Below are 455,417 nucleotides of genomic sequence, written 5' to 3' on the forward strand. Positions count from 1 at the left end.
AGTAGTCCTCCGCCGCCACTAAACCCCCACCCCACCCCTCCGGCCCCCGGGCCCCCCAGGCCCCCCAGGCCCTCCGGCCCCCTCTCTGCTCCGGTGATCAAGAGGTTTGCGTCAAATTTCGCCCTGTCGATGACGCGAACCTCTTGATCACGCGGGTGAAGGGGTGGGGGTGGGTGGGGGGTGGGGGTGGGGGGGTGTTGACGGGGGTATTCGCTGGGTGAATAGTGGGGCGGTGTCTACGCCGCATGTTCTGCTTGGGTTGCTGGCTGGGGGGAGTCGGCACGGGTATGAGCTCAAGCGTGCGCATGACCAGCGGCTGCCCCGGGCTCGACCGTTGGCCTTCGGGCAGGTCTACGCGACCCTCGGTCGCCTCGAACGGGACGGTCTGGTGGCCGCCGCCGGTCAGGACCGCGCCTCCGGGCCGGACCGCACGGCGTACGCGCTGACCGACGAGGGTCGCTCCACCCTGGATCGGTGGCTGTCCACGGTGGAGTCACCGATGCCGTACGTGGCCAGCACGCTCTTCGCCAAGGTCGTCGTGGCGCTGCTGGTCGCCGACGTCGACCGGGCGCGGTCGTACCTGGTCGCCCAGCGTGCCGCGCACACCGCGCGGCTGCGGGAGCTGACGGCGGTCAAGACCGACCCGGCCGCCACCCTCAACGACGTGGTCGCGGCCGACTTCGCGATCGCCCATCTCGACGCCGACCTGCGGTGGCTGCACACCACGCTGGGCCGGGTCGCCGACTGGCACCGGGAGGTGCACGCGTGACGCAACTCCAGGCTCGCGGCGTGGTTCGGGCGTACGGCCCGACGCCCGCCCTGCGCGGTGTGACGCTCGACGTGGCCGAGGGCGAGATCGTCGCGGTCACCGGGCCGAGTGGCTGCGGCAAGTCGACCCTGCTGCACTGCCTGGCCGGGATCCTCCGGCCCGACGCGGGCGAGGTCACCTGGCGCGGCCACCGGCTCGACACCTGGTCGGAGGCGGCCCGGTCCCGGCTACGGCGTACCGAGTTCGGGGTGCTGTTCCAGTTCGGGCAGTTGGTGGCCGAGCTGACGGCGGCCGAGAACGTGGCGCTGCCCCTGCTCCTCGCCGGCACGGGGCGGCGAGAGGCGCGGACGGCCGCGCTCACCTGGCTGGAGCGGTTCGGGGTGGCCGACCTGGCCGACCTGCGGCCCGGCGAGATGTCCGGCGGCCAGCAGCAGCGGTGTGCGACGGCGCGGGCACTGGTCACCGAGCCGCGGGTGCTCTTCGCCGACGAGCCGACCGGCGCGCTCGACACGCTCACCGGCGAGCAGGTGCTCACCCAACTGGTCCGGCTCGCACGGGAGCAACGCACCTCCGTCGTGCTGGTCACCCACGAGCCGCGGATCGCCGCGTACGCCGATCGGGAGATCGTGCTGCGCGACGGCCTGGTGGACCACACCGGCCTGGGGCTGGACGTGCCGTTGGCGGGCGGCGCACGGTGAGGCCGGCGACGCTGGTACGGCTCGCGCTGGCCGGCAACCGCACCGACACGGCACGCGTGGTGCTGACCGCGCTCAGTGCGCTGCTGGCGGCGCTGGCCGGGCTGGCGGCGCTCACCGTGCTCGCGATCCAGAAACCGGCCGGTGACGCTTGGGCGCAGTCCGAGCAGTACGGCAACGCGCTGCTGCGTGAACCGGGACTGCGCGGCGGGACCGCCTTCGCGCTGCTGATGCTGGCCGTACCGGTGCTGGCACTGGCCGGCCAGTGTGCCCGGCTCGGCGCTCCGGCCCGGGACCGGCGACTCGCCGCGCTCCGGTTGGCCGGCGCGACCCCCGGTCAGGTCACCCGACTGGCGGTGCTGGAGACCGGCCTGGCCAGCCTGCTCGGCACCGGTGTCGGGCTGGGCGTCTACCTGGTCGGCCGCGAGCTGCTGCACCGGCCGGACGACCAGGGCCGGTTGGCGCTGCCCACCGACGTGCTGCCCTCGGTCGGCGCGCTGGCCGCGGTGGTGCTGGGTCTGCCGGTGATCGCGGCGCTGGCCACCGCCCTCATGTTGCGTACCGTCACGACGAGCCCGCTCGGGGTCAGTCGCAAGGCCGCCCGCGAGCGGGGTCCACGCCCCTGGGCCGGAGTGCTGATCGGCCTCGGTCTGGCCTGCTTCGCGGCCACGCGCCCGATGCTCCGATGGGTCGACGGGAACGACGTGGTGCGGGGCTGGCTGGTGCCCCTGCTCTTCCTGGCGGGCGGGCTCGCCGCGATGATCGGGGTGGTCGTCGGCGTCGGCTGGATCTCGTACACCTGCGGGCGTCTGCTGCGCCGACATGCCCGCGGCGCGGCGGCGCTACTCGCGGCGGGCCGGCTGATGGCCGACCCGTGGGCGGGCAGCCGGACGTTCGCCGCCTTGCTGGCCGCCATGATCTTCGGTGCCGGCGCGGCGGTCCAGCGTGCCTACTTCGTTGCCCAGGCCGCGCTGGAACGGGAACAGAACCGTCTCGCCGGGGTGGACGACGGCGGCGCCAACCCGTTCTACCTGTCGACAATGGACCTGGTCGACGCCGCAGTCGCCGTCGCGGTGCTGATCGCGGCGGGCGGTCTGCTCGTCGCGCTGGTCGAGGGAATCGTGGCCCGCCGTCGCGCGTACGCGGCGCTGGTCGCCACCGGCGTGCCCCGCAGCACGCTCAGCGGATCGGTGGCCTGGCAGGCATTGGCCCCTGCGGTGCCGGCGATCCTGCTGGCGCTCACCGTCGGCGTGCTGCTCGGTAGGGGACTCTTTCCCAGCGTCACCACGAGCACATCGTCGACGACGGTGTGCGACGCCACGGCGGCGCTCTGCGACGACCCGGCCACCCGTGACCAGTACACCCACCTCGTGCCGACCGCTGCGCAGGAGCGGACTGTCGCCGTACCGCTGGAGCACCTGGCCTGGCTCGGCGCCGGCGCTCTGGCGGCGGTGCTGGTGACGGTCGGTGTCGGCCTGCTCTTCCTGCGGGTGAGCACGGCGGTGGACGAGTTGCGGACGGCCTGAGCGGCCGTGCCGGCGGCGGCCCGCCGGCACGGCCAGGCCGGACCGCTCAGGCGCGGCCCAGGCGGTCCAGGATCCAGGCGTTGATGAACGCCTCCTCGCGCCAGGCGTCGTACCGGCCGCTCGGGCCGCCGTGCCCGGCGCCCATCTCGGTCTTGAGCAGGTAGTCGCCCTGCGGTGCGGTCGCCCGCAGCCGCGCGATCCACTTCGCCGGCTCGGAGTAGAGCACCCGCGTGTCGTTGAGGCTGGTCACCGCGAGGATCGCCGGGTAGTCCACCGCCGTGACGTTCTCGTACGGCGTGTACGACTTCATGTACGCGTACACCTCGGGATCGTCGAGGGGGTTGCCCCACTCCTCCCACTCCGTGACGGTCAGCGGCAGCGACGGGTCGAGGATCGAGGTGAGCGCGTCCACGAACGGCACCTGCGCCACGATCCCCGTGAAGGCGTCCGGAGCGAGGTTGGCGACCGCGCCCATCAGCAGGCCGCCGGCCGACGCGCCCCGGGCCACCAGCCGGTCACTGGCCGTCCAACCGGCCTTGACCAGGTGCCGGGCGCAGGCCACGAAGTCGGTGAAGGTGTTCTTCTTGGCCAGCATCTTGCCCTGGTCGTACCAGCGTCGGCCCAGCTCGCCGCCGCCCCGGGTGTGCGCCACGGCGAAGACCACGCCCCGGTCCAGCAGGGACAGTCGGGCCACCGAGAACCACGGGTCCATGCTGGCCTCGTACGAGCCGTAGCCGTACAGCTCGCAGGGCGCCGAGCCGTCCCGGGGCGTGCCGACCCGGCAGACCAGCGAGATCGGCACCCGGGTGCCGTCGTCGGCGAGCGCCCAGTCGCGGTGCTGCTCGTACTCGGCCGGGTCGTACGGCCGGCCGTCCGGCCCGGGCAGCACCGGCTTCTGCTTGCGCAGCACCATCTGCCGGGTGACCAGGTCGTAGTCGTAGACCGAGTCGGGGGTGACCAGCGAGGAGTAGCGCAACCGGACCTGCCCGGTGCGGTACTCCGGGTTGGCGTCCAGCCCGACGCTGTACAGCGGCTCGGGGAAGTCGATGTCGTACCCGTCGTCGCTGCCGACCGGCAGCACCCGCAGGCCGGTGAGGCCGTCGGTACGCAGGGACACCACCAGGTGGTTGGCGAACGCGTCGACCGCCTCCAGCCGGGTGCCCGGGGTGTGCTCGATCAGCGGAACCCAGTCGCCCGGGGTGTCCGCCGAGGTGAACGCCAGCGCGAAGTCCTCCGCGCCGTCGTTGTGCAGGATCAGGAAACGGTGGCCGTGGTGCTCCACCGCGTACTCGACGCCCTGCCGGCGGGGCGCGATCACGGCCGGCGCGCCGGTGGGGTTGCCGGCCGGAATCACCAGCACCTCGCTGGTGATCTTGCTGTGGATGTCGATGAGGATGAACTTCTCCGACCGGGTCAGCTCGACGCCCACCCAGAACCGCTCGTCGTCCTCCTGGTGCACCACCACGTCGTCGGAGGCGGCGGAGCCGATGGTGTGCCGCCAGACCCGGTTCGGCCGCCAGGCGTCGTCGACCGTCACGTAGAACAGCGCCGACGCGTCGGCCGACCAGGCGGTGCCGTAGAAGGTGTCGGGCACCTCGTCGGGCAGCAGCTCGCCGGTGTTCAGGTCCTTCACGCGCAGGGTGAAGCGCTCGTCGCCGGAGAAGTCCGTCGAGTACGCCAGCCAGCGCCCGTCCGGGCTGACGTCGAACGCGCCCAGCGAGAAGAAGTCGTGCCCCTCGGCCAGCAGGTTGCCGTCGAGCAGCACCTCCTCGCCGTCGAGCGGGGCGCCGTCCGCGCTGACCGGTGGCTCGGACTCGCCGTCGCGGACCGCGCGCCGGCAGTGCACCCCGTACTGCTGGCCCTCGATCGTGCGGGTGTAGTACCAGTACCCGCCCTTGCGGGTGGGCACCGACAGGTCCGTCTCGCGGGTGCGCTGGCGGGTCTCCTCGAACAGCTCCGCCCGCAGGGCGGCCAGGTGCGCGGTGCGCTCCTCGGTGTACGCGTTCTCGGCGGTCAGGTAGGCGATCGTCTCCGGGTCGTCCTTGGCGGCGAGCCAGGCGTACTCGTCGACGACGGTGTCGCCGTGGTGGGTGCGCTCGGTGGGCACCCGCTTCGCCGCGGGCGGGGCAGTCTCGGTGGTCACGGCGGCCACGTTACCGGCCGACTCACCCTCCGTGCCGGACCAGCGGCATCCCGAACATCCCCACCCCGTCTTTCGTACACATGTACGATTGCCGGCATGGCGGCAGCAGCGAGTTCCCTCGGCCGGTCCGGAGCCCTCGAGATCACCCGGCGATTGACCGCGATCTGCGGTCCGCCGTTCGCCCGACTCGCCGGCTCGGCCGACGAGGTGGCCGGGCGGCCCGCGCGCTGGGTGGCGGTGCCCGGCGGGCCGCACGCCGCGGCCGAGGTGCTGCGGCTGGCCGCCGTCCACGATCTGACGGTGGTGCCCCGGGGCGCCGGCACGAAGATCGACTGGGGTGCCACCCCGACGCAGGTCGACATCCTGCTCGACACGGGTCGGCTGGCTGGCATCGGCCACGAGCCGGTGGGCGCCCCCGTGGTCGAGGTGGGCGCGGGCACTCCACTGCGGGCGGTACAGGCCACTCTGGAACGCACCGGGCAGCGGCTCGCGATGGACGCTCCCTCGCCCGGCGCGACCCTCGGCGGGGTGCTCGCCGCCGGGGAGGCCGGTCCACTGCGGCACCGCCACGGCAGCCCGTGCGACCAGCTCGTCGGCGTCCGCTATCTGGCCGCCGACGGTGAGCTGGTCAGCGCCGGCGGCGGCGCGCCGGGGCTCGACCTGGCCCGGCTGCTCTGTGGTTCGCAGGGCGCGCTCGGCGTGCTGGTCTCGGCGAGCCTGCGGGTGCAGCCGGTGCCCGCCAGCCGGCTGTGGGTGTCCCGGCCGGTGTGGACCCCGCTGGAGGTCCACGAGCTGATCCGGTCGATCCTCGCCGCCCGCCTCGACCCGGCGGCCATCGAGCTGGACCTGCCCGGCGGCCTGCCCCGGCCACGCAGCGTGTACCCGCCGGGCCATCCGTCCGCCACCGCCCGCGAGCGCCACCCGTCGATGTCCGGCCGGTCCGGGGCCCCGTCCCGGGCGGGCAGCCTCGTCGTGTTGCTCGAAGGCGGCCCGGCCGAGGTGAACGAACGCGCCGAACGGCTGGTTGGCCTGCTGCACGGCGAGGCGACCGTGACCCACTCGGCACCGCCGTGGTGGCGTCGTTACCCCTTCGCGCCCGGCGACACGGCACTACGGCTGGAGGTGCCGATCAGCGATCTGCACGCCGCCGTGTACGCGCTGCGCGACGCGGCCGGCGCTCCCGTGCCGGTGCGGGGCTCGGCCGGTCTGGGCGTGGTGCACGCGGCCCTGCCCGGCGCGGTGCCACCCGACCGGGTGGCGTCCATCCTGGCCGCCGTCCGGGGGGTGCTGCTGGCCCGGCAGGGTCGCTGCGTGGTCGTCTCCGCCCCGGCCGCCGTCCGACAGGCCGTCGACCTGTGGGGAGAGTTGGCCGGCCTGGTCCAGCTCCGCGCCGCGAAGGAGCACCTCGACCCGGAGCGACGCCTCGCCCCCGGCCGCCTCCCCGGCGGCCTGTGAGGCTGCCCCGGCCGGTGCGGACGTGACGCAACGCCGGCGGGGTGAGCCTGCGCCGGTCAGACCGCGTCGTTGCGGAGCACCAGGACGGCGATGTCGTCCCGGGGTGGCTCGACCGAGAAGTTGATGGCGGCGGCGCGCAGGCGCGCGGCGACCACGTCGGCGGAGTAGCCGGCCAGCGGCGCCGCCGCGTCGCGCAGCCGGTCGGTGCCGAACAGCTCCCGACCGTGCCGCCGCTCGGTGACCCCGTCGGTATAGAAGATCAGCGAGTCGCCGGGGGTGAGCGTGATCTCCGTCGTCGGTGAGGTGATGGTGTCGAGCAGACCCAGCGCCGTGCCCCCGGCACCGACGAACCGGGCGCCACCCGCGCCGGCCAGCAGCACCGGCCGGTCGTGCCCGGCCAGGTGCAGCGACACGTCGAGGTGGTCGCCGTCGCCCGGCCCCACCGCGGCCAGTGCCAACGTGCAGTACCGGCCGCCGCCCCGCTCGACGAGCGTCTCGTTGAGCCGGGCCAGCGCCTCCGGCAACGGCTTGCCGTCACCCACCAGCACCCGGATCACGTCCCGGACGAGCCCGGTGACCGCCGCCGCCTGGACGCCCTTGCCCGACACGTCGCCGATCACCACGAGCCAGCGTCCGTCGGGCAGCGGCACCACGTCGTAGAAGTCGCCACCCACCTCGGCGTCATCGCCGGTGGGTACGTACTCGGCGGCGAAGCCGATGCCCTCCACGACCGGCAGCACGGGCGGCAGCAGGGACTTCTGGAGCGTCTGCGCCACCCGTCGCCGCTCGGCGTGGATCCGGGCGTTCTCGATCGCCAGCGCGGCCCGCCGCGCCACGTCCTCCAGGACGGCCACCTCGTCCGGGTCGTGCCGGTGCCGTTGGTGCCGGCCCACCGCGAGAGTGCCGAGACGCTGGCCGCGGGCGATCAGCGGAACCGCGAAGCCCTCCATCGGGCCGCCGAGCGGGATCTGCGCCGCACTCCGGGACGCCTCCCGCAGCCGGGCCTGGATGGAATCCGGGCCGGTCTCCGCCAGCACCCGGTGCAGTTGTGGCAGCACCGACTCGTCGGCGTGGCTGGTCGCGGCCAACCGCAGCCGCCCCCACTCGTCGGTCGTGTGCACGGCGCACCACTGGCCCAGGCGGGGCACCACCAACTGCGGAATCAACGCCATGGTCAGCTCGACGTCCAGCGACTGGGCCAGCAGCTCGCTGGCCTCGGCGAGGAACGTCAGCCAGGCCTGCCGGCGGACGTCCGCCCGGCGCAGCCGGTCGTTCTCCAGGTGCAGCGACAGCCGCTCCGCGGTGAGCACCGCCAACGGGCGGGCGTACGCCGATGGCGCTGCGTCCAGCTCCAACTCCCCGGCGTACGGGCGGTGCACGGTCAGCGGCACCCGGAGCAGTTCGCTGTCGGGGCGGGGCTGCCGGCCGAAACGTGCCAACAACTGTCGGCCCTGCCCGTCGCCCCGGTCGAGGCGGACGGCCCCACCGGCCGCGCCGACCATCTCGGCGACCCGGTTGAGCAGGCTGGCGGCGAAGTCCGGCAGCGGGTCGTCCGCGTACATGTCGGGGGCGGTCTGCATGAGTTCGCTCATCGCGCCCGCGCTCGGCGCCGAGCCGTCGCCGGCCCCGGGTCCGGCGGCCACCGACGTGCCGCCGGCGCTGGCGCCGGCGCCCGGCTCGGTGCCGGGCCGGTCCAGGCGGAACCAGACGCCCTTGCCGGTCGGCAGGTACGTGGTGCCCCAGCGGCTGGCGAAGTGGTCGACGAGCAGCAGTCCGCGACCTCGCTCGGAGACCTCGTCGATCTCCGCCGTGTCGTTGCGGGTGCCGACGGTCAGCTCGTCGTTGCCGGAGCTGGGCGCGAAGTCGGAGACGGTCACAGAGAGCCCGACATCGTCCGCCACGACCTCGATGTCCAGTTCGGTGCCGGCGTGCTCGACGGCGTTGGTGGTCAGCTCGGTGGTGAGCAGCAGCGCCTCGTTGACCAGGTCGTCGAGGTGCGCCTCGGCCAGGACGGAGCGGACGACCGCGCGGGCGGCGGCGGGCGTACGGCGGTCGGCGGGCAGACGGACACGCCGGACAGCCCCGTTCCGGGCCCCGGCCGTCGCGGGCCCCGCCTCGGCTGACACCCCCGTATCCTCTACCGTCCCCCGGCCGGGTGCCAAGCGGATCGGTGATCGGTGGGGGCGGCGCGGCGTCTCCAACGTGACGAGCGCCACTGGGCGACTTCTGTGTCCGGTTGGGTACCGCCGCGAGGATCCCGGGGGCCGACGGGTTCGATCGGCGGGTCGCGCACCCTGGCACTACGGCCGACGCGGGCACAATATGGGGTGCCGGTGTGTCTGTACGGGCACGGACCCCCCCAGGTGAGCGAGGCATCATGACCACGGCGAAGCAGTCGTACGCGGATCCGTCCGCGCCCGACCAGGACGCGCTCCTCGATGAGCTGACCGAGGCGCTGCGACGGGTTCGTCGCGGTGATCTGAAGGTCCGGCTGCCCCGTCGCGCCGGCAAGGCGGGCGAGGTCGCGGACGCCTTCAACGAGGTGGTCTCGGTCCAGGAGCGTCAGTACCTGGACCTGCGGCGGATCAGCCGGATCGTCGGTCGGGACGGTCGGCTCACCGAGCGGCTCGATGACGAGGGGCTGGACGGCTCCTGGGCGGAGGGGCAGCGGGCGATCAACTCGCTGATCGACGACCTGGGCCGGCCGACGACCGAGATCGCCCGCGTCATCGTGGCGGTCGCCGACGGCGACCTGTCCCAGCACATGGCGTTGGAGATCGACGGTCGGCCGCTGCGCGGTGAGTACCTGCGGATCGGGCGCACCGTGAACACGATGGTCGACCAGCTCTCGTCGTTCTCCAACGAGGTGACCCGGGTGGCCCGTGAGGTGGGCACCGAGGGCAAGCTGGGCGGCCAGGCCGACGTGCGGGGTGTCGCCGGCACGTGGAAGGACCTCACCGACTCGGTGAACACCATGGCGTCGAACCTGACCGGCCAGGTGCGGTCGATCTCGCAGGTGGCGACGGCGGTGGCCAAGGGCGACCTGTCGCAGAAGATCACGGTCAGCGCGCGCGGTGAGGTGGCCGAGCTGGCGGCCACGATGAACTACCTCACGGACACGCTGCGGCTCTTCGCCGAGCAGGTGACCCGGGTGGCCCGCGAGGTGGGCACCGAGGGCAAGTTGGGCGGGCAGGCCGAGGTGCCGAACGTGGCGGGCACCTGGAAGGACCTGACCGACAGCGTCAACTCGATGGCGTCGAACCTGACCGCCCAGGTCCGCAACATCGCGCAGGTCTCCACGGCGGTGGCGCGGGGTGACCTGTCGCAGAAGATCACCGTGGCGGCGCAGGGCGAGATCCTGGAGCTGAAGGACACCGTCAACACGATGGTGGACCAGTTGTCGTCGTTCGCCGACGAGGTCACGCGGGTGGCCCGTGAGGTGGGCATCGAGGGCAAGTTGGGTGGTCAGGCGCAGGTACGCGGCGTCTCCGGCACCTGGCGTGACCTCACCGAGAACGTCAACCAGTTGGCCGGCAACCTGACCAGCCAGGTCCGCAACATCTCCCAGGTCTCCACGGCAGTGGCGAAGGGGGACCTGTCGCAGAAGATCACCGTTGACGCGCAGGGCGAGATCCTGGAGCTGAAGAACACCGTCAACACGATGGTCGACCAGCTCTCGTCGTTCGCGGACGAGGTGACCCGGGTGGCCCGCGAGGTGGGCACCGAGGGCAACCTGGGCGGTCAGGCGCAGGTCAAGGGCGTCAGCGGTACGTGGCGTGACCTGACGGACAACGTGAACTCGATGGCGTCGAACCTGACCAGCCAGGTCCGCAACATCGCCTCGGTGACCACGGCGGTGGCGAAGGGCGACCTGTCGCAGAAGATCACGGTGGACGCGCGGGGCGAGATCCTGGAGCTGAAGTCGACGGTCAACACGATGGTGGACCAGCTCTCGTCGTTCGCGGACGAGGTGACCCGGGTGGCCCGTGAGGTGGGCACCGAGGGCAAGCTCGGCGGTCAGGCCCAGGTGCGTGGGGTCGCCGGCACCTGGCGCGACCTGACCGACAACGTGAACTCGATGGCGTCGAACCTGACGGCCCAGGTCCGCAACATCGCCCAGGTCTCGACGGCGGTGGCGAAGGGCGATCTGTCGCAGAAGATCACGGTGGACGCGCGGGGCGAGATCCTGGAGCTGAAGTCGACCGTCAACACGATGGTGGACCAGCTCTCGTCGTTCGCGGACGAGGTGACCCGGGTGGCCCGTGAGGTGGGTACCGAGGGCAAGCTCGGCGGTCAGGCCCAGGTCAAGGGCGTGTCCGGCACCTGGCGTGACCTGACGGACAACGTGAACTCGATGGCGTCGAACCTGACCAGCCAGGTCCGCAACATCGCCTCGGTGACCACCGCGGTGGCGAAGGGCGACCTGAGCCAGAAGATCACCGTGGACGCCCAGGGCGAGATCCTGGAGCTGAAGTCGACCGTCAACACGATGGTCGACCAGCTCTCGTCGTTCGCCGACGAGGTGACCCGGGTCGCCCGCGAGGTCGGCATCGAGGGCAAGTTGGGTGGTCAGGCGCAGGTCAAGGGCGTCTCCGGCACCTGGCGCGACCTCACCGAGAACGTCAACCAGCTCGCCTCGACGTTGACCACCCAGCTACGTGCCATCGCCCAGGTGTCCACGTCGGTGACCCGGGGCGATCTGACCCAGCGGATCGCCGTCAAGGCGCAGGGCGAGGTCGCCGAGCTGAAGGACAACATCAACCAGATGATCGTCACCCTCCGGGAGACGACCAAGAAGAACGCCGAGCAGGGCTGGCTGGACTCCAACCTGGCCCGCATCGGCGGCCTGTTGCAGGGCCAGCGCGACCTCGGCGAGGTCTGCCGCATGATCATGACCGAGGTGACGCCGCTGGTCGACGCGCAACTCGGCGCGTTCTTCCTGGCCGACGACACCGACGGCAGCATGCGGCTGCGGTTGACCTCGTCGTACGGCTATGTGGCGCGGGGGCACGACGTGACCTTCGGGCCGGGTGAGGGGCTGGTCGGGCAGACCGCCCTCTCGCGTCGGACGATCCGGGTCAGCGCCCCACCGAACAGCCGCCTCACGCTGCGCTCCGGTCTGGCCGAGACACCCCCGACCGACCTGGTGGTGCTCCCCGTGCTGTTCGAGGGGGAGCTGCTCGGGGTGATCGAGTTCGCCAGCGTGTCCGCCTTCTCCGAGCTGCACCTGTCGTTCCTGGAGCGGCTGGTGCTCACCATCGGCATCGCGGTCAACACCATCCAGGCCAACCGGCGTACGGAGGAGCTGCTGGCCCAGTCGCAGCGGCTGGCGCACGAGATGCAGGAGCAGTCGGCGGAGTTGCAGCGCACCAACGCCGAGCTGGAGGAGAAGGCCACCCTGCTCTCCGAGCAGAAGGGCAACATCGAGACCAAGAACCGGGAGATCGAGCTGGCCCGCCTCGGCCTGGAGGAGAAGGCGCAGCAGCTCACCCGGGCGTCGGCGTACAAGTCGGAGTTCCTCGCCAACATGAGCCACGAGCTGCGTACGCCGCTGAACTCGTTGCTGCTGCTGGCCCGCCTGCTCGCGGAGAACTCGGAGCAGAACCTCAGCCCGAAGCAGATCGAGTTCGCCCGGACGATCCACGGCTCCGGCTCCGACCTGCTGCGGCTGATCGACGACATCCTCGACCTGTCCAAGATCGAGGCAGGCCGGATGGACGTCGAGCCCACCGAGATCCGCTTCACCGAGCTGCGCGGCTTCGTCGAGCAGGCGTTCGCGCCGCAGGCCGAGGAGAAGAATCTCGACTTCCAGGTACGCGTCAGCAAGGATCTGCCGCCGGCGCTGGTGACCGACGCGCAGCGGTTGCAGCAGATCCTGCGCAACCTGCTCTCCAACGCGGTGAAGTTCACCGACAACGGCGCGGTGACGTTGCGGATCGCGCCGGCCGCGCCGAACGCGGTGTTCGACGTGCCCGCGCTGACGAACGCCCAGCAGGTGATCGCCTTCACGGTGATCGACACCGGGATCGGCATCTCCGACGACAAGCTGTCGATCATCTTCGAGGCGTTCCAGCAGGCGGACGGCACGACCAGCCGCCGCTACGGCGGCACCGGTCTGGGTCTGTCGATCAGCCGGGACCTGGCGCGACTGATCGGTGGCACGATCACCGTCTCGTCGGCGCCCGGCCAGGGCTCGACGTTCACGTTGTTCGTACCCCAGGTCCTCGCTCCGGACGCGGTCGTCGCGCCGCAGTCGCCGTCGCCACAGCGCGCCGGCCTGCCGTCGTCGCTGCTCATGCCGCCGCTGGAGCTGTTGCCGGAGCGGCCGGAGGCGCCGGCCACCCGGCAGCTGGACGGGGCCACGGTGCTGATCGTGGACGACGACGTGCGCAACGTCTTCGCTCTGACCAGCGCGTTGGAGCTGCACGGCATGACCGTGCTGTACTCGGACAACGGGGCGGACGGCGTCCGCCTGCTGGCCGAGCATCCGGAGGTGGACATCGTGCTGATGGACGCCATGATGCCCGACCAGGACGGGTACGAGACGACCCGTCAGATCCGGCGTAACCACCGGTTCGCCGACCTCCCCGTCGTCTTCCTGACCGCGAAGGCGATGCCGGGCGACCGCGAGTCGGCGCTCGCGGCCGGAGGAAGCGACTACATCACCAAGCCGGTCGACCTCGACGACCTGATCGAGCTGATGTCGTCCTGGATCAGCGGCAGCCGCACCGAGGAGACTTCGTGACCCAGATGGCCAAGGCGCTGCTCGTGGACGACCGCCGGGAGAACCTGATGGCCCTGGAGGCGATCCTCCAGGGCCTGCCGGTCCAGTCGGTGGCCGTGGAGAGCGGCGAGGCGGCCCTCAAGCAGTTGCTGGTGGACGACTTCGCGGTGATCCTGTTGGACGCGCAGATGCCGGACATGGACGGCTTCGAGACGGCCAGTCACATCAAGCGCCGGGAGCGCACCCGGCACGTGCCGATCATCTTCCTCACCGCCGCCGACCGGGACGCCCAGCTCGCTCTGCGGGGCTACCAGGTGGGCGCCGTGGACTACCTGACCAAGCCGTTCGACCCGTGGGTGCTGCGGGCCAAGGTGTCGGTCTTCGTCGAGCTGTGGGTGAAGACCCGGCAGTTGGCCGCCCAGTCGGACCTGGTGCGGGATCGCGACGCGCAGTGGCGGCGACTCACCGACGCGGTCGACGAGGCCACCACCCTGCTGCGCTCGGACGACCGGGAGGCGCGGGACCGTGCAGTCGGGCTCCTCGAACAGGCCCGCTGGGGCAACACGGCCTGACCAGCCGCGTTCGGCAGCTCGTGGCTGGGGCCGGGCCGGCTCACGCTCGCGGCGCCGGCCTGCGGGTCAGGCTTCGCCGGGTCGGAGGTGGCCGGTGGCGGCCCGGCGGACGCGCCAGCGTTCGCCGAGTGAGTCGATCTCTTCCTGGACGAAGATAAAGAAGTCGCGCATCTCGGCCACCCGTTCGCCGGCCGGCGTCTCCGCGCCGAGCGCCCCGATGCCGCCCTCGGCCACGTCGATGAACGTCTTGTAGATCGCGGTCTTCGTGATGGTCCCCTCGTACCAGGGGTTCTCCGGCATCCGGTAACGGTCGCGGCGGGAGCGGGGGACCGGCTCGCGGATCAGCATGCCGAACTGGGTGAGGTAACGGACCGCGCCGCTGACCGCCGCCGCGCTGACTCCGAGCCGTTCGCCGATCTCGGCGGCCGTCAGCGGATCGTCCGCGCTCATCACGGTGAACAGCACCCGAGCGGCCATCCGGGGGAAGCCGACCTCGGCGAACGTGAGGGCCATCCGTTCGACGAAGAGGTGCACCGGGTCGTGGCCGTCGGCCGCTGCCATCTCTGCCCCTCCCGTGTGGTTTGTGGGCACCGATGGTGCCGCGCTCACACTGTCTTCACAACTTTGTGAAACGAGTGTAGCTTCCGATATATGGAAACTCCGATTGAAGTGTCCGGCCTGGTCAAGACCTTCGGCCGCGTCCGGGCGCTCGACGGTCTCGACCTGAATGTCCGCGCCGGCGAGGTGCACGGGTTCCTCGGGCCGAACGGCGCCGGCAAGTCGACGGCCATTCGGGCGCTCCTCGGTCTGCTGCGGACGGACGCGGGGGCCGTCCGCCTGCTCGGGGGCGATCCGTGGCGCGACGCGGTGGCCCTGCACCGCCGGCTGGCGTACGTGCCGGGCGACGTGACGCTCTGGCCCAACCTCTCCGGCGGCGAGGTCATCGACCTGCTCGGCCGGATGCGCGGCGGCCTCGACCCGGCCCGCCGAGCCGAACTGCTCGAATCCTTCGAGCTGGATCCCCGCAAGAAGGGCCGGACGTACTCCAAGGGCAACCGGCAAAAGGTCGGCCTGGTGGCCGCCCTCGCGTCGGACGCCGAACTCCTCATCCTGGACGAGCCGACGTCCGGCCTGGACCCTCTCATGGAGGAGGTCTTCCAGCACTGGGTACGCCGGGCGAAGGCCGACGGCCGCACCGTGCTGCTCTCCAGCCACATCCTGGCCGAGGTGGAGGCGCTCTGCGACCGGGTGACGATCATCCGCAACGGGCGGGACGTGGAGACCGGCACCCTGAGCGAGCTGCGGCACCTGCGGCGCACCTCCATCGAGGCCGAGCTGACCGGTCCGGTGGACGGGCTGGGTCAGCTCACCGGCGTGCACGACCTGCGGGTGGACGGGCAGCGGGTGCGCTTCGACGTGGAGGACGCCGCGCTGGACAGCGCGCTCCGTCGACTAACCGAGATCGGCGTACGCAGCCTGGTCAGCCAACCGCCGACGCTCGAGGAGTTGTTCCTGCGGCACTACCAGGGCGAGCAGGTGCGCTCGTGACCGCGAGGAGTGAGCCGGGTTTGCGCGGCACCGCGTTCACCGGCACCCGACACCTGATGCGCCTGATCCTGCGGCGGGACCGGATCGTGCTGCCCATCTGGATCCTTCCGCTGGCCGTGCTGCCGGCCAGCTACGCCGGCGCGTTCACCGGCCTCTATCCGACCGCCGCCGAGCGGGCCGCCTACCTGGCCAGCACGGCGAGCAACCCGTCGATCGTCGCGCTGCTCGGTCCGGTGTACGGCGACAGCATCGGCGCGCTCACCGTCCAGCGAGCCGGGCTGTTCGCCATGATTGCCGCCCTGGCGAGCGTGCTGACGGTGGTACGACACACCCGCACCGAGGAGGAGGCCGGCCGGCGGGAGTTGCTGGGCGCATCGGTCCTCGGCCGGTACGCCGGGCTGACCGCGGCGCTGCTGGTCACGTACGCCGCGAATCTGCTGCTCGGCCTGCTCATCGCCGGCGGCCTGGTCGCGGCGGGCCTGCCTGGTGCCGGATCGCTGCTCTTCGGCGCCGGCGTGGCCCTGACCGGCATCGCGTTCGCCACGGTCGGCGGCCTGGCCGCGCAGCTCACCCAGAGCGCCGGCGGGGCGCGCGGCATCGGGCTGGGCGTGCTCGGGTTGGCGTTCGCGCTGCGCCTCGGCGGCGACGCCGGAGGTTCCGGTGGCAGCGGCGGACGTGCCGAATGGCTGAGCTGGATCTCCCCGCTCGGCTGGGGGCCCCGGGGGCGGGCCTTCACCGGCGAGCGTTGGTGGGTGCCGCTGCTACCGGTGCTGTTCAGTGTGGCGGTGGCGCTCGTCGCGTACCCCGTCTCGGTACGCCGGGACGTGGGCGCCGGCGTGCTGCCGCCCCGGCTCGGCCCGGCCACCGCGGGCGGCGCGCTGGCCGGACCGTTCGGCCTGGCCTGGCGGCTGCACCGGGGCCAGTTGCTCGGCTGGGCGGTCGGCTTCGGGCTGCTCGGTCTGGTGCTGGGCGGCGCGGCGGACGCGGCCGGCGACGCGGTGCAGGGCAACGAGCAGGTCGCCGAGCTGCTGGCCCGGCTGGGTGGGTCGACGACGTTGGCCGAGGCGTACCTCGGCAGCACGTTGAGCCTGACCGCGCTGGCCGCCGCCGGGTACGGCATCCAGGCCGCGCTGCGGGCGCGGGCGGAGGAGACCGCCGGGCGGGCCGAACCGCTGCTCGCCACGGCGGTGAGCAGGGTCCGCTGGCTGGCGGCGCACCTGGTCTTCGCGCTGCTCGGCCCGGTGGTCGTGTTGGCCGTGACGGGGGCGGCGACGGGACTGTCGTACGGCCTCAGCGTCGGTGACGTCGGCGGCGAGGTGCCCCGGATGCTCGGCGTGGGGCTGGTCCAGGTTCCGGCGGCGTGGGTCCTCGCGGGGCTGGCGGCGCTGCTGGTGGGGTGGCTGCCCCGGTTCTCCTGGGCGGCCTGGGCGGTGCTCGCGGGCTGCCTGCTGCTGGGTCAGATCGGCGCGATCCTGGAGCTGAGCCAGTGGGTCCTGGACATCTCCCCGTTCACCCACACCCCCCAGGTCCTGAACAACAACTGGACCCCGCTACCCCTGCTGGCCCTGAGCGCAGCAGCAGCCACCCTCCTAACCCTGGCCCTGAAGACCTTCCATACCCGAGACATCCCCACCCCCTGAAGCACGCGTTGATCAAGAGGTCCGCGTCAGCGGAAGCGCGATTTCTGACGCAAACCTCTTGATCAACAGGGTGGTCGAGGTCGTGCGCGGGGTTGGGGGTGGGGGTGGGGTGGGGGTTAGCCGGTGGGTTGGTCGTTTTTGATCATCAGGGCGCTGCGCAGGCCGGTGATGTCCAGGACGCGGATCAGGAAGTCGCCGACGTGGGTGAGCATCAGCAGGCTCTGCGCGTGGCTGGCCTTGCGGCTGAGCACCACGAGTGTGCCCAGGCCCTGCGAGTCGCAGAAGGTGACGCCGCCGAGGTCGAGCACGATCCGCGGGGGCGGATCGGTCAGCACCTCGTTGACCACGGTGCTGAGCTGGGCGGCCGTGAGCATGTCGATCTCACCGGCCAGGCGAAGCACTGCTTCGTCGCCCGTCCGGTGTAGCGTGATGGACAGTTCGGCACGATCCACTCGGTCAGCCTAGCGCGATCCAGCCGACCCGGCCTGTCGAGGCGACGAGCCGGTCCATCGGGCACCGGAGCTGGGTGAGCCCGGTAACCCTCGCCCGGGGTGGCTGCTGGTTGACCGTCCGGCGCTGACACAATGGCGGCATCGTGACCGACATCGTTTCCGCCGGATCTGGCCGCTACCCGGCCGACGCGCCGGCCTCCGAGGCCCTGTTCGACCGCGCCCGCGCCATCGTGCCGGGCGGGGTCAACTCCCCCGTGCGCGCCTTCCAGGCGGTTGGCGGCACCCCGCGCTTCATGGTCCGTGGTGAGGGCCCGTGGCTGTACGACGCCGACGGTCGCCGCTACGTCGACCTGGTGTGCTCGTGGGGTCCGCTGATCCTCGGGCACGCCCACCCGGAGGTGGTGGACGCCGTGCAGACGGCCGCCGCCCGGGGCACCAGCTTCGGCACGCCCACCCCGGGCGAGGTGGAGCTGGCCGCCGAGATCGTCGACCGGACGCCGGTGGAGCAGGTCCGCCTGGTCAACTCCGGCACCGAGGCGACCATGTCGGCGATCCGGCTGGCCCGCGGCTTCACCGGCCGCTCCAAGATCGTCAAGTTCGCGGGTTGCTACCACGGGCACGTCGACGCGCTGCTCGCCTCCGCCGGTTCCGGTGTGGCGACCCTCGGCCTGCCCGACTCGCCCGGCGTCACCGGCGCGGCGGCCAGCGAGACGATCGTGCTGCCGTACAACGACATCCGGGCCGTCGAGGAGGCGTTCGCCGCCGAGGGCCCGCACATCGCCGCCGTGATCACCGAGGCCGCCGCCGGCAACATGGGCGTGGTCGCGCCCCGCGACGGCTTCAACCAGCAGTTGGCCCGGATCGCGCACGCGCACGGCGCCCTGCTCGTCGTCGACGAGGTGATGACCGGGTTCCGGGTCTCCCGCGCCGGGTGGCACGGCCTCGACGCCTCCGAGGCGGACCTGTGGACGTACGGCAAGGTCATGGGTGGTGGCCTGCCCGCCGCGGCGTTCGGCGGGCGCGCGGACATCATGGCGCGTCTCGCGCCGGCCGGCCCGGTCTACCAGGCCGGGACGCTCTCCGGTAACCCGCTGGCCTGCGCCGCCGGTCTGGCGACCCTGCGGCTCGCCGACGACGCGCTCTACCGCAGGCTCGACGACACGGCCGCCGTCGTGGGCAAGCTCGCGTCCGACGCGCTGGCCGCCGCCGGGGTCCCGCACCGTTTGTCGTACGCGGGCAGCATGTTCTCCATCTTCTTCACGGACGCCGACGTGGTCGACTACGACAGCGCGCGCACCCAGCAGGTGCCGGCGTTCAAGGCGTTCTTCCACTCGATGCTCGCCTCCGGCGTCTACCTGCCGCCGAGCGCGTTCGAGTCGTGGTTCGTGTCGGCGGCGATCGACGACGCCGCTCTGGAGCACATCGCCGCCGCGCTGCCGACGGCGGCGAATGCGGCGGCAGCCGCTGGTCACGGGGGGTAGTAGACAGTGGCGAAGACGGTGGTCCACGTGCTCCGGCACGGCGAGGTGCACAACCCCGACCAGATCCTGTACGGGCGGCTGCCCGGTTTCCGCCTCAGTGAGCTGGGCGTGCAGATGGCCAAGGCCGCCGCGCAGGGTCTCGCCGAGCGGGAGATCGTGCACGTGGTGGCCAGCCCGTTGGAGCGCGCCCAGCAGACCGCCGAGCCGATCGCCGCCCAGTTCGGGCTGCCGGTCGGGGTGGACGAGCGGCTGATCGAGAGCGCCAACTGGTTCGAGGGCAAGAAGGTCTCCCCGGGCGACGGGTCGTTCCGCGACCCGCGCAACTGGTGGGTGCTGCGCGACCCGGTGACACCGTCCTGGGGGGAGGCGTACCGGGTGATCGCCGAGCGGATGTTCGCGGCCGTGCACGCCGCCCGGGTCGCCGCCGAGGGACGCGAGGCGGTGCTGGTGTCGCACCAGCTCCCGATCTGGACGCTGCGTCGTCACGTCGAGCGCAAGCGGCTCTGGCACGACCCGCGCAAGCGCCAGTGCGGGCTGGCCAGCCTCACGTCGTTCCACTTCGACGACGCGAAGGTGGTGGGCATCGGCTACAGCGAGCCGGCCGCGCACCTCGTCGCTCTCTCCGCGACAGCCCGGACGGCCAAGGGGGCCTGATGACCACCCGGAGGTGGACCGCCGGTCTGCTCGCCGCCGTCGCCACGGTGGCGCTGGTCGGCTGTACGGCGTCGAAGGGGCAGGAGAAGACCTGCTCGACCACCTCCGACGGCATCATCGAGTGCGCGCCGGACCAGCGTTCCGCGCCGCCGAAGCTCGCCGGTGAGCTGCTCACCGGCGGCACGTACGACGTCAGCGAGGCCCGTGGCCAGGTGGTCGTGGTCAACTTCTGGGGCTCCTGGTGCCCGCCCTGCCGGGCCGAGGCGGACGACCTGGAAGCCGTCTACCAGGCCACCAAGGGCTCCGGGGTGAGCTTCCTCGGCGTCAACGTGCAGGATTCGCGGGACAAGGCCAAGGCGTTCGAGCAGGGACGGGTCACCTATCCGAGCCTGTTCGACCCGCCGAGCAAGCTGGCGCTGTCCCTGGACATCCCGCCGAACACCGTCCCGGCGACCGTCGTGCTCGACCGGGAGGGCCGGGTCGCCGTGGTGATCCGGGCGGCCGTCACGCAGGAGGGCCTGCGACCGGTCGTCGATCGGATCGCGGCCGAGAAGCCGGCGTCGAACTGATGGGCGAGACGTTCAAGGAGCTGGCCCAGAGCGGGCCGCTGGTGCTCGCCATCGGCGCGGCGGCGCTAGCCGGCCTGGTCAGCTTCCTCTCCCCGTGCGTGCTCCCACTCGTCCCCGGCTACCTCTCGTATGTCACCGGCCTAGCCGGCGCCAACCTCGAAGGCCGTGTAAGGAAGGGCACCTTGTTACCGCCTGCGGTAGAGGAAGGGGCCCTTCCTTTCACTTCGGCGGGCGGGGGTGGAGCTGTTGCCGTACGGGAGCGGACCGCGGCGGTCGCCGTCAAGGGCCGGGTGCTCGCCGGGACGCTGCTCTTCATCGCCGGCTTCACCGTGGTCTTCGTGGCCACCGCGATCCTGTTCGCCAGCATCGGTCGGGTCTTCTTCGACTACGAGCGGCAGTTGGAGATCGTCGTCGGTGTGCTGATCATCGTGCTCGGCCTGGGCTACCTGGGGATGATCCCGGCGCTGCAACGCGAGTTCCGGATCTCCCGGCTGCCGTCGGCCGGCCTGCTCGGCGCGCCGGTCTTCGGGGCGGTGTTCGCGCTGAGCTGGGTGCCGTGCACCGGGCCGACCCTCGGCGCGGTGATGGGCATGGCGGCCACCAGTGGGCAGAGCGACCGGGCCGTGGTGCTCGCCGTGGCGTACTGCCTCGGGTTGGGGATACCGTTCGTCGTCTTCGGGCTGGGCTTCCAGCGCCTGCTCGGGGTCTTCCGCGCCATCCGGCGCAACAGCCGCTGGGTCACCCGGGTCGGCGGCGCCCTGCTCATCCTGATCGGCCTGGCGCTGGTCACCGGCGGATGGCAGAGCTTCGTGATCTGGTTGCAGACCACCGTCGGGGTGGGCGAGGTGAGCATATGACGGTCGTCGACGAGCGCCCGGAGGCCGAGGCCCCGGCGCCGCGCCGCCGGCCCAGCCGGCTGCTGGCCCTGCTGCGCAACTCGTGGCGGCAGCTCACGAGCATGCGTACGGCCCTGATCCTGCTCTTCCTGCTGGCAATCGCCGCGATCCCCGGATCGGTGCTGCCGCAGCGCGGGATCAGCCCGGAGAAGGTCAACCAGTACTTCGTCGACCACCCGGACTGGGCGCCTCGGCTGGACCGGATCGGCGCGTTCGAGGTTTTCGGGTCGGTCTGGTTCTCCGCCATCTACCTGCTGCTGTTCACGTCGCTGATCGGCTGCATCACGCCCCGCCTGCGCGACCACTTCCGGGCGCTGCGGTCCCGGCCACCGGTCGCGCCCAAGCGGCTGGCCCGGCTGCCGCAGCACACCACGCTGCCCGCCCCGGCCGGCGGCGTGGACGCCGTCGCCGAGGTGCTGCGCAAGCGCCGTTGGCGGGTCGAGGTACGCGGGAACGAGGTCTCCGCCGAGAAGGGCTACCTCAAGGAGACCGGCAACCTGTTGTTCCACACCTCGCTCATCGCGGTGCTGATCGGCGTCGCGCTCGGCTCCTGGTACGGGTGGAGCGGCAACCGTCTGCTGGTGGCGGGCGCGGACAACGCGTTCTGCAACACCCGCCAGCAGTACGCCGAGGCCAAGCTCGGCCCCCGCGTCGACAGCGCCGACCTGCCCCGCTTCTGCCTGCGGCTGGACGATTTCCAGGCCCGGTTCCTGCCGTCCGGCCAGCCGCAGTTCTTCAACGCCCGGGTGACCGTGGACGGCCCCGACGAGCCGACCCGCAGCGCGGACTTCTCGGTCAACTCGCCGCTGCGTCTCGCCGACGCGAGCGTCTACCTGCTCGGCCACGGGTACGCCCCGGTGATCCGCTACACCGACCGGTACGGCAACAGCCAGGTCAGTGACGAGCCGTTCCTGACCACCGGTGACATGGGCCTGACCAGCGAGGGGCTGGCCGCCTTCCCGGACGCGAACGTCGACCCGGCGACCGGCAAGCGGGTACCGGGCGAGCAGGTGGCGTTCACCGGCATCTACCTGCCCACCGCGCCGCAGCAGCCGCCGTTCGTCCGCTCCGAGTACCCCACCGAGCGCAACCCGGCGCTGAACCTGGTCGCCTACCGGGGCAACCTCGGCATGGACGCCGGTATCCCCGGCTCGGTCTACCAGCTCGACCAGCGGCAGGTGCGCAACGGCAAGGTCAAGGAAGTCGGCAGCAAGCTGCTCCGCAAGGGCGAGAAGTGGACGCTTGACGACGGCACAACCGTCGAGTTCCTGGGCACTGAGCGGTACGTGACGCTCTCCGTCCGGCACGATCCCGGTTCGACACCGTTGCTGGTGAGCTGCGGTGTGCTGCTGGTCGGGCTGATGGGTTCGCTGTTCGGGCGGCGTCGCCGGGTGTGGTTCCGGGTGCTGCCGGCCGACCCCGCTGATGGATCTCCGACAGGCGGTAGTAGCTTGATGGAGGCCGGTGGGTTGCCGCGCACCGACTATCCAGGGTTCGCCGACGAGTTCGCCCAGTTGGTCGCCGCCGTGAACGGTGACGAACGGGCGGCCGAGCGGGCCGGTGCCGACACCGAATCCGGTGGCCCGGCCGGTGTGCGAGAAGGGACCGAGTGATGTCCGCGCTCTCCGACAATCTGGTGACCTTCGCGATCCTGACGTATCTGATCGCGATGATCAGCCACGCCGTCGAGTATGCGTTGGGCAACGCGCGTACCCGGGCCGCCGTGGCGTCGCCCGCTCGCGAGCTGGTGGGTGCCGGGGTCGGCGGTGCCGGCGGCGTGACCGCCGAGCCGTCCGGACCGGTGCCGCCGTCCGTCGACGGCTCGGCCGACCGGGCGCGGATCGCCGGGCTGGTCGCGGTGGGTGCCACCGCCCTCGCCGCCGTACTGCACCTCGGGGCGCTGGTCACCCGCGGTCTCGCGGCGGACCGCATGCCGTGGGGCAACATGTACGAGTTCGTGCTCACGGTGACGTTCATCGGGGTCGCGGCCTGGCTGGTGGTGCTCTGGAAGCGGCCGTCGCTGCGCAAGCTCGGGCTGTTCCTCACCCTGGTCATGGTGCTCCTGGTGGCCACCGCCGAGCTGGTCCTGTACGTGCCGATCGTGCCGCTGGTGCCGGCGCTGAACTCGTACTGGTTCGTCATCCACGTCTCGACCATCGTGTTCGCGTCCGGCATCTTCCTGCTCGGCGCGGTGCCGGCCGTCGGCTTCCTCATGCGCAACGGGTTCGAGCAGGGCAAGCGGAGCTTCCCGTACACCCTCGCCAAGCGGCTGCCCGCCGCGGCCAGCCTGGAGCGGCTGACGTTCGCGTTGCACGCGTTCGCCTTCCCGATCTTCACTTTCGCGGTGATCGCCGGCGCGATCTGGGCCGAGGCGGCCTGGGGTCGGCCGTGGGGCTGGGACCCGAAGGAGACCTGGGCGTTCATCTCCTGGGTGGTCTACGCCGGATACCTGCACGCGCGGGCCACGCCCAGCGTGAAGCGGAACGTGGCCACCTGGATCGCCGTGCTCGGCTTCCTCACCATGCTGATGAACCTGTTCGGCGTGAACATCTTCTTCACCGGCCTGCACTCGTACGGCGGGCTGAACTGACCTGGCAACACAGCGCGGGCCGGCCACGGAATCGTCCGTGACCGGCCCGCGTCGTCAGGGCGTGTGCGGTCAGCCGACGGTCACCGGCGCGACGTCGTTGCCCGGGTTGTCGTCCACCCGCGGGTAGCGGCCGTACGGCTGGACCTCGCCGGGCGTCCCGGAGAGGCTGTCGATGCGCAGGTCGAAGGTGACCGTGTTGCTGGTCCCGGCGGTGAACACGGCCCTTCCCCCGTCGCAGTACCAGGTCTTCGGGGCGTCGTCGCCGTTCTCCTCCTCCTCACTGCCGGTCTGTGAGCAGCGCGGGCTGCCCAGCACGGTGATGCCGGCCGGCGGGGTGAAGTAGAACGCGCCGACCGTGTCGCCGGAGATCGTGCCGTCCGGCACGCCCGGCCCTTCGTTACGGATGCCCACGGTGACCTGGACGGTGTCGCCGACCGCACCGGTGACGGCGGCGCCCTGGGCGACGATGTCGAAGGCGCCGTGCACCGCACGCAGGTAGGTCTGCCCGCCGACGCCGTCGACCTCGACCGGGATCACGCCGAGCGGCTTTCCGACCGGCCGGAGCCGCAGTGCCTGGTCGCTCTCGCGGTGCGTGAGTCGCACACCGCTCGGAAGGGGCCCGGCGGTCGCCAGCGGCTCCACGATCTGGGTGATCCGCTTGTCGCCGAGGGTGGCCGGACCGACCGTGGTGGCGAGCCCGCCGCGCAGCTCGTGCCGCTGGCCGGGCGCGAACGTGCCCCGCACGGTGCAGACGACCACGGTGGCGAGCACCTGGTCGGTGCCGTAGCGGCAGTTGCGGTAGCTGGCCGGGACGAGGCCGACCGGGAAGCGCATGGTGAGCCGCAGGTCGACGGCCGGTTGGTCGCCGGCGTTGACCACGGCCACCGGGGCGGCGCGGGTGTCACCCACGTCGACGCCGTCGACGTACTCGTCGACCATGTCGAGCAGGTCGGGCCCGGACCGCACGGTGATCGTCGCCTGCTGGGTGGACACCTCGGTCTGCTCGCCGAGCGCGGTGTAGGTCAGGGTGCCGGTCGCGCCGTCGACCGCGCCGGGCGCGGCCCGGAACACCACCGGCACCGTGCCGGTGACCGTGCCGAACTCCTCGGTGGCGTCGGCCGGCATCGGGCAGGTGACCGAGGTGCCCTCGGTGACACACGCGGTGGGGAAGGTGGCCGTTGCGACGCCGGCCAGGCCGGTCAGGTCGAGGGTCACCCGGGGTTGGGCCGCGCCGGTGCTGGTCAGGGTCAGCGGAACCGCCCGAGCGGGAGCGTCCGGGCCGCCGACGGTGGCGTCGTAGAGCAGGGCCTCGACCCAGCCGGGATCGTCCTGCGCCAGGGCCGGCGTGGCGGCCACACCGACCGTCGCGGCGCCCACGACCAGCGCGGTGAAGCCGCGCAGGAGCCTGCCCCGTGATACACGCACAGATCTCATCGATCTCCTTGGTGAGGGGGACCGGTCGGCGTCACTTCAGCCCGACCGGCACCCCTGATCCTAGAGATCGCCTATGACAGTTTTCGATCAGTCGATCGGTGCGCGGACACCGTCGGATGGCCTTGATCCACTCCAGATCGCCGACGTGGGGGCAATGCCGGGCGTCGGATGCCGCCACATCGGCGATCCGGTGTCGATCACGATCGACGGCCCACCCACGCGAGCGGGCCGTCGATCACGATCAACGGCCGAACCGGGCTCGGTCGCGGTCAGCCGCCGAACCAGCCCGGCATGTCGAGGCGGAACCAGTTGGTGGCGGCCATCGTGCGCAGGTCGTCCTCGATCGCGGCCACGCGCTCCTCGCCCAGGGTCGCGGCCCACCGTTGCCGTAGCCGATCGAAGATCTCGGCCGAGCGACGGAGCCCGTCGACGCCGCGCGGTGTCATCCGGACCAGCCGTCGGCGGGCGTCGGCGGGGTCGTCGACCCGTTCCAGGTAGCCGACGGCGACCAGCCGGTCGACGGTCTTGCCGGCGGCCTGCTTGGAGATGCCCAGTCGCTGCCCCAGCTCGCTGGCGGTGGTGCCGTCGACGCCCACGGCCTGGAGCACGAACCCGTGCAGCGGGCGCAGCTCGGGGTGCCCTTCGCGGGCCAACTCGGCGTGCAGGTCGTCGATCAGCGTGCGGAAGCCGGCCAGCAGCAGCAGCGGGAGCTGGAAGCCGGGCCGGGACGGCTCAGGGGTTGCCATGTTCGACAACCACGTTTACTATTTCGTCAACCACGTTGACTATCTTAGGGCAGGCAACCATGTCCGTCTTCACCACCCACACCGCCGAGACCGCACCCGCCGCCGCACGCCGGGCCATCGAGGGAGTACGCGGCCGATTCGGCTGGCTCCCCAGCGCGGTGGCTCTGATTGCCGAGTCGCCACAGCTACTCAACGGCTTCCTCGCCGCCAGTGCGGGATTCGAACAGACCAGCCTCGCGCCCGTCGAGCGGGAGGTGGTCATCATGGCCCTCTCCACCTCCCACGAATGCCACTTCTGCGTGGCCCTGCACACCGGCAAGATCACTGAGATCGGCGCGAGCGCCGCGCTGATCACCGCGCTGCGCGCCGGCACGAAGCTGCCCGAGCCGCGACTGGAAGCGCTGCGCCAGTTCACGCTGGCCGTGCTCGAGCACCGGGGCGCGGTGCCCGACGAGGAGCTGGAAGCCTTCCTGGCGGTCGGCTACCAGCCCCGGCAGGCGCTGGACGTGGTGCTCGGGGTCGGGGCGTACACCATGTCCACCTTCGCCAACCGGCTCACCCGCGCGCCGCTCGACCCGCCGCTGGCCGCTCACGCCTGGACGCCGCCCGTGTCCTGAGCGAGCCGCGTTACCGCGACATGCCGGCAGAGGCTGACTCAGGGTCGCGGTTCCGCTACCTTGCGCCAGAAGGGCCGATGGGCCTCCTCGGCAGCGGAAGGTGAGGCGCGGTGACCACGACACTGTCCACAGCGGAAATGATCAGAGACCAGCTCCGGCGGTCCCGGCTCGCGGCCGGGCTCAGCCAGGAGGAGTACGGCAAACGGGCGCACTACTCACCGTCCATGGTGTCCTCGGTCGAGGTGGGCTCGACGGTGCCCAACCTGGCGTACCTGACCCGGGCCGACGAGGTGCTCGACACCGGCGGCCTGCTGGTCTCGCTACGCGAGCTGGGTCGCCGGCACGCCGAGCCGGTGTGGTTCCGCCCCTGGTTGGAGGTCGAGCGGGTGGCCACCCAGTTGCGGTGCTTCGAAGCGACGATGGTTCCCGGGCTGTTGCAGACCGCCGACTACGCCCGCGCGGTGTTCCGGCTCGACCTGGGGCTCACCGCCGAGCGGGTGGAGGAGTTGGTGGCCGCCCGGCTGGAACGGCAGACGATCCTCGACCGGGAGCACCCGCCGCAGCTCACCGCCGTGATCGACGAGGCCGCCCTGCGACGCTTCGCCGAGGGCAACGCCGGGGTGCTGGCCGGCCAGCTCCGGCACCTGGTGGCGTGCGCCCGCCGCCCGCACATCCGGGTGCACGTGCTGCCCCAGGCGGTCGGGCTGCACGCCGGCATGTTCGGGCCGTTCATCCTGGGCCGCACCGCCGACGGCAGTTGGCTCGGTTTTCTCGACAACCAGACCGGCGGCACCGCCGTCGACGAGAACAACGAGGTGGCGACCCTGCTCGGAAGGTGGGAGAGTCTGCGCAGCGACGCGCTGCCCCGGCAGCAGTCCATCGACCTGCTCGAGGAGATCGTGAAGCCATGGATCTGACCGGAGCTCAGTGGCGCAAGTCCACCCGCAGCGGCAACAACAGCGGCGCCTGCGTCGAGGTCGCCGACAACCTGCCCGGCCGGGTGCACGTCCGCGATTCGAAGGACCGCGACGGCGGCGTGCTGACCTTCAGCCCGGCCGCGTGGCGCTCCTTCGTCGAGCTGACCCGCACCCCCTGACCCCAGGGCTCCTGCTCAGGCCGCGTGGTCCGCACCCACTGACCTAACCCGGGCTCGGGCTCAGGCCGCGAGGAAGTCGCGCAGCAGGGCGAGCATCACGTCCGGGCGCTCCTCGTACAGCCAGTGCCCGCAGTCGTCGATCACCTCGCCGCGAACGGTGTCGGCGTACCGGCGTACCTGCTCGGCGACCTGGCCGCCGAGGCTGGCCGCCGCGCCGACGGCCAGCACCGGCATGGTGAGCTTCGTGGCCCGGTACGTCGCGTTGTCGGCGATGTCCCGGTCGAACGCCCGGAAGTGGGCGAAGCTCGCCCGCAGGTGCGCCGGGTCGCGCAGGTGGCCGGCGAACTCCTCGATGTCCGACGCCCTGATGCTGCCCTTGTGCACCATCAGGGCGTCGGTGAACCGGTCCACCCAGAGCGACTCCCGCCCACGGACCAGCTCCTCCGGCAGCCCGTTGTCGAGCGTGAAGAAGCCGAAGTTCCACACCGCCGGCCCGGCCGCGGTGAGCGCGGGAAACGTGTAGATGCTCTCGTCGGGGATCGGCGCCTCGGTGAGCGCCAGCCGGCTCACCCGGTCGGGATGGGCGGCGGCGTACGCGTACGCCACCATCGTCCCCAGGTCGTGCCCGACCACTCGCAGGTCACTGACCAGGCCGAGTTGGTCGAGCAGGCCGTGTAGGTCGGCGGCGACGCTCTTCTTGTCGTACCCGTCGACCGGGGCGTCGCTGTCCCCGAAGCCGCGCAGGTCGGGCGCGACCACCTCGAAGGACCGCCCCAACTCGGGCAGCAGGTGCCGCCACATGTACCAGCACTGCGGGTACCCGTGCAGCAGCACCAGCGGTGGGCCGCTGCCACCACGGACATAGTTCATGGTCATCCGACCGACCCGTGCCCGTTGCTCGGTGAACCCCGCCGGAACCCGATCGCCACCCATCCGCCGCCCCCGTCTGCCGGCTGCCCGGCTACCCGCTCGACCGGCGGCCATGCCTGCGCGCGCCGCGCATGCCTGCGACACTGCGCTCGAACGTTGATCGACCCGGGTTTCCGGAAGTCGGGCCGTCCCCGGCCGCCGGACACCCCGATTTCCGGAAACCCGACCGGACAGGCCGGGGCTCGCCGGGGTCGTCGCGGGTCTCACAGCACCCGGCGTGGGCCGCGCCGCACCCGGTGCGGGAGACTGGGCGACATGGCTCGTGGCTTCCCGTACACCGATCTCAAGGACTTCCTCGCGGCGCTGGAGCGCGCGGGGGAGTTGCGTCGGGTCGACGTCCCCGTCGACCCGACCCTGGAGATCAGCGAGGTGGTCAGCCGCACGGTGCGCGCCGGCGGGCCAGCGCTGCTGTTCGAGCACCCCACCCGGGGTGAGATGCCGGTGGCGATCAACCTGTTCGGCACCGAGAAGCGGATGGCGATGGCCCTCGGCGTCGACTCGCTGGACGAGGTCGGCGCGCGGATCGGCGCGTTGATCAAGCCGGAGCTGCCGGTCGGCTGGTCCGGCATCCGCGAGGGCCTGGGCAAGGTCATGCAGCTCAAGTCGGTGCCCCCGCGCAAGGTCAAGACCGCGCCCTGCCAGGAGGTCGTCTACCGGGGCGACGACGTCGACCTGGGCCGGCTGCCGGGGTTGCAGGTGTGGCCCGGCGACGGCGGGATCTTCCACAACTACGGGCTGACCCACACCAAGCACCCGGAGACCGGCAAGCGCAACCTGGGCCTCTACCGGCTTCAGCAGCACGGCCGCAACACCCTCGGCATGCACTGGCAGATCCACAAGGACTCCACCGCGCACCACGCGGTCGCCGAGCGGCTCGGCCAGCGCCTGCCGGTCGCGATCGCGATCGGCTGCGACCCCGTCGTCTCGTACGCGGCAAGCGCGCCGCTGCCCGGCGACATCGACGAATACCTGTTCGCCGGGTTCCTGCGGGGCGAGCGGGTGGAGATGGTCGACTGCCTCACCGTCCCGTTGCAGGTGCCGGCGCACGCCCAGATCGTCCTGGAGGGCTACCTGGAGCCCGGCGAGCGGCTGCCCGAGGGGCCGTTCGGCGACCACACCGGCTTCTACACGCCGGTCGAGCCGTTCCCGGTGCTGCACATCGAGGCGATGACCATGCAGCGGAACCCGGTCTACCACTCGATCGTCACGTCGAAGCCGCCGCAGGAGGACCACGGCCTCGGCAAGGCCACCGAGCGGATCTTCCAGCCGCTGCTCAAGCTGATGATCCCGGACATCGTCGACTACGACCTGCCGGCCGCCGGGGTGTTCCACAACTGCGCGATCGTGTCGATCCGCAAGCGCTACCCGAAGCACGCGCAGAAGGTCATGAACGCGATCTGGGGCGCGCACCTCATGTCGCTCACCAAGCTGATCGTGATCGTCGACGAGGACTGTGACGTGCACGACTACAACGAGGTGGCCTTCCGCGCCTTCGGCAACGTCGACTACGCCCGTGACCTGCTGCTCACCGAGGGGCCGGTGGATCACCTCGACCACTCGTCGTACCAGCAGTTCTGGGGCGGCAAGGCAGGCGTCGACGCGACCCGCAAGCTGCCCACCGAGGGCTACACCCGAGGCTGGCCGGAGGAGATGACCATGGCCCCGGAAGTCGCGGCCCTGGTCGACAAGCGCTGGAAGGAGTACGGGATCTGATGGCCGTCCTCGACGCACCCGTGGAGAAGCCGGGCCGGGTCAAGTCCTTCCTCAAACTCGTCGCGATCGAGCACTCGGTGTTCGCGCTGCCGTTCGCGTACCTGTCGGCGCTGACCGCCATGCAGGTGAACGGCGGGCACGTGCGGTGGCTCGACCTGCTGCTGATCACCGTGGCGATGGTCGGCGCGCGGACGTTCGCGATGGCCGCCAACCGGATCCTCGACCGGCAAATCGACGCCCGGAACCCGCGTACCGCCGGACGGGAACTGGTCACCGGGGCGGTGAGCGTGCGGACGGCCTGGACCGGCGCGGCCGTCGCGCTCGTGGTGTTCCTCGCCGCCGCCGCGCTGCTCAACCCGCTCTGCCTGGTGCTCGCGCCGCTCGCCGTGGTGCCGCTGGTCGTCTACCCGTACGGCAAGCGGTTCACCAACTGGCCGCACGCCATCCTCGCCATCGCCCAGGCGGTCGGCCCGGTCGGCGCCTGGCTCGCGGTCACCGGCACCCTGGACGGCTCCGGGCCGGCCTGGCTGCTCGGCGCGGCGGTCGGGCTCTGGATCGGCGGCTTCGACCTGATCTACGCCTGCCAGGACTCCGAGATCGACCAGCAGATCGGCGTGCACAGCGTGCCCGCCCGGTACGGTCGCCGCTTCGCGCTGCACGCCTCGACGCTCGCGCACGTGGTGACCTTCGGGCTGTTCGTGTGGTTCGGGGCGCTGATCGGGTTCGGCTGGCTGTGGTGGGTCGGCCTGGCGCTGACCGCCGTCGCGTTCGCCTACCAGCACCTGGTGGTCAGCCCGACCGACCTCAGCAAGGTCAACCGGGCGTTCTTCACCGCCAACGGGTTCGTCGGCATCGCGCTGTTCGTCTTCGCCCTGCTCGACCTGGTGATCCGCCTCGGCCTGCGGCCCTAGCTAGCCGGCCGCGGCCGTCGGGTAGCGGCCGCTCTCCAGGGTCCAGTCGATGGTGCCGCGCACGGCGTACGCGACCCCGTCGAGATGGTCGGTGACGGCCTCGTCCAACGCCGGCCCGAACGACGGCACGGCGGCGCGGAGCGCCACGAACCGCCGCATCGACTCGCGCCAGCGCTCGGCCACCCGCCGTACCGCCTCGTCCGAGGACACGCCCCACTCGGCCTGTGTCGCCAGGACCAGGTTGTGCCCGCCCGAGGTGGCCCGGTCCTTCTCCAGCGAGGCCAGGTCGTTGTACCAGGAGAGCAGGTCGTTGCCGGTGCGGGCGATCTGGCGCAGCAGCGGATGGTGGTAGACCGGATCGGGCAGGGGCCGGCCGCCGACGAACTCCACCAGCGGATACGACACCTCGGCCGCCGAGGTGGCCCGTCGCAGCTCGACGTACTCGTCCACGCCGGGTCGGACGGCGGCCTCCTTGTTGGCCGCCTCCCGCCAGGTGCCGTCGAGGTGCCGGCCCACCGCGTCGGCGAAACGTAGCCGCCACCGGGACGGCATCCGTCTGCGCGGTTCCCGCCAGGCCAGCACCAGCAGTCGCCGCAGCGGCCCGGTCAACCCACCGTGCCGGAGGCGGGGACCGTCGTGCAGCAGTGCCAACGTCCCGTCGCGCAGCGCCCGGATCTGCGCCGGGCTGATTCGGTGCGGGCCGTCGCAGGCGTCGTCGACGAGGAAGAACCAGGTGAAGAGGGCCGTCAGCACCCGCAGGTCGGCCTCGCTGGCGTCCGGGTAGAGCCGTCCCGCGTACCGGGCGAAGCCGCCCCGAGCCAGCCGGTGCAGCGCGGCGTCGTCCAGCGGCATGCCCAGCTCGGGCAGGATGTCGACGAGCCACTGCTGGACCTGGTCGGCGTGCGGCGAGAGCCGGGGTGGGATCGGGCACTCGGCGCGCAGCGCCCAGAGGACCTCGCCGGTCGTCACCGATGCCTCCCGTGCGAACTGCTCCCGGTGCGAATCGCCATCGGCAGCATCGCAGGTCGGCGGGATAACCACCTACCCGGCCGGACAAGTCGGGCGGCTGCGGCGCGGCGGATCGTGGGGTGCCCAGCGGCGCGCGGCGTCGACCAGGCAGGCTGGGGGCATGCGGGAACCATGGGTGGTCGGTGTCTCCGGGGCCTCCGGTACGCCGTACGCGGCGGCCGTCGTCGGCGGGCTGCTCGACGCGGGCGAGCCGGTGGACCTCATCGTGTCCCGGGCGGCCCGGCTTACCCTGCTGGACGAGACCGGGCGCTCGTTCCGCGACGCGCACTGGGCCGAAGACCTCGCGGCCTGGCTGGGCCGGGACCTGACCGGAGCGGACGTACGCCACTGGCCGGCCGGCGACCTGGCCGCCGGACCCAGCAGCGGTTCCTACCGGGTACGCGGAATGGCCGTCGTACCCGCCAGCACCGCGGCCTGCGCCGGCATCGCGATCGGGCTCTCCAAGGATCTGCTGCAACGTGCCGCGGAGGTCAACCTGAAGGAGCGCCGACCGGTCGTGGTGGTGCCCCGGGAGACCCCGGTGACCCGCAGCCACCTGGAGCACCTGATCGCGTTGCACGACGCCGGCGCGGTCGTGCTGCCGGCCAGCCCCGGCTTCTACGGCGCGGGCGCGGCGGCCAGCGCGCAGCAACTGGTCGACTTCGTGGCCGGCAAGGTGCTGGACGCGCTCGGCGTGCCACACACCCTGTTCCGCCGGTGGTCCGGCCAACTCGGCGCGGCCCGGAGCTGAGCCGTCACCTGGGTTGCAGTGGTGCGCGGACCGGACAGGTGTCCGGTCCGCCTGACGTTGTCCGCACCAGTTCAGTACATGCCGGCGTTGGCCGGACCCGGCCCGGTGGAGGCGGCCGGACCCACGTTGCGTGGCTTTCCGACCTCGTCCACCTCGTCCAGCATGCCCTCCCCCTCAAGCAGGGCTCGCACCTCGGATTCCCGAAACCGGCGATGCCCGCCTGGAGTCCGGATGCTTCCTATCCGGCCGGCCGCCGCCCATCTCGTCACAGTCTTCGGGTCTACCCGAAACAGCGCGGCGACCTCACCCGGTGTCAGCAGGCGATCTCCAGTGTCCACAGCCCCCTCCTCGCGTCGACGAAGCCCCTGGCTGAACACACTGCCCCCGGCTGGTGCGAGCCCAGAGCCGTCATGAGGGACGTATGGCAATTACAGCACCAGGGACCTGGCCTGTCCGCCAAACGCGAAAAATGCACTGACTGGGAAGTTAGTAAATGGTACTGGTGCAACCCCTACCTAGACCGTCAGTTTATGAACAGTTACTCACTGTTCTGACCAACGGATGCCGAAGGCCTCGCGTTACGCCCAACGCGTTAAGGTCACTCTCCGTGGACGCCATCGACCTGAGCCTCGTCGACCTGCTGCGCGGCAACGCCCGCCTGTCGTACGCCGAGCTGGCCCGACAGGTGGGCCTCTCCGCCCCGGCCGTGCACGAACGCGTCGGCAAGCTGGAGAGCAGCGGCGTGGTGCTGGGCTACCGGGCGGACGTGGCGCCCGAGGCGATCGGGCTGGGCGTCACCGCGCTGATCGGCATCGTCGAGGACTCCGGCGCGGACTCCGACGACATGCTGGAGTCGCTGCGGGTGCTGCCCGAGATCGAGTCCTGCTACTTCATGGCGGGCGTCGAGTCGTTCCTGCTGAAGGCCCGGGTCGGCACGATCGCCGAGCTGGAGCAACTCATCGTGCGGCTCAACCGGACCCCCGGGGTCGCCTCCACGCGCACCGCCATCGCCCTCTCCACCAAGTGGGAGAACCGCCCCCAGGCGGTCGGTCCGCAGCCCACCTGAGCTGGTTGCTAGGTTTCCGGGCGTGACTCATCTCGACCGGTGCGACGAGGCCAGCCGTAGCTGGGTGACCGAGGCGATTGCCGCCGTCGAGGCCGACGCCAACCGCTCGGCCGACACCCACCTGCTGCCCTTCCCGCTGCCCCGGGCGTGGGGGATCGACCTCTACCTCAAGGACGAGTCGTCCCACCCGACCGGCTCGCTGAAGCACCGGCTGGCCCGCTCACTGTTCCTCTACGGCCTGTGCAACGGCTGGATCGGGCCGCAGACCACGATCGTCGAGGCGTCCTCGGGCTCCACGGCGGTCTCCGAGGCGTACTTCGCCCGCATGCTCGGCCTGCCGTTCATCGCCGTGATGCCCGCCTCCACCTCGCCCGAGAAGATCGCGCAGATCGAGTTCCAGGGCGGCCGGTGCCACCTGGTGGACGACCCGGCGGGCGTGGTGGTCGAGGCCCGCTGGCTGGCCGAGGACTCCGGCGGCCACTTCATGGACCAGTTCACGTACGCCGAGCGGGCCACCGACTGGCGAGGTAACAACAACATCGCCGAGTCGATCTACGCGCAGTTGGAGCTGGAACGACACCCCATCCCGGCCTGGATCGTGGTCGGCGCCGGCACCGGTGGCACCAGCGCCACCATCGGCCGGTACGCCCGCTACCGCCGCCTGGCCACCAAGCTCTGCGTCGTGGACCCGGAGAACTCCGCCTTCTACCCCGCCTGGGTGGCCGCCGACTGGTCCGTACGCACCGGCAAGGGCTCCCGCATCGAGGGGATCGGCCGGCCCACGGTCGAGGCGTCCTTCCTGCCCTCGGTCGTGGACCGGATGGTCCAGGTGCCGGACGCGGCCTCGCTGGCCGCCATGCGCGCCGGCTCGACGGTGCTCGGTCGTCGGGTGGGCGGCTCCACCGGCACCAACCTGTGGGGCGCGTTCAGCCTCATCGCCGGCATGCTGGCCGAGGGGCGGACCGGCTCGGTGGTCAGCCTGATCTGCGACGCCGGTGACCGGTACGCCGACACGTACTACTCCGACGACTGGGTCGCCGCCCAGGGCCTCGACCTGACGCCGCACGCTGCGACCGTCGAGCGCTTCCTGAGCAGCGGCGACTGGCCCGCCTGAGCTGCCTGTCCGGTCCGACGACGGGCCCGCGCTGCCGTCAGCGGGGGTCGATCCGTTCGGCAAGACCGGGATAGCGCACCACGTACCCGTCGGCGTCCAGGTCGATATCGGCCGTGAAGGTGCCGCTGGCGAACCGTACCCGGCCCGGACCGAGCCCGGTGTAGATCTGCTCGGCCGGCACCACCTCCAGGCCCGGCAGCAGCACCCACGCGACCGTGATCCGGCGCGGCATGTCGGCCGGTCCGCGGGTCAACCCGAGCCGGCGTACCGGAAGGGCGTTGAACAGCGGCGAGCCACTCAGATCGACGTCGAGCGCGTCGGCGAGGCGATCCGGGTCGTCGGTGCCGGGCAGGCCGGCGCGCGGGTGTCCGGCCCCGACCAGTGCGGCATCCAGGTCGCCCTGCTCGGCGGTGGTGACCCGCCACCGGGACGTGGCCCGCTCGAGGGTCACGCGCCGAAGCCAACCCGACCCCTCGGCCTCGACCTCGACCCGGGCGGTGCTCCCGTCGGGCGCGGTCGTCAGCCGGTAGCGGGCGGTGAACGGAATCGGATCGACGGCGAGCACGGTGCCGCGCGCCGACAACGCGTCGCCGTCGTCGAGCAGGGCATGTTCGCTGCCGGCGGTGTCCGTCCGGGACCAGAAGATCGACTTGGTCATGGTCGCCATGAGCCGGACGTTACGCGACCCGGACGCGGTCGGCAGCGCATGCGCGAACGCCGCCGCGGAGCACAAGCTCCGCGACGGCGTTCGGCGTGGATCGGAAGATCAGTGGGTACGCGCCGGCGGCCGCCCGCCGAAACCCCGCCGATCATCACGCGGTCGGTCGTCCCGACCACGGCCCTCGGAGCGGTAGCCGCCCCGGCTGTCGCGGTCCGGGAAGCGCCGCTCACCCCGGTCGCCCCGGTCGGCCTGCGGCCGGTCGCCGTAGCGGCGCTCACCGGTCGGCCGGTCACCGTACTGCCGGTCACCCTGCGGGCGGTCACCCTGCGGGCGGTCGCCGAAGCGGCGCTCGCCCGTCGGCCGGTCGGCGTAGCGGCGCTCGCCCTGCGGGCGGTCGCCGTACTGTCGGTCGCCCTGCGGCCGGTCGGCGTAGCGGCGCTCGCCCGTCGGCCGGTCGCCGTACTGTCGGTCGCCCTGCGGGCGGTCGCCGAAGCGGCGCTCACCGGCCGGTCGGTCACTCCGGTCGGTCTGCGGGCGGTCGCCGTAGCCGCGACTGTCGCGATCGGCGTACCGGCGCTCGCCGGTGGGCCGATCGCCGTAGCGGCGCTCGCCCTGGGGACGGTCGCCGTACTGCCGGTCGCCCGTCGGCCGGTCGCCGAAGCGGCGCTCGCCGGTGGGCCGGTCGCCGTAGCGGCGCTCGCCCTGCGGGCGGTCGCCGTACTGCCGGTCGCCCGTCGGCCGGTCGCCGTACCGGCGCTCGCCCTGGGGACGGTCGCCGTACCGGCGCTCGCCCTGCGGCCGGTCGCCGAACCGGCGCGGGCCGCCGGAGCGGTCGTCGAACCGTCGGCCACCGCCGGAGCGGTCACCGAAGCCGCGCGGCTCCGCCTCGACACGAACCGGAACGCCGCTGGGCTCGCGGGCGCCGATCAGCTCCGCCAACACCGGGTCGCCGACCCGGACGCGGGTCTCGGCCGGCGCGACGCCGGCCTTCTCCATCATCGCGAGGGTGGTACGGCGCTGCTTGGGCAGCACCAGCGTGGCGACCGCGCCGGACTCGCCCGCGCGGGCGGTACGACCGGCACGGTGCAGGTAGTCCTTCGGGTCCTTCGGCGGGTCGACGTGCAGCACCAGCGTGACCCCGTCGACGTGGATACCACGGGCCGCCACGTCGGTGGCGACCAGGACGTTCATCCGACCCTCACGGAACTCGGCGAGGGTCTTGGTCCGCATCCGCTGGGTCTTGCCGCCGTGCAGCCCACCGGCCCGCACGCCGACCGCGGCCAACTGGTCGACCAGCCGGTCGACGCCCATCTGCGTACGCGCGAACACCATGGTCCGTCCGTCCCGCGCCGCGATCGAGGCGGTCACCGGAAACTTGTCGTGCGGCGGGATCAGCAGCACGTGGTGGTCCATGGTGGACACCGAGGCGGTGGACGGCGCGGTGGAGTGCGTCACCGGGTCGTTCATGAATCGCTTGACCAGCGCGTCGACGTCGCCGTCCAGAGTGGCGGAGAAGAGCAGGCGCTGACCGCCGGCCGGCGTCTTCGCCAGCAGTTCGGTCACCTCGGGGAGGAAGCCCATGTCGGCCATCTGGTCGGCCTCGTCGAGCACCGTCACCTCGACGTCGTCGAGCTGGCAGATGCCCCGTTCGATCAGGTCGCCGAGCCGGCCCGGGGTCGCCACGATGATCTCCACGCCCCGCCGGAGCGCGTCGATCTGGCGGTCGTATGGAACACCGCCGACGGCGGTCTTCAGGAACACGTTGAGCGCCTTGCCCAACGGCAGGAGCGCGTCGTTGACCTGCATGGCCAGCTCGCGGGTCGGTACCAGGACCAGGGCGCGTGGCCGCATCGGACGCGCCGGACGCCCGGCGGCGACGCGGGCCAGCAGCGGGAGGCCGAAGGCGAGGGTCTTGCCCGACCCGGTCTGCCCACGACCGAGCACGTCCCGCCCGGCGAGGGCGTCGGGGACGGTGGCCTGCTGGATCGGGAAGGGTGCGGTGATGCCCTGTCGGGCCAGAGCGCGAACCAGCGGCTCGGGCAGGCCCAGACCGGCGAAGTCGATCGACTCGGCGGTCTCGGCCGAAACGGCGTCAGACGTCTCGGGGGCGTCGATCGTCACGGGGGCGTCGGACGTCACGGGGGCGTCGACCGCCGTCGTGGCGGAATCGAAAACGGACGGAACGGTGCTGGGGTCAGCAGAGGTGGTCAACAAATGCCTTTCAAGCGGGGCGCATCTTCGCGATGGCCTGCCGCGGCTGTGCCGCCGGATCGCCCGCAAGATCGCCCATGGGCGCACATCGGGCGCGCCAGGTCAGTGATCCCGACCAGTGTACGGCGATTCGGCGGAGTCGCCAGCCGGTTGACCGACCGTAGTGGGCGGACTCACCCTCGCAGCCGTGGTGTCGATCAGCCGTCGAGCATGCCGCCCATCAGGCCGTCCAGGGCGTTGTTGGCGAGCAGGACGACCAGCACGCTGATCCCGATCAGGAGCCCCAACGCGGCGATCAGGACGATCACCACGCGGGTGTTCCGGGAGCGCTCCGCCGGGGTGTCCGACCAGCCCTGGGCGAGGATGTGCCCGGTCAGCGAGCCGGAATTCTCCACCGCCGCGTTCGCCGGTAGGGCGATCGTGGTGAAACCCGGCCCGTCGCCGCTGGCGTAGACGGTGCCCGCCTGGTCAGCGCCGCCGGCACGGGCTCCGGTACGACCATCGGCCGTCGTGCTTCGCCGCTCGGGCCCGCCGTGCGGGGTGGTCGTCCGGTGGTCCGTACCGCCGGGCAGGGGGGTGGTGGACGGCGGCCACGTCGGCAGCGCGGGCGCGGGAACCACCGGCGGGGCGGACCCGGGTGTCCCGGCCCAGGCGCTGCCCGGGGCGGGCGGCGCGGCGGTCCATCCGGAGAAGGTGGCCGGCGGCGCGGAGACCGAACCCGTGGCGGGTGCGCCCGGCGTGCCGGTCGTCGCCGGAGGCGGCGGGAACGGTGGCGCCGGCATCGGGCCGGGCTGCGGCGGTGGCGCGGGCACCGGCGGGCCAGGCGGCGGCATCGGCGGCCCGGGGACGGGTGGCGTCGGCGGCCCCGGGACAGGCGGCATCGGCGAGGGTGGTGGCACGGGCGGTCCCGGAACCGGCGGCACCGGGTCCGGTCGGGGCGTGGGGAAGGGGCCCGGCGTCGGCGTCGGACCGGGCGGGTACGGCCCTGGGCTCGGTGCGGGCTCCGGCTCGCCCGGCCCCGGCGGTGTCGGTTCCGGGGCCGGACGCGCGGGCGGCTGCGCCGGCTCCGGGGTTGCGCCGGCTCGGGCGGTTCGGGATTCACCGGTCCCGACCGGTAGACGGCGGACGTGCTCGCCCGGGGCTCCGGCGCGGCCCCGCCGCCGGCCGCGACCCGGCTGCTGCCGGGGACCGTGGCGCTGGCCCGCGCCGACGTCGGGCCGGTGGCGGTGCCCGTGGCGGTGGCCGGCGTCGGCGTCGCGCCGGTGGCGGTGGCGGGCGCTGGCGTTGGGCCCGTGGCCTGCGTCGGCGTCGGGCCGGTGGCGGTGGCGCTGGTCGGCGCGGTGGCGCTGGCGGTCACCGACGCCGTCGCGCTGGCGCGCGCCGGGGCGGTCGAGGTGTCGGCCGATGCCGGTGCGGGCGAGCTGTCCCGCTGCGCGGGCAGTGTGCTGGCCGAGCCGGTCGCCCGGTAGGTGGTCGCGGTGGCTGGAGCGCTCACCGGCAGATCACCGGGGCGTGGGTGGGCTGTCGCGACGCTGGCCCGCGCCCGCACCGGGGCGGCGGTCGGATCAGCGGCGGCGTCCTCCGACGGCTCGCCGTCTGCCCCGTGGCCGTGCGCGTCGTCGACGGGGTCGCCCGCGGCGTCGTCTCCGGCTGTCGCGTCGTACGTGCCGGCGGCCTTTCCGTCGGACTCCGCGACCCCGTCGCCGGTGTCGCCGTCGAGCGCGGCGTTCCCGTCCCGCACCGCGGCGTCGGTGAGCGCGGTGTCCCGGTCGGCGCTGGTCAGCGTGGCGCTGGGAGCACCGGCCGGCGAGCCGGCGTCGGTCGTCGGATCAGCGGTCGTCGGATCCGCGGTCGTCAGCCCCGCGGCCCGGCCGACGTCGACACTCTCCGCCGGATCTCTCTGCTCGGCCATCTCCGCCCTCCGCGCCACGCTCGCACCCGGCCCGTGACGTCGGACCGGGTGTGCCTGGTTGTCACCGTGCCACAGATCGTCCCAGGCGGACAGCCGGAGCCCCAGTGGCGGATCAGCGTCCCGCGCTCGGGCTGTCGCTGGTCGTCCCGCTCCGGCTGGTGGACGGCGTGCTGGCGGCGGAGGCCGATGAGCTGGCCGGTGCCGTGGTGGGGGGCGGCGGCAGCGTCGTCGGCGTGTTGGTCGGGCTGTCCGTCGGGGTCGGCGAGGTGCCGCCGGTCGGCTCCGGCGTACCGGTCGGCGTACCGGTGGGCTTCGGCGTACCCGTGCCGGTCGGCGGGGTCGGCGGCTTCGTGGTCGGCTTGCCGGTGGGGGTCGGCTTGGGGGTGGGCGTCGGCTTCGCGGGCGGCGTCGGCTTGCTGGTGGCCGGCGGCGGCACCGGCGGAAGGGGCACGTTCGGGGTCGGCACCGCCCCGATCACCCGGGTAACGGCGTAGAGCCGGGACCAGTTGACCACCGAGACCTTGACCACGTCGCCGGTCGTGGGCGCCTGCACCATCTTGCCGTTACCGATGTACATGGTGACGTGGTGGATCGTGGTGTAGCTGCTGCCGGAGGCGAAGAACATCAGGTCGCCGGGGAGCGCCTCGCTGGGTCGTACGGTGCGGGACCGGGTGGCGGCGTACTGGTCGCGGGAGACCCGGGGCAGATCGAAGTAGTCGGCGCCCGGGGACCGGTACGCGGCCCACATCAGACCCGAACAGTCGAACTGGTCCGGCCCCTCCTCGGACCACTTGTACGGGTCACCGAGCTGGGCGAGCGCGTACCGGACGGCGGCCAGCGCCCGCGGGTGCGCGGACATGCCGCTGGTGCTCTGGCCGGCGACGTAGCCCGATCCGAACTGCTGCTCGGCGGCCTCCTGCTGCCGTTCGAGCAGGATCAGCTGGGCGGCGTTGTCCTTGCGGAGCTTGAGCAGGCTGGCCTCGGCGGTGCGTAGGGCATTCTCGCCGGTGGCGAACTCCGCCTCGACGGCGTCGACGGCCGCCTTGGCCGCGGTGTGTGCCTGGTAGGCGGTCTGTTCGCTGGCCCGGGCCCGCGCCAACTCGCCGGTCACGGCGGTGGTGGCACCCTCGACCTTCTCGCCACGGTTGATGCGCTGGAGCCGGCTCAGGCCCTGGATGTCGTCGACGAAGTCACCCGGCGGCAGGGCGGCGGCCGCCTTGACCGCGTCCGAGGCTGCGGAGTCGGCTGCCTGCTGGGCGCGGAGGAGAGCGTCCTGCGTGGTCGCCAGCACCTTGCCGGCCGCGACGAGCTGCGCCTGCGCGTCGGTACGTTTCTGTCGGGTCAGCAGTAGTTGGTCGCCGAGCAGGCCGACCTGACTCTCGGCGGCGGCGATCTGGGCGGCCAGCGGGCCGTTGCCGAGGTTGACCGGGGGGGCCGGGACGCCGGCGAGGGGCGGGCTGCCGGGCACCTGCGGGGCACCGATGGCCGGTGGACGCGCGCCGGTGTCCGGCACGGTCGAGGGCACGGTTGGCTCGGCGTACGCGGGGGTGGCCAGCACGGCGGCGGCGATCGCGCCGAGCAGGGCGGCCCAGAGCTTCGGCCGCAGCACCGGCGAGATCACCGGGCTCCGTCGTCGCTGCCGTCGCCCGCGCCCGCTGTCGACCATTCCGCTCCCCGTCCGGTGCTCGTCGTCGCGCTCGGTGGGCGCGACCGTCGGGACGGTACCAGTGTGTGAGTTCCGCCCCACCTTGTCTTACCGCACGGCGGCAGTGATGTCGATGCATCGGCGGGTTACGGGAGGCTGAGAGTCCGGTGAAGTGGGTCGCTGTCGCGGACCGTGCCGCCCGGCCCACCGGGGGGTCGACGTACCCTCGGGAAAGACCGCAGGTGGAAGGGACGTGCCATGGACGCCGGACTCAAGCGTGAGCTCGAAGCGAAGGTGTACGCCGGTGAGCGGCTGACCCGGGAGGACGGCGTCGCCCTCTACGACAGCGACGACCTGACCTGGTTGGGGCGGCTGGCGCACCACAAGCGCACCGAGCTGAACGGTGAGCGGGTGATGTTCAACGTCAACCGGCACCTCAACCTGACGAACGTCTGCTCGGCGTCCTGCGCGTACTGCTCGTTCCAGCGTAAGCCGGGCGAGAAGGACGCGTACACGATGCGCATCGACGAGGCGGTCCGCAAGGCCAAGGAGATGGAGGATGAGCAGCTCACCGAGCTGCACATCGTCAACGGCCTGCACCCGACGCTGCCGTGGCGCTACTACCCGAAGGTGCTGCGCGAGCTGAAGGCGGCGCTGCCGAACGTCAAGCTCAAGTGCTTCACCGCGACCGAGGTGCAGTGGTTTGAGAAGATCAGCGGCCTGAGCGCCGACGAGATTCTCGACGAGCTGATGGACGCCGGCCTGGAGTCGCTGACCGGTGGCGGCGCGGAGATCTTCGACTGGGAGGTCCGCCAGCACATCGTCGACCACGAGTGCCACTGGGAGGACTGGTCGCGCATCCACGCCCTGGCCCACAGCAAGGGCATGAAGACCCCGGCGACCATGCTGTACGGCCACATCGAGGAGCCCCGGCACCGCGTCGACCACGTGCTGCGCCTGCGGGAGTTGCAGGACGAGACCGGCGGTTTCGCGGTCTTCATCCCGCTGCGCTACCAGCACGACTTCGTCGACTCGGCGGACGGCAAGATCCGTAACCGGATCCAGGCACGCACGACGATGGCCTCGCCGGCCGAGTCGCTGAAGACGTTCGCCGTGTCCCGGCTGCTGTTCGACAACGTGCCGCACGTGAAGAACTTCTGGGTGATGCACGGCCTGTCGGTGGCCCAGCTCTCGTTGAACTTCGGCGTGGACGACCTGGATGGCTCAGTGGTCGAATACAAGATCACCCACGACGCCGACTCGTACGGCACCCCGAACACCATGCACCGCGACGACCTGCTGAACCTGATCTGGGACGCCGGCTTCCAGCCGGTCGAGCGGGACACCCGCTACAACGTCGTCCGGGAGTACGACCGGGCGCCGTCGCTGGCCGAGCGCCGCGCCGAGCCGCAGCAGGTCTGGGCCTGAGACACCACGTACCCTCGCAGTCGATGACCGAGCAGCGCAGCGCCGAGCAGCAGGGCGGCTTCCCCCGACGAGACGCCGAGGGGCGCGTCCGTACGCTTGGTGACCTGCTCGGGGTGTGCCTCGCCGGCCTGGTCATCGGTGTGCTGGCGCTCGTGCTGTTCGAGTGGGCGTTCGCCTCGTTCGGCGCTGCCGACTTCGGGCACACCAACGGTTGGCTCGCGGTGATCCTGCCGGCCTGGCTGTTCTGGGACGACTTCCGCGCCTGGGGGTTCGGGGCTGCCCGGGTGGTGGCGGCGCTCGTCGCGGCGGCGGTCGCGGTGTTCGTGGGGCTGCTGGTCGCCGGGCTGGGCGCGGGGTTGCCGCCGCTGCTGTCCGGCGCGTTGGCGGCGGCGGCGTTCACCGTGGCGTACGCGACGATCTGGTTCCCCGGCGTCCGTTGGCTGGCCCGCCGGACGGGCTGAGTGACCCGCCCATCGGGCGCGGAGAAGGAGTACATGAGGTGAGCGCGGCGCTCAAGTACACGCTGGGCCGGATCGGGCTGTTCGTCGCCGTACTGGCGGCCCTCTGGCTGGTCGACGTGGACATCTTCCTGAAGCTGATCCTGGCGCTGGCGTTCTCCGCCGCGCTCTCCTTCTTCCTGCTGCGCGGCTGGCGCGACGAGATGGCCCACGAGATGGCCGAGGCCACGGCTCGTCGCAAGGCAGAGAAGGAGCGCCTCCGCTCCGCCCTGGCCGGCGAGGACGAGCAGTCCGACGAGGGTGAGCGGCGGCAGCCGTAGGGCCTGCGGACGCGTGCCGCGCGGGGACCGTCGAAACGGGGCGGCGGGAGCGGCTGCCTGCCGTTAGTGTCTCCCGCCGTGGAAATCTTCAACAAGATCAGCGACTGGCGGGCCAAGATTTTCGTCTGGGTCGGCCTGCCTGTCATCGCCGGCATCGGTCTGCTGCTGGGCGTTGGTGATCTCGGACCGGCCTGGCAGGCCAAGGGCGGTGGCGGCACCGCGGGCACCTTCACGGCCGTCTCGGAGGAGTGTTCCCGTCGAAGCTGCACCTGGCACGGCGACTTCGTGGCCGACGACGGTGCCAAGCGGGCGGACGTGATCCTCTACGACGCCCCGGACACCCTGTCGACGGGCGAGACGGCCCCCGCACTGGACACGGGCGCGCGCAAGGGCGTCTTCGCCGCCGCCGGGGGTTCCACCTGGCTGCTGGTCACCGCGCTAACCCTCGCCGGAGTGGTGGCCGCCGTCGCCTGGGTGCTCTTCCTCACCCACACCGTCCGCCGCCACCGCGCCCCAAACGAACCCCTCCCCGAGCCAACCAACCGCGCCTGAGAAGCGTGATCAAGAGGTTTGCGTCAGCAGAGTGGCATTCGGTGACGCAAACCTCTTGATCAACCGCGTTCCGTCCGGACGGGGGCGGGTGGGGGGTGGGGTGGGGGGTGGGGGGGGTGGGGGGTTACCAGTTGGTGGAGGCGGGGGCCTTGGGCCAGGGCTTGGACTCGGGCTTGATGAGGTAGGCGACGCCGCCGGAGCCGCCGGAGACTCCGCCGCTGGCGTTGGTGCGCTTGGTACGCAGCCAGATCTGCTCGAACTGGGTGCGCTTGTAGACGTTGCGGACGACGTCGTTGCTGGACGAGGCCGGGTCGTTGACGATCACGTCACCGTCGGCGGTGAAGCCGACCACCACGAAGAGGTGCCCCGAGGTGCCGTAGTTCGCCCCGTCCAGCTCACTGGCGAGGAAGGACTGGCTGGTCACCACGGGGATGCCGGCGGCGATGAAACGCTCCAGCTCGTCCAGGGAGTGCAGCCGGGTGACCCGCCCCTCAAGGCCGGGGAAGCTGGCCGCGTACGCGGTGTTGAACGGCCAGTTGCCCGCGCCGTCGTACGCGTAGTCGAAGGTCATCCGGGCGGCGTGGTTGACGGTCGGGTCCGGGTAGGTCGGGTCCACCCAGGACGTGTCGGCCGTCGAGGGCTTGCGACCCCAGTACTCGACGACCATCTCCGTGGAGGTGGGTGAGCACCACGCCTCGCCGCCGCCGTCGTACTCGGGGTAGTGCCCCTTGTGGACGTTCTGCGAGTAGCGGGGCACCGGCAGCTCGACGCCCCAGGCGATGTGCCCGGCGCTCGGCGGGACGGTGAACCGGTCCGGCACGGCGGAGCTCATCGCGCCGAGCATCCGTACCACCGGGGCGGCGGTCTGCCCGGGGGTCCGGTAGAGGGTCAGCCGCAGCTGGTACGACCGCAGCAGCACCCCGGCGTCGGCGTCGTCGATGCTGAACGTGTCGGTCCAGACCGTCGACCAGGGATCGCCCTGCCCGTCGAGGCTGGTCCGCTTGATGTCGGTGTCGCCGGAGGCCCAGCGGCCCAGGACGTACCAGGGGGTCTGGTCGCCGTTGGTGTAACCGCCCTGCATCTCCACCTGGATCCAGGTGCCGGTGGGGGTCTCGGCGTTCCAGGAGGCGATCAGTTCGGTGGCGTCGAAGCCGATCCGGGTCACGGGCGAGGTCCAGGTGCCGTACTCCCAGGTGCGGGTGACGCCGGTGTGCGGGTCGGCGTACTCGGTGGTGCCGGTGGGGCGGGCCAGGGTGACGCCGGAGCGCGGGCCGGGCACGACGCGGGTGCCGGCCTGGCTGCCACGGTGCCAGTCGGCGGGCCCGGACCAGTCCTGGAAGGTGATCTGTTCGTCGTGGGCGGGTGCGGGTGGCCGGGCCGCCGCGGCGGGGGCCGCGGTGGCGAGCAGGGTGAGCGCGCTGACGCCGGCGAGGGCGGCCGCGTGCAGGCGGGAGGGGGCCATGGGTGCTCCGCGGTGTCGAGTGGGGGCATCGTCGCTGGTCAGTTTTCCGCTTGGAAGGAAGTTTCGCCAGATGTTCAGCGGCAGAAAATCATTGCCGCAGCGATGGTCAACCTGGGATGGATTTCGCGGCGATCGATATTGATATGACCATGTGACTGATGGTGAAGTGTGCATCACCGAGCGGGATCTTCCGCCCTTTGAGGAGGTAGTCCATGGCCCTCCGCCCACCTCACTCTCTCCGCCGCGTCCTGGTGCTCGCCGTCGTCACCGGACTGGGAATCGTCACCGTCGCCGCCGGACCGGTCGCCGCCAAGCCGACGCCGGACCGCACCGCCGAGTCGGCCGCCGCCGGTTACCGGGTCCTCGGGCCCCGGACCCTCGCCGACCGCAACGCGGTGGCCCGCACCGGGGCCGCCATCGACTACTCCGAGCACGGCGTCCTGCACGTCTCGGCCACCGCCGCCGAGGCCGCCGCGATCGGCAAGCTCGGCTTCCGGCTGGAACCGCTCGCCCCGCCACCGAGCGCCGAACGCGGCGCGGGCGAGGTGGGCACGCTGGCGTTCCCGCCCGCCGACTCCAACTACCACGACTACGCGGAACTGACCGCCGTCGTGAACCAGGCCGTCGCCGACCACCCGGCCATCGCCCGCAAGATCAGCATTGGTACGTCGTACGAGGGCCGCGACCTGATGGCCGTGAAGATCTCCGACAACGTCGGCACCGACGAGAACGAGCCGGAGATCCTGTTCAACGCCCAGCAGCACGCCCGTGAGCACCTGACCGTCGAGATGGCGATCTACCTGCTCAACCTCTTCACCGACAGCTACGGCAGCGACTCCCGGATCACCAACATCGTCAACAGCCGGGAGATCTGGATCGTGCCGACCGTCAACCCGGACGGCAGCGAGTACGACATCGCCACCGGGTCGTACCGGTCCTGGCGCAAGAACCGTCAGCCGAACAGCGGCTCGTCAAACGTCGGCACCGACCTGAACCGCAACTGGTCCTACCAGTGGGGCTGCTGCGGCGGGTCGTCCGGCACCACCTCGTCGGAGACGTACCGCGGCCCGTCGGCGTTCTCCGCGCCGGAGACGCAGGCGCTGCGCAACTTCGTGAACAGCCGCGTCGTCGGTGGCGTCCAGCAGATCAAGGCCAACATCGACTTCCACACGTACTCGCAACTGGTGCTCTGGCCGTACGGCTACACCACGGCGAACACCGCCACCGGGATGAGCGCGGACCAGTACAACACCTTCGCCACCATCGGTCAGCAGATGGCGGCCACCAACAGCTACACGCCGGAGCAGTCCAGCGACCTGTACATCGCCGACGGCACCAGCATCGACTGGATGTGGGCCACCCACGGCATCTGGGCGTACACCTTCGAGATGTACCCGGGCTCCTCCGGCGGTGGCGGCTTCTACCCGCCCGACGAGGTGATCCCCGCACAGACCACCCGTAACCGCGAGGCCGTACTCATGCTCAGCGAGTACGCCGACTGCCCGTACCGGGCCATCGGCAAGCAGTCGCAGTACTGCGGTGGCGGTGGGGGCACCACGGTCTGGTCGGACACCTTCGAGACCGCCACCGGCTGGACGATCAACCCGTCCGGCACCGACACCGCGACCCTCGGAGCGTTCGAGGTGGGCGCCGCCCAGGCGACCACCTCCTCCGGCGCGAAGCAGCTCACCCCGTACGCCGGCTCGAACGACCTGGTCACCGGCCGGCTCGCCGGTTCGGCGGCCGGTGACTACGACGTCGACGGCGGTGTGACGAGCGCCCGGTCGCCGGCGGTGACCCTGCCGTCGTCCGGCACGCTGACCCTCTCGCTGGCCTGGTACCTGGCGCACGGCTCGAACGCCTCGTCGGCCGACTACCTGCGGGTGAGCGTCGTGCACAGCGGCGGCACCACCGCCCTGCTCACCCAGACCGGCGCGGCCAGCAACCGGAACGGGAGCTGGGCGGTGGCGAGCCTCAACCTGAGCCCGTACGCCGGGCAGTCCGTCCGCATCCTCGTCGAGGCGGCGGACGCGTCCGGCGCGAGCCTGGTGGAGGCGGCTGTGGACAACGTCACCATCACGGCCTCCTGAGCGGGTGGGGCCCCGTACCGCCCCTGCGGGGCCCCACCACCCGCTTCCGAGCCTCCCGATCCTGGACAAAGGCCCCACGCCTGATCGTCGTACGTCGATCGGTCGTTGATCGATCCGGCACGTCCCGGCGGTGCGCTACCGTCTTAGCGACCAATCCGCAGCGAAGCCGGTGTGAAACCGGCGCTGTCCCGCAACTGTGATGCCCCGCCGACGGCGGGGACGAGCCAGGTCGCCTGCGGAGGGGTCGCGACACGCGCTCTCGAGGAAGGGCGCCTCGTGGGCGGGCGTACCGAAGTCCTGTCGGCGAAGCACCACACTCCTCGACCGACAGGAGGCCCCATGTTCAGACGTACCCCTCGGCTCTTCGCCGCGACCCTCGCGGTCGCCGCGCTCGCCCTCGGCGCGTGCGCGGAGAAGACCGACGACAAGCCGGCCGCCGGCACCGCGGCCGCCAGCTACCCGGTGACGGTCGGCTCGCTCACGCTCGACAAGCGTCCCGAGAAGATCGTGTCGCTCTCGCCCAGCGCCACCGAGATGCTCTTCGCGATCGGCGCCGGCCCGCAGGTGAGCGCCGTCGACGACCAGTCCAACTACCCGGCTGAGGCGCCCAAGAGCGACCTGTCCGGCTTCCAGCCGAACGCCGAGGCGATCGCCGGCAAGAACCCCGATCTGGTGGTGCTCTCCAACGACACCAACAAGATCGTCGACCAGCTCAGCAAGCTGAAGATCCCGGTGTACCTGACCCCGGCGGCGACCACGCTTGACGACTCGTACCAGCAGATCACCGACCTGGGCACCCTGACCGGGCACGCCGACCAGGCCGCCGACGTCGCCAAGCGGATGAAGGACGACATCGCCAAGCTGGTCAAGGACCTGCCCCAGCGCACCGAGAAGCTCACCTACTACCACGAGCTGGGCCCGGAGCTGTACAGCGCGACCAGCAAGACCTTCATCGGCTCGATCTACAGCCTCGTCGGCCTGACCAACATCGCCGACCCGGCCGACGCCGACGGCAAGAACGGCGGCTACCCGCAGCTGTCGCAGGAGGTCATCGTCAAGGCCGACCCGGACTTCGTCTTCCTGGCCGACTCGAAGTGCTGCCAGCAGAACGCCGACTCGGTGAAGGCCCGCAGCGGCTGGGCCGGGCTCACCGCCGTCAAGAACAACCAGGTCGTCACGTTGGACGACGACATCGCCTCCCGCTGGGGCCCGCGCGTCGTCGACCTGCTCCGGACGATCATCGACGCGGTCGCCAAGGTGCCCGCGTGACCGTGGTCGGTCCGTGACCGGAACGTCGCAGATGACCTCTGGAGCACCCGCCACCCGGCCGGCCGGTACGCCTCGCGCGTCCCGGCCCGCCGGGCTGCGTGCGCGCTGGCTGGTCATCGGTGTCCTCGCGGTGCTCGTCGCGCTCGTCGCCGGGGTGTCGCTCGGACCGGTCAGCCTGCCACCGGGCAGCGTCGCCATCGAGCTGCTCAACCTGATCCCCGGGGTGCACCTCGACAGTGGACTGAACGAGCGGGAAATCGCCATCGTCACCGAACTGCGGCTGCCCCGGGTCGTGCTGGGTCTGCTCGTCGGCGGTCTGCTCGCCCTCGCCGGTGGCTGCTACCAGGGCGTCTTCCGCAACCCGCTGGCCGACCCGTACCTGCTCGGAGTGGCCGCCGGCGCGGGCCTCGCGGTCACCGCGGTGATCGCCCTCGGCGGCGTCGGTCGGCAGGGCGCGATCTCCGGGCTGCCGTTGACCATCCCGCTGGCCGCGTTCGTCGGTTCGCTGCTCGCCGTCACGATGACCTACCTGCTCGGCGCGGCCGGCGGGCGGAGCCGGTCCCCGGCCATGCTGATCCTGGCCGGGGTGGCGGTCTCGGCGTTCCTTTCCGCCGGGCAGACGTATCTGCTCCAGCGCCACGCCGACAGCATCCAACCGGTCTACTCCTGGCTGCTCGGCCGGCTGGCGACCGCCGGCTGGCACGATGTGCTGCTCGTGCTGCCGTACGCGGCCGTGACTACGGTCGTGGTGCTGCTGCACCGTCGTGAGCTGGACGTCCTCGCGCTCGGCGACGACGAGGCGACGAGCCTCGGCCTGCACCCGCAGCGCTCCCGGTACCTGCTGATCGCCGCCGCGTCCCTGGGCACCGCCGCGGCGGTCTCGGCGACCGGCCTGATCGGCTTCGTCGGCATCATCGTGCCGCACACCGTCCGGCTGCTCGCCGGGTCGAGCTACCGGGTGATCCTGCCACTGTCGCTGCTGTTCGGCGCCGCGTTCCTGGCCCTGACCGACGTGGTCGCCCGTACCGCCGCCGCCCCGGCCGAAATACCGATCGGCGTGGTCACCGCCCTGCTCGGCGGCCCGTTCTTCGTCCTCGTGCTGCGGACCGCCCGCCGGGTTCTCACGTGACTCCGGGTGCGCCGGCCGTCGAGGTCCGCGAGCTGCACGTCAGCCTGGACGGCACGCCGATCCTCACCGGCGTCGACCTCACCGTCGCCGTCGGCGAGTGGGTCACCGTGATCGGCCCGAACGGCGCCGGCAAGTCGACCCTGTTGCGCGCCGTCGGCGGCCTGCTGCCCGCGCCGGACGCCATCTCCCTCTTCGGTACGCCGAGCGGCGCGCTGCACCGCCGTGAACGCGCCCGGGTGGTGGCGACGGTGACGCAGTCCCCGGCGGTGCCGCCCGGCATGTCGGTCCTGGACTACGTGCTGCTCGGGCGTACCCCGTACATCCCGCCGCTCGGTCGGGAGTCGGCCGCCGACGTGACCGCCGTCCACGACGTGCTGGACCGCCTGGACCTCGGCGGCTTCCACCGCCGCGAGCTGGCCACCCTGTCCGGGGGAGAGCGACAGCGGGTCTTCCTGGCCCGCGCGCTCGCCCAGGGCGCGACGCTGCTGCTGCTCGACGAGCCGACCAGCGCGTTGGACATCGGCCATCAGCAGGAGGTCCTGGAACTGGTCGACCAGTTGCGCCGGGCACACGGCCTGACGGTGCTCGCCACCATGCACGACCTCTCCCTCGCGGGCGAGTACGCCGACCGGATGGTCATGCTCGCCGAGGGGCGGGTGGTGGCGACCGGTACGCCGCACGAGGTGCTGACCGAACACCTCCTCGCGACTCACTACCGGGCGAGCGTCCGGGTGCTCCCCGGCACCAACGGCCCCCTGGTGGTCCCCGTCCGTCCCGGTTCGTGACCCGGGCGGCGGGGCTCTCGGGTCAGGGGCCCAGGTCGATGACCGAGAAGAGGGCGCCCTGGGGGTCGCGCAGGGCGGCGAACCGGCCGGTCGGGATGTCCCGCGGTGGCACCAGGATGGTCCCGCCCAGTTCGGCGGCGCGCGCGGCGGCGGCGTCCGCGTCGGTCACCGCGAAGTACACCGTCCAGTACGCGGGCAGGTCGGCCGGGTAGCCGTCGCCCAGCGGCGGCATCATCCCGGCGACGATCCGCGCCCCGAGCCGCCACCCCGTGTACGTCATGCCGCCGACCGGTTGTTCGTCCGGCTGCCAGCCGAACACCAGCTCGTAGAAGACCTTCGCGCCCTCCGGGTCGGGCGTGACCAGTTCGTTCCAGCTCATCGCGCCGGGCACGTTGAACACCTCGGCCCCGGGCATCGCCAGCGGCTGCCAGACGCTGAACGTCGCGCCCGCCGGGTCGGAGAACACGGCCATCCAGCCCCGGTCGAAGACCTCGAACGGCGGTACGACGACCTGCCCGCCGGCCCGTTCGACCCGTCCGGCGGCCAGTTCCGCGTCGTCGGTGGCGATGTACGTCGACCAGATCGGCACCTGGTCCTCGATGGCGGGCGGTCCGACACCGGCCACCGGCTTGCCGTCGAGCAGGAAGACGGTGTAGCCACCCGCCTCGGGCTCCGGGGTCACCCGTCCGGTCCAGCCGAACAGTTCGGGGTAGAAGCGCCGTGCGTCGGTCAGGTCCGGGGTGGCCAGGTCGGCCCAGCACGGCGTGCCCGGCGGGACGGTGCTCACGTCAAGACCCCTCTCGGCGGGCGGCCACGGGCGGGCCCCCTGCGGGAATCCTGGCACCGTCCCGCTGGGGCACGGGGCGGAAACGGACGAATCGTCAGCTGAACCGGCGACCCTCGTCCCGTCGGTACGCCCACGCGGCGAGCGAGGCGAGGAGCACGATCCAGACGGCGAGCATGATCATCGCGAGTGGCTGGACGGGATAGTCGCCGACCGCCCACCACATCAGTTCGGCCGCGCCCCGGGTGGGCAGGAACGGCGCGATCGTCTCGATGAAGCCGGGCGCGTCGCCCGGCGCGGAGAGCAGCCCGCCGCCGAACGCGAGCGGCAGGAAGACGACCTGCGCCACCACGATCGCCGCCTTGCTGGGCAGCGAGTAGCCGATGGCGAGGCCCATCAGCGTGAACGGCACCGAGATGACGGCCACGATGACGGCGGTAAGCAGGAACGCCGTCGCGGTGACCCGGGCCGGGGTGAGCGTCGCGCCGATCACCACGACCGGGATCAGCGACAGGTACGTCAACGCGAGGCCGGCCAGCACCCGGCCCGCGAACCGGGGCGCCGGTCCGGCCGGCAGGGTCCGGGTGTACGGACTCCACGGCTGGTCGCGGTCCTCGGCGACGCCGACGCCGTACTGGAAGATGTTGGCGCTCATCACCGAGAAGGTGATCATCGACGCGGTGGCGAAGGTGGCGCCGACCGGATCGTCGCCGGTGAACGGCACCACGAAGAAGATCATCGCGGCGGCGGGGAAGAAGGCGCTGCCGAAGACGGCCACCGGAATCCGGATGATCTCCAGAAGCTGGTAGCGGGCGTGGACCAGGGCGAGCTGCACGGTGCGCCTCCTCAGACGGCGGTGGGTTGGCCGCTGGCGGCGGCAGCGGGTGGGGCCTGCGACGGCGTGTCGGTCCCGCCGGTGAGGGCGAGGAACGCCTCCTCCAACGACGTGGGCCGGACCTCCAGGTCGGTGAAGGCGGCCTGGGAGCGGACCAGCGCCCGGACCAACTCGTCGGAGTCGGTGGTGAGCAGGTGCAGGCGTCCGTCGACCCGTTCGGCGCGGACGACGCCGGGCAGGTCGGGCACCTCGTCGGTGACCAGGCTGACCCGGCGTACGCCGACGATGCCGCGTACGGCGTCCACGGTGTCGTCGGCGAGCACCCGGCCCTGCCCGATCACCACCACACGGCGGGCGAGCGCCTCCACCTCCTCCAGGTAGTGGCTGCTCAACAGCACCGTCCCGCCGTCGTCGTGGAAGGCCCGGATCGCGTCCCACAGGGTGTGCCGGGCGGTGACGTCCAGGCCGGTGGTCGGCTCGTCGAGCAGGACGAGTCGGGGCCGGCCGACGAAGGCCAGCGCCACGGCCAGCCGGCGACGCTGGCCGCCGGACAGTCCGCCGGTCTGCCGCCGGGCGAGGTCGCCCAGGCCGAAACGGTCGAGCAGTTCGCCTCGGGGCACCGGGTCGGGGTAGTGGGCGGAGACGAAGTCGACGACCTCACCGACCCGCAGCGTGCCCGGGAGACCGGTCTCCTGCGGGGTGACGCCGATCTGCCGCCGCGCCTCCGGGTCGCGCGGGTCGCGGCCGTTCAACTCGACCCGCCCGGAGGTGGGTCGGCGCAGACCGACCAGCAGGTTCATCAGGGTGCTCTTGCCGGCGCCGTTCGGGCCGAGCAGGCCGACCAGTTCGCCGGCCCGGACCTCCAGGTCGACGCGGTCGAGGGCGAGGACGTCGCCGTACCGGCGGCTGACCTGGTCGGCGCGGGCGAGGGTCATGACTGCTCCTTCGACGCTGTGGAGTCCGCAGGGGAGGGGTCGAGCAGGCTCCGGATCGCTTCGGTGTACTCCTCGAACGCCAGCCGACCGCGCCGGCTGAGCCGGATCAGAGTGGCCGGCGTACGTCCACGGTGGGTCTTGCTGATCTCGACGTAGCCGGCGTCCTCCAGCTTGCGGAGGTGGACGGAGAGGTTGCCGGCGGTCATCGCGAGCAGTTCCTGGAGCCGGGGAAACGTGATTCGGTCGCCGTCGCCGAGCGTGGAGAGCGCGGCGACCACCCGCAGCCGTGCCTGGGCGTGGATGACCGGATCGAGGTCGGTCACGAGCGCCCTTGCTGGCGCAGTCGGGCGATTGCGCCGGCGACCAGGATGCCGACGCCGCCGGCCACCGAGATGACCAGCGCGTGCCAACCCGGCCCGGCGATCGCGCCGACCACGTTGATGACGCTGACCCAGACGCCGAGACGGAACAGGTCCCGGTCCAGCCAGATCGCGCCGCCGGCCATGTGCAGCGCGCCGGTGAGGCCCACCGCAGCGGCCGACCAGAGCAGGCCCGCCAGGTCGTGCGGCAGGTGCTCGGACACCCGGCCCACCGCCGCGTAGACGCTCACCGTGCCCAGCGCCCAGGCGCACCCGTACCAGCGACCCCGCACCGCCGAGTCGCCGGTCACCTGCCCGTACGCCCGCGCGCCCGCCACCGCCTGGATCGCCCCGGCGACGATCAGCAGGGCGAAGAGCACGGTCAGGGGCAGCCAGTCGGGCAGCGCGACCAGCACCCGACCACCCGGGGAGAAGCGCAGGAAGAACAGCCCGAAACCGATCAGCCAGGCCACGCCCCACGGCCAGTAGAGCAGCCGGGCGTCGGGCTGTAGGCGGCGCACGGTGGCGGCGCGCTGGTCGTCGATCAGCCGGAGAGCGGTGGCGGCGTCGGAGGGTGGAAGGTCGTCGTCGTCGGGCCCCATGCAAACTACTTTACGATGCAAAGTTGAACCTGTGTGCCCCGCGCGACTGCCCGGTTGCCGACAGAGACGCCGCGCACTTGCCCGCCGACCGTGCCTCAGGACGTGCCCGACGCCCGGGTACGTGCGACAGGCGTCGGCCGTGCCCCAGGACGCGGTCGACGTCCGGGCATCCGCGGCAGGAGTCGGCCGTGCCCCAGGACGCGGTCGACGTTCAGGGGATCTGCGGGCGGCGACCTACAGCGGCACCGGTGCCAGCGGCGCGGCCTGCGGCGCGGTCAGCAACGGCGCGGGCAGCGGTTCGGTGTGCAGCACCGACAACCGGGACACCGCGCGGGTGAGCACCACGTACAGCCGGTGCAGCCCGCGCGGCTCGGCCGCGACGATCGCGGCCGGCTCGACCACCACCACGTGGTCGTACTCCAGGCCCTTGACCAGCGTCGCGGGCACCACCGTGACCCGCTGGGCGGCCGTGACGTCGTCGGCGCTCGCGGTGGTGACGCCGTCGGCGGCCAGCGCCGCGCGCAGCCCGTCGACCGCGTCGTCCGCGGCGATCACGCCCACCGACCCGTCGTGCGCGAGCGCCGCGCGCACCTCGGCCACCGTCGCGGCGGTCAGGTCGGCCACGGTACGCACCTCCAGGCCGCCGTCGTGACGCAGCGACTCTGCCGGGGGTACGTCCACCGCGAGCGCCGGCAGCAGCAGGTTGGCGAAGGCCACCACCGCGGCGGGCACCCGGAAGCCGACCGTCAGCGGGACCACCACGGCGTCCGGCTTGCCCAGGTGTGTCAGGGACTCCCGCCAGTCGGTCGCCGCCCACGGCGCGGTGCCCTGCGCGAGGTCACCGAGGAGCGTGATCGAACCGTGTTCACTCCGGCGGGCGATGGCCCGACACTGCATGGGGGACAGGTCCTGCGCCTCGTCCACCACCACGTGCCCGAACCCGGAAGGTCGCTCCAACAGCCCGGCCGCCTCGTCGACGAGCACGGCGTCCGCGGCGGTCCAGCGGGTGGCCTTCGGGGTACGCGCCGGCTTCGCCCACACCAGCAACTCCTGCTCGGCGTCGTTGAGCAGCCCGTCCGCGGCGGCGGCGAGGCGGGCCGGGTCGGCGAGCAGGCCGTGCACCAGCCCTTCCGGGGTAAGTGCCGGCCAGACCGCGTCCAGGAAGTCCACCACCGGCCGACACCGGCCCATCCGGCGCAGCCACGCGTCGCCGGGCGACTCGGCCCGCCGCGACTCGGCCTGCCGCTGCAGCAGACTCACCACCCGCGCCCGGACCCGCTCCCGACCGGTGCCGTACGGCAGCCCTTCCCGTCGGGTCTCCTCGACGATCCGGTGCAGCGGCTCCAGCCCGATCCGCCACCGGAACGAGCCGTCGGAGACGGTGATCGAGTCGGTAGGCGTACCGATCTGGGCCTGCACCGCCCTGCGCAGCACGGTCGCCATCCGCGCGTCGTGCTTCAGCGCGGCGGCGGCCGGCGTCTCCACCGCCCGCACCGGAACCCGCGAGATCAGCTCCTCCACGGTGGCCTGCTCGACCTCGACCTCGCCGAGGGCCGGCAGCACCGCCGCGATGTACGACAGGAACGCCCGGTTCGGCCCCACGATCAGCACCCCCGCCCGACGCAACCGCTCCCGGTGCAGGTAGAGCAGGTACGCGGCCCGGTGCAGGCCGACGGCCGTCTTCCCGGTACCCGGTGCCCCCTGCACACAGATCGAGTCGGCCAGGTCGGCCCGGACCAGCTCGTCCTGCTCCGGCTGGATGGTGGCGACGATGTCGCGCATCGGCCCCACGCGTGGTCGCTCGATTTCGGCCGTGAGGATCCGGCTGGCCGTGCCCAGCTCCTCGCCGCGGTCCAGCCGCTCGTCCTCGAAACTGGTCAACACCCCGTTGCTGAACCCGAACCGCCGCCGCACCGCGACACCCTGCGGGTCACGAGCGCTGGCCCGGTAGAACGAGCGGGAGATCGGCGCCCGCCAGTCCAGCACCAGCGGCTCGCCAAGCTCATCGGTGACATGCCGCCGCCCCACGTGGTACCGCCGACCAGCATGCTCGCCGCCGCCGCCGCCGCCGCCGCCGCTGCCGCTGGCGCTGCCGCCGCTGCCGCTGCCGCTGGCGCTGCCGCCGCTGCCGCTGGCGCTGGCGCTGCCGCTGGCGCTGGCGCTGCCGCTGCCGCCGCCGCTGCCGCTGGCGCTGCCGCTGCCGCTGGCGCTGCCGCCGCCGCTGCCGCTGGCGCTGCCGCTGCCGCTGGCGCTGGCGCTGCCGCTGGCGCTGCCGCTGGCGCTGCCGCTGGCGCTGGCGCTGCCGCTGGCGCTGGCGCTGCCGCTGCCGCTGGCGCTGCCGCCGCCTAGGCTGCCGGCACTCCTGCTTGTGCTGCTGCCGCTGCCGCTGGCCGGGATGCTGGTGGTCGGGCTGTTGCTGGTTGCCGGCGTCAGGCGGGTTGCGGTGTCCTCGTCTGGTGCATGTCCGCCGAATTCGAGGCGGCCGAAGAACAGCGGCGTGGTGGGGTCGTCGGCCAGTTCGGCGACCCGGCGGGCGAGTGTGCGGCCGAGGGTCTCCGCCGCGTAGGCGTCGCCGGCGACCTGGTCACCGGTCGAGAAGAGGGCTTCGGCCCGCTCCCGCATCCGGCGCAGGGCCGCGCGGGAGTTGGCCAGGTGAGTGCGTTCGGACGCGAGATCCGTGTCGAGATCCATGTCGAGGTCAGGTGCGGGCATGCTGACGTCCCATCGTTCACATCTGCTGCTCGCTCGCGTTTCCGGGGACGGATGGCCGACCTCCCGGCGCGACGACGTCCGTTCCGGTGCAGCTCACCTCGGCCGTCAAGCGGGCTGCAACCCTACGCCTTCCCGGCCGCCCCTTCCACCGAATTACCGAGCCAACCACCCGGACGAGTCGGCGCGTCGTGGACTTGAGTGATAGCTACGCCCGAGCCCGCGCGACAGCGGGCCGCCTGTCGGGGCCGAGCTGCGAGCGGGAGCGTCGCCTTGTCGTGGCGTTCCCCCAAGACGTGCTCACGAAGGACGAGCACGTCTTGCTGTGGGTGCCGTGACGTGTGGCGGGATGAACCACTTGTGCTCAGCAGCGCCGGTGGTAGAGGTTGCGGCGTGGGGAGCGCAGCGGGTCCAGCCAGGCGGGTGGGAGGAATTCGGGCTGGCCGTCCGATGCGACGCGGACGACCCAGTCGCCCCGGTGCAGGATTCGGTGATGATGCCCGCAGAGCAGGACCGCGTTGCCCAGTGTCGTGGCGCCGCCGTCGGCCCAGTGGCGCACATGGTGGCCGTCGCACCAACGGGATGGCCGGTCGCAGCCGGGAAAGGCACAGCCGCCGTCGCGGAGCACCAGCGCGCGCCGCAGCGGACCGGTGAAGAGCCGGCGCTGACGCCCGACGTCCAGAATCTGGCTGTTGCCGTTCATGACCGCCGGCAGCACGGCGGCATCGCAGGCCAGGCGGCGGACCGCGCCCGGCGTGAGACGCGCTCCGGTGTCCAGGGTGCCCGCGCCGAGCTCGTTGACCAGCGCGTCGAGCGACATGGTGACAACCAGTTGCGGCCGGTCTCCACCGTTGTCGGGCAGGTGGCCGGTGCGCAGTGCCAGCCGGCAGATCTCGCCGAGTGCGTCGGCCCTGCGTTGGCCCGGACTGCGGTCGTCGTGCTCGCCGGCCGGGGTGCAGAGCGGATCGACGGCCTCCCGCAGCAGGCTCGCGGTCTCGGTGTCGAGGTTGCCGGTGAGGCGTACCTGCCCGTCCTTCGGCTCGGAGAGGGTGACGTGCCGGCGAGCCTCGGCCCGCTCGGCGGCCCGCTCGAGGGCCGCCAGCTCGGCCTCGTCGGCCAGGTCGGGCGCGACGTGCGCGAGGACGCGTTCGCCGAGGCGACTCAGGGTGGTCGGATCGAAGCGGTCGGCCCAGGCGATCAGTAACTCGGTGGCCTTCTCTGCCACCTCCGGGCCGGCCTCGACGGGGAGATCCGCGATCGTCTCCGCCACCACCTTGCCCTGCTCCACAGTGAGGCGGCCGTCCAGGAGAGCGGCACGGACCGTCGGCGGCGACGCGTCGATGGTGGCGGCGAGCTGGACCAACTGGCGGGCCGACCGCCCGGACAGCCGCAGCCGCTCCCGTAACCAGACGGCGGTGGACGATGCGCCCTGGGCGACCGCGAGACCACGGCCGTCGAGCTCGCGCACGAGAGCGAGCTGGATGGTTGCCAGGCGCTGCGCCAAGGCGTGCGACGCGTCCAGCGCCGCGAGCAGTTCGTCGTCGGGAAGGGCCCACGGCGCGGTGTCGGCGCAGGCGTCGACACCGCCACCCGCCTGCGCCAACGCCCCCAACATGGACTGACCCTAGAACAGGTGTACGACATTTTTCCTCCCGAAGGGCCGCCCTGTGGTCAACCTTTTCGGCGGCGCCGCACCTCCGCCACGCGGGCCTGCGTCGCGTGACCACGACGCCCCTGTGCCAGGGGGCGGGGGTGCCAACCCTTCAGCGCTTCCACGGTTCGACGGCGCGTGCCGCGGGGGCGGCGCGCGGGGTTGATGGCGGGTCGGGCGGGTGGCCGGGATCATGGGGGCATGACCGAGGCCAGTCCCGAGTCGCGTCGGAAGACGATCAGCGATCCGCAGGTGATGCGGGCGTTGGCGCATCCGGCCCGGATCGCGATCATCGAGTACCTGAGCAGCCGCGAGGGCGGCGGCACCGCCACCGAATGCGCCGAAATCGCTGGGTTGTCGCCGAGCGCCACCAGCTACCACCTGCGGGCGCTGGCGAAGTTCGGCCTGGTTGAGCAGGCGCCCAGCCGGGGGGACGCGCGGGAGCGGGTGTGGCGTACGCCGGGCGTCAGTTGGATGGTCGACGCGGGCCGCGAGGCCGGTCCCGAGGGGCGTGCGGCTGAGCAGGCGCTCGTGGAGGCGCACGCCGCCCGTGCCATGGAACGGACTCGGGACTGGTTGCGGCGGGCGGGGGATGAGCCCGCCGAGTGGTACGACGTGGCGCTGTTCCACGACACCCTGCTGCTGCTCACCGCGGACGAGTTGGCCGCCCTGAATGAGGCGGTCCTGGCGCTGCTGAGGCCGTATCACCCTCGACGTCGTACCGACGCGCCGACGGGTGCACGTTCCGTCACGGTCCAGTATCGGGCGGTGCCGCTGGCATAGAAGGGGTTGTGTCGGTCACTTGTGAAGGATTATTTTCGAAGTATGTCCTTCACAAGTGACACGTCGCGTTGGACGGACGTCTGGATCGCCGCCGCAGCTCGCGGCACCACGATCTGCGGGGACTTCCTCGCGGCCACCGCGCTCGCGCTGGCCCTGCAGGGGGCCGGTGCCGGAGGGCTCGCCGTCTCGGGACTGCTGCTCGCGGCCACCCTTCCCCTGGTGGTGCTGGCCCCGCTCGCCGGACGGCTTGCCGATCGGGTGGACAGCCGTACCGTGCTGGTGACGACCGGGCTGGCGCAGACCGTGATCTGCCTGCTGCTCGCCGTCGCCGACGACCCAGTCCTCGTCGTGGCCCTCGTGGCGCTGCTCGCCTGCGGTCTCGCGGTCACCCAGCCCTGCTTGGCGGCGCTGCTCCCGGCGATGGTCCGCCCGGCCGACCTGCCGCGTGCGAGCGCGATCAGCCAGACCGCCGTCTCCCTCGGCGCGCTCGGCGGTCCGGTGCTTGCCGGCCTGCTGGTGGGGCAGTTCGGCACCCGCGTACCACTGCTGATCGACGCCGCGACCTACCTCGCGCTCGTGGTCGCGGGCCTCGCGCTGCGAACTCGGCGCGGTGGTTGGCGATCCGCGAGCCACCATCCCGACGGCGCCGAGCAGTCCAGCCGCGCCGAGCAGTCCAGCCGCGCCGAGCAGAACGCCGGTAGCCCCGAAACGCCGGCCGGTACGGCGCAGGGCTGGCGGCTCCGCCGGGACCCGCTGATGGTCGTCATGGTGGTCAGTACCGCCGTGGTGATCGCGGCGATCGGTGGCATCAACGTGATCGAAGTGTTCTTCATCCGGGAGACCCTGCGTGGGTCGGCCACCACGTACGGCCTCATCGGGGCCGCCTGGATGGCCGGAATGTTGCCGGGCGGCTGGCTGGCGGCGCGGCTCGTACGCCGGATCGAGGACGACAGTGCGTTGGTCCGCGGCGTGCTGATCACGCTGGCCGGGTGCAGTCTGATGGTGCTGCTCGCCGCGAGGGTGCCCGCTGCGGCCCTGCTGGTGCCACTTTGGCTGGTGGGCGGCGCGGCCAACGGCGCGGGGAACGTCTTCGCCAACCTCCTCACCGCTCGGCGGGTGCCCGAGCGGATGCGCGCGCGGGCGTACGCCACCTACGGCGCGGCCGTGCAGGGTGGCTCAATGGGTGGGTACCTGATCGGTGGCGCCCTGCTCACCCGAATCCCACCTCGGCCACTGATCGCGGTGGTGGGGGCGACCGGGCTCCTGGTGGTGCTGCTCTTCGTGCCGGTCGTCGTGCGGGCGGCACGCCGGCCCGACGGAGACGTGGCTGGACGAGACCCGGGGGGCGGGTGAACGCGCATCCCACCGAACGTGGGCGGCCGGCTGTGACGTCGTCGGAGGGCCCGCGATCGGGTGGGTCCGGTGCGGGGTTGGCCACTCCGGGCCGGCCCGCCGGGCTGGATCCCGAGGCCAGGGATACGGTCGGGTCATGGTTGAGCGCGTCGCACGCCCGCGGGTCGGGCACATCCAGTTCCTGAACTGCCTGCCGATCTACTGGGGCCTGATGCGCTCGGGCAGCCTGCTCGACGTCGACCTGCACAAGGACTCCCCGGACCGGCTGAGCGCGGCGCTGGTGGCGGGCGACCTCGACATCGGTCCGATCACGCTGATGGAGTACCTGAAGCACACCGACGAGTTGCTCCTCCTGCCGGACCTGGCGGTCGGCAGCGATGGGCCGGTGCTCTCGGTCAACATGGTCTCCACCCGACCGCTCGCCGATCTGGACGGCGCCCGCGTGGCGCTCGGCTCGACGTCGCGGACCGGGGTGATGCTGGCGCAGTTGCTGCTCACCGAGCGGTACGGGGTGCGGCCCGAGTACTTCCGCTGCCCTCCGGACCTGACCCAGATGCTGCTGGAGGCCGACGCCGGGGTCCTGATCGGGGACGTGGCGCTGCGGGCGTACTACGAGGCGCCGCTGCGGGGCCTCACCGTGACCGACCTGGGGCAGGCCTGGCGGGACTGGAGCGGGCTGCCGATGGTCTTCGCCGTCTGGGCGGTCCGCCGCGACTTCGCGGCCGCGCACCCGGGCCTGGTCAAGGAGGTGCACGAGGCGTTCCTGCGCTCGCGTGACCTCTGCCTCGCCGAGCTGGACCAGGTCGCCGAGGCGGCGGCGCGGTGGGAGGCGTTCGACGCCGCGACGCTGGCCACGTACTTCCGGGCCCTGGACTTCTCGCTCGGCGAGCGGCAGGTCTCCGGGCTGCGCGAGTTCGCCCGGCGGGTCGCCGCGCTCGGCGAGGTCCCCCCGCTGCCGGACGGCGGTCCCGAGTTCTTCGCCGGCTGACCAGCCGCCGGGCCGTGGAGCCGCCGCGTCGCGAAGGACGCTGAGCGCCATGAAATGGACGGAGCGCCGCTCTGCCAGGCAGAGCGGCGCTCGGATGCGGAAGGGCAGCCGCCGTCAGGTGCCGGGGCGCAGCAGCGCCTCGGTGATCTTCTGGCAGTTCTTCATGCCGTACTCGTAGCCCATGTTGATCGGGTAGCGGACCATCACGCCCATCGTCCAGGTGTCGCCGATGGCCAGGCAGTTGATGTGCATCTCCTGCTCGGCGGTCCGGTCGATCCACCCGTTCTTGATGGCGATCTGCTTCTGCTGCGCGGGCGGGAACGCCTTGCGGATACCGAAGTCACCGGCGCCCCGGACCAGCTTCATCTCGTTGAGCAGCCACTTGGTCCACTTCGGTCCGGCGGCGGTGCCGGTGGCGATGCAGTTGCCCAGTCGCGCGGTGTCGCGGGGGGAGAGCGCGGTACGGGACCAGCCCTTGTCCGGGGCGACGCTGCTGTCGGTCAGCTTGCACATGGAGAGCAGCCGCCGGATCGAGGCGTCCCGGCCGACCGAGTTGTAGAACTGCTCGGCCCGCGTGTTGTCGCTGTCCCGGATGATGCGGGTGGCGTCGGCGAGCTTCGCGTCGCTCGGCGTCTGGCCGGCCTCGGCGGCGCGGCGCAGGTAGTCGGCGACGATCCAGGACTTGATCAGCGAGGCGGTGGTGCTGGTCTCACCCATGTTCTTCGAACCGATGATCTTCCCGGTCCGGCGGTCGAGGACGCTCCAGGAGTACCAGCCCTCGATGTCGAGGTCGAGGTTCTTGGCCTCGAACGGCAGCGGCGTCAGCGAAGGGCTGGGGCTGGGGCTCGGCGGGGCCGGCTGGCGGGCGCTGCGGTCGGTGGCCGCGTTGGTGGACCGGTCGCTGGTCGTCGCCTCGGAGTCACCCCACTTGGCGGCGGCGGCCGACTCGAACGGCGACCCGGGCAGCAGGCGTAGCGAGACCAGCACCAGCCCGATGAGGATGACCGCGACGGCGATCAGGCGCAGCGGCGAGGTTTCGCCCGCACCGCGTCGATCGGCCCGCCGGTTCCCGGCCATCAGAGCTTCCCGACCGGCTGCTGCGGCACCTTGAGCGCGGCGCCGGGCTGCGGGGTGACCAGTTGGGTGGTGACGCTGGCGCAGACCTTCGCGCCGTAGTCCAGCCCTAGCTTGATCGAGTAGCGCAGCATCACCGCGAGACTCCACTTCCCGTTGACCGCGAGGCAGTTGACGTGCCAGTTTCCGTCGGAGGCAATCGGTGTCCAGCCGTTCTTCATGCTGACCGGCCCCTGCGCGGTGATCGACTTGGGTAGACCGTCGATGATCCCCCAGCGGCCGCCACCGGAACTGGCCCGCTGGGCGTCGGTGCTGCCCCGGACCTTGGCCATCTGGTCCAGCACCCACTTTGTCCACTTCGGGCCGGCGGCCTTACCGTCGGCGATGCAGTCGCCGAGCCGGACGGCGTCGCGCGGGGACATCCGGGTGAAGCTCCAGTATCCGGTGTAGGGCTCGGTGTTGCCGCGCTTGGTGTCGGTCAGGCCGCAGGTCTTGATCGCCCGCTGGATCACCGGGTCCGGGATGCTGCTCTTCGACGGCTTGTACGACCCACCCGCGGCGGCGTAGACCTTGTTGGCCGCGGCGTCGTTGCTGTCGATGATGGCGAGGCTGGCCGCCTGCTTCAGCCCGGCCGGCGGCTCCCTGTCCTTGAGCTGGCGCAGGTAGTCGGAGACGATCCACGCCTTGATCATCGATTCGGTGGAGCTGGTCGCGCTCATGTTCGACGATCCGGAGACCTTGCCGGTCTTCCGGTCGAGCAGCGCCCACGAGAAGAATTCACCCTTGAACGCCACCGACACGCGGCCCGGGGCCAGCGTGGGAGGTGGTGGCGGGGCCGGCGCGGGCGCGGCGACGCTGCTGGTGGCGGCGCCGCCACCACCGCCGCCTTCGCCGACGTCGCTGGACAGTCGGGCGTACGCGGTGGGGACCAGTAGGACGCCACCGAGAATTATCGCCACGACGGCGAACACCATGGTCACGCGAGATCGCATGAGTTGGGTGAGCTCCAGATGTCAGGGCCGGGGGGACCGGCTTCGTTGTCCGGGGCGACCGGTGCGTGCGCCGAGGCCGGGGGAGGTGGCCTCTGTGAAGCCGGCGTGGGGGCAGCCGATCGTGTGACCGGCAGAAGTCTACGTCTGGACGGGCCGATCGCCAGAGGGCGACACCAGGCAACGTGCGAAATCGGGAGAAAGTCCCGGCGCTTTGCGCCTTATGGGAGATTTGACCTCCTTTCCGTGAGCCACGTCATAAACGCCGTTGTTGCGGTGGGTAGCGGAGATCTGCCCATCGGTGACGGAACGTCACTCGGGTTTCCTGTTACACCCCCTAGTGCATTCGGGCGCAAGCTGTAACACTTGTCCTCATGTATGGCAACGACTTCTCCGCCCCCGGCGACGCACCGGACGACGCGCCCGGCACGGGCCTGCTCGGCGAGGTCGAAGCCGCCGAGGCCGAGTTGCGCGCCGCCGCCGCTCGTGAACGGCGCGGCGGCCCGGCGCCGGACGAGGATCTGGCGGCCTACTTCACCGAGGTGGTCGACGCGGAGCAGAAGATCGAGCCGCGCGACTGGATGCCCGAGGCGTACCGGCGGACGCTGATCCGGCAGATCGCGCAGCACGCCCACTCCGAGATCATCGGCATGCAGCCCGAGGGCAACTGGATCAGTCGGGCGCCCTCGCTCAAGCGCAAGGCGATCCTGCTGGCCAAGGTCCAGGACGAGGCCGGCCACGGCCTCTACCTCTACGCCGCCGCCGAGACCCTCGGCATCAGCCGCGACGAACTGGTCCGGTTGCTGCTCGACGGCCGGCAGAAGTACAGCTCGATCTTCAACTACCCCACCCTGACCTGGGCCGACGTGGGCGCGATCGGCTGGCTGGTGGATGGTGCGGCAATCGTCAACCAGGTGCCCCTGTGCCGCTGCTCCTACGGGCCGTACGCCCGGGCGATGATCCGGGTCTGCAAGGAGGAGTCGTTCCACCAGCGCCAGGGGTACGAGATCCTGCACACCCTCGCGCACGGCACCCCGGCGCAGAAGGCCATGGCCCAGGACGCGGTCGACCGCTGGTGGTACCCGTCGCTGGCCATGTTCGGTCCGCCGGACGGCGACTCCACCCACTCCGCCCAGTCGATGGCCTGGAAGATCAAGCGCTTCTCGAACGACGACCTGCGCCAACGCTTCGTCGACATGTGCGTCGGGCAGGCCGAGGTCCTCGGGCTCCGCATTCCCGACGACGACCTGCGCTGGAACGAGGAGCGGCAGGCGTACGACTACAGCCAGCCGGACTACGACGAGCTGATGCGGGTCATCAAGGGCAACGGACCGTGCAACCGGGAGCGGATGGCGCACCGTCGGGCGGCCCACGCCGACGGCGCATGGGTACGCGAGGCCGCCGCGGCGTACGCCGCCAAGCGGGCCGACGCGAGGGAGAAGGTGGCCGCGTGAGCAACGAACACTCGCCTCTGTGGGAGGTCTTCGTCCGGGCACGGCGGGGCCTGTCGCACACCCACGTCGGCAGCCTGCACGCCCCGGACGCCGAGCTGGCCCTGCGCAACGCCCGTGACCTCTACACCCGCCGCCAGGAGGGCGTGTCGATCTGGGTGGTGCCGGCGGGCGCGATCACCGCGTCCAGCCCGGACGAGAAGGACGCCTTCTTCGACCCGGCCGCCGACAAGGTCTACCGCCACCCCACCTTCTACGAGGTCCCGGACGGGGTGGCACACCTGTGAGCCAGCGGAGCGAGCGAACCAGCCAGCCCAGCAACGGGGCGCTTCGCGTCGCCGCCGAGCGGAGCGAGGTGGTGGCGTGAACGGGCCCTTCGCCTTCACTCTCGGCCTGGGCGACGACGCGCTGGTCGCCGCCCAGCGGCTGGCCGAGTGGGCGACCCGCGCGCCGGAGATGGAAGAGGACATCGCGCTCGCCAACATCGCCCTCGACCAGCTGGGCGCGGCCCGGCTGCTGCTGTCGTACGCGGGTGAGCTGGAAGCCGCGGGTCGGGACGAGGACGCGCTCGCGTACCTGCGCGACGACCGCGAGTTCCGCAACGTGCTCCTGGTCGAGCTGCCCAACGGCGACTTCGCGGTGACCATGGCGAAGCTGTTCTTCCTGGCGGCGTACCAGGTGCCGCTCTACACCGCGCTCGCCGGCTGCGCGGACGAGCGGTTGGCCGCGATCGGCGCGAAGGCGCGCAAGGAGTCCGCGTACCACCTGGACCACGGCGCGCTGTGGGTGAGGCGGCTCGGTGACGGCACCGAGGAGTCGCACCGCCGGATGCAGGAGGCCGTGGACCACGTCTGGCCGTACACCCATGAGCTTTTCGGGGCGGACCCGGCGGCGCCGGTCGATCCGGCGGGTCTGTGGCCGGCGTTCGACGAGGTCGTCGGTCCGGTGTTGGCCGAGGCGACGCTCACCCGTCCCGAGCGCGGGTGGGCGCCGACCGGCGGGCGGGCCGGCGTGCACACCGAGCACCTGTCCTACCTGCTGGCCGAGATGCAGGTGCTGCACCGCGCCCACCCGGGGGCGCAGTGGTGAGCGCGGGAGCGACCGCACAGCGGAGTCGGACCGACGCGTGGACGGCGGCGGCGAGCGTGGTGGACCCGGAGATCCGGGTGATCACCATCGACGAGCTGGGGATCCTCCGCGAGGTCGAGCAGGACCGGATCACCGGTCGGGTCGTCGTCACCATCACCCCGACCTACACCGGCTGCCCCGCCATGGACGTGATCCGGGCCGACGTGCGCCGTGCCCTGGCGAAGGCCGGTTACCCGGACGTCGACGTGCGAACGGTCTACAGCCCACCGTGGAGCACCGATTGGATCTCCGACACCGGGCGGGCCAAGCTCGCGTCCGCCGGGATCGCCCCGCCCGCCCCGGCGTCCGCCCCGGGCGTGGTGGCGCTGACCCTCGCGGTCCGCTGCCCGCTCTGCGGCTCCCCGGAGACCGAGCAGGTCAGCCGGTTCGGCTCGACCGCCTGCAAGGCGTTGTGGCGCTGCCGCTCCTGCTCCGAACCCTTCGACCACCTGAAGGCGCTGTGACAGTCACCATCTCCCGGCCGGTCCGTCGCCGGCCGGCCTTCCACCCGCTGCCGGTCGCCGCCGTCGACCGGCTCACCGACGACTCCGTGGCGGTCACCTTCGCCGTACCCGAGGAGTTGCGGGACACCTTCGCGTTCCGGGCGGGCCAGCACCTGACGGTGCGGCGGGTGACCGACGACGGCGAGGACGTGCGCCGGTCGTACTCCATCTGCTCCACCCCCGACGACCTGGCCCGGCGCGGCCGGCTGCGGATCGGGGTGCGGGAGGTTCCCGGCGGCGCCTTCTCGGCCTTCGCGTGCGGCGCGCTGCGCGGCGGCGACACGGTCGAGGTGCTGCCCCCGCTGGGCGCCTTCACCACGGCGTTCGCGCCGGACCGGGTCCGCCACTACGGCGCGGTCGTCGCCGGCTCCGGCATCACGCCGGTGCTCGGGCTGGTCGCGACGGCCCTGGCCGTCGAGCCGGCCAGCACCTTCACCCTGGTGTACGGCAACCGCACGGCGAACACCGTGATGTTCGCCGAGGAGTTGGCCGACCTGAAGGACCGGTTCCCGTCCCGGCTGCACCTGGTGCACGTGCTGTCCCGGGAGCAGGGCGAGTCGCCGTTGCTGTCCGGACGGATCGACGCCGAACGGTTGGGGCGCCTGCTGGGCACCATTGTCCCGGGCGAGCTGATCGAGGAGTGGTTCCTCTGCGGGCCGTACGGCATGGTGGTCGACGCCCGGGAGGTGCTGACCGCGCGGGGTCTGCCGGAGTCGGCCGTGCACACCGAGCTGTTCCACGTCGACGCGCCGCCCGAGCCGGTGGCGCGTCCCACCGAGCAGCCGGGCGTCGGGACGGACGTCACCATCGTCCTGGACGGCCGCTCGTCGAGTTTCACCATGGGCCGGGAGCAGCGGGTGCTGGACGCCGCGTTGAAGGTGCGCGGCGAACTGCCGTACGCCTGCAAGGGCGGTGTCTGCTCGACCTGCAAGGCGAAGGTCGTCGACGGGTCGGTCACGATGGCCCGCAACTACGCCCTGGAGCCGGACGAGGTGGCCGCCGGCTATGTGCTGACCTGCCAGTCCAGCCCGACCACCGACAAGCTCACGGTCGACTACGACGCATGACCGACGACCGGCAGTTCGTGCAACGGTTCGCCGAGGTGACCGGGGGCCAGCGTCCGACCGGTCTCGTGGAGGGGTGGGAGCAGGTCGTCGAGTTCTGCGAGGAGGGCTACGACGACATCCTCGACGAGTACTGGTTCGACCTGAGCATCCGGCACACCATCGACAGGGTGCTGACCGACGAACGGTTGTTCGGCTTTCCGCAGATGGGGTGGGTTCGGGAGCGGGTCGCGGCGGCGGATGAGCGGTTCCGGGCGGTGCTCTCCGAGCAGCGGATGCCGGCGCAGCGTGAAGAGCCGTGGTGGGAGGCGTACGTGCCGGCGTGGGCGGGCCCGGTGCTCGCCGCAGAGTTGCGGGACACCTACGACATACGCATCGAGGTACGCGAGAGCTGACCGGCTGTGGGACGTGCCGCACCTCGACGGGGCCTGGCGGTCGAGCCGGGTGAGGCGACGTAGGCTCGGGGTTGTGACGGTGAGCCGGGAGATCGACGACATCCTGCAGCGTGGCGCGGACGGCGGGCGGATCACGCCCGAGGAAGCACTGCTGCTCTACACCGAGGCGCCCTTCCACGCGTTGGGCGAGGCGGCGGACGCGGTGCGCCGGCGGCGCTATCCGGACAACGTCGTCACCTACCTGATCGATCGCAACATCAACTACACGAACGTCTGCGTGACGGCGTGCAAGTTCTGCGCGTTCTACCGCGCGCCGAAGCACGCCGAGGGGTGGACGCACCCGACCGAAGAGATCCTGCGTCGCTGTGGCGAGGCGGTCGAGCTGGGCGCGACCCAGGTGATGCTCCAGGGCGGGCACCACCCGGACTACGGCGTCGAGTACTACGAGGAGCTGTTCTCCTCGGTCAAGCAGGCGTACCCGCAGTTGGTCATCCACTCGATCGGGCCGAGCGAGATCCTGCACATGGCCAAGGTCTCCGGCGTCAGCCTGGACGAGGCCATCGCCCGCATCAAGGCCGCCGGCCTCGACTCGATCGCCGGCGCCGGCGCGGAGATGCTGCCCGAGCGCCCGCGCCGGGCCATCGCCCCGCTCAAGGAGTCGGGCGAGCGCTGGCTGGAGGTCATGGAGCTGGCCCACCGGCAGGGTGTCGAGTCGACCGCGACCATGATGATGGGCACCGGCGAGACGCACGCCGAGCGGATCGAGCACCTGCGGATGATCCGCGACGTGCAGGACCGTACGGGCGGGTTCCGGTCGTTCATCCCGTGGACGTACCAGCCGGAGAACAACCACCTCAAGGGTCGTACGCAGGCGACCACGCTCGAGTACCTGCGGCTGGTCGCGGTGGCCCGGCTCTTCTTCGAGACCGTGCCGCACCTGCAGGCGTCCTGGCTGACCACCGGCAAGGACGTCGGGCAGCTCGCCCTGCACATGGGCGTGGACGACCTCGGCTCGATCATGCTGGAGGAGAACGTGATCTCCTCCGCCGGCGCCCGGCACCGCTCCAACCTGCACGAGCTGATCGGCATGATCCGCTCTGCCGACCGGATCCCGGCGCAGCGCGACACCCTCTACAACCGGCTGGCGGTGCACCACACGCCGGCCGACGACCCGACCGACGAGCGGGTGGTCTCGCACTTCTCGTCGATCGCGCTGCCCGGCGGCGGCGCGGGCCGGTCGCTGCCGCTCGTCGAGGTCAACTGAGGTACGTCGCGGCCGGCCGTTCGGCTGACCGGGGATCCTGCTTCCGCTTGCGTCCACTCGGCGGTACGGGTCCTCCCGGTCGGCTCGCCGGCGCATAGCCCGGTGCGGGTCTGGTGGAGATGATCGTCGGCGGATAGCGTGCGGCCGTCTGCCTGAGGCGCGTCCTCCATCGGCCCATGAGGGTCGTTCACATAACGCACGGCGGTACGGGCGGGATGGGTGACCATCCCGCCCGATCCGTGTGCCGGGTCCAGGCCGGACGGTTGAAAACCCGCCGCCACGCTGGCGTGGGAGATCGACCTCCGATAACGTCCGCTCGTTCGGCGCAACCGATCCTATTTTCTTCCCTACCCCCGGGGGACTGATGACAGCGTTCCACCGCTCGGCCCTGGTTCGTGCCGGCGTCGTGGCCCTGCTCGCGGCCGGTGGCGTGGCCACCGTCGCCGCCCCGGCGCACGCCGCCGACCAGGCCGACCTGGCCCTGGTGCCGCTCAGCTACGAGCTGGCTCAGGGCGTCAAGGCGGCCAAGGCCAAGCCGTTCAAGTTCCAGGTCGACAACACCCGAAGCGCGGTCGACGCCAAGGACGTCCGGGTCACCGTGGAGACGAAGGGCCTGAAGAACCGCAAGGTCGGCGTCCTCGCGCCGGACGGCTGTGACCTCAAGGGCACGACCTTCACCTGCCTGCTCGGCGACCTGGCCGCCGGCACCACGGAGGACTTCGGTATTCCGATCTTCTCGACCGGCGGTCGCGGCGACGCCGGCACGCTGGTGGTCAGCATCAGCTCGGCCACCGCCGACCCGAACCCGCGGGACAACAAGGTGCGGCACGACATCACCGTCGCCAAGCCGGGTTACGACCTGACCACCTGGGTGCAGGACGTCTACGCCGACGTGACGGTGGACGGCGACGAGGCGGGCGAGTCCGGCCTCAAGCCGGTCAAGCGGGGCGACAGCGCGCCGCTGGACTGGGCGGTCTACAACGACGGCAGCAAGAAGGCGACCGGCGTGGCGTACGGGATCACGCTGCCGGCCGGCGTCACCTTCGCCAAGCTGCCGGAGGGCTGCGTCGAGCAGCCGCTGGGCGGCTTCGCCAACGCCTACTGCGAGGACAGTGGCGTCGTGCTGAAGCCTGGGCAGTTCTACACGGCCGACGTCCGGGTGAAGGTCGGCGAGGACGTCACCGAGTCGGTGCTCCGGCCCGGGTTCGTCTGGGCCGCCGGTCTCGAGGCCACCCAGGGCAGCCCCGAGGAGGCGCCGCGGGACGCCTCCGGCGCGCAGCGCCGGGCGTTCACCGAGACCGACGAGGTGGACAACACCGCGCAGTTCGACGTGTTCGTCGACCTCAGCGCGCAGCCGACCCCGACGCCGACCGCGACCCCGACGCCGACCGCGACTCCGACGCCGACCGCGACTCCGACTCCGGGCGGCACGACGACGCCGGGCACGAGCACGTCGCCGACCACCGGCGGCGGTGGCTCCGGTGGCGGCGGGTTGCCGGTCACCGGTGTGCAGGCCGGCCTGATCGGCGGCATCGGTGGTCTGATCCTGCTCGTCGGCGGGGCGCTGCTGGTGCTCTCCCGCCGCCGCAAGGTCGTCATGGTCGCTCCCGGCGACGAGACGTCGACCGACTGACCCGCAGGCGCGACGCGAGGGCGGGGTGGGCGACCACCCCGCCCTCGCGCATATCGGCGGCGCCGACCACCGTGGGGTACGCGGACCCAGCGGCCGAGGGCTCGCGCGGGGCTGGCAGAGTGGACGGGGTGAGCCGTACCCCGCAGGGCCAGCGCGCCAGTCTCGACAAGCAACCGCACGAGGTCGCCGCGATGTTCGACGGCGTGGCCGAGCGCTACGACCTGACCAACACCGTGCTCGCCTTCGGGCAGGACCGCTCCTGGCGGCGGGCCACCCGCGCGGCCCTGGGGCTGCGACCGGGTGAGCGGGTGCTGGACGTGGGAGCGGGCACCGGTGTGTCGACCCGCGAGCTGGCCCAGTCCGGGGCGTACGCGGTGGGGGCGGACCTGTCGCTGGGCATGCTCCAGGTCGGCAAGCGGGTGCGTCCCGAGGTGCCGTTGCTGGCCGGTGACGCGCTGCGGCTGCCGTTCGCCGACGCGAGCTTCGACGCGGTGACCATCTCCTTCGCCCTGCGGAACGTCAACGACACCGACGCGGCGCTGCGCGAGCTGGCCCGGGTCACCCGGCCGGGTGGTCGGCTGGTGGTGTGCGAGTTCAGCACCCCGATCAACCCGGTCTTCCGGACGGTGTACCTGTCGTACCTGATGCGATCGCTGCCGGTGGTGGCCCGCGCGGTGTCGAGCAACCCCGACGCGTACGTCTATCTGGCCGAGTCGGTGCGGGCGTGGCCGGACCAGGCGGCGCTGGCCGGGCGGGTGGCCGCGGCGGGGTGGGGTCGGGTGGGATGGCGCAACCTGACCGGCGGTGTGGTCGCGCTGCACCGGGCCGTCCGCGCGTAGCCCGGCGACACGTCCGGACGTAGCCCGGCGAGACGTCCGCGCGTAGCACGCGAGACGCTTGCGCGTTTCAGGAATATCCGACTTTAGTCCACTTTGCGCCGTACGCTCGTCCGCATGACCGGAGCAGACCCGGCGAGCCCGGTGGCCGCCACCGACGACGACGCGGCCGAACTCATCACGCAGTTGCGCGCGCTGGCCGGCGCGGACCCGACGGACGTCCGGCAGGTGGTCGCCGAGGTGCTGGCCGCCCTGGACCGGGCGGCGGGCGGCGCGCTACGGGAGCATCTGCCGGAGACGATCCGGGTCGACGCCGGCCTGGACGCGCCCAGCCCGGCCTGACAGTCGGCTGCTGTGGACGGTCGTCGGCTGTCACATCGGCGAGTTAGGTACCCCTGATCCTGCGCAGGTATGACGCCGGTCATACACTCGTCCCGTCTGGCTTGTGAAGCATTTCACGAGCGTGCGGGAGGAGGCGCGAATGACCGCGGTGGAACACGACGCCGATGTCATCGTCGTTGGCGCCGGTCCCGGTGGATCGGCGACTGCGTACCACCTGGCCCGGCACGGCGTACGGGTTCTGGTGTTGGAGAAGACCGAGTTCCCCCGGGAGAAGGTCTGCGGCGACGGGTTGACCCCGCGCGCGGTGCGCCAGCTCATCCGGATGGGCGTGGACACCTCGCCCGAGGCCGGCTGGCTGCACAACAAGGGCCTGCGGGTGATCGGCGGCGGCGTACGCCTGGAGCTGGACTGGCCGGAGCTGGCGAGCTTCCCGAACTACGGGCTGGTCCGTACCCGGCTGGACTTCGACGACCTGCTCGCCCAGCGCGCGGTCGCGGCCGGCGCCAAACTGCGGACCAACGTCAACGTGTTGGGCCCGGTGCTCGACGACGACGGCCGGGTGACCGGCGTGCAGGCGGAGGTGGGGCCCGGCAAGGAGCCCGCCACCTTCCACGCCCCGCTGGTCGTGGCCGCCGACGGCGTCTCCGGTCGGTTCCCGCTCGCGCTCGGGCTCGCCAAGCGGGAGGACCGGCCGATCGGTGTGGCCGTCCGCCGCTACTACCACTCGCCGGCCAAGCACGACGACGACTACCTGGAGTCGTGGTTGGAGCTGCGCAGCAAGGACAGCGGCGACAACCTGCTGCCCGGGTACGGCTGGATCTTCGGGCTCGGCGACGGGCGGGTCAACGTCGGCCTCGGCGTGCTCAACTCGTCCTCCGCGTTCGGCAAGACCAACTACCGCCGGCTGCTCACCGACTGGCTGGCCAACACCCCCGCCGAGTGGGGGATGACCGACGAGACCAACGCGGACGGCCCGATCCTCGGCGCCGCCCTGCCGATGGGCTTCAACCGGGTGCCGCACTACACCCGTGGCGTCCTGCTGGTCGGCGACTCCGGCGGCATGGTCAACCCGTTCAACGGCGAGGGCATCGCGTACGCCATGGAGTCCGGCGAACTGGCCGCCGAGGTGGCGGTGCAGGCGCTCGCGCGGCCGGCCGGGCCGGAGCGGGAGCGGGCGCTCCTGGCGTACCCGAACGAGCTGAAGGCCCGCCTCGGCGGTTACTACCGCCTCGGTGGCATCTTCGTGAAACTGATCGGCCGTCCGGAGATCATGCGGATCGCCACCAAACACGGCATGCCCCATCCGACGCTGATGCGTTTCGTCCTCAAGTTGCTGGCCAACCTGACCGACCCCCGGGGTGGGGACGCGATGGACCGGGTCATCAATGCGATGACGAAGGCGGCGCCAGCCGTCTAGTTGGGACGGCATCGGTGCTGGTCACAGCCTCGGAGCCGACAAAGATCGACCCCCGCCGGCAGCCACCGCGAGGGACGTGAATAGTGTGATTTTCGTCAAGCACTGACGGCAGGGAAGGACGAGCAGGAGAAAACGATGTCGCTCTCGCCTTACGCACCGATCATCGGGCTGTTCGCCCTCGCCGCGGCGTTCTCGCTGTTCTCCGTCGGCGCCGCCCGCTTCGCCGGTCCCCGTCGCTACAACAAGGCCAAACTCGAGGCGTACGAGTGCGGCATCGAGCCCAGCCCGCAGCCGGTCGGCGGCGGGCGGTTCCCGATCAAGTTCTACCTGACGGCGATGCTCTTCATCGTCTTCGACATCGAGATCATCTTCCTCTACCCCTGGGCGGTCTCGTTCGACGCTCTGCCGATCTTCGGCTTCGTGGAGATGGTCCTGTTCATCGTCGCGGTCTTCGTCGCGTACGCCTACGTGTGGCGGCGCGGCGGCCTGGACTGGGACTGAGGAAGGAACGTCAGATGGGCATCGAGGAGAAGCTTCCCGCCGGCGTCCTGCTCACCTCGGTGGAGAAGCTGGTCAACTGGTCTCGGAAGTCGTCCGTGTGGGGCGCCACCTTCGGCCTGGCCTGCTGCGCCATCGAGATGATGGCCGCCGGTGGTCCGCACTACGACATGGGCCGCTGGGGCATGGAGGTCTTCCGGGCCTCGCCCCGACAGGCCGACCTCATGATCGTGGCCGGCCGGGTGAGCCAGAAGATGGCGCCGGTGCTGCGCCAGATCTACGACCAGATGGCCGAGCCCCGCTGGGTGCTCTCGATGGGCGTCTGCGCCAGCAGCGGCGGCATGTTCAACAACTACGCCATCGTGCAGGGCGTCGACCACGTCGTACCCGTCGACATGTACCTGCCCGGCTGCCCGCCCCGGCCGGAGATGCTCATCGACGCGATCCTCAAGCTCCGCGAGAAGATCATGTACGAGCCGCTGGGCCCGAACGGTCGCAAGATGCTGGCGGCCCGCCAGGAGCGCGGCGACGTCCCGGTCGTGCCGTACGGCTCGATGCCGTCCTCCTACCGCAACGACAAGGCCCGGCGTGCCGAGTGGACCCAGGCGGTCCGCGAGGGGCGCGAGGAGCAGTTGCGGATCGAGAACTGGATGAACGCCCAGAACCATCTCCACCCGCAGGCAGGCCCGAAATGACGTCTCCCACGGACAAGACCAACGACGGCGGGGTGCCGGTGCCGGTGACGCCGCCCGGCGCCAGCGCGACCGCCCCGGCCGAGTACCCGCCGGCCAGCCCGGCCGGCCGCGGGATGTTCGGCAACCAGGGCACCGGTGACGTGTCCGGCTACGGCGGCCTGGTCCGCCCGCGCCAGCCGATCGAGGAGGCCGCCCGGCCGTACGGCGGGTACTTCGACGAGGTCCGCGACGCGCTGGAGGAGGCGTACCCGGCCTTCGGCGACGCCATCGAAAAGGTGGTCGTCGACCGGGGCGAACTGACCCTGCACATCCGCCCCGAGCGGATCGCCGAGGTCTGCCAGGTACTGCGTGACGACCTCGCGCTGCGGTTCGAGCTGTGCTCCTCGGTGTCCGGGGTGGACTACCTCGGCGCCGACGAGCGCCGGCTGCACGTGGTCTACCTGCTCACCTCGATGACCTACCGGCGTCGGATCCGGCTGGAGGCCGCCGTCTCCGCCGAGTCTCCGCACCTGCCCAGCGTCACCGCCGTCTACCCGACGGCCGACTGGCAGGAGCGGGAGGCGTACGACATGTTCGGCATCGTCTTCGACGGCCACCCCAACCTGACCCGGATCCTCATGCCGGACGACTGGGAGGGCCACCCGCAGCGCAAGGACTACCCGCTCGGTGGCGTGCCCGTCGAGTACAAGGGCGCCGAGATTCCGCCGCCGGACCGGAGGAGGTCCTACCAGTGACCACGTCGAACTACGCGACCGAACGCGAGACCACCGAGGGCCGGGTCTTCACCGTCACGGGTGGGGACTGGGACACGGTCGTGTCGGGCACCGACCCGATCAACGACGAGCGCATCGTGGTCAACATGGGGCCGCAGCACCCGTCCACCCACGGGGTGCTCCGTCTGATCCTCGAACTGGAGGGCGAGACGGTCCGCGAGGCCCGCTCGGTCGTCGGCTACCTGCACACGGGCATCGAGAAGAACCTCGAGTACCGCAACTGGGTCCAGGGCTCGACGTTCGTGACCCGGATGGACTACCTCTCTCCGATCTTCAACGAGACGGCGTACGCCCTCGCGGTGGAGAAGCTCCTCGGCATCACCGACGACGTCACCGAGCGCGCCACCACCATCCGCGTGCTGATGATGGAGCTCAACCGGATCTCGTCGCACCTGGTCTGGCTGGCCACCACCGGCATGGAGCTGGGCGCCATCTCGATCATGCTGTACGGCTTCCGCGAGCGGGAGTACATCCTCGACATCTTCGAGACCATCACCGGCCTGCGGATGAACCACGCGTACGTCCGGCCGGGCGGTGTGGCGCAGGACGTGCCGGACGACGCGATCCGCAAGATCCGCGACTTCCTCAAGATGATGCCGAAGAAGCTCAAGGAGTACGAGGACCTGCTCTCCGGTCAGCCCATCTGGACCGAGCGGACCAAGGGCGTCGCGGTGCTGGACGTCACCGGCTGCGTGGCGCTCGGCATCACCGGTCCGGTGCTGCGCTCGGCCGGGCTCGCCTGGGACCTGCGCAAGACCATGCCGTACTGCGGTTACGAGACGTACGAGTTCGACGTGCCGACCCACCCCGACGGCGACGTGTGGGGCCGCTACCAGGTCCGGCTCGCCGAGATCCGTGAGTCGATGAAGCTGGTCGAGCAGGCGCTGGACCGGCTGCGCCCAGGCCCGGTGATGGTCGCCGACCGCAAGATCGCGTGGCCCGCGCAGCTCGCCATCGGCGTGGACGGCATGGGCAACTCGCTGGAGCACGTCGCGAAGATCATGGGTCAGTCGATGGAGTCGCTGATCCACCACTTCAAGCTGGTCACCGAGGGCTTCCGGGTCCCACCCGGCCAGGTGTACGTCGGCATCGAGGCGCCGCGCGGCGAGCTGGGCGTGCACGCCGTCTCCGACGGTGGCACCCGGCCCTACCGGGTGCACTACCGGGAGCCGAGCTTCGTCAACCTCCAGGCCCTCCCGGCGATGGCCGAGGGTGGCCTGATCGCCGACGTGATCGCCGGCGGCGCCTCGCTGGATCCCGTGATGGGTGGTTGTGACCGATGACGACGACGTTCACTGACGAGACGCGGGAGCGGGCACGCGAGATCATCGCCCGCTACCCGGCGGACCGGTCCCGCTCGGCCCTGCTGCCGCTGCTACACCTGGTCCAGTCCGAGGAGGGGTACGTCTCCCCGGCCGGGGTGACGTTCTGCGCCGAGGTGCTGGGGCTGAACAAGGCCCAGGTCGGGGCCGTGGCCACCTTCTACACCATGTACAAGCGCAAGCCCACCGGCGACTTCCTGGTCAGCGTCTGCACCAACACGATGTGCAACGTGCTGGGTGGCCAGGAGGTCTACGACACCCTCGCGGAGCACCTGGGTGTCGGGCACGACGAGACGACCGCCGACGGGACCATCACGCTGGAGCACGCCGAGTGCCTGGCGGCCTGTGACTACGGCCCGGTGATGACCGTCAACTACGACTTCTTCGACGGCGTGGACCCGTCCACGGCGGTCGGTGTGGTCGACGAGCTGCGCGCGGGCGGCCGGCCCATGCCGACGCGCGGCGCGCGGCTGTGCACGCTGAAGGAGATGGCGGTGCAGCTCGCCGGATTCGCCGACGAGCGCGACGGCGCGGTCGCCGACGGCGGGCCGGGCGAGCCGACCCTGCGGGGTCTGCGGTTGGCGCAGGAGCACGGCGTCTCGGTGCCGGGCTTCGACCCGAACACCCCGATCCGCAGCAAGGCCGAGGCCGACAAGGCAGCCGCCGAGGCGAAGGCGAAGGCGGAGGCCGCCAAGCCGGCACCCGTCGAGGCCAGCACCGCGCCGGTCAAGGGCGGCGACGGAGCGGCCACCCCGGCTGCGGCCCCCGCCACCCCGGTCACCAGCGGCGACGGCGCGGCCACCCCCACGGGTACGGCCGGCACCGCCGAGCAGGTCGAGCCGGCGGCGGCCACCGGCAGCACCGCACCGGACGTGAAGGCGCCGGACGACAAGTCGCCGCAGGTGCGTACCGCCGAGACCCGGCAGCCCGACGCGGAGACGGCCGTGCCGGACGCGCCCGGCACGAAGGTGCCGGCGGAGACCTCGCCGCCGGGACCGCGCGACGCGCAGGCGGCCCAGGCCGCCGGCGCGGCGGCCAACGCCCCGGCCGGCGACGGTAAGCCCGCCGGTGACTCGACCGGCGCGCAGGAGCGCAACCTCACCGAAGCGTCGGCGGACGCGGATGGCACGGACCCCGCCGCCGCGAGCGAAACGGGGGCCCACAAGTGACCACTCCCCGCCCGGAGACGCTGGCCAAGCTGACGCCGGTGCTGACCAAGCGCTGGCTGTCACCGGACGCCTGGCGGATCGGCACCTACGAGCAGCTCGACGGCTACGCCGCGCTGCGCAAGGCCCTCAAGGCCCACCCGGATGACCTGATCCAGCTGATCAAGGACTCCGGGCTGCGCGGTCGTGGCGGCGCCGGCTTCCCCACCGGTCTCAAGTGGGGCTTCATCCCGCAGGGGGACGGCAAGCCGCACTACCTGGTGGTCAACGCCGACGAGGGCGAGCCGGGCACCTGCAAGGACCTCCCGCTGATGACCCACGATCCGCACGCGCTGGTCGAAGGCGTGATCATCGCGTCGTACGCGATCCGGGCCAGCCGCGCCTACATCTACATCCGGGGCGAGGCCGTGCACGCCGCCCGGCGGCTGCGCAACGCCGTCCAGGAGGCGTACGACAAGGGCTACCTGGGTCGCAACATCATGCGCAGCGGCTTCGACCTGGAGCTGGTCGTGCACTCCGGCGCCGGGGCGTACATCTGTGGCGAGGAGACGGCGCTGCTCGACTCGCTGGAGGGGTTCCGGGGGCAGCCCCGGCTGCGCCCGCCGTTCCCGGCCACCCACGGCCTGTACGCCAGCCCGACGGTGGTGAACAACGTCGGCACCATCGCCAGCGTCCCGCCGATCGTGCTCGGCGGGGCCGACTGGTGGAAGTCCATGGGCACCGAGAAGTCCTCCGGACCGATGATCTACTCGCTCTCCGGCCGGATCGCCAACCCGGGCCAGTACGAGTGCTCGATGGGTGTCACGCTGCGGGAGCTGCTGGAACTTGCCGGCGGCATGCAGCCCGGTCACAACCTGCGGTTCTGGACCCCGGGTGGATCGTCGACCCCGCTGCTCGCCGCCGAGCACCTGGACGTGCCGCTGGACTTCGAGGGCGTGGCGGCGGCCGGCTCGATCCTGGGCACCACGGCCACGCAAATCTTCTCCGACCAGGACTGCCCGGTCTACGCGACGTACCGGTGGCTGGAGTTCTACCACCACGAGTCGTGTGGCAAGTGCACCCCGTGCCGGGAGGGCAACTACTGGATGGTCCGGGTCTACCGGCGGATCCTCTCCGGCCAGGGCACCCACGAGGACCTGGACACCCTCCTGGACACCTGCGACAACATCCTCGGCCGCTCGTTCTGCGGCCTGGGTGACGGTGCGACCAGCTCGGTGACCTCGTCGCTGAAGTACTTCAAGCAGGACTACCTCGACTACATCGAGGGTCGTAAAGCTCCCATGCTGTCGGAGAAGACCCTGGTAGGGGCGCACTGATGAGCGCGAGGAACGAGCTTGCGAGTCCCGCAGTCGCGAATGAAGGGCGACTCTGATGACCGACGTAGCCAAGCAGACCGAGACCGTCACCCTCACCATCGACGGCGTCGAGGTCACCGCCCCCAAGGGGGCGCTGCTGATCCGGGTCGCCGAGCAGATGGGCACCGAGATCCCCCGGTTCTGCGACCACCCGCTGCTGGCCCCGGCCGGCGCGTGCCGGCAGTGCCTGGTCGAGGTGGAGGGGCAACGCAAGCCGGTCGCCTCCTGCACCCAGACCGTCGCCGACGGCATGGTCGTCCGGACCCAGCTCACCTCCCCGGTCGCCCAGAAGGCGCAGGAGGGGGTGATGGAGCTGCTGCTGCTCAACCACCCGCTGGACTGCCCGATGTGTGACAAGGGCGGCGAGTGCCCCCTGCAGAACCAGGCGATGTCCACCGGCCGCACCGACTCGCGCTTCCACGAGCACAAGCGCGAGTACGAGAAGCCGATGGCGATCAGCAGCCAGGTGCTGCTGGACCGCGAGCGCTGCGTGCTCTGCCAGCGCTGCACCCGGTTCTCCGAGGAGATCGCCGGCGACAAGTTCATCGACCTGATGGGCCGGTCGTCCGCCGAGGAAATCAACATCTACCGGGACGACGCGTACGGCGAGCAGGGCGACGACGGTGACGTGCCGTTCAACTCCTACTTCTCCGGCAACACCGTGCAGATCTGCCCGGTGGGGGCGCTGACCGGCGCGCAGTACCGGTTCCGGGCCCGTCCGTTCGACCTGGTGTCCAGCCCGAGCGTCTGCGAGCACTGCTCGGCCGGCTGCGGGCAGCGCACCGACTGGCGGCGCGGCAAGGTGCTGCGCCGGCTCGCCGGTGACGAGCCGGCCGTGAACGAGGAGTGGAACTGCGACAAGGGCCGCTGGGGCTTCCAGTACACCCGGGCCGCCGACCGCCTGACCAACCCGCTGGTCCGCGACGAGCACACCGGTGAGCTGCGGGAGGCGTCCTGGAGTGAGGCGCTGACCCGGGCCGCCGAAGGGCTGCACGCGGCCCGCGAGGGCGGCCAGGGCACGGCGGTGCTCACCGGCGGTCGGCTGACCGTCGAGGACGCCTACGCGTACGCGAAGTTCGCCCGGGTCGCGCTGAACACCAACGACATCGACTTCCGGGCCCGGCCGGTCTCCCGCGAGGAGGCCGACTTCCTGGCCAGCTCGGTCGCCGGGGTCACCGACGTCACCTACACCGACGTGGAGAACGCGCCGGCCGTGGTGCTGGTGGGCCTGGAGCCGGAGGAGGAGTGCCCGATCCTCTTCCTGCGGCTGCGCAAGGCGTACCTGAAGAAGACCCTGACGGTGTACGCGCTGGCGCCGTTCGCCACCCGCGGCCTGGAGAAGCTCGGCGCCAAGCTGGCCCGGGTCGTGCCGGGCGAGGAGGCGAGCGTGCTCGCCGAGCACGCCACGGTCACCGAGGCGCTGAGCGCGCCGGGCGCGATCCTCATCGTGGGTGAGCGGCTGGCCGGTGTGCCGGGCGGGCTCTCCGCCGCGGCGGACGTGGCCCGGCGTACCGGTGCGAAGCTGGCCTGGGTGCCGCGGCGCGCGGGTGACCGCGGCGCGGTCGACGCGGGCTGCCTGCCCAACCTGCTCCCCGGGGGCCGGCTGGTCACCGAGCCGGCCGCGCGGGCCGAACTGGGCGAGGCGTGGGACATTCCGGCCGGGGTGATCCCCAGCCAGGCCGGTCGGGACACCGACGGCATCCTGGCGGCGGCGGCCAACGGACAGCTCGGCGCACTGCTGGTCGGCGGCGTCGACCCGGCCGACCTGGCCGACCCGCGGCTGGCCGAGGCCGCGCTGGACGCGGTGCCGTTCCTGGTCAGCCTGGAACTGCGCGCCAGCGCGGTGACCCGGCGGGCCGACGTGGTGCTGCCGGTCGCCCCGGTGGTCGAGAAGGCCGGCAGCTTCCTCGACTGGGAGGGCCGGCTGCGTCCGTTCGAGGCGGTGCTGAACACCGCCGCGATGACCGACGGGCGGGTGCTCGACGCGCTGGCCGCGCTCCTCGACGTAAGCCTCGGCACCGCCGACGTGCCGAGTGTCCGCCGCGAGCTGGGCTCGCTGCCGGCCACGCGCATGTCCCGGCCGTCCGCGCCGTCGGTGTCGCCGGGCACCGTGCCGCACCCGGCCGCCGGGGAGGCCGTGCTGGCGACCTGGCACCAGCTCGTCGACAACGGCACCCTGACCGAGGGCGACGAGAACCTCGCCGGCACCGCCCGCCCGCCGGTGGTCCGGCTGGGCAAGGGCACCGCCGAGGCGCTCGGTGTCGCCGACGGTGACGCGGTCACGGTCGGCACCGACCGGGGCGCGCTGACCCTGCCGGCGGAGATCACCGAGATGCCGGACGGCGTGGTCTGGCTGCCCACGAACTCACCCGGTTCGACCGTGCGACGCAGCCTCGGGGCGACGTCCGGCACGGTCGTCCGGATCTCCGTTCCCGCATCGGGTACGGCCATCCCGGCCGGGCGCGTGGCGGCCGACGAGACCATCCTCAGTTCTGGGGGTAACCAGTGAACTCGATCGTCCTGGCTCAGGACCCGACGCTTGCCGACTTCGGTCGGGATCCGTGGTGGCTGGTTCTCGGCAAGATTGTCTTCGCCTTCGCGTTCGGTCTGCTGGCCACCCTGCTCGGTGTCTGGTTCGAACGGCGCGTGGTCGGTTACATGCAGGTGCGGCCCGGCCCGAACCAGGTCGGCCCGCTCGGCCTGTTGCAGACCCTCGCCGACGGCCTGAAGATGGCCTTCAAGGAGGACATCCTCCCGAAGGCGGCCGACAAGGTCGTCTACTTCTTCGCACCGACGATCTCGGTGATCTGCGCGGTCACCGCGCTGGCGGTGGTGCCGTTCGGCCCGATGGTGAGCATCTTCGGCCACCACACGCCGTTGCAGGTCACCGACGTGCCGGTGGCCGTGCTCCTGCTGCTGGCCTGCTCCTCGATGGGCGTCTACGGCATCGTGCTGGGCGGCTGGGCCTCCGGCTCGACGTACCCGCTGCTCGGTGGTCTCCGGTCGAGCGCCCAGATGATCTCGTACGAGGTCGCGATGGGCCTGAGCATCGTGGCGGTCTTCATGACCGCCGGCACGATGAGTACCAGCGGGATCGTCGCCGCACAGGGTGACGCCACCCGGCTGACCATCTTCGGCACCGAGATCCCGGCCCCGGGCTGGTACGCGATCCTGCTGCTGCCCAGCTTCGTCATCTTCTTCATCGCCACGGTGGGTGAGACCAACCGGGCGCCGTTCGACCTGCCCGAGGCCGAGTCCGAGCTGGTTGCCGGCTTCATGACCGAGTACAGCTCGCTGAAGTTCGCGCTCTTCATGCTCAGCGAGTACGTCGCGATGGTGACCATGTCCGCGGTCACCACCACGCTGTTCCTCGGCGGCTGGCGGGCGCCCTGGCCGATCACGCTGTGGGAGGGCGCCAACTCCGGTTGGTGGCCGATGCTCTGGTTCTTCGGCAAGGTGATCGCGCTGGTCTTCGTCTTCGTGTGGCTGCGCGGCACGCTGCCCCGACTGCGCTACGACCAGTTCATGCGCTTCGGCTGGAAGGTTCTGCTGCCGATCAACCTGGTCTGGATCCTGGTCCTGTCGGGCCTGCGCTCGATCGAGGACTGGGACACCCGCGGCAAGGTCATCGCCGTGAGTATCCCGGCCGGCATCCTGCTGCTCGCCACGCTCTTCTGGCCGAGCCGGAAGCCGCAGCCGAAGCCGACCACGCAGGAGCAGGTCGACAGCCGGCCGTACGGGAGCTTCCCGCTGCCGCCGATGGATCTACAGGTACCACCGAGCCCGCGTATCACGCGCGTGGTCGCCGAGCGGGAGCCGGCCAACATCGTCGCCGGCTCGGACTCCAGGGAGGTGTGACGTGGGCGCGATCACCGGAACGTTCAAGGGATTCGGTGTCACCTTCTCGCACATGTTCAGGAAGGTCGTCACCACCGACTATCCGTTCAAGCCGCCGGTTTCGGCGCCGCGCTACCACGGGCGGCACATCCTCAACCGGCACCCGGACGGCCTGGAGAAGTGCATCGGCTGCGAGCTGTGCGCCTGGGCCTGCCCGGCGGACGCGATCTACGTCGAGGGCGGCGACAACACCGACGAGCAGCGCTTCTCGCCGGGTGAGCGGTACGCCAGCACCTACCAGATCAACTACGCGCGGTGCATCTTCTGCGGACTCTGCATCGAGGCCTGCCCGACCCGTTCGCTGACCATGAGCAACGAGTACGAGCTGGCCCGGGACAACCGACAGGACCTGATCTTCACCAAGGAGCAGTTGCTCGCCCCGCTGTTGGAGGGCATGGAGCAGCCGCCGCACCCGATGCGGCTGGGTGACAGCGAGAAGGACTACTACGTCGGCGCGCTGGACAACCCGGGCACCTCCGCCGGTGCCGAGACGTCACCGATGGGCCCCGGCCGCCACCAGGTCGAGGAGCACCCCGGCGTGACGTTCCCGGGCGCCGAGCAGGCCGCCCAGCGTGCGGCGGTCGGCAAGGGAGAGAACGCATGACCACGTCTACGGTGCTCGCCGCGGCGGGCGGGGTGTCCGGCGGCGAGCAGGTCACCTTCTGGATCCTCGCGCCGCTCGCGCTGATCGGCGCGATCGGGATGGTGGCGGCCCGCAACGCGGTGCACTCGGCGCTCTGGCTGGTGCTGACCATGCTCTGCCTGGGCGTGTTCTACGTGCTCCAGGCCGGGCCGTTCATCGGCATGGTGCAGATCATCGTCTACACCGGCGCGATCATGATGCTCTTCCTGTTCGTGCTGATGCTCGTCGGTCGGGACGCGTCCGACTCGCTGATCGAGACCCTGCGCGGTCAGCGGGTCGCCGCGATCGTGCTGGGGCTGGGCTTCGCCGGCCTCGTCGGCGGCGCCCTCTACCGGGCCGTCGAGGGCTCCACCGCCGTCGGCCTGGACGAGGCCAACGCGGAGGGGAACGTGCAGGGCATCGCCCGCCTGCTGTTCACGAAGTACGTCTTCGCGTTCGAGCTGACCTCGGCGCTGCTGATCACCGCGGCGGTCGGCGCCATGGTGCTCGCGCACGTCGAGCGGCGCAAGCAGGACAAGATGGACCAGCCGGCGACCATGCGGGCCCGCTTCGCGCCGGGCAACTACCCGGGCCCCAAGCCGGGCCCCGGCGTCTTCGCGACCTCCTCCTCGGTGGCCACCCCGGCGCGACTGCCGGACGGCCGGCTCACCGAGCGGAGCACGCCGGACATCCTGCCGGTGCGTGAGCTGACCGCGCAGGAGACCACTCTGAAGGGGACCGACCGGTGACTCCTGACTATTACCTGGTGCTGGCCGCGGTGCTGTTCACCATCGGCGCCGCCGGGGTGCTCGTCCGGCGCAACGCGCTCGTGCTGTTCATGTGTGTCGAGCTGATGCTCAACGCGGCCAACCTGACGCTGGTCACCTTCAGCCGGATCAACGGTGACCTCAACGGCCAGATCATGGCGTTCTTCGTGATGGTGGTGGCCGCCGCCGAGGTCGTGGTCGGCCTCGCGATCATCATGGCCATCTTCCGGACGCGACGCTCGGCGAGCGTCGACGACGCCAACCTGCTGAAGTACTAAAGGGGTCCACCGGTGGAAGAGACTGTGGAATACGCCCAGGCCACGGGGCTGCTCGGGGGCGTCTGGCTGCTGGTGGCGATCCCGCTGGTCAGCGCGGCCATCCTGCTGCTGCTCGGCCGGCGGGCCGACCGCTGGGGGCACTGGTTGGGCGTCGCGGCCATCGGCGCCGCGTTCGTGCTCGGGCTGGCGTCCTTCTTCCAGCTACGAGGCCTGGAGAACAAGTCGGTCGAGCTGAGCCTGTGGGACTTCATCGCGGTCGGTGACCTGCGGGTCGACTTCGGCCTGCTGTTCGATCCGCTGGCCGCCGTCTTCGTGCTCCTCATCACCGGCGTCGGCTTCCTGATCCACCTGTACGCCGTGGAGTACATGGCGCACGACGCGGGTCGCCGCCGGTTCTTCGCGTACTTCAACCTGTTCGTCGCCGCCATGCTGCTGCTGGTGCTCGGCAACAACTACGTGATGCTCTACTTCGGCTGGGAGGGCGTCGGTCTGGCGTCGTACCTGCTGATCTCCTTCTGGTACGGGCGGCCGAGCGCCGCCACGGCCGGCAAGAAGGCGTTCCTGATGAACCGGGTCGGTGACACCGGCCTCGCCATCGGCATCTTCATCATGTTCGCGACCCTGGGCACCACCCAGTACGACGAGGTCTTCAACGGCGTCGGCTCACTGACCGGCACCACCGTGCTGGTCCTCGGCCTGTTGCTGCTGCTCGGCGCGGCCGGTAAGTCCGGCCAGTTCCCGTTGCAGGCGTGGCTGCCGGACGCGATGGAGGGCCCCACCCCGGTGTCGGCGCTCATTCACGCCGCCACCATGGTCACCGCCGGTGTCTACCTGATCGCCCGCTCCAACCCGATCTTCTCCGCGAACTCGACGCTCCAGCTCGTGGTGGTCAGCGTCGGCGCGCTCACCCTGCTGATGGGCTGCATCATCGGCGCGGCCAAGGACGACATCAAGCGGGTGCTCGCCTGGTCGACGGTGAGCCAGATCGGCTACATGTTCCTCGGCGTCGGTCTCGGCGGCGGGGCGTACGCGCTGGCCATCGTGCACCTGCTGGCGCACGGCTTCTTCAAGGCCAACATGTTCCTGGGCGCCGGCTCGGTCATGCACGGCATGAAGGACCAGGTGGACATCCGCCGCTTCGGTGGGCTGTCGACGTACATGAAGGTCACCTGGTTGACGTTCATGATGGGCTGGCTGGCCATCATCGGCATGTTCCCGTTCTCCGGCTTCTTCTCCAAGGAGCCGATCATCGTGGCCGCCTTCGAGCGGGAGGACTGGACCGCCTGGCTCTACGGCGGTGCCGCGCTGCTCGGTGCGGGCCTGACCGCGTTCTACATGACGCGGCTGTTCGTGCTCACGTTCCACGGTCCGAAGCGGTGGACCGAGGACATCGAGCACCCGCACGAGTCGCCGAAGCTGATGACCATTCCGCTGATCCTGCTGGCGATCGGCTCGGTCGGCGCCGGCTTCCTGCTCTCCACCTCCGTGCCGGACTGGCTGACGTCCACCGCCGGTCTGGGCGGCGAGCACGCGGAGCACGAGCCGGTCCTCTCGCACCTCGTGATCACCACGCTGTCGCTGCTGGTCACCGTGCTCGGCGCCGGCCTGGCCTGGTTCCTGTTCCGGGCCGGCACGGCCACCGCGCCGCAGCCGGCCGGGATCCTGGTCACCGCCGCCCGACGCAACCTCTACACCGACGCCGTCAACGAGGCGGTCTTCGAGAAGCCGGGCATCTTCCTCACCCGGGCGCTGGTCTTCCTCGACAACCGGGGCATCGACGGTCTCGTTAACGGGCTCGCCGCCGCCGTCGGCGGGGGTTCGGGTCGACTCCGGCGGATGCAGACCGGCTTCGTCCGCTCGTACGCCACCTCGATCCTGGCCGGCGCGCTGCTGGTGATGGCGGCGTTCCTCGCGGTGCAGGCGGGGTGGTTGGCATGACCGACCCGAAGACGCCCGCCCCCGCCGGCGGACCACGCATCCACCACGGAGGTAAGGCCGCATAATGTCCAACTTCCCGTTCCTCTCGGTGCTCACCGTGGCGCCACTGGTGGGCGCTCTGGTGGTGGCCTTCCTGCCGCGCCACCGGCCCGAGCTGGCCAAGCAGGTGGCGTTCGCCTGGTCGCTGCTGGTACTGGTGCTCTCGGTGGTGATGTGGGTCAGCTTCAACGCCGGCGGTGACCGGTTCCAGTTCCGGGAGTCGTACACCTGGATCCCGAACTGGGGCGTCAACTTCACCTTCGCCGCCGACGGCATCGCGCTGGTGATGCTGATGCTGATCGCGGTGCTGGTGCCGTTGGTGATCCTGGCGTCCTGGCACGACGCCGAGTCGTCGAAGCGGTCCATCCCGGTCTACTTCGCGCTACTGCTGATCCTCGAGAGCACGATGATCGGCGTCTTCGCGGCCGCCGACGTCTTCCTGTTCTACGTGTTCTTCGAGGTCATGCTCGTGCCGATGTACTTCCTGATCGGCAGCTACGGCGGCCACCAGCGGCAGTACGCGGCGGTGAAGTTCTTCCTCTACTCGCTGGTCGGCGGTCTGTTCATGCTGGCCGCGGTGATCGGCCTGTGGGTGGTCGGTGGCAAGACGTTCGACTGGCAGGCGCTCTCGCAGGTCGACATCAGCACCGGCACCGAGCGGTGGCTGTTCCTCGGCTTCTTCCTCGCGTTCGCCATCAAGGCCCCGTTCTTCCCGTTCCACACCTGGCTGCCGGACGCCGGTGGCGCCGCCCCGGCGGGTGCCGCCGCGTTGCTGGTCGGTGTGCTGGACAAGGTCGGCACGTTCGGCATCCTGCGCTACTGCCTGCCGCTGTTCCCCGAGGCGTCGAAGTGGTTCGCGCCCTGGGCGCTGGCGTTGGGCGTGATCGGCATCATCTACGCGGCGCTGCTGGCGGTCGGTCAGAACGACCTCAAGCGGCTGGTGTCGTACACCTCGATCGCGCACTTCGGGTTCATCGGGGTGGGCATCTTCGCGTTCACCACCCAGGCCGGCACCGGCGCGGTGCTCTACATGCTCAACCACGGCCTGGCCACCGGCCTGCTCTTCCTCGTGGTGGGCATGCTCGTCGCCCGGCGTGGCTCGGCGCTGATCAGTGACTTCGGTGGTGCCGGCAAGCTGGTCCCGGTGCTCGCCGGTGTGCTGTTCTTCGCCGGTCTGGCCTCGCTCGCCCTGCCGGGGACCGCGCCGTTCATCTCCGAGTTCCTGGTGCTGATCGGCACGTTCACGGTGAACAAGCCGGTGGCGGTCATCGCCACGGTCGGCATCATCCTGGCGGCGGCGTACGTGCTGTGGATGGTGCAACGCACCACGCAGGGCACGCTCAACCCGGCGCTGACCGAGGTCGACGGTATGCGCCGGGACCTCAGCCTGCGGGAGAAGGTCGTGGTCGCCCCGCTGATCGCGCTGATCGTGCTGCTCGGCTTCTACCCCAAGCCGGTCACCGACGTGATCAACCCGGCCGTCCAGGCGACCATGGACGACATCGGCAGGACCGACCCCGCCCCATCGGTGGGCGGCACTCTCCAGGAGGCAGGCCGGTGAGCGCGAGGAGTGCAGCGCAGCGGAGCCCCGCAGTCGCGAACGAAAGGTCGGCATCGGTGAGCGCGAGGAGTGCAGCGCAGCGGAGCCCCGCAGTCGCGAACGAAAGGTCGGCATCGGTGAGCGCGAGGAGTGCAGCGCAGCGGAGCCCCGCAGTCGCGAACGAAAGGTCGGCACAGTGACCGAGTTGAAACTGCCGTCGCTCGATTACGCGGCGCTCGCCCCGATCCTGATCATGCTGGGCACCGCGTTGCTCGGCGTGCTGGTCGAGGCCTTCGTGCCCCGGCGCTCGCGACACCTGGTGCAGCTGACGCTGGCACTGCTGGCCGTGCTCGCCGCGCTGACCATGGTGGTCCTCAACGCCGACGACCGGCTCATCACGGCCGGTCAGGCCATCGCGGTGGACGGGCCGACGCTGTTCCTCCAGGGCGCGATCCTGGTGCTGGCGGCCATGGCGCTGCTCCTGATCGGCGACCGCTCCGTCGAGCGGGGCGGCGCGTTCGTCGCCCAGGCCGCCGTGACGGCGGAGTCGGCCGACGACCGGAAGCAGGCTGAGGGCCGCAACGGCCTCACCGAGGTGTACCCGCTCGTCACGTTCGCCATCGGCGGCATGCTGATCTTCGTGGCGGCGAACGACCTGCTGACCATGTTCATCGCGTTGGAAGTCTTCTCCCTCCCGCTGTACCTGCTCTGCGCGCTGGCTCGCCGCCGGCGGCTGCTGAGCCAGGAAGCGGCGATGAAGTACTTCCTGCTCGGCGCGTACGCCTCGGCGTTCTTCCTGTTCGGTGTGGCCCTGATCTACGGCTTCACCGCGGGCGTTCCGGGCCGTTCCGCCGGTGTCGACTTCGCGACCGTCAACGCGGCGGTGAGTGAGTCTCCGGCCAGCCCGGTGCTGCTCTTCGCCGGCATGGCGCTGCTCGCCATCGGTCTGCTCTTCAAGGCCGCCGCGGCCCCGTTCCACGTCTGGACCCCGGACGTCTACCAGGGTGCGCCGACCCCGGTCACCGGCTTCATGGCGGCCTGCACCAAGGTCGCCGCGTTCGGCGCCCTGCTGCGCGTCTTCCACGTCGCGTTCGAGGGCGGGGGCTGGGACTTCACCCCGGTCCTCGGCGCGGTGGCGGTGCTGACCATGCTCCTGGGCGCGGTGCTCGCGGTCACCCAGACCGACATCAAGCGGCTGCTCGCGTACTCCTCGATCGCCAACGCCGGCTACCTGCTGGTCGGCGTGCTGGCCCCGAGCAAGGACGGGCTGTCCGGCACGATGTTCTACCTGGTCGCGTACGGCTTCTCGGTGCTCGCCGCGTTCGCCGTGGTGACCCTGGTCCGGGACGCCGACGGCGAGGCCACCCACCTGTCCCGGTGGGCGGGGTTGGGCCGGCGCTCGCCGTTCTTCGCCGCGCTGTTCACGTTCATCCTGCTGGCCTTCGCCGGTATCCCGCTGACCAGCGGATTCACCAGCAAGTTCGCCATCTTCGGGCCGGCCCTTGAGGGCGGTCAGGCGTGGCTGGTGATCGCCGGTGTGCTGACCAGCATGGTGCTCGCGTTCCCGTACCTGCGGGTCGTGGTGATGATGTGGCTGTCCGAGCCGGGCGAGTCCACCCCGACCGTGACCGTGCCGGGCGGGCTCACCTCCGCCGCCCTGATGATCGGCGTGCTGGCCACCCTGGTGCTGGGTGTCGCCCCGGCGCCGCTGCTCGACCTGGCTACCGGAGCCGCCGAATTCGTGCGGTGAGACGTGGCTCTACCACCGGGGGCCGGCGCGCGACAGCGTGCCGGCCCCCGCTGCGTATCCCCGATCCGGAGCAGGTAGAACGGGTGTGGCATGGTTGATGGTGTGGTGATTCCGGCTGGCGAGCGTTCAGGTGCCACCGGTTCCGGCGGTCGCCGGGGTCGGGCGAGCATGAGTCAGTTCGGCGCGCTCGGCCTTCATCTCGCCGATCCCCGCGTCGAGGCATCCGTGCTGGGCCTGCTGGAAGCGGTCGAGGTCGAGCTGAGTGCGAGTGTGGCCAGCGCCGACCCGTTCGTCTCCGAGGCGGCCCGGCACCTTCTCGACGCCGGGGGTAAGCGGTTCCGGCCGCTGCTGGTGGCGCTCGGTGCCCAGTTCGGCGATCCCACGGGTGCGCGGGTGGTCCCGGCGGCCGTGGTGATGGAGCTCACGCACCTGGCCACCCTCTACCACGACGACGTGATGGACGAGGCGGACGTGCGGCGGGGTGCGCCGAGCGCCAACTCGCGTTGGACCAACTCGGTCGCCATCCTGGTCGGCGACTACCTCTTCGCCCGCGCCGCGGACATCGCGGCGGACCTGGGCCCGGAGGCCGTCCGGTTGCAGGCGCGCACCTTCGCCCGGCTCGTGCACGGGCAGATCGCCGAGACGGTGGGGCCGCGTGCCGGCGACGACCCGGTCGCGCACTACCTGAGCGTGATCGCCGAGAAGACCGGCTCCCTGATCGCCACGTCGGCCCGCTTCGGCGGCATGTTCAGTGGCGCTCCGGCGGAGCACGTCGAGGCGCTCGCCGGGTACGGCGAGACGATCGGCGTCGCCTTCCAGCTCTCCGACGACCTGCTCGACATCGCGTCCGAGTCGGTGCAGTCGGGCAAGACGCCCGGCACGGACCTGCGCGAGGGGGTCCCGACGCTCCCGGTGCTCTACGCCCGTGCGGCCGACGACTCCGACGCCTCCTCGGTGCGGCTGCGGGAGATCCTGGCGACCGGTCCGTTGACCGACGACGCGCTGCACGCCGAGGCGCTGGGGCTGCTGCGGGAGAGCCCGGCGCTCAAGCGTGCCCGGGAGACCGTGCGCAGCTACGCCGAGGACGCCCGCGCCTGTCTGGCCCCGCTCCCCGCGAACTCGTCCCGCCAGGCCCTGGAGTCGCTCTGCGACTACATAGCCGACCGCACAAGCTGACCAGCACACCCCTCCAGCGCGGCACCCCCAGCTTCGTTGATCATGAAGTTATTGCCTCGACACGCCGTGTGATCGGGCAACAACTTCATGATCACCGGCTCGGGGGTGAGGGGTTTGTAGGAGGCGGCTGGCGGTCAGCATCAGGGCGGCGGCCAGCAGCATCGACACCGAGGCCGTGGCCCACATTGTCGGGTAGCCCAGGTGGGCGGCGAGCGGGCCGAGGCTCAGTGGGCCGAGGCAGCCGCCCGCGTACACCCCGGTCTGTGTGATCGAGGTGGCGGCGGCCGGAGCCTGCGGGTGCAGCCGGACCACCGCGAAGGTCATGAGGCCGGGCCAGGCCCAGCCCAGACCGAACCCGAGCACCACGCCCGCCACCAGCGGCACCGGGCCGGCCACCGCGAGCAGGCCCAGCCCGACCGCCCCGATCACCAGCATCGCGGCGATGAGCGCGACGTGACCGTTGGCCCGCCGGTCGGCCAGTCCGCCAGCGCCCACCCGGGCGACGACACAGACCGCGCTGCCCAGGGTCAGGGTGAGGCCGGCCAGAGCAGGCGAGAGGCCCCGGGCGGCGGCCGAGTCGACCAGGAAGGTGCCGAGCGCGTTGGCCGCGCCCGCCGCCAACGTCGCCGCCGCGCCGACGACCACCAGGGCCGTCGTGGCCCGGCCTCCGCGCGTCCCGTCGGCCCGACGCGCACGACCGGACACCTGCCGGGGTACGGCCGGCAGCGTGGTCAGCGCCGCGACTGCCGCCACCACGAACGCCCAACGCCAGCCGGCGGTGAGCGCGATGGTGGGCACCGCCGCGCCGGCCAACAGCGTCGAGACCGGGATCGCCGCCTGCTTGACGCCGAACGACAGGCCCTGCCTCCGCGGCGGGACGTGCTCGGCGAGCGCCGCGTTGCTGGCGAGCTGGCCGAGGGCGTTCGCGGCGGCGCTGAGCGCCAGCAGGGCGAGCAGCGCCTCGTACGAGCGGGCGAGCGCTGCCACGGCCAGCATCGACCCGGAGGCCAGCACGATGGCACAGCGGGCCACCAGCGCCGGCCCGTACCGCTCGACGAGGCGTCCGGAGGGCACCGAGGCCAGCGCGCTCACGCCGAAGTAGACGGAGACGGCCAGGCCCAGCCCGGCGGGGGAGAAGCGGAGATCCGCACCCATCTGCACGGCGAGGCCGCCGAGCAGGAAGACGGGCAGTACGCAGGCCACGGTGGTGGCCACGGCGCCGGCGCTGGCCCGGATGGGGCGGGTGCGGACGGGCGCGGGGGTGAGGACGGTGTGGGTCATCGTGCGGCAAACCTACGCGAGTCGCGCTCAGGCAACTCCTGGTGACCGCTGGTGTACGAGGAGTGGATGGTGATCTGGCATCCTCGACCCGAACAGGCATTTCGCACGCGGCCTGTTTTTCATATGGTGTAAGTCCCCGGCGGCGGAGGTGGTTGTGCGCGACCCCTTGGCAGAACCTTCGGACCTGATCCGCAGCGTGTCCCGAGCACTGCGGGTGCTCGAGTCGGTCGGTCGTGCCCCGAAGGGCCTGACCGTCAAGCAGATCGCCCGACGGTGTGAGCTGACCGTGGCCACCACCTACCACCTCGTCCGCACCCTCGCGTACGAGGGTTACGTGATCCGTCGCGAGGACGGCACGTACATCGTGGGTCTCGAGGTGGCCGACCGTTACCGCGAGTTGGTGACCGCGTTCCGGGGTCCACCGGTGGTCGGCGAGACGTTGCGACGCGCCGCCGTCGACACCGGTTACAGCCACTTCCTGGGTCGGTTCGTCGGCGGTCAGGTCGCCATCACGGCGGTGGCCGAGGGGCACCGTTCGCCGTATCTGGAAGATCTCGTTCCCGGCTTCGACGAGGGGGCCCACGCGACCGCTCTCGGCAAGTCCCTGCTCGCCACCCTGACCGCCGAGCAGCGCTTCCGCTATCTCCGCGAGTACGGCATGCGTCCCTTCACCAGCGCCACGCTGACCGCCACCGAGACGTTCGAGGCCGACCTGGCCGCCGGTGACCGCCGGGGGATGCAGTTGGAGTTGGGACAGTTCCGCCAGGGGGTGGCCTGCGCGGCGGTGCTCGTCGCACCCGACAAGGACATGGAACGTCGGGTCGTGCTGGCCTGCGCCCTGCCCGCGAGCGAGATGATGACCTCCGCCCGGGTCGTACGCGCGAAGCTGCTCACCGTCGCCCGTACGGTCGCCGACGGCATCGCCGCCGACCACTGACCCGCCGGACGCGCCAGAGGCCCTCTCCCGGGCTGGGAGAGGGCCTCTCGGGGCGGTCCGGCGCCGAACCGCCAGGGGAACGTCAGCTGCCCACCGGGCCGCCGTCGAGGCGCCAGGTGACCACCACGCCCGGCTTGGCGTAGTCGCCGTCCGGCCAGTTCGAGGCCGGGTTCTCCACCGACGCGCCGGTGATCTCGCCCGGGTGCTGCACCGCGACGAACACCGAGCGGTTGTCGCCGGTGATGAACGGACCGCAGGTCTCCGCGCCGATCGGCACGGTCAGGAACTGCTTGAGGTGGCCCTTCTCCGGACCCTCGACCGCGGTGGCGAAGAGGCCGTCGTTGCTGCCCAGCGCATTGCCGTCGGTGGAGATCCACAGGTTGCCGGTGGCGTCGAAGGCGACGTTGTCCGGGCAGGAGATCGGCGAGACCTGGGTCTTGTCGTACCCGGAGAAGAAGGTCGAGGGGTCGGTCGGGTCGCCGCAGACGATCGGGAGCGACCAGGCGAACGTCTCCGCCGTGTTGTCGTCGCGGTCCTCGACCAGCTCCAGGATCTGCCCGTGCTTGTTGGCGTTGCGCGGGTTGGCCTCGTCCGCGGCCGCCTTGCCGGCCTTGCCGCGGTCGGTGTTGTTGGTCAGCGCCACGTACACCTTGCCGGTGAGGTGGCTCGGCTCGACGTCCTCGGGACGGTCCATCTTGGTCGCGCCGACCTTGTCACCGGCGAGCCGGGCGAAGGTGAGCACGTCCGCGGCGGTCATCCCGTCGACGAACGACCGGTTGCCGCTGACCAGCTTGATCCAGCGACCCCGACCGTTGAACGCGCCGTCGGTGGGGAGCGTGCCGGAGCCGTCGATCTCGGCGGCGCTGGTCTGGTCGAGCTGCGCGACGTAGAGCGTGCCGGACTCCAGCAGGGTCAGGTTGTGCTTGCGGGCGGCCCAGGAGTTGCCCTTGAGGAACTTCTTGTCCGAGACGAACTTGTACAGGTAGTCGAACCGCTCGTCGTCGCCCATGTACGCGACCACGTGGCCGTCCCTGGCGACGATGACGTTCGCGCCCTCGTGCTTGAAGCGACCCATCGCGGTGTGCTTGCGCGGACGGCTCTCCGGGTCGAACGGGTCGATCTCGACGACCCAGCCGAACCGGTGCGCCTCGTTGGGGTGCTTGGCCAGGTCGAAGCGCTCGTCGGCGCGTTCCCACTTGCGGCTGCCGCTGGGGTAGCGAGCGGTGGTGGTGATGCCGTAGCGGTCGAACTTCGGCTTCAGGTCGGCCGGCGCGGCGTCGGCGCCGACGAAGTACTGGTTGAAGTTCTCCTCGCCGGACAGCACGGTGCCCCACGGGGTCACGCCACCGGAGCAGTTGTTCAGCGTGCCGACGACCGTACGGCCCTTCGGGTCGGCGGCGGTCTTCAGCCAGGCCGAGCCGGCGGCCGGGCCGGTCAGGTCGAACTTGGTGCTCAGCGCGGTGACCCGCCGGTTGTACGGCCGGCGGCCGTTGCCCACGGGCTTCCACTGCCCGGTGCCGCCGACCCGCTCCAGCTCCACCACGGACATGCCGTGCGCGGCCATTGCGGTGCGCAGCTGCTCCACGGAGAGTCCGTCCAGGCCGGGGAACCCGGGGAACATGAGGTCCTCGTTGGTGTACTCGTGGTTGACCACGAGCAGCGCCCTCCTGCCCTGCTTGTCCAGCGGCAGCACACCCACGAAGTCGTTGTTGTAGCCGAACTGCTTCGACTGCGCGGCGGCGCTCTGGTGGTGCAGGTCGAACGCCGGCGCGCCCGGCAGCACCGGGTCACCCCACTTGATCACCACGGCGTGGTCGTAGCCGTTCGGCACGACCAGGGTGTCCAGCTTGTTCGGCGGAATCGGCTTGAAGGTCAGCGCGCCGCTGCCGACACCCGTGGTGGGACGGCCGAAGCCGAAGTTCTCCGGCACGTCCGGGGTGGTGGGGGCCGCGCTGGCGGGGGCCGCGCCGGCCAGCGCGCCGACCGCCGCGCCGCCGAAGCCGAGCACCAGGGCGCCGACCGCGCCGGCCCGGACCACGCCGCGCCGGGAGACCTCCGCGTCCACCACGTCACCGAAGTACGCGTTCTCGGACGTGTTCGGTACCGGGTGGTCACAGGCGTTGCCGCAGCGGTACAGGCAGGTCATGGCGTCACGGGTGCCGTGGCGCTTGCCGGTCAACAGCGGGAGCAGCCGGGGACGGTCGCTCATGGGAGAAGCCTCCAGGTGAGTGGGTGGCGCGACAGGCGGCGTACCAGCCGGACGCTAGGAGGACGCGGTGAGCGGTCGTCGGCCGCGATGTGAACCAGGCGTGAACACCTGCCCGGCCACCAGTGGTCTGACCTCGGGCTGAACCGTTCGGCGTCACCACACGTATTCCCGGGCGGACGCACCGCCGGACCCGCGCCGGAAGTGAGGAGACCGCCATCAGCGACCATGACGCCCAACTGCTGCGGGCGCTGCACGACGAGCACGCGGAGGCGTTGTACGCACACGCCCTGCGGCTGGTCAACGGCGACCGGCAGCGGGCCGAGGACCTGGTGCAGGAGACGCTGCTGCGGGCCTGGCGGCATCCCGAGTCCCTCGACCCACGACGTGGCTCCGTGCGGGCCTGGCTGTTCACGACCGCCCGCAACCTGGCCATCGACGCCTGGCGTCGACGCTCCACGCGGGTCGGTGAGGTGTTCACCGACGAGATTCCCGAGCCGCCGGAGGTCGTCGACGAGGCCGAGCGCGCCGTCGAGGCGTGGACCGTCGCCGAGGCGTTGAACCGGCTCAGCCCGACCCACCGTGAAGTCCTGGTGGAGTGCTTCTACCAGGGGCGGTCGGTGGCGGAGGCGGCGTCGCGGCTGGGGGTGCCGCCGGGAACCGTCAAGTCACGCACCCACTACGCGCTGCGCTCACTACGGTTGGTCCTGGCCGAGATGGGGGTGACGGGATGACCCGGTGCGAGTTCGCGCACGACGACGGCGCGTACGTGCTGGGCGCCCTGGCCCCCGCCGAGCGGGCGGCCTACGAGCGGCACCTCGCCGGCTGTGCCTCGTGCCGGGATGCCGTCGCCGAGATCGCCGTCCTACCGGGACTGCTCGGCCGCCTCGACCCGGCGGGCCTGGAACAGTTCCTGCCACCGCCGACCGCGCCCCGGGCGCCCGCGCTGCTCGAGGAGGCCCGGGCGCGCCGGCGCCGCGAACGGACCAGGACCCGTCGCCGGTACGCCCTGACGACGCTGGCCGCCGCCGCGTTGGCCCTGGTGGTCGGCGTGGGAACGGCTGCCGTGCTGCCCCGACCGGTCGCCCCGCCGCCTGACCCGGGGGCGCAGGGCACTTCGCGCCCCGCCCCGCAGGTGTCGATGGTCGCCATGCGGCCGGTGGCACTCGCCGGTCCGGTGCACGCCGACATCGGTCTGACCGGCAGCAAGTGGGGCACCGAGATCACCATGCACTGCGGGTACGACGCGCGGACGAGCTACGGCAAGGCGTACCCGTTCCGGCTGGTGGCGAAGGGCCCGAGCGGCGCGAGCGAGCAGATCGGCTCTTGGCTCGCCGCGCCCGGCGACGACCTGGTGTTCACCGGCATGACCCGCTTCACCGACGCGGAGCTGGTCAGCGTGGAACTCCAACGAGCCGACGGCACCCCCCTGCTCACCTACGCAGTCCCCTAACCCCGCCCCCAGGCTCGCCCCCCACCCCGCCCCCACCCCGCCCCCACCCCGCCCCCACCCCGCCCCCACCCCGCCCCCACCCCGCCCCCACCCCGCCCCCCACCCCCGCCCCCACCCCGTCGATCATGGAGTTGTGGTGGGTGACAAAGCGCCCGAACTAGTGTTCGGCGGGCACCACAACTCCATGATCGACCACGACGGGGCGGGACCGGCGGGACTGGCGGGCGGCGCGGATGGCGTCGGCGGTGAAGACCAGCAGGGCGAGCCAGACCAGCGCGAAGCCGGCGAGGCGGGCCGGCGGCATCGGCTCGTGGAAGATCAGCACACCGCAGCCGAGCTGGAGGATCGGCGCCAGGTACTGGATCATGCCGAGGCCGGTCAGCGGCAGCCGGTTGGCGGCCCCGGCAAAGAGCAGCAGCGGGATCGCGGTGGCCGCGCCGGCCAGCACCAGCAGCGCGGTGTGCCCGGCCGAGACGTGCCCGAAGGTCAGTCCGTCGTGCCGGGACAACCAGGCCAGGTAACCCAGCGCGGGCAGCGCCAGTACCGCCGACTCGACGAAGAGCCCCTCGGCGGCGGGCAGCCCGAGCCGCTTCTTGATCAGGCCGTAGCCGGCGAAGCTGAACGCCAGGGTCAGCGCCAGCCAGGGCAGCCGGCCGTAGTCGACGGCGAGCACCGCGACGGCCGACCCGCCGATGCCCAGGGCCACCCACTGCGCGGCCCGCAGCCGCTCCCGCAGCACCGTCACCCCGAGCAGCACCACTACCAGGGGGTTGATGAAGTAGCCGAGCGCGGTCTCCACCACCCGGTCGGAGCTAACGCCGTAGATGTAGGTGCCCCAGTTGACGGCGATGAGCGCCGCCGCGGCGACGATTCCGGCGAGCGCCGCGCGCCGGCGCAGCAGGGCCCGCAGGAAGCCGACGTTGCGCAGCGCGCCGAGCAGCAGGGCCACGAAGAGCACTGACCACACTATCCGGTGGGCCAGGATCTCCAACGGGCCGGTGGGCCGCAGCACCTTGAAGTAGAGCGGGAAGAAACCCCAGAGCAGGTACGCGCCGATGCCGTAGAGGTATCCCAGGCGGAGTGGCGTCACGCCTCCACCGTAAGGGGTGAACCTCCGTCTGGTTCCTTTCCGGTGATGGGGGTCACCGGCGGTCGCCGATCGAGGTTCATCCACCGCTCGGGAACGTCCAACGGGGTGAAGCCCGCCCGCGCGTACACCTCGTGCGCGTCGTTGGTGATCAGCAGGATCCGCCGTACGCCCAGCTCGTCCAGGTGGTCTCGGACCGCGCCCACCAGCCAGGTGCCCAGGCCGAGCCCTCGCGCGGCCCGGTCGACGTACACGTCGCAGAGCCAGGCGAAGGTGGCGCGGTCGGTGACCACGCGGGCCACCGCGACCTGGCTGTCGTCGTCGGTCCGGTAAATGCCGAACGGCAGCGACCCCGCGAACGCCCGCACGACGCTGTCCCGGTCGCGTCCCAGTGCCCAGTACGCGTCGGTGGACAGCCAGTGGTGTACCCGGTCCAGGTCGAGTCGGGCGGGGTCGGTGCTCAGCAGGTGGCCGTCGGGCCGGGTCAGGGTGAACACATCGGCGACGCTAACCGACCCGAGGGGGCCGCCAGCCGGCCAATTCCCGAACTCTGGTCACCGGACCGCCCCGCCCGTCGGGGCCGGGCGGTCCGGGACGGTGGTGGTCGGTCAGTCGCGGTCGAGGACGGCCCCGAGGATCCACGTCACGATGCTCACGAACAGGGCGCCGAGAACGGCGGCCGGCCAGAACCCGTCCACCGAGAACGGCAGCCCGGCCTGATCGGCGATCCAACTGGTGAGCAGGAACAGCAGCCCGTTCACCACCAGCGCGATGAGGCCGAGCGTGAGCAGGTAGAAGCCGCAGCCGACGGTCTTGATGACCGGCTGGAGCACCGCGTTGACGATGCCGAAGATCGCCGCCACCAGGATCAGCGTGGTGACCGTCTGGACGGCGGAGGTCGATTCCAGGTCGATGCCCGGAATGAGCAGCGTGGCCAGCCAGAAGGCCAGTGCCGTGGTGGCCAGCCGAATCAGCAACCCTTTCAGAAAACCCATGGCGGGGATCGTGCCACGGACCATCCACGGGCGTAACCCGGCAGTTGACCATCGAGGACGACCGGCCCGCCTCGCGCGAGCGCGCAGACCCCTGAGCGCGGGCGCGCGCAGACCCCTGAGCGCGGGCGCGCGCAGACCCCTGGGCGCGGGCGCGCTCAGGCCCGTGCCGGCCGGCCGATCAGCTGGGACTCGATCGGAGTCGGGGAGAGCAGTGCCCACCGCAACGCGCGACGGTTCACCACCGCCACCATGTCGTCGCGGATGCGGGTCAGCCAGTCGGCCGAAGCGCCCAGGCCCAGCGCCGCGCCGGCCAGCGTCGCCTCCGCCGGGTGCAGCCGCTGGAGCACCGCCAGGTCGGCGCGGGTCAACGTGTCCACGTCGGCCGGTGTCAGCTCGTCGCGCACCACGAGGGTGGCCCGCCACGCCGGACCAGGTTCGGTCTCGGCCGGCACCGCTCCGGTGTCGACGACCAGCAGCAACGGCCGCAGTGCGGCGCCGGCCGATTCGGCGACCGGCCGGCCCGGCGGGATGAGCGGAATCGTTCCGCCCGGCGCGCCCACCCCCCGTACGAACGGCTCCCACGCGCGGGGTCGCGCCGTCTGCACCACCACCAGCGCCCCCAGCGCCATCGCACGCAACGCGACGAGCTGAGCGGTACGCACCCCGCCCAGCAACAGCACCCGCGTGCCCTCCGGCCGGAACAGCCGCACGGTGACCGCGCCACCCTGCCGGTTGGTGCCGACCATCATCCCCGCCTCGCCCAGGGTCAACTCCCAGTCGTCCGGCGCCGCCTCGGGCCGCCCGGCCGAGGGGAGCGCCAGCGGTAGCGTGCCGGCCAGGCCGTCCAGGTGCGCGCCGTCGAGCCGCCGCAGTTCCCCGCCCGCGCCGTCGACGAGGCGGCCCAACGCGTCGACGGCCACGGTCAGTTCGGCCGTCGACGTGGCGGCCAGGCGTACGGTCAGCTCGGTCACCGCGTCCGCGGCCGGCCCCACGCAGAGCGACACGGTCGTCGCGGTCGCCGGCAGCGTCAGCAGCCGGGGTACCAGCCGCCGGGCCCCCGCCCCACCGCCCTGTGGCCAGCGGACCAGCCGGAACGTCGCCTGGACCAGAGTGCCGGTGCGCAGCGACGGCCAGGCCTGAAGTATCGGCTCGCCGTCGTGATGGGCCAGCTCGCCCAGGACCCGCAGCGCCGCGGGTACGCCGAGCGGCCGGGCGGTCAGCGGCCCGAGCCGACGGATGATCCGGCGGGTCGTGCCGGCGAGTGCCCGGCGCAGCGCCTCCGGCGTCCAGCCGTCCGCCCGCAGCACCCGGACCGCGAGCACCGCCCGCTCCCGCCCGACGAGGCGGCCGTCGGTGAGCTGCCGGTACGAGGTCCCGACCGTGCCACCCGCCGTCGGGACCGGCGCCGGTGTGCCGGTGAGCAGCAGTTGGATCCGTACCGGTGGCACGTCCGGCCCCGGCGTCGGTAGCAGCGTGGACGGCGCGGGGATCGCCCGGGACGCGTCGCCGAGCAGGTCGCCGGGGTCTCCGAGTTCCAGCATCACCACCATGCCGCCGGTGTCCTCCAGCACCGCCGCCGGCCCGCTGGACAACTCGGTCGAGCCGACGACGGCTCCGGGCGCGACCAGGTCGAGCAGTTCGGCCGCACCGGCCCGCTCGCCCAGGCCGCGACGGCGGGTCACGTGCCCGGCGGCGGTGCCCAGCCACTCGAAGAGCCACCGGCCCCGGAACCGGGCGCAGGCGGCCGTCACCAGAAGCGTCGCCCCCAACAGCGCGGCGATCATGACCGGGGCGCCCTGGCCGGAGGCGGCGAGGACGACCGCCACGGCGACCTGCCCGGTGACCAGTTGGCCCGCGCGCATCGCCGCACCGAGCCGACCGATGGCGGCCCACCGCGCGGTGGGCCGTCGAGCGGGTACGGCGGCGCTGCCGAGAGTGCCCGACGCGCTGCCGCCGATCGTGGTCGATCCGACGTCCAGTGCGGTGCCGACCGACGGGACGGCGGGGATGTCCGACCCGGCGGTCGGGGAAGTTGCGGTCGGGCCCCACCCGGCGTCGCTCGCCGGTTGCGCGCCTGAGGTGGTGATCGGCGGCACCGCGCCTCCTCGACCCGGTCTGGATGTGCCCGGCGGCCGACCGCCCCCGGATGCCCGTCACGCGCCGCGACGGGGCTGCCGCACATAGTAGGCGACCGATGGCTGTCGTAGTTGTCCACAGGGGAGAGCCGGGGGTAGCAGAACCGCTACCAGGCCGCTACCGTCAGCCACGAAGTTCATCGCTGACCCGTGTCCGACCGTGCTCGTCGAGCGGGCCACGCGAGCGGTGCGCTCCCACCGCGGGCGCATTGACAGCCAGGCACGACCGAGGAGACGAGGTGACGTCCGGGTGTCCCAGACCCAGGCAGAAGCAGCGGTGATGAAGCAGACCGCCGCGAAGTTCGAACAGGTGGACCAGTCGTTGCAGTCCATGCTGACCGGCCTGCTGGCCGAGTTGGAGGTGTTGCAGCAGGCCTGGCGCGGTGCCGGCGGGCGGTCGTTCGAGCAGGTCAAGCGACAGTGGGCAGACGATCAGGCGGCGTTGCACCGCGCGCTGCGGGAGACCGCCGGTGCCATTCGCACCGCCGGCCGACAGTACGACGTCTCGGACGACGAGGCGGCCAGCCGGGTGGCCGGCACCAACCGCGGCGGCATCCAGCTGCCGCTCTGACCTGCCGGGAGGGCGTTCCGATGGACAACGGTGTGCTGGTCGTCAACTTTGCCGCGCTGCAACAGGCCGGCGCGGACATTCAGCGGGCGCTGAACACGCTCGACTCGCAGCTCGGCCAGCTCGAACGTGACGCTGCGCCGCTGGTGTCGGCCTGGTCGGGTGACGCCCGCGAGGCGTACGAGCAGCGCCAGGCGCGGTGGCGCTCCGCCTCGCAGGACCTGCAGGCGATGCTGCGTGCCATCAAGTTGGCGGTGGACGACTCCGCCGCCGACTACCTCGACACCGAGAAGAAGAACACCGGGCTGTTCCAGTGACGTCGGTGGGCCGGGAGCGCTGACATGACCGCGTCGGCGTCCCGGCCACCCTCGGGCGAGGGCCACGGCGGCGACCGGGTCGGGTCAGGCCGGCTCGGCCGGTCGCCAACGTCGGCGTGCGCCCCGGGGCAGCACGAGGGCCAGCACCACCACGGCGACAGCCGTCACGCCGATCACCGCGCCGGCCACCAGGGCCCGGTCTCGGGCGGTCGCGCGACGCGCCTGGCGGGCCAGCGCGGCCTGATCGGCCCGGTCATCGGCGAGCGCGGCGGCGGATCGTGGTCCGCCCGGCCGGCCGCCGGTCTCGGTGACCGCCCGATAGGGGTTCAACACGCCGGCCCCGTACCCGCCGCCGTGTCCCGGGCCGGGCGCGGGATCGGCCGTGGCGACGATCCGCTCCACCACCTCGGTGGCGGTCAGCTCGGGTCGGTACGCGCGCAGCAGGGCCGCGGTGGCGGCCACGAACGGCGCGGCGTAACTGGTGCCCTCCACCCGCTGGTGGCCCTGAGCGGGCGCGGCGACGAGCACCTCGCTGCCGGGGGCGACCAGATCGACGTACGCGCCGATCTGCGAGAAGGTGGCCCGCGCCCCGTCCGCCCCGATCGCGCCCACCCCGAGCACCCCGTCGTACGCGGCGGGGAACGGGCGCGGGTCACCGTTGTCGTGCAGGTTGCCCACGGCGGCCACCAGCACCACGTCCCGCTCGACGGCGTACCGGACGGCGGAACGGACCTGCGGGTCGTCGGCGTACAGCACCACGGAGAGGTTCACCACGTCGGCGTCGTGGTCGACGGCCCAGCGGATGGCGCGGGCGAACTCGCCGGCGCTGACCGTGCGCCCCGATTCCCGGCCCTGCACCACCTGCTGCTCACTCACACGTACCGGCAGGATCCGGGCGGCCGGCGCCAGTCCGTGGAAGGCGACGTCGGGCCGCGGCGCCGCCGCGATGATGCTCGCCACACCGGTGCCGTGCCCGGCACAGTCCTGGCCGCCGTCCCCACCCGGTTCGAGCAGGTCGGCGCCGGGCAGCACCCGACCGGCCAGTTGGGGGTGTGCCCGGTCGACGCCGGAGTCGACCACCGCGACCGTCACCCCCGCCCCGGTGGTCAGCGGCGCGAGCCGCGCCGGGTCGTACCGCTGCTGGGGCCACGGTGTGGCCTCGACCTGTCGAACGGGCGTCAGTGGGGTCGCGCAGACCGGAGCCGATCGGCGCGGGCCGGCGGCGACGGCCGGACCGGTCGCGCCGGTCAGCAGCGCGACCGCCAGACCGGCCAGGACCGGGCGCGCAATCGACCGGGACATCGACAGCCTCCGTATCGTGTCGGCTCCGGAACGGGATGTTATCGCCTCGCCGTCACCGGGGCGGACCGCCGCCGGCCAGCCATTGTGATCTTGATGCCACCTTGTAGGTTGTACGCGATACCTGTGGCCTGTTCTCGGGAGGAGAGGTGGCCGTGACCGAATGGGAGCCGGCCACGGAGGCCGAGGTGGCGATGCGGGACGCGCTGCGCGCCAACGATCAGGAGCTCTACTTCCGCCTCCTGTCCCGTACCGAGCTGCTGTTGCCCGTCTCCGCACCGGCATCCGCCGGTCAGGCCGCCGGCTGGGGCACCTGGACGACCGGTGGCCGGACGCACGTACTGGCCTTCACCTCCACCACCGCGCTGCGGGCCTGCCTCGGCGAGCACGCGGGCACCCACCGGCGTGTCCCGTTCGCCGACCTCGCGCTGGGCTGGCCAAACCACGAGTGGTGGCTCGCGGTCAACCCCGGGCTGCCCGTCGAGGGGTACCTGCCGTCCTGGTTCGTGTCGCAGCTCTCCCGTGGTGACGTCCGGCTGCCGGGCCGCGCCATGGGCGCCCGGGCCCGGCTGGAGCGGGCCGAGACCCTCTCCCGGTTCCGGGCGGGTACGACCGGTCGGGACGCCCCGCCCGCCGCCGGGTTCGTACCGCCCTCGCCGCCGGTCCCCGAGGCGACGCCGCCCGGACGACCCGGGCCGAGGGGCGCGACGCCTCCGGTGTCTCCGACCCCCGCCTCGGCCCATCCCAACCGCGCGCCCGGCCCGGGTGACCTGCCGCGCCGCTCCGGGGTGGAGGACATGCCCGCCGCCGGGCCACCGCAGCCGACCGAACCGCCCCGCACCGTCCGGCCGGGCACCGGCGTCGGGCCGGGGGCGAGCCGCACCGCTGCTTCGCGGTACGTGCCCCTGGCCGCCGACCGCACCCGCGCCGCCCCGGTCGACCAGCCGATTCCACGCACCGGCCGGCCGTCCACGACCCGGCCGGCCAGCGAGGGCGACGGTCCGGCCGTCGGTGGTGGCGCCAACGAGGACGGCCGGCGCTCCTTCTTCGAACCGACGTCCGGTCGTAAGTCTGGCCTGCCCCCCGGCGACGGTCGGACGGGCGACCGGGCTGCGCCGCCGTCGCGGTTCGGGCGCGGCAGTCAGCCCTTTCCGCGCCGCCGTCCCGCCGACGCGCCCGGCGGCGACAGCGCGACCCAGGCCTTCGCGATGCCCGCGCCGGACGTCGGCCGCGGACCGTGGCCGCCCGCGGCTGACCAGGGCACATCCCGGGTGGTACGAGCGCCGTTGACCGATGACGAGGCCACGCAGCCGCTGCCGCCGCGGCGGCCCGACCCGTTGGCCGAGGAGCCCACCCGCGCGTTCCGGGTGCCCGGTTCGGTCAACGGCGGGCCGCCACCGGCCCGCCCTTCGGAGCCGGCGGACGAGACCCAGGCGATCCCGCGCGGCCGGCCCGCTGAGCGGCGGCGCTTCGAACCGGTGGAGGATCTGCCACCGGCGGTCGCGGAACCGGTCTCCGGCCCGCCCGCCCCCCGTCGCGGCTTCACGCCCATCGTCATCGAGGGCACCATCATCGAGTCCCGCGATCTCGATCCGCCCGAGGTCGGCCCCTTCTTCGACACCGGACGGCGACCCGGCCCGACGACCACCGCCCCGCCACCGTTCAGCCCGTCCGTGCCGGACCCGTCTGTGTCCGGCCCGTCTGTGTCCGGCCCGTCTGTGCCCGGCCCGTCTGTGCCCGGCCCACCCGTGCCCGGCCCGTCTGTGCCCGGCCCACCCGTGCCCGGCCCGTCTGTGTCCGGCCCACCTGTGCCCGACCCGTCTGTGTCCGGCCCGTCTGTGTCCGGCCCGTCTGTGTCCGGCCCGTCTGTGTCCGGCCCGTCTGTGTCCGGCCCGTCTGTGCCCGGCCCGCTCGCGTCCGGCCCGCTCGCGTCCGGCCCGCTCGCGTCCGGCCCGCCTGTGCCCGGCCCGTCCGTGCCAGGTCCCACTGCCTGGGCCGCGTCTGGCGGTGGAGCGAGCCTGTTCGAGCCATCCGGCGTCCCCCCGGCCACCGACACCGGCCTGGGAGGTACCGGCCCGGCCACCGACGCCGGCCTGAGCGATGCCCGTTCGGCCAGCGACGCTGGCTTCGGCGGCGATGCTGGCTTCGGCGGCGACACCGGTCGGTCGTCCCGATCCCCGGTGGGTTACGAACCCGAGCCGGCACGCCCCGACTCCGACGCGGAGGCGACGATCGCGGACGCCGTCGAGCCTCCGACGGTCGACGAGCCGGCGTCCCCGCAGTTCCAGCCGGCGAACACCGTCGAGGAGGACCTGCTCGGCGCAGCCGGTGCCGGGAGCACGGACACGTTCCTGTCCACTCTGCTGCTGGCGCGCGTGCTGCTGCCGGCGGCGGCGGACTCGAAGCGGGGCAGCCGTCCCGGCGACCCGGGCTTCGTCTGGCGCACCGCCCGCCTCGACGGCGAGACGTACGTGGTGGTCTACACGTCCCCGGAGCGCCTCGCCGACCACGTCGAGGGCGCCGTCGACACGGTCCGGGTGAAGTTCGCCCAGCTGATCCGGCGCTGGCCCGACGAGGACTGGTCGTTTGCCGTCAACCCGGGCACCCCGGTCGGCGCGAAGTTGCCCGGTGACCAGATCGTCGCGTTGGCCAACTGGGCCGCCGAGGTGGGCCTCGGCGACGACCTGGAGGTCGACCCGGTGGAACCGGCGGCCGAGGCGGAACCCGCCGCGCGTCCCCGGTACGCCCCGGCGGCGGTCGACCCGGCCCGACCAACCGTGATGCAGAAGGCGATCGCGCCCAGCCAGCTCGCGTACTACCTGGAGCGGGGGTACGACCGGGTCTCGGGTTTCGTGCACCGGTCCGGTGAGCTGGCCCACCTGACCACGCCGGCCGAGCTGCACGACGCGTTGGGCCTGAACTACCCCGGTTCGCCGTTCGTGCGGGACGCCGAGGAGATCTACGTGCTGCGGTGGCCGGCGCACCGGCCCAGCCTCTACCGGATTCCGTACGGCGGGCAGAACGAGGCGGCGATGCGTGCCATGGAGGGCTGGGTCATCGAGCGCCCGCCGTTCCGGGGCAACGGCTTCGCCCCCGGCGAGAGCAGTGACGTGGTGGCGGAGTTCAAGGTGGACAGCGCCCGCCTTCCGCACGGCGCGCAGCTCTGGCGGATCGGTGGCGACGGCACCGAACGGGTGGTCGCGGTCCTCGACACGGACGCGGTCACCTGGCGGCGAGTTCCGGAGGAGTGATGCGCGACGGTTACGTGGCCCGCTGGCAGGGCCGGGAGTATCAGGCCAGCCCGGACGGCGACGACATCCGCCTGTACCAGCCCGAGCCGGGCGAGGGCTTCGAGGAGGTCCGCGCGGGCCGCTACGTGCGGGTGCTGCCGGCGAGCGAGATCGAGGATCTGGCGTACGTTCGGACCACCTGCACCTGGCAGGGCCAGCCGTTCATCGTGCTCGGCGAGCACGACGCGTGGCTGCGCGTCGAGTACACGGGTGGTCGTTGGCCGGTGGCCGAGGCGATGCGGTTGGAGGTCTTCGACTTCGGCGTCTACCAGGGCTGGGCGCCGGCCGCCGAGGTCACCGACCTGCGCGAGCAACGGGTCTGATCCGTTACGACTTGGCCCATCGCAGGATCTCGCCGAGCACCACCTCGGGGGCTTCCAGGTGCGGGAAGTGCCCCACCCCGTCCAGCAGACGCCACTCGTACGGCGCGACGACGTACCGGCCGGACCCGAGGGCGGTCCGTGGCAGGGCGGCGATGTCGGCCGCGCCGTGCAGTTGCAGGGTCGGGGTGACCAGCGGCTTCTGCATGAGGCGCACGAATCGGTAGCCGTGCAGCCGCAGCACGGAACGGAAGGCCCAGCGGTAGCCTTCCAGCGCGCAGAAAGCGGCCTGCGGGATGCGCATCGCCTCCCGACACCGTTCGGCGTACGCCTCGAAGTCCGCGCTGGCTGCCCAGCGCGGGCCGGCCCAGCGGCGCAGGATCTCCTCGATGCCCGCCGCGCCGTCCTTGGTGAGCACGTGTTCGTAGCGGGGGAGCTGGAACTTCAACGCCGGGGTGGAGGCGGCGAACTGCCCGCGCGGGTCGGCGAAGATCGCGGCGCGCAGTCGTAGCGGGTGGGGTGCGCCCAGGACCACCAGCCGACGGACCAGGGATGGGTGGAACGACGCCACCGTCCAGGCGACCATGCCGCCGACGCCGCTGCCGACGAGCGTCGCCGAGCGCTCACCGAGGGCCCGGATGAGGCCGGCGATGTCGGCCGCGAGGGTGTAGCCGTCGTACCCCCGGGGTGGTTTGTCGCTGGCGCCGTAGCCGCGCAGGTCCACGGCGACCGCGCGGAAGCCGGCGTCGGCGACCGCGGGGAGCATCTGGTGCCAGGCCCACCAGTGCTCGGGGAAGCCGTGCAGGAAGAGCACCATCGGGCCGGTGCCGGCCTCGACCACGTGGAAGCGGCTGCCGTTGGCGCCGACGAAACGGTGCGTCCACGGGCCCTCGGTGAGGACGCAGGACTCGTCGACGGCCTCGCCGCGCTGGTCGGTCATGGTTGACAGCCTAGGACCCCGTCGGGAGGCGGCCGTTTTGCCGGCCCGACTGTGACCCGGCCGGGGATCAGACGACCGGGCTGATGTCGACGATGGTGGCCGGGATGCCGGGGCCACAGTCGGCGGCCGGGTCGGCGGGGCCGATGGTCACCCGGACCGTCGTACCGACGGTGAAGGTGCCCTTGTCGATGCCGTGCAGCGCGTACTGCTGGCCGTCGTCGGTGACGAGGCCGTAGCAGGGGCCGTCGCCGCCCCGGTTGATCCGTCCGGCCAGGGCGTTGGCCCGCCGGGCGTCGGTCGGCCTGCGCGGTGGTCCGGTCGGCGGGCGCAGGGTGGGCAGCGGGACACGTGAGCGTGACGGGCGGCCGGCGGGGGCCGACGGCGTGGGCCCGCTTTCGGTCGGCGCGACGGAGGCCGGTGGTGGGCTGGTCGCCGGGGTGCCGGACGCGGTCTGTTCGGCGGACACGGTGCCTCCTTCGTTCCGCGTTTCGGCGCAGCCGGCCAGCGCAAACAGGACGGTCAGGCCGGCGCCGGTCAGGGTGGTGCGGGTTCGCGGTCGCACGGGTGATCGGACGCGCGCCACCCGGTCAGGGTTCCCCGGAACGGGCGATGCCCGGGCAGGTGACCTGCCCGGGCATCGCCGTGGTGCGGGTGGTGCCGGATCGAGGGATCAGTTGAAGCGGACGCTGGTGTTGATGCCGTCCTGCGAGATGACCTTGATCTTGGTGCCGGTGGCCGGGAGCTTGACGCCGTGGTTCGGCAGCTCCGGGTACCAGTACTGCTGGGTGTCGTCGAACAGCGGCTGCGCCGCCTGGCCACGGACGTAGTTGGCCTGGCTGTTGATGTGCAGCGTGAACGAGTCCGCCTTCTTCAGGCTGAACGGCGCGTCGTAGACCTGGACGCGGGCCCGCCAGGGGGCACCGGTCAGGTTGTAGGACGGCTCCGGGTGGGCGTCGATGATCATGTTCCGACCCTCACCCGGGTGCGCGAACGTGTCGTTGTCCGACCACCGCAGGTTCCAGTACGAGATCAGCAGACCCTCCTGGTACGCGTAGTGGTCCACGAGGTCCGGGCGGGTGTTCTGGTAGCCGAAGTAGTACGGGCCGGTCTTGAGGTACTTGTCGTACGAGGTGTACGACCGGGTACCGGCGATGTAGAAGTTCTCGAACGCCTTGGTGTAGGTGGCCGAGGCGATCTCGAACCTGCCGCCGAAGGTCCAGCCGTTGGCGCCGTTCTCGCCGCCGTCGGTGAACACGGTCTGACCGTCGGCGGTCACGGTGATCGCGTCACCGTAGAAACCGCCCCGGGACACGCCGCCGTCGGTCTGGTAGCGCAGCCGGAACTGCACGACCTTGCCCGCCGCGGAGTTCATCGGGATGTTGACGTCGACCCACTTGCCGCCGCTGGAGCCGTCCAGGGCGAAGCGCCCGGGGGAGATCTCCTTCAGCGGGTTGCCGTTGACGGTGCCGGGCAGGGTCGCCCAGGTCTTGCCGCCGTCGGCCGACGCCTCGAAGAACAGGTAGTCGAAGTTGGATTCGATGTTGTAGCGGCCCTTCATGGTCAGGGCGGCCGACGACTTCCCGGTGAAGTCCAGGGTCCGGGTCATCGTGCTGTTGATGTTGTCCTCGTTGCCGGTGAAGAACTGCTTGCTGCCCTCGAACGGCGCGCCGTTCGAGAAGGTGTAGTCCCGCTTCGGGAGCACGACGACCGCGGCCTGCGCCTCGGGCGAGTTGTACTCCTGCGGGCCGAGGACCAGCGTCTTCTTCTGCCCCGCGACGACGGTCTCGTAGTCGAGCCAGCCGAGCTGGAACTTGTTCCACGCGCCGAGGTCGCCACCGCGCTCGCCGATGCCACCGTCGTTCTTGGCGCCGAGCCGGCTCTGGGCCATCAGGGTCCAGTGCTCGTTGTTGTTGTCGCCACCGCTGATGACGTTGTAGTCGTCCGGCAGACCGAGGTCGTGGCCGTACTCGTGGTAGAAGACGCTCCGGCCACCGTTCTCCGGCTGGATGGTGTAGTCACCGATCCAGACGCCGGTGTTGCCGATTTCCGTGCCACCACCGAGGAAGGTGTCCGGACCGGTGCTGTTCTGGTCGGAGGCGTAGGCGTACCAGCGGTGGCTCCAGATCGCGTCCTCACCCTGGATCGGGTCACCGTCGGCCTGGTCGCCGCCGGAGTGGACGATCTGGAAGTGGTCGATGTAGCCGTCCGGCTCGTTGAAGTTGCCGTCGCCGTCGTAGTCGTACCGGTCGTACTGGTCCATCGACTTCACGTCGGCGGCGATCTGCGCGTCGGTGCGGCCGGCGGCCTTCTGGTCGAGGACCCACTGGTTGGCGGCGTCCCGGACCAGTTCCCAGGTGTTGTCGCAGACGTTGCTGTCGCAGACCGCCGGGTCGTTGGCCGGGTTGGCGGCGTCGTCGTCGGCGATCGGGTCGTCGGAGCGGCCGTACCGGGCCTCGTTGTACTTGACCTTGACCCAGTCGGTGACCTCGCCCTCGACGCTGTAGCGACCCGAGGACTGGGCCTCGTAGTACTGCTTCAGCGACTCGTCACCCGGGTTGGTGCCGAAGTAGAGCTGCCGGTAGTGGTCGGCGGTGTAGTCCGGCTGCCAGACGGTGGAGTTGTCCACGGCCCGGTTGGGTGCCGGGATCTGGTTGTGCAGCGGCCCGTCGAACTTCGTCGGCCCCGCGGTGTCGGGGTCGATGCTCTTGTCCGGGTAGTCCGGGTGCCGCTCGTTGCCGAACTCGGCAAGGATCACGAAGATCTTGTCGGTCTGCTCCCGGGAGAGCTCGACGTACTGGTCCTCGGTCTGAGCCGTGCCCGCCCCGGCGGTGCGGGCGGCGGCCCCGTCGGCCTGGGTCTTACCGACCTTGACGACCGTGCTGCCGTTGATCTTCTCTGCCTTGGACTTGCCGGCCAGGACCTTGCTCAGGCCCTCCTGGCGCAGCGCTCGCCGCTTGTCCTCCAGCGGGTTCGGCAGGTCGTGGTCGGCAAGGGCGGGCTCGGCGACCGACGGAGCGGCCGTCGGCAACTTCGGCTGCGGCGCGGCACTGGCGGACGGTCCGAACGCCAGCCCCGTCGCCGTCAGTGAAAGCCCGAGCAGACCCACTGCGACTTTGCGCACGTGGTACCTCCGGTGTGAGGGAACCGACCCAACGGGGGTACGGGCCGGTGAAAGATCGATCCCACTAGTGGGACCATTGGTGAACATAGACACTGCTGCGACGGGTGGGAAGATGCACGCGTCGATTTGTTGCAAGATTTTGTTGGGAATGCTTTTCACCGTCACACCCCCGCGCTTCATCTGCGCTCGAGGAAGGATGGGGCCCGGCGGCAGCCCTCCCAACGATGTACTTCGATCAAGAAGATCGGGCGATACAACCGGGGGCCGGCGCCGTTCCCGCCGCCGGAGCTCTGCGCGAAACTTCACGTCTCATGGCCCTACGCTCCGGGTGGCGGGCTTCCGTGATCCATCTGCGGGAGACCGCGTGGCCGCATCGCCGGCACTGCCACGGGGGGCCACCCTCACCGGGGTCATGTGGATGCGCGGCGAGGCAATGTGATTGGCCGTACGACGGCGAGCCCTCTTCCGCCTGACGATGCGACTCGGAGTGCATGTGCTGGGTCTGGATATCGATGAGCGCGAGGTTCCTGGTCAGACGGCAGTCGCCAGGTGCCCCTCGTCCTGGCCCGCATGCGCGTCGGTGACACCTGTACGCCTCGCCACCGGGTTTGCCACCGCGCGGCCGTATGCGCGGGGAAGTGATCGTCCACTCGCCGCGGTCGCCGACGACCTGCCTGCGCGGTGGGCCGAATCCGACGCCTGCTGCCCGCCATCCTAGATGCACTGATCCGGATCGACCTAATTGCCGGTTTGGCGGCCGTACTGCTCAGGCACGCGCGAGCGGCACGTGTGAACCTGCTGTTCACCGCGGACACCACCGGCCGAAGATTCGCCAGCGCGCTCGTGCGCGTGTCTCTTGCTTGTCACCGCTTCCGGCCAAAGTTGCCATGCCCGCTTGAATGCCCCGCCATTGGCAATAAAGCTCTTCCAACGCCTAATTTGAGCACGCCTACGTAGGAAATAGTTGATTGGCCCCGATTTGTCGTGGGGGTAACACGGTCAGCGTTGAGGCTGCATACGATTCGGGCTCTCCAATCGAAGGGATCCGAATGAGGATCGTGTTACGAAAAGGTGCGCAAAGAGCCGTGTTCCGAAAGCCAAGCGTTGCTGCGTCGTTAGCCCTGTCTTCGGTGTCCGTCGTTGCTGCCGTAGTGGCCTTTCAGGCAGTGGGCTCTGCCGATGATGGGGTGCCTCCGGAGAAGGCGGCCGCCTTGGCCGCACCCCCGGGAACTGGCAACGATATCGATGACAGCACGGGAAGCGAATCATTCCCAATTGTGCCGGCAACCCCAGACTCTGCTCCTTCTGCCATGGTCAACGACATCGTGCATGTGAAGAATGCAGCAATGACGGGAATGAACCGGTTCAATGACATGCAAGTTCTGCCCGTCGGGCAGGCGGAGCGCGTCGCTGTCGCAACCCAAATCAACGCGGACGTTCAGTCAGCCATCCAAAGAGGTTCCGACGCTTTCGTAAATGAGGCCAGTCCGGATGGCAGTCGACCGGACGGCACCCAGGCCTCTCAGTTCCGGAAGGATCTGGTCGAAACCCTAGCGCCGTCTTTCGCAATGAGTGAAGGTAGTGAGGTGGCGGCACAACTCCTCCACGACGCCCAGAACTCGAGCATGCCATCCCTTGTGTCGAGCCGCTTCATTCTCGAACAGTGGCAGGGGGTGACCGTTACCAGCAGGGTCAGTGCAAAGGTGGTCCTGCTGGGCGCCTATGAAACATGCTTCCAGGGTGGGGAATTCCAAGAGCTAACTTGTCATACGGATCCCTCTCAGCAGTGGCAGCTCAAGATGGGTAAAAGCCTTTCGGACAACAAGTGGCGCCTCGTGAGCCGTGACGGCCAAGCCGTTGACGACTTCTTCTCGGACTTGCCGGAGGCCGTCGAGCCGGGCCCTTCACCAAGCTGATCTCTGATCCTGCCGACCAACCTAAGGAAATTTAAGTGAACGCATCAACCTTGCCTGTTGGCCACAGCACTTCAAGGGGGGCGAACAGGGCTGCATTTCTGATTCTAGTGTTGGTCGCCTCGTTTATCACCCTCCCGGCTCACCGAGCAGAAGCGGCTGGGTTCAGGCCTACGCTCGCTGCCAACTACGCCAAGGCGTACGCCTACACCTACAACTCAAATTACGCAAACTACAACAACAAGGGTGGCGACTGCACGAACTTCGTCAGCCAGTCGTGGTACGCGGGTGACGTTTCGATGGACACCACGGGTGGCGATAAATGGTACTACAAGACTGCCCGAAGCGGCTCCTCGTACCTGCCGTACCCGACGCCATCCTGGATTCGTGTCAAAGACTTCAGGTCCTACTGGTACAACAACGGCTCATCATACAAGTACATTCAGGGTGAGACCGCACTGACGTACAAGTATTCGCCGTCCGGGCTCGGTGAGGTTTATATCTTCGATAGTGGCGACAGTTCCTCGAAGGCGTCCTGGTTCCACGCTGCCATCAACGTCGGTTGGAGCAAGGGTTACGACGAGTACGCGCAACATTCGGTGGGTAGAATCACCAAGTGGACTTATATGTTCAGCACGCGCACTTCCGCCCAACGGAAAAATATCCTGAAGCCAGGTCGAGGATATCGGTCAATAGCTCCCTGATGTCGAGCTTTACCGATTTCACGTGAGATGAATCAATCGTACGCCGTCCGTCAGCCTTGGCGGGCGGCGTATTGTTGACTAAGCGCTCTCTTCATCCCCTCATCAGCGACGCTGTTCATTGCCGCCTTTTCGAGCTCGTCCGGAAAGATTCGACGTACGCTCGCCTCGTACTCTGCTCCGTCCTGAGGAACTTTGATTTCAATCGGCGGACCTGGCGCGATGGCAACGGGGCCACTAAAGGTACTCGCATCACCGAAGGCGACTCCGGGGTCTACGGCGGCACAGTAGACGTGAGAGAAAAGCCATTTGTCATCGCTCGATCCGGACGAAGTTTTCGGTAAGCCGAATGCCCTGCTCACGCAGGCAACCCGGTCGGGCGTCCGGCCGAAAAGACTGGTGGTCGCAGCCGGGTTCGACTCGAGCAATTCGGTCACTTCGCTCGAAACCGCTGCCATCTCCTCCTGGTCGGGCTCTGGGGAACTGCCTTTGGGTTGAGTGCAACCGGAGGCAACGAGGAGAACTGCCAGAACAAGGATCCTGCCCGTAGCTGGAAAGCGCTTCGCTCTCATCGTGCTCCTACGTTGTGGGCTGCTTGAGTTGATCGGCCGATTTCCGCTCCCACTGTCTGTGGGAAGGACACCGCCCTGGCGGGGTGGCAGTCCGACGAGAAGTCCCATGCTAACTATGGCCTGCTTGCTGTCATAGCCGTCTCGACCGTCGACCGACAGATTCTTCCTAAGGCGCTGAACGGCCTGAGATCTGTCTAGACCGAGCGAAGCCCCATCGGAGTCGCCTGGGACTGGCCCAAAGAGGTGTACGCGAGCCGCTGGCAGATGCAGAGCGGCCCGCCCGGCAGTCTGATGACTCCGGACGGGCCGTTCAGTTGTTACGTGGACGAACCTACTCGGTCACTTCGTCGCCGGGGTGACGTAGATCGTGGCGGACGAGTTGTCCTTCGCCGCCTTACGGATCGTCAACGAGACGCCGTTCTGCACGCCCGCGTCGGCCGGGTTGCCCGTGCCGAGCACGATCGCGCCGCCGCCCAGCGTCACGCCGTAGTAGTCCGGCGCCGGGCTACCGTCCGGGTTGGTCACCCGGGTGGTGTACGGCGCGTTGCCACGCGACGGGATCACGACGGAGGCGTCGTTGTCCCGGGCGTACGCGGCACCGTCGCGGATCTCGATGCCCGGGTACCAGCCCTTGGCGTCGGTGAAGCCCTTCACCGGCGGCAGGGCCTTGAACTTCGTGCAGTACGCGCTGTACGGCTCGCCCGCCGCCTCCAGGCACTCCGTGAAGGGGTACGTCTTCTGGAGCGTGAAGGCCGCGTTCGACGACTGCGGACGGCTGGGCAGGTTGTCCGTCACCGACGGGTCCTTCTCGGCCGCCGTGCCGGTACGCCGGTACGGCTCGTTGTGCGAGTCGACGATGAGCAGCCCGCCCTTGGCGCCGTAGCTCGGCAGCGAGGTCATCTGACCGGTGACGTGGTTGACGTCGCCCAGCGCGCTGTCCCGGTACCACACCAGCATGCCCGGCGCGTTGTAGGAGATCCGGTCGACCTTCCACGCGTCGCGCGAGTAGATGGTGTCGTAGGCGTACTTCAGGCCCTTGTCGAAGCCGTCGAAGTTGCGCCACTCGGCCAGGTAGTACTGCGCGTGCACCTCGGTGCCGCCGGAGACCTTCCAGCCCGCGCCGGTGGTGTCGACGAAGGTGCCGCCACTGGTCGTCCAGCCGTTGGCGCCGCCCTCGACGTCGTCACTCCATACGGTGGCGCCGCCGCCGGTGACCGAGAAGTCGTCGACGAACCAGTTGCGCTCCTCGAACGCCTCATCGGTGGCCAGGCGCAGTCGCACCTGCACGGTCTGGCCCGCGTACGCCGACAGGTCGACGTAGTCGTGACGCCAGCCGTCGGTGCTGCCGGTCAGGCCGTACTTCTTGCCACCGAAGTCGTTCATCCGGCCGTTCGGGTCGCCGTAGTTGTCCGGCGTCGTGACGACCGTGCCGTCCTCGGCGTACACCTTCTGCTCGGACCAGGTGGTGCCACCGTCGGTCGACAGCTCGAGGAAGCCGTAGTCCCAGTCCTCTTCGATGATGTAGTTGTTCCACATCCAGAACTTGGAGTCCGCGGCGTTGGGCACGTCCACCGAGCGGCTCAGCTTGACGTCGGCCCAGCTCTGGTCGTTGTTGCTGTGCCACATCTTGGTGCCGCTGTGCGGGGTGGCCAGCACGGTCACCTTGTCCGGCAGGTCGACCTTGATGCCGTCCTCGGCGTCGATCGGCGTACGCGAGGTCTGCCCGAGCTTGACCTCGCGCGGGTTGGAGCCCGGACGGATGGTCAGCGGGTCGGCCCAGCCGAGCACCCACTTGTCCCAGATGCCCATGTGCGTCGGCAGCGCCTGGAAGATCTCACCCGAGTGCGATCCGGAGGCCATCAGGTCCCAGAAGTCCACGTCGGAGTCGGCGTTGCCGGAGGTGTCGTAGAGGTCCGGCAGACCGAGGTCGTGACCGAACTCGTGGGCGAAGACGCCGACGCCGGCGTCCTCCGGCTGCACGATGTAGTTCGACACCTTCAGGCTGGTGCCCGGGATGGTGAAGCCACCCGGCACCGAGGAGGAGTGCGCCCACACGGCGTACGTGCCCTGGCTGCCGCCGCCGCTCGACTTGCCCTTGCCGGCGTGCACCAGCACGAGGTGGTCGATCACGCCGTCCGGCTCGAAGAGGTTGCCGTCACCGTCGCGGTCGGCCTGGTCTTCCTTGTCGTAGTCGGCCCACGGGAAGGTCGGGTCCTTGGCGGCGAGCGCCTCGATCGCGTCGCCGGCCAGCCGGCTCGCGCCGGCCGGGTTGTCCGGGTGGCCGTTCATCGACTGCTCCCGGCCGGGCACCCAGTTGCCGTTCTCGTCCTGGGTGCAGCGGTTGGCCGCGTACCAGCCCTCGGAGTGCGGCACGGTGATCCACGGGCTGGCCTGCCCGTCGACCGTGTACGCGTTCTTGGACATCTCCAGGTACATGTTGTGCATCGTGCGACCGGAGATGTCGATGCCCTTCTTGCCGTCCGGGCCCTTGAGGTCCTTGCGGACCCGCTCGGTGATGCCCTTCTTGCTGTACAGCATCTTGTTGTAGTGCGACGGCGAGAAGTCCGGCACCCACATCGAGTTGTTGTCCTCGTGCTCGAGGCGCGAGGGGTCCGGGATCTTGTTGTGCTTCGGCCCGTTCTGCACGGTGCCGGGAACGCAGGTCCGGTCCTCGAACACCGTCTTCGGGACCATCACGTTGGTGAAGTCGTCGTTGGCCTTGTCGTTGAACTCGACCAGCAGCGTCAGCAGCTTCGCCGTCTGCGTGTTGGGCGCCTGCTTGATCTGGCGCGGGCTCTTGCCCGTCTTGATCGACTTGGCCTCGATCTGCGCGAGCTGGCGGGCCGTCACCGGGTTGCCCCGCGCGTGCTTCTGGTCGAACGCGCGGGCGTCGTCGACCTTGGGGGTGTAGACGCCGTTCTTGCCCTTGACCTCACGGCCGGAAGTGTCCGGCTGGACCTCGGGCTCGGCGTAGTTGATGTAGTACTCGTCAGCCCCGATCACCGCCCGGGGGGTGGTGGACGGCTGTGCCGCCGCACTGCCACTCACGGTCAGTGACGTGGCCGCGAGGGCGATGACGGGTAGCGCGACGAGTAGTCGTCGACGCGACCCCGGTTGGGAGTTTCTGTTCATGCCGCTCCGTTTCTCGGGCATGGGCGAGGGAAGCCGGCGGACTCCGTGCACGCAGCGTCGCGTCGAGGGCCAGCCGACCTTCGTGAAACTAAATGAGAATCCGGCCGAACGGCGGGAACGTGATGCAGGCGTTATCCGTCGGACCGTCGGCCGGTGGTACGCCCGACGGTCAAAGTCCACAAAAGACGACGGTGGGTGACGGTCCGCGCGGACCATCACCCACCGATCGGGGTACGTCTGTCGTCAGTCCTCGTCGGACTTCGCGCCACTCATCCCGGAGGAGATCAGCTCCATCACCGAGGAGTCCTGCAGGGTGGTGACGTCGCCGAGCGACCGGTTCTCGGCCACGTCCCGCAGCAGCCGACGCATGATCTTGCCGGAGCGGGTCTTCGGCAGCTCGGGCACCAGCATGATCTGCCGCGGCTTGGCGATCGGCCCGAGCGTCTTCGCCACGTGGTTGCGCAGGTCCGCGATGAGCTGCTCACCCGCCTCGCCGGCGATGTCCGTGCTGCCGCGCGGGATGGCGAACGCCACGATCGCCTGGCCGGTGGTCGGGTCGGTCGCGCCCACCACCGCCGCCTCGGCCACCGACGGGTGCGACACCAGCGCCGACTCGACCTCGGTGGTGGAGATGTTGTGCCCGGACACCAGCATCACGTCGTCCACCCGACCGAGCAGCCAGATGTGCCCGTCGTCGTCCTTCTTCGCCCCGTCGCCGGCGAAGTACATGCCCTCGAACCTCGACCAGTACGTCTCGAGGAACCGGTCGTCGTCACCCCAGATGGTGCGCAGCATCGACGGCCACGGCTCACGCAGCACCAGGTAGCCGCCACCACCGTTCGGCACCGACTGACCCTGGTCGTCCACCACGTCGGCGACGATGCCCGGCAGTGGGGCCATCGCCGAGCCCGGCTTCGTCGCCGTCACCCCCGGCAGGGGGGAGATCATGATGGCGCCGGTCTCGGTCTGCCACCAGGTGTCCACGATGGGCAGCTCACCCCGGCCGACGTGCTGCCGGTACCACATCCACGCCTCGGGGTTGATCGGCTCGCCGACGCTGCCGAGGAGCCGCAGCGACGACAGGTCGAACCCGGCCGGGATGTCCTCGCCCCACTTCATCATCGTCCGGATCAGCGTCGGCGCGGTGTACAGGATGCTCACCTTGTACCGGTCGACGATCTCCCAGAAGCGGCCCTTGTGCGGGGTGTCCGGGGTGCCCTCGTACATGACCTGCGTCGCGCCGTTGGAGAGCGGGCCGTACACGATGTAGGAGTGGCCGGTGACCCAGCCGATGTCGGCGGTGCACCAGTAGACGTCCGTCTCCGGCTTCAGGTCGAACACCGCGTGCGTCGTGTACGACGCCTGCGTCAGGTAGCCGCCGGTGGTGTGCAGGATGCCCTTCGGGCGGGCCGTGGTGCCGCTGGTGTAGAGGATGAACAGCGGGTGCTCGGCGTCGAACGGCTGCGCCGTGTGCTCGGCCGACGCGGTCTCGACCGTCTCGTGCCACCAGTGGTCCTTCTCCGACCAGGCCACGTCCTCGCCGGTGCGGCGGACGACGAGCACGTGCTCCACCGACGGGCAGCTCGCCACCGCCTCGTCCACGGTCGGCTTCAACGCCGACGGCTTGCCCCGCCGGTAACCACCGTCGGCGGTGATCACCACTTTGGCGCTGGCGTCCTGGATACGGTTGCTCAACGAGTCCGCCGAGAACCCGCCGAACACCACGCTGTGCGCCGCGCCGATCCGGGCGCAGGCCAGCATGGCCACCGCCGCCTCCGGGATCATCGGCAGGTAGATCGCCACCCGGTCGCCGGCGGTCACGCCCAGGTCGGTGAGCGCGTTCGCCGCGCGGCAGGTCAGCTCGTACAGGTCGGCGTACGTGAGAGTGCGGGTGTCGCCCGGCTCGCCCTCCCAGTGGATCGCGACCTTGTCCCCGCGGCCCGCCTCGACGTGCCGGTCCAGACAGTTGTACGCCACGTTGAGCTGCCCACCGACGAACCACTTCGCGAACGGCGGGTTCGACCAGTCGAGCACCTCGTCCCACTTCTTCGACCAGGCCAGCCGGTCGGCCTGCTTCGCCCAGAAGGCGAGCCGGTCGGCCTGCGCCTCGGCGTACGCGTCGACGGTGACGTTGGCGTGCGCGGCGAGCTCGGCCGGCGGGGGGAACTGGCGCGTCTCGTTCAGCAGATTGGCCAATGCCTCGCTCATGCCGTGACTCCTCGTCCTCGGGGTGACCTGCGTCTCGATGGGCACGAGGGTAGTCGCGGGTCCCCCGGCCGGCGACCGCTGCCCACCCCGTCGCGCCGAGCGGCCCCCGCCACGCGCCCGACGGCCCGGCGTAGCGGGTGCGCGCGCCGGCGCGGGTCGCTTGATCGACACGAGATCGCCGAAGTGGGGGTGTTCGGGCCGCCTTGATAGCCCCACTTCGGTGAAGTCGTGTCGATCTTGCCCGCCGGCGGCCGGGTGGCCCGGGTCGCGTTGCGGGCGGGTGTGGGCCGATCAGCCCGCTGGGATCGCTAGCGTGGCGGGGTGACCACCGACCCGCTCGCCCCGCTGCTCGCGCTCGCCGACATCGCGCCCGCCGTCGACCGGGCCCGCGAACACTTCGACCGGGCGCTCGGGCACCGCGCGCTGCGCCGCAGCGGCGGCCAGGTCGCGGCCGAGGTCGGCCTCCGCTCGGCGGTGGCCAGCGCCGCGCTCGAAGGGGCCGTGCACGAGCGCGAGGAGGTACGCGCCGGCACCGTCACCGAGCCGGTGCTCCAGGGGGCGCTACGGGTCGCCGGGGCCCTGCCCGGTCTGAGCGAACTCTGGCCGAAGGCGCCCCGGCAGGCCCTCGCCCGGCTGCACGTCCTCGCCGCCCGGGACATCGTGCCGGAGGCCGAGCTGGGTCGTCCGGTCGCCGATCCGGTGGTCGCCGCCCGCCTCGACGGGTTGGCCGGGCTGGTGGCCGGCGGGACGAAGGTCTCCCCGCTGGTGCTCGCCGCCGTCGTACACGGAGAACTGCTCAACCTACGTCCGTTCGCCGGACCGTCCGGCGTGGTGGCGCGCGGCGCCGCCCGGCTGGTGCTGCTCGCCAGCGGCCTCGACCCGCGCGGGCTGCTCGCCGTGGACGTCGGTCACGCCGAACGCGAGCCCGAGTACGTCGGCGCGGCCGGCGCGTTCGCCACCGGCACCCCGGACGGACTGCGCTCCTGGCTGCGCCACTACATGACGGCCGTCGAGGTCGGCGCCGACCAGCTCACCACCATCGGCGACGACATTCTCGCCGCCGCGTGAGCGGTGGCTCAGTCCCGCCGCGTCGCCCGGTTGACCTTGGCCTGTAGCGCGCGGCGGGCGATCGGCCCCAGATCGTCGACGATCTCCATGAGGAGCGCGAGCTGGTCGAGCGCGGCCATCGCCCGGTCCGCGCCGGCCGGGTCCACCCCGTCGTAGAGTTCCAGCCCGATGAACGCGGCCGAGACCGCGCGAGCCAGGCCGGGCACGTCGGCCACCTCGGCGAACGGTGACCCGGCGAGCAGCCTCCGCAGGACCTGCTCGATCTCGTCCACCCAGAGTTGGAGCGCACCGGCGGTGGGGGCGGCCATCCGCTGGTCCGCCTGTGCGCCCGCCAACATCTGGGCCAGGAAGGTGACGTTGCCGAGTTGCCGTTCCTCCTCGTGCAGCGCCCGCCCGACCGCGAGCAGCTCGCGCAGCGAACCGGCCGAGGCCAGCCGCGCCGACCAGTGCTCGACCCGCTCGGCGGTGCTGACCCGGCAGGCCGCCGCGAGCAGGTCGTCCACCGTGCCGAAGTGGTAGAAGACCAGCGCCTGGTTCACGCCGGCGGCGGCGGCGATGGTGCGGGCCGAGACGCCGGCGATGCCGTGCTCCCGAATGGCGGCGATGGCGCCGTCGAGGAGACGCTGCTTGGTGTCGGACATGGCTCTCCTCTCGGACGGGCCGGATGCGGCGGTGCGATCATCGCATCGGTGAGCAGTTGAGCCAGCCAGGCGACCCCGGGCAGCCGTAACGTCCAGCCGACCAGAGCCCAACCGAGATGGATGTGTTCGAGCGATCGGGCGACGGCGGCCACCCCCCGTTCCCGGTGGCCGTCGCCGCCCACGTACTCCGCCCGCCACAGCACGCGCTCGTGCTCCCGGGCCGCCCGGATCCGCAGGCCGACCGGATGCCGCCGGGCCAGCATCCGCCAGGTGGCCGCGCAGGGTCCGCAGTCGTCGTCCAGCCAGAGCACGGCCGGCTCTTGCGAGGGGTACGGCCGCCAGCGGGGCCACCAGTCGCGTACCTGCCGCCGGTAGGACCGCCAGGAATCGCCGTACCGCGTGCGCAGGTCGTGTTGCTCGTGTGGCCCGGCCACCGCCGCGCTGAAGGCCGTCGCCGACACCGCCCCCAGCGCCAGGGCGACGCTCCCGGTGACCGCCGCGGTGAACAGCAACAGCGCCACGGCGACGAGCTGCATCGGGTTGGCCAGGTACGCGTACGGGCCGGTGGTGACCAGCCGCCGCGGCGGATCCCACGGATAGGGCGTACCGCCGCCCCGGACGGCGAACTCCGCGACGGCGGCCAGCGCCGGCACGGCCACCAGCAGGGCCAACTGCGCGACGACCAGGATTCCGGTGCGGTCCAGCGCGATGAGGCCGGCCCATGACCCGTCGCCGACCTCGAACGCCAGGGTGGGGACGAACCAGAGCAGCAGGGCCGCGAAGACGCCAACCTGCAGGAGGGTCCGTGCGCCCAGGTGCCGGCGGTCGGCGCAGAGGCGACCGAGCAGTTGAGCGGGCAGCGCCACCGCGAACAGGCCGACGACCTCCCCGACGAGCCAGTGCGGACCGAGGCTGACCAGCGGGTGCAGCGCCGGCATCGCCACCGCGTCGACCCAGAGGAGCAGACCCAGCGCGACCGGCAGCGGCAGCGCCCGCCGGAGCAGCACCGGCAACGGGCCCCAGAGGGCCGCCCAGCCGATCCAGAGGTCCACCGGCATTCCCCGGTACGCGCCGTCGACCGGAGCGAAGGCGTACCAGCCGGTGCGGCGGGCGACCTCGTGCAGCGCCGCGATGCCGATCCCGGCGGCCAGGAACGCCAGCAGCCCCGCGGCCCGGACGGACCGGTCCCGCTCCCGAGCGCCGACGGCCAGCACGGCGGCCAGCGGCACGGCGAGGCTCAGCCAGCGGGCGACGGTCATTCGAGCGCCAGCATGTCGAGCAGGTGCCCCACTCCGGCGCCGAGCAGCACCTGCTGGATCGGCCCGAAGTACCAGGACGGGTCGAGGCCCCGCGTGTAGTCGACCCGGACCCGGATCTCGGTGTGCCCGGGGTCGACCGCCCGCCATCTCAGCTCCGCGTGCCGCCAGGTGAACCAGCGCGCGGTGATGGAGCTGTCCTCGACGAAGTCGAAGCCCACCTGCCCCGGCGCGGCGCTCTCCACCTCGGCGAGCAGGTGGCCGCCGGGTCCGTGCGCGCTGCCGTGGTAACCGAACATCCACCGGTCGCCGATGTCGAGCCCGTCGCCGGTGACCTGTCCGGGCGTCGGTACGCCGAGGAGCCGCAGCGGCACCGACCGGACGTCGGTCGGGCGGGGACCGGCAGTGAGACGTTCGGCCACCTGGTCCACCGGGAGCCCGACGACCCGGGTCACCTCGACCGTCTGGTCCGGAGCCACCCGGGGAGCGATGCCCGTGCCCTCCAGGCCGGGCAGGAGCAGCAGGGGGACGGCCACGACGACGTACGGGCGGCTCGCCTCCCGCAGGGCGCGGATCAGCGCGGTGGTCCCGTGCGCCACCGCGTAGACCAGCGGGGCGGCCAGCAGGACACAGATCGCGCCCTCGTGCAGGGCCACCGACGCCAGGAGCAGGGCCATCGTGGTGGCCGTGAAGACCCGCCCGTGAGCCGACCGGCGGGGTGCGAGCGCGAGGGCGGCGGCCAGGAGCACCGGGAGCGCGACGAAGAGCACCGCGCTGTCGGCTCGGCCCTGCCGCACCACCACGACGAAGACGACCGCTCCGAAGAGGGTGATCAGCCCGGCCAGGATCCAGTGCGCCCTCGTTCTGCGTGGTGTCGGTGCGCTGTCGTCGTCGGTCATGCGAATCTCCCCGTCTTGAGCGGTCGCTCAAACCGAGGGTACGTCTTTTTGAGCGACCGCTCAATACGGCGTGGGACCGGGGATGACGAACTGTGTCGGATAGACGACTGTCGACGATGCCGGTGACAGCCTGAGGGTGAGCGCCGAGAGAGCGGATGCCTACCGAGGGTGGCGTCTCCGGCGAGTGCCGAGGCCGTGCGTTGCCCGGACGGGCTCGGTCAGGCCGTGGCGGCGGCGCGCGTGCGGCGGTGCCGGCCGTACCAGGCGATGCCGATCGCCACTCCCACACCGACCCCCAGCGCGGCCGCCGCCACCGGGACGGCCGGCCGCTCCCGCCAACGGCGGCCCAGCGGAATCGGATGCCGGAACTCCAGCACCGGCCAGGCGTTCTCCGAGGCCAGCTTGCGGAGCTGCCGGTCCGGGTTGACCACGCTCGGGTGCCCCACGCACTCCAGCAGAGGACGATCGCTGTACGAGTCGGAGTAGGCGTACGAGTCGGCCAGGTCGTAGTCCCGGGCGGCGGCCAACTCGGTGACCGCCTCGACCTTGCTCGGGCCGGCCGCGTAGAACTCGACCTCACCGCTGTAACGGCCGTCCCGCACCGTCATCCGGGTGGCGATCACGTCGGTCACCCCGAGCAGCTCGCCGATCGGGCGGACCATCTCCTCGCCGGACGCCGACACCAGCACCACGTCCCGCCCGGCCGCCTGGTGCTCCTCGATCAGGGCGGCGGCCTCGGCGTACACATAGGGGTTGATCAGCTCGTGAAGCGTCTCCGCGACGATCTGGCGGACCTGTTCTACCTGCCAGCCCTTGCAGAGCGCGGCCAGGTAGTCCCGTGTTCGGGCCATGGTCTGCTCGTCGGTGCCGCCCAGCCGGAACATCAGCTGCGCGTACGCCGACTTGACCACGTCACGCCGAGTGATCAGCCCGTCCCGGTAGAACGGCCGACCGAACGCCAGGGCGCTCGACTTGGCGATGACGGTCTTGTCCAGATCGAAGAAAGCGGCACTTCGGCCCACGGCGCGAAAGTCTAGCCGGATGGTCTATCGTCGGCGGGTGCCCGGGGTCAGGCCACCCCTTGGACCTGCGGACGGGCGCCCCCACCACCGCTCAGCGTGACCGTGCTCACATTCGGCGAGGAGATTTTCGCGCTGAGTGGAGTGAACACCACTCGACGTGACGGGCCCGCTCAGGCAGACTTGTCCGCACGACGTGCTTTCACATACCCGAAACAGACAGGCCCTCGGCGGTTGCACCCCCCGTGACCGCTGAGTGGTTCGGCTCGACCCCCCCGGAGCCGAACCGTTGACGACCCCCGTCTCCCCCCGACGGGGGTCGTCCCTTTGCAGGGAGCGCTCCCGGACGTCACCGCCCCCCCGTTCCTCCCCTCGCCCCGCCCCCGCCGATGAAGCGCCGGATTCGGCACCCCCTCGAAGTCGCCCACCCCCACCCCGTCGATCTTGCACTTTCTGTCGTCAACATGAGCGGGATGCCCTTTATGCGGCCACCGAAAGTGCAAGATCGCGGGTAACCACCGCCCGATCTCGTCGATCATGGAGTTGTGGTGCCGGGTCTGGGGATTTTTGGGTGCTTTGTCACCCGCCACAACTTCATGATCGACGGGTGGGGCGAGGGCTGCGTACGGCGGAGCGGAGGTCGATCCTGCCACCCTTCATCGATGCCGAGCCCAGGTCGCTGGTGGATTACGAGCTGGGCTGGGCCGTGCCTTCAGTCCGTTAAGTGACGAGGGTTCTGCGCCGACGGCGGACAGGACAGGCGCCGTGGACCTCGCGTCCTCGATGGAGCGGTAATCGTCGAGCCTTTCGCGACACAAGTCCGGGTGGAAGTCGCCGAGGCAGTGGGGGTTCGGGTGGGTCCACCGGGGAAGCGCGACGAGGTCTGGTTCACCAGCCTCTACGCCGCCGAGTACGCGCACATCGTCCGGTACGGCCTGCGCCGCCTCGGCGACGCCGACGCGTCGGCGGAACTCGCCCAGGAGGTGTTCGTCGTCGCGTGGCGGCGGCGTCGGGAGGTGCCGGACCGCAGCCTGCCCTGGCTGTACGGGGTGGCCCGGCGCCTGTTGGCCAACCAGTGGCGCTCCCGGCGGGCCGCACCGGATCTGCTGCCGATCGCGGATGCCGACCTGGCGCGGGTGGCCGATCCGTCCGGTGCGGACACGACCGTGGGGGTCGCCGACATCCGGGCCGCGCTGGCGACCCTCAACGACCTCGACCAGGAGATCCTGCGGCTCGTCGGCTGGGAGGAGTTGACGGTGTCCGAGGCCGCGCAGGTCCTCGGCTGCACCCGGACGACCACGGCGGTGCGCCTGCACCGCGCTCGCCGTCGACTGACCGTGGCGATGTCGAGCCGCCCGGTCCGTCCCCGCCGCCCACTGATGGCGACCACGCGAGAGGAGCTGTGATGTTTTCGGTGGCCCGTACCCGTACCCTCATCGGCCCGGCCGATCCGGCTCGGAGCGCGACCGTCGCACCGCCCTCGGTCGCGGCCCACGAGTTGATCGATCGTGCCGGTGTCGCCGAGGCGGCGGCGCATCGTCGCGTACGCCCGACTCGCCGGCTCGTCCTGACGGCCGGGACGCTCGCGGTGGCGGCCGGCGCCGCGGCCGCACTGCGGCCGTCCGGCGAGCGCACGCCCGACGTCCCGGGCGGGCCCGGGGACGCGGCCGGGCTGGTGCTCGTGCCGGTCGCCTACCAGTTCGACGCCGACCCGCCGGCCGCCGGCCCTCGGCTGCGCACGCTGGCCAGCAAGATCAAGGACGCGGGGTACGACAACCGCGGCGGACGCTACATGTACCACCACACGAAGGTGTGGGGTGACCCGGTGATGAGTTCGCCCGACGACCGTTACCACGTCGCCTTTGTCGGCGAGACGAAGGTGTGGCAGGCCGCGGACGGGACCGGCAGCCAGGCCAACACCCAGCAGGAGCCGCAGTACCCCGACGAGAAGTCCCAGGCGTACTGGCGGCGCAAACTCCCGCAGGGCCCGGCCGATTCTGCCGAGTCGTCGCTGATTCCGCTGCCGCCGATGGAGCTGACGCCACCACCGGCCGATCCGGTGCGACTGCGGGAACTGCTCAAGATTGAGTACGGCCCGGGATCGGCGAGCAAGGCGGTCGGCGCGCTCTACGCGCGGTACGTCATACCGCGCGCCACCCGGGCGGAGATCCTGCGCGTCCTCGCCGACCTGCCCGGCCTGCGCTGGCGGGGGCAGGTGACCGACCGCGCCGGTCGGGCCGGTGTCGCGGTCACCTACGACGACCGGGAACACGACGCCCAGTCCCTCCTGATCTTCGATGCGGACACGGGTGGCCTGCTCGCCCACGAGATGCTGACGCTCACGCCGGTACGGCTCAACGCATACCAGATGATCATCGACACCGCCTGGACCGACCGCGTCGGCTGACCAGCGATTTCTGGGGCCGCTCTCGCGGGAGCGGCCCTGCGGTGTTTTTGCGGCAGCGCCGCCAGCTGCACGAACACCAGTGCGCATAGCAGATCAACCGTCTCGGCGGGCGTTGTCCACAGGCCCCTGAGTTGTCCACAGGCGGCCGGGTCGAGGGCGTCGTTCGGGGTTCGTCGCGAGCAGGGTCGGTGGTGCATCCGATCCCGACCGCTGGAGGCCGCGATGGCACCCCGTACCTCCGTCCCGCCGATCCGACGGCTCCCACTGGTCGTCACCGGGGACGGCGACCTGCTCGACGACCTGCTCCGGCTCGCCGCCGCCGGCGGGACCGAGGTGGAACTCGCCGCCGACCCGGCCGCGGCACGCACCCGCTGGACCTCCGCGCCGCTGGTGCTGCTAGGTGTCGACCAGTCGCGGGCGTGTCTGCGGGCCCGGCTACCGAAGCGGCCCCGGTTGGTGCTCGTCGGCCGGGCCGGTCAGATCGACCCCGGCTGGCAGATCGCCGAGCTGATCGGCGCCGAACACGTCGCCGCGCTGCCCGCCGCCGAGCCGTGGCTCGTGGACCGCCTGGCGGAGCACGGCCCAGACCAGCCGGACGGCCCGGGTGCGCGGGTCGTCGCGCTGTTCGGTGGCCGAGGTGGCGCCGGGGCGAGCGTGCTCGCCGGCGGGCTCGCCGTGACCGCCGCGCGGGCCCGACTGCGCACCCTGCTCATCGACGCCGATCCGCTCGGCGGTGGCCTCGATCTCGTCCTCGGCTGGGAGCAGTTGGAAGGGCTGCGCTGGCCGTCACTCACCAGCGCGGACGGGCGGGTGGACGCACCCGCGCTGGTCCAGGCCCTGCCCAGTCGAGGCGACCTGGTGGTGCTCTCCTGGGACCGCGGCGAGATGCTGGCGCTGCCCGCCGCAGCCATGGCGGCGACCGTCGACGCCGCCCACCGGGGCCGGGACTTCGTGGTGATCGACCTGCCCCGGCAGCTCGACGACGCCGCCGTGGTCGCGTTGCAGGCGGCCGACCAGGCGTTCGTCGTCGTACCGGCGGAGTTGCGTGCCACCGCGGCCGCCGCCCGGGTGGTGGCCGTGGCCGCACCACACTGCGACGCACTCTCGGTCGTGGTGCGCGGGCCCGCCCCCGGCCGGCTGCGCGCCACCGAGGTGGCACGGGCCCTCGGGCTTCCCCTCGCCGGCACGCTGCGCCCCGAGCCGGGGCTCTGCCGGGGCCTCGAACGCGGCGAGGCCCCGGCGGCGGCGGGCAAGGGTCCGCTCGCCGCCCTGTGCCAGCGGATCGTCGCGGACCTCACCGGCGCCACGACCGGTGCGGCATGAGCGGCCAGCCGGAGGACACCTCCTTCGCGGCCCGGGTGCGGCAGCGGATCGTCGCCGCCACCGACCCGGTCACCCCGGCGGCGATCGTCTCCGCCGTACGTGCCGAACCCACCGCTGCCGTGCTGGGCGACACCGCCGTCCTGCGGATCGCCGACCGGGTGCACGACGACCTCGTCGGCGCCGGACCACTCGCCCCACTGCTGACCGACCCAGAGGTGACCGACGTCCTGGTCAACGGCGTACGCGTCTGGGTCGACCGGGGTGCGGGGCTGCACCAGGTGGCGATCCCGGTCGGCTCGGTCGACGACGTCCGGCGGTTGGCGCAGCGGCTCATCGCCAGCGCGGGTCGGCGGCTCGACGACGGCTCCCCGTTCGCGGACGCCCGCCTGCCCGACGGCACCCGCCTGCACGCCGTACTGCCTCCGGTGGCGACCGAGGGTCCCTACCTGTCCCTGCGGACGTTCCGGCATCGCCCGTACACGCTCGACGAGCTGGTGAGCCAGGGGACGGTGCCGCGACCGGTGGCACCGCTGCTCGCCGCGGTCGTCGCGGCCCGGTTGGCGTACCTGGTCACCGGCGGCACGGGCTCGGGCAAGACGACCCTGCTCAACACTCTGCTCGGGTTGGTGCCAGCCACCGAACGGATCGTCCTGGTCGAGGACGCGGCAGAGCTCCAGCCGGGGCATCCGCACGTGGTCGGGCTGCAGGCCCGTACCGCCAACGTCGAGGGGACGGGCGTGGTCAGCCTCGGAGACCTGGTCCGGCAGGCGCTGCGAATGCGTCCGGACCGCCTGGTCGTCGGGGAGTGCCGGGGCGCAGAGGTGGTCGACCTGCTGGCCGCGTTGAACACGGGTCACGACGGCGGTGCCGGCACGCTGCATGCCAACACCCCGTCCGACGTGCCGGCCCGGCTGGAGGCGCTCGGCATGCTCGGTGGTCTGCCCCGCGCCGCGCTGCACGCCCAGGTGGTCGCCGCGCTTCAGGTGCTGCTCCAGGTGCGTCGCGGCGATCAGGGCCGCGTCCTCGAATCGATCTGTCTGCTGCTCCCCGAAGGGCCGGAACGCCTGGCCACCGTGGTGCCCGCCTGGGTACGTGGACGAGGCCTGGGGCTGGCCGCCCGTACGTTCGGCGCGCTGCTGCGGGACCGGGGCGTCGCGGTCCCGCCGATCCTCACCGAGCCGTGGCCCGGATCGGCAGGTCCGGCATGAACGCCACGATGTCGCTGGTCGCGGCGCTGCTGCTGTCCACCGCGATCCTGATGATCTGGCGGACGAAGAGCATCAGAGACCGTCGGCGTCGGGTGCTGGCCCCGACCCGGCGTGCCACCGGTGTCGACCCGGACGACGCCCTGGTCGAGTGGATCCGGGACCTCGCTCGCGGGCAGGACCGGCCGACCGACGACCTCGGCGGCACGGCCGCCTCGGCTGACCCGGGTGCGCTCGTGCAGCCGGCGACCGGCAGCGGACGCACGGCCGTCGCCTGGTCCACCCGGGACCTCGACGACAGCCCCGGCCGTTCGAGGGTGACCGGTGGACCCGAGGACCCACCCGACCGGCCGGCCCGGCACGTCCGCCGGCCCGCCGGGACTCGCGCCGCCCGGCTGCCATTGCCAGGCCCGAGGCCGGAGCCCCGGCGGCCGTCGCTTCCCCGCACCACGAGGCCGGCAGGCTGTTCGCCGACCAGGCAGACCAGAGGGCCGGCGGGCTGTTCGCCGACCAGGCGGGTCATCGGGCCGGCGGGCTGTCGGCGGGGCCGGCAGGCCGCGAGACCGACAGGCCGCTCGCGGACCAGCCGGACCATGGTGCCGGCGGACTGTTCGTGGGGCCGGCGGGCCACGAGCCGGACAGGCCGGTCTCGACCCTTCTGGTACGCGCGCGACGGTCACCGCGTCGGGTGCTGCTCCTGGCCGGTCTGGTGGGAGCAGGTGTCGGAGCCGTGTCCGGCGGGCCGGTGGCCGCCGTGGCGATGGCCGGCTACGGCACGCTCGCTATCCGCGCTCTGCTGCGCTGGAGAACGAATCGGCAGGTCGAGCTTAATCGACGGCGCGGCCTGGACCTGCTGTGCGGCCTGGCGGCCGACCTTCGGGCGGGTTCGCCCATGCCGCCGACCCTCGAGATCACCTCCGTCGCGGGAGCATCGATGGCCGGCGTCGATCGGCTTCGCGACCTGACCTCGGCCGCCGTGCGGCTGGCGGACCGGACTGGCGCGCCGCTGGCGGAGCTGATCGAGCGGATCGAGGCGGATGCCCGTGCGACCGACCGTGGGCTGGCCGCCGCAGCGGCACAGGCGGCTGGCGCACGCGCCACCGCCTGGTTGCTGGCTGCTCTGCCGATTGGTGGGATCGGGCTCGGCTACGGGATCGGGGTCGACCCCCTGGCGGTGCTCCTGCACGACACGGTCGGTGGGGTGTGCGCGGTCCTCGCCGTCGCCCTGCAGATCGTCGGTCTCTTCTGGGCTGAGCGGCTGGGCGCTGGGCCGGGGCGGACCACCTGATGTCCCCGGTGTTGTCCACTCGCGGGACTGCGGGCATACGCCGCCGTCCGGATGCGATCCGGCTCGCGGCAGGCATGGCCGGGCTTGCCGTGGCAGTGGTTGTCGAGGGCTGGTTCGGATGGCTGGGCGCCGTTCCGGTCGCCGTCCTGCTGGATGTGTCGCTGCGGCGGATCGAGCCTCCCGCCGTACGCAACCAGCGGCTTCGGGAGGCCGCCGACCTGCCGCTCGCCGCCGACCTCCTGGCGGCGGCGATGCGGGCCGGTGCGCCGGTGGACCGCTCGGTCCTGGCGGTGGCCGAGGCGTTGGACGGCCCGCTGGCCACCCGACTGGCCCGGGTGGGCCGCACGTTGCTCCTCGGTGGCGGCCCAGCGGAGGCGTGGTCGGCGTTGGACGGTGTGCCAGGGGCGGATCGGCTTGCCGCAGCGGCGTTCCGCTCGGCCAACAGCGGCGCGGCGCTGGCCGGTGCGCTGACCCGTCTCGCCGACGACCTGCGGGCCGACCGGGCCACCGCCGCCGAGGCGTCGGCCCGTCGGGCGGGCGTCCTCATCGTGCTGCCACTGGGGCTCTGCTTCCTGCCCGCGTTCATTCTCGCCGGCCTGGTGCCGGTGATCGTCGCCGTTCTCGGCGACGTGCTCTGACCCATCGAGGAAGGGAAGACCCATGCGCAAACTCATCGCCCGACTGCGCGGCGACGACGGAATGAACACCGCCGAATACGCGGTCGGCACGCTCGCCGCGGTGGCCTTCGCGGGGATCCTGTTGAAGGTGCTGACCTCCGGCAACGTCCAGTCCGCGCTGACCGCGGTCATCGACCGGGCACTCAAGTGATCAGGCGCCGGCAGGTCGACCGTACGCGGAACGCTCCCGGGCGCGCGTCCGACGGCGGCCGGCGGGCCCACATCGTCGGCGGCGAGCGGGGATCCTTCACCGCCGAACTGGCGGCCGGCCTGCCGGCGCTTCTCCTGCTGCTGCTCGCCGGCCTGACGGCGGTGAACGCCGTCAGCACACAGGCGAGTTGCCTGCACACCGCCCGCGAAGCCGCGCTCGCCGCCGCCCGGGGCGCCGGCAACGCGGACGGCGCACAGGTCGCACCACCGGGGGCAGAGGTGTCGGTGTCCTTCGACGGCGACCGGGTGCAGGCGACCGTCCGCGCACCCGTCCGTGCGCTGGGCGGCCGGCTACCACGGGTCACCGTGGCAGCCACCGCCGTCGCAGCGGTGGAACCGGGTGCCGACGAGGGGACTGGGTGATGGGCCGCTCGGGCGCGGACCGGGGCGGGGCGACGGTCCTGCTGCTCGCTCTGGGGCTCGTGTTCGTGCTGGTCGGGACATTCGGCGCGGCCGTCGCCGCGACCGGGATGGCGTCCCAGCGCGCGGCGGTGGCCGCTGATCTCGGCGCGCTGGCCGGTGCTACCCGAGCGCTCGACGGCGACCTGGCGGCGTGCGCGTACGCCACGGACATCGCCCAGCGCAACGACGGCCGGATAGTGGACTGCGTCGTCGACGGGCTGGACGTGCTGGTGACCGTCGAGGTGGCGTTCACGCCGATTCCGGGTCTGACCCGGGTCGCTGCGTCGACGGCCCGCGCCGGGCCGGTACGCGGCTGACGGCTCGGCCCAATCGGAACGGGTGCGAGCGCGTCGAACGGGCGTAGCCGGGGCGGCAGCCGAGTGGCCGGGACGGGATGGCTAACCCTGCCCCGGCCAATGGCCAAGGAACGACCGGAGGGCGCCGGTCGGGCGCGTCAGCGAGTCTGGAGCGCGTCGGGGGGCGACGGCCATGGCGATGACGAGGCGGCGGTCGATCTGCGGGTTCTGCGCCTCGACCGGCCGCGTTTCTCGGTCTGTCGACGTGAGGACTTCCCGGTATCTTTGCCCCATGGCTCTGGAGCGCCGTAATGCAGGCTTCGGGCGATCTCGACAGCCTGTCGATCGGTGAAGGCTCGACTAGTAGCGGCACACGTGCAGTCGGGCGGTCCTCCGTCGAGATCTTCGTCGAAGGGCTGTCGGCGGGTACCGACACCTTCACGGCCAAATACCGAGTGCAGCCACCGTCCGGCTCGCCGTCCGCCATGTTCCTCGACTGCGTGATCAAAGTGCAGCCGTACTGACCATGCCGGGGCGACCGGGTGCCCCCGACCGTGCCCCTCGTCGTCTCTGCGGTGAACTGAACACCCTTAGCCAGTACCTCCCATACACACGGATAGGGGGTGTTGGTCAGTGAGCGTGTTGCGCATTCAGCTACACTCATCGACGTCTCCCCTGAAGGATGCGCCCCCTGGAGGGCTGTTCTTCGGGACAAGGAGTGCGCAGGTGAATTGCTGCTCACTGCGGCAGCCTGCGCCCTGGCGCGGTCAGCCGACAGGCCGTTCGCCGGGTCAGATTTTCCTTATAAACGGACGTAGTAGTGCCCCCCTATATATCGGTGCCTCGAAGGTGCCAAGCAACATCTGAGATCTTGCTCAGTCGGCGCAGGACCTCGGCTTCACCAGTCTGCGTACTGGTCGAGCTGAGCCCTGTGCGCCTCACTCGACCAGAGTGAGGAGAGGCAAGCAGTGGGACTGTCCAGCATCGAACCCATCGCCGCAGCTAGTCCGCTGGTCGCTGTGGTAGTCGTGGGGCTTCCGGTAGCCGGCAAAGTCATCGTGGCCGGTATCGCCCTGAGGGGTGCTGACTCCAAAGACCGTGCCCCGATCGTGAAGGCCGTATCCGAGCTGTTCCGGTGGTGGCGTCGGTAAATTGTGTGGCGGATGACCGGGCAGGTGGTGCCTGCCCGGTCAGTCTTCGTCAGCCGGAGTGGGACGGTTCTTGGCGATCCACGCTCGCACGGCCTTGCCATCCCAGACGCGGCCCATGCTCAAGGTGGCCAGCGGGTCGGGGAACCCCTTGCGGCCCACGATGATCGTGGCGCGCTGCTTGCTGATCCCACCCAGCAAGTCGCGGATCTCGTCCAGCCCAAGCAACTCCATAACCTGACGGTAGGATCCTTGGGAATTGCATCAGACGGAACCGGGTGGGGCAACGCCTTGGAGGGTTGCCCTCGTACAACCCCCTGTGGTGCCATGGACACATGACCCGTCGTCGTGTCACTTTTGCGGAGTATCTGACGGCCGTAGCCATGACCCTGGCTCGCAGGCACAAGCCGGTGTGGTCGTGGATCAAGTGGCGGAACGTCTGCAAGTGCGGGAACGAGCTGCCCTGTCGGGCCAGGCACAAGATCCCGATCAACCGGGGTCACTGGCCGGGTGAGAGCTGATGACCACGCACGGTCCGGTGCTCCCGTTGTGGCTGTGCGAGGTGTGCGAACGACCCTGGCCCTGTTCCACCCGCCGCCTGGAGCTGTTGGACGAGTACGCCGCCTCGCCGATAGCCCTCCGCATCTACATGTGGTCGCACCTGACGGCGGCTACGCAGGACATGACCTGGGCTCCCGCCGACGCCGTGTACCGCCGGTTCCTCGGGTGGCTGTCGTGGAGCCGGCAGACGTCGTGTTGGTCGGGGCGGCCTGCTCGCCGCAGTTCACCGGGAACCGGGCGCTGATGCTGCGCATCGTGTCGGTCGGCGAGCCCGACCCGTACCACGACTGGATCTGGATCACCGGGTACGTGCTCGATCCGAGGGGCAACGCCACCGCCAAGCGCGAGGTGTACGTCATGAAGGCTGGGGTGGTCATCCAACGGCGAACCGCCCCGGCGGAGGTGCAACCGAGGCGGTCCAGTTCGCGCGTGCGGGCCCAAGCTGCGAGCCCTGCCCCGGCCCGCGGAGCCGAGGGGTGGGTGGTCGATGTGCCGGTCGGGTGCGTCAGCGAGCCTGGAGCGCGTCGAGGGCGACGGCCATGGCGATGACGAGGCGGCGGTCGATCTGCGGGTTCTGCACCTCGACGACGTACTTGTCGCGCAGGCCCCACTTCTTGACCACCGAGAAGACGGGCTGGCCGCCGGCGAGGAAGTCGAAGTGGTACGGCAGCCAGGAGAGCGAGTCGACGAACCGGCGCAGCAGCGCCACCGGCAGGCTCCGCTCCTGACCCGTCACCTGCGGCAGGCCGGCCTGCTCGACGTGCCACGTGGAGCGGAGCAGGGACTGGGCGAAGTCCTTGCGGAACAGGCCGATCGGGTTGCCGGCCGCGTCGGTGACGTCGTACGTGGCGCCGAGGTCGATGCGCTGGCGGGCCTTGAAACCGAGCAGGGGCTGCTGCTTGGAGTCGTCGGTGTAGATCGTCACCTGCTCCTTGAAGGCGAGCCGCTTCTGCTGCGCGAAGGCCAGCAGCTCGCCCTCGCTGCCGTCCGGCGCGACCGCGCGGACCTCGTACTGGTTGACCATCATCCGCAGCCGCTGGCGGATGTGGAACTGCTGCAGGGTCTGCAAGTTGTCGAGCTGCATCTGATCTCCTCAGGGGGTGTCGCGCCGGAGTCTCGCACAGCCGGGCAACCCCCGTCGGCCCACGCTCATCCGGCTCACCCACCCGACCAACCCGCGCACCCCGAACCGGCCACCCCGACCCCGGCCCACCCCGACCAGCTCGCCCCGACTGGCCCAGCCTGACCGGTCCGCCCGGCCGGACCGGTCACGCGCGAATTCAGCGACCGTCCACCGTCGACCGCAACGACCAGGTGTTGAGCACCTGGTGGATGCCGCGCAGTCGCTCGTTGATCTGCTCCAGCCGTTCGGCCTGAGCCAACGCGGCCAGCGCGGCCCCGAGCGCGATCTGCTGGTCGAGGGTGAGGTGTTCCTGGTCGATGGTGTAGAGCAGGTCGACGGTCTCAGCGATCGTGTCGGCCACAACTTCTCCTCGGGCGCGGGGGCGAAATACAACACAAGCATCGATGGAAGCGCTCCCACACCATTGTGCCCAGTGCCACCGGGATTCATGCAAGGTGGCTCAGGAGGGCAGATTGCCCAGCACCACGTCGAGGACCCGGATCGCGTCCGGCTTCGAGAGAGGGTTGTTGCCGTTGCCGCACTTCGGCGACTGCACGCAGGACGGGCAGCCGGTCTCGCAGCCGCACTCCGCGATCGCGTCGCGGGTGGCCCGCAACCACGCCGACGCCGTCCCGTAGGCGCGCTCCGCGAAGCCCGCGCCGCCCGGGTGCCCGTCGTAGACGAAGACCGTCGGCGCCTCGGTGTCCGGGTGCAGGGCGGTGGAGAGGCCGCCGATGTCCCACCTGTCGCACGTCGCCATCAGCGGAAGCAGGCCGATCGCGGCGTGTTCGGCGGCGTGCAGCGCGCCCGGCACGTCGGCCGGCTGCACCCCGGCGGACGTCAGCGACCGCTCGGACAGCGTGAACCACACCGCCACCGTCCGCAGCTCCCGGGCGGGCAGGTCCAGCGGTCGGGTGTCGATCACCTCGCCGGTGGCGATCCTGCGCCGCTGGTACGACACCACCTGGCTGGTGACGTCCACCTCGCCGAGGAACATCCCGACCGGCCCGGCGTCGACGTAGGAGCGCACCGACACCACGGACAGGTCGGTGACGTCCCGGGCGTGGGTGGACCAGTCCGGCTCCTCGACGTGCACCAACGCGCAGCCGTCGGCGAGGTCCAGATCGTCGACCACGTACGAGACGCCCTGGTGCAGGTAGACCGCGCCGGGGTGGAGCAGGAAGTGGGACGAGCCGCCGTCGACGGTGCCGAGCAGCCGGCCGGTCGACGACTCCACCACGACGACCGGTGCGCCGCCCTCGCCGCGCAGGTCCACCTCGGGGCGCTCGCGGTGTCGCCAGTACCAGCCGGTGGGCCGCTGTCGCAGCGCCCCGGCTGCCACCAGCTCGTCCACCGCCTCCTTCGCCCCGTCGCCGAAGAGCGCCAGGTCGGCCGGCGTCAGCGGCGCCTCGGCGGCGGCGCAGGCCAGCTGCGGGGCAAGCACGTACGGGTTGGCCGGGTCGAGCACCGTCGCCTCCACCGGCGCACCGAAGATCGCCTCCGGGTGGTGCACCAGGTAGGTGTCCAGTGGGTCGTCCCGGGCCACCAGCACCGCGAGGGCCTCCTGGCCGGAACGCCCGGCGCGGCCCGCCTGCTGCCACAGCGACGCCCGGGTGCCCGGATAGCCGCAGATCAACACCGCGTCCAGCCCCACCAGGTCCACGCCCAGCTCCAGCGCGTTGGTGGAGGCCAGGCCGAGCAGGTCACCGTGCAGCAGCGCGCGTTCCAGCTCGCGACGCTCCTCGCGCAGGTAGCCGCCCCGGTAGGCGGCCACCCGGTCGCCGAGCCCGGGCACGGCGTCGTCGAGCGCCCGCCGCGCGTTGGCCGCCACCACCTCGGCGCCTTTGCGGGAACGGACGAACGCGAGGGTGCGTACCCCCTCGGCGACCGTGTCGGCGAGGAGGTCCGCGGTCTCGCGCAGCGCCGACCGGCGGACCTGACGAAGGTCGTCGTGGTCGCCCGTCGCCTGCGGGGGGACCGGGGAGGAGGAGCCCGAGTCCGGTGGCAGCAGTGGCGGTTCCCAGAGCGCGAAGGTCACCCCGCCGCGCGGCGAGGTGTCCTCGGTGACCGCGGTCACCGGCAGTCCGGTGAGTCGCGCGGCGGCGGTCGCCGGGTCGCCGGAGGTGGCCGAGGCGAGGACGAACACCGGGCTGGCCCCGAAGCGCGCGCACTGCCGGCGCAACCGGCGCAGCACGTGCGCCACGTGCGAGCCGAACACACCCCGGTAGGTGTGGCACTCGTCGATCACCACGTACGCCAGTCGGCGCAGGAACCCCGACCACTGGGCGTGGCCGGGCAGGACGCCGTGGTGCAGCATGTCCGGATTGGTCAGCACGAAGCGGGAGTGTCGGCGGATCCACTCCCGTTCCGCGCGCGGCGTGTCCCCGTCGTAGGTGGCGGGGCGTACCCCCTCCAGCTCCAGGCCGACGACGGCCCGCAGCTGGTCGGCGGCGAGGGCCTTGGTCGGCGCCAGGTAGAGCACGGTGGCCCGGGGGTCGGCGAGCAGCGTGGCGAGCGCCGGGAGCTGGTACGCCAGGGACTTGCCGGACGCGGTTCCGGTGGCGACGATCACGTGGCCGCCCTCGTACGCCAGGGTGGCCGCCTCGGCCTGGTGCTGCCAGGGCGCGACCACGCCGCGGCGGTCGAACGCCGCCCGAAGCTCCGTAGGCGCCCACGCCGGCCACGGCGCCGGCACCCCGACGCGGGCGGGCACTCGCTCGACGTGGGTGACCGGGTCGCCCGCGCCCCGTGCGCGCAGCCGGCGCAGCAGGTCGACCGGCGGGGAGGAAGTCACGTCCTGCACTCTCGCACTGGTGTTCGGAGATGAAAAGCCGGGCCCCGGGGTAAGGGAAAGCCGCCGCCGGTGACCGCAGGGTGTCCCGGCGGTAGTGGTTAGATGCCCAGGAGAGTTTACGGCTCTGGCGAGGAGGACCGATGGAGCTGTCGCTGGCGACGCGCACCGTGGGCGAGCACACGGTGCTTGAGGTCGGCGGTGAGGTGGACGTCTACACCGCGCCCCGGCTCCGCGAACGTCTCCTCGAGCTGATCGACGGCGGCGCCCGGCACGTGATCGTGGACCTCGGGCGAGTCGACTTCCTCGACTCGACCGGGCTGGGCGTGCTGGTGGGCGCGCACAAGCGGCTGCGCACGGCCGGTGGCTCGTTCGCCCTGGTCTGTGACAAGGAGCCGCTGCTCAAGATTTTCCGGATCACGGCGCTGGACCAGGTGTTCCCGCTGCACGCCACGGTCGAGGCGGCGGCCGGCGCGGGCCCGAGCGGCGCCAACGCGTGATGGCGACGGTCCGGCTCTCCTTCTCTCCGGCCCCGGTGCACGTGCGTACCGCCCGACTGGTCGGCGTGGCCGTCGCCCGACGGGCCGGTGTCCGCGAGGACCTGCTGGACGAGGTGCGCCTGGCCATCGGTGAGGCGTGCACCCGGGCGGTCGCGCTGCACCGTCAGTACGGCCTGGCCGATCCGGTGCTGGTGGAGATGTCCGACGGCGGCACGTACGCGGTGCGGGTCGTGGACCGGGCGCCGATCGAGGCCAGCATCGGGCTGGCGGCGCTGCCGCCGGACGAGTTGGCCGACGAGTCGCTGACCGACGAGGCGTTGACCACGGGTGTCGGGTTCGCTCTGCTCGCGGGCTTCGTGGAGGACCTGCAGGTGCGCCCGGTCGACGAGGGCATCGGCACCGAGGTGCGAATGGTGTGGCCCGTCGGGCGCTGACTTCGGAACGACTGCGCACAAGGCCGTGTCCCCGCCGGGGAGGCGGCCTTGTCGTCATGGATCGGGCCCTATATCAGATTTCGTTTCATAACACAGCGACGAAGATCATCGAGACACGGTGCCACCTCGGTGTGACCTCGAACACTGTGGAGGGCTACAGTACCCGGGTTGTCAGCAAGTGATCCAACCCGCAGCCAGCGGGTATGGGTGGTCATCGCTGGTCCGCTGGGGTGGGTTGGCGCGCGCTTGCGAGTCCGCATCCAGGCGTCGACCGGTGCGTCTCCACCCGTCGACGCGAGTGTTCGGTAACAGGAGGACACAGATGTCCGAGACCTTGGCCGCCGACGGCGGCGGGCTTTCCCTTACCGGAGGCAATGTCACGTACGTCGTCATCGCCGCGGTCATCGCGCTGGTGGCGCTCGTCTTCGCCGCCGCTTTGACGAAGACCGTGCTGGCCGCCGGCAAGGGCACCACCAACATGCAGGAGATCTCGGGGGCGGTCCAGGAGGGCGCCTCGGCCTACCTGCTCCGCCAGTTCCGCACCTTGGCGATCTTCGTCGTCGTCGCCGTGGTGCTGCTCTTCCTGCTGCCGGTGCACGACACCGACGGCAGCGAGATGGCCGTGAAGCTCGGCCGCTCGCTCTTCTTCGTGGTGGGCGCCGTGTTCAGCGCGTCCATCGGTGGCGCCGGCATGTGGCTGGCGACCCGCGCGAACCTGCGCGTGGCCGCCGCCGCCCGGGAGCGCCAGGGTGGCCGCGAAGCCGCCATGAAGATCGCCTTCCGGACCGGCGGCGTGGTCGGCTTCCTCACCGTCGGCCTCGGCCTCTTCGGCGCCGCGCTGGTCGTCCTGGTCTACCGGGGTGACGCGCCCACGGTGCTGGAGGGCTTCGGCTTCGGCGCGGCCCTGCTGGCGATGTTCATGCGGGTCGGCGGCGGCATCTTCACCAAGGCCGCCGACGTCGGCGCCGACCTGGTCGGCAAGGTCGAGCAGGGCATCCCCGAGGACGACCCGCGTAACGCCGCCACCATCGCCGACAACGTGGGCGACAACGTCGGTGACTGCGCCGGCATGGCCGCCGACCTGTTCGAGTCGTACGCGGTGACGCTGGTGGCCGCGCTGATCCTCGGGCGGGCCGCCTTCGGCGAGGACGGTCTGGTCTTCCCGCTGATCATCTCCACCATCGGCGTGCTGGTCGCCATCGTCGGCGTCTTCATCACCCGGCTGCGCGCCTCCGACCGCAACGGTCTCACCGCGATCAACCGGGCCTTCTACATCTCCGCCGTGATCTCCGCGGTGCTGGTGGCGATCGCCGCGTACGCGTACCTGCCGGCGACCTTCGCCGACCTGGAAGGTGGCCTCACCGACGTCGACCGCAACCCGCGACTGGTAGCCATCGGCGCGGTGGTGATCGGCATCGTGCTCGCCGCCGCGATCCAGGCACTGACCGGCTACTTCACCGAGACCAACAAGCGGCCCGTGCAGGACATCGGCAAGAGCTCGCAGACCGGCGCGGCCACCGTCATCCTCGCCGGCATCAGCGTCGGCCTGGAGTCGGCGGTCTACTCGGCGCTGCTGATCGGCGCCGGCGTCTTCGGGGCGTTCCTGCTCGGCGGCAGCTCCATCACGCTGTCGCTGTTCGCGGTGGCGCTGGCCGGCACCGGCCTGCTCACCACCGTCGGCGTCATCGTCGCCATGGACACCTTCGGCCCGATCTCCGACAACGCCCAGGGCGTGGCGGAGATGTCCGGCGACATCGACGAGCACGGCGCGCGCATCCTCACCGAGCTGGACGCGGTCGGCAACACCACCAAGGCCATCACCAAGGGCATCGCGATCGCCACCGCGGTGCTGGCGGCGACCGCGCTGTTCGGCTCGTACACGGACACCCTGCGGACCGCGTACGCGGACGCCGGCGTGGGCGACGTCGGCACCGAGATCCTCAACTCGCTGAACGTGGCCAACCCGCGCAACCTGGTCGGACTGATCATCGGTGCGGCTGTCGTCTTCCTCTTCTCCGGGCTGGCGATCAACGCGGTGTCCCGCTCGGCCGGCGCGGTCGTCATGGAGGTCCGCCGGCAGTTCCGTGAGCTGCCCGGCATCATGGACCGCACCCAGCGTCCGGAGTACGGCAAGGTCGTCGACATCTGCACCCGGGACGCGCAGCGCGAGCTGATGACCCCCGGCCTGCTCGCCATCCTGGCGCCGATCGCGGTCGGCTTCGGCCTCGGCCCGGGGGCGCTCGCCTCCTACCTGGCCGGCGCGATCGGAGCCGGCACGCTGATGGCGGTGTTCCTGTCCAACTCCGGTGGGGCCTGGGACAACGCCAAGAAGCTGGTCGAGGACGGCGCGTACGGCGGCAAGGGCTCCGAGTCGCACGCCGCCACGGTCATCGGCGACACCGTCGGCGACCCGTTCAAGGACACCGCCGGCCCGGCCATCAACCCGCTGATCAAGGTGATGAACCTGGTCTCGCTGCTGATCGCCCCCGCCGTGGTGGCCTACAGCGTCGGTGACGACCGCAACGTCGGCCTGCGGGTTGGTATCGCGCTGGTCGCGACGCTGATCATCGTGGCGTCGGTGGTCTTCAGCAAGCGCAAGGGCATCGCGATGGACGACTCCGACACCGGCGCGGGCAGCGCCGACCACCGTCCGGAGATCGTCAACGCCTGACACCGGCGGCACCGGGGTCCCCGCTCGACGCACCCGTCGGGCGGGGACCCCGGCCATCCGGACCGGTGCCACACCTGGCCGAAGGTCGTACGCTGCAACGCATGCGTACGTGCCGGACGTCTGCCGTCGGAAAGCTCACGGTGGTCCTGGCCACGCTCGTCGTCGTCCTCACCGGCTGCGGTGGGCCCAGCCCACGAGCCTGGGCGGCCTCGGTCTGCGGCGCACTCACGCCGTGGCGCTCCGAGATCAGCAAGTTGACCAGCAGCACCGATCAGCAGATGACGGCGCAGACCACTCCGGCGCAGGCCAAGGAGAACCTGGTGCGGCTCTTCGGCGGCGCGGAACAGGCCAGCGAGACCGCGCGCCGCAAGGTCGAGCAGGCCGGCGTCCCGGAGACCGACAACGGCGAGGCCATCTCCGCCGGCTTCCGGGGGTCGCTGGAGAAGATGCGGGACGCCTACGGCCGCGCCCGGGACACCATCGAGGGGTTGGGCACCGGCGAGCCCGCCGCCTTCTACGACGGCGTGCGGGCCGCCGTCGACACCCTGAACAAGGAGTACGACGCCAGCGCGCTGGACACCAGCAAGCTCAACTCCGAGGAGCTGAAACAGGCCTTCGACGAGGTGCCCGAGTGTCGCTGAACGGGCTCGGTGACACGCCGGCCGCGCAGTCGCTGCCGGCGCTGTTCCCCGTACCCGAGCCCGACCCGTCGCGGGCCGACCCGGCGCCGAGCCGGCGGCGCGGCGGTTCCGACCGCTCCGAGTCGACCACGCCCGCGCCGACCCGCGCCGACGACGCGGGACGGCAACTCGTCTTCTTCGGCGCGGAGGCCGCCGAACCGGCGGTCGCCGATCTGGCCGGGCTGCTCGCCGGGCCGGGGAGGTCGTCCGGATGGGCGGCACCGCCCGACTCGCGGTGCGGGTGGACGCCGCCTGGCGGGTGCACGTGCTCGTCGCCGAACTGGCGCTGCGCGGGCTGGCCGCGAGCTGGGAGCCGACCGAGGACCAGCGGCACGCCGTGCGGACGTCGTACACCCGGTTGTTGAAGCCGCTCGCGGTCGCCTGGCTGGACGGCCCGGCGAAGCGTCCTCCGGCGGCCTTCCACCTGACCGGCCGGCGGCTGCGGCTGTGGCTCGCCGCCGCAGGGACGCCGGAGCCGCCCGGCGGCTTCCTGCTGCGCCTCGGCGCGGGTGACCAGCGGTGCTGGGAGGCGATCGGCGCGGCTCTCGCCGCCGCCGGCCTGGCCGGCACGCTGCTCGGCCCCGACGAGGGTGGCCCGGCGTACCGGATCACCGGCCGACGCCGGTTGGCGCGGCTCGCCGAACTGGTCGGCGCCCCGCCCGCGGCAGCCCCGCCCGACGCCTGGCCCTAACCGCCCCCGCCGCCCCCGCCCCCGCTCACCGGCGTCGATCATGGAGTTGTGGTGGTGGACGTACCTCTCCTTCGGGGTCTAAACGCCCACCACAACCCCATGATCGACGTGAGCGGGAGGGGCGGGGGGTGGGGGCGGGGGCGTGGGAGGGGCGGGGGAGGGGCGGGGGTGAGGTGTCTGGTGTTGGACAACTGGGGTTGGACGGGCTGGTTGAGGGCCTGCCATCGTCACAGTGACCCGCTCCGAGGCCTACCCACGGTGTACGGTGGCGCCGTCCGGCAGTGTCGAGCACGGCGGGCGGGATTCGACCGCCGCGCCGCAGCGGATTGCCGCCCGCGAAACCCGAAACGCGGACGGCGCGTTACGTTGGACATCCGGACCGCCGGTGCCACGGCGGGGTCGAGAGCGGTCGCTGTCGTAAGGCGCCGGCCGGCCACGAGCAGGAGTGAGGTCGGGGAGAGACGTGCCGAGCAACGCTGGAACCACCCGTCTGGTCATCGTCGAGTCACCGGCGAAGGCCAAGACGATCTCGGGCTACCTCGGCCCGGGGTACGTCGTGGAGGCCAGCTTCGGTCACGTCCGCGACCTGCCGCGCAACGCCGCCGACGTGCCGGCCAAGTACAAGGGCGAGTCCTGGGCCCGCCTCGGGGTGGACGTGGACAACGGCTTCCACGCCCTCTACGTCGTCTCGGCCGACCGCAGGCAGCAGATCAGCAAGCTGGTGAAGCTGTCCAAGGAGGTCGACGAGATCTTCCTGGCGACGGATGAGGACCGCGAGGGCGAGGCCATCGCCTGGCACCTGGTCGAGACCCTCAAGCCCAAGGTCCCGGTCAAGCGGATGGTCTTCCACGAGATCACCAAGCCGGCGATCCAGGCCGCCGTGGCCAACCCCCGGGAGATCGACCGCGACCTGGTCGACGCCCAGGAGGCCCGGCGCATCCTCGACCGCCTCTACGGCTACGAGGTCTCCCCGGTGCTGTGGAAGAAGGTCATGCCGAAGCTCTCGGCGGGCCGGGTGCAGTCCGTGGCGACCCGGATCGTGGTGGAGCGGGAGCGGCAGCGGATGGCGTTCCGCACCGCCGAGTACTGGGACATCCTGGCCACCCTCGCCGTGGCGAACGCCGGCGAGGGGCCGCGTACCTTCAACGCCACCCTGATCGCGCTCAACGGCGACCGGATCGCCACCGGTAAGGACTTCGAGCCCACCACGGGCAAGGTCCGGGCCGGCGCGGGCGTCGTCCACCTCGACGAGAGCGGTGCCCGGGGTCTGGCCGCCCGGCTCGACGGGCGGCCGTTCACGGTCACCCGGGTCGAGGAGAAGCCCTACCGCCGCCGCCCGTACGCGCCGTTCATCACCTCGACGCTCCAGCAGGAGGCGGCCCGCAAGCTGCGCCTGTCCTCGCAGCAGACGATGCGCACCGCGCAGCGCCTCTACGAGAACGGCTACATCACCTATATGCGTACCGACTCGGTGAACCTGTCGGAGACCGCCATCTCGGCGGCCCGCCGGCAGATCGTCGAGCTGTACGGCGAGCGCAGCGTTCCGCCGGAGCCCCGCCGCTACACCGGCAAGGTCAAGAACGCCCAGGAGGCGCACGAGGCGATCCGCCCGGCGGGGGACAACTTCCGTACCCCGGGCGAGGTGGCCAAGGAGCTGTCCGCCGAGGAGTTCAAGCTCTACGAGCTGATCTGGCGGCGCACCATCGCCTCGCAGATGACCGACGCCGTCGGTTCCAGCGTCTCGGTGCGCATCCGCGCGGTCTCCACCTCCCAGGAGGAGGCCGACTTCGGTGCGACCGGTAAGACCATCACCGACCCGGGTTTCCTGCGCGCGTACGTCGAGTCCAGCGACGACGAGAACGCCGAGGCCGAGGACGCCGAGCGCCGGCTGCCGACCCTGGTCAAGGACCAGCCGCTGACCGCCGACGAGCTGGCCGCGCAGGGCCACCACACCCAGCCGCCGTCGCGCTACACCGAGGCGTCGCTGGTCAAGGCCCTGGAGGAGTTGGGCATCGGCCGCCCGTCGACGTACGCGTCGATCATGCAGACGATCCAGGACCGGGGGTACGTCACCAAGCGCGGCCAGGCGATGATCCCCACGTTCCTGGCCTTCGCGGTGATCGGCCTGATGGAGCGGCACTACCCCCGCCTCATCGACTACGACTTCACCGCCAGCATGGAGAACGAGCTGGACGAGATCGCCGGCGGTGACCACGCCGCGGTCGACTTCCTCACCGCGTTCTACTTCGGCAGCGCCAACGGCGCCGGTGACCAGGACATCGCCCGCTCGGGTGGGCTCAAGAAGCTCGTCACCGAGAACCTGAGCGAGATCGACGCGCGCAGCGTCAACTCGATCCCGCTCTTCACCGACGAGGACGGCCGGGAGGTCGTCGTCCGGGTCGGCCGGTACGGGCCGTACCTCCAGCGGGCGGTTCCCGGCGAGACGCCGGCCGCTCCGGCCGAGGGCGAGGAGGCCGGCTCCCAGGGTGACCGGGCGCCGATCCCCGAGGGCCTGGCCCCGGACGAGCTGACCCCGGAGAAGGTGCACGAGCTGTTCCTCGGCGGTAGCGGCGAGCGCAAGCTCGGCGACGACCCGGCCACCGGCGAGCCGATCGTGCTCAAGTCCGGCCGCTTCGGCCCGTACGTCTCCAGCGGGGAGCGCAAGTCCTCGCTACTGCGCTCGCAGACGCCGGACTCGCTCTCCCTCGACGAGGCGCTGCGGCTGCTGAGCCTGCCCCGGTCGGTGGGCGTCGCGCCCGACGGCGTCGAGGTGTTCGCCAACAACGGTCGCTACGGCCCGTACGTGAAGCAGGGCGAGGAGTTCCGCTCGCTCGAGTCCGAAGAGCAGATGTTCACGGTCACCCTGGACGAGGCGTTGGCCCTGCTGGCCGCCCCGAAGACCCGGGGCCGGCGGGCCGCCGCGCCGCCGTTGCGCGAGATGGGCGTCGACCCGTTGACCGAGAAGCCGCTGGTGATCAAGGACGGGCGGTTCGGCCCGTACGTCACCGACGGCGAGGTCAACGCGTCCCTGCGGCGCGGCCAGACCCCGGAGGCGCTCACCATCGAGGAAGCGTCCGAGATGCTGGCCGACAAGCGGGCCAAGGGTCCGGCCCCGCGCAAGAAGGCCGCAGCGAAGAAAGCTCCGGCGAAGAAGGCTCCGGCGAAGAAGACGACGGCCACCAAGAAGACGGCCGCCGCCAGCAAGTCCACCGCCGCGAAGAAGACCACCACCGCCAAGGCGACGGCGGCCAGGAAGGCGACCCCGGCGAAGAAGGCGGCCCCGAAGAAGGCCACCGCCAGCCCTGCCGAGGAGTGACGGTGAGCACGCCGCCCCAAATGGGTTAAATGTCCAAATTTGGGGTCGGGGTTCTGGCGTGGACTGCCTAATGTGAGGGAATGTTCGCAGTCCCTGTCCCGCGCCGCCGCATGCTCGTCGGTGCTGCCGCCGGTGCGTTGCTGCTCGCCGTGTCCGCGGTCGGCATCCGGGCGGTGGACGCGGGCAGTCCCTCGCCAGCCGGCGCCACCATGTCGCGCGCTTCCCCGCAGGCCGTCGCCCCCGGGTCGTCCGCCGGGCCGAACCGCGATCCCGCCAACCCGCGGACCGTGCGACTCGTCGCCGCGGGTGACGTTCTGATCCATCCCGCGGTGACCGAGCAGGCGCGCCGGGACGGTGCCCGTGCCGGCGGCATGGACTTCGGCCCGATGTTCGCCGGGGTCGCCCCGGCGGTCCGCGGCGCCGACCTGGCGCTGTGCCACCTCGAGACGCCACTGGCCGATCCCGCCGGCCCGTTCGCCGGCTATCCGTCGTTCAACGCGCCCCCGCAGGTGCTCGACGCGCTGCGCACCACCGGGTTCGACGGCTGCTCAACCGCCTCCAACCACACCCTCGACCAGGGTGTCGACGGGGTGGCCCGGACACTCCGCGCACTCGACGCCGCCGGGCTGGGGCACACCGGGAGTGCCCGCAGCGCCGCCGAAGCGGCCCGGCCCCGGATCTACCAGGTCGGCGACGTCCGCGTCGCCCACCTGGCGTACAGCCTGAACTTCAACGGGCTGAGCCGCCCCTCGGGCAAGCCGTGGCTGGCCAACCTGATCAAGCCGTCCGAGATCCTCGCCGCCGCCCACAAGGCCCGGGTCGCCGGTGCCGACATCGTCGTGCTCAGCCTGCACTGGGGTACGGAGTACCAGCACCTGCCGGACGCCGACCAGCGGGCGTGGGCGAAGCAGTTGATCTCCTCGCCCGACGTGGACCTCATCCTGGGCCATCACGCCCACGTGGTGCAGCCGTTCCAGCGCTTCGGCGACAAGTGGGTGGTCTTCGGCATGGGCAACGAACTGGCCCGGCACGAGACGCCGATCGACGACAACCGTGAGGGTGTGATGGCCCGGGCCACCTTCACCGAGACCGCTCCGGGACGCTGGACGGTGACCCGGATGGAGGCACTGCCCACCTGGACCGACCTGGCGCCGGCCCTGCGGCTGGTCGACCTGACCGCAGCGCTTGCCGACCCGGGCACCTCACCAGGCCGGCGGGGCGACTACCGGGAGGCGTACCAGCGGGTGCTCGGCTACGTCCGGGCCCTGGGTGCCGGCCCGGACCAGGTGGTGGCGTCGGGCGGCTGAGCGGCTGCCGCCCTCAGGTGCCGAGGGTGCGGCTCGAACCAGGGTGCTCTGCACCACACCGAGATCGCCCGCCTACCCGTTGAGTCGGTACCGCCGTACCGTATTGCCATGCCGGTTGGTCGGACGAGGCGTGCGGGCGGGGAGAAGCGGGCTGCCGTTCTCGACGCGGTGATGGACGTGCTCGCATCGCGCGGATACGAGAACACGCGGTTCGCCGACGTCTCGGCGGCCGGCGGCGTCGCGATCAGCACCCTCCAGACCTACTTCGGGTCGCGGGAGGACATGATCATCGAGGCCATGCAGGTGTTCACCGACCGGGAGGTCGCCGCCCTGGACGCGGTTTCGGTCGCCGAGGCCGACCCGTGGCGACGGCTGGTCGCCCTGACCGACCGGAGCCTGCACAACTCGGAGAGCGCCCGACGGATCCTGGTCGAGTTCTGGCGATCCGCGATGCGCGACGACGAACTCCGCGACCACAGCGCCAAGGTGCTGGCGCGTTACCGGGCGCCCTTCCTGGCCGCGGTGCGCGAGGGCGCCGAGCGGGGGGCGTTCACGCTGACCCACGACGCCGACGCGGTGACGGACTTCCTGCTCGCGGCTCTGGCCGGTCTGATCGTCTCGCGCGTCCAGCACCATGCCACGCCGTCACCCGAGACCTTCCGCGACGTCCTGCTCACCCAGCTCAGGCTGATGCTGGGCGTCCGGGACGCGGCTTCCCGTACCCGAACGGATTGAGGACGATGACCACCGTCGAGATCACCCGCTTCCGTGTGGCCGCGGAGCGCGCCGATGCCCTGCTGGCCGCACGGCCCGCGATGCTTGACGACTTCCAGGCCGACCGTGCCGGCTTCCTCGGCGCACGGCTGATCCGACTCGATGCCGGACAGTGGCTGGACATCGTCTTCTGGGCCTCGCCCGAAGACTTCGCCGAGTCCCGGCGTCGGGGCGGGAACCGGCCCGGCATCCAGGCGTTCTTCGCCCTGATCGACGAGGTGGTCAGCTCCGAGGAGGGCACCACGACCGATCCGGTGGGTGCGTGATGCGCGCAGCCTGGTACGACCGGCAGGGCCCGGCCCGCGAGGTTCTGCAGGTCGGCGAGTTGCCCGATCCCTCGCCGGGTGCCGGCGAGGTCCGGGTCCGGGTGTCGGTCTCCGGAATCCACGTGGGTGACCTGGGCAAACGGCAGGGCTGGTGGGGGTCCGCCATGTCGTTCCCCCGGGTGGTCCCACACGGTGACGGCGCCGGGGTGATCGACGCCGTCGGGCCGGGTGTCGATCCGGCACGGGTCGGTGAGCGGGTCTGGGTGTATCTCGCCCAGTCGTACCGCCCGTTCGGCACCGCCGCCGAGTACACGGTGGTGCCGGCCCGGCACGCCGTGCCGCTGCCCGCCGACGTGCCGGACGAGCAGGCGGCCGGGCTCGGTATCCCGGGCATCACGGCCCATCGGGCGATCTTCGCCGACGGTCCCGTGCGTGGGCAGCGAGTCCTCGTCACCGGTGCCCTCGGCGCGGTCGACGGGCCGCGCTGGCGGTGGCCCGCCGGGGCGACGCCACCGTGATCGCGACGGTTCGAACGCCCGACCAGGTTGAACAGGCGCTGATCGCGGGCGCGCACCACGCGGTCGACACCGCCGGCGGCGACGTCGCCGCCCGGATCCTCGACCGCACCGGCGGGGAACCTGTCGACCGGGTGGCCGAACTCGCCTTCGACGCCAACCTGGCGACCAACCTGGAGATCCTCCGCGTCGGCGGCGTCATCGCGACCTACGCGACCGTGGCCGCCGAACCCGCCATCCCGTACTGGCCGCTGGGCTTTCAGAACATCACGGTCCGGTTCCTCAGCAACGACGACTTCCCCGAGTCGGCGAACGAGGCCGCCGCGACCGACCTGACGGCCGCGCTCGTCGCCGGTGATCTGCGCTATCCGATCGCCGCCCGGTTGCCGCTGGCACAGATCGCCGAGGCCCACGAGTTGGTCGAGCGCGGCGCCCGGGGCCGGGTCGTCCTGGACCTCTGACGGGCGGACGCCGCCCTCACGCGCCCAGGATGTGGGTCAGGTGCGGGCTGGCGAAGACGCGGTGCGGGTCCAGGCGGTCGCGGACGGCCTGGAAGTCGGCGAAACGGGGGTACGCCCCGGCGAGGGACGCCGCGTCGCGGTAGTGCAGCTTGCCCCAGTGCGGGCGACCGCCGAGTGCGGCGGCGACCTTCTCGAACGCCTGGAAGTACGGCTCGTACGGCATGCCGACGTACTGGTGTACGGCGACGTACGCGTTGTCCCGGTCGTAGCCGTGGGACAGCCAGATGTTGTCGGCGGCGGTGAAGCGCACCTCAACCGGGAAGAGGATCTTGAACGGGAGTCCGTCCACGATCCGTCGCAGCGCGGTGAGCGCCTCCGGTAGCGCCGCGCGGGGGAGGCCGTACTCCATCTCGACGAAGCGGACCCGGCGCGGGGTGCAGAACACCCGGTCGGAGCGTCCGGTGTACCGCCGTTCGGTGAGCGCGCGGGCGGAGACGGCGCTGATGCCGGGTGCCAGGGCGGGCACGGCCCGGCCGAGGCGGCAGGCCCCGGCGAAGACCCGGTTGGACAGGAAGTCGTCGTCCAGCCAGCCGCGCCAGCGGGACAGCGGCCGGTCGTTGACGGGTACCCGGTCGTTGGCCTTCACCTGGACCCGGGACGTGTAGGGGAACCAGTAGAACTCGACGTGGTCGTGCCGGCCGATCAGCGCGGGCAGGTCGCCGAGCACGTCGTCGAGGGCGGCGGGGCGTTCGTGGGCGTGCAGGACGAAGGCGTCCACGCAGCGCAGGGTCACCTCGACCAGGACGCCGAGCGCGCCGAGCGAGACCCGGGCGGCGGCGAAGACGTCGGGGTGCTCGTCCGCGGAGCAGCGCAGCACCTCGCCCGTGCCGGTGACCAGGGTGAGGGCCTCGACGAAGGTGGAGAGGCAGCCGTAGCCGGCGCCGGTACCGTGGGTGCCGGTGGAGATGGCGCCGGCGATGGTCTGCGCGTCGATGTCGCCCAGGTTGGGCAGCGCGAGGCCGTGCCGGGCGAGCAGTCCGTTGAGCGCGTGCAGAGGCATTCCCGCCGGTACGGTGACCAGTCGGCGCGCCACGTCCACGCTGACACCGGTCTCCAGCTCGGACAACTCCATCCGCCGGTCGTCGGCGAGGGCGACGGCGGTGAACGAGTGGCCGCTGCCCGCGACGCGGATCCGGCCTCCGGCGGCGGCGGCGTCCCGGACGGCTTCTGCCACCTCGTCCGGCGAGCCGGGGCGCAGGATCGCGGTGGCGCTGCCACGCTGGTTGCCGGCCCAGTTGGACCATCCGGCGGTGAGCGGTGCGGTGCCGACCATGCGCGCTCCTCATTCATGAATATGAACTGACTTCATATCAGGAACGTTGTCCCTGGTAAATACCGCAATTGCGGTCCGCTCGTTGTACCGGTAGTCACGGACTCGTGACGTGGAGATATGTTCATCCGTCGAAGGGGGGTGGCGCCGAGTGTCCACACCAGCCGCCACGACCGGGCCGCTGCGCCGCGTACCGGTGCAGGGTCGAAGTGTCGCGCGGGTTCAGCGCATGTTGGACGCCTGCGCCGAGCTCGTCGACGAGGTGGGGTACGAGGGGCTGACCACGACCCTGCTCGCGGAGCGCGCCGAAGTGGCGATCGGGTCGGTCTACCAGTTCTTCCCGGACAAGCGGGCGATCGTGCAGGCGTTGACCCTGCGCACGATGGAGTCCTACCTGCAGCGGCTCGACGAGCGCTTCGCCTCCGACGAGATGACCCACTGGTGGGACGGCGTCGACGCGGGAATCGACGAGTACATCACGATGCACCGCACCGTCCCCGGCTTCCGTACCCTGCACTTCGGCGACGTGGTCGACCTGCACCTGCTCGACGAGCAGCGTGACAACAACGGCGTCATCGCCGACCAGTTGGCGCGGGTGCTCACCGAGCGCTTCGGTCTGACCGACGTGCCGAAGCTGCGCTTCGTCCTGGAGATCGCCGTGGAGGCCGCCGACGCGCTGATCAAGCTCGCGTTCCGGCGCAAGTCCGACGGCGACGAGCGGGTCCTGCTCGAGGCGAAGGCGCTGATCCGGGAGTACCTGCACCGCCAGGTCGACGGATGCGAGAGCGAGCAGCGCGCCGAGGCCGCCCAGTCCGCCTGACCTGGCGGCGCGAACACCTAGAGGAACGCGTGGCCCTCGCCCCGGTAGGTGGGCACGGTCGCCACGACCGCGTCCCCCTCGACGAGGTGCAGCTCGTTGACCCGTTCGCACAGCTCACCTGCCTTGGCGTGCCGGAACCACACCCGGTCGCCGACCTGCAGGGTGGCCGCCGCCGCGCCGGCGAGAGGGGTCTGCACCTCGCCGGCGCCCTCGGTGCCGACGAGCTTCAGGCCGGCCGGCAGCCACGGTCGGGGCAGCCGGCTGTCGGCCGCCTGGCCGGAGGCGATCCAACCGCCGCCGAGCACGGTCGCCAACTCCGGCGTCGGTCGGCGGACCACCGCGCAGGCGAAGAACGCCGCCGGGGTGGGCCGCCAGGCGCGGTACGCGTCGAACAGCGTCGGCCCGTACAGGCCCGATCCCGCGGTGACCTCGGTGACCGCGGGATCGGCGCTGGTCGCGGCCACGCTGCCGGTGCCGCCGCCGTTGACGAACTCCAGGTCGGCGTGTTCCCGTACCGCCGCCACCGCGGCGCCACGGCGGGCCAGCAACTCGCGGTAGGAGCCGCGCTGAGCCAGCCTGATCGCGCCCGCCAGCAGCGTCCGCCCCGGCGGCGCGTCGCCCAGGCCGGCGATCTGCGCCTCGTACGACATGAGCCCGACCAGCCGGAAGCCGGCGCGGCCGGCGACGGTGGCGGCGAGCGCGCCGGCCGCCCGGGCGCTGTGCACCGGCGAGCGGCGGACGCCGACGTGCACGCCACGCAGCGGTCGCCAGGAGGCGTCCAGGTCCAGGCAGAGCCGCAGCTCGGCGCGTTGCCCCGGGGCGCGGACGGCGTCGACGAAGTCGAGCTGGCCGGTGCCGTCGATCATGAGGGTGATCGCGGCGGCGAGTGTCGGGTCGGCGGCCAGCTCGGTGAGGGCCGCCCGGTCGGCGCTCGGGTACGCCACCAGCACGTCGTCGCTCAGACCAGCCCGGACCAGCCAGATCGCCTCGGGGAGGGTGAACGCCATGACCCCCTGCCAACCGGGCCGGGTGAGCGCCCGGCCGATCAGGTCCCGGCTGCGCACCGACTTGCTGGCCAGCCGGATCGGCTTGCCGGCGGCGCGGTCGGCCAGGGCCGCCGCGTTGGCGTCGTAGGCGGTGAGATCCACCACGGCGTACGGGGGGTCGAGATGGGCGGTCGCCCGGTCCAGGCGCTCGCGCAGTTTGTCGCTTTCGATGGCCACGTGTGCACGCTAACTGTCCGACGATGAATGCGAAACACCCTCGCATACGTCCCGGGCTGCGGTCGACGCCGTCGGCGGCCTAGGCTCAGCGAGCAGGAGAATGTCGCCGGTGGGGCGGCCCCCACCGGGTCTAGAGTGTTCCACCGGGGGTGCCCAGCGATGGGCCGGCACGTGGAGGTACGGCCATCGAAAGCCAGAACAGCGGCGAGTCGCCCGGCGTGTCGCGCGCGGGTGACCAGTCGGGCAGCGCCGCCAACCAGTCCAGCGGTGGTCAGGTCGACGCGTCCGGCTATGCCGCGATCCGCTCGGTACTGCGAATCAGGCCGTTCCGCCGGCTCTGGATCGTGCTCGGCGCGGCCTCCTTCGGTGACTGGCTCGGCTTGCTCGCCACCGCCCTCTTCGCCGCCTCGCAGGTGCAGGGCAGCACCGCCCAGGGCGCCGCGTTCGGCGGGGTCACCGCGATCCGACTACTGCCCGCGCTGGTGCTCGGCCCGGTGGCCGGCGTCTTCGCCGACCGGTTCGACAGGCGTTGGACGATGGTCATCTGCGACCTGCTGCGCTTCGTGCTCTTCGCCTCCATTCCGCTCTACGCCCTCAGCGGGGCCGCCGGCGGCCTGGTGGTCGGCTGGGCGCTGATCGCCACCTTCCTGATCGAGTCGCTCACCCTGCTCTGGATCCCGGCCAAGGAGGCCGCGGTCCCCAACCTGATCCCACGGGCCCGCCTGGAGGCGGCCAACCAGCTCACGTTGATCACCACGTACGGCCTCACCCCGGTGGCCGCGGCCATCGGCCTCGCAGTGCTGGACCGTGGTGTCAGAGGCGCTGTGGGCGGCGATCTACCCTCCTGGGCCGAACCGGCTCAACTCGCACTCTGGTTCAACGCCTTCTCCCGGCTCGCCACCGCGTTGGTGGTGGCGTTCGGGATCAAGGAGATCAGCGAGGCGCAGCGCGGCGAGGCGGGGCGTTCCGAGCAGAGCATGTTCCGGCAGTTCTCCGAGGGCTGGAAATTCATCGGCCAGACCCCGCTCGTCCGCGGCCTGGTGCTGGGCATCTTCGGCGCGTTCGCCGGCGGCGGCATCGTGGTCGGCACGGCCAAGTTCTTCGCCAACTCACTGGGTGCCGGCGATGCCGCGTTCTCGCTGCTCTTCGGCGCGATCTTCGTCGGTCTGGCGCTCGGCATCGGGCTCGGCCCGATGGTCGTCAAGGAGATGTCCCGGCGTCGCTGGTTCGGCATGAGCATCGTGCTGGCCAGCGCCGCCGTGATGACCCTCGCCTTCGCCATCCACCTGTCCATGGCGATCGTCGGCGCGGTGCTGGTCGGCGCGGGCGCAGGCATGGCCTTCCTCGCCGGCACCACGCTGCTGGGCGGTGAGGTGGCCGACGAGGTGCGCGGCCGGGTGTTCGCGGTGGTGCAGATCGGCACCCGACTGGTGCTGATCCTGGCCATCGGGCTGAGCAGCGTGTTGGTCGGCGTCGGTGGCTCGCGCAAGCTGGAGATCGCCGACCTCGGCATCTCCGTCTCGTCCACCCGACTGCTGCTGCTCGCGGCCGGCGCCGCCGGCATCTTCGCCGGCATCAGCGCCTTCGGCCAGATGGACGACAAGAAGGGCGTCCCGGTCCTCGCCGACCTCTGGGGCTCGATCCGGGGCCGTCCGCTGACGCCGGCGGAGCCGTTCGTCTCGGCCGGGCTGTTCGTGGTGTTCGAGGGCGGCGAGGGTGCCGGCAAGTCCACCCAACTCGCCGCGCTCGCCGAGCGGCTGCGCACCGACGGGCGCGACGTGCTGGTGACCCGCGAACCGGGGGCGACCGGCGTCGGCCGGCGGATCCGGTCGCTGGTGCTGGAGACCTCCGGCGACGAGGCGCCGTCCCCGCGCGCCGAGGCGCTGCTCTACGCCGCCGACCGGGCGCACCACGTGGCCTCCGTGGTCCGGCCCGCGCTGGTCCGCGGCGACGTGGTGATCAGCGACCGGTACGTCGACTCGTCGCTCGCGTACCAGGGCGCCGGGCGCACGCTCCCGGTCGACGAGGTCTCCTGGCTCTCCTCCTGGGCCACCGGCGGCCTCAAGCCCGACCTCGTGGTGCTGCTCGACGTCGAGCCGCGCACCGGCCTGTCCCGGGTCGCCTCGCGCAGCGGTGCGGCCGACCGGCTCGAGGCCGAGTCGATCGCCTTTCACGAGCGCGTCCGCTACGCCTTCCTCGACCTCGCCGCCGCCGACCCGAAGCGCTACCTGGTGCTCGACGCGTCCCGGCCGGTCGGCGAGATCACCCAGCTGGTGGTCCGGCGCGTCGAGGAGATGCTCGGCAAGCCCGGCGGCATCGTGCACCCGCGACCCGCGCAGGGCCCGGACACCTCGGTGCAGCCTGAGTTATCCGACGCGGAGCTGGTGACGATGGAGCATAAGACCTGATGCCGGACGTCTTCGCCGACCTGGTCGGTCAGGACGAGGCGGTGACCGAACTGCGCCGCGCCGCCGCAGCGGCGGCGGCCGTGCTGCGTGCCGCCGCGACCGACCGGGCGCCCGCCCTCGTCGCAGCGGGCGAGGCCGAAATCGGGGCCGGCACCCCCGACCCGGCCGCTGGCATGACCCACGCCTGGATCTTCACCGGGCCACCCGGGTCCGGCCGCTCGGTCGCCGCGCGCGCCTTCGCCGCGGCCCTGCAGTGTGCGTACGGCACCGGTTGCGGCGAGTGCCCCGGCTGCCACACCACGATGGGCGGGACCAACGCCGACGTCCGGCTGGTGGTGCCGGAAGGGCTCTCCATCGGCGTCGGCGAGATGCGCGCGCTGGTGCTCCGCGCGGCCAGCACCCCGTCCGGCGGGCGCTGGCAGGTGGTGGTGATCGAGGACGCCGACCGGCTCACCGAGGCAGCCGGTAACGCCCTGCTCAAGGCCATCGAGGAGCCGCCACCGCGGACGGTCTTCCTGCTCTGCGCCCCGTCCACCCACCCGGACGACATCTCGGTGACCATCCGGTCGCGCTGTCGGGTCGTACCCCTGCGGCAGCCGCCGGCCACCGCGGTGGCCGAGGTGCTGGTCCGTCGGGACGGCATCGCGCCCGACGTGGCGCAGTGGGCGGCGGCGGCCGCGCAGGGGCACGTGGGCCGGGCCCGCCGGCTGGCCCGCGACCCGGAGGCCCGCAAGCGGCGTGCGGCGGTGCTCGCCGTGCCGCGCCGGCTGACCGGCGTGGGCGCGGCGTTCGACGCGGCGTCCGCGCTGATCGAGGCTGCCGAGGCGGAGGCCGAGGCGTCGGTCGCCGAGGCCGACGTGGCCGAACGGGCGGCACTGCAGACGGCGCTCGGCGCGGGCGGCACCGGCCGGGGCGCGGCCGGCGCGATCCGGGGTGCCGCCGGGCAGCTCAAGGAACTGGAGAAGCGGCAGAAGTCACGGGCCACCCGCGCCCAGCGCGACGCGCTCGACCGGGCGCTCGTCGACCTGGCCGGCTTCTACCGTGACGCGCTCACCATGGCGCTGCGCGCACCGGTCGACCCGGTGCACACCGACACCGCCGCGCTCGCCGGCGCCGGGGCCCAGAAGTGGGACGCCGAGGGGTCGCTGCGCCGGCTGGAGGCCGTGCTCGCCTGCCGTGCGGCGATCGACGCGAACGTCAAGCCGCGCATCGCCGTCGAGGCGATGATGCTCGCCCTCTGGAAGGGTTGACCAGCAGCTCCCGCCGGTTGTCCACAGCCATCGACACGTGCGATTGCTGTGCGGTACGGTCCGGTGTGCCGTGGTGACGGTGGCGGCACGCTCAGTGATGATCCATCCGGGAGGAGTCGCCGATGCCGCGGGGGGAGATCGACGAGGCCTGGATCGAGGAGGCGGTGCGGCGCTACCGCCGTATCGAGTCGTTGCAGGCCGAGTTCGACCAGGCCGTGTCGACGGTCGAGGTCACCGTCCGTTCGCCGGACGGGTTGGTCGAGGTGGTGGTCACCGCCGCCGGCCGCATCACCGACGTCCGGTTCCTGGGGCCACTGCACGCCCGCAGCCCGCGCGACGTGGCCGGCTCGGTGCAGGCCGCGGTCACCGCGGCGGCGGACGCGGCCGAGTGGGCCCGGGAGAAGCTGCACAACGAGACGTTCGCCGCCTACCGACCGCTCGCGGGGGCCTGACATGGACACGCTGCGCGCGCTCTCCGCCCGGCTCGACGAGGCGAGCGCCACGCTCACCACCCTGTCCCACACCGTCACCGCCAGTGATCCGGCCCAGGCCGCGTTCGGCGCGGACGCCCCGGGCCGCCCCGGCGAGATCGGTCGCGCGCTGCATCGACAGTGGGCCGCCGCCACCGACGACCGGGCCCGCGAGGCCCGAGCTGCCGCCGGCCGCCTCGCCGCCGCCGCCTCGGCCGTCCGCGAGGCCGCCGACCGGTACGCCGAGGTCGACCGCGCCGCCCGCCGCCGGATCACCGGAGAGCCGTGATGGACCCACTGGACCGGCTCGCCGAACCCGGCCTCAACCTGCTGCGCCGGGTGGACGCGTTGCTCGCGGCCGGTGTTCCCGAAGGGCACCGGGTGTGGCCCCTGCTCCGCCGGATGCAGGTGCTGCCCGGCGACGCCGTCCGGGGCTTCCTCGACCTGCACCCGGCGCCGCTCGTCAGCGCCGGGCACGCCGTGCGCCGGCTCGTCCGGGGGTACGACGACGTCGGCGCCGCGCTCACCGACCCCGTGCTCTGGTCCGGGCCGGCCGCCTCGGCGTACGGGCAGGAGCGTGCCGCGCTGCTGCGCCACCTGGACGAAGGGCCGGAGAGCCTGGTCGGGCGGATGGAATCCACCGCCGGGTACGCGGACGCGCTCGCCGACTGGGTGGAGGGCAGCCGTCTCGCCCTCGCCCGCACGCTGGCCGACCTGCTGCGCTCGGCCGAGGCGGTGGCCGTGGTCGCCGCCACCGCCGCCGGCCCCCCGAACCGCCTGACGCCGGTCGGGCCGGGCGTCGCCGACGCCGCCGAGATCGCCGCGCGGGTGCTGGCGGTGCTCTGCGTCGCGTACGACGGCGCCGAGACACTCCTGCGCCAGTGGGCGCCGAGCCTGGCCGAGTCCACCTGGCGGTCGCCGACTCAGGAGCGCGCCCGCTACGACCAGCACACCAGGGTCGGCTGGTAGCAGTACCCCCGCCCGCTCCCAGGCCTGGTCGTGGTCGTTGTTTTGCGGGTCGACTCGTGGCGTTGCTCAGGCCCAGATGTGTCGGTCCGCGGCTATAGGCCACGGCGTCGCTCCGGGGCCGGTGGTGGTTCCGGCGCGGGCCACGGCGTTGCTCCGGGGCCGGTGGTGGTGGTTCCCGCGCGGGCCACGCCGTTGCTTCGGGCCGGTGGTGGTGGTTCGCGGGCAGGCCACGGCGTCGCTCGCGGGCGCCAGAGCAGAGCCGGCGCGCACGGCGACGCCGTGGTCTTCCCCCTGCACCCCCCGCAGGTCTGCCTCCACTCAACGCTGTCCGGCAGCGTTTGTCCCCTTCCCGGGCACGGATTCAACCGTCCGGGCGAGGATCATCGGCACGACGGGTGGCCCGGCAATCGGTCGAGTCGACGGTCATGGATGGAGATGGAGGTATCGCCCGCCGCGTTCTCCGCGGTGATCCGTCGTAGGGTGGGGGGATGGGCATGCTCTGCGCGGTCAGCTTCAACCGGTACGGGCGGCTCTACTACCTGGACCCGGGCGAGCTGCGCCCCCAGGTTGGCGACCGGGTGCTCGTGCCGACCGACGACGGACCCGAGGTCGCCGAGTGCGTCTGGGCCGCCCAGTGGGTGAGCGAGGAGACCGACGGCTTCCCCCGGCTGGTGGGGTTGGCCGGCGACGACGACCTGCGCCGTGACGAGGCGCTGCGCCGTCGTAAGGCCGAGGCGAAGGTGGCGGCCAAACGGCTGATCCGCGCGCACGGCCTGCCGATGAAGGTGGTGGCCGTCGACCATGTGCTCGGCTCCGCCGACGGCGGCGGCGAGCGCAGCACGGTCTACTTCACCGCGCCGCACCGGGTGGACTTCCGGTCACTGGTCCGCGACCTCGGCGCCACCCTGCACTGCCGGGTCGAGCTGCGCCAGCTCTCGGCGCGCGACTCGGCTCGGGTCCAGGGCGGCATCGGCTCATGCGGTCGTGACCTGTGCTGCGCGACGTTCCTCACCGACTTCGAGCCGGTGACCATCCGGATGGCCAAGGACCAGGACCTGCCGCTCAACCCGCTGCGGATCTCGGGAGCCTGCGGTCGACTGATGTGTTGCCTCAAGTACGAACATCCGCTGTACCAGCGCTTCCAGGAGACCGCGCCGGCCGTCGGCAGTCGGGTGACGACGCCCGAGGGCAGTGGTCGAGTGGTCGGCCACAGCGTGCCCCGCGACGCGGTGACCGTACGCCTCGACGCGGACGGCTCCCGCTGCTCCTGCTCCCGCGCCTCCGTCTGCGCCCCCCGCCAAGCCCACGACCAGCACTACACCCCCTAAAACCCCACCCCCACCCCTCACCCCCCACCCGCCAGCCCGCGTTGATCAAGAGGTTCGCGTCAAAATTCGGGCTCCGGATGACGCAAACCTCTTGATCAACTAGTGGTCCGGTCAGGTGAGGACTACGGGGGGTTCGGTTAGGTGGGGGGTTAGGGGGGTTTTGGGGGTCAGCCAGCTTGCGGTGGGGGACTGGTCGGGGTTGACCTGCCAGTCTCGGGACACCCGGTCGACGCCGATGGCGTAGACGGTCAGCGTGCCGTCCGGGTCGATGCGCAGCCGCAGGAACGACTTGGAGTCCTCGATGCCCTGGCCGGCGAACAGTTCGTTGACGTTCACCCCGAAGGCGCCTGCCACCAGCAGATACGCTGCGACCAGCTGACTCGCCACCAGCCCGATGACCGGGCCGTACACCACCACGGCGGCGACCGCCGGCAGCGGCCACGGCCAGTCGTAGAACGGCAGCGCCAACCAGAGCCAGGTGCCGCCGGCGGCCAGCGCCACATGGGCCACACCGTGGCCGACGCCGAGGAGCCAGTGCCGGGCGTGCCGCTTGCCGCTGGCGCTGGGCGGCTTGGCGAACAGGATCGCCGCGATCACCGTCACCAGCACCATCAGCACCAGCGGAACGCTGAACAGCCGTTGGTCGCTGCTGTCGCCCCAGTTGGCCGTCGCGCCCGCCATGGCAAGCATCAGCAGGGTGTGCAGGGTGCCCAGCAGGGTCGCGAAGCCCGGGTTGCGGAACGGCAGTCGGCCGAAGATGCCCCAGCCGTAGCGGCGCGAGCGGGCCGCGTCTGGGTAGCGGGCCACCAGGTCGTACGGCTGGGTGCGGCTGGCCCGCCGGGCCAGCGTGTCGCGCGGTGGTACCTCGAGGCGCTCGGGCAGCTTGTGCGTGGGGTACAGATAAGCCCCACCACCACCGCAGGTGATCAACTGCCGGTCGTGCCCGGCATAGCGGGCGTAGTGGTGCAGGTCGCCGGAGAGCAGCAGCCGCACCCGTGCACCGGTCGGGTCGATGATCGTCCGTACGAAGTAGTCGACCGAGTCGTACGCCGTCGGGTCGTCGGCGGCCTTGACCCACGTCGGCGACGGCGTCGCGATGATCACCTTTGACTCCGGGGTGAGCCGCCGGGCCACCTCGTCGAAGTAGGCCAACTGCGGATCGTCGAGGTACGAGCCGGACTGGTCGTCCACGCCGAGCAGCCACCAGCCGGCCGGCAACTCCACCGCGAAGTACGACCGCGACTGCCCGGTGCGCCAGCCGGCGAAGTTACGGTCCCGGGAGCGGACGAACAGCCGCAGGAAAGCGGTCAGGCCGTCGTACCAATCGTGGTTTCCCGGCACCGCGAACAGGGTGGGACGGTCGGGCGGCGTCGCCGGCAGCGCCGCCTGGTAGGGACCCTTGCAGCGGTTCTCGTACTCCGCGTAGGCCGCCGACGGGTAGACCTGGTCGCCGCCCATCACCAGGGTCTGCGCCCGGGGCAGCCGGTGCCCGTCCACGGTCAGCTCCGGCTGCGCCAGCAGGTACGCGACGGAGTAGGTGGCGTGGAAGCCGTCGCCGAGGTCGGCCACGTAGTCGAGCCAGAGCCCACCGTCCGGCCCGGCCTGGCGGAAGATGTCGTCGCCGAAGGCGTTCTGCAACTCGCGCTTGTCGAGGTACGCGCCGAAGAGGATCGCCAGCAACGTCCGGATGCCGGTGCTGATCAACAGGAACGGCGCCAGCCACGGCACCGGCTTGCGAGGGGTGAAGCCCAGTTCCAGCGGGTCGGTGGAGCGTGGGCGGCGAGGAGCCGGCTCTCCGTCGGGTTGCGCGTCCGCCGGTGCCTGGTGATCGTCGCGTTCGTCAGTCACCCGCCGCAGCGTAGTACCGGTCTGCGTGCGCTGCTGTCTGGTAATTGGCCGGATGGCGGTGCTTGTCCGTTTGGCGGCGGCGGGAGCGTCGGGGTATCCCGCTCGGCCCAGGGGTACGGGGTGCCGTACACTTGCTGATCGTTGCCGCCTTAGCTCAGTCGGCTAGAGCGACGCACTCGTAATGCGTAGGTCGACGGTTCGATTCCGTCAGGCGGCTCGGCACGGAAGCCCAGGTCATCGACCTGGGCTTCCGCCGTTTCTCAAGGTCCAGGACACCGCCGCCGGACGCGCCAGCCCGCACCCTGCGACCGCTCCGTTCAACCGGTTGACGCCCGCTTCCAGGTCGTTATCGAACAGCCCGGCGTACACGTCAAAGCCGCCCGCAAACCGGCCGCGCTCGGACTGCTGGCGACTGAAGCGCCGGCATCGGCCGGCACGCCGGCTGGTTGCAGGTGCTTCCGGCGGTGATCTTCAACGGAGATCGGCTTGAGGGGGCGTGGCGGTACATGTCAGACGAGGAGTCCCTCATCGGCGCCGCGCTCGGGTCGGGCGACGCGGCGGGCGCGCGGGCGCTGGCCCGCCGGATCGGTGTCGCCTCACGGGTGCGGCCTGAGACGGCGGCCGGCGCAAGGATGCCCCGACAAGTTGCCACTGCGCATTTCCCGGCAAACGCCATCCCACCCGAAAATCCACTGAGGATGAATTGGCGTGGATCTCGTAACATTGATGGCGGACGTTCGGTCGAGGAGCGGGGAGTGGTGGCATGAAGTTCGACATGGGGGCTCAGACGCTCGGCAGTCTGACCAAGCAGACGCAGGGTTCCTCCGATGATCTCGGTTCTCTGATCAAGCAACTGATCACCGCGGCCGAGCCGTTGCAGGGCAACTTCAACGGGGCCGGGCGGGTGGCATTCGATTCGTTCAAGGCGAACGCCGATTCGATCACCGCCGAACTGAACTCCTCCCTGGGTGCGATTCTGGGCGGCCAGAGTGGAATGGACTCCTCGTTCGGTCAGGGTGACACCGAGATGTCCGACAATGCGAGGTCGTCCGAGGGCACCGCGAACTTCGACGCCGCCAGGTTCTCCAGCAGCCGCTGACACGGGGAGTGACAGTCATGACAGACCGACGCAGTTTCGATACCGGCACGTCGCAGCAGGTGCAGGGTGACCTCGCCGGCATCATCGGGCGGCTCGAGTCACTGATCTCGCAGCGCAGCTCCGACGTCGCGGCCGCGATGGCCGACTTCCAGGCCGATGGGGTGTCCGAGGAGTACCGGACGGTCGAGGACCGGTGGAACCGGGCAGCGGGCGAGGTCCGCACGATCATCGACCTGGTCAAGACCACCATGACGAAGAACGACGAGACGGCGAACACGACGCTGTCCCGGGCCCGCTCTGCGGTGCAGTCGATCGGTTGAGTCGTTATCCGACGAGTTGTTGACGAGGGAGCACGAGCGTGAGCGCGTGGGATATCTCCCCCGGTGGAGTGCGCGACGTCCTGACTCGTACACATGCCGCGGCCATGCCCTTCGAGGGGCAGATGACGAGCTTGAACTCGGCGTTGGAGGGATCCGCCACTGAGTCCAGTTCGGAGATCGTGGGCCAGGCGCTTCAGGGCTTCGTGGAGTCGATTCGGACGGATCTCGAGTTCGTGTTCACTCGCACGGGGGCGTGCATGCAGGCAGCGGCGCAGGCGACGAACGCCTACGTCGAAGGTGATCTGGAGATGGCCGCGAACGCGCAGCGCAGTGCCGCGGCGGCACCCGACCCGTCGGCCACGATGCCGGGGCCGGGCGGTGGGGCGGTGCCCCGATGATCAATCCGGGGGAGATTCCGCAGATCCCCGGCAACATGGATGCGCTGGCCACCCACGCGCAGACGGTTCGGACCGCTGGCGTCGACTTCGCCAACACCGGCCAGGCGGTCGACAGCACCTGGCAGGGGCTGGCGGCGGTGTACACGGCGCCAGAGGCGGCGCAGCTCTTCGCCGCCACCGGCCCGGTGCGTACGGTGTCGGCCTCGGTGGGCGAGGACATCCAGGCGGTCGGGGCCGCGCTGGCCACGTACGCCACCGAGGTCAAGGAGATCAAGGCTCAACTCGCCGCGCTGAAGGGCCAGGCCGAGGAGTTCGTCGGCTCGATCAAGGACGACGAGGACTGGCGCGAGGACCAGGGCAAGGTCGACAAGCACAACGGCCTGATCACCGCCGTGAACACGCAGGTGGCCGCGTTCTTCGAGGCGCAGCGCAAGTGCGCCAACACCATCAACGCGCTGTACGGCGGCCTCCAGTATCGGGCCGACAACGCCGACGGTCAGGCCGACAACGGCGAGTACGGCTTCACCGCCGACACGCTGAACGCCGCCGCCGGTGAGGACGGCGCCCTGCCCTGGGGTAGCAACGAGGAGCACGACCGCGGCTTCTTCGGCGACGTGGGGGCGTACTTCGTCGGCATCGGCATCAGTTTCGTCACCATGCTTCAAGACCTGGGCGGGCTGATCGGCCGGGATCCCACCACGGGTGAGTGGAGCTGGGGCACCGCCGGTCAGTCGTGGCTGGGGCTCGGCAAGTTCGTGTGGGCGGTCTCGATCTACGTCAACCCGGTGACGATCGTGATCGACCAGACGGTCGGCATGCCGTTCATGGAGCAGCGCGAGGCGGGCAACCTCCTGCTCAACGCGGGCAAGACCATCATCGCGTACGACACCTGGGGCGAGGACAAGTCGAAGGCCGCCGGCATGGCCACCTTCAATATCGTCTCAGCGATCGTGGGTACCAAGGGTGCCGCCTCCGGGCTGCGCGGCGCGGGCGCGGCGGTCAACACCATTCGAGGCAGCGCCACCGCCGCGCGGATCGGCGCCGCGTTGGTCCGTACCGGTAACTGGCTCGACAAGCTGCCCACCGTCGGCGAGGTGGCGATCAACATCGCCAGGAAGTTCGACATCAAGATCCCGCAGCTCGGGTTGGTTCCGGCGATCGCCGGCGACGTGCCGATCGGGCGTGGCTTCGACGTCGAGATGCCCAACGTTCGCGGTGGCGACGCGATGCACATGGACGGCGGCAACGGGCCGGGCGGCCATCTGCCTGGCGGGAACACGCCGGGCGGTCACGTCCCCGGTGACCTGACGCCCGGTGGGCATATCCCGGACGGCAACGCCCCCGGTGGGCACATCCCTGACGGCAATACGCCGGGCGGGAACCTCCCCGAGGGCAATACTCCGGGCGGCAACATCCCGGACGGTAACGGGCCTGGCGGCAACATCCCGGACGGTAACGGGCCTGGCGGCAACCTCCCGGACGGCAACGGGCCTGGCGGCAACCTCCCGGACGGCAACGGGCCTGGCGGCAACACCCCCGACGGGAACCCGCCGGGCGGAGGAAACGCCGATCGTGGGCGGGATCTGACGCCGGATGAGCAGCAGCGGTTCCTCGACCAGGCTGGCCGGCTCGATCCCGCAGCGCGGGCTCAAGTCCAGGATCTGCTCTCCCGTACCGATCTGCCGGACGGCATGGCCAACCAGGCGGCGCGGGACTTCATGGACCTCCAGGACTCCGGGCGGCTGGCGGGAGGCGTCGACCGACAGGGAGACATCTTCCGCGACGTGCTGAACAACCTCAGCGGGGACCGGTCTGCCTTCGAGGGGGCCGCGACGGAGCTGCGTGCCGCAAACGAGGTGCTGCAGAGCGGCGATCTGGCGCCCGGCAGCAAGATCGGTCTGAACGTCGTCGCCGGTGAACGGGTCAACCTGGGCAACGGCACGGTCGTCGACACCGGGCGCATCCCCGAAAGCGATCTCGTCTACCAGACCGCCGACGGCAACGTTCACGTGACGGAGGTCAAGGCCACCGCACAAACCGTGGCCAACAAGTTCCGATCCGATCCTGCTCAGTTGGATCGCATGCTCGACTGGCGTAACGGTGCCCCGGGACGTGAGGTGAGCGTTCGGGTCGGCACCGATGAGGGCTGGACGGGACTTTTCAGCCGCGCTGGCAACGATCCTCCACAGATGGCGATTGAACGGCTCGCCGATCAGAACGTACCGATCAGCATCGGCGGGCGTACCTTGACCCCGCAGCAGTTGACCGCGCTGCAGGAGGCGGTGGAGCGGGCCGCAGCCGACCCGGCGCATCCGATGCGCAAGCCGGGCGCCTGGTTCGGCGAGCACCTGCCGAATCTCGAAGCGGCACGTGACTTCCTCAGGCCCTACGGAGTTGATTTCCTGTGACCGATCCCTGGGTTACCCCCGAAATGCTGGCCGCCGTGCCAGTCCCATGGCGACTGGCGGATCCCGTCGAGCGTGGAAAGGCGACGCGCGAGCTGCCGCCCAGCCCACCACAGCGGGCCGAAGCCCTGCGGGCGTTGGAGACGTGCCTCGCCTATCTGGTGGACGTCCGGGACCGTTACGGCGACGACACCGATTGGGGACTTCCCAAGGCGTTCTTCGACGACTACTGGTTCATTCTGTACACCCGGCTGAAGCAGTCGATGCCGACTCTCGCCGACGTCACGCCCGAGAAGGTGCGCGCCTGGGCTGACGCGTACCTGGACTCGGAGGACGTCTTCGGCGTCACGTGGACGACGCCACCGGACGAGGTCATCGACAGCATTGGTCGATCATGGGCCTTCTTCATCCTGCAGGGAGCGACAGAGAGCCTGGTCCGCTGGTTCCGCAACGTGGGGCCCGACCAGTTGGACGATTCGGAACGAGCCCGGGTGGTCAGTCTCCTCAAGGAAGCCACACCTCGACTGCAGTGGCGTCTGACGATCGTCACCATTCCGGCGATTCTCGATCTCGACGGCTCGGCGGAGAAGGGCTACTTCGATCGTCTGGCGAACGATCCGGGCCTCCACGAGAAGACCCGCGCCGAGGCGGAGAGTGTGAGCGCGTTCATCGACCGCCAACACGAGCCGATCTAGTTGTCATGGGGGAAAGGGCGTGAGTGTTTCAAGCTACCTGGTGTGTCCGTCGCGCCAGTTGATGATTGGGCTTGGTAAGCGGCTGAGAGAGCCGAGTGGGACGGTCATCGGATACTCCATCGGTAACCACTTGACCTCCGAAGATCCCCAGCTCACGCAGGCGCTCTGGAAGTTTCTCGCCGACACCGCCGGTGCCGGACTTGTCGTTAAATCAGCGACGACGAGGACTTCGAGGAGATCGCGGGCTATCGCGAGCTCGGCGGGGATGAGCACGGCGACATCACGATCGAGGACTACGTGCGCACAGGCGTCTAGGGTTGCCTCGCCCTGAACCGACGTGTTGACGCGATATGTCGGCGGGGCGTCGGCGATACTGTCGAGGTGGAGTACGTGTCCAGGGCGCCGCGACCGCCGCTGGACGCGCTGATCGACGACCTCTATTACCTGGAGGGTTCGTCGCCGTACGCCCGGCTGATGTTGCCGCCGATGCCGGCGGCGCTGCTCATCGTCAACCTCGGGGCGCCGTTTCGCATTCGTGCCGGTACCGACATCGAGACGGTCGAGTACGCAGACGGCTGTGTCGTCACCACTCCCACCCGCGTCGTGGAGTTCGGGTACCCACTTCGGACCCGGTCCGTCGGCGTGCACGTCAAGCCGTGGGGACTGGCGCCGTTCCTACCGATGCCCGCGGTCGAGCTGTGTGACCGGCCGGTGACGTTGGAACAGGTGTGGGGCCGGCCCGCCATTGCCGAGCTGCGCGACCGGCTGGCTACGGCGGACGGGCCGCACCAGATGCTGACGCTGCTCGAGGACGAGCTCATGCGACGGCTGCGCGAGACCAGCGGCCTGGGGCTGGTTCGTCATACGAGCAGCGTCATCGCCGCGACCAGCGGGGCAGTGGCCATCGACGACCTGCGGGTCTCGGCCGGCGTCAGCAGCACGCACCTGGTTCAGCGGTTCAAGGATCACGTCGGCATTACCCCGAAGCGGCTGGCCCGCACCTACCGCTTCGCCGCCACCGTGCTCACGATCGACCCTGCCGGGCCGGTTGACTGGGCCGAGCTCGCCAGCGGCGCGGGCTACTTCGACCAGGCCCACTTCGGCCACGAGTTCCGAGCGTTCACCGGGCTCACACCGACCCGGTACGTCGAAGTCCGGCGGCGGTTTCTGCGCGAGCACCCCGGCCACGTGTTGGACGGTTGGCCGCTGCCGGTCGATTGATTTTCTACAAGAGCGGCAGCTCACGGCACGCTACCTTGGGGCGTCTCAGAGCAGAGGAGAGCCCGTGGGCAAGGTGGTCATGTACGGCTCGGTGTCGGTGGACGGCTTCGTCGCGGACGACAGCGACCAGCCGGGACCGCTCTTCGACTGGCTGGCGAACGGTGACGTCCCGCTGGACGAGAGCGGCATGGTGAAGGTCTCGCAGACGTCCTACGACTACACCCGGCCGTACTGGGACCAGATCGGGGTGACGGTCGTCGGCCGCCACGTCTTCGATCTGACGGACGGCTGGGACGGGAAGCCGCCGAGCGGGATCGACCACGTGGTCGTCGTGACGCACCGGCCGCCGCCCGAGAGCTGGGACCCCGCGACGCCGTTCCACTTCGTCGGCGGCGTCGAGGCGGCCGTGGCCCGAGCGCGGGAGCTTGCGGGTAACCGCGTGGTCGAGGTCGCCGCTGGCGACGTCGGTGGCCAGGTGCTTGCCGCAGGCCTGATCGACGAGGTACGCATGGACGTCGTACCCGTGGTGCTCGGCTCCGGGAAACGTTACTTCGGGTCGGTCGACGCGCAGCACCTGCTGGAGGATCCGGACGTGGTGATTCAGGGCAACCGGGTGCTCCACCTGCGCTACCGGGTGCGCCGCTGACCGGTGTGGTCAGGCGATCGGCGGGTCAGCCGCCCGAACCGCCGTTCAGGCCGTAGCGACGCAGCACCGCGCCGAGCGTCTCGTACGGCGCGCCCGGACCGCCGTCCAGTCGGTACCACCACGCCCGTCGGGCACCCCGCCCGAAGGGCCGACCCACGACAACCTCGTGCTCGGACTCGACGGGGTTTTCGTGGTGGCCGACGAGGATGCCCCACGGCAGCGCCGGCATGCTCGGTCGGCTCGACCGCAGCCCGCCGGACCGGCCCGGATGCACGGACACGATCAGGCTGCGGGCGCTACCCGCCAACTTCTCGGCGAGTCCTTCGAGCGTCGCCGCGTCGACGACCGACAGGGGCGGGCCGGCCAGCCGGAGTTGTTCGCGGACGCCGACGTCGACCCGTTCGACCGTCAGGACCCCGAGCGTCGTCGTCCCGTCGCCGCCGCCGACGATGGTCAGGCTGGTGGGTGCCGGTGCGCGCGTTCGACAGAATGCGGTGAGTTCGTGGCGTGACCACGGTTCGGTGACCGGTTCCGCGACGCCCCAACCGGTCGGCTCGGCGCCGGTGAGGGCGCGGACGGCGGCCTCGGTGCTGGCGCCCAGCCGCAGGGCCTCGGTGGCGGGGTGCATGGTGACGATCTGGATCTCCAGGCCACCCGTCCACGGTGTGTTCGTGGGCAGTGTTCCAGCGGTCTGCGCGGCGTCGGGTCTGGCGAAGCGGTGACCGTCCCAGCGCAGCGGCAGACCGGTGAGGCCGTCCCGGTACTCCTCGCCCGCCCGCACCACCCACTGGCCCTGCGCCTGGGCGAGCATCGTCTCGAACGGGTACGTGATGACGCCGTCCACCGGCGTGACGACCTGGAGCAGCAGACCGTCGCGTACCGCGTCGACGGCCGCCTGCGCGAGCCACGGTGCCAGGCCGACCACCGCCCGGTCCTGGTGCAGGACGACGGCCCGGTCGGTGATCGTGTCGGTCGCGCCGTTCATCGGCTCTCCCATGTCAGCCCTCCGGTGATCTCGACCAGCGCGGCGGTGAAGCGACGGGCGACGTCCGCGGCCTGCGGGTCCGCGCCCGGCGCCCGGCTCTCCACCCACCACACCGGCTCGGGTACGTCGTCGGCGGGGGCGAGGCCGAGGAGCCGCCGCGCCTCCCCGGGTACGCGCACGAGGCGCGCGGCCTCGACGCTCAGCAGGAGCCGCCCGTCGAGGGGATCGAACAGTTGCACCAGCCCGACCGCCTCGACGGTGTCCATCTTCAGCTCGGAGCCGGCCGCGAGCAGGGCCCCGAGCATCGCGGCCGCATCGGGCTCGGCGCGGCACAGCGCCACCGTGTCGAACGTCATCAGTGCTCCTTCGTCTCACCGGTGAACGCGGTCTGCACCATGCGGGGACCGTCGCCGGGGCGGATCAGTTGCGCGCGGCCGGTCGGCAGGACCATGGGCCGCACGCCGGAGAACAGTTGGCCCTCCGTCCGGTCGCCCGACATCAGCAGGCTGAGGCAGCCGGCCTCCCGTACGGCCAGCGGGAACGGCTCGAACAGGCCGCGTGAGGCACCGGCCACCCGGCGGGCCATCACGACGTGCAGCCCGGTGTCGCGGCCGGCCGCCACGTGCGGCACCAGCGCGCCGAGCGGCTGGGTGGCCGACGCGGCCAGGATGTCGTAGTCGTCGATGAGCAGCACGATCCGGGTACGCGCCGCCTCCGGCGACTGCCGTTTCGCCAGCTCGTCGGAGACCGCCCTGGAGAGTTGCTGGGCGAGCGCCGGGTTCGGGGCGTACCCGCCGCAGTAGGAGTCGGGCACCACGTCGGCGAGGGCACGACGCGGGTCGAACACGGCGAAGACGAGTTCCTCGGAGTCGTACTGCCCCATCAACTCCTCGGCGACCAGCCGCAGCAGGTTCGTCTTGCCCGTCCGGGGGTCCCCGAGCACGAGGAGGTGCTGGTCGCGGCCGAAGAGGTCGAGGGCGGCGGTGGAGAAGTCGTGCTCGTAGCGGCCGAAGGGAACCACCCCGTGACCGGAGGGCGCGCCGGCCAGGTCGGCCACGGGAAGCACGGCGGGCAGGACCCGCACCGGCGGCGGCAGCGCGCCCGTCCAGGCCGCCCGTACCGATCGGGCCGCCGCGACCAGACCGGCGACCGCCGGGTCGGCGACCCCGTCCAGGCGGGGAAGCGCCACCTGGGCGAACAACTTCTCGCTGGTCAGCGCCCGACCAGGCTGGTCCGGTGGTACGGCTCGGGCCTGCCTGCCGTCGATGCTGGATTCGGCGGGCTCGGTGAGCCGCAGCTCGACGCGGTTGGCGAAGGCGACCTGCTGGGCGGCGCGGACCTCGTTCCATCGCCGGGCCGTGCCGACCACGTGGATGCCGTAGCGACCGCCCCGGGCGAGCAGGCCGTGCACCTTGCCTTCGAGACCTTCGAACTCGGCGTTGAGCTGTCCGTACCCGTCGATCAGCAACACCACGTCGACGCAGCCGACCTCGGTGCGTACGGCTTCGTCGGCGTTCCGCAGGTCCTCGACCGTGTCGAACTGGTGGCGGGTGAAGATGCGCTGCCGCCGGGTGAGCATCGCGTGCACCTCGTCGACGACACGGCGAACACGCTCACGGTCCTCGCGTCCCGCGACGCCGCCGACGTGGGGCAGCTCGGCGAGCCCCGACAGGCCGTTTCCCAGCAGGTCGATGCCGTAGATCCCGACGTCGGTGGGACGGCGGGTGGTGGACAGGCTGAGCGCGAGGGTGCGCAGCGCCGTTGTCTTGCCGCTGCCGGGCCCGCCCAGGATGAGCAGGTTGCCGCCGCTCCCCGCGAGGTTCAGCACCCAGGGGCCCTGCCACTGGCGGGCCGGGTCGTCGAGTCGGCCCAGCGGAACCGGCAATCCACCGCCGGACGGCGGGCTCATCCCCAGGCGTACGCCATCGGGTGTGGTGCTCACCCCGCCGGCCATCTCGTCGAGGGTGAGCAGCGACGGCAGGGGCGGCAGCCAGATCGCCGGGACGCGCTGCCCGCTCGCCGCCATCTGCCGTACCACCGTGGACAGCAGGGTCGGTCCGGTGGTGCGCCGGGTGGCCGTCGGCTCGGCCGGCGCGCTCTCGTCGACGTCGGCGCGGGCGGTGCCGAACATCGGCATCGGTTTCGCCAGCGGTCCGACGATCGGGGCGAGCTCGGCGTCCGCACCGTCGTCGAGCGGGCCGGACACGTAGGCGGCCTTGAACCGCTGGTAGATCGACACGTCGACCTTCAGGTACCCGTTCCCGGGCAGCGGCGGCAGGTGGAACGCGTCGACCGTGTCGAGGACGGTGCGCGACTCGATCTCGGTGAGCGTACGCAGGCCGATCCGGTAGGCGAGATAGTTCTCCAGGCCGCGCATCTTGCCCTGCTCGACGCGCTGGCTGGACAGCAGCAGGTGCACGCCGATGGACCGCCCGATCCGACCGATGCGCAGGAACAGGTCGATGAACTCCGCCTTGGCGGCGAGCAGTTCACCGAACTCGTCGATGAGCACGAGGAGGTGGGGCAGTGGGGGTAGGTCGCTGCGCTCACCCTGGGCGCGGAGCATCTGGTACTCGGTGATGTCGGTGACCTTGCCGGCGTCGGCGAGCACCTGTTGGCGGCGCTGCACCTCGCCGTCGAGGCTCGTGTACATCCGCTCCACCAGCGCCGCGTCGGCCGCCAGGTTGGTGATCAGCCCGGCCAGGTGCGGTAGGTCGCTGAACGGCGCGAAGGTGGCCCCGCCCTTGTAGTCCACGAGGACCATCGCCATCCGCTCCGGCGGATGACTCGCCGCCAGGGCGAGCACAAGCGTACGGAGCAGCTCGCTCTTGCCCGAGCCGGTCGCCCCGACGCACAGCCCGTGCGGCCCCATGCCGAGCTGCGCGGGCTCCTTGAGGTCGAGCAGCACCGGACGCCCGGCGGGATCGACCCCGATCGGGACACGGAGAAAGTCTCGCTCTCCACGTGGCCGCCAGAGGCTGGTCAGGTCGAGGTCGGTGAGGTCGGACAGGCCCAACAGATCCTGGAAGTCGGCCGGTGGGGTGCCGGTGCCGTCGTCGTAGGAGTCGGCGGACAGTCGCAGCGGTGCGACGCTGCGGGCCAGTCCCTCCACGAGCGGACCCGGCGCCGCGTCGAGGGTGCCTCGTACGGTCATGGCGGGGGACGCGGTGAGGTCCTCCAGGGTGACCGAGTCGCCGTCGATGGTGATCCGGCGGGAGACGTCGCCGGGCTCGTGCAGCCGGTCGGCGAGCAGGTGGACCACGGTGACGCCGAGGCTGTCCAGTCCGACCGTCGGGTCGGGGCTGGCCAGCACGCGAGCCAGCTCACCGTGCGCGTCGTCGATGACCAGCAGGCGCGGCCGGGCCTTCGCCTCGGCTCGCCCGCCACCGTGGCGGAAGGCCTTGAGCGCGCTGGTGGCCCGCTCCTCCAGGTCGTCGCGGAGCAGTTCCACGAGCGTCTGCGCCGTCGTGACCAGCAGCGGGGTCGGGCCGGACGGGCCGATCGAGGTCCGGTCGAGCAGGTGGGGCAGCCACCGCGCCCACCGCCAGTCCCGGGCCCGTTCCGGAGTGGTGATGATCGCGAGTGTCACGTCGTCCGGTGCGTGGAACGTGGCGACCTGTACGAGGATCGCCCTGGCGACGGCCACCGCCTCCGCGTGGTTCGGCGCTATCACGCTGACGTCCCCGGCGCAGTCGAGGTTCGCCCGCAGGGGCAGCCCGGGTGTCAGCGCGAAGCGGCGGATCAGTGAACGCGCCTCGTGACGCATGAACGGATCGAGCGGGTTGGTGGGCGTGCTCTGCTCGCGCAGCTCGATGGGTCGCACCGGCAGCGCGCCCACACCCAGTCGTACGTGCAGGAAGTCGATGTCGGCGCGTCGGCGCTCCCAGAGCCGGGCGGGGCTGCGGATCACGTCGAGCAGCCGGTTCACGGGCGGGTCGAGGAGGCTGGCCTCCGTACGCATCCGCTGCTCGCTCTCGCGCAGCTGGTCCCGCAGCTCCTCCAGATAGTCCTGGTAGCGCTCGCGCTGCGCGCGGCGCTGTCGGCCGGCCTTGCCCAGTTGGGTGAGGTACATCGCTCCGGCGGCGCCCAGCGCCGCCACCATCACCACCGCGCCGAGGGCCGCGAACCCCGAGCCACGCAGGAACATCATCATGCTCATGGCCACGCCCGCGCCGGCCATCGGCAGCAGCGCCTGTAGCCCCATCGCGGACCGGCCGTCGGGCAGTTGCGGTGGCGGGTCCAGCACCAGCGGGTCCATCGTGGACATCGGGCGGGCCATCCGGGCCGGGCGGTGCACCATGCGCGTCGACATGCGGTCCTCCGGTCAGGTCTGCCGGGCGCGGGTCAGGGCCAACGCGGCCGCGCGGGTCACCTCCACGAGTGTCGCCTCGCCGATCCGTGACGGCGTGATGAGCGCGCCGGCGGCCAGGTGACGGTCGTAGGGCAGCGCCACCACCGGTACGCCGGTCTGCCCGATCAGCTCCCGTGCCGCGCGCTGGTCCAGCGTCGAGCGGCCGTGCGGGTTGCCCGCGCTCAGCACGACGACGACCCGGTCCAGCCACGCCCCGTACCCGTCGTCGACGATCCGACGGAGGGCCTGGTAGGTGCCCCGTACCCCGTCGGGTGTGGCCGCCGCGACGAGCACCACGGCGTGCGCGTCGGCCATCACCCCCGCCGGGGTACGGGCCTCCAGGCCGGGTGGGCAGTCGGTGACGGTGACGGCGAAGAGGCGCGACAGCGCGCGGGTGACCGCGGTGCACAGGTTCGCGTTGGTGGTGCCGCCCGGCAGCACCCAGAGGCCCGTCCCGGTGCGGGGTAGGAGTGGTGCCAGCTCGCGTAGGTCGCCACCTCGTGCCGCGAGCAGGCCGGGTGCCAGCTGGTGCAGCGACGGCTCGCTCGGCACGCCGAGCCGCCAGGTCAGTGAGCCCTCGTACGGGTCGGCGTCCGCGGCGAGGACCGGATCGGCACGACGGGCCGCGAACACCGACGCCAGCAGCGCGGCGACCGTGGACTTCCCGGCGCCACCCTGCACGGAGGCCACCGCGATGCGCCGGCCGGTGTGTACGGGCGACTGCACCTCGGCCGCCAGGTCGGTGAGTTCCCGGTTCTGCCGGCCGCTGGCGAACATCTGGCTGGCGCTGCGCCAGGTACGCCGTAGCGCGGAGTCGCCGGAGGGGGGACGGCGTGCGATCGGCGGATTGTTCGGTTCGGCCACCGAGGGACCGGCCGGCGGTGCGGTTCGCGGCACCGGAGGAGCGCTCATGCCACCCCCTCTCTCAGAAGGTGTCGAGTAGGCGTGAGTAGAGCCCGAACACCCCTACGGCGACGGGCACCAGCGCCATCACGGTCAGGGCTTCGAGCCGGTCAGCGATCTGCCGGCCCCGCGCCAGGATGTGTGGCGGCGGCCGGTACGCCAGGATCGCCAGGGACACCGCGCAGACACCGAGGGCCGCCACGGCGGTGGCCCACCACGTGTCGGGTCGCTGGTGTATCCAGCTCAGCAGCAGGCCACCCACGACGGTCAGCGTGCCGGTCACCAGCGCCACCACTTCGGCCGCCAGCGGGAAGGCGCGCATCCGCAGCAGTAGGGCGGCGGCCACGAGGACTGCCAGCGTCAGTGGCCACGGACCCGGCGTGGCCGCCAGGACGAGCCCGGCGAGCGTCGCCGAGGTCGCCGCCGCGATCGCCGCGACAGCCAGTCCTCTGTGCGCGGAGTCGACGGCGGCCTGTACGGATACGCGGTTCACCGGCTCGTCGTTGCTGCGTCGGTCGTCGAGGCGGGTGAGGCCCGAGGTGATCAGCGCGAACCGGGGTAGCAATCCCAGCACGCCCACCGACGCGATCGCCATCACCGCCGCGGTCCGCTCGTCGGAGACGCCGAACAGCAGCGGGGTGCCCCAGCCCGCGACCAGGAGGAGTGCTGTCCCGCCACCGAGGAGGCCGGCGCGGCCGTTGCCCGTCGCCGCGCCCACGGTCAGGACGGTGCAGCCGATCACCACGGCCCACAGCGCCAGCTGTCCGGCGCCGGTGTCGGTCCAACCGGGCACGGTGGTCGTCACGATCGCGGCGCCGCTCAGCAGCACCGCCACCCCGACGGCCCGTCGGCCCGCCACTCCGAGGAGGAGGCCGGCCAGGGCGACCGCGCCACCGACGACGCTGACCAGGGCGGGACCGAGTCGTGGGCCGGAGAACAGGGCGGCCGTGGTGGCGGCCACCAGGCAGGCGGTGGTGGCGGTCCACGTCCGAGGGACGTCACCCCACCGGCCGCGTCGACGCGTGAGATCGTCGCCGACCTCGTCGGAGACGTCGTGGACGATCGCCGCCGGTGGTGCCTCCGAGATGGGATCGACCCGGAGCAGGGCGCCGTCGGGAACGGCGGCCTGCCGCAGACTGCCGGCGGGATCGAGCACCGTACCGTCGAGGGTGCTGATCTGGTAGCCGCGCGAATCGTCCGTCGGTGGGTGGCCCACGAGGGCGACGACCTCGGGCAGCAGCAGGCCGAGTGGTTCGTCGGCGGGCAACACGAGGTCGATGCGGCGGTGTGGCCCGGCCAGGGTCACCCGACTGAGGTGGCCGGCGGACGCGAGGGTCTGCGGACCGGTCATCGCTGGCCTGTCGGCTGAACCGCTGCCGGGTTGCGTGCCCGCTGTTGCTCGGCGACGACGTTCTGCAGGAAGGACCAGCCCACACACACGGCGCAGGCCACCGCCGCGAGCACGAGACCGGCCCGCAGCCAACGGAAGCCGTCACCCGTGGCGCGGACGCGGCGCTGCCTGCCCCACAGCAGCAGCTCCCGCATGCGGGCACGGCGAACCGCGACCGATTCGATGAGCTGGGTGTCGAATTCCCGGGCCACGGCTCGATTCTATCCACGGCCGCTAATTCGATTGGGGGCGACGATCACGCGCTGCCGGTGAGCCTGCCACGCCAACGCGTCGACGATGATCAACCTATGAAGGGCCGGTGGCTCCGAGTGCGGCGGCCACTCGGGCTGCCTCGTGCCGGCCCTGGTCCCGTCCGGCGGCCACGAGCCCGGGTACCACGGACCGGTCCGTCACGCTCGTGCCCTGCGCCCGCTTGGAGGCCGTGTCGCGCAGCAGCAGCTCGACCGGGCGGCCCTTACCCAGGGCGGCGCGCTGCTTCTCGATCCGGGCCCACGGCCCGATGGCGGCGGTGCTGGGCGCGAGGGCGATCACCGGGCCGTTCCCGGGTGCGAGGTCCAGGTTGAGGCTGGATCGCATGCCGCCGTCCATGTACCGGTGACCGTCGATGGCGACCGGAGCGGCGGACTGCGGCATGGCGCAGCTCGCGGCGACCGCGTCCACGAGGGGTACGCCGTCGTGCCGCGTGAAGAGGCGCAGGACGCCGGACTCGACGTCGACGGCGGTGACGCGCAGGTCGGCGTCCTTCCAGTTGTGGTCGGGGAGGCGGGCCTCGGCGATCCGGCGCTGCCGCGACGGGTCGTCGATGGGTGCCGCGAGCGCGAGCTTGCCGAGGCGACGGGCGGCCTGCTCGGGGCTGCGGGCGAACAGCTGTGCCCGGGCGAGCCGCAGGAGGCTGAGCAGGCCCAGCGCGGGCCCGGTCTCGTGGGGTACGCCCTGACGCTGGCGCTCGTACAGCTCGGGCAGGGGTGTGCCGCTGGCGATCTGGGCGCCCACCACCGCGCCGGCGCTGGTGCCGAGAAGCACCGCGTCCGGGCCCACGGTCAGTCCCTCGTCGGCGAGGCCGGCGAGGACGCCCACCTCCCAGGCGATGCCGGCGACTCCACCGCCACCGAGCACCCAGACCGGCCGCGTGTCGTCCGTCATCGCCATCCTCCCGCCATGTTACCGCTAACGCTGTTCGCAGTTTGACGCTAGCAGGGGACCTGGAGGGCCGACAACTGCTGGCTCAGGGCTTCCGTCGGCCGAAGATGATCCCGCCGAGCTTGCTCTCCGGCGAGGTGACCGTCATCTCCGCCTCGACCGCGAAGCCGTTGTCGCGCAGCCAGGCCGTCATCCGGGCCGGCCGGCGACGGTGCACGTGGACCCGCATCGGGTGGCCGCCGTACCCCTCGGTCTTGAGCGTCGTCTCGTCACCCACGTGGAAGCCGACCAGCAGTGGGCCGCCCGGCCGAACCACCCGGCGAAAGTGCGCGAGGACCTGACCGAGCCGTTCGTCCGGAACGTGGATGAGCGAGTACCAGGCGAGCAGACCGGCCACCGAGCCGTCGGCCAGGTCGAGGTCGGTCATCGAGCCCATCTCGAACCGCAGGTCGGGGTTGTCGCGGCGGGCCACCGCCAGCATGCCGGGGGACAGGTCGATGCCGAACACGTCGAGACCCAGCTCGTGCAGGTGGGCGGTGATGCGACCGGTGCCGCACCCCACGTCCGCGACCGGACCGCCGCCCGCGGCGCGGACGAGTTCGGCGAACAGCGCCAGCGCGGCCCGCTCGTAGGGTGCGCTGGCCAGAAAGTCGCGGACGAGGTCGGCGTAGCTGACCGCTACCGTGTCGTACGAGGTGCGCGTGTCGGCCAGCCAGTCGTCCGCGTCCATCATGGAAGATTATCGGCCGACGGTCACCTGTGCCGGCCCCCTGGGGGCTCCACCTCTGTCGGGGGTTGCTGAGCGTACGGTCAGCGCCATGAACGACAGTCGCGCCGCCAGACCTCTTCTTCGCCGAACCTCGGACCTGCCCGCCTGCCCGGCGAACGGGGTGCAACGCGCGGTGGGTTCGGCGTCGGGTGAGCGTCGATGAACCGCAGCCCGGTGCTGTTGGGCGCCATCGCACTCGCCCTCGTGGCGGCCCTTCTGTCCGCGCCCGGTGGAGCACCCGTGACCGCTCACGCCGCAGCGGTCGCCTGTCCCACGCCAGCGCGGCCGACGATGAAGATCCTGACCGTTGGCGACTCGATCACCGAGGGCGCGACGATGGCCGGCTCGGTGAGCGCTGCCTACCGTGCGGAGTTGGGGCGACTGCTCACCGAGAACTGCGTCCCGCACACCTTCGCCGTCGCGGCGGTGGGGGGTACGACCTGCGGCTACTGGACGACAAGGATGGCGGACCTCGTCAGCACGCACCAGCCCGACCTGATCCTGCTGAACTGCGGGACCAACAACAATCTGTCGACCGCCACGGCGACACAGATCACCGCTTTCGAGCGCACCTACCGGACACTCTTCGACATCGCACTGGACATGGACCCGGACGTCGTCATGTACCCGGCGTGGGTGCAGTACAGCGCCGGCCATGGCACGACCGGCTGCACGACCCCACCGGGCCCGAGCCCGGCCTGGCTCCCCGCGAGCGAGGCCGTCGTCAACGACGCGATCTACCGCAGCATCAAGGTCATCGACGAGTTCGGCGACCGCGTACCGACGTGGATCGACTACCAGCCCATCCCCGAAGGCTATCTGGACGAGTGTGGGGTGCACCCCACACCGGGTGGCTACGACGTGATGGGCAGGCTGGCTTACAACACCATCGCCCCACGGCTGGGTGTACCGCTCGCGCCACTGCCGTGTGGGCTGGTCGGCCGTCGGCCGGACCATCCGGTCGGTGACTGGACCCCCTGCAGGACGATGAACCTCAACTCGTGACGCGTGTCCGCTCGTCGCCGCCGATTCAGACGTAGATCTTCTTGGCGTACTCCGGGCCGTAGTGCCTCTCCAGCTCCTCCAGGCTCTCGACGGGCGCCTCGACCTCCTTGATCAGGCGGGCGCGGGACGGCAGCACGTCGGGCTGCCAGGTCTCCGGCTGCCACAGCGCGGACCGCAGGAACGCCTTCGCGCAGTGGTAGAAGATCTGCTCGATCTCCACCACCACGGCGAGCACCGGCCGGTGTCCCTTGACGACCATGTCGTCGAACCAGGGAGCGTCGCGCACCAGGCGGGCCCGCCCGTTGATGCGCAGCGTGTCGGTGCGGCCCGGGATCAGGAACAGCAGCCCGACGTGCGGGTTGTCCAGGATGTTGCGGTAGCCGTCCGCCCGCTTGTTGCCCGGCCGCTCCGGCAGCGCGATGGTCGTGTCGTCGAGCACCAGCGCGAACCCGGCCGGGTCGCCCTTCGGGGAGACGTCACAGGTGCCGTCCGCGCCGGCCGTCGCCACCAGGCAGAACGGCGCGGCGGCGAGCCACTGCCGGTCGCGCTCGTGCAGGCGGGGGCGGTCCTTGTTGGCGGCCCGGGGGTGCGGCGTCCCGAGCAACTCGCGTAGTTCCTCGTGCGTGGTGATCTCCACCGTCACGTGATCCTCCCTGAGCCGTTGACCAGGGTGGCGGGCGCGCCACCGTCGCCAGCCTAGGCCCGCGTGGCCATCGAGGTTTGCCCCTGGTAGCCGGGGGTACGGCCTCACTCGACACGCCCGCCGCACGTACCGTCCGCAGGAGCGCCGACCAGTGGAGGCCGGGACATGGAGAGCCGACTCAAGGTGCTGGGTCACCCAGTCCATCCAATGCTTGTCATGTTCCCGGTCGCGTTGCTGGTCACGGCGGTGCTCTTCGACATCATCGACACCGTTGGCGGCCCCGATTTCCTCGGCGAGGTCGCGTACTGGAACATCACCGTCGGTCTGATCGGCGGCCTGCTGGCCGCGGCGGCCGGTTCGTTCGACCTGCTGGCGATCCCGACGGGCACCCGCGCGAAGCGGGTCGGTCTGCTGCACGCGGGCGCGAACGTCGCGGTGATCCTGCTCTTCGCCGCCGTCTGGGCGGTCCGGCTCAACGCGGACTCGCGGGCTGCCGGCGGCGCGCTGATCGCCATCGAGGTGGTCGCGGTGGCGATCCTCGGCATCAGCGCCTGGCTCGGTGGCGAACTTGTCGACCGGCTCGGTGTGGGCGTCGACCCCGACGCCGATCTGAACGCGCCCAGCTCACTGCGACCCACCACCCAGCGGATCGGAGACGCGCGATGACCGAGCAGCAGGCCGGTGGTTTCGGTCGGGGGTGGCGCAGCCGGCAGCAGGGCTGGGACCCGATGGGCGAGTTGCAGTCGCTGCGCGCCGAGCTGAGCCGGTTGGTCGGCGGCCGGGCCGGGGCGTCCGACGTCGAGCTGACCGAGACCGCGGACGGTTGGCAGGTCGTCGTGCGGTTGCCCGGCGTCGCGCCGGAGGAGGTCGCCGTCGAGCTGGACGACCGCGAGTTGTGCGTGCGGGGCCGCTCCGAGGCGGAGGTCAACGCCGACCAGGGCATCCCCGGTGGCTTCGAGACCCGGGGTTTCGAGTACCGCGTCGACCTGCCGTCGCGGGTCGACCCGGAGGGCATCGACGCGGTGATGGACCACGGGCTGCTGCGGGTCCGCCTGCCCCGGGCGGCGAGGCCCGCGCCGCGCACCATCACCGTCGGCCGCACCGGGCCGCGCTCCGGCGGCCTGTCCGGGGGTACGCCGGTTCCGGCCGACCCCGCCGCGGACCGGGAGCTGCACCACCCGGACGCGGTCGGCGAGATCGACCGGCCGTAGCGGGCCAGGTGGTCACCCCGTCCCTGCTCGGCCCGACGGCCGGGCGAGTCGACGACGTGCGGCGGATCGCGGTGCTGCGCGCCAACGCGCTCGGCGACTTCATCTTCGTCCTCCCGGCGTTGGAGGCGCTGCGTGCCGCGTACCCCTCGGCGGAGATCGTGTTGCTCGGAGCGCCGTGGCACGCGAAGCTCTGGCGCGACCGGCCCGGCCCGGTGGACCGGGTGCTGGTGGTGCCGCCGGGGCCGGGCATCCGCGAGCCGGTGGCCGACGAGTCGACCTCGACGGTGGACGACTTCGTGGCGGCGGCCCGGGACGAGAGCTTCGACCTGGCGGTGCAGCTCCACGGTGGCGGCGCGAACTCCAACCCGTTGATCAGTCGGCTCGGCGCCCGGGTGACCGTCGGGCTGCGCGCCGAGGACGCGCCCCCGCTGGACCGGTGGCTCCGCTACGTGTACTACCAGCACGAGGTGATCCGCTACCTGGAGACGGTGGCGCTGGTGGGCGCTCCGGCCACCACGATCGTGCCGACGCTGGCGGTCACCGACGCCGACCGGGCGGAGGCGGAGCGGGTGCTCGGCCCGCCGGAGCGACCCCGGGTGGCGTTGCATCCCGGTGCCAGCGACACGCGACGGCGCTGGCCGGCCGAGCGGTTCGCCGAGGTGGCGGACGCGCTGCACGACGACGGCTACGAGGTGCTGGTGACCGGTACGCCGGCGGAGCGGGACGTCGTGGACCGGGTGGTCGCGGCGGCCGGTGCGCCGGTCCGGCCGCAGGTGGGCACGCTCAGCCTCGGCGGGCTGGCCGGCTGCTACGCCGGTTGCGCGCTGGTCGTCTCGAACGACACCGGCCCGCTGCACCTGGCCGGCGCGGTGGGTACGCCCACGGTGGGCATCTTCTGGGTCGGCAACCTGATCAATACGGCGACGCCGCTGCGCGGCCGGCACCGGCCGATCACCTCGTGGATGGTGCACTGCCCGGTCTGCGGGGTGGACTGCACGCCCGGCATCTATCCGCACCGACCGGGCGACGGCGAGTGCCCGCACCGCGACTCGTTCGTCACCGACGTCCCCGTGGCCGAAGTGCGCGAGGCGGCCCGCGAACTGCTCAACCCATAGTTAAGCCCTCGTCGGCGAGGACGACCTCCCACGCCTCCACGTCCCGCTCGGTGACCGTGGTGGGGGTCTCCAGGTGGTAGGCGCCGCTGGGCAGGATGCCCGCCCCGCCGTGCCGGGTCAGCACCGCGAGCTGGGCGGCCACGTCCTCACCCTGGTGCCGCTCCTGCACCCGACGCCAGAAGTCGAACCCGCCGGAGTCGAGGAGCTTGGCCCGGTCGTAGAGCACGCAGCCGCCGATCCAGGACACCTTGTACGCCCGCCACGCGCCCGGCGGCAGCCCCACCGTGGCGGTGACGTGCAGCAGATTGGCCGCCGAGTGGATCCGGGCGCGTTCCCACTCGACGGTGCCCGGGCGGATCCGCTCCGGCGCGGGCGGTCCGGCCCACTCCTCGTAGTGCCCGTGCGTGTCCGGACGGACGTCGTCGACGTACGACAGACCGTGCACGCCGTTGCCCACGAACCCGCAGCCCAGCTCCTCGATCGCGGTGACCAGCCGGCGCAGCGCCCCCGGCTCCAGCCAGACGTCGTCGTCGAGGTTGAGCACGTACCGGGCGGCCGACGCATCGAGCAGGTACGCGCGGTGCTCGGCCAGTCCCCGGCGCGGCAGCCGGCGGGTCAGCAGCACCGGGTGGCCGGCGTGCCGCAGCGCCCGAACCATGGTGGCCGCCGCCGGGTGGGTGTACGCCGGGTCGCCGTCGGACTGGTCGCTGACCACCACGCCGAAGCCGGGCACCCCCTCCTGCGCGGCGAGCCCGGCCAGGGTGACGGCCAGCTCGGTGGGCCGGTTACGGGTCGGGATCAGCACGTCGACGAGCCGGTCGACGCGGAACTCCGCCGGCGTGCCGAGGGCGAGGGGCCGGTTCACGACGACTGGGTACGGGTGCTCAACGACGGATCGGAGGCGTACGACGACGGGTCCTGACCGTGGGACCGGATCCGTTCGATGATCGCCGAGGTGGACCGGTCCGCCACGTATCCGAGGGTCCGCACCTGACCGCCGAGCCGCCGTACCAGCGGCGCTTCCGGCACCAGCTCGGGCGGGTAGTCCCCGCCCTTGACGTAGACGTCCGGCCGGACCGCCTCGATCAGCGCGGCGGGCGAGTCCTCCTCGAAGACCACCACGTGGTCCACGCAGGACAGCGCGGCCAGCAGGGCGCCACGGTCCTCGACCGGGTTGACCGGCCGGTCCGGACCCTTGAGCCGGCGTACGCTGCCGTCCGAGTTGACCGCCACGATGAGCAGGTCGCCCAGGGCGCGGGCCTGCTCCAGGTAGCGCACGTGCCCGGGGTGCAGCACGTCGAAGCAGCCGTTGGTGAACACCACCGACCGTCCCGCCTCGCGGTGTTCGGCGACGATCGCGTCCAACTCGTCGGTGCCGACCACCGCCGGGTGCCCGCTGGCCTCCGGCGGCATGTCGAGCGCGGCGAGCAGGTCGTCGCGCAGGCACACACAGGTGCCGGTGTCGGAGACCGTGATCGTGGCCGCGAGCTGGGCGAGTTGCGCGGCGGTGGGCAGCGGCGCGGCGGCGGCCAGGGCCAGGGTCATCGCCGCCAGGTAGGCGTCTCCCGCTCCCACGGCGTGGCTCGCCGGGACCGGGGTGCTGTGGCTGCGCCGCCGCTCGCCGTCCGCGCCGCCGACCACCGCGCCGTCGGTGTCCAGGGTCACCGCGACCACGTCCGCCCCCGTGTGGGCGTGCAACTCCGCCAGGCGCGACTCGGCCAGCACGGCCCGGTCCACACCCGCTCCGGCCTCGGTGTTCACGGTGACGCCCGTCCCGGTGACGCTCAGACCGTCGCCGGTGAGGGCCACCCGACTCTCGCCCGGCGTGGGTTCGCCGACCGGGCCGGGACGGTCGTCGGCGCGGGCCCCGCCCGGGGCGGCCCCCACGCTCAACTCGGACGGCCCGTCGGCCGGATCGATGTCGGGGTGCTCCAGGTGCAGGTCGGTGCCGGCCGTCGTACGGGTCGCGCCACCGGCGCGGGCCAGCAACCGGGTCGCCTCGGCGAAGCTCGGGGTGACCACGGTCGGCGCGAGCCCCCGCCAGTCGGCGAGGTCGTGGGCGTCCAGCGCGACCGTGGCGTACCGCTCGCGGTTCTCGACCAGCCACGCGCGGACCGGCGCGGGCAGCGCCCCCAGGCCGTAGTCGCAGACCACCAGGGTCGGCGCCTCGCCGTCGGCGGCGGCGCGCAGCTCCTCGGTGGCGCAGTCCAGCGCCGTGAGCAGCCGGGTCACGCCGTCCGGGTCGAGCGCGTCGTCGGGGTCACCCGAATCCTCCCGGAGCAGGATCTGGTTGCCGGCCAGCATCCGCCGCTTCACGGGGGTGGGTCGGCCAGGTTGGTTGACGGTACGGTCCCAGACGCCGGCCCGGTCCAGACAGTCGTGCAGTTCGTCCCCGGCGACGTCCGCGCCGACCGGTGCCACCAGCACGGCCCGACCGCCGAGGGTGGCGACGTTGACGGCGGTGTTCGCCGCCCCACCGGCGGCGGAGATCCGTCGACGCAGGGTCAGGACCGGGGCGGGCGCCTCCCGGCAGAGCCGGTCGGACTCGGCGAACCGCCACTCGTCCAGCATGGCGTCACCGACGATCAGGACCGGACGCCCGAGCCAGCTCTCCACGACGGTGGCGAGCCTGCGCTGTTCCGCTGCTGCTCCTGCCATGCCTCCCCGGGTCCCCAGCGGCCCCCGGGCCAAACCTGGGCCGATGTGACGCCCCTCGTGGGGTGTTTCGGGCGGTAGGGCGCGGGAAGGGAACTGAGGAACCCCGGAGAGGAGATGTACCGAGATGGCAGCGACATTGCAGGGTAAGAGGATCGCCTTCCTGGCCGCCGACGGTGTCGAGGAGGTCGAGTACGTCCAGCCGCGCGAGGCGGTCGAGAACGCCGGCGCGACCGTGGAGCTGGTCTCGCTCAAGCCCGGTTCCATCCAGTCCTTCAACCACCTCGACCAGTCCAAGACGTACGACGTCGACGTCACCGCGGACCAGGCGGACGCCGCCGGGTACGACGCGCTCGTGCTGCCCGGAGGGGTGGCGAACCCGGACTTCCTGCGGTCGGATCCGGACGCGGTGCGGTTCGTGAAGGCGTTCTTCGAGGCCGGCAAGCCGGTCGGGGTGATCTGCCACGGCCCGTGGACGCTGATCGAGGCGGACGTGGTGCGCGGCCGGAAGATCACCTCGTGGCCCAGCCTGCGCACCGACCTGACCAACGCCGGCGCAACCTGGGTGGACGAGGAGTGCGTAGCAGACGGCAACCTGGTGAGCAGCAGAAACCCCGACGACCTCCCCGCCTTCTGCACCCAAATCACCAAATCCTTCGCCGCCTCCTAACCCCCCATTTCCCCGGTGATCAAGAGGTTTGCGTCATCCCGACCGGCGTGTCGTGACGCAAACCTCTTGATCACCGCGGCATAGGTCGGCGGTTGCGCGCATGTTCTGGGGTGTGCGGGAAAGAGGGGCGTATGACTGCCGACGCCTCCGCTGCCCCGGTGCTGAATCGCCAGCAGATCCGGCTGCTCATGCTGGGTCTGATGACCGGCATGTTGCTGGCCGCCCTCGACCAGACGATTGTCGGTACGGCCCTGCCGACGATCGTCGGTGAGCTGGGCGGGATCAACCACTACTCGTGGGTGGTCACGGCGTACCTGCTCGCCTCGACCGCGTCGACGCCCCTGTACGGCAAGATGGCCGACCTGTACGGGCGTCGCCCGGTCTTCCTCTTCTCGATCGGCACGTTCCTGCTCGGGTCGCTGCTGGCCGGGCTGTCGCAGAACATGACCCAGCTGATCATCACGCGCGGCATCCAGGGGCTCGGCGCCGGCGGTCTGCTGACGCTGGCGTTCACGATCATCTCGGACGTGGTCTCACCTCGGGAGAGGGGCCGATACCAGGGGCTCTTCGGCGCGGTGTTCGGCATCGCGTCGGTGGCGGGACCGTTGGTCGGTGGGTATTTCGCCGAGACCGACTGGCGGTGGATCTTCTACATCAACGTGCCGCTCGCGATCCTGGCCATCGTGGTCTGCTACCACGTGATGCGGCTGATCCCGTTCGAGCGGCGGGACCACGCGATCGACTGGCTCGGTGCCGGCCTGCTGGTGGCCGGGGTGAGCAGCCTCCTGCTCGCGCTGAGTTGGGGCGGCAACGAGTACCCCTGGGGTTCCGGGCTGATCATCGGTCTCTTCGTCGCCGGTGCGGTGCTGGCCGCGCTCTTCGTGCTTCAGGAGGCGCGGGTCGCCGAGCCGATCCTGCCGCTGCGGCTGTTCCGCAGCGCCACGTTCGCGCTGGCCAACTCGGCCGGCTTCGTGCTCGGTCTGGTGATGTTCGGGTCGATCATCTTCATCCCGCTGTACCTCCAGATCGTCAAGGGCGCCTCGCCGACCCGCAGCGGTCTGCTGATGCTGCCGATGATGGCGGGCATCATCGTCACCTCGATCGTCACCGGTCGGGCGATGAGCCGGATCGGCCGCTACAAGTGGTTCCCGGTGGCCGGGGCGGCGACCCTGCTGGTCGGCATGCTGCTGTTCACCCGGTTGCAGGTGGGTACGTCGCTCTGGGTGGCGTTCGGTTTCATGGTGGTGATCGGCGTCGGCCTCGGTCTGTGCATGCAGTCGCTCGTCCTCGCGGTGCAGAACGCGGTCTCCGTCCGCGACCTGGGCGCCGGTACCTCGTCGGCGACGTTCTTCCGGTCGCTGGGTGGTTCGTTCGGGGTGGCGATCCTCGGCACGGTGCTCTCGTCGCGGCTCAACTCGCAGCTTGCCGACCGGCTGCCCGCTGCGATCGCCCAGCTCCCACCGGAACAGCGGGCCGCGGTGGCGGCGAGCGGCGGCACGAACATCTCGATCAACGACCCCGCGACGATCATGGCGCTGCCCGGTGCCGTGCGGGCCGCTATCCAGGCGTCGTTCGTGGAGTCGCTGCACCTGGTCTTCCTGACCGCCGGACTCGTCGCCATCGTGGCGGTGCTGGTGACCCTGGCGATGCCCAACAGCGAGTTGCGGGGTGCCGGCCCGCAGGGTGCCAAGGGCGGGGCCGACCCGCTCGGCGGCGAGGCGCCGGCACCGGGCGGTAAGCCGCTGACCCGCGAGTCCAAGGAAGAGGCCGCCGCCGACATGGAGGCCAAGTCCCAGACGATGATCTGACCGCGCGGTCGCCCGGACCGCTCCTCGGCGGCCGGCCGGGTGGTTCGGGGCGGAGAGGTCCGGAGCTCTCCGCGGCGGCCGGCAACCTGCCAATGAGCGTGATGCCTGTGAGTCATCAAGATGACTCACAGGCATCACGCTCATTGGCAGGTCCGCGCCCCGACGCATTCGGGTCAGAGCTACTTCTGGAACATCACCGAAGGGTCAGGCGGGGCGGCGGTAGGCGCCGTACCACCAGGTCGCCGCCAGTTCCCGCGCGGCCGCCGCGTCCGTCTCGGGGTCCGCGGTGGTCGTGCTGACGTGGTCGGCGAGGAAGCGGTCGCCGCCGATCACGATCAGCCGGCTGGCCGCGGACACGTCCAGGTCGGCGGGGGTACGTCCGGCCTGCTGCTCGGCCCGCAGGGCGTTCGCGGTGCGCGCGACGAACTGCTCCAGTCCGCCCGACCAGTACTCCCGCACCACCTCGTCGTAGGCGGCCACCTCGCTGACCGCCGCTAGCACCGGGGCATATGTCCGGTAGATTCGGATTACGTCGGTGAAGACCTCGGTCAGGCTCTTCAACGGATCATCGCTACCGGCCGGGTCCCACTGGCCGGTCCGGTCGAAGGAAGTGTCCCGCATCGTGCCGGCGAGGCGCATGAGTAGCTCGGTCTTGTCGCGGAAGTGGATGTAGAAGGTCGACCGGGCCACTCCCGCCTCGGCGGCGATCCGCTGCACACCGAGGTCGGTGAAGCGCACCCCCTCCCTCAGGAGCCGCTCGGTGGCTGCCAGCACCCGCGCCTCGACGGCGGCCCGCCCATCGGGGTTGCGCGGGCGGCGGCGGGTGATCGACGGCATGCCGAAATCCTAGGTGGCCGAGGGCCGGCCCGGCGACGTACGCTCGCTGCCGGACACACTGTCCGACATAGTGACCACGGAGCGCCTGACCTCGGCCTCCGCACCCACCACGAGGAGCAACACAGGTGAAGTACCGACTGCTGGGCACCACCGGGGTGTACGTCTCGGAGATCTCGCTCGGCGCGATGACCTTCGGTGGAAGCGGGCACCCGCTGTGGGGAACCCTCGGCGCGCTGGCGCTGCCCGAGGCGCAGCGAATGGTCGACACGGCTCTGGACGCGGGCGTCAACTTCGTCGACACGGCCGACGGCTACAGCGACGGTGAGAGCGAGGAACTGCTCGGCCAGGCGCTCGGCAAGCGGCGCCGGGACGTCGTGCTGGCCACCAAGGTGCACTCGCGTACCGGGCCCGGTCCGAACGACGTCGGCACCTCCCGGCTGCACATCATGCAGAACCTGGAGGACAGCCTGCGCCGGCTGGGCACCGATCACATCGACCTGTACCAGATCCACAACTTCGACCAGGTCACTCCAATGGAGGAAATGCTGCGCGCGCTCGACGACGCGGTCCGGCAGGGCAAGGTCCGCTACATCGGCTGCGCCAACTTCGCCGCCTGGCAGATCTCGAAGGCGTTGGGTATCTCCGCGCGGGAGAAGCTGGCTGGCTTCGTCTCGGTGCAGGAGTACTACTCGCTGCTGGGTCGGGACGTGGAGCGGGACGTGGTGCCGATGGCGCTCGACGCGAATGTCGGGCTGACCGTGTGGAGCCCGCTCGCCGGTGGTTTCCTCTCCGGCAAGGTGGGCCGGGATGGTGCCGTCGCCGACAGCGGCGCGCGCAGCGCCCAGCCAGGCTACACCAGTTTCACGCCGTTCGACCCCGAGCACGGCTTCGCGGTTGTCGACGTGCTCAAGGCCGTCGCCCAGCGGCACGACGTCAGCCCGGCCCGGGTGGCCATCGCCTGGCTGCTGTCCCGGCCGGCGGTCACCAGCGTGATCGTCGGTGCCCGCAAGCACGAGCAGTTGGTGGACAACATCGCTGCCTCGGATCTCACCCTTACCGAGCAGGATCTCGCCGAGCTGGACGAGGCCACGAAGCTGCCGGTCTCGTACCCGAACTGGATCCAGGAGGGGTTCTTCGCCGGGATGCGCCACCCGCAGTAGGACCTACTTGAGGATCAGTCGGTTCGTCTGCTCGAAGACGTCCAGGTCGGCCAGGGTCTCCAGGACCGACGCGGAGAGTGGGGACGGGAAGCGGTCACGGGCGAAGAAGCCCGCGTCGGTGGTTTCGTCGGTGACCCGGGTCAGTTGCCCGTCCCACTCCTCCACCTTGAAGGCGGTGGTGAAGACCTGGTAGGTGTGCCCGTACATGTTGGTGCTGGTCCGGTCCGGGCCGGTGTAGAGCGCGAACGCGCAGACCCGTAGCGCCCGCAGGCCGGTCTCCTCGCGGACCTCGCGTACCGCGCAGTCGGCGATGGATTCGCCCAGCTCCATCGCCCCGGCGGGCATGGCCCACTGGCCGTTGTCGGAGCGTTGGATCAGCAGGATGCGGCCCGCGTTGTCGCTGACGACGGCGCGGGCGCCGACGAACATCAGCGTCCGGTCCCCGGCGAGCGCGCGTAACTGCCCCACGTACGAGTCGGCCCAAGAGATGCTCACCCGCGACAATTTACGGGGGTTCCCAACGTGTGACCGCCGACACTAGCTTGTTACCCATGCGTAGCACGATGATGGACGCTCCCCTGCAGGTCTCCCGCATCCTCGATCACGGCGCGGGGGTGCACGGCACGGCCGAGGTGGTCACCTGGACGGGCGCCGAACCCCGTCGGATGACGTACGCCGAGGTGGGCCGCGCGGCGGCCAGGCTGGCCCACGCGCTGCGCGACGAGTGCGGGGTGACCGGCGACGAGCGGGTCGCCACCTTCATGTGGAACAACAACGAGCACCTGGTGGCCTACTTCGCGGTGCCCAGCATGGGCGCGGTGCTGCACACGCTCAACATCCGGCTCTTTCCCGACCAGGTCGTCTACATCGCCAACCACGCGCAGGACCGGGTGGTGCTGGTCGACAGCACGCTCATTCCGCTGCTGGCCCGGGTGATCGGCGAGCTGACCACGGTGCGGCACGTCGTGGTGGTCGGCGGTGGCGACCCGGCCCCGCTGGTGGCGGCGGCCGGCGACCGGATCACCGTGCACCACTGGGACGCGCTGCTCGCCGACCGTCCGGACGTGTACGACTGGCCCGAGGTGGACGAGCGCGACGCCGCGGCGCTCTGCTACACGTCCGGCACCACCGGCAACCCGAAGGGCGTCGCCTACTCGCACCGGTCCATCTACCTGCACTCGTTGCAGGTCTGCATGCCGGAAGGCTTCGGTCTCGGACCGACCGACCGGGAGCTGGCCATCGTCCCGATGTTCCACGCCATGTCGTGGGGTCTGCCGTACGCGGCGTTCCTCTCCGGCGCGTCACTGATCATGCCGGACCGGTTCCTCCAGGCCGCGCCGATCGCCGAGATGATCGCCGCCGAGCGGCCCACCCTGGCCGGCGCGGTGCCCACCATCTGGACCGACCTGCTGGCCTACCTGGACGACCACGACGTGGACAGCTCGTCGCTCACCGAGGTGATCGTCGGCGGTTCGGCCTGCCCACCGGCGCTGATGCACGCGTTCGACGAGCGGCACGGGATCGACGTCATCCACGCCTGGGGGATGACCGAGATGTCACCGCTGGGGTCGGTCTCGCGGCCGCCCGCCGGGGTGGCCGGGGACGAGGCGTGGCGCTACCGCTACACGCAGGGCCGAGTGCCCGCGGGCGTGCAGGCGCGGATCGTCGGCCCGTCGGGCGAGCCGCTGCCCGCCGACGGCACGGCCGTGGGCGAGCTGGAGGTCCGTGGGCCGTGGGTGACCGCACGGTACGTCGGTGACGACGCCCCTGATCCGGAGAAGTTCCGCGACGGTTGGCTACGGACCGGCGACGTCGGCACGCTCTCCCCGGACGGGTACATCACGCTGACCGACCGCGCGAAGGACGTGATCAAGTCCGGCGGCGAGTGGATCTCGTCGGTCGAGCTGGAGAACGCGCTGATGGCCCATCCTGCCGTGCTGGAGGCGTGCGTGGTGGGTGTCCCGGACGAGCGGTGGGACGAGCGGCCGCTGGCGACCGTGGTGGTCCGTGCGGGCGCCTCGGTGACCGCCGAGGAGCTGCGGGACTTCCTGGCCGGCTCGGTGGCCCGCTGGCAGCTGCCCGAGCGGTGGGCGTTCATCGACACGGTGCCGAAGACCAGCGTGGGCAAGTTCGACAAGAAAGTCGTCCGTTCGCGGTACGCCGAAGGTGACCTGACTGTCCGGGAGCTGACAGCACCGTAACGTTTGACCGGGCACCGTCGCCTATGGGCAGAGGAGTACTCCTGACATTCCTCCCCAGAGGGCGGCCCCGGCGTTCGCACCGCGCCGGGGCCGCCCGCTCCACGCGGGTGACCCCGCACCGTCATTGTTGCGAAAATTGTTCGCCTCTGTCCCGATGACGGGGAAATCCGGTCCCCGACGACCCGTTCAGGCGTCGCTGGTGGTGATCAGCACCTTGCCGACCGCCGAGTCCTCCACCGCCTGGTGTGCCGCGGCCGTGTCGGCGAGCGGATAGCGGTGCAGCGGCAGACCGGCATCCGCGCCCACCCGGATACCGCCCTGGTTGGCGGCCGCCGCCACGTCGACGACACCCTGCGCCTTGGCCGCCTTCGGCTCCGTGTAGACCAGCACGAACTGCCACCGGGCGTTCACCACGTACAGCGGGCGGATCGGGAGCGTCATCTCGGTGCCGCCGTTGTCGGCGTACACGCAGACCGCCCCGCCGTTGCGGATCAGTTGCGCGTCCATCGCCGCGTTCTGGGCGGGCGCGACCTCCACGATCGTGTGGACCCCGTCGGGGGCGATCTTGCCGACCTCCTCGACCACGTCCTGCTCGCGATAGTTGATCACGTACGACGCGCCGGCCGACGCCGCGAGCTGCGCCTTCTCGGCACTGCTCACCGTGGCGATCACCGTGGCGTCGGCCCAGCGCGCGAGCTGGATCGCCGCGTTGCCCACCGCGCCCGCCCCGCCCTGCACCAGCACGATGTGGTCGGCCAGCGCGCCGGCGCGCAGCGCGTCCGGCATGAACTCGCCGGCCGTCAGACAGCGGTGCGCGGTGAGGAACGGAATGCCCAGGCTCGCCCCCAGCTCGAACGAGGCGTCGCCCAGCGGCACCGCCTGCCGCACCGGCACCAGCGTGTACTCCGCGCTGGTGCCCCACGGCCGCTGCCAGGCCGCCTCCCAGATCCAGACCCGCTCGCCGATCAGCTCGCCGCCGACTCCTTCGCCGACCGCCTCGACGACACCCGCGCCGTCCTGCCCCGGAATCTGCCACCCGTCCGGCGCGAACGCCCGGCGCGACTTCCAGTCCGTCGGGTTCACCCCCGAGACCGCCATCCGGACCAGCACCTCGCCCGGCCCCGGCTCGGGCACCGGCCGGTCCACCAGTTCCAGCACCGACGGGTCGCCGGTGCGCTCGTAAACGATGGCCTTCATCAGTGATCCCCTCGCTGGCCGGCGTGGCACGCCGCCGGCGTGCCGTCTGCTGCGGTACCCCGCACCGACCCCGTCATGCCAAACCGTCGATCAGCTGCGGGGTCAACTCACCGACCGACCCGAGCGTCACGGCCGCGAGCGCGGCGGCGTCCGGATCGAGGGGGTACGACGCGTGGGGCACCGCCACCACCCGCATCCCCGCCGCCGCGGCCGACCGTACGCCGTTGGACGAGTCCTCCACGGCCGCGCAGCGGGCCGGGTCGACGCCCAGGCGCTGCGCGACGCTCAGGTACACGTCCGGCGCCGGTTTGCCCCGCTCGGTCTCCTCGGTGGACAGGGTCGCGCCGAACGCGTCGGTCAGGCCGGTGGCCTCCAGTGCCGCGGCGATCAGCCGGGTCGGCGACGAGCTGGCCAACCCGAGCGGCCACCGCGCGGCCAACCGGCGTACCACGTCGACCGCGCCGTCGATCAACGGCACGTGCTCCCGGTAGCGCTGCGCCATCTCCCGCACCACCTCGTCGGCCACCTGCGCGGCGGTGCGCCGCACCCCCAGCTCACCGCTCAGGTAGTGGGCCCATTCGCCGGTGCTCATGCCCATCAGCCGACGCTGGGTGTCGGGCTGCCAGGCGCCACCGTGTGCCGCCACGTACGCCCGCCGGACCTCCTCCCACACCGGTTCGGAATCCACGATCACGCCGTCCAGGTCGAAGACCACCGCATCCACCACGGACCCATCCTGCCCGACGGCGGGACCCACGGTCAGCCGGCCAGCGCGGGCAGCCCGATCGGGCTGTCGGGCGGGATCACCGTGTGGCAGGACCGGGCCAAGGGTTCCAGCAGCTCCCGAAGGCGGTCGGTGTCGCCTGGGCCGAGCGTCTGCCACGGATGCCCGGCGGACCGGTCGGTGGCGTCCTCGATCGCCTGGAATTCGGCATGGCCGGCTTCGGTGGGGGTGCCGTCCCCGGCCAGCCAGCCGCGCCGCGTCAGCCGCTCGCGGGCGGCCCGCCACTGCTCCTCGGACCAGCCCCGGCCGAGCAGGCTCTGGGCCGACATGTCCACCGCGACACGCCAGGCCAGTACCTCCACCGGGTCCAGGCCGGCAGCCACCAGGGCGGCGATGTGTCCGTCGCCGCGCAGCTCCCGCAGCGTGGTGGCGGCCTGCCAGAGTCGGGCCAGGGGGTACTCCCCGACCGGCAGCGCCGCGTTGGCCGCCCCGAGCACCCGACCGGCGGTCTGCGCCGCCGAGGCGGCCCGCTCCAGCAGGTCGGCGGCCTCGGCCAGGTGCCCCTCGGGCAGCTCGTAGGTCAGCTCCGCGAGGGCCTGCACCGCGCCGGTCAGCCGGGCGCGCAGCGCCTCCGGCGGGGTGGCCAGCCGCCACACCGCGGGCAGGGCCCGGCTCACCATCGGCGGTGCGAAGCTGAAGAAGGCGGCGACGACCGGAGGGGCCTCGGCGGCGCCCAGCGGCGCGGCCCGGCCGGCGAAGTAGCCCCGCCAGTAGCCGCGCAGCCCGACCGCCTCGTACGCGGCGCGGGCCCGAGGGTGGAAGTAGGTGACCGCATGCACCGGCTCGAAGTACGTCCACATCACCCGGGTGGTACGCCCGAGATCCTCCAGCGCCGTCACAGGTACCTCCACCGTCCCGCGTCCGCGTCGTCACCCCGGACTGCGGCCGCCCGGGGTGACGCCGAACCTACTGCCGGAGGGTGACGGGCAGGAAGCCCCATGTGAACAAAGCCATCGCGCCGGGGTGACAACCGGGGCGATCCGGACGGGTCACTGGGCGGCGAGCACGTCCACCACGAAGCGCAGCGGACCGGTCGGCCGACCGCCTGCTTTGGCCTCGTCGTTGCCGTACGCCAGCTCGCCCGGGATGTCGAGCTGCACCCGGCTGCCCACGGTCACACCGACCAGACCCTGGTCCCAGCCGGGGATGACCTGGCCCACGCCGATCGGGAAGGTGGCCGGCTGGCCGGCGTTCCAGGACGAGTCGAACTCCTTGCCGTCCTTGTAGAAGACGCCCACGTAGTTGGTGGTGATGTTCTGCCCCTTCTTGACCGCCGGGCCGGTGCCCTTGATCATCGGGGTGACCGTGAGCTTCTTCAGCTCGCCCGTGCCCGCCTTCACCGTCGGCTTGCTGCCCAACGCCGGGTCCGCGCCCTCGGGAAGCTGCGGCGCGGGCGGCGCGGTGGGGGCGTCCGGTGCCGCGGCGGAGGCGGACGGGTTGGCGCCGGAGGCGTTGCTGGGCTTGTCGTCCCGGTTCTTGTCGATCCAGACGAAACCGCCGATGAGCAGCGCCATCACGGCGACACCGACGATCCCGCCGGCCCAGGCCTGGCGGCGGCGCTTCGCCTCGGCCGCCTTCTGCGCCGCCAACTGGGCGGCCAGCCGCCGCCCCGCCTTCGTCGCCGGGCTCTGGCCCTCCGACCGGTTCTCCTGCGTGCGCTCGCTCACGTCGTCGACTCCCTGCTGCGAAGGTGTGGCCGGCACCCGGTGCCGGGGGGAAAGCCGACGCACACGGTACCCGCCCGGCGGCCCGCTGTGCCCGCCCCGGACGACTCGGATTGCCCAGAAACGCCGTCTGCGGGACGTTACTCCGGGACCACCATGAAGTCGGTCACGAACGAGGTGACCCTCCCGTCGGCGGTCCGCCCGATCCAGGTGCCGTAGCAGCCGTCGCCCCAGCCCGTGGCGACCGTGACGATGTTCGCGCCGGTGGCCTCGTCCAGCACGGCCGTGATCAGCCCCGGAACCGGCGACGAGGGCAGCCCGGCGGGGATGAAGACGTCCTCGATCCGCTCCTCGTCCCAGCTCTCCAGGGCGGCGAGCGCGGTCGGGTCGGCGAGCGTGCCGGCACCGGCGTCCACGCCGTACCCGAAGTAGTCGTCGGCGCCGAGCGCGGCGACGTCCTGGTCGCCCACCACGGCCTGCTCCCAGCGGGTCGTCGGCTCGGCGCGGATCACCAGTTCCAGCGCGGCCACCCGCCGGTCCACCTCGGCGTCCTCCCGCAAAACCACGGCCACCCAGGCGCGGCCGGGATACCGCCCCGGCGCGACGGTCACCGTGTACGGCTCGGCCTCCGGTACGACCAGCGGATCGCACCCGACGACCCGGCCGGTCGGCAGTACGACGTCGCCCAGCGGATGGGCCTCGACGAGGTACGCGCCGTGTTCGTCGGTGAAACGCGCCCCGGGCGTCAACAACCGGTCCAGGTCAGGGGTGTGCGGCATGGGGGCTCCTCCGGTGGCCGACGGCCGGCGGAGCGTACCCGGTCCGGCGGACACCGTCGGTGCCGCGTACCTCAGGCGCTCTTGCGGGGTGCGGTCTTGCGCGCGGCGGTCTTCTTCGCGGGCTCGGCCTTCTTCGCTGCGGTCTTCTTGGTGGCGGTCTTCTTCGCCGGCTCGGCCGCCTTCTTCTCGGCGGTCTTCTTCGTCGCGGTCTTCTTCGCGGGCGCCTTGGCGGCCTTCTTCTCGGCCGCCTTCTGCGCCGACCGGGCCGACGAGATGGGCGTCGGCTCGCCGCCGCCACCCCGCGCGGGCTGCTCGCCGCGCGCCGCCCGGGCCCGGTCCACCGAGGCCTTCAGCGCGGCCATCAGGTCCACCGCCGCGGCTGGGGCCTCCTCGACCTCCTCCGGCTGGACGACCTCCCGACCCTCCACCTTGGCGTCGATGACCTCCTGCAACGCGGCCCGGTAGTCGTCGGTGAAGACGTCCGGCTCGAACTCCCCGGTCATCGAGTCGATCAGGGAGCTGGCCATCGCCAGCTCCGGCGGACGCACCTTGAGGTCCTCGTCGAGGAATCCGAACTCGGGGGTACGGATCTCGTCCGGCCAGAGCATCGTGTTGAGCAGCAGCACACCTTCGCGGACCCGCAGGGTCGCCAACTGCTCCCGCTGGCGCAGCGCGACCTTGACGATGGCCACCCGCTCCGAGTCGAGAAGCGCGTCCCGCAGCAGCACGTACGGCTTGGTGGCCGTGCCCTCCGGCTCCAGGTAGTAGGCCTTGTTGTAGAGGATCGGGTCGACCTGCTCGGCGGGGACGAACTCCAGCACGTCGATCGCCCGGGAGCTGGTCAGCGGCAGGTCGGCGAAGTCCTCGTCGGTGAGGATCACCATCTCGCCGCCGCCGATGTCGTAGCCCTTGGCGATGTCGTCGTAGGTGACCTCCTCGCCGCAGACCGAGCAGGTGCGCTTGTAGCGGATGCGACCGCCGTCCTCGCGGTGCACCTGGTGGAACCGAATGTCCTTCTCCTCGGTCGCCGAGTAGAGCTTCACCCCGATCGAGACGAGCCCGAACGACACGGCTCCCTTCCAGATGGCACGCATCCTGCGCTCCCTTCCCCGATATCGACCATGCTCGCATCCGCAGGAACTCCACGCGAGGTGTTCGGCCTGCTACTACAGTCGGGTCGTGCCCGGCGCGCCGCTCAAGCCGATGCTCGCGATGACCGGGCCGCTCCCGGCGGGTGACGGCTGGGCGTACGAGTTCAAGTGGGACGGGGTCCGGGCGCTCGCCAACATCTCCGGCGGTGCCCAACACCTGTATGCCCGCTCCGGCGTGGAGATCACCGCCGCGTACCCCGAACTGGCCACCCTGTCCTCGCAGGTCGACGACGCGCTGCTCGACGGCGAGGTGGTGCTGCTGGGCGAGGGTGGGCAGCCGTCGTTCACCGCGTTGGCCGAGCGGATGCACGTCCGGGACCACGCCAAGGCTGCCCGGCTGGCGGCGGTGATGCCGGTGACGTACATGATCTTCGATCTGCTGCGCCTGAACGGCGACGATCTGACCGGCTGGTCGTACGAGCGTCGCCGGGAGGCCCTGGACGCGCTCGCGCTCGGCGGCGCGCGGTGGGCGGTGCCGCCGGTGTTCGCCGACGGCCCGGCCACCTACGAGGCCGCCGGGGAGCACGGTCTGGAGGGCGTGATGGCCAAGCGGGTCGGCGCCGTCTACCGCCCCGGGGTTCGCTCGCCGGACTGGGTGAAGGTCAAACTGGAGGTGACCGGCGACTTCGTCGTCGGGGGCTGGCGGCCGGGCGCGCGTCGCATCGGCGGGCTGCTGGTCGGGGTGCCCGGCCCGGACGGCCGGCTGACCTACCGTGGTCGGGTCGGCGGCGGGATCGGCGCGGCCATCGAACGGCAGCTGCTCGCCGAGCTGGAGCCGCTGCGTACCGGCGCGTCACCGTTCGCGGCGGGCGTGCCGCGCGAGGATGCCCGGGGGGCCATCTGGGTAGCACCCCGGGTGGTGGTGGAGGTGAAGTACGGCCAGCGCACCCCCGACGGCCGGCTGCGCTTCCCCCGGGTGCTGCGGTTGCGCCCGGACAAGCCGCCGGAGGAGGTCGACGATGCCGGCTGAGAAGCTGCGGGTGGACGTCGAGGGCCGCGCGTTGGAGCTGTCCAACCTGGACAAGGTCCTCTATCCGGCGGTCGGCTTCACCAAGGGCGAGGTGATCGACTACTACACCCGGATCTCGCCGGTGCTGCTGCCGCACCTGGCCGACCGGCCGGTCACCCGCATCCGCTTTCCGAACGGGGTGGACGACAAGTCCTTCTTCGAGAAGAACAAACCGGCCGCGACCCCCGACTGGGTACGCGTCGAGACGCTGCCCGCGCCCGGGTCGACGAAGGGTCGGGAGACCATCGACTACGTCGTCGCCGACGACCTGCCCACCCTGGTCTGGCTGGCCAACCTCGCCGCGCTGGAACTGCACACGCCGCAGTGGAAGGTCGGCGAGCACCCGGACATGATGGTGGTCGACCTGGACCCGGGACCGCCGGCCGGGCTCGCCGAGTGCTGCCCGGTGGCGGTGCTGATGCGCGACCGGCTCGCCGACGACGGCATCGACTCGTACCCGAAGACGTCCGGCAAGAAGGGCATGCAGCTCTGCTGCCCGATCGCCGGCACCCAGTCGGCCGACGACGTCTCCGCCTACGCGCGTCGAATCGCGCAGGAGTTGGAGAAGGCGCACCCGAAGCTGATCGTGTCGAAGATGGCGAAGAACCTTCGTCCGGGCAAGGTCTTCATCGACTGGAGCCAGAACAACGCGGCGAAGACCACCGTCGCGCCGTACTCCCTGCGGGCGCAGTCGGTGCCGTCGGTATCGACGCCGCTGACCTGGGACGAGGTCGAGGCCGGCGGGCGCGGCCGGAAACCGGCCGTCCGCCAGTTCACCGCCGCCGAGGTCCTGGACCGGGTCGAGGAGTACGGCGACCTGCTGGCCGCGCTGCTCGACAGCGGCCCGGAACTGCCCGACTGAGACCAGCCCTTCAGGACGTCCGCTCGTGGCAGGTCAACATCGGCAGTTCAGTTTCCGTGCGGCGGGTCGGGCTGTCCGCGGATCAGCGCGGCGAGTTCGTCGAACAACCGGTCCTGGGCGGCCGCCTCTGCCGATGCCGGGTCCGTGTTCTGGATGAAGCCGTGCTCCAGGCTGGCCTCCTGCCAGTGCACCACCCGTGCCCCGGCCTGCGCCAACCGGTGGGCGTAGGCATCGCCTTCATCTCGCAGCGCGTCGTGCTCGGCGGTCACGATGAGCGCATCGGGCATGCCGTGCAGGTCTGCTGCCAGCAAGGGGCTGGCGGGCGCGCGATCGACAGGGTCGGGCGTCCACTGCGTAATGGCCCAGGCGAGGAAGTCGGCATCAAGCGCGTGACCGTTGCCCATTTCCACGATGCTGGCCTGTGAGAGCGTCAGGTCGGTGTTCGGGCAGATCAGGACCTGAAGGGCGGGCAGGGGATTGCCCGCGTCGCGCAGCCGCAGGCAGGCCATGGTCGCCAGGTAGCCGCCGGCACTGTCCCCGGCAACCGCTGCCGGGCGCGCCCAACGGAGCACCGACACCACGTCCTCGATGGCCGCAGGGTAGGGATGCTCCGGCCCACGCCGGTAGTCGACGGCCAACACCTCGACGTCGCACGCGTCCGCGATGCGGCGACAGGTTCGGTCATGGGTGTCCAGGTCACCCAGGACGAAGCCGCCACCGTGGGCAAAGACAACCAGCGGCCGCGCCCGCTCGGAGGGCCGGTAGTGGCGCAGAACGATCCCGTTCGGTCCACGGAGATCTTCGACCTTGGTCAACGCGGGACCTGGGGGACGGTTTGCGGCTCGCCGCCGCGCATCTGCGCGGAGTTTCGACACGTCGGGGCGGATCATGGAGCATCTCGCTTCTGCCACGGGCCCATCCCGAAGAGAGTGCGGATGAACATGGCCGTCAGGATGTGGTCAACGATAACGAGGGCTTCGACCGGCCGTTCGCCGCGTGCTCGTGACAACACCGCGCCGCCCGGCGCCCGCCTGATCGAGGGGCGCCGGGCGGTCGGCGGTCACTTTTGGCCGAAGACCTTCCGGCTCGCGCCGAGGCGCAGGAGCACCGTCTCGCCGGTGGCGTCCTTGACCCCGTCGTTGTCGGTGATCGCGTACACCTCGCCGTTGCCGGACACGGTCAGACCCTCCAGTTTCTCCTGGGTCCAACCGTTGGTGGCCCGGAGCGCGGGCAGCACGTCGACGGCGAGTTTCTTCGGGAGCACGGTCAACGGGCCGGTCGCCGCCGCGACCGGCAGCGGCACGGTGTAGATCCGCTTCACCGTGGCGGCGGGGCCGTTGAGCTTGTCCCGCTCGATGACCGCCAACCGGTCGCCGACCACGGTGATCTCGGAGAGCCCCATCCAGTCGCCCGGCACGGTGGTGCTCTCCAACTGGTAGCCGAACCAGCTCCAGGTGCCCGCCGTGACGTCGTACCGGCCGAGACGCACGATGCCGGCCGGGTCGGTGCTCAGCTCCCGCTGCACGGCCACCCAGACGATCTCCCGGCCCTGCCGGTCGGTCGTCGCCGTGACGCCCTCCAGGCCCTGCTTGCCCAGGCCGGCAGCGACCTCGGCGGGCAGCGCGACGCTCTGCCGGGTCACCCCGGCAGCGTCGAGCCGGACCAGCCTGTTCTCCGTGCCCTTGGCACCCTCGACGGCGAGCCAGAAGCCGCCCTGCGGGCGGGCGAAGATGCCCTCCGCGTCGTATCCGACCGGCGTGCCGGCCGCGTCCCGCACCGGCAGCGCGCCGGTGATCACGGCGGGCGTGCGCTTCGCGTCGATGGTGAGGATCCGGGTCTGGCTGTACGCCGCGTCGGTGACGCTGTAGAGCTGGTCCCGCTTACCCGGCACCGCGCTCAACGCGCCGAGTGCGCCCCACCCGATCGGAGCGCCTGACTCCTCCGACGCGGAGACGATGCTTGGGAAGGCCGTGGTGCCCCTGCCGATCCGGAAGAGAGACACCGATGCCCGGACGTTGACCGACGCGTCGTCCGTCTCGCTGGAGACGGCGAGCAGGCCGCGCGACGGGATGGGCAGCAGGCCCTCCGGTCCGTTGGTGGTCGGCAGGATCTGCCGGAACACCGGCCGGGTGGGGTCGCCCAGTTCGTACACGGCGACGAAGTTGCTGCGCTCCGAGCCGACGAAGGCGTACCGGACGCCGTCGTACTCGGCGACTGCCACGCCCTCCGGCTCGGTGCCCTTCTTGCCGGCCCGGTCCTCGTTGTGCAGCCCGTACGTGACGGCGAGCCGCTCGAAGGTGTTGCCGGCGTCCCAGGCGACCCGCCCGGTCCGGCTGTCGAAGACCGACCAGCCACGCGTGCCGCCGTGCCAGTCACCCTCGTTGGCCGTGGCCAGGTAACGGTCGTCGACCCAGGCCACCGCGTCCGGCTCGCGCGGGACGTCGGTGATGCTGCCGGTCAGGTCGATGACACCGTCCTTCGTGGTGTCGACCCCGCTGATCGTGGCGGTGCCCGCGCTGAACACCTTGGTGATCCGGCCGGTGGGCAGGTCGATCAGGGCGACGCCGTTGTTCTCCTGAAGCGTCACGGCCAGCTCGTTCCGGCCGTTGATCGAGACGTACTCCGGCTCCGGGTCGGTCGGCGCGGCCAGCCCGGCGTGGACAAGCGCGGGCAGCGCGCTGCCGTCGGCGCCGGTGAGCGCGACCGGTCGCAGCCGCCACCCGGCCGGGGACTTCCCGGTCAGGTCGACGACCTGCACGAAGCCGGCGGGCGCCTGGGGAAGGTCGCCCTCCTCGCCGCCCGGCGGGGTGGCCTCCTCGTCGCGCTCGTTCTCGATGGCGATCGCGGCGTACCGCTTGTCCTTGCTGACCGCGATCGAGTCGGGCTGACCGCCGAGGTCGAAGCTCGTCACCCGCTGGCGAGTTGCCAGCTCGATCACGTCGAGTCGGCCGGACGGCTCGGTGTAGCTGCTGCTGGTGTTCACCACCACCAGCACGTACCGGCCGACCACGGTCACCGAGGTGGGCTCGTCCTCGGCGTCGCCGAGCTGCGCCAGCGAGAGCGTGCCGAGGCCCTGTGGCCGGTCCGACCGGGAGATGTCCAGGAAGCCGATGCGCCGGGCCAGCGCATCGGTGTAGATCAGGGTGCGGCCGTCCTCGCTGACCGTCGAGATCTCGGCGACCGTCGCGGTCGCGGGGTCCTCGCCGGCCGGGCGGTTCTGGAAGACCGGGTACGTGGCGACCCGGTCAAAGGCGAGTGCCGGTCCCGGGTGGTGGTGTACGCCGGCCGTGGCGGGGGTGGTCCCGGTCAGGCTGGCGGCAGCCACACCGGCCGCGGTCAGCGCGGTGAGTGTTCTTCTGAGTGTCAAGGACTTCCTCCGTCGGTTCGTACCCGCTCGGAGGCTGGCACTCGCCGGGGAGCGTCAGCTTGCCGCGACGTGAACAGCGGGCGAAGCGCTGAAGCGACGTCAGCCGCTGCGACGGCGTTTAATCGCCGCTGACCGTGATCATCGTGCCGCCTCCACCGCGTCGGCTGGTACGAGCGACTGGGCCAGCCGGGCGTAGCTGTCGCCTCCGTGGCCCGCCGCGATGGCCCGCTCGATGATCGATTGCACGGCCTGTAGCGGCGTGGGGTCGACACCGCGTGCGGCCGCGGCGTCCCGGACGTGGCCGATCGCCGAGCCGGCCGACGCGATGGTGGAGATGTCGGCGGCGAAGGCCCCGGACGTGAGTTGGTCGGCGAACCGGTCGGCCATGTCGGGCAACAGGCCACCGATTCCTCTGGCGAAGCGAGCGAACGCGGTCGGGGCGATACCTTCGGTGCTGGCCAGGGCGAAGGCGTGCGCGAGCCCGCCGACGGACATGGCGAACAGGTCGAGCAGCGCCATCTCGTACGCCGCCGCCGTGCCGACGTCCGCGCCGAGGTAGGCGCTGGATCCACCGAAGCTCTCCAACCGGGGAAGGCTCTCGTCGAAAAGGGTTCGCGGACCGCTGTAGAGAATCGTCGCGGCCGGTGTCCCGATGGTGGGCGCGGGCGTCAGGATGGCGCCGTCGAGGTAGTTGACATTCCGCTGCGCTGCCCAGCCCGCCATCTCCCGTGCCTCGGCGGCGTGTCCGCTGCTGAGGTTGACGAATGTTCCGCTCGGCGGGCGTTCGAGCCCCGACAGCACGGCGCGGACCGCCTCGTAGTTGATGACGCAGGCGATGACGACGGATGCCCGGTCTACGGCGTCGGCCACCGTCGGAGCGAGGATCGCCCCCCGGGCCACCAGCGCGGTCGCCTTGGCGGGTGAGCGGTTCCAGAGCACGGTGGGGTGGCCGGCGGCGAGCGACGCGGCGGCCAGCGCCCGGCCCATCGGGCCGAGCCCCAGCACGGCGACGGTGCCGGATTGATTGTCCAGGTTGGGGTGGGTCACGGCGACGACGCTAAACCTTGACGTTGACGTGAAGGTCAAGCCCTGATCTGCTGTCGGGGTGCGGATCAGCGAACTGGCGCGGGAGGCGGGCACCACCCCCCGCGCCCTGCGCTACTACGAGGAGCAGGGCCTCCTGCAGCCGGCCCGTCTCGCGAGCGGTTACCGCCACTACGACTCCCAGGCGCTGCGGGCGGTGCGGCACATCCAACTGTTGTTGTCCGCCGGCTTGAACACCGCGGCGATCGCCGAGATCCTTCCCTGCATCCCGGATGACGCCACCGTGCTGGCTCCCACCTGCCCCGAGCTCCTCGACGCTCTCGCGGTGGAGCGCGATCGGATCACCACGTCCATCGACCAGCTCGCCGGTGCTCGCGCGGTTCTGGACCGGCTCATCCAGGCCGGCGCCCGGGCCCGCGACCAGTTCTGAGCACCGTCCGGCCTGCGAAGGGTGGCCGCCGCGACAACCTTCTGCGGGCCCGCTGCGTGGTAGGGGCGTGACCGACCAACAGAATCCTCTGTCCGCGACGGACCGGTCCTACGTCGCGTTCGTCGAGGTGGCGTGGGAGCGACATATCCGGCTGGCCATGCTGCTCTGCGGCGACCGCTGGCGGGCCGAGGAGTTGCTCCAGGACAGCCTGGTCCGGGTCTACGAGCGGTGGCGGCGGCTGTCCCGACTCGACGACCCGCACGCCTACCTTCGCCGGGCGCTGGTCAACAACCACACCTCGATCTGGCGGCGCCGCCGCCGCGAGAGCCTCGTCGCGGACGTTCCCGACCGGGCCGCCCCGGGTGGCGGCAGCGACCCCGACGCCGACGTCCTGCGCCGGGCGCTGCTGGCGCTGCCGGCGAAGCAACGCGCGGTCGTGGTGCTGCGCCACTACGAGGACCTGAGCGAGCGCGAGGTCGCTCAGATCCTGGGTTGCTCGCTGGGCACCGTCAAGAGCCAGAACGCCCGGGCGTTGGGCGCGTTGCGACACCTCCTGAACAGATCCTTCGACTCGGTGAGCAGGTGACAGTCATGAACGACATCGACGACCGTCTGGTACGCGGCCTACACGACCTCGTGGACGGCGAACCGGATTCCGCCCCGGACGTGTCGGCGCTGCTCGAGCGCGGTCGGCGGGGTCGCCGCCGTCGGGCCACCGCCCTGGCGGGTACGACCTGCGCGCTGCTGGCGTTGGGTGTCGGCACCGCCGTCACGGTGACGACGAACGCCCCACCCGAGCGTCCCGGCGTCACCGCCCGGGCCGCGCGTCCGGAGCAGGTCTCGCCGGCGCTGCGCCTGGTCTCGGCGGCCACCGCCAGCGAGAACATCAGCTACCGGATGCGCCTGGACAACTCGGGGCCGGGCGGGCTGACCTACGAGGGCGCGTTCGACCCGAGGACCGCCACGGGGTACGTGCGCGTGCCGCACGACGACTCGATCCAGACCGAACTGCTGATTGACGGCACCCGGTACGAGGGCGCGGAACGGCCGCAGGGCGAGCTGCCGCCCGACAAGGGACCGGGCGAGACGTACGGCCGCTATGGGCAGTACCCCGGTAGGTACGACCGCCTCTCCTTGCAGGGCGACGGGAACGCCGTGTTGGGTGCTGCCCAACCCGACCCGGCCGCCCTGTTCGCCGCGTTGAGCAGCGCGAACGCGACGGTCACCGAGAACCCGGACGGCACCCTGCACTTCACGTACACGACGGCGGCCCGGGACTGGTCGAGCAGCACGGCCGGTGACGTCACGCTGGACGGCGACGGCCGGATCGCGACGGTGGCGCTCACCGTCACCTGGGAGTCGACGGCGAAGGGCCGGCTGGACCGGGGGACGGTCACCTCGACCCTCGCGCTGTTCGACTACGGCGTCGAGGTGAAGGTCGAACGCCCGACCGACGTCGTCATGGTCTCCAGGTAGCAGCGGGTGGCCCGGCGTCCACACTGGTGGACGCCGGGCCGGACGGGGCAGGGCGCAGTCGCCACCACGCGCCCACGACCAGGGCCAGGGTCACGACACTCACCGCGACGTCGCCGGCCAGGGCCGCTGCCGGGCTCGCCGGGGAGTACGGCGGCACCAGGTACGCGAACGCGGCGGCGCTGACCACGTTCGCTGAGGCGGCGGCGAGCACGTGCCGCTGCCCCCAGCGCACGCCCCCCGACCAGTACACGACCAGCGCGCCGACCGCTGCCGCGACCGTTAGCGCGACGAGCACCCCCGGCCAGCCGGGCGTCGGGTCGGTGAAGAGGTGGGCGACGACGACCAGTAGGCCGACCCAGAGCGGGTGCGGCACCCGCCGGGCGCGACGCGGACGGGCTTGCCGCCAGCGGGGCAGCAGGGCCGCCGCGACCAGGGCGAGGACGACCGCCGTGGCGAAGCCCAGTTGCAGCGGGCTGGCCAGGAAGTTCTTGCGGCCCTCGGGCGAGGTGAAGACCAGCAGGCTGCCGAGCAGATAGAGCACTCCGACCACGGCGAGCCCGGGTCGCCCGAGCCACGGCCGACGCCGCCGCTTCGCGCCGAGGAACGACTCGACGAACACGATCGGCGCGCAGATGGTCAGCAGGATGTGGTTACCGACGTAGTCGTACGCCTGCCGGAGGCTGAACCCGAGCCCCGGCACCAGCGACGCCTCGGCGGCGGAGCGGGTGTCGGCGTACTGGGTGTCGTCGAGGTAGCCGGGGTTGAACAGCGACTGGTCCACCAGACCGGCCTGCAGGACGCCGAACGCGGCGGCGAGCAGCACGATCGCCGGCCATCCCGCGCCTAGGCGTCGGGCGGCCTCCCGGATCAGGATCGCCGCTCCGCCGTACATCGGGCCCAGGGCGATGATCACCGGGAGGAAGTCGTCGATGGCGAAGCCACCCCACGAGCACTCGGCCGCCCAGGGCGCGAGCAGCAGCAACGCCACCACCGGCACGAGCCGGCGGCGCAGCGGCGGACGGTCGGCACGGTCGGGTTCGGTCGGCACGGATGCTCCTCGGCGGCTCGGTCGGGGGTCGCCGGTCACCGTGCGCGAGCCAGCCGGCTAGCCGCTACGGCCATCGGCCGATGGCCACGGTGACCAAAGTCGTTGCGTAGGGTGGTGCGGACGTCGTCACCACCGGGAGCACGCGGATGCAGCCACACGCCACGGCCGACCTGACGGTCCCGCCCACCGCCATCGAGAGCCCGCTGCTCAGCTACCGGGACGAGGCGACCGGCGAGCGCGTCGACCTCACCGCCCAGCAGGTCGGCGCCTGGTCCGCGCGCAGCGCGAGCCTGCTGCGGGACGGCTGCGGGCTCGGCCCCGGCAGCCGCGTAGCGGTGTTACTGCCGCCGCACTGGCGTACCGCCGCGGTGTTGTTGGGGGCGTGGGCGTGCGGCCTGGCGGTGTCGTTCCGGCCGCGTGCCACGGCGGGCCTGCCGGTGCTGGAGCCCGGCGGCGACCGGCCGTTCGACGCGGTCTTCGTGACGCCGGAACGCCAGGACGACTGGTTGGAGGACGTGCCGGACGCGCCGCACCGCTACCTGGTCGGCACCGGGCCGGGCCGGCTCGCCGACGTGCCGCTGGGCTGGTTGGACTGGTCCGCCGAGGTGCTTCGCCACCCGGACGTCACGCCCGACCACACCGCGATCCGCCCGTCGGACCCGGCGAGCGCGGACGGCACGACCTACGGACAGTGGGGTGCGCTCGCCCGGGAGGTCGCCGGAATGCTCGACCTGCGCGCCGGTGACCGGCTGCTGGTGGATGCGGCCGAGCACGAGCAGCCACTGAAGTGGCTGCTCGCGCCGCTCTCGGCCGGCGCGTCGGTGGTCATCAGCGCCAACCTCGACCCGGCCCGACGGGACGCGGTCGTCGCCGCCGAGCAGGTCACCCGGATCCTCTGACCTGCCTAGATCTGCGTTCTCGCTTCTTCGATCTGCCGCACGACGGCATGGGCGCCGTGCGCCTGCGCGATGGCGTCCGCCTCGTCGAGGGTCGCGAGCGCGTCCGCGTGGCGGTCCTGGGCGGCGGCGACGTAGGCCAGCCCGACCATGTTGGCGGCCACACCGGACAGCGCTCCGATATCTCGGCGCAGCCGTGACGACTCCTCCAGCCGCTCGCGCGCTTCATCCAGCCGGCCGGCCATGTGCGCCGCGATGCCCAGGTGTCGCAGGGCCTCGGCCTCGGTCGACCGGTCGCCGACCTGCGCCGCCAGTTGGCGGGACCTTTCCAGGTGCGGGACGGCGGTCTCGTTGTCGCGCCGGATGATCTGGTGCAGGCAGCCGATCCAGAACAGCGCCTCGGCCTGGCCGCGGGTGTCGGCGAGGGCCTGGTACAGCTCGTTCGCACGCTCGAACAACGGCAGTTCCGCCGGGTCCTCGACGGGGGGCGTGTCGCCCCGGGCGCGTTCGTCGAGATACCGCGCATGCAGGATCCGCCCACGGGCCAACGCGGCGTCGGCCTCCACCGCGTCCAGGTCGCGTTCGGCGTCGGCCAGTACGCGGGCATCGCCGCCGTACACGGCCTGTTCGTAGAGCTTTTGGGCCCGTTCGATGCGATCTTCGGCGTTCATTCGCCGCCCCCGTCCTGGCATCGCCACTGCGTGCCGGATCAGCAGCCTAGTGGTCGAGGCCCGCACTGTGTGGACGGTCGGCGACGGGTGGCGCGGGCATGCCCGCAGTCGCGCGGAGCGACCCAATCAGCGCTGCCTGGACGGGTTCCGTTACATCGGCATATTCCCTGTTCAGAGGGTCTTTTGTCGATGTCGTGGACGTGTTCTCATACCGATGCGACGGCATCGTCGAACCCGCACCGCTCCCTCACCGAAAGGTGCACCGATGCAGAGCAGATCCCCCTTCCGACTGGCGGTCCTCACCGCCACCGCCGCCACGTTCCTGGCGTCCGGCGGCGCGTCCGGGGCGCTGGCCACCGCCGCCCCCGTGACCGCGTCCCCGGGTGTCACCGCCTGCGCCAGCGAGCCGAGCGCCGCCCGGGTCACCTCCGGCGCGACGGCCCAGGAGCCGGCGCTGTACTCGAAGAACGAGGCCAACGCCTACGGCTTGATCAAGGACGCGCCGCGCCTGCCCAACGGCAGCGTGACCGTGCCGACGGTCTTCCACATGGTCTCCGACCACCCGTTCACCGCCGCCGAGACGGCCCGCTGGAAGACCCTCATCGCGGCGCAGATGACGGTCCTCAACGACTCGTACGCCGGGCGCACGTCGGCGGACGCCTCGGACACGCCGTTCCGGTTCTCGCTCGTCGACACGACGTGGACGGTGAACAGCGCCTGGTACACGGTCGAGCCGGGCAAGAACGAGCGCGACATGAAGAAGGCGCTCTACACCGGCGACTCGGAGACCCTCAACGTGTACGCGGCCAACATCGGCGGCGGGCTCCTCGGCTGGGCGTACTTCCCGAAGGGCTACAACAACGGCCGCGACTACATCGACGGCGTGGTGATGCTCGACGAGTCGATGCCGGGCGGCACGGCCGGCAAGTACGCCCTCGGTGACACGCTGACCCACGAGGTCGGGCACTGGCTGATGCTGGAGCACACCTTCGCGCACGGCTGCTCGGCGTCCGGCGACTTCGTCGCGGACACCCCCCGCGAGGCAGCCCCGCAGTTCGACTGCCCGGTCGGCGCGGACTCCTGCACCGCGCCCGGCCTGGACCCGATCCACAACTTCATGGACTACACGCAGGACTCCTGCATGGACATGTTCACCCCCGGCCAGGCCGACCGAATGAGCGACGCCTGGCTAGCCTTCCGCGCCGGCTGACCTGTCGGGGCTGCCGGGCAGCTTGCGCGTGTTGATCAACTTGAGCGTGTTGATCAAGAGGTTTGCGTCACCGGAAAGCTGATCGGTGACGCAAACCTCTTGGTCATCTCCGGGAGAGGACTCGCCGGGAGCAGGGCGCGGTGTGGTCGGGCGGCAGGGTGCAACGGCCGCCGGCGGGTAGTCGCTGGTCGCAGAAGACCCAGTGGCGTACGCACTGCTGGTCCTCGGCCGACACGGTCACCCCGCCCGGCTCGACGTGGGCGCTGAGCCGGGCCAGCACGCGGGCGGCGGTACGGGCGAAAATCCGGGCCCGGAACAGGTCGGGCGCGGTCACCGGCAGGTGGATCACCCAGCGCTCGGTCATCGGTCTTGGCTTGCTGCCGTCGGTGGTCTTTCTTCGCGTCGGTTCAGCAGCCGGCGGATCAGGTCGCGCACGGGGGACCGCCCTTCGTCGGGTCGCGTCGAAGTGGAGGGGGCGGCCTCCGCCGGTTGCGGGCGGCGGAGACCGCCCCACCCTGCGACCGCAGCCTCGATCGGCGGTACGGCAGCAGGGCCGCGCCGGGGGAGCGCGGAGGGTGGGGTCTCGGCGGCGATGCGAGACCGGTACGAGAGGCGCCAACCGACCGCAGCAGCACCGCATCACCGACAGTGACGCTACCGATGCAGCATCACCTACGTCAAGTACTGCTCCATCCTCTTTTGCCGAACCATCATCACCTCCAGCTATGTCACCACCATCACCTCTTTCAGTACATGCATTGCCTACGTCGAGGGGGTGGATCAATACTGGGTGGGCCAACCGACTGCAAGGGGCCGCATCGTGCCTATCCCGCCCACCATGGACGAGCTGCTAGACGACCTGCGAGGCAAGATCAAGGACGGTACGTATCCGCCTGGGAGCCAGTTGCCTTCGGGTCGCGCGCTCGCCGACTCCTACGATGTTTCGCACTCGACGATCCAGCGGGCGGTCGCGACGTTGCGGGAGCAGGGCGTACTGGTCGGCCGTCCGGGTCGCGGCGTCTTCGTCGCGGAGACCACCCGGCGCTGACGCGCGCTGGCCGGCTTCCTAGTTCGGGCACGGTCCGGGGGCTGGCACAACGCCTTAAGCCTTAAAGCTGCCTCTGGGCAGCGCACAGGCTACGAGTGACCGGAATGGCTGGCCTGATCAAGGAGATGAGGCATCGTTGTCCGACGACGACAGTAGCTATAGCGATGATGCCTTCTACGCGTGGATGGAGGCCATGCACCGGCTCACCTCTGAGCAGGCGACAGCGAGGTCATGGCGGCGCGGTAGGTACAGCTTCGCCCACCGTCTTGGCGAAGCGTTGGTGGGTTCTACTGACGACCAGCCGGCACTCGTGGGCCCGGTGGTCTATGGAGTCTGGTTGCGCTGGGGACTGCTGTATATCGGCCAGACCACCAAGGCAGAACCGCGGTTGCGTGACTTGGCGGTGGGAGAAAGCCATCACCTTCCCAACACTTTCCCGCCCGAGATCTGGCACAAGGTTCTGGTCGTGGCCTGGCCCGAGCTTCCTCAGGCTCGGCCCCTCGCCGAGAATCTCGGCCCTGACGTTGTCGGGCTGGCGCTTGAGCACGCGCTACAGGAGCGACTGTGCCCACTAGTAAACTCCGAGCGGCGGACTCCCGAAGGTGGGTGGCGTGAGGTGGCCTGGGGAGGCAGCAGGTCTCGCGGCGCCCGAGCGGTACCTGACGTTGTAGACCTGGTCCGGGCGGTTGGTGAAGTCTGGGACGCAGCTTCGGCCCAGCCTTCCGAGAGAAGCGAATTGCCGCCGTCCTGTCGGCTCGTCTTCCCCGGCCAACTGTTGTCGCAGAAGCATTCCTCGACGCTGTGAGGACCACCATGCGGCGGCCAGTCGCTCTTTCAGTCAAGGCGATCCCGCTGTCTTGATCGGCCAACCTCCCGGACGCACTGGTCAACGTACGCACCGCACAGTTGATCAACTAACTGTTCACCCCCGCTGCGCCCGTTTCTCATCAAGCTCGCCTGGTGAGTTCGCCAACGGCCGGCAGGGTCACTGAACGGCCGCGCCCACCGGCGTGCCACAGCACCTGTAGACCGGAGCGCTGGCATGCCCGCAACCGCTCGGTGGCCCCGCCGCGTCGTGATCTCGGCGGCGTTCACCCTCACCCTGCTCGCCACGGCGGTCCCCGCCGACGCCCACCCGTACGGCTATCCGCAGACCGTGACCGTTGCGGCGGACGCGGCCCGCCCCGACGTGGTCCACCTGACGTGGAAGCCCGGCGGCGTCGACGAGCTGACAGTGCTCGGCGTCCACCTCGGCCTTTTGCCGCAGGACCGTGTCCTGCTCGACGGGGCTGTCGACACCCGGGACAAGGACGCGACGATCCTCGCCGGATCTAAGCCGTTCGCCGACTACCTGCTCAAGCAGATGACCGTCAGCAACGCCGGTCGGGCGTGCGCCGGCACCGTCAAAAAGGCGGGCGACCTCGCCGCCTCCGGTGTGGACGTCCATTACACCTGCTGGGGTGCCGTCGGCATCGCCCGCGTCGAGGTCCGGATGCTGACCGACCTCGACCCCGCGTACCGCACCGTGGCGACCGGGCCCAAGGGCAAACGCCAGGTGTACGGCACCGACGAGTACTCCCACGACTGGCTGCTCGGCGACGTGCCCCCGCCAGCGGCTGCCACCGGCGGGACGGGCCACGCCCAGAGCACCACCCGGCGGCTCGTCATGAGCGTCGGCCCGCTGCTGCTCGTCGGGGCCGTCGGGTCGTTGCTGCGACGCCAGGTACGTCGTCGACGGGTCACCCGCGCCCGACCGTCGTCCTGAGACCGGCCGCCACCAGGGCGGCCCCTCTGCCCGCCGCAGTCGGCACCCACGGCGTCGGCGGTTCCTCGCACCCAACAAAGGAGAAACCCCGCCATGACGCACGACAGACGTGCGCGCCGGAAGCGAACACGCGGACTGCTGTCCGCGATGGCGCTCATTCTCATCGCCGGACCGGCGACGACCCTGCATCCGGCGTTGGCCGGAGCGGAGGCCGTGCCGGCCAGCGCCACCACGCCGCTGATCAACCTGAGCGACGGGCAGAACGTCGAGGGCAAGGTGCCCGTCGTCGTCGAGCCGGTCACCGAGAACGACTCGGTGACCATGCTCGCCGTCGACGGCGACAAGATCAGCGCCGAGAAGACCGCCGGCACCGCCCACTTCGCGTTCGAGATGGGCGGCAACGGCACCGAGGCCCGGTACCGCAACTACCTCACGGTCAACGGGCACACGGCCGAGGCCGACCGGGTCTACTTCCCGGACATCCCGGGCGGGAGGGTCGGCACCCTCGACTTCCCGGGCGACTGGTTGAAGCCGGGCGCGAACACCGTCTCGGTCCACGCCGGTGCGAACTGGGTCGACACCACCACGAAGACGGCCGTCGGCTACCAGGAACTGCCGAACGGTGAGGGTGGCCGCTGCCCCAACTATGACGACTACGCGCTGAGCAGCATCAGCCTCAGCCTCCTCGGCGTGGTCGCCGACGGCGAGCAGAACCTGTTCAGCTACAACTTCGGCGACGGCACCTGCGGCAGCTCGGCGAAGCTGCTCAACCAGGACCTGACCTTCGTCATCTCCGGCGAACCGGGCAGCACGTCCGGCCTGCGTACCGACCTCGACACCACGAAGCTCACCAACGGTACGCACACCGTCAGCGCGACAAGCCTGTCGGGCGCGAAGACGAGCGTCACCGTCGACGTCAACAACGCCCCGGCCGGCGCGGCGGTGGTCACCCCCGGTGACGGTGCCCGCGTACGCGGAACGCAGCCGGTCATCGCCGCGCTCGCGTCCGCCGGCAAGGACAGCGTCGAGTCGCTCGCCATCGACGACAAGCCGGCCGAGAACGCGGAGATGCTGGCCGCCGGCACCGCCACCCTCGGCCTCGCGGTCGAGGCCGGCAACTCGGTCGAGGCCCGCTACCAGAACTACGCGCTGGTCAACGGCCACCGCGTCGACCTCGGCGGCGACTACGGCGCGCTCGGCGCAGAGGCCGTGAAGCTGGCGTTCCCGAACCGGTTCCTGCACCTCGGCGACAACGTCGTACAGGTGCGCACCGGCGACTACAACGGCACGCTCAACGGTGCTACCTGCGCCAACCACGACGACTTCAAGCTCACCCGGGAGGCCACCAGTCTCACGCTGAGCACGGCGGGCACGGTGACTGCCGGCACCACGTACCTGGTCACCACTAGCGGCACGACCGTGACGAAGGCGGAGACGACCGCCGCGTCCCTGGCGCTCGGCGACGGCACCTGCGGCGCGAACAAGGACGCCGAGTTCCACTTCACCGTCGCGGGCGCGCCGACCACGCGCACCGTCGACACCCTCGCCGCCGCCGGCGACGCGCACCTGAAGATGTTCGTCGGTGGCAACGGCAGCGACAACGGGTACGACAACAAGGTGCTGGTCAACGGCATCCCGCTGGAGATCGGGATGTGGGAGAAGGAGGTCGCCGACCTCGCCTTCCCGAACGAGTGGCTGGTGCCGGGCGTCAACGCCCTGGAGTTCGTGGCGGGCAGCGACCACGGCAGCGCCAAGCCGGCCGGCTGCGACAACTACGACGACTTCACCCTGCGGGACTTCGAACTCCTGCCCAGCGGCGCGAAGGCCACTCAGCTGACCCGCTCGGTCGCGCAGAGCACGGTCACCATCGGCTCGGCCACCTACCCGGCCGGCTCGCCCGTGACCACGTACCTCGGTGATGGCACCTGCGGCAGCAGCTTCAACGGCGTCCTCACCACGATGGTCCTGTTCGACGTCACCGCCCAGGACGGCTCGGCGCTGCCGGCGCTGGGCAAGCGCGCCGACGTGGACACCGCGACGATCGCGGACGGCGCCCACACCATCAAGGCGGTCGTCGGCGACAAGACCTCCACGCGGCGGTTCACCACCGACAACACCGCTCCGGAGATCGCCAGCAGCGTCCCGGCGGCCGGCCAGCGGCTGACGTCGACGGTGGCGCTCGACCTCACGGTGAAGGACGCCAGCGGCGTGGTCGGCACGCCCGCCATCACGCTCGACGGCGCGGCCGTCAAGCAGGGCGACCAGATCGGTCACGGCCTGCCGGCCGGCGAACACACCATCGCGATGACGGCGACCGACGCGCTCGGCAACACCGCGACCCGCGAGGTGCGCTTCAGCAGCGCGAGCATCCCGGACGTCCCGACCGAGCTGAACGCCACGATCAAGAACACCGACCCGCTCTCGGCGGAGCTGTCCGCCCGGATTCCCGGCACCGAGGGTGTCGGGCTGACCGCGACCTTCACCAAGGCCGACGTCGTCCTGCCGACCAAGGGTTACCAGGGCGAGGCGGCCGACGTGCCGACCACGCTCGACGTCCAGCATGACCGGAGCGTGGACGTCGCCTCGCTGCGTCCGCTCGACGGTTCGACCATCGACAGCCCGTCCAGCCGTGGGGTGGTCTTCCAGCGGTACGACCTGCCGCTGGGCGCCACCAAGCAGGAGCCGACGCTGCGCTGGTCGGGCAGCATCGACCCGGCGCGGATCGTGGCGCTGCGGGCCTGGAACCCGGCCACCGGAAAGTGGGTCGTGCTCACCAGTTCGCGGGGGAAGGCCGGGCAGGACACCGTCCTGACCGCGCCGGTCGAGGCGGGCTACCGCGACGGCGGTGTCGTGCACGTGCTGGTCACCGGCGAGGACCCGTTCGCCGACGACCTGTCGCCGCGCGACGCGACGGCGCAGAACGACAAGGACCGCTTCGAAGACCCCGCGTCGTACGACTTCTCGTTGGCGCACTTCACCGATACCCAGTACGTCACCGAGGGCGCGGCCGGCGGCACGTACGACGACTTCGACGGCAACGCCGAGCCCTCGGACGTCGAGACCGCCGAGGAGCAGGCGATCTGGTCGGCCGCGTACCGCGACCAGATGCAGTGGATCGCCGACAACGCGGACAGCCGCAAGATCGCGTACGCGGCGCACACCGGTGACGTCATCGAGAACGACTACTACGACCCGCTGGCGAAGAACCCGGACGGCTCGCTGAAGCGGCCCGGTCTGCACGAGCAGGTGCAGAAGGAACTCGCCACCGCCTCGGGTTTCCAGAAGATCCTCGACGACAACGGCGTCGTCAACCAGGTCATCGCGGGCAACCACGACGACCAGTTGGGCGCCGAGACCGGCCCCGACTCCCGGTTCAGCCGCACCTTCAGCGCCGACCGGTACTACGGGACGGCGAAGGCCTGGCCGAAGGGCACCGAGTACCACGCCTGGGACGAGCGGACGAACGCCGACGGCTCGGTCACGCCGGGTAAGGACAACCAGAACAACTACCTGCTGTTCTCCGCCGGTGGCCTGGACTTCGTGGTGGTCGGCCTGTCGTACGGCGTCACGCCGGCCGAGGCCAAGTGGGCTGACTCGATCTTCAAGCGGTACAAGGACCGCAACGGGATCCTGCTCTCGCACGACTACCTGAAGCCGTCGGCCAACCCCGACGGTCGCGGCGCGGACTTCTCCGCCCCGGACGGCTCGCCGCTGTTCAAGCAGGTCGTCGAGGCCAACCCGAACGTGTTCCTGGTACTCGCCGGGCATGAGCACGGCGTCGGCACCAACCTGAAGTCGAAGATCGGGGTGACGGTCAGCCACGACGTCGTCGAACTGCTGGCCGACTACCAGTTCTACACGGTCGCCGCCGCCGAGCTGTGGCCGAACCAGGTCGCCGCCGACGGCACCATCGATGTCAACGGCGACGGCACGCCGGACCACAAGGCCACCGACCGGTTGCAGTTCGGGGCGAGCTTCCTGCGGCTGCTCCAGTTCGACGTGGACCGGGCCGAGATGCACATCGACACGTACTCGCCGTTCCTGAAGAACTTCGGGGCGACCGAGTACGACATCCGCCAGGACGGCAGCCAGCCCAAGCCGCGCTACAACGGCGCGGAGGACAACCTGACCCTGCCGGTGGACCTCACCACCCGCAAGACGTCGTTCACCACCGACTCGCTCGCCGCGTACGTGCCGGCCGGCACGATCGGCACCGACGAGGTGACCTCGAACGACGTGGCCACGACGACGTGGGACAAGCTCCTGCCGGGCACCTCGTACGGCTGGATCGTGTCGGCGAAGAGCGCCGACGGCGGCGAGGCGGTGGCCCAGCCGGCGGTGTTCACGACCGCCAAGCGGGTCCCGACGATGACCGTCACCACCACCCCGACCGCCTGGGGCACAGCGGCGACGGTGACCGTCAAGGTCGCGGCCGGCAGCACGCCGGTCACCGGCGCGGTGGAGTTGCGCGAGGGTACGACCGTGCGCGGCTCGGCCACGCTGACCAACGGCACGGCGACGTTCACCCTGCCGGTGGGGTTGGCCGGCGGCCAGCACGCGCTGACCGCGTCGTACCCGGGTGACGACCACCTGACCGCGGTCGAGGCCACCGCCACCCTGACGGTGAACCTGCCGGCGCAGTGGAGTTCGTCGACGGTCTACAACGACGGCGACCGGGTGACCTACCAGGGCCGGGTCTTCCGGGCCTCCTGGTACACGAAGAACCAGAAGCCGGGCGCCGACGCCAACGGCGCGTGGCAGGAAATCGCCATGACCGAGGACGGCACCGCGATCTGGACCGCGTCGCGGATCTTCAACTCGGGCGAGTTCGCCATGTACGACGGTAGGAAGTGGCGGGCCCAGTGGTACACCCGCAACCAGAAGCCGGGTGACCGCAACGGGTCCTGGGAGGAGATCGCCCCGACCCCGCCGGACAACAGCCCGGCCGCCTGGACGCTGACCAAGGTGTACACGGCCGGCGACCGGGTGTCCTTCAAGGGCCACGTCTACGAGGCGAAATGGTGGACGCGCGGCCAGGAGCCGGGCGACCCGAACGGCCCCTGGAAGCTGATCAAGTAGGCAGGGTTCGCGTGAACACCGGCCCGGGACCGATTGCTGGTCCCGGGCCGGTGTGCGCGTTGATCGACTCGGGTTCCTGGAAGCCGGGGTGTCCCGAGCGCCCCGACACCCCGCCTTCCTGGACCACGAGTTGACCAAGGCCCGGGGCGCCTCGCTCACCGGGAGGAGCAGTTCTCGCTGACGTCGGGTCGGAGCCGGCGGAGCTGGTTCGCCAGCGTCCCGATCAGGGCCGCAGGGTGCGTCACCCGTCCGGTGGAGGCCATCCGTTCCGCCCGTTCTCACGTTTGCCCTGCCCCTACGCTTCGCCGGAGGCGGGCGCGGGCGGGGCGTCGGCCACTGTCGACACTGACGGAGGGCTGATGGCGTCGAGGCGTACACCTCGGGTTGTGGTTGCGGCGGTGGCCGGCGCGCTGTTGGCCCTCGGCGTGGTCGCGCCCGGCCCGGCCGCCGCGCCGCCGCGCGCGGCCCGGGCGGACGGTGACGTGGTCCCCGTGCCGCGCGAGCCGCGCCCACCGCTGCTCCCGGCCGACTTCCGGGGCACCGGCCGGTACGTCGTGCGGGACCTCGGCATCGACGTGCCGTTCAGCTGGCAGGGCCGCGACGGCAACAGTCAGATGGTCGCCGGCGGCCCCGAGCACCCGATCTGGTTCACGAACCTGATCTACGAGAACACGCTCTACACGCTCACTTACAAGTGGCCGAACATCCCGCTGTTCCCGCCGCGCCCGTGTAGCAAGGTGCCCGGGTTCTTCAACCGGCAGATCTTCAACGACAAGCTGAAGACGTCCCGCTATGTCGGGCCGGAGATCCTGCAGGGTGCGAACGACCGGCACGTGGACCACTGGCGGGTGGGAGTGGTCGGCGGCTCGACCGTGCCGGGGGAGTTCTTCCGGTTCCCGCTGGCGCTCGGCGACATCTACGTCGACCAGCGCGACCCGAGCCGGTGGTGGCAGGTGCTCCAGTTCGGCCTGCAGAACCTCTTCGACCCCGAGCTGGACGAGTGGTTCACGCTCGACACCTTCGACCACCACCCGGGCGAGGTGACCCTCCCCGACCGCTGCCCACCCCCCACCCCCACCCCCTAACCCCACCCCCACCCCCACCCCGACCGGCCCCCGCCGGTCCCCGACCAGCCCGGTGATCAAGAGGTTCGCGTCACCGATCGGGCGGAATTTGACGCGAACCTCTTGATCAACAGGGCCAGCCTGAGGGCGAGCCCTGGGGGTTACAGGGCGAAGAGGAGGGCGGCGTTTAGGAGGACCACTACGGCCGTCGCGAAGTGGATGCCGAAGGCCACGGCCTTCGTTCCGCCGTTGCGCAGCACGATGAGGGTGTCGCCCAGGGGGACGAGCGCGACGATCAGCATGTACCACGCGACCGCGTCGGCGGTGGTGAAGGCGATCAGGGCGAGGCCGAGCAGCCCGAAGGTGACGTCCTTGAGCCCTTTGACCGTCAGGTAGGCGATATCGCCGTCCGGCCGCACCGGTACGCCGTACCCGGCGGCTGCGGCCCGCGGCACCAGCAGGAACCGTGCGCCGATGAAGAGGACGAAGAGACTGAGTACGACGGCGAGCCCGTAGGCCAGGGGTGACAACATGATCCGCTCCAATTGCTAGCGCTGCTAGGTATAAGAGCGACGCTAGCAGAGCGCGGACAGATTCGCTAGCGGTGCTAGCATTGCTGTCATGTCGACTCAGACGCGCCGGGAGCGCGAGCGGGCGGAACGGGAACGCGCCATCGTCGCCGCCGCCCGGGAGTTAGCCCTGGCCGAAGGCTGGGACGCGGTGACAACCAGGCGGCTGGCCGCCGAGATCGAGTACAGCCAGCCCGTCCTCTACAGCCACTTCAAGGGCAAGGACGCCATCATGGCGGCGGTCGCCGTCGAGGGCTTCGCTGAACTGGCGACCGCGCTGGTGACCGCCCGTGCGGCCGCGGCCGACCCACGGCAGGCGGTCGCCGACGTCGCTGCGGCGTACGTCGCGTTCGCCGACCAGCGACCCGCCCTCTACGACGCGATGTTCACCCTCGCCGTGGACCTGCCGTTCGCCAGCTCGGACGTCCCGACCGATCTCGCCCGGGGTTTCGCCGAACTGGCCGAGACGGTACGGCCGTTCGCCGGCGACGCCGACCTGGAGACTCTCACCGAGACGTTCTGGAGCGGCCTGCACGGTCTGGTCACGCTCATGCGCAGCGCCCGCCTCCGCCGCGAAGGCCACGACCGCCGGCTGGCGGCGCTGGTCGACCGCTTCTCCCGCTGACCGAGGCCGGGTTCCAGGAAGGCGGGGTGTCCGGGCGCTCGGGACACCCCGGCCTCCAGGAAACCGAGTCGATCAAGCCGACAAAGCAAAAACGCAGGTCAGTCGAAGGACGGTAGGGACGGGCCGAGGACGTCGTCGGCGTCGACGATCGTGTACGCGTACCCCTGCTCGGCGAGGAAGCGCTGCCGGTGTGCCGCGTACTCGGTGTCGATCGTGTCCCGGGAGACGACCGTGTAGAAGTGCGCCTGCCGGCCGTCGGCCTTCGGACGCAGCACCCGACCCAACCGCTGGGCCTCCTCCTGCCGTGACCCGAACGTGCCGGACACCTGGATCGCCACCGCCGCCTCGGGCAGGTCGATGGAGAAGTTGCCGACCTTGGAGATCACCAACGTGCGTAGCTCGCCGGTGCGGAACGCGTCGAACAGCCGCTCGCGCTCCTTGTTGGTGGTGGAGCCCTGCACGATCGGCGCGTCCAGGTACTCGCCGATCTGGTGCAACTGGTCGATGTACGCGCCGATCACCAGCACCTGGTCGTTCGGGTGCCGGTCAACGAGGGCCTTGACCACGGGCAGCTTGGTGCGCGCGGTCGCCGCCATCCGGTAGCGTTCCTCGGCCTCCGCCGTCGCGTACGACATCCGCTCCGCGTCGGTCAGCGTCACCCGGACCTCGACACACTCGGCCGGGGCGATCCAGCCCTGCGACTCGATGTCCTTCCACGGCGCGTCGTACCGCTTCGGCCCGATCAGGCTGAACACGTCGCCCTCGCGGCCGTCCTCGCGTACCAGAGTGGCCGTCAGGCCCAGCCGGCGGCGGGCCTGGAGGTCCGCCGTGAAGCGGAAGATCGGCGCGGGCAGCAGGTGCACCTCGTCGTAGACGACCAGGCCCCAGTCGCGGGCGCCGAACAGGTCCAGGTGGGTGAACACGCCCCCCTTTCGGGAGGTGAGCACCTGGTACGTGGCGATGGTGACCGGGCGGATCTCCTTGCGCTCGCCCGAGTACTCGCCGATCTCCTCCTCGGTCAGCGACGTGCGGGCGATCAGCTCGCGCTTCCACTGCCGGCCGGCGACGGTGTTGGTGACCAGGATCAGCGTCGTCGCCTTCGCCTCGGCCATCGCCGCCGCGCCGACCAGGGTCTTGCCGGCCCCACAGGGCAACACGACCACGCCCGACCCGCCGGCCCAGAACGCCTCGACGGCCTCCCGCTGGTACGACCGCAGCGTCCACGGCTTGCGCCCGTCCTTGCCGGCCTCGGCCAGCTCGATCGGGTGCGCCTCGCCGTCCACGTAACCGGCCAGGTCCTCCGCCGGCCAGCCCAGCTTGAGCAGCGCCTGCTTGAGCCGGCCCCGCTCGGACGGGTGCACCCGGATCGTGTCGTCGTCGATCTTGTCGCCGAGCATGCCGGCGAGCTTCTTGCTCTTCGCCACCTCGATCAGCACCAGCCGGTCCAGCGCCCGCAGCACCAGCCCGTACGCGGGATCGTTGGCGAGTTGGAGCCGGCCGTACCGGTCCATCGTCTCGGCCACGTCCACCAGCAGCGCGTGTGGCACCGGGTAGCGCGAGTACTTGATCAGCGAGTCGACCACGCCCTCGGCGTCGTGCCCCGCCGCGCGGGCGTTCCACAACCCGAGCGGGGTCAGCCGGTACGTGTGCACGTGCTCCGGAGACCGTTCCAACTCGGCGAAGGGCGCGATCGCCATCCGGCAGGCCTGCGCGTCGGGGTGGTCGATCTCCAGCAGCAGCGTCTTGTCCGACTGCACGATCAGGGGTCCACCACTCACGCCAGCGTCCTCTCCTCGGTTGGCCGTCGGGACCGCCGCGGTCGCACACCCGCTGCGGGCCGACCATCCAGTGTTGCACGACGGGAAACGTCCCAAGAAAGATGCTCACCGGATGCAACCAGGACGGCACTTACGAACGTCTAGGAAAGGGACAACTGTCCAGGGGAGGTGCCATGCGGCGTGTCCGGCACACTTCCCGGCTGTTTGCCCTGGTGGTGGTCGTGCTGGTCGGTGCCGGCGCGTGCACGTTCGATCCGCGGTCCGGCGGGAGTGGTGGCGGGGGAGCCGCTCCGGTCGGTGCGGCGGAGCAGGCATCGGGGGCGAGCGGCACGTCCGGGCCGGCCCAGCACGGCCGGCCCACCACACCGTCGTCCGCCCCGAAACCCTCTCGAAAACCCACGCCGAAGCCGACCCGCGCGGCGTCGACCCCGAGCACCGGCGCGCCGACCGCCGCCGGCTGCCCACAGGGCCAGCACCAGCGCGCGGTGGAGACGTACCTCGCCCGCCTCGGCGGGTTCGGGGCCGTCACCGTCGACGGGCGGCAGTCCGCCGCCGACTGCGCCGCCATCAAGAAGTTCCAGCAGAGGTACGGCATTCGCCCCGTTGAGGGTCGCGCCGGACCGACCACCCTCGACGTGGCCCAGCGCCTCGCCACCACCGACACGACCCGCTGCCGGGCCGGCGCGGGCACCACGTTCTGCGTGGACCTGACCCGGCAGACCGTCTGGGCGATGCGGGGCGGCAAGGTGGTCATGGCGCCGACCGTGACCCGCACCGGAATGTCCGGCTTCCGCACCCCTTCCGGCACGTACACGGTCAACTTCCGTAACCCGAAGGAGTGGTCCGACCCGTACGAGGTGTGGCTGCCGTACTGGCAGCACTTCACCCAGGGCATGGGCTTCCACGAGACCACCACCTACCTGCACGACAAGTCGATCGGCTCGCACGGCTGCGTCAACCTCCTGCACGCCGACGCGGTCCGGATGTGGGAGCTGGGCAAGGTCGGCACCCGCGTGGTGCTGATCGGTCGCCGCCCCGGCACCTGAGCGACACGCCCTCCTTTCCGGGTTTTATCCCCTGTCGGACCGGTCACCGGAGTGTCACGCTGGGAGTCCAGGGCCGGATCGGGCGGGGAGGCTGGGTATGACGGTCGACCGTGAAGTGGTCGCGCAGTACGAGCAGGCGCCGCCCGACGAGGTGTCCCGCGCGACGGTGTTCGCGTACGCCTTCGCGGCGGCGCTGCTCTTCGGGTGGTTCCTCTTCGGGTGGCTGGTGCTCCAACAGGGCTTCGTCGACTCGGTCGGCGAGTCGGCCGGGGCCGGCTTCGCCCTCCTGCTGCTCATCTCGGTGGTCGGCACCGTACGACGCAGCCGCCGCTGAGCGACCACGGGAGAACGGAGCCGCTCAGTCCGCCAGCACCGCCGCGGTGATCCGGTGCAGCGCGAAGGTGTGCAGCATTTCGGTCCGCTCGTCCTCGGCGCGCAGGTAGCCCGCCCCGATCGAGACCGGCTTCACCAGCCGCGACGCGTTCGCCCCGTGGGCGTCCACATACCCGACCCAGACCAGCGCCCGGTCCCGGACCGCCTGCTGGAGCACGGCGAGCGCCTCGCTGTGCGTGTGCGCCGGCACCGGGCCACCGCCCAGCCCCGCCGCCCCACCCCGGACCACCGCCGGGGCGCGACGGGCCGCCCGCGCCGCCGCATCACCCCGCCGGATGTGCTCCACCACCCCGAGCAGCCGGGGCATCGGCAGCTTCGGGGTAACCAGCGGGTCCAGCGTCCTGGTGGTCACCCCTACCCGCGCCGGAGCGCGCCGGACCCGTGGCCGAATCAGCATCGTGCTGCCCATGCCGTCCTCCTGCACCGGCGCGTAGCCCGCCTCCCGCAGCGCGGTGAGCATCCGGCTGACCTGGTACGGGGTGGTCAACACCGTCGGCGCCAACCGACGCAGCGTCAGCGACTCCAGCCGCCGGTCGGCCAGCACCTCGGTGAGGAGCGCCTCGTCGTCGCTGCGCAGGTACGCCCCGGCCGAGCCGGCCCGCAGCCCGCCGTGCTTACGGGCCACGTCGTCCACCAGGTAGCTGAGCCCCTGCGGCACCGGGGTACGCGACCGGCGACGGAACAACTCGTGCAGGTCGTCGGCCGTGTAACCGGCGTCCAACGCCCGCCGGACGCTCGCCGTGGTGACCCGGTGCACACTCGCCCCGCCGGCCGACTCGAGTTCCGTCGTCGCCTCCAACTCGGCGGCGAGCGCCGGCTCGGGCGGGCCGGGCACCACCACGGTCAGGTCGGCCTGCACCAGGAAGTGGTCGACCGGGGCGGGCAGCAGCGCGTCCAACGCCCGCGCCGCACCGGACGGATCGCCACTCTCGGTGTCCGCGTGCAACCCCAGCGGGTCGCCGCCGGATTCGTCGGTCGACGTCAGCTCGCCCAGCAACAACCGTCCGTACGAGGTGAGCGCCCCCAGCCCGGTCATACCGAGCTGCGCCGCCTCGGCCAGCACCTCCCGGTGGGCGGCCTCCCGACCTCGGCTGCGCCGTGGCGTCCGCCAGTCCAGCAGGGCCTGCAACTCCTCCGGGGTGGGCGCGGTCGCCGGCTCCAGGTCGGCGAGCACCCCGAGCACCGCCCGGCGGGTTGCCGGCGCACCGGCCCGCTCGGCCTCCGCCGAGAGCGCGGTGATCGGCCGGTCCCGGTCGTCACGCCGCCCGACCAACCCCACCTGCCGGGTCATGGTCATCCAGGCGCGGGCCAGGTGCTCCCACCGTTGGGCCAGTGATCCGGCCCGCCACACCTCGTACCCGCCGGTCGGCAGCACCTGCTGGTCCGCCCCGTACCGACCGGTGGTCGCACCGGGCAGCTCCATCTCACCGGCGAGCCCCGCCGCGTACGCCACCTCGAGCAGCAGCGCGGTGGTCGGCTCGTCCAGGCCGGCGGTGCGGGCCAGCCGGCGCAGGTCGCGGACGCCGATGCCACCCGACCGCAGCACCGGGGCGGGTTCGGCGGCGAGCTGTTCCAGCAGTCCTTCGGTGTGCCGGACCACCTCCATGGTCTGCCCGGCGCCGGCCGAGTCGACCATCTTGGGCTCGCGGGGAGCGGCAGCCACCGACGGCGGGCTGGTCTGCAACGGCCCGAGCGGACCGCTGTCGCGCCGCAGCAGGAGGCCGACCTCGCGGGGCAGCTCGACGGTGCCGCCAGCCGTCCCCGAGCCGGCCGAGACGGTCACCAGCAGCCGATTGTCGACCAGCCAGCGCACCGGTGAGCCGGTGGGCGCGCCGCCGTTGATCGGGTCGGCGAGGACGGCGTCCTGCGCGCCGATCGCCGGTGCCTGCAACGCGCCCGGGGGCACGCTACCGACCGGCGGCCCGGCCGCCAGCCGGTCCAGGATCGCCCGGGCCGACGGGGGCGCCGCGAGCAGCGTCCGGCGCAGTTTCGCCGGGTCCGCGCAGAGGGCGGCCGCGCGAACGTCCAGGTCCGCGGCGGGCCGACCAAGTCCAGCGGGGTACGGGGAGACCTCGTCGACGGCGGCCGCCACGTACATGGCGTGCTCGGGGCCGTACAGCAGGAACAGCGCCCTCAGCCGGCCCACGGCGGCCCGGACCGCGGTCGGCGCCGGTGGGTGCGGCCCAGCGGTCGCCATGGCGAGAATCGTGTCGATGGCGGTCGTGCCCTCGTCCGGGTGCCGGGTGAGCCGGCCGGCGTCCAGGATCAGCAGGGTGAACTGGTCCAGCCCGTCCAGCGCGCGGGCCACCGAGACCCGGGACTGGGCGCGGATGGCCAGAGCGGAGATGTCGGCCGGCACGGGCACGACGAGGTCCGGCCGCAGTTGCAGGAGTGCGGCCAGGGACTCGTCGGGCAGCGACCGCAGATGGTCGGCGAGTGAGGTGGTCATCGTCTTTCCACGCTAGCCCGGGGTGGGCCGGTCGCGCCCCTCGGACGTACGGCCGGCTGTGCGTCGGCGAGTAGGTTTCTCGGCATGTCTGCACCGACCGTCGGATTCGACCTCGACATGACCCTGGTGGACTCCCGCCCCGGCATCGCCGCGGCCTACCGGGCGCTGACCGCGAGGACGGGCGTTCCGGTGGACGCCGACCTGGCGGTGTCCCGCCTCGGCCCGCCGCTGCGCACCGAGATCGCGCACTGGTTCCCACCGGAGCAGGTCGAATCGGCCGTCCTGCTGTACCGCGAGCTGTACCCGGCGTACGCGATCACCCCGACGGTCCCGATGCCCGGCGCGCGGGAGGCCATCGACGCGATCCGTGCCCGGGGCGGAAGGGTGCTCGTCGTCACCTCCAAGATCGCCCGGTTGGCCCGGCTACACCTGGACCACCTCGGCCTGGTGGTGGACGAGCTCGCCGGTGACCTGTTCGCCGAGCAGAAGGCGACCGCCCTGCGGGAGCACGGCGCGACCCACTACGTGGGCGATCACGTGGCGGACATGGTGGCGGCGGGGGTTGCCGGCGTGCCCGGAATCGCCGTGGCGACGGGCCCGTGTTCCCCGGATGAGCTGCGTGCGGCGGGGGCGAGCGTCGTGCTGGACGATCTCACCGGATTCCCAGCGGCGCTCGACGGCATGATCCAGCTAGCCTTGGAGCAGTAGCGGCTCAAGTGAAGCAGGGGTTTTCAGGTGCCTACGGGTCGAGTGAAGTGGTACGACACGGCCAAGGGATACGGCTTCGTCACCAGTGACGAGGGCGGTGACGTGTTCCTGCCCAAGGGCGCGTTGCCGGCGGGCGTCACCGACCTCAAGGGTGGTCAGCGGGTCGACTTCAGCGTGGTGGACAGCCGCCGTGGCGCCCAGGCCATGGGCGTGAAACTGCTGGACGCGCCGCCGTCGATGGCGGAGCTGCGGCGCCGGCCGGCCGAGGAGCTGCACGGCCTCGTCGAAGACATGATCAAGGTGCTGGAGGCGAAGGTCCAGCCGGACCTGCGTCGGGGCCGGTACCCGGACAAGAAGACCGCGCAGAAGATCGCTCAGCTGGTCCACGCGGTCGCGCGCGAGCTGGAGGTCTGAGGCACCAGCCCGGCGGTGGCGGCGCGGTCGAGGAGCGCCGTCACCGCGGCGAAGCCGGCCGCACCCAGGTCGGCCGTGAACTCGTTGACGTAGAGGCCGATGTGCCGGTCCACCACGTCGAGTTCCATTTCCTGGGCATGCGCGAGGACGTACTCCCGGCTGACCGTCGGGTCCGCCCAGGCCTGCCGGACGGACTCGCGGATCCAGCCGGCGGCGGCCTCCGGGTCGACCGCGCCGCGACGGGCCAGGATCGCGCCGAGGGGAATGGGCAGGCCCGTGTCGGCCTCCCACCACTCGCCGAGGTCGACGAGCGCGGTCAGGCCGTGCCGGTGGTAGGTGAAGCGGGCCTCGTGGATGACCAGGCCCGCGTCGTAGCGGCCGGCCGCGACGCCCGGCATGATCTCGTGGAACGGAACCACCTCGATCCGAGCTGGCGGCCGTCCGGCCGACCAGAGCCGGAACAGCAGGTACGCGGTCGTCCGGTCGCCCGGCACGGCCACCGTGGCGCCGGTCAGGTCGGCGCGGTCACCCCGGGTGAGCACCAGCGGCCCGCACCCGCGACCGAGCGCGCCACCGCAGGGCAGCAGGTGGTAGTCGTCGAGCAGCCACGGCAGCGCCGCGTAGCTCACCTTCACCAGGTCGAACGCGCCCCGCTCGGCCGCCGTGTTGGTGACGTCGACGTCGGCGTAGGTCACCTCGACCGGCGGTGCGCCGGGCACCCGCCCGTGCACCAGGGCGTCGAATACGAACGTGTCGTTGGGGCAGGGCGAGATCGCCAGGGAGAGCGCCACGCCCTTCACGTTAGCCCCGCCCGCGCGGCCGGTCGGTGCGACCCCGTGCCTGGTGATCCGCGACAAACCAGACCGGCGCCGACTCCTGCCCCTCCGGTGCCCCCGTCCAGGTGCGAGAGGTCACGTCGCTCGGTGTCGAGCTGCCCCGGATGTGGGGTGAGGGGGCACGGGCGGCGGTGGTGGCGGGTGGTTAGGTCGGTCCCTGTCGAGCTGCTCCAGATGTGGGGCGCAATCGCGCCAGCGGCGGCGGGTCGTGGCGGTGTTTGATGCCTATGCCGTGCCCGCCCGTGCCCGTGCTCGTGCGGTGCCAGTGCGCGTGCGGTGCCAGTGCTCGTGCGGTGCCCGTGCCGTGCCTGTGCCGTGCCTGTGCCGCTCGTGCGGGTGCCCTGCCTGTGCGCGCTGTGGCCGTGGCGGTGGGGGCGTTCGGTTGTCGCGGTGGTCAGTGGATCCGGGTGGTCGTGGTGGCGGGCGGGGGCGATCCGGGGTGTACCGCCCTTCGGGCGATCGGCCGCGCCCCACTTCTGGGGCAGCTCGACAGGGGCCGACCACCACAGGGATACCCACAGCCCAAGCGCGTTGTCCACATGGTTATCCACAGGCGTAGGGCGCGCTGTTGACGACGCTCGCCGTGCGGAAAACCATGGACGGGTGGGGATCAGCGGGGATGCGATCGACGTGGGGGCGGTGCTGCGCGATCTTCGTCGACGTGCAGATCTGAGCCAACGGGAGTTGGCCGATCGGTCCGGGGTCCCGAAGAGCACACTGGCCCGGATCGAGGCGGGGCGGGGCGGCGAGCCGGCGTTTCGCACGGTGGCGCGGCTCGTCGGAGCGGCAGGGGGCGAGCTGGCGATCCGGCTGCACGGCGAACCGCCGCTCGGCAAGTTCGCCGATTCGGGCGGCGTGCCGCTGGGCATGCCTGTCGACGAGCCGCGGGACGAGGCCGACCGTCGGTACCCGGCGCACCTCGATGTCCGCCGGGTACGGACCCTCAAGGACTGGCCGGGCGCGTGGTGGGCGCATTCGTACACTCTTCCGCAGAGATCGTGGCCTCTGCGCGTGCCGGAGCTGACCTACGACCTCGACCGGGCTCGGCGGGACCGGCGGCGGTGGCGGCAGGAGGCCCGCGCACGGGTGACTTTCCGGCGTGCGGGCGAAGACGTGCCGGCCACCTCTTGGCGGTTCGTCGCCGAGCTGCCCGGAGCGGGACCGGTCGGCGAGCTGCGGGCTCATGAACGGAGCGTCGACCTCCTCCTCGGCGACGAATTGGACGACCGGCGTGAGGTGGTGCTCGAGGGTGTTGTCGTCGCTCCGGACCTGCGGTTTCTCGGTATCGGACGGCGGCTGGTCGAGCTGTTGGCCAAGGAGATGGCGCGGGCCGGCCTTCGTGCCGCCCACGCGGTCGCCGAGTTCGGCAACGTCGATTTTCTCCTCGCCTGCGGATTCGAACTTCGAGCGAGCAGACCGTCGGCGCTGATGCTCGACGTCCGAGGCGCGCCCGGGGTCAGCCCAGTGCCGCAGCCGCCTTCGTCAGCGCGGTGAGGGCCTCGCGCAGCCGCCAGGCGTCGCGGTCGCGCGGGCCGATCGGGTTGGAGATGGTGCGCAGCTCGGCGAAGGGCACTCCGGCCTGGGCGGCGGCGACGGCTACCCCGTACCCCTCCATGGCCTCGGCCACCGCCTCCGGATGCCGCCGGCGTAGCTCCTCGGTGCCGGCGGCGGTGCCGGTGACGGTGCTGACCGTGAGCACCGGGCCGATCGTGGCCATGGGTAGGGCGGCTCGCAGCGTTGCCAGTAACGCCGGGTGTGCAGGGACGACGCTGCCGCCGCCGAGCAGCGCGGGTGGCATGCCCAGATCCTCGATGCCGATGAAGCCGTCCGGTGAGTCGGCGCCCAGGTCGGCCGCGATGCTCGCGGTGCCGAGCACGGTGTCGCCGACCGCTGCGCGCCCGGTGAAGCCGCCGGCCACGCCGGCACTGACCACCGCACGGTACGGCCGACCGGCCGCCTCGGCCAGGGTCAGCAGCCGCGCGGTGGCGGCACCCGCGACGGCCGGGCCAACCCCGACCGGGGCGACGGTCACGTCGGTGGCGGTCAGCCCGGCCTGTACGGCGTCCGCCTCGGCCGGCACCGCGGTCACCACCAGCAGACCGCTCACGAGAGCGAGCCGGGGGACTCGCGGCGGGTCTCGTCGTCCGCGCCCCCACCCGGGCCGCCGACCGACGAAGAGGGCCGGTAGATGTGGTAGCCCGGCGGCGCGAGCCCCGCTTCGTCCTGCCGCTGCGACGTGGCCTGAGGTGGCGCCGGCGAGGTCGGTGCGACGGTCTCGGGCGCGACGGTCTGGGGCGCGACAACCTCGGGCTCGTCCTCGGCCAGTTCGTCGTCACCCAGCGGCCGGCCGGCCAGCTTCTCGGTGCGTAGCCGAGCGGCGACCAGCACTCCCCGGACGGCGGCCACGATGCCCACCCCGGCGGCGACCGCGATGCCGGTCCGGCCGGCGAACGGCACCAGCCCGAGCCCGCCACCGGCGACGAAGGCGAGCATGAGCACCGTCTCGGAGTGGGCGAAGGAGCTGGCCCGCAGCCGCTCCGGGATGCGCTCCTGAATCGAGGCGTCCACGGCGAGTTTGGCCACTCCGCTGACCAGCGCGGTGACCAGGCAGAGCAGGGCCACCATCAACAGCGAGAACTGGATGACGGCGAGTACCCCCACCCCCGCCACGATGATCATGCTGCTGGACTGGATGGCGGTCGGCCGGTGGATACGCAACCGGGTGCCGACCGCGGTCGCCAGGAAGCTGCCGACGGCCAGGGCGCCGCCGATCAGCCCCAGCGCCCACTCCGCGCCCAGGTCCCGCCCGAACACCCCGGTGGTCAGATCGCCCTTCTTGATGGCGAACGCGAGGAAGAGCAGCAGAAAGCCGTACACGGCCCGCAGGGTCGCGGCGCCGATCAGGGTGGCGATCACCAGCCGTCCGGCGGGCCGACCCCGGCCCAGCGGCCGGTCCGCGCGGCGGCCCAGGGCGCGTAGCGCGCGAGGGACGCGCTCGGGTGGCTCCGAGTCCGCCTTCGGGGGCAGCCGCAGCGAGATCACCATGCCGATCAGGAAGATCACCGACGCGACCCGCAGCGGCCACTGCGGCCCGAACCAGAAGGCGGCCAACCCGATCGGGGCCACCAGCGCGCCCGCCACCGTGCCGTACACGCTGGCCCGGGCACCCACCTGGGAGAGGCCCAGCCCTTCCGGCAACAGCCGGGGTACCGCCGCCGAGCGGGCCACGCCGTAGGCGCGCGACAGCGCCAGCACACCGAACGCGGCCGGATAGAGCCCGAAGCCGTGGATGTAGTCCGAGATCAGCCAGGCCAGGAACGCCCGGCCGAGCATGGTGGCGGCCAGCGCGTACCGCCGGCCGTGCCGGAAGTGGTCCAGCAGCGGCCCCACCACGGGCGCGAGCATCGCGAACGGCACCATGGTCACCAGCAGGTAGAGCGCGACCTTGCTGCGGGCCTCACCCAGCGGCACGTTGAAGAAGATCGTCCCGGCCAGGCCGATCGCGATCAGGGTGTCACCCGCGCAGGAGAGCGCGTGCAGGTCGAACAGCCGGACCATGCCGACCTCGCCGCCGGCGCCCCGCGCGCGGGCATGACCGGCCCGGCGGGTCACCCAGCGGCCGCTGCCCACCGAGCCGCGCAGGAGCAGACGGATGGCCCGAATGCCGGTGCCGACGGTCCGCCCGAGGAGGGAACGCCCGGAGTGGGAGTACGGCGGCATGTGCACCATCCTCGCCCATCCGACGCAGGTGTGCCGCATCAGTCGCGGCGAAAGGTTCCCCGGGAGTCCCTGTCACCCCTGCGGGGAGCATGGGGAACAATGGTCTGGTGACCAGGCCCGCCTCCACCCGTGCCGCCCGTCTCGACCAGGTCTGCGCCGCCGCCGTCGAGGTGGCCCGTGCCGGCATCACCGAGGTGGACGCCGACGACGTCGGCGACCACCTGCAGGTCGTGTCCGAGGGCGATCGGCTGGTCACCCACTACTTCGAGTGTCGCCTCGCCGGCTACCGCGGTTGGCGGTGGGCGGTCACCGTGACCCGCGTCCCGCGCAGCCGTACGGTGACCATCTGCGAGACGGTGCTGCTGCCCGGTCCGGACGCGCTGCTCGCGCCCGGCTGGCTGCCCTGGCAGGAGCGGCTCAAGCCCGGTGACCTCGGCCCGGGTGATCTGCTGCCGACCGCTCCGGAGGATGAGCGGCTGGTCCCCGGCTACCTGCTCTCCGACGACCCGGCGGTCGAGGAGACGGCCTGGGAGCTGGGTCTCGGTCGGGCCCGGGTGCTCTCCCGGGAGGGTCGGGCCGACGCGGCGCAGCGCTGGTACGACGGCGACCACGGCCCGACGGCCGCCATCTCCACGGCCGCGCCGGCCGCCGCCCGCTGCGGCACCTGTGGCTTCTACCTCCCGTTGGCCGGGGCGATGCGGGCGGCGTTCGGCGCGTGCGGCAACTTCTACGCACCCGACGACGGCCGGGTGGTCAGCGCCGACCATGGTTGCGGCGCGCACTCCGAGACGCTGATCGAGGCCGCCGAGACCGCGGTCGAGGACCTACCAACGGTGTACGACGACAGCGCCGTGGAGGCCATGTCGGTCAGCCGTGCGCCGGGTTCGGTCGAGGCGGGGGAGCCGGCGGAGCCGTACGGGCACCCCTGAGCGGCGCTCCGGCGCGGGCCGGCGCGTTCAGATCGCCCGGCGGCGGCGTCGGTTGGCGTCGTGCCGCAGCATGACGGCGAGCCCGGGGAAGCCCCACAGGAAACCGGCCAGGCAGGTCCAGAGCCAGTTCTCGTGATGGTGCTCGGTCAGCCAGCCCCGGAAGAACACCAGCAGCACCAGTCCGACGACCGCCCAGGCGATCAGGCCGGCGACGGCGAACGGCACCATCGGCGGGTCCAGCGGCGCGGGGCGCGGTGGCTGGTCGTTCGGCATCGGGCAAGCGTACGCGATGCACTTCCCCTGCCCGCCAGCGATCTGGGACGATGCGCGCGACAACCGGAAGATCACCTGTGAGGTCCTCATGGCAGTAGCGCCGCCCGAGAACGACACACCTCCCAACCCCGCTCAACCGCGTAACGGCTTCGACCGGTTCTTTGAGATCTCCGCCCGCGGCTCAACGTTGAGTCGTGAGGTACGAGGTGGTCTGGCGACCTTCTTCACGATGGCGTACATCGTCGTGCTCAACCCGCTGATCCTGGGCGGCGCGGTCGACGGCGACAACAAGACTCTCCCGATTCCGGCGCTGGCCGCCGCGACGGCGCTGGTCGCCGGCCTGATGACCATCCTGATGGGTGTCGTCGGCCGGTTCCCGCTGGCGCTCGCCGCCGGTCTGGGCGTCAACGCCCTGGTGGCGTACGAGATCGCTCCCGAGATGACCTGGGCCGACGCGATGGGCCTCGTGGTGATCGAGGGTGTGATCATCGCGCTGCTGGTGCTGACCGGTCTGCGTACCGCGGTGTTCCGGTCGGTGCCCACGCAGATGAAGACGGCGATCGGCGTCGGCATCGGCCTCTTCCTGACCATCATCGGTCTGGTGGACGCCGGCTTCGTCCGGCGGCTCCCGGACGCCGCCAACACCACAGTTCCGGTCGGCCTGGGCGTCGGCGGCAAGCTGTTGAGCTGGCCACTGCTCGTCTTCGTGGTGGGCCTGCTGCTCACGCTGGTGCTCGTGGTGCGCCGGGTCCGCGGCGCGATCCTGATCGGCATCCTCGCGTCCACCGTGCTGGCGGTGATCGTGGAGGCGATCGGCAACATCGGCCCGTCGTTCGTCGACGGCAAGCCCAATCCGAAGGGCTGGGCGCTGAACGTGCCGGAGTTGCCCAAGACGGTTGTCGACGTGCCGGACCTGTCGCTGCTCGGCAAGTTCAACGTGCTCGACTCGTGGGGTCGGGCCGGCTGGGTCGTCGTGCTGATGTTCATCTTCACGCTGCTCATCACGGACTTCTTCGACACCATGGGCACGATGGTGGCGGTCGGCCAGGAGGGTGGCCTGCTGGACGAGCAGGGCACCCCGCCGAGGGCCAAGGAGATCCTGCTGGTCGACTCGATCGCGGCGGCGGCCGGCGGTGCGGCCAGCACGTCGAGCAACACGTCGTACATCGAGAGCGCGGCCGGTGTCGCGGAGGGTGCCCGGACCGGCGTGGCCAACCTGGTCACCGGCGCCCTCTTCCTGCTGGCGATGTTCCTGGCGCCGCTGGTGGTGATCGTGCCGTTCGAGGCGGCCTCGACGGCGCTGGTGGTGGTCGGTTTCCTGATGATGACCGCGGTACGGACGATCGACTGGTCGGACTACGAGATCGCGATTCCCGCGTTCCTCACCATCGTGCTGATGCCGTTCACCTACTCGATCTCGAACGGGATCGGTGCCGGTCTGATCACCTTCGTGGTGGTCAAGCTGGCCCGGGGCAAGGCCCGGGAGATCCACCCGCTGCTGTACGGGGTGGCCGCCCTCTTCGTGCTGTACTTCCTGCGCGGGCCCATCGAGTCGCTGGTGCTCTGACAGGTGTCGTCCGGGCGGGGAGTCGATGGTGACTCCCCGCCCGGAACTGCACAAACATCCCCGTGAGCCTGGTCATAACAGATGTCGTTAGCCAGGCTCATTAGTTAAGCTAACTAACGTGACGGAGCGGACGGTGACGGCGGAACGCGTGCCACCGGCGCAACTGGCTCCCCAGTTGCGAGATGCGATCACCCGACTCAACCGGCGGGTCCGACGGGCCCGGCCGGTCGGCGACCTCACGGTCACCCAGGTCTCCGCGCTCACCAGCCTGCGGCTGGCGGGCGGGATGACGCCCCGGGAACTGGCCGAGATCGAACGGGTGCAGCCACCGACGATGACCAAGATCGTCGCGAAGTTGGAGGACCGTGGCCTCGTGCGGCGGACCCCCCACCCGACCGACGGCCGGCAGGTCATCCTCGCGGCGACCGAAGGAGGGCAGGCCGTGCTCGACCAGTTCGAGCGGGCCCGCGACGAATGGCTGGCCCACCGGCTGGCCGCGCTCGACGAGGACGAACGGGAGACCCTGCACAGGGCCGCCGAGATTCTCCAGCAGCTCGCTCGCGCCTGAGCCCGCGCCCGCGCCACCGGGCCGTGCCGTCACCTGACGATGACGCGTACGTCCTTGAGGAGGCGCACCGAGAGTGCAGGCCAAGCTGAGCACGATGTTCCAGTCCCTACAGGTCCGCAACTACCGCCTTTTCGCATCCGGGCAGCTGATCAAACTGATCGGCGTCTGGATGATGTTCATCGCCCAGGACTGGCTCGTCCTCGAGCTTTCCGACAACTCGGCCACCGCGCTCGGCGTGGTCACCGCCTGTCAGTTCACGCCGGTGCTGCTGCTCACGCTCTTCTCCGGCCGCCTCGCCGACCGGTACGACAAGCGGGTCCTGCTGTTCGCCGCGAACGCCTTCTGGAGCGTGCTGGCGCTCGGCATGTCCCTGCTGGTCCTCACCGACCTGGTCCAGCTCTGGCACGTCTTCGCGTTCGCCGCGCTCCTCGGCACGGCCAACGCCGTGGAGACCCCGGTCCGCCAGGCGTTCGTCTCGGAACTGGTCGGCACGCCGCTGCTGCCCAACGCGCTGTCGCTGAACGCCGCCGTCTTCAACTCCGCCCGGATCGTCGGTCCGGCAGTCGCCGGTCTGGCGATCGCCGCCTTCGACGTCGGCCCGGTCTTCCTGTTCACCGCCGTCAGCTCCATCGCGCCGCTGGTGAACGTCGTCCGGATGCGGACCGCCGACCTGCACCGCGACGCGCTCCTACCGCGCGACGAGCGGGCGTCCGCGAAGGTCGTCGACGGGCTGCGGTACGTGTGGCGGCGGCCGGACCTGCTGCTGCCGATGGCGGTGATGTCGGTGATCGGCATGTCGCTGTTCAACTTCCAGCTCACCCTGGCCGCGCTGGCGAAGACGGTGTTCAACACCGGTGCCGCCTCGTTCGGCCTGTTCAGCACCGCCCTTGCCGTGGGCGCGCTGGGCGGCGCGCTCAGCGGCACCGGCCGGCGCAGCCGCCCGTCGGTGTGGCTGGTGCTCGGCGCCGCGATCGGCTGCGCCAGCTTCGGCACCCTGGTCGGCTTCGCGTCGGCGTACTGGCTGGTCGTCGCGCTGCTGGTGCCCACCGGCTTCTTCATGGTCTTCTTCGCCCAGGCCGCCAACCAGCGCGTCCAGCTCGGCGTGGACGCCGCGTTCCGGGGACGGGTGATGGCCCTGTGGGTGCTGGTGTTCCTGGGCACCAACCCGGTCGGCGCACCGCTGATCGGCTGGGTGGCCGAGCGCTTCGGCGCCGGCGCGAGCATCTGGATGGGCGGGCTGATCTCGCTGGCCACCGCGCTGATCGCGCTGACCTGGCAACTGCGCCGCTCCGGTGCGCGGCTGCGCTTCCGGGTGCTGCCCATGCCCCGCTTCTACGTCACTTCCGCCGACTGCTGAGCCGCGCGCTCGGGCCCCCGCCGACCGCCGGGCAGGGGCCCCGAGCGTGGTCCCGATCGACGGATAGCGCGGATGCGGCCAAACCGCTGGCGAGGTGGCACGCCGGGGCTTAGCGTCGATACGTGGGAGTCGGACGCGCGCTGATGCTGGCCCTGGCGTTCCTCGCCATGGCCAGCATTCCGGCGGTGTTCGCCCTGCTCTTCTGCTACGACGAGATTCTCGACCGGGTGGTCTGCGGCTGGGCCGAGTGGCGGGAGCGCCGGCGGGAGCGACGCACCATCGCCCGCCTCGACCGAGCCATCGAAGCCGACGCGCTGACCCGGGACATCGACCTCAGCGAGTTCGACCGCACCGACCGTCGTCCCCTGGAACAGCTCGCGGCCGACCTGCGCCGCCTCGGCGGTCAGCGACTCGGCGGCATCGGCCGGCCGATGGTCTGGCACGGCGCGGTGGTCCAGGCGTACGACGACCGGCTCCGGCTGGCCTGCCGCGCCCTGGGGATCACCGAACACCTGGCCGAGCTGACCGGCGTCGACCAGGAAATCGAGCGGGTACGCGTGGAGGGCGTGCTGCACGCCGCCGGGTTGACCCTGCCGGCCGCCCGAGCTGGCCACCGGCAACGCCACCGTTGACGGGTCGCCGAATGCGGCTGTTCGTCGCGGTCAACCCGCCCGTGGAGGCGGTCGACCATCTCGGGGCGCAGATCGCGCGGTTGCGGGTCGGCGCGGCGGCGGCCGCTGGTGCCCGGGTGCGGCTCGCCGACCCGGCGGACCTGCACCTCACCCTGGCGTTCCTCGGTGACGTCGAGGCCGCCCGGCTGGTCGACGTGGAGAGTGCGCTCGGGCTCGCCGCCGACTCGTTCCGCGCCGGCCTCGATGCCCCGCCCCGGCTGCGTCTCAGCGGTGGTGGCGTGTTCGGTGACGGTCGGCGTACGGTGCTCTGGGTGGACGCCCAGGGCGATGTCGAGGCGCTGCACGGCCTGGCCCGGCTGGTCCGGGACCGGCTGCGACGCGCTGGGGTGGCTCACGACGACAAGCCCTTCCGCCCGCACCTGACCGTGGCCCGGCCCGGGGACCGGATGGACCCGGCCGCCGTCGAAGCCGACCGCACCGCGCTGGACGAGTACGCGGGACCGGAGTGGCCGGCGACCGAGCTGCTGCTGATGCGCAGCCACCCCGGGTCGGGACGCTCGCGCTACGACCGGCTCGCCGCCTGGCCGCTCTGACTCGGCGCGCCCGCCTGAACGGCCTTGATCGACTCGGGTTCGTGGAAGTCGGGGTGTTTTACGGGTGCTGACAGCGCGACTTCCGTGAACCCGAGTCGATCAAGCGCGGAGCGTCAGGAGGACTCTCGGGCGGCCGGACCGCTGCCGAAGAGCACGTCGTCCCAGCTCGGCAGCCGCTTGCGCGGCTTGCCGCTGGCGTCGGTGGACTCGCCGCCGGCCGCCGCAGCGGCCGCCGTGCCGGTGCGTCGGGGCCGCAGCACCGCCAGCGACGGCACGGCCGGGACCTCCTTGGGCGCGTCCGAGTCGTCGTCGAAGGCCGACCCCTGGCCGCCGCCGAGCAGCGCGGCAGCGCCACCGCCGACCGGCCGCTGCCGGGGCGCGTCGGACCCGGCCAGAGCCGCCGGAGTACGCGGTTCGAGCCCGCGACCCGACGAGCTGCCGAGTGGACGGTCCAGCGAGGCGAGCAAAGCGTCCCGGCCGGCCCGGATGGGATCCCGGCCCGGTCGCGGGTGCTCGGACGCCGCCGGCAACCCGTGCCCACCCCGACTCGGCTCACCGCGCGACGGACCGGGCAGGCCGTGCCCGCTCCGCTCCGGCGCCGGCTCCTGGCCGAGGATCGGCGTGGGCCGCTCGGCGCACAGATATTGCGCCATGTCGTCGTGCGGCGTGACCACCTGCCGGGCCTTGTCCATGTCCCAGATGGCCTGCGCGGTGGCCTTGCCCGACGGCCAGGTGGCGATGATCCGCCAGGTGCCGTCGTCGCGCCGGTACGCGTCCCAGGAGATCTTCTCGGTGTCGATGCCGTGCTGGCTCAGCCGACCGTTGACCACCTCGGCGAGCGGAGTGGGCTTCTCCGCGCCCTTGAGGCGGGTGCGACGGGCGTGCTGGGCGAGCATGGCCCGCTCCTGGAGCACCGGGCCGGCGTAGCGCAGGACCCGGTCGACCGGCACTCCGGCGATCCGGGCGACGTCCTCGGCCGACTCACCGGAACGGATGCGGGCCTGGATGTCCCGGGGGGACAGTGAGGGAATCGGGTCGACGGTGCTCGGTGCCACCGCGAGCGGCGGGGCACCCGGCTCGGGGTGCATCACACCGGCGATGCGCTCGTCGATCGGCAGGGCGAGCAGTCGCCCGACCTCGTCGGCGAGCACCAGGGCCTGGCCGTCCTCGGAGAGGGCGACGAAGCGTACTGGGCGCATAGCGTTGCCTCCGTCCCGCTTCGCTGGCCGCACGCCACGAGTCGGCCACCCAGGCGTCTCGGACCACCGTACGCGCATCTGTCTCAGGGTGGGGGAAGCGACACCCGCATGTCGTGACTGAGCTGCGGCAATGATCACAGTGGGTGTCCGTCGAGGCGTCAACGGACACCCACCGTGACGAAGCTCAGAGGCGCTCGACCACGTAGTCGATGGAGGCGGTCAGAGCCTCGACGTCGGACGGCTCGACGGCCGGGAACAGCGCCACCCGCAACTGGTTGCGGCCGAGCTTGCGGTACGGCTCGGTGTCGACGATGCCGTTGGCGCGCAGCGCCTTGGCGATCGCGGTGGCGTCCACCCCGTCGGCGAAGTCGATGGTCGCGACCACGTTGGACCGCAGCGCCGGGTCGGTGACGAACGGAGTGGCCACCGTGGACCGCTCCGCCCAGCCGTACACCGTGGCGGCGCTCTCCGCCGTGCGCTTCGCCGCCCACGCCAGGCCGCCCTGCGCGTTCATCCAGTCGGTCTGCTCGGCGGCCAGGAAGATGGTGGCCAGTGCCGGAGTGTTGTAGGTCTGCTCGAGCCGCGAGTTGTCGATCGCGGTCACCAGGTCGAGGAAGGCCGGGATGTAGCGCCCGGACGCCTTGACCTCGGCGGCCCGGTCCAGCGCGGCCGGCGACATCAGGGCCAGCCACAGGCCACCGTCGGAGCCGAAGCACTTCTGCGGCGCGAAGTAGTAGACATCGGTCTCGCCGACGTTGACCTCCAGGCCACCCGCGCCCGAGGTGGCGTCGACCAGCAGCAGCGACCCCTCGTCCGCGCCGGCCACCCGGCTGATCGGTACGGCCACGCCGGTCGAGGTCTCGTTCTGCGGCGTCGCGTACACGTCCACGCCGGCCTCGGCGACCAGGGCCGGGGCGCTGCCCGCTTCGGCCTTGCGGACCGTCGGCTCGCCCAGGAACGGGGCGTCCTTGACCGACTTGGCGAACTTCGCGCCGAACTCGCCGAAGCTGGCGAACTGCGCCCGGTCGCGGACCAGGCCGAAGGTGGCGACCTCCCAGAACGCGGTGGTGCCGCCGTTGCCGATGACGACCTCGTAGCCCTCGGGCAGGGAGAAGAACTCGGCGATCCCGGAGCGCAGCCGGGCCACCTGGTCGCGGACCGTCTTCTGCCGGTGCGACGTACCCAGGTAGCTGGTCGCCACCTCGGCGAGCGCGGACACGGCCGCCGGACGGACCTTGGACGGGCCGCAGCCGAAACGGCCGTCGGCGGGCTTGATCTCGTCGGGAATCCGGATGATCGGTGCGTCAGCCACGGTTCTGAAGATCCTTCCGCAAGGGCGAGGGCGGGCCCGGCGACACTGCCGGCCCTCATCCTCGCACCCGTCGCGATCAGTCCGGCCGCTGGTCCCACGACCGGCCATGAGGCGTGCGCCACAACGCGCCCTGCCGAAAGGAAGGGCCCCTTCCTATACGCGAGGCGTTAAGAAGGTGCCCTTCCTTACACCTCAGACGCCGTGCGGGACGGCGCCCCAGCCTTCGACGTCGGACGGCTTGCGGGTTTCCGGGCCCACGTAGCGGGCGGACGGCCGAACCAGCCGCTGGAGGCGCTTCTGCTCCAGGATGTGCGCGCTCCAGCCGCCCATCCGCGCGCAGGTGAACATCGACGTGAACATGTGCGCCGGCACCTCGGCGAAGTCCAGCACCACGGCCGACCAGAACTCGACGTTGGTGGCCAGCACCCGGTCCGGGCGGCGGGCCTGCAATTCGGCCAGGGCGGCCTTCTCCAGCGCCTCGGCGATCTCGAAGCGCGGCGCGCCCAGCTCCTTGGCGGTGCGCCGGAGCACGCGGGCGCGCGGGTCCTCGGCCCGGTAGACCCGGTGGCCGAAGCCCATCAGCCGCTCGCCACGGTCGAGGACACCCTTGACGTAGCCCTCCGCGTCGCCGCTGCGCTCCACCGCCTCCAGCATGGTGAGCACGCGCGACGGCGCGCCACCGTGCAGCGGGCCGGAGAGGGCGCCGATGCCGGACGAGATGCAGGCCGCCGCGTCGGCGCCGGTGGAGGCGACGATGCGCGCGGTGAAGGTGGAGGCGTTCAGGCCGTGCTCGGCGGCCGAGATGAAGTACGCGTCGACGGCCTTGACGTGCCGCGGGTCCGGCTCGCCGCGCCAGCGCTTCATGAACCGCTCGACGATGGTCTGCGCCTTGTCGATCTCCTTCTGCGGCACCGCCGGCAGGCCGAGGCCGCGAGCGGACTGGGCGACGAAGGAGAGCGCGGTCACCGACACCCGGGCCAGGTCCTCGCGGGCCTGCTCGTCGGAGATGTCCAGCAGCTGGCTGAGGCCCCAGTACGGCGCCAGCATGGCGACCGCCGACTGCACGTCGACCCGGATGTCACCGGAGTGCACCGGCACCGGGAACGGCTCCGCGGGCGGCAGGCCCGGCCCGAACCGGCCGTCGACCAGCAGCGCCCAGACGTTGCCGAATGAGACCTGGCCGATCAGATCCTCGATGTCGACCCCGCGATAGCGCAGCGCGCCACCCTCGCGGTCGGGTTCGGCGATCTCGGTCTCGAAGGCGACGACGCCCTCCAGACCGGGTTTGAAGTCGGCCATGTCGCTCTCCTGGATCTGGTCGGTGCGCCCGATCAGCTGATCCGGCCCGGTCGGCCGAGCGCCTTAGGCGACCCTCAGGGATGTGTTCGGAACATCTTGCCTGCTGGGTAACCGGATACGCGACCCAGTGCGACTGTGCTGCACGCGACATCTCAGGGCGCGCATTCTCCGCGCCGGTCGGTGAGACTGGGCGAAGCGGTCTGGCCAGCGCGGGAGGGTGCCGGTCAGCACGCCGAGAAGGAGTGGGGACGTGACGGGCGACACACCAGCCCCGGCTGCGATGCGTAACGAGTACGCCGCGGACCTGGGCCTGACCGAGGCTGACCTGGCCGCCGACTGGTACACCCAGTTCGACAGGTGGTTCGCCGACGCGGTGGCTCACGGGCTGCCCGAACCCAACGCCATGGTGGTGGGCACGGCCGACGCCGCCGGCCGACCGAGTGGGCGGACGGTGCTGCTCAAGGGGTACGACCCGGAGGGCTTCGTCTTCTTCACCAACCACCTGTCCCGCAAGGGCGTCGAGGCGGCCGGCAACCCGTACGCCAGCCTGGTCTTTCCGTGGTTTCCGATGCAGCGGCAGGTGGTGGTCGCAGGAGTGATCGCCCCGGTCGAGCGGGCGGTGACCGAGTCGTACTTCGCCAGCCGGCCGCGCGGGTCGCAGGTGGGCGCGTGGGCCAGCCCGCAGTCGTCCGTGGTGCCGGACCGGGCCACGTTGGAGGAGCGCTACCGCGAGGTGGCCGAGCGGTACGCCGACGAGAGCGCCATTCCGCCACCGCCGCACTGGGGTGGTCTGCGGGTCCGGCCGGACTCGGTGGAGTTCTGGCAGGGCCGGTCCGGTCGGTTGCACGACCGCCTGCGCTTTCGTCGCGTCGACGGAAGCGACTGGATCGTCGAGCGGCTGGCGCCGTGACCGGTGTGCAGGAGGCCCGGCCGCGCGGAGCGCGCCGCTGGGCGATCGACGTCCGCCCGCTGGGCGTCCCGGCGTACCGGCGGCTGTGGCTCGGCAACACCGTGGCGATGTTCGGCTTCCAGTTCACCGCCGTCGCGGTGCCGGTGGAGATGTACGCCCTCACCCGGGACTCGTTCTGGGTGGGCCTGCTGGGCATCGCCGCGTTCGTACCCCTGCTGATCTTCGGGCTCTGGGGTGGCGCGGTCGCCGACGCCCGCGACCGCCGTGCGGTGCTGCTCGGCGGCTCATTGTTGCTCTGGGCATCCACCCTCGGGCTGCTGGTCCAGGCGCTGCTGAACGTGGGCAGCCCGGTGCTGCTGCTGGTGTTGATGGCGGTGCAGTCGGTGGCGTTCGCGATCACCTCGCCGGCCCGCAGCGCCATGCTGCCCCGGCTGGTCCCGGACGACCTCGTTCCGGCCGCCAGCACCCTCAACTACACGACCTTCACCGCCGCGTCGGTCGCCGGCCCGCTCGCCGCCGGCCTCATCCTCGCCGCCTCGTCGGACACCCGGGTGGTGCTGCCGATCGCGTACGGGCTGGACGCGGTGCTGTTCACGGCGATGCTCTGGGCGGCGCTGCGCCTGCCGGCGCTGCCGCCCGAGCCGAGCGCCGACGGTCAGGTCCGCCGGGCCGGCCTGGCCAGCGTGATCGACGGTTTCCGGTACCTGGCCACCACGCCCGTCCTGCTGCTCTCCTTCGGCGTGGACCTGATCGCGATGATCCTGGCCATGCCGAGGGCCCTGTTTCCGGAGATCGCCAACGAGCGGTTCGGCGGGGGCGGCTCGGTCGGCCTGCTCTACAGCGCCATCGCGATCGGCTCCATGATCGGCGGGCTGACCTCCGGCTGGATCGGTCGGCTCCGCCGGCAGGGGGTCGGCCTGGTCGTCGCGGTGGTCGGCTGGGGAGTCGCGATCGCCGCCGCCGGGCTGGCCCAGCAGCTCTGGCTGATGGTCCTGCTGCTCGCCGTTGCCGGCGCCGCCGACCTGGTCAGTGCCGTACTCCGCCAGTCCATGCTGCTGGTGTACGCGCCGGACCGGATGCGCGGCCGACTCCAGGGCGTCAACACGGTGGTGGTGGCCGGTGGGCCCCGCCTCGGCGACCTGCGGGCCGGCACCATGGCCGCCGGGTTCGGCGGCGGGGTGGCCTGGGTCGCCGGCGGACTCGCCTCGGCGGTGCTCGTGGTGGTGCTCGCGGTCGCCTTCCCGGCACTGCTGCGGTACCGGGCCACGACGGCGTCGAGCGGCGACCGGTCGTGACCGGTTAGGGTCGCCGGCATGGACAGCCCTGAGCAGCGCCCCTTCTCCGGCGCACAGTGGACCATCGCCGCCGCGGGCCACGAGGCCGTCATCGTCGAGGTGGGCGGCGGGCTGCGGACGTACCGGCACGACGGCGTCGACCTGCTCGACGGGTACGGCGTCGACGAGGTCTGCCCCGGCTGCGCCGGACAGGTGCTCGCTCCCTGGCCGAACCGGATCCGGGACGGGCGCTACGTGTACGGCGACCGGACGCACCAGCTCTCGCTGACCGAGCCGGAGCGGCACGTCGCCATCCACGGGCTGGTCAACTGGGTGCCGTGGCGGCTGTTGGAGCAGTCCACGGACGCGGTGACCGTCGGCTACGACCTGCCGCCGCAGCCCGGCTACGAGTGGCCGCTGCGGCTGGTCAGCCGGTGGAGCGTGAGCGCGGACGGTCTGCGGGCCGAGCACGAGGTGACGAACGTGGGCGCCGAGGTCGCCCCGTTCGGCTTCTCCGTGCACCCGTACCTGCAACTGCCGGGTGTCGCCGTGGACGACCTGGTCATGCGGCTGCCGGCGCGTACCCGGATCATGGTGGACGGCCGGTTGCTCCCGGTCGGCGCGACGCCGGTGGCCGGCACCGAGTACGACTGGACCAGCCCGCGCCGGATCGGCGACGCCGAGTTGGACCTGTGCTTCGGCGAGGTCGTCCGTGACGCCGACGGCGGCTCATCGGTGAGCCTCGCGGCGCCGGATTCCTCGTCCGGGGTGAGCATCTGGGCGGACGCGGAGTTCGGCTGGTGGCAGGTCTTCACCGGTGACGCGCTCACCGGCGAGCGACACCGCCGGTCGGTGGCGATCGAGCCGATGACCTGCCCGCCGGACGCGTTCCGGTCGGGCAAGGACGTGCTCGCGCTGGGGCCCGGCACGACCTGGCGGGGTGCCTGGGGCATCCGTCCCGGGGCCTGATGGAGTTCGCCGAGGTCGTCCGCCGTCGACGGATGGTCCGCAACTACGACCCGGACCGTCCGGTCCCGCCCGACGTGGTGGACCGGCTGCTGGACCACGCCGTGCGCGCCCCATCGGCCGGCTTCGCCCAGGGCTGGGGTTTCCTGGTGCTGGAGGAACCGGCCGACCGGGAGCGGTTCTGGGCGGCCACCACGCCCGACGGCGGAGGCCGGGAGCGCTGGCTGGCCGGGATGCGCCGCGCGCCGCTCATCGTGGTGCCGCACGCCAACGAGTCGGCCTACCTGACGCGGTACGCGGAGCCCGACAAGGGCTGGACCGACCGGTCGAAGGACCGCTGGCCGGTGCCCTACTGGTACGTCGACACCGGCTTCGCCGCGCTGCTCATGCTGCTCACGGCGGTGGACGAGGGGCTGGGGGCGTGTTTCTTCGGGATCCCACCCCAGCGGCTGGCCGCGTACCGGGAGAGCTTCGGCGTGCCCGAGGAGTACCAGCCCATCGGCGCCGTCACAATCGGTTACCGGGCGGCGGACCATCGGTCACCATCGTTGCGTCGCGGTCGGCGCGGGATCGACGAGGTGGTGCGGCGCGGCCGGTGGAGCTGAGCGTGGCGTCCCGTTCGTCGGGTTGAGGATCGGACGAGCGATAGCGAAACTGACATCAGGGAGCAGAACGTCGCGTGCGCGGGGCCGCTAGGCTGGCACGGTCATCGGCGCCGCGCCGCGCGGCGCCCGCCGCGGCCCGGCTCGGCGCCGTCGGTCCGTCCGGTCTCGGGGAGGGGAGCGTGCCGTCGTGATCTTCAGAGCGGTCCGGGACGGGCGTCCCTACCCGGAGCACAACCTGACGCTCAAGCAGTGGGCGGAGATCCCGCCCCGTCCGCTGCGGCTCGATCAGTTGATCACCACCAAGCGCGAGTTGGCGCTCGACAAGCTCCTCGCGGAGGACTCGACCTTCTACGGCGACCTCTTCCCGCACGTCGTGCAGTGGAGCGGTGGCCTCTATCTGGAGGACGGGCTGCACCGCGCGCTGCGCGCCGCGCTGCAACAGCGCAACCAGATCCACGCCCGGGTCCTGGTGCTCTCCGGTACGGGCGATCCCGCCTGAGGCTTCGTTAAGGTGGCGGCATGACTGCCCTCGATCTGCTCGACCTGGACCCGTCGCTCACCGAGGAGGAGCGGCAGATCCGCGATGTCGTCCGCCGGCTGGTCGACGACCGGGTCCGCCCGCACGTCGCCGACTGGTACGAGGAGGGTCGCGTGCCGGCCCGCGAGCTGGCCCGGGAGTTCGGCAAGCTCGGGCTGCTCGGCATGCACCTGAGCGGGTACGGCTGCGCGGGCGCGTCCGCCGTCGCGTACGGGCTGGCGTGTCAGGAGTTGGAGGCCGCCGACTCGGGTGTCCGTTCGCTGGTCTCGGTGCAGGGCTCGCTGGCGATGTACGCCATCTGGCGCTTCGGCAGCGAGGAGCAGAAGCAACGCTGGCTGCCCCCGATGGCGACCGGCGAGGCGATCGGCTGCTTCGGCCTCACCGAGCCCGACCACGGCTCCGACCCGGGGTCCATGGCCACCCGGGCCCGCCGCGACGGCGACGACTGGGTGCTCACCGGCGGCAAGATGTGGATCACCAACGCGCCGATCGCCGACGTCGCCGTGATCTGGGCGCGAACCGACGACGGGGTACGCGGTTTCGCCGTACCCATGGAAACGCCCGGTGTCACGGCGCGCGAGATCCGCCGCAAGATGTCGCTGCGCGCGTCGCTGACCGGCGAGATCGTGCTCGACGACGTCCGGCTTCCGGCCGACGCGCAACTGCCCGGGGCCGTCGGGCTCAAGGCCCCGCTGAGCTGCCTTACCGAGGCCCGCCACGGCATCGTCTGGGGCGCCGTCGGCGCGGCGCGCGACTGCCTGGAAACCACCCTGGCGTACGCCACCACGCGCACCCAGTTCGGCCGACCGCTCGCCGGGTTCCAACTCACCCAGGCCAAGCTCGCCGACATGGCCGTCGAGCTGGTGAAGGCGCAACTGCTCGCGCTGCACCTCGGCCGGCTCGCCGACGCCGGCCGGCTGCGCCCCGACCAGGTGAGCGTGGGCAAGCTGAACAACGTGCGGGAGGCGCTGGCCATCGCCCGACAGTGCCGCACCATCCTCGGTGCCAACGGCGTCTCCGGCGAGTACCCGGTGCTGCGGCACGCGAACAACCTGGAGAGCGTGTTGACGTACGAGGGCACCTCGGAGATCCACCAGCTGATCGTCGGCCAGCGGCTCACCGGGCTTTCCGCCTTCGCCTGACCTGCCCGTTTACGCTTTCCGGCCGCTCGCCGCGCGGCTGTCGTACGGGGGCCGTACCGTCATTGACAGACGACGTGTCTGACGAGGACGGTGAGTGTGATGGCTCGCGACGCTGACATCAACGAGCCCACGAGGGAGTTCCCCGGTTACCCGACCGGCGACGACCTCAGGGAGCGCTCGGCCGCGACACCCGACCCGACTCCGGGCGGGCCGGAGGGCACCGATGGTCCCGGCACCGGCGGGGGTGGGGGTGCGGCCCGCGGGCTGCTCCTGCTGCTCGGCGCCGCCGCGCTGGCCGTGGTGGTGCTGCTCGGCGTGCAGGCGACCGGCTTTCTGCCGGACTTCCGTAACCCGTTCGCCAAGGAGCAGACCGACCGCAGCCAGCCGCCGCTGCTGAAGTCGATCCAGGATCTGAGCCGCTACGTGGCGGCCGAAGGCAACTTCCAGGTCGTGGTCGACACCCAGAACGACCGGCGCAACGTCCCGGACTTCCTGCTCAACGAGCGCACGCTGTTCGTCGGAGCCGGCAGCATCGAGGCGTACGTCGACTTCACCAAGATCGGTGAGGGTGCCGTGGTGCAGTCCGCCGACGGCAAGTCCGTCGAGATCAAGCTGCCCGCGCCGCAGCTCGGCGAGACCAACCTCGACATGGAGAAGAGCTACGTCTTCGCCGAGCAGCGTGGCCTGCTCAACCGGCTCGGTGACCTGGTCGGCAACGACCCCAACCGGCAGCAGCAGATCTACCAGCTGGCCGAGGAGCGGATCACCGCCGCCGCCCGGGACAGCGGGCTCTCCGCCCGCGCCGAGGAGAACACCCGCAAGATGCTGGAGGGGCTGCTGCGCTCACTGGGCTACCAGCAGGTCACGGTCACGTACACGGCCCCCTGACCCAGCGCCTCGGCGCTTCGGTCTTCAGCGCCCCGGCGTTCTGGCTTACGCAGCGCCCGCCCCGACGATGGTCGAGGCGGGCGCTGCCCCGTCCGCCGCGCCGTCGCCCGGTCCGCCTCCGCTGCCGCGCCGTCGCCCGTCCGCCGCCGCTGCCCGGTCTGCCGCGCCGTCGAACGGGTTGATCCACTCCACATCGCCGATCTCGGCCCTCGGAAAGCCCCACATCGGCGATGTGGAGTGGATCAAGGACCGATAGAGCGATGGGCCGCCAAGATCCGCGCAACTTCGAGGATCCTGCTGCCTCCGACGATCGGGAAGCAGCAGTATCCCCGAAGTTGTGACCGGCTGCGGCCGGTCTGCACCGAGGCCGGGGGTGGGGTCAGTGGCCGGTGGAGGCCAGGTAGCGGTCCTCGTTGGGCATGAGGACCCAGAGGATCAGGTAGACGATCACCTGGGTGCCGGGCAGCAGCAGGGACAGCAGGAACAGCAGCCGGACCATCCCGGCGGACATGCCGAACCGCTGACCGAGGCCGGCGCAGACACCGGCGAGCATGCGCCCCTGGCGGGGTCGGACCAGTTTGCGACTCATCGTCGTACTCCCACTCTGCGGCGGTGTGCCGCGTCTGCAATCCACGGTAGAAAGGGGCGGCCGCTCCGCCCTCGGTCCCGAGGAGGATCGGCGACCCGTGGACCCGTAGGTACTTACCCGTGCGGCCCCCGCCCGACGCCCCGCGCCCGCGCCCCCGCCCCCGCGCCAAGGTCGTGCTCGATCCTGGATGTAGTGGCCTCCGGCCGAGCGTGAGGCCACTACATCCAGGATCGAGCGCGATCATGCGGGCGAGCGCGATCATGTCGCCGGGTGTTCACGCGGGCCGGGCGATCACGCACGCTGCCCGCGGGTGGAGGAGCGGCGGGCTGCGGCGCTCGGGTAAGGGGTGAGCAGGGCAGGTAGGCTGACAGGTCGGGCACCCGCACCCCGGGTGACCGGCGGCCACCCGACCGGGCGGTCACGAGCGGGGCTGCCGATCGGCGGCCACGACCGGGCGGAAACCCGACCACGGGAGCACGCCGAGGAAGCGCAGCCATGATCAGTGTTTTCGACCTCTTCAGCGTCGGCATCGGGCCGTCCAGCTCGCACACGGTGGGGCCGATGCGGGCGGCGCGTACGTTCGTCGCCGGGCTCAAGGCCGACGGGCTGCTCACCGACACCGCGCGGGTGCAGGCGGAGCTGTTCGGGTCGCTGGGCGCGACCGGGCACGGGCACGGCAGCGGGCCGGCGGTGCTGCTGGGGCTTGCCGGCGAGTCCCCGGAGACGGTTGACACGGACACCGTCGGTCCTCGCGTCGAGCGCATCCGCGCTGAGCGGCGGATCAGCCTCCTCGACGCGCACGAGATCGACTTCGACCCCGATCGGGACCTGACGTTGCACCGTCGCCGGTCGTTGCCGTACCACCCGAACGGGATGACCTTCGCGGCCTTCAACGCGGCCGGGGAGCAGGTCAGGACCCGCACCTACTACTCCGTCGGTGGCGGTTTCGTGGTGGACGAGGCGGCGGCGGGCGCGGACAAGATCAAGCCGGACACGACGCGGGTGCGGTACCCGTTCCTGACCGGGGCGCAGCTCCTCGACGTCACCACCCGTACCGGGCTGTCGATCAGCGAGGTGATGCTGGCCAACGAGCGTTCGTGGCGCAGCGAGGCGGAGATCCGGGCGGGCCTGCTGGAGATCTGGCGGGTGATGCGGGAGTGCGTGCAGCGCGGTTGCGAGCGGGACGGCGTACTCCCTGGGGGTTTGAAGGTCCGGCGGCGCGCGGCGGAGCTGCGGCGCGGCCTGGAGGCGGACGCCGGGACGGCCGACCCGTTGCACGCGATGGACTGGGTGACGCTGTTCGCCCTGGCGGTGAACGAGGAGAACGCTGCCGGAGGTCGGGTGGTGACCGCCCCGACGAACGGCGCGGCGGGGATCATCCCGGCGGTGCTGCACTACTACAGCCGGTTCGTCGAGGGCGCCGACGACGACGGGGTGGTGCGGTTCCTGCTCGCGGCCGGCGCGATCGGGGTGCTGTTCAAGGAGAACGCGTCGATCTCCGGCGCGGAGGTCGGCTGCCAGGGTGAGGTCGGCTCGGCGTGTTCGATGGCGGCGGCGGGCCTGGCCGAGGTGCTCGGCGGCACGCCGGAGCAGGTGGAGAACGCGGCCGAGATCGGGATGGAGCACAACCTCGGGTTGACCTGTGACCCGGTGGGTGGCCTGGTGCAGATCCCCTGCATCGAGCGCAACGCCGTGGCTAGCATCAAGGCGATCACGGCCGCCCGGTTGGCGCTGCGCGGCGACGGTGTGCACAAGGTGTCGCTGGACAAGGTCATCAAGACCATGCGGGAGACGGGCGCCGACATGAAGGTCAAGTACAAGGAGACGGCGCGTGGCGGTCTGGCCGTCAACGTGATCGAGTGCTGAAGCTGGTCGATTCAGGGCATTCGTTCACCGACTGCTAACCTGGCGTCCGTTTGCGGGAGGCGGGAGGCGGCGGTGACCTCTGGCGTCGCGGCCCTGTGGTCGCACCGCAACTCGCTGCGCATCCTGGTCCGGCGGGACCTGGCGGTCAAGTACCAGCAGTCGGTGCTGGGCTACTTCTGGTCGCTGATCGAGCCGCTGGGCATGGGCGCGATCTACTGGTTCGTCTTCGGCGTGCTCTACTCCCGCGACACCGGCCGGCACCTCGGCGAGGCCGCCGGGTCGTACCCGCTGTTCCTGATCACCGGCATCTTCGCCTGGATGTGGACCAGTTCGGCGCTGAGCGAGGCGACCAACGCGCTGACCGGCCAGTCCCGGCTGATCACCACGATGAACGTGCCCCGGCAGGTCTTCCCGATCGGCCGGGTCAGCGGACGGTTCGCCGAGTACGCGGCCGGCCTGCCGATCCTGGCCGCCATCGCGGTGATCTACGCGGCGCACGGGCGGATCCACCCCGGCTGGTCGCTGCTCGCCCTGCCGCTGGCGGTGGCCGTGCAGGCCGTGCTGCTGGTCGGGCTGGCCCTGTTGCTGTCGGCCTGGAACGTGCTGATGCGCGATGTGGAACGGCTGATGCGGCTGATCATCCGGGTGCTCTTCTACGCTACGCCGATCATCTATCCGCTCAGCCTGGTCCGGGAGTCCGGCCTGCCGCACTGGCTGAAGGTGGTGTACGAGCTGAACCCGCTGGTCGGGATCTTCCAGTTGCACCACGCGATCTGGTACCCGGACGAGTTTCCCGACGCCCGGCTGCTCGCCACCACGATCGCCGGCAGCCTGCTGGTGCTGGCCGCCGGCTGGTGGTCGTTCCGCCGGCTGGAGCCCGCCGTGCTCAAGGAACTCTGACGTGGCCGCGCCGATCATCGAGGCGGACGGTCTGGGCATCCGGTTCGTCCGCAACCGTCGCCGCCAGCTGCGGCTGCGGGAGCTGTTCATCCATCGGGGTGGGCGCGGTGCCCTGCCCGGCCAGTTCTGGCCGTTGCGCGACGTGTCGTTCACCGTCGAGCCGGGCGAGACCGTCGGCGTGATCGGCCGCAACGGCACCGGCAAGAGCACGCTGCTGCGGCTGATCGCCGGGGTGCTCATTCCGGACGAGGGCGACATCCGGGTGCACGGCGCGGTGGCGCCGCTGCTGGAGTTGTCCGCCGGTTTCTCCAACGACCTGACCGGCCGGGAGAACCTGCACCTGGTCGGTGGGCTGCACGGACTGTCGACGAGCTACCTGAAGCGGCACTTCGACGAGATCGTCGAGTTCGCCGGTGAGCAGGTGGAGCGGGCCATCAACACGTCGGTGCGGCACTACTCGTCGGGGATGAAGGTGCGGCTGGGCTTCGCGATCATCTCGCACCTGCCGCACCCGATCCTGCTGATGGACGAGGTGACCGCGGTCGGGGACGCGGAGTTCCGCAAGAAGTGTTACGCGACGATTGACCGTCTGCTCGGGGAGGGGCGCACGCTCGTGCTGGTGTCACACAACGAAAAGGACCTGACCCGGTTCTGTCGTCGGGGGTTGTACCTCGACGCGGGCCGGTTGACGCTCGACGGCACCATCGCCGAGGCGCTCGACGCGTACCACGCCGCGGTCCCGCGGTGACGCTCGCGATCGTGCTCGCCGCCGGGAGTTCCGCGGCGGGCCTCACCACCGCGGGCGGCGAGCCGCTGGCCGACCGGCTCGCCGACCAGCTGCGCCGGGCCGGCGCGGCCGACGTGCGCTTCGCCGCCACCCTGGACGAGCTGGCCGCGCTGGCCGACGCCGCCACCGGTCCGCTGCTGGTCACCGGCACCGACCTGGTGGCACACACCGCCGTGCTGCGGCACCTCGCCACCAGCCCGGTGGGACCGACCGTGGCGCTGGTGCTGGGTGACCCGCCGGTGCCGGGCCGGACGGCGGTGCGCGAGGAGCGCGGCCAGGTGGTCGACGCGGGCCCGCTGGACGCTCTCGACGGCGACGCGACCGGCGTGTTCGGCGGCGCGCTCCGGGTCGGCGTGGACGACCTGCCGACCCTCGCCGCCGCCGCCCGGGCCGCCGCCGTCGGCGCGCGGCCGGTTGCCGCCCCGGTCGGCCCGGCCGGGGACGTGTCGCCGCTGCCGGCGACCGGCAGCGCCGGCCACGACGACCCCGGGTCCGCCGTGGACCGGCTCGTCGCGGGCCTCGCGGCCCTCGGCACCCTGATCTTCGCCCAGCGGGTACGTCTGCTCGTGGCGCACCGGGTCGAGGACGCCGCCGCCCTGGTCGCCGCCGAGGCGGCGGTGACGTCGGTCGACGAGGACCGGGCCGAGCTGCGGCTGTCGGTGAAGGAGCGGGACGACTTCTTCTCGACGTACTTCGTCAGCACCTGGTCGCCGTACGTGGTGCGGTTGGCGGCCCGGCTGCGCCTCACCCCGACCGGGGTGACGGTGATCTCGGTGCTCTTCGCGCTGGGTGCCGCGGTGCTGTTCGGGGTCGGTGGGCGGCTCGCGCTCGTCAGCGGCGCGGTGCTGCTCTACCTGGGCTTCGTGTTGGACTGCGTGGACGGCCAGTTGGCCCGCTACACCCGGCACTTCAGCGCCTGGGGCGGCTGGCTGGACACGATGGCCGACCGGGCCAAGGAGTACCTGGTCTACGCCGGGCTGGGCTTCGGCGTGAGCCACGCCGGGCTGGGCTTCGGCGTGAGCCACGCCGGGCTGGGCAACGGCTGGGCCCTCGCCATCGCCGCGATGACGTTGCAGACCGTCCGACACATGACCGACACCTGGTACGGGGCGCTGCACGACGAGGCGGCCCGCCGACCGCGGACGACGACGGGCGCCAGCGGCGGGATCGGTGACCGGCTGAACGCCGCGTCCACCCGGGTGCAGGCGGACACCGGCTCGCTGTCGTACTGGCTGAAGCGGACCGTCGTCTTCCCGATCGGGGAGCGGTGGGCGTTGATCGCGCTGACCGTGGCGCTGTTCAACCCGCTGGTCAGCCTGATCGCGGTGCTGGTGTGGGGTGGACTGGCGTTCGCGTACACCGGTGCCCTGCGGACGCTGCGGGCCCGCTGGATGTGGGTGCCGGTGCTGGACACGGTCGACGCCACCCTGCACCGCGACGACGGTCCGTTGGCCCGTCGACTGCCGGTGGTCCGTCCGATGGGGCCGCTGACCCTGGCGGTGATCGCCGCGCTCGGCCCGGCGGCGCTGCTGGTCGCCGCCGGACTGGGCGACGCGCCGGACGGGCTGCGCTGGGCGGTGCCGGTGGCGTTGCTGGTGCTGCTGGCCGGCGGCCTCGGCGCGGGGGCCGCGCACAACGGGCCGCTGGACTGGCTGGTGCCGGCCGCGTTGCGGGCCGCCGAGTACCTGTTCGCCATCGCGGTCGGTGTGGTCGGTGGCGCGCCCGGATGGCTGATCTTCGGGTACGTCTTCGTGCTCACCGTGCACCACTACGACCTGACCGCCCGGTTGGAGAAGCGGCAGGCGGCGCCCCCGCTGCACGCCGCCACGCTCGGCTGGGACGGACGGTCGGTGCTGCTCGCCCTCCTGGCGATTGCCGGCGTCGTGAGTATCGGCATGGCTACACTCGGTGCGTACCTTCTCGTGGTTTTCGTGGTGAGCGTCGTCCTGGCCTGGTTCGTCCGGCCGGCCCGTGGCGCGCGGGCGTCGGCCGCGCCGGTGGGCGCGGGAGGTGTCGCGCCGCGCTGACGAAAGGGGCGGCCGGATGACCCTGATCAGTTTCGTGGTGCCGGCCTTCCGGGTGCAGGGTTATCTGCGCGAGTGCCTGGACTCGATCCTGGGCCAGTCGGAGACCGACCTCGAGCTGATCGCGGTCGACGACTGCTCGCCGGACGCCAGCGGCGAGATCATCGACGAGTACGCGGCCCGTGACCAGCGGGTCCGGGCCGTCCGGCTGTCGGAGAACGTCGGTCTCGGTCCAGCCCGCAACATCGGGTTGGACCGGGCCGTCGGCGAGTACGTGTGGTTCCTCGACGGGGACGACTGGCTGGCGCCGGACTGCCTGTCGGAGGTGGCCGCCCGCCTGCGGGCGACCCGGCCGGACGTGCTGCTGGTGGACCACGTCCGGACACACTGGAACGACACCGCCACCCGCAGCGCGATGGCCGAGGTGTTCCCCGAGTCGCCCGGTCCGGAGACGTTCGCGCTGCGGGAACGGCCGGCGGCCATGCGGCTGCTGCACACCGCCTGGAACCGGTTGGTCCGCCGGGAGTTCCTGGTCAACCTGGGTCTGCGCTTCGCGGCCGGTTGGTACGAGGACGTCTCGTTCAGCTACCCGGTGCTGATGGGGGCGCGTCGGATCGGCGTCCTCGATCGGGTGTGCGTGAACTACCGGCAGCGCCGCTCCGGCGCGATCACGAAGACCCGGGGGGACCGGCACTTCGAGGTCTTCGCCCAGTGGCACCGGGTCTTCCTCCTGATGGATGCCTGGTCGCCGGCCGTGGACGCGCTACGGCCGGCGGTCTTCGAGCGGATGATCTGGCACTACCTCACCGTGCTCGGCAATGGTCAGCGCATCGCCCCCGAGCTGCGGCCGGTGTTCTTCGCGCAGATCACCGCGGACTACGCGCGGTGGCTGCCGGTCGGGGGGTACCCCGTGCCGGAGGGCGTCGAAGGGGTGAAGCACCGGCTGGTCGCGAGTGGCCGGTGGCGGACGTTCAGTGCCCTGCGGGCCGCCAGCCGGGCCCGGGACACGGCCCGCCGGCAGGCGCGTACCGCCCGGCGTCGGGTCGCCCCGGTGGCCCGGCGCGGCGCCCGGCTCACCCGCGACGGCCTGCTGCGCGAGTACTACCGGGCGGAGCTGCGCCGGCCCGTGGACCCCACGCTCGCGGTGTACGCCGCCTACTGGTTCCGGGGATACTCCTGCAACCCGGCGGCGATCTACGAGGCCGCCCGTCGGCTGGCCCCCGAGGTGCGCGGGGTGTGGATCGTGCGCCGCGACCGGGTGGACGCCGTGCCGGACGGAGTGGAGTACGTGGTCGCCGGCACGCCGGCCTACTACCGCGTGCTGGCCCGCGCCCGCTGGCTGGTCAACAACGTGAACTACCCGGACTTCGTCCGTAAGCGGCCGGAGCAGGTACACGTGCAGACCCACCACGGCACGCCGGTCAAGGTGATGGGGTTGGACCAGCAGCGCTATCCGATCGGCGCGGGCCGGATGGACTTCGCCGGCCTGCTGCGCCGGGTGGACCGCTGGGACTACAGCGTCAGCTCCAACAGCTTCTCCACCCAGATGTGGGATCGGGCCTACCCGGCCACGTACGCCACGCTGGAGGTGGGTTATCCGCGCAACGATCGGCTGGTCGCCGCCGGTCCCGACGAGGTGCGCCGGCTGCGCGCCGAGTTCGGCCTCGCCCCCGACGAGCAGGTGGTGCTGTACGCCCCGACGCATCGCGAGCACCTGCCCGGTTACCGGCCGCCGTTCGACCCGGACCGGCTCGTCGACGCGCTGGGTGACTCGGGCCGGCTGCTGATGCGCAGCCACTACTTCCACGACCGGGAGCGCCGGCCAGGTCGTCCGGCGGAGTTCCACCGGGTCCGCGACGTCAGCGGCTACCAGCGGGTGGAGGACCTCTACCTGATCGCCGACGTGCTGGTCACCGACTACTCCTCGGCGATGTTCGACTACGCGGTGCTGGACCGGCCCATCGTGCTCTACACCCCGGACTGGGAGGCGTACCGCCTGGCCCGGGGGGTCTACTTCGACGTCACGGCGGAGCCGCCGGGCGCGGTGGCCGCCACGTTCACCGACCTGCTCGATCTGTTCCGGACCGACGCGGTGCGCTCGGACGCGGCGAACAAGGCCCGCGAGCGTTTCCGCAGCCGGTTCTGCGGGCTGGACGACGGGCGGGCTGCCGAGCGGGTGGTGCGCCGGGTTTTCCTCGGCGAGCTGCCTGACCAGCCGCAGGGCTGCTGACCGCGCGCACTCCCGTACGCCGTGTAATGGTGGCGTCATAAGCCGAACATGAGACGTTTACCCGATGTGCGGGACCAATGATCCTGGTCACAGTCATCAGGAGTTCGGCCGAGAGACGTGGGGGACCTGACGGTGAGTACCGTCGCACTCAAAGATGTGACCAAGGTTTTCAAGGACGGCACACTCGCCGTCGACAGCATAAATCTGGACGTGAACGACGGCGAGTTCATGGTGTTGCTGGGCCCGTCCGGCTGCGGCAAGTCCACAGTGCTGCGCATGATCGCCGGTCTGGAGGACCCGACGCAGGGAGCGGTGCTGCTCGACGGGGAGCTCGCGAACGACCTGCCGCCACGCGACCGCAAGATCGCCATGGTCTTCCAGGATTTCGCGCTCTACCCGCACATGACCGTCGGCGACAACATCGCCTTTCCGCTGCGGCTGGCCGGGGTGGAACCGGAACCGCGCGGCGAGCGGGTAACCGACGTGGCGAGCGCGCTCGGCATCAGCGACGTGCTCGGCCGCAAGCCGGGCCAGCTCTCCGGCGGCCAGCGCCAGCGGGTCGCCATGGGCCGCGCGATCGTCCGGCGGCCGGGTCTCTTCCTGATGGACGAGCCGCTGTCGAACCTGGACAGCGGGCTGCGCGCCGAGCTGCGGGCGGAGATCTCCGGGCTGACCCGGGAGCTGGGCGTCACCACCGTCTACGTGACCCACGACCAGGCCGAGGCGCTGACCATGGCCGACCGGGTGGCCATCATGCGCCGGGGCGTGCTCCAGGACGTGGGCACGCCCACCCAGGTGTACGGCCGTCCGGCGACGCTCTATGTGGCGGCGTTCCTGGGTAGCCCCCGGATGAACCTGCTGGAGGCGTCGGTCTACGTCCACCTCGACCGGTACATCGCGCTCAACCTCGGTGAGCAGTCGCTCTACCTGCCGTGGAACGACATCCGCAGCCGGGCGGTGGCGCATTACCACGGTGAGCGGATCGTGGTCGGGATGCGGGCCGAGGCGCTCACCCCGGTCGCCCCGGACAGCCCCGGTGACGTGCTGCGCGGGCGGATCCGTTACCTGGAGCACCACGGGCACGAGTCGCTGGCGTTCCTCGACATCGGGGCGACCGCGATCATGGTGGACGAGATGGGCGCGCCGCTCGACCCGCCGCCGGTGGGCCAGCGTGGCCTGCGCCGGTTCGGCGCGGTGATGCAGCGGCTCACCGGCAAGCCGGTGGAATCCGAGGAGGAGCCGAGCGGAGCGTCGCGGACGACCAGCGTCCTCCCCGACCCGGGTCGGCACCACCGCCGCCCGGCGGAGCTGGCGGTGCGACTCGCGCCGTACCCGGCCGTCACGGCCGGGCATCCGCTCGCCGTTTCGGTCCGGATGGACGCGCTGCACTTCTTCGACGAGCGCGGTGCGCGTATCGACGTGGGGTGGCGGTGACGCCACGCCGGAGCGGGGTGGCGGCCCGCCCGTCCGGTGCCCTACCGTCTGCCCACCTAGTCCATTTCGTGCCTGACCGAGAGGGGTGCGCCCGTGTCGGGTGACCGTCCCAGTCCGCTCGTCATCGAGCGCATCCTGCGGGACCGCCAGGGCATCTGGCAGCAGATCGTGGCCGAGGGCGACCTCAACGCGCTGACCGGGCGGATGTTGGCCAGCTCCGCCATCGCCCTCGCCTGTTACGGGGCGGTGCTCGGCGCGTTCCACAGCCCGCTGATGGCCCTGACGTCCGCGCTGAAGCTGCCCCTGCTGTTCCTGGTGACGCTGGCCATCTGCCTGCCCACGCTGTACCTGTTCAACCTGGTATTCGGCGCCCGGCTCTCGGTGCGTCAGTCGTTGGCGCTGGTGATGGTGGCGATCACCGTCACCTCGATGCTCGCGGTGGCGTTCGCGCCGATCAGCCTCTTCTTCCTGATCACCGCGCCCGACTACGGCTTCTTCAAGCTGCTCAACGTCGCGATCCTGACGCTGTCGGCGCTGGTCGGGCTGCGCTTCCTGACCGGTGGCATGCAGGTGCTCAACGACCACGGCCTGCTCGCCCCGGCGACGACCACGGCCACCGTTCCGGCTCAGGTCAGCGTGCCGGCGGCGGCCAATGCTCCGGCCCAGGTCGACGCTCCGGTCGCGGTGCCGGTGGGCGGCACGCCGGGCGCCGCCGAGCCGGTAGCGGTTCCGGCCGGCGCGGCCGTCGCGTCGGCGGCGAACGGTGCCGCGCCCGAGGGCGCGAGCGCCACGACCACCACGCCGGCCCCGGCGGCTGTTCCGACGCAGTGGGGTGGGCAGCCCGGCACCGCGTTCCCGCCCGGCATGGTGCCGCCGGGTTACCCGGCGCAGCAGCGCCACTGGGGCAACCCGCCGGTGCGGCGGGGCGAGCCCACACAGCGCCCGGCCAGCATGACGCTGCTCTACATCTGGATCCTGCTCTTCGGCTTCGTGGGCACCCAGTTGGCGTGGACGCTGCGCCCGTTCTTCGGCGATCCGGGTCAGGATTTCTCCCTCTTCCGGAGCATCGACGGCAACTTCTACGCCGAGATCCTGCGCACGATCGCCAACCTCTGACGGTTGTCGTAGTCGGGGAAAACCCTGGTTGCCGCCCTGGTTACCGAGAAGTAGCGTCGGGTCATGACCATCGACTCCCGCCAGGTGGCGGCCGGCATCCTGCAATCGGTGCCGTTCGCCCGCACGCTCGGCATCGAATTCGTCGAGGTGGCGCCCGAGGCGGACGGCGGGGTGCGGGCCGTCGTCCGGCTCCCCGACACGCCGGCCACCCACAACCACGTCGGCGGCCCGCACGCCGGGGCGATGTTCACGCTCGGCGAGACGGCCTCCGGCGCGGTCGTGCTGGCCGCCTTCGGGCAGCTCCTCGACCGGGCCGTGCCGCTCGCCGTCCGAGCCGAGATCGCCTACCGCAAGCTGGCCCTGGGGTCGGTGCTGGCGACCGCGCGGCTGGGGCGTCCGGCGTCGGAGGTGGTCGCGGAGCTGGAGGCCGGTCAGCGGCCCGAGTTCGACATCGAGGTGGAGATCGCCACCGAGGACGGCACGCCCACGTCGACCATGACGGTGATCTGGACCCTGCGGCCGAACTGAGCGGCCCGGCGGCGGCTCAAAACGGGTTTGCGCACCCAGCCGGGTGGTTAGATTCGTACCGTGCTGGGCCTACCTGCTCATGTGACCGCCTGTCTCTTCGATCTGGACGGTGTGCTGACGCAGACCGCCCGGGTGCACAACGCCGCCTGGACCGAGACGTTCGACGAGTTCCTGCGTAAGCGCGCCGCAGCGACCGGGCAGCCGTTCCAACCGTTCGACCCTGGCCCCGACTACAACCGCTACGTCGACGGCCGACCGCGTGCCGACGGCGTCCGGTCGTTCCTCGCGTCCCGGGGAATCGTGCTTGCCGAGGGCAGCCCGGACGATCCGCCGGACGCCGACACGGTCAACGGCATCGGCAACCGCAAGAACGTCCTGCTGCTGGATCGTCTGCGCACCTCCGGCGTCGAGGTCTATCCGGGCTCGGTGCGCTATCTGCGGGCGGCGACCGACGCCGGGCTGCGCCGAGCGGTGGTCACCGCGAGCGCCAACGGGCGCGAGGTGGTCGCCGCCGCCGGCCTGGCGGACCTGCTGGAGGCCCGAATCGACGGGCTCGTGGCCCGGGAACAGAAGCTGCGCGGCAAACCCCACCCCGACACCTTCCTGGCCGGCGCCAAGGTCCTGGGCGTCGACCCGGCGCAGGCCGCCGTCTTCGAGGACGCGCTCTCCGGGGTGGCCGCCGGCCGGGCGGGCGGATTCGGGTACGTGATCGGCGTCGACCGGGTGGGACAGGCCGACGAACTGCTCGCGCACGGCGCGGACGTGGTGGTCAAGGACCTCGCGGACCTGCTCGACGCGGGCGACGCCGCCCCGCCGGCACCCCGCCCCGCCGGCGAACGGGACCGCACGTGATCCGGGAACGGGCCTATCCCGTCGAGCCCTGGCACATCCGGGAGACCCGCCTGGACATGGACGTGCTGGCCCAGTCGGAATCGGTCTTCGCGCTCTCCAACGGGCACGTCGGTCTGCGCGGCAACCTCGACGAGGGCGAGCCGCACGGGCTGCCCGGCACCTACCTCAACTCGTTCTACGAGCTACGTCCGCTGCCGTACGCGGAGGCCGGCTACGGTTTCCCCGAGTCGGGGCAGACCATCGTCAACGTCACCAACGGCAAGCTGATCCGCCTGCTCGTGGACGACGAACCGCTCGACGTGCGCTACGGCGAGCTGCTGTCCCACGAGCGGATCCTCGACCTGCGGGCCGGCACCCTGCACCGGGAGCTGCACTGGCGCTCCCCGGCCGGCCGCGAGGTCAAGGTCCGCAGCACCCGGCTCGTGTCGTTCACCCAGCGGTCGGTCGCCGCGATCAGCTACGAGGTGGAGGCCGTCGACGGCCCGCTGCGCTTGATCGTGCAGTCCGAGCTGGTGGCCAACGAGTCGCTGCCCGCGCAGAGCAAGGACCCCCGGGTCGCGGCCGTGCTGGAATCGCCGTTGCTGGCCGAGGAGGAGCTGACCACCCCGGACGGCGGCCAGCTCATCCACCGCACGAAGGTGTCCGGGCTGCGCGTCGCCGCCGCCATGGAGCACGAGGTGCACGGCCCGGACCACACCACCATCGAGTCCGAGGGGTACGAGGACTGGGTGCGCACCACCATCGGCTGCGTGCTCAAGCCCGGCGAGAAGCTGCGGGTGGTCAAGTATCTGACGTACGGCTGGTCGAGTCGACGTTCGTTGCCCGCGCTGCGCGACCAGGTCGGCGCGGCGCTGGCCGGCGCCCGGTTGGACGGTTGGGACGGGTTGCACCGAGAGCAGCGCGCCTACCTGGACGAGTTCTGGGACGCGGCCGACGTGCTGGTCGAGGGTGATCCGGAGATCCAGCAGGCCGTCCGCTTCGGGCTGTTCCACGTGCTCCAGGCGGGGGCCCGTGCCGAGCAGCGGCCGATCTCGGCGAAGGGGCTGACCGGCCCCGGCTACGACGGGCACGCCTTCTGGGACACCGAGATGTTCGTCCTGCCGGTCCTCACGTACACCCAGCCCAGCGCGGTGCGCAGCGCCCTGCAGTGGCGGCACAGCACGCTGGAACAGGCCCGGGAACGGGCGGCGACGCTCAACTTCAAGGGCGCCGCCTTCCCCTGGCGGACAATCGAGGGGCCGGAGTCGTCCGGGTACTGGCCGGCGGGTACGGCGGCGTTCCACATCGCCGCCGACATCGCCGACGCGGTCCGACGGTACGTGCTGGTCACCGGGGACACCGCCACCGAGCGGGAGATCGGGCTGGAGCTGCTGGTGGAGACCGCCCGGCTGTGGCGCTCGATCGGGCACCACGACCGGCACGGCCGGTTCCACATCGACGGGGTGACCGGTCCGGACGAGTACACGGCGGTGAAGAACGACAACATCTACACCAACCTGATGGCCCAGCGGAACCTGCTCACCGCCGCTGACGTCGTCATGCGCTACCGGGACGACGCGTTCCACCTCGGCGTCACCGACGAGGAGGCGGCGAGCTGGCGGGACGCCGCCACGTCGATGCACGTGCCGTACGACGACGAGCTGGACGTGCACCAGCAGGTGGAGGGGTTCACCCGGTTGCAGGAGTGGGACTTCGCGCACACGCCCGCCGAGAAGTACCCGCTGCTGCTGCACTATCCGTACTTCGACCTGTACCGCAAACAGGTCGTCAAGCAGGCCGACCTGGTCCTGGCGATGCACTGGCGGGGGGACGCGTTCACCCCCGAGCAGAAGGTTCGCAACTTCCTCTACTACGAGCGTCGGACGGTGCGCGACTCGTCGCTGTCGGCCTGCACCCAGTCGGTGCTCGCCGCCGAGGTCGGCCATCCCGACCTGGCGCACATCTATCTCCGCGAGGCCGCGCTGATGGACCTGCACGACCTCAACGAGAACACCCGCGACGGCGTGCACATGGCCTCGCTGGCCGGCGCGTGGCTCGCTTTGGTCAGCGGGCTGGGCGGGCTGCGTGACCACGACGGCGAGCTGTCGTTCGCGCCCCGGCTCTCCAGCCGGCTGAGCCGCCTGGAGTTCTCCCTTCAGTGGCGGGGTCTGGCGCTGCGGGTCGACGTCCGCCCGCACCAGACGACGTACGCGCTGCGCCACGGTGGCCCGGACGACGTCGTCGAGTTGCGCCACCACGACCAGATGGTGCGGGTCACCTGCGACGAACCGGTGACGGTGCCGGTGCCGCCGGCCGAGCCCTCGGGGCCGCCGCCGGAGCAGCCGCCGGGGCGCTCGCCCCTGCTCCGGCTCCCCGAGGCCAAGCAGCAGTGACGGCCGGGGCGGGAGTGTTCCCGCCCCGGCCGTCGCGCGCGTACGTCAGACCGGCTCGCCGGTCGAGGGGCGTCCGATCGCGTCCCGCGGCGCAGCCGCCTTGGGATCGTCGGGGAGGCGGGCCGAGGCGGCCTGGTCACCGAAGTCCTGGTCACTGACGTCCTGGTTGCGCGCGGCGTCCTGTTCACGCTGGGCGCGTTCGGTCATCTGCTGCTGCCGGGAGATCTGCTGCTTGGCCATCATGATCCTCGCGATCCGTCGGGGCGCGGCTGCGCCTACACGGTCTGCGGTCTCCTCGTCGCGTACCCGGCGACCCACCCGGCAAACGCCGCGCTCCGGCCGCCTGCACCGGCCGCCTGCACCGGCCGCCTGCACCGGCGCCTGCACCGGCCGCCTGCACCGGCCGCCTGCACCGGGCGCGTGCGACGCGTCGGGCGGGGTAACCCGACCGTAGGCGAGCACGGAGGTGCGGCATGGACGAGCAGCACGACACGGTGATCATTCCGGTTCGGGACGCCCAGCTCCCCGCCGATCTGCTGCTACCCGCCCAACCGGTGGGCGTGGTGCTGTTCGCGCACGGCAGCGGTAGCTCCCGGCACAGTCCGCGCAACGTCGCGGTGGCGCGGGCGCTGAACTCCCGTGGCCTCGCGTGCGTCCTGGTCGACCTGCTCACTCCGGACGAGGAGGAGGTGGACACGCGGACGGCCGAACTCCGGTTCGACATCGGGATGTTGGCCAGCCGGCTGGCCGGGATCGTCGACTGGTTGGTGGCCGAGCGTCCGGCGGGTGACGTACCGATCGGTCTCTTCGGTGCGAGCACGGGTGCCGCCGCCGCGCTGGTGGCGGCGGCGTCCCGCGCCGACCGGGTGGGCGCGGTGGTCTCCCGGGGCGGCCGGGCCGACCTGGCGGGCACCGCGCTGGGTCAGGTGCGGTCTCCCACCCTGCTGCTGGTCGGCGGCCTGGACGAGGAGGTGCTCGCGCTCAACGAGCGGGCGCTCGCCGAACTGGGGGACGTGGGCGAGCTGTGGGTGGTGCCGGGCGCCACCCACCTCTTCGAGGAGCCCGGCACGCTCGACCAGGTCGCCGAGCACGCCGGCACCTGGTTCACCACCCATCTGACCCGGACGAAAACTGCGTCCCGCCGCGGGTGAGGGCCCTGGCCCGGCGTCGGCTCTACCCCGCCGCCGGCAGGTGTGAGGTGGACCGGCGGCGTTGGACGGTGTCGACGACGCGCCACAGGACGGCGGTGATCGGAACGCTGACGAAGGCGCCGGCGATGCCCGCGATGAGGGTGCCGGCGGTGACCGCCACCAGGATCACGGCGGGGTGCAGGCGGACCTGGCGCTTCATGACCAGCGGCTCCAGCAGGTTGCCCTCGATCTGCTGCACCGCGACCACGGCGGCGAGGGTGAGCAGAGCGGTCGTCGGCCCGTTGGCCGCCAGGGCCACCAGAACCGCGACCGCGCCCGCGACCGTCGCCCCGATGATCGGCACGAAGCCGCCGAGGAACGTGATCAGCGCCAGGGGCAGGGCCAGCGGTACCCGTAGCACGACCAGGGCCAGGCCGATGCCGATCGCGTCGATGGCCGCGATGATCATGGTCCCCCGGCTGTACGCGCCGAGGGTCTGCCAGCCGTTCCGGCCGGCCTCGGCCACCAGGGGTCGGTTCGGGCCGGCCATCCGGGACAGCGTCCAGTGCCACATCGACCGGCCGTCCTTCAGCAGGAAGAAGAGCAGCACCAGGGCGAGCAGCGCGGAACCGACGACCTCGCTGGCCGTCCGGGCGCCGGACACCGGGTCCGGCGAGCTGCCGCTGAGCCCTTCCCGGGCCTGGTCGATCAGCTTGTCGAGTTGGGCCTCGCTGACCGGCAGGGTGGACGTGACGAAGTCGCGGCTCCGGTCGAGCCCCTGGGTCAGTTGCTGACTGAGCTGGTCGAACTGGCTGGCGGTCAGGTTCCACACCAGCGCTCCGACGCCCACGAGGATGCCGAGCAGCAGCAGGACGGTGAGCAGCGCGGCCAGCGCCGCTGGGAGGCGCAGGCGACGCAGCCGGAGCAGCACCGGGTCCAACAGCGCGGTGAGGAAGATGGTGGCGGCCAGGGCGATGGCGAGCGGGGCCAGCAGGACGGCGATCCGGCCCAGCAGGTAGAGCCCGGCGACGATCACCACCAGGCAGGCGCTCCAGAGCACCGCGGTCCGTACCAGCCAGGGCAGCCCCGCCCACGCGTGCCGCGCCCCGGCGTCTCCGGGTGCCGCGGTGCCCCCGGCCGTCGCCGCCGTGGTACCGGTCTCCTGCGTTCCGCCGGTTGTCGGCGCGACGTCCGCCCCGGGTTGGTCTGCCGTCATGTCGGCCCTCCTCGATCTCGGCGAGGTCGGTACCCGGCCGGCCGTGCGCCGACACCCGGTCGTCCGCGCGGATCGTACGCCGGTCGGGGGAGCGCTGGTCAGGCCTTCGCGGAGTACGCCCGAACGGAAGGCGTTTGCGCTCTCGGGACGAGGGAACCCGGGAGGAACTACCCGAGGAGGAGGAGCGCCGTGGGTGACTTCATGGACAAGGCCAAGGATTTCGCGGACAAGCACGACAAGCAGGTCGATCAGGGCATGGAGAAGGCCGGCGACATGGCCGACAAGCGCACCGGCGGCAAGTACGGCGACCAGATCGACAAGGGCGTCGACCAGGCCCAGGCGCGTACCGGCGAGGGTGATCAGGTCCGCTGACGTAGTGGACGTGTCCCGGGCCGCCGAGCGTTCGGCGGCCCGGGACTGTCGTGTGCGGAGCGTACGGCGATCAGCGCTGCTGCTGCTCGCGTAGCTCGTCCATCGAGGTCGGCCGGTCACTCAGCGCGTCACGCATCCGGTCGATCATCCCCGTGCCGGGGGCGAGCAGCTTGTTCGCCGGTGGGTGGTCCGGTGCGCTCGGGTGCGGGCGGGTCGGCGCGATCTTCTTGAACGCCGTCACCTTGCCGGCCAGCTCGACCATCTCCTCCCGGGCGGTGGCGGCGCGCAGCCGGGGGAAGAGGTCCTTCTCCTCGTCCTGCACGTGGTGACGGATGGTGCTGGTCAGCTGGGCCAGCAACTCGTCGAAGCGAGGGTCGGACGGGTCGACCGACTCCAGGTCCTTCATCGTGCGCTCGGCGTCGGCGTGCTCGGTGATCTCGTGGTCGGCGATCTGGTCGCCGTCGGGCAGCGCCTTGCGGGCCGTCGGGTAGACGTACGCCTCCTCGGCCACGGCGTGCCGGACCAGTTCGGCGATCACCACGTCGGCGAGCTGACGGCGGTACTCGGGCGTACCCTGTCGTGTTTCCAGCTCGACGAAGAGGGTCTCGACCGCACGGTGGTCGGCGACGAGGAGGTCGACGACATCCTGCTCCCCGGTGCTGTGTGGACTGCTCATCTGGGCCCCTTACCGGTTGCGGATCGGTGGGTGTGCGGCCCCTGGTACCCCCCAGCGATCGAGCAAACCTACGATCGCCGATGAATCCGCCCCCCGGTGACGGCTGGTGCCGCCGGGGCCGCTGGGAAGCGCGGGGCACGACGGCACGATTGACCGCGCTTCCCGGGGGTAACCGCCGCCATGACCGACGACCGTCCAGCCGCCGACCGCGACCAGTCGCGGCTCGACGAGGCCGCCGAGCGCAGCGGCCGGGCGGTCGAACGGGTGCGGCACCGCAGCGGCCAGGCGGGCCGGGTCCGTGCCCGGCAGTGGGAGGTCACTGTGGTGATCGCCGCCCAGGCCGGGCTGGCGGCGGCGCTCGCGGCCCTGATCGCCAAGCACTTCCTCGGCCCGGGTTCGCACGTCTTCGCTCCGGCCGCCGCCGTCGGTACGATCGCCACCGCCATCGGGCAGCGGGCCCGACGCACTTTCGAGCTGCTGTTCGGCGTCGGACTGGGCATCGTCATCGGCGACACGCTGCGCTTCTTCCTCGGTTCGGGACCGTGGCAGACCGGGGTGGTCGTCGGCCTGGCCATCGCCACCGCCCTGCTGGTGGCCGGGAAGGGCGGCCCGCTGGTCGGTCAGGCCGGCGGTACCGCCGTACTGATCGCCACGCTCGCTCCGATGGACCGGGGCCTGGAGGTGCCCCGGATCTTCGACGCGCTCGTCGGTGGGGTGGTCGGTCTGGTGGTGGTCGCGCTGTTGCTGCCGGTCAACCCCATGCGGGTGCTGGACCGGGCGGCGGCGCCGATCTTCACGGTCCTCGCAGAACAACTCGAGAAGCTGGGGCAGGTGCTCCGGCAGCGCGACAGCGATGGGACGAGACACGTCCTGGAAACGCTGCGCGGCACCGAGGGGGATCTGAGTCGATTGCACGACGCGCTGAGCGGCGCGGAGGAGGTGGTGACGATCGCGCCGGCCCGTTGGCACCGCCGCCAGCAGTTCCACAGGTACGCGCGCAGCTCGGAGCACCTCGAACGGTTACTGCTGGACAGCCATGCCCTCGCCCGCTGGTCGACGACCGCTCTGCAGTACGACGAGCCGATCCCGCCGGAGCTGCCGGACGCCATCGGGCGGTTGGGACAGGCGGTGACGAAGATGCGGGCGGAGTGCCGTACCGGCGGCGATCCACGGCGGACCCGGAAGCTGGTCGAGGAGTGCGCCGAGTTGGCCGGCCAGGCCGCCGCGAGTGGAGTCCGGTCGTTCGGCGACGCGATCGTCACCGGCCTGCGTACCGCGTCGAGCGACCTGCTCCGGGCCTGTGGCTACGACCCGGACGACGCCAACCGGATCGTGCGCCGGGCGGCCGGCGCCGGCGAGTCGGCCATCGCCCCGCCGGCCCGGCGTGAGCTGCACCGCGCCCGGCCGACACGGGCTATCCGCGCGCGTCGCCGGGCGCACCTGGCCAACCGCAGACGGAACGACCGGGCCGGCCCCTCCGCGCGGGAGAGGCCGGCCCGGTGAGCATCGGGTCAGGAGGAGTAACCGCGCTCGGCGATCCAGTTGGCGACCTTCGGCAGGCTCATCCAGTACTCGCCCAGCGCCGGGTCGGCCGGGTCGGCGACCCGGATGAGGTCCCCGCCGTCGCGGTAGCCGACAAGCGTCAGGTAGTGGCCACCCTCGTACGAGTGCGGGTTGCCGTCGGTGTCCACGGTCGTGCCCTTGATGTTGGCCACCACCGGGCGGCCGGCGTCGATCGCGGCCAGGACATCCCGGCGTAGCTGCTCGACCTGGTCAGGGCGGGCCACCGAGTCACGGATCTCGGTGGTCCGGTAGTGACCGCCGGTCAACTCGTTGAGCACGCGGGTGGTGTCGAGGGCGGACGGGGTGCCCGCCTCGGTGGTGCCGAGCAACTTGGCCACGTCGTCCTGGGAGAGCGCCTTGCCCTGGGCCGAGAGCGCGATGCGGGTGGCGGCGGGGCCGCAGTAGAAGAAGTTCGGCTGTGCCTGGTAGTCGACGTCGAGGACCCGCTCGGCGCTGCGGCTGGTCTGGCTCGACGAGGATGGGGCCGCCGGCGCGGGGGCTGCCTGCGCGGCGACGGCGGGGCCGAGGGCGCAACCGCCGGCGACCAGCAGGCCGACGACGGACAGGCCGCTCTTCTGCACGATCGGGTTCATGGTCGAGTCTCCGTTCGGGGGTAGCCGCCTCCGTGGCGGTCTCGGCCGTGGTTACCGGGGACGTAACGGCCCTGCTCCGGGCGGCATTCCGCCGCCGGCTGCCGGTGCGGGCGTCGCGACCTGGCGTAACGACCGCCGACGGTGGGGGATTCCGCGCGCAGGGTGGCTCACGTTCGCTGACCGGCAGCGGGGCGCGAATGCGACACAGGCGACGTAACGGACGTCAGAGGCTGCCGAGTAGTCCCGTCACAGTGATCTCGATGACGACGCGCTCCGGATTCGGACGCGGGGTCCGATAGCGCTCGGCGTACCGGCGCTCCGCCTCCGCCACGCAGGCCCGGTCCGATCGGAGCACCGCCCGGCCCTCGATCGTCAGCCAGCGACGGCCGTCCACCTGGCAGACGGCCACTGGAGTGCCCTCCGGCCCGGCGGCGGCCACCTGCCGAGCCTTGCGGGACGTGCCGGAGGTGATCACGCGGGCCAGCCCGGCCACCGGATCGAGAGTGACCCCGACGGGTACCACGTGCGGGGTGCCGTCGGCGCGCAGGGTGGTCAGCGTCGCGAGGTGCCGCTCCGCGCAGAACGCCGCCACCCGGTCGTCGTGGATGTCCAGTCGATGATCACCGGCCACGTGCGTCCTCCGTCGTGTGCGCCAAAGCTGATCATCGTACGGAGCGGGTGCGGTCCGGGGCCGACGGGCCGTCCGGCTGCCCGGGCAGACGACGGCCCGCCGCCCGGCGCTTGTGGACGAGCCGCGTGAGGTAGATCAACGCGCCGGCCAGGACGCCCATGTCGTCCAGGTAGATCGGGTCCGGGAGGATGTCCACCGGGAAGATCGTGTAGATCAACGCCCCGTAGAAGGCCACCTTGCCGCCCGCGCCGAGCCCGGTGAGCAGCCGCCTCGTACGCACCACACGCACCGCCAGCACCACCGCGCCGACAAGTGTGGCGAGCGCCAGGATGCCGGCGATCACCACGAGGACCCACGACTGTCGGGACATGCCGTCACGCTAACCCACCGACGCCGAACCGGCCCGGAACGCCCGTCCCGCGCGACTCGTGCGAGCCGCTCCTCCGGGTCAGAACACCGGCACCGCCGCCCGACCACGGGCGACCACCGCGTTCTCCCGGGTCTGCTCGGCGGCCGGCCGGAGGACCTCGCTGAGCGGCAGCACCGAGGCCGACTCCGCCGTGCGCCGTCCGGTGGCCGCGTGGACCTCCGCACGGAGACTGCGCGCCGCCGCCACGGCCAGCTCCGCGGCCCGCCACGCTGCCTGCTCGGTCTCCACGGCGGCGGCGTGCTTGGCCGCCAGGTTGTCGCGGACGGCCCGTTGCAGCACGAGCTCCTGCTCGACGGGGTGCAGCCGCGGATCCCAGCCGTCCCGGTGGGCGAAGACGTCACTGAGTTGCTCCACCGACAGTTCCCGCCGCCAGTACGCGTCCAGCGCGGCCCGGTGCAGGTAGCGCTCGCGGTCGGCGTACTCGGCGGGAGTCCGGGCGGTCTGCGGCAACGGCATCGCGGCTGCCGCGCCGAGCCGCCGTACGCCCGCCTCGGCCGTCTCCAACGCCTGCCAGGCCGCCTCGACGGTCTCCTGCGCGGCCACCCACTCGGCCCGTCGGCGCTGGGCGGTGGCGGCGGCGCGTTCGGCGGCCACCGCGATCTCCTGCGCGTAGCGGCGCTGTTCCCGCTGCTCCTGCACCTGTTCGAGGTGGCTGGGCATGGCCGCGTCGCGGATGCGGGCGGCCGGGTCGAGGCGGAGGCGGAGGCGGCCGGGCCGTACCAGGAGCGCGGCGACGGCGAACACGACCACCCCGAGCAGGCTCAGCCAGATGGCGGCGGCCCGGGGTACGTCGGGCAGGACGGCGGAGAGGACGGTCTGCATGATCAGCACCTCGCGGTCGAATGACGGTGTCGAGGGATGGGTCCCGACCGGAACCGCCCGTCGCTTCGACGCGTCGGGCTCGGGGTGGTCGGGGTGAGCTGTTCCGATGGCGGGCCGGGGCGCAGAGCCGTCGCTGGGCTGGCGTGCCCGAACGGGCGCGGCTGCGCGTCGGGCACCCGGACGACGACCCGGAGGTGGGTCAGACGAAGCGGCGGGTGACCTGGCGGACCGGGGTCAGCGCGCGGGAGGGCCGCGTCGGGGCGGGATGCCGCGACCGGGCACGCCGGCCGGAGCGTGCTCCGTGCCCACGAGGACCGGACCGGCGGGCGCGGCGACCGCGTCGGCCGGCGTGGCAGGGGCCGGCCGGCTCGTACGCTCGGTGGTCGGTGCGGTGTCGGGCCGGACGGTGTCCACCCGGCTGCTCACGGCGGTCGGGCGCAGTTGCGCCTCCGCGGGCGGCGGGGTGGCGGCGAGGGCGCCGCCGAGACCGACCGCGAGCACCAGCGCGGTGACCGCCAGCCGGGTCAGCTCCCGTAGCGACCGCAGCACGGCCCAGCGGGCCGGGCGGACCAGAGCTACGGACGACACCCGACCAACCTATCGCCCGGCGGGGCGCGGCGCAGCACGACGGTGGGCACAACGGGAGTGACCACGACCACCGTGAGCACAGTGGACGGTGCCGACCAGCGGTCGGGCGGCGGGCCGAAGCACGTGACCCCGCCGGAGTGGGTCCGGCGGGGTCACGTGGGGTCGTGTGCGGTAGCCGGCGATCAGCCCCCGGTGCCGAGCACCGGCGGCGCGGCGTCCCCGCCGTCGCCCCACACCATCTCGTCCTCGGTGAGCCAGGTCAGCCGGTCGTCGGACTCGTCATCCTCGGCACGGCCCCGACCGCCGAGCACTCCGGGACGGCCGTTGCCCGTCAGGCCCTGCCGGCCGGCCGCGGCGGCCCGACCGGGCTCACCGCGCCGGCCGTCGATGCTCCGCCCCACGCCGCTTGCCGAACGGCTCTCCGCCCCGGCGGTGCCGCCGGTCGGCCGGGCCGACGTGGTGGGAGTGCTGCCGGAACCGGCGAGCGCGGAGGTGCGCAGCACCCCGCCGGCCGGTGCGCCGCCCGGTGCCCCGAAGAGCAGGCCCGGGCCGCCCCCGGCGCTCGCGGGCAGGGTGGTCGGCCCGGACAGGCCGGCCAGTCCGGCCGCCCCGCCGGCGAGCAGGGCCCCGCTGACCAGCGGGTCCGCGCCGGCGAGGGAGGTGCCCGCCGGGTCGCTGGCGGCGCCCTCCGGCCCGATGACGACGACCGACGTGCCACCGTCGTGGCCGGGAACCGAGTCACCCCCGGCGGTCGGCCCAGGAGCCACGCCCTCGGGTGTCGCGATCGTCGCGTCGCCCCGGTGCGCGGTGAGACCGGTGGCGATCGGAGCGCGGGACGGCGTCGTGCTGGACGGGCCGCTGCGTGGCGTCGGCCGGTCGTCGTTGACCGTGCGCGGCGTCTCCGGATGCGGCGGAGGCGGGTCCACCACCCGGTCGTAGGCGGAGAGGTCGTAACCGGCGGCCAGCTCGGCCACCAGGTTCACCATCCGCTGGTGGGCCTTCTCCTGCTCTTCCTTGTCCTGCTGGTGGCCCATGATGCCGCCGACCACCGCGCCGGGCAGGCCGAAGGCGGAGCCCTTGAGCACGCCCGAGATGGCCTGGTCGTTGTCGTCGGTCTCCTCGGGGCTCTCCGCCTTCTTGTGCGCGGTGCGCAGTTGGCCGGCCATCATGGTCAGACCCTGCTTGACGCCGGACATGCCCTCGCCCAGGGCATCGGAGTGGTCGACGATCAGCGTCAGCCGCCGCTGGAACTCCCGGCCCGCCGGGCCCGTCCAGGTGTTGCCGAGCTTCTCGAGGTCGCCGCTCAACTCACGGCCGAGACCGTCCAGGATGCCCTTGAGGGCGGCCCACTGGGCGGCGACCCCTTCGATCTGCTCCGGCTTGCCGACCATCACCGCGTCGTACAGCTCCTGGTGGCTCCGACCCTGGTAACGCTGGGTGTACTCAGACACGCCCGTCCCCCTTCGGCTGCAACGCCCGGTCGACCCCGGTCAGCGCCGCGGTGATGTCGGTGGCGTTGGCCGCGTTCCGCGCCTCGGCGGTGCGGTAGTTGGCGAGGATGGTGCCGGTGGCCTGCTGCGCCGCCTGCACGGCCTGCCGGAGCCGTTCGGCCTGCTCCACGTAGGACTGGTGGACCTCGCTGTAGCGGCGCGAATTCTGGGTTGCGTCGGTGAACGAGCCCAGGGCCGGCGGAGTGCACTGCATCTCGGTGTTGAGCTTGCGTAGCACCGACTCGGCCTGACTGAGCCGCATCGCGAGGTGCTGGTGGAAGTCCTCAAGGGACAGCAGGTCGACTTCCGTACGCCCGGTCATGGCAACATCCCCGTCGTTCTGGTTGACAACCGTCAGCGGATCCAGGTTAGTCCACCTCCGCGAGCCGGGGCGACCCGTATGAACCGCTCAGTCGTCGGTGCCGGTCGATACCTCGGGAACCCAGCCGCCGGTGCCGCCACTCGCCGGGGCGCTCGTGTCGGGCGTCGGCGAGCTGGACTGCGAGGGCGGCTGCGACGGCGGCGTGGTCGCCCCCGCGTCACCCGGCGCGAACTGCGCGAGCGCGGACTCCTGGTCCAGGGTCGGCCCGGTCGGGATCAACGCGAGCAGCGAGCCGGGCACCGCCAGCGGGGTGACCCCGTCGTAGCCGAGGGCGGACCGCGCCTCGGGCGAGCCGAGCGGGTACCGGACACCCTGAGGGCTGATCAGGTAGACCGTCGTGCCGGCGGCACCGGAGCCGCTGGTGCCGGCACCGGGCGCAGCCTGGGCCAGTACGCCCTTGCCGCCGGGCAGCAGCACCGACTCGGCCGTGCGCACCGCGTCCCGGGCGCCCTGGCGTACCGGTACCGAACCCGGCTCGGTGTCCGCCAGCTCCGCCGGCACCCGGTCGAACACCTCCAGCGTGGTGGTCGGCGGGCCACCGGCGGTGCCCTCCCGGTACGTCGCGCAGAGCAGCGTCTGTCCGGCCCGGGCCGGATACAGGGTGGGCAGCGTCCTCGGCATCCCGTCCGCGTCCACCCGCTGCTCCGTCAGGAGACGCCCGGCCTGATCGGGCGTGATGTCGGTGATCCGACCGCCGCCACTGATGAGCAGCAGCGCGGTGATCTCACTGATCGAGACGAGACCCTCGCGCGCCAGCACGTAGTGCTGCCCGGCCGCCTGGAAGACCTGGCCGATGGTGGCGGGCCGGCCGGCCACGCTCAACCCGCTGCGCTCACCCAGACCGGGCAGCGACGGCTTGCGCAGCGGCGGTCCGGCCGGTACGGCGTTGAGGAGCTGCTGCCCGACCGGCAGCGGAGCCGTACCCGTCATCCGCAGTGCCGCGACGGCCTGGTCACCGCCCCGCACCTCCAGTCGGGAGTCGGCGGCGAGCAGGTGCCGCTGCCCGTCCACGGTGACCAGCACCGCGCGGTCACCGAGCGGCGTACCGCCGGGCAGCGCCCGATTGATCACGACGCGGGTGGTGGAGTGGCGCGGGTCGACCGGGTCGGGCACGTCGCAGACCGACCACGGCAGACCCGTCAACGACTTGCGGTCCGGCAGCGCGTCCGGGGCTCCGACGATGCCGACGGTACGGCCGCGTGGCCGGTCCCGCAGCGACGCCTGCGACATGGTGCGCACCGTGGGGTCCGGCTCGTTCAGGATTAGCCGCGCGGAGGTGTAGTTGAGCGTCGGGTGCAGCTGCCCCTGGGCGTACACGTAGGTGGCGCCGGTCTCCCGCTCGATGACCAACGTGTTCTCGTCCAGCGGTGCGGTGTTCCCGGTCAACTGGCCGTACGCGCCCACGCCACCGAGGACCACCGCGGCGGCGATCACGCTGCCGAAGACCGCCATGCCGAGCCGTCGCATCGGCAGGTTGGTGGTCTCCGGATCACCCGACAGCAGCGCGGAGACGATCCGGCGGGTGACGAAGCGGTACGCCTGCACCTGATCACGGCGGGTCCGCATGACTTACCTCCGGCGGGGTGGATCCGCGACGATGTCCTCGGGGTGCCGTCGCGGGCTTCCCTACGATAAGGGGCCGACGGCCGGTCCTCGGGGCCACCGCCGGGCCACCCCGCGGCTCAGGGCCGTACCGTCCAGGAGGGACAGTCAGCGATGACGCAGGTTCAGGCGCCACCCGCGGATGCCGCCGTGCGGCCGTCCGGCGTTCCGGCGCGGGTCACCGCCGCGGCCGACCGGCCGGGCCGGGGGCGCATCGGTCCGCTGCTGGTCGGCCAGCTCGTCGTACTCGAGGTCTGTGCCGTCGCCGTCTGGGCCGCGACGGCCGGTCCGACCTGGCTGCTCGCGACGGTGGCTGTCGTGGCGGCGGTGGTCGTGCTGTCCGCGTTCGCCCGACGTGGTGGTCGCTGGTGGTTCGAGGACGTGTTGCTGCGCCGCCGGATGCGTCGCCGACGTGAACGGGCCGCCGCGGCCCTGGCCGGCGGGACGGCCGCAGACCCCCGGCTGGCCGCGCTGGCGCCCGAGCTGGGTGTGATCGAGCTGACCGACCGGGGCACCCGGCTGGGCATCGGGCAGGATGACCAGGGTTGGTTCGCGGCGGTCGCGTTGCAGCCGGCCACCGGCGCCGCGGTCGGCTCGGTGGAGGCGTCGACCGTCGACCGGGCGTTGCGGGTGCTCGGGGACTTCTCGGCGCCGGTCTCCCGAGCCCAGGTGGTCGCGCACACCCTGGTCTGGTATCCGGCTGCGGGCGCGCCACCGGCCGCACACCGGACCGTCTGGGTGGCGCTGCGGCTCACGGTCCGCGACGCACGGGTGGAGACGGTCAGCCGGGGCGGCGGTCTGCCGGGCGTCCACCGCACGCTGGCCGCCGGGATCGGCCGGTTGGGCAAGGCGTTGACGGCGGCCGGGCTGGCCCACCGGCCGCTGGGCCGCGACGAGCTGCGCGCCGCGGTGGTCTCGGCTGCCGGACTGGACCTGGTGCCCGAGCCACCGACGGAGACCTGGTCGGGGCTGCGTGGCGGTGGTTGGACGCACCGCTGCCTGACCCTGCGCGCCCGGCCGGGCGCGCCACTCGGCCCGCTGGTGGACGCGATCACCGCCACGTCCGCGCCCTCGCACACGGTGGCGGCCACGGTGTCGCCCGACGGGCGCGTGGCGGCCCCGCTGCTGCGGGTCGCGGCCATGGACAACCACGTCGAGGCGCTGGTCAAGGTCGTCGGGGACATGGCGCAACGGGCCGGCACGCCGGCCCGGCCGATGGACGGCCAGCACGGGCCGGGCGTCTACGCCAGCGCGCCGGTCGCCTCGGCGCTCGGCGGAGTCGGCCGCCGACAGCCCCGCTGACCGTTCCTTCCGGGCCCAGCCCGGCAGGCGCATCAACCTGCAGTCAGTCGCCCAGGAAATCTAGTCTCGAAAGACTAGATTTCCTGGGCCGGGCCAGTTAGTGTTGTCCCCGTTGACGAGGAAGATCGGTTGAAGACGCCGACGTAACAGGCCGAGCGTCGAAGCAGGGCCCGGAAGTTCTCGGGGCCCGCTCGGTAACCGCGGTGGAACCACATCACCGCGTGCAACATGGCACGTGCACGACAAGACCTTGACGTAACTCCAGGTCAGGGCAACCGCAGGCAGGGCCGATGCAATGTTCGGGGCTCCGCCTGACGCGGCAGGGATCCGCCGCACATGCTCGGGGCCAGGAAGTCGCGTGGGGCTCCGGCATCGACGGACAGCACAGTAGGTCGGTTAAAGCAGAGGAAAGGGAGGGTTTGACGCCGTTGGATCGCCCGCCGTCGGGACGTAGTTCCAGTTCTGCGGTGGACACCGTAATCACTTTGAACGCGAGGTGGTCTCCGGTCACGCTTATGCGATCCTCGCACCGCCTGCTGATGACGGCATGGTGCGGAAACGAGAACCCGACGAACCTGTCGGTAGATGGTGTATTCAACCCGTAACCCTGGGCCCCGGCGCGACATGCGCCGGGGCCCTCGTTCACGAAGAAGGAATGTATGGCCCAACCCGACGACATGCTCAACGATGACGACTACCCCGCCTACACCATGGGCCGGGCCGCCGAGATCGTCGGCGCCTCGCAGGATTTCCTGCGCCGCCTCGACGAGGCGAAACTGATCGTCCCGTTCCGCTCCGCCGGCGGCCACCGCCGCTACTCCCGATACCAGCTGCGCCTGGCCGTACGAGCCCGGGAGATGGTCGACCACGGCACCGCTCTGGAAGCCGCCTGCCGGATCATCATCCTCGAAGACCAGCTGGAAGAGGCCCTTCAGCACCACCGCGACCACGTATGCCGCCAGCAGGGCGGCGCCGCCTGACCCGCACGCTGCACGGTCCTTCTCGGGGTGGAGAAGGACCGTCTGCCGCCAAGGCGGCAGAACGAGATCAACGGGCGGTCGCGGTCTTCGCTGAAAACTACGGCCGTCCCGTCAGGGGCGCAGGTTGACGATCCAGTCGTACATGCCGCAGACCCAGACGGCGAGCGGCACCAACGCGATGATCAGCAGGATCTCGACGATGTCGAGCAGCCGACCCCACACCGGTGAGATCCGCTTGCCGGCGACGGACAGGCCGTAGATCAGGCTGACCACGGCCGCCAGCAGCAGCCCACCGAGGATCAGGCCGAGCCGGACCGCCAGTGCGCCGCCCGCGAAGGTCGCGGCGGCCGCCAGGCCCAGCCCGACGGTGCCGGCGAGCAGCACCGGAACGCGCTGCGCCCGGCCCAGTAGCGGACGCGCCCGCAGCAACGACAGCAGGGCCAGCACCAGACACAGCAGCACGGCCGCCAGCCCGCCGTCCAGGGCCAGCACCACCTCCGCGCCGAGGACCAGCAACGACAACGTCCACAACAGAGCGGTGAGGAACGCGTCGGCGCGGTCGCTGCGCTCAAGCACCCGCCGCCCGTCCACCGTCTCGCTGTCGGTCTTCAGGTCGTCCGGGCCGGTGGGGATCGACGGCACCGGCAGGCGGGCCAGCCGGTAGGCCACCATCGGCAGCGCCGGCACCAGGCCGAAGGCGACGGCCGCCACCACCGCGGCGCCGGCTGCGGCGTCGATGCTGAGGAGCAGGCAGAGCAGCGCGCCCACGCCGGCCCCCGCGCCGAGACCGATCGCGGCGAAGAAGAGGGGGTACCGGTCGTCACCGACCGCCAGCACGGCCACCGCCCCGGCGACCACCACGGCGGTGGCCGCGAGCAGGACGTGTGGGCTGGCCAACTCGGTCAGCTTCCGGTCCCCGGCGAGCAGCAGCAGGCCACCGGTACCCGCGTAGAGCAGCCCGGCCATCGCCAGCACCGAGCCCGTCCGACTGTCGCCCATGGCCCGGGCGAGCACCGCCGCGCCGACCAGCAGCGCCACCGCGACCAACAGGGCGGCCAGCGCGGCGGGCAGGTGCGGAGGGCCGGTGAACAGGGCCGCCACCGCGCCCGCGCCGAACGCCGCCGCGGCGAACAGCACGGCGAACGACCGGGTCGCGTCGACCTGCCAGGAGCCTGGCCGTTGCGTGGTGGCGGTGGCGACCGCGTCCACCACGTCGTCGAAGACGATCTCCGGGGCGGCTGCGGAGCGCGGGTTGAAGTACAGCACCTCGCCGTCGCGGACACCGAGCTGCGCGGCGGTACGACCACCGTCCAGCGGCGCCGAGCCCAGCCGGGACAACGCCCAGCCGCCGTGCCGCACCCCGTCGTCGGCCAGGTCCTCCCCCGCGTAGCGCAGCAGGGTGGGCAGCAGGTCGGCCATCGGTACGTCCGAGGGCAGCGCCAGGTCCATCCGGGTACGGGGGGCCACAATGGTGATCCGGCTCAGACCGCCGGTCGCCGACTTCGTAGCCACAGTGGCCTCCTGGTGTCCATCTATGATCAGCGGGCCGCGGCGCCACGGTGCGGGTGCACCGCGCCCACGGGAGATTACCTACGATGACGGGCACGTACAGTGCCCACCCGCGAGCTTCGCGTCGCGTCGGCACGACGGCAGGGCCGCTTCTGGGGAGGAGACAGCCGTGAGCACGGTGGTGTTCCGCCGACCTCCGCGTCAACCGGGGCCGGCATTGCCGCGTGGCGAGGTGGTGCTGGAGTCCCCGCCCGAGCTGCCCGAGCCGACACCGCGCGGGATGGGGCAGCTGCTCATGATCCTGCCGATGGTCTGCGGCGTCGGCGCGATGGCGTTCCTCTACGCCGGTCGGGGCAGCGGCATGATGACGTACGTCGCCGGTGGCCTGTTCGGAGTGTCGATGCTCGGCATGGCCATCGGCTCGCTCGGCAACGGCGGCAACGACAAGGCCGAGCTGAACGCCGACCGCCGCGACTACATGCGTTACCTGGCGCAGATGCGCAAGCGCACCCGTCGTGCGGCTGCCCAGCAGCGGGACGCGATGGACTGGCGGCACCCCGAGCCCGACGCGCTCTGGTCGATCGCGGCGTCCCGTCGGCTGTGGGAGCGTCGGATCACCGAGCCGGACTTCGGCGAGACGCGGATCGCGATGGGCCCGCAGCGGCTCGCCGTGGAGATCGTCCCCCCGGAGACCAAGCCGGTCGAGGACCTGGAGCCGATGAGCGCCATCGCGCTGCGCCGGTTCGTCCGCGCGCACACCACGGTGCCCGAACTGCCGACCGCGCTGTCGGTCCGCGCGTTCAGCCGGGTGGTGCTGCGCGGTGACCGGGACCCGGTGCTCGACCTGACGCGGGCGGCCCTGGGCCAGCTCGTGACCTTCCACGCCCCCGACGACCTGGTGGTCGCGGTGGTCGCCGCGCCCGACCGGCAGCCGGTCTGGGAATGGGTGAAGTGGTTGCCGCACGCCCACCACAGTGGCCGGACGGACGCCGCCGGAGCGCGTCGTCTGGTCTTCGCCAGCCTGGCCGAGGCCGAGGAGTCCCTCGCCGCCGAGCTGGCCGGGCGACCCCGCTTCGCGGCCGAGGCGAAGCCGCTGACCACCGCGCCGCACCTCGTCGTGGTGGTTGACGGTGGCGAGATCTCCCCGACCTGCCAACTGGTGGGTCAGGGTCTGCTCGGCGTCACCCTGATCGACCTGTCCGGGACGGTGCCGCGCGACGCCGGCCGCTGGTTGCTCTGCCTGGACGCGGGCGACGGCAACGCGCTCGACCTCATCCGGGGCAATTCGACCTCGCGTCTCGGCCGGCCCGACCGGCTCTCCGCCGAGGCGGCCGAAGGGCTGGCCCGGCAGATCGCGCCGTACCGGCTGTCGCAGCAGCAGACCAGCAACGAGGAGCCGCTGGCCCGCAGCATGGAGCTTCCGGACCTGCTCGGCGTCGGCGACGCCGCGGCGGTGGACGTACACCAGACGTGGCGGCCGCGCGGTCACCGCGACCGGCTGCGCATCCCGCTGGGTGTCGGCCCGGACGGCAACGTGGTCGAGCTGGACTTCAAGGAGTCCGCGCACGAGGGCATGGGCCCGCACGGCCTGGTCATCGGCGCGACCGGTTCCGGCAAGAGCGAACTGCTCCGTACGGTGGTGGCCGCGCTCGCGGTGACCCACTCGTCGGAGGAGCTGAACTTCGTCCTGGTGGACTTCAAGGGCGGCGCGACGTTCGCCTCGTTGGAGGCGTTGCCGCACACCAGCGCGGTGATCACCAACCTGGCGGACGAGCTGCCGTTGGTCGACCGGATGCGTGACGCGCTCGCCGGCGAGATGGTACGGCGGCAGGAGTTGCTGCGGGCGGCGGGCAACTACGTCTCGCGGTTCGAGTACGAGAAGGCGCGAGCGGCGGGGGAACCGTTGGCGCCCATGCCGAGCTTGTTGATCATCTGTGACGAGTTCAGCGAGTTGTTGGCCGCGAAGCCGGACTTCATCGACCTGTTCGTGATGATCGGCCGATTGGGTCGGTCGTTGGGCGTGCACCTGTTGCTGGCCTCGCAGCGGCTGGAGGAGGGCAAGCTGCGGGGTCTGGACACCCACCTGTCGTACCGGATCGGGTTGCGGACCTTCTCGGCCGTGGAGAGCCGGATCGTGCTCGGCGTACCCGACGCGTACGAGCTGCCGAGCGCGCCGGGGCACGGTTACCTGAAGACGGACACCAACACCATGCTGCGGTTCCGGGCCGCGTACGTCTCGGGGCCGTACCGGGCGCCCGGCCAGCAGGCCTCCACGTCACAGGCCCTCGTGCAGCGCCGGATCGTGCCGTACGGCGTCAACTTCATCCCCGCGCAGGTTCCGCAGGTGTCGGTGGACACCGCGCCGGAGCCGGAGCAGCCGACCGACGGCAAGGCCGTGGCGATGTTGGACGTGCTGATCGAGCAGCTCAAGGGGCGGGGCCGACCGGCTCACCAGGTGTGGCTGCCGCCGCTGGCCGACCCACCGGGCCTGGGCGAGCTGCTCGGCCCGCTGGCCGTCGACCCGACCTACGGGTTGTGCACGGCGTCCTGGCCGGGCCGGGGACGCCTGACGGTGCCGGTCGGTGTGGTGGACCGCCCGTACGAGCAGCGCCGCGATCCGATGATGGTCGAGCTGGCCGGCGCGGGCGGCAACGTGGTCATCGTGGGCGGGTCGCTCAGCGGCAAGAGCACCATGCTGCGGTCGCTGCTGGCCTCGTTGGCGCTCACCCACACGTCCCGCGAGGTGCAGTTCTTCTGTCTGGACTTCGGCGGTGGCGCGCTGCGCAGCCTCGAACGGCTGCCGCACATGGCCGGGGTGGCCGGGCGACGGGACGTCGAGGCGGTGCGCCGCACGGTGGCCGAGGTGGTCGCGGTGCTGGACGACCGGGAGACACGCTTCGCCCAGCACGGCATCGACTCGGTGGCGAGCTACCGACGTCGGCGGGCGGCCGGCGAGTTCGCCGACGACCCGTTCGGCGACGTGTTCCTGGTGGTGGACGGCTGGAACACGCTGCGCCAGGACTACGAGGAGCTGGAGCAGACCATCACCACGCTCGCCAACCGGGGCCTCGGCTTCGGGGTGCACGTCGTGCTCACGGCGGTGCGGTGGGCGGAGATCCGGATCAACATGCGGGACCTGCTCGGCACCAAGCTGGAGCTGCGCCTCGGCGACGCCGCCGAGTCCGAGATCGACCGGCGCTCGGCGATGAACGTGCCGGAGAAGTCGCCCGGTCGCGGCCTGACCCGGGACAAGCTGCACTTCCTGACGGCCATCTCGCGGATCGACGGTCGGCGCGACATCGAGGACCTGAGCGAGGCGTCGATCGCGCTCGCCGGACACGTGGCGGCGAACTGGCCGGGGCGTCCCGCGCCGAAGGTACGGCTGCTGCCGCGCCGGCTGCCGGTGCCCGAGCTGGCGCGCATCATCGACCGGTCGGCGCCCGGCCTGCCGATCGGTGTCAACGAGTCGGCGCTCGCGCCGGTCTACCTGGACCTGGCGAACGAGCCGCACCTGACCGTCTTCGGCGACGCCGAGTGCGGCAAGACCAACCTGCTGCGGCTCATCGCCCGGGGCATCACCGAGCGGTACACGCCCGCCCAGGCCCGGCTGGTGATCGCCGACTACCGGCGGGGCCTGCTGGGCGCGGTCGAGGGCGATCACCTGCTCGACTACGCGCCGTCCAACCAGGCGTTCGCGCAGGGGCTCGCCTCGATCCGCAGCGCGCTGTCCAACCGTCTGCCGGGCCCGGACGTGACCACCGCCCAGTTGCGGGACCGCAGCTGGTGGAAGGGTCCGGACCTGTACATCCTGGTCGACGACTACGACCTGGTCGCCTCCGGTGGCAGCAACCCGCTGAGCGCCCTGCACGAGCTGCTGCCGCAGGCCCGGGACATCGGCCTGCATCTGATCATCACCCGCCGGGTCGGCGGCGTGGCGCGGGCGCTCTACGAGCCGGTGCTGCAACGCCTGCGTGAGCTGGATTCGCCCGGTTTGCTGATGTCCGGCAACCGGGAGGAGGGCGCCGTGTTCGGCACGCTGCGTCCGAGCCCGCAGCCACCCGGTCGGGGCACCCTCGTGCGGCGGCGCGACGGTCAGCAGCTCATTCAGACCGCCTGGTCCGAGCCGGCCTGATCGAGCCGTCCGGGTGGTCCGTACGGGTCGTCCCACCGGTCCGATCCACCATCATCCATCGAACCGTCCCGGTCAGGGCTGCGGTGGCTGGACGGATTCCGCTACCGTCTCTGGTGGAGTGTCCGTCGGTGGGGTGTTGCTGCCTTGCCGCGGGGGAGAGGCGCGGCAAAGCCGCAGCCACACAACATGACGGAAGGGTGTGAAGCATGGCGTTCGAGGTCTCAGCTGCGAGTCTGCATACTGCCGCGAGTGACGTGCGGTCCACGCGCAGCGAGGTCGACGGTGAGCTGAAGAAGCTGTGGAACGTGGTCGACGACCTGGCCATGGCGTGGAAGGGTCAGGCGTCCACGGGGTTCCAGTCGCTCATGGCTCGCTGGAACGAGGACACCGTGAGTCTGCTGACCGCGATGGACAACATCGCGGACCTGCTCGACAAGTCGGGTACGACGCACCAGGTCAACGACGAGGAGCAGCAGCAGATGCTGGACAAGTTCCACTCTGCTCTCAACCCGTGATCCGTAGCCAGCAGAGGAGGAAAACGTGACGATCAAGGTTGACTACGCGGTCCTCGAGAGCAGCAACCAGCAGATGCAGGCCATCTCGAAGACCATCGACGAGAAGCTGGACACGCTGCGGTCGATGCTGTCCAAGCTCGAGTGGGAGGGCGAGGACCGCACCGCCTACGAGCAGCACCAGGCGAAGTGGGACTCGTCGGTCCGGGACATCAACCGGATCCTGAACGAGATCGGTGGTGCCGTCGGCATCGCCCGCGAAAACTACGTCTCCACCGAGATGAGCAACTCCAAGGTGTGGGGCTGACACAATCACCGATGCGGCTCCGGTCCGGCTCGACCGGGCCGGAGCCGCATCGTGTTGGCGTCGGCGAGATACGGGAGAGCGATGCGTACGGGGAAGCCTTTCCGATCGACACGGGCCGTGGGCGCGGCCGCGCTGGCGCTGTGCGCCGCGCTGGCCCCCGCGGTGACCGTCGCGCCGACGCCGGCCCGGGCCGCTGACACGGTCCGTGGCCTTCAGTGGTACCTGGACTATCTCAAGATCCCCGCCGCGCACCAGATCACCAAGGGTGCGGGTGTCGTGGTCGCCGTCGTCGACACCGGGGTCGAGGCAAGTCATCCTGACCTGCGCGGTCAGGTGCTCGCGGGGCACGGCACCAACCCCCTTGCGGCCCCGGACGGCCGGCGTGACGACGACAAGGTCAAGGGGCACGGCACCTCGATGGCCGGCATCATCGCCGGGCGCGGCGGTGGCGCGATGCACGAGTTGGGCATCGCCCCGGCCGCGAAGATCCTCCCGGTCTCGACCGGTGCCGACTCCGACGGCCAGGACGTGGTCCTGGGCGTCCGGTGGGCCGCGGACAATGGTGCCGACATCATCAACCTCTCGCTCGGCGACGAGGGGGCGGCTCCGCCGGAGCTGGTGGACGCCATCAATTACGCGCTGAGCAAGGATGTCGTGGTGGTGGCGTCCGCCGGCAACACCGAGCAGGGCGACCGCCAGGTCATCGCGCCGGCCAACATCCCCGGCGTCGTCGCCGTCAGCGGATTCGACAAGCGGGGCGGCTTCTCTTCCGGCTCGGTGCAGGGCCCGGAGACCGTCCTCGCGAGTCCGATGGAGAGCATCATCGCCCCGGCGCCCAAGGCGGTCTCGCCGAACGGATATACGGTAGCCAGCGGCACCAGTCCGGCGGCGGCCATCATCTCCGGGGTGGTGGCGCTGATCCGCGCGAAGTACCCGAAGCTCGACGCGCCCAATGTCATCAGCCGCTTGATCGAGACCGCTCGCGACGCCGGTCCGGCCGGCCGGGACCCGCAGTTCGGCTTCGGCCGGGTCGACCCGGTCGCCGCCCTGACCCGCTCGGTACCCACCGTGACGGCGAACCCCCTGTTGAAGGGCGAGGCGGCCGGCCCGACCGGCCCCGGCCGCGCGACCCGACCGGGTGAGGACGACGGCCCGGCGGTCGAGTTCGGCGTATCGAACAAGGCCGGTGCGATCGTCCAACTGGGACTCTGCCTCGGCGTACCGATCATCGGGTTGATCGTGCTGTTCGTGGTGCTGCGACGCCGCAAGCGGCGCACGCCGCCGGCGGCCGTCGGCCCGTACCCGGGCGCACCCGGCATGCCGCCACCCGGCTGGCCCGCCACCCAGTCGCCACCGGCCGGCTACGGCCCGCCGCAGCAGCCCGGCCCGGGGTACGGCCCGGCACCGGGCCAGCCCGGCCCGGGGTACCCGCCGCCCGGCCATCCCACCCAGGGTTATCCGCCGGCACCGACCGCTCCGGCGACACCGCCGGCCGGGTCCGGCTGGCCGGGCTCGGGCCCGCCGTCGCCGGGCCCACACCAGCAGCAGTGAGCGCACACCACCAGTCAGGGTTTCGGGGAGGGGACCGATGACGGACGACAGGACCACCCAGCCGGAACGGTACGTGAACGACGACCTCTACATCCCGGTTCCGGTGGGCGGGATACCGACGTCGGGCCTTGCCGTGACCGGCCTGGAACTCGACAACGTCAACCACGCCGCGACGCCGGAGGGCCTGATCGCCGCGCCCGGTGAGGCCGGCGTCAAGACCGAGTGGGACGCGACCAGCCTGGACTCGGCCATCACCTGGCTGGAGACCCACGCCGCGTACCTGAACAAGCTCTCCTACGACATGGTCGACATCCAGGACCTGATGGGTGGGGCGGCCAGCGGCGTGGCGGGCGGAGCCGGTGGCCAGCCGAGCCCGCTCGGGGGGTTCGACTGGGCGGCCCGGCTGGCCGCCAAGCACCAGGGGCTCTACCAGGGCACCGAGTCCGGTGTCCGCAAGCTCTCGCAGAGCCTGTACGACGCGGCGGAGGCGCTGCGCCAGGTCAAGCAGAACTACGAGACGGCGGAGGAGCAGAACAGGATGTCCGCCGCCGAGATGCAGCGTGTCTTCGGCGACGTGGCCGGCAACGGCGACGGACGCTAGGACGGGGGAGGACAGCAGATGGGCCTGAGCTGGGAAGAGATGTGCCAGAAGGTCGTCATCGACGGCCGGCCGGGTGACGTGGAGAGCGCCGCCCTCGGTTGGGAGCAACTGCTCAAGAATCTCAACAACGTCAAGCAGAGCCTCGAGTCCAACATCAAGGATCTGGGTACGACCTGGAAGGGCCCGGCGTACGAGGCGTTCAAGGGTCACGTCGAGCAGATCGCCAAGGACACCGGGCACATCGTGGCGGACGCCGAGAAGGGCAACGGCATCGTCCAGTCGCTCAAGTCCGCCGCCGACGATCTCACCAAGGCCCAGCGGGAGTTCCCGATCCCGGCGACCTGCGTCAACGACGTGCTGGAGGCGCGCAACGCCAAGCTGACCCTCGGGGTGGGCTTCTTCGAGGCGAAGGTCTCGCCGGACTTCCTGGGCTGGTTCGACCCGGTGACCGCCATCGCCGACTGGATCAACGACCAGTCGGAGGACGCCGCCCGGGTCTACGAGCAGGTGCGCGGTGACTACCAGGCCAAAGCCCCCGGCACCCCCGGCGACGCTTACAACCCTGCAGAGAAGGCGACGCAGCCCGAGATTCCCGACCTGGACACCGGTGGTGGCGGCGGTGGCGGTGGCGGTGGCGTGCCGAAGCTCGGCGGCGGTGGCGGCGGTGGTGGCCTCGGTGCCACCCCCTCGATCGGTACCAGCGACCTGCCGGGCACCGGCGACCTGCCCAGCGGGTCCGGCACCCACCCCGACCTCTCCGGCGGGTACGACACCCCCGGCACGGGTGACTACCCGGGCACCGGCGGTGTACCCGGCGTGGACGACGAGTTCAGCAGCGGCCTCGCGGGCGCGGGCGGTGGCGGTTCCCCCGGGCTCGGCTCCGGCCTCGGCTCCGGTGGCCTGGGCTCCTCCGCCGGGCTCGGCGGCGGTGGCGGCCTGGGTAGCGCCGGGGAGGCGTCGGCGCTCTCGCGGGTGGCGGCGCGCTCGGTCGGGCGGTCTCCCCGGGCGTGGGCCCGATGATGGGTGGCGGCGCGGCGGGTGCCGGTCGCGGTGGCGGCCGGGGTGCCGGTGGTCGGCTCGGCGCGGGCGGCAAGCTGGCCGGTGGCATGGCGCCCGGTATGGGTGGCGTCGCCGGTGGCGGCGGCGGTGCGGGCCGCGGCGGCGCCGGTCGCGGCGCGACGGGCCCAGGGGGCGTGGTGCGGGCGCGCGCGGCGCCGGTGGCCTGGCCGGCGCGGGTACCGGTGCCGGTTACGGCGAGGAGGACGGCGCCCGCAACACCTGGCTGGAAGAGGACGAGGACGTGTGGGGCGCGGACGGCGGCGGCACCTCCGGCATCCTGCGCTGAGCGCTGCGGCACGGCGCTGGTGAGGTAGACCGCATCAGCGCCGTGACCGGGCTCAGCCGGCGACCGGCTGGTCGGTGCGGCGGCCGGCACGCCAGCCGCGTTGGCGGCCCCGCGCCACGATCGGCCGAGTGATCAGCAGCAGTACGGTGAGCAGGGCGCCGACCACGGCCGCCCAGATCGCCGCGGTGCGCTGCCAACTCAGCGGATCGGCTGCGGAGGCGGGCGGGGCGAGCGCGCCGACCGGCGGGTTGGTGCGGGTGCCCAGCAGGCTCGACACCGCCCGGTACGGGTTGACCACCCCGTACCCGACCTCGGCGTTGCGGCCCTGCGGCGGGTTGTCCGCCGTACGCTCCAGCCGGTCGGCGACCTGCTCCGGAGTGAGGTCCGGGTAGGCGGCCCGGACGAGCGCCGCCGTCCCCGAGACGTACGCGGCGGCGAAGCTGGTGCCACCCGCCGGCTCGGGGAGGTAGCCGGCCCCACCGGGCGCGGGGCCGACGATGTTGAGGCCCGGCGCGGCGACGTCGACGTAGCTGCCACTGACCGAGGTGCCGACGTGCCCGTCCTGCTCGTCCACGCCGGCGACGGCGATGACGCCCGGGTAGGCGGCCGGGTACGCCGGCTTGTCCTCCTGTGTCTCCTGCCGGTTGCCGGCGGCGGCGACCAGGATCACCCGCTTGGCGAGGGCGCGTTCGACGGCCCGGGCCAGTTCGGGTCGGGGCAGGGTCACCAGGGACAGGTTGATCACGTCGGCGCCGTTGTCGACCGCCCAGTCGATGGCCGCGGCGATCTGCCCGGGCAGCGCCTCGTCGTTGGTGCCCTTGGCGTTGGGCAGCACCCGGATGGGCAGGATGCGGGCCGCCGGGGCGATACCGCTGAACGGCGCTCCGGTGCCGTCCTGGCCGGCGATGATGCCGGCGACCATCGTGCCGTGGCCCGCCAGGTCGCACTGGCCTCGGTTGTCGGTCAGGTTGTTGAAGTCGCGCCCGGGGAGAACCTGGTTCTTCAGGGCGGGGTGGATGGCCGAGACCCCGGAGTCGATGACCGCCACCGTCACCCCGGCGCCTCGCGAGATCGGCCAGGCCGAGACCGGATCGAGCCGATGTAGCGCCCACGGCATCTCCACCAGGCCGTCCTCACCGGGCGGGCCGCAGACGGGTGCCGCCGCTGCCGCTGAGACGCATGGGGCCACTACCAGGGTGATCCCGAGCAGGGTCGCGATCGTTCCATTGAGGACAGCGCGGACGGTACGGCGGGGTGGTTCGGTCGCGCTCGGCGGCAGGCATTCGCGCACCCGCAGAGATTACCGCTGCGCCGCGTCGCGCAGCGGCCCGGCGACGCCGGCCGACGTCGGGGCGCACGACGGTCGTCAGGGAGTGTCGTCGCCGGGGGTGGGGGTGAACAGCGCGAGGAGGTCACCGACCTGCACTTCGGCCTCGGCGGGGTGCCGGAACCGGCCGGCGGGGTTGAGGGTGTACTCGTTGCGCCGCCCCACCCGGGTGCGGTGCAGGTAACCCTCGGCCTCCAGGTCGGCGACGATGGCCTGGGCGGCCCGCTCGGTGACGCCCACCTCCGCCGCCACATCACGGAGCCGGGCGGTGGGGTCGCGGGCGATGGCGAGCAGCACATGGCCGTGGTTGGTAAGAAATGTCCAGTTCCGGCCGCCTCCGGCCGTCGTGCTCGCCATCGTGGGGGGCCGCCTTTCCGGGTCAACGTATGAAATCTAAATCACGCATATCTTGACGCATCTTGCCGTGCGTGTGACCGTTGAGCGCGAGCCAGCGCCCGCCGCCGGCCCGGTTGAAAAGACCGTTGAGCAGGTCAAACGCGTGAGACGAGGTGCGGGGATGAGCCGTTCCGGTACGCCCGGCGGGCAGCCGGGCACGCAGCGGACCGTCGAGCAGGCGCCGGTCGCCACCGAGCCGGCCCGAGCGTACGCCGAGCTGGTCTCTGGCAACCGTCGCTTCGTCGCCGGAGAGCCGCGCCACCCCAACCAGGATGCCGGGCACCGGGCCGCCGTGGCGGACGGGCAGCACCCCTTCGCGGTGATCGTCGGCTGCTCCGACTCGCGGCTGGCCGCCGAGATCATCTTCGACCGGGGGCTGGGTGACCTCTTCGTCGTCCGGACCGCCGGGCACACCACCGGGCCAGAGGTGCTGGGCAGCGTCGAGTACGCGGTGGCCGTCCTCGGTGCTCCGCTGGTGGTGGTGCTCGGGCACGACTCCTGCGGCGCCGTGCAGGCGGCCCGCGAATCGGCGGCCACCGGCATCGCGCCCCCGGGACATCTCCCAGCGGTGGTCGACGCGGTGCTGCCCAGCCTGCGACGAGCCACGGCCGAGGGCGTGCACGACATCGACGGCATCGTCGACATCCACATCGCGCAGACGGTCGAGACGCTGCTCGGGCAGTCGCCCGTGCTGGCCGACGAGGTGGCGCGGGGGCGGTGCGCGGTGGTGGGGATGTCGTACCGGCTCGCCGCCGGGGCGGTGCGACCCGTGACCCCCGTACCGGCCGGCGACGCCTCGGACGACCCGGCCGCGACCGCCGCCGCCTGACACGCGACGAGGGCCGCCCCGCTCGACGCGGGACGGCCCTCGAACTGTTGAGCGTCGGATCAGAGCAGCGACATGTGTACGTGGTCGGTGTGGTTCGATGGCCCGCTGTACGACTTCCAGCCGGTCGCCGGGAACCAGATCTGCCGGTTCCAGATCACGTAGTAGATGCCGAGCCGGTCGGCGTTGCGGATGAGGAACGCGGCCACGTTGTTGCCGTACATCCGGGTGTCGTCGTTGTGCCACGGGCTGAAGCCGCTCTTCTGCAACGACCAGTCACAGGCGCGACCCTTCGGGTGCTCGTACGGTCCACCGTTGCGGTGGCAGCCCACGAACCGGTTGAACCCGGCCCGCTTGACCTCCTTGTACGCGTGCAGCGTGCGCGGCGTGACGCAGCCGGAGGTGGTCGGGTCCTTCTCGCTGCACGACTGGGGCTTCCAGTCGCCGTCGGCGGTGCGACCCGGGCCGATCCGGGCGACCGGGGAGGTGGCGTCCACCAGACCGCCGGTGAAGCCCTTGCCGCCGACCAGCGCGAGCGCCTTGTCCGCGTCGCGCTTGTCCTTCGCCATCAGCGCGGTCTGCTTCTGCTGCTCCCGGACCTCGGTGTCGAGGGCCAGCTTGGCCTCCTCGGCGCGGGACTTCACCGCGTTGACCTCGGCGAGCTTCTTTTCGTTGACCATGTTCATCTCGTCGAGCGCCGCGGCCCGCTGGACGAACGAGTCCGGGGCGTCGGCCTCCAGCAGCATCGCGATCGCGCCGACCCGTCCGGTCCGGTACGACTGAGCGGCGATCTGCGCGACCTGCGGGGCCAGCGCGGCCAGGTCGGCCTTCGCCCGGTCGACCTCTGCCGCGAGTTCGACCTGCCGCTTCTTGGACTTGTCCAGTTTGGACTTGGCCGCCACGTAGTCCCGGTTGGTCTGCTCGATGACGTCGGTGAGCAGCTTGGGCTCGTCGCCGTCCTCCTCGTGCCCGGACGGTGTGGGGGTCGTCGGGGCGGCGTGGGCCGGGAGGGGTCCGGCGAGCACGGTCAGCGCGGCGAACACGGCCACCACGGGCGTCAACCAGCGGCGTAGGGGTGCCGTCACAATCTTCCCTTCCGTCGACCGCCGACCGGGTTAGCTGACGGGTTCGGGGCGGAAGTGGCCCCTACCGCTGTCGCGGATTCACCCCAGGTACCTGGGTCCCCGGCTCGCCGGTTGGCGATTGGGCGGTGGCACCGCAGGCGCCGCTGCGCGCCTTCGTCGGTGACCGGCAGCGAGGTTACCCGAGAGTCCACCGCCTGAGCTACGTCCTGATGCCGACTAAAAGCGTCATTTCGCCATGGCGTTGAGTGACCAGTGACGCGGTTCTCAGGGCGGGTGCCCGATCCGGTCACGCTGAGGAGTGTCACCATGCCGTATCCGTGCTCCTGTTCGGCTCTGGCCACCCGGTGGTGGCGGTGGATGGGGGTGTGTTCCGCTGTGGATCGGGCCGGTCGGCCCGATCCGTCGGCGGGGAACTGAGAGCGGCGAGCGCCTCCGCGCGGTCCGCGCGGGGGCGCGGTGGCGGGGCGTCCGCGTCGGGCGTGGCCGTCGACCCGGCCGCGGTCACCACCGCGGCCAGCCCGGTGGTGAGGGGTACGGCGGCGATCAGGCCGAGGGTGGCGACCGCGCTGCGGACGATCTCCTGTGCGAGGAACTCGCTGGTCAGAATCTGCCCGATGGGGCGCGAGTCGGCGGTGAGCAGAAGCAGCAGCGGCAGTGACGCGCCCGCGTACGCCAGCACGATGGTGTTGACCGTGGAGGCGATGTGCGCCCGGCCGACCCGGGTGGCGGCCCGGTAGAGCTGTCGTCGACCCAGCCCGGGGTTGGCGTTCGCCAGCTCGGTGACGGTGGCGGCCTGGGTGACGGTCACGTCGTCGAGTACCCCGAGTGAGCCGATGATGATCCCGGCGAGCAGCAGGCCGCGCAGGTCCACCTCCGCCTGGAACATCGAGAGCGTGGTGGCGTCCTCGCTGCCGAAGCCGGTGAGCTGGGTGGCGGCCGTGGCGATGGTCGCGAGGACGCCGGTGAGCACCAGGCTGCCCAGGGTGCCGAGGACCGCGACGGAGGTCTGCGCGGTCACCCCGTGTGTCAGGTAGAGCACCACGAACATGATCAGGGCCGCGCCGACCACCGCCACCAGCAGCGGTGACCGGCCCGCGCCGATGGCCGGCAACACGAAGGTGAGCAGGATGGCGAAGCTGGCGGCCAGGCCGGCGAGCGCGGCCAGACCCCGCCACCGGCCGAACGCGACGATGGCGGCGGCGAAGACCCCCACGAGCCACACCAGTGGCGTCCCGCGCTGGTGCTCGGCGATGTTCCAAGTGCTGAGGGTGGGATCGGTCGGATCGGTCAGCTCGACCAGGACGACGTCGTCGCCCACCTCGACCCGAGGCGCTCCGGGGCCGGCGGGGACGGGCGTGCTCACCTGCCGGTCGGCGCGCGGCCCGTCTTCGAGGAGTACGTCCACCGTGCCGCACGGCCCGCCGCTCGGCGTGCCCTCCGGGCTCGTCGAGGGTGGGCACGGTTCGGTCACCACCCGGGTCACCGTGCCGTGGTGGCGCGGCAGATCCGCCCCACCGCCGCTCTTCGGTGCGCCGTCCCGTGGCCACAGCACCACGGCGGCGACGACGGTGGCCACGAAGAGCGGCACCACCGTCGCGATGAGGATCCGTCGTACCCGGGGCGGGGCGGGTCGAGCGGAATGGCTGTGGTCGGAACCCAATGCGAGACTCCCAACGATCCGGTGCGGGGTACGTGCCGGCGGCCTCTGCGGTTCAGTTCCGCCGGACGAACGCGGGCACGAGCGCGTCGGTTCGCCGCCTGACGACCCGGCAATCACGGAGAGTGATGAAGTGGTCGGGTCGGCGCCGTACGGGGCCGCGCCGTGGCGGCGCCGTCGCCCGTCTCGGCGGCGGGATCCGGTGGGTCATCGCTGGACGATGCTAACCAGCGCGGCGGGGGGTCGCAGGTCGTGCGGACGTGTCGGGGGAGTCGAACCGCTGACACCGCCCCGGGCGCGGCGGATGGTGGAGTCATGCCTGAGCCACCCACCGAGCACCGACAGCACGACAAGCACGCCGGGCACGACAAGCACGCCGGGCACGACAAGCACGCCGGGCACGACCCGGCCCTGTTCCGTCGGCGGTTCTGGGTCTGTCTGGTGCTCACCGTGCCGGTGGTGCTGACCAGTGACCTGGTGGTGGACCGGCTCGGGCTCCGGCTGGACGCGCCGGGTCGCTCCTGGGTGGGGCCGGTGCTCGGTTCGGTGGTGTTCCTCTGGGGTGGCTGGCCGTTCCTGGTCGGCGCGGTACGTGAGATGCGGGACCGCGCGCCGGGCATGATGCTGCTGGTCGCGATGGCGATCACCGTGGCGTACACCGCGTCGCTGGCGACCAGCCTGGGCGCCTTCGACCTGGACTTCTGGTGGGAGCTGGCCGCGCTGGTCACCATCATGCTGCTCGGGCACTGGCAGGAGATGAAGGCCATCGGGCAGGCCCGTGGGGCGCTCGCGGCACTGGCGGCGCTGCTGCCCGACGAGGCCGAGCGGGTGGCGGCGGACGGGCGGGTCGAGCGCGTACCTGTCGACGGGCTGCGGGTCGACGACGTGGTGCTGGTCCGACCCGGGGGTCGGGTGCCGGCCGACGGCCGGGTCGTCGACGGCGACGCGGAGTTGGACGAATCGATGATCACGGGCGAGTCGCGCCCGGTTGCCCGGTCGGCGGGCGATCGGGTGGTGGCCGGCACGGTCGCCACCGATTCGGCGATCCGGGTCCGGGTCGAGGCGCTGGGCGACGAGACCGCGCTCGCGGGCATCCAACGCATGGTCGCGCAGGCGCAGCGCTCGGGCGGGCAGGCTCAACTGCTCGCCGACCGGTTCGCCGCCGCGCTCTTCTACGTGGCCGCCGGTACCGCCGTGCTCACCCTGGTGGTCTGGACCGCGCTCGGTGAGCCCGACGAGGCGGTGGTGCGTACCGTCACCGTTCTGGTGATCGCCTGCCCGCACGCGCTCGGCCTGGCCATCCCACTCGTCGTCGCGCTCTCCACGGCGCTGGCGGCGCGAAGCGGGATCCTGGTCAAGGACCGGCTCGCGTTGGAGCGGATGCGTACCGTCGACGCGGTGCTGTTCGACAAGACCGGCACGCTGACCCGGGGCGCGCACGAGGTCACCGACCTGGTGACGGCCCCCGGCGTGGGCCGGGACGAGGCGCTGCGGATCGCCGCCGGTGTCGAGTCCGACAGCGAACATCCGCTGGCCCGCGCGATCGTGGCGGCGGCCGGACCCGGTGGGCCGGCCCGTGCCGGCGGCTTCCGCTCGCTGCCGGGTCGCGGGGTGCGGGCCATCGTCGACGGTACGGAGTACGCGGTGGGCGGGCCGACCCTGCTGCGTGAGCGGGGTGGACCGCTGTCGGACGAGCTGCGGGAGGCGACCGGCCGCTGGTCGTCACGCGGTGCCGTGGTGCTGTATCTCCTGCGGTTGCCGGACACGGTGCTCGGGGCGTTCGCGCTCACCGACGCGGTGCGGCCGGAGGCCCGCAAGGCCATCGCCGAGCTGCGGGCCGATGGCGTCCGCACCATTGCCATGATCACCGGGGACGCGCGGTCGGTGGCCGAGTCGGTCGCCGCCGACCTGGGCTTCCGGGCCGGGGTGGACGAGGTCTTCGCCGAGGTGCTGCCGGCCGACAAGGACAGCCGGGTGGCGGAACTCCAGCGGCGCGGGCTGACCGTGGCGATGGTCGGTGACGGGGTGAACGACGCGCCGGCGCTGGCCCGCGCCGACGTGGGCATCGCGATCGGGGCGGGCACCGACGTCGCGATCGAGTCCGCCGGGGTCGTGCTGGCGTCGTCCGACCCGCGTGGCGTCGGGGCCGTGGTCCGGCTCTCCCGGGCGTCGTACCGCAAGATGCGGCAGAACCTGGCCTGGGCTGCGGGCTACAACGTGGTGGCGCTGCCGCTGGCGGCGGGGGTGCTCGCCGGGGCCGGGGTGGCGCTGAGCCCGGCGGTGGCGGCCGTGCTGATGTCCGCGTCCACCATCGTGGTGGCGCTCAACGCGCAGTTGCTGCGCCGGGTACGTCTCGATTCCGGGCGGGAGTGAGGCGCTCAGCCGCGCTTCATGAGTCGGCCGACGGCCGCCATCATCTCGCTGGCCATCTCGTCGGCCCGACCCTCGGCCGCCCCCTCGTGCATGCAGTGCCGAGCATGCCCGTCGAGCAGGCCCAGGGCCACCTTGTCGAGCGCGGCCTGGATCGCGGAGATCTGGGTGAGCACGTCGATGCAGTAGCGGTCCTCGTCGACCATCTTTTCGATGCCCCGGACCTGCCCCTCCACCCGGCGCAGGCGCGCGAGCAGTTGGTCCTTGCTGGCGGTGTACCCGCGGATCGGTGTGGGTGCGGTCATGGCGACGAGGATAGCGTACCCCTGGGGGGTATGGTAGCGTCCGTTCCTGCCGGCATACCCCCACCGGGTACCGGTACTACGAGAGGAGACGTCCGATGGTCGACACGACGTACCAGGTCAAGGGCATGACCTGCGGGCACTGCGTCAGCGCGGTCAGCGCCGAGGTGGGCGCGATCGAGGGCGTACGCGACGTGCGGGTCGACCTCGCCACCGGCCAGGTCACCGTCAGCAGCGAGCAGCCCGTGGACACCGGGGCCGTCCGGGCCGCTGTCGACGAGGCCGGCTACGACCTCGTCGAGGCGTGAGCGGAGGTCCGCGATGACCACGGTGACCAGGCTGGGCGCGTTCGCCCTCGGTCTCACGGCGGTCTTCGGCGCGGCGTACGGGGTCGGTCGGGTGGTCGACCCGGTCGACCCGGTAACCCAGAACCGGCCCGACGTCGCCCACACCTCGGGCCTCACCACGAGCGGCGAGGCGGCCGACCTCGTTCCCGGCGGGTTGCTCGTCTCCGACCGGGGCTACACGCTCCAACCGGTGACCGCGCCCGCCGGCCAGTTCGCGTTCCGGATCGACGGGCCGGACGGTCAGCCGGTCACCAGGTACGACGTCGCGCACGACAGACGGATGCACCTGATCGTCGCCCGCCGGGACCTGTCCGGCTTCCGGCACGTCCACCCCGATCTCGCCCCGGACGGCACCTGGCGGGTCGCCACCCCGCTGGCCGGCGCCGGGCAGTGGCGGGCGTTCGCCGACTTCACCCCGACCGGGGGCGAGCCGTTGACCCTCGGCGTGGACGTGGCCGTCCCCGGCGAGCTGACCGAGCGGACGCTGCCCGCCCCGGCGACCAGCGCCACCGTCGACGGTTACACCGTCACCCTGGCCGGCACGCCGGAGCCCGGCCGGACCTCGGCGCTCACCCTGACGGTGAGCCGTGCCGGGCAGCCGGTCACCGACCTGGAGCCCTACCTGGGTGCGTACGGGCACCTGGTGGCGCTGCGTCGGGGCGATCTGGCGTACCTGCACGTGCACCCGGACGGGACGCCCGGCGATGGACGCACCCCGCCCGGCCCTGCCGTCACCTTCCACGCCGAGGTGCCCTCGGCCGGCGCCTACCGGCTCTACCTCGACTTCCAGCACGGTGGGCAGGTGCACACCGCCGAGTTCACCATCCTGGCGGGCGCTGCCTCGGCCGCGACGGGCGAGCCGACACCGACCGGCGGGACCGACCACGGCACCCCCGGGCACGGGCACGACTGACGGGACTGGACGATGACCACCACCAGCAGCAGACCGCTGCCCGAGGCGCCGAACCGGATCGAACTGGCGATCGGGGGGATGACCTGCGCCGCGTGCGCGGCGCGGGTCGAGAAGAAGCTCAACCGGATGGACGGGGTGAGCGCCACCGTCAACTACGCCACCGAGAAGGCGACCGTCCGGTACGCCGACGACGTCACCCCGGACGACCTGATCGAGACCGTCCAGAAGACCGGCTACACGGCGGCCCTGCCGACGCCGCCGACCGCCGAGCCGCCGCCGCAGGACCCGCTGCGCGGTCCGCGTACCCGGCTGTGGGTCTCGGCGGTCCTGAGCGTGCCGGTGGTCCTGCTGGCCATGGTGCCGCCCTGGCAGTTCGACTACTGGCAGTGGCTCTCGCTGACGCTGGCCGCCCCGGTGGTCGTCTGGGGTGGGCTGCCGTTCCACCGCGCGGCCTGGACCAACCTGCGGCACGGCGCGGCCACCATGGACACGCTGGTCTCGATCGGCACGCTCGCCGCGTTCGGGTGGTCGCTGTGGGCGCTGTTCCTCGGTGACGCCGGTATGCCCGGGATGACGCACCCGTTCCGTTTCGCCATCACCCGCGGCGACGGCGCCGGCAACATCTACCTGGAGGCCGCCGCCGGGGTCACGGTGTTCATCCTGGCCGGTCGCTACTTCGAGGCCCGGTCCAAGCGGACCGCCGGCGCGGCCCTGCGCGCCCTTCTCGACCTCGGCGCGAAGGAGGTGGCGGTGCTGCGGGACGGGGTCGAGACCCTGGTCCCGGTGGACCGGCTCGCCGTCGGTGACCGGTTCGTGGTCCGTCCCGGCGAGAAGATCGCCACCGACGGTGTCGTCGACGAGGGCACGTCCGCCGTGGACGCCAGCATGCTGACCGGTGAGTCGGTGCCGGTCGAGGTCGGTCCGGGCGACGCCGTGGTCGGCGCGACGATCAACGCGGGCGGCCGGCTGATCGTCACCGCCACCCGGGTCGGCGCGGACACGCAGCTCGCCCGGATGGCCGACCTGGTCGAGCAGGCGCAGAGCGGCAAGGCGGCGGTGCAGCGGTTGGCCGACCGGATCTCCGGGGTGTTCGTGCCGATCGTCATCGCCCTGGCCGTGGGCACCCTCGGCTGGTGGCTCGGCACCGGGGCCGGTCCGACCGCCGCGTTCACCGCCGCCGTGGCCGTGCTGATCATCGCCTGCCCGTGCGCCCTGGGTCTGGCCACGCCGACCGCGCTGCTGGTCGGCACCGGTCGCGGGGCCCAGCTCGGTGTGTTGATCAAGGGACCGGAGGTGCTGGAGTCGACCCGCCGGGTCGACACCGTCGTGCTGGACAAGACCGGCACCGTGACGACCGGTCGGATGACCCTGGTGGGCGTGGTGCCGGCCAGTGGCGAGGACCGCGCGGAGCTGCTCCGGCTCGCCGGTGCGGTGGAGGCCGCCTCCGAGCATCCGATCGCCCGTGCCGTCGCGGTGGCCGCCGCCGAAGCGGGCGAGCTGCCCCGGGTGACCGGCTTCGCCAACCTCGAAGGGCTGGGCGTGACCGGCACGGTCGACGAGCGGGTCGTGCTGCTCGGCCGGGTCCGGCTGCTGCGCGAACGCGGTGTCGAGGTGCCGCCGGAGGTCGAGTGGGCCGTGCGGGACGCCGAGGCCGCCGGTCGTACGGCGATCGTCGCGGGCTGGGACGGGCGGGCCCGGGGCGTGCTCGCGGTCGCCGACGTGGTCCGGCCCACGAGCCGGGCGGCTGTGGCGCGGCTGCGCGCCCTGGGGCTCACTCCGGTCCTGTTGACCGGCGACAACACCACCGTGGCCCGGGCGGTCGCCGCCGAGGTGGGCGTGGACGAGGTGATCGCCGAGGTGCTGCCGGCCGGCAAGGTGGACGTGGTCAAGCGGCTCCAGGCGCAGGGGCGCTCGGTGGCGATGGTCGGTGACGGCGTCAACGACGCGCCGGCGCTGGCCCAGGCCGACCTGGGGCTCGCCATGGGCACCGGCACCGACGTGGCGATCGAGGCGTCCGACCTGACCCTCGTCCGGGGCGACCTGGACGCCGCGGTGGACGCCATCCGGCTGTCCCGGCGCACGCTCGGCATCATCCGGGGCAACCTGTTCTGGGCGTTCGGCTACAACGTGGCGGCCCTGCCGCTGGCCGCCGCCGGGTTGCTCAATCCGATGATCGCCGGCGCCACCATGGCGTTCTCGTCGGTCTTCGTGGTGGCCAACAGCCTGCGGCTGCGCCGCTTCCGTTCGGCCGCTGGCGAACTGTGACGACCGCGATGGTTGGACCGGTGACGACGGGGGTACCTCTGAGTTCGTAGCGACGCTTGCGATGGAGGTTGGCAATGGGATTCGACGACAAGGTCAATAACGCCACCGAGGACGCGGCCGGCAAGCTGAAGGAAGGCGCCGGTCGGGCCACCGACAACGAGCAGCTCGAGGCCGAGGGTCGCGCCGACCAGTCCACGGCCAAGCTCAAGCAGGCCGGCGAGAAGATCAAGGACGCCTTCAAGAGCTGACGTACGACGTAATCCGCACGCCGGGCCGGTGATCATCACCGGCCCGGCGTGCTGTCGTGTCCGGGGCGCCGAACCCTGAGATCCCCCTGATTCCGTCTTCGTGCCGCGCCGCCGTGTCGCCGCACCTGCTAACTTCTATTGGCATGTGCAAGGGCTGGTTATGAGCGCGGCTTCGCCGCCGACCGGCGACGACCTGGTCCGGGTGCTGGCCACGCTGGCCAACCCGCACCGGCTGCGGGTCGTCGCCGCGTTGGCCCGCGAGCGCGCGTACGTCAGTGGGCTGGCCCGGCAACTGGGCATCAGCCGCGCGCTGTTGCAGGTCCACCTACGGAAGCTGGCGGCGGCCGGACTGGTCACCGCCCGCATGGAGTTGTCGGAGGACGGGAAGGCCATGAACTACTACGAGGTGGAGCCGTTCGTGCTCACACTCACCCCCCAGGTCATCGCGGCGGCGATCGAGACGCTCACCGTGCCCGACTCGGGCGAGCAGCCGGAGGCGCGGTCATGAGCGAGCACGACTGGACCGAGGTGGTCGGCGCGTTCGGGGTGTTCGCCCTGTTGATCAGCGTGTTCACCGTGACCGTCGTACAGCTCGCCAAGACCCGGCGGGCCCGGTACGAGGCGAACCGCGCGGACGACTACCGCAAGCTCGCCGAGACCGCCGCGCAGGCGCAGGCGGAGAACGCCCGACTGCTCGCCGCGATGGACAGTCGGCTGGGCGGAATGGAGACCCGGATGACCACGCTCGAACGTGTCCTGCGCGAGGTCGACTGACCCGCGTGTCGAGGCCCCGGGCCGTCGAGCGGCCACTCGACGGCCCGGGTGGAAGAAGCACCACCTCGCCCGCTGGGCGAGTTTCACCAGCAACGCTCCTTCCAGGAGAGGACAGCACCCCATGCTGCGCGTACGCAAATCCGGAGTCGGCTGGGCGGTGGCCCTGGCCCTCACGGCCGCCGGCCTGACCCCGGCGAGCCCGGCCGTCGCCCGACCCGCCATCGACTGGCACCCCTGCGCCGAGGACACCCCCGAGGAGGAGCCGCCCGTCGCGGAGGCCCCGCCCGAGTGCGGCAGCCTGTCGCTGCCGGTCGACTGGAACCGGCCACGGGGGGAGCGTTTCGAACTGGCGTTGGCCCGCCGGGTCGCCACCGACCCGGCCGCCCGACAGGGCACCCTGGTCTTCGGCCCGGGCGGGCCCGGCGACAGCGGGGTCGACCGGGTGGTGAACGGCAGTTCCCGGTTCAGCGCCGACCTGCGCCGCCGGTTCGACATCGTCAGCTTCGACCCGCGCGGCACCGGCGGCAGTCACCCGGTGCGCTGCTCCCGCGACCTGCTCGCCAGGCAGCCCCAGGTGATCGCCGACCAGGCCCAGTTCGACGCCACCCTGACCAACAACGCGCTGCTGCGCGCCGACTGCCGGGCCCGTACCGGCGCGCTCTACGACCACGTGGACACGACGAGCGCCGCCCGTGACCTGGACGCGGTCCGTGCCGCGCTCGGCGAACGGCAGCTCACCTTCCACGGCAGCTCGTACGGCACCCTGCTGGGCGAGCGGTACGCCGAGTTGTACCCCGACCGGGTGCGGGCCATGGTGCTGGAGGCCGCGATGGACCACAGCCTGGAGACCCGCGCCTTCCTCGACACCCAGGCCGTCGCCGCCGAGGACGCGTTCGACGAGTTCCTCGACTGGTGTGCCCGGTCCGCCGACTGCGTCCTGCACGGTCGGGACGTGCGGGCCATCTGGGCCGGGCTGCACGACCGGGCCGAGGCCGGCACGCTGACCGACCCGGACCGGGCCGGTGCCCCGCTGGCCCCCTTCGAGCTGAGCCGCCTCGCCCACAAGCGGCTCTACGAGACCGACCGGTGGCCGGGGCTCGGGCAGTGGATCGACAAGCTGGCGGGTCCCCCGACGCCGGGCGTCACCACGCTGGCGGACGACGCCGTGGTCCCGTACCCCTTCGCGGTCTTCTGCCAGGACTGGAGCCTGCCGGTCCGCGACTACCGCGAGTACGACGCGCTGCTGCGCCGCAGCGCCCGGCTCGCGCCCGACCTGCGCTACCCGCCGGCGCTGTTCGCCCTGGTCACGTGCCTGGGTACGCCCACGGTCGCCAACCCTCAGCACCGGCTGCGGGTACGCACCGACGTGCCGCTGCTGATCGCCGCCACCGTGCACGATCCGGCGAGCGGCTACGCCTGGGCCCGCGCGGTGGCCCGGCAGTTGGGTCGGCACGGGGTGCTGCTCACCTACCAGGGCTGGGGGCACGGCAGCTACACCACGAGCCCGTGCGTGGGGCGAGCCGTCGACTCGTACCTGATCGATCAGGTCGTGCCGGCGCGGCAGGCGAGCTGCCCGGCGGTCGGCGTGTGACGGGCGGGCGGCGCGGTGGTCACCGCCGCGCCGCCAGTCGGGTGGCGCGCAGCTCCAGGTAGCGCTGCTCGGGCAGGCTCGTGGTGCCGCGCGCCGCCGCCAGGTACGCCTCCCGCGCCGCCGCCGGCTCGCCGGCCAGCTCCAGCAGGTGCGCCCGCACGGCCGCGAGGCGGTGGTGCCCGGCGGTGCGCTCGTCGGCGTCCAACGGGCCGAGCAGGTCGAGCCCCGCCCGGGGCCCGTCCACCATCGCCACCGCGACCGCCTGGTTGAGCGTGACCAGCGGGTTCGGGGCGATTCGGCCCAGCAGCCGGTAGAGCGCGACGATCTGCCGCCAGTCCGTCTCCGCCGCCGTCGCCGCCTCCGCGTGCACGGCGGCGATGGCGGCCTGCAGCTGGTACGGGCCGGGCGGCGACCAGGTCAACGCCTCGGTGATCAGCGCGACCCCCTCCGCGATGGCGGCGGCGTCCCAGCGGGAACGGTCCTGTTCCGTCAGCGGCACCAACTCCCCGTCCGCGCCCACCCGTGCCGCCCGGTGCGCGTCGGTGAGCAGCATGAGCGCCAGCAGCCCGGTGACCTCGCCGTCGTCGGGCAGCAGCCCGTGCAGGACGCGGCCGAGTCGGATCGCCTCGGCCGTCAGCTCGGCCCGGCGCAGGTCCGGCCCGCTCGACGCCGTGTACCCCTCGTTGAAGATCAGGTAGAGCACCCGCAGCACCGTCCGCAGCCGCTCCTCCCGCTCGGCCGGTCCGGGCATGGCGAACCGTGCGCCAGCCGCCTCGATCCGCTGCTTGGCCCGCCGGATGCGCTGGCTCATGGTCGCCTCCGGCACCAGGTGCGCCCGGGCGATCTGGGCCGTGCTGAGGCCGCCCACCGCGCGCAGCGTGAGCGCCACCTGCGCCGAGGGGGCCAGCGCCGGATGACAGCAGAGGAACAGCAGGGTCAGCGTGTCGTCCGCGTCCGGCACCGCCGGCTGCGCGTCCGCCGGAGGCGCCACCTGGGCGTACGCCGGCTCGCGCAGCGCCACCGCGACCTCGCGCTGCCGGCGGGCGCTCTCGCTGCGCCACTCGTCGGTGAGCCGGCGGGTCGCCACGGTGAGCAGCCAGGCGCGCGGGTTGTCCGGTACGCCCTGCCCGGGCCACTGCGTCGCGGCGGCCAGCAGCGCCTCCTGGACCGCGTCCTCGCACCTGTCGAACTGGCCGTGCCGACGGACCAGCAGGCCGAGGACCTGCGGCGCGAGTGTGCGCAGCAGATCCTCGACCGTCCGGTCGTCGGTCACATCTCCGTCCCGGCCTCGTCCATGATCGGGCGGACCTCCATCGCGCCGCCGTAGCGCACGTCCGGCCAGCGGGCGGCGATCTCGGCGGCCCGTTGCGGGCTGTCGCAGTCCACGGCCAGGTAGCCGGCGAACTGCTCCTTGCTCTCCATGAACGGCCCGTCGACGATCTCGGGTTGACCGCCGGCCAGCCGGACCGTCTGCGTCTGCGACGGGTCGGCCAGCGCCTGGCCGCCGATCAGCTCACCGGTCTCGGCCAGCTCCTTCATGATCTCGTCGACCTCGCCGAACAGGGCGGTGCGGTCCTCCTCGGTCAGCCCTTCGGTGAAGCCGGGCCGGTTCCAGATCAGCAACATGTACTTCACGGGGATGCTCCTCGGTTTCTGGTCGCGCCCCGGCTGGGGTGCGGCTCACCGGAGGGTCGGAGCCGTCACCCCGTTCCCTACCGCCTACCGAAGAAAATCGCAGAAACGTCCGGCCGTGGCGCTCCCACGCCGGGCGGATCAGGGTCGGCCCGGCACCTGCCGAGGCGTGGAGCCGCCGCCGACGTCCAGGGACGCCCGGTCGGCGGCCGAGGTGCCGGACGACCAGCCCTCGGCGTCGCGCACGCTGAGCCGGTGCCGGGTCACGCCGGGGAACAGCGTCTCCAGCCGCTCCCGGACCGCCTCGCCCCGCGCGGCGAGCACCGGCAACAACCGATCCGCCCCGGCTTCCGTCTGCCCCGCCGCCTCGGTCGCCGCGTCCGTGGCCGTGCGCAGCCGCTCACCGATCCGCAGCGCGAACGCGTTGAGGAAGGACTCGTCCCACACCTTCGTCCGGCGGCCCGACCCCGGTCGACGCTCGGCCCGCCCGCGCAGCATCGCGGCCGTCGCCTGCACCAGCAGCGACGTGTAGAGCAGCTCCACCGCCACGAGGTCCGCCGGCCACCCCAGCACGGTGGTGAAGCCGAGGTCGTCGGACCAGATCGCCTCACACCGGTTCGCCGCCGCCACCTCCTGCACGAGCAGCGCCTTCGCCCCGGCGTACGGGGTCTCCACGCCCAGGCGCACCCCGCTCGGCACGTCGCCCCGCTCGGTGCCGGCCGCCAGCAGCGCCTCGTCGATGCTGTGCCGGGCGATCAGCTCCTGCGCCTTGCCGGTCAACGCCTCCGCCTCGGCCGGGAAGGTGGTCGACTCCGCCTTCGCCAGCAGCGCGCGTACCCGGTCCAGCATCGGCGACCCGCTGCGGGCCGTACCGGCGGCGCGGGGGAGCGCCGCTCCGGTCGATCCCGGCGGCGGGCGCAGCACCGCGATCGGCGGCAGGCTCTCCACCAGCGCGAGTACGTCGACCGCCGCGCGCAGCGCGTCGACCCGGTCCAGCCCCTCCGCGCGGGTCCAGTCGGCCACCAGGTCCTCCGGGCCGACGTCCCGGCCGGCCTTCGAGCCCTGGCCGGCGTCCCGGCCCCGGCTGGCCTTCGAGCCCTGGCCGGCGCTTGAGCCCTGGCCTGCGGCGTCCCGGTCCTGGGCGGCGAGCACGCGGAGCTGGTCGTCCCACCAGGCGGGGACCGGCTCGGCCTGCTCGCGTCGCTGCGCGGCCAGCGCGTCGCGGACCAGTCGGGCCGCGCCGGCGTCGAGCCGACGCCGGACGATCCGGTGTACGTCGACCGGCTGCCAACCGCGCGGCCAGAGCCGCCCGAGGCCGCGAATCAGTCGTCGCGCCAGGGCGGCGTCCACCGCCGTCGCGCCGTCCGCCGTTCCGGTGCCGACCATCAGCCGGTCGAGCTGCCGTTCGGTCTGTCGTACGTCGGTGCCACGCACCGCCGCCAGCGCGTCGGCGACGAGGTCCTCCGCGTCCGGCACCGGCACCTCCTCGGCCCAGGCGGCCCACAGCGACCCGCCCCCACCATGATCATGCCGTCCCCCACCCCGGACACCCAAAACAGAAAGTCGACCCCGCCCGTTAGGCGGTGATCAAGAGGTTTGCGTCAGGGTGCAGCCGTTTTCTGACGCCAACCTCTTGATCAACTCTGGGAAGGGCTGGCGGCCAGGGCGGCCGACAGCCGGCGGAGGAACGCGCGGATGTCGTCCTCGCTGTGGGGCGTCCCGGCCTGGTCGTTGAGCGGGTCCGGGTAGCGCAGCGCCTGATCGATCGCGTCCCGCGTCTCGGCCCGGTCGCCCGGGTAGAGCCCGGCGTCCACCCCTTCGGCGACCCGGGTCACCACCGCGTCGTCGAGCGCGCTGTCGAACTGGACCCCGTACAGGATCCCGTTGACGTGGCCCTTCCAACTGTCCGTACCCATGCACTGACTCCCCCCGGACCGTCGGTGCACGACCGTATCAACGCGACACCGGCACGGCTGTCCCGCCGGCTACGGCCAGGTGGTCAGGATCTCCTCGACCGGCGACGCGTCCCGCTCCGGATCGGGCGCCGGGACGGGCGGCCCCGTCGGCGTACGGTCGAAGCGCGGCGCCGGTGCGGGTTGCACCTCGCCGTCCACCTCGACGAACGTGCCCCGGGCCGCGTTGTGCGGGTGCCGGTGCGCGTCGCCGGGGGCGAGCACCGGGGCGACGCAGGCATCCCGCTCGGCGAAGACCGCCGTCCACTCGTCCCGCGTCCGCTCGGCGAACCGCTCGGTGAATACCCTGCGCAGCTCGTCCCAGCCGCTCGGGTCGTACTGGTGGGGCAGGTCCGCGTCGGTGAGGCCGAGACCGGCCAGCAGTTCGCCGTAGAAGGCCGGTTCCAGCGCGCCGACGGCCATGAAGCCACCGTCGGCCGTGGCGTACGTGTCGTAGAAGGGCGCTCCTCCGTCGAGCAGATTCCGCCCCCGCGGGGCCGCCCACCGGCCGGTGCCGAGCAGCCCGTGCAGAAACGAGGTGAGCAGCGCCGAACCGTCGACCATGGCCGCGTCGACGACCTGGCCGAGGCCCGAGCGCTCCCGTTCGAGCAGCGCGGCCAACACGCCCACGGCCAGCAGCATGCCGCCACCGGCGAAGTCGCCGATCAGGTTCAACGGCGCGTGCGGGCGCTCACCGGCCCGGCCCAACGGTTCCAGCGCTCCGGCGACCGCGATGTAGTCGATGTCGTGGCCGGCCCGTGCGGCCAGCGGGCCGTCCTGACCCCAGCCGGTCATTCGCGCGTACACCAGACGCGGGTTGCGGTCCCGGCAGACGTCCGGGCCGAAGCCGAGGCGCTCGGCGACCCCCGGCCGGTACGCCTCGACCAGCACGTCCGCCCGCTCGACGAGACGCAGCAGGTCCGCCACACCGGTCGGGGACTTCAGGTCCAGCGCGGTCAGCCGCCGGCCGCGCTGCAACGGTCCTCCGCTCGGCGCGGCCAGCCGACCGGCCCCCGGGCCGCCCGGCCGGTCGACGCGCACCACGTCCGCTCCGAGGTCGGCGAGCACCATGCAGCCGAACGGCGCCGGCGCGAGACTGGCCAGCTCGACCACCCGTACGCCGGCCAGCGGTCCGCCTCGCGACGATCCGTCCGTGCCGCGCGTGGACGCCTCAGAGGGCACGGGCGATCAGCTCCTTCATGATCTCGTTGGTGCCGCCGTAGATCTTCTGTACCCGGGCGTCGGCGTACATGCGGGCGATCGGGTACTCCGTCGTGTAGCCGTACCCGCCGAAGACCTGGAGGCACCGGTCGACGACCTCGCACTGCCCGTCGGTGAGCCACGACTTGGCCATCGCGGCCGTGGCGACGTCCAGGTCGCCGCGCGTGTGCCGGACGACGCAGTCGTCCAGGAAGACCCGACTGACCCGGGTACGCGTCGCACACTCCGCGAGCACCATCCGGGTGTTCTGGTGGCCCATCAGCGGCTTGCCGAAGGCGGTGCGCTCCTTGGCGTACGCGACGGTCAGCGCCACCGCCCGTTCCATGGCCGCCACCGCGCCGACGCCGATGACCAGGCGCTCCTGCGGAAGCTGCTGCATCATCTGGACGAAGCCCAGCCCCTCGACGCCGCCGAGCAGGTTGGCCGCCGGCACCCGGAACTCGTCGAAGAACAGCTCGGCCGTGTCGTTGGCGTGCAGCCCGATCTTGGACAGCAGGCGGCCGCGACGGAACCCCTCCGGGTCCCCACCCACCTCGCAGACCAGCAGTGAGATGCCGGCCGCCCGTTGCTCGGGGTCGGTCTTGACCGCCACGATGACCAGGTCGGCCAGACCGCCGTTGGTGATGAACGTCTTCGCGCCGCTGACCAGGTAGTCGTCGCCGTCACGGACCGCCCGCGTCCGCATCGCCTGAAGGTCCGAGCCGCCGTCCGGCTCGGTCATCGCGATCGCGCCCACCAGTTCACCGCCGCACAGGCCGGGCAGCCACCGCCGCTTCTGCTCCTCGCTGCCGTACGCCACGAGGTAGCCGGTGACGATGCCACTGTGTACGGCCAACCCGAGGCTGCCCTCCCCGGCGTACGCCTGCTCGTGCAGCACCACGGCCTCGTGGGTGAAGTCGCCGCCCCCGCCGCCGTACTCCTCGGGCACCGACGGGCCGAGCAGTCCCAGCTCACCCGCGCGGCGGTAGTGCTCGCGGTCCGGGTGCCCCTGCGCCAGCAGCCGTTCGGAGTGCGGCAGCACCTCCTTGGTGAAGAAGGCGCGGGCCAGCTCGGCGAGGTCGTCGTGTTCGGGCCGCCGCCAGGGCGCGGGGGAGCCGTCGGGCGTGGGCATGGCACCACCCTCGCGCCCTGTTGGCAGCATGTCAATAAGCCCTCAACGCCTTGATCGACTCCGCTTCCATGAAGTCGGGCCATCCGCCCGAGCAGGACACCCCGCCTTGCAGGAAATCGAGTCGATCAAGCGGCCTGCCCGGGTGAGGATCGTGCCATGAGAGCAATGCCGCCGGCCCGGCTCGACGGAGCCCAGGTCACGCTGGTCGCCAGCCTCGCGCCGGGGCAGTTGGCGACCGGGGCGACACGGCACTCCGTCAGCAACTTCGCGGAGGTTGTCGCCCATCTCGCGATCGCTCGCTACGACGAGGCCGACGCGGACTTCTACCTCTTCTACTGCACGGGCGACTGGCAGGTCTTGACGGACACGTGCCATTCGACAGAGGCAAAGGCGGTCGCTCAAGCGGTGTTCGAGTTCGGAGACGTGACGTTCACGCGGTCTGTGAGGGAGGGCTGCTAAGCCCGCATGCGACCCTCATGGACCCCCGCACCGGGTGATCCACTCCAGATTGGCGATGTGGCGGTATTCAGGCGATCGGATACGCCCAGGTCGGCGATCTCGTGTGGATCAGCCGCCAGATGGGTGCTACTCGGCCTCGTCGCCGTCGGTGGGGCGTGGCGGGCGGTGCTCGGCGATCCACGCCTCCACGTCAGCACGCAGCCAGACCTTCATGCCCCGCAGCTCCTGGTAGGGCTTCGGGAAGCTCGGCCGCATCGCGAGCTGCTGGAATCGGCTTCGGGACACGTTCAGCCGTTGACCGATCTCATACGGCCCCATCAGCTCGCCCGGCCCCTTGTCGCCCACACCTGGACACTAGGCACGTTCGCGTATCCCCAATCGGTGGTCCCCGAATGGGGCTCCCCATCTTGACAGGGGGTTCCAGTGAGGGCGAGAGTGGTCGTCGGAGGCGGCCTGCTGCGGATCGGGCCGGGTGGGCGCGGTGCGGCGAGAGGTGGGCGCGATGGATCAGGCGACGGAGTTGGCGTGGTTGCGGGAGCGGGTCGGGGGACTGGAGACTGCGTTGCACTGCGCACGGCGGGAGCTGTTCGACCTGCGGTGTCGGCTGACGTTGATCGGCCGGGTGGTGCGGGACGTCGACCGGGTGCAGCGCGCGCCGGGAGTGGCGGTCGGTGCGATCAACGCGGCGCTCTACTCCGAGCCGTCAAACCTGCGGCACCTCGGCCGACACCTGGTCCGCCGTCACCGGCTCCGGTGATCACTTGATGCTCACCAGTTGCCAGGAACGCCCGCCGAACTGGTGAGCATCAAGTGATCACTGCCCGGAAGGTGCGCACGCCCCACCGCCTCCGCCGGGCGTCGGGGGAGACGGAATCGAGACGGAGACGGTGGGGCGCGGGTCTCCTAGCGCGGGTGCTTCGGCGGGGTCGGGAACTGGCTCAGCAGCACCGCCACCTCCTGGCGCAGGGTGCCGAGGTACGGGTGGAAGGCGTCGCCGGGGCACTCGGTCGGGTCGGCCCCGATGGTTGCCCAGTCCCGGTGCCCGGAGATGACGTCGACCGTGCCACTCGCTCCGCTGACCGGGTTGACGTAGTCGGTCCGGCCGGCGGGGGCGAGTCGACCCGCGGCGGCGAGGCCCGCCAGGACGAACACCAATGACCGGTGCGCGGCGGCGCTGGGCTGGCGGGACGTGAACCGGCCCAGCAGGCAGACGCCGATGTTGCCGGCGTTGTAGCCGCCGACGTGCGCCGCGTTGACCATGAGCGGCCGGCGGTCGCTGCCGAGGCCCGGCCCGTACACCGGGAGGGGTCCCGGATCGGAGTAGCGGCCCTCGTAGATCCGCCCCGCCTCGTCGATCAGCAGGTGATAGCCGATGTCGCCGAACTCCTGGAGGACGCACTGGTCGTAGTAGATGGCACGGACCGTCGCGGCCGGGTCCGGGTCCTCGTTGTGCTCGTACACGCCGCTGTGGTGGACGGTCAGCGTCTGCACCGGAAAGAACTCGGCCGGCCACAGTTCGCTGCCGTCGTCGGCGAGGCGCAGCGACTCGTCCGCACCCCACCGGGATCGGGGCAGGTACGTCGGCTTCCGGCCACCTCGCGGAACCGGAAGGTTGTTCGTTCGCGGGTTGGCGACCGTCCGCCGGGGCCCGTCGACCGTGTTCAGCTCGGCGACGGTGGCGTCGGAGCCGTCGGCGGTCTGCACCTCGTACGCGGTCGCGCCGTTGGCGACCACGACGTTCGAGCGGGCCGCTGGCCGGCCGCCGTCCCGGCCGTTCTGGCACGCGTTCAGCTCCAGCCAGTCGCTCCACCCCTTGCCGGTGCGCAGGCGTACCGCCGCCGAGGGGCCGCCGTGCCGGATGGACAGGTGGGTCAGCGGGATGGCCGGCGAGGTCACCACCGTCCTGCTCATCAGGCGACCGCGCCGAGCGGCCAGCGGAGATGTCACTTCGGCGGAGGTGGCCGGTGCTGCCGTCGCGGAGCCGGCGAACGTGCCGGCGGCCGACAGGCCCACCGCCGCGCCGGCCGCGCCGGAGAGGACTCGACGTCGAGAAACCACAGTTGTGCTCCCTTGCTTGGTGCGCCAGGCGTCAGCCGGCATGCCGGCCGACGGCCCGGGGCCGTGGTGCCCTGGCGAACCCTGCGGATACATCGCCAGGATGGGGCACTACAGAGGCTAAAACGGCACTCTGGACTTTTGGTTTATTGCCACTGGAGAGCCGCACGAACTCGTTACCTAGCGTGATCATGGCGAGGGCGTGGCCGGCCGGGCGCTGCCGCTAGGGTCGGGCAGATGAGTGTCGAGACCGCTCCTCGCCGCCGCCGGCTGGAGCCGGACGCCCGGCGCGGCCAGATCCTGGCCTGCGCGGTCCGCCTGTTCGGCGAGCAGCCGTACGCCGACGTGTCGACCACCGACGTGGCCCGGGAGGCGGGCGTCGCCCGAGGGCTGGTCAACCACTACTTCGGCACCAAGAAGGACCTCTACCTGGAGGTCGTCCGGGTCATGGTGACCATTCCGGAGGTCGCCCTCGAACGACTGCCCAAGGGTGATCTGCGGAACCGGGTTGACGCCAGCGTCTCGTGGTTCCTCGACGTGGTGTCCCGGCACAGCACGTCGTGGCTCGCGGCGGTCACCGCCCGGGGGATGGGCGGCGACGCCGACGTGGAGCGGGTGCTCGCCGAGGCCGAGGAGGTCGCCGCGGACCGGATGCTGGTCGCCGTCGGGCTGGCCGACGAGGCCGAGGACCACGAGGAGTTGCGGGGAATGGTCCGGGCGTACTGCGGGCTGGCGACGTCCACCGCCCGGGAGTGGCTCCAGCGCGGCGCGTTGACCCGCGCCCAGGTTCACCTGCTGCTCACCACCACGCTGCTGGCCATCGTCGAACAGGTCATCCCGCAGGTCATCGCCGCCGACGAGCCGCTGGGCCCGGTCGACCCCCGCGCCTAGTCACCCGCCCCACAGCGGGCAGGTCCTTGGGGACGACGCCCGACAGCGGAGCAGGCCCCGCGGGCAACGCCCGACGGACGGCAGGCCTCCCGGGCGACGCTCCGCCTCCCGGGCGGCGACCCTGCCCGGCTCAGGCCGCCTGGCGGTCGCCCGTCCGGTCGGCGCGCGTGGCCCGACCGGTCCGCGCCGCCGGGGCAGCGTGCCGGTCGGCGGCCTGCCCGGGGTACGCCCCCGCGTTGACCACCCGCAGCGGCCGTTCGCCCTCCTCGGTGCCGAAGCGCCAGCGCGACGGCGTGGGCTGCCGCTGCGGCGCGGGCCCGCCGGGACGCAGCCCGGGGCGGGACAGCAGCACGGTGATCAGGTAGCCGACCACCAGGAAGCCGTGGCTGACCAGCCGCTCCCCGCTCACCGACCCGGTGGCCAGGTCGTTGACCGAGAGCAGCAGCAGGGTGCCGACGAACGCGCTGAGCATCGGCAGCAGACCCGCCGGTGGGCTGCGGCGTACCGCCACGAAGAGGAAGCCGGCCCCGACCGCCACGTTCCAGGCGGCCGACTCGTGCCACAGGTGCTGGCCGGAGGCGTGCAGGTGCTCCGCGGCCGCTCCCCGGCCCACCTGGGCGAGGCCGAGCACCAGTTGGACCGCGCCGAGCAGCCCGAGCGCCGCGCGCAGCCCGACGACCAGGGTGCCGCGTCCGGGCAGGTGGAGCCGCCACCGCGACCGGCGGGCCGCCGGCGCGTCGTCCGCCCCGGCCCCGGCAGCGCCGCCGATGGCGGCCATGATCGCGTCGGTCCGGTCGGGGACATCAGTGACCAATCGGGTACGAACGCGGCGCGTCACCGCCGCCGCCGTCGCGAACCAGGCCCGGCACGTGGCGCACTCGTCCAGGTGCCCCTGCGCCGCCGCCCGTTCGTCGGCGGTCTCCTCCCCGTCCAACTGCGCGGACAGGATCTCCCGCCACTGCTCACACCCCATGTGTGGGTAGTCGGTCCGCGCGTCGCTCCGGTTCCCGGCGGTCGTCACCCGTTGTGGAATACTCGCCCGATCATGACGCGCTACGGCCTGCTGATCCTGCCCGCCACCAACCGGGTGTACGCCCGATCCGCCATCGACCTCACCCGGGCCGAGCTGGAGATCTTCGGCCGCTCGGCGCTCGACGGCCGGATCGGCGAGCTGGACACCGAGGTCGTCGGCGGCGCGACGTACGTCACGTTCGCGGGTGACGGGCTGACCGAGCGGGATCTGGCCGTCCTGGGCAACCTCTCCGCCGGGTACGCGCTGTTCGAGATCGTCGGTGACCTGCTGCGCCCGGTCGAGTGGAGCCGGCTGGACCGGTACGACGACGACCTGCTCACCATCCAGAAGTACGTGGGCAAGACCAACGAGCAGTTCACCAAGCTGCTGCTCAACGTCACCCTGCTCGCGTCGGACTGGGCCGGCGAGCTGACCGACCGTCGGTTCCGGGTGCTCGACCCGCTCTGCGGTCGGGGCACCACCCTCAACCAGGCGCTGATGTACGGCTTCGACGCGGCGGGGATCGAGCGCGACCAGAAGGACGTCGAGGCGTACCGGGCCTTCGTCACCACCTGGCTGAAGCAGAAGCGCGTGAAGCACCGGGTGCTGGAATCGGGGCCGGTGCGGCGCGAGCGCAAGGTGGTCGGCCGGCGGGTACGCATCGAGCTGGCCCCGACCCGCGAGGAGCACAAGGCGGGCCGCACGCAGTTGCTGGACGTGGTCAACGCCGACACCACCCGGGCGGGCGAGTTCTTCCGGCCGGAGACCGTCGACGTGGTGGTAGCCGACGCCCCGTACGGCGTACAGCACGGCAGTCGTACCGCCGATCAGGGTCTGTCGCGCGACCCGCTGGCGCTGCTCGCGGACGCCGCGCCGGTCTGGGCGCGGTTGCTACGGCCCGGCGGCGCGCTCGGCATCTCGTGGAACACCCACGTCGCGAGCCGGGACGACGCGGCGGCGGCGCTGGCCGACGCCGGCCTGACCGTGGTCGATGACGAGCCCTACCGCGCGTTGCGGCACCGGGTGGACCAGTCGATCATGCGCGACGTGCTGGTGGCCCGCCGCCCGGCCTGACCGGCCCGGCTCCTCTCCTCGGTCTCGGACCGTCGGGTTTGTGCCGCATTTCACCTGATCAGGTGCGTGCGTGAAAACCGCGTCAAGAAAAGGTTCGCCGCCGTCATGGTCGCGTTATGGCCCGTGCCGTCTGAGGCGCACGTGGGCTTTGCTTGCCCGGCGCGACCGGAAGGCGGTCGCGACGAACCTTTCCGGTAAGAGGAGTCAGCGTGTCTGACGTGGTGTTCGTGGTCCTCACGGTGGCGCTGTTCGCAGTGCTCGCCCTGGTGGTCCGGGCGGTGGAGAAGCTGTGAACGCGGTCAACGCCGTCGGTCTGGTGCTCGCGATCGTCCTGGGCGCGTTCCTGGTGTTCGCCCTGCTGTTCCCGGAGCGCTTCTGATGACCATGACAACAGCGGGCGTCATCTTCGTGCTGACGCTGGTGGCGGCGCTCGTCGCCGTCTACAAGCCGTTCGGCGACTACATGTTCCGGGTCGTTTCCGGGACGAAGCAGTCGCGCGTCGAGCGGGGGATCTACCGCCTGGTCGGCGTCGACCCGGCCGCCGAGCAGACCTGGGGCGTGTACGCCCGCAGCGTGCTCGCGTTCTCGGCCGTCTCGATCCTGTTCCTGTACCTGTTTCAGCGGGTGCAGAACCACCTGTGGCTGTCGCTGGGCTTCGACCCGGTGATGACCCACGGCGCGTGGAACACTGCCGTCTCGTTCGTGACCAACACGAACTGGCAGTGGTACTCGGGTGAGTCGACCATGGGCCACCTCGTGCAGATGGCCGGTCTGGCCGTGCAGAACTTCGTCTCGGCGGCGGTCGGCATCGCGGTGGCGGTCGCGTTGGTCCGCGGCTTCGCCCGCAGCCGCACCGGGCAGCTCGGCAACTTCTGGGTCGACCTGACCCGGATCGTGCTGCGGATCCTGGTGCCGATCGCGGTCCTCGGCGCAGTCGTGCTGATGATCGGCGGAGTGGTGCAGAACCTGTCCGCCGGCACCGATGTGAGCACGCTGACCGGCGGCAGCCAGACGATCACCGGTGGCCCGGTCGCCGGCCAGGAAGTGATCAAGGAGCTGGGCACCAACGGCGGCGGCTTCTACAACGTCAACAGCGCGCACCCGTTCGAGAACCCCACCACCTGGACGAACTGGCTGGAGATCTTCCTGATCCTGCTGATCCCGTTCAGCCTGCCCCGGGTCTTCGGCCGGATGGTCGGGCAGAACCGGCAGGGCTACGCCATCGCCGCGGTGATGGGCATCCTCGCCTTCCTCAGCGTCGCCATCACCAACATCTTCGAGCTGGCCGGCCACGGCACGGTCCCGCAGGCGGTCGGCGCGGCGATGGAGGGCAAGGAGGTGCGGTTCGACGTCTCCAACTCGGCCACCTTCGCCGCCGCCACCACGCTGACCTCGACCGGTGCGGTGAACTCGTTCCACGACTCGTTCACCTCGCTCGGTGGCGGGATGCTGCTGGGCAACATGATGCTCGGCGAGGTCGCGCCCGGCGGCACCGGTTCCGGCCTGTACGGCCTGCTGATCCTCGCGGTGATCACGGTCTTCGTGGCGGGGCTGATGGTCGGTCGCACCCCCGAGTACCTGGGCAAGAAGATCGGGTCGCGGGAGATCAAGTTCGCCTCGCTCTACTTTCTGATCACGCCGATCCTGGTGCTCGTCGGCACGGCTGCGGCGTTCGCCACCGGAAACAACTCCACGGCGCTCAACGTCGGGCCGCACGGCCTCTCCGAGGTGCTGTACGCGTTCACCTCGGCCAGCAACAACAACGGCTCCGCCTTCGCGGGCATCACGGTCAACACGGCCTGGTGGAACACCGCACTCGGGTTGTGCATGCTGCTCGGCCGGTTCCTGCCGATCATCTTCGTGCTCGCGTTGGCCGGCTCGCTGGCCCGCCAGGCACCCACCCCCGCGTCCGAGGGCACCCTGCCGACCCACCGACCGCTGTTCATCGGGATGGTCGTCGGCGTCACGGTGGTCCTCGTCGCGCTGACCTTCCTGCCCGCGCTCGCGCTCGGCCCGCTGGCAGAAGGGCTCTGACCATCATGAGGAACGAGGACATGTCCGTCACGTCCGCCCCGACAGAGCAGCTTCCCGGCAGCCCGGCGACGCAGGGCAACCGGATCGGTGGAGGCCTGCTCGACCCCAAGCAGCTCGTCCGGTCCCTGCCGGACGCCGTACGCAAGCTCAACCCGGCCACCCTGTGGCGCAACCCGGTGATGCTGATCGTCGAGGTCGGCGCGGCCTTCACCACCGTCCTGGCGGTGACCGACCCGTCGGTGTTCGCCTGGGCGATCACCGCCTGGCTGTGGCTGACCGTGATCTTCGCCAACCTGGCCGAGGCGGTCGCCGAGGGTCGGGGCAAGGCCCAGGCAGCCGCCCTGCGGCAGGCCAAGCAGGACACCATCGCCACCCGGCTGGTCGACTGGAAGCCCGGCGCGCGGGCCAACACCTACCGCGACGAGGCGGTGCCCGCGCCGGAGCTGCGCCAGGGCGACGTCGTCCTGGTCGAGGCCGGCGGGATCATCCCGGGCGACGGCGACATCGTCGAGGGCATCGCCAGCGTCGACGAGTCGGCGATCACCGGTGAGTCGGCCCCGGTCATCCGCGAGTCCGGCGGCGACCGCAGCGCGGTCACCGGCGGCACCAAGGTGCTCTCCGACCGGATCATCGTGAAGATCACCCAGAAGCCGGGGGAGAGCTTCATCGACCGGATGATCGCCCTGGTCGAGGGCGCGAACCGGCAGAAGACGCCGAACGAGATCGCGCTGAACATCCTGCTCGCCGCGCTCACGGTCATCTTCCTGCTGGCCGTGGTCACCCTCCAGCCGCTGGCGATCTTCTCCAAGGCGTACCAGGCCGCCGCACCGGACAGCGGGGCGATCAACGGCTCCGGTGTGACCGGCGTCGTGCTGGTCTCGCTGCTGGTCTGCCTGATCCCCACCACCATCGGCGCGCTGCTGTCGGCCATCGGCATCGCCGGCATGGACCGCCTCGTCCAGCGCAACGTGCTGGCCATGAGCGGTCGGGCCGTCGAGGCGGCCGGCGACGTCAACACGCTGCTGCTGGACAAGACCGGCACCATCACGCTGGGCAACCGGCAGGCCGCCGAGTTCGTCCCGGTCGAGGGCGTCGACGCCGCGACCGTGGCCGACGCCGCCCAGCTCTCCAGCCTGGCCGACGAGACCCCGGAGGGGCGCTCGGTGGTCGTCCTGGCGAAGAACGAGTTCGGGCTCCGCGAACGCGAGCCTGGCGTCATGCCGCACGCCACCTTCGTACCGTTCACCGCGCAGACCCGGATGAGCGGCGTCGACCTGACCCCGGACGCCAGCGTCGACGGTGGCGCGTCGGGCACGGCCCGCCGGGTCCGCAAGGGCGCCGCCGCAGCGGTCATGAAGTGGGTACGGGAGAACGGCGGTCACCCGACCGAGCAGGTCGGCGAGATCGCGGACGCGATCAGCGGCACCGGCGGCACCCCGCTCGTGGTCGCCGAGCACGTCGACGGTGAGCCGGCCCGTGCGCTCGGCGTCATCCACCTCAAGGACGTGGTCAAGTCCGGCATGCGCGAGCGGTTCGACGAGATGCGCCGGATGGGCATCCGGACCGTGATGATCACCGGTGACAACCCCCGTACCGCGAAGGCCATCGCCGATGAGGCCGGAGTGGACGACTTCCTGGCCGAGGCGACGCCGGAGGACAAGCTCGCGCTGATCAAGCGGGAGCAGGAGGGTGGTCGGCTGGTCGCGATGACCGGTGACGGCACCAACGACGCGCCGGCGCTCGCCCAGGCCGACGTCGGGGTGGCGATGAACACCGGTACGTCGGCCGCCAAGGAGGCCGGCAACATGGTCGACCTCGACTCCGACCCGACCAAGCTGATCGAGATCGTGGAGATCGGCAAGCAGTTGCTGATCACCCGCGGTGCACTGACCACGTTCAGCATCTCGAACGACATCGCGAAGTACTTCGCGATCATCCCGGCCATGTTCGCCGGCCTCTACCCGAGCCTGGACGCGCTGAACATCATGCGGCTGGCCAGCCCGGAGTCGGCGATCCTGTCCGCCGTCATCTTCAACGCCCTGGTGATCATCGCGCTGATCCCGCTCGCCCTGCGCGGCGTGCGGTACCGGCCGGCCGCCGCGTCGAAGCTGCTCAGCCGCAACCTGCTGGTCTACGGGCTGGGCGGCATCATCGTGCCGTTCATCGGGATCAAGATCATCGACCTGCTCATCCAGTTCATCCCGGGGATTTCGTGATGCGTCTACCCACCTGGATCGCCCAACACCTCGCCGCCCTGCGCGCCCTGCTCGTCTTCACGGTGCTGCTCGGCCTGGTCTACCCGCTGGCCCTGGTCGCGCTCGGCCAACTGCCCGGCCTCAACCACAAGGCCGACGGTTCGCTGATCACCTCGGGCGGTGCCACCGTTGGCAGTTCGCTGATCGGCCAGTCCTTCACCGACGCGGACGGCAACCCCGTCGCCCGCTACTTCCAGTCCCGCCCGTCGGCCGCCGGCGACGGCTACGACCCGACGTCCACCTCGGCCAGCAACCTCGGCCCGGAGAGCGTCGTCGACACCATCGCCAGCGACCCGGAGGAGTCCAGCGAGAGCCTGCTCACCCAGGTCTGCGGGCGCAGCAAGGCGGTCGGGAAGCTGAACGGCGTCGACGGTCGGCGTCCGTTCTGCACCGACGACGGGGTGGGCGCCGTACTCGCGGTGTTCCGCGCCGACGGCCTGACCGGCCCGGTCACCCGGGTGGTCAGCGTCAACCAGGTCGCCCCGGCGACGCCGTTCGTTCCCTCGTACCAGGGGGTCACCGTGGAGCTGGCCAAGCCCGGCGAGGACTACGTGGCCGCGGGCGGAGTGGTCACCCCGATCCGGGGCGACGCGCCGGCCGACCCGGCGGTGCCCGCCGACGCGGTCACCGCCAGCGCCAGCGGTCTCGACCCGCAGATCAGCCCGGCGTACGCCGAGTTGCAGGTGAACCGGGTCGCGCGGGAGCGCGGCGCGGACCCGGCGGTGGTCCGCAAGCTCGTCGAGGAGCACACCGACGGGCGGGGGCTCGGCTTCATGGGTGCGCCCGGCGTCAACGTGCTGGAACTCAACATCGCCCTCGACAAGCAGTTCCCGGCGCGCTGAGCGTGAAAGGAAGGGCCCCTTACTAACGCATAGCGTTAGTAAGGGGCCCTTCCTTCGACATTGAGAGGATGGTTCCCGTGCCACGCGGAGAACTACGCATCTATCTCGGGGCCGCTCCCGGCGTCGGCAAGACGTACGCGATGTTGGAGGAGGCCCAGCGGCGGGCCGCGCGCGGCACCGACGTGGTGATCGGCTTCGTGGAGACGCACGGCCGGCAGCACACCGCCGCGATGATCGGCGACCTGGAGCAGGTGCCCCGCCGCACGATGACCTACCGGGGCGCCGAGTTCACCGAGATGGACGTGGACGCGGTGCTGGCCCGCCGGCCGGAGATCGCGGTCGTCGACGAGCTGGCCCACAGCAACGTGCCCGGCTCGCGGCACGACAAACGCTGGCAGGACGTCCAGGAACTGCTGGACGCGGGGATCGACGTGCTGTCCACGGTCAACGTGCAGCACCTGGAATCGGTGAACGACGTCGTCGCGCAGATCACCGGCACCACCCAGCGGGAGACCGTGCCGGACGAGATCGTCCGCGCCGCCGAGCAGGTCGAGCTGGTCGACATGACCCCCGAGGCGCTGCGCCGGCGGATGGCGCACGGCAACATCTACCGCCCCGACAAGATCGACGCCGCGCTGGGCAACTACTTCCGGGTCGGCAACCTCACCGCGCTGCGCGAACTGGCGCTGCTCTGGCTGGCCGACAAGGTCGACGAGCAGCTCGACAGGTACCGCAGCCAGCAGGGCATCGCCGCCACCTGGGAGGCCCGGGAACGGGTCGTGGTGGCGCTGACCGGCGGCCCGGAGGGTGAGACGCTGATCCGCCGGGCCGCCCGGATCGCGGCCCGCAGCAAGGGCGCCGACCTGCTCGCCGTGCACGTGGCCCGCAGCGACGGTCTGGCCGGCGCCGACCCGGCCCAACTCGCCCGCCAACGGGTGCTCGTGGAGAGCCTGGGCGGCACATACCACCAGGTGCTCGGCACCGACGTGCCGGCCGCGCTGCTCGACTTCGCCCAGGGCGTGAACGCCACCCAGCTCGTGCTCGGCGCGAGTCGGCGGGGTCGCCTCGCGCAGATCTTCGCCCGGGGCGTCGGGGTGACCACCACCGCGCTCTCCGGCTCGATCGACGTACACCTGGTCACCCACAAGCAGGCCGGCAAGGGCCGGCGGGCGTCGGCCGTGCCCGCGGCGCTGTCCCGACGTCGCCGGCTGCTCGGCTTCGGCCTGGCGGTGCTCGGCATGCCGCTGCTCACCCTGCTGCTCAAGGCGCTGCCCGACCTGACGCTGACCAACGACATCCTGCTGTTCCTCGCCGGAGTGGTCGGGGTCGCGCTGGTCGGCGGGGTGTGGCCGGCGCTGGTGGCCGCGCTCGGCGGGTCGCTGCTGCTCAACTGGTTCTTCACCCCGCCGTACCGGACGCTCACCATCGCCGAGGCCGACAACCTGCTCGCGCTCGCCGTCTTCGTCGGGGTGGCCCTCGCGGTGAGCTGGATCGTCGACGTGGCCGCCCGGCGGACCCGCGAGGCCGCGCGCGCCGCCGCCGACGCGCAGACCCTCGCCGCCGTCGCCGGTGGGGTGCTGCGCGGCGAACGTCCGCTGGCCGCCCTGCTCGACCAGCTCCGCGAGACGTTCGGGCTGCGCGCGGTGAGTCTGCTGGAGCTGGCCGAGGAGGCGAGCGGTCGCCCCGAGCGGGCCCGCGAGGAACACGCCTGGTGCGTCGTGGCCAGCGTCGGTGAGCAGCCGGCCTGCACGCCGGACGACGGCGAGACCGCGGTACCCGTCGACGAGCGCATCACCGTGGTGCTCAGCGGCCGGCGGTTGGAGGCCGCCGACCGGCGGATCGTCGAGGCGTTCGCCGCCCAGGCCGCCGTCGCGCTACGCCAGGAACGGCTCGCCGAGGAGGCCGCCACCGCCCGGCCCCTCGCCGAAGCCGACCGGATGCGCACCGCGCTGCTCGCGGCGGTCAGCCACGACCTGCGTACGCCCCTGGCGTCGGCTAAGGCGGCGGTGACCAGCCTGCGCAGCCACGACATCGAGTTCGACGAGGCGGACCGCGAGGAGTTGCTGGAGACCGCCGAGGAGTCGCTCGACCGCCTCGCCCGACTGGTCGCGAACCTGCTCGACATGAGTCGCCTTCAGGCCGGCGCGCTGGGCATCACGTCGACGACCATCGGTCTGGAGGACGCCGTACCCCTGGCCCTGGACGAACTTGGCCCGGCGGCCGCGACCGTCGCCACGGACATCCCGGCCGACCTGCCGGCGGCCACCGCCGACCCCGGCCTGCTGGAACGGGTGCTGGTCAACGTCATCGCCAACGCGCTGCGCTACAGCCCGCCCGACCAGCCGCCCACGATCACCGCCAGCGCGCACGCCGGCCAGGTCGAGCTGCGGATCATCGATCGTGGGCCCGGCATCCCGGAGGACAAGTGGGAGCACGTCTTCCTGCCGTTCCAGCGCCTCGGTGACCGGGACAACCAGACCGGCGTCGGCCTCGGGCTCGCCCTGTCCCGGGGGTTGGCCGAGGCGATGGGTGGCAGCATCACCCCCGAGACCACCCCCGGCGGAGGTCTCACCATGGTGCTGCGGCTGCCCGCCGCCGCCCAGACCAGCCCGGAGGAGCCGCAGGAATGACGCGCATCCTGGTCGTCGACGACGAACCGCAGATCCTGCGGGCCCTGCGGATCAACCTGCGCGCCCGCCGGTACGACGTGGACGTCGCCGCGACCGGGGCCGCCGCGTTGAAGGCCGCCGCCAGCCACCCGCCCGACCTGGTGGTCCTGGACCTCGGCCTGCCCGACATCGACGGCGTCGAGGTGATCCGTGGCCTGCGCGGCTGGACGGCCGTGCCGATCATCGTGCTCTCCGGTCGGGCCGGCAGCGAGGACAAGGTCGCCGCGCTGGACGCGGGCGCGGACGACTACGTCACCAAGCCGTTCGGGGTGGAGGAGCTGCTGGCCCGCATCCGCGCGGTGACCCGGCGGCTCGGCGGCCCCACCGAGGCCGTGCCGGCGCTGCGGATCGGCCGGCACACCGTCGACCTGGCCGACCACCGCGTCTGGCGCGACGACGACACCGAGGTCAAGCTGACCCCCACGCAGTGGAGCGTGCTGGAGAAGCTGCTGCGCCACCCCGGCAAGCTGGTCAGCCAACGCCAGCTCCTGCAGGAGGTGTGGGGGCCGGAGTACCAGAACGAGACCAACTACCTGCGGCAGTACCTGGCCCAGCTCCGGCGCAAGTTGGAGGACGATCCGGCCCGCCCCCGCCACCTCATCACCGAGCCGGGCATGGGCTACCGCTACCGTCCCTGACCGTTGACACCCGCCCGCCGAGATTGAAGAATTTCGCTAGCAGTGGCAGCGGCGTGCTTCTGTAACCGTCCCCTCCGGTTACCCCTTGGAGTGCGCCGTGTCCCTGCCCCTGTCCCGTCGCCGGCTGTTGACCGCCGGGGGCGCCGGCCTCGTCCTGGCCGGCCTGGCCGACCCGTTCCGCGCCGGCCCCGTCAGAGCCGCCGTCACCACCGCCGACCTGGTCGTCTACGGCGCCACCGCCGGCGGGTTGGCCGCCGCGATAACCATGCGCCGACTCGGCCGCACCGCCGTGGTGGTCGAACCCACCAGCCACGTCGGCGGGCTGAGCACCGCCGGGCTCGGGGCCACCGACACCGGCGTCCAGGCGTCCATCGGCGGGCTGGCCGCCGAGTTCTACCGCCGGGTGTACGTCAAGTACCACGGCGGGACGCTCACGCCGACCTCCCCGCTGCGGATGACCTTCGAACCGCACGTCGCCACCGAGATCTTCGCCGAGATGCTGGCCGAGGCGGGCGTCCCGGTGGTCGTCGGAGCCCGACTGTCCAGCCTCGGCCGCGCCGGCAACCGGATCACCGAGCTGCGCACCGAGGACGGCTCGGTCTACGCAGGTGGCGTGTTCGTCGACGCCACCTACGAGGGTGACCTGCTCGCCATGGCGGGGGTGAGCTTCACCGTGGGGAGGGAGTCCAACGACACGTACGGCGAGACGATCAACGGGGTGCAGTCCCGCAACACCCACCAGTTCGTCTACCCCGTCGACCCGTACGTGACGGCCGGCTCGCCGGCCAGCGGCCTGCTGCCGGGCATCTCCACCACCCCGCTCGCCCCGCAGGGCAGCGGTGACGACCGGATCCAGGCGTACTGCTTCCGGATGTGCCTCACCCAGGCGGCGAACCGCATCCCGTTCGCCAGGCCGTCCGGCTACGACCCGATCCGGTACGAGCTGCTGTTGCGCCACATCCAGGCCGGCTACACCGGGCCGTACTTCACCACCGCATCCATCGGCGGCGGCAAGACCGACTCCAACAACAACGGCGCGGTCTCCACCGACGACATCGGCTTCAACTACGCGTACCCGACGGCGAGCTGGGCCGTCCGCGAGAGCATCATCGCCGAGCACCGCACGTACCAGCAGGGACTGATGTGGTTCCTGGCCAACGACCCCCGGCTGCCGGCGACCGTGCGCGACTCGACCGCCCGGTGGGGGCTGCCCGTCGACGAGTTCACCGGCACGGGTGGCTGGCCACCGCTGCTCTACATCCGCGAGGCCCGCCGGATGGTCTCCGCGTACGTGATGACCGAGGCCGACTGCCGGGGTCGGACGCGGGTCACCGACTCGGTGGGCCTGGCCAGCTACACGATGGACTCACACAACTGCCAGCGGGTGGTGGTCGACGGGCGGGTCCGCAACGAGGGGGACGTGCAGATCAGCGTCCCGCAGCCGTACCCGGTGAGCTACCGCGCGATCGTCCCGCACCAGAACCAGTGCGCCAACCTGCTCGTGCCCGTCTGCCTGTCGGCCAGCCACATCGCGTACGGCTCGATCCGGATGGAGCCCGTGTTCATGATCCTCGGGCAGGCGGCGGCCACCGCGGCGTCGCTGGCGCTCACCGGCGACCTCGCCGTGCAGGCCGTCTCCGTACCCGCCCTGCAGGCCCGGCTGCGCCAGGACGGCGCGGTGCTCGACTGGGGAACGCCCGGCGAGGTGATCGTGGACAACGCCTCGACCAGCGGGGTTACCCGGGCCGGGACGTGGCTGCGCAGCACCAGCATCGGCGGCTACTACGGCGCGGACTACGAGCACGACGGCAACACCGCCAAGGGCGTCAACCGGCTGCGGTTCCGCCCGACGCTGCCCACCGCCGGCTCGTGGACCGTGCACCTGCGCTGGACCGCCGACCCGAACCGGGCGACGAACGTGCCGGTGGACATCGCGTACTCCGGTGGGGTGACCACCCGGACCGTCGACCAGCGGCAGTCCGGCGGCCAGTGGGTGTCGATGGGCACCTACCCGTTCACCGCGGGCAGCGACGGGAGCGTGCTGATCCGCACGGAGGACACCGACGGCTACGTGGTCGCCGACGCCGTGCGCTTCGTACCAGCCTGAACGGGCGCGTCTCCGCTCAGTACTCGACGCCGACCAGCCCTTCGGAGACGGTCCACAGCCGGGCCGCGTCGTCCGTACCGCGGGCCGCACGGTAAACGGTCAACTCGGTCGGCGCGCCGGTGAACTGCCCCAGACCGTCCGGCCCGTAGAACCGGCCGCCCTGCGCCCGCTCGCTGCTGGCCGCGTAGAGGGCGGGCCGCAGGCCGGCATCCACTGACTGGACCAGGATGCCCCAGCGGGCCAGCCGGCTCATCAGGGCGTGGTGTGGCGAGGGCCGGCTTCGGCCCAGGTTGGGCCCGGACGCGTACAGGTTGGTCATGGTGGTGCCGGGGTGCGCCACGTTGCTGGTGACGCCCCAACCGCCGGCCCGACTGCGCCTGTCGAACTCCAGCCCGAAGTGCAGCGTGGCCAGCTTGGAGGCGTTGTACGCGCGGACCGCCCCGTACCGTCGGGTGCTCTGCAGGTCGTCCCAGTCCAGCCTGCCGGAGCGTGCGGCGCTGCTCGACATGGACGTGACCCGGGCTCGTCCGGCCCGCAGCAGCGGCAGCAACCGTCCGGTCAGCGCGAAGTGGCCGAGGTGGTTGGTGCCGAACTGCAGCTCGAAGCCGTCGGCGGTGGTATGTCGGGTGGGTGGCGTCATCACACCGGCGTTGTTGATCAGGAGGTGGATCGGTCGCCCCTCGCCGAGCAGTGTGTCGGCCAGTGCGGCCACCGAGTCCAGCGAGGCGAGGTCGAGCTGCCGGGTCGACACGGTGGCGCCCGGCGCGGCGGCCCGGACGGCGTCCAGCGCGGCGTCACCCTTGGTTGGGTTGCGGACCGGCAGCACCACCTCCGCTCCGGCGCGGGCCAGCCGCTTGGCCAGGGCGAGCCCCAGCCCGTCACTGCCGCCGGTCACCACGGCGAGCTTTCCGGTCAGGTCCCCAACGGTCTCATCGAGCACGACAACCTCCACGTCGCGGCGTCCTTCATCGGTCGCCGACAACACTGGGTCGGTTCGCGCCCGGTATTCAGGGTGACCTCGTCCAGGGATCGCCGATCCCTGGCTGGCGGACCGCTGCTCAGACAGGGCGAGTAACGTTCCGAACGGACCAAGATCGGCGTACGAGGAGGCTCGGTGCAGACGACGACGGTGGACATCCCGACCAGCGACGGAACGGCGGACGCGAGCCTGACCCGGCCCGACGGTGACGGCCCGTTCCCCGCCGTGCTCCTCTTCATGGACGCCTTCGGCCCCCGGCCCCGACTGGTGGAGATGGCCGAGCGGATCGCCGAACGCGGTTACCTGGTGCTCACGCCCCACCTGTTCTACCGGGCCGGCCGGGCGCCCCTGTTCGACCTGTCCCGGCTCGGCGAGGCCGACCAGCGAGGGGCCCTCTTCGAGAAGATCGTGCCGCTGATCGGGGCGCTGACCCCCGACGTGATCAGCCGGGACACCGCCGCGTACCTGGACTTCCTGGCCGCCCGCGACGACGTCCGGCCGGGCCCGGTCGTGATCACCGGCTACTGCATGGGCGGTACGAACGCGCTGCGGGCCATCGAGGCGTACCCGGACCGCGTCGCGGCCGTCGCCAGCTTCCACGCCGGGCGGGTCGTCACCGACGCGCCGGACAGCCCGCACCTGGGCGTCGGCTCGATCAGCGGCGAGCTGTACTTCGGGCACGCCGACGCGGACCAGTCCATGACGCCCGAGCAGATCGCCACCCTGGAGCAGGCGCTCGACGCCGCCGGGGTGCGCTACCGCTCCGAGGTGTACGAGGGCGCGCACCACGGTTTCACGATGGCCGACACCCCGATGTACCACGAGCAGGCCACCGAGCGGCACTGGGCGGCCCTGTTCGACCTGCTGGACCGTGTCCTGCCGGTGCGCTGACGCAGGCGAACAGCGCGAGGTACATGACGCTGCCCCGAACCACGATCTCCACCAACGGGGTGTCCGGGACGAACAGCTCATGCCAGTCGGCCACTCGACGGGCTACCCGCCGCCCGCGCGGCCATGCCTACCCGGTCAGGGGCGCAGCAGCACCGGGCCGGCGTCGATCCTCACCCGGAACAGCGCGTACGGCTTGCGTCGCAGGTCCCGGCCCCGCTGGTACTGCGGCTGCCGGTGCAGCTGGTTCGCGGTCACGTAGAGGTGCCCGTCGGCGGCCACCGACATGGTGTCCGGCCACAGCAGGCGCGGGTCGTGTACGAAGGTCTCGTACTCGCCGTCCGGCAGTCGCCGCAGCACGGCGTTGTGCTCGTACGAGGTGAAGTAGAGCCGCCCCTTGTCGTCGGACTCCAGGCCGTCCGACCCGGTGCCCTTGTCCCCCTCGTCGACGACGGTCGCCGCGACCGCCTCCTGCGTCACCGACGGGTCGGCCAACGCCTCGGCCGAGACGCTGTGCAGGTGCCGGGACAGCAGCGGGGAGTAGTACAGCCGCTCGCCGTCGGCCGAGATGGCGATGCCGTCGGAGCCCATCGCCAGCGGCTTCGGCGGGCCGTCCGGCGGGCGGTTCATGAGCGGACGACCCTCGACGAAGGGGCGGAAGGTCGTCACCGGGTCCGCCTTCGTGGACGGGTGATCGTGCAGCCGCCGCCAGGAGGCGCCGCTGGCCAGGTCCACCACGATGATCCCGTTCGGCCCGGAGTCCGTCGAGTCGGTGAGGTAGGCGACCCCGGCCTCGCCCCGACGCAGGTCGAAGCGGACGTCGTTGAGGTACGTCGTCGGCGGCGCCACGTCCTGCGGAAAGGTGATCACCTGGGCCACGGTGTCGCTGTCCAGGTCGATCCGCACCAGCTTCGGCCCACCCGGCTTCGTGGGCTGGAGCTTCGGGCTGCCGGTGTCCACCACCCAGAGCCGGTCCGCCGGGTCCACCACGATGCTCTGCACCGACACGAACGCCCCCGCGTCGTCGATGCCGGACGGGCTGTTCCACGCCTGGTCGGGGAAGGGCACCTCCCGGCCGTCGCGCAGTTCGACCACGCCGGCCGGCGGGTCGTCACCCCACTGCGGGAAGTTGACGAAGATTCGCCCCTGGTGCGAGACGCTCACCCCGGTCGGCATCGGGCCGGTGAAGGTGTGCACCAATTCCAACTCGCCAACCGGCTCGTCGCCGACCGGCCCGTTCATGACGAACGCTCCACGGTGCTCATCGTCCAGCCCCCTGTCGGTCGACCCACTGCCGCTTCCGGCGTGGCTATTCCCACCCCGGCGTCCGATATGCCTCTGCCGCTCTGCGGTCCGGCGCGGGTCGTCAGCGGCCGCCCGACGTCGGGTCGGACCGGTTCGGCGTGGGTCGTCGGTGGCCGTCCGACGTCGGGTCAGACGGCGTGGGCGTGGGAGATGGGCAGGCCGGGGACACCGACGTCGACCGCGAGCAGCGCGCCGTCGAGCGGACCGGCCGACGTGAGGCCGACCGAGGCGGTGCCGATGAAGAGACGCCGCAGGTCGCCGCCGCCGAGGCAGATGCCGGCCGGCTGGGCCGCCGGTAGCTGGATCTCCCGGTCCAGGCTGCCGTCCGGCCGGTAGCGGCGGACGGCGGAGCCGCCCCACAACGCGACCCAGAGGTGGTCCGCGGCGTCGACCGTCATCCCGTCCGGGCTGCCCTCGTCCGGGGACAGCCGCACGAACGGCGTCCGCCCGTGCAGGTCACCGGTGGCCGGGTCGACGGCGAACCGGTCGATCTCGCCACGCGGCGTGTCCGCGAGGTACATGGTGGTGCCGGTGGCGTCGAACGCCGGCCCGTTCGGGATGGACATGCCGGTCACGGCGGACACCGGCGCGGTGCCCGGGGTCAGCCGGAACAGCGTGCCGCCGCCGGGGGTCTGCGCGTACGTCATGCTGCCGGTCCAGAAGCGGCCGTGCGGGTCGGCGACCGCATCGTTCATCCGGGTGGGCTCGGGCGCGTCGGCGACCAGTTCGGCGATCGGCCGGGGAGCGCCGGCAGCGGGCAGCACGGCGACGCCGGTGCCGGCGGCGGCGAGCCACTCGCCGGGTCGGTCGGCCACCGGGGCGACCGCGCCGAGCGGGACGTCGAGCCGGCGTAGCTCCTTCAGCGGGGCGGGCCGGTCGCCGTCGGTCTCCAGCAGACGCCCGGCCAGCAGGTCGACCAGGACCAGCCGGTCGTCGACCCAGCGCAACCCCTCGCCCAGCTCCAACCGCTCCGTGTTCCAGACGGTCGGTTCGGTCAGCTCCATCTCGTTCCTCCTGCGGTTTCCCGGCGGTGGCAGGGGTCCGTGCCGTTGCGCGGACCGTACCGCGCGCCCACCCCATCCACGCTCCCGCGCCGGCTCAGGCCGGGACCAGCTCCCGGCAGCGACGCAGCGCGGCGAGAGCGAGCGGCGCGTCCCGGCCCGCGATCCCGGCCTCCAGTTCGGCGACCGCCCCAGCCGCGCGGGCCGGATCAGCCGCCGTCACGGCCGCCTCGGCCAGCACCAGTACGGCATCGGCGGCCCACGCCAGGATGCCCTTGGCCCGCACCAGCGTCAGCGCCTCGGTCGCGTGCCGCACTGCCTCGTCCGGCAGCCCGCGCAGGACCAGCCGAGCCAGCGCCGAGAGCGCCTGCACCAGCGGCCAGATCGCGCCGACCCGCCGCGCGTCCGTCACCACCAGACGCAGCGCGCCGTCGGCCGCCCGTACCTCGTCGTCGCCGGTGGCCGTGCGGGCCAGCACGATGGCCAGGTCGGCCCGCGCGTCGAGCAGGGTCACCGGCATCCGCTCGGCGCTGACCACCAGCCGGGACAGCCGTTCGGCCAACCCGTCGAACCGCCCGGCGGCCCGGTCCAGCGACAGCTCGGTCGCCTCCACGAGGGAGGCGAGCCGCTGGTAACCGGTCTCCTCGACCAGCTCGCGGCCGTCCGCGAGAAGCGCCGTGGCCCGGGACAGGTGCCCGGCGTGCAGCGCGCCCTGCGCCCAGTTCAGGCAGGCCCGCGCGTGTTCGCGGGGTCGGTCGACCAGGTCGGCGGAGCCGCGCAGCTCCTCGACGATCGCCCACGCGCCCGGGTCGCCCAGCTCCAGCAGCAGCGAGGCGCGCGCGATGCGTACCGCGAGGTGCGCCGCCGGGTCCCGGCTGGCGACCGCGGCGGCCTCCGCCTCCGTGCACCGCGCCAGGTGGTCGTCGACGTGCCGGCCGACCACCGTGTCGGGGGCCGCCAGCACCGCGAGGGCCGGGGCCCGGCGGCGCGGTGCCCGCAGGTACGGCACGGCTCGTTCGATTTCGGTGTACCCGCGCAGGGCCTCGCCCTGCTGACGCAGCATCCGGCCGAGCACCAGACCCAGTTCGCCCCGGGTGCCGGGCGGCAGCCGGCGGTCGGCCAACAGCCGTTCCAGGACCGGGATCGCGGTTGCCTGGCTGAGCCCGTCGATGGCCGACCGGCCGAGTTTGCCGGCCAGCCGTGCCCGTACCGGTCGGGGCAGCTCCGCGACGTCCATCGTCTGGAGCAGGAAGTCGGCGGCGGTCGCGTCGTCGCCGCGCTCGGTGGCCAGGTCGGCGGCGGCTTCGGCGTTACGGACGAAGTCGGCGCCGCTACCCGCCAGCCGGTAGTGGTGGGCGAGCTGGGCGACCGGGCGGGGCAACTCCTGCTCCAGCACCCGGGCGACGCGCAGGTGCAACCACTCCCGGGTCTCCCGGGGCATCAGGTGGTACACGATCTGGCGGGCCAGGTCATGACGGAACCGCAACCCCTCGCCGTCGTCGTGCAGCACGCCGGCCCGGTGCGCGGCGGCCAGCGCCGCGCCCACGGTCGTCCGGTCCTCGGCGAGCGCCGCGGCGAGGACACGTTGATCGGGCGCCCGACCGAGCACGGCGGCGGCGCCGAGCACCTCGCGGGTGGCGTCGTCGAGCGGGCGTAGTCGCCAGAGCAGCACATCCTGTAGGACGAACGGCACGCTGTCGTCGGCCAGGGGGTCGCCGCCGCGCTCGGCGAGCGTCCGCAGCACCTCCTCCACCACGAACGGGATGCCGGCGGTGCGGTCGAGCAGGGTGGCGGTGAGCCGGGGCGACGGCTCGTCCAACCGCAGGGTCCGGGCGGCCAGTCGACGCACGTCGTCCGCGTCGAGAGGACCCAACGGAACGCGGGTGACCGCCCGGGGCGTACGCGAGAGCACGTCGTGGATCGGTGTGCTGCCACCCGGCGGCGGCGTGCGGGCCGTGAGCAGCACGGCCAGACCGTCCACCGGGCGGGCGCTGAGGTAGCCGAGGAATTCGCAGGTCGCCGGGTCGGCCCAGTGCAGGTCCTCGAGCAGCAGCGTGGCCGGGCTCAGCGCGGCCAGCACCGCGGCGGCGGCCCGCAGCAGGCGGTGCCGTTCGGCCGCCGGGTCGGCCAACGGTGGCGGCGCGGCGGGCAGCGCGTCGGCCAGTTCGGGCAGGAGCGGCGCCAGGGCGCCCGCTACCGGGTTGAGGGTGTCGACCGGTCCGAGCCGGTCCGCGCCCGCTCGGATGGCATCCAGCAGGACGCCGAAGGGAAACGGCTCCGGTACGTCGTCGCACTCGCCGACCAGGTGCGGTCCGCCAAGTGTGGCGAGCAGTTCGGTGACCAGTCGGCTCTTGCCGATGCCGGGCTCGCCTTCGAGCAGGACCAGGCAGGGCGGGGCCTCGACGAGGCGGCGTAGCTGGGCCAGTTCGGCTCTGCGTCCGACGAACTCGACGGGTCCGCGCAGGCGTGCGGGGCGAACGGAGGTGGAACCCCCGCCGCCCCGCGTCGTGTTGTCGTCGTCGCCGCTCACCGTGGGGCGAGCAGATCACCCGTGCGCGGGGGGTCGGCCGCCCGGCGGTCCGGTGGTGACTCAGGTCACACGCCGTCCGCCGGGCGTTGCCGATGTCAGGACTGGACGGTGACCGGCACGGTCTTGAGCGACCCGTCGCCGTTGCGGAACTCCAGTACCCCGAGGTAACGCCGCCCCGGCAGGAGCCCCGACCAGCGCAGGGTGAGCTTCGCCGTCGCGCCCGGCTGCACGCTGCGCTGCGCCGGGTCGATGGTGGACCGGCCGGTCGAGGTGCCCGGCGCGCCCGGCAGGTAGCTGGTGATGGTGTACGCGTTGGTCTCGTCCGCGATGTTCTCGGTGAACTCCTGCTCCACGACCACGATGTAGTCGCCGGGACCGTCCGGGAGCGTCACCTTGGCACCGTCACGGCCGCTGGCCGTGGCGGTGACGAACTTCCCGTTCCGGTCGTAGACGTTGAGGCTGAACTCCGTGCACTCCATCACCCCCTCCTCGTCGTCCCAGTCGATGTGGGAGCAGGTGGGCCGCGCCGAGGTCACCTGCACGAGTGGGCTGCGGGTGCCGGACGGCACGTGCAGGGTGGTCCTGCTGATCGAGGCGGGCAGCGGGACCGGAAGGTTGTCCGACGTGCTCCAGTCCCAGCTCGGCCCGTCGCCCTTGAGGGTCACCGCGGTGCTGGTGCCCGAGGTCAGGCCGGCGAGCTGGGAGATCAGCTTGCCCCGGTAGCCGACCTCGGCGGCGATCGAGACGCTGCCGGAGGTCCCCTTGCCGACGACGGCGTCGGGGGCGACCAGCCCCGAGTTGTGCACGATCAGCGGGGTGCGTACGCGGTGCTTGAACTGGTCGCTCCAGGTGAGCGAGCCGTCGGCCCAGGTGTCGAACGCGCCGCCCGTGTTGGTGACCTCCACGCTGAAGCGGGCGGATTTACCGGGACGGATCTGCATCTTCGCCGGGGTGACCTTGACCTTGTAGCCCGGTGGGGCCTGCACCGAGGAGGAGTAGGTGCTGGTCTTGTCGCCGACGTTGGTGACGGTCCGGGTGACCGTCTGCTTGCCCACCATCCGGCCGAACGCGATCGACGGGTAGTTGAGCTGTGCGGTGTCGATGGCGCCCGTGGTGTCGCAGCCCTCCAGGTCGCCGAGGCCGAAGTCGCCGCCACGGTCGGCGGAGACCCCGCAGAGGTACCTGATCCAGTCCCGCTGGTCGGAGTCGTACACCAGGCCCGGGTCGAAGGCGCCGCCCGGCTTGACCTGACCGGCCCCGTAGTTGAGCGGGGTGGCGTCCCGGGTGCCGATCTTGATCGGGTTGCCCTTGTCGGTCTTGTCGGTGGCGCTGGTCATCAGCGCCGACCGGACCGCGGCCGGCGACCAGTCGGGGTGCTTGGCCAGCAGCAGAGCGGCGATACCGGCGATGTGCGGCGCCGCCATCGAGGTGCCGGACTCCAGCGCGAAGTCCTCGCCGCCGATGGACGGCGAGAACGCCGCCACGATGTCCTGCCCGGGAGCGCTGATGTCCGGCTTGAGCAGCTCACCGGCGTTCAGGTTTGACGGTCCCGCCGACGAGAACGCGGCGACCGACGGCGCTTCGACGATCTCCAGCTTGGCCGGCGAGATGGTCGCCGTGGGGTTGCCCTTGGCGACGTACGCGGTGACCGTAGCCAGGTCCACCTCGTTGATGTGCACGGTCGGGACCGTCTGGACGTCGGCGTTGAGGGAGTTCAGCTCGTCGTTGTAGAGCACCATCCCGATGCCGCCGGCCCGCGCGACCTCGACGCTCTTGTCGGTACGCGGGATCTCGCCGCGTAGGCAGAGCACGATCGCGCCCTTGACCTTGGCCGGGTCCAGCGTGTCGTCGGCGCAGAGGCCCGCGCCGTACGCGCCGTCCGGGTCGAGCGCGCTGTCCCGCGCGAAGACCAGCCGCGCCGGCCCGACACCGGTCTCGCCCAGGCCCGCCCCGGTGATCCGGGTGCCGTCACCGAGGGTCAGCGTCCGGTTGTTCTGCCGGTCGGTGGTGCTCGCGGCCACCGTGGTCACCCACGGCGTCGAGTTGTCGACCGTGTTGGGGTACGGGCCGGAGTTGCCGGCGGCCGCCGCCACGAACACCCCGGCCGCCGCCGCGTTGAAGAACGCCGCGTCGACCGCGCCGAACTGCTCGCTGTCGTCACCGATCGAGTAGTTGATCACGTCCACGCCGTCGGCGACCGCGTCGTCGATCGCGTGCACGATGTCGATGTCCGTACCGGACGCCGAGCCGGCGCCGTTGTCGTACAGCGCCTTGTAGATCGCCAGCCGGGCGGCCGGCGCCATGCCGGAGATCATGCCGAGGTCACGGCCGCCCTGCGTCGCCTGCACGCCGTGGTTGCCGGCGGCGGTACTGGCGGTGTGGGTGCCGTGACCGTTGCGGTCCCGGGGCGACTGATAGTCGTCCGGGAACGCGTCGGCGATGCCACTGTCGTTGTACCAGCGCGCACCGATCACCTTGTTGTTGCAGGTGACCGGCGCCTCGACGCCGACATCGCAGGTGCCCTTCCACTTGGCGTCGATGATCGCCTGGTCCGGCCGGGGCGTGGGCAACGCCGCGAAGCTCGCGCTCTCCGGCCAGTACCCGCTGTCGATGACGCCGACGATGACGCCCTCACCGGCGCGGGACTCCCCGCCGAACTCCTGCTTCCACACCCCGCCCTTTCCGGTGAGGCCGAGGTAGTCGGGCGTGTGCGAGGTGGCCGCGTGCACCGTGCGGCTCTCGTACACCGCCCGCACACCGCGCGTCGCGCGCAACCGGGCCGCCTGCGGCCCGGTCAGGTCCGCGGCGAAGCCGTTGAACGCGGTCTCCAGGGTGACCCGGGTGCGGTCGGCCGGTACGCCGACGCTGGCCAGGACAGCCGAGCGCTTCTGCCGTAGGTGCTCGCGGTAGGCGTTGGCGGTGCCGGAGGTGCGGTTCAGCTTGCCGCCGGGCGCCGGCTTCGTCGCCGCGATCCCAGGGACCCCACCGGTGTACGTCGCCAGCGGCTCCTCGGCGAGCTGGACCAGGTAACGGGCCGTCGGGCCACTGCTGGTCGGGGCGGCGGTGGCGCTACCCGGCAGGCTGGTCAGGCCGGCCGCGGTCAGCGCCACGGCGGCCAGCATGCCGACGCCGCGTCTGGTCCGTCCGGGCCGATGTGTGATCGGTTGTGGCACGTCGTTGCCTCCACGTTCGGTGCCGGCCGTCACGACTGATGACGGTGGCCGAAACGTAGGATCGGCGCCGATCTTCCAGAAGCACTCGTAACCTTCCCGTCATCTTGGAAACAAGCTCGTAACGCAACGGGTACTTTGCGCGTCATTTCCGACGGCGATTCCGCTGCTGCTGCCACTGGTCGTGCTAGTGCGCGTGCCAGGCGGTGCCTGTGTTCGTGCTCGCGCCGGGATGCCGGTGCTCGTGCCGGTGTCTGTGCTCGTGCCGGTGTCTGTGCTCGTGCCGGTGCCTGTGTTCGTGCCGGTGTCTGTGTTCGTGCCGGTGTCTGTGCTCGTGCCTGCCGGTGTCTGTGTTCGTGCCGGTGTCTGTGTTCGTGCCGGCCCGCCTGTGCCTGTGCGGCCCGACGCTGTCGAGAGAGCAGCAGGCCGTCGTGCTCGTGCGGTCCGTGCCCGTGCGTGCCCGTGCCCGTGCCGCCCATCTCGCAAAACTGTCAGTGGCGTGCCTGTTTCCTCTTCTGCGCACGGACGCTCCTGGTCGCGGGCATGGTTCGCCTACTGAAGGTCTTGCTCGTCGGACGGGTTGGCTTATCTGCGTCGGTGGTAGTGGTTGCGGCGTGGGACTTGTTCGGGATCGAGCCACGCCGGTGGGACGAACACCGGGTGGCCGTCACCGCCGAGTCGGACGTGCCAGTCGCCGTGATGGATGTGGCGGTGGTGGTGGCCACAGAGGAGGACGGCATTGTCGAGGCTGGTCTCGCCGCCATTTGCCCAGTGTCTGATGTGGTGGGCTTCGCACCAGCGGGGTGGGCGGTCGCAGCCGGGGAATGCGCAACCACGGTCACGTAGGACGAGCGCGCGGCGCAGCGGCCCGTTGATCAGGCGACGTTGTCGACCGACGTCGAGGACCTGTCCGGCGCTGTCGAGGACGGTGGGCAGGATGGCGGCGTCGCAGGCGAGGCGGCGCACTGTATTCGGGGTCAGCGTGGGGCCGGTGTCGAGAAGGCCGCCGCTGAGCTGCCGGGTCAGCGTGTCGTAGGCGGTGGTGACGACGAGCTGAGCGGAGTCGCCGCCCCTGGTGGGCAGCTCCCCGGTGCGCAGGGCGAGTCGACAGATGTCGGCGAGCGCGTCATGGCGGCGCTGGCCGGGACTGCGTGTGTCGTCGAGGCCGGTTGGTGCGGTCAGTGGATCGATGGCGGCGCGGAGCAGGCCGGCGGTTTCGGCGTCGAGGGTGCCGGTGAGGCGGAGGCGGCCGTCGGTGAGGGTGGAGAGACTGACGTGGCGCTCGCGGGCGGCGCGCCGGGCTTCGGCGTCGAGGGCGGCCTTGGCGGTGGCGTCGGCGGTCTCGGGCGCGACGTGGTCGAGGATGCGGGTGCCGAGTTTGCGCAGCAGGGTGGGCTCGAATTGCCCGGCCCAGTCGACGAGCACCGTGACGGCCTTGTCGGCGGCTTCCGGGCCGGCGGTAGCGTGAACGGCGGTGACGGTGTCGATGATGACCCGAGCCTGGTCGAGCGTGATGTCGGCGTCGGCCAGTGCCTGTCGTATCGCGGGGTGGCCGGCGTCGAGGGTGCTGGCGAGGTCGACGAGGCGGCGGGCCGTCGGGTTGGTGAGGTGGAGGCGTTCGCGCAGCCATATCGCCGTGGACGACGCGCCTTGAGCGATCGCCGTTCCCCTGCCGTCCAACTCTCGAATCAGGGCCAGTTTGACGGCGGCGAGGCGCTGCTCGGTGCGGTGTGCGGCGTCGAGGGCGGCGATGAGATCGTCCGCGGGAAGGGCCCAAACCGCCGTTTCGGCGCAGGCCACGACCGCAGCCTCTGCCTGCGTCAACCCCTCCAGCATGACTTGAGAATAGAACACCTGTACGACAATTCTACGACCAAGATCGATCGGTGCCTGGTGCCTGGTGCCTGGTGCCTGGTGCCCGGTGCGCGGTGCCCGGTGCGCGGTGCCCGGTCCGGTGCGCGGTGCCCGACCGCCCTGGCCGCACCGAACGGCTGCCTGATTGCCCCCGACCACACCGAACGACAACCTGACCGCACCGACCGCCTGACCGCATCGACCGCCTGAACGCCGCACCGACCGCCCGACCGCACAGACCGCCTGAATGCCGCACCGACCGCCTGACCGCCGCACCGACGGGGCCGGTGGTCCCGAACCGCCCCGACTGGCCCTGACCGCGCCGAGCGGCCTGACCGCGCCGAGCGGCCTGACCGCGCCGAGCGGCCTGACCGCCCCGAGCGGCCCCGAGCGCCCCAAGTGGCCCCGAGCGCCCGGAGCGCCCCGAGCGCCCCGAGCGCCCGGAGCGCCCCGAGCGCCCCGAGCGCCCCGAGCGCCCGGAGCGCCCCGACCGCCCCGAGCGGCGGCGGCAGGCCTGGCTGCGTCACTGTCGGCGGATCAGGCCCGGTCCCGCGGTGATGTCGATCTCGCCGTCCTCGACGTCGTGTCCGGCGGCGCAGCGGAGCACCGCGCGGACCGGCTCGCCGCAGTCGTGGTGGGTGGCGCGGATGCCGGGGCCGGCCTCGTCGGCGCTCCAGGTGTCGCCCCAGTTGCGCAGCGCGGTGATGACGGGCAGCAGGTCGTGGCCCTTGCGGGTGAGTTGGTACTCGTGGCGGGTGCGCTGGCCCGGCTCCCGGTAGGGGATTCGTTCGAGGAGGCCGGCGGCGACCATCTCCTTGAGTCGGGCCGCCATGGCGGGCTCGCCGACTCCGACGCGGCGGACGAAGTCGTCGAACCGTCGCGTGCCGAGCAGTGCCTCCCGCATGATCAGGATGGTCGAGCGGCTGCCCACGATGTCCATCGCCCGTGCGACGGAGCAGTTCTCCATCGACCAGGATTCGCGGTCGTCCCGTAGGTCCTCCATGTCATCCAGCTTACCTGACTTGCGTTGACGCTAGCCAGGTGATTCACTGGGAGTCGCCTGACTTGCTCACATGTAAGCCAGCGTGAACTCCGACCCGAGGACGTCCAGTGACCACCAGCAGCACGGTCCCGAGCGGAACCGCCGTCAGCACCCGAGCCGCCGTTCGCGGTTCCCGCCCGGTGACGCTGATCGCCATGTGCCTGGGCGCGATGATCACGTTCCTGCAGATCACCGCCACGGTCTCCGCCCTGACCACGATCCAGGCCGACCTCGAGGTCGACCCGACCACCGTGATCTGGATCCCCAGCGCCTACACCCTGGTTGTGGCGAGCCTGGTGCTGTCCGCCGCCACCCTGGGTAACCGCTACGGACGCCGGCGCATGTTCGGCGTCGGCATCCTCGCGATGATCGCCGGCGGCGTCGCCGTGGCCAGCGCGCCCACCGTGGCCTGGGTGATCGTCGGGCAGTTGGTCGCCGGCCTCGGTGGTGCCCTGATCCTGCCGAACAGCCTGGCGATCCTCGGCGCGACGTTCACCGACCCGCACCGCCGGACCGAGGTCATCACCGCCTGGTCGGCCGCCTCCGGCATCGGCCTGGCGATCGGCCCGCTCATCGCCGGTGCGCTGCTGCGTCAGCACTCCTGGCACAGCGTCTACGTGTCGACGATCGTGCTCGGCGTGGTCACCCTTGTCGTCACCGCGATCGGGGTGGCCGAGTCGCGGCCCAGCGCGGGCCGACTCGACCTGCCCGGACTGCTGCTGGGCACCGTCGCCATCGCCGCCGCCGTCTACGCCATGATCCAGGGCGGACGGGACGGCTACACCAGCGGAGTCGTGTCGACCGCCTGGATCGTCTCGGCCGTCGCGCTTGTCGCGTTCGTGCTGATCGAGTTACGCACCAGCGCGCCGATGCTCGACGTACGGCTGTTCCGTTCGGCGTCGTTCAGCGCCGTCATGGTCGTCGCCGCGGTGTCGCTGTTCGGCTTCACCGGTGTGGCGATCCTGCTCGTCCTCTTCCACGAACGTGCCCAGGCGCTCAGTCCGCTGGACACCGGTTGGCGGATGCTGGTGCTCTTCGGCGCGTACGTCCTCGTGGCCTTCGCCGCCGGGCGGGCCATCCGGCGTACCGGATTCAAGGCGCCGCTCACCCTCGGCCTGGTGCTCGGCGCGGTGGCCGCCTTCGGGCTGGCGGCGCAGGGCCCGACCACGACGTTCGACCACCGCTGGGCGCTGTTCGTGCTGTTCGGCGCGGCCAGCGGTCTGGTGGTGGCGCCGGCGACGGCGGCGGCGCTGGCCAGCGTGGCTCCCGCCCAGGCCGGCATGGCCTCCGGCGCGGTCAACGCCTCCCGGCAGGTCGGCTCGGTGCTCGGCTCGTCCCTGCTGGGCACGCTGCTCACCACCACGATGGCGGCCGACCTGCCGGACCGCCTCGCCGCCCACCTGGTGGGCGAACCCACCCGCAGCGCCGTGCGGGCGGCGGTCGCCGCCGGCGCGACCGGCGACCAGCCGCTGCCCGAACCGGTCCGGTCGGCGCTCGCGGAGGCCATGACCTCCGGAGTCCAGGCCGGTCTGCGGGTCACCGGCATCGTCTTCCTCGTCACCGCCGTCCTCGCGCTCACCCTCATCCGCAACCGCCCCCACCAGCGCTGACGCGAGCCCCGCCAGCGCCGGGCCGCCGCCCGGCAAGCACGAGCCGGGGGTACGCGTCAGCGCCCGGTTCCGCGATCAGCCGCCGATCGTGTCGAGGTCCTCGATCGCGTCGGCCGGCAGCGTCAGGTCGGCCGCGGCGAGGTTCTCCCGGAGGTGCGCCAGCGTCGACGTGCCGGGGATCAGCGCCATGGCGGGGGAACGCTGCAGCAGCCAGGCCAGCGCGACCTGCTGCGCTGAGGCGCCCACCCGGTCGGCCACGGCGTTGAGCGTGTCGGACTGCAACGGCGTGAACCCGCCGAGCGGGAAGAACGCGGCGAAGGCGATGTTCTCCGCCGCGCACCGGTCGACGAGCGGGTCGTCCTGTCGGTTGGCGAGGTTGTAGAGGTTCTGCACGGTGACCACCGGGGCGATGGCCTGGGCCTCGTCGAGCTGGGCGAGCGTGACGTTGCTGAGCCCCAGGTGTCGGATCAGGCCCTCCTGTCGCAGCTCGGCCAAGGCGCCGAACTGCTCGGAGAGGGGATCGTCGCCGGTGCCCTCGGCCACGCCGACCCGCAGGTTGACCACGTCGAGGACGTCCAGGCCGAGGTGCCGGAGGTTGTCGTGGACCTGGGCCTTCAGCTCGTCCGGTCGGAGCGCGGGGAGCCAGGAGGCGTCGTCGCCGCGCCGCGCGCCGACCTTGGTGACCAGGTGCAGATCCTCGGGGTACGGATGCAGCGCCTCGCGGATCAGCTCGTTGACCACCACCGGACCGTAGAAGTCGCTGGTGTCGATGTGGCGTACGCCCCGGTCGACCGCCTCGCGGAGAACGGCGAGAGCCTGCGCGTGGTCGCGCGGGGGGCCGAAGACGTGCGGGCCGGCGAGCTGCATCGCGCCGTAGCCCATCCGGCTCAGGGTGAGGCCGTCGGCGGGAGTCAGTGCGCCGCCAGGAAGATTGTCGCTCATGTGGTCCCTCTATCCGTTGTCGTAGCGGTTATGCGCACGACAACTCTCCTTCGTCTCCGCCCGACCGGCGGGGCGAGGTCTTCCTCAGCGTGACGCGGCCCGGGACAGGGGCTTGACGCGGCTTTGTTTGTGAGTGCACACTTACAAACATGCGATCCACCGCCGAGGCCCGTCGGGCCGTCGTTCTGAACGCCGCCGTGTCGGCCTTCGCGCGTACCGGCTTCCACGCCACGCCGGTCACCGCGGTCGCGGCCGCCGCCGGCATCTCCGAGGCGTACGTCTTCCGGCTCTTCGCCGGAAAGCTCGGGTTGTTCGTGGCGGCGGCCGAGGCGTGCTTCGAGCGGATCGTCGCGGCGCTGGAGATGGGCGCGGAGCGCGCCGGGGACGCCGGCCCGGACGAGATCCTGGACGCGATGGGCCGCGCCTACGCCGAGTTGATCGCCGACCGCGATCTCCTGCTGCTCCAGGTGCAGGCGCAGGCCGTCACGGACGTCCCCGAGATCGCCGCGGCGGTGCGGGCCGGCTACAAGCGCGTCGCCACCTTCGTGCAGAACCGGTCCGGCGCGGGCGATGCCCAGGTGCAGCAGTTCTTCGCGTACGGCCAGCTCTGCCACCTGATCGTGACGGCCGGCCTGGAGCAGGTGCCCGAGCCGTGGGCCCGGGCGCTGACCGCCGGCATCCAGCACCCCTGATTTCGACGTCCCACCACGGGCCGCTGCGGCGGCCCACTTTTTCCACCCGACATGTGAGTGAGTGAACACTCACAAACCAAAGGAGAGTAGCGATGACCAGCAGCGAGATGATCACCGAAGTGGTGCTGCCCGGCGTGGTCGAGCCGGATGGGCTCCAGATCAACCGACGCTCCATGCCCGTACCGGCCGCCGGACAGGCGCTCGTCGAGGTCGAGGCCACCGGCATCTCGTACGCCGAGCAGAGCATGCGCCGGGACCTCTACCCCGGTCAGCCGGCGTTTCCGTTCGTACCCGGCTACGACCTCGTCGGCACCGTTCGCGCGGTGGGACCGGGAGGGGACGCCTCGCTGGTCGGCACCCGGGTCGCGGTGGTCACCAAGACCGGCGCCTGGACCACGCACGCCGTCGTGGACGTCCACGACCTCACGCCCGTACCGTCCGGCCTGGATCCGGCCGCGGTCGAGACCGTCGTCGTGAACGGGGTGACCGCCTGGCAGATGCTGGACCGTGCCCGGCTGCGGTCCGGGCAGACCATCCTCGTGCACGGCGCGAACGGCGGTGTGGGGACGGTCCTCGTCCAACTCGGACGCCACCTCGGGTTGCGGGTCATCGGTACCGCGGCCCCGCGACACCACGAGGCGCTGCGGGCGCTCGGCGTCGAACCGCTCGACTACCGCGCCCCGGACCTGGCCGCACGTGTCCGGCAGTTGTCTCCCGACGGTGTCGACGCCGTCTTCGATCCGGTGGCCGGACCGGGCGTACGCACCTCGTACCGACTGCTCGCCCCCGGTGGCACGCTCGTCGTCTACGGCAACGCATCGGCCAACGGTGCCGCACGGTCGATCGTCTGGGTCTTCGTGAAGCTGCTGGCCCGCCTCTACACCTGGAACGCCCTGCCGAACGGCCACCGGGTCGGCTTCTACAACTTCTGGGCCGGCAGCCGCACGCGCGGCGCGGCGTTCCGGCGGCGGCTGCGCGCCGACCTCGGCAGCGTGCTCGACCTGCTCCGGCAGGGCGTGCTCGTGCCGCAGATCGCCGCCCGCTACCCCCTGACCGAGGTCTCCGAGGCGCTGGCCTTCGCCGAGGCCCGCACCCGGCCGGGCAAGGTGGTGCTGGAGCCCTGAGCCGGCTCAGCCGGCCTCCTCGCCGAGATGCCCGCGCAGGCTGACCAGCGCCCGGGTGAGCAGCCGGGAGACGTGCATCTGGGAGACGCCGATCCGCTCGGCGATCTGGACCTGGGTCAGGTTGCCGTGGAACCGCAGGCTGATGATCCGGCGCTCGCGTTCGGGCAGCGTGGCGAGCGCCGGGCCGAGGGCGACGCGGAGGTCGACGAGGTCCAGTTCGTGGTCGTCCACCCCGAGGGTGTCGCCGAGTTCCAAAGTGCCGTCGGCGCCCATGGGCGCGGACAGGGACGTCGTCCGGTACGCCCGGGCCCCCTCCAGCCCTTCCAGCACGGCCTCCTCAGAGACGTCGAGGTGGGTGGCGATGTCGGCGACCGTCGGCGAGCGGCCCAGGGTGTGCGTCAACGTGCTGTTGGCGGCGCTGATCGACAGCCGGAGTTCCTGGAGGCGGCGAGGGACCCGTACGGCCCAGGTGCGGTCCCGGAAGTATCGCTTGATCTCGCCGACGATGGTGGGGATGGCGTACCCACTGAAGTCGACGCCGCGGGCGGCGTCGAAGTGGTCGACGGCCTTGACGAGACCGACCATGGCGGTCTGCGTCAGGTCCTCGTCGGGCACGCCGCGCCCGGAGTAACGGCGGGCCAGGTGGCGGGCGAGCGGCATCCACGCCTCGATGGCACGGTCCCGCAGGGCCGGTCGGCGCGGATCGTCGGCCGGGGTGGTGACCAGTTCGACGATGAGTTGTTCGGTGCTGGCGGTGCTCCGACGGGTGGTGCCGGTGCCGGTCGTGTGCTCCACAGTGGTGACCATGAAACTGGTCCTCTCCACGGGTGCCCATCAGCGAGGTCGACCGGAGAGAGATCCGAACCGGCTGCCGCCGGAGCGCATGGACGGACGGCTGCGCTGTCGAGGAGGGTCCACAACCCGGGCCTCGCCACCGCGTCATGTCGTTCACGTGCCGGCCCCGATGCTACCCGAAAGTGCCAGCCATTACTAGCCGAAAGTATGAGTGGGTCAAGGTAGGGCGAGGTCAGGCGCACATTGGCAGTTCGCTTCCGGGCTTCTAGGGTGGTCAGGACACGGGGGAGGTGGAGCGTGGTCGACGCTGGCGACGCGGCGCGTTGGCTACAGCTCAACGCACCCCGGGGTGGCCCCGACGAGCTGTCGCTCCTCGTCGCTCGGGTGGCCCCGGCGATCGGCGCCACCGAGATCGTGATCTACCTGGCGGACTACACCCAGTCGTGCCTCGTGCCCATGCCGGACGCCGGTCCGACCCGGGACGAGCTGACGATCGAGACGACCCTGGCCGGACGGGCGTTCACGACCCTCGACGTGCAGCGAGCCGCGGACAGTCCGGACCGACTCTGGGTGCCTCTGCTGCTCGGCTGCGAGCGGCTGGGTGTCCTGGAGGTCGTGTCGCCGGCCGCTGGTGACCCGGCGTTGGACGGGCCCGCCTGGGAGTTGGCGGTCAACGTCTCCCAGGTCCTGGTGAACCGCCGGCTCTACGGCGATGTCGTCGAGCGGATGCGACGTCGCCTCCCGATGCAGGTCGCTGCCGAGATCGTGTGGGGGCTGCTGCCGCCGCTGACCTTTGCCACCGACGAACTGGTGATCACCGCGATCCTCGAACCGTGCTACGACGTCGGCGGGGACATCTTCGACTACGCGCTCAACGGCGACGTGCTCAGCGTCGGACTCTTCGACACCTGCGGGCACGGCATCAAGGCGAGCACCCTGGCCTCGCTGGTGGTCAGCGCGTACCGCAACGCTCGCCGGTCCGGCCTCGACCTCGTCGACACGGCGATCAGTATCGACCGGTGGGTGCGCTCCGAGCACCCCAGCTACTTCGCGACCGCGCTGCTCGCCGAGCTGGACCGGCGGACCGGTCGGCTCAAAATGATCAACGCGGGCCACCCCGGCGCCATGCTGCTGCGCGCCGGCAAGGCCATCCGGGAGCTGCCGGGGCCGACCGCGCTGCCGCTCGGCCTGGGTCACCTGACGGCGGCCAGACCCGAGGTGTACGAGGAGGAGCTGCACCCGGGCGACCGCATCCTCGCCTACACCGACGGCATCACTGATGCGCGCAGCGCCGACGGGGAGCGGTTCGGGCTGGACCGGCTCGTCGACTTCGTCAACCGTGCCCTCAATGACCGGCTGCCCAGCCCGGAGACGATGCGCCGCCTGGTGCGTGCCGTCCTCGCGTACCAGGACGAGCAGCTCGACGACGATGCCACGGCCCTGATCCTGGAGTGGCAACCGCCGCACGTGCCGCTGGGGCACCTGCGTCACGTCACCGTGCCCCACCCCTGACCGCCGAGTGGGATTTTGCACTCCCAGTGCACTTGTCTGGGGTTCGGAGGCTGTCTAGCGTCACACCATGGCTGACTCGTGGACCTTCGCCGTGGCCCGTGACGATCTCTCCCGGACCACGCTCACCGACGACGACGTGCCCGAGTTGCCCGATGGCGCGGCGCTGCTGCGCGTCGACCGCGTCGGCCTCACCGCCAACAACGTGACCTACGCGGTGCTGGGCGAGGCGATGCGCTACTGGGAGTTCTTCCCGCCCGGCCCGCGCGGGCTCGACGCGCAGTGGGGGCTCGTCCCGCTGTGGGGATTCGCCGAGGTGGTCGCGTCGACGGTCGCCGACGTCGAGGTGGGCCAACGGGTCTACGGCTATCTACCGTCCGCCGCCCACCTGGTGGTCCGGCCCGATCGGGTGGACGCGTCCGGGTTCCGCGACGCGAGCCCGCACCGCGCCGAGCTGCCCTCGCCGTACAACGCGTACCGGGCGACCAACGGCGACCCGGCCTACCAGGCCGAGCAGGAGGATCTGCTGATCCTGTTCCGGCCGCTCTTCTTCACCTCCTTCATGCTGGCCGACCAGGTCGTCGACAACGACTTCTACGGCGCGCGGTCGCTGGTGCTGTCGTCGGCGTCGAGCAAGACGGCGTACGCCGCCGCGTGCGAACTGCACGGCCGCGGCGCGCGCCTGATCGGGCTCACCTCGCCCGGCAACGTCGCGTTCACGCGGTCACTGGGCTGCTACGACGACGTTGTCCCGTACGACGCGATCGACACCCTCGACGTGGTCGACACCGCGTACCTCGACCTGTCCGGCGCGCCCACGACCCGGGCCGCGCTCCGCGAACACCTCGGCGACCGGCTCGTCCGGGACATCGCCGTCGGGCTCACCACCCAGACGCCCAACGCCGACGCCGCCGGAGAGGTCTTCTTCGCGCCCGTGCAGATGCGCAAGCGCGGTAGGGACTGGGGGCGCGACGGCCTCGACGCGCGGTTCACCGACGCCTGGCAGCGGTTCGTCCCGAAGGTGAGCGGATGGCTCGACGTGCGGGTCGGCCACGGTCCGGAGGCGCTGCGGGACGCCTGGCTCGACGTCCTCGCCGGTCGTACGCCCCCACGGGTGGGCCACGTCATCCAGCTCTAGCCGCGTTACGGCACGATGGCGTCGACGTAGCCGCCGTCGACCCGGACCGCAGCGCCCGTCGTCGCCGAGGCGAGCGGAGAGGCGAGGTACGTGACCATGTTGGCGATCTCCTCCGGCTCGATGAGCCGCTGGAGCAGCGACTGCGGCCGGTGCAGCCGCATGAACTCCCGCTGGGCCTCATCCCACGGGAGGCTGTCGCCCACCAGATCGGCGACGAGGTCCTCCACGCCGCCGGTGTGGGTCGGCCCGGCGAGCACCGAGTTGACGGTCACGCCGGTGCCGGCCGCGGCCTTCGCGAACCCGCGCGAGACGCCGAGCAGGGCGGTCTTCGAGACGCCGTAGTGGATCATTTCGGCGGGGATGACGACGGCCGAGTCACTGGCGATGTACTGCACCCGTCCCCAACCGCGGTCCATCATCGCCGGCAGGTAGGCGCGGGTCAGCCGGACACCGGCCAGCACGTTCACCTCGAAGTAGCGACGCCACTCGTCGTCCGAGATCTCCAACGGCTCGGTCGGTCCGAAGATGCCGAGGTTGTTGACCAGGATGTCGACGCTGGGCAGCAGGTCGAGCGTACGAGCCGCACCCTCGTCGGTCGACACGTCCGCGTCCACCTCGACGACCTCCGCGCCGGGGACCTCGTCGCGTAGCGCCTTCGCCGCGCGCCGCACGCTGGCGGCGGTACGGCCGTTCACGGCCACCCGCGCCCCCGCCCGGGCGAGCCCGACCGTGATGGCCGCGCCGATGCCCTGGGTCGAGCCGGTGACCAGCGCGGTCCTACCGGCAAGATCGATCTGAATCGTCATGTCCCGTCCCCGTCCTTGCGCACCGCACCCGCTTACCGCAGCCTCGACCGTAACGGTGTCGGCCGGACCCGGCAGGGTGAGTCGGACAGCTCACGCCCGACGGCCGCGGCCGGTGTCCGGTCCGAGCAGAAAACCGTAATCTGACCTGCCACCGCTCGTCTCCGATCAGGAGGCGGTCAGCGCGCACAGGCGCTGTTCGGACCGAGCGCACAAGGAGTGGAACCCATGTCGTCAGCCGGTCGGGCAGTTGCCGATCCCGGGTTGGTCGTCGCGGCGCGACAGGGCGACCGGCGCGCTCTAGACGACCTCGTGGCGGCCTCGCTTCCGCTGGTCTACAACATCGTCGGGCGCGCGCTGCGCGGTCACGCCGACGTCGACGACGTCGTCCAGGAGACTCTGGTACGGGTGATCCGGCACCTGCCCACCCTCAACGACCCGGAGGCGTACCGGTCCTGGCTGGTGGCGATCACCATCCGGCAGGTACGCGACTGGGACCAGCGCCGACGCCTCGCCCTCAACCGGGACGCCGGGCTGGACGCGATCCACAACGTGCCCGACCCCGCCTCCGACTTCGCCGGGATGACGATCCTCCGGCTCGGCCTCACCGACCAGCGACGTGAGGTCGCCGAGGCCACCCGGTGGCTCGATCCGGACGACCAGGAACTGCTGTCGCTGTGGTGGTTGGAGGAGACCGGCGAGCTGACGCGTACCGAGATCGCCGAGGCGGCGAATCTGTCGCCGGGGCACGTCGCGGTCCGCATCCACCGGATGAAGGAGCAGATCCAGAGCGCTCGCGGGGTCGTCCGCGCGCTGCACGAACGACCCGGGTGCCCGGACCTGCACGCCGTGACGGCCGAGTGGGACGGCAACCCGAGCCCGCTGTGGCGCAAGCGGTTGGGCCGACACGTCCGGGACTGTGCGTTCTGCGGTCACCTGGGCGCCGCCTTCCTGCCGATCGACCGGCTGCTCGCGGGGATGTCGCTGCTGCCGCTGCCGGCCGGCCTCAGCGCCCACCTCCCGCAGGCGACCGCGCCCATGGCCGTCGCACCGACCGTCGGGCCGTCGTCGAACGTTGCCGGCCTGGCGGCGCACGCGCCAAGTGGCCTGCTGCCGTCCCTCGCGGCTTCGGTGGCGGTGGCGGTCACCGCGGTCACCGCGTTGGTGGTGCTCCTGCCGGCTGATCCGGCCGCCGCGCCGCAGGCCACGCCCTCCTGGGCGGCGGCGCCGCCCGCCTCGCCCACCGTCGTCGCCTCGCCGAGCAAGGCGCCGTCGCCGAGCGTCCGTCCGTCGCCCTCGAAGGCGCCGGTCGTACCGGCGGTCAGCTCCGCGCGCAAGGGCGTGGGGGTGTGGAACTTCGCGGGCGCGAGTCAGGCGTTGGCCAACTCGAAGGCCGGTTGGTACTACACCTGGGGCACCCAGCATCCCGGCATCACCACTCCCAAGGGCGCGGCGTTCGTTCCCATGATCCGCAGCGCGGAGAACGTCAACGCCGGAGAGCTGGCCCGGGCCCGGGCGGCCGGGCCCTACCTGCTCGGCTTCAACGAGCCGGACCTGCCCGAGCAGGCCAACATGACCGTCGACCAGGCACTGGACCTGTGGCCGCAACTGATGGCGACCGGCAGCAAACTGAGCAGTCCGGCGGTCGCCTGGGGCGGGGCGGATCCGCAGGGTTGGCTGGGCAGGTTCATGGCCGGCGCCGAGGCCCGGGGCCACCGCGTCGACTTCATCGCCCTGCACTGGTACGGGGGCGACTTCACGACGGCCGCGGCCGTGAACCAGCTCCGGCAGTACCTGCAAGCCGTCTACCAGCGGTACAAGAAGCCGATCTGGCTGACCGAGTTCGCGCTGATCCGCTACGACGGCGGGCGTCAGGTGTTCCCCAGTCAGGAGCAGCAGGCCGCCTTCCTCACCGCGGCCACCAGCATGCTCGGCCAGCTCTCCTACGTGCAGCGGTACGCCTGGTTCGGCCTGCCCGCGACCGACAAGGACAAGTCCGGGTTGTTCAGCGACGGTTCCAAGGCGACGGCTGTCGGCCGCGCGTTCCAGGCGGCGCGCTGATGACCGGTTCCGCGCTCAAGACCCCCGCCTGGCGGATCGCCGGCGTCGCCGTGACCCTGGCCGCGACGACGTTGGCCGTCGGTCTGACCTGGAACGCGAGCCGCCCGGACCAACCCGCCGCGCCCGCGTCGTCAACTCCCGCGCCGGCCGCGTCGGTGCTGCTCAACGGCACCGACGACGCCTTCATCCAACTGCTGCTCCCGATGGACGAGGGTGTCCTCGCGCTGATCGACCATCTCGACACCCGTCCGTCGGCGACCGACCCCGCGCTGCGCGCCATCCTCGGTGACATCCGGACGGCACACCGGGCCGAGGCGTCGGAGCTGCGGAGTCTGCTGGCCGCCGGCAACGTCCCCGAACAGAACATCCACGAGGGGCACCAGATGCCCGGCATGGTGACGGACGACCGCCTCACCGAGCTACGCGCCGCCCCCGACGCCGAGGTGCCGTCCCGGGCCGTGGGTCTGCTCCGGGCGCATCTTGAGCAGACGGTGGTGCTGTGCCGGGGCGAGCAGAACGCCGGGGGCAGCCCGGAGGTGCGGGCGCTCGCCGGCCGGATCCAGACGACGCGGGCCGCCGAGCTGAGCGCTCTGGCGGGTCGTCCCGGCTCGACCGGCGATGCGGACCACTGACCTGTACGACACCGTCGGCGGTCCGGCGCGGGTGTCGCGGGCTGCCCATCGTGCCGCGACGACCGGGTACGCGGACAGCGTCCGGCGAGGTCGTACCGGTGGGGCAGGGTCACCCCGCCCGGGTGCCGCGACCACACCGACGGCGGGTTGGCGCGGTGGGCACCGCCGTGCCACGGGTCACGCCACCCTGGTTCGGGCGAGCGCGCTGGTGGGCCTGGGGTGGCTGCTCGCGATCCTCGCCGCGCCGCACGTCACCCTCTCCCCGGGCGGGCGGATGCTCGCCCTCTTCTGCCACCTGACCTGCCTGGTGGTGGGCTTCGGCGCGGTGTTGACGGTGGACTGGTTCAGCCTGCGCTGGCTGTTGCGTCGCGAACCGCTCGACGCCGTGCTGAACGCGGCACGGGCGGCTCACCCGCTCATCTGGCTGGGCCTCGTCGGTCTGGTGGTCAGCGGCGCGGCGTTGGGACCGGACACGTCCTCCGCGCTGGTGTGGGTCAAGCTGGTCGCGGTGCTCGTGGTCGGCGTCAACGGGCTCTTCCTCGGCCGGGTACGGGATCGACTCGTCGCGGTCCAGGACGGCCCGCGCTGGTCCGCTCTGCTGCCCGGCGTCGCCGCCGCCCTCACCTCCCAGCTCGGCTGGTGGGCCGCGACGCTGATCGGCTTCCTCAGCGCGAATCGCTGATCCGGTGGTCAGCCGGCCGGGTGGTCGGCCTCGAAGCGGGACCGGGTGAGGAACGCGAGCTGGGCGCGCTTGTCCGGCATGTCGATCTCGGCGTCGAAGGTGAACCCCTCGATCTCCAGGCGGCGCAGCGCGAGGTGGTTGCGGACGTCCGGCTCGACGACGATCCGCCGCGCGGCCGGGTCGCGGAACAGGAACCGCGCCAGGGCCGGACCGACCGCGTCGGTGAGACCACGGGCGAGGTGCCGGGCCGGGCTGAGCAGCAGGTGCATCCCGATGTCGCCGGGCTGTACGGCGTACCGCTCGCCGACCGGGTCCGCCTCGGGCTGGTAGGTCTGGAACAGGCCGACCGGCTCCCCGTCGACGCGGATCAGGTACGCGTGGTGCGTGGGCAGGCCGTCGACGAAGGTGTAGATCTCGCGGACCTGGTCGAGGGTGTGTGTCCCCATGCCCCAGAACGAGTTTCGGGGCAGCGTGACCCAGCGGTGCAGGAGTGCCGCGTCCCGGTCGGGCGCCACGGGTGTCAGCGTGAACTCGCCGAGGCCGGTGATCTTCTCCTGGTATGTCATGTCGTGCTCCTTTGCTGCTGCGGGCTGGGGTGGCGCGAGGGGGACGCGCGTTCCGCCTGCGGCGAAGGTAGGTTAGCCTGCCCTAACGAAGGCTCGCCTTACCTGGAGGGGTGCGTGAAGCGGAACTGGGAAGCCCTGGTCCTCAAGGCCATGGGAGGCCGGGACTTTCAGTTGACGGTGCGGGCCACCGAGTCGGTGGACGGGCACTACCAGCGGCTGCTCCTGGACGACGGCGGCCTGCTGGCGGCGTGCGGCGTCCACCCCACGATGTGGGTCCGACTGTGGTTCGACAACGACGGGCGGGCGCACCAGCGGGCGTACACGCTCGTCGACCCCGACCCGGCCACCGGCCGGTTCAGCCTCGAATTCGCCATCCACGATGGCTGCGCCGCCCGCTGGGCGACCTCGGCGCGGGTGGGCGACACCATCGTCGCCACCGTGCAGGGCAGTGCCTTCGCACTGCCCGACCCCGCGCCGGAGCACCTCTACCTCGTCGGCGACGCGGCCTCCCTGCCGGCGGTCAACAGCCTGCTCGACGCCGGCGCCGACATCCCGGCGACGATCTGGCTCGAGTACGCCCACGAGGGCGAGAAGGCCCTCGCGCCGCGCGCCCGGGCGCACCACGACGTGACCTGGGTGCCCCGGGACGCCGACGGCCAGCACCTCGTCGACACCGTCCGCTCCGATCTGCCGGCCAACGACGCGGCCCACTACTGGGTCGCCTGCGAGGCGGCCACCACCCGGGGCATCACCCGGCACATCCGCCGGACGCTGGGCGTGGACAAGGATCGGCTGACCTCGCTCGGCTACTGGAGAGCCCCGTGAGAGGCCGGCTCGGCACCCTCACCGCGCTGTACGTCACGCAGTACCTCGGCATCGGCTTCATCACCGTCGGACTGACCGCCATCCTGCGCGACGGCGGCACCTCGCTGGACACCCTCGCGCTGCTCCAGGTCGTCGGCGTGATCTGGCCCGTCAAGTTCCTCTGGGCGCCGATCCTCGACCGGTACGGCTCCCGTCGGCACGGCCACTACCGATCCTGGCTGCTCGTCCTCCAGAGCGCCCTGGTGTTGGCCCTGCTGGCCCTGCTGCCGTTTCCCCGTCCGGCCGACGCGCTCGGTCCGGTCATCGCGATCTGCGCCGCGTACGTCTTCTTCTCCGCCACCCAGGACATCGCCGTGGACGCCGTCGCCGTGCGGATGCTCCACGAGGCGGACCGGGGGACCGGCAACGGCATCCAGGTGGCGGCGAGCTACCTCGGCAACCTGCTCGGCGGCGGCGCCTGCGTACTGGTCTACGACCGGTTCGGCTGGGTGCCGGCGGTCGGCCTGCTGGCCGCGATGACCGCGGTCGGGCTGCTGGTGGTGTGGCGGTTCGCCGAGCCGGCCCGTACCGATCGGGTCGACCGCGTCGGTACCGCCTACCGGGCGCTGCTGTCGGTGTTCGGCCAGCCCGGCTGCCGGCGGTGGACCTTCGGCGTCGTGCCACTGGTCTACGTCGGCGCGGGCATGGCGTACGCGCTGGTCACGCCCGCCCTGGTGGACGCGGGATGGTCGTTGGGCCGGATCGGGGTGGTGACCGGTGTGGTGACCAGCGCGCCGGCCATCGTGGCCGGGCTGGTCGCCGGGGTTGGCGTCGGCCGGTTCGGTCGCGGCACCATGCTCGTGGCCGGCGGGGTGGCCCTCGTGGTGTCGACGACGATGCTGCTGCCGTTGCTGAACGGCCGTGCCCCGCTGGGCGGGACCGTCGTCGCCCTCTGCTGCTTCATGGTGGCCTACACGATCGCCAACGTCGTGCTCTACACGGTCAACATGGACTATTCGCGGCCGGGAACCGGTGGCACCGATTTCACCGTCCTGTCGTCGTTCGGCCTGGTGTGCTCGTTCGTCGCCTCCTCGCTGGGCCTGGCGGCCGCGGACCGGGTCGGCTACCCGCCGGTGGCGGTCGCCGCCGTCGTGCTGGTGGCCGCCGGGGTCGCCCTCGGTCTGGCGCACCAGCGTCGGTTCCCGCGCACACCCCACGCCGCCTCCGAACCGGCTACCGAGCGCAGGTCGACCGGCGTACGGGCGGCGGTGTGACGCTCACCCAGCCGGTCACCGCTCCCACGGCGTCGGCCCGACCACCACACCGCTGGCTCGTCCTGGCCGTGCTCTGCGTCGCCCAGCTCGTCGTGGTGCTGGACAACACGGTGCTGACCGTGGCGGTGCCGGTGCTCACCAGCGAGCTGGGCGCCAGCACCGCCGACGCGCAGTGGATGATCAACGCGTACGCCCTGGCCCTGTCGGGGCTGCTGCTCACGGCCGGCGCGGCCGCGGACCGGTACGGCCGACGCCGGATGCTGCTCGCCGGGCTCGTCCTGTTCGGACTCGGCTCACTGGCGGCGGGCCTCGCGAGCAGCAGCGGTCAGTTGATCGCCGCACGGGCGGGGATGGGCGTCGGCGGGGCGCTGCTGGTCACGTCGACGCTCGCGGTGGCGATGCAGGTCTTCGACGGGCCCGAACGCTCCCGCGCCATCGGCATCTGGGCCGCCACCAGCGCGTTCGGCTTCGCGGTCGGGCCGCCGATCGGTGGCACCATCCTGGCCCACCTGCCGTGGGGTGCCATCTTCCTGCTGAACGTCCCCATCGTGCTGGTCTGCCTGCTCGTCGGGAGGGCGCTCGTTCCCGAGTCCCGCGGCACGACCGGGGGCCGGCTCGACGGGTGGGGCGCGGCGCTCTCCACCGCGGGGCTGACCGCGGTCGTCTTCGCGATCATCGCCGGGCCGGAGCGGGGTTGGGCCTCGACCGAGGTGGTCGGTACGGCGGGTGCCGGCGTACTCCTGCTCGGCTGGTTCGTCCGCTGGGAGCGGCGGATCGCCCACCCCATGCTGGACCTGCACTTCTTCCGGAACCGGCAGTTCGTCGGCGCGGTGTCCGGGGTCGTCCTGGTCACCTTCGGGGCGACCGGCGCGCTGTTCCTGCTGACCCAGCACCTCCAGTTCGTCCGTGGCTATCCGGCCTGGGAGGCGGGCCTGCGCATGGCCCCCTTCGCGCTGTCCATCGTGCTGCTCAACGTCAGCGGGGTGGCGGCCGCCGTGATCCGTCGTCTCGGGCTGGCCGCCGCCATCGCCGTCGGCATGACCCTGCTCGCGGCCGGCCTCGCGGCGGTGACCCTCCGGTCGGACGACGGGTACGGGGTGCTGCTCGCTGGCCTGCTCGTCATGGGCGTCGGCTGCGCGCTGGCCAACCCGGCGATCGTGGAGGCGGTGATGAGCGCGATCCCGGCCGAGAAGGCCGGCGCCGGCGCCGGAGTGGACGGGACCATGACCGAGGTCGGCAGCAGCCTCGGCATCGCCGTACTCGGCGCGGTCCTGAACGCTCGGTTCGCGGCGCTGCTGCCCGCCGCGCTGGCCGGCGCGGACTCGTTCCCGGCGGCGCTCGCCGCCGCGCGGGAGGGACCGCAGCGGGCGGCCGTGACCAGCGCCTTCGCCTCCGCGCTGGAGACCGGGCAACTGGTCGGCGCGGCCGCGGTGCTGGCCGGTGGTCTGCTCGCCGCCGCGCTGCTGCGCCGCGCGCACACCGCCCGGACGCCGACGGCCGGCGGTTAGGCCGGCGGCTCGACCGCCTCGGCGAGCACCTCCAGCACGTGCCGGTACGGCTGCCCGGTGGCCCGACTCATGCCCATCTCGCAGGTGCGGTTGCAGGAGGCGTACGCGTCGTGCGGGCGCTCGTTGACCTCGGCGGCCTGGGCGGCGGTCGCGCCGGCGGTGACCTCGGGGTGCAGCAGTCCCCGGTCACCGGCGAAGGCGCAGCAGCCCCAACTGTCCGGCACGGTCACCGTGTCGGCGACGGCCCGAGCCACCGTGTGCAGGTCGTCGACGCCGTCGAGGTGCACTGTGGAGCAGGTGGGGTGCAGCGCGAGCGAACCGAGTCGCCGGGCCTCGGGCAGCGCCGGCAGCAGGTGCCGCGCGGTGAAGGTGACGCTGTCGACGAAGCGCAGCCCGGCGTACCGCGCCCGGTCTTCCTCGGCGAGCGCGGCGGTCAACTGGGCGAGACCGTGGGTGCAGGACGACGCGTCGCACACGACGGGCAGCCGGCCGTGGTCGCTGGCGGCCCAGAGCACGGCCAGGGTGCGCTCGGCCATCTCGCGGTGCCCGGCCGGGTAGCCCTTGGACTGCCAGGGCGTCCCGCAGCACAGACCCGCCGTGCCGGCCGGTACGACCACCGGCACCCCGGCCAGGTCACACAGGCGCAGGAACGCCGCCGCCGAGCCGCCGGACGGACCGTCCTGGGCCGCGAAGACGCTGCCGATGCAGGCCGCGAAGAACACCGCCTGGGCGTCCGGCGCGCTGCGCGGCGTCGGACGGGACGCGCCGGCCCGGGGGATGTCGTCGCTCCACTGTGGTACGAGTTCGGTGCCACCGAGGGACCGGATCACCCCGGTAGCGGCGCGGACCACCGGCGTCGGGGTGACGTGCGCGGCGTTCAGCCCGACCCGGACACCGGTCACGGCGGCCTTCCAGTGCCGCGCCACACCGGCTGCGGTGCGCTGCGCGCGCGGGCTGTGCCGCTCGGCGCGCAGCCGCTTCATCGCGGCTCCGGTGTCGATGCCGACCGGGCAGGCGGTGACGCAGAGGCTGTCGGCGGCGCAGGTGTCCACCGCCGCGTACGCGTAGTCGTCGGTCAACTCCCGGCGGCGCTCCTCGTCACCGGCGGCGGTGGCGAGGGCGATCTGCCGTTGCAGCACGATGCGCTGCCGGGGCGTGGTGGTGACGTCGGCGGTGGGGCAGACCGGCTCGCAGTAGCCGCACTCCACGCAGGCGTCCAACTCCTCGTCGACCGTCGGGACGGCCTTGAGCTGCCGCAGGTGCACGCTCGGGTCGTCGTTGAGCAGCACGCCCGGGTTGAGCAGGCCGCTCGGGTCGCACAGCCGCTTCAGTTCGCGCATGACGTCGTACAGCTCGTCGCCGTACTGCCGGCGGACGAAGGGCGCCATGGCCCGGCCGGTGCCGTGTTCGGCCTTGAGGGTGCCGCCCTCGGCGAGCACGAGGTCGACCATGTCGTCGGTGAACCGCGCGTAGCGGTCGATCTCGGCCGGCGTGTCGAAGGACTGGGTGAGCATGAAGTGCAGGTTGCCGTCGCGCGCGTGTCCGAAGATCACCGCGTCGGCGTACCCGTGCCGCTCGAACAGGTCGATCAGGCCGTCGCAGGTGCCGGTCAGGCGGGGCATCGGCACCGCGATGTCCTCCAGCAGGGCCGTGGTGCCGGGTGGTCGGGCCCCGGCGACCGCCGTGTAGAGGCCCTTGCGCAGGTGCCAGAGCTTGGCCCGCTCGCGCGGGTCACGGGTCAGCTCGGTGCCGGTGACGGCCGGCAGCCGGTCGAGCACTCGCCGGGCGTCGGCGAGCGTCGCGGCCAGGTGCTCCGCGCTGTCCTCGGCGAACTCCACCAGCAGCGCCGCGTGACCGGTGACGGTCATCCCGCGCAGGGTCGCGCTCGCGCCGGGGTCGCGCTGGCTGACCCGCAGCGCGGCCGCGTCCAGCAGCTCGGCGGTACGCGCGCCGGCGGCGAGCAGGGCGGGCAGCGCGTCGGTGGCGTCGGTGAGACCGGGCAGGATGAGCAGCCCGGTGGCGGCATGGGGGTGGATCTCGACGGTGCGGAAGACGGCCTCGGCCACGAAGCCGAGGGTGCCCTCGCTGCCGATCATCAGGTGGGCGAGCATGTCGACCGGGCTGCTGTGGTCGAGCAGCGAGTTCAGTCCGTACCCCATGGTGTTCTTCATCGCGAACAGCCGCTCGACGGTGGCCCGCGAGCCGGGGTCGGACCGCACCCGGTCGCGCAGCCGCAGCAGCCCGGCGTGCAGCTCGGGTTCGGCGGCCCGCAGCCGCTCGTCGGCGTCGCGGGCGGCGGAGTCGACGACCGTGCCGGACGGCAGCACGAAACGTAGCGACTCCATCGTGCGGTACGCGTTGTCGGTGGTACCGCAGGTCATCCCGCTGGAGTTGTTGGCCACCATGCCGCCCACCGTGCAGGCGGCCTCGCTGGCCGGGTCCGGGCCGAGCCGCCGGCCGTAGCGGGCCAGCCGGGCGTTGGCCTGCCGGATCGTCAGCCCTGGCTGGAGCCGGATGCGCCGCCCGTCGTCGAGGACCTCCGCGTCGCGCCAGTCGGTGCGCACGTCGACCAGGACCCCCGCGCCGCCGGCCTGCCCGGCGAGGCTGGTGCCGCCGCCGCGCAGGGTCAGCGGCACCCCGGCCTCGCGGGCGCCGGCCATCAGCGCGCCCACCTCGGCCGCCGAGGCGGCGCGGACCACCGCCTGCGGCTCGAACAGGTACGGCGAGGCGTCGTGCGCCGCCGCGAGCCGCCGGGGCAGCTCGGCGCTGGCCCGGCTCGGGTCGTCGAGGCGGGAGCGCAGCAGGTCGGCGACCTCGCGGGCGCGGACGCCGGCGGCGGTCGGCGCGGGTACGACGGTGCTCATGGGCGGATCCTCCCGTGCGGGGGCGGTCAGTCGGACGCGACGATCAGCAGCCTGGTCGGGGCGGTGCCGCCCGGCGCGGGTAGCCGCAGCGGCTCGCGGCCGGGGGTGATGCTGCCGAGCACCGAAGCGTGCCGCGCGCCGGTGCCCGAAGGCAGGGTGCCCGGCAGCCCGTGCACGGTCAGGTAGCCCAGCAGCGCGAACGCCAGCGCCTCCTTGGCGTCCGACGGGACACCCACCTCGTCGCTGGACGTCAGGTCGACGCCCGGCAGCTCGTCGACGAGCATGCCCATCAGCGTGGGGTTGTGCGCCCCGCCGCCGGAGACCACGAGCCGGGTGACGCCGTGCGCGCGGCAGGCGTCGGCCACCGTGACCGCCGTCAGCCGGGTGAGCGTGGCCAGCACGTCCCGCGAATCCGGGGTGGGCACGTCGGCCAGGGCGGCGAGCAGGTACGGCAGGTGGAACAGCTCCTTGCCGGTGCTCTTCGGGCCGGGCAGCCGGTAGTACGGCTCGTCGAGCAGCCGCCGCAGCAGCGCCGGGCTCACCTGCCCGGCGGCTGCCCCGCGCCCGTCCCGGTCGTACTCCTCGACGCCGCCGCTGAAGTGGCGTACGGCGGCGTCGAGAAGCGCGTTGGCCGGTCCGGTGTCGAACGCGAGAGGGTCGGCGTCCGCTGCGACGACCGTGATGTTGGCGATCCCGCCCAGGTTGAGGGCGGCCGGGATGCCCGGCAGACCGCGCAGCAGCAGCGTGTCGAAGAGGGCGACGAGCGGTGCGCCCTGGCCGCCGGCCGCGACGTCGCGGCTGCGCAGATCGGCCACGACCGGAAGTCCGGTGGCCTCGGCGATCCAGGCCGGCTGACCCAGTTGCAGGGTGCCCCGGACCGTGCCGTCCTCGACCCAGTGGTGCATGGTCTGGCCGTGTGAGACGACCAGGTCGGCCCGCCCCTCGCACAGCTCGGCGAGGGCTCGCGTGCCGGCTGCGGCGAACGCCTGGCCGATGCCGGTGTCCAGCACGCAGATCGCCTCGGTGGTGGTCGGCGCGGGTGGCAGGGCGGCGGCGATCCGGGCCCGCAGCTCGTCCGGGTACGGGTGGCTGAGCCGGCCCAGCGGGCGCATCCGCAGGGTGTCGCCGGTCAGCTCGAACTCCGCGGCGGCGGCTTCGATGCCGTCGTACGAGGTGCCGGACATCAGGCCGATCACGCGCATGGCGGTCTCCTTCATGCCCGGCCCACGGGTGCCGCCGTCGTCTCGTCGTCATCGTCGACGCGGCTGTGGTCGTACGGCGTCGGGGCCGGGTGGAACCAGCTCGACACCACGCCGACGGCCAGGGTGATCAGCACGCCGATCGGCACCAGCCACTGTGCGGCGATGGCGGTCGCGGTGGTGGTGCCGGCCGTCGTCACATCGATCTTGACGTAGCGGACGATGTACGTCATCACCGCGATCGTGACGAGGAACGCGATCACCGCGTCGACCTGGTTGGCCCGCTTCACGAGGCGGCCGAGCAGGAACGCGCCGAGCAGCGCTCCGTAGGTGTAGCCGGCGATGGTCAGACCGGTCAGGTAGACGTTTCCGGTGCTGGAGCTGAACGCGCAGGCGAAGATCGCCATCAGCACCGCCCAGACCAGGGTCATCACCCGGGCGAGGCGGAGCATGGCGTCGTCCGACGGGACCTTCTTAAAGAAGCTGTGGATGAAGTCGGCGACCGTGGAGTTCGACATCGAGTTCAGCGCCGACGACAGCGACCCCATCGCCGCGCCGAGGATGCCGGCGACCAGCAGGCCCGAGATGCCCACCGGCAGGGCGTGCAGGATGAAGTTCGGGTACAGGTTGTCGGTGCTGTTCAGGCCCAACTCCTTGAAGGTCTGGCCCTTGTTGTACGACCAGAGCAGCGCGCCGACCAGCGAGAACGCCGCGAACTGGATGACCACGAAGATGCCCGAGGAGACCATCGCCAACTGGCCCTCGCGCAGCGTGCGGGTCGACAGGATGCGCTGGACGATGAGCTGGTCCGACCCGTGGCTGGCCATCGCGAAGATGGCGCCACCGATGATCGCGGTCGGCAGCGCGAACGGGCTGGTGAGCACGTGCGCGAGGTCGAAGTTGGTGTCGAAGAGCTGGAACTTGCCGGCGTCCAACGCCTGCGAGTAGCCGTCGAACCCGATGGCGTGGCTGAGCACCGCGACGGCCAGGATCGCCCCGCCGAGGTAGAGGCCCATCTGGATGGCGTCGGTCCAGATGACCGCCTTGATGCCACCGAGGTAGGTGTAGACCACCGTGATCAGTGTCAGCACGATGATGATCGCCTGGTAGCCGACGTTCAGCCCGAACTCGTCGAGGAGCAGCTTGATCGGGATGGCCGAGGCGAACAGTCGTACGCCCTCGGCGAGCAGGCGGGTGAAGACGAAGGTGATCGACGCCAGGCCCTGGAGTTTCAGGCCGAACCGCTCACCGAGGTACTGGTAGGCGCTGACGAAGCCACCCCGCTTGTAGAGCGGGATGAGTACCGCGGCCACGATCACGCGGCCGATCACGTAGCCGAGGGCCAGTTCGACGTTGCCGAAGCCCTGACTGCTGTACGCGCCGCCGGGCACGCTGATCACCGTCAGAACGCTTGTCTCGGTGGCGACCACGGAGAACGAGACGGTCCACCAGGGCAGTTTTCCCTCGCCCACGAAGTAGTCCTTGGACGACTTCTGTTTACCGGACAGGCGTAGTCCGACGGCGGCGATCACCACGAGGTACAGCACGATCACGACAAGGTCGAGTTGACGCACGGTTCACTCCCAACCAGCGGGGTTGTCAATAAGTGACGTTGGCCCACACTAACCCGAAACTTTTTGCCAGTGCCCGTCCGGTCTGGTTACGCTGTGGTCTCAGCCTGCCGATACGGGGCGGACGCGAGGCCCAAACGGTGCGTTGCCGGCGGATTCTCAACGATCTGGCGCGCGTCGCCGAACTGGTCAGGGAGCACTCGCCCGGTCGGCGACTGAGTCACCAGCGAGAGGAACGAACACCCCGTGGACCTCAGCACCCTCGGCACCGAGACCCGCAACGACAACACCACCGACCTCGACCGCATGTCGCCCACCGAGATGCTCCTCGCCATGAACGACGAGGACCACACGGTCGCGGACGCCGTCCGCCGGGCCGTGCCGGACATCGCGGCCGCCGTCGACGTCGTCGTGGCCTCGCTGCGCCGAGGCGGTCGGTTGATCTACCTGGGCGCCGGCACCAGCGGCCGGATCGGCATGCTCGACGCCGTCGAGTGCCCACCGACCTTCGGTACGTCGCCCGAGCGGGTCGTCGGTCTGCTCGCCGGCGGGGCGGGAGCGTTCGGCGTCGCCGTCGAGGGCGCGGAGGACGACCCGGACCGTGCCGTCGCCGATCTCGACGCGATCGGGGTCAGCGACCGCGACACGGTGGTGGGGCTCGCGGCCAGCGGTCGTACCCCGTATGTGGTGGGTGGGTTGGCGCACGCCCGCGCGCGGGGGGCGAGCACCGTCTCCGTCGCCTGCAACACCGACGCGGTGATCAGCCGGCACGCCGACGTCGCCATCGAGGTGCCCACCGGCCCCGAGGTGCTCACCGGCTCGACCCGGCTCAAGGCCGGCACCGCCGAGAAGCTCGTCTGCAACATGCTCTCGACCGCCACGATGGCCCGGCTCGGCAAGGTCTACGGCAACCTGATGGTGGACATGAACGCCACCAACGCCAAGCTCGTCGACCGGGCGCGTCGCATCGTCGCCGAGGCCGCCGACACCGATCTCGACACGGCCGCGGAGGCGCTGGCCGCGGCGCACGGCCATGCCAAGACGGCCATCGTGCTGCTGCTCGCGCACTGCACCGCTGAGGAGGCCGCGGCACGGCTGCGCGAGGCCGACGACGACGTCCGGGCGGCCGTCGCGGCCTGACCGGCCGTCGCGCCGGGGCGGTCAGCGGTTGACGTACGCGGCGAGGCCGCCGAGTTCCTCGTTGGCGATGAACACCGACCGCACGTTGAGGATGGCCTCCTCCACGTGCGTGTCGCAGCCCCAGGCCGAGTCGCCCCACGAATCGGCGATCTTGATCCTGGCGGGTGCGGAGCAGCCCTGGACCCCGCCGAGCTGGCAGTGCTCCGGATGCGGTCGGGCGGCCTGGGCGGCCGCGGCGTTACGCATCCGCTCGGTGAGCTCCGCGGCGGCGGCCGCACGCTGCTCCGCCTCGGCGCGCAACTGCCGCTCCGCGCGCACCGCCTTCGCCAGCTCCTCGTGGGCCGCCCTGGCGCGGGCCTCGGCGGCCGTCTTCGCCTGCTCGACGTGGTGACGCTCGATGGCCAGGGCCGCCGTGTCGGCGAAGACCCGGGCCAGGGCCAGGTCGGTGTCCTGCGGGACGCGCGGCGTGCGGTGGTACATGGCGAAGGTGCCCAACAGGCCGCCGTCGCGGGCCAGAATCGGCATCGACCAGCAGGCGGCGAGACCGGCCCGCTCCGCCAGCTCCCGGAAGTCCGCCCAGAAGGGGTCGGTGGCGATGTCGGTGATGATGACCGGCTCCCGCCGGTAGGCGGCGGTGCCGCACGAGCCGACACCCTCGCCGGTGGCGATCCCGTCGATGGCCTGGTTGTAGAACTCGGGCAGGCTCGGCGCGGCCCCGTGGCGCAGGTGCCGGCCGTCCTCGTCGGCGAGCAGCACGGAGACGAGCACCTGCTCGGGCGTCAGATCCTCGATGCAGCGGGCCATCCCGTCCAGCACCTCGGTCAGCGGCGCCTGACGGGCGATCTGCTCCAGCAGGGCGCGGTGCTCGACCATCAACCGCTGGGCGTGCTTGACCTGGGTGATCTCCACGCCGATCACCCGGATCCCGGTCACCGTGCCGTCGGCGTCGCGGCGCGGCTCGTAGGTGAAGTCGAAGAACGCCTCCCGCGCGTGCGGGCCGACGCCGAGCATGATCCGGGCGTCCCGACCGGTGTACGGCTCGCCCGTGCGGTAGACCTCGTCCAGCAGGTCGAGGAAGCCCTGACCGGCCAACTCGGGCAGCAGCTCGGCGACCGTGATCCCGGTGCGGGCGCGTTCGGAACCGATGGCGGCGAAGAACGCCGGGTTCGCCGCCTCCACCACGTGCGTGGGCCCCCCGAGGGACGCGAACACCGCGATGGACTGCCCGAACAGCGCCCGCAGATCCTCCTGCGCCGCCTGTCCGGCGTCCGAAGACCGTACGGCGGTCGCCCGCTGGTTCGGTACCGCCGTCATGCTGTGGTCGCCTCTCTCCGGTACGGCTTCCGTCGCTGCACCGCTGGATCGCGGTCCGCTCACCCCGGCCAGGATACGAAGAGGGCCGCGAAGCCGCCGGGCAGGGCGCGGATCAGTCGCTCTCGTCCACGAACTTGTAGTAGCTCGCGCGGAATCGTTGCAGCAGCGCGCGCATGAACTCCGGGCCGGCCTCCGGCGACACCCGGTGCGCGCCGGCCGGCACGCCGTTGTCGTAGAAGTCCTGTGCGACTGCACCCCACTCCGGATCGAGAATGGTCAGCGACACCGGTTGGCCGGGCTGCCAATTGAACTCGGCCACCCGATGTTTGGTGTGCTTGGCGAACGTGTACAGCGCCACCCTGGTCGCCGCCTGCTCGGTCATTCCTGCCTCCTGGTTCACTGCGTGCGGCTCACTCACCACGGGCTCGGCGGGCGGAAGGCGTTCCACGCCTCGCCCGTGATCGTGCCGCGGGCACGGATCTCGTTGAAGCGGTCCATCGCACCGGACAGCGCCTGCTCACTCAGGCCGGTGCCGCGCAGCCGCTCGGCCAGCGCCGCCGGGTCGGTGTCCTGGAGCCGGGCCATCGTCTCCGGGCTCAGCGGCCGGTTCATCTGCTGCGTCACGAAGTCCGAGCGCAACGGTTCGGCGTTCGACTCGGGGAACGAGTAACCGTGGTCGATGGCGACCAGCCGGCCGTCGGGCCCGGTCAGGTAGTTGAGCATGTGCCGGTCGGTGTTGCCGCTGATGTAGTCGAGGACCGCCATCCGCTCGCCCTCGACGGCCGAATAGGCGTTGGTCGGGCGGCCCGGGGTCGTGTTCTCCACGAACTCCTGCATCGACCCGGCCCCGTGCGGTCCGTCCCAGCGCGCCGTCGTCGGCACCAGGCCGAAGCCCAGATCCTCGTCCAGGCGCGAGGCGGCGACCTCACGCGGGGCCAACTCGTTCTCCGGGATGGACGAACGAACCTGGACGAACTCGTTCTCCGGCACGTTCGGCTTGTAGACGCCGTGCGTACCGTCGGTGAACGTGACCTCGTACGCGTCGTTGACGTGTCCGCCGGGGTCGAGTTCGGTCATGCTGTGTACCTCTCTGCCGAGCAGCCGCAACTCGGCCTCGCTCGCGTGATCAGGCGTCAGCGGATCGGCGTTGGAGCCGGAGTCCGGCGCGGCATTCCCGTCGGGGTCCGTCGGCTCTTCACCACCGTGCGACGTGCCACCGTCGTGCGACGTGCCACCGTCGTGCGACGTGCCACCGCCACCGCCCGGCCCGCCACCGCCCGGCCCGCCACCGCCCGGTCCGCCACCGCCCGGTCCGCCACCGCCCGGTCCGCCGCCGCTTGGCCCGCCGCCGCCCGGTCCGCCGCCGCCCGGTCCGCGGTCGACGTCGGGTGGCCAGTCGTCCTGCCGGGCCCACGGCGGCGGCTGGCCGCCGCCCGCCGGGTCGGTGTAGCCGCGCGCGCCCGGACCGGGGGCCGGCATGTCGGTGGAGCGCGACCCGCCCGGGGTACGCCGCAGGCCCCGCAACGCCGTGCGCAGGGCGTCGAGCAGTTCGCCGAGCTTGGAGAGGATTGGCCGCAGGCGGCTGACGCTGCGGGCCAGCGCCGTGAGGAGCCCGGAAACCTTGGCGGCCCACTTGGCGACGAGCGAGGAGACCTGCGCGGCGACCAGGGGAGTGGCCGCGCCCAGGGTCAGGCCGGCCTCGGCGAGCCACACCCACAGCCGGACGGCGAGGACCGAGACGAAGTCGGCGATGAGGTCCCGGACCAGTTCCCGGACCAGCGCCACCAGCAGGCCCGCGCCCTCGACGACGGTGCCGATCAGATCGGTGGCGTCCGCCAGGCCGGCGAGATGACGCAGGTGCTGGTCGCTGTAGCGGCGGTACGCCTCGGACGCGGGGCCCGTCCAGGTGGCGATCTCGGTCCGGACCGCCTCGGACAGGGCGGTGGCCTGGTCGCTGACCTGCCGGGAGACGTTGTGCCACGTCTGCGCGTACGCGGTGATCTGGTCCGGGTCGCCGGCCAGCCAGTCGAGGGCGTCGGAGAGTGGCTTGACGTGCTCGATGAGCCAGGCCACCCCCCACGAGACGATCGAACCGATCGGGTCGACGCAGGTCGCCAGCACCTCCATCGACGTACCGAAGCCGCCGATGGTCAGGTCGACCCAGGAGCCGCTCTCGATGCCGTTGCGCAGGTCGACCAGGCTCTCGACGAGCCCGAGGCCGCTGTACGAGGTGGTGGTGTCCTGCCGGGCAGCGATCAGCGGGTTCGCGACGTCGGTGCTCACCGGTGCATCCGCCCGAGGGAGGTGGAGATCGTCGCGTCGGTGTCGTGGTAGGCGTCCACCGTCTCGTCGAGCGCCCTGGCCGCGCTGTGCAACGCCTCCTGCGCCGCCGCGAGCGCCTCGGCGGCCGGGCCCTGGAGGAAGTCCAGCAGGAAGGGGAGCGCCTGACAGACGGGCAGGTGCCCGTACGCGTCGGCACCCATCCGCACGTACGCGGCCGCGTCGTGTGCGATGCCGATTCCCGTGGAGATCCGGTCGACGGAACGGGCGTGTGTGCTCACCGCCGCCGTGGTGACCTCGAAGCCGGCTGCCTCAGCGCCCACGGTCACCCCACGGGCCGTACCCCTGCTCGTCCTCCTCGGGCACCTCCGGGAAGCGCGACTCGTAGCTGCCCACGACGGCGCGGGCGGTCTCGGAGTCGGCGCCGACGGTCTCGGCGGCCGCCTCGGCCACCTGCGGCGTCAACCGGCCCTGCGCCCGGCGCATCACGGCCAGCACCTCGGCGGCGATCTCGTCCGCCCGCCAGCGCAGCACCCGGTCGTCGAGCCGCAGGTCGGTCATGGCGCCGGACGCGGCGACGGTGACCTGGACCGCGCCGTCCGCGCCCTCGGCGGTCGCCGACATCGCCGCCACGCGCTCCGACAACTCGTGCGCACGGGCGGCCCGCTCGGAGATGCCCGCCGCCCAGGAAGCGACGAAGTCTTCGGTCGCCGCGCCGAAGTCCGCGTTCGGGAACTGCGCCATCAGACCTCCCCCGGGTGACCACCGCCGGCCGCACCCGGGGTCGGCCCGAGGCGGCGCAGCCAGCACACGATACGCCCTCACTCTCCGACGTGGAGCCCGCGCCGTCCGCCCGAACGGCGACTCCCGGCCGCTCGGGTGAGCGGCCGGGAGCCATCGATCGGGGGTACGGGTCTGGCGTGGACCCGCTACCCGCTCAGCCGCGGATCCACTGCTGGTTGCTGCCGCCGGTGCACGTCCAGATCTGCACGGCGGTGCCGTTGGCCGTGCCCGCGCCGTTGACGTCCAGGCAGAGCCCCGAGGCGACGCCGGTGATCGTGCCGTCGCCGTTGACGCGCCACTGCTGGCCGCCGCCGCCGTTGCAGGTCATGATCCGCGCGCGGCTCCCCGTCGAGCTGCTGGCCACGTCGAGGCACTTGTTGCCGTAGACGGTGAGCTGGTTGCTGCTGGTGAGCGTCCACTGCTGGTTCGCGCCGCTGTTGCAGTCCCAGATCTGCACGACCGCGCCGTCGGCCTGGCTCTGGCCGTTGACGTCCAGGCACCGGTTGGAGCCCGCGCCCCGGATCGTGCCGGTCGCACCCGGTTCACCGGAGTTGCCGACCGGCGTGACGGAGAGGTTGTCGAACTGGGCGCTGACTCCCTGACCCGTGCCGTAACCGATCTGGCCGGCGACCCAGGTCGAGTCGGAGGCCGTGCCGACGGTGGTGCCGTCGATGCTCGCCGTGAGGGTGCTCCCGTTGAGCGTCAACGCCAGGGTGTGCCAGCGCCCGGTGCCCAGCGCCGAGGTGTTCCCGCTGGCCAGCGTGCGCCAGTTGCCGCTGGTGTTGTTGCTCCGGATCGACCACGCGCCACCGTCGGTCACCCGGAAGTAGTAGCCGTTCAGGTTCTGCGGCCCCTGGTGGTTGTACGTGTTCGCCCGCCCGATGAGCTGCGCGTAGCCGGACTTCTCCAGCATGACGTCGGAGGAGAGCGTGTAGTTACGCCAGCTCAGGTCACCCAACAGCGTGTACGGCTCGGCCTGGCCCGACGTCCAGAAGATCGGCGTCTGCTCCGACATCTGCCGGACGCACCGGCCCGAGTGGCCGCCCCCGCAGGCCGCGATCTCGAACGAACCCTGCTGGTCCATCAGGTACTTGGCCTCACGCCCGACGTCGTAGCTGTCGAACGTGTCGCTGTACGGCAGCTTCAGGGTGCCCTGCGCGGGGCTGGTCGCCGTGCTCTTGCCCTGCCCGCTGGTGGTGGTGATGCTGTAGACGTAGCCGGGCTGGACGGTGAGCGAGAAACGCCCGCCGCTCGGCGTGAGGTCGCTGCCCCGCACGAAGTGGTCGGCGCTGTTGTTCGACCTGACGTTCGTGGCCCAGACGTGGACGGTGCCGGTGGACAGTCCGCCGGTGACGGTGAAGTCGAGGGTCTGCGCCGATCCGGCGTCCATCGTCTCGATGATGGTGCTGTAGTCGCTGTTGTTGGTGGACTTCAGCGACACGTAGCTGCCGTTGTTGCGGTTGCCGCCGAGGTAGCCGCTCGAAGAGTCGAGGTAGCGCCAGCCCGGGGCGGTGAACTGCGTCGTCTGTGCCATCACCCAGGTGCTCTTGCCGATCGAGTAGGCGCCGGACCAGGGCTGCTGGGCCACCGCCACGCCCGTGGTCGCCCACGGGATGTTGGGGGTGATGGCGGCGATGGCGGGCCAGTTGATGTAGCCGGTCATCTTGCCGTCGATGTAGCCACGGTTGATGCCCCGGGCGAGCGCCTGCGCGCCGGCGTTGTAGTCGTCGGAGCCGTTCTCGCTGGCCCAGAGCGCCTTGCCGGTGGATATCGCGTTGTTGGAGCTGGGGCAGCTGCTCTGGGCGCTGCGGTAGCCGCAGACGTAGTGGCTGCCGAAGACCTGTACGGCGTTGGCGAACGCCGGATCGCGCAGCGACTCGTCGGCGGCGCCCCAGCCGAAGTCGTCCGAGGCAACGATCTTGACGTTGCTGTAGCCGCGGGAGTTCAGGGTGGACCGCAGGTTCTTGTACCAGGTGGCGTTGTAGCCCTTCTCGTTCCATCCGCCGAGGTAGTTGATGGTCAGCCCGTGGGTGCCCGCGCAGTCCAGCCAGGCGACCAGGTACTCGATCGAGTCGTTGGACCAGAAGTTGCCGTTGCCGATCCAGCCCGGGGCTCCCCACGCCAGGCCCGCCAGGGCGATGTTGGGGTTGCGCGTCCGCGCCTGCTCCATCAGCCACCACTCGTAGCCCCGGTTGCAGTTGATGCTGCCCCGGGTGTGCTCGTGACTGGGCTCCGCGCCGGAGGTCGAGTTCGTGTCGCCGCCGATCTCCGTCTTCAGCAGCTGCATCGCAGCGCCACGGCCCGGCTTGAACAGGTAGTCCAGGATGTCACTGCGCTGCGGTTCCGGGTAGTCGATCAGAAGTCTGCTGTTGCCACCGCCGCCACTGACCGCGCCGATCCCGTCGAGCGCCCGTCCACCGGACCCGCCGTTGATCGTGATGGCGGTCGCCGCCTGAGCGGGGGAGGCGACGACGGTCAGTACGGCTGCCGCCCCGACGAGCGCCCCCACCAGGGCGGCCGTTAACCGACGTGGACGTCGCGTGTGTCGCCATGACCGGCGTCGTGCCGCCTCGCCGGCACCGCGCCGCCGACTCTCTCTACCGAACATCTGATTCGCCTCCCGGACCGTCCCGACACCCGAAGCCGTACGGCAGGTTGTCGAGCTGTCGCAAGGCGCTGGGGCCGATGATCGAAGATCGTTGATGAGCAGACGTCGTATGTTAAGCACCGCATGGATCGCCGGTCAATGCCACTACTACGCTCAATTACCGCCATTTGCATCGACGGACTTCGCGCAGAGACCTAAAAAGATTTGATGAATGTGGCCTGTCGGAGTACGGCCGAGTGGCTCGGCGGCGGAACCTGACGGTTCCGCCGCCGAGCGCGATCCCTACCCTTGCGCGCTGGAGGCGACCGCCGGGCTCAGCTTCGGGTCCACCGCTGGTTGGCGGCGCCGCTGCAGTCCCGGATCTCGGCGCGGGTGCCGTTGGCGGTCCCGTTGTTGACCAGGGCGAGGCACCGACCGGACCCGACCCCGGTGATCGAGCCGTCGGAGTTGAACCGCCACCGCTGGTTGGACTGGCCATTGCAGTCCCAGATGATCACCGAGCTGCCGTTCGCCGTGGCGGCGCCGTTGACGTCGAGACACTTGCCGCCGAACACCCGCAGTTCCTGCGACGCCGTCGAGGTCCAGCTCTGGTTGCTCTGGCCGTGGCAGTCCCAGATGATCGCCGCCGAGCCGTTCGTCTGCGAGGCGCCGTTGACGTCCAGGCAGCGGCCGGAGGCGGTGTTGCGCACCGCCGACGTGCTGCTCGGTGGCGGGGTGGTCGGGTTGCCGGTGGGCGACACGGTCGGGCTCGGCGTCGGGTCGGTGCTGCTGAACTGCGTGAAGAACCGCCACACCTCGCCCTTGGTCCAGGTCCGCGCGCCGCTGTCCCCGCCGCCGTCCACCGGGCCGGGGGTGTGCCCGCCGTCGAAGGCGGCCCAGACCACCGGATAGCCGGACCGGCAGCCGGAGTACGTGGTGGTGATGTGGGTCAGGCTGCCCGCTCTCGGCTCGGGAGGGCTCTGTGCCGTGCATCCGTTGTTCCGCACGAACGTGTCCCGCAGGGACCGCCCGGCGGAGATGTTGAGCACCGGGTCCCCGATGCCGTGGATGCCCATGTACGCGATCGGCTGGGTGCCGCCGCCGCAACCGCTGAGCTGGCCGCCGGAGTAGACGGCGACGGCGCGGAAGACGTTGGCGCGGGAGCAGGCCAGCGAGTAGCTCATGCCGCCGCCGTAGCTGAAGCCGAGCGCGAAGAGTTGCGACGTGTCGACGCAGAGGTCGGCCTCGATCAGGCTGATCATGTTGTCGACGAAGGTGACGTCCTGGCCGCCGGGGTTGGCCCAGCCGTTTCCGTTGCCCTGGGGGGCGACGAAGATGGTGCTGTTGTTGGCCTGCTGGCGCAGGCCGTAGTAGGACCAGGCCGCACCGTCGGACCCGCCGCCGTCGACGTCGTTCATGGTGCCGCCGTTCCAGTGGAATCCGAAGATCAGCCGGTACGGGTGGTTCCGGTCGTAGTTGTCAGGGATCCGCAGGATGAAACTACGGTTCTGACCGCTGCTCTGGATGGACCGTTGACCGCTGGTCAGCGTGGGCGCCTTGCCGCACCCGGCGGTTGCTGCGGCCGCTGCGACGTTCGCGGCCGACGCGGTGGTGCTCACGCCACCGGTCACTATCGCCGCACCCACGGTCGCGACGACGAGCGCCGCCGTCGCAAGAGAACCGAGGATGGGTCTACGTCCTGTCATGATGGGCTCCCGCCAATCGGCACGAAGTGATAGGTGAGGGGATCCACGGCGACCACGACACGCCACCGCTCACCGCTGCCGACGCCGCTCGGCGCGGACGAAACCCCGACGCGGTGTGCCCACGGACCGACCGGCTCGTCGCCATGGGTCTGCACCGCTGGTTCCGCCGCCCAAGCGGGACCAGAGGGTCGTCGAATCGTCGGCGGCCACGTCGTACGCCCGAACGCCACGCCCGGCCGTCGATCGGAGCACCCGGTCCACGGCCGAATCGATTCGGCCCCGACGCTAGATCTGGCAGTGAAATATGTCAATGCTGTGTCGAGTGGGTTGCGACCCGACGCGAGGGTCGGCGCTACGGCGCTGCTCGTACCCCGCTGAGGTTCTTGGTGATGCGCAGCAGCACCTGGTCCGGTGGCCCGTCGACGAACGCGGCCACGTCCGAGAGCGCGGCGATCAGCGGTAGTCCACGGCCGCCGATGGTCAGCGGCGCGGGAAGGTCGGCGTCGAGCTTGGCGGCGTCCGGGGTGCTGCCCCGGTTGCCGACCTCGAGGACACAGACGTCGTCGTCGATGCTGATCGTGAGGTCGACAGCGCCGCTGGGATCGGCGTGGATCACCGCGTTGGAGCACGCCTCGCTGATCAGGACCGCCAGGTTGGCGCGAACGTCGTCGCCGATGTCGGTCAGGCTCAGCAGGGTGGCGAGTATGTGCCGGGCTCGGGCCACCGCCGACGGCTGGCGCGGGAGCGACGCAGTCATGTCCACCCGCATCGCTCAGCCCCCTTCCAGACCCGTGCGTCGCCAGCCCGGATCACCCTGTCATACCCACGGCCGGGTGCCCCGATACCCGTGCCGCCACGACGGATCGGGAACCTTCGGAAGGCGTTCGGTCTCGGCATCTGGCACGGTAGGGGGCGAGCAGGCACCGCACAGCGGATCGGCGCAGCGCACGTGAGGGGGAGTGGTGGATTTCGCGTTGGCAACCCGGCGAGGGCGCGTCGGCACGGTGGTGGAGGTCGCCGGCGATCTGGACATGAGCACCACACCGCGTCTGCGTGACGGGCTGCTGGAGGCGGTCGAGAGCGGAACCCGGGTGGTGGTGGTCGACCTCGCTGCCGTCGGGTTCATGGACTCCAGCGGCCTGGGCGCGCTCGTGATCGCCTACAAGGCGATGCGGGCGCGGGACGGCTGGCTCTGCCTGGCTGGAGTCCAGCCTTCGGTACGCAAGGTGCTGTCGATCACATCGGTGGATCGGGTCATCGAATCCTTCGACACCGTGCAGGACGCCGAGGCGGCGTCCCCGGCGGCGTCCTGAGCGTGGTTCAGCGGGTGCTGGCGCGGGCGATGTCAGCGCCGGCGGCGGTACGGCGTGGCCCGTGGCTGTCGTACCAGTCGATGATGAGCAGGGTCGCGTCGTCGGCCAGCACCGGGCCGGCCGTCGCCAGCACCTTGTCCGAGAGCGCCCGGACCGCCTCGCGCGGGTGCAGGTGGGCGATCTCGAGCAGCGCCGCGGCCAGGTCCAGGTCGGCGGCATTGCGTTCGCGCATCCCGTCGGTGACGATCACCAGCCGGTCGCCGGGAAGCAGGGAGATGTCCCCGCTGCGGTAGCGCTCCTCGGGAAACATGCCCAGCGGGAAGTTGCTGGGCAGCTCCACCGGTACGACCCGGTCGCCCCGGACCAGCAGCGGCGGGACGTGCCCGGCGTTGAGCAGTTCGCAGCGACCGGTACGCAGGTCCATCCGGCCCAGCACGGCGGTCACGTACGCGCCGGGCACGTTGGCGTGCTCGGCGACGGCCCGGCTGGCCTGGTCGGCCTGCGCGACGAGGCTGTCGCCGCGACGGCGGGTGTTCCGCAGGCTGCCCACCCCGAGGGTGGCGGTCAGCGCGCTGGCCACGCCGTGCCCCATCGCGTCGGTGACGCTGACGTGCAGCAGGTCCCGGGCGAGGCTGTAGTCGAAGGTGTCCCCGCCGACACTGGCCGCCGGTTCCAGCCATCCGGACAGCGCGAAGGCGCCGGCCTCGCAGGTGAACGCGGCGGGCAGCAGCCGGCGCTGGATCTCCGCGGAGAGGGTGAACGGGCTGCTGCGCTGACCCCACTCGAACAGGTCGGTGTGCCGGCGGTTGGCGATGACCACGAACGCCAGCGCGTGCGCGGTCCGGGCGATCTGCGCGATGATCGACTCGTCCGGCTCCTGCGGAAGGTCGATCTCCAGCAGACCGATGGCCTCGCCGCGTTCGGTGACCGGCGCCAACACGGTCCACCGGCCGTCGCCCGTGAGCACCTGGGTGCCCTGCTGACGAAGGACCTGCTCGCGGGGGCCGCCGTCGAACGGCAGGACCTCGGCGGCCTCCTCGTCGTGGCGACGGCCCGGACCGCCGGGGGTCGGTTGGTGGGTCAGCCGGACCAGCGCGCGGCCGCTGAGGTCGGCGATCAGCAGCGAGACACTGGACGCGTGCAGCGCGGCGGCGATGGTGCCCGTGACCGCCTCGACCGCCTCCACCGGGGCGGCGTCCTCGGCCGCCTGCAACACCCCGGTCAGCACCGCCTGCCCGCTCTCGTCCACCCGTCGAGCATAGGCACCCGCTCGTCGGGCCGGGTGCGCTGCCTCGGCCCTCGCCGGTGCCGTTCCGGCCCAGCGCACCGCCTCGTCATGCCCGAGTCGGGGCAGTCGGACGTGTTCATCGCTGAGTAGTCACACAACTACTTGTCCGGCCGATGCAACTTCCCGGTACGGCGGTTCCGTTCTACCTCAGTCACGAGGAGGCAGTCGACGTGAAAGCCGAAGACGAGCAGGCATTCCGCGAGTTTGTGACGTCAGAGATGGCGTCATTGCGCAAGCTGGCGTACGTGACCTGCGGCGACTGGCACACGGCAGAGGACGCCGTCGCCAACGCGCTGATCAAGCTCTACCCGCGGTGGCGCAAGTTGGACCGACCCGATCTGTACGTCAAGACCATGGTCTACCGGGCCGCGATCGACGAGACCCGTCGGCCGTGGCGGCGCGAGCGACCGACCGGTGATGCCCTGCCGGACGTGGTGGTGCGGGATCCGGCCGTCGCGACCGACGAGCGGATGCGCCTGCGGGTGGCGCTCGACGCGGTGCCGGCCCGGCAGCGGGCCGCGGTCGTGCTTCGGCACTACCTGGGTCTGAGCCTGGAGGACACGGCCGGCGTCCTCAACTGCACGGTCGGCGCGGCCAAGAGCCAGGCCTCGCGGGGCCTGGCGAAACTGCGCGAGTCACTCGCCGCCGAACGCGTCAATCTCAGCGGGAAGCCGATGGAGGAGTGGACCAATGCAGTTGCGTGACCTGGTGGACACGGTGACGGGTGACGAACCGCCGATGGCCCGTACCGTCGACGACATCATCGCGTTGGGGCGGCGTGCCGAGCGGCGTCGCCGCGTCGGGTTCACGTCGGCCGGTGCGGCGGGCCTGGTCGCGGTCGCCGGCGTGCTCGTCCTGCCCGCCCTGGGCGCCGAACAGAACACCACTCCGGCTCCGGCCCCGGCCGGCGCAACGACGTCCAAGCCCGGCCAGGCCGCGTGGTCCGACGCCGAGCCGTTCACCTTCACCTTCACCGGGTACGACGCCGGCACGCTGCACGTGCAGGACCCGATCGTCGCGTCCACCGCTTACCAGATCGCCTCCGTCTACTCCGACCGTCACGACTCGAACGACAGGCCGGTGAGCGAGGGGGAGGCTGATGCCCCGGGCGTCGGCACCGAGATGGAGAGCAAGAAGGGGGCCGCCGACGACAAGCCGAACCTGTGGGCCTACCTGACCGTCTACCGACCGGGCGCCTTCGACGCCACCGGCATCAAGGGTGGTAAGAGCGTCACCGTGGCGGGGCGCAAGGCCGTGCGGGCGACCCTGCCGGTCGGTCTCGACCCGCGCAATGAGCCGGACACCCGCAACAAGCTGTTCGCCTGGGAGTACACCGACAACGCCTGGGCCGCTGTCACGTCGGTCTCCTCGGACGAGGCCACGCCGACCTTCGAGGACCTGAGCGGCCTGGTCGAGGGCCTGAAGCCCAGCCGGCCGACGCCGGCCCTGGTGCCGTTCACGATGGGCTACGTCCCGGCCGGCTACCAGCCGCTGCAGATCGGCACGCACGCGATGCCCGGCCTCAGCGGCATCGCGGCGGCCCGCGCCGGTGACTACGGGGGCGCGACGTACACCAAGCCCGCCGCGCCCACCTCGGGTCTGACCGCGCCCTACGACTCGGCCGAGGACGGCATCGAGAACGGGTTCAACATCTTCGTCACCCCGAACACCAGCTCGAACCAGTCGCCCGAGCCCGGTGCCACCAGGTGCTACGACGCATCCGAAGAGAGTGGCCGGAACGCCGACGGCGGCTTCTGCAACATCTGGAGCGCCGACGGCAGGGTCGTCCTCCAGGTCAGCTCCGCGGGTCTCGGTGACCAGCTGTCCCAGGCCGAGCTGAAGAAGATCGCCAAGGGGATCACGGTGGCCGACGTCCGCAACGAGTCGAGCTGGACGCCCGCCGCGACAGCGCTCCGCCCGTAACCGCGGCTCCACTGCGCCCCGGCGGTGACCCCTGGCGACGTGGTCCGTGGGTCACTCGTCGAGCAACAGGGCGGCGACGGCCTCCGGCGCTTCGCGCATCGCGTCGTGGCCGGTGGGGAGGTCGTGGACCTGCCAGTCGGGTTGGGCGTCCAGCCGTGCGCGGAGTTCGGCGAAGGGCGTGCGGTCCCAGCCGGAGCAGTAGACGAACTCGCGGCGCGGGACCTGGGTGACGGCGCCGGTGAGTCGGATCGTCTGCAGGAGCGAGGCGAGGGGGTGCGGCCGACGGCGGGGGTCACCGCCGTCCGGCGGTCGGACGGCGTATCCGGTGGCGGCCGCGCCAGCGGCGAACACGTGCCGGAAGTGGTCACTGGTCGCCGACCAGCACGACTCGCCATCGCGCGGTACGTAGGCGTCGAGATGCACCAGCCGTGAGACGCGGCCCTCGGCGCGGTCGGCGGCGGCGGCGATCACCATTCCGGCGTAGCTGTGGCCGACCAGCGTCGCGTTGGTGACCTGGTGTCGATCGAGGTGCCGTAGTACGTCGTCGGCGTGTGTGTCGAGGTTGGCGGTCGCCACCGTCGCGATGTCGTCGTCTGGCCGCAGGCCCGACAGCGTCAGGGCGTGCACCCGGTGGCCGGCGCCCTCCAGGAGCGGAACCACCGCCTCGAACGCCCAGCCACCCTTCCAGCCGCCCGGCACGAGCACGAACGTCGCCATGTCTTCCTCCTCTGCCGCCACCCGAGGCTGGTCGCCGCCGGGGTCACCGTCACCGTCCTGCTGCGCCGAGAGGCGTGCGGCGGCATCCGGGTCCGGGCCAGGAACGCCCGGCGGCGGCCGTACACCGGAAGTTTCGCGCACCTTGGCAGCGGCGCGCGCCTCCGCTACCTTCATGGGAACGCTCCCATGAACTTAGATACATCAATGTGATCAGGAGGAAACACGACGTGGCTATCCTCTCCCTCCGGCGACGCAGATCCACGGCCCTCAGCGTGGCCGCGGTCGCGGGCGCTGCCGCGGCCGGCGTGTGCCTCGCCGTCAGCAGCGCGTCCGCCGGCACGATCTCCGGCCCGCTCTATCGCGACCCGAGTTCGGCGGTCGTACGCTGGGTCGCCGCAAACCCCGGCGACTCGCGCGCCGGCGTCATCCGCGACAAGATCGCGAGCCAGCCGCAGGCCCGCTGGTTCGCCAACTTCAACATCTCGACGGCGCAGTCCGAGGCCGCCGCGTACGTGGGCGCCGCCAATGCCGCGCAGCAGATCCCGGTGATCGCGGTGTACCAGATCACCAACCGGGATTGCGGCGGTGCCAGCGCCGGTGGTGCGCCGGACCTCAACCAGTACCAGAGCTGGGTGTCCAACTTCTCCCGGGGACTGGGCAACCAGACGGTCATCATCATCCTGGAGACCGACTCGCTCGCCCTGCTGACCTGCCTGAACAGCAACGAGATCAACGCCCGTAACCAGGCGATCTCGACGGCCACCCGCACCATCAAGTCGGCCAACCCCAACGCCAAGGTCTACCTCGACGCCGGCCACTCCACCTGGAACAGCGCGGGTGAGACCGCCAACCGGCTCCGGGCAGCCGGCGTGCAGTACGCCGACGGTTTCTTCAGCAACGTGTCGAACTACAACTCGACCTCCAGCGAGGCCAACTTCGGTCGGGCGGTCATCTCCTCCCTCAACGGCATGGGCCTCTCGGGCAAGCGCCAGGTGATCGACACCAGCCGCAACGGCGGCGCCAGCGGAGACTGGTGCGGCGACGACAACACCGACCGCCGTATCGGGATGTACCCGACGACGAACACCGGCGACAGCAACATCGACGCGTACCTCTGGGTGAAGCCTCCGGGCGAGGCGGACGGCTGCCGCTACACCGCCGGTTCGTTCCAGCCCGACCTGGCCTACAGCCTGGCCAACGGCGTGCCCAACCCGCCCACGACGGCCCCGCCGACGACTCCGCCGCCGACGTCCGCCCCGCCGACCACGCCGCCCCCGACCACGCCTCCGCCGACGACCCCGCCGCCCACCACGCCCCCGCCCACCACGCCTCCGCCGACCGGTAACGGCTGCTCCGCGTCGGTGGCGCTCAACCAGTGGTCCGGTGGCTTCACCGCGAGCGTGACGGTCACGGCCGGGTCCGCGGACATCAACGGCTGGACCGTGACCATCACGCTGCCCAGCGGCGCCGCGGTCACCGGGGTCTGGAACGCGCAGGCCAGCGGCACGAGCGGAACCGTCCGGTACACCAACGTGGGCTACAACGGACGCGTGGGCGCCGGGCAGTCGACCAACTTCGGCTTCCAGGGCACCGGCACCGGCCCGGGGGCGACGGCCAGCTGCGCGGCCGCCTGACCCCGACCGAAGTCACGGCCCGGCGCGGAGGACCGCCTCCGCGCCGGGCCAGCACCATTGGGGGGTGCGGGCCGGACCGGCCAGCGGCAAGGTGACGAGTCACCATCGCCACCGTACGGCGGCCTGTGCGCGGAGACTCAAGCGTGAACTGCGGATTGTCCGATCGGTTGCGGGTCGGGATCACGACGGGCCGTTCCGTTCGCTCGTCTTCGCCCACGGGACATCTCGTGGCCGGCGAGCAACGCCAACGCGACGGCCGTCAGCAGTCCACCGAACAACGGGACGACGCGCACCCCGGCCGTCGCGAGCAGGCCCGCCCCGATGAGCGAGCCGGCCGCGAGGCCGACGTTGAACGCGACGCTGAGGCTGGCCGACGCCATGTCGGTGGTCGACGGGGCGACCTGCATGATGCGGTGCTGGATCCCCGCGATCAGTGAACTGAACGACATCCCCGCCACGGCGAGCAACGGTATCGCCGCCACCTTGCTCGCGCCGATCCCGTAGAGGCCGAGCATCGCGGCCGTGAGGAGCCCGAGCAGGCCCAGCACGACACCGAGCGGAAACCGGTCCAGGACCCGACCGACCGCCCAGGTGCCGACGACGCCGAACGAGCCCTGGACGAAGAGCAACAAGCCGAGAGACGCCGCGGCGAACCCGCTCACGTCGAGGAGGAAGACGGTCATGTACGTGAACGCGCCCATGGCGCCGGTGACCGCGAGAGTGGTGGCGACGAGGAGCACGACGAAGCGCTGTCGGTCCGGCATCGGCCCGATGTCTTCCGCACTCTGGCGCGGTGTGACACTCGGCAGGAGCAGGGCGATCGCAAGGCAGACGGCGAAGCCGAGGACGGCCATCGCGGCGAAGGCGGCCCGCCACCCGAACTCCCCGCCCAACCAGGTGCCCAGCGGTACGCCGAGGACCGGCCCGAGCGCGTTGCCGATCGAGAGTCGAGCCACGATGCGGCCTCGAACGTTCGCCGGAAACATCGAGATCGCTACGGGAAACACCACTGCCCAGAAGACGCCGTTGGTGGTGGCGGACACCAGTCGGGCGGCGAGCAGCACCTGGTAGGAGTCGGCGAAGGCCGACACCGTCGTCGCGGCGGCGAAGACACCTAGGGTGCCGGCGAGTAGTGGACGCCGTGGCACTCGCCGGGTGACCCGGGTCAGCGGCAGGGCCACGATCATGACCACGACGGCGTACCCGGTCACCAGCAGGCCGGCCTCGGACCTGGAGCGTCCCAGGTCTGGCGCGATCAGCGTGAGCAGACCGATCGGCAGCACCTCGGTGGTGACGTAACAGAACGTGGCGGCGGACAAGGCGACGAGGGCATGGACCGCGCGTCGAGGGTGCGCCATCGGCTACCTCCCAATCCTCACAGGTCGTTATGTGATTCCACCTAACCATGATTAGACGGTAGCGTGAAGCCATAGATGCTCTTTGTTGTCGCGGAGTGCCGGGCCAGGGCCGCGCGCAGGGCAACCGCCTTCAGCGGTATAGGTGGTAGCCTCGTCGATATGCCCCTCGATGTGTCCGAGCTGCCGTTGGTCGGCGGGCACCCGGCGCTCGACCTGGTCAACACCCTCGAACGAGGCGGCAACTCGCCGCCCCACGACTTCCTGTCCGACAGCTCCGCCCTGCTGAGCTGGTCGGTCCGGGCGGGAGTGATCAGCGACGCGGAGGCCGACCAGGTCGACCGGGCGTGGCACGACGAGCCGGCGGCGGCGCACGCGGGGCTCACCGCCGTGCGGGACATCCGTGCGGGGCTCCACCTCGTGCTGCTCGCGGTCATCACCGACCCGGACGGTGACACCGTCGCGGCCGGTGCCGCGCTGGTCGGACTGCACGAGCGTTGGTCGGGCGCGGCCGCTCGCGCGAGACTGGTGCTCGGCTCGTCGCGGGTGCGGCTGGCCTACGGCACGGTGCCAGCCATGTTGGTGCCCGACCGGACCGCCGAGGCCGCCGTCGACATCATGCTGACCGCCGATCCGACCCGGGTGCGCCGCTGCCCGGTGCGCGACGGTGGCTGCGGCTGGCTGTTCCTCGATCAGAGCCGCAACGGTTCCCGTCGCTGGTGCCGGATGGCTGACTGCGGCAACGTGGTGAAGGCGCGACGGCTCACCGAACGCCGCCGGGCAGCCCGATCCTCGCCCTCGTAGACATCGGGCGACCTTGACGGGCCGTGCGCCGCAGCCGCACGGTTTCCTGGTCGGCCTCGCCCTGCGGTGCCTAGCCCTGGCAGGGAGTGGTTGGCGCAGGCAGGGCTGGCGATACTTCGAGTCATGAACGCGAGAGGACAGCTCGGCGACTTCCTCCAGGCCCGGCGCTCTCAGCTGCGCCCGGAGGACACTGGCGTGCCGACCTACGGTGAGCGGCGGCGCGTTCGAGGACTGCGCCGGGAGGAACTGGCGCTGTTGGCCGGAGTGAGCGTTTCGTACTACTCCCGGTTGGAGCAGGGTCAGGCGGTGAACGCCTCTCCTGAGGTGCTCGACGCGCTCGCCCGGGCGTTGCGGCTCGACGACGCGGAACGCCGCCACCTCGGCGAGCTCGCGGCGGGCACCCGCCGTCGGCCCGCCGCGCGTCGCCCGACTCCGGAGCGGGTGAGCCCAGCGGTCCGCCAGCTCGTCGCGGTGCTCGGGGACGTACCGGTGGTGGTGCTCGGCCGCCGGGCCGACGTGCTGGCCTGGAACACCGCAGGCCATGCCCTCTTCGCCGGCCATCTGCCTCCGGAGATCCCCGAGCGGCCGGGCCGGTACGTGAACATGGCGCGGCTGGTGTTCCTGGACGCGCACACCCGCGACCTGTATGCGGACTGGCCCACCAAGGCCCGCGCGGTGGTGGCGACGCTCCGGATGGCCTCCGGGCAGAACCCGGACGATCCGCTGATGGCCGCGCTGGTCGGCGAGTTGACGGTACGGAGTCCGGAGTTCGCCGCCAGGTGGGCCGACCACCGGGTGAAAGCCGGCGGCGACACCGTCTACCAGATGCGTCACCCGCTGGTTGGCGCGATGGACGTGACGCAGCAGACCCTGCGTACCGAGGACGGCCAGAGCGTCGTGGTCGCCACCACCGAGCCCGGCTCCGCGTCCCACGCCGCGATGACGTTGCTCGTCCACGGTGCCGTCACCACCCGTGCCGGCGCTGTCCAGCCGGCTGCCCTGCGCGACTAACACCACCCCACCGGCCGACAAGAGGTGCTCCGACAGGAGCGCCGGACGCGTCGTGCCCGCACCAGGCCAATCACGAACAGCATGAGTAGGGGAGAGAAATGCGCCCAAGAATGATGACCATCGCAGTCGCTCTCGCGGCGGCCGTGACCGGCGTCGTGATCGTCGTCCCGCCGAGCGCGACGAAGGCTGCGACCGCGCCGGCCCCGCCTGCGGGGCTGGCCCGACCATCCGCCCCGCCGGCGCCCTCGCGGATCGCGGTCCACTTTGACCTGGCCAAGGGGCAGCTGCCGGAGAACATCGCGGTCGGCCCCGACGGCACGGCTTACGTCACCTTCGCGGCCGCTCGACAGGTCGCCGCGGTCACCCCGTCCGGCGGGACGCGAATCCTGGCGACTCTGCCCGCCCCGGCCGACGGCGGCGTCAACACACCCGTGCTCAAATTCGCGCTCACGACGGGCATCGTCCGGATGACGGACGGCACCCTCTATTTCCTCTACGCGAGCGGCGATGCCGCCTCCACCGGCCTGTACCGACTACGTCCCGGAAGCGTCCCGCAGCGCATCGCCGCCCTGCCGGCCGGCGGGCTTCCCAACGGTCTGGCGTTCGACGCGGTGGCGAAGAGGTTCTACCTCACCGACTCGGTGCTCGGGACGATCTCGACGGTCGCGCTGGGAGGCGGCCGTGTCGAGGTGTGGTCGTCGGCACCCGAGCTGGCTGCGGCAGGGTTCCTGGGTGCCAACGGCATCAAGGTACGCGCTGACGCGGTGTGGGCGACCAACCTCGACCAGGGCACGCTGCTGCGCATCCCGTCGCGGCACGGTCGGCCCGGACCTGTCCAGGTGGTCGCGACCGGGCTGGTCGGTATCGACGACTTCGCGTTCGTCGGTGTCGGTGACCAACGGGTCATCGCCACGCTGAACGGACCGAACACGGTGGTGAGCATCGACGCGGCCGGTCGGGCGCGAACGTTGCTGACGGCCGGCGACGGGCTGCAGAACCCGACCTCGGTGGCCCTGCGCGGTCGTACTCTCTACGTGCTCAGCGCCGCGTACACCACGGGCGTCGACCCGAACCTGGCCCTGGCAACCCTGCCGCGCCGCTGAGCTGTCCCCGTCGGTCAGACCGCGCCCCGGTCGACCAGGCTGAACGTCGTGTCGATCGGGGCGTCACCGAGATGCTCGAGGTAGATCGCTTTCTTCGTCGGGCTCCACTGCACCACCCCGTACTCGTCGCTGATGATCGAGTAGGACGTGCGTCCCTTGTCGTCCTTGCCCTCCCGGGACAGCGCGAACACGGTTGCGGCGGAGGCGTAACACTCGGCTCCCACCAACGACGCGTACTGCTCTGAATCGATCTTGACTCCGAGGCACGGTCGGTGGTCGACGTCCGGATTCAACGATTTGATCATGAAGTCGACGCCGACCGGCTCGAGCACGAAGAGCGCGTCCTTGCCGGTGCCGTCGCCGGCCTCCAGCTCGCCGTGGAACGGCAGCTTGAGGTCACGGTCGATCTCCACCAGGTGCAGCAGGATCCGCCGCTGACCGGTCAGTATCGCCCGGGTCGGGTCCGTGCTCCTCGACGGTGACGCGGTGGGCGTACCCGATGTGGCCGCGGACACGGAGGTCGCCGGTGCGCTCGCTAGCGGGCTGCCGGTCGGCGTCGAGCCAACGTGATCCGGTCCGGACCCGCTGTTGAGCAGTCGCGGGCCGAACAGTGTGGCGGACACCAACACCGCAATCACCGCCGCGGCTGCTCCGCCCGCCGTGAGCCAGCGACGCCGGCCCCAGCCCGGGCGACCGGCAGCGACGAGACCGGGTGGCATCGACCGCCCGTCCTGGTCACCACCACCCGCGCCCGGAAGCGGGGCCGACTCTCCAGCACCTCCCGCGTACCCTGCCGTCAACAACCCATCGAGCAGGTCGCGGGCGCTGGGACGAGCGGCGGGATTCTTCTCCAACGCCCGGGAGACCAACTCCCGCAGCGACCCATCGAGCCCGGTCAGATCCGGCGGTTGAGTCAGGATCCGCATCGCGGTGGCGGTAGCGGAGTCGCCTCCGAACGGGTTGCGGCCCGTCGCGGCATGGGCGACCAGGGCACCCCAGGCGAAGATGTCCGCAGCCGGGCCCACCGGATGACCGGACGCGGTGTCCAACCGCTCGGGAGCCATGTACGACACGGTTCCCACCATCTGGTCGGTCCGGGTGTGCTGGCTCGTCGCCTCGAACGCTCGGGCGATACCGAAGTCGATGACCTTGATCCCGCCCGGCGCCACCAGGACGTTCGCCGGCTTCAGGTCCCGGTGGATGACCCCGGCGCGGTGGATGGCGGTGAGCGCGGTGGCCACCCCGACCGCGATGCTGTGTAGCTGCGCCGCCCCCAGCGGCCCCCGCTCCCGGAGCACCTGGGCCAGGCTGGGGCCCTCGACGTACTCCACCACCAAATACGGCGGGTCGTGGTCCGGGTCGGCGTCCAGAACCTCGGCGGTGCAGAACGGTGGGACCTGGCGCGCGCGGTTCACCTCGCTACGGAATCGGCCCCGGAACTCCTCGTCGTGCGAGAGTTCCGGACGGACGACCTTGACCGCCACCCGCCGTCCCTGCGGCGAGCGGGCCAGGAAGACAGTTCCCATGCCACCGTCGCCGAGCCGGTCCAACACGTCGTATCCGCCGAGGCGGGCCGGGTCACCGGGACGCAGCCCGTCGTTCACGCCCGATGCCCGCAGACCGCGACCATCACGTGAACTGTTCCGCCTATCACCCGTTCCCCTTAGGTCAGTCCGACGCCGACCGCAGCCTATCGTCCGTGGCCGGTGGAGACGATGGTCGTCGACAGGTGCAGGTGCCGGGTGTAATTGCCCGAAGGGCCAGGAGTAGCTGTGGTCACCGCTCGGGTCGCGCTCCTTGCCGGACGTGGGTGGCCGGAGTGCTGCCCGGCCACCCACCACCCGTCAGATGACGATGTTCACCAGCTTCGGTGCGCGCACAACGACCTTGCGCACCTCGGCGTCCCCGAGCGAGGAGACCACCGCCGCCTCGGCGAGGGCGAGGCCGCGCAGCTCGTCCTCGCCGATCTCGGGGGCCACCTCGAGTCGGGCCTTGACCTTGCCCCGGATCTGCACCACGCAGGTGACCGTGGGCTGGCGCAGGTATGCCGGGTCGGCCACGGGGAACGGCTGACGAGCCAACGACGTGGGGTATCCCAGCCGCTGCCACAGCTCCTCCGCGATGTGCGGGGCCAGCGGAGCCACGAGCAGCACCGCCTGCTCGGCCACCGCGCGCGGCGTGCTGCCCCGCTTGACCAGGAAGTTGACCAGTTCGATGGCCTTGGCGACCGCGGTGTTGAAGCGCAGCCCGGACAGGTCGGCCGCGATCCCGTTGATGGCCCGGTGCAGGGCCCGCAGGGTCTCGGTATCGGGCTCCTCGTCGGTGACCACGAGATCGCCGGTGTGCTCGTCGACGATGGTGCGCCACAGCCGCTGGAGGAACCGGTGGGAGCCGACGATGGCTCGGGAGTCCCAGGGGCGGGACGCGTCCAGGGGGCCGGTCGCCATCTCGTACAGCCGCAGCGTGTCGGCGCCGTACTCCTCGCGGATCTCATCCGGCGAGACCGCGTTCCGCAGCGACTTGCCCATCTTGCCAGCTTCTCGGCTGACCCGTTCGCCCTTCCAGTACCAGCCGCCGTCGCGCTCCTCTACCTCCGCGGCCGGCACCGGAAAGCCCCGGCTGTCCCGGTAGACGTGGGCGGTGACCATGCCCTGGTTGTAGAGCCGGTGGAACGGCTCGTCGGACGAGACGTGCCCGAGGTCGAAGAGGATTTTCTGCCAGAAGCGCGCGTACAGCAGATGCAGGACGGCCTGCTCTGATCCGCCCACGTACAGATCAACTCCGCCGTGCGGCTTGTGCTCCGTCGGCTCCATCCAGTAGCGGTCGTTCGCGGGGTCGACCATCGCCTGCTGGTTGTCCGGATCGATGTAACGGAACTGGTACCAGCTCGAGCCCGCCCAGTTTGGCATGGTGTTGGTCTCACGCCGATAGCGTCGCGGCCCGTCCCCTCGGCCCAGATCAAGCTCGACCTCGACCCACCCGACGGACCGGGACAGTGGCGTCTCCGGGGTGCTGCTCAGGTCCTGGGGGTCATAGGTGCGCGGAGCGTAGTCGTCGATCTCCGGCAGCCGGACGGGCAGCATCGATTCCGGCAGCGCATGGGCGACGCCGTCCTCGTCGTAGACGATCGGGAAAGGCTCCCCCCAGTACCGCTGCCGGCTGAACAGCCAGTCCCGCAACCGGAAGTTGACCATGCCTTCGCCCGGACCATGCTCCGTCAGCCAGGCCGTGATGCGCTTCTTGGCCTCGGCGACGGTGAGCCCGTCCAGGGACACCGACGTGTTGGCGGAGTTCACGAGTCGTGCGTCATGGGAGACCATGGCATCGGGCCACTCGGCCGGGTCCGTGCCGCGTCCGTCCTTGGGCTCCACCACGCAGCGGATCGGCAGTGTGAAGGCGCGGGCGAACTCGAAGTCACGCTGGTCATGGGCCGGCACGGCCATGATGGCGCCGGTGCCGTACCCCATGAGTACGTAGTCGGCCACGAAGATGGGCAGCAGTTCCCCGTTTACCGGGTTACGAGCATATTTGCCGACGAACACGCCGGTCTTGGCGCGATCCTCAGCCATTCGCTCCAGTTCCGACCTGCTGGCGGCCTGCCTCCGGTACGCAGCGACAGCCTCGGCGGGTGTGGCGTACCCGCCGGTCCAGGTTTCCGGAAGCGACGACTGTTCCGGCCACGTCGCGGTCACCAGTTCGTCCACCATGTCGTGCTCGGGCGCCAGCACCAGATACGTGGCGCCGAACAGGGTGTCGGGACGGGTGGTGAAGACGTCGATCGATCGCTCGACGCCGTCGACGGCGAACTCGACGCGTGCGCCCTCGGAACGACCGATCCAGTTGCGCTGCTGCAGCTTGATCGCTTCGGGCCAGTCCAGCCCCTCCAGGTCGTCCAGGAGGCGATTACCGTACGCGGTGATGCGCATCATCCACTGACGCAGCCGGGTGCGGAAGACCGGGAAGTTGCCACGCTCGGAACGCCCGTCGGCGGTGACCTCCTCGTTCGACAGCACGGTGCCCAGCCCCGGACACCAGTTGACGGGCGCTTCCTTGGAGTAGGCGAGCCGGTACTCGCTGAGCACCTCATCCTTGTCGAGCGGGGACAGCTCCGCCCACGCCTGACCGCCCGGAACCGCGCGCTCACCGCGCTCGAACTGCTCCACCAGGGTGTCGATGGGCCTCGCCCGATCGAGCTCAGGGTCGTACCACGAATTGAAGATCTGCAGGAAGAGCCACTGCGTCCAGCGGTAGTAATCCGGTTCGATCGTCGTGATCGAGCGTCGGTAGTCGTAGGACATGCCCAGCGATCGAAGCTGGTCGCGGTAGCGCTCGATATTGGCTTCGGTCGTCACCCGCGGATGGGTGCCCGTCTGAATGGCATGCTGTTCGGCGGGCAGCCCGAAGGCGTCGTACCCCATGGTGTACAGGACGTTGTGGCCGTTCATCCGCATGAAGCGCGCGTAGATGTCGGTCGCGATGAACCCGAGAGGGTGCCCGACATGCAGCCCCGAACCGGACGGGTACGGGAACATGTCCATGACGAAGCTGCGCTTGGGACCGGCAAGACCTGCCAGGTTCCCGGTGGGGTTGGCGGCGTAAAAGGTGCCTTCCTTCTCCCAGCGCTGCTGCCATTCCAGCTCGATACGGCCGGCCAATGCGGCCGAATAGCGGAACGGCGGCGTACCGTCGTTCTCCGGGTGCTCATGACTGTTCGAAGTCATGTCGCTCATCGTCCTGTATCTCCATCTGGTCCGGTCGGGCCTGGCCCCGACTCGCGTGGACGCGGAAACGCGTGCGGGCTGCGCTCGGAAAAGGAGAAGAGCAAGCCCCGGTGCCCGGAGGCCTAGCCGCACCTGCTCCGGGGGCTGTCATTCAATTGCTCCGGGACTGCTCGGCGCTGCTCGGGAAGACGCAGTCGCGACGTATCCATCTGGAGAGACTAGCCTAGTACCTCAGCCCGAGTCGTCGACGTTGGCTGATCTGCCGGCCCGATGCGTTGCGCGGACCAGGACGCCGACTGTCGAGCATGGATGGTCCCGAGGCCACGGCGAGTCACGCAGGTTGGTAGGACCGTCGTACGAGGTGCTGGCCGACGAGATCCGGGGCGGGGGCGCGCAGGACCCGCAGCGACCCGCGAGTCGGGCGACCATGTACCGCGTGCGCGCCGTGGATGATGTCGGTCAGCCGTCGCGTCGCGCCGTCGGCGAGCAACCTGTCGGCTCGGCCGAGCAGCTCAGGCAGGTCCTGGTGAGGGTCGTCGACCGGGTACCAGCGGGAGTAGTCCTCCACGAGAAGCGCCGCCCTGGCCTGCCCCGGCACCCAGAGCACCGGTGCCAACGCGCCGGCGGGGACCGGCCTGCGTTCCACCCGGCAGCGCAGCCCGGTGTCCATGCTCTCCGCGCGGGGGTCTTCGCCACGAACATGGACGTGAAGGGGCGCGACCGTACTTCCGAAGGCCGCGGCGAGACCGGTCTGAAGCTGGGCCAGGAAGGCCAGCAGACGTCCCGAAATCCCAATCTCGAGGACCGCGGTGTCCGGGGCGTCGAGGTGAGCGAGGAACTCCGGCCCGAGCTCGTAGGCCAGCGACCACGGCTCGAGCGAGTCCCGCGGATCGGGCATGAGGGCCGCGAGGCACCGATCGGCGTAGTGAGGCGGCGGAGGCTGCTCGACGAGCAGCAGGGGAGCGCCGACCGCGGCAGCGATGCCCGCGAGGATGTCCTCGACGGCCGCCCAGCCCTCGGCCAACTGGCCGCGAGGCACGACGACGTGCATTGCCATGAACGGCGCGATGTACTCGTCGCGGATCAGGGGCTCGGTGCGCGCGACCGGTCGGTAGATCCCACTCGCGGACACGACGGCACGGGCGGTCCGATCCAGCGCTGCCGCCCGAAGCCAGCGCAGGTGCGCGAGGTTGAGATCGAAGAGTACGGGTCGGCCGTCCTCCAGCAGGTAACAGTCGAAGTTCTCGGACATCGCACGGGCGGTGTCGAGTCTCGTCCGGTCGCTCATCACCGCGTCGTGCGCCACCCAGTCCACGGACCAGTGCGCGGCGACGAGGTCATGGAAGGTCGCCATCAGGCGCTCGGCCAGGTCGAGACCGTCGCCGGTGAGATTGGTGTAGCCGGCGCCGATGTGATGGCGGCTGAGATAACCGGCCGCGATCAGTCGTCGCCGGTAGGCGGGGATCTTCCGGCTCACGTCGGGGATCATCGGGCAATCCTCACTGCGCATGTCCGGACCCGCCGCAACACCGACGTCAGGTCGGTGGTCTCGTGCGCGACCTGCCATCCGGAGGAGGCGAGAACGGTCATAAGGTCATCGCTCGCCGAGTGCTCGGGCCGCGACCATTCCTCGGCGAGCAGCACGTCGTGCTCGATGCTGCCGTCGGTCCCGAGAGCATCGCCCACGGAGTACACCGCCAGGGGGAGCCGCTGTCGGCGCAGGCGCTCCCCGGGCACGAGCTGGAAGTCGAGACCCACGGTGCGCACCGAGAAGGCGCCGGTGGCGCCGGCCGCGGTCGTGAAGTGTTGACGGGGCCCCAGGCGTGAGCCCGCCGAGACCGGGATGCCGACGAAGGTGCACCGGTTGTCGGACCATGGCGCGATCAGCGGAGCCGACAGGCGGTCCCAGTTCGCCGACCTGAGCGTCTCGTGCAAACCCCGCAGGCTCGCCCACTCCCGCGGATCGACCCGTCGCAGGCCCATCGCACGGGCTTCGGCGTACGGAGCGGGCCGGTTCACGGCTGCCTCGGGTCGGCCGTGCCGTCCGGTGCGTCGAGCCCGAGTTCCCGCGCGGCCCAGTCGAGTGAGATCTTCCCGAGATCGCGCTGGAGCAGCCGACGACCCGAGGGCGGGTCCGTGTCGGGAAGGCCCATCTGGGAGCACCAGTAGCCGGCGAGCACGGCCGCGAACTCGCCCTGCCCGGCCAGCACCTGGTCCGGCAACGGGCCGCCTTCCCTTCGCAGGCTCGGCAGCCAGGCACAGATGTCGAAGACCGGATTGCCGATCGCGGCCCAGTTCCAGTCGACGATCCGGACACCCGCCGACGTGAAGCACAGGTTGTCGCTGCGGATGTCGAGGTGCAGCAGAGAGGTTCCGTCGACCGACGCCGCGGCCGACGCCTTGCTCAGTGCAGGTAGGGCCCGGTCCAGCCAGCCGGCCGACACCAGCCCGGTCGCGAGGAACGGGTTCCTGTCCTCAGCCACCACGTCCCAACCACCAAGCAGCTCGACGTCGTCCCGCAGGAGCGGAAGCGGGAAGTCAGGTTCGATGGCATGGACCGCGTCGAGCGTTTCCAGTACCAGGCTGATCATGGTGGCGTCCCAGGGTGGGGGCCACTGCGCGTCGTGCAGTCCTTCGAGAACGAGGACCGGGTGACGGCTTCCGCCCGCGTCCCAGGCGATCGCCTCCGGCAACCACGGCGCATCGACGCGTTCGTAGATCACCGCCTCGTCCCGGAGCCATCGGGCCGTGAGCTCGTCCGTGGCCGCCTTGACGAACCGGGGGCCGCCGTCGTCGCCGACCACCAGCCATCGTTCGGCCCCGGTGAAGCCGCGCGCCACCTTCTGCCAGTCCCGGACGGGACCGAGGAGCAGCTCCACCCGGCGTACCAGATCAGCCGGTGGGCGGTCCTGGGCCAGTTCACTTCTCATGTCGATCCTTGTCGGTCTCCGGCACTACACGACCGCGTTCAACGACGCGAGCAGCTCACCGGCGAGCTGGCGACGAGCGGGGTCCGGGTCGTGCACAGCCATCCGTTGGAGGGAAGAGATCGCTCGCGTGTCGCCGCGCCTCGCGTACTCGATCGCCTGTCGGTTGCGCTCTTCCTCGTAGCGGAAGTCGAACGAAACGGTCCGTAGCTCCGGCCGATCCCAGTGGTACTTCAACGACTCGTTCTCCCAGGCGGAGTAGAGCGCGTCCCAGGCGAGCGCGGAGGTCGACGGTGCGAGGCTACGGTCGCAGATGGGCTCCGTGAGCGGCTGGAACCTGAAGTCGGTCGATATCCGGAACCGATCGGAGCGATTCGGCAAGCCGCGGTGGACCGTCAGCGAATTGAAGATGACGACGTCGCCGCGGGTGAACTCGCCGCTGCGCCAGTCCTCGTCCGGGACATCCTCGATCACTGTGCCGCCGGTGCCGCGGGCAGGGACACTCGGTCGTACGCCGCAAAGGTGCGAGCCCTCGGCGACGGCCAACGGCCCGTCCTCCCAGGAGACGTCGTGCAGGGGCACCCAACAGGTGTACGCGTTGGTCGTGCCCTGCACGGACACGAAGTCCTGATGCGCCGGCGTGGTGAAGTCCATGTTGCGAGGAGCGCTGGAGGCCGGAAAGACGATGCGGCCGATGGGGCGAGGATGAATGAGCGCGGCCTCGCCCAGGAGCGGCTCCAGGAGGCTGTCCCGTATCGAGTGGCCCACGCTGTGGAACGCCTCCGACCGGTACGCCTGGTGGTAGACGCGCCGGTAGTTCTCCTGCGGCTCGACGGTGAACTTGGCCGGATCGGCTCGCCGGTCGGCCGGATCACCGAGGAACCAGCCGTTCTCGCCGATCGGTCGGGTGAAGTCGGCGAGTACGCGTTCGAGCAGCTCGGGATCCACGACCTGACGGAGGAAGAGGTAGCCGTCCCTGCGCAGTCTGCCGAGCAGCGCCCCAGGATCGTCGAGATCCGGGGTGGAGTCATGGAAAGCGGTGATCTGGTGCCTGTCTTCTGTCACCGGCCCTACCCCCTCGGGAGGATGTGATTTCCGGACTGGAATTCGTGCGGCTCAAGGATCAGCCCGCGGGCGACGTCGACCCATCTCGTCATCGAGGTCTGGGGAGCTCGATGACCGCGCCCGACAGATGGTGAAACTCCGGCGTTGTCAGCGCGACGATCGTCCGGGCGACATCCCCCACGTCCAGGGCGGTCGCGGGATCTCGGCCAGGGAATGCGGTGCGGAACATGTCGGTGTCCATCGCCCCAGGACTGACGTAGTTCAATCGGATCCCGTCTGGTTCCAGCTCCATGGCCAGGCATTGCGTGAGGAACCCCGTTGCGGCCTTCGCCGTTCCGTACCCGTAGCCGTGCGGCCGTGGGCGGCTGCCCATCCGGGACAGGACCACAATCACGTGGCCGCGAGCGGCGGCCAGCTGCGGACGGAACTGCCGGACCAGTCGATAGGTCCCGACCACGTGCTCGTCGAGCATCGTGAGAAACGTGGTTGGCTCCAGCTCGGTCATGCCACCCAGCGACGCGCTCCCGGCACTGATCACGAGGAGATCCAACGTCCTGCCACGCGACGCCTGGGTGTGGGCGAGACGCGCCACCGAGCTGTCGTCACGGAGATCGAGCGGCTCGTAGTCGCGAGCACGGCCGTCCGCGGATTCGAGGTCCGCCCGTGAACGGCCGGTGCGCAGAACGGACCAACCTGCCTGCTCCAGCTGCTCGGCCACCTCCCGGCCGAGTCCGCGCCGGCCGCCCACGACGAGCGCGGAACTCATCGCAGCTCCTCGCCGGGTCGGGGTGCCAGCACGAGTTCCCGCGCGTCCGCGTCCAGCGATGCCTGATGGCCGATCGGCAGGGTCAGCATCGGATCGGTGTGCCCGATGTCGACGTTGAGGACGACCGGCATCCCGCTGCCGCCGTGTCGGCGGACCATCGCCTTCTCGATCTCGGCGGAGAGCTCGGGCGGTGCACGGAAGGTGCGGCCGACGACCACGCCGGCGAGGTCGTCGAGCGCGCCGGCCTGTTCCAGATGATCCAGCGAGCGCTCGATGGGGCCGAGCGACGTGTTACAGGTCTCCCAGAACAGGATCGCACCGTTCAGACTCGGGAAATAGGCGGTGCCGAGCAGTGCCTCGAGGGTCTCGAGGTTGCCGCCGATCAGCGGCCCGGACGCGCTCCCGGCGCCAAGCCAACGCTGCTCCGGCCCGGACGTCTTCGTGCGGGGCCGGACATCGTCCTGATCCCATTGGAGGAATTCATCCGTCCACGCGGGCACGTGCGGAAGAGGGCCCGCCCAGGCCCCGGAGAGGAACCGCAGCAGTTCCTGTTCCGAAACGGGTTGCGGCGCCGGGAATTCCGCCAGCTCCGGCAGCAGGGTCGGCCCATGCAACGAGACAACTCCGGCCCGGCTGAGGATCCCCAGGTGAAGAGCCGTGATGTCGCTGTAGCCGACGAGGAACTTCGGGTCTCGACGCAGCGCGTCGAAATCCAGCATCGGTAGGAGGGCGTTGCTGTTGTAGCCACCGATGCTGGCGATGATCGCGCGCACGGAGGAATCAATGAGCAGAGCGTTGAGCTCTTCCGCGCGTTGCGCCGGGGATCGAGGCTCTGACCTGGCTGCTCCTTCAGGCACACGAACCTCGAACCCCGACGCACGGAGAAAGGCGACACCACGACGGAACCGCGCAGGGGTTGGTGGCGGTTGGCTCGACGGAGAAGCGATGGCAACCGTGTCACCGGGCCGCAGTGGCGAAGGGTAGAGCAGCTTCTGGGTCATTCCTTGACCAGAACGAGGCAGCGTCGCATGGTGTCCGGCGTCACGGCGTTGTCGGTGTAGTCGTCGAGATCCTCCAGAACCCGAAATCCCGACTCCGCACAGGCTGTCTCGAGTTCGTCCTCGGTGAACCACCGTTGCCGGTGATACTCGGTCGCCCGGGTGAAGCTCGCGCCATCGCCGCGCGTGAACAAGGTGATCAGGAACTCGATGCTCCGGGTCGCCGCGTCGTAACGATTGCGCCAGACATAGGCGAAATCATCGAGATCGTCGCCGAAGTGCGAGGAGCCGAAAACCTGCTCGATCTTCCGCTGGGTGTTCACGTCGAAGATGAAGACACCCCCGGGCCGCAGGGCGGTAGCCACGCCGCGAAGCAGCTCGGCGAGCGCGCCGTCCGCAGCCATGTAGTTGACGCTGTCGAACGTGCACAACGCGGCGTCGTACGTGCCGCCGAGATCGGCGGACGGGAGGGTACGCAGTAGGTAGTCCGCCCCCTCGCCGTCGATCGCACGGGCCTGCGCGAGCATCTCCTCGGACCCGTCGATCCCCGTGACGTCGAAGCCTCGCCCGCGAAGCAGCCGCGTCAGGCGTCCGGTGCCGCAGCACAGGTCCACGACGCGCCGGGCGTCGTGCTGCTTCAGCCGTCGCTCCACGAAGTCGGCCCACCGGTCGTACGGGTTCTCGGCCGTCCACCGGTCGTAGATGGGAGCCAGTTGCGCGTACGGCATCTCGACACCGGCCCCTACGTCAGTCATCGGCGGGCTTCCGGACGTGGACCATCAGGTTGACCCCGCGGTCGGCCCACTCCGGGCGTTCCGACGCCTTCAGCTCCGCCGCCAGCGCCGCGTTGAAGAACTCCTGGTCCTGAAGCGCGTTCGACACGAAGCCGAGCTTCTCGTACGGGTAGCCGAAGTCCTCGGGGCCCGGGTAGGTGAGCAGCGGGACACCGTACACGCGGGGAACCTCGAAGCCGGCCCTTTCGCCGAGCTCCCGCAGGTCGGACGCGGAGTACACGCGCAGCGGCGGAACGTGCTCGGCCCAGCGCACGATCTGGTCGTCGAGGAGGGTGTCGAGTTCCTCCGGGGTGACGCCGTCCCGGCTCAGCTTGGAGTGCAGCGCGTTGGAGAGCGAGTGGGACATGAACATGCCCTGGGCGCCCGGCTTGAGCACGCGTGCCAGGGTGTCGAAGGCCGCCGCCGGCTGGTCCAGGAAGCTGAGTACCCCGTAGGTCGAGATGGCGGCGTCGAACGACTCGTCCGCCAGCATGGGAGCGTCCTCGAGGTCGCACAGCACCACGGTGACGCGTTCGCCGAAGGGCGACTTGGCGACGTTCTGGAGCGCTTCCTCGACCATCTTCTCCGACTTGTCGGCGACGGTGACGTCCACGTCGAAGTGCTCGGCGGCCCAGAGCGCCCAACGGGCGGTGCCACCTCCGGCGTCGAGGATGTGCTGACCGGCCTGGATGCCCAGATGTTTGTCCATGAGCGCACGCACCAGCGCGTCGGAGAAGGCCCAGAAAGGTGCCTCGTAGAATCCTTGCACATTGGGGGCGTAGGGCTCGAAGAACTTTTCGAACTGCTCAGTACTCATGAGTGACATAGCTACGCGGCCTCACTGGTCGAGAGTAAAAGGGCATTGATCAACGAAGAATGCGCATAGTCGCGGATGCTTGAGACAAATGTTTGGTTCGGTCATTACCGGGCATCTCGGCGCGTAGGAACTCGTTGCGTCACCTCGGTGGGGTTGGAGCGGCTGTTCTCGATATCTAGGAAACCTACCGGACGACAGTGACGTGCGACAAGGGGCTTCTGATCAATTGATCGACGGTTTCTTCAGGGTCTTGGGCAGCCAAGTGCACGCCCGCTGAACTCGGTGTTTCGCACCCGGTTCGGTGGCTGATCATTGGCTGGTATGCCTTTTGTGCGTGGGGTAGGAGTGCGGTCGTGGCATGAAGTGCGGAGTGCGTCAGAAAGCGGATTCAACCCCGTCTGACAGCCCGTGCCGACACGTTGTTCGGGATCACCGTCACCTTGCTGGGCATTGGCGGAAAAATCGGCAGACGGTCATCCGGCGGCGGTGTGCTCCGGAAGCGGACTGACCGTGTAGACCAGGGCGTCGCGCACTGCGGCAGCGCGAGCCCGCAGGGTCGCCACGTCCGGTGCGGCCAGGAGAAAGTGAGCGAAGAAGTTCTCCTGGTCGATCGACTCGGCCCGGTAGGGGGAGAGGACGAGACCGTCGACGACGCCCGGCAGGCCCAGCAGGTCGGCCACCGCACTGTGGCACGTGACGATTCCTGCCTCGTCCGCCTGGATCGGAAGCGCGCCCCACAGCTGGGCCTCGACCGGATGAGGTTGTCGAGCGGGCTCCCTCGGCTTGCGCTCGTCGGGGTGGAAGAGCGCCATGTCGATCAGGGTGTCGATCGGGTTCAGCCCGGTGAGTTGCGTGACGGCGTGCAGGTTCACGCCGCCGCCCACGCGCGGGTTGATCTCGATCAGCTCCGCGACGCCGCCGGCGGCCCGGCCCTCGACGTGGAACCAGGCCTCGTCGACACCGATGGCCGCGCAGAGCTGCGACACCCGGTCGGCCAGGCGCCGGGCGGCCTCGTCGACCCCGTCGGACGTGGGCGGGGAGACGAGTAGCCCGGTGTCGTGAAAGCGCTGCCCGACGTGCGCGTCCTTCTCGAAGATGACCACCGGGGTGAACCGGGAACCGGTCACCGGACCGTCCATCGAGAACTCGGTGCCGGGGACGAACTCCTCAAGGATCATCTCGCAGTCCGCGCCGAAATCGTGGGCCGCTTCGAGCAGGAAGGCAGTCGCCTCCGCACGGTCGTGCAGCAGCCGTACGCTCCGGGACGCGCCGCTGCGTTGCGACGGTTTGCCGATTACCGGGAAGCCCGGCACGTCGTCGAGTGGGAACGACGCGGCCGGCCCGGCCGTGAACCGCAGGTCGGAGAGGCCGTGCTCACGCATCGCCGACCTGACCTTCGCCTTGCTGAGAAGTGTGGCCAGACCGGGCGAAGCCCCATGCACGCCGAAGTGCTCCACGAGGTGGATCTGCCACGGGATCAGGGCTTCGACGAGATTGATGAGGGCAACCGGCGCCGGGGCCAGGGCAGCCACCTTGGCGGCAAGCTGAGACTCCGAGTCGTGCGCCCAATCGACCAGGACGTGGCCGTCGCACAGTCCTCGGTTGAGGTCGTCGGGCTCGTTGGACACGAGTACGGGCGAGTACGCCCGCTCCCGGAGGGCGTGCACGATGTAGCGCACTCCGCCGGCGTTCAGCTCGGAAAGGATTAGGACCTGCGGTTGGACTTGGCGGGGGACACTCATCTTCGGTCTCACCGTTCCTCGGGAACGATCGCGAACGCTCGCCCGCCGAGGTGGACGGCGCCGGACGCGATCACGATTACGCGACAGAAATGCTGGTGATAGGGGAAGGCGTCGTTGTTGACGTGCATCTGCGCCGACAGCAGGACATCGTCGGTGCTCCCGGGCGTCACCCGTACCTCACCGGGGTCCGGAACGTCGACGCCCTGGAAGTACTGCCCGTGCAGGAACCAGCCGACGGTGAGTCGGTCGGTCCTCCAGCCGTCGGCGCCCGGAAGCAGTCGAACCGTCCCGCGAACGTCCTCCCCGCGATGCCAGACCTCGGGTATGTCGATCAGCGGCACCTGTAGCTGAGGATCGGCGGGGGCGTCCCACACGTGGCTGCATCGATGGCAGAACGCGGCCGTGCGGGAGGTCCAGGGTCGGTCCGGGCTGGTGCCGACCAGCTCCTCGACGGTGGCGTCGCAGTAGGGGCACGGCGTCCGCGACGCGTGGGTCCGGGTGGCCAACACGGGCTCCCAGATGCTGTCGAACCCGGAGTAGGTGGCCGATGTGTAGTCGATGAGTTCGGCGGCCGCCGCCATCTGTGCCCGGGCCAGAAGGTCCGGGTCGGGTACGGACCGGGCTTCCAACTCGGCCACGCAGGTTTCGAGGGCCGTCGAGTTCAGGCCGAGATCGAGCAGGCTCCGCAGCAGCTGTTGCGGGGTCGCTGCCGTGCCGTAACCGGATGTCGGGGCTGTCGTAGCGGGCGCGACGTCGGGATCGGCCGAGCGTGCGGCGTCGGCCTCCCAACGCCTCAAGGTGGCCTCGTCGGCCGGTGCGACTCCACCGGCCACCAACCACGGGAACCCGAGCAGGGCGAAGTAGGGCAGTTCCGTCCCGGTCTCCCTCGCCCTGCCGTTGAGGGCTGCGACCACCTCACCCAGCGGGACTCCCGCGTCGCACAGACGGTGGAACGTCTCGGTGGCCCAGTCCGTCGTGTGGGAGGGGAACATGGGGCCGATGGCCGCCGCGGCGTAGCCGGAGCTGAGCGCGTTGGTCAGGAGGAACTGACGGGGCGCCCGGCCGCTGTGCGGGCGCCAGCTGAGGCAGGAGTTGGTGAAGACGACCTCGGCTCGGACCGATCTCGCCTCGATCACGTCGTCCAGGCTCACTCCGGGCAGGAAGCACGTGCCCTCGAACGCGCAGTGCGGAGCCCCACCACCCGTACCGAGCTCGAGCCACTGTCGGCGGGACTCGTGATCGCTGCCGCACAGGACGGTGTCGTTGAGCAGTACCGCGTGCTCCCGCCCGGACGACGTGATCGACAGGAAGGTCGCGCTGCCGGCGACGACTGCCTGGTGGACCGATTCGCGGGTGACCTGCGCCCCGCTGAGGACCAAGGCGCCGGCGCTCAGCAGCGGACCATTGGGGAAGGGGCTCAGGAACACGTGTTTCCGAGAGGCCGGTTCACGATGCCCCGACGCCAGGTTCTTCAGGATCAGCCAGGAAAGCTGGTCCAGGTCGCCCGCCGTCAGGAACCCGAGCCGGGGTACCCGCCCGCCCGGCCGGTCCCGGTACGCGTTGACCCGATCGACGACGGCGAGGGCGTCATCGACGGACACCTCGTCGGCGAGGGCGATGACGAGTACGTGGGCGGCCTGATCGTCGAGGACGAGATGCTCGCCGAGGCCGCCGGCCGGCAGCGCGATGACCGTTCCACCGAAGCGGGCCGCCAGCGCCTCGGCGACGCGGGCGACAGGCGAAGCTGAGACGCACACGACGCGAAGGTCGGCGACCGGTCGGGACCTGTCCGGCGTTCCCAGCGACGTGACGTCGACCGGTGCACTCCTGCTCCGCAGCACCGGGAACGAGTCGGGGTCCGCGAGCTCGCGCACGTACGTGTCGAGGTCGTGGTGTTGCGAGAGCATGCTGGTCTGTGTCATCGGGCGACCGGCCTTTCATGCTGCGGGGCGGCCGGGTCACTCACGTCGGGCCGTTCGCGGAGACGTCGCGAGGCTTCCTCTCCTCGGAACACCGGCACGGCACAGACGGTCGCGGCGAGCAGCGCCACCGCGACGGCGGATATGACCACGACGAGGAGCGGGCTCGTGGCGGCAGCCACCGGAACGGCCAGCAGCAGGCCGAGAGGCCGGCAACCGTACGAGACGAACCCGTCGAGCGCCGACACCCGCCCCAGCATCTTGCCGGGCACGCGCTGCTGAACGGTGGTGCCCCAGAGGGTGTTGAAGATCGCGAGAGCTACGCCGTAGACGAACATGCCGGCCAGGGTGATCGGCAGGGGGGCACCCGTCGCGAGCAGGATCAGGCCGGGCGCGACCCCGAGCGCGGTCGCCGTGTACGCGGCCAGCAGCGGGCGCTTCGGAACGAAGCGGGTGGAGGCGAATCCGCCGGCCAACATCCCGAGCGAGCTCGCGAGTAGCAGCGCGGACCAGCCGGCGACGCCGTCGTAGTGCTTGATCGCCAGGAGCGGGCCCAGCACCGGCAGCATGCCGAGCACGAGCATCTGGAACATTCCGGCGTTGGCGAGCCCGGCGGTCAGCCATGGCGTCCGTGCCACCTCTCTGACCCCGGTCACAAAGTCGGCGGCCCAGGAGCTGTCCGACTGGGCGACAGTTGCCGGGATCCCACGGATGCGCGTCAGGAGCAGGGCACTGGTGAGGAACGTCAGGGCATCGGCCAGTAACGCGACACCGGGCGAGGTCACGGACACCAGGAGGCCCGCCAGTGGGAACCCGAGGATGCCGACCGACGTGAAGGTCATGGACAGACCGGCGTTGGCGGTCTGCAGGTCGCGGCCGGTGGCGAGTCCGGCCAGGATCTTGCTCGTCGCCGGTATGTAGAGCGCCGCGGCTGCCCCGTTGACCGCGAACAACGCCACGAGCTGCCACGCCGAGGGGTTGCCGAAGACGATCAACATGCCGATCGAGGCCTGGGTTCCGAAGGCCACGAGATCCGCGGCGATCATGAGCGGCCGAGGCGGGAAGCGGTCGACCGCGACGCTGCCGAGCAGCAGCACCGCCACCTGGGCGATCGTGCGCGCGGCGAGGACGAGCCCGGTGAGGAATCCACTCTTGTCCAGCGCGAGCATCGCGAACGGAATTGCCACGAGGGCGAGGACATCGCCGAAGCCGCTGACGCCCTGGGAGGTCAGCAGGAGGCGGAACTCGCGCTTCAGCCCCGGACGGCTCGGGGTCTGCTCCATCTCGTCGGTCACTTGACCCGCACCGGGAGGGAGGTGAAGCCGCGGATGAAGTTGGACTGCAGTCGCACGGGCTCACCGTCCGGGATCAGTCGCACGTCCTTCAGCGCTGCGACCGCGTGAAGGAGCGTTTCGAGCTCGACCAGCGCCGGCGTCGCCCCTACGCAGCGGTGAATGCCGACGCCGAAGGCCAGGTGGTTCGTTGCCTTTCGGTCGAGGCGTAGTTCCAAGGGATTCTCGAATTCTGAAGGATCACGGTTGGCGGAGTAGATCCAGAGCAGCACGGTCTGCCCGGCCTTGATCGTCGTGCCGTGCATCGTCCTGTCACTGGTGGCCACCCGCTTGACGTAGGCGGCGACGGAGGTGAGCCGCAGCATCTCCGTGAGTGCGTTGGGCACCAGATCGGGGTTCTCGACCAGCGCGGTGTACGACCACGGCTCCTGCATCATGAGCAGCAACGACCCGGACGCCGTGTGGGCGGACGTCTCATTGCCACCGAAGACGAGATTGACGAGGTTGTAGATCACCTCGTCGCGGGTGAGCGTGCCGGTGCGTTCGGCGGCGAGGAAGTGGCTGAGGGCGTCGTCACGGGGCTGCGTGGCGTGTCGTTCCTCGAGAATTTCGTCGAGGAACCCGAGCAGCTCTATCTGTGCCACGGCCCGTCGGGTCTCCTCGGGCACGGAGAGGTCGGACAGCGTCTCGTCCCGGTAGCCGACCACGGCGTCGGTGAGGTCGACGACGTGATTGGCGGCGGACTCGTCGATGCCGAGCAGCGTCATCAGCGCGGCGACCGGAAGTTGACGCGAGATGGAACGCGCGAAGTCGCCACCGCCGTCGGCCAGGAGGATGCCGAGTTCGCGATCGAGCAGGGCCTGGAGCTGCTGGCGGATTCGCTGCGCCATCGCGGGGCCGAGAGCTCCGAGGAACACCCGGCGGAAGTTCCGATGCTCAGGCAGGTCGCTCGCGACGAGCATCTTGCTCCTGGCGGAGTCCTGGTCCGAGTGGAAGGAGCTGCCCATGATGGCCCCGCTCAGCGAGCTCAGCCAGTCATGGTCGCGGTAGCAGGCGGAGACGTCCGCGTAGCGGGAGAGGTTCCAGAAACCCTCTTCCGACCCACCGTCATTCCAGTAGACAGGCTGCTCTTTCCGCAGCTGCGCGAACATCGCTTCGGGGGCGTTGGTGCGAAAGAGATTTGCGTCGCGCAGGTCGGGAAAGGACTGCGTCATCGCGTGGCCCGCTCATCGATCAGTTCGGACAGCGCGGTGAGCGTCTTCTCCTGGAGTAGATCCTTGAAGCCGAGGTCGACCGAGAGCTCCGCTTTGATCATCTTGTTCAGGCGGAACAGCAGGATCGAGTTGCCGCCGAGCCGGAAGAAGTCGTCATCGAGACCCACGGGGGAGACCCGCAGGAGCGTGCTCCACATGGCCCCGACCCGCTTCTGCGTCTCGGTGACAGGGGGAGTGAAGGCCGACAGGCGTGCGCTCTCGGCGAGAGCGAGCATGCGCATCTCACTCACGTCGCGCTTGCCGTGGTCGGTGGAAGGGAGTCGATCCACGGTGACCAACGAGTGCGGAACCAGGTGCGCGGGGAGCCGCGACTCGGCGAACTCCCGCAGTTCGGCGACGCTCGCCCCCGAGCGCAGTACGACGATGGCGACCAGGGACGGCTCCACCGACTGCCGTTCCACGATCAGCACAGCGTCGTCGACGGACTCGTGATCGAGCAGAACACGCTCGATCTCGATCGGGTCCACCCGGTGCCCGCTGACCTTGACCATCCGATCGCGCCGGCCCACGAACTCGAGCCAGTCATCGTGCTGCACGAGGATGTCTCCGGAGCGGTACGTCGCCACCTCGGCGTCCCCGATCACGGCCGTCCCGAAGACGGCAGCGTTCTCAACCGGGCTGTCCTGGTAGCCCAGGCTCACGCCGGGCCCGGCGATGACTGCCTCGCCGGGCGTGCCGGGAGGCACGGGGCGACCCGCCTCGTCCACCAGTTCGATGGAGCAGCCGTCCAGGGTGCGACCCAGGGGGATGCTCGGCTCGTCCGCATCAGCCGGGCGGACGGCGTGGATCGTGCACGCGGTGGTGATCTCGGCGGGGCCGTACAGGTTGTACAACGTCCCAGCGAAGCCTCCGTCGTACAGCTTGCGCACCGCGGAGACGGCGAGCACGTCCCCACCGACACCCAGCACGCGCACTCCGCTGAACGCCCGGGGATCCGCCTCGATGATGTGGTTGAACGCCATCGTCGGCACCAGAAGAGCGGTGATCCTTCGCGAGGTCAGCTGCCGCTCGATGCCGGTGGCGAGCATCTGGGGAATGTGCGGCAGCGTAACCAGCGTCGCGCCGGTCGCCAAAGCACGCCAGATCTCGTAGTGAAAGGCGTCGAAGGACAGGCTGGAGATCTGGCCCATGCAGTCGTCGGTGCCCAGGTCGGGCAGCGCGTCGTTCAGGGCGAACCAGGTCAGGCCCGAATGCCCGAGCACGATGGCCTTGGGCTGACCTGTCGATCCGGAGGTGAAGACCAGGCCGGCCGCGTCCGACGGCGACGGCGGGGTGAGGTCGTCGACCGCCCCGGACGCCGCCGGGAGGTCGCCGGCATCGAGTACGAGAAGTTTCGCGTCGCCGTCGACGCGGTGGACGAACGAACTCGACACCATGACGAGGGCCACCCCGGCCCGGGAGAACATCTCCTTGCGACGTTGGTCGGGGTCCCGTGGGTCTGCGCACACGTAGACGCCTCGGGCCTTGAGGACGGCGAGGAGTGCGACCGGAACGATGGCCGAACGCTCGAGAAGCAGACCGATACGATCGCCCGGCTCGGCGCCGGCCTCCACGAGGGCCAGCGCGAGGTCGGTCGAGAGCCGGTCGAGCTCGCGGTAGGTGAAATCCATCTGGTCGTCTCGGCACGCGCTGTGGTCGGGATAGGCAGCGGCGGTCGCGGACACGAGCTCGACAAGGGTCTGCGGTGACGGCGGTGGCGCTGTGTCAACGGCCGGGCGTGTCGATCTGTGGTCTACCACGGGCGCTCCCTCGTTTCGATCTCAGGAATGTCTGGTTGAAAGGCGATGTGATCGGTGCTGTTGGGCTGCCAGTCCGGGGGAATCCAGCCGGAGTACTGCGGCGCCTCGGTCGCCTCGCCGAAATCCGTCAAGGTCGGATTGGCGTCGGCCTGCAGCCTCTGAGATCTCCTTGGCGACGTCGGCCTCTTCTGGCTCTCGCTCCGGGCCGGTCATGCCGTCGCGATCCGGATCGTCGTGCGCGACGCCTGAAGGATCCGCAGTACGTCGTCGTGGGTTGCCGCAGCGCCGAGCAGGAGGACGGTCTCGCCAAAGGTCCCCATGCCGACCGACACGACATCTCCCGGATGTTTGAGCACCCGGATCGATTCGACTCCGGGGTGCCGCGCCATCTCCTCGATCCCCCGGATGCCGGCGATGGTCCCCTCCAACTCGGGATAGAGGGAGATGTGATAGCTGACGGAGTCGGAGCCGATCGATGCCAGTTCGTTCCGCGCCTCGTCGGAGCGGCCCAGCGCGATGGCGTACCCGGCCCGGACGAGCGCTCCGGGACTGCGCTGACAGAGCAGGCTGTCGACGAGCCCGCCCAGCCGGCCGTTGACCTCGATGATGACGGGGCCATCGGGCGTGAGCTTGAGTTCGGTGTGGCAGAGACCGTTCTCCACACCGAGGGCTTCGATCGCCTTCGTCGCCTCGGCGTACGCGTCGGCCCTGACGACATCGGGCAGATTGTCCGGGAAGACCATGCCCGTCTCCCGGAACGGGGGCGTGATGGGGAACCGCCCGGAGACGCCCACGTGCGTCGGCGAGCCGTCGATCACGGCCGACTCGACGGAGATGTAGTCGCCCCACTCCGCTCCGGCGACCGTGGTGTCACCCTGGAGGATCGACTCCAGGATGAAGGCCTCACCGGGCAGCCCCTGGGCGGCCAGACTGTCGAGGAGCGGACGCAGTGAGCCCGGGTCCGCGACCCGATAGGTGTGCCGGCTGCCGTAGCCGGCCCTCGGCTTGATGATGGCCGGGAACCCGATGCTGTCGAGTCCTGGCGACGAGACGCCGTCGACCGGGACAAGAAAATCGGGACCACGCGCGCCCTTTGCGCGCAGGCGTGAGCGCTGCAGGAACTTGTCCCGCAGGAGCCGCGCGGCCGACGTCCCGACCGAAGGGAGCGACAGCGCCTCGGCCAGCTGGGCCGCCGGAGCGATGCCGGGGTCCGCGAACGACACGACGCCGTCCGGCTGGCCGATCACATCCAGCAAGGCGAGCGGGTCACCCGGGGTGAACTCGTGAACCAGAGCGATCTCGTGTAGCAGGTCGAGATGAGCCGCGACCTCGTCGGAGCCCTTCGGCACCGCGAACGACAGCTCCGCCGTACCCTCGGCGTTCGACAGGAGCTCGAGAGGCGATGCGGATCCGCCGTCGAAGACGACCACCAGATGAGGAAGCTTCACTGCGCCATCCACTCTGGAGTCCGTGCGCGTGCTCGATCGCCGGCCGACCCGGAAGTGTTCAGCGTGGCCACGGCGGCACCTCGATTCATCCTCGATGGTGGTTGGTCGGCTGGGGACAGTCAGGGGAGGATGGCAACGCCGTTCTCACGGACGAATACCTGGAAGTCGCGGATGTCCGTCTGCTGGGTGACCCACATGAGCAGTCGTTCGACCCCGAGGCCGAAGCCGCTGGTCAGCATCGGCGCGGTGTCCTTCATCGCGACATACCACCCGTACTCGGTCTCAGGTACCTCGTGCAGGCGCAGCGCCGCCCGTACCGATTCGCCGTCGACGTGGCGCTCACCGGCACCGACGACTTCGCCGGGGCCGAAGAGCAGATCGCCGTTGAGCGCGTGTCCCTCGCCGTCGTTCGCCTGGTAGAACGGCACGGAGCGCTCGTCGAAATGGGTGATCCAGACGAACTCGCCACACAGTTCCATGAGCTTGCGCTCGCCGGCGCGGGTGAGCCCCCGGAAGCCAAGGTCCGGATCGGTTTTGACCAGTTCCGGGTCGCCGTCGAGCATGTCGATCGCCTGATCGAGGGTGAGACTGCGGAAAGGCGTTGGATCATCGAGACGGGCGAAGTGGTCCAGAGATCCGCTGGCCCTCGCGATATCCGGGCCGCACTCGCTGCGAAGGCGCAGGAGGATGTGCCGAATGTATTCCTCGACGAGAACCTGAGTGTCGGCGAGGGTTCCGGGAATCTCGGCCTCGCTGTGGAAGAACTGGCACAGGTGGGTCGAGTCGGATGCCTCCCCCCGGAAGGACGGCATCATGTAATAGGCACCCGCCTCGCTGAGGCGGCAGAGGTATTCGAGCCCGAACTGCATGGAATCGGCGAGGTACGTACGCACGTCGAACATCGACACCGACACGGGGGTCGAATCGCTACCCAGACCCATCGGTGACGAGATCGACCCGGTCGTGACCGGGAGGTGACCGAAACGGACTCCGCGCGCACTCCAGAATTCAACCGTGGCTGAGGTGATGCAGTCCTGGAGTTTGACGACGAGGCGGTACCATTCGCCTTGGAGCGCCTTGAGGTAATGGGTCTCCGAGTCCTCCCAGGTGCGGGGAGGGGTGATGTTTTCGTCGGTCATGTCAGATTCTCCCGGACTGCGGGCGCCGGAGCCCCTGCGGAAGCTGGGGCTTGCAGATTGCAAGCACCTTGGTCATATTCTCGAAGGTCACCAAAATCTCCATCCTTCGGTGGTTTCGGGAATTGCGGCGACGTCGTCGTCGCACTGGCCGGACTGTACGGTGGTACACCTCCTGCCAATCTTCGGCAGGAACGCTATGAAAACGTCTGGGCAGACCTGGGCGCCGGATCACCGGCCGCTGATAAGGCAGGCTCGGCCCACCAGGTGGGCGGCACGGTCCAATTCGCGCCGACCCGCCAAGGCGAGTTGGCCGATGCCACTTCCTGCGCGATCTTGTCGGCGACTTCGCGTGAGCGGCTCGACGGCCCTTGGATCAACCTGAGATGAGACCGGGCCCTTGCGTTGACGGGCCCGGCAGCCTCAGCCTGAGGGCGTCGGTGGGTGAAGCCATCCCCGGAGGGTGCGGCGACATTGGACAGCGCACCGACCGTGCGTCACTCCTGGTGCTTGATCCACAACCGCAGGAGATGGCGCCGCTCTTCGAGGTTGGGGCTGTCGACGAAGCCTGTCCGGCCGTGGAAGATCGACGTGTTGTCGAGGAGGAACAGGTCCCCCGCCTGAAGTCTCAGTTCCGTCGTGAGCCCGGCGTCCTCGATCACCTTGGGGAGGCCGCGGATCAGTTCCTGATCCTCCGCCGTTACGGACCCGGGGTGGAAGTCTCGCCCACGGTCGAGCGCCCCGATGCTGAAGCGAGCCACCAGTTTGCCGGAATAGCTTCTGAAGACGGAGTCTTCGACGAACGGGCCGTCTTTCAGGGCTGCCGTCGGCCGGCCGCCCCACCACCTCTTCTCGCACAGAATGCGGAGATAATCGGGGCGGTTAGCTGCCAGCCATTCGTAGACGGCGGGTGCGCTGGCAAGTACCGACCTGCCGCCGTCTGGCGCCTGCTTCATGCAGAGCAGCCCGAGGATGCCAATGTCCGGCCGACCGCCGGGCACCTCGCCTTCCTGGGCGCTGGCATTGTCCGTGTGCATGGGCTGCGCTTCGACAGAGAGGCTTGGCGCGGGTGCGGGCTCAGCGTCACTACGAACGGTGGCCAAGACCTTCGCGGTCATCGCTTGCGAGATCGTGCCAATGGCCCCGTCTCGGGCCGTGGGCTGTTCGAAAACCGGGCCCAACAATGGACTGACGGTTTTGATGACGCCCGCGTCGATGTCCTCGATTCCGGAAATCGGCCATCCTCGGAGAACGGCAAAACCACGTCCCGAGAGCACCCGTTCGTCTGCGACCCCGAGTAGGAAGCTTCCAACGCGCTGCAGCTTGTCTTCCGGAACACGCGCCGCGTCGACGCCGTGAGCTTCGACCTCTTTCTGAATGTCGAGCAGATCATCGACAATTGCAGAGGGTACGGATACAAGCCAGTCGTCTTCTTCGATACTTTGCTGATCCCATACGCGCGAACGCGGATAGGTCACCCCGCTTAGCATTCAGGTCTCCTATGGCATCCTTGCTGCCGTGGCTGGCGGCGTCCATATCAACCGACCTGATCCCCCGTCGGCTGGCACCATCATAGACAGACGAGCCGCCGGATGAAAGAGGAACTTCGAAGTAAGGGGAGGCTTACCTTAGTAATTTCATGCCCGAAGCAGATTATATCCGGCGGTGACGCCAATATCAACGCCGGTCAACTTCGCCACATTTCCAGCCGAATGTTGACCCCCCTCGTATCGTGGGTTCGAGTCGAAAATGAACGTCATTAAACCGGCTGATGATCGGGATGCCGTCGAACCGCGCTACCGCCGGCCGGTGGGTGCTGGACCCGGGGACGCGACATCGTGATCTTCGATGGTGTGCGCGGTGCGCTCTCCCGGTGGGTGCCAGCCCAGGCCAACCCATGCCAATGCGGGGTCGCGTGGCCGACCGCCGGTCGCAAACCGGGGTCGTGTGCTCGCGCTGTGGTCTGGGCTGGGAGAACGGCCCTCCGGGAACGCGGGTGCACGTGGGCCGCTCCCAGCCACCCCGGGTGAACCCCAGATCGCTAGACTAGGCGCTCGCGGCCCCGTAGCTCAGGGGATAGAGCATCGGTTTCCTAAGACGATGTTATATCTGCGCCCGCACGGCTGATTACCTGCGGTTTCCTGGTTATCGCCTCTTGTGGCCTGGTCGCATACGGGTTTGCTGTGCTCGCTTGCGTGAGATCTGCGGCCTGACCGTCGCTTGGCTGATGCGGTAGGTGATGTGCCGGAATCATGCTTATGCCGGATTCGCGACGCCGAGAGCCAGAACAAGCGCTGTGGAAGGGCTTCGCATTGCTTCCGTGCGCCGTCGGGCAGCCCGCGGTCGGGTCTTGACAGCCGGCCTCAACCGAAGGCTGGCGGCTCGAGTCTCCCGACCGGATGCTTGGGATGATCTTCGATGTGAGCATGCTTAATGCCCAGCACGGTTGGCGTAGGCTCAGGGGTCGATAGCCATACTGCGGCCGGCCCTCGCCATAGACGCCGTTCCGCTGTCGAGTCGATGAGGCGGGTGGACCACGTGCAGGCTTTGTACTCGGTGGCTGTGCGGGTCGAAGGTGACGCACGAAGCGCCTTCGACGCTTTGCAGCAGAAGGTGGGTAGCTGGGCACTCGCCGGCGAACCTGAGCCTGACGGCTTATTCACTGGCCACGGGTCTGCCGTTATGAGTGGGCGAGAAATCCGCTGGGAAACACTGTTCGTCGACCGCTCGCCGCATCGTCTCTGGACGCTAGAAGTCTGTAGCCCCCTCGGCGAGGGGGGTGAGGCGGAGTTCGTTTGTGCTGTGTCAGTCGCCCAGGCGGCCGACTCCACTGGTATGCGTGTCGAGCTTGGTCGGCGCTCTCGGGTGGCTCGGCTTGCCCCCGTCCACCTCGACTTCTTGGACCGCCCACGTCTAATCCCAATCGTTCTCGACACCTTGCCATGCTGCTATGGGGACGAGCGAGTCCGAGCGACACCAGTGCGAGCGCGGGCCGGCGATGTTCGAGCGGTGATCGAGCTGTTGTTACAGCCGTCGCGGCGGCTACCTGTCGTTGTGGTTAGTAGTACTAACGACGGCAGCCCTGAGGCCCGGTTCGCTACGGTTCTTGCCAGCCGCCTGGCTGGCTTGGCTCACGTCGTGCTGCTGGATACATGGTTGGCTCTCGACTCGCTGAACGCACAGCACCTGTCCCGTGTGCCTCTGCGCGGAGCCCGGCTGTTTTGGCCCTCGGCCGCGGGGGCGGCACGTGACCCGTGGTGGACATCGCTGTCACTTAAGGACGCGCGCGACGTAAGCGATCGGATCTTCGGAATGCTGTCGCGGCTGTCGGTCGTCGCGAATCCACGCGATCATCTAGCCGAGGCGGTGCGCGCAGCCGAACGGATGTCAGTTCGGGAGGAGACCCAACGCAGGATCCAGGCCGCTGCGGCCAGCGGTGATCTTCAGCGGCTGATCGATGAGCTCAAGTCACAAGTCAAGGAGGAGCAAGAGTGGTCCGCCGCCCTCGTAGACATCAATGCCGAGCTGGAACGCGAAAACCGCGACCTCCGCACGTACAAAGAAAACTTCGAGGCCCTTACCCGCTGGTCTGAGGCGACGTCCACAGAGATGGAACCGGCACTCGAAGAGCTGCAGGTTTCGCCCGATTTCCGCGAGCTTTGGCCAGCGCTCGAGACAGAGTCGGACGGAGCGCTAGTATTCACCGAGTCGGCCAAGGAATCCTGGATCGACTCCGGGTATCCATATCCGGACCGGATGCGTAAAGCCCTGGAAGCATTGGCAAGAGCAGCCCTTTCATGGCGCGCTGCCGGCGGACGCCTTGGTAAAAGTATGGTGACATGGATGACCGAGGAGTTCGGGCTCACCTATGCACCGGACGACGAGGGTATGCGCCGACGCAAGATCGATACGTTCACGTTCGGCGAGCGGACGTTGTCACGACTGCCACACGTCAAGATTGATGACTACGTACAACCCGACCGAGTTGGACGTATCTACTTTGCTATTGACGAGTCGGCAAACCGCTGGATTGTCGACCACGTCGGCATCAAACTCGGCCTGTGACAACCAGCGTTGCGGCCATTGGGTCTGCTGCGTCGGCAGGTGACCGGTGTAGTCACGCGGCCCGAGCTGGCCGGTGGGTGCATGATGGTCGCGAATTCAACGGGGGTCAACCGGGACAGTGACCGCTGGCGTCTTGCGGCGGTGGTAGGTCGGTTCGATCCAGGTCACGATCGCGATCCGGAGGTTAAGGGCTCGGACGAATTTCCTGGACCGGAATTGAGATCCGCAGTCGGTGTGCAGAATGCAGCCGGCCAGGTCACCGCGTCTGGCGGCGGCGTTTGTTCAGTGCGGCGACGGTCAGGCGGGACTTCATCCGCGAGTCGCTGGAGTAGCCGACGATCCGGTGGGACCAGACGTACCGACGAAGGTTCCCGCCCCCACGTCGAGCGGTAGCTTTGCACCGGTGAGGGCCGTGAAGCGTTCGACGTCGTCGCTGCGGATTTCGAAGACGGCGGCGCCGTCGAGCGTGGCCATCGAGGGCTTCAGGGCTCCGTGAGCGGGGTCCGCGGGATCAGCGGCGTCCGGATCCCACGGCAGGGCCCGGTTCCATCGCTTGCCCCCTTTGAGGGTGGCGGTGTCACTCACGCTGATGCCTTTCCCTGGCCGTCGGCATCAACGGCCATGGCGGGGTGGAGTGGGGGGTTGCCTTCCCCGCCGCGCATCGGGCGGCCGGGATCCGGCAGAGATGAGACGACAGCTTGATCATCGGAGAGGCTCAACTCCGATAGGACTACGGCTTGTGCCCGGACCGGCTGGGATTTTCACCACGAGACCGGCGGGGACTCCAAGCCGTCTGCCGTGACCCAGTGGTTAGGCCCGTCGGCGGAGTAGCACTGCCGCTCGGTGGAGGCCCAGCCGGACTCGTCGGTGATCAGCGAGAACGAGTAGAAGCCCTCCGGCGACACAGAGTCGTGACAGGTCAGAGCGACCTGCGAGTTTGCGGGGAAGTCGGACAGCGTGATGGCGTAGCGGAAGCCGTGCGGGGCGGCCGGTCCCGGCTCCAGCCAGATTTTGGGGCCGTCCGGTTGATATTGGAAGAGGGGGCCGTCGCAGGGCGGAGTGCTGGTTTGGCCAGCCACCAGTTCCGACCAGACGTAGCCAGACCATCCGATCTTCGGCCCCTCCGCGACGGTTACCCAGAACCAGCGGGGCGAGGTGCGCTCATAGGGTGCGACACCATCGCGCCAGCAGCGCATCATCACGTGGGTGTCGTTGGGGAGCCAGCCAACGATTCCGCAGCCGTTCGTGGTGTCGTTGGGGTTGGGGAGGTTCGGACACGTCCGAAGGTTGGCCCCACCCGAGTCGGGAGAGCTGATGACGCTGCGCTGGTCGCTCGGTGCCGCTGCAGAGACGCCGGGAACGACCAAAACAGCGATGAGGCCAAGGGCCGTCAGCGCGACGGGTCTGATGGCTCGCACTCTTCCTCCTCAAGGAACGATAACCGACGACTGGTGGCGACCTCGGGCCCCGATTTGGGCGTCGGGTAAGGATTGACGATCTTAATATTCGTGTCGCCGTGCGCCGTCGGCCGGGTTGGCTGAAGTGTGAGTGCATCAAGCCGCCAGATCAATGTCAAAACCCCTGAAAGGTAATGATGTGACTTAGTTCACGAGTGCGTTTGTAAATCGTAGCGACCGATTTGGTCGATACGTCAGCAACTTCGCCAGGCGCGATACATGAATCAGATTTTCGTTCGAACTGACTGGCGACGCTGTGGCACACTGCCTCCGGAGTTTCCTTGGGGCCGCGAACAGAGTTCCCGGGTGGCGGCGCGGCGCGTTTGCTGATCTTGTTCCTCTATACGTTGAAGGCCGTCGGGGGAGGTCGAAACCGGTTCTGTGCCGGCGTGGGGTGCATTCCGGTTCGTAAGACAAGCAATCAATACTCCGGCTCGATGTGGGGAGCATGTGTCCGTCGACGATCTTGGTGAGTTTGAAGGGAGACCGGTGGTGACCAGCAACAAGCGTTCTTTTCTGCAGCGCACATCGATCGCGTTTCTGTTCGCCGCTGTAGGTGCGGTATCCGGGATCGCGCAACTGGTTGGCGGGTTCATCGCCGGCAGGATGCTGATTGTCTGGTCCGCTGCCATCACCCTGGCGCTGGTCGGTGTTGCTGTCGGAATCGACGAGCTCTGGATGCGGCAGCACCTGCAGCGCGTATTTGCCCGGAGAGCCGTTTTGATCACAACCACCGCCGCAGTGGCCCTCAGTATCGGTGTAGGCGCTGGCTACTTGATCGCTGCATATCCTGATGGAAGAAAGTCTTACTCTTCGTCCGGGCAAACCCCGTCGCCCAAGCCCTCCGAAGGCGGCGACGGGGTAGTGGAAATCGCCGGCAACCGACTTGGGTCCCCCGTATTCGGCGACAATGCGGGGCGTGCGGCTCCAGCGGGTGTTCCGAGGATCCCAGCCGGAACCCACGTCACGGTGATCTGTAAGGCCGAAGACCTTACTGGAATGGCAAGCGTCACCTACCTGTACAAGATCGGTACCGCCCCGTGGACCAACCTGTACTCGCCTTCGGATACCTTCCGCAACGGTGACCCCCCAGAGGGTGGTACCACCGCGTTTAACCCTGCCGTACCCGACTGCTGATGGCGTGGTGGGATCCCGCCGTCGATGGGATCTATCGGCGACATGGATGACTACCGATGATGGAGAACTCCTAGTCGAAGTTGAAGACTGAGTTCGCCGAGCGCACGAGCTGGCGGACGCGCGACGGGGTTGAGAAATGTGATGTGGAAAGCTCCTCCCCGCCCAACGCTAGTTTGGCTACCTCAGCCCGGCGTCCGCATCGCGGCGTGAGCTAGCCACTCGAAGCCTGCGGAGGGTTGCCGCCGACCACACTCCTGCCAGCCGGCGCCTCCGAAAAGGAGACCAGGCAGCATGTCGTGATCTTGGATGATGTGCGCGTTGTGTGCTCTCCAGCGGATGCCAACGGGGGTCAACCGGTGCCAACGCGAGCCAATGCGGCCGACCCCCGGTCGCAAACCGGGGTTCGTGTGCTCGGGGTGTGGTCCTGGGCTGGGAGAACGGGGGACCAGGGAACGCGGGTGCAGGTGGGCCACTCCCAGCCACCCCAGGTGAACCCCAGGTCGCTAGACTAGGCGCTCGCGCCCCCGTAGCTCAGGGGATAGAGCATCGGTTTCCTAAACCGTGTGTCGCAGGTTCGAATCCTGCCGGGGGCACCCAGGGTCTGTTTCAAGAGCTGGCTGGTCTGCGGCGGGCCCGGACTGCGGTTCGCCCCGCGGACTCCGCCTCGGTTCGACCGCTGTCAGGAAACTGACCTTCGACGGTCACCAGCGGTAGGACACGTTCACGGGCAGCCGGGTGTGTGGGACCCGCTTCATGTCTGCCTGGGCCTTGGGGTGGTCGTGGCCGGTCAGGTAGGTGACTGCGGCGATGGCGGTGAACACCGAGGCGATGATGGTGACTGTCACAAAGCCCCTCGCGGTGGTCGTCGCCGTGCGGACCGAACCGTGCCGCGAGAGGTCGAGGTGCCCTCCGGGCCGTCCCGGAGGGCACCTCGACATCCACAGGGGTCAGAGGAACTTGTACATCTCGGCGGAGGCGGCCTCGGTGTCGGCGGCCGGCGGAGCGGCCACGGTGACCTTCTCGCCGAAGCCGCTCATCTTCATGTCGGTGACGAGGTCACCGAGACTCTTCGTGGCGATCGTGTAGGACAGGGCGGTGAGCCGGCCGTCGGCGTCGACGGTCGCCTCGAAGGGGATCGCCTGGGGCTCCTTCGCCAGCTTGGCGGTCGACTCGAGGCCCTCGCGCATGCCGCCGTCGGTGCTGGCGGTCTCGGCGGCCTTGTTGAGGTCGGCGGTGCCGCTGTAGTGGCCGGGGCTGACCTCCTGGGCGACCACGACGCCGCCGATGAGGCCGGTCTGTGCCTTCAGGTCGAACGACTGGCGCAGCGAGCTGGTCGGCCGGAGCTTGTTCAGATCGATTTTCATCCAGGGCTTCTCGCCGTCGAGCGAGTCCGACTTGATGTAGGCGACGTCGCCGATCAGCCGGGCCTCGATCGGCTCCGGCGCGGTGCCGGTGACGTGGATCGCCTTGGCGGCGGGGTCGACCTTGCCCTTGAGGCTGACCGACTGGCCGCCGGCCTTGACCGAGGCGTCCATGGTGACCGTGCCGGCGAGGCTGCGTTCCATGGCCTGCCGGACGGCGGCGGCCGGTTCGAGCTTGGGCGTGGTGGGAGCCGAGGACGGTCCGGACCCTCCGGTGTCACCGGAGGTGGTGTCGCAGCCGGCCACGAGGGCGGCGGCGAGGGCAATCGAGAGGACAGGGATCAGTCGACGCATAGACGTGACCCTAACCAAGAAGGTCCACTCCGGGGGGCCCGGCCAACACGGTGGGTCAATCCGCCGGCAGTTGTTCGGCGTGGGTGAGCACCCGGTCGACGAGGCCGTACTCCCGGGCCTGCTCGGCGGTGAACCAACGGTCCCGGTCCCAGTCGCGCTGGATCTCGTCGAGGGTGCGTCCACTGTGCTGGGCGATCAACTCCTGCATGGTGCGCTTGACGTGCAGCATGTTCTCCGCCTGGATGGTGATGTCCGAGGCGGTGCCGCCCATCCCGCCGGACGGCTGGTGCATCATGACCCGTGAGTGCGGCAGCGCGTACCGCTTGCCGGCCGCTCCGGCGCAGAGCAGAAACTGTCCCATCGAGCCGGCGAGGCCGAGCGCCAGCGTGGCGACGTCGTTGCGGACGTAGCGCATCGTGTCGTAGACCGCCATCCCTGCGGTCACCGAGCCGCCCGGCGAGTTGATGTAGAGGTAGATGTCGCGGTCGGCGTCCTCGGCCGCGAGCAGCAGGATCTGCGCGCAGATCTGGTTGGCCGACTCGTCGGTCACCTCGGTGCCGAGGAAGATGATCCGCTCCCGTAGCAGCCGCTCGAACACCTGGTCACCGAAGGTCGGCTGACCGCTGTCCAGCATCCGCACGTCGTACCCGATCATGTGTCGCCGCCTTCCGCGCTGCCGGCGGGCGGCGGAACCGCCTGGGGAACCGGCTCCTCCAGCGTGCGCGCGGCGGCGGTCGCGGCCCAGGGATTCTGCCGCCGGCAGATCGGCCCAGGGCAGAACCCAGCCGGCCTACACCCGGGTCAACCGCCGCCGGCCCGTCCGGGCCCGGCGGCAGGCCAGCATCTTGGAGGTACGCGGACCGGGGCGCCCGGCCGGTGCGGAGGCGATCAGTCGAACTCGCAGCCCCGCCCCTCCGACAGTCGACCCGACGGGCGAGGCTGGACCGCCGACGTGCAGGATCGGCCCGCCCAGCCGCAGCACCGGCCCGGCCGGCTGCCGTGCGGGGGCCGGAGCGGCGGCCACGGGTGGCGTCGCCCCACCGGGCTGAAAGCCGATTCGGAATGCGCGGCCGGTCTCGTTGCGTGGCGCGGGCACCTGTTCCAGCCGGGCCAGAGCGGCCCGGGGTGCGGCGGGGATGCGACGCTCGACTCGGCGCAGATCGTCGCGGGCCGCCTCGAGCAGGTCGGAGAGTTGGATGCCGAGGGCTCGGCAGATCGCCGCCAGGATCTCCGACGAGGCCTCCTTCCGCCCGCGTTCGACCTCCGAGAGGTAGGGCACGGAGACCCCGGCCGCCTCGGCCACCTCGCGCAGGGTGCGGCCCTGGCCCTGGCGTAGCCGGCGCAGCACCCCGCCGATCACTCGTCGTAGCAACGACATGCGGACCTCACTCTCGCGGTCGTCGTCGGGGACACCTCCCATCATCATGCCGGTTGCCGACGGTCGGGGCCGACCCGTGCATGTCGCGCCGACCGTCGTCGTAGCCCGGGCGTGCGAAGCGCCGCGTACCCGCTATGTTGTGGGCGTGCAGGCGACGGCGGCGGGGCAGGTTCGACGGTGATCCATTTTCCCGCGCAGCGCCGGGGCCCGCTGAGCGCGCTGAGCCTGCGGCTCGCGGCCGCCCTGGGGCTGGTCTTCGCCGTGGTGGCGGCGGTCTACCTGGACCGGGACGGCTACCGCGACGTCAACGAGGACGGCCTCACCCTGCTCGACTGCTTCTACTACGCGGTCGTCTCGCTCTCCACCACCGGCTACGGGGACATCACCCCGGCCGCGCCGTCGGCCCGGCTGGTCAACGTCCTGTTCATCACGCCGGCCCGGGTGCTCTTCCTGATCATCCTGGTCGGCACCACCCTGGAAGTCCTGACCGAGCAGTACCGGACCGGCCGTCGCCTGTCGCGGTGGAGGAGAGTCGTGAAGGACCACGTCATCATCTGCGGCTACGGCACCAAGGGGCGCAGCGCGGTCAACGCTCTGTTGGAGAACGGCCTGGACCGGTCGCGGATCGTGGTGGTGGAGCGCAACGGCGTCGCACTGCGGCAGGCCACGTCGGCCGGGTTGGTGGCGATCGAGGGGTCGGCGACCCGGTCGTCGGTGCTGAACGAGGCGCACGTCAAGAACGCGAAAGCAGTGATCATCGCGACCGACAGCGACGACGCGTCGGTGCTGGTGGCGCTGACCGTCCGGCAGCTCACGGCCGGGCAGGTCCGGATCATCGCGGCGGCGCGGGAGGCGGAGAACGCCCCGCTGCTCAAGCAGAGCGGCGCCCACCACGTGATCGTCTCCTCGGCGACCGCGGGCCGCCTGCTCGGTCTCTCGACCTCGGCGCCGCCGCTGATCGACGTCGTGGAGGATCTGCTGACTCCGGGACAGGGGATGGCGTTGGCGATGCGCTCGGCGGAGCGGGACGAGGTGGGCCGTTCGCCGCGTGAGCTGGACTCACTGGTGATCGCCCTGGTGCGACGGGGCAAGGTGGTCACCCTGGCCGACAAGGCCGGCGCGGTGATCGAGACCGGCGACATGCTTGTGCACGTCCGCGACGACCGCCCGCAGTCCGCGGCCTCGGTCTGACATTCCGGGGCGTCAGCAGGCGTCCGGTTCGCCGACGCTCAAGGCTTCGGTGCAGGTGATCGGTGTCGTGGTGACCGCCCGCCGCAGCAACGAGTAGAGCGTCTCCCGCTCGGCCGGCTCCAGCGCGCCCAACACCTCGTCCTCGACACCCGCGAGGGCGCACTCTGCCTCTTTGAGGCGTTTCATCCCATCTTCGGTCAGTTCGACGACGTGTCGCCGGCGGTCCTGGGGTGAGCGTCGCCGCTCGACGAGATCCTTCGCTTCGAGGTCGTTGAGCAGCCCAACGATGTTGGTGCTGTCCATTTCCAGGGTGCCCGCGAGCGACTGCTGGCTGATGCCGCCACCCGCCCGCAACACCGTGAGCGCGACCAGGTGCCGCGGTCGCAGGCCCAGTGGCGCGAGCACCGACTCGGCCCGCAGGCGCATCCGCCGCGCCAGGTGGTCCAGCAGGGCGCCCGAGCGGTGCTCCGAGGGCTCCAGCGGCAGGGCGGACATGTGACCCAGTCTACCGACGCCACGGAACATCTGCCTGCTATAAATAGTTGGTGCTACACAGACGATCCTTGGAGGAGGAATCATGAACCTGCTGCATATCGATTCGAGCATCCGGGGCGACTGGTCGGTCAGCCGGCAGCTCACGGCCCGAGCCGCCACGGCCTGGCGCGCGGCGCACCCCGACGGCACCGTGACCTACCGCGACCTGGGCGCAGAGCCGCTGCCGCACCTGGACTCCGACGGCGGGCTGGCGCGAATGACGCCGCCGGACCAGCACACCCCCGCCCAGCGCGCGTCGTGGGAGCTCAGCCAGCGCCTCGTCGACGAGGTGAAGCAGGCCGACGTGGTCCTGCTCGGGCTGCCGCTCTACAACTACGGCGCGCCCAGCAGCGTCAAGTCCTGGGTCGACCACCTGATCGTCGCCGGCCTCACGTACGACCCGGACACGCAGGAGGGCCTGCTCAGCGGTCGTGAGTTCGTGGTGGTGGCCACGCGCGGCGGCGGCTACGGCGAGGGCACCCCGCGGCACGGCTGGGACCATGCGGAGCAGTGGCTCCCGCACGGTCTGTCGATGACCGGCCTGGAGCCGCGCTTCATCAGCACGGAACTGACCCTGGCGCCCACGGTGCCGGCGATGGCCGAGCTGATCCCCCTGCACGAGGCCAGCCGCACCGCGGCCGAGAAGGAGATCGACAACCTGTGGACGCCGGCCTCGGCCCAGCGCTGAGACGGCACCCGACACAACGAGAGCGGCCGCCCCGGATCGGGGCGGCCGCTCTCGTTCAGGTCCGACGGGTCAGAGGATCGTCCAGGTGTCGCCACCGCTCAGCAGGCCCGCGAGCTGCTGCTCGGGCGTCTCGGTGACCTTCGCCCTCGCCGTCGCCAACTGCTCCTGCACCACGCTGTCGTAGGACGGCCGGTCCACCGAGCGGAACACGCCGATCGGCGTGTTGCGCAGGTCCAGACCGGGCAGCCGGGACAGCGCGAACGCGTACGCCGAGTCGGCCACCGTCGCGTCGTGTACGACGATCTCCTCGGGGCGTACGGAGTTGGTCTCCCGGACCTCCAGCCCGAACGCGCCCGGCGGGTGCACCACGCAGAACCGACCGTCCGCCCCGAAGGTGATCGGCTGGCCGTGCTCCAGGCGGATCAGGTAGTCGTCCCGGGTGGACGGGTCCTTGAGCTGCTCGAACGCCCCGTCGTTGAAGATGTTGCAGTTCTGGTAGATCTCCACGAACGCCGAGCCCTGGTGCTCGGCGGCGGCCCGCAGCACCGACTGGAGGTGCTTGCGGTCGGAGTCGATCGTGCGGCCGACGAAGCTGGCCTCCGCACCCAGAGCGAGCGAGAGCGGGTTGAACGGCGCGTCCGCCGACCCGGCCGGCGTCGACTTGGTGATCTTGCCGACCTCGGACGTGGGCGAGTACTGCCCCTTGGTCAACCCGTAGATCCGGTTGTTGAACAGCAGGATCTTGAGGTTGACGTTGCGCCGCAGCGCGTGGATCAGGTGGTTGCCGCCGATCGACAGCGCGTCGCCGTCGCCGGTAACCACCCAGACCGACAGGTCCGGACGGGACACCGACAGGCCGGTCGCGATCGCCGGCGCGCGGCCGTGGATCGAGTGCATCCCGTACGTGTTCATGTAGTACGGGAAGCGCGACGAACAGCCGATCCCGGAGACGAACACGGTCCGCTCGCGGGGGATGTTCAGCTCCGGCATGAACTGCTGGATGGCCGCCAGGATGGCGTAGTCACCGCAGCCGGGGCACCAACGCACCTCCTGGTCGGACTTGAAGTCCTTGGCGGTGAGCTTGAGGGCTACGGGCTCAGACATTCTTCAGGACCTCTTCCAGCGTCGTCTCCAGCTCGGCGGCCGTGAACGGCAGGCCGCGGACCTGGTTGTAGCTGATCGCGTCGACCAGGTAGCGGGCCCGGATGACGTGGGCGAGCTGGCCCAGGTTCATCTCCGGGATGACCACCTTGTCGTAGGAGCGAAGCACCTCGCCGAGGTTCGCCGGCATCGGGGCCAGGTGCCGCAGGTGCGCCTGGGCGATGGACAGGCCGCGCTGGCGGACGCCACGGCAGGCCGCCCCGATCGGCCCGTACGTCGAACCCCAGCCGAGCACCAGCACGCGGGCGTCGCCGTCCGGGTCCTCCACCTCGATGTCCGGCACCGGGATCGTCTCGATGCGGGCGGCCCGGGTGCGGACCATGAAGTCGTGGTTCGCCGGGTCGTACGAGATGTCGCCGGTCTTGTCGGCCTTCTCCAGCCCACCGATCCGGTGCTCCAGGCCCGGCGTGCCGGGGATGGCCCACGGGCGGGCCAGGGTCTCCGGATCGCGCAGGTACGGCAGGAAGGTGGTGCCGTCGTCACCGTTGGGCGCGGTGGCGAAGTCGACCCGCAGGTCGGGCAGCGACTCGACGTCGGGCAGCAGCCACGGCTCGGAGCCGTTCGCCACGTAGTTGTCCGACAGCAGGATCACCGGCGTGCGGTACGTCAGCGCGATCCGGGCCGCCTCCAACGCCGCGAAGAAACAGTCCGACGGCGACTTCGGCGCGATCACCGCGACGGGCGCCTCGCCGTGCCGGCCGTACAGCGCCATGTTCAGGTCGGCCTGCTCGGTCTTGGTCGGCATGCCGGTCGACGGGCCGGCCCGCTGCACGTCCACGATCACCAACGGCAGCTCCAGCGCCACCGCGAGGGAGATCGTCTCGCTCTTGAGCGCCACACCCGGGCCGCTCGTGGTGGTCACACCGAGCGACCCGCCGTAGGAGGCGCCCAGCGCCGCGCCGACCGCGGCGATCTCGTCCTCGGCCTGCATGGTCAGCACGCCGAAGCGCTTGTGCTTGCTCAGCTCGTGCAGGATGTCCGACGCCGGCGTGATCGGGTACGCGCCGAGGAAGACCGGCAGGCCCGAGCGGACCCCGGCGGCGACCAGCCCCAGCGACAGCGCCGCGTTGCCGGTGATGTTGCGGTAGGTGCCCGGATGCATCTTCGCCGGCTTGACCTCGTAGCGGACCGCGAAGTCCTCGGTGGTCTCGCCGAAGTTCCAGCCGGCCTTGAAGGCGGCGACGTTCGCGGCGACCAGCTCGGGGCGGGACGCGAACTTGCGCTCCAGGAAGCGCAGGGTCGACTCGTACGGCCGGGAGTACATCCACGAGAGCAGGCCGAGGGCGAACATGTTCTTGGACCGTTCGGCGTCCTTCTTGGACACCTGGTGTTCGGCCAGCGCGCCGACCGTCATCGACGTCAGCGCCACCGGGTGGACGACGTAGCCGGCCAGCGAGTCGTCGTCGAGTGGGCTGCTCTGGTAACCGACCTTGGCCAGGTTGCGCTTGGTGAACTCGTCGGTGTTGACGATGATGTCCGCGCCGCGCGGCAGATCGGCCAGGTTGGCCTTGAGCGCCGCCGGGTTCATCGCCACCAGCACGTTGGGCGCGTCGCCCGGGGTGAGGATGTCGTAGTCGGCGAAGTGCACCTGGAAGCTCGACACGCCCGGCAGGGTGCCGGCGGGAGCCCGGATCTCGGCGGGGAAGTTCGGCAGCGTGGAGATGTCGTTGCCGAGCTGCGCCGTCTCCGAGGTGAACCGGTCGCCGGTCAACTGCATGCCGTCGCCGGAGTCGCCGGCGAACCGGATGACCACCCGGTCGAGTTGACGGATCTGCTTGGTCACTGTGCCACCTTCGTTCGCGACTGCGGGCTCGCAAGCGCTGTCGTTCCCCACCCAGAGCCTACGTCGAAGGGACCCCCGGGCCTGCCCGGAGGTCCGCCGACTGAGACCGGATCAACGCCGAAATTGCCGTGGAATGTGGGGTTTCGCCCCGCCCGCCGTAATTCAGATCACCGTCCGCCGGCCCGGGACGACCCCGGCCGGTGGCGGCCAGGGTCGTCGATCGATCAGTCGGTGGGCGGGGCCGGGGACTCGCTCGCCTGTCCGCCGAGCCGGCGCCGCAACGAGGTGGTGGCCAGCGTGAGAGCCAGCACCACCAGCAGCGCGGAGACCGCGACCAGGATGACCGCGGTGCGCTGGACCGAGGACATGCTGTCGTCGGTGGTGGCGCCTGCCGGCAGTACGCCCTGGGAGCCGGTCGGCGCGGGCGGCGAGACGACCGGCGTGGCCAGCGCCGCCGCCGCGGTGATCCGGAAACTCATCTGCAACCGCCGGGTCGCGCCGTTGCGCGGGTCGAGTTGACCGACCACGGCCCCGGACAACGGCGCCTCCCGCTGGGCCTGCGGAGTCGCCTCCACCGGTAGCCGCAGCTCACGGGTCTCGCCGGCGGACAGCAGACCCGCGTCGCACCGGGTACGGGACGCGTCGAGAGCCACGCAACCCGGCGGTGGGGCGGGCGCGCTCACCCCGGACGGCAGGACCACCTCCACCAGCCCGGTGGCGTCCACCGTGCCGGTGTTGCCCAGCCGCACCGCGAGGGTGCTCTGCGCGCCACTGATGTCGAACGCGACCTCGTCGGCGGCCAGCGAGATCCCGGGCACCGGCGGACCGGGCGGGAACAGCACCGCGAAGCCCTGGTCGTCGGCCACCTCGCCGGGTGTCCCCGGCACGTCCGCGACGACCCGTACCGAGCCGCTGAGTGGCATCCGCTCCCAGGCGTCGCCGGCGACCCGCAGCCGGATCAGGCTGCTGAACCGGGTGCCCGCCTCGGTCGTCCACGCCCCGCAGCGGTACGCGCCGCCACCCTCGTCGACGCACCCGTTCGTGCCGGCGTCACTCAGCCCGGCCGGCAGGGTGTACGACAGCCGGACCCGCTGCGTGGCCGTGCCGGTGTTGGCCACGGTGACGCGCAGCGTGGTGGTCGTACTGGGCGCGTTCCAGTACGACTCCGAGAGGGAGACGTCCTCGGTGGTCACCTGTACGCCGAGAGGGCTCGGCGGCGGTGCCTGCGTGCCGCCCGGCGCCGGCGGGTTGACCGGTGGGACCGGGGGTGCGGGCGGCCCGGCCGTCGGCGGATGGGTGGCGCCGCCCGGGGCGGGAGCGCTGGTGACCGGTGGCCCAGGAGCGGTGGTCGGCGGGGGCGCCGGCGGTGTGGTCTCCGGTGGTGCTGCGGTGGTCGGCGGGGCCGGGTCGGTCGGCGCGGGATCGCCGCCCGGATCTTCGGTCGGAATGGGTTCCTGCGGCCCAGTGGTCTCCGGGTCCGGGTCGGGATCGGGTGCCGACTCCGTCACGGCGGTGACCGGATGGGCGCGCGGCGCCGCCGCGCTGGCGAGGGCCGGTGCGACGGCCAGCGCCGCGAGCAGCCCGAGCGCGAGCGACGTTGCCAGCAGGGGGGTGGGATGCCGCCCTGCGGCCCAGCGATCGGGCGAAACCTTCACGCGGGCCATCTGTCCTCCGGTTGCGGGGGTGGGAATCCAATACTCTTAATAGTTGCCCCGGTGCACTAGTCCCACCTGGAAACAAATCCGTAACGTGTTGGGGACGGTCCCTCCGGGGCGGGCGGTAGGCTCCGGGCGTGACCGGTTACCTGGGCTCGTACGCGACGCTCGGGCTCTTGCTGCTCGTCAGCGTCCTGTTCTTTGTGACGGCGTTCTCGGCCAACCGGGTGTTACGTCCCGCCCGCCCGGCCGACCCGTTCGGCAAGCGGGCCAGCTACGAGTGTGGGCTCGACCCGGTCGGCGGGGACTGGGCGCAGATGCAGATCCGCTACTACGTCTACGCGTACCTCTACGTGCTGTTCGCGGTCGAGGCGGTGTTCCTGTTCCCGTGGGCGGTGGTCTTCGACCGACCCGGCTTCGGCGTGGTCACGGTGGTGGAGATGGCGCTCTTCGTGGCGGTGCTCGCCCTCGGCCTCCTCTACGCCTGGCGCAGAAACATCCTCCGCTGGACCTAACCCCCCACCCCATCCCGGGTGGGGGGGTTAGGCCAGGGCTCTTCTGGTGGCTGTGGGTGGGCGGTCGCCGCGGATCGAGGCCACCATGTCCAGCACTCGGCGCGTCGGCCCGACCTGGTGGGCCCGGAACACGCGGGCGCCCAGCCAGGCGGAGACCGCCGTCGCGGCGAGCGTGCCCTCCAGGCGCTCGCCCACCGGAAGGTCGAGCGTCTCGCCGATGAAGTCCTTGTTGGAGAGCGCCACGAGCACCGGCCAGCCGGTGACGGTCAGCTCGCCCAGCCGACGGGTGATCTCCAACGAGTGGCGGGTGTTCTTGCCGAAGTCGTGCGCCGGGTCGATGAGGATCCCGTCGGGGCGTACCCCCTCCGCCACCGCGCGCTCGGCGAGCCCGGTCACCGTCGCGACCACGTCGGTGACCACGTCGTCGAAGGCGGCGCGGTGCGGCCTGGTCCGGGGGGTCAGGCCGCCGGCGTGCGAGCAGACCAGCCCGGCGCCCGTGCTCGCCGCGACCCGGGCGAGCGCCGGGTCGACGCCCGACCAGGTGTCGTTGAGCAGGTCCGCGCCGGCCGCCACGGCCTCCGTCGCCACCTCGGCGCGCCAGGTGTCGATGGAGATCACCACCTCCGGGAACGCGGACCGTACGGCGGCGATGGTGTCCACCGTGCGTCGGATCTCCTCGGTCACGTCCACCTCGGTACCCGGACCGGCCTTGACCCCGCCGATGTCGATGATCTCGGCGCCCTCGTCGACCGCCCGTTCGACCGCCCGGAGCGCGCTGTCCGCGGCGAAGGTGGCGCCCCGGTCGAAGAACGAGTCCGGTGTGCGGTTGACGATGGCCATCACCACCAGCTCACCCGGCGCGAACGTCCGCGAACCAAGCCGAAGTGCCCCGGCCATGCCGCCTCCCGCCTCCTGCGCGCCGTCGCCGCTGCTCCGGCCGCCACCGACGCTAGCCGGTGCGTGCGGGCACGCGTGGGGCGGGCGTGGGCGTCGATGGGTGATCGGGGTGGTGGGGTCGCTACCGGCGGGCTGTCGTGCCACGATCAGTGCATGGGTCAGCTTCTGCTCCTCCTGGTCGTGGCGTTGACCGTCGCGGCGGTGGTTTTCGGCGTGACGGTGCTGGTCGGCGGGCGCGATCCCGGTCTCGCTCCGACGGAACCGGATTCGCAGGCCGTACCGCTGCCGGGCACCCGGCCGCTGCGCGAATCCGACGTCGGCGCGGTCCGTTTCGACACCGGTCTGCGTGGCTACCGGATGGCACAGGTCGACCAGGCGATGCGCCGCGCCGCCTACGACATCGGCTACAAGTCCGAACTGATCGGCGTGTTGGAGGCGGAGGTCATCGCGTTGCGCGAGGGCCGGACCGACGACGCGGACGTGCTGCGCCGGGCGCGGGAGCAGTCCGCCGGTGCGGCGCCCGACGCCACGGCAGCGGAGCCCGCGGCCACCTCCTCAGCGGCCGACGCGGACGGCGTGGCACCGGCGACCGATTCGGCGGTGGATGCCGACGGTGTCGCCCCGGCCACGTCTTCGGCTGTGGACGCCGACGGTGTCGCCCCGGCCACCTCTTCGGCTGCGGACGCCGACGGTGTCGCCCCGGCCACCTCTTCGGCTGCGGATGCCGACGGTGTCGCCCCGGCGACCGACGAGGCGAGCATCCGCACGCCCGCCGACGACGCCGCGCCCGGGGCCGCCCGGGGCGCCGGACAGCAGGGCGCGGTGGTCCGGTCGGAGTCGGCGTGACCGGCCCGGAGGGCGCCGATGCTCTCCGGGAGGCGGCCCAACCGGGCGCCGGTGAGGTGACCGCCACGGTCATCGTCAACGCGCCGGCATCCCGCGTCTTCGCCGCGCTGCTCGCCTGGGAACGGCAGTCCGACTGGATCCCGTTCACCCGGGTCCGGGTCGTCGAGGGCGACGGGCGCGAGGGCAGCCGGATCGAGGCGGTGACCGCGCTCGGCCGGGCGACACTGCGCGACGAGATGCTGGTGGTCCGGGTGGACGAGCCGTACGAGATCGGCGTGGTGCACCACGGCCAGGTGCTGCGCGGCCCGGGTGTCCTGCGCTGCACCGAACTCGGGCAGGCCCGTACTCAGGTCGTCTGGCACGAGTGGTTCCACCTGCCCGGCGGCGCGGCCGGTCGGCTCGCGTGGCCGGTGCTCTGGCCCGGTTCCAAGCTGGGCCTCACCCAGGCGCTCAAGAGGTTCGCGCGGCTGGTCGAGCAGGGCCGCCTGCCCTGACGGCGTCATCGACCGGTTGAGCACGGGCTGTCGGTGCGATGGCCTAGCGTGTGCGACGTGAGTGACCTGGTGATCGGCGCCGACGGGCTGGCCCGCTGCGCCTGGGGGGCGAGCACCCCGGACTATGCCGTCTACCACGACACCGAGTGGGGTCGGCCGCTGCACGGCGACGACGCGCTCTACGAGCGGATGACCCTGGAGGCGTTCCAGTCCGGCCTGTCGTGGCTGACCATCCTGCGCAAGCGGCCCAATTTCCGGCTGGCCTTCGACGAGTTCCACATTCCCACCGTCGCCGGCTACGACGACACGGACGTGACCCGGCTGCTCGCCGACGCCGGCATCGTCCGCAACCGGGCCAAGATCGAGGCGGCGATCGCCAACGCCCGCGCCGCCCTCGACCTGCCCGACGGGCTGTCCGCGCTGCTCTGGTCGTTCGCGCCGGAGCGCCGGCCGGCCCGTCCCGCCTCGTTCGCCGAGCTGGCGCCGATCACCGCCGAGTCGACGGCGATGGCCAAGGCACTCAAGAAGCGCGGCTTCCGGTTCGTCGGCCCCACCACCGCGTACGCCCTCATGCAGGCCACCGGGATGGTCGACGATCACATCGTCGGCTGTCACGTCACCCTCGACACCCGCCCGTGATGGGATGACAGGCATGACGACCGAGACCGCGTACCGGGCCGACGGGGCCGGCCACGCCGACGGGCCGGGCACCTGGGCCGTGCTGCTGCCCGCCGAGCGTTACGAGGCCGAGCGGCTCGTGCACCACGACTCGCTGAAGCTGACCGGCCTGACCGACGCGGGGCGGCCGGGCCCCGGCGACCGGGTGGCGGTGCTGGCCGACGCGCCGCCGCGCCTGGTGGCCCTGGGTCGGGTCGCCGCGCCGACGCAGCGGCACCGTGAGGACCCGGACGACCCGCAGTCCCCGGTCGAGCCGGAGACGCTCGTCGTGACGTACACCCGGCGGGCCTTCGACGAGCCGGTGCCGGCCGACCTGCTGACCCTCGACGGGCCGGTCACCGCCCTGGATCCGGCGACCTTCCGGGCGCTGGCCGACCAGCTCGGCCCGCCCCCGGCGCGGCGTACCTGGCTGGTCAGCCTGGACCTGCCGATCGAGGCCGGCACGCCCGCCGAGGCGGTACGCCTGTTCTGGTCGTACGTGCAGGAGTTGGGGCCGCGTGAGCTGCCCGCCTTCGTCGCACCGTCCGGCGACGAGCTGGCCATGCAGGCCTTCGTGCTCGGCGCGGAGGCCAACCAGGACCCGGAAGAGGACGATTAGGCCTGGAACAACTTGTCGAGGCGTCCACGCCAGTCGGCGAGCACCGGGCCCGGGTCGGTGTCCAGCACCCGTTCCAGCAGCGTGGCGTAGACGTCCCGGAAGTCGGTGGTGTACTTCAGGTCCCCGTCGTCGAGGTCGGTGAGGCTGGGCGCGTCCCCGTGCCAGCCGCCGCGCACTCCCGCGCCGAGCAGCAGCATGTCGGACGCGGTGCCGTGGTCGGTGCCGTCCGAGGCGTTCGCCCGGACCCGGCGGCCGAACTCGGAGTAGACGGCCACCACCACCTTGCGGCCCGCCTCGGTGCGGCTCATCCGGTCGGCGAACCTGGTCAACGCCCGGTCGAGCTGACCCAGCAGCACGGCCTGCAACTGCTTCTCGTCAGCGTGCGTGTCGAAGCCGCCGAGCGAGACCGAGAATGCCCGGGTGGACACCCCGGCCTCCACACACTGCGCGACCAGGTCGAGTTGCGCGTCCAGGGGCGTACCGGCCCCTCCGGTGGCGGTGGCCGGCGCCTGGTCGCCGTCCGGGTCCGTCGTGTCCGGGTCGGCGGAGTCGCGGACCTCGCGGATCATCTCGTCCACCGAGCGCATGTCGGCGAAGCAGGCGGCGGCCCGGGCGCGGGCCGCCGACTCGCCCGCCTCGGCGGCGGCGAACGCCTTCAGCGTGTCCGCCGAGAGCCCCTTGGCGGCCTTGCGGTCGGTCACCGGGACGGCTGCGCCCGCGCTGCGCTCCCCGGCGAGCAGCGGCGGCAGCGCCGGCTCGAAGGAGACCGCCAGTCGGGGGTCGCCGCCCGCCCGGTCGAGCCAGCGGCCGAGCCAGCCGGTGGTGCCGGGCCGGTCCGGTTGCGCGGTGTGCCAGATGTCCATCGACCGGAAGTGGCTGCGGTCCGGCTTCGGGTAGCCGATTCCGCGCACGATCGCGAGTCCACCGGTGGACCAGCGCTTGTGCAGGCCCTCCAGCGCCGGGTTGAGGGCGAAGTCGTCGTCGAGGCGACGAACCTCGCTGTCGGGGTACGCCAGCTCGGGGCGGGCTGCCCGGTAGGCCGGGTCGCCGTACGGGATGACGGTGTTCAGGCCGTCGTTGCCGCCGTAGAGGGTCACCAGCACCAGTGTCTGTGACTGCGGGTCGCGGTCTCCGGCGGTGTCCAGCAGGTCCCGCAGGCTGTACGCGCCCGCTCCGGCGGCCAACGCGCCCGCGCCGACCACCCCGCTGGTGAGCAGGAACCTGCGTCGGGTCAGGGTGTCCATCTTCTCGACTCCTTCCGCTCAGCTGACGGTGTACTCGGGGCTGACCAGGCCGGCAGCCAGTAGTTTTCGAGGTTCGCCGGCCAGCGGGGTCAGGGCGGCCCGGGTACGGGCGCTCCATCCGTCGACGACGAGTAGCCGGGCCAGGGCGTCCGCCCGTCCGGCGGTGGGCGCGGCGGTCAGCCGGTCCAGCAGCGCGGGACGGGCCGCGGCGGCGAGCATGCCGGCCAGTCGGAGTCGGCCCTGTAGCGACGAGGTGGTCAGCCAGGCGGGGCCGGCCGGCCAGCCACCCACGCTGGGCGGTCGCAGCGGCACCTGGTCCAGGGCGCTCAACCCGCTCAGCAGTTGCTTGCGCTGCTGCTCGGGCAGTTCCTTGGGGCGGATGCCGAGCTGTCGCAGCGCGCCGACCGTCCACTCGACGGGCTGCTTCACCAGCGTGCCGCGGGTCTGGGCGAAGGCCGGTGACGAGAACAGCGCCCGCAGGGTGGCGACGGTGTCCGCGCCCGCCAGGCCGTCCGGCGTCGGGACGTCGGTGCCGGCGTAGCGGAACCAGAGCCGCCGGGCCACGAACGTCGCCGCCGCCGGCTGGGCGGCCAGCAGTCCGGCGTACGCCTCGGCGTCGAAGCGGCCGTTCTGTCCGAGGATCGTCTTCTCCCCGGGGTCGTGTCGTTTGGCCTCGAAGCGGGCCACCCCGGTACGGCGGTCGACCGTCCAGCCGGTCAACGCCCGCGCGCCGGCCTTCACGTCGGCCTCGGTGTAGCCGCCGATGCCGAGGGTGAACAGCTCCATCAGTTCGCGCGCCAGGTTCTCGTTCGGCGCCTTACGGGTGTTCTTCTGCCCGTCCAGCCAGATGATCAGCGCCGGGTCGCGCACCATCGCGGCGACCAGGGGGGCCAACGGCCCGCGCCCGTGCCGGCGCAGCGTCTCCAACTGGCCCTGCATCATCCGCGCCGACTTGACCTTCTGGGCGCTGGTCGCCCAGTGCCCGTGCCAGAAGAAGAGCAGTTTCTCGGTGAGCCCGTCCTCGGCGGCGACCATCCGGTCCAGCCACCACAGGGTCACCTGCGCAAGTTGCTCCTTGCGCTGGGCGTTGGCCTTCTGCCGCTGCTCGCGGGTGGACTCCTTGGTCAGCGCCGCGTACGGGTCGGCGGGCAGGGCCGGCGGTGGCGTGGCCGCCGCGCCCCGGTCGGCTCGCCCCGGGGCGAGCAGGTTGTCCAGGGTCGCCGCCGGCCCGGCCCGCTCGGCCGCGTCCACCTCGTCGGCGGTCGGCCCGAAGGTGGCCCGACGCAGCAGGTGCGCCACCGCTTCACGATCGCTCATGGAAGCCGACGCTAGGCGGCCCGCGTACGAGGACGGTAAGGGCGGGGTGCGAATCGCGTTCAGTGTCCCTCGAAGACCGGTTTCTGCTTGGCGACGAACGCGAGGGTGGCCGCCTTGTGGTCGGCCGTGGCGCCGCAGATCGCCTGGGCCTGGGCCTCGGCCGAGAGCGCGTCGGCGAGGGTGCCGGCGTCGGCGATCGAGAGCTGCCGCTTGATCGCCCCGTACGCGACGGTGGGGCCGGCGGCGAGCCGGGCGGCCAGCTCCTGCGCGGCCGGCAGCACCTGCTCATCGTCGTCCATCAGCCGGGTGAGCAGCCCGAGCCGGCAGGCCTCCTCGGCGCGGACCGGTTCGGCCAGCATCAGCAGCTCCACCGCCTTGGCGTGGCCGACCAGCCGGGGCAGCGTCCAGGACGCGCCGGTGTCGGCCGCCAGACCGACCTTGGCGAAGGCCATCAGGAAGCTGGTGCTCGGCCCGCCGATGCGGATGTCGGCCAGGAAGGCCAGCGACGCGCCCGCTCCGGCGGCCATCCCGCGTACGGCGGCCACCACCGGCTTGGGCAGGTTGGCCAGCCGGGCGGCGATCGGGTTGTAGTGCACCCGGACGGTGCCCAGCGGGTCGGCCGAGCCGTTCTCGAGCGTCGAGGTGTGCTCGCGCAGGTCCTGCCCGGCGCTGAACGAACCGCCCGCCCCGGCCAGCACGACCGCCCGGCAGGACCGGTCGGTCTCCAGCTCCGCCAGGGTGTCCCGCAGCGCCTCCTTCAGCGCGACGTCGAACGCGTTCATCGCCTGCGGCCGGTTCAGCGTGAGGGTGACGACGGCGTCGGTCCGGTCGACGAGCAACGGCTCGGTCACGTGTCTAACGACCCTTCTGTCGAACGATGCGGTTGCCGGCGTCGAGGCACTGCTCGACGTACCGGTCGGCGGCTGGACGCAGGCGGGCCGCGTGCCGGTCGAAGAAGCTGGCCGCGGCGGTGCCGGGCCAGCGCTCGGGCAGCAGCGCCGGGGGCAGCTGCGGATCCCGGAACAGGAAGGTACGCCACGCGTGCACGAGCCGGAACCGGACCGCGTACGCCTCCTCGTCGCTGCTGCGCACGGTGACCGCGCTCAGGAGCGGGCGCTGGTCGGCGACGAACCGCTCGTACGCGCGGCCGATCTCGGCCAGGTCCCACGCGCGACGGACGACGCCCATCGCGCCCGGGGTGCCGGAGAAGTGCGATGCGGTGAACCGTTCGAACCGGATGCCGGCCTCGGCCAGCAGCAGGTCGACGTCCTCGGCGGGGCGGGTCGCGACCCAGGTCTGCTCGTCGAGGGTGCCGTAGCCGAGAAAGCTGAGGGTGGCGGCGAGTCGTTGCCGGTCCCGCCGGGAGCCCGGCGCGTCGAGGACGAGCAGATCGAACCGGCCGTCCCAGGTGACCCGGCCGGTCCGGTAGATCCGGGCCGCCGCCTCGTCGAGTCGTCGGGCGGCTTTTGGTGTGATCGAATATCCCGGTCCGGAGGCCAGCCGGAGCGGGTCGAGCCAGCCTTGACGCACCATCCGGGACACGGCGGTGCGAACGGCGGGCGGCGCGATTCCCAACGGCGCCAGTAGCTTGACCAGGGCGGCGACCGGTGCGCGGCCACCCCTCGGTCGGAGATGGTCGCCGTACAGGTCGAAGAGTGCCGACCGTGCCTGCATGACCGCACATTGTGACAGGCCTTCTCAAGATAAGCTAGATGCTGTTACATCAATGCTGCTCCGGTTTGGGTCCGGCGGTGTTCATCAGGGAAAATCGTCTGTCGACACCCCCGCGAGCGTTGCGGGTGGTCGTGACGAAGTGGCTGTGGGGCAACCCACCGACCCTGGTGTAGGTCTGAGGGGAGACAACATGGCGGCGATGAAGCCGCGGACGGGCGACGGTCCGCTGGAAGTCACCAAGGAGGGTCGGGGCATCGTCATGCGTGTCCCGCTGGAGGGCGGTGGCCGGCTCGTCGTCGAGATGACTCCCGACGAGGCCAACGCGCTCGGTGACGCGTTGAAGGCAGCCGCCGGCTGAGTGAGGGACGACCCGGACGGCGTACGCCGGTCGGAGCGTTTCTTGGACCCTGAGCCACCGGGAGCGCCGGTGGCTCAGGGTCTTCATATCTGTGCGCGGGCATGGCCCGATCCACTTTGTGAAACTTCCTGGAGGTGCGGTTCCGCGTGCTCGCCATCCGTCCGCTCGCCGAGCCCGAACGGCTCGACGTCCTCGTCCTGCCCGTACGCCCCACCGAGCCGGCGGCGGGAGGTGACGTCTCGGCGGAGCCGGCGCCGACCGCGGTGACGCCGCCGGACGGCACCGCCGACGAGGCGGCCGCGCTGGTGCCGGCCGCCCGACTGAGCGGACGGGCCGGCGAGATCAGCACGCAGCTGCGTCCCGGGCGCGACCCCGGTCAGCTGGTGCTGCTCGGTATCGGCGACGGCGGGGAATCCTCCTGGCGGACGGCCGGCGCGGCCCTGGCCCGCTCTGCGTCAGATGAGACGCATATCACTATCGCTCTGCCGGCCGGGGTGACTGCGGCCGCCGTGCGCGGGCTGACCGAGGGGCTGCTGCTCGCCTCGTACCGGTTCCGGCTGACCGACGCCGACCAGCCGCCCGCGCTCGACGGCGTCGACCTGCTGGTCACCGACCCGGCGGCCCACGAGGAAACGGTCGCCACCGCGCGGACCACCGCCGCGATGACCCGTCTCGCGCGCGACCTGACCAACATGCCCTCCTCGGTGAAGACCCCGCAGTGGTTCGCCGACCAGGCGGCCGCCGCCTCCGCCGACCTGCCGGACCTGCGCCTGACGGTCCGTGGTCCGGCCGAGTTGGCCGCCGAGGGCTTCGGCGGGATCCTCGCCGTGGGCGGCGGCTCGGCCAGCGGCCCGCGTCTGCTGGAGATGGACTGGCACCCCGCGAACGCGCGTACCCACGTGGTGCTGATCGGCAAGGGCATCACCTTCGACACCGGCGGCATCTCGATCAAGCCGGTGCCCGCCATGAAGCTGATGCGCAAGGACATGGCCGGCGCGGCGGCGGTCGTCGCCGCCACCCTCGGCGCGGCGGCGTTGCGCCTGCCGGTCCGCGTCACCACCCTGGCCCCGCTCGCCGAGAACATGGTCAGCGGCTCGGCGTTCCGTCCGGGCGACGTCATCCGGCACTACGGCGGGACGACCAGCGAGACGACCAACTCCGACGCCGAGGGCCGACTGGTCCTCGCCGACGCGCTCGCCTACGCGGTGCGGCAGCTCAAGCCCGACCTGCTCGTCGACCTCGCCACCCTCACCGGCGCCAACGCCGTGGCGCTGGGCAAGCGGACCGCCGCCCTCTACAGCGAGAACGACGACCTGGCCGCCGACGTGCTGAACGCGATCGAGGCGGCTGGCGAGGCGGCCTGGCGGATGCCGCTGCACGGCGACTACGTCGAGTACCTGGGCAGCGAGATCGCCGACCTCTACAGCGCGCCCACCCAGGGCGCCGGATCGGTCACGGCGGCGCTCTACCTCCGCGAGTTCACCGGCGACCTGCGGGACCGTTGGCTGCACCTGGACATGTCCGCCCCGTCCTGGGCGGACGGCGACCACGCGGAGTTGAGCCGGGGCGCGACGGGCTGGGGTGTCCGCTCGCTGCTGCGCTGGCTGGCCGCCGTCGACTGACGGTCAGCACTTCACCGCGGCGAGCACCCCGTGGCCGACCGGGAGCAGCGCGGGGATCCAGTGCTCCGACTCCCGCAACGCCTTGATCGTCTCGCGGACCGTCACCGTCCCCGCGTCCCGGGCGGACGGGTCAGCGATCCGGCCGCCGGCCAGCATCCCGTTGAGCGCGAGCACCCCGCCCGGGCGCAGTAGCCGTAGCGCCGCCTCCACGAAGGCGTGGAACCCGGTGGCCTCGGCATCGACGAAGACGAGGTCGTACGCGCCGTCGGCCAGTCGGGGCAGCACGTCCAACGCGCGGCCGGTGATGATGCGGGTACGGCCGGTGGCGAAGCCCGCCTCGGTGAAGATCCGTCGTGCCATCCGCTGGTGCTCCACCTCCAGGTCGATGGTGGTGAGCACACCGTCGGCACGCATGCCGCGCAGCAGCCAGACGCCGCTCACGCCCGTACCGGTGCCGATCTCCACGACCGCGCGGGCGTTGCCCGCGGCGGCCAGCAGCCGCAACGCCGCCCCCGCTCCGGGTGTGACCGCGTCGAGACCCACCTCGTGGGCCAGGCTGCGGGCGGTGCGGAGCACGAGATCCTCGGTCACGTACGACTCGGCGAACTGCTGAGCCTGGGTCGTCGAACTGCCGGAACCGGCGACCGTGGCGATGGGGCACCTCCGGGCGGCGCGTGGTGCGGGGGGCGGGTTGGCACTGTGAGCGTAGAGGCGACCGGCGCGAGGCGCAGCCGCGCCTCCGTCCTCACCGCGATCACCGGAGGCAACCGCTGACTCCACCGCGCGCATCCGTGCAATCCTGGAAGCGGTATTCCGTCAGTCTCGACCGCGCCGAACCGTGGCCGGGCGAGGCCGCACGGGATCCGGGGGACGGACTGGGAGGCACCGACGTGACCGACGGCTGGGAATGGCGCCGGGACGGTGAGACTCCGGCTCCGGCGCGCCCGCCGGGGGCAGGAGCCCCGCCGGAGGGGCCGCCGGCCACGCCGGGGAGCGGCACCGCGCCCTCGGCCGCCGACACCGCAACCACGGCCGGGGCCCCGACCGGGTCGTACCCGAATCCGCCGCCCCCCACCGCTGGCGCGTCGCCGTGGTGGTCCGACGCGCTCGGCGATCCGTGGCGTGACCCGGCGGCCCCCACCGCGGTCGTGGTGCCTTCGGTGGTGCCTTCCGGCACCGAGCCGGAGCCGGTCACCGACCCGGACGCGCCCGGCCGACCGACGCTGCGACACCTGCTGCTCATCCCGGTGATCACCGCTCTGCTGGCCGGCACCCTCGGCGGCGCGCTGGGCTACGCGTTCGCGGTGCGTGGCGGCGCGGCCGGCACGGTGCTCGGTGCGGCGGCCGCGGATCCACCGGCGTTGGCCCAGCGCAAGCCGGAGTCGCTGGCCGGGGTCGCCGAACGTGTGCTGCCCAGCGTGGTCACCATCCGGGTCAGCAGCCTCGGCGGGACCAGCGAGGGCTCGGGGTTCATCGCCAGCGCCGACGGGCACGTGATCACCAACGACCACGTGGTGGCCGGCAGCAGCGGCAAGGCCTCGGTGGTCTTCAACGACGGCAGTTCCGCTGCGGCGACCGTGGTCGGCCAGGACCCGGAGTCCGACATCGCGGTGATCAAGGTGAACCGGACGGGTCTGCGGCCGGTGGAGTTCGGGGATTCCGACGCGCTGGCCGTCGGTGACCCGGTCCTCGCCGTGGGCTCACCCCTGTCGCTGGCCAACACGGTCACCGCCGGCATCGTGAGCGCCCTGGACCGGACGATGCAGGCCGGTGAGCCGGGCGGCCCGGTGCGCTACTACGCGGCGATCCAGACCGACGCCGCCGTCAACCACGGCAACTCGGGGGGCCCGCTCGTCGACGGCGCCGGCCGGGTGGTGGGCGTCAACTCCACCATCAAGTCGCTGGTGGCCGACGGGCAGGAGGCCGGCAACATCGGTCTCGCCTTCGCCATCCCGATCAACCAGGCCAAGCGGGTCACCCAGGAGATCATCGGCACCGGCAAGGCCCGGCGTACGGTCATCGGCGCCCAGGTCGGCGGCCCGGGCGCGGGTGCGGGCGGCGGCGTACGACTGGCCGCCGTGGAGCCCTCCGGGCCGGCGGCCGGGGCCGGGCTCAAGGTCGGCGACGTGATCCTGAAGCTCGACGGCCGGCCGATGACCGAGCCGACCGACCTGATCGCCCTGGTCCGCAAGTTCGCGCCGGGGTCGGTGGTGACCGTCGAGTTCCGGCGGGGAACCGCACGACGGAACACGTCGGTGACCCTCGCCGCGGATGCCAAGTGAACAGCGGGTCACCCCCTGCCGGAAAGCCGCCCGACGTGCGTAGTCTTGCTGCTGACGCCGAGAGGAGGCCCACGGGATGTTCGAGAACCTGAACATGTGGGAAGTCGGGGCGCTGCTGCTTCTGGCGCTGTTGATCTTCGGTGACCGGTTACCTGCCGTGATCAACGACGGCCTACGGCTGGTCCGTAACCTGCGGAACATGGCCCGCAACGCCACCGGCGACCTCAGTCGTGAGCTGGGCACCGACATCCAGCTCGAAGACCTGCACCCGAAGGCCTTCATCCGCAAGCACCTCCTCAGCGAGGAGGACGAGGCGGCGATCCGCAAGCCGCTACAGGGCGTCTACGACAACCTGCGCGCGGACGTCGACGGTGTGCACAACGAGCTGAAGGACGTGGCCAACGCCGCGGACCTGCGCTCGAACGGCACGCGACCCGGCACCACCACCGGTACGCCCTCGACGCCGGCGCCCCGGGTCAGCTACGACGACGCGACCTGAGCCCGGTGCCCGCCGGTGCGGGTCCCGTCGCGGCGGGCAGAAGCGCGGCCTTGATCGACTCGGTCTCAAGGAAAGCGGCCGATCAACCGGCGCGGGACAGCCCGACTTCCCGAAACCCGAGTTGATCATGGCGCCCCGCCGGAGGCCGAGCGCTGGCGCGGCATAACCCGCTCAGCGCCCGGCGCGCGGCAGAACCGGTCAGCGCCCGGCGGGCTTGAGGCCGAGCGGCTTGCCGAGCAGCGACTCACGGCGCAGCGCGAGCCGGTCGGCGACGCCGCCGAGCGCCTGCGCGGCCGGGGACTCCGGCGCGGCCAGCACGATCGGGTTACCGGCGTCGCCGGCCTCGCGGACCCGGGTGTCCAGCGGGATCTGGCCCAGCAGCGGCACCTGGGCGCCGATCGTCCGGCTCAGCGACTCGGCGACCGCCGTGCCGCCACCGGCCCCGAAGATCTCCATGCGGGATCCGTCCGGCAGCTCCAGCCAGGACATGTTCTCGATCACGCCGACGACCCGCTGGTGGGTCTGCAGGGCGATCGCCCCGGCCCGCTCCGCCACCTCGGCGGCGGCGGTCTGCGGGGTGGTGACGATCAGGATCTCCGAGTTGGGCAGGAGCTGGGCCAGCGAGATGGCCACGTCGCCGGTGCCCGGCGGCAGGTCGAGCAGGAGCACGTCCAGGTCGCCCCAGTAGACGTCGGCGAGGAACTGCTGCAACGCCCGGTGCAGCATCGGGCCGCGCCACACCACGGCCGCGTTGCCCGAGGTGAACATGCCGATCGAGATCACCTTCACACCGTGCGACTGCGGCGGCATGATCATGTCTTCGACGCGGGTGGGCCGGCCGTCCGCGCCGAGCATGCGGGGCACCGAGTGACCGTAGATGTCGGCGTCCACCACGCCCACGGAGAGCCCCCGGGCGGCGAGCGCCGCCGCCAGGTTGACCGTCACGCTGGACTTGCCGACACCGCCCTTGCCGCTGGCCACCGCGTACACGCGGGTGCGCGAGCCGGGCTGGGCGAACGGGATGACCGGCTCCTCGCTCGCACCGCCGCCGCGCAACTGCGCCTGTAGCGACTGCCGCTGCTCGGGGCTCATCACGCCAAAGTCGATCTCCACGCCGGCCACGCCCGGCACCGCCGCCACCGCGGCGGTGATGTCGGTGCGCAGCTTGTCCTTGAGCGGGCAGCCGGCGACGGTGAGCAGCAGCTCGACCCGGACGACGCCGTCCGCGCCGATCGTGGCGGAGCGGACCATGCCCAGCTCGGTGATGGGCCGGCGGATCTCCGGGTCGTTGACGGTGGCCAGGGCGGCCTGGATCGCGTCCTCGACGGTGCTCACGGGTGCTGACATGCCCGCAATGCTACGTCGCGGGGCATCCCGGCCGACTGCTGGCCGAGGGTGGTGTGAGCCAAACGATGAGCCGTCGTCAGCGTTCGGGCCGGGCGTCGCGGGCGTAGTCGCCGTCCAGGTCGTCGCGCGGCTCGTCCAGCCCGGGAAGGTCGGTCGACCGCTGGCTGCCCTTCTCCTGCTGCCGGCGCTCCAGGCGTTGCCGGCGCTGCCCCGCCTCGTCCAGCTCCTCGGCCAGCCGGGTCAGCTCGGAGCGGAGGAAGTCCCGGGTGGCCACCTCGCCGAGCGCGATCCGCAGTGCGGCGATCTCCCGGGCCAGGTACTCGGTGTCCGCCTTCTGCGCCGTGGCCCGCCGCCGGTCCTCCTCCAGGGCCAGCCGGTCCCGGTCGGCCTGCCGGTTCTGGGCCAGCAGGATCAGCGGCGCGGCGTAGCTGGCCTGCAACGACAGCACCAGCGTGAGGAACGTGAAGGTGTACGGGTCGAAGCGCAACCCGGCCGGGGCGAGGGTGTTCCAGCCGAACCAGATCGCGATCACCACCGTCATGACGACGATGAAGTTAGCGGTGCCCATGCCCCGCGCGATCCCCTCCGACCAGCGGCCGAACGCTTCCGCGTCGAACCGGGGGAGGGTGATGCCCCGGGGCTCGCGGGGCTGGTCGAGCCGCTCCGTGCGCCGCTGCTCAGCCACCGTCGCCGTCCGGTACCGCGTCGGTGGTGCCCGGGGCGCTCACGGCGTCCCGGTCACGCCAGTCCCGGGGCAGCGAGTGGTCCAGGACGTCGTCGACCGTGACGGCCCCGACCAGCCGGCTGTTCCGGTCGATCACCGGCATGGCGACCAGGTCGTAGGTGGCCATGCGGCGGGTGATCTCCGGCAGTGGGGTGGTGGGACGCAACGGGTCGATGTCGTTGACCACCACCTTGCCCAACAGGTCGGCCGGCGGTTCGCGCAGCAACGCCTGGAAGTGCACCATGCCCAGGTAGCGGCCGGTCGGCGTGTTCTGCGGGGCCCGGGTCACGAAGACCTGCGCGGCGACCGCGGGGGAGAGCTGCGGCTCACGGATCCGCGCCAGCGCCTCGGCGACGGTGGCGTCCGGCGGCAGGATGACCGGCTCCGAGGTCATCACGCTGCCCGCCGTGCCCGGCGTGTACTTCAAGAGCTGGCGTACCGGGTCCGCCTCGTCCGGCTCCATGAGGTCCAGCAGGACGTCCTGCTCCGGTGGGGGCAGCTCGTTGAGCAGGTCGGCGGCGTCGTCCGGGTCCATCTCCTCCAGCACGTCGGCGGCCCGTTCCCGGTCCAGCGCGGCGAGGATCTCCACCTGGTCGTGCTCCGGTAGCTCGCTGAGCACGTCGGCCAGCCGCTCGTCGTTCAACGCGGCGGCCACCTCGTTGCGTCGGGCGTCCGGCAGGTCCTGCAGGGCGTTGGCGAGGTCGGCGGGGCGCATGTCCTCCAGGACGGCGAGCAGGTTCGCCGTACCCCGGTTGTCGGCGATGCCGCTGAGGCCGCGCACCCGGTCCCACTCGACCTGGTGCAGGTGGCCGCGGCGGCTGAGCCGGCCGGTCTGCTCGCGGACCGCGACCCGGGTCAGCGACCACTCGCCACCCCTGGTGCACTCCATGGCGACGTCCACCACCGCGCCGGGCTGGCCGCCCGGGTCGAGCTGCACGCGCCGGTCCAGCAGCTCCTGGAGCACCAGCAGCTCGTTCGGGCGCTTCTCGAAGCGTCGCAGGTTGAGCGTGCCGGAGCCGAGCACCACCGCGTCCGCGTCGATCGACGTGATGCGGTTGATGGAGAGGAAGATGCGCCGACGCATGGGCATCTCGGCGACCAGACCCACCACCTCGGGGGGACGCGTGGTCGCCCGGAGCCGTCCCACGGCGTCACGGACCCGGCCCACCTGGTCGCCGTTCGGATCGAAGACGGCGACTCCGGCGAGGCGGGCGATGTAGACCCGGGTCGGCGTACTCACGGGCACCAGCCTAAGCGCCTAGTGTTTATCAACATGTCGACCTTGGCCTACGAGATCGTGGACGTCTTCACCGACCGCCCGTTCGCCGGCAATCCGCTGGCCGTGGTGTTCGGCGCGGAGGCGCTGGCCACCGAGCAGATGCAGGCGCTCGCGCTGGAGTTCAACCTCTCCGAGACGGTGTTCGTGCTGCCACCGACGCAGGTCGGCGCCACCTACCGGGCCCGCATCTTCACGCCGGTCGAGGAGTTGCCGTTCGCCGGGCACCCGAGCGTCGGCGCGGCGGTCACCGCGAGCCGGCGGGGGATGTTCGGTGTGGGGCAGATCACCCAGGAGTGCGGGGCCGGCGTGCTGCCGATCGAGGTGACGTCGTCCGGGGCGACGCTCACCGGAGGCGTTCCCACCCTCGGCCCCGAGTTGGACCCGGAGCCGCTGCTGGAGATCGCCGGTCTGGGCGCGGACGACCACGACCCGGCCGGGCCCGCTCCCCGGGTGGCCGGCTGCGGGCTGGAGTTCCCCTACCTGCCGGTCCACCCGGACGCGGTGGCCCGGGCGCGGGTGAACCCGGCGGCGGCGGAACGGTTGGGGGTGGCGCACGTCAGCGTCTTCTCCTGGGACGTCGCCACGCAAACCGCGCACGCTCGGGTCTTCGTGCCGGGGATCGGCGTCCCGGAGGACCCGGCGACCGGTTCGGCGGCCCTCGGGTTGGGCGTCTGGCTGGTGGCCAGCGGGCTACTGCCGGCGGACGGGCTGTCGCACTATTCGGTGCGCCAGGGCGTGGAGATGGGCCGCCCGTCCGCGCTGGGCTGCACGGTGACCGCGGCGAACGGCGTGGCGGTCGGCGCGACCGTCGCCGGCCAGGTGATGCCGGTGGCCCGGGGCGAGATCGCCGTGCCGCCGTTCGTGGGCTGAGCGACGGCGTCGATGCGGGAGGATGCGGGTGTGACGGACGAGGACGCCGCCGGTGGCACGCCGCTGGTGGACGAGGCGATGAAGAAGGCCGCCATGGCCTGGGTCAGCGTGTCCGGTGGGCCGGCGCTCGCGCTCTGGTGCGCCCCGCTGGAGGGCGCGCTCCTGGTGGTGAGCGGGCCGGGCGAGCAGGCCGCGCCGGGCCTCGCCGACGCGACCGAGGCGCAGGTCACCCTGCGCGGTGACCACGGGGGGCGGATCGTCACCTGGCCGGCCCGGGTGACCCGGCTGGCACCGGGCACCGAGGCGTGGGACACCGCCGCGCCGCTGGTGGCGGGCAAGCGCCTGAACGCGCCCGGTCCGACCGCCGACCTGGTGGCCCGCTGGGTCGCCGACGGTTGCGCCCTGAACCGCCTCGCTCCGGCCGGCACGCCCCTGGCCGGCACGGACCTGCCGTCCGACGCGCAGACCGAGCCGCCCCGGGAGACCCCGGCGGTCCGCGCCACCCGCAAGCCGTTCCGCCTGCACCGGGTCCGTCGCCGCTGATCGGGTCAACTCGCCGCGACAGCGGCGGCAGTGACCTTGGCGTCCACGAGGTCGAGCACCTCACGCAGGGTGCCGAGCGTGGTGCCGCGCCACTGACGGTCGGCGTTGAAGACCATGTGTTCGGCCAGATCGGGCGCGGCCAGCCGGACCGCGGTCATGCCGGCCTGTTCGGCGCCGGTCAACTCGTGGCTGCCGCCGTCACCCACGTACAGGCAGTCGTCCGGCCTGAGCCCGAGTCGACGGCAGGCGGTCAGGTAGAGCGCGGCATCCGGCTTGCAGCGTCCGACCTGCACGGAGAAGACCCGTACGTCGAGCAGGGGCGCCACGGGGAGGTGCGGCAGGAAGGCCGGCAGTTCGTGCGTACAGTCGCTGATCAGGCCGGTGCGGACGCCGCGCTCGCGCAGCGCCGCCAGCACGGGCACCGCGTCGGCGCGCAGCCGGGTGTCCGCGCGGATCGCGCGAAGCCGGGACACCACCGCCGCCCGCAGGGCACTGTCACTCGGATGTACGCCCGCCTGGGCGCAGACCCACCGCATGGTCGTCTGCGCGTCGCCGAGCCGGCCGGTGGCGCGCTCGTAGTAGGTGCGGTTCAGCACCTCGCTCAACGTCTCGCTGGGACAGCCGAGCAGTTCGGCGGTGCCGAGGTGCGCGGCGCCGCGCTGCACCGAACGGGTCAGCGTGCCGAAGAAGTCGAACAGCACCGCCTGGTAGCCGGCCATGGGGGAGCGCCTTTGCGGTCGAGGGTCGTCGGCGCGAACGCGCGTGATCGTAACTGAGTGCTGACGTTCCGTGCTGTCCGTGGTCGTGTGAAGATTGCTTCCCGTGTCCCCTCGACCACCCCTGGACCCGCTGACCACCGCCGCGGTCGCCCTGGCCGTCGTTGCCGTGTCAACGTCCGCGCCGTTGATCGCGTACGCCGCCGCTCCGGCGCTGGCCATCGCCTTCTGGCGCAACCTGCTCGCGGTGGCCGTGCTGAGCCCGTTCGCCCTGGCGCGCCGCCGCGCCGAGTTCCGCGCGTTGGCGGGGCGGACCGGCCGGCGCGAGGGACTGTTCTGCGTCCTCTCCGGGGTCGCGCTCGCCGGGCACTTCGCGACCTGGGTGCCGAGCGCCCAGCTCACCTCGGTCGCCGCGGCCACCGCGCTGGGTGCCACCCAGCCGGTCTGGCAGGGGCTGATCGCCCGCGCCCAGGGGCGGCGGCTGCCCACGGTGGTGTGGGTCGGCATCGCGGTGGCGGTGGGCGGCGCGGTGATCGCCACCGGCGCGGACGTGGGCATCTCCGGCCGAGCCGTCGCCGGCGATCTGTTGGCGGTGACCGGTGGCATGTTCGCAGCCGTCTACACCGCCTTCGGTGAACGAGCCCGTGCCAGCATCAGCACCACCACCTACACGACCATCTGCTACGGCATCTGCTCGGCGGTCCTGCTGGTGATCTGCCTGCTGGGCGGGGTCCGTACGGTCGGCTTCGACGGGCGTACCTGGCTGGCGATCCTGGCCCTGGTGGCGGGCGCCCAACTGCTCGGGCACTCGATGTTCAACTACGCCCTGCACAAGATCTCGGCGACCACGGTGAGCGTGCTGATCCTGCTGGAGGCCCCCGGTGCGGCCCTGCTCGGTTGGGCCTGGTTGCACCAGGTTCCCCGCCCGTATGCGCTGCTGGGCATGGCGTTGCTGCTTGTCGGCGTGGCGGTGGTGGTGCTGGGGGGCGCCCGTGCCGCCCGCCGTGCCACGCCGCTCACCCCGCTGCCCGCCGACGCCGCCCCGCTGGAGAGCTGACGATCGCTTCAGACGTCGTACGCCTCGATGACGCGCGTGGTCGGGGCGGCGTCGCCGAGGTCGGCGCGCAGCGCGGCACGCTCCGGGTCGACGAGGAACGACTCGTATCCGGTCCGGGCCGCGAACGTGATCACGTGCACCTCGCTCCGCCCGTCGGTGCCGCGCAGCCGCCGTTCCAGCCGGCCGTTGTGCCGGTCGAGCAGGGCCAACACGGTGTCCTCGTAGCGTTGCCCGGCGGTTTCGGCCCCGGTGGCGTACTCGACGATCGCGACAAGCGTCAGCATGGCGGCCACGCTACCCATCGATGCCGACGGCCGTGGCGCTGGCTTCCCAGAGCCGGGACGCGAGCTGTGGGTCCGCCGCCTTGCGGTACGGCCGACGCGGCCGGCGGTTGTAGTAGTAGCCGCCGCGGGCGAGCCGGGCCGGATCCTGGTTCGCGAGCCAGAGGAGCGTCTCGGCCCCCTTCTCCGGGCTGCGGAACGGCATGAACCGCATGCCGAAGGCGACCAGCCGACTGTCGTTGGCGAACCGGGTCCGCACCACTCCCGGATGGAAGCTGTACGCGGAGATGCCCGGCCAGCGCCGGGACGCCTCGGCGGCGAACAGGATGTTCGCCTGCTTGCTGGTGCCGTACGCGCCCATCGGGTGGTAGGCGCGCAGCGGCCTGTTGAGGTCGTCCGGATCGAGCGCGCCGAAGCGGTGTGCCCCCGAGGCGGTCACCACCGTCCGGCCCACCCGGTCGGCCAGCAGGTTCGTGAGCAGGAACGGGGCCAGGTGGTTGGCCTGGATCGACAGCTCGAAGCCGTCGACGGTGGTGAGCGGTTGAAGCGCGATGGCCCCGGCGTTGTTGGCCAGCACATCGATCCGGTCGTACGCGTCGCGCAGCCGCTCGGCCAGTCCGCGTACGTCGTCGAGGACCGCGAAGTCGGCCCGGAACAGCTCCGGGCGCTCGCCGGCTGTCTCCCGTACGCGCTCCGCCGCGGCCTGTAGTCGGGCCGGGTCCCGCCCGACGAGCACCACCTGGTCGCCGCGGCAGGCGAAGGCCACCGCGGCGGCCAATCCGATGCCGGAGCTGGCACCCGTCACCACCACCAGCCGACGCCCAGTGAGATCTTCCACAGGTCCATTCACCGCGGTCATGGCGCGAGGTTACCGTGGCGTCACCACGCCCTTTGGGATCGTTAAGTTTTCCTCGGATTCAGGTGGCGTCGGCGTGCCCGCCGGTCGCTGGAAGGAGCACATCCATGGCCGCAGTCGGTCGTCCCCGCCGGTCGTGCCTGGCCGTACCGGGTTCCAGCGTCAAGATGCTCGGCAAGGCGCAGGGGCTCCCCGCCGACCAGGTCTTCCTCGACCTGGAGGACGCGGTTGCGCCGCTGGCCAAGCCGGAGGCGCGCAAGAACATCGTGGCCGCCCTCAACGACGGCGACTGGGCCGGCAAGACCCGGGTGGTACGGGTCAACGACCTGACCACCCCGTGGACGTACCGGGACGTCATCGAGGTGGTCGAGGGCGCCGGCGCGAACCTCGACTGCATCATGCTGCCGAAGGTGCAGGACGCCGGTCAGGTGCGGTGGCTGGACCTGACGCTCACCCAGATCGAGAAGACGCTCGGCCTCGAGGTCGGCCGGATCGGCATCGAGGCGCAGATCGAGAACGCGGCCGGTCTGGTCAACGTGGACGCCATCGCGGCCGCCTCGCCCCGGGTCGAGACCATCATCTTCGGCCCGGCCGACTTCATGGCCTCGATCAACATGAGGTCGCTGGTGGTCGGCGGGCTGATCCCGGACTATCCGGGCGACCCGTACCACTACATCCTGATGCGCATCCTGATGGCCGCCCGGATGCACGACAAGCAGGCCATCGACGGCCCGTTCCTGCAGATCCGGGACGTCGACGCGTTCCGCGAGGTGGCGAAGCGGTCGGCGGCGCTGGGCTTCGACGGCAAGTGGGTGCTGCACCCGGGCCAGATCGACGCCGCTAACGAGGTCTACCAGCCGGCGCAGGCCGACTACGACCACGCCGAGCTGATTCTCGACGCGTACGAGCACTACACCTCGGAGGCCGGCGGCAGGCTGGGCGCGGTGATGCTGGACGACGAGATGATCGACGAGGCGTCCCGCAAGATGGCGCTGGTGATCGCCGCCAAGGGCCGCGCCGCCGGCATGAGCCGTACCTCGTCGTTCACCCCGCCGGCGCAGTGAGTGGCCGGGTCGGGTCGCCCGCCGCCGGCCGTCGACCCGGTCCCGCATTCGGCGGTACGCCCACCCGCGCGCCCGCCTCAGTAACCGCTGTCGCTGCTCGCGCCCGTCGTGACCGCGAAGATGATCACGGCGACGTACGCGGCGATGCCCAGCACCATCAGCGCGGTGACGATCCAGCCGACGATGATGCCGGCCTTCGCCAACCCCTCGCCGTCCTCGCCGCTGGCCCGGATCTGCTTCTGCGCCACGTGACCGAGGATCGCCCCGATCGGCGCGGTGATGCCGCAGGACGTGAGACCGACCAGGGCCAGCACCAGTGACGCGATGGCCAGACCGTTGGTCTTGCGCGGGGCCGGGTAGCCGTAACCGGGGTACTGCGGCGGGTAGCCCGCCGGCGCGTACCCGGGTGCGGGGTATCCGGGCGGGGCGTAACCGGGCATGGGCTGACCGGGTGCCTGCTGCGCGCCCGCGTACGGGTCGACCGGCGCGTACGGGTCCACGGGACCGGGCTGGGCGGGCACCGGCTGACCGGCCACCAGGGTCGGGTCCGGCGGTGTGCTCGACGGCTGAGCCGACCAGGTGGGGTCGTTCCAGTCGCCGGGGGGCGGGGGATTGGTCATGCGTGATCTCCGTCGGCTCGGCTGCGCCGCCAGAGTAGCCAGCAGTGACCAAACCCGACGCCCCCGCTCCCGGGTGCCGCGTTGCCCGGGCCGGTCGTAACGGGCAGGATCCCTGGCATGTCAACTGACGCGCGTGCCGCGGACCGGTCCGGCAGCCGACCGCGACGGGACGTGAGCCGTCCGGGTGTGGCGCGGCGCGGTCGGGCGGCCACGTCGACCGGCGCGACCGGCGCCGACGAGCCGGTCGCGCTGCCCGATCCGGTGACCATGCGGCTAGACGGCCGGGTCGCCCTGGTGACGGGGGCGGGCAGTCCGGACGGCATCGGGTACGCCACCGCGCGGCGCCTCGCCGACCTGGGGGCGCGGGTCGCCATCGTGTCGACCACCCGGCGCATCCACGAGCGGGCCGGTGAACTGGGCGTGACCGGGTTCGTCGCGGACCTGACCGACGAGTCCGAGGTGGGCGCGCTGGCCGACGCGGTGGCCGAGCAGTTGGGCGACGTCGAGGTTCTGGTCAACAACGCCGGCCTGGCGAGCCGGACCAGTCAGGGAGTGCTGCGGCCGGTCGCGCAGCTGACCTACGACGAGTGGCGCGGCGAGATCGACCGCAACCTGTCCACCGCGTTCCTGTGCAGCCGGGCCTTCATCGGCGGGATGGCCGAGCGGGGCTGGGGGCGGATCGTCAACCTGGCGGCCACCGCCGGCCCGGTCAACGCCCTGCCCACCGAAGCCGCGTACGCCGCCGCCAAGGCCGGTGTCGTCGGTCTGACCCGCGCGCTGGCCATGGAGATGATCGCCGACGGGGTGACCGTGAACGCGGTCGCGCCGGGCACCATCTACACGGCGGCCTCCACGATGGCCGAGATCAAGCAGGGTCTGGGCACCCCGGTCGGACGACCGGGCACCCCGGACGAGGTCGCCGCGGCGATCAGCTTCCTCTGCTCGCCGGCCGCGTCGTACATCACCGGTCAGATGCTCGTGGTGGACGGTGGCAACAGCGTCCGGGAGGCCCGGTTCCGCTGATCAGTAGCCGCGGCTGTCGCCGTTGTTACCGAGGATGACCAGCGCCAGCCAGCCGCAGCAGGCCAGCAGGGTCAGCGCGGTGAACACGTACCCGAGGATCAGGCCCCAGGTCGCGAGCTGGTCGCCCTCCTCGCCGGTGGTGCGGATCTGCCGCTTGGCCAGGTGACCGAGGACGGCGCCGGCCGGGGGGAACACGAAGGCGAACACCAGCGACAGGATCGCCAGCACGTTGGTGCCCCGACCGGGGCCGCCGGGAGGTGGGCCGTACTGGCCGTAGGGGCCCTGCGGCGGGTACGGCGGCTGCTGACCCCAGTGCGCCGGCTGGTGCGGCCCCTGCCGCTCGTACGGCGACGGCTCGTCGGCGGGTGGCCCGTACGGCGAGCGCTCCGGCGGTCCGGAGGACGACTGGTCCGGCGGTGGCGCGTACGGCGACTGGCCGGCCGGCGGTGGCGCGTACGGCGACTGGTCCCGGGATGGCTCGTAGGGTGACGGCGGCGGCTCGTCTCCCGGCGGGCCCGACGGCGGCGGGTAGCTCACGGCTGTCCTCCTCCTGTCGGTGCCGGAAAAGTCCTTCTTGCCGGACGGTACCCGTAGCGGTGAACCTTTTCACAGCGGTTGTGTGGACTGGTCACCTTGGCCTGGCGGGCCGGGCGACCGATACTTACCGAGCGTTCAGTTACCCACGAGTAGTGCGCTGATTCCCGGAGGCCGAGATGGCTCGACTCGCCCAGACGCCCGGCCTCACCGACGTGCAGCAGTCGATCCTGGAGACCGTCCGGGAGTTCGCCGACAAGGAGATCATCCCGCACGCCCAGCGGCTCGAACACGCCGACGAGTACCCCACCGACATCCTCGACGGGATGCGCGAGATGGGGTTGTTCGGTCTCACCATCGACGAGGAGTACGGCGGGCTCGGCGAGTCGCTGCTCACGTACGCCCTCGTGGTGGAGCAGCTCTCCCGGGGCTGGATGTCGATCTCCGGCATCGTCAACACCCACTTCATCGTGGCGTACCTGATCTCCCAGCATGGCTCCGCCGAGCAGCAGGCCCGCCTGCTGCCGAAGATGGCGACGGGCGAGGTGCGCGGTGCGTTCTCGATGTCCGAGCCGGAGACCGGCTCCGACGTCTCGGCGATCAAGTCCAGGGCCGTCCCGGAGGGCGACACCTATGTCCTCAACGGGCAGAAGATGTGGCTGACCAACGGCGCGTACTCCTCGGTGATCGCCACCCTGGTCAAGACCGACACCGGCGCCGACTCGGTGTACGGCAACATGAGTACCTTCCTGCTGGAGAAGGAGCCGGGCTTCGGCGAGACCGCGCCCGGCCTCACCATCCCCGGCCGGATCGAGAAGATGGGCTACAAGGGCGTCGAGACCACCGAGATGGTGCTCGACGGCGTGACCGTGCCCGACTCCGCGATCCTCGGCGGGGCCGACCAGGTGGGCCGCGGCTTCTACCAGATGATGGACGGCATCGAGGTCGGCCGGGTCAACGTCGCCGCCCGCGCCTGCGGCATCTCCATCCGCGCCTTCGAGTTGGCGGTCGCGTACGCCCAGCAGCGCAAGACGTTCGGTCAGCCGCTCGCCCGGCACCAGGCGATCGCCTTCAAGCTCGCCGAGATGGGCACGAAGATCGAGGCCGCGCACGCCCTCATGGTCAACGCCGCCCGACTCAAGGACGCCGGACAGCGCAACGACGTCGAGGCCGGAATGGCCAAGCTGCTCGCCTCGGAGTACTGCGCCGAGGTCGTCCAGGAGGCGTTCCGCATCCACGGCGGCTACGGCTACTCCAAGGAGTACGAGATCGAGCGGCTGATGCGCGAGGCCCCGTTCCTGCTGATCGGCGAGGGCACCTCGGAGATCCAGAAGACCATCATCAGCCGAGGCCTCCTCAAGGAATACAAGCTCTAACCCCCACCCTGAATCCCGCGATCTTGCAGTTACTGCGGCGACATGGCGTGCATAACGGGGCAGAACGCCAACCGAAACTGCAAGATCGCGGGGGAAACGCGGGTCAGCGGAGGCGGGTCAGGTTTCCGGCGGCGCGTTCGACGATGAGGCAGCGGTCCTCGACGTAGTCCATGCCGGCCTCCTCGGCAATCTCGCGCGCCTCGGCCGACACGATGCCCAGTTGCAGCCAGACCGCCGGCGCGCCGATCGCCGCCGCGTCCCGCACCACCTGCACGGCGTCCGCGGCCGGCCGGAACACGTCCACCAGGTCGACCGGGTGCGGGATGTCCGCCAGCGACGCGTACGCCCGCTCGCCGAAGAGTTCGTCGACGCTCGGGTTGACCGGGATGATGCGCCAGCCGTACCGCTGCATCTGCAACGGCACGCTGTGCGCGGCCTTCATCGGGTCGCGGGACGCGCCCACGACGGCGATCACGGCGGAGTCGGCGAGGATCTGCTGAGCGGTACGCACCCGCCGACTGTAGCTCCGCCGCCCGCCGCACGCGGGCGAGCAACACCTGCGCCGAAAGGCCCGACTGGCCGCCCCCAGCAGCCAGTCGGGCCCGGCCGGCGCTTCGCGCGAAGCGAAGCAGACCGGTTACGCCGTGGGCTGCCGTTCCCCGGAACCCAGGGCGCGGCAACCCACGGCGGTCAGTCGGTCGTCGGGCTGGGGGCCTGGTCGGGTCCAGCGGGAAGGGTGAACGGCGAGTCGCCCTTGGTGGCCTTGCTTCCCGCCTTCTCATAGCCGGCGGGCGGCGTCAGGTCGAAGTGGCTCAGGTTCGCATCCGAGCGGGGCAGCCATTCGAAGGTGCTGACCTCTGACCTGTCGGTCACCTTGCCGCTCTTGTCGGCGACCGTCTTGTACGGCAGGAACGAGGTCGAGTCCACCCACAGTTCTGCGGTGTAGGCCGCCGTCCCCGCCGTCAACCGCAGGTGCACGGTGTCGCGCCCGTCCACCTTCTCCTGCCCCACGATCTCCAATTTGCCCCGGGCGAGCCAAGTCCGGATGCTCGCCGCGTCGTTCGGCACGAAGACCGTGCCGGTTGCCTTGTCCGGTGAGTCGACGAACTCGAAGTACGTCCGCTCGAGATGGCTGATCTGGGTGCCACGGTATTTCCCGTCGGCGACGACCGTCACCAGCGTGGAGTCCGGTCTGCCGTCGCCCCCGAAGATGTCGACCCGCCGGCGTCCGGTCTGCCGGTCCTCCCAGGAGTCGATCCAGCCACCCCGATAGGTGTCGTGCACCTTCACGACGTAGTCGTCCGCCTTGCCCAGCGCGGCCTGGGTCTGGCTGCTGACGTAGGTGACATCGCCCAGCTGCGACGGGTGGGACCCGGACCCGTCCGTCGAGCTGGCGATGCCGCCTACCTGCCCGGTCCGGTTGGCCGTGCCCAGCACGACACCGCCGGTGGCGAGTCCGGCCAGAGCGAAGGCGGTGGCGGCCGCGATCGCCGGACGGCGCAGGTACCAGCGCTTCGCGGCCGGTCGTCGGTACGCGGTCCCGTTGAGGATCGCGTGCCGCATCCGGTCGGTCGCGTCCGTTCCAGGGCCGGTCAGGTCCTCGCGAAAGGCGACGAGCAGCTCGACGCCCGCGTTGTCAGATTCCACGTTGTCGTTCATCCGTTTTCCTCATTCGCAGCGGCGGACGGTGCGTAGTGGGCGGGCATCGCGAGGCGCAGGCGTGCCTTGGCCCGGTGAAGGCGGGAGCGGACGGTGCCCGGTGCCAGGCCGAGCGCGGAGGCCAGCTCCGGATAGTCCAGGCCGGCCCAGATGTGCAGCAGGAGCAGGTCACGTTGGTCGTGTGGCATCGCGGCGAGAGCGCCGGCCAGTGCCCGCGTAGCGGCCTCGGCGTCGAGCCGTTCGTCGGCCCGATCGGCGAAGTTGTGCTGGCCGGAACCGCTGAGTGGATCTCTGCCCGACTTCTCCAGTGCCCGCAGCCACCGCACCTCGGCGCGGTGGTAGTTCCGGAGCAGGTTGCTCAGGATGCCGAACAGCCACGGACGTGCATTGGGCATCGAGGTGTCGTAGCGGTCCCGTCGCGAGAACGCGATCAGGAACGTCTCGGCGACCAGATCCTCGGCGAGCTGCCGCCCGACCCGGCGGGAGCTGAAGTTGTACAGCCAACCGCCGTACCGCTCGAACAGCTCCCCGAACAGTTCAGGCGCTCCCGTTACCAACAGCGAGTCGGAGCGCTCGGTCACAGTCATGTCCCGATGGCCCCCTGGTTCGACGGTGCGTTCATGCCCTGTTCTTGTCTGGCGCCGCCGTCAGGTTCCCGCCTTCTCGGCTCAGCACCGTGGCGAGTGTTCACCGCGTCCTGCCGACAGCTCGTCAGCGTCGTGTGTCACGGCGCGCGGGGGAGGTGTCGCCGCAGGCCCGGGGCTTGCCTCGCGGCAGGAAGACTAGATCAGGGTCAGCTGCTCGGCGGTCGCCGCGGGCGGCGGCTCGGGCAGGCGGCGGTTGTCGCCCACCTCGCCCCGGAGCAGCCCATGGCGACGGGCGGCGATCCGCACCCGGGCGGTCAGCTCCCGCTGGTACGCCTGCGGGGCGTACGCGCCCGAGCGGTACAGCTCGCGGTAACGGGCGACGAGGTGCGGGTGCTCCCGGGCGAGCCACTGGGCATACCACTCGCGGGCGCCAGGGCGCAGGTGCAGCGCCAGCGGGGTCACGCTCGTCGCTCCGGCGGCGGCGATCGCCGAGACCGTGGCGTCGATCGACTCCTCGCCGTCGCTGAGGCCGGGCAGGATCGGCGCCATCAGCACCCCGACGGAGAAGCCGGCGTCGGTGAGCCGGCGGACCGCCTCGAGCCGGCGACTTGGGTGCGGCGTGCCGGGCTCGACGCCACGCCAGAGCTGGTCATCGACGAAGCCCACCGAGAAGGAGATGCCGACCGTGGTCACCTCGGCCGCCTGACGCAGCAGGGGCAGGTCACGCAGGATCAGGGTGCCCTTGGTGAGGATGGAGAACGGGTTGGCGAAGTCCCGCAGGGCCGCGATGATCTGCGGCATCAGCCGGTAACGACCCTCGGCACGCTGGTAGCAGTCGACGTTGGTGCCCATCGCGACGTGCGCGCCCCGCCACTTCGGCGCGGCCAGCTCGCGTCGCACCAGCTCACCGGCGTTGACCTTGACGATCACCTGCCGGTCGAAGTCCGTACCAGCGTCGAGATCGAGGTAGGTGTGGGTGTTTCTCGCAAAACAGTTGTGGCTCACCACCCCATTGGCGATGAAATCGCCGGTGCCGGTGGTGATGTCCCAGAGCGGCAGCTCCAGCCCGAGAGCTTGAATGTCGACCACCCTGAGGTCGGCCCTGCACTTCAGCGCGGCGCCCTCGATCGAGCGCTTCCTGGTGATGGCCGGGTCCGTGAGGTGGAAGAACCGGAGCCGAGCGGGAAGACCTCCGGTCAATCTGATCTGCCGCACCCGGTTGGGTCTGCCGGGGTCCTCAAGCACGCAGGTGAAGCCGAACTGGCGCAGCGCCGCCGTCGTCTGGTCGAGGATCGTGTCGTCGCTGTTGCTGATGCGCAGGGCGCTTCTACTGCAGCTGCCCTCGGCGTCGAAGATGCCGGCCAGGAAGCCGAGGCGCCATTCGTCGGTGGGGGCGGCCGGCCACTGGATCAGACCGGTGATCGTTTCGATGTCCCGCTGTTTCGAGGTGCGGATCGCCGACAGGGCTTGCCGGGTGGCGCTGGCCGGTGCGAACGAGAAGCGTTGTGTCTCGATGCCCTCCTGGGCGAGGTAGCGCTCGCTCCGACTCAACGCCTCGTCGTCGATCAGCGCCAGACGGAACCGATGCACGACCCCCTGTGGGTACGAGTAGGTGGCGAGGTGAGCGTCGCCCCGGACCATCCCGCAGAGGTAGCCCCGGCGGTAGTCAGGTGACTCCTTCGGCCCGGATGCGAAACGGCCTGTGCCGATGAGGCGATTGTTGGTGGTCAGGTAGGGGCGCTGGCCGGTGCCCTGCATAGCCCCGGTGACGTACTTCCAGCCACGATCGGAGAGGAACCGGTGGTCTCCGCTGGCGATGAGCGTGGTGCCGTCAGTCAGGGTGACCCGGTATGCGGGTTTCACGGTGGACCACTTGTCAAGAACGGTGGTGACGACGTATCGGCGGTAGGCACCGCGTCGCTCGGTCCCGTAGATGCGGTCGCCGGGCTCGAGCTCACTGATCAGCTTCGTGCGACCGTCCGCCATCAGGATCGGAGTGTCACCGGCCAGGCAGTAGACACAAGCATGACTGCATCCCCGGTACGGGTTGATGGTCCACTCGAAGGGGACGCGGGACTCGCCGGGCACCCGGTTGAGGATCGATTTGGCCTGCACCTCGTGGAACGTCATCCCGGCGAACTCGGGGGTGTCGAAGGTACGGACGACGGCGCCGGGCAGCGCCAGCGGCAGGGGTGGCGTCGCTGGCGCTGCCCTCTCGGGGTCTCCCTCGACCGGGGGAGCGGTGAGGTTGTCCCAGCGCATGGGCACTATTCGAACACGTGTACGAGGTCCGCGCAAGTGACCCGCCGGACACCCGTGAGCGATCGTCGCTCCAACGGGGGAGGATGGACCTATGGAGAGGTCGACCTTCGTCTACGACGGTGACTGCGCGTTCTGCACGACCTGTGCGGAGTTCATCGAACGCCGGATCCCCACGGGCGCGCGGGTGGTGCCCTGGCAGTTCGCCGACCTGGACGCCCTCGGCCTCACCGTGGCCGAGTGCGAGGAGGCCGTGCAGTGGGTCGGCGCGGACGGCTCCCGCGCCGCCGGTCCGGACGCCATCGCGAAGCTGCTGGCCGACAGCGGTCCGGTGTGGCGGGTGGCCGGCGCGGGTCTGCGGTTCCCGCCGGTGCGCGCGGTGGCCTGGCCAATTTACCGCTGGGTGGCCCGCAACAGGCACCGCCTCCCGGGCGGTACGGCGGCGTGTTCCCTGCCACAGGAGGCCAGGGAGCGGCTCTACGGCCCGACCGGGCGCCCGACCGCCGGAGCCTGATCGCCGAGCCGGGCCCGATCGTCGGGCGGAGCCTGATCGGGCGGCGCCGACGTCGTGTCGACGTCCACCGGGCCCCGCCCCGCGAGTCGGCGTGCCCACACCAGCGGTCGTACCCGTTCCAGGGGCAGGAAGCTGGTCATCGCGGCCAGGTGTGGCGCGAACGAGATCGTGATGGTCGCGATGGTCACCACGTGGAACGAGTAGAAGAAGCCGACCATGGCCACTCGCCAGCGGGCCGGTAACAGGAACACCACGGGGCTGAGCAGCTCGAAGGCCACGATGCCGAACTGGGCGACGATCAGCAGATACGGCACCTGGGCGATGAGGTCGGCCAGGTCGGTGCCGCGTCGGATGATGGCCCTCGCCAGTACCGAGCCGGTCAGCCAGTCCAGACCGCCGAAGCGCAGCTTGGCCCAGGCGGCCAGGAAGTACGTGCAGATGACCGCTATCTGGGTGACGCGTAGGGCCCAGCCGCCGGCCTCCGTGCGGGTGGTGTCGCCGTGGCGGGCCCGGCCGGCGGTGGGCAGCACGGCCAGCGCGACGAGCAGGCCGAACCGGTCGTGGTCGACCTTCCCGTAGCTCATCGCGATGATCATCCACTCGAGGTACAGCGCGCAGACCGTCCAGCCGAGCAGCCGGGGTGCCCGGCCGGTCGCGGCGAGCAGGGCGGCGAGCAGGAGTCCCCAGAAGATCAGCGCCACGACCGTCGGCGTCGGGGTCGGCAGCGGGAGCAGGCGGCCGATCAACAGCGGCTGGTACAGCTCACCGGGCACGCTGGCTCTGGTGCGTACCCAGGGGGTGAAGACCACCAGGTCGGCGACGACGAAGAGGTAGATCACGGTCCGGAACGCGGCGATCCGTCCACGGGGCACCGCCTCCGTCAGCCAGCCGGTCATCGGGAGACCTGCCAGCTGACGATCGTCTCGTCGGTGTGCCGCCCCGTGGGCCGGCCGGCGCGGATGCCGTGCCAACGGATGACGATGCGGACCTCGACCAGCGCGGGGGCGTCCGGATGACGTTCGGCGTACGCGTCGGCGACCTCGGTGAGCAGCGCGGGGTCGGCCGCGTACCGGTCCTGCTGGCCCTCGATCTCGGCGCGGCGGATGCCGGTCGCGTCCTGGTCGAGGTCGACCACCGCTCCGGCGCTGTTCACGCCCTCCACCCGGGTGTCCGGGGCGGGGGCGTTCGGCGGGTTCGAGGTGGCGTACATCCGGAACGGGCCGAAGGGGAAGTCGTCGTCGCTGCCCCAGAAGGTGCCGAGCAGCAGCAGGACGAGACCGAGGGCGGTCGCGCCCAGCCGGGTCACGCGCCCGCGGGTGGTCAGGGTCTCCATCGGGTCGTGACGATACGGGATGTACCGACCGTCTCGCGTCCCACCGACGGTCAGTTCCGCCTGGCCAGGTCGGTGATCATGGGCCAGTGCCCGGGCATGACGGAAGGCCGGACCCGAACCGGGCCCGGCCTTCGCGTGCCGTCGCGCGGACGGCTCAGTGCTTGTGCTCGGCCAGCTGCTTGCGGACGTCGTCCATGTCCAGCGCCTCGACCTGCTCGATCAGGTTCTCCAAGGCGGACTCGGGAAGGGCGCCCGGCTGGGCGAAGACGATGACGCCGTCGCGGATCGCCATGATCGTCGGGATCGACCGGATGTCGAACTTCGCGCCCAACTCCTGCTGGGCCTCGGTGTCGACCTTGCCGAAGACGATGTTCTGGTGCTTCTCCGAGGAGCGCTCGTAGACCGGGGCGAACCGCTTGCACGGACCACACCAGTCGGCCCAGAAGTCGACCAGGACGATGCCGTCGTTGCCGGTCACCTCGTCGAAGTTCGCCGAGGTCAGCTCAACGGTTGCCATTGCACTCTCCGATCACCTGCGGGTTGTCTGCGTCCCGTAGAACCAGGGCTGACCGTATCGAATTCCCGGGCGGCTGCGCACGAAACGTGGCCGGGGCTGCTCGGGTGCCGCGCAGACCATCGAACTGTGTCAGTTCATCTCGTCCTGCGGAACGCAAGTGCATGACGCACTTGCGTGACCTGCGGTAATGGGAGCGTTTCCAGGGAGATCCACCCGGTCGAGCGCTACGAATCGGTAACTTGAGCCCTGACAAGGAGGTATCCGGCCTGCGGAGATCGCTGATCAACCCCGCGTTCATCACGGAGAGTAGTGTTACAAAAAGATAAATGTGACCGCGATCTCTGTTGAAGCTACGGCACCGTAGGGCAGAATTCCTCACATCAGAGCGTGGGCGGCGGGTGCCGGGGAGGGCCCCGCCGCTCATTGCGTCTCCCCCCTGGTGAGTGACCGGTGTGACATTTCCGCCGAGGTCCCGCCCGGACCGTCGCCTTAACCACCGGTAAGGCATGCTGTGCCGAACTCCATCGCCGCCCGTCGAAGGGGACCAGCATGCAGTTCGGCCGCTACTACGAGGAGTTCGAGGTCGGCGCGGTCTACCGGCACTGGCCGGGCAAGACCGTCACCGAGTACGACGACCACCTCTTCTGCCTGCTCACCATGAACCACCATCCGCTGCACCTGGACGCGCACTACGCCGAGACGTCCAGCCAGTTCAGGCGCAACGTCGTGGTCGGCAACTACATCTACTCCCTGCTGCTCGGCATGTCGGTGCCCGACGTCAGCGGTAAGGCCATCGCCAACCTGGAGGTGGAGTCGCTGCGGCACGTGGCGCCCACCTTCCACGGCGACACCATCTACGGCGAGACGACGGTGCTCGACAAGCGGGAGTCCGGCTCCAAGCCCGACCGGGGCGTGGTCTCGGTGGAGACCCGCGGCTACAACCAGGACGGCACCATGGTCTGCGTCTTCCGCCGCCGGGTCATGGTCCCCAAGAAGGAGTACGCGGCCAGCGCGGTGCCCGACGGGGTGGACCCGGAGCGGCCCAGCTTCCCCACGCCGCGCTGAACGCGCCCGCCGGAGCAGGGCACCATCGGACAGCAGGTTCCGCCGGTGGCGGCCCTGGTCCCGTTTTCGGGGCTTATGCTGACGCCGGAGGTTCCGATGAGCCACTCCGTCGCCGGAGAGCCGCCCTCTGCCGGCCGCCGTGCCGCACCCTTGACCACCGCCGTCTACTCCGCCGCCGAGTGGGATCTGCTCACCAGCCTGCCCGCTCGGGTCCTCGTGGCCGCCGCCGCGCCCGGCGCCGGCCGCCCGGAGCGCGGGGTGATGGCTGGTTTGGCTGGCCTGGACGCGGTGGCCGCCGGCCGCGGGTTCGACAGTGACCTGGTCCGTGCCGTGGTCGCCGCGATCTACGCCCGGCACGATGGCGCGCCGGCTCCCGCCGAGCGGCTCACCGATCTGGTGGACCTGCTGGCCGCGTGTCGGGCAGCGGCCCGGGTGCTGCGTCGGCGTGCCGATCCGGCCGACTCGGCGGCGTACCGCCAGTGGGTGCAGTCGGTCGCGGCCCGCGTCTGCCGGGCGACGCCCGGCCTCGACGGGCATCCGGCCAGCCCGGCGGACCGACGCTTCCTGGACCGGCTCGGTGACGCGCTCGGCCTGGGCTGAGATCGCGGGGCGCCGGGGTGGCCGTACTCTCTGATGACCGTGACCGACGACCAGCTTGAGGTGGGTGTGGGCCCCTGGCCCGGGGACCTGCCCGAGGATCCGCGCTACGACCCGCAACTGCTGGCCGAGGGCGACCGGCGCAACGTCGTCGACCGCTACCGCTACTGGCGGCACGAGGCGATCGTCGCCGACCTGGACCGACGGCGGCACGGCTTCCACGTCGCCATCGAGAACTGGCAGCACGACTTCAACATCGGCACGGTGGTGCGCAACGCCAACGCGTTCAACGCGGCCGAGGTGCACATCGTCGGTCGGCGTCGGTGGAACCGACGCGGCGCGATGGTGACCGATCGATACCAGCACGTCCGGCACCACGAGACGATCGAGGAGTTCGTCGCCTGGGCGGCCGGACGGCGGCTGCCCGTGCTCGGCATCGACAACCTGCCCGGCTCCCGGCCGATCGAGACCGCCGTGCTGCCGCGTGACTGCGTGCTGCTCTTCGGCCAGGAGGGCCCGGGCCTGTCCGCGCCCGCGCGGGCCGCCTGCGCCCAGCTCCACTCCATCGCCCAGTACGGCTCCACGAGGTCCATCAACGCGGGTGTGGCCAGCGGCATTGCCATGCACGCGTGGATCCGGACGCACGCCGGTCCACCGCCGGACTGACCGTCGTCCCATCGGCGCGCTCGGCGTTCCGGCTTTCGGCGTTCCGGCTTGACGTGGCGGCGATGTGGGGTGACGGTGGGGATGTGAGTGTCGCGGTGAGTTGTCCGAGATGCGGGGGCCCGGTACGGGCGCCGGATCTGATGCACACCGAGTCGAGGTGCCTGCGCTGCGGACCCGTGCCGCCGCTGCACGTGCCCGAACACATCGGGGCGGAGATCGTCGCGAGCGTGGTGGAACGGATCACCGCGGCTCCCGGTCCACCCGGGACACCACTGTGGTGCCCGTGGCCGCTGCCGCCCGGCTGGACCCTCACCGGCGTGGCGTACGCCGGGGACGACCGCACCGGCGTGCGGGCGACCGCGGTGGCCTGCGCGGGGCCCGCACCGCTCGACGACGGCCCGGCGGATCTGGTCTTCGTGGCCGAGGAACCGGGCGTGGGCCTGGGTACGCGACTCGCCGGCCTGGCCGGCCCCGATCCCGGACCGGAGCTCGCCGACGCGCTGACCGACCCCGGTCCCGGGCATCCCGAGCACGTCGGGCAGGCCAGGATCAGGGTCGGCGGGCACCCGACTCCACTGTGGTTGGTGAATTCTCCGACGGATCGAAGCGCGTACGCCGGCGAGGCTCGGGGAATGTGGCTACATGCGATAGCCTGGCCGGCGAGTGCGGGTCATCTGCTCGCGGAGGATGTCGTGTTACACGACCTGACCGAGTGGACTCCGCCCGAACTCGTGTACGGCGCACCGTCCCCGTACCTGTCCGGGAGAGCTTGACATCTCTTCCGGGTTGACGGAGAACGGACGCAGATATTCACTGTACGACACCACACTGATACTCTGGGTGCCGCTGCGGTAATGGGACCCGGCGCCGCGCGAGAGGATGGCCCGCCATGGTCAAGAAGGTCCTCACCTGGGCCGGAATCGCATTCTTGATCTTCTTCGTCGCCTATCGGCCAAACTCTGCGGCTGATGTGTTCAAGTCGCTGGGCGGCGGGATCATGGACATCGCCCAGGGGTTCGGCGACTTCTTCACCAGTCTCGTCGCCTAGCCGCCGATGGGCAGCCCCTCCGGTCCACCCTTCGACCCGGACGACCCCGACCGGGACCGTCGCGAGCGCGACACCGAGCCGATCCCGCGGATCGGGCCCGATGACGGCCCGGGCTACGGTGCCGGCCCCGGCCTGTCCGACGGGCCTTCCCTCTCGGACGACGTCGGCTACGGCGACGGGCCCGGCTATGCCGGCGAAGGGCGGTCCGGTCGGGCCTGGATCCGCGATCCCGACGCCGCCAGCCAGCCGCCGCAGATCTCCGAGGAGGAGCTGGCGGGGCTGCGCGCCGACGCCATGGGGTCGACACCCCGTCGGGTCCTCCCGCTGGAGGACGAGCCCAGCTCGCTGGTCGCCCGTTACCTCTTCCCCACCGAGCGTTACCGGGGCGAGTGGAAGCGGCACTGGATCCACCTCACCAACCCGCTCCTGATCGGCGTCGCGGCGACCTTCGTGCTCGGCTACCTCTCCGGCTTCCTCGCGGGGCGGAACGTGGGCGCGTTGACGACCATCGCGGTGCTGCTCTGGTTCGCCGTGATGGGCTGGGTGGCGTGGAAGGTCGCCGACTGGTGGTACGACCGGTTCATCCTGACCAACAAGCGGGTCATGGTGGTCAACGGCATCGTCACCCGCAAGGTCGCCATGATGCCGCTGGTCCGGGTCACCGACATGAAGTACGAGCAGACCCCGACCGGCCGGGCGCTCAACTACGGCACCTTCGTCCTGGAGTCCGCGGGCCAGGAGCAGGCGCTGCGGGAGGTCAAGAATCTGCCCAACCCGAACGAGCTCTACCTACGGGTCGTCGAAGAGATGTACGAGCCGCAGGCGGTCGAGGCGCGGTTGGGCAAGGAGGCCGACGAGGCCAAGGCCGACGACGGCGCGTGAAAGTTTTCGTCCGAACATCGGAGCAAGTGCGCACCTTTCGTCATGGACCGAAACGCCGCTGACGTGGCACTCTTCCAGGACGGTTTGGGTGCGGAGGTGTGTGGTGGCGAGCAGGGATCCCCTGGAGGAGGAGTTTCGCGAGTTCGTCGCGGCTCGCTCCGCCGCCCTGCTCCGTACCGCCTATCTGCTCTCCGGCGACTGGGCGACGGCCGAGGACCTGCTCCAGACGGCGCTCACGAAGACGTACCTCGCGTGGAAGCGGCTCGGCGGGATCGAGGCGGTCGAGCCGTACGCCCGGCGTGTGATGGTCAACACGTCGACGAGCTGGTGGCGGCGGCGCTGGCACGGTGAGCGCCCCACCGAGGTGCTGCCCGAGCGCCCGGGCCTCGACGAGATCGAGCGGCAGCTCGACCGTGACCTGCTCTGGCGGCACCTCAAGGAGCTGCCCAGCCGGCAGCGGGCGGTGCTCGTCCTGCGCTACTACGAGGACCTGTCGGAAGCGCAGACGGCGGCACTGTTGGACATCTCACCTGGAACGGTGAAAAGTCAGGCATCCAGGGCGTTGGCCACGTTGCGCCGCCGCATGGGCGTCGACACTCCGGATCTGGCCGCCGCGCCGACCGGGACCGGCACCGCCCCGCGGCGCGGCCGCGACGCGGCTGCCGCCCGCTCCCGAGAGGTTGCCCGACCCGGCGGGACTGTCGAGGCGGTCCCGTCCGGTTCGGTCGGAGGGCTGGCCGGAGCCCGCTCCGCGATGACGCCGCGTCCCAGCGTCGGTCGGGCCGAGCCCGGGCCGGTCGCGCCGCGCCCGTCCGCGCCCCATCCGATCGCCCCGGCGGTCGACCTGCCCACCGCTTCGGTGGCCGTGCCTGTCGGCACCGGCCCCGGAGAGCAGCAGTGAACGTCTTTCCGCGGCTCCCCGACAACCTCACGGGTGGCCTGCGGCGTCCTAATCAGGTGCGACGTGACCAGCTCGAAGGTGCGGTGCGGGAGGCTCTCTCGCGCCAGGTCGCCGTTACCCGTCCACTGACCGCCGACCCGGCCGGTCAGGCCATCCGGCGCGCCAACCGGATCCGACGGCGGCGTGCCGGAGTCGGTATCGCGCTCGGGGTGGTCACCACCGTGCTGATCGGCGCCGGCATGACACACCTCTCCGGCGGCTCCGACCAGCAGGGGCCGCCCATCGTCGTCATCGGCGACCCGGACCTGTCGGCCCAACCGCTCGCCACGGCCAGCGTCGCCCCGCCTCCGCCCTCGTCGAAGGCGCCCGCCGACGTACTCTTCGCCAGCGCCTTGATCGACGCCGACGGCAAGCGCCTGGCGCTGCCCGGTGTCGGCCCCGCCGAACTCGCGCACCGGCTGCCCAACGGCACGGGTCTGCTGGTGGTCGGAGCGCCCACCGCCGCCGGGCGCTCCCTCTGGGTCGCCCAGGACGACGGCCTGGTGCAGGTGCTGCTGGCCGGCGCGGGGCAGATCGTTCTCGCGCCCGACGCCACGCAGGTCGCCTGGCGGGACGGCGGGGACCTGCTCGTGGCGGGAGTCGTCGGCACCCAGCTCATCGGCACGGTGCGTATCGCGGTCCCGGACAGCGCGCAACCCGTCCGGTTCGTCGGCAGCAGCCTGGTGGTCCGACTTGATCCGACCCGGCCGGGTCACGTCCTGTGGCGGCCCGGCGCGGACAAGCTGACCGAGGTGCCCGAGCAGGACACCCTGAACGTCTACGGTTCGCTGCCGGACGGGCGGTTGGTCAGCCAGGTGCCGGCGAACTCGGCGGACGAAACCTGCCTGACACTTGTCGATCCGAAGCGGGCCACGAAAGCGGCACGTACCGCCTGCGGCAGCCGGTTGAGCCCGGACGGCGTCGGCGGGCTGTCCGACGACGGACGATGGCTCCTGGTGAACGGGAAGGTCGGGTCGACCGACCGCTCCCTGCTGGTCGACCTGGAGCGGCTCGGTACGACGTTGGACGCCGTACCCGTCGGCCCGGCGGTGAGCGGCGCGGTCGCCTGGACGAGCGACTCGGACGTCGCCTACGTCGACAGCTCCGGCTGGCTGGTCCGGGTCAACGTCAAGCGGGTCCGTGCCGGCGAACAGGCCGAGTCGATGCCCGTGGCCGGCCTCGAGCCCGGCGACCGACCGATTCTGGTCAGCGGCTCCTGACCCTGCCGGATCCGCCGGGTTATCGGGCCGGGCGGCGGGGATCTCCGCCCCACCTACGCGAGTCTGCTTCGGGTCCGCTCGGTAGCGTCGGGGAGTGACCTCGCGTACCGGCTCCGCGCCCCGGATCGACCTGCACGCCCACTCGACCGCCAGCGACGGCACGCTGACGCCGGCCGAACTCGTCCGTGCCGGCGCGGACGCCGGTCTGGACGTGCTGGCCATCACCGACCACGACACCACCGCGGGCTGGGCGCCGGCCGTACGGGCGTTGCCGCCCGGCCTGCTCCTGATCCGGGGCGCCGAACTGTCCTGCCGCTGGGAGGGCGCGGATCCGGCGATCCCACTGCACCTGCTGGCCTACCTGTTCGACCCGGAACATCCGGAGCTGGTCGCCGAGCTGGCCCGGGTGCGGGCCGCCCGTGAGGAGCGCGGTGAGCGGATCGTGGCGCTGCTGCGCGCCGACGGCATCGACGTGAGTTGGCCGGAGATCCTCGCCGGCGCGGCCGGCGGGACAGTCGGTCGCCCGCACATCGCGCAGGCGCTGATCCGCGCCGGCCTGGTCGCCGACACCCGCGCGGCGTTCGGCCCGGACTGGCTCGGTGAGCGGTACCGGCTGCCGAAGGAGGACATCGACGTCTTCCGGGCGGTCCGGCTGGTCCGGGCCGCCGGGGGCGTACCGGTGTT

The 455,417-nt window shown here is 71.4% G+C and carries 419 protein-coding genes, 2 tRNA genes, 3 pseudogenes and 2 riboswitches (2 of these 426 cut by a window edge); of the genes and pseudogenes, 239 read left to right on the top strand and 185 right to left on the bottom strand.

All coding sequences use genetic code 11. From position 1 onward, the window contains the following. The 4 genes from ACQP03_RS01625 to ACQP03_RS01640 form a co-directional block, all read left to right on the top strand. Window positions 1-22 carry the 3' end of a SpoIIE family protein phosphatase gene (locus tag ACQP03_RS01625; RefSeq protein ID WP_363660387.1) on the top strand. 1,517 nt of this gene lie to the left of the window's left edge, so only the last 22 of its 1,539 coding nucleotides appear in the window; its start codon lies beyond the left edge, outside the window; it ends in the stop codon at window positions 20-22. Window positions 23-232: 210 nt separating this feature from the next. Next, entirely contained in the window at window positions 233-769 is a 537-nt protein-coding gene (locus ACQP03_RS01630; RefSeq protein WP_357133768.1) for a PadR family transcriptional regulator, read from the top strand. Continuing rightward, complete coding sequence (locus ACQP03_RS01635; RefSeq protein WP_357133766.1) at window positions 766-1,467, top strand: ABC transporter ATP-binding protein; 702 nt, start codon at window positions 766-768, stop codon at window positions 1,465-1,467. The genes ACQP03_RS01630 and ACQP03_RS01635 overlap by 4 nt, the downstream gene beginning before the upstream one ends. Next, window positions 1,464-2,990, top strand: a complete 1,527-nt coding sequence (locus tag ACQP03_RS01640; RefSeq protein WP_433459964.1) for an FtsX-like permease family protein — start codon at window positions 1,464-1,466, stop codon at window positions 2,988-2,990. The genes ACQP03_RS01635 and ACQP03_RS01640 overlap by 4 nt, the downstream gene beginning before the upstream one ends. A 46-nt stretch (window positions 2,991-3,036) precedes the next feature. Here the strand turns inward: ACQP03_RS01640 and ACQP03_RS01645 are convergent, their stop codons facing one another. Then, window positions 3,037-5,133: a S9 family peptidase gene (locus ACQP03_RS01645; protein ID WP_357133762.1), complete on the bottom strand. Its 2,097-nt coding sequence runs from the start codon at window positions 5,131-5,133 to the stop codon at window positions 3,037-3,039. 96 nt (window positions 5,134-5,229) lie between these two features. Here ACQP03_RS01645 and ACQP03_RS01650 point away from each other — a divergent pair, with 96 nt between their 5' ends. Next, window positions 5,230-6,588 carry an FAD-binding oxidoreductase gene (locus tag ACQP03_RS01650; RefSeq protein WP_357171611.1) on the top strand — a complete coding sequence of 453 codons (1,359 nt, stop codon included), beginning with the start codon at window positions 5,230-5,232 and terminating at the stop codon, window positions 6,586-6,588. 56 nt (window positions 6,589-6,644) lie between these two features. Here ACQP03_RS01650 and ACQP03_RS01655 read toward each other — a convergent pair whose 3' ends face one another. After that, window positions 6,645-8,714, bottom strand: a complete 2,070-nt coding sequence (locus ACQP03_RS01655; protein WP_357133757.1) for a SpoIIE family protein phosphatase — start codon at window positions 8,712-8,714, stop codon at window positions 6,645-6,647. A gap of 251 nt (window positions 8,715-8,965) precedes the next feature. Here ACQP03_RS01655 and ACQP03_RS01660 point away from each other — a divergent pair, with 251 nt between their 5' ends. Both ACQP03_RS01660 and ACQP03_RS01665 read left to right on the top strand, forming a co-directional pair. Continuing rightward, a complete protein-coding gene (locus ACQP03_RS01660) occupies window positions 8,966-13,333 on the top strand; it encodes a HAMP domain-containing protein (protein ID WP_357171609.1) in 4,368 nt (1,455 codons plus the stop codon). Continuing rightward, window positions 13,330-13,884, top strand: coding sequence for a response regulator (locus ACQP03_RS01665; RefSeq protein WP_357133755.1), 555 nt, complete (start codon window positions 13,330-13,332; stop codon window positions 13,882-13,884). Before ACQP03_RS01660 ends, ACQP03_RS01665 begins: the two co-directional genes overlap by 4 nt. A 66-nt stretch (window positions 13,885-13,950) precedes the next feature. Here ACQP03_RS01665 and ACQP03_RS01670 read toward each other — a convergent pair whose 3' ends face one another. Then, window positions 13,951-14,445 (bottom strand): GbsR/MarR family transcriptional regulator, encoded by a 495-nt coding sequence (locus ACQP03_RS01670; protein WP_357133753.1) that lies wholly within the window; start codon window positions 14,443-14,445, stop codon window positions 13,951-13,953. 90 nt (window positions 14,446-14,535) lie between these two features. Here ACQP03_RS01670 and ACQP03_RS01675 point away from each other — a divergent pair, with 90 nt between their 5' ends. Continuing rightward, window positions 14,536-15,432: an ABC transporter ATP-binding protein gene (locus tag ACQP03_RS01675; protein ID WP_363661390.1), complete on the top strand. Its 897-nt coding sequence runs from the start codon at window positions 14,536-14,538 to the stop codon at window positions 15,430-15,432. Further along, complete coding sequence (locus tag ACQP03_RS01680) at window positions 15,429-17,072, top strand: ABC transporter permease (protein ID WP_433459969.1); 1,644 nt, start codon at window positions 15,429-15,431, stop codon at window positions 17,070-17,072. Before ACQP03_RS01675 ends, ACQP03_RS01680 begins: the two co-directional genes overlap by 4 nt. Before the next feature lie 116 nt (window positions 17,073-17,188). Here ACQP03_RS01680 and ACQP03_RS01685 read toward each other — a convergent pair whose 3' ends face one another. Further along, entirely contained in the window at window positions 17,189-17,524 is a 336-nt protein-coding gene (locus ACQP03_RS01685; RefSeq protein WP_357133747.1) for an STAS domain-containing protein, read from the bottom strand. A 143-nt stretch (window positions 17,525-17,667) separates the two neighbouring features. On the opposite strand from ACQP03_RS01685, the gene hemL reads away from it, so the two are divergent. Genes hemL through ccsB form a run of 6 tightly spaced genes read left to right on the top strand, consistent with a single transcriptional unit; the run spans window position 17,668 to window position 23,714 of the window. After that, on the top strand, window positions 17,668-19,005 hold the full coding sequence (gene hemL / locus ACQP03_RS01690) for a glutamate-1-semialdehyde 2,1-aminomutase (protein ID WP_357133745.1): 1,338 nt from the start codon (window positions 17,668-17,670) through the stop codon (window positions 19,003-19,005). A gap of 6 nt (window positions 19,006-19,011) precedes the next feature. Continuing rightward, a complete protein-coding gene (locus ACQP03_RS01695) occupies window positions 19,012-19,659 on the top strand; it encodes a histidine phosphatase family protein (protein WP_357133743.1) in 648 nt (215 codons plus the stop codon). Then, entirely contained in the window at window positions 19,659-20,228 is a 570-nt protein-coding gene (locus ACQP03_RS01700; RefSeq protein WP_357171604.1) for a TlpA family protein disulfide reductase, read from the top strand. The genes ACQP03_RS01695 and ACQP03_RS01700 overlap by 1 nt, the downstream gene beginning before the upstream one ends. Beyond that, a complete protein-coding gene (locus ACQP03_RS01705) occupies window positions 20,228-21,085 on the top strand; it encodes a cytochrome c biogenesis CcdA family protein (RefSeq protein WP_357133739.1) in 858 nt (285 codons plus the stop codon). Before ACQP03_RS01700 ends, ACQP03_RS01705 begins: the two co-directional genes overlap by 1 nt. Continuing rightward, window positions 21,082-22,737 (top strand): cytochrome c biogenesis protein ResB, encoded by a 1,656-nt coding sequence (resB, locus tag ACQP03_RS01710; protein ID WP_357392490.1) that lies wholly within the window; start codon window positions 21,082-21,084, stop codon window positions 22,735-22,737. Before ACQP03_RS01705 ends, resB begins: the two co-directional genes overlap by 4 nt. Then, on the top strand, window positions 22,737-23,714 hold the full coding sequence (ccsB, locus tag ACQP03_RS01715; RefSeq protein ID WP_357171603.1) for a c-type cytochrome biogenesis protein CcsB: 978 nt from the start codon (window positions 22,737-22,739) through the stop codon (window positions 23,712-23,714). Before resB ends, ccsB begins: the two co-directional genes overlap by 1 nt. A 69-nt stretch (window positions 23,715-23,783) precedes the next feature. Here the strand turns inward: ccsB and ACQP03_RS01720 are convergent, their stop codons facing one another. Beyond that, entirely contained in the window at window positions 23,784-25,139 is a 1,356-nt protein-coding gene (locus tag ACQP03_RS01720; RefSeq protein WP_433459974.1) for a hypothetical protein, read from the bottom strand. 278 nt (window positions 25,140-25,417) lie between these two features. After that, on the bottom strand, window positions 25,418-25,894 hold the full coding sequence (locus tag ACQP03_RS01725; protein WP_357133730.1) for a MarR family winged helix-turn-helix transcriptional regulator: 477 nt from the start codon (window positions 25,892-25,894) through the stop codon (window positions 25,418-25,420). 59 nt (window positions 25,895-25,953) lie between these two features. Here ACQP03_RS01725 and ACQP03_RS01730 point away from each other — a divergent pair, with 59 nt between their 5' ends. The 3 genes from ACQP03_RS01730 to ACQP03_RS01740 all read left to right on the top strand — a co-directional run bounded on the left by ACQP03_RS01730 (window position 25,954) and on the right by ACQP03_RS01740 (window position 27,607). Continuing rightward, window positions 25,954-26,511, top strand: a complete 558-nt coding sequence (locus ACQP03_RS01730) for a carboxymuconolactone decarboxylase family protein (protein ID WP_357133728.1) — start codon at window positions 25,954-25,956, stop codon at window positions 26,509-26,511. A gap of 137 nt (window positions 26,512-26,648) precedes the next feature. Next, the gene (locus tag ACQP03_RS01735; protein ID WP_357133847.1) at window positions 26,649-27,428 is read left to right on the top strand and encodes a helix-turn-helix domain-containing protein; all 780 of its coding nucleotides are present in this window, start codon (window positions 26,649-26,651) and stop codon (window positions 27,426-27,428) included. Beyond that, window positions 27,419-27,607: a DUF397 domain-containing protein gene (locus ACQP03_RS01740; RefSeq protein WP_357133726.1), complete on the top strand. Its 189-nt coding sequence runs from the start codon at window positions 27,419-27,421 to the stop codon at window positions 27,605-27,607. The genes ACQP03_RS01735 and ACQP03_RS01740 overlap by 10 nt, the downstream gene beginning before the upstream one ends. Before the next feature lie 60 nt (window positions 27,608-27,667). Here the strand turns inward: ACQP03_RS01740 and ACQP03_RS01745 are convergent, their stop codons facing one another. Then, window positions 27,668-28,483 (bottom strand): alpha/beta fold hydrolase, encoded by an 816-nt coding sequence (locus ACQP03_RS01745; protein WP_357171600.1) that lies wholly within the window; start codon window positions 28,481-28,483, stop codon window positions 27,668-27,670. Between the two features lie 309 nt (window positions 28,484-28,792). On the opposite strand from ACQP03_RS01745, the gene ACQP03_RS01750 reads away from it, so the two are divergent. Next, the gene (locus ACQP03_RS01750; RefSeq protein ID WP_357171599.1) at window positions 28,793-30,250 is read left to right on the top strand and encodes a menaquinone biosynthesis decarboxylase; all 1,458 of its coding nucleotides are present in this window, start codon (window positions 28,793-28,795) and stop codon (window positions 30,248-30,250) included. Continuing rightward, a complete protein-coding gene (mqnP, locus tag ACQP03_RS01755; RefSeq protein ID WP_433459978.1) occupies window positions 30,250-31,161 on the top strand; it encodes a menaquinone biosynthesis prenyltransferase MqnP in 912 nt (303 codons plus the stop codon). The genes ACQP03_RS01750 and mqnP overlap by 1 nt, the downstream gene beginning before the upstream one ends. Here the strand turns inward: mqnP and ACQP03_RS01760 are convergent, their stop codons facing one another. Continuing rightward, on the bottom strand, window positions 31,162-32,130 hold the full coding sequence (locus ACQP03_RS01760) for a terpene synthase family protein (protein WP_357133718.1): 969 nt from the start codon (window positions 32,128-32,130) through the stop codon (window positions 31,162-31,164). 160 nt (window positions 32,131-32,290) lie between these two features. On the opposite strand from ACQP03_RS01760, the gene ACQP03_RS01765 reads away from it, so the two are divergent. Beyond that, window positions 32,291-32,920 carry a UbiX family flavin prenyltransferase gene (locus tag ACQP03_RS01765; protein ID WP_355048303.1) on the top strand — a complete coding sequence of 210 codons (630 nt, stop codon included), beginning with the start codon at window positions 32,291-32,293 and terminating at the stop codon, window positions 32,918-32,920. 71 nt (window positions 32,921-32,991) lie between these two features. On the opposite strand, the gene ACQP03_RS01770 is transcribed toward ACQP03_RS01765, so the two are convergent. Then, window positions 32,992-33,258 (bottom strand): BldC family transcriptional regulator, encoded by a 267-nt coding sequence (locus ACQP03_RS01770; RefSeq protein WP_007454516.1) that lies wholly within the window; start codon window positions 33,256-33,258, stop codon window positions 32,992-32,994. Between the two features lie 269 nt (window positions 33,259-33,527). Between ACQP03_RS01770 and ACQP03_RS01775 the strand changes: the two genes are divergently transcribed. Continuing rightward, window positions 33,528-33,986 carry an Lrp/AsnC family transcriptional regulator gene (locus ACQP03_RS01775; RefSeq protein ID WP_357133716.1) on the top strand — a complete coding sequence of 153 codons (459 nt, stop codon included), beginning with the start codon at window positions 33,528-33,530 and terminating at the stop codon, window positions 33,984-33,986. 22 nt (window positions 33,987-34,008) lie between these two features. After that, the gene (locus ACQP03_RS01780; protein WP_357133714.1) at window positions 34,009-35,100 is read left to right on the top strand and encodes a PLP-dependent cysteine synthase family protein; all 1,092 of its coding nucleotides are present in this window, start codon (window positions 34,009-34,011) and stop codon (window positions 35,098-35,100) included. A gap of 37 nt (window positions 35,101-35,137) precedes the next feature. Here the strand turns inward: ACQP03_RS01780 and ACQP03_RS01785 are convergent, their stop codons facing one another. The 3 genes from ACQP03_RS01785 to ACQP03_RS01795 form a co-directional block, all read right to left on the bottom strand. After that, the gene (locus tag ACQP03_RS01785; protein ID WP_357133845.1) at window positions 35,138-35,758 is read right to left on the bottom strand and encodes a putative glycolipid-binding domain-containing protein; all 621 of its coding nucleotides are present in this window, start codon (window positions 35,756-35,758) and stop codon (window positions 35,138-35,140) included. Window positions 35,759-35,866: 108 nt separating this feature from the next. Next, window positions 35,867-37,882: a DEAD/DEAH box helicase gene (locus ACQP03_RS01790; RefSeq protein WP_433459983.1), complete on the bottom strand. Its 2,016-nt coding sequence runs from the start codon at window positions 37,880-37,882 to the stop codon at window positions 35,867-35,869. A 287-nt stretch (window positions 37,883-38,169) separates the two neighbouring features. After that, window positions 38,170-38,754 (bottom strand): hypothetical protein, encoded by a 585-nt coding sequence (locus ACQP03_RS01795; RefSeq protein WP_433459986.1) that lies wholly within the window; start codon window positions 38,752-38,754, stop codon window positions 38,170-38,172. Between the two features lie 345 nt (window positions 38,755-39,099). On the opposite strand from ACQP03_RS01795, the gene ACQP03_RS01800 reads away from it, so the two are divergent. After that, window positions 39,100-39,441 carry a hypothetical protein gene (locus ACQP03_RS01800; RefSeq protein WP_433459988.1) on the top strand — a complete coding sequence of 114 codons (342 nt, stop codon included), beginning with the start codon at window positions 39,100-39,102 and terminating at the stop codon, window positions 39,439-39,441. Window positions 39,442-39,450: 9 nt separating this feature from the next. Further along, entirely contained in the window at window positions 39,451-39,921 is a 471-nt protein-coding gene (locus tag ACQP03_RS01805; protein WP_433459991.1) for a hypothetical protein, read from the top strand. Between the two features lie 75 nt (window positions 39,922-39,996). Here the strand turns inward: ACQP03_RS01805 and ACQP03_RS01810 are convergent, their stop codons facing one another. Next, window positions 39,997-41,550: a C40 family peptidase gene (locus ACQP03_RS01810; protein ID WP_357133710.1), complete on the bottom strand. Its 1,554-nt coding sequence runs from the start codon at window positions 41,548-41,550 to the stop codon at window positions 39,997-39,999. A 237-nt stretch (window positions 41,551-41,787) separates the two neighbouring features. On the opposite strand from ACQP03_RS01810, the gene mqnE reads away from it, so the two are divergent. The 4 genes from mqnE (at window position 41,788) to ACQP03_RS01830 (ending at window position 44,287) form a co-directional block, all read left to right on the top strand. Then, window positions 41,788-42,957: an aminofutalosine synthase MqnE gene (gene mqnE / locus ACQP03_RS01815; RefSeq protein ID WP_357133708.1), complete on the top strand. Its 1,170-nt coding sequence runs from the start codon at window positions 41,788-41,790 to the stop codon at window positions 42,955-42,957. A gap of 23 nt (window positions 42,958-42,980) precedes the next feature. Then, complete coding sequence (locus ACQP03_RS01820) at window positions 42,981-43,418, top strand: hypothetical protein (protein ID WP_357133706.1); 438 nt, start codon at window positions 42,981-42,983, stop codon at window positions 43,416-43,418. Between the two features lie 38 nt (window positions 43,419-43,456). Further along, entirely contained in the window at window positions 43,457-43,735 is a 279-nt protein-coding gene (locus ACQP03_RS01825) for a DUF4229 domain-containing protein (RefSeq protein WP_357133704.1), read from the top strand. A 78-nt stretch (window positions 43,736-43,813) separates the two neighbouring features. After that, window positions 43,814-44,287 (top strand): hypothetical protein, encoded by a 474-nt coding sequence (locus ACQP03_RS01830; protein ID WP_357133702.1) that lies wholly within the window; start codon window positions 43,814-43,816, stop codon window positions 44,285-44,287. A gap of 124 nt (window positions 44,288-44,411) precedes the next feature. Here the strand turns inward: ACQP03_RS01830 and ACQP03_RS01835 are convergent, their stop codons facing one another. Continuing rightward, complete coding sequence (locus ACQP03_RS01835) at window positions 44,412-45,749, bottom strand: C39 family peptidase (protein ID WP_357123434.1); 1,338 nt, start codon at window positions 45,747-45,749, stop codon at window positions 44,412-44,414. 212 nt (window positions 45,750-45,961) lie between these two features. Here ACQP03_RS01835 and ACQP03_RS01840 point away from each other — a divergent pair, with 212 nt between their 5' ends. The 4 genes from ACQP03_RS01840 to ACQP03_RS01855 all read left to right on the top strand — a co-directional run bounded on the left by ACQP03_RS01840 (window position 45,962) and on the right by ACQP03_RS01855 (window position 51,022). Then, window positions 45,962-47,839, top strand: a complete 1,878-nt coding sequence (locus ACQP03_RS01840) for a M14 family zinc carboxypeptidase (RefSeq protein ID WP_357123437.1) — start codon at window positions 45,962-45,964, stop codon at window positions 47,837-47,839. Window positions 47,840-48,004: 165 nt separating this feature from the next. Further along, window positions 48,005-48,068: riboswitch (cobalamin riboswitch) on the top strand. Window positions 48,069-48,178: 110 nt separating this feature from the next. Beyond that, a complete protein-coding gene (locus ACQP03_RS01845) occupies window positions 48,179-49,108 on the top strand; it encodes an ABC transporter substrate-binding protein (RefSeq protein ID WP_357175840.1) in 930 nt (309 codons plus the stop codon). Between the two features lie 31 nt (window positions 49,109-49,139). After that, window positions 49,140-50,237 (top strand): FecCD family ABC transporter permease, encoded by a 1,098-nt coding sequence (locus tag ACQP03_RS01850; protein WP_357123443.1) that lies wholly within the window; start codon window positions 49,140-49,142, stop codon window positions 50,235-50,237. Beyond that, complete coding sequence (locus ACQP03_RS01855; RefSeq protein ID WP_357123446.1) at window positions 50,234-51,022, top strand: ABC transporter ATP-binding protein; 789 nt, start codon at window positions 50,234-50,236, stop codon at window positions 51,020-51,022. Before ACQP03_RS01850 ends, ACQP03_RS01855 begins: the two co-directional genes overlap by 4 nt. Window positions 51,023-51,044: 22 nt before the next feature. On the opposite strand, the gene ACQP03_RS01860 is transcribed toward ACQP03_RS01855, so the two are convergent. The 7 genes from ACQP03_RS01860 to ACQP03_RS01890 all read right to left on the bottom strand — a co-directional run bounded on the left by ACQP03_RS01860 (window position 51,045) and on the right by ACQP03_RS01890 (window position 58,861). Next, window positions 51,045-51,809: a VOC family protein gene (locus ACQP03_RS01860; protein WP_433459998.1), complete on the bottom strand. Its 765-nt coding sequence runs from the start codon at window positions 51,807-51,809 to the stop codon at window positions 51,045-51,047. Window positions 51,810-51,903: 94 nt separating this feature from the next. Continuing rightward, window positions 51,904-52,641, bottom strand: coding sequence for an ABC transporter permease (locus ACQP03_RS01865; RefSeq protein ID WP_357123452.1), 738 nt, complete (start codon window positions 52,639-52,641; stop codon window positions 51,904-51,906). Between the two features lie 11 nt (window positions 52,642-52,652). Then, window positions 52,653-53,576 carry an ABC transporter ATP-binding protein gene (locus tag ACQP03_RS01870; protein WP_357392602.1) on the bottom strand — a complete coding sequence of 308 codons (924 nt, stop codon included), beginning with the start codon at window positions 53,574-53,576 and terminating at the stop codon, window positions 52,653-52,655. Continuing rightward, entirely contained in the window at window positions 53,573-53,899 is a 327-nt protein-coding gene (locus tag ACQP03_RS01875) for a transcriptional regulator (RefSeq protein WP_357392603.1), read from the bottom strand. Before ACQP03_RS01875 ends, ACQP03_RS01870 begins: the two co-directional genes overlap by 4 nt. Next, on the bottom strand, window positions 53,896-54,537 hold the full coding sequence (locus ACQP03_RS01880; protein WP_357392604.1) for a transporter: 642 nt from the start codon (window positions 54,535-54,537) through the stop codon (window positions 53,896-53,898). The genes ACQP03_RS01875 and ACQP03_RS01880 overlap by 4 nt, the downstream gene beginning before the upstream one ends. A gap of 234 nt (window positions 54,538-54,771) precedes the next feature. Then, window positions 54,772-57,249, bottom strand: a complete 2,478-nt coding sequence (locus ACQP03_RS01885; RefSeq protein WP_433460003.1) for a HelD family protein — start codon at window positions 57,247-57,249, stop codon at window positions 54,772-54,774. A 361-nt stretch (window positions 57,250-57,610) separates the two neighbouring features. Then, window positions 57,611-58,861, bottom strand: coding sequence for an HNH endonuclease signature motif containing protein (locus ACQP03_RS01890; RefSeq protein ID WP_357123467.1), 1,251 nt, complete (start codon window positions 58,859-58,861; stop codon window positions 57,611-57,613). Window positions 58,862-59,098: 237 nt separating this feature from the next. On the opposite strand from ACQP03_RS01890, the gene ACQP03_RS01895 reads away from it, so the two are divergent. From ACQP03_RS01895 to ACQP03_RS01905, 3 genes are all read left to right on the top strand, one after another. Further along, window positions 59,099-59,680, top strand: coding sequence for a winged helix-turn-helix domain-containing protein (locus tag ACQP03_RS01895; protein ID WP_363661199.1), 582 nt, complete (start codon window positions 59,099-59,101; stop codon window positions 59,678-59,680). A 42-nt stretch (window positions 59,681-59,722) separates the two neighbouring features. Next, window positions 59,723-61,033, top strand: a complete 1,311-nt coding sequence (locus tag ACQP03_RS01900; protein WP_357175867.1) for an MFS transporter — start codon at window positions 59,723-59,725, stop codon at window positions 61,031-61,033. Window positions 61,034-61,169: 136 nt separating this feature from the next. Further along, window positions 61,170-62,021: a menaquinone biosynthetic enzyme MqnA/MqnD family protein gene (locus tag ACQP03_RS01905; protein WP_357392607.1), complete on the top strand. Its 852-nt coding sequence runs from the start codon at window positions 61,170-61,172 to the stop codon at window positions 62,019-62,021. Window positions 62,022-62,135: 114 nt separating this feature from the next. Here ACQP03_RS01905 and ACQP03_RS01910 read toward each other — a convergent pair whose 3' ends face one another. After that, window positions 62,136-63,098 carry a hypothetical protein gene (locus ACQP03_RS01910; RefSeq protein WP_357392608.1) on the bottom strand — a complete coding sequence of 321 codons (963 nt, stop codon included), beginning with the start codon at window positions 63,096-63,098 and terminating at the stop codon, window positions 62,136-62,138. Further along, window positions 63,098-64,087, bottom strand: coding sequence for a hypothetical protein (locus ACQP03_RS01915; RefSeq protein WP_357123482.1), 990 nt, complete (start codon window positions 64,085-64,087; stop codon window positions 63,098-63,100). Before ACQP03_RS01915 ends, ACQP03_RS01910 begins: the two co-directional genes overlap by 1 nt. 371 nt (window positions 64,088-64,458) lie before the next feature. On the opposite strand from ACQP03_RS01915, the gene paaA reads away from it, so the two are divergent. The 26 genes from paaA to ACQP03_RS02045 all read left to right on the top strand — a co-directional run bounded on the left by paaA (window position 64,459) and on the right by ACQP03_RS02045 (window position 91,933). Next, window positions 64,459-65,538, top strand: a complete 1,080-nt coding sequence (gene paaA / locus ACQP03_RS01920; protein WP_433460009.1) for a 1,2-phenylacetyl-CoA epoxidase subunit PaaA — start codon at window positions 64,459-64,461, stop codon at window positions 65,536-65,538. Next, window positions 65,535-65,822, top strand: a complete 288-nt coding sequence (gene paaB / locus ACQP03_RS01925) for a 1,2-phenylacetyl-CoA epoxidase subunit PaaB (protein WP_266248073.1) — start codon at window positions 65,535-65,537, stop codon at window positions 65,820-65,822. The genes paaA and paaB overlap by 4 nt, the downstream gene beginning before the upstream one ends. Before the next feature lie 76 nt (window positions 65,823-65,898). After that, the gene (gene paaC / locus ACQP03_RS01930; RefSeq protein WP_357123489.1) at window positions 65,899-66,624 is read left to right on the top strand and encodes a 1,2-phenylacetyl-CoA epoxidase subunit PaaC; all 726 of its coding nucleotides are present in this window, start codon (window positions 65,899-65,901) and stop codon (window positions 66,622-66,624) included. Beyond that, window positions 66,621-67,127 (top strand): 1,2-phenylacetyl-CoA epoxidase subunit PaaD, encoded by a 507-nt coding sequence (paaD, locus tag ACQP03_RS01935; protein ID WP_357123493.1) that lies wholly within the window; start codon window positions 66,621-66,623, stop codon window positions 67,125-67,127. Before paaC ends, paaD begins: the two co-directional genes overlap by 4 nt. Next, window positions 67,124-68,233 carry a 1,2-phenylacetyl-CoA epoxidase subunit PaaE gene (paaE, locus tag ACQP03_RS01940; RefSeq protein WP_433460012.1) on the top strand — a complete coding sequence of 370 codons (1,110 nt, stop codon included), beginning with the start codon at window positions 67,124-67,126 and terminating at the stop codon, window positions 68,231-68,233. The genes paaD and paaE overlap by 4 nt, the downstream gene beginning before the upstream one ends. Further along, window positions 68,230-68,625, top strand: a complete 396-nt coding sequence (locus tag ACQP03_RS01945; protein ID WP_357175875.1) for a hypothetical protein — start codon at window positions 68,230-68,232, stop codon at window positions 68,623-68,625. Before paaE ends, ACQP03_RS01945 begins: the two co-directional genes overlap by 4 nt. Window positions 68,626-68,698: 73 nt before the next feature. Beyond that, window positions 68,699-69,889: a cyclic dehypoxanthinyl futalosine synthase gene (mqnC, locus tag ACQP03_RS01950; RefSeq protein ID WP_357123502.1), complete on the top strand. Its 1,191-nt coding sequence runs from the start codon at window positions 68,699-68,701 to the stop codon at window positions 69,887-69,889. Between the two features lie 364 nt (window positions 69,890-70,253). Continuing rightward, complete coding sequence (locus tag ACQP03_RS01955) at window positions 70,254-71,522, top strand: LPXTG cell wall anchor domain-containing protein (RefSeq protein ID WP_433460015.1); 1,269 nt, start codon at window positions 70,254-70,256, stop codon at window positions 71,520-71,522. 191 nt (window positions 71,523-71,713) lie between these two features. Next, on the top strand, window positions 71,714-72,361 hold the full coding sequence (locus ACQP03_RS01960; RefSeq protein ID WP_433461119.1) for a demethylmenaquinone methyltransferase: 648 nt from the start codon (window positions 71,714-71,716) through the stop codon (window positions 72,359-72,361). A gap of 114 nt (window positions 72,362-72,475) precedes the next feature. Continuing rightward, window positions 72,476-72,700: a hypothetical protein gene (locus ACQP03_RS01965; protein WP_357123511.1), complete on the top strand. Its 225-nt coding sequence runs from the start codon at window positions 72,476-72,478 to the stop codon at window positions 72,698-72,700. Window positions 72,701-72,839: 139 nt separating this feature from the next. After that, complete coding sequence (locus ACQP03_RS01970; RefSeq protein WP_357123514.1) at window positions 72,840-74,117, top strand: geranylgeranyl reductase family protein; 1,278 nt, start codon at window positions 72,840-72,842, stop codon at window positions 74,115-74,117. A gap of 135 nt (window positions 74,118-74,252) precedes the next feature. Continuing rightward, window positions 74,253-74,618 carry an NADH-quinone oxidoreductase subunit A gene (locus ACQP03_RS01975; protein WP_007454588.1) on the top strand — a complete coding sequence of 122 codons (366 nt, stop codon included), beginning with the start codon at window positions 74,253-74,255 and terminating at the stop codon, window positions 74,616-74,618. 14 nt (window positions 74,619-74,632) lie between these two features. After that, window positions 74,633-75,310: a NuoB/complex I 20 kDa subunit family protein gene (locus ACQP03_RS01980; RefSeq protein WP_007454590.1), complete on the top strand. Its 678-nt coding sequence runs from the start codon at window positions 74,633-74,635 to the stop codon at window positions 75,308-75,310. Further along, window positions 75,307-76,044, top strand: coding sequence for an NADH-quinone oxidoreductase subunit C (locus tag ACQP03_RS01985; RefSeq protein ID WP_357175881.1), 738 nt, complete (start codon window positions 75,307-75,309; stop codon window positions 76,042-76,044). Before ACQP03_RS01980 ends, ACQP03_RS01985 begins: the two co-directional genes overlap by 4 nt. Continuing rightward, on the top strand, window positions 76,041-77,366 hold the full coding sequence (locus ACQP03_RS01990) for an NADH-quinone oxidoreductase subunit D (protein ID WP_433460018.1): 1,326 nt from the start codon (window positions 76,041-76,043) through the stop codon (window positions 77,364-77,366). The genes ACQP03_RS01985 and ACQP03_RS01990 overlap by 4 nt, the downstream gene beginning before the upstream one ends. Beyond that, window positions 77,363-78,574, top strand: coding sequence for an NADH-quinone oxidoreductase subunit NuoE (nuoE, locus tag ACQP03_RS01995; RefSeq protein WP_433460020.1), 1,212 nt, complete (start codon window positions 77,363-77,365; stop codon window positions 78,572-78,574). Before ACQP03_RS01990 ends, nuoE begins: the two co-directional genes overlap by 4 nt. Continuing rightward, window positions 78,571-79,887: an NADH-quinone oxidoreductase subunit NuoF gene (gene nuoF / locus ACQP03_RS02000; protein WP_357123526.1), complete on the top strand. Its 1,317-nt coding sequence runs from the start codon at window positions 78,571-78,573 to the stop codon at window positions 79,885-79,887. The genes nuoE and nuoF overlap by 4 nt, the downstream gene beginning before the upstream one ends. Before the next feature lie 55 nt (window positions 79,888-79,942). Beyond that, on the top strand, window positions 79,943-82,435 hold the full coding sequence (locus tag ACQP03_RS02005) for an NADH-quinone oxidoreductase subunit G (RefSeq protein ID WP_357123529.1): 2,493 nt from the start codon (window positions 79,943-79,945) through the stop codon (window positions 82,433-82,435). After that, on the top strand, window positions 82,432-83,784 hold the full coding sequence (nuoH, locus tag ACQP03_RS02010; RefSeq protein ID WP_357175891.1) for an NADH-quinone oxidoreductase subunit NuoH: 1,353 nt from the start codon (window positions 82,432-82,434) through the stop codon (window positions 83,782-83,784). The genes ACQP03_RS02005 and nuoH overlap by 4 nt, the downstream gene beginning before the upstream one ends. A gap of 1 nt (window position 83,785) precedes the next feature. Further along, on the top strand, window positions 83,786-84,427 hold the full coding sequence (gene nuoI, locus ACQP03_RS02015; RefSeq protein WP_357175894.1) for an NADH-quinone oxidoreductase subunit NuoI: 642 nt from the start codon (window positions 83,786-83,788) through the stop codon (window positions 84,425-84,427). Next, window positions 84,424-85,194, top strand: coding sequence for an NADH-quinone oxidoreductase subunit J (locus ACQP03_RS02020; protein WP_357123536.1), 771 nt, complete (start codon window positions 84,424-84,426; stop codon window positions 85,192-85,194). Before nuoI ends, ACQP03_RS02020 begins: the two co-directional genes overlap by 4 nt. After that, window positions 85,191-85,490 (top strand): NADH-quinone oxidoreductase subunit NuoK, encoded by a 300-nt coding sequence (gene nuoK, locus ACQP03_RS02025; protein WP_355048264.1) that lies wholly within the window; start codon window positions 85,191-85,193, stop codon window positions 85,488-85,490. Before ACQP03_RS02020 ends, nuoK begins: the two co-directional genes overlap by 4 nt. Before the next feature lie 12 nt (window positions 85,491-85,502). Then, window positions 85,503-87,428 carry an NADH-quinone oxidoreductase subunit L gene (gene nuoL / locus ACQP03_RS02030; protein WP_357175896.1) on the top strand — a complete coding sequence of 642 codons (1,926 nt, stop codon included), beginning with the start codon at window positions 85,503-85,505 and terminating at the stop codon, window positions 87,426-87,428. Window positions 87,429-87,492: 64 nt separating this feature from the next. Beyond that, window positions 87,493-89,028 (top strand): NADH-quinone oxidoreductase subunit M, encoded by a 1,536-nt coding sequence (locus tag ACQP03_RS02035; protein ID WP_357123544.1) that lies wholly within the window; start codon window positions 87,493-87,495, stop codon window positions 89,026-89,028. Between the two features lie 175 nt (window positions 89,029-89,203). Further along, the gene (nuoN, locus tag ACQP03_RS02040) at window positions 89,204-90,757 is read left to right on the top strand and encodes an NADH-quinone oxidoreductase subunit NuoN (protein ID WP_357123547.1); all 1,554 of its coding nucleotides are present in this window, start codon (window positions 89,204-89,206) and stop codon (window positions 90,755-90,757) included. A gap of 90 nt (window positions 90,758-90,847) precedes the next feature. After that, window positions 90,848-91,933, top strand: a complete 1,086-nt coding sequence (locus tag ACQP03_RS02045) for a polyprenyl synthetase family protein (RefSeq protein WP_357123550.1) — start codon at window positions 90,848-90,850, stop codon at window positions 91,931-91,933. Window positions 91,934-91,981: 48 nt separating this feature from the next. Here ACQP03_RS02045 and ACQP03_RS02050 read toward each other — a convergent pair whose 3' ends face one another. Next, on the bottom strand, window positions 91,982-93,214 hold the full coding sequence (locus ACQP03_RS02050; protein ID WP_433460028.1) for an MFS transporter: 1,233 nt from the start codon (window positions 93,212-93,214) through the stop codon (window positions 91,982-91,984). 154 nt (window positions 93,215-93,368) lie between these two features. Between ACQP03_RS02050 and ACQP03_RS02055 the strand changes: the two genes are divergently transcribed. Beyond that, complete coding sequence (locus ACQP03_RS02055; RefSeq protein ID WP_357123556.1) at window positions 93,369-94,151, top strand: IclR family transcriptional regulator; 783 nt, start codon at window positions 93,369-93,371, stop codon at window positions 94,149-94,151. 82 nt (window positions 94,152-94,233) lie between these two features. Here the strand turns inward: ACQP03_RS02055 and ACQP03_RS02060 are convergent, their stop codons facing one another. Then, window positions 94,234-96,360, bottom strand: coding sequence for a PhoX family protein (locus tag ACQP03_RS02060; RefSeq protein ID WP_433460031.1), 2,127 nt, complete (start codon window positions 96,358-96,360; stop codon window positions 94,234-94,236). A gap of 236 nt (window positions 96,361-96,596) precedes the next feature. On the opposite strand from ACQP03_RS02060, the gene ACQP03_RS02065 reads away from it, so the two are divergent. Together ACQP03_RS02065 and ACQP03_RS02070 are read left to right on the top strand one after the other, a co-directional pair. Further along, window positions 96,597-97,091 (top strand): sigma-70 family RNA polymerase sigma factor, encoded by a 495-nt coding sequence (locus ACQP03_RS02065; RefSeq protein WP_433121366.1) that lies wholly within the window; start codon window positions 96,597-96,599, stop codon window positions 97,089-97,091. Next, on the top strand, window positions 97,088-97,810 hold the full coding sequence (locus ACQP03_RS02070; protein WP_355048256.1) for an anti-sigma factor family protein: 723 nt from the start codon (window positions 97,088-97,090) through the stop codon (window positions 97,808-97,810). Before ACQP03_RS02065 ends, ACQP03_RS02070 begins: the two co-directional genes overlap by 4 nt. A gap of 157 nt (window positions 97,811-97,967) precedes the next feature. Here the strand turns inward: ACQP03_RS02070 and rarD are convergent, their stop codons facing one another. The 4 genes from rarD to eccE all read right to left on the bottom strand — a co-directional run bounded on the left by rarD (window position 97,968) and on the right by eccE (window position 101,754). Beyond that, window positions 97,968-98,900 carry an EamA family transporter RarD gene (gene rarD, locus ACQP03_RS02075; protein ID WP_357175937.1) on the bottom strand — a complete coding sequence of 311 codons (933 nt, stop codon included), beginning with the start codon at window positions 98,898-98,900 and terminating at the stop codon, window positions 97,968-97,970. Next, on the bottom strand, window positions 98,897-99,394 hold the full coding sequence (locus tag ACQP03_RS02080; protein ID WP_357123568.1) for a GNAT family N-acetyltransferase: 498 nt from the start codon (window positions 99,392-99,394) through the stop codon (window positions 98,897-98,899). The genes rarD and ACQP03_RS02080 overlap by 4 nt, the downstream gene beginning before the upstream one ends. Before the next feature lie 111 nt (window positions 99,395-99,505). Then, window positions 99,506-99,892, bottom strand: a complete 387-nt coding sequence (locus tag ACQP03_RS02085) for a phage holin family protein (protein ID WP_355049298.1) — start codon at window positions 99,890-99,892, stop codon at window positions 99,506-99,508. Between the two features lie 155 nt (window positions 99,893-100,047). Next, complete coding sequence (eccE, locus tag ACQP03_RS02090; RefSeq protein WP_433461120.1) at window positions 100,048-101,754, bottom strand: type VII secretion protein EccE; 1,707 nt, start codon at window positions 101,752-101,754, stop codon at window positions 100,048-100,050. A 523-nt stretch (window positions 101,755-102,277) separates the two neighbouring features. Here eccE and ACQP03_RS02095 point away from each other — a divergent pair. After that, window positions 102,278-102,598, top strand: a complete 321-nt coding sequence (locus tag ACQP03_RS02095) for a WXG100 family type VII secretion target (RefSeq protein WP_357123575.1) — start codon at window positions 102,278-102,280, stop codon at window positions 102,596-102,598. A 20-nt stretch (window positions 102,599-102,618) separates the two neighbouring features. Beyond that, window positions 102,619-102,912 (top strand): WXG100 family type VII secretion target, encoded by a 294-nt coding sequence (locus ACQP03_RS02100; protein ID WP_357123578.1) that lies wholly within the window; start codon window positions 102,619-102,621, stop codon window positions 102,910-102,912. An 84-nt stretch (window positions 102,913-102,996) separates the two neighbouring features. On the opposite strand, the gene mycP (ACQP03_RS02105) is transcribed toward ACQP03_RS02100, so the two are convergent. Further along, window positions 102,997-104,214 (bottom strand): type VII secretion-associated serine protease mycosin, encoded by a 1,218-nt coding sequence (gene mycP / locus ACQP03_RS02105; RefSeq protein ID WP_433460037.1) that lies wholly within the window; start codon window positions 104,212-104,214, stop codon window positions 102,997-102,999. 152 nt (window positions 104,215-104,366) lie between these two features. Here mycP (ACQP03_RS02105) and ACQP03_RS02110 point away from each other — a divergent pair, with 152 nt between their 5' ends. Then, window positions 104,367-107,462, top strand: coding sequence for an SseB family protein (locus tag ACQP03_RS02110; protein ID WP_433460039.1), 3,096 nt, complete (start codon window positions 104,367-104,369; stop codon window positions 107,460-107,462). Next, the gene (locus ACQP03_RS02115) at window positions 107,459-107,824 is read left to right on the top strand and encodes a hypothetical protein (protein WP_030486287.1); all 366 of its coding nucleotides are present in this window, start codon (window positions 107,459-107,461) and stop codon (window positions 107,822-107,824) included. The genes ACQP03_RS02110 and ACQP03_RS02115 overlap by 4 nt, the downstream gene beginning before the upstream one ends. A 4-nt stretch (window positions 107,825-107,828) precedes the next feature. Here the strand turns inward: ACQP03_RS02115 and ACQP03_RS02120 are convergent, their stop codons facing one another. The 3 genes from ACQP03_RS02120 to ACQP03_RS02130 form a co-directional block, all read right to left on the bottom strand. Continuing rightward, window positions 107,829-108,761, bottom strand: a complete 933-nt coding sequence (locus ACQP03_RS02120) for an alpha/beta fold hydrolase (RefSeq protein WP_357392620.1) — start codon at window positions 108,759-108,761, stop codon at window positions 107,829-107,831. A gap of 67 nt (window positions 108,762-108,828) precedes the next feature. Next, complete coding sequence (locus tag ACQP03_RS02125; RefSeq protein WP_357392621.1) at window positions 108,829-109,227, bottom strand: hypothetical protein; 399 nt, start codon at window positions 109,225-109,227, stop codon at window positions 108,829-108,831. Between the two features lie 204 nt (window positions 109,228-109,431). Continuing rightward, a complete protein-coding gene (locus ACQP03_RS02130; RefSeq protein ID WP_433461121.1) occupies window positions 109,432-111,867 on the bottom strand; it encodes an immune inhibitor A domain-containing protein in 2,436 nt (811 codons plus the stop codon). A gap of 1,145 nt (window positions 111,868-113,012) precedes the next feature. Between ACQP03_RS02130 and ACQP03_RS02135 the strand changes: the two genes are divergently transcribed. Beyond that, window positions 113,013-113,798: a hypothetical protein gene (locus ACQP03_RS02135; RefSeq protein WP_433460042.1), complete on the top strand. Its 786-nt coding sequence runs from the start codon at window positions 113,013-113,015 to the stop codon at window positions 113,796-113,798. Between the two features lie 35 nt (window positions 113,799-113,833). Further along, entirely contained in the window at window positions 113,834-114,499 is a 666-nt protein-coding gene (locus ACQP03_RS02140) for an amidase domain-containing protein (protein ID WP_433460044.1), read from the top strand. Between the two features lie 50 nt (window positions 114,500-114,549). Here ACQP03_RS02140 and ACQP03_RS02145 read toward each other — a convergent pair whose 3' ends face one another. The 3 genes from ACQP03_RS02145 to acs form a co-directional block, all read right to left on the bottom strand. After that, entirely contained in the window at window positions 114,550-115,068 is a 519-nt protein-coding gene (locus ACQP03_RS02145; protein WP_433460045.1) for a hypothetical protein, read from the bottom strand. Between the two features lie 339 nt (window positions 115,069-115,407). After that, window positions 115,408-118,200 (bottom strand): immune inhibitor A domain-containing protein, encoded by a 2,793-nt coding sequence (locus ACQP03_RS02150; RefSeq protein ID WP_357123597.1) that lies wholly within the window; start codon window positions 118,198-118,200, stop codon window positions 115,408-115,410. A gap of 243 nt (window positions 118,201-118,443) precedes the next feature. Next, entirely contained in the window at window positions 118,444-120,408 is a 1,965-nt protein-coding gene (gene acs, locus ACQP03_RS02155; RefSeq protein ID WP_433460048.1) for an acetate--CoA ligase, read from the bottom strand. 321 nt (window positions 120,409-120,729) lie between these two features. Between acs and ACQP03_RS02160 the strand changes: the two genes are divergently transcribed. Continuing rightward, a complete protein-coding gene (locus ACQP03_RS02160) occupies window positions 120,730-121,476 on the top strand; it encodes an oxidoreductase (RefSeq protein WP_357123603.1) in 747 nt (248 codons plus the stop codon). 8 nt (window positions 121,477-121,484) lie between these two features. Here ACQP03_RS02160 and ACQP03_RS02165 read toward each other — a convergent pair whose 3' ends face one another. The 4 genes from ACQP03_RS02165 to ACQP03_RS02180 form a co-directional block, all read right to left on the bottom strand. Further along, window positions 121,485-122,117, bottom strand: coding sequence for a TetR/AcrR family transcriptional regulator (locus ACQP03_RS02165; protein WP_357123606.1), 633 nt, complete (start codon window positions 122,115-122,117; stop codon window positions 121,485-121,487). Beyond that, complete coding sequence (locus ACQP03_RS02170) at window positions 122,012-123,376, bottom strand: methyltransferase (RefSeq protein WP_357123609.1); 1,365 nt, start codon at window positions 123,374-123,376, stop codon at window positions 122,012-122,014. The genes ACQP03_RS02165 and ACQP03_RS02170 overlap by 106 nt, the downstream gene beginning before the upstream one ends. Continuing rightward, window positions 123,373-124,272, bottom strand: a complete 900-nt coding sequence (locus ACQP03_RS02175; RefSeq protein ID WP_433460051.1) for a hypothetical protein — start codon at window positions 124,270-124,272, stop codon at window positions 123,373-123,375. The genes ACQP03_RS02170 and ACQP03_RS02175 overlap by 4 nt, the downstream gene beginning before the upstream one ends. A gap of 218 nt (window positions 124,273-124,490) precedes the next feature. Then, entirely contained in the window at window positions 124,491-125,294 is an 804-nt protein-coding gene (locus ACQP03_RS02180) for an HAD family hydrolase (protein WP_357123615.1), read from the bottom strand. Between the two features lie 851 nt (window positions 125,295-126,145). On the opposite strand from ACQP03_RS02180, the gene ACQP03_RS02185 reads away from it, so the two are divergent. From ACQP03_RS02185 to ACQP03_RS02230, 10 genes are all read left to right on the top strand, one after another. Continuing rightward, a complete protein-coding gene (locus ACQP03_RS02185; protein WP_433460055.1) occupies window positions 126,146-126,697 on the top strand; it encodes an RNA polymerase sigma factor in 552 nt (183 codons plus the stop codon). Next, on the top strand, window positions 126,697-127,698 hold the full coding sequence (locus ACQP03_RS02190; protein ID WP_433460058.1) for a CU044_5270 family protein: 1,002 nt from the start codon (window positions 126,697-126,699) through the stop codon (window positions 127,696-127,698). The genes ACQP03_RS02185 and ACQP03_RS02190 overlap by 1 nt, the downstream gene beginning before the upstream one ends. A 222-nt stretch (window positions 127,699-127,920) precedes the next feature. Next, the gene (gene ssd / locus ACQP03_RS02195; protein ID WP_357123635.1) at window positions 127,921-129,021 is read left to right on the top strand and encodes a septum site-determining protein Ssd; all 1,101 of its coding nucleotides are present in this window, start codon (window positions 127,921-127,923) and stop codon (window positions 129,019-129,021) included. Beyond that, entirely contained in the window at window positions 129,018-130,229 is a 1,212-nt protein-coding gene (locus tag ACQP03_RS02200; RefSeq protein WP_357123638.1) for a TadA family conjugal transfer-associated ATPase, read from the top strand. Before ssd ends, ACQP03_RS02200 begins: the two co-directional genes overlap by 4 nt. A gap of 271 nt (window positions 130,230-130,500) precedes the next feature. After that, the gene (locus ACQP03_RS02205; RefSeq protein WP_433461122.1) at window positions 130,501-131,514 is read left to right on the top strand and encodes a hypothetical protein; all 1,014 of its coding nucleotides are present in this window, start codon (window positions 130,501-130,503) and stop codon (window positions 131,512-131,514) included. Next, window positions 131,514-132,152 carry a type II secretion system F family protein gene (locus ACQP03_RS02210; RefSeq protein WP_357123644.1) on the top strand — a complete coding sequence of 213 codons (639 nt, stop codon included), beginning with the start codon at window positions 131,514-131,516 and terminating at the stop codon, window positions 132,150-132,152. The genes ACQP03_RS02205 and ACQP03_RS02210 overlap by 1 nt, the downstream gene beginning before the upstream one ends. Window positions 132,153-132,174: 22 nt before the next feature. Beyond that, window positions 132,175-132,342: a DUF4244 domain-containing protein gene (locus ACQP03_RS02215; protein ID WP_234584142.1), complete on the top strand. Its 168-nt coding sequence runs from the start codon at window positions 132,175-132,177 to the stop codon at window positions 132,340-132,342. Beyond that, window positions 132,342-132,764, top strand: a complete 423-nt coding sequence (locus ACQP03_RS02220) for a TadE family type IV pilus minor pilin (protein ID WP_396832129.1) — start codon at window positions 132,342-132,344, stop codon at window positions 132,762-132,764. The genes ACQP03_RS02215 and ACQP03_RS02220 overlap by 1 nt, the downstream gene beginning before the upstream one ends. Then, complete coding sequence (locus tag ACQP03_RS02225; protein ID WP_357124642.1) at window positions 132,764-133,120, top strand: Rv3654c family TadE-like protein; 357 nt, start codon at window positions 132,764-132,766, stop codon at window positions 133,118-133,120. The genes ACQP03_RS02220 and ACQP03_RS02225 overlap by 1 nt, the downstream gene beginning before the upstream one ends. Window positions 133,121-133,410: 290 nt before the next feature. Continuing rightward, the gene (locus ACQP03_RS02230) at window positions 133,411-133,623 is read left to right on the top strand and encodes a hypothetical protein (RefSeq protein ID WP_357123648.1); all 213 of its coding nucleotides are present in this window, start codon (window positions 133,411-133,413) and stop codon (window positions 133,621-133,623) included. A 666-nt stretch (window positions 133,624-134,289) separates the two neighbouring features. Here ACQP03_RS02230 and ACQP03_RS02235 read toward each other — a convergent pair. Next, a complete protein-coding gene (locus tag ACQP03_RS02235) occupies window positions 134,290-134,481 on the bottom strand; it encodes a hypothetical protein (RefSeq protein WP_357123651.1) in 192 nt (63 codons plus the stop codon). Window positions 134,482-134,767: 286 nt separating this feature from the next. Here ACQP03_RS02235 and ACQP03_RS02240 point away from each other — a divergent pair, with 286 nt between their 5' ends. Further along, a complete protein-coding gene (locus ACQP03_RS02240) occupies window positions 134,768-135,052 on the top strand; it encodes a hypothetical protein (RefSeq protein WP_357123654.1) in 285 nt (94 codons plus the stop codon). A gap of 261 nt (window positions 135,053-135,313) precedes the next feature. Here the strand turns inward: ACQP03_RS02240 and ACQP03_RS02245 are convergent, their stop codons facing one another. From ACQP03_RS02245 to ACQP03_RS02255, 3 genes are all read right to left on the bottom strand, one after another. Then, a complete protein-coding gene (locus ACQP03_RS02245) occupies window positions 135,314-135,892 on the bottom strand; it encodes a hypothetical protein (RefSeq protein ID WP_357123657.1) in 579 nt (192 codons plus the stop codon). Window positions 135,893-136,088: 196 nt separating this feature from the next. Then, window positions 136,089-136,292 (bottom strand): hypothetical protein, encoded by a 204-nt coding sequence (locus tag ACQP03_RS02250; protein ID WP_357123660.1) that lies wholly within the window; start codon window positions 136,290-136,292, stop codon window positions 136,089-136,091. Window positions 136,293-136,391: 99 nt separating this feature from the next. Further along, window positions 136,392-138,734 (bottom strand): DEAD/DEAH box helicase, encoded by a 2,343-nt coding sequence (locus tag ACQP03_RS02255; protein WP_357123663.1) that lies wholly within the window; start codon window positions 138,732-138,734, stop codon window positions 136,392-136,394. Between the two features lie 131 nt (window positions 138,735-138,865). Between ACQP03_RS02255 and ACQP03_RS02260 the strand changes: the two genes are divergently transcribed. From ACQP03_RS02260 to ACQP03_RS02310, 11 genes and pseudogenes are all read left to right on the top strand, one after another. Beyond that, a complete protein-coding gene (locus tag ACQP03_RS02260) occupies window positions 138,866-139,222 on the top strand; it encodes an STAS domain-containing protein (protein ID WP_355049272.1) in 357 nt (118 codons plus the stop codon). After that, on the top strand, window positions 139,219-139,656 hold the full coding sequence (locus ACQP03_RS02265; protein ID WP_355049271.1) for an ATP-binding protein: 438 nt from the start codon (window positions 139,219-139,221) through the stop codon (window positions 139,654-139,656). The genes ACQP03_RS02260 and ACQP03_RS02265 overlap by 4 nt, the downstream gene beginning before the upstream one ends. Before the next feature lie 322 nt (window positions 139,657-139,978). Beyond that, entirely contained in the window at window positions 139,979-142,327 is a 2,349-nt protein-coding gene (locus ACQP03_RS02270) for a sodium-translocating pyrophosphatase (protein WP_357123667.1), read from the top strand. A gap of 101 nt (window positions 142,328-142,428) precedes the next feature. Continuing rightward, window positions 142,429-142,968, top strand: a complete 540-nt coding sequence (locus ACQP03_RS02275) for a hypothetical protein (protein WP_357123670.1) — start codon at window positions 142,429-142,431, stop codon at window positions 142,966-142,968. After that, window positions 142,959-143,698: pseudogene (locus ACQP03_RS02280) on the top strand (hypothetical protein). The gene ACQP03_RS02275 and the pseudogene ACQP03_RS02280 overlap by 10 nt, the downstream one beginning before the upstream one ends. Before the next feature lie 463 nt (window positions 143,699-144,161). Continuing rightward, the gene (gene topA / locus ACQP03_RS02285; protein ID WP_433460068.1) at window positions 144,162-147,014 is read left to right on the top strand and encodes a type I DNA topoisomerase; all 2,853 of its coding nucleotides are present in this window, start codon (window positions 144,162-144,164) and stop codon (window positions 147,012-147,014) included. 80 nt (window positions 147,015-147,094) lie between these two features. Beyond that, window positions 147,095-148,321, top strand: coding sequence for a CapA family protein (locus ACQP03_RS02290; RefSeq protein WP_357123679.1), 1,227 nt, complete (start codon window positions 147,095-147,097; stop codon window positions 148,319-148,321). Between the two features lie 108 nt (window positions 148,322-148,429). Next, complete coding sequence (locus ACQP03_RS02295) at window positions 148,430-149,056, top strand: TetR/AcrR family transcriptional regulator (RefSeq protein ID WP_357123682.1); 627 nt, start codon at window positions 148,430-148,432, stop codon at window positions 149,054-149,056. Between the two features lie 5 nt (window positions 149,057-149,061). Beyond that, window positions 149,062-149,361 (top strand): antibiotic biosynthesis monooxygenase, encoded by a 300-nt coding sequence (locus ACQP03_RS02300; RefSeq protein WP_357123685.1) that lies wholly within the window; start codon window positions 149,062-149,064, stop codon window positions 149,359-149,361. Next, on the top strand, window positions 149,361-149,879 hold the full coding sequence (locus ACQP03_RS02305) for an alcohol dehydrogenase catalytic domain-containing protein (RefSeq protein WP_357123688.1): 519 nt from the start codon (window positions 149,361-149,363) through the stop codon (window positions 149,877-149,879). The genes ACQP03_RS02300 and ACQP03_RS02305 overlap by 1 nt, the downstream gene beginning before the upstream one ends. After that, entirely contained in the window at window positions 149,876-150,337 is a 462-nt protein-coding gene (locus ACQP03_RS02310) for a zinc-binding dehydrogenase (RefSeq protein WP_357123691.1), read from the top strand. The genes ACQP03_RS02305 and ACQP03_RS02310 overlap by 4 nt, the downstream gene beginning before the upstream one ends. Window positions 150,338-150,353: 16 nt before the next feature. On the opposite strand, the gene ACQP03_RS02315 is transcribed toward ACQP03_RS02310, so the two are convergent. Then, the gene (locus ACQP03_RS02315) at window positions 150,354-151,670 is read right to left on the bottom strand and encodes a D-arabinono-1,4-lactone oxidase (protein ID WP_357123694.1); all 1,317 of its coding nucleotides are present in this window, start codon (window positions 151,668-151,670) and stop codon (window positions 150,354-150,356) included. A 226-nt stretch (window positions 151,671-151,896) separates the two neighbouring features. Here ACQP03_RS02315 and ACQP03_RS02320 point away from each other — a divergent pair, with 226 nt between their 5' ends. Next, entirely contained in the window at window positions 151,897-152,487 is a 591-nt protein-coding gene (locus ACQP03_RS02320; RefSeq protein WP_357124646.1) for a TetR/AcrR family transcriptional regulator, read from the top strand. A 17-nt stretch (window positions 152,488-152,504) separates the two neighbouring features. Here ACQP03_RS02320 and ACQP03_RS02325 read toward each other — a convergent pair whose 3' ends face one another. Continuing rightward, a complete protein-coding gene (locus tag ACQP03_RS02325; RefSeq protein ID WP_357123697.1) occupies window positions 152,505-153,710 on the bottom strand; it encodes an amino acid deaminase/aldolase in 1,206 nt (401 codons plus the stop codon). Window positions 153,711-154,054: 344 nt separating this feature from the next. Here ACQP03_RS02325 and tmk point away from each other — a divergent pair, with 344 nt between their 5' ends. From tmk to ACQP03_RS02355, 6 genes are all read left to right on the top strand, one after another. Further along, entirely contained in the window at window positions 154,055-156,118 is a 2,064-nt protein-coding gene (gene tmk / locus ACQP03_RS02330) for a dTMP kinase (RefSeq protein ID WP_433461123.1), read from the top strand. Next, a complete protein-coding gene (locus ACQP03_RS02335; protein WP_357123700.1) occupies window positions 156,118-157,368 on the top strand; it encodes a DNA polymerase III subunit delta' in 1,251 nt (416 codons plus the stop codon). Before tmk ends, ACQP03_RS02335 begins: the two co-directional genes overlap by 1 nt. A 122-nt stretch (window positions 157,369-157,490) precedes the next feature. After that, entirely contained in the window at window positions 157,491-157,820 is a 330-nt protein-coding gene (locus ACQP03_RS02340) for a YbaB/EbfC family nucleoid-associated protein (protein WP_355049259.1), read from the top strand. 1 nt (window position 157,821) lies between these two features. After that, complete coding sequence (locus tag ACQP03_RS02345) at window positions 157,822-158,127, top strand: hypothetical protein (protein WP_355049258.1); 306 nt, start codon at window positions 157,822-157,824, stop codon at window positions 158,125-158,127. After that, window positions 158,127-158,807, top strand: coding sequence for a hypothetical protein (locus ACQP03_RS02350; protein ID WP_357172015.1), 681 nt, complete (start codon window positions 158,127-158,129; stop codon window positions 158,805-158,807). Before ACQP03_RS02345 ends, ACQP03_RS02350 begins: the two co-directional genes overlap by 1 nt. A 488-nt stretch (window positions 158,808-159,295) precedes the next feature. Next, complete coding sequence (locus ACQP03_RS02355; RefSeq protein WP_357123709.1) at window positions 159,296-160,135, top strand: PSP1 domain-containing protein; 840 nt, start codon at window positions 159,296-159,298, stop codon at window positions 160,133-160,135. 111 nt (window positions 160,136-160,246) lie between these two features. Here ACQP03_RS02355 and ACQP03_RS02360 read toward each other — a convergent pair whose 3' ends face one another. Continuing rightward, window positions 160,247-161,983, bottom strand: coding sequence for a metallophosphoesterase family protein (locus ACQP03_RS02360; RefSeq protein ID WP_363661017.1), 1,737 nt, complete (start codon window positions 161,981-161,983; stop codon window positions 160,247-160,249). A 143-nt stretch (window positions 161,984-162,126) separates the two neighbouring features. Here ACQP03_RS02360 and ACQP03_RS02365 point away from each other — a divergent pair. The 8 genes from ACQP03_RS02365 (at window position 162,127) to ACQP03_RS02400 (ending at window position 168,767) form a co-directional block, all read left to right on the top strand. Then, window positions 162,127-162,200, top strand: a tRNA-Thr gene (locus ACQP03_RS02365). A 546-nt stretch (window positions 162,201-162,746) separates the two neighbouring features. Then, window positions 162,747-163,082 (top strand): hypothetical protein, encoded by a 336-nt coding sequence (locus ACQP03_RS02370; protein WP_357123716.1) that lies wholly within the window; start codon window positions 162,747-162,749, stop codon window positions 163,080-163,082. Window positions 163,083-163,099: 17 nt separating this feature from the next. Further along, on the top strand, window positions 163,100-163,402 hold the full coding sequence (locus ACQP03_RS02375; protein WP_355049252.1) for a pore-forming ESAT-6 family protein: 303 nt from the start codon (window positions 163,100-163,102) through the stop codon (window positions 163,400-163,402). Window positions 163,403-163,440: 38 nt separating this feature from the next. Next, window positions 163,441-163,800 carry a DUF6507 family protein gene (locus ACQP03_RS02380; RefSeq protein WP_355049251.1) on the top strand — a complete coding sequence of 120 codons (360 nt, stop codon included), beginning with the start codon at window positions 163,441-163,443 and terminating at the stop codon, window positions 163,798-163,800. Continuing rightward, complete coding sequence (locus ACQP03_RS02385) at window positions 163,797-166,208, top strand: hypothetical protein (protein WP_363661016.1); 2,412 nt, start codon at window positions 163,797-163,799, stop codon at window positions 166,206-166,208. Before ACQP03_RS02380 ends, ACQP03_RS02385 begins: the two co-directional genes overlap by 4 nt. Continuing rightward, window positions 166,205-166,900 (top strand): hypothetical protein, encoded by a 696-nt coding sequence (locus ACQP03_RS02390; RefSeq protein WP_357123723.1) that lies wholly within the window; start codon window positions 166,205-166,207, stop codon window positions 166,898-166,900. Before ACQP03_RS02385 ends, ACQP03_RS02390 begins: the two co-directional genes overlap by 4 nt. Window positions 166,901-167,290: 390 nt before the next feature. Further along, window positions 167,291-168,121, top strand: coding sequence for an AraC family transcriptional regulator (locus ACQP03_RS02395; protein WP_396831953.1), 831 nt, complete (start codon window positions 167,291-167,293; stop codon window positions 168,119-168,121). Between the two features lie 64 nt (window positions 168,122-168,185). Next, window positions 168,186-168,767: a dihydrofolate reductase family protein gene (locus tag ACQP03_RS02400; protein ID WP_433460081.1), complete on the top strand. Its 582-nt coding sequence runs from the start codon at window positions 168,186-168,188 to the stop codon at window positions 168,765-168,767. Window positions 168,768-168,792: 25 nt separating this feature from the next. Here ACQP03_RS02400 and ACQP03_RS02405 read toward each other — a convergent pair whose 3' ends face one another. The 8 genes from ACQP03_RS02405 to ACQP03_RS02440 form a co-directional block, all read right to left on the bottom strand. Then, window positions 168,793-169,752 (bottom strand): DUF6177 family protein, encoded by a 960-nt coding sequence (locus tag ACQP03_RS02405; protein ID WP_433460084.1) that lies wholly within the window; start codon window positions 169,750-169,752, stop codon window positions 168,793-168,795. Next, a complete protein-coding gene (locus ACQP03_RS02410; protein ID WP_357392641.1) occupies window positions 169,749-170,108 on the bottom strand; it encodes a hypothetical protein in 360 nt (119 codons plus the stop codon). The genes ACQP03_RS02405 and ACQP03_RS02410 overlap by 4 nt, the downstream gene beginning before the upstream one ends. Further along, a complete protein-coding gene (gene eccCa, locus ACQP03_RS02415) occupies window positions 170,108-174,064 on the bottom strand; it encodes a type VII secretion protein EccCa (protein ID WP_357392642.1) in 3,957 nt (1,318 codons plus the stop codon). Before eccCa (ACQP03_RS02415) ends, ACQP03_RS02410 begins: the two co-directional genes overlap by 1 nt. Before the next feature lie 12 nt (window positions 174,065-174,076). Continuing rightward, window positions 174,077-175,015 (bottom strand): MinD/ParA family ATP-binding protein, encoded by a 939-nt coding sequence (locus ACQP03_RS02420; protein WP_357123745.1) that lies wholly within the window; start codon window positions 175,013-175,015, stop codon window positions 174,077-174,079. A 13-nt stretch (window positions 175,016-175,028) separates the two neighbouring features. Further along, entirely contained in the window at window positions 175,029-176,357 is a 1,329-nt protein-coding gene (eccD, locus tag ACQP03_RS02425; protein ID WP_357392643.1) for a type VII secretion integral membrane protein EccD, read from the bottom strand. Next, complete coding sequence (locus ACQP03_RS02430) at window positions 176,354-176,608, bottom strand: hypothetical protein (RefSeq protein ID WP_355049238.1); 255 nt, start codon at window positions 176,606-176,608, stop codon at window positions 176,354-176,356. Before ACQP03_RS02430 ends, eccD (ACQP03_RS02425) begins: the two co-directional genes overlap by 4 nt. Window positions 176,609-176,702: 94 nt before the next feature. Further along, window positions 176,703-177,560, bottom strand: a complete 858-nt coding sequence (locus ACQP03_RS02435; RefSeq protein ID WP_357392644.1) for a patatin-like phospholipase family protein — start codon at window positions 177,558-177,560, stop codon at window positions 176,703-176,705. 82 nt (window positions 177,561-177,642) lie between these two features. Beyond that, window positions 177,643-178,287, bottom strand: a complete 645-nt coding sequence (locus ACQP03_RS02440) for a class I SAM-dependent methyltransferase (protein ID WP_357123756.1) — start codon at window positions 178,285-178,287, stop codon at window positions 177,643-177,645. Between the two features lie 198 nt (window positions 178,288-178,485). On the opposite strand from ACQP03_RS02440, the gene ACQP03_RS02445 reads away from it, so the two are divergent. After that, complete coding sequence (locus ACQP03_RS02445) at window positions 178,486-179,331, top strand: SGNH/GDSL hydrolase family protein (RefSeq protein ID WP_363661012.1); 846 nt, start codon at window positions 178,486-178,488, stop codon at window positions 179,329-179,331. 25 nt (window positions 179,332-179,356) lie between these two features. Here the strand turns inward: ACQP03_RS02445 and ACQP03_RS02450 are convergent, their stop codons facing one another. Beyond that, window positions 179,357-179,974, bottom strand: coding sequence for a pyridoxamine 5'-phosphate oxidase family protein (locus tag ACQP03_RS02450; protein WP_357123763.1), 618 nt, complete (start codon window positions 179,972-179,974; stop codon window positions 179,357-179,359). A gap of 165 nt (window positions 179,975-180,139) precedes the next feature. Between ACQP03_RS02450 and ACQP03_RS02455 the strand changes: the two genes are divergently transcribed. The 3 genes from ACQP03_RS02455 to ACQP03_RS02465 are packed head-to-tail and all read left to right on the top strand — an operon-like array spanning window position 180,140 to window position 182,300. Next, entirely contained in the window at window positions 180,140-180,640 is a 501-nt protein-coding gene (locus ACQP03_RS02455) for a DUF2231 domain-containing protein (RefSeq protein ID WP_355049234.1), read from the top strand. Further along, window positions 180,637-181,185, top strand: coding sequence for an Hsp20/alpha crystallin family protein (locus ACQP03_RS02460; RefSeq protein WP_357123766.1), 549 nt, complete (start codon window positions 180,637-180,639; stop codon window positions 181,183-181,185). The genes ACQP03_RS02455 and ACQP03_RS02460 overlap by 4 nt, the downstream gene beginning before the upstream one ends. A gap of 8 nt (window positions 181,186-181,193) precedes the next feature. Beyond that, window positions 181,194-182,300 (top strand): glycosyltransferase family 9 protein, encoded by a 1,107-nt coding sequence (locus tag ACQP03_RS02465; protein ID WP_363661011.1) that lies wholly within the window; start codon window positions 181,194-181,196, stop codon window positions 182,298-182,300. On the opposite strand, the gene ACQP03_RS02470 is transcribed toward ACQP03_RS02465, so the two are convergent. Beyond that, a complete protein-coding gene (locus ACQP03_RS02470; protein WP_357123772.1) occupies window positions 182,290-183,165 on the bottom strand; it encodes a glycosyltransferase in 876 nt (291 codons plus the stop codon). The genes ACQP03_RS02465 and ACQP03_RS02470 overlap by 11 nt on opposite strands. Continuing rightward, a complete protein-coding gene (gene rfaE2, locus ACQP03_RS02475; RefSeq protein ID WP_357123775.1) occupies window positions 183,162-184,958 on the bottom strand; it encodes a D-glycero-beta-D-manno-heptose 1-phosphate adenylyltransferase in 1,797 nt (598 codons plus the stop codon). Before rfaE2 ends, ACQP03_RS02470 begins: the two co-directional genes overlap by 4 nt. A 124-nt stretch (window positions 184,959-185,082) precedes the next feature. On the opposite strand from rfaE2, the gene ACQP03_RS02480 reads away from it, so the two are divergent. Together ACQP03_RS02480 and ACQP03_RS02485 are read left to right on the top strand one after the other, a co-directional pair. Continuing rightward, window positions 185,083-185,625 (top strand): type 1 glutamine amidotransferase domain-containing protein, encoded by a 543-nt coding sequence (locus tag ACQP03_RS02480; RefSeq protein WP_363661009.1) that lies wholly within the window; start codon window positions 185,083-185,085, stop codon window positions 185,623-185,625. Window positions 185,626-185,756: 131 nt separating this feature from the next. Next, entirely contained in the window at window positions 185,757-187,433 is a 1,677-nt protein-coding gene (locus tag ACQP03_RS02485) for an MDR family MFS transporter (RefSeq protein ID WP_357123781.1), read from the top strand. Window positions 187,434-187,637: 204 nt separating this feature from the next. Here ACQP03_RS02485 and ACQP03_RS02490 read toward each other — a convergent pair whose 3' ends face one another. Next, entirely contained in the window at window positions 187,638-188,270 is a 633-nt protein-coding gene (locus ACQP03_RS02490; protein WP_357123785.1) for a TetR/AcrR family transcriptional regulator, read from the bottom strand. A gap of 125 nt (window positions 188,271-188,395) precedes the next feature. Between ACQP03_RS02490 and ACQP03_RS02495 the strand changes: the two genes are divergently transcribed. Further along, the gene (locus ACQP03_RS02495; protein ID WP_433460096.1) at window positions 188,396-189,430 is read left to right on the top strand and encodes an aldo/keto reductase; all 1,035 of its coding nucleotides are present in this window, start codon (window positions 188,396-188,398) and stop codon (window positions 189,428-189,430) included. A 3-nt stretch (window positions 189,431-189,433) separates the two neighbouring features. On the opposite strand, the gene ACQP03_RS02500 is transcribed toward ACQP03_RS02495, so the two are convergent. Beyond that, window positions 189,434-189,925: an NUDIX domain-containing protein gene (locus ACQP03_RS02500; RefSeq protein ID WP_357123791.1), complete on the bottom strand. Its 492-nt coding sequence runs from the start codon at window positions 189,923-189,925 to the stop codon at window positions 189,434-189,436. Between the two features lie 71 nt (window positions 189,926-189,996). Here ACQP03_RS02500 and ACQP03_RS02505 point away from each other — a divergent pair, with 71 nt between their 5' ends. After that, entirely contained in the window at window positions 189,997-191,631 is a 1,635-nt protein-coding gene (locus ACQP03_RS02505) for a long-chain fatty acid--CoA ligase (RefSeq protein WP_433461125.1), read from the top strand. A gap of 186 nt (window positions 191,632-191,817) precedes the next feature. On the opposite strand, the gene ACQP03_RS02510 is transcribed toward ACQP03_RS02505, so the two are convergent. The 6 genes from ACQP03_RS02510 to ACQP03_RS02535 form a co-directional block, all read right to left on the bottom strand. After that, complete coding sequence (locus ACQP03_RS02510; protein ID WP_357123794.1) at window positions 191,818-192,828, bottom strand: NADPH:quinone reductase; 1,011 nt, start codon at window positions 192,826-192,828, stop codon at window positions 191,818-191,820. A 73-nt stretch (window positions 192,829-192,901) separates the two neighbouring features. Next, the gene (locus tag ACQP03_RS02515) at window positions 192,902-193,555 is read right to left on the bottom strand and encodes an HAD family hydrolase (RefSeq protein ID WP_357123798.1); all 654 of its coding nucleotides are present in this window, start codon (window positions 193,553-193,555) and stop codon (window positions 192,902-192,904) included. 32 nt (window positions 193,556-193,587) lie between these two features. Next, window positions 193,588-194,412 carry an SCO6745 family protein gene (locus ACQP03_RS02520; protein ID WP_357393114.1) on the bottom strand — a complete coding sequence of 275 codons (825 nt, stop codon included), beginning with the start codon at window positions 194,410-194,412 and terminating at the stop codon, window positions 193,588-193,590. 189 nt (window positions 194,413-194,601) lie between these two features. Next, window positions 194,602-195,315: an FKBP-type peptidyl-prolyl cis-trans isomerase gene (locus ACQP03_RS02525; RefSeq protein WP_357393116.1), complete on the bottom strand. Its 714-nt coding sequence runs from the start codon at window positions 195,313-195,315 to the stop codon at window positions 194,602-194,604. A 101-nt stretch (window positions 195,316-195,416) separates the two neighbouring features. Next, on the bottom strand, window positions 195,417-196,055 hold the full coding sequence (locus tag ACQP03_RS02530) for a DUF4241 domain-containing protein (RefSeq protein ID WP_357123801.1): 639 nt from the start codon (window positions 196,053-196,055) through the stop codon (window positions 195,417-195,419). Between the two features lie 71 nt (window positions 196,056-196,126). Further along, complete coding sequence (locus ACQP03_RS02535) at window positions 196,127-197,149, bottom strand: Ku protein (RefSeq protein ID WP_363661487.1); 1,023 nt, start codon at window positions 197,147-197,149, stop codon at window positions 196,127-196,129. An 85-nt stretch (window positions 197,150-197,234) separates the two neighbouring features. Here ACQP03_RS02535 and ligD (ACQP03_RS02540) point away from each other — a divergent pair, with 85 nt between their 5' ends. Together ligD (ACQP03_RS02540) and ligD (ACQP03_RS02545) are read left to right on the top strand one after the other, a co-directional pair. Next, window positions 197,235-198,176 carry a non-homologous end-joining DNA ligase gene (ligD, locus tag ACQP03_RS02540; RefSeq protein ID WP_357171998.1) on the top strand — a complete coding sequence of 314 codons (942 nt, stop codon included), beginning with the start codon at window positions 197,235-197,237 and terminating at the stop codon, window positions 198,174-198,176. Further along, entirely contained in the window at window positions 198,166-199,077 is a 912-nt protein-coding gene (gene ligD / locus ACQP03_RS02545; protein ID WP_433460101.1) for a non-homologous end-joining DNA ligase, read from the top strand. Before ligD (ACQP03_RS02540) ends, ligD (ACQP03_RS02545) begins: the two co-directional genes overlap by 11 nt. Before the next feature lie 47 nt (window positions 199,078-199,124). Here ligD (ACQP03_RS02545) and ACQP03_RS02550 read toward each other — a convergent pair whose 3' ends face one another. The 3 genes from ACQP03_RS02550 to ACQP03_RS02560 form a co-directional block, all read right to left on the bottom strand. Then, window positions 199,125-199,892 carry an alpha/beta hydrolase gene (locus tag ACQP03_RS02550; protein ID WP_433460104.1) on the bottom strand — a complete coding sequence of 256 codons (768 nt, stop codon included), beginning with the start codon at window positions 199,890-199,892 and terminating at the stop codon, window positions 199,125-199,127. A 245-nt stretch (window positions 199,893-200,137) separates the two neighbouring features. Then, entirely contained in the window at window positions 200,138-202,444 is a 2,307-nt protein-coding gene (locus ACQP03_RS02555) for an esterase-like activity of phytase family protein (RefSeq protein WP_433460106.1), read from the bottom strand. A gap of 138 nt (window positions 202,445-202,582) precedes the next feature. Continuing rightward, window positions 202,583-203,491, bottom strand: a complete 909-nt coding sequence (locus tag ACQP03_RS02560) for an NAD(P)-dependent oxidoreductase (protein ID WP_433460109.1) — start codon at window positions 203,489-203,491, stop codon at window positions 202,583-202,585. Window positions 203,492-203,549: 58 nt separating this feature from the next. Between ACQP03_RS02560 and ACQP03_RS02565 the strand changes: the two genes are divergently transcribed. From ACQP03_RS02565 to ACQP03_RS02575, 3 genes are all read left to right on the top strand, one after another. After that, a complete protein-coding gene (locus ACQP03_RS02565; protein WP_357123822.1) occupies window positions 203,550-203,918 on the top strand; it encodes a MerR family transcriptional regulator in 369 nt (122 codons plus the stop codon). Window positions 203,919-203,985: 67 nt separating this feature from the next. Continuing rightward, window positions 203,986-204,504, top strand: coding sequence for a SigE family RNA polymerase sigma factor (locus ACQP03_RS02570; RefSeq protein WP_357123825.1), 519 nt, complete (start codon window positions 203,986-203,988; stop codon window positions 204,502-204,504). Window positions 204,505-204,509: 5 nt separating this feature from the next. Beyond that, entirely contained in the window at window positions 204,510-205,394 is an 885-nt protein-coding gene (locus tag ACQP03_RS02575; protein WP_433460113.1) for a hypothetical protein, read from the top strand. Here ACQP03_RS02575 and ACQP03_RS02580 read toward each other — a convergent pair. Beyond that, entirely contained in the window at window positions 205,378-206,442 is a 1,065-nt protein-coding gene (locus ACQP03_RS02580; RefSeq protein ID WP_433460116.1) for a hypothetical protein, read from the bottom strand. The genes ACQP03_RS02575 and ACQP03_RS02580 overlap by 17 nt on opposite strands. A 146-nt stretch (window positions 206,443-206,588) precedes the next feature. Between ACQP03_RS02580 and ACQP03_RS02585 the strand changes: the two genes are divergently transcribed. Beyond that, window positions 206,589-207,341 carry a TIGR03089 family protein gene (locus tag ACQP03_RS02585; protein ID WP_433460119.1) on the top strand — a complete coding sequence of 251 codons (753 nt, stop codon included), beginning with the start codon at window positions 206,589-206,591 and terminating at the stop codon, window positions 207,339-207,341. A gap of 5 nt (window positions 207,342-207,346) precedes the next feature. Here the strand turns inward: ACQP03_RS02585 and ACQP03_RS02590 are convergent, their stop codons facing one another. Further along, window positions 207,347-208,075, bottom strand: a complete 729-nt coding sequence (locus ACQP03_RS02590) for a tetratricopeptide repeat protein (RefSeq protein WP_433460122.1) — start codon at window positions 208,073-208,075, stop codon at window positions 207,347-207,349. Window positions 208,076-208,274: 199 nt separating this feature from the next. Between ACQP03_RS02590 and ACQP03_RS02595 the strand changes: the two genes are divergently transcribed. After that, window positions 208,275-209,219 (top strand): zinc metalloprotease, encoded by a 945-nt coding sequence (locus ACQP03_RS02595; protein ID WP_433460125.1) that lies wholly within the window; start codon window positions 208,275-208,277, stop codon window positions 209,217-209,219. A 103-nt stretch (window positions 209,220-209,322) separates the two neighbouring features. Here the strand turns inward: ACQP03_RS02595 and ACQP03_RS02600 are convergent, their stop codons facing one another. Continuing rightward, entirely contained in the window at window positions 209,323-209,583 is a 261-nt protein-coding gene (locus ACQP03_RS02600) for a hypothetical protein (RefSeq protein WP_357123842.1), read from the bottom strand. Window positions 209,584-210,057: 474 nt separating this feature from the next. Between ACQP03_RS02600 and ACQP03_RS02605 the strand changes: the two genes are divergently transcribed. From ACQP03_RS02605 to ACQP03_RS02625, 5 genes are all read left to right on the top strand, one after another. Further along, window positions 210,058-210,267, top strand: a complete 210-nt coding sequence (locus tag ACQP03_RS02605; RefSeq protein ID WP_363661478.1) for a winged helix-turn-helix domain-containing protein — start codon at window positions 210,058-210,060, stop codon at window positions 210,265-210,267. Between the two features lie 136 nt (window positions 210,268-210,403). After that, window positions 210,404-211,072, top strand: coding sequence for a hypothetical protein (locus ACQP03_RS02610; RefSeq protein WP_363661477.1), 669 nt, complete (start codon window positions 210,404-210,406; stop codon window positions 211,070-211,072). Between the two features lie 237 nt (window positions 211,073-211,309). Continuing rightward, the gene (locus tag ACQP03_RS02615) at window positions 211,310-212,032 is read left to right on the top strand and encodes a hypothetical protein (protein ID WP_433460129.1); all 723 of its coding nucleotides are present in this window, start codon (window positions 211,310-211,312) and stop codon (window positions 212,030-212,032) included. Between the two features lie 147 nt (window positions 212,033-212,179). Next, window positions 212,180-217,111: a carbohydrate-binding protein gene (locus ACQP03_RS02620; RefSeq protein ID WP_433460131.1), complete on the top strand. Its 4,932-nt coding sequence runs from the start codon at window positions 212,180-212,182 to the stop codon at window positions 217,109-217,111. Between the two features lie 386 nt (window positions 217,112-217,497). Next, complete coding sequence (locus tag ACQP03_RS02625; protein WP_433460133.1) at window positions 217,498-218,196, top strand: hypothetical protein; 699 nt, start codon at window positions 217,498-217,500, stop codon at window positions 218,194-218,196. A 140-nt stretch (window positions 218,197-218,336) separates the two neighbouring features. Here the strand turns inward: ACQP03_RS02625 and ACQP03_RS02630 are convergent, their stop codons facing one another. Further along, a complete protein-coding gene (locus ACQP03_RS02630) occupies window positions 218,337-218,708 on the bottom strand; it encodes a DUF4267 domain-containing protein (protein ID WP_355049204.1) in 372 nt (123 codons plus the stop codon). Between the two features lie 88 nt (window positions 218,709-218,796). Between ACQP03_RS02630 and ACQP03_RS02635 the strand changes: the two genes are divergently transcribed. After that, on the top strand, window positions 218,797-219,369 hold the full coding sequence (locus ACQP03_RS02635; RefSeq protein ID WP_357123871.1) for a TetR/AcrR family transcriptional regulator: 573 nt from the start codon (window positions 218,797-218,799) through the stop codon (window positions 219,367-219,369). Between the two features lie 98 nt (window positions 219,370-219,467). Here ACQP03_RS02635 and ACQP03_RS02640 read toward each other — a convergent pair whose 3' ends face one another. After that, on the bottom strand, window positions 219,468-221,147 hold the full coding sequence (locus ACQP03_RS02640) for a DNA repair helicase XPB (RefSeq protein WP_357123874.1): 1,680 nt from the start codon (window positions 221,145-221,147) through the stop codon (window positions 219,468-219,470). 173 nt (window positions 221,148-221,320) lie between these two features. Here ACQP03_RS02640 and ACQP03_RS02645 point away from each other — a divergent pair, with 173 nt between their 5' ends. Together ACQP03_RS02645 and ACQP03_RS02650 are read left to right on the top strand one after the other, a co-directional pair. Next, a complete protein-coding gene (locus ACQP03_RS02645; protein WP_357123877.1) occupies window positions 221,321-222,193 on the top strand; it encodes a L,D-transpeptidase family protein in 873 nt (290 codons plus the stop codon). A gap of 97 nt (window positions 222,194-222,290) precedes the next feature. Beyond that, window positions 222,291-222,527 carry a hypothetical protein gene (locus ACQP03_RS02650; RefSeq protein WP_357123881.1) on the top strand — a complete coding sequence of 79 codons (237 nt, stop codon included), beginning with the start codon at window positions 222,291-222,293 and terminating at the stop codon, window positions 222,525-222,527. Between the two features lie 24 nt (window positions 222,528-222,551). On the opposite strand, the gene ACQP03_RS02655 is transcribed toward ACQP03_RS02650, so the two are convergent. Next, entirely contained in the window at window positions 222,552-225,035 is a 2,484-nt protein-coding gene (locus ACQP03_RS02655; RefSeq protein WP_433460137.1) for a helicase-associated domain-containing protein, read from the bottom strand. An 84-nt stretch (window positions 225,036-225,119) separates the two neighbouring features. Between ACQP03_RS02655 and ACQP03_RS02660 the strand changes: the two genes are divergently transcribed. Both ACQP03_RS02660 and ACQP03_RS02665 read left to right on the top strand, forming a co-directional pair. Further along, window positions 225,120-225,743 (top strand): HAD family hydrolase, encoded by a 624-nt coding sequence (locus ACQP03_RS02660; RefSeq protein WP_357123888.1) that lies wholly within the window; start codon window positions 225,120-225,122, stop codon window positions 225,741-225,743. Window positions 225,744-225,770: 27 nt separating this feature from the next. Beyond that, the gene (locus ACQP03_RS02665; protein ID WP_088986676.1) at window positions 225,771-226,157 is read left to right on the top strand and encodes a cold-shock protein; all 387 of its coding nucleotides are present in this window, start codon (window positions 225,771-225,773) and stop codon (window positions 226,155-226,157) included. Here ACQP03_RS02665 and ACQP03_RS02670 read toward each other — a convergent pair. Continuing rightward, the gene (locus ACQP03_RS02670; protein ID WP_357393074.1) at window positions 226,118-226,948 is read right to left on the bottom strand and encodes a 1,4-dihydroxy-6-naphthoate synthase; all 831 of its coding nucleotides are present in this window, start codon (window positions 226,946-226,948) and stop codon (window positions 226,118-226,120) included. The two genes, ACQP03_RS02665 and ACQP03_RS02670, sit on opposite strands and share 40 nt — an antisense overlap. Before the next feature lie 648 nt (window positions 226,949-227,596). Between ACQP03_RS02670 and ACQP03_RS02675 the strand changes: the two genes are divergently transcribed. Continuing rightward, complete coding sequence (locus tag ACQP03_RS02675; RefSeq protein ID WP_433460140.1) at window positions 227,597-228,487, top strand: GNAT family N-acetyltransferase; 891 nt, start codon at window positions 227,597-227,599, stop codon at window positions 228,485-228,487. Here the strand turns inward: ACQP03_RS02675 and ACQP03_RS02680 are convergent. Together ACQP03_RS02680 and ACQP03_RS02685 are read right to left on the bottom strand one after the other, a co-directional pair. Next, window positions 228,450-229,100, bottom strand: coding sequence for a futalosine hydrolase (locus ACQP03_RS02680; protein WP_357123895.1), 651 nt, complete (start codon window positions 229,098-229,100; stop codon window positions 228,450-228,452). The genes ACQP03_RS02675 and ACQP03_RS02680 overlap by 38 nt on opposite strands. Beyond that, window positions 229,097-230,713 carry an MFS transporter gene (locus ACQP03_RS02685; RefSeq protein ID WP_357123898.1) on the bottom strand — a complete coding sequence of 539 codons (1,617 nt, stop codon included), beginning with the start codon at window positions 230,711-230,713 and terminating at the stop codon, window positions 229,097-229,099. The genes ACQP03_RS02680 and ACQP03_RS02685 overlap by 4 nt, the downstream gene beginning before the upstream one ends. 89 nt (window positions 230,714-230,802) lie before the next feature. Here ACQP03_RS02685 and ACQP03_RS02690 point away from each other — a divergent pair, with 89 nt between their 5' ends. After that, window positions 230,803-231,642 (top strand): DUF3027 domain-containing protein, encoded by an 840-nt coding sequence (locus ACQP03_RS02690; RefSeq protein ID WP_357123901.1) that lies wholly within the window; start codon window positions 230,803-230,805, stop codon window positions 231,640-231,642. A 27-nt stretch (window positions 231,643-231,669) separates the two neighbouring features. Here the strand turns inward: ACQP03_RS02690 and ACQP03_RS02695 are convergent, their stop codons facing one another. Continuing rightward, on the bottom strand, window positions 231,670-231,915 hold the full coding sequence (locus ACQP03_RS02695) for a DUF2530 domain-containing protein (protein ID WP_357123904.1): 246 nt from the start codon (window positions 231,913-231,915) through the stop codon (window positions 231,670-231,672). Window positions 231,916-232,003: 88 nt separating this feature from the next. On the opposite strand from ACQP03_RS02695, the gene ACQP03_RS02700 reads away from it, so the two are divergent. The 5 genes from ACQP03_RS02700 (at window position 232,004) to thpR (ending at window position 236,632) form a co-directional block, all read left to right on the top strand. Next, a complete protein-coding gene (locus tag ACQP03_RS02700; protein ID WP_357123907.1) occupies window positions 232,004-233,482 on the top strand; it encodes an NCS2 family permease in 1,479 nt (492 codons plus the stop codon). Between the two features lie 118 nt (window positions 233,483-233,600). Further along, window positions 233,601-234,050, top strand: coding sequence for a MarR family winged helix-turn-helix transcriptional regulator (locus ACQP03_RS02705; RefSeq protein ID WP_355049191.1), 450 nt, complete (start codon window positions 233,601-233,603; stop codon window positions 234,048-234,050). A 73-nt stretch (window positions 234,051-234,123) separates the two neighbouring features. Then, entirely contained in the window at window positions 234,124-235,407 is a 1,284-nt protein-coding gene (locus tag ACQP03_RS02710) for an MFS transporter (RefSeq protein ID WP_357123912.1), read from the top strand. A 122-nt stretch (window positions 235,408-235,529) separates the two neighbouring features. Beyond that, window positions 235,530-236,039 carry a hypothetical protein gene (locus tag ACQP03_RS02715; RefSeq protein WP_357123915.1) on the top strand — a complete coding sequence of 170 codons (510 nt, stop codon included), beginning with the start codon at window positions 235,530-235,532 and terminating at the stop codon, window positions 236,037-236,039. A gap of 11 nt (window positions 236,040-236,050) precedes the next feature. Next, window positions 236,051-236,632 carry an RNA 2',3'-cyclic phosphodiesterase gene (thpR, locus tag ACQP03_RS02720; protein ID WP_363660031.1) on the top strand — a complete coding sequence of 194 codons (582 nt, stop codon included), beginning with the start codon at window positions 236,051-236,053 and terminating at the stop codon, window positions 236,630-236,632. 113 nt (window positions 236,633-236,745) lie between these two features. Here the strand turns inward: thpR and sepH are convergent, their stop codons facing one another. The 3 genes from sepH to ACQP03_RS02735 all read right to left on the bottom strand — a co-directional run bounded on the left by sepH (window position 236,746) and on the right by ACQP03_RS02735 (window position 240,442). Further along, entirely contained in the window at window positions 236,746-237,831 is a 1,086-nt protein-coding gene (gene sepH, locus ACQP03_RS02725) for a septation protein SepH (protein ID WP_357123921.1), read from the bottom strand. 184 nt (window positions 237,832-238,015) lie between these two features. Then, the gene (gene serC / locus ACQP03_RS02730; RefSeq protein ID WP_357123924.1) at window positions 238,016-239,143 is read right to left on the bottom strand and encodes a phosphoserine transaminase; all 1,128 of its coding nucleotides are present in this window, start codon (window positions 239,141-239,143) and stop codon (window positions 238,016-238,018) included. A gap of 192 nt (window positions 239,144-239,335) precedes the next feature. After that, window positions 239,336-240,442, bottom strand: a complete 1,107-nt coding sequence (locus tag ACQP03_RS02735) for a citrate synthase 2 (RefSeq protein WP_357123927.1) — start codon at window positions 240,440-240,442, stop codon at window positions 239,336-239,338. A 280-nt stretch (window positions 240,443-240,722) separates the two neighbouring features. Here ACQP03_RS02735 and pdxH point away from each other — a divergent pair, with 280 nt between their 5' ends. From pdxH to ACQP03_RS02770, 7 genes are all read left to right on the top strand, one after another. Beyond that, window positions 240,723-241,352: a pyridoxamine 5'-phosphate oxidase gene (gene pdxH / locus ACQP03_RS02740; RefSeq protein WP_357172036.1), complete on the top strand. Its 630-nt coding sequence runs from the start codon at window positions 240,723-240,725 to the stop codon at window positions 241,350-241,352. Beyond that, window positions 241,349-242,647, top strand: coding sequence for an MFS transporter (locus tag ACQP03_RS02745; protein WP_357171975.1), 1,299 nt, complete (start codon window positions 241,349-241,351; stop codon window positions 242,645-242,647). The genes pdxH and ACQP03_RS02745 overlap by 4 nt, the downstream gene beginning before the upstream one ends. Window positions 242,648-242,665: 18 nt before the next feature. After that, window positions 242,666-243,595: an aldose 1-epimerase family protein gene (locus ACQP03_RS02750; protein WP_433460148.1), complete on the top strand. Its 930-nt coding sequence runs from the start codon at window positions 242,666-242,668 to the stop codon at window positions 243,593-243,595. Next, window positions 243,595-244,197 (top strand): nitroreductase family protein, encoded by a 603-nt coding sequence (locus ACQP03_RS02755; RefSeq protein WP_357123936.1) that lies wholly within the window; start codon window positions 243,595-243,597, stop codon window positions 244,195-244,197. Before ACQP03_RS02750 ends, ACQP03_RS02755 begins: the two co-directional genes overlap by 1 nt. A gap of 187 nt (window positions 244,198-244,384) precedes the next feature. Further along, window positions 244,385-244,696 (top strand): type II toxin-antitoxin system VapB family antitoxin, encoded by a 312-nt coding sequence (locus ACQP03_RS02760; RefSeq protein ID WP_357123939.1) that lies wholly within the window; start codon window positions 244,385-244,387, stop codon window positions 244,694-244,696. A gap of 20 nt (window positions 244,697-244,716) precedes the next feature. Further along, complete coding sequence (locus ACQP03_RS02765) at window positions 244,717-245,877, top strand: acyl-CoA dehydrogenase family protein (protein WP_433460151.1); 1,161 nt, start codon at window positions 244,717-244,719, stop codon at window positions 245,875-245,877. Window positions 245,878-245,976: 99 nt separating this feature from the next. Continuing rightward, complete coding sequence (locus ACQP03_RS02770; RefSeq protein WP_357123945.1) at window positions 245,977-246,765, top strand: DUF4230 domain-containing protein; 789 nt, start codon at window positions 245,977-245,979, stop codon at window positions 246,763-246,765. A 379-nt stretch (window positions 246,766-247,144) separates the two neighbouring features. On the opposite strand, the gene ACQP03_RS02775 is transcribed toward ACQP03_RS02770, so the two are convergent. Continuing rightward, window positions 247,145-247,354 (bottom strand): PspC domain-containing protein, encoded by a 210-nt coding sequence (locus ACQP03_RS02775; protein WP_234589045.1) that lies wholly within the window; start codon window positions 247,352-247,354, stop codon window positions 247,145-247,147. A gap of 495 nt (window positions 247,355-247,849) precedes the next feature. Between ACQP03_RS02775 and ACQP03_RS02780 the strand changes: the two genes are divergently transcribed. The 10 genes from ACQP03_RS02780 (at window position 247,850) to ACQP03_RS02825 (ending at window position 261,463) form a co-directional block, all read left to right on the top strand. Beyond that, window positions 247,850-249,220: an L-serine ammonia-lyase gene (locus ACQP03_RS02780; RefSeq protein WP_357123949.1), complete on the top strand. Its 1,371-nt coding sequence runs from the start codon at window positions 247,850-247,852 to the stop codon at window positions 249,218-249,220. A gap of 72 nt (window positions 249,221-249,292) precedes the next feature. Continuing rightward, window positions 249,293-250,120, top strand: a complete 828-nt coding sequence (locus tag ACQP03_RS02785) for an ABC transporter permease (protein ID WP_357123952.1) — start codon at window positions 249,293-249,295, stop codon at window positions 250,118-250,120. Window position 250,121: 1 nt separating this feature from the next. Beyond that, the gene (locus tag ACQP03_RS02790; protein WP_433460154.1) at window positions 250,122-250,868 is read left to right on the top strand and encodes an ABC transporter ATP-binding protein; all 747 of its coding nucleotides are present in this window, start codon (window positions 250,122-250,124) and stop codon (window positions 250,866-250,868) included. Continuing rightward, a complete protein-coding gene (locus ACQP03_RS02795; RefSeq protein ID WP_433460156.1) occupies window positions 250,865-252,934 on the top strand; it encodes a DUF5941 domain-containing protein in 2,070 nt (689 codons plus the stop codon). The genes ACQP03_RS02790 and ACQP03_RS02795 overlap by 4 nt, the downstream gene beginning before the upstream one ends. 16 nt (window positions 252,935-252,950) lie before the next feature. Continuing rightward, a complete protein-coding gene (locus ACQP03_RS02800; protein WP_433460158.1) occupies window positions 252,951-255,161 on the top strand; it encodes a bifunctional glycosyltransferase/CDP-glycerol:glycerophosphate glycerophosphotransferase in 2,211 nt (736 codons plus the stop codon). 132 nt (window positions 255,162-255,293) lie between these two features. Then, on the top strand, window positions 255,294-256,595 hold the full coding sequence (locus ACQP03_RS02805) for an ABC transporter ATP-binding protein (RefSeq protein WP_357123960.1): 1,302 nt from the start codon (window positions 255,294-255,296) through the stop codon (window positions 256,593-256,595). Window positions 256,596-256,688: 93 nt separating this feature from the next. Continuing rightward, window positions 256,689-257,711 (top strand): hypothetical protein, encoded by a 1,023-nt coding sequence (locus ACQP03_RS02810; RefSeq protein WP_357123962.1) that lies wholly within the window; start codon window positions 256,689-256,691, stop codon window positions 257,709-257,711. Between the two features lie 63 nt (window positions 257,712-257,774). After that, window positions 257,775-258,239, top strand: coding sequence for a DUF4442 domain-containing protein (locus ACQP03_RS02815; RefSeq protein ID WP_357123965.1), 465 nt, complete (start codon window positions 257,775-257,777; stop codon window positions 258,237-258,239). A gap of 60 nt (window positions 258,240-258,299) precedes the next feature. Continuing rightward, window positions 258,300-259,091, top strand: a complete 792-nt coding sequence (locus tag ACQP03_RS02820) for an HAD family hydrolase (RefSeq protein ID WP_396831923.1) — start codon at window positions 258,300-258,302, stop codon at window positions 259,089-259,091. Further along, window positions 259,088-261,463, top strand: a complete 2,376-nt coding sequence (locus ACQP03_RS02825; RefSeq protein ID WP_357123971.1) for a glycoside hydrolase family 65 protein — start codon at window positions 259,088-259,090, stop codon at window positions 261,461-261,463. The genes ACQP03_RS02820 and ACQP03_RS02825 overlap by 4 nt, the downstream gene beginning before the upstream one ends. Window positions 261,464-261,508: 45 nt before the next feature. On the opposite strand, the gene ACQP03_RS02830 is transcribed toward ACQP03_RS02825, so the two are convergent. After that, window positions 261,509-261,706 carry a hypothetical protein gene (locus ACQP03_RS02830; protein WP_433460162.1) on the bottom strand — a complete coding sequence of 66 codons (198 nt, stop codon included), beginning with the start codon at window positions 261,704-261,706 and terminating at the stop codon, window positions 261,509-261,511. Window positions 261,707-261,936: 230 nt separating this feature from the next. Here ACQP03_RS02830 and ACQP03_RS02835 point away from each other — a divergent pair, with 230 nt between their 5' ends. After that, complete coding sequence (locus tag ACQP03_RS02835; protein ID WP_357123977.1) at window positions 261,937-262,614, top strand: dienelactone hydrolase family protein; 678 nt, start codon at window positions 261,937-261,939, stop codon at window positions 262,612-262,614. Between the two features lie 22 nt (window positions 262,615-262,636). Here the strand turns inward: ACQP03_RS02835 and ACQP03_RS02840 are convergent, their stop codons facing one another. Next, on the bottom strand, window positions 262,637-263,809 hold the full coding sequence (locus ACQP03_RS02840) for an AI-2E family transporter (protein ID WP_357123980.1): 1,173 nt from the start codon (window positions 263,807-263,809) through the stop codon (window positions 262,637-262,639). A 201-nt stretch (window positions 263,810-264,010) separates the two neighbouring features. Between ACQP03_RS02840 and ACQP03_RS02845 the strand changes: the two genes are divergently transcribed. Then, window positions 264,011-264,181, top strand: coding sequence for an antitoxin (locus tag ACQP03_RS02845; RefSeq protein ID WP_396832127.1), 171 nt, complete (start codon window positions 264,011-264,013; stop codon window positions 264,179-264,181). 70 nt (window positions 264,182-264,251) lie between these two features. Here ACQP03_RS02845 and ACQP03_RS02850 read toward each other — a convergent pair whose 3' ends face one another. Next, on the bottom strand, window positions 264,252-264,857 hold the full coding sequence (locus ACQP03_RS02850; protein ID WP_357123986.1) for a hemerythrin domain-containing protein: 606 nt from the start codon (window positions 264,855-264,857) through the stop codon (window positions 264,252-264,254). A 180-nt stretch (window positions 264,858-265,037) separates the two neighbouring features. Here ACQP03_RS02850 and ACQP03_RS02855 point away from each other — a divergent pair, with 180 nt between their 5' ends. Then, window positions 265,038-266,360 (top strand): FUSC family protein, encoded by a 1,323-nt coding sequence (locus ACQP03_RS02855; protein WP_433460165.1) that lies wholly within the window; start codon window positions 265,038-265,040, stop codon window positions 266,358-266,360. Between the two features lie 8 nt (window positions 266,361-266,368). On the opposite strand, the gene ACQP03_RS02860 is transcribed toward ACQP03_RS02855, so the two are convergent. The 8 genes from ACQP03_RS02860 to eccB form a co-directional block, all read right to left on the bottom strand. Then, window positions 266,369-267,013: a C39 family peptidase gene (locus tag ACQP03_RS02860; RefSeq protein WP_357123992.1), complete on the bottom strand. Its 645-nt coding sequence runs from the start codon at window positions 267,011-267,013 to the stop codon at window positions 266,369-266,371. A 223-nt stretch (window positions 267,014-267,236) separates the two neighbouring features. Then, window positions 267,237-267,644 (bottom strand): pyridoxamine 5'-phosphate oxidase family protein, encoded by a 408-nt coding sequence (locus ACQP03_RS02865; RefSeq protein ID WP_357123995.1) that lies wholly within the window; start codon window positions 267,642-267,644, stop codon window positions 267,237-267,239. A gap of 31 nt (window positions 267,645-267,675) precedes the next feature. Continuing rightward, the gene (locus ACQP03_RS02870; protein ID WP_357123998.1) at window positions 267,676-268,014 is read right to left on the bottom strand and encodes a YkvA family protein; all 339 of its coding nucleotides are present in this window, start codon (window positions 268,012-268,014) and stop codon (window positions 267,676-267,678) included. 78 nt (window positions 268,015-268,092) lie between these two features. After that, window positions 268,093-268,896, bottom strand: a complete 804-nt coding sequence (locus tag ACQP03_RS02875; RefSeq protein WP_357124001.1) for a hypothetical protein — start codon at window positions 268,894-268,896, stop codon at window positions 268,093-268,095. 234 nt (window positions 268,897-269,130) lie between these two features. Continuing rightward, complete coding sequence (locus ACQP03_RS02880) at window positions 269,131-269,484, bottom strand: hypothetical protein (protein WP_357124004.1); 354 nt, start codon at window positions 269,482-269,484, stop codon at window positions 269,131-269,133. A 182-nt stretch (window positions 269,485-269,666) separates the two neighbouring features. Continuing rightward, on the bottom strand, window positions 269,667-270,935 hold the full coding sequence (locus tag ACQP03_RS02885) for a hypothetical protein (RefSeq protein WP_357124007.1): 1,269 nt from the start codon (window positions 270,933-270,935) through the stop codon (window positions 269,667-269,669). After that, the gene (locus tag ACQP03_RS02890; protein ID WP_357124010.1) at window positions 270,928-271,296 is read right to left on the bottom strand and encodes a hypothetical protein; all 369 of its coding nucleotides are present in this window, start codon (window positions 271,294-271,296) and stop codon (window positions 270,928-270,930) included. The genes ACQP03_RS02885 and ACQP03_RS02890 overlap by 8 nt, the downstream gene beginning before the upstream one ends. An 87-nt stretch (window positions 271,297-271,383) precedes the next feature. Next, window positions 271,384-272,922, bottom strand: coding sequence for a type VII secretion protein EccB (eccB, locus tag ACQP03_RS02895; protein ID WP_357124013.1), 1,539 nt, complete (start codon window positions 272,920-272,922; stop codon window positions 271,384-271,386). A 150-nt stretch (window positions 272,923-273,072) separates the two neighbouring features. On the opposite strand from eccB, the gene ACQP03_RS02900 reads away from it, so the two are divergent. Together ACQP03_RS02900 and ACQP03_RS02905 are read left to right on the top strand one after the other, a co-directional pair. After that, a complete protein-coding gene (locus tag ACQP03_RS02900; protein ID WP_357124016.1) occupies window positions 273,073-274,260 on the top strand; it encodes a type VII secretion protein EccE in 1,188 nt (395 codons plus the stop codon). A gap of 659 nt (window positions 274,261-274,919) precedes the next feature. After that, window positions 274,920-275,240, top strand: coding sequence for a MerR family transcriptional regulator (locus ACQP03_RS02905; protein ID WP_357124019.1), 321 nt, complete (start codon window positions 274,920-274,922; stop codon window positions 275,238-275,240). 111 nt (window positions 275,241-275,351) lie between these two features. Here ACQP03_RS02905 and eccD (ACQP03_RS02910) read toward each other — a convergent pair whose 3' ends face one another. Continuing rightward, entirely contained in the window at window positions 275,352-276,752 is a 1,401-nt protein-coding gene (gene eccD / locus ACQP03_RS02910; RefSeq protein ID WP_357124022.1) for a type VII secretion integral membrane protein EccD, read from the bottom strand. A gap of 166 nt (window positions 276,753-276,918) precedes the next feature. Here eccD (ACQP03_RS02910) and eccCa (ACQP03_RS02915) point away from each other — a divergent pair, with 166 nt between their 5' ends. The 6 genes from eccCa (ACQP03_RS02915) to ACQP03_RS02940 all read left to right on the top strand — a co-directional run bounded on the left by eccCa (ACQP03_RS02915) (window position 276,919) and on the right by ACQP03_RS02940 (window position 284,872). Next, complete coding sequence (gene eccCa / locus ACQP03_RS02915) at window positions 276,919-280,881, top strand: type VII secretion protein EccCa (RefSeq protein WP_357124025.1); 3,963 nt, start codon at window positions 276,919-276,921, stop codon at window positions 280,879-280,881. A 254-nt stretch (window positions 280,882-281,135) separates the two neighbouring features. Then, entirely contained in the window at window positions 281,136-281,396 is a 261-nt protein-coding gene (locus ACQP03_RS02920) for a WXG100 family type VII secretion target (RefSeq protein ID WP_433460171.1), read from the top strand. 25 nt (window positions 281,397-281,421) lie between these two features. Continuing rightward, complete coding sequence (locus ACQP03_RS02925; RefSeq protein WP_007454922.1) at window positions 281,422-281,700, top strand: WXG100 family type VII secretion target; 279 nt, start codon at window positions 281,422-281,424, stop codon at window positions 281,698-281,700. A gap of 117 nt (window positions 281,701-281,817) precedes the next feature. Then, on the top strand, window positions 281,818-283,251 hold the full coding sequence (locus ACQP03_RS02930) for a S8 family serine peptidase (protein WP_357393106.1): 1,434 nt from the start codon (window positions 281,818-281,820) through the stop codon (window positions 283,249-283,251). Window positions 283,252-283,288: 37 nt separating this feature from the next. Further along, window positions 283,289-283,852 carry a hypothetical protein gene (locus ACQP03_RS02935; RefSeq protein ID WP_234590012.1) on the top strand — a complete coding sequence of 188 codons (564 nt, stop codon included), beginning with the start codon at window positions 283,289-283,291 and terminating at the stop codon, window positions 283,850-283,852. Window positions 283,853-283,870: 18 nt separating this feature from the next. Then, entirely contained in the window at window positions 283,871-284,872 is a 1,002-nt protein-coding gene (locus ACQP03_RS02940; RefSeq protein WP_433460174.1) for a WXG100 family type VII secretion target, read from the top strand. A 377-nt stretch (window positions 284,873-285,249) separates the two neighbouring features. Here ACQP03_RS02940 and mycP (ACQP03_RS02945) read toward each other — a convergent pair whose 3' ends face one another. Together mycP (ACQP03_RS02945) and ACQP03_RS02950 are read right to left on the bottom strand one after the other, a co-directional pair. Beyond that, window positions 285,250-286,488, bottom strand: coding sequence for a type VII secretion-associated serine protease mycosin (mycP, locus tag ACQP03_RS02945; protein WP_357124037.1), 1,239 nt, complete (start codon window positions 286,486-286,488; stop codon window positions 285,250-285,252). 75 nt (window positions 286,489-286,563) lie between these two features. Then, window positions 286,564-286,881, bottom strand: coding sequence for a helix-turn-helix transcriptional regulator (locus ACQP03_RS02950; RefSeq protein WP_357124040.1), 318 nt, complete (start codon window positions 286,879-286,881; stop codon window positions 286,564-286,566). A 160-nt stretch (window positions 286,882-287,041) separates the two neighbouring features. Between ACQP03_RS02950 and ACQP03_RS02955 the strand changes: the two genes are divergently transcribed. Then, complete coding sequence (locus ACQP03_RS02955) at window positions 287,042-287,749, top strand: carbonic anhydrase (RefSeq protein WP_357124043.1); 708 nt, start codon at window positions 287,042-287,044, stop codon at window positions 287,747-287,749. A 59-nt stretch (window positions 287,750-287,808) separates the two neighbouring features. On the opposite strand, the gene ACQP03_RS02960 is transcribed toward ACQP03_RS02955, so the two are convergent. Together ACQP03_RS02960 and ACQP03_RS02965 are read right to left on the bottom strand one after the other, a co-directional pair. Then, the gene (locus ACQP03_RS02960; RefSeq protein ID WP_357124047.1) at window positions 287,809-288,831 is read right to left on the bottom strand and encodes a coiled-coil domain-containing protein; all 1,023 of its coding nucleotides are present in this window, start codon (window positions 288,829-288,831) and stop codon (window positions 287,809-287,811) included. Window positions 288,832-288,835: 4 nt separating this feature from the next. Then, window positions 288,836-288,966, bottom strand: a riboswitch (cyclic di-AMP (ydaO/yuaA leader). Between the two features lie 166 nt (window positions 288,967-289,132). Further along, window positions 289,133-290,491, bottom strand: coding sequence for a YibE/F family protein (locus ACQP03_RS02965; protein WP_357124050.1), 1,359 nt, complete (start codon window positions 290,489-290,491; stop codon window positions 289,133-289,135). Between the two features lie 312 nt (window positions 290,492-290,803). Here ACQP03_RS02965 and ACQP03_RS02970 point away from each other — a divergent pair, with 312 nt between their 5' ends. Then, window positions 290,804-292,861 (top strand): copper-translocating P-type ATPase, encoded by a 2,058-nt coding sequence (locus tag ACQP03_RS02970; protein ID WP_433460178.1) that lies wholly within the window; start codon window positions 290,804-290,806, stop codon window positions 292,859-292,861. Window positions 292,862-292,866: 5 nt separating this feature from the next. Here the strand turns inward: ACQP03_RS02970 and ACQP03_RS02975 are convergent, their stop codons facing one another. After that, a complete protein-coding gene (locus ACQP03_RS02975) occupies window positions 292,867-293,163 on the bottom strand; it encodes a metal-sensitive transcriptional regulator (RefSeq protein WP_355235159.1) in 297 nt (98 codons plus the stop codon). A gap of 95 nt (window positions 293,164-293,258) precedes the next feature. Here ACQP03_RS02975 and ACQP03_RS02980 point away from each other — a divergent pair, with 95 nt between their 5' ends. The 7 genes from ACQP03_RS02980 to ACQP03_RS03010 all read left to right on the top strand — a co-directional run bounded on the left by ACQP03_RS02980 (window position 293,259) and on the right by ACQP03_RS03010 (window position 299,298). Beyond that, complete coding sequence (locus ACQP03_RS02980) at window positions 293,259-293,468, top strand: heavy-metal-associated domain-containing protein (RefSeq protein WP_357124057.1); 210 nt, start codon at window positions 293,259-293,261, stop codon at window positions 293,466-293,468. A gap of 13 nt (window positions 293,469-293,481) precedes the next feature. Continuing rightward, window positions 293,482-294,420, top strand: a complete 939-nt coding sequence (locus ACQP03_RS02985; RefSeq protein WP_433460180.1) for a hypothetical protein — start codon at window positions 293,482-293,484, stop codon at window positions 294,418-294,420. A 12-nt stretch (window positions 294,421-294,432) separates the two neighbouring features. After that, entirely contained in the window at window positions 294,433-296,685 is a 2,253-nt protein-coding gene (locus ACQP03_RS02990; protein ID WP_357171965.1) for a heavy metal translocating P-type ATPase, read from the top strand. Between the two features lie 74 nt (window positions 296,686-296,759). Continuing rightward, entirely contained in the window at window positions 296,760-296,933 is a 174-nt protein-coding gene (locus tag ACQP03_RS02995; RefSeq protein ID WP_278150219.1) for a CsbD family protein, read from the top strand. 160 nt (window positions 296,934-297,093) lie between these two features. After that, the gene (locus ACQP03_RS03000; protein ID WP_357171964.1) at window positions 297,094-297,441 is read left to right on the top strand and encodes an ArsR/SmtB family transcription factor; all 348 of its coding nucleotides are present in this window, start codon (window positions 297,094-297,096) and stop codon (window positions 297,439-297,441) included. Continuing rightward, window positions 297,438-297,707, top strand: a complete 270-nt coding sequence (locus ACQP03_RS03005; RefSeq protein WP_357124071.1) for a hypothetical protein — start codon at window positions 297,438-297,440, stop codon at window positions 297,705-297,707. Before ACQP03_RS03000 ends, ACQP03_RS03005 begins: the two co-directional genes overlap by 4 nt. Before the next feature lie 121 nt (window positions 297,708-297,828). Next, window positions 297,829-299,298 carry an alpha/beta hydrolase gene (locus ACQP03_RS03010; protein ID WP_357124074.1) on the top strand — a complete coding sequence of 490 codons (1,470 nt, stop codon included), beginning with the start codon at window positions 297,829-297,831 and terminating at the stop codon, window positions 299,296-299,298. Between the two features lie 19 nt (window positions 299,299-299,317). On the opposite strand, the gene ACQP03_RS03015 is transcribed toward ACQP03_RS03010, so the two are convergent. From ACQP03_RS03015 to ACQP03_RS03040, 6 genes are all read right to left on the bottom strand, one after another. Continuing rightward, window positions 299,318-300,571, bottom strand: coding sequence for an RNA polymerase sigma factor (locus ACQP03_RS03015; protein ID WP_357124077.1), 1,254 nt, complete (start codon window positions 300,569-300,571; stop codon window positions 299,318-299,320). After that, the gene (locus tag ACQP03_RS03020; RefSeq protein ID WP_357124669.1) at window positions 300,568-300,924 is read right to left on the bottom strand and encodes a YciI family protein; all 357 of its coding nucleotides are present in this window, start codon (window positions 300,922-300,924) and stop codon (window positions 300,568-300,570) included. Before ACQP03_RS03020 ends, ACQP03_RS03015 begins: the two co-directional genes overlap by 4 nt. A 147-nt stretch (window positions 300,925-301,071) precedes the next feature. Continuing rightward, entirely contained in the window at window positions 301,072-302,406 is a 1,335-nt protein-coding gene (locus ACQP03_RS03025) for a DUF2786 domain-containing protein (protein ID WP_357124080.1), read from the bottom strand. A gap of 161 nt (window positions 302,407-302,567) precedes the next feature. Continuing rightward, window positions 302,568-302,846 carry a hypothetical protein gene (locus ACQP03_RS03030; RefSeq protein WP_357171962.1) on the bottom strand — a complete coding sequence of 93 codons (279 nt, stop codon included), beginning with the start codon at window positions 302,844-302,846 and terminating at the stop codon, window positions 302,568-302,570. 69 nt (window positions 302,847-302,915) lie between these two features. Then, complete coding sequence (locus ACQP03_RS03035; protein ID WP_433460185.1) at window positions 302,916-304,064, bottom strand: CaiB/BaiF CoA transferase family protein; 1,149 nt, start codon at window positions 304,062-304,064, stop codon at window positions 302,916-302,918. Beyond that, the gene (locus tag ACQP03_RS03040; RefSeq protein ID WP_357124089.1) at window positions 304,054-305,214 is read right to left on the bottom strand and encodes an acyl-CoA dehydrogenase family protein; all 1,161 of its coding nucleotides are present in this window, start codon (window positions 305,212-305,214) and stop codon (window positions 304,054-304,056) included. The genes ACQP03_RS03035 and ACQP03_RS03040 overlap by 11 nt, the downstream gene beginning before the upstream one ends. Window positions 305,215-305,370: 156 nt before the next feature. Between ACQP03_RS03040 and ACQP03_RS03045 the strand changes: the two genes are divergently transcribed. Continuing rightward, window positions 305,371-305,673, top strand: coding sequence for a hypothetical protein (locus ACQP03_RS03045; protein ID WP_357124092.1), 303 nt, complete (start codon window positions 305,371-305,373; stop codon window positions 305,671-305,673). A gap of 126 nt (window positions 305,674-305,799) precedes the next feature. Here the strand turns inward: ACQP03_RS03045 and ACQP03_RS03050 are convergent, their stop codons facing one another. After that, entirely contained in the window at window positions 305,800-306,018 is a 219-nt protein-coding gene (locus tag ACQP03_RS03050) for a helix-turn-helix transcriptional regulator (RefSeq protein WP_357124095.1), read from the bottom strand. Between the two features lie 157 nt (window positions 306,019-306,175). Here ACQP03_RS03050 and ACQP03_RS03055 point away from each other — a divergent pair, with 157 nt between their 5' ends. Further along, complete coding sequence (locus ACQP03_RS03055) at window positions 306,176-306,430, top strand: hypothetical protein (protein ID WP_357124098.1); 255 nt, start codon at window positions 306,176-306,178, stop codon at window positions 306,428-306,430. 146 nt (window positions 306,431-306,576) lie between these two features. On the opposite strand, the gene ACQP03_RS03060 is transcribed toward ACQP03_RS03055, so the two are convergent. Beyond that, entirely contained in the window at window positions 306,577-307,731 is a 1,155-nt protein-coding gene (locus tag ACQP03_RS03060) for a peptidoglycan recognition protein family protein (RefSeq protein WP_357124101.1), read from the bottom strand. A gap of 234 nt (window positions 307,732-307,965) precedes the next feature. On the opposite strand from ACQP03_RS03060, the gene ACQP03_RS03065 reads away from it, so the two are divergent. After that, on the top strand, window positions 307,966-308,619 hold the full coding sequence (locus tag ACQP03_RS03065) for a TetR/AcrR family transcriptional regulator (protein WP_357124104.1): 654 nt from the start codon (window positions 307,966-307,968) through the stop codon (window positions 308,617-308,619). Between the two features lie 130 nt (window positions 308,620-308,749). On the opposite strand, the gene ACQP03_RS03070 is transcribed toward ACQP03_RS03065, so the two are convergent. Then, the gene (locus ACQP03_RS03070; RefSeq protein WP_357124672.1) at window positions 308,750-309,592 is read right to left on the bottom strand and encodes a zf-HC2 domain-containing protein; all 843 of its coding nucleotides are present in this window, start codon (window positions 309,590-309,592) and stop codon (window positions 308,750-308,752) included. Between the two features lie 72 nt (window positions 309,593-309,664). Between ACQP03_RS03070 and ACQP03_RS03075 the strand changes: the two genes are divergently transcribed. The 8 genes from ACQP03_RS03075 to ACQP03_RS03110 all read left to right on the top strand — a co-directional run bounded on the left by ACQP03_RS03075 (window position 309,665) and on the right by ACQP03_RS03110 (window position 321,250). Further along, the gene (locus tag ACQP03_RS03075) at window positions 309,665-310,705 is read left to right on the top strand and encodes a TRM11 family SAM-dependent methyltransferase (protein WP_357124106.1); all 1,041 of its coding nucleotides are present in this window, start codon (window positions 309,665-309,667) and stop codon (window positions 310,703-310,705) included. 289 nt (window positions 310,706-310,994) lie between these two features. After that, window positions 310,995-311,084, top strand: a complete 90-nt coding sequence (gene kdpF / locus ACQP03_RS03080) for a K(+)-transporting ATPase subunit F (protein ID WP_036390805.1) — start codon at window positions 310,995-310,997, stop codon at window positions 311,082-311,084. After that, on the top strand, window positions 311,084-312,739 hold the full coding sequence (gene kdpA, locus ACQP03_RS03085) for a potassium-transporting ATPase subunit KdpA (protein ID WP_357124110.1): 1,656 nt from the start codon (window positions 311,084-311,086) through the stop codon (window positions 312,737-312,739). The genes kdpF and kdpA overlap by 1 nt, the downstream gene beginning before the upstream one ends. A 20-nt stretch (window positions 312,740-312,759) precedes the next feature. Continuing rightward, window positions 312,760-314,955, top strand: a complete 2,196-nt coding sequence (gene kdpB, locus ACQP03_RS03090; protein WP_357124112.1) for a potassium-transporting ATPase subunit KdpB — start codon at window positions 312,760-312,762, stop codon at window positions 314,953-314,955. Beyond that, complete coding sequence (locus ACQP03_RS03095; protein ID WP_357171956.1) at window positions 314,955-315,836, top strand: potassium-transporting ATPase subunit C; 882 nt, start codon at window positions 314,955-314,957, stop codon at window positions 315,834-315,836. Before kdpB ends, ACQP03_RS03095 begins: the two co-directional genes overlap by 1 nt. Before the next feature lie 77 nt (window positions 315,837-315,913). Further along, window positions 315,914-318,466, top strand: a complete 2,553-nt coding sequence (locus ACQP03_RS03100; RefSeq protein WP_433460191.1) for a DUF4118 domain-containing protein — start codon at window positions 315,914-315,916, stop codon at window positions 318,464-318,466. Next, complete coding sequence (locus ACQP03_RS03105) at window positions 318,463-319,143, top strand: response regulator (RefSeq protein WP_234586659.1); 681 nt, start codon at window positions 318,463-318,465, stop codon at window positions 319,141-319,143. The genes ACQP03_RS03100 and ACQP03_RS03105 overlap by 4 nt, the downstream gene beginning before the upstream one ends. A gap of 97 nt (window positions 319,144-319,240) precedes the next feature. Beyond that, a complete protein-coding gene (locus ACQP03_RS03110; RefSeq protein WP_357171954.1) occupies window positions 319,241-321,250 on the top strand; it encodes an FAD-dependent oxidoreductase in 2,010 nt (669 codons plus the stop codon). Between the two features lie 16 nt (window positions 321,251-321,266). On the opposite strand, the gene ACQP03_RS03115 is transcribed toward ACQP03_RS03110, so the two are convergent. Next, the gene (locus ACQP03_RS03115) at window positions 321,267-322,190 is read right to left on the bottom strand and encodes an SDR family oxidoreductase (protein ID WP_433460194.1); all 924 of its coding nucleotides are present in this window, start codon (window positions 322,188-322,190) and stop codon (window positions 321,267-321,269) included. A gap of 174 nt (window positions 322,191-322,364) precedes the next feature. Between ACQP03_RS03115 and ACQP03_RS03120 the strand changes: the two genes are divergently transcribed. After that, on the top strand, window positions 322,365-323,120 hold the full coding sequence (locus ACQP03_RS03120) for a dienelactone hydrolase family protein (protein ID WP_357124127.1): 756 nt from the start codon (window positions 322,365-322,367) through the stop codon (window positions 323,118-323,120). A 7-nt stretch (window positions 323,121-323,127) separates the two neighbouring features. On the opposite strand, the pseudogene ACQP03_RS03125 reads toward ACQP03_RS03120, so the two are convergent. From ACQP03_RS03125 to ACQP03_RS03155, 7 genes and pseudogenes are all read right to left on the bottom strand, one after another. After that, window positions 323,128-323,214, bottom strand: a pseudogene (locus ACQP03_RS03125) (DUF421 domain-containing protein); the annotation flags it as partial. Between the two features lie 41 nt (window positions 323,215-323,255). Continuing rightward, window positions 323,256-324,359 (bottom strand): L-dopachrome tautomerase-related protein, encoded by a 1,104-nt coding sequence (locus tag ACQP03_RS03130; RefSeq protein WP_357396315.1) that lies wholly within the window; start codon window positions 324,357-324,359, stop codon window positions 323,256-323,258. Window positions 324,360-324,550: 191 nt separating this feature from the next. Further along, the gene (locus tag ACQP03_RS03135) at window positions 324,551-325,426 is read right to left on the bottom strand and encodes an SMP-30/gluconolactonase/LRE family protein (protein WP_357396313.1); all 876 of its coding nucleotides are present in this window, start codon (window positions 325,424-325,426) and stop codon (window positions 324,551-324,553) included. Between the two features lie 94 nt (window positions 325,427-325,520). Next, window positions 325,521-327,953 (bottom strand): ATP-binding protein, encoded by a 2,433-nt coding sequence (locus ACQP03_RS03140; protein ID WP_433460197.1) that lies wholly within the window; start codon window positions 327,951-327,953, stop codon window positions 325,521-325,523. A gap of 95 nt (window positions 327,954-328,048) precedes the next feature. Next, window positions 328,049-331,126 (bottom strand): S8 family serine peptidase, encoded by a 3,078-nt coding sequence (locus ACQP03_RS03145; protein WP_433460199.1) that lies wholly within the window; start codon window positions 331,124-331,126, stop codon window positions 328,049-328,051. Between the two features lie 582 nt (window positions 331,127-331,708). Continuing rightward, window positions 331,709-332,959, bottom strand: a complete 1,251-nt coding sequence (locus tag ACQP03_RS03150) for an HNH endonuclease signature motif containing protein (RefSeq protein WP_357172033.1) — start codon at window positions 332,957-332,959, stop codon at window positions 331,709-331,711. Window positions 332,960-333,500: 541 nt separating this feature from the next. Then, window positions 333,501-333,980 carry a winged helix-turn-helix transcriptional regulator gene (locus ACQP03_RS03155; RefSeq protein WP_357124143.1) on the bottom strand — a complete coding sequence of 160 codons (480 nt, stop codon included), beginning with the start codon at window positions 333,978-333,980 and terminating at the stop codon, window positions 333,501-333,503. A gap of 107 nt (window positions 333,981-334,087) precedes the next feature. Here ACQP03_RS03155 and ACQP03_RS03160 point away from each other — a divergent pair, with 107 nt between their 5' ends. Further along, on the top strand, window positions 334,088-335,629 hold the full coding sequence (locus ACQP03_RS03160; RefSeq protein ID WP_433460201.1) for an MFS transporter: 1,542 nt from the start codon (window positions 334,088-334,090) through the stop codon (window positions 335,627-335,629). 75 nt (window positions 335,630-335,704) lie between these two features. On the opposite strand, the gene ACQP03_RS03165 is transcribed toward ACQP03_RS03160, so the two are convergent. Continuing rightward, on the bottom strand, window positions 335,705-336,571 hold the full coding sequence (locus tag ACQP03_RS03165) for an oxidoreductase (protein WP_357124149.1): 867 nt from the start codon (window positions 336,569-336,571) through the stop codon (window positions 335,705-335,707). A 149-nt stretch (window positions 336,572-336,720) separates the two neighbouring features. On the opposite strand from ACQP03_RS03165, the gene ACQP03_RS03170 reads away from it, so the two are divergent. Further along, window positions 336,721-337,263, top strand: a complete 543-nt coding sequence (locus ACQP03_RS03170; RefSeq protein WP_357124152.1) for a TetR/AcrR family transcriptional regulator — start codon at window positions 336,721-336,723, stop codon at window positions 337,261-337,263. A gap of 92 nt (window positions 337,264-337,355) precedes the next feature. Next, on the top strand, window positions 337,356-338,387 hold the full coding sequence (locus ACQP03_RS03175; protein ID WP_357171947.1) for a medium chain dehydrogenase/reductase family protein: 1,032 nt from the start codon (window positions 337,356-337,358) through the stop codon (window positions 338,385-338,387). A gap of 6 nt (window positions 338,388-338,393) precedes the next feature. Here the strand turns inward: ACQP03_RS03175 and ACQP03_RS03180 are convergent, their stop codons facing one another. Further along, entirely contained in the window at window positions 338,394-339,194 is an 801-nt protein-coding gene (locus ACQP03_RS03180) for an RNA polymerase sigma factor SigF (protein WP_357124158.1), read from the bottom strand. 285 nt (window positions 339,195-339,479) lie between these two features. On the opposite strand from ACQP03_RS03180, the gene ACQP03_RS03185 reads away from it, so the two are divergent. Continuing rightward, window positions 339,480-340,694, top strand: a complete 1,215-nt coding sequence (locus ACQP03_RS03185) for a PP2C family protein-serine/threonine phosphatase (RefSeq protein WP_357171946.1) — start codon at window positions 339,480-339,482, stop codon at window positions 340,692-340,694. A 67-nt stretch (window positions 340,695-340,761) separates the two neighbouring features. Further along, entirely contained in the window at window positions 340,762-341,829 is a 1,068-nt protein-coding gene (locus ACQP03_RS03190) for a DUF2855 family protein (RefSeq protein ID WP_433460204.1), read from the top strand. A 5-nt stretch (window positions 341,830-341,834) separates the two neighbouring features. Here ACQP03_RS03190 and ACQP03_RS03195 read toward each other — a convergent pair whose 3' ends face one another. Beyond that, complete coding sequence (locus tag ACQP03_RS03195; RefSeq protein WP_396831909.1) at window positions 341,835-342,635, bottom strand: SDR family NAD(P)-dependent oxidoreductase; 801 nt, start codon at window positions 342,633-342,635, stop codon at window positions 341,835-341,837. 225 nt (window positions 342,636-342,860) lie between these two features. Between ACQP03_RS03195 and ACQP03_RS03200 the strand changes: the two genes are divergently transcribed. Genes ACQP03_RS03200 through ACQP03_RS03210 form a run of 3 tightly spaced genes read left to right on the top strand, consistent with a single transcriptional unit; the run spans window position 342,861 to window position 346,007 of the window. Then, window positions 342,861-344,693 (top strand): sigma-70 family RNA polymerase sigma factor, encoded by a 1,833-nt coding sequence (locus tag ACQP03_RS03200; protein WP_396831908.1) that lies wholly within the window; start codon window positions 342,861-342,863, stop codon window positions 344,691-344,693. Beyond that, entirely contained in the window at window positions 344,693-345,325 is a 633-nt protein-coding gene (locus ACQP03_RS03205; RefSeq protein ID WP_396831907.1) for a DUF305 domain-containing protein, read from the top strand. Before ACQP03_RS03200 ends, ACQP03_RS03205 begins: the two co-directional genes overlap by 1 nt. Continuing rightward, window positions 345,312-346,007 carry a hypothetical protein gene (locus ACQP03_RS03210; RefSeq protein WP_396831906.1) on the top strand — a complete coding sequence of 232 codons (696 nt, stop codon included), beginning with the start codon at window positions 345,312-345,314 and terminating at the stop codon, window positions 346,005-346,007. Before ACQP03_RS03205 ends, ACQP03_RS03210 begins: the two co-directional genes overlap by 14 nt. A gap of 8 nt (window positions 346,008-346,015) precedes the next feature. Here the strand turns inward: ACQP03_RS03210 and ACQP03_RS03215 are convergent, their stop codons facing one another. Beyond that, entirely contained in the window at window positions 346,016-346,573 is a 558-nt protein-coding gene (locus tag ACQP03_RS03215) for a GNAT family N-acetyltransferase (RefSeq protein WP_357171940.1), read from the bottom strand. Between the two features lie 114 nt (window positions 346,574-346,687). Between ACQP03_RS03215 and ACQP03_RS03220 the strand changes: the two genes are divergently transcribed. From ACQP03_RS03220 to ACQP03_RS03230, 3 genes are read left to right on the top strand one after another with little or no spacing between them, the layout of a single operon-like run. After that, window positions 346,688-347,398: a siderophore-interacting protein gene (locus tag ACQP03_RS03220; RefSeq protein ID WP_357124183.1), complete on the top strand. Its 711-nt coding sequence runs from the start codon at window positions 346,688-346,690 to the stop codon at window positions 347,396-347,398. Then, the gene (locus tag ACQP03_RS03225) at window positions 347,395-348,651 is read left to right on the top strand and encodes an MFS transporter (protein WP_433460208.1); all 1,257 of its coding nucleotides are present in this window, start codon (window positions 347,395-347,397) and stop codon (window positions 348,649-348,651) included. The genes ACQP03_RS03220 and ACQP03_RS03225 overlap by 4 nt, the downstream gene beginning before the upstream one ends. Beyond that, entirely contained in the window at window positions 348,648-350,159 is a 1,512-nt protein-coding gene (locus ACQP03_RS03230; RefSeq protein WP_433460210.1) for an MFS transporter, read from the top strand. The genes ACQP03_RS03225 and ACQP03_RS03230 overlap by 4 nt, the downstream gene beginning before the upstream one ends. On the opposite strand, the gene ACQP03_RS03235 is transcribed toward ACQP03_RS03230, so the two are convergent. Genes ACQP03_RS03235 through ACQP03_RS03245 form a run of 3 tightly spaced genes read right to left on the bottom strand, consistent with a single transcriptional unit; the run spans window position 350,156 to window position 355,796 of the window. Beyond that, window positions 350,156-353,023: an FAD-binding and (Fe-S)-binding domain-containing protein gene (locus tag ACQP03_RS03235; protein ID WP_357171937.1), complete on the bottom strand. Its 2,868-nt coding sequence runs from the start codon at window positions 353,021-353,023 to the stop codon at window positions 350,156-350,158. The two genes, ACQP03_RS03230 and ACQP03_RS03235, sit on opposite strands and share 4 nt — an antisense overlap. Window positions 353,024-353,049: 26 nt before the next feature. Then, on the bottom strand, window positions 353,050-354,225 hold the full coding sequence (locus ACQP03_RS03240) for an anhydro-N-acetylmuramic acid kinase (protein ID WP_357171936.1): 1,176 nt from the start codon (window positions 354,223-354,225) through the stop codon (window positions 353,050-353,052). Window positions 354,226-354,236: 11 nt separating this feature from the next. Continuing rightward, complete coding sequence (locus tag ACQP03_RS03245; RefSeq protein WP_357171935.1) at window positions 354,237-355,796, bottom strand: sodium:solute symporter; 1,560 nt, start codon at window positions 355,794-355,796, stop codon at window positions 354,237-354,239. 243 nt (window positions 355,797-356,039) lie between these two features. Here ACQP03_RS03245 and murQ point away from each other — a divergent pair, with 243 nt between their 5' ends. Further along, on the top strand, window positions 356,040-356,933 hold the full coding sequence (gene murQ / locus ACQP03_RS03250; RefSeq protein WP_357124201.1) for an N-acetylmuramic acid 6-phosphate etherase: 894 nt from the start codon (window positions 356,040-356,042) through the stop codon (window positions 356,931-356,933). A 21-nt stretch (window positions 356,934-356,954) separates the two neighbouring features. Here the strand turns inward: murQ and ACQP03_RS03255 are convergent, their stop codons facing one another. The 8 genes from ACQP03_RS03255 to ACQP03_RS03290 all read right to left on the bottom strand — a co-directional run bounded on the left by ACQP03_RS03255 (window position 356,955) and on the right by ACQP03_RS03290 (window position 366,360). Continuing rightward, entirely contained in the window at window positions 356,955-358,247 is a 1,293-nt protein-coding gene (locus tag ACQP03_RS03255; protein ID WP_433460213.1) for a GAF domain-containing protein, read from the bottom strand. Between the two features lie 112 nt (window positions 358,248-358,359). Next, window positions 358,360-358,629, bottom strand: coding sequence for a hypothetical protein (locus ACQP03_RS03260; RefSeq protein ID WP_357124207.1), 270 nt, complete (start codon window positions 358,627-358,629; stop codon window positions 358,360-358,362). Window positions 358,630-358,661: 32 nt separating this feature from the next. Beyond that, window positions 358,662-360,530, bottom strand: a complete 1,869-nt coding sequence (locus tag ACQP03_RS03265; protein ID WP_433460216.1) for a hypothetical protein — start codon at window positions 360,528-360,530, stop codon at window positions 358,662-358,664. Beyond that, a complete protein-coding gene (locus ACQP03_RS03270) occupies window positions 360,527-360,850 on the bottom strand; it encodes a hypothetical protein (protein WP_396831902.1) in 324 nt (107 codons plus the stop codon). The genes ACQP03_RS03265 and ACQP03_RS03270 overlap by 4 nt, the downstream gene beginning before the upstream one ends. Next, window positions 360,840-361,271, bottom strand: coding sequence for a YbaB/EbfC family nucleoid-associated protein (locus tag ACQP03_RS03275; protein WP_357124216.1), 432 nt, complete (start codon window positions 361,269-361,271; stop codon window positions 360,840-360,842). The genes ACQP03_RS03270 and ACQP03_RS03275 overlap by 11 nt, the downstream gene beginning before the upstream one ends. Before the next feature lie 193 nt (window positions 361,272-361,464). Next, window positions 361,465-363,918: a ricin-type beta-trefoil lectin domain protein gene (locus ACQP03_RS03280; protein WP_357124220.1), complete on the bottom strand. Its 2,454-nt coding sequence runs from the start codon at window positions 363,916-363,918 to the stop codon at window positions 361,465-361,467. A 314-nt stretch (window positions 363,919-364,232) separates the two neighbouring features. Further along, window positions 364,233-365,603, bottom strand: coding sequence for a ricin-type beta-trefoil lectin domain protein (locus tag ACQP03_RS03285; protein WP_357124223.1), 1,371 nt, complete (start codon window positions 365,601-365,603; stop codon window positions 364,233-364,235). A 352-nt stretch (window positions 365,604-365,955) separates the two neighbouring features. Further along, window positions 365,956-366,360, bottom strand: coding sequence for an ATP-binding protein (locus ACQP03_RS03290; protein WP_357124226.1), 405 nt, complete (start codon window positions 366,358-366,360; stop codon window positions 365,956-365,958). A gap of 205 nt (window positions 366,361-366,565) precedes the next feature. Between ACQP03_RS03290 and ACQP03_RS03295 the strand changes: the two genes are divergently transcribed. Then, complete coding sequence (locus ACQP03_RS03295) at window positions 366,566-366,916, top strand: STAS domain-containing protein (RefSeq protein ID WP_357124229.1); 351 nt, start codon at window positions 366,566-366,568, stop codon at window positions 366,914-366,916. A 7-nt stretch (window positions 366,917-366,923) separates the two neighbouring features. On the opposite strand, the gene ACQP03_RS03300 is transcribed toward ACQP03_RS03295, so the two are convergent. Continuing rightward, window positions 366,924-368,165, bottom strand: a complete 1,242-nt coding sequence (locus ACQP03_RS03300) for a PP2C family protein-serine/threonine phosphatase (RefSeq protein WP_357171932.1) — start codon at window positions 368,163-368,165, stop codon at window positions 366,924-366,926. A gap of 209 nt (window positions 368,166-368,374) precedes the next feature. On the opposite strand from ACQP03_RS03300, the gene ACQP03_RS03305 reads away from it, so the two are divergent. Further along, the gene (locus ACQP03_RS03305) at window positions 368,375-368,908 is read left to right on the top strand and encodes a SigE family RNA polymerase sigma factor (protein WP_357124236.1); all 534 of its coding nucleotides are present in this window, start codon (window positions 368,375-368,377) and stop codon (window positions 368,906-368,908) included. Continuing rightward, a complete protein-coding gene (locus ACQP03_RS03310; protein ID WP_357124239.1) occupies window positions 368,895-370,127 on the top strand; it encodes a hypothetical protein in 1,233 nt (410 codons plus the stop codon). Before ACQP03_RS03305 ends, ACQP03_RS03310 begins: the two co-directional genes overlap by 14 nt. A 51-nt stretch (window positions 370,128-370,178) precedes the next feature. On the opposite strand, the gene ACQP03_RS03315 is transcribed toward ACQP03_RS03310, so the two are convergent. Then, window positions 370,179-371,018, bottom strand: coding sequence for an alpha/beta fold hydrolase (locus ACQP03_RS03315; RefSeq protein ID WP_357124242.1), 840 nt, complete (start codon window positions 371,016-371,018; stop codon window positions 370,179-370,181). A gap of 53 nt (window positions 371,019-371,071) precedes the next feature. On the opposite strand from ACQP03_RS03315, the gene ACQP03_RS03320 reads away from it, so the two are divergent. Further along, a complete protein-coding gene (locus ACQP03_RS03320) occupies window positions 371,072-372,478 on the top strand; it encodes a glycoside hydrolase family 6 protein (protein WP_357124245.1) in 1,407 nt (468 codons plus the stop codon). Window positions 372,479-372,615: 137 nt separating this feature from the next. On the opposite strand, the gene ACQP03_RS03325 is transcribed toward ACQP03_RS03320, so the two are convergent. Then, complete coding sequence (locus ACQP03_RS03325; protein ID WP_433460222.1) at window positions 372,616-373,836, bottom strand: MFS transporter; 1,221 nt, start codon at window positions 373,834-373,836, stop codon at window positions 372,616-372,618. 159 nt (window positions 373,837-373,995) lie between these two features. On the opposite strand from ACQP03_RS03325, the gene ACQP03_RS03330 reads away from it, so the two are divergent. From ACQP03_RS03330 to ACQP03_RS03340, 3 genes are all read left to right on the top strand, one after another. Next, on the top strand, window positions 373,996-374,637 hold the full coding sequence (locus tag ACQP03_RS03330) for a CGNR zinc finger domain-containing protein (RefSeq protein ID WP_433460224.1): 642 nt from the start codon (window positions 373,996-373,998) through the stop codon (window positions 374,635-374,637). 123 nt (window positions 374,638-374,760) lie between these two features. After that, window positions 374,761-375,648, top strand: a complete 888-nt coding sequence (locus tag ACQP03_RS03335; protein ID WP_357124254.1) for a helix-turn-helix transcriptional regulator — start codon at window positions 374,761-374,763, stop codon at window positions 375,646-375,648. Window positions 375,649-375,758: 110 nt separating this feature from the next. After that, window positions 375,759-376,751 carry a hypothetical protein gene (locus tag ACQP03_RS03340; RefSeq protein WP_433460226.1) on the top strand — a complete coding sequence of 331 codons (993 nt, stop codon included), beginning with the start codon at window positions 375,759-375,761 and terminating at the stop codon, window positions 376,749-376,751. A 14-nt stretch (window positions 376,752-376,765) separates the two neighbouring features. On the opposite strand, the gene ACQP03_RS03345 is transcribed toward ACQP03_RS03340, so the two are convergent. The 18 genes from ACQP03_RS03345 to ACQP03_RS03430 form a co-directional block, all read right to left on the bottom strand. Beyond that, window positions 376,766-378,355, bottom strand: coding sequence for a serine/threonine protein kinase (locus ACQP03_RS03345; RefSeq protein ID WP_433460228.1), 1,590 nt, complete (start codon window positions 378,353-378,355; stop codon window positions 376,766-376,768). 240 nt (window positions 378,356-378,595) lie between these two features. Continuing rightward, on the bottom strand, window positions 378,596-381,472 hold the full coding sequence (gene leuS / locus ACQP03_RS03350) for a leucine--tRNA ligase (RefSeq protein ID WP_433461126.1): 2,877 nt from the start codon (window positions 381,470-381,472) through the stop codon (window positions 378,596-378,598). Between the two features lie 331 nt (window positions 381,473-381,803). Then, a complete protein-coding gene (locus ACQP03_RS03355) occupies window positions 381,804-382,961 on the bottom strand; it encodes a hypothetical protein (protein WP_357124263.1) in 1,158 nt (385 codons plus the stop codon). Beyond that, window positions 382,958-383,407, bottom strand: a complete 450-nt coding sequence (locus tag ACQP03_RS03360; protein WP_433460230.1) for a hypothetical protein — start codon at window positions 383,405-383,407, stop codon at window positions 382,958-382,960. Before ACQP03_RS03360 ends, ACQP03_RS03355 begins: the two co-directional genes overlap by 4 nt. A gap of 80 nt (window positions 383,408-383,487) precedes the next feature. Then, window positions 383,488-384,402 carry a phosphotransferase gene (locus tag ACQP03_RS03365; protein ID WP_433460232.1) on the bottom strand — a complete coding sequence of 305 codons (915 nt, stop codon included), beginning with the start codon at window positions 384,400-384,402 and terminating at the stop codon, window positions 383,488-383,490. Window positions 384,403-384,426: 24 nt separating this feature from the next. Continuing rightward, complete coding sequence (locus ACQP03_RS03370; protein ID WP_357171925.1) at window positions 384,427-385,464, bottom strand: phytanoyl-CoA dioxygenase family protein; 1,038 nt, start codon at window positions 385,462-385,464, stop codon at window positions 384,427-384,429. Between the two features lie 88 nt (window positions 385,465-385,552). Further along, complete coding sequence (locus tag ACQP03_RS03375; protein WP_357171924.1) at window positions 385,553-386,230, bottom strand: SDR family NAD(P)-dependent oxidoreductase; 678 nt, start codon at window positions 386,228-386,230, stop codon at window positions 385,553-385,555. Beyond that, entirely contained in the window at window positions 386,227-387,231 is a 1,005-nt protein-coding gene (locus ACQP03_RS03380) for a S66 peptidase family protein (RefSeq protein ID WP_357394181.1), read from the bottom strand. Before ACQP03_RS03380 ends, ACQP03_RS03375 begins: the two co-directional genes overlap by 4 nt. Then, window positions 387,228-387,881 carry a class I SAM-dependent DNA methyltransferase gene (locus tag ACQP03_RS03385; RefSeq protein WP_433460235.1) on the bottom strand — a complete coding sequence of 218 codons (654 nt, stop codon included), beginning with the start codon at window positions 387,879-387,881 and terminating at the stop codon, window positions 387,228-387,230. The genes ACQP03_RS03380 and ACQP03_RS03385 overlap by 4 nt, the downstream gene beginning before the upstream one ends. A gap of 94 nt (window positions 387,882-387,975) precedes the next feature. After that, entirely contained in the window at window positions 387,976-388,818 is an 843-nt protein-coding gene (locus tag ACQP03_RS03390) for a class I SAM-dependent methyltransferase (RefSeq protein ID WP_433460237.1), read from the bottom strand. 473 nt (window positions 388,819-389,291) lie between these two features. Then, a complete protein-coding gene (locus tag ACQP03_RS03395; protein ID WP_357124287.1) occupies window positions 389,292-390,560 on the bottom strand; it encodes an ATP-grasp domain-containing protein in 1,269 nt (422 codons plus the stop codon). Window positions 390,561-390,568: 8 nt separating this feature from the next. Next, entirely contained in the window at window positions 390,569-392,482 is a 1,914-nt protein-coding gene (locus ACQP03_RS03400) for a hypothetical protein (protein ID WP_357171921.1), read from the bottom strand. Continuing rightward, entirely contained in the window at window positions 392,479-393,774 is a 1,296-nt protein-coding gene (locus ACQP03_RS03405) for an MFS transporter (protein ID WP_357171920.1), read from the bottom strand. Before ACQP03_RS03405 ends, ACQP03_RS03400 begins: the two co-directional genes overlap by 4 nt. Further along, on the bottom strand, window positions 393,771-394,985 hold the full coding sequence (locus ACQP03_RS03410; protein ID WP_357124297.1) for a cytochrome P450: 1,215 nt from the start codon (window positions 394,983-394,985) through the stop codon (window positions 393,771-393,773). Before ACQP03_RS03410 ends, ACQP03_RS03405 begins: the two co-directional genes overlap by 4 nt. Continuing rightward, window positions 394,982-396,655, bottom strand: coding sequence for a non-ribosomal peptide synthetase (locus ACQP03_RS03415; RefSeq protein ID WP_433460241.1), 1,674 nt, complete (start codon window positions 396,653-396,655; stop codon window positions 394,982-394,984). The genes ACQP03_RS03410 and ACQP03_RS03415 overlap by 4 nt, the downstream gene beginning before the upstream one ends. Before the next feature lie 338 nt (window positions 396,656-396,993). After that, on the bottom strand, window positions 396,994-398,232 hold the full coding sequence (locus ACQP03_RS03420; protein WP_357394175.1) for an ATP-grasp domain-containing protein: 1,239 nt from the start codon (window positions 398,230-398,232) through the stop codon (window positions 396,994-396,996). A 119-nt stretch (window positions 398,233-398,351) separates the two neighbouring features. After that, window positions 398,352-399,371 carry an asparagine synthetase A gene (locus tag ACQP03_RS03425; protein WP_357394173.1) on the bottom strand — a complete coding sequence of 340 codons (1,020 nt, stop codon included), beginning with the start codon at window positions 399,369-399,371 and terminating at the stop codon, window positions 398,352-398,354. A 494-nt stretch (window positions 399,372-399,865) separates the two neighbouring features. Next, window positions 399,866-400,846: a TauD/TfdA family dioxygenase gene (locus tag ACQP03_RS03430; RefSeq protein WP_357394172.1), complete on the bottom strand. Its 981-nt coding sequence runs from the start codon at window positions 400,844-400,846 to the stop codon at window positions 399,866-399,868. Between the two features lie 1,531 nt (window positions 400,847-402,377). Between ACQP03_RS03430 and ACQP03_RS03435 the strand changes: the two genes are divergently transcribed. After that, on the top strand, window positions 402,378-403,433 hold the full coding sequence (locus ACQP03_RS03435; RefSeq protein ID WP_357394170.1) for a hypothetical protein: 1,056 nt from the start codon (window positions 402,378-402,380) through the stop codon (window positions 403,431-403,433). A gap of 59 nt (window positions 403,434-403,492) precedes the next feature. Here ACQP03_RS03435 and ACQP03_RS03440 read toward each other — a convergent pair. The 3 genes and pseudogenes from ACQP03_RS03440 to ACQP03_RS03450 form a co-directional block, all read right to left on the bottom strand. Then, a pseudogene (locus tag ACQP03_RS03440) lies at window positions 403,493-403,788 on the bottom strand (DDE-type integrase/transposase/recombinase); the annotation flags it as partial. Further along, window positions 403,743-404,018, bottom strand: coding sequence for a hypothetical protein (locus ACQP03_RS03445; RefSeq protein WP_357394168.1), 276 nt, complete (start codon window positions 404,016-404,018; stop codon window positions 403,743-403,745). The gene ACQP03_RS03445 and the pseudogene ACQP03_RS03440, both read right to left, overlap by 46 nt. A gap of 176 nt (window positions 404,019-404,194) precedes the next feature. Beyond that, window positions 404,195-404,851 carry a hypothetical protein gene (locus tag ACQP03_RS03450; RefSeq protein ID WP_357394166.1) on the bottom strand — a complete coding sequence of 219 codons (657 nt, stop codon included), beginning with the start codon at window positions 404,849-404,851 and terminating at the stop codon, window positions 404,195-404,197. A 531-nt stretch (window positions 404,852-405,382) separates the two neighbouring features. On the opposite strand from ACQP03_RS03450, the gene ACQP03_RS03455 reads away from it, so the two are divergent. Both ACQP03_RS03455 and ACQP03_RS03460 read left to right on the top strand, forming a co-directional pair. Then, a complete protein-coding gene (locus ACQP03_RS03455) occupies window positions 405,383-406,027 on the top strand; it encodes a hypothetical protein (RefSeq protein ID WP_357394164.1) in 645 nt (214 codons plus the stop codon). A gap of 520 nt (window positions 406,028-406,547) precedes the next feature. Beyond that, a tRNA-Arg gene (locus ACQP03_RS03460) sits at window positions 406,548-406,620 on the top strand. Between the two features lie 108 nt (window positions 406,621-406,728). Here the strand turns inward: ACQP03_RS03460 and ACQP03_RS03465 are convergent. The 4 genes from ACQP03_RS03465 to ACQP03_RS03480 form a co-directional block, all read right to left on the bottom strand. Further along, on the bottom strand, window positions 406,729-406,872 hold the full coding sequence (locus ACQP03_RS03465) for a hypothetical protein (RefSeq protein ID WP_433460245.1): 144 nt from the start codon (window positions 406,870-406,872) through the stop codon (window positions 406,729-406,731). Between the two features lie 102 nt (window positions 406,873-406,974). Beyond that, window positions 406,975-407,742 carry a hypothetical protein gene (locus ACQP03_RS03470; RefSeq protein WP_355049047.1) on the bottom strand — a complete coding sequence of 256 codons (768 nt, stop codon included), beginning with the start codon at window positions 407,740-407,742 and terminating at the stop codon, window positions 406,975-406,977. Between the two features lie 55 nt (window positions 407,743-407,797). Further along, the gene (locus tag ACQP03_RS03475) at window positions 407,798-408,397 is read right to left on the bottom strand and encodes an ATP-dependent Clp protease proteolytic subunit (protein ID WP_357124333.1); all 600 of its coding nucleotides are present in this window, start codon (window positions 408,395-408,397) and stop codon (window positions 407,798-407,800) included. Window positions 408,398-408,532: 135 nt separating this feature from the next. After that, on the bottom strand, window positions 408,533-409,120 hold the full coding sequence (locus ACQP03_RS03480) for a helix-turn-helix domain-containing protein (RefSeq protein WP_357124336.1): 588 nt from the start codon (window positions 409,118-409,120) through the stop codon (window positions 408,533-408,535). Window positions 409,121-409,297: 177 nt separating this feature from the next. Here ACQP03_RS03480 and ACQP03_RS03485 point away from each other — a divergent pair, with 177 nt between their 5' ends. Further along, complete coding sequence (locus ACQP03_RS03485) at window positions 409,298-410,311, top strand: potassium channel family protein (protein WP_357124339.1); 1,014 nt, start codon at window positions 409,298-409,300, stop codon at window positions 410,309-410,311. A gap of 12 nt (window positions 410,312-410,323) precedes the next feature. Here ACQP03_RS03485 and ACQP03_RS03490 read toward each other — a convergent pair whose 3' ends face one another. After that, entirely contained in the window at window positions 410,324-410,806 is a 483-nt protein-coding gene (locus ACQP03_RS03490) for a MarR family winged helix-turn-helix transcriptional regulator (RefSeq protein ID WP_357124342.1), read from the bottom strand. Between the two features lie 82 nt (window positions 410,807-410,888). Here ACQP03_RS03490 and ACQP03_RS03495 point away from each other — a divergent pair, with 82 nt between their 5' ends. Continuing rightward, window positions 410,889-411,533 carry an FMN-dependent NADH-azoreductase gene (locus ACQP03_RS03495; RefSeq protein WP_357124345.1) on the top strand — a complete coding sequence of 215 codons (645 nt, stop codon included), beginning with the start codon at window positions 410,889-410,891 and terminating at the stop codon, window positions 411,531-411,533. 69 nt (window positions 411,534-411,602) lie between these two features. Here ACQP03_RS03495 and ACQP03_RS03500 read toward each other — a convergent pair whose 3' ends face one another. From ACQP03_RS03500 to ACQP03_RS03510, 3 genes are all read right to left on the bottom strand, one after another. Next, complete coding sequence (locus ACQP03_RS03500) at window positions 411,603-412,637, bottom strand: 2-oxoacid:ferredoxin oxidoreductase subunit beta (RefSeq protein WP_433460249.1); 1,035 nt, start codon at window positions 412,635-412,637, stop codon at window positions 411,603-411,605. Further along, window positions 412,630-414,477: a 2-oxoacid:acceptor oxidoreductase subunit alpha gene (locus ACQP03_RS03505; protein WP_357124352.1), complete on the bottom strand. Its 1,848-nt coding sequence runs from the start codon at window positions 414,475-414,477 to the stop codon at window positions 412,630-412,632. The genes ACQP03_RS03500 and ACQP03_RS03505 overlap by 8 nt, the downstream gene beginning before the upstream one ends. Window positions 414,478-414,701: 224 nt before the next feature. Then, window positions 414,702-416,141, bottom strand: coding sequence for a hypothetical protein (locus ACQP03_RS03510; protein ID WP_357394156.1), 1,440 nt, complete (start codon window positions 416,139-416,141; stop codon window positions 414,702-414,704). Between the two features lie 128 nt (window positions 416,142-416,269). Here ACQP03_RS03510 and ndhC point away from each other — a divergent pair, with 128 nt between their 5' ends. Beyond that, window positions 416,270-416,647 (top strand): NADH-quinone oxidoreductase subunit A, encoded by a 378-nt coding sequence (gene ndhC, locus ACQP03_RS03515; protein WP_357124358.1) that lies wholly within the window; start codon window positions 416,270-416,272, stop codon window positions 416,645-416,647. Window positions 416,648-416,674: 27 nt separating this feature from the next. Here the strand turns inward: ndhC and folP are convergent, their stop codons facing one another. Then, window positions 416,675-417,544: a dihydropteroate synthase gene (gene folP, locus ACQP03_RS03520; RefSeq protein ID WP_357124361.1), complete on the bottom strand. Its 870-nt coding sequence runs from the start codon at window positions 417,542-417,544 to the stop codon at window positions 416,675-416,677. 153 nt (window positions 417,545-417,697) lie between these two features. Between folP and ACQP03_RS03525 the strand changes: the two genes are divergently transcribed. The 4 genes from ACQP03_RS03525 to ACQP03_RS03540 are packed head-to-tail and all read left to right on the top strand — an operon-like array spanning window position 417,698 to window position 420,160. Then, window positions 417,698-418,390 carry a DivIVA domain-containing protein gene (locus ACQP03_RS03525; protein ID WP_357124364.1) on the top strand — a complete coding sequence of 231 codons (693 nt, stop codon included), beginning with the start codon at window positions 417,698-417,700 and terminating at the stop codon, window positions 418,388-418,390. Then, entirely contained in the window at window positions 418,387-418,884 is a 498-nt protein-coding gene (locus ACQP03_RS03530; protein ID WP_357124368.1) for an SRPBCC family protein, read from the top strand. The genes ACQP03_RS03525 and ACQP03_RS03530 overlap by 4 nt, the downstream gene beginning before the upstream one ends. A gap of 57 nt (window positions 418,885-418,941) precedes the next feature. After that, window positions 418,942-419,523, top strand: a complete 582-nt coding sequence (locus tag ACQP03_RS03535) for a DNA-3-methyladenine glycosylase I (RefSeq protein WP_357124371.1) — start codon at window positions 418,942-418,944, stop codon at window positions 419,521-419,523. A 13-nt stretch (window positions 419,524-419,536) separates the two neighbouring features. Beyond that, window positions 419,537-420,160, top strand: a complete 624-nt coding sequence (locus ACQP03_RS03540; protein WP_357124374.1) for a hypothetical protein — start codon at window positions 419,537-419,539, stop codon at window positions 420,158-420,160. On the opposite strand, the gene ACQP03_RS03545 is transcribed toward ACQP03_RS03540, so the two are convergent. From ACQP03_RS03545 to ACQP03_RS03560, 4 genes are read right to left on the bottom strand one after another with little or no spacing between them, the layout of a single operon-like run. Then, a complete protein-coding gene (locus ACQP03_RS03545; RefSeq protein WP_433460254.1) occupies window positions 420,157-421,404 on the bottom strand; it encodes a DUF1501 domain-containing protein in 1,248 nt (415 codons plus the stop codon). The genes ACQP03_RS03540 and ACQP03_RS03545 overlap by 4 nt on opposite strands. 18 nt (window positions 421,405-421,422) lie before the next feature. After that, on the bottom strand, window positions 421,423-422,721 hold the full coding sequence (locus tag ACQP03_RS03550; protein ID WP_357124380.1) for a DUF1800 domain-containing protein: 1,299 nt from the start codon (window positions 422,719-422,721) through the stop codon (window positions 421,423-421,425). Window positions 422,722-422,780: 59 nt separating this feature from the next. Beyond that, window positions 422,781-423,572 (bottom strand): enoyl-CoA hydratase-related protein, encoded by a 792-nt coding sequence (locus ACQP03_RS03555; protein WP_357124383.1) that lies wholly within the window; start codon window positions 423,570-423,572, stop codon window positions 422,781-422,783. Between the two features lie 4 nt (window positions 423,573-423,576). Continuing rightward, window positions 423,577-424,395: a PaaX family transcriptional regulator gene (locus tag ACQP03_RS03560; RefSeq protein ID WP_355049029.1), complete on the bottom strand. Its 819-nt coding sequence runs from the start codon at window positions 424,393-424,395 to the stop codon at window positions 423,577-423,579. Window positions 424,396-424,585: 190 nt separating this feature from the next. On the opposite strand from ACQP03_RS03560, the gene ACQP03_RS03565 reads away from it, so the two are divergent. Further along, a complete protein-coding gene (locus tag ACQP03_RS03565) occupies window positions 424,586-424,753 on the top strand; it encodes a DUF3117 domain-containing protein (RefSeq protein WP_007455245.1) in 168 nt (55 codons plus the stop codon). A 146-nt stretch (window positions 424,754-424,899) separates the two neighbouring features. After that, window positions 424,900-426,375, top strand: a complete 1,476-nt coding sequence (locus ACQP03_RS03570) for a leucyl aminopeptidase family protein (protein WP_433460257.1) — start codon at window positions 424,900-424,902, stop codon at window positions 426,373-426,375. Between the two features lie 3 nt (window positions 426,376-426,378). On the opposite strand, the gene ACQP03_RS03575 is transcribed toward ACQP03_RS03570, so the two are convergent. Beyond that, a complete protein-coding gene (locus ACQP03_RS03575; protein ID WP_433460259.1) occupies window positions 426,379-426,966 on the bottom strand; it encodes an O-methyltransferase in 588 nt (195 codons plus the stop codon). A 284-nt stretch (window positions 426,967-427,250) separates the two neighbouring features. Here ACQP03_RS03575 and ACQP03_RS03580 point away from each other — a divergent pair, with 284 nt between their 5' ends. Together ACQP03_RS03580 and ACQP03_RS03585 are read left to right on the top strand one after the other, a co-directional pair. Beyond that, complete coding sequence (locus ACQP03_RS03580) at window positions 427,251-428,657, top strand: trypsin-like peptidase domain-containing protein (RefSeq protein ID WP_433461127.1); 1,407 nt, start codon at window positions 427,251-427,253, stop codon at window positions 428,655-428,657. A 76-nt stretch (window positions 428,658-428,733) separates the two neighbouring features. Then, window positions 428,734-429,156 carry a preprotein translocase subunit TatB gene (locus ACQP03_RS03585; RefSeq protein WP_357124392.1) on the top strand — a complete coding sequence of 141 codons (423 nt, stop codon included), beginning with the start codon at window positions 428,734-428,736 and terminating at the stop codon, window positions 429,154-429,156. 198 nt (window positions 429,157-429,354) lie between these two features. Here ACQP03_RS03585 and ACQP03_RS03590 read toward each other — a convergent pair whose 3' ends face one another. The 3 genes from ACQP03_RS03590 to ACQP03_RS03600 all read right to left on the bottom strand — a co-directional run bounded on the left by ACQP03_RS03590 (window position 429,355) and on the right by ACQP03_RS03600 (window position 432,467). After that, the gene (locus ACQP03_RS03590) at window positions 429,355-430,503 is read right to left on the bottom strand and encodes an Mrp/NBP35 family ATP-binding protein (protein ID WP_357171871.1); all 1,149 of its coding nucleotides are present in this window, start codon (window positions 430,501-430,503) and stop codon (window positions 429,355-429,357) included. Between the two features lie 76 nt (window positions 430,504-430,579). Continuing rightward, window positions 430,580-431,188 carry a DUF1003 domain-containing protein gene (locus tag ACQP03_RS03595; protein ID WP_357171870.1) on the bottom strand — a complete coding sequence of 203 codons (609 nt, stop codon included), beginning with the start codon at window positions 431,186-431,188 and terminating at the stop codon, window positions 430,580-430,582. Then, on the bottom strand, window positions 431,181-432,467 hold the full coding sequence (locus ACQP03_RS03600; protein ID WP_357124402.1) for a magnesium transporter MgtE N-terminal domain-containing protein: 1,287 nt from the start codon (window positions 432,465-432,467) through the stop codon (window positions 431,181-431,183). The genes ACQP03_RS03595 and ACQP03_RS03600 overlap by 8 nt, the downstream gene beginning before the upstream one ends. 33 nt (window positions 432,468-432,500) lie before the next feature. On the opposite strand from ACQP03_RS03600, the gene ACQP03_RS03605 reads away from it, so the two are divergent. Both ACQP03_RS03605 and ACQP03_RS03610 read left to right on the top strand, forming a co-directional pair. Next, complete coding sequence (locus ACQP03_RS03605) at window positions 432,501-433,376, top strand: PhzF family phenazine biosynthesis protein (RefSeq protein WP_357124405.1); 876 nt, start codon at window positions 432,501-432,503, stop codon at window positions 433,374-433,376. A 12-nt stretch (window positions 433,377-433,388) separates the two neighbouring features. Next, the gene (locus tag ACQP03_RS03610) at window positions 433,389-433,919 is read left to right on the top strand and encodes a hypothetical protein (RefSeq protein ID WP_357171869.1); all 531 of its coding nucleotides are present in this window, start codon (window positions 433,389-433,391) and stop codon (window positions 433,917-433,919) included. A 5-nt stretch (window positions 433,920-433,924) separates the two neighbouring features. On the opposite strand, the gene ACQP03_RS03615 is transcribed toward ACQP03_RS03610, so the two are convergent. Further along, window positions 433,925-434,638, bottom strand: a complete 714-nt coding sequence (locus ACQP03_RS03615; RefSeq protein ID WP_357171868.1) for an HAD family hydrolase — start codon at window positions 434,636-434,638, stop codon at window positions 433,925-433,927. A gap of 94 nt (window positions 434,639-434,732) precedes the next feature. Between ACQP03_RS03615 and ACQP03_RS03620 the strand changes: the two genes are divergently transcribed. Beyond that, window positions 434,733-435,692, top strand: coding sequence for a DMT family transporter (locus ACQP03_RS03620; RefSeq protein WP_357171867.1), 960 nt, complete (start codon window positions 434,733-434,735; stop codon window positions 435,690-435,692). A gap of 8 nt (window positions 435,693-435,700) precedes the next feature. Here the strand turns inward: ACQP03_RS03620 and ACQP03_RS03625 are convergent, their stop codons facing one another. Together ACQP03_RS03625 and ACQP03_RS03630 are read right to left on the bottom strand one after the other, a co-directional pair. Next, window positions 435,701-435,976, bottom strand: a complete 276-nt coding sequence (locus ACQP03_RS03625; RefSeq protein ID WP_433460264.1) for a hypothetical protein — start codon at window positions 435,974-435,976, stop codon at window positions 435,701-435,703. A gap of 10 nt (window positions 435,977-435,986) precedes the next feature. Then, window positions 435,987-436,811: an SDR family NAD(P)-dependent oxidoreductase gene (locus ACQP03_RS03630; protein ID WP_433461128.1), complete on the bottom strand. Its 825-nt coding sequence runs from the start codon at window positions 436,809-436,811 to the stop codon at window positions 435,987-435,989. 125 nt (window positions 436,812-436,936) lie between these two features. On the opposite strand from ACQP03_RS03630, the gene ACQP03_RS03635 reads away from it, so the two are divergent. Continuing rightward, window positions 436,937-437,893: an HpcH/HpaI aldolase/citrate lyase family protein gene (locus ACQP03_RS03635; RefSeq protein WP_433460266.1), complete on the top strand. Its 957-nt coding sequence runs from the start codon at window positions 436,937-436,939 to the stop codon at window positions 437,891-437,893. Window positions 437,894-437,970: 77 nt separating this feature from the next. On the opposite strand, the gene ACQP03_RS03640 is transcribed toward ACQP03_RS03635, so the two are convergent. Beyond that, entirely contained in the window at window positions 437,971-438,513 is a 543-nt protein-coding gene (locus tag ACQP03_RS03640) for a DUF4190 domain-containing protein (protein WP_357124422.1), read from the bottom strand. Window positions 438,514-438,630: 117 nt separating this feature from the next. Here ACQP03_RS03640 and ACQP03_RS03645 point away from each other — a divergent pair, with 117 nt between their 5' ends. Next, the gene (locus ACQP03_RS03645) at window positions 438,631-439,536 is read left to right on the top strand and encodes an SDR family NAD(P)-dependent oxidoreductase (protein ID WP_396831816.1); all 906 of its coding nucleotides are present in this window, start codon (window positions 438,631-438,633) and stop codon (window positions 439,534-439,536) included. Here ACQP03_RS03645 and ACQP03_RS03650 read toward each other — a convergent pair whose 3' ends face one another. After that, a complete protein-coding gene (locus ACQP03_RS03650) occupies window positions 439,537-440,073 on the bottom strand; it encodes a DUF4190 domain-containing protein (protein ID WP_357124427.1) in 537 nt (178 codons plus the stop codon). It lies immediately after the preceding gene. Between the two features lie 176 nt (window positions 440,074-440,249). Here ACQP03_RS03650 and ACQP03_RS03655 point away from each other — a divergent pair, with 176 nt between their 5' ends. After that, window positions 440,250-441,446 carry an acyl-CoA dehydrogenase family protein gene (locus ACQP03_RS03655; protein WP_433460269.1) on the top strand — a complete coding sequence of 399 codons (1,197 nt, stop codon included), beginning with the start codon at window positions 440,250-440,252 and terminating at the stop codon, window positions 441,444-441,446. Between the two features lie 103 nt (window positions 441,447-441,549). Here ACQP03_RS03655 and ACQP03_RS03660 read toward each other — a convergent pair whose 3' ends face one another. From ACQP03_RS03660 to ACQP03_RS03675, 4 genes are all read right to left on the bottom strand, one after another. Continuing rightward, a complete protein-coding gene (locus ACQP03_RS03660) occupies window positions 441,550-441,957 on the bottom strand; it encodes a CoA-binding protein (protein ID WP_357124433.1) in 408 nt (135 codons plus the stop codon). A gap of 179 nt (window positions 441,958-442,136) precedes the next feature. Next, window positions 442,137-443,105, bottom strand: coding sequence for a DUF2092 domain-containing protein (locus ACQP03_RS03665; RefSeq protein WP_433460271.1), 969 nt, complete (start codon window positions 443,103-443,105; stop codon window positions 442,137-442,139). After that, window positions 443,102-443,692, bottom strand: a complete 591-nt coding sequence (locus tag ACQP03_RS03670; RefSeq protein ID WP_357171865.1) for an RNA polymerase sigma factor — start codon at window positions 443,690-443,692, stop codon at window positions 443,102-443,104. Before ACQP03_RS03670 ends, ACQP03_RS03665 begins: the two co-directional genes overlap by 4 nt. 195 nt (window positions 443,693-443,887) lie before the next feature. Then, on the bottom strand, window positions 443,888-445,954 hold the full coding sequence (locus ACQP03_RS03675) for an intein-containing Rv2578c family radical SAM protein (protein ID WP_433460273.1): 2,067 nt from the start codon (window positions 445,952-445,954) through the stop codon (window positions 443,888-443,890). A 91-nt stretch (window positions 445,955-446,045) separates the two neighbouring features. Here ACQP03_RS03675 and ACQP03_RS03680 point away from each other — a divergent pair, with 91 nt between their 5' ends. After that, on the top strand, window positions 446,046-446,465 hold the full coding sequence (locus ACQP03_RS03680) for a thiol-disulfide oxidoreductase DCC family protein (RefSeq protein WP_433460275.1): 420 nt from the start codon (window positions 446,046-446,048) through the stop codon (window positions 446,463-446,465). Here the strand turns inward: ACQP03_RS03680 and ACQP03_RS03685 are convergent. The 3 genes from ACQP03_RS03685 to trxA all read right to left on the bottom strand — a co-directional run bounded on the left by ACQP03_RS03685 (window position 446,429) and on the right by trxA (window position 448,315). Next, window positions 446,429-447,361 (bottom strand): HTTM domain-containing protein, encoded by a 933-nt coding sequence (locus tag ACQP03_RS03685; protein ID WP_433460277.1) that lies wholly within the window; start codon window positions 447,359-447,361, stop codon window positions 446,429-446,431. The genes ACQP03_RS03680 and ACQP03_RS03685 overlap by 37 nt on opposite strands. Further along, window positions 447,358-447,798: a hypothetical protein gene (locus ACQP03_RS03690; protein ID WP_357124450.1), complete on the bottom strand. Its 441-nt coding sequence runs from the start codon at window positions 447,796-447,798 to the stop codon at window positions 447,358-447,360. Before ACQP03_RS03690 ends, ACQP03_RS03685 begins: the two co-directional genes overlap by 4 nt. Window positions 447,799-447,952: 154 nt before the next feature. After that, window positions 447,953-448,315 carry a thioredoxin gene (gene trxA, locus ACQP03_RS03695; RefSeq protein WP_074316526.1) on the bottom strand — a complete coding sequence of 121 codons (363 nt, stop codon included), beginning with the start codon at window positions 448,313-448,315 and terminating at the stop codon, window positions 447,953-447,955. Window positions 448,316-448,864: 549 nt separating this feature from the next. Between trxA and ACQP03_RS03700 the strand changes: the two genes are divergently transcribed. The 9 genes from ACQP03_RS03700 to ACQP03_RS03740 form a co-directional block, all read left to right on the top strand. After that, window positions 448,865-449,380 carry a MaoC family dehydratase gene (locus ACQP03_RS03700; RefSeq protein ID WP_355049005.1) on the top strand — a complete coding sequence of 172 codons (516 nt, stop codon included), beginning with the start codon at window positions 448,865-448,867 and terminating at the stop codon, window positions 449,378-449,380. A 75-nt stretch (window positions 449,381-449,455) separates the two neighbouring features. Further along, entirely contained in the window at window positions 449,456-449,980 is a 525-nt protein-coding gene (locus ACQP03_RS03705) for a hypothetical protein (RefSeq protein ID WP_357124455.1), read from the top strand. Between the two features lie 39 nt (window positions 449,981-450,019). Further along, window positions 450,020-450,643, top strand: a complete 624-nt coding sequence (locus ACQP03_RS03710) for a TrmH family RNA methyltransferase (protein WP_357124691.1) — start codon at window positions 450,020-450,022, stop codon at window positions 450,641-450,643. A gap of 140 nt (window positions 450,644-450,783) precedes the next feature. Further along, window positions 450,784-451,416 carry a DUF6758 family protein gene (locus ACQP03_RS03715; RefSeq protein WP_433460280.1) on the top strand — a complete coding sequence of 211 codons (633 nt, stop codon included), beginning with the start codon at window positions 450,784-450,786 and terminating at the stop codon, window positions 451,414-451,416. 116 nt (window positions 451,417-451,532) lie between these two features. Then, window positions 451,533-451,691, top strand: coding sequence for a hypothetical protein (locus tag ACQP03_RS03720; protein WP_007455302.1), 159 nt, complete (start codon window positions 451,533-451,535; stop codon window positions 451,689-451,691). 6 nt (window positions 451,692-451,697) lie between these two features. Further along, a complete protein-coding gene (locus ACQP03_RS03725; RefSeq protein WP_357124458.1) occupies window positions 451,698-452,573 on the top strand; it encodes a PH domain-containing protein in 876 nt (291 codons plus the stop codon). 103 nt (window positions 452,574-452,676) lie between these two features. After that, the gene (locus ACQP03_RS03730; RefSeq protein ID WP_433460283.1) at window positions 452,677-453,474 is read left to right on the top strand and encodes a SigE family RNA polymerase sigma factor; all 798 of its coding nucleotides are present in this window, start codon (window positions 452,677-452,679) and stop codon (window positions 453,472-453,474) included. Then, complete coding sequence (locus ACQP03_RS03735) at window positions 453,471-454,733, top strand: hypothetical protein (protein WP_357124464.1); 1,263 nt, start codon at window positions 453,471-453,473, stop codon at window positions 454,731-454,733. Before ACQP03_RS03730 ends, ACQP03_RS03735 begins: the two co-directional genes overlap by 4 nt. A 94-nt stretch (window positions 454,734-454,827) precedes the next feature. Then, window positions 454,828-455,417 carry the 5' portion of a PHP domain-containing protein gene (locus ACQP03_RS03740; protein WP_357124468.1) on the top strand. It continues 283 nt past the right edge of the window, so only the first 590 of its 873 coding nucleotides appear in the window; it begins with the start codon at window positions 454,828-454,830; its stop codon lies beyond the right edge, outside the window.

This window comes from Micromonospora sp. CA-248212, assembly GCF_050948405.1.
Taxonomy (GTDB): domain Bacteria; phylum Actinomycetota; class Actinomycetes; order Mycobacteriales; family Micromonosporaceae; genus Micromonospora.

What these genes read in the sequence shown, in the direction of transcription:
- ACQP03_RS01650 (WP_357171611.1), top strand. Translation starts at nt 5,230, where the DNA reads ATGGCGGCAGCAGCGAGTTCCCTCGGCCGGTCCGGAGCCCTCGAGATC.
- ACQP03_RS01660 (WP_357171609.1), top strand. Translation starts at nt 8,966, where the DNA reads ATGACCACGGCGAAGCAGTCGTACGCGGATCCGTCCGCGCCCGACCAG.
- ACQP03_RS01670 (WP_357133753.1), bottom strand. Translation starts at nt 14,445, where the DNA reads ATGGCAGCGGCCGACGGCCACGACCCGGTGCACCTCTTCGTCGAACGG.
- ACQP03_RS01675 (WP_363661390.1), top strand. Translation starts at nt 14,536, where the DNA reads ATGGAAACTCCGATTGAAGTGTCCGGCCTGGTCAAGACCTTCGGCCGC.
- ACQP03_RS01700 (WP_357171604.1), top strand. Translation starts at nt 19,659, where the DNA reads ATGACCACCCGGAGGTGGACCGCCGGTCTGCTCGCCGCCGTCGCCACG.
- ACQP03_RS01705 (WP_357133739.1), top strand. Translation starts at nt 20,228, where the DNA reads ATGGGCGAGACGTTCAAGGAGCTGGCCCAGAGCGGGCCGCTGGTGCTC.
- resB (WP_357392490.1), top strand. Translation starts at nt 21,082, where the DNA reads ATGACGGTCGTCGACGAGCGCCCGGAGGCCGAGGCCCCGGCGCCGCGC.
- ccsB (WP_357171603.1), top strand. Translation starts at nt 22,737, where the DNA reads ATGTCCGCGCTCTCCGACAATCTGGTGACCTTCGCGATCCTGACGTAT.
- ACQP03_RS01725 (WP_357133730.1), bottom strand. Translation starts at nt 25,894, where the DNA reads ATGGCAACCCCTGAGCCGTCCCGGCCCGGCTTCCAGCTCCCGCTGCTG.
- ACQP03_RS01730 (WP_357133728.1), top strand. Translation starts at nt 25,954, where the DNA reads ATGTCCGTCTTCACCACCCACACCGCCGAGACCGCACCCGCCGCCGCA.
- ACQP03_RS01735 (WP_357133847.1), top strand. Translation starts at nt 26,649, where the DNA reads ATGATCAGAGACCAGCTCCGGCGGTCCCGGCTCGCGGCCGGGCTCAGC.
- ACQP03_RS01740 (WP_357133726.1), top strand. Translation starts at nt 27,419, where the DNA reads ATGGATCTGACCGGAGCTCAGTGGCGCAAGTCCACCCGCAGCGGCAAC.
- ACQP03_RS01745 (WP_357171600.1), bottom strand. Translation starts at nt 28,483, where the DNA reads ATGACCATGAACTATGTCCGTGGTGGCAGCGGCCCACCGCTGGTGCTG.
- ACQP03_RS01750 (WP_357171599.1), top strand. Translation starts at nt 28,793, where the DNA reads ATGGCTCGTGGCTTCCCGTACACCGATCTCAAGGACTTCCTCGCGGCG.
- mqnP (WP_433459978.1), top strand. Translation starts at nt 30,250, where the DNA reads ATGGCCGTCCTCGACGCACCCGTGGAGAAGCCGGGCCGGGTCAAGTCC.
- ACQP03_RS01765 (WP_355048303.1), top strand. Translation starts at nt 32,291, where the DNA reads ATGCGGGAACCATGGGTGGTCGGTGTCTCCGGGGCCTCCGGTACGCCG.
- ACQP03_RS01785 (WP_357133845.1), bottom strand. Translation starts at nt 35,758, where the DNA reads ATGACCAAGTCGATCTTCTGGTCCCGGACGGACACCGCCGGCAGCGAA.
- ACQP03_RS01795 (WP_433459986.1), bottom strand. Translation starts at nt 38,754, where the DNA reads ATGCCGGCGCCACCGTTCCCGCCGCCTCCGGCGACGACCGGCACGCCG.
- ACQP03_RS01810 (WP_357133710.1), bottom strand. Translation starts at nt 41,550, where the DNA reads ATGGTCGACAGCGGGCGCGGGCGACGGCAGCGACGACGGAGCCCGGTG.
- mqnE (WP_357133708.1), top strand. Translation starts at nt 41,788, where the DNA reads ATGGACGCCGGACTCAAGCGTGAGCTCGAAGCGAAGGTGTACGCCGGT.
- ACQP03_RS01820 (WP_357133706.1), top strand. Translation starts at nt 42,981, where the DNA reads ATGACCGAGCAGCGCAGCGCCGAGCAGCAGGGCGGCTTCCCCCGACGA.
- ACQP03_RS01835 (WP_357123434.1), bottom strand. Translation starts at nt 45,749, where the DNA reads ATGGCCCCCTCCCGCCTGCACGCGGCCGCCCTCGCCGGCGTCAGCGCG.
- ACQP03_RS01840 (WP_357123437.1), top strand. Translation starts at nt 45,962, where the DNA reads ATGGCCCTCCGCCCACCTCACTCTCTCCGCCGCGTCCTGGTGCTCGCC.
- ACQP03_RS01845 (WP_357175840.1), top strand. Translation starts at nt 48,179, where the DNA reads ATGTTCAGACGTACCCCTCGGCTCTTCGCCGCGACCCTCGCGGTCGCC.
- ACQP03_RS01850 (WP_357123443.1), top strand. Translation starts at nt 49,140, where the DNA reads ATGACCTCTGGAGCACCCGCCACCCGGCCGGCCGGTACGCCTCGCGCG.
- ACQP03_RS01870 (WP_357392602.1), bottom strand. Translation starts at nt 53,576, where the DNA reads ATGACCCTCGCCCGCGCCGACCAGGTCAGCCGCCGGTACGGCGACGTC.
- ACQP03_RS01880 (WP_357392604.1), bottom strand. Translation starts at nt 54,537, where the DNA reads ATGGGGCCCGACGACGACGACCTTCCACCCTCCGACGCCGCCACCGCT.
- ACQP03_RS01885 (WP_433460003.1), bottom strand. Translation starts at nt 57,249, where the DNA reads ATGCCCGCACCTGACCTCGACATGGATCTCGACACGGATCTCGCGTCC.
- ACQP03_RS01890 (WP_357123467.1), bottom strand. Translation starts at nt 58,861, where the DNA reads ATGTTGGGGGCGTTGGCGCAGGCGGGTGGCGGTGTCGACGCCTGCGCC.
- ACQP03_RS01895 (WP_363661199.1), top strand. Translation starts at nt 59,099, where the DNA reads ATGACCGAGGCCAGTCCCGAGTCGCGTCGGAAGACGATCAGCGATCCG.
- ACQP03_RS01900 (WP_357175867.1), top strand. Translation starts at nt 59,723, where the DNA reads ATGTCCTTCACAAGTGACACGTCGCGTTGGACGGACGTCTGGATCGCC.
- ACQP03_RS01905 (WP_357392607.1), top strand. Translation starts at nt 61,170, where the DNA reads ATGGTTGAGCGCGTCGCACGCCCGCGGGTCGGGCACATCCAGTTCCTG.
- ACQP03_RS01910 (WP_357392608.1), bottom strand. Translation starts at nt 63,098, where the DNA reads ATGGCCGGGAACCGGCGGGCCGATCGACGCGGTGCGGGCGAAACCTCG.
- ACQP03_RS01915 (WP_357123482.1), bottom strand. Translation starts at nt 64,087, where the DNA reads ATGCGATCTCGCGTGACCATGGTGTTCGCCGTCGTGGCGATAATTCTC.
- paaA (WP_433460009.1), top strand. Translation starts at nt 64,459, where the DNA reads ATGTATGGCAACGACTTCTCCGCCCCCGGCGACGCACCGGACGACGCG.
- ACQP03_RS01945 (WP_357175875.1), top strand. Translation starts at nt 68,230, where the DNA reads ATGACCGACGACCGGCAGTTCGTGCAACGGTTCGCCGAGGTGACCGGG.
- ACQP03_RS01955 (WP_433460015.1), top strand. Translation starts at nt 70,254, where the DNA reads ATGACAGCGTTCCACCGCTCGGCCCTGGTTCGTGCCGGCGTCGTGGCC.
- ACQP03_RS01960 (WP_433461119.1), top strand. Translation starts at nt 71,714, where the DNA reads ATGTTCGACGGCGTGGCCGAGCGCTACGACCTGACCAACACCGTGCTC.
- ACQP03_RS01965 (WP_357123511.1), top strand. Translation starts at nt 72,476, where the DNA reads ATGACCGGAGCAGACCCGGCGAGCCCGGTGGCCGCCACCGACGACGAC.
- ACQP03_RS01970 (WP_357123514.1), top strand. Translation starts at nt 72,840, where the DNA reads ATGACCGCGGTGGAACACGACGCCGATGTCATCGTCGTTGGCGCCGGT.
- ACQP03_RS01975 (WP_007454588.1), top strand. Translation starts at nt 74,253, where the DNA reads ATGTCGCTCTCGCCTTACGCACCGATCATCGGGCTGTTCGCCCTCGCC.
- ACQP03_RS01980 (WP_007454590.1), top strand. Translation starts at nt 74,633, where the DNA reads ATGGGCATCGAGGAGAAGCTTCCCGCCGGCGTCCTGCTCACCTCGGTG.
- ACQP03_RS01985 (WP_357175881.1), top strand. Translation starts at nt 75,307, where the DNA reads ATGACGTCTCCCACGGACAAGACCAACGACGGCGGGGTGCCGGTGCCG.
- nuoE (WP_433460020.1), top strand. Translation starts at nt 77,363, where the DNA reads ATGACGACGACGTTCACTGACGAGACGCGGGAGCGGGCACGCGAGATC.
- ACQP03_RS02005 (WP_357123529.1), top strand. Translation starts at nt 79,943, where the DNA reads ATGACCGACGTAGCCAAGCAGACCGAGACCGTCACCCTCACCATCGAC.
- ACQP03_RS02020 (WP_357123536.1), top strand. Translation starts at nt 84,424, where the DNA reads ATGACCACGTCTACGGTGCTCGCCGCGGCGGGCGGGGTGTCCGGCGGC.
- ACQP03_RS02035 (WP_357123544.1), top strand. Translation starts at nt 87,493, where the DNA reads ATGTCCAACTTCCCGTTCCTCTCGGTGCTCACCGTGGCGCCACTGGTG.
- ACQP03_RS02045 (WP_357123550.1), top strand. Translation starts at nt 90,848, where the DNA reads ATGGTTGATGGTGTGGTGATTCCGGCTGGCGAGCGTTCAGGTGCCACC.
- ACQP03_RS02050 (WP_433460028.1), bottom strand. Translation starts at nt 93,214, where the DNA reads ATGACCCACACCGTCCTCACCCCCGCGCCCGTCCGCACCCGCCCCATC.
- ACQP03_RS02060 (WP_433460031.1), bottom strand. Translation starts at nt 96,360, where the DNA reads ATGAGCGACCGTCCCCGGCTGCTCCCGCTGTTGACCGGCAAGCGCCAC.
- ACQP03_RS02070 (WP_355048256.1), top strand. Translation starts at nt 97,088, where the DNA reads ATGACCCGGTGCGAGTTCGCGCACGACGACGGCGCGTACGTGCTGGGC.
- ACQP03_RS02085 (WP_355049298.1), bottom strand. Translation starts at nt 99,892, where the DNA reads ATGGGTTTTCTGAAAGGGTTGCTGATTCGGCTGGCCACCACGGCACTG.
- eccE (WP_433461120.1), bottom strand. Translation starts at nt 101,754, where the DNA reads ATGCGCGCGGGCCAACTGGTCACCGGGCAGGTCGCCGTGGCGGTCGTC.
- ACQP03_RS02100 (WP_357123578.1), top strand. Translation starts at nt 102,619, where the DNA reads ATGGACAACGGTGTGCTGGTCGTCAACTTTGCCGCGCTGCAACAGGCC.
- mycP (WP_433460037.1), bottom strand. Translation starts at nt 104,214, where the DNA reads ATGTCCCGGTCGATTGCGCGCCCGGTCCTGGCCGGTCTGGCGGTCGCG.
- ACQP03_RS02120 (WP_357392620.1), bottom strand. Translation starts at nt 108,761, where the DNA reads ATGACCGACCAGCGCGGCGAGGCCGTCGACGAGTCCTGCGTCCTCACC.
- ACQP03_RS02145 (WP_433460045.1), bottom strand. Translation starts at nt 115,068, where the DNA reads ATGAGAGCGAAGCGCTTTCCAGCTACGGGCAGGATCCTTGTTCTGGCA.
- ACQP03_RS02150 (WP_357123597.1), bottom strand. Translation starts at nt 118,200, where the DNA reads ATGAACAGAAACTCCCAACCGGGGTCGCGTCGACGACTACTCGTCGCG.
- acs (WP_433460048.1), bottom strand. Translation starts at nt 120,408, where the DNA reads ATGAGCGAGGCATTGGCCAATCTGCTGAACGAGACGCGCCAGTTCCCC.
- ACQP03_RS02165 (WP_357123606.1), bottom strand. Translation starts at nt 122,117, where the DNA reads ATGTCCGACACCAAGCAGCGTCTCCTCGACGGCGCCATCGCCGCCATT.
- ACQP03_RS02170 (WP_357123609.1), bottom strand. Translation starts at nt 123,376, where the DNA reads ATGACCGTCGCCCGCTGGCTGAGCCTCGCCGTGCCGCTGGCCGCCGTG.
- ACQP03_RS02175 (WP_433460051.1), bottom strand. Translation starts at nt 124,272, where the DNA reads ATGACCGACGACGACAGCGCACCGACACCACGCAGAACGAGGGCGCAC.
- ACQP03_RS02190 (WP_433460058.1), top strand. Translation starts at nt 126,697, where the DNA reads ATGTTTTCGGTGGCCCGTACCCGTACCCTCATCGGCCCGGCCGATCCG.
- ssd (WP_357123635.1), top strand. Translation starts at nt 127,921, where the DNA reads ATGGCACCCCGTACCTCCGTCCCGCCGATCCGACGGCTCCCACTGGTC.
- ACQP03_RS02200 (WP_357123638.1), top strand. Translation starts at nt 129,018, where the DNA reads ATGAGCGGCCAGCCGGAGGACACCTCCTTCGCGGCCCGGGTGCGGCAG.
- ACQP03_RS02210 (WP_357123644.1), top strand. Translation starts at nt 131,514, where the DNA reads ATGTCCCCGGTGTTGTCCACTCGCGGGACTGCGGGCATACGCCGCCGT.
- ACQP03_RS02215 (WP_234584142.1), top strand. Translation starts at nt 132,175, where the DNA reads ATGCGCAAACTCATCGCCCGACTGCGCGGCGACGACGGAATGAACACC.
- ACQP03_RS02225 (WP_357124642.1), top strand. Translation starts at nt 132,764, where the DNA reads ATGGGCCGCTCGGGCGCGGACCGGGGCGGGGCGACGGTCCTGCTGCTC.
- ACQP03_RS02230 (WP_357123648.1), top strand. Translation starts at nt 133,411, where the DNA reads ATGCAGGCTTCGGGCGATCTCGACAGCCTGTCGATCGGTGAAGGCTCG.
- ACQP03_RS02235 (WP_357123651.1), bottom strand. Translation starts at nt 134,481, where the DNA reads ATGGAGTTGCTTGGGCTGGACGAGATCCGCGACTTGCTGGGTGGGATC.
- ACQP03_RS02240 (WP_357123654.1), top strand. Translation starts at nt 134,768, where the DNA reads ATGACCACGCACGGTCCGGTGCTCCCGTTGTGGCTGTGCGAGGTGTGC.
- ACQP03_RS02245 (WP_357123657.1), bottom strand. Translation starts at nt 135,892, where the DNA reads ATGCAGCTCGACAACTTGCAGACCCTGCAGCAGTTCCACATCCGCCAG.
- ACQP03_RS02260 (WP_355049272.1), top strand. Translation starts at nt 138,866, where the DNA reads ATGGAGCTGTCGCTGGCGACGCGCACCGTGGGCGAGCACACGGTGCTT.
- ACQP03_RS02270 (WP_357123667.1), top strand. Translation starts at nt 139,979, where the DNA reads ATGTCCGAGACCTTGGCCGCCGACGGCGGCGGGCTTTCCCTTACCGGA.
- ACQP03_RS02275 (WP_357123670.1), top strand. Translation starts at nt 142,429, where the DNA reads ATGCGTACGTGCCGGACGTCTGCCGTCGGAAAGCTCACGGTGGTCCTG.
- ACQP03_RS02290 (WP_357123679.1), top strand. Translation starts at nt 147,095, where the DNA reads ATGTTCGCAGTCCCTGTCCCGCGCCGCCGCATGCTCGTCGGTGCTGCC.
- ACQP03_RS02295 (WP_357123682.1), top strand. Translation starts at nt 148,430, where the DNA reads ATGCCGGTTGGTCGGACGAGGCGTGCGGGCGGGGAGAAGCGGGCTGCC.
- ACQP03_RS02300 (WP_357123685.1), top strand. Translation starts at nt 149,062, where the DNA reads ATGACCACCGTCGAGATCACCCGCTTCCGTGTGGCCGCGGAGCGCGCC.
- ACQP03_RS02305 (WP_357123688.1), top strand. Translation starts at nt 149,361, where the DNA reads ATGCGCGCAGCCTGGTACGACCGGCAGGGCCCGGCCCGCGAGGTTCTG.
- ACQP03_RS02315 (WP_357123694.1), bottom strand. Translation starts at nt 151,670, where the DNA reads ATGGTCGGCACCGCACCGCTCACCGCCGGATGGTCCAACTGGGCCGGC.
- ACQP03_RS02320 (WP_357124646.1), top strand. Translation starts at nt 151,897, where the DNA reads ATGTTGGACGCCTGCGCCGAGCTCGTCGACGAGGTGGGGTACGAGGGG.
- ACQP03_RS02335 (WP_357123700.1), top strand. Translation starts at nt 156,118, where the DNA reads ATGCCGGACGTCTTCGCCGACCTGGTCGGTCAGGACGAGGCGGTGACC.
- ACQP03_RS02340 (WP_355049259.1), top strand. Translation starts at nt 157,491, where the DNA reads ATGCCGCGGGGGGAGATCGACGAGGCCTGGATCGAGGAGGCGGTGCGG.
- ACQP03_RS02345 (WP_355049258.1), top strand. Translation starts at nt 157,822, where the DNA reads ATGGACACGCTGCGCGCGCTCTCCGCCCGGCTCGACGAGGCGAGCGCC.
- ACQP03_RS02350 (WP_357172015.1), top strand. Translation starts at nt 158,127, where the DNA reads ATGGACCCACTGGACCGGCTCGCCGAACCCGGCCTCAACCTGCTGCGC.
- ACQP03_RS02355 (WP_357123709.1), top strand. Translation starts at nt 159,296, where the DNA reads ATGGGCATGCTCTGCGCGGTCAGCTTCAACCGGTACGGGCGGCTCTAC.
- ACQP03_RS02370 (WP_357123716.1), top strand. Translation starts at nt 162,747, where the DNA reads ATGAAGTTCGACATGGGGGCTCAGACGCTCGGCAGTCTGACCAAGCAG.
- ACQP03_RS02375 (WP_355049252.1), top strand. Translation starts at nt 163,100, where the DNA reads ATGACAGACCGACGCAGTTTCGATACCGGCACGTCGCAGCAGGTGCAG.
- ACQP03_RS02385 (WP_363661016.1), top strand. Translation starts at nt 163,797, where the DNA reads ATGATCAATCCGGGGGAGATTCCGCAGATCCCCGGCAACATGGATGCG.
- ACQP03_RS02405 (WP_433460084.1), bottom strand. Translation starts at nt 169,752, where the DNA reads ATGAACGGCGCGACCGACACGATCACCGACCGGGCCGTCGTCCTGCAC.
- ACQP03_RS02410 (WP_357392641.1), bottom strand. Translation starts at nt 170,108, where the DNA reads ATGACGTTCGACACGGTGGCGCTGTGCCGCGCCGAGCCCGATGCGGCC.
- eccCa (WP_357392642.1), bottom strand. Translation starts at nt 174,064, where the DNA reads ATGTCGACGCGCATGGTGCACCGCCCGGCCCGGATGGCCCGCCCGATG.
- ACQP03_RS02420 (WP_357123745.1), bottom strand. Translation starts at nt 175,015, where the DNA reads ATGAGCGCTCCTCCGGTGCCGCGAACCGCACCGCCGGCCGGTCCCTCG.
- eccD (WP_357392643.1), bottom strand. Translation starts at nt 176,357, where the DNA reads ATGACCGGTCCGCAGACCCTCGCGTCCGCCGGCCACCTCAGTCGGGTG.
- ACQP03_RS02435 (WP_357392644.1), bottom strand. Translation starts at nt 177,560, where the DNA reads ATGACGGACGACACGCGGCCGGTCTGGGTGCTCGGTGGCGGTGGAGTC.
- ACQP03_RS02440 (WP_357123756.1), bottom strand. Translation starts at nt 178,287, where the DNA reads ATGGACGCGGACGACTGGCTGGCCGACACGCGCACCTCGTACGACACG.
- ACQP03_RS02445 (WP_363661012.1), top strand. Translation starts at nt 178,486, where the DNA reads ATGAACCGCAGCCCGGTGCTGTTGGGCGCCATCGCACTCGCCCTCGTG.
- ACQP03_RS02455 (WP_355049234.1), top strand. Translation starts at nt 180,140, where the DNA reads ATGGAGAGCCGACTCAAGGTGCTGGGTCACCCAGTCCATCCAATGCTT.
- ACQP03_RS02460 (WP_357123766.1), top strand. Translation starts at nt 180,637, where the DNA reads ATGACCGAGCAGCAGGCCGGTGGTTTCGGTCGGGGGTGGCGCAGCCGG.
- rfaE2 (WP_357123775.1), bottom strand. Translation starts at nt 184,958, where the DNA reads ATGGCAGGAGCAGCAGCGGAACAGCGCAGGCTCGCCACCGTCGTGGAG.
- ACQP03_RS02480 (WP_363661009.1), top strand. Translation starts at nt 185,083, where the DNA reads ATGGCAGCGACATTGCAGGGTAAGAGGATCGCCTTCCTGGCCGCCGAC.
- ACQP03_RS02485 (WP_357123781.1), top strand. Translation starts at nt 185,757, where the DNA reads ATGACTGCCGACGCCTCCGCTGCCCCGGTGCTGAATCGCCAGCAGATC.
- ACQP03_RS02490 (WP_357123785.1), bottom strand. Translation starts at nt 188,270, where the DNA reads ATGCCGTCGATCACCCGCCGCCGCCCGCGCAACCCCGATGGGCGGGCC.
- ACQP03_RS02505 (WP_433461125.1), top strand. Translation starts at nt 189,997, where the DNA reads ATGGACGCTCCCCTGCAGGTCTCCCGCATCCTCGATCACGGCGCGGGG.
- ACQP03_RS02510 (WP_357123794.1), bottom strand. Translation starts at nt 192,828, where the DNA reads ATGAAGGCCATCGTTTACGAGCGCACCGGCGACCCGTCGGTGCTGGAA.
- ACQP03_RS02520 (WP_357393114.1), bottom strand. Translation starts at nt 194,412, where the DNA reads ATGTGGACGTACTTCGAGCCGGTGCATGCGGTCACCTACTTCCACCCT.
- ACQP03_RS02530 (WP_357123801.1), bottom strand. Translation starts at nt 196,055, where the DNA reads ATGCCGCACACCCCTGACCTGGACCGGTTGTTGACGCCCGGGGCGCGT.
- ACQP03_RS02535 (WP_363661487.1), bottom strand. Translation starts at nt 197,149, where the DNA reads ATGCGTGCCATCTGGAAGGGAGCCGTGTCGTTCGGGCTCGTCTCGATC.
- ligD (WP_433460101.1), top strand. Translation starts at nt 198,166, where the DNA reads ATGCCGGCTGAGAAGCTGCGGGTGGACGTCGAGGGCCGCGCGTTGGAG.
- ACQP03_RS02575 (WP_433460113.1), top strand. Translation starts at nt 204,510, where the DNA reads ATGAACGACATCGACGACCGTCTGGTACGCGGCCTACACGACCTCGTG.
- ACQP03_RS02585 (WP_433460119.1), top strand. Translation starts at nt 206,589, where the DNA reads ATGCAGCCACACGCCACGGCCGACCTGACGGTCCCGCCCACCGCCATC.
- ACQP03_RS02595 (WP_433460125.1), top strand. Translation starts at nt 208,275, where the DNA reads ATGCAGAGCAGATCCCCCTTCCGACTGGCGGTCCTCACCGCCACCGCC.
- ACQP03_RS02600 (WP_357123842.1), bottom strand. Translation starts at nt 209,583, where the DNA reads ATGACCGAGCGCTGGGTGATCCACCTGCCGGTGACCGCGCCCGACCTG.
- ACQP03_RS02605 (WP_363661478.1), top strand. Translation starts at nt 210,058, where the DNA reads ATGGACGAGCTGCTAGACGACCTGCGAGGCAAGATCAAGGACGGTACG.
- ACQP03_RS02615 (WP_433460129.1), top strand. Translation starts at nt 211,310, where the DNA reads ATGCCCGCAACCGCTCGGTGGCCCCGCCGCGTCGTGATCTCGGCGGCG.
- ACQP03_RS02620 (WP_433460131.1), top strand. Translation starts at nt 212,180, where the DNA reads ATGGCGCTCATTCTCATCGCCGGACCGGCGACGACCCTGCATCCGGCG.
- ACQP03_RS02630 (WP_355049204.1), bottom strand. Translation starts at nt 218,708, where the DNA reads ATGTTGTCACCCCTGGCCTACGGGCTCGCCGTCGTACTCAGTCTCTTC.
- ACQP03_RS02635 (WP_357123871.1), top strand. Translation starts at nt 218,797, where the DNA reads ATGTCGACTCAGACGCGCCGGGAGCGCGAGCGGGCGGAACGGGAACGC.
- ACQP03_RS02645 (WP_357123877.1), top strand. Translation starts at nt 221,321, where the DNA reads ATGCGGCGTGTCCGGCACACTTCCCGGCTGTTTGCCCTGGTGGTGGTC.
- ACQP03_RS02650 (WP_357123881.1), top strand. Translation starts at nt 222,291, where the DNA reads ATGACGGTCGACCGTGAAGTGGTCGCGCAGTACGAGCAGGCGCCGCCC.
- ACQP03_RS02655 (WP_433460137.1), bottom strand. Translation starts at nt 225,035, where the DNA reads ATGACCACCTCACTCGCCGACCATCTGCGGTCGCTGCCCGACGAGTCC.
- ACQP03_RS02660 (WP_357123888.1), top strand. Translation starts at nt 225,120, where the DNA reads ATGTCTGCACCGACCGTCGGATTCGACCTCGACATGACCCTGGTGGAC.
- ACQP03_RS02685 (WP_357123898.1), bottom strand. Translation starts at nt 230,713, where the DNA reads ATGCCGCCGTACTCCCACTCCGGGCGTTCCCTCCTCGGGCGGACCGTC.
- ACQP03_RS02690 (WP_357123901.1), top strand. Translation starts at nt 230,803, where the DNA reads ATGGGGAACAATGGTCTGGTGACCAGGCCCGCCTCCACCCGTGCCGCC.
- ACQP03_RS02695 (WP_357123904.1), bottom strand. Translation starts at nt 231,915, where the DNA reads ATGCCGAACGACCAGCCACCGCGCCCCGCGCCGCTGGACCCGCCGATG.
- ACQP03_RS02700 (WP_357123907.1), top strand. Translation starts at nt 232,004, where the DNA reads ATGGCAGTAGCGCCGCCCGAGAACGACACACCTCCCAACCCCGCTCAA.
- thpR (WP_363660031.1), top strand. Translation starts at nt 236,051, where the DNA reads ATGCGGCTGTTCGTCGCGGTCAACCCGCCCGTGGAGGCGGTCGACCAT.
- sepH (WP_357123921.1), bottom strand. Translation starts at nt 237,831, where the DNA reads ATGCGCCCAGTACGCTTCGTCGCCCTCTCCGAGGACGGCCAGGCCCTG.
- ACQP03_RS02735 (WP_357123927.1), bottom strand. Translation starts at nt 240,442, where the DNA reads ATGGCCGACTTCAAACCCGGTCTGGAGGGCGTCGTCGCCTTCGAGACC.
- pdxH (WP_357172036.1), top strand. Translation starts at nt 240,723, where the DNA reads ATGCGTAACGAGTACGCCGCGGACCTGGGCCTGACCGAGGCTGACCTG.
- ACQP03_RS02750 (WP_433460148.1), top strand. Translation starts at nt 242,666, where the DNA reads ATGGACAGCCCTGAGCAGCGCCCCTTCTCCGGCGCACAGTGGACCATC.
- ACQP03_RS02755 (WP_357123936.1), top strand. Translation starts at nt 243,595, where the DNA reads ATGGAGTTCGCCGAGGTCGTCCGCCGTCGACGGATGGTCCGCAACTAC.
- ACQP03_RS02765 (WP_433460151.1), top strand. Translation starts at nt 244,717, where the DNA reads ATGACTGCCCTCGATCTGCTCGACCTGGACCCGTCGCTCACCGAGGAG.
- ACQP03_RS02770 (WP_357123945.1), top strand. Translation starts at nt 245,977, where the DNA reads ATGGCTCGCGACGCTGACATCAACGAGCCCACGAGGGAGTTCCCCGGT.
- ACQP03_RS02775 (WP_234589045.1), bottom strand. Translation starts at nt 247,354, where the DNA reads ATGAGTCGCAAACTGGTCCGACCCCGCCAGGGGCGCATGCTCGCCGGT.
- ACQP03_RS02780 (WP_357123949.1), top strand. Translation starts at nt 247,850, where the DNA reads ATGATCAGTGTTTTCGACCTCTTCAGCGTCGGCATCGGGCCGTCCAGC.
- ACQP03_RS02800 (WP_433460158.1), top strand. Translation starts at nt 252,951, where the DNA reads ATGACCCTGATCAGTTTCGTGGTGCCGGCCTTCCGGGTGCAGGGTTAT.
- ACQP03_RS02815 (WP_357123965.1), top strand. Translation starts at nt 257,775, where the DNA reads ATGACCATCGACTCCCGCCAGGTGGCGGCCGGCATCCTGCAATCGGTG.
- ACQP03_RS02830 (WP_433460162.1), bottom strand. Translation starts at nt 261,706, where the DNA reads ATGATGGCCAAGCAGCAGATCTCCCGGCAGCAGCAGATGACCGAACGC.
- ACQP03_RS02835 (WP_357123977.1), top strand. Translation starts at nt 261,937, where the DNA reads ATGGACGAGCAGCACGACACGGTGATCATTCCGGTTCGGGACGCCCAG.
- ACQP03_RS02840 (WP_357123980.1), bottom strand. Translation starts at nt 263,809, where the DNA reads ATGACGGCAGACCAACCCGGGGCGGACGTCGCGCCGACAACCGGCGGA.
- ACQP03_RS02845 (WP_396832127.1), top strand. Translation starts at nt 264,011, where the DNA reads ATGGACAAGGCCAAGGATTTCGCGGACAAGCACGACAAGCAGGTCGAT.
- ACQP03_RS02850 (WP_357123986.1), bottom strand. Translation starts at nt 264,857, where the DNA reads ATGAGCAGTCCACACAGCACCGGGGAGCAGGATGTCGTCGACCTCCTC.
- ACQP03_RS02855 (WP_433460165.1), top strand. Translation starts at nt 265,038, where the DNA reads ATGACCGACGACCGTCCAGCCGCCGACCGCGACCAGTCGCGGCTCGAC.
- ACQP03_RS02860 (WP_357123992.1), bottom strand. Translation starts at nt 267,013, where the DNA reads ATGAACCCGATCGTGCAGAAGAGCGGCCTGTCCGTCGTCGGCCTGCTG.
- ACQP03_RS02870 (WP_357123998.1), bottom strand. Translation starts at nt 268,014, where the DNA reads ATGTCCCGACAGTCGTGGGTCCTCGTGGTGATCGCCGGCATCCTGGCG.
- ACQP03_RS02875 (WP_357124001.1), bottom strand. Translation starts at nt 268,896, where the DNA reads ATGCAGACCGTCCTCTCCGCCGTCCTGCCCGACGTACCCCGGGCCGCC.
- ACQP03_RS02890 (WP_357124010.1), bottom strand. Translation starts at nt 271,296, where the DNA reads ATGACCGGGCGTACGGAAGTCGACCTGCTGTCCCTTGAGGACTTCCAC.
- eccB (WP_357124013.1), bottom strand. Translation starts at nt 272,922, where the DNA reads ATGCGGACCCGCCGTGATCAGGTGCAGGCGTACCGCTTCGTCACCCGC.
- ACQP03_RS02900 (WP_357124016.1), top strand. Translation starts at nt 273,073, where the DNA reads ATGACGCAGGTTCAGGCGCCACCCGCGGATGCCGCCGTGCGGCCGTCC.
- ACQP03_RS02905 (WP_357124019.1), top strand. Translation starts at nt 274,920, where the DNA reads ATGGCCCAACCCGACGACATGCTCAACGATGACGACTACCCCGCCTAC.
- ACQP03_RS02935 (WP_234590012.1), top strand. Translation starts at nt 283,289, where the DNA reads ATGACGGACGACAGGACCACCCAGCCGGAACGGTACGTGAACGACGAC.
- ACQP03_RS02940 (WP_433460174.1), top strand. Translation starts at nt 283,871, where the DNA reads ATGGGCCTGAGCTGGGAAGAGATGTGCCAGAAGGTCGTCATCGACGGC.
- ACQP03_RS02950 (WP_357124040.1), bottom strand. Translation starts at nt 286,881, where the DNA reads ATGGCGAGCACGACGGCCGGAGGCGGCCGGAACTGGACATTTCTTACC.
- ACQP03_RS02955 (WP_357124043.1), top strand. Translation starts at nt 287,042, where the DNA reads ATGAGCCGTTCCGGTACGCCCGGCGGGCAGCCGGGCACGCAGCGGACC.
- ACQP03_RS02970 (WP_433460178.1), top strand. Translation starts at nt 290,804, where the DNA reads ATGCCTGAGCCACCCACCGAGCACCGACAGCACGACAAGCACGCCGGG.
- ACQP03_RS02975 (WP_355235159.1), bottom strand. Translation starts at nt 293,163, where the DNA reads ATGACCGCACCCACACCGATCCGCGGGTACACCGCCAGCAAGGACCAA.
- ACQP03_RS02980 (WP_357124057.1), top strand. Translation starts at nt 293,259, where the DNA reads ATGGTCGACACGACGTACCAGGTCAAGGGCATGACCTGCGGGCACTGC.
- ACQP03_RS02985 (WP_433460180.1), top strand. Translation starts at nt 293,482, where the DNA reads ATGACCACGGTGACCAGGCTGGGCGCGTTCGCCCTCGGTCTCACGGCG.
- ACQP03_RS02990 (WP_357171965.1), top strand. Translation starts at nt 294,433, where the DNA reads ATGACCACCACCAGCAGCAGACCGCTGCCCGAGGCGCCGAACCGGATC.
- ACQP03_RS02995 (WP_278150219.1), top strand. Translation starts at nt 296,760, where the DNA reads ATGGGATTCGACGACAAGGTCAATAACGCCACCGAGGACGCGGCCGGC.
- ACQP03_RS03000 (WP_357171964.1), top strand. Translation starts at nt 297,094, where the DNA reads ATGAGCGCGGCTTCGCCGCCGACCGGCGACGACCTGGTCCGGGTGCTG.
- ACQP03_RS03005 (WP_357124071.1), top strand. Translation starts at nt 297,438, where the DNA reads ATGAGCGAGCACGACTGGACCGAGGTGGTCGGCGCGTTCGGGGTGTTC.
- ACQP03_RS03010 (WP_357124074.1), top strand. Translation starts at nt 297,829, where the DNA reads ATGCTGCGCGTACGCAAATCCGGAGTCGGCTGGGCGGTGGCCCTGGCC.
- ACQP03_RS03020 (WP_357124669.1), bottom strand. Translation starts at nt 300,924, where the DNA reads ATGTTGCTGATCTGGAACCGGCCCGGCTTCACCGAAGGGCTGACCGAG.
- ACQP03_RS03030 (WP_357171962.1), bottom strand. Translation starts at nt 302,846, where the DNA reads ATGGGTACGGACAGTTGGAAGGGCCACGTCAACGGGATCCTGTACGGG.
- ACQP03_RS03040 (WP_357124089.1), bottom strand. Translation starts at nt 305,214, where the DNA reads ATGCCCACGCCCGACGGCTCCCCCGCGCCCTGGCGGCGGCCCGAACAC.
- ACQP03_RS03045 (WP_357124092.1), top strand. Translation starts at nt 305,371, where the DNA reads ATGAGAGCAATGCCGCCGGCCCGGCTCGACGGAGCCCAGGTCACGCTG.
- ACQP03_RS03055 (WP_357124098.1), top strand. Translation starts at nt 306,176, where the DNA reads ATGGATCAGGCGACGGAGTTGGCGTGGTTGCGGGAGCGGGTCGGGGGA.
- ACQP03_RS03065 (WP_357124104.1), top strand. Translation starts at nt 307,966, where the DNA reads ATGAGTGTCGAGACCGCTCCTCGCCGCCGCCGGCTGGAGCCGGACGCC.
- ACQP03_RS03070 (WP_357124672.1), bottom strand. Translation starts at nt 309,592, where the DNA reads ATGGGGTGTGAGCAGTGGCGGGAGATCCTGTCCGCGCAGTTGGACGGG.
- ACQP03_RS03075 (WP_357124106.1), top strand. Translation starts at nt 309,665, where the DNA reads ATGACGCGCTACGGCCTGCTGATCCTGCCCGCCACCAACCGGGTGTAC.
- kdpA (WP_357124110.1), top strand. Translation starts at nt 311,084, where the DNA reads ATGACCATGACAACAGCGGGCGTCATCTTCGTGCTGACGCTGGTGGCG.
- kdpB (WP_357124112.1), top strand. Translation starts at nt 312,760, where the DNA reads ATGTCCGTCACGTCCGCCCCGACAGAGCAGCTTCCCGGCAGCCCGGCG.
- ACQP03_RS03095 (WP_357171956.1), top strand. Translation starts at nt 314,955, where the DNA reads ATGCGTCTACCCACCTGGATCGCCCAACACCTCGCCGCCCTGCGCGCC.
- ACQP03_RS03105 (WP_234586659.1), top strand. Translation starts at nt 318,463, where the DNA reads ATGACGCGCATCCTGGTCGTCGACGACGAACCGCAGATCCTGCGGGCC.
- ACQP03_RS03130 (WP_357396315.1), bottom strand. Translation starts at nt 324,359, where the DNA reads ATGAACGGGCCGGTCGGCGACGAGCCGGTTGGCGAGTTGGAATTGGTG.
- ACQP03_RS03135 (WP_357396313.1), bottom strand. Translation starts at nt 325,426, where the DNA reads ATGGAGCTGACCGAACCGACCGTCTGGAACACGGAGCGGTTGGAGCTG.
- ACQP03_RS03150 (WP_357172033.1), bottom strand. Translation starts at nt 332,959, where the DNA reads ATGCTGGAGGGGTTGACGCAGGCAGAGGCTGCGGTCGTGGCCTGCGCC.
- ACQP03_RS03155 (WP_357124143.1), bottom strand. Translation starts at nt 333,980, where the DNA reads ATGGAGGACCTACGGGACGACCGCGAATCCTGGTCGATGGAGAACTGC.
- ACQP03_RS03165 (WP_357124149.1), bottom strand. Translation starts at nt 336,571, where the DNA reads ATGAGCGACAATCTTCCTGGCGGCGCACTGACTCCCGCCGACGGCCTC.
- ACQP03_RS03170 (WP_357124152.1), top strand. Translation starts at nt 336,721, where the DNA reads ATGCGATCCACCGCCGAGGCCCGTCGGGCCGTCGTTCTGAACGCCGCC.
- ACQP03_RS03175 (WP_357171947.1), top strand. Translation starts at nt 337,356, where the DNA reads ATGACCAGCAGCGAGATGATCACCGAAGTGGTGCTGCCCGGCGTGGTC.
- ACQP03_RS03180 (WP_357124158.1), bottom strand. Translation starts at nt 339,194, where the DNA reads ATGGTCACCACTGTGGAGCACACGACCGGCACCGGCACCACCCGTCGG.
- ACQP03_RS03190 (WP_433460204.1), top strand. Translation starts at nt 340,762, where the DNA reads ATGGCTGACTCGTGGACCTTCGCCGTGGCCCGTGACGATCTCTCCCGG.
- ACQP03_RS03195 (WP_396831909.1), bottom strand. Translation starts at nt 342,635, where the DNA reads ATGACGATTCAGATCGATCTTGCCGGTAGGACCGCGCTGGTCACCGGC.
- ACQP03_RS03200 (WP_396831908.1), top strand. Translation starts at nt 342,861, where the DNA reads ATGTCGTCAGCCGGTCGGGCAGTTGCCGATCCCGGGTTGGTCGTCGCG.
- ACQP03_RS03205 (WP_396831907.1), top strand. Translation starts at nt 344,693, where the DNA reads ATGACCGGTTCCGCGCTCAAGACCCCCGCCTGGCGGATCGCCGGCGTC.
- ACQP03_RS03210 (WP_396831906.1), top strand. Translation starts at nt 345,312, where the DNA reads ATGCGGACCACTGACCTGTACGACACCGTCGGCGGTCCGGCGCGGGTG.
- ACQP03_RS03215 (WP_357171940.1), bottom strand. Translation starts at nt 346,573, where the DNA reads ATGACATACCAGGAGAAGATCACCGGCCTCGGCGAGTTCACGCTGACA.
- ACQP03_RS03235 (WP_357171937.1), bottom strand. Translation starts at nt 353,023, where the DNA reads ATGAGCACCGTCGTACCCGCGCCGACCGCCGCCGGCGTCCGCGCCCGC.
- ACQP03_RS03240 (WP_357171936.1), bottom strand. Translation starts at nt 354,225, where the DNA reads ATGCGCGTGATCGGCCTGATGTCCGGCACCTCGTACGACGGCATCGAA.
- ACQP03_RS03255 (WP_433460213.1), bottom strand. Translation starts at nt 358,247, where the DNA reads ATGACGGCGGTACCGAACCAGCGGGCGACCGCCGTACGGTCTTCGGAC.
- ACQP03_RS03260 (WP_357124207.1), bottom strand. Translation starts at nt 358,629, where the DNA reads ATGACCGAGCAGGCGGCGACCAGGGTGGCGCTGTACACGTTCGCCAAG.
- ACQP03_RS03275 (WP_357124216.1), bottom strand. Translation starts at nt 361,271, where the DNA reads ATGGCGCAGTTCCCGAACGCGGACTTCGGCGCGGCGACCGAAGACTTC.
- ACQP03_RS03280 (WP_357124220.1), bottom strand. Translation starts at nt 363,918, where the DNA reads ATGTTCGGTAGAGAGAGTCGGCGGCGCGGTGCCGGCGAGGCGGCACGA.
- ACQP03_RS03285 (WP_357124223.1), bottom strand. Translation starts at nt 365,603, where the DNA reads ATGACAGGACGTAGACCCATCCTCGGTTCTCTTGCGACGGCGGCGCTC.
- ACQP03_RS03290 (WP_357124226.1), bottom strand. Translation starts at nt 366,360, where the DNA reads ATGACTGCGTCGCTCCCGCGCCAGCCGTCGGCGGTGGCCCGAGCCCGG.
- ACQP03_RS03310 (WP_357124239.1), top strand. Translation starts at nt 368,895, where the DNA reads ATGCAGTTGCGTGACCTGGTGGACACGGTGACGGGTGACGAACCGCCG.
- ACQP03_RS03315 (WP_357124242.1), bottom strand. Translation starts at nt 371,018, where the DNA reads ATGAAGGTAGCGGAGGCGCGCGCCGCTGCCAAGGTGCGCGAAACTTCC.
- ACQP03_RS03325 (WP_433460222.1), bottom strand. Translation starts at nt 373,836, where the DNA reads ATGGCGCACCCTCGACGCGCGGTCCATGCCCTCGTCGCCTTGTCCGCC.
- ACQP03_RS03330 (WP_433460224.1), top strand. Translation starts at nt 373,996, where the DNA reads ATGCCCCTCGATGTGTCCGAGCTGCCGTTGGTCGGCGGGCACCCGGCG.
- ACQP03_RS03335 (WP_357124254.1), top strand. Translation starts at nt 374,761, where the DNA reads ATGAACGCGAGAGGACAGCTCGGCGACTTCCTCCAGGCCCGGCGCTCT.
- ACQP03_RS03340 (WP_433460226.1), top strand. Translation starts at nt 375,759, where the DNA reads ATGATGACCATCGCAGTCGCTCTCGCGGCGGCCGTGACCGGCGTCGTG.
- leuS (WP_433461126.1), bottom strand. Translation starts at nt 381,472, where the DNA reads ATGACTTCGAACAGTCATGAGCACCCGGAGAACGACGGTACGCCGCCG.
- ACQP03_RS03355 (WP_357124263.1), bottom strand. Translation starts at nt 382,961, where the DNA reads ATGATCCCCGACGTGAGCCGGAAGATCCCCGCCTACCGGCGACGACTG.
- ACQP03_RS03365 (WP_433460232.1), bottom strand. Translation starts at nt 384,402, where the DNA reads ATGAGAAGTGAACTGGCCCAGGACCGCCCACCGGCTGATCTGGTACGC.
- ACQP03_RS03375 (WP_357171924.1), bottom strand. Translation starts at nt 386,230, where the DNA reads ATGAGTTCCGCGCTCGTCGTGGGCGGCCGGCGCGGACTCGGCCGGGAG.
- ACQP03_RS03380 (WP_357394181.1), bottom strand. Translation starts at nt 387,231, where the DNA reads ATGACCCAGAAGCTGCTCTACCCTTCGCCACTGCGGCCCGGTGACACG.
- ACQP03_RS03390 (WP_433460237.1), bottom strand. Translation starts at nt 388,818, where the DNA reads ATGAGTACTGAGCAGTTCGAAAAGTTCTTCGAGCCCTACGCCCCCAAT.
- ACQP03_RS03395 (WP_357124287.1), bottom strand. Translation starts at nt 390,560, where the DNA reads ATGAGTGTCCCCCGCCAAGTCCAACCGCAGGTCCTAATCCTTTCCGAG.
- ACQP03_RS03400 (WP_357171921.1), bottom strand. Translation starts at nt 392,482, where the DNA reads ATGACACAGACCAGCATGCTCTCGCAACACCACGACCTCGACACGTAC.
- ACQP03_RS03410 (WP_357124297.1), bottom strand. Translation starts at nt 394,985, where the DNA reads ATGACGCAGTCCTTTCCCGACCTGCGCGACGCAAATCTCTTTCGCACC.
- ACQP03_RS03415 (WP_433460241.1), bottom strand. Translation starts at nt 396,655, where the DNA reads ATGGATTTCACCTACCGCGAGCTCGACCGGCTCTCGACCGACCTCGCG.
- ACQP03_RS03425 (WP_357394173.1), bottom strand. Translation starts at nt 399,371, where the DNA reads ATGACCGACGAAAACATCACCCCTCCCCGCACCTGGGAGGACTCGGAG.
- ACQP03_RS03470 (WP_355049047.1), bottom strand. Translation starts at nt 407,742, where the DNA reads ATGCGTCGACTGATCCCTGTCCTCTCGATTGCCCTCGCCGCCGCCCTC.
- ACQP03_RS03475 (WP_357124333.1), bottom strand. Translation starts at nt 408,397, where the DNA reads ATGATCGGGTACGACGTGCGGATGCTGGACAGCGGTCAGCCGACCTTC.
- ACQP03_RS03480 (WP_357124336.1), bottom strand. Translation starts at nt 409,120, where the DNA reads ATGTCGTTGCTACGACGAGTGATCGGCGGGGTGCTGCGCCGGCTACGC.
- ACQP03_RS03490 (WP_357124342.1), bottom strand. Translation starts at nt 410,806, where the DNA reads ATGTCCGCCCTGCCGCTGGAGCCCTCGGAGCACCGCTCGGGCGCCCTG.
- ACQP03_RS03495 (WP_357124345.1), top strand. Translation starts at nt 410,889, where the DNA reads ATGAACCTGCTGCATATCGATTCGAGCATCCGGGGCGACTGGTCGGTC.
- ACQP03_RS03500 (WP_433460249.1), bottom strand. Translation starts at nt 412,637, where the DNA reads ATGTCTGAGCCCGTAGCCCTCAAGCTCACCGCCAAGGACTTCAAGTCC.
- ACQP03_RS03510 (WP_357394156.1), bottom strand. Translation starts at nt 416,141, where the DNA reads ATGGCCCGCGTGAAGGTTTCGCCCGATCGCTGGGCCGCAGGGCGGCAT.
- folP (WP_357124361.1), bottom strand. Translation starts at nt 417,544, where the DNA reads ATGGCCGGGGCACTTCGGCTTGGTTCGCGGACGTTCGCGCCGGGTGAG.
- ACQP03_RS03525 (WP_357124364.1), top strand. Translation starts at nt 417,698, where the DNA reads ATGGGTCAGCTTCTGCTCCTCCTGGTCGTGGCGTTGACCGTCGCGGCG.
- ACQP03_RS03540 (WP_357124374.1), top strand. Translation starts at nt 419,537, where the DNA reads ATGACGACCGAGACCGCGTACCGGGCCGACGGGGCCGGCCACGCCGAC.
- ACQP03_RS03545 (WP_433460254.1), bottom strand. Translation starts at nt 421,404, where the DNA reads ATGGACACCCTGACCCGACGCAGGTTCCTGCTCACCAGCGGGGTGGTC.
- ACQP03_RS03550 (WP_357124380.1), bottom strand. Translation starts at nt 422,721, where the DNA reads ATGAGCGATCGTGAAGCGGTGGCGCACCTGCTGCGTCGGGCCACCTTC.
- ACQP03_RS03560 (WP_355049029.1), bottom strand. Translation starts at nt 424,395, where the DNA reads ATGCAGGCACGGTCGGCACTCTTCGACCTGTACGGCGACCATCTCCGA.
- ACQP03_RS03565 (WP_007455245.1), top strand. Translation starts at nt 424,586, where the DNA reads ATGGCGGCGATGAAGCCGCGGACGGGCGACGGTCCGCTGGAAGTCACC.
- ACQP03_RS03585 (WP_357124392.1), top strand. Translation starts at nt 428,734, where the DNA reads ATGTTCGAGAACCTGAACATGTGGGAAGTCGGGGCGCTGCTGCTTCTG.
- ACQP03_RS03590 (WP_357171871.1), bottom strand. Translation starts at nt 430,503, where the DNA reads ATGTCAGCACCCGTGAGCACCGTCGAGGACGCGATCCAGGCCGCCCTG.
- ACQP03_RS03605 (WP_357124405.1), top strand. Translation starts at nt 432,501, where the DNA reads ATGTCGACCTTGGCCTACGAGATCGTGGACGTCTTCACCGACCGCCCG.
- ACQP03_RS03610 (WP_357171869.1), top strand. Translation starts at nt 433,389, where the DNA reads ATGCGGGAGGATGCGGGTGTGACGGACGAGGACGCCGCCGGTGGCACG.
- ACQP03_RS03615 (WP_357171868.1), bottom strand. Translation starts at nt 434,638, where the DNA reads ATGGCCGGCTACCAGGCGGTGCTGTTCGACTTCTTCGGCACGCTGACC.
- ACQP03_RS03625 (WP_433460264.1), bottom strand. Translation starts at nt 435,976, where the DNA reads ATGCTGACGCTTGTCGCGATCGTCGAGTACGCCACCGGGGCCGAAACC.
- ACQP03_RS03635 (WP_433460266.1), top strand. Translation starts at nt 436,937, where the DNA reads ATGGCCGCAGTCGGTCGTCCCCGCCGGTCGTGCCTGGCCGTACCGGGT.
- ACQP03_RS03640 (WP_357124422.1), bottom strand. Translation starts at nt 438,513, where the DNA reads ATGACCAATCCCCCGCCCCCCGGCGACTGGAACGACCCCACCTGGTCG.
- ACQP03_RS03645 (WP_396831816.1), top strand. Translation starts at nt 438,631, where the DNA reads ATGTCAACTGACGCGCGTGCCGCGGACCGGTCCGGCAGCCGACCGCGA.
- ACQP03_RS03655 (WP_433460269.1), top strand. Translation starts at nt 440,250, where the DNA reads ATGGCTCGACTCGCCCAGACGCCCGGCCTCACCGACGTGCAGCAGTCG.
- ACQP03_RS03665 (WP_433460271.1), bottom strand. Translation starts at nt 443,105, where the DNA reads ATGAACGACAACGTGGAATCTGACAACGCGGGCGTCGAGCTGCTCGTC.
- ACQP03_RS03670 (WP_357171865.1), bottom strand. Translation starts at nt 443,692, where the DNA reads ATGACTGTGACCGAGCGCTCCGACTCGCTGTTGGTAACGGGAGCGCCT.
- ACQP03_RS03675 (WP_433460273.1), bottom strand. Translation starts at nt 445,954, where the DNA reads ATGCGCTGGGACAACCTCACCGCTCCCCCGGTCGAGGGAGACCCCGAG.
- ACQP03_RS03680 (WP_433460275.1), top strand. Translation starts at nt 446,046, where the DNA reads ATGGAGAGGTCGACCTTCGTCTACGACGGTGACTGCGCGTTCTGCACG.
- ACQP03_RS03685 (WP_433460277.1), bottom strand. Translation starts at nt 447,361, where the DNA reads ATGACCGGCTGGCTGACGGAGGCGGTGCCCCGTGGACGGATCGCCGCG.
- ACQP03_RS03690 (WP_357124450.1), bottom strand. Translation starts at nt 447,798, where the DNA reads ATGGAGACCCTGACCACCCGCGGGCGCGTGACCCGGCTGGGCGCGACC.
- trxA (WP_074316526.1), bottom strand. Translation starts at nt 448,315, where the DNA reads ATGGCAACCGTTGAGCTGACCTCGGCGAACTTCGACGAGGTGACCGGC.
- ACQP03_RS03700 (WP_355049005.1), top strand. Translation starts at nt 448,865, where the DNA reads ATGCAGTTCGGCCGCTACTACGAGGAGTTCGAGGTCGGCGCGGTCTAC.
- ACQP03_RS03705 (WP_357124455.1), top strand. Translation starts at nt 449,456, where the DNA reads ATGCTGACGCCGGAGGTTCCGATGAGCCACTCCGTCGCCGGAGAGCCG.
- ACQP03_RS03715 (WP_433460280.1), top strand. Translation starts at nt 450,784, where the DNA reads ATGCACACCGAGTCGAGGTGCCTGCGCTGCGGACCCGTGCCGCCGCTG.
- ACQP03_RS03720 (WP_007455302.1), top strand. Translation starts at nt 451,533, where the DNA reads ATGGTCAAGAAGGTCCTCACCTGGGCCGGAATCGCATTCTTGATCTTC.
- ACQP03_RS03725 (WP_357124458.1), top strand. Translation starts at nt 451,698, where the DNA reads ATGGGCAGCCCCTCCGGTCCACCCTTCGACCCGGACGACCCCGACCGG.